The organism is Pseudomonas sp. PDNC002 (assembly GCF_016919445.1).
Lineage (GTDB): Bacteria > Pseudomonadota > Gammaproteobacteria > Pseudomonadales > Pseudomonadaceae > Pseudomonas.
In genome coordinates this window covers 2,851,733-3,237,500 of the sequence record NZ_CP070356.1, presented here as the reverse complement: position 1 = coordinate 3,237,500, position 385,768 = coordinate 2,851,733, and the positions used below count along the sequence as shown (strand labels likewise).

Here is a 385,768-nt window from a genome sequence, read left to right as displayed (position 1 = left end):
GTAGATGGAGCTTCACCATGCAAGGACACTTACAGGCCTGTCGTTTTCCAGCACCACACCCACCAACTGCACGCCATCCTGATCGACCGCCAACCATGGTTTGTCGCCCACGACTTCTCCGTCCTGATTAACGCCCACTCCCCTACCTCCTGCCAAAACGCATGGACCCGGAGCGGAAATGCGCCGTCATCCTGGAATACCTCAGCAGCTTCCGCGAAGAAGTGGAAGTCATCAGCGAATCCGGCGCCTACAAAGCCCTCCACCGCTTCTGGCAACCAGAACACCGCCACATCGCCAAATGGCTCGGGGACGAAGTCCTCCCTACTCTGCACGATACTCAACACATCCCCGACACAAACCCTCACTGCGCTTACATGACCTGGATCGATCAACGCATCGGCGTCATCAAGTGGCAAGGGGAAATCGGTATAGCGCGGAGGGACCTGCCAAACTTCCTGACAGAGCAGGATGATTGGGCACCGAGGGACACTCCGAGCTGGCGGTCAATATAGGGAATCTTTGCGGGGAGAGAAATGCAAAAAGGCCGATTCATTGCTGAACCGGCCTTTTCAAATTTGGTTGGGACGGAGTGATTCGAACACTCTACCCCTTGCACCCCATACAGGTAATAACCTGTGCAAGCGAATCCAGCCCGATCCTAAACAAACCCCTTAACCCTTTGATATTACTGGCCAACAGCAGCTTCATCGTCCAAAATAGCCCGAAGCGGCTCGAATAAAGCCGATATCAATTGGCAACGAATTGGCAACGAATTGGCAACCAGAGAATCTCAATTGGCAACCAATTGGCAACGGGGAAATTGATCACATGGCCAAGATTACAGACCGCCAGATGACTGCCAAACCTGGTACGAGCGACAAGTGGCTGAGCGAAGTCGCCATCTGGGGTCACGGCAGCTTGGTGGCTCGTATCACCCCAAGCGGTGAGCGCCTGTTCTATTTCCGCTACACCAACAGCGGCAGTGAGCGCATCACCTTGCCCATCGGCACATATAGTCGCGATGGCAACGAAGGCACCATGACGCTCGCCGAAGCAGGTCAGCGGGCCAAAGAGCTCGCAGGGCTTCATAAGTCAGGTGTCAGAGACGTAAAGGAACACCTTGAGGCTGAGGAAGCCGCTCGTGTGGCAGCACGCGACGCCGAAATTGCTCGAATCGCTGCAGAAAGAGCTGCTATTGAGGAAGCACAAGCTCGACAAGCCGCCAGAAAAACCGTCCAAGATCTGTTTGACCACTGGGCTAGGGTTGATCTGATTAATCGAAAAGATGGTGGCGCGGAAGTACGCCGCATGTTTCAAAAGGATGCACTGCCGTTCCTTGGCACGATGCCTGTTGATGACGTAAAGAAAGGCCACATCACCGAAGTGACAGATACCCTACTCGCACGCGGCGTCAATCGCATGGCCAAAATGATCTTTAGCCTAATGCGGCAAATGTTCCGTTTTGCAGTTGACCGAGACTTGATCGATCACGATCCAACATCGAGCATTCGCAAGGCCAAGATCGGCGGCAAGGAAGTTGAGCGCGACAGAGTGCTGAGCGAGGAAGAAATTCGCACATTGGCGAAACTTGCTCCGGAAGCCGGCTTGCTCCCCCCGACTCAAGCCGCGATCTGGATAGCACTCTCCACCTGCTGTCGCATCGGCGAGCTGATGAACGCGCGCTGGGAGAACATTGACCTGATGACGGGTAACTGGCTCATTCCTGCAGAAGACAGCAAAAATGGCAAGGCTCACAGCGTAACGCTCTCCAAATTCGCCATTCAGCAATTCAAGAGAGTCGAAGTTCTCAGTGCGGGAAGTGAATGGTGCTACCCCAACACGAAACGTACAGGCCCCGTCTGCTCGAAGACCGTTACTAAGCAGCTTGGAGACAGACAACGTCAGCCAGCACAAGGTGTTATGAGCAACCGCAGCGCCAATGCTCAAGCCTTGCTTTTGAAGAGTGGTAAATGGACCCCTCACGACCTTAGACGAACGGGCGCGACTTTAATGACTGCCTTAGGCGTGTTACCAGAGGTCGCAGAGCGCTGCCTTAACCACACTGAAGAGAACAAAGTCAAACGCACTTACCAGCGCCACAGCTACACAAAGGAAATGGCGGATGCTTGGTATAAGCTTGGAAGCCATCTTGAGTTATTAACTCATATCTGAGCATTGATTAACGGGGAACATTTCTAAGATTTAGTTGCCACCACATTAATCGCAGCCCTTGCTGCTGCCAATTAATCCCACCAACCCTAGAGAAACTCTGAATGGATCGACAATTTACCGCTCAATACCCACGCGAAAGAATTGTGCTTGACAGAGTGAAAGAAGTTGCCAGCACGACACTTGATCAAAAGCTAGGCAATATGAGCTTCATATTGGAAGATTTCTATTCGAGTAGCCTTACCACAGACACCTACAGCGAACTGAAAGCCAGCATCCAGGCCAAGCTGGGGGATGATGAAGAGCTCGTAAACCTTCTAGTCGGCTGGGAGAAAGAAATAGAAACCCAAGAAGCGCTACTAAATGTCAAAGAAATTGATTGCGCCAACAGAGAAAACATCCGCAACAAAATCGCAAGACTAAACTTCACCCTACTTATCAAGATCGCAACGCTACACACAGAGATAGCTCGTAAGGCGCAAAGAGAAAGCAAGCTAGATTTAGCCTGGGCACACACCTGCGAGGCTAATTATTACTGTGGAAAAACAGTTGAAAACTCAAAAATCGACCTGGATGCCTTAGCTACTGAGAAAGTCTCAAATCAAAATAGCGACAATGCCAAGCAAATAAACAAAAAATACGAGCCACTAAAACAATACATAGCCGACCTATTAAGAATCCACATGCCTCATGGAGGCTGGCCCTCTACAAAAGCGGCAATCTCAGCCATAACTATTCTTAAATCTGAAATAAGTGAGAGCAAGAACAAACAACCATCAACATTAATTGGAGATTTTATATTAAAAAATGAAATACCTCGAGTCCTAGATTACAGCATAGAGGATCTTTTACACAAAACCTGGATTCATGAGTCTGAGGATATTAAATCAGCTTTAAAGGACACTGTGCGCCTTCCCAGAAGGAGCTGACAGGAGCAATCTTAGCCCCAGGCTTTACTTACAAAGATATGGTGACTGCCCTAGGCCGTCCACGCCCGCTGGGAGACCTTGGCATTACCCCTCTAGTGAGCGCACGCCCTTTGGCTTTCAACTTCATGTACAGATCAGTCTTGGTCAGGTAGACCATCGCACGTCTCAAAGCATCTCGCTTCTCTCTATCAGAATGGCTAACCATCCCGATACCACAACATCTATATGCCTCCTTGGCATAATTGCAGTTGTAGTAGCTACCCATCCCCTCTGTAATAACCGCCCCCCAGTATTCACCTATTCGCTTTGCAAAAGTAATGTCCTCCCGGACCTTGCCTCCATCAAAAAAGAACATACAATGAAAGTGAAACCCCTTCTCCACCCCATACTCAAGCTTAGTCACATAGCCAAGCATATGTGCAAACAGCTTATTAGATCTCGCATTATCAAACAGCTGTTTACGGTGCTGCAGAGCAATCTCCTGATCAACCTTACAATGCTCTTTCCGGTAGGAAAAATCTATACGCAAGACAAGAATCCTAGACGAGCACTCGAACAAAGCCTTCTCATAGTTTAGGAGCCCTTGATAATTTTTATTAGCAGAGCGATGAAAGCTATTCAGTTGTTTCTTAAACGCTGGGGAACGTCCTTCCTCTCGAATTTTATCAATCAGGACATTGAGAGCCTCAAGCACCTGTAAACTTTCGCCACCGCGCCTCACATGACCTAGGAACATGGCTACGGTTGGCCAATCCATCTCTTCAATGATCAACTTCGAATACGGCTCCAGAGCATAGACCTTATCAATTTTTCTATAGCCATATTTGATCAACTTGATAAACCGTTCACCAGTAGCCTCTGGCACAATCTTACCGCAACTCATCCTAAACGCCGTGCCTGAGCTACAGACAATACCCTTAGCCATCTCAGAAAACTTCTTAAAGAAAAGAATTGTCCCCACATCCACACCACCTGCCTTAAACAACCCATTCACCCCTCTTGCCATGGCCCCTTTACTCAACAAGGCCATATAGCTCTCATCACGCCCACAACAATCCATCACCACACTCCACTAGAACGCTCAAGCTAGACCGGCGCTTTGATTATTAAGAAATAATTGGCTATCTAGCCAATTAAACCCACACAACGCAAACATCTAAACCACCATCAAATTAACTTAATTGCCTCGAAACCAATCGAGCCATAGCTTACATCTCAATACAGCACGACCTATATCGCCCACCGCCCACACACTCACACCTCACAATCAAGCACACCGATACAACTTAATTAATTCAAATCCAACACAACACCCAATGCAGCCTCACTATTTAATTGATACACATTAATAACATACAAACCAAAAACAAAATTCGATAAATACTCCCCGCAACCCGCACGACACGGATCAGGAACAATTGAAAAACAGTTATTTTATATACGGAGTTAGTGCTTAACCGAGATAAAAGGCTCTATTGGCCATGCCTGTCTCGCACCGCAATACGCTGGGTTATAAAGTCGTCTATATCTGCGGAAATCCACCCAATCGAGGCCCTCCCAAGCCTAATAGGTCTTGGAAAAGTGCTGTCATAACGTGGCGACTTGATATCCATCCAGTCATATACAGCAGACCGACTGATGCCCAACTTTGCGGTCACATCCTGCATCCTCAAAATGCATGACGAGCTATTGGTACCTACTGCCATCGCATGTTTCCCTTCTATGCCCAAACGATGTGAAAAAGGTATATCCAGCCCGTCCGCCCAACAATTCCGATACGACGTGTAGAATTTTTTTCTTGTATCCATTGCCCCCGCTGACCACAGTGCCGCCTCGGCAGCTATCCGCAGCGATTGCCTCCCCCTCGACACCTTTCGCCTTGAAAGTTGACTACTATTCGGCTCGCGCACCTCCAACGGTGGCTCTGATTAGCGTCGGCAGCACGAGCAGCAGCCCCCTCAATGGCGTGTATGGACAGGGTCTACGCGGCTAGACAGGGCAAACATCCACGTGCAGCGCAAGTGTGGGATAGCAGAAAATACGTGCAACCTTTGTGTGGACTGCGGCGACCACGAGGCCACTACCGCGACGATGTTAGCGACATGATGCTGCGGGCTGTCGAGCAGCACATCGGCCGAGTCGCATGTATCGCTGGTGTTGCGGCTGAACGTCCTCAATAGCGCCCCTGTAGACGACTTGGAGGCGCTGAGAACTAACTTTTCCACCGTAGGAACCAACTTTTTGCATGGGGGAACTAACTTTCTCCCCTCAGAGCCGCCCCCTTACCCCAGCCACTGCCGATTCCACTTTTTTCCACATCTATATCACTGCACTGAACCCACACCATGGAGCCCCAGCCATGTCATTGCAGTGCTTCAGATACCCTCCCTCGAAGAACTCCCAATTCGCAACAGCCATAAAGATCGCCTGCACCATCATCCCTATCGGTATCGCTTTTCGCGGCCTTCTACCAACTCCGCTCGGGAGTACGGTGATGCTGACGACGGGCCTACTAGCAATGCCTTTAGGAGCCGGACTGCGCACGCTGGCCGGCGCACTGCTCGGTTGCCTACCCAGCTGTATTGACCAGTGCTCAGCCGTCCGTCAGCCACCCATAAATCACACCCTAGCTGACAGCTTCTGGCTGAACTGCGGCTATCGCATCAGCGTTCGCTACTAACCATCTCCCGCTCACCTCTCCTAAACCGCAACAGATCGTCTTCACTGTGCGCGGCGTTTTTATGCCCCCAAGGAATCTCTCTTATGGCTCATCAAATCGAACAAATGGCATATGTCGGTGCAACGCCGTGGCACGGCCTCGGCAACCGCCTCACTCAGAAGCAACCGCTGGAAGTCTGGCAACGTGAAGCAGGAATGAACTGGCAGATCCAGGAAAGCCCAGTGCATTTCAAGTCGGATGCCGTCGGCCACCTGGGTACCATCCATTCATTCCCGGAACAGAAGGTGCTCTTTCGCTCGGACACCAAGGCGCCACTGTCGGTGGTTTCCAACCGCTACCACACGGTGCAACCGCGTGAGGTGCTGGAGTTCTACCGCGATCTCACCGAGGTCTCCGGCTACGAGTTGGAAACGGCCGGCGTGCTCAAGGGCGGACGCAAGTTCTGGGCACTGGCACGTACTGGCCAAGGTTCTGCACTTAAGGGCAACGACCAGGTTAACGGCTATCTGCTGCTGGCCACGTCATGTGATGGAACACTGGCCACCACAGCCACGCCCACCACCGTACGCGTCGTCTGCAACAACACCCTGACCGTTGCCCTGGACGGTACGTCCCGCGCAATCAAAGTGCCGCACAACACCCGCTTCGATCCCAAGGTGGTGAAGAAAAAACTCGGCATCGCCGTCTCGCAATGGGACGACTTCATGTACCGCATGCGTGCATTGGCTGAACGCAAGGTTCAGTGGCATGAGGCGCTGGGTTTCTTTATGAATGTGCTGTGTGAAACCTCACCGACTGGTGTCCTGCCGGAAGTACTGCCCAACGAGCGCGCCCTGCGTAAGGTGCAAAGCCTGTACGAAGGACGTGGACGCGGCAGCACGCTGGAGTCAGCCAACGGTACTGCTTGGGGTCTACTTAACTCGGTGACCGAGTTCGTCGACCACGAGCGCCGAGCACGTAGCAACGAGTACCGCATGGACTCGGCCTGGTTCGGCCAAGGGGCGCAGATAAAACAACGCGCGCTGGACGCTGCTCTGCAAATGGTCGCCTGACCACTCTTCTCCTCCACCCACGACGCCCGGTCGGCCTTGCGCTGATCGGGCGTTTTTATGTCCGCAAGGTGATCCGATGAAAGCGACCCCGTTGAGCAACAAGGGCAAGGTACGCCCGGCGCTGCGCCTGATCAGTACCAAGGAGCTCCCCCGAGAAGACTGGCTCTCCGTGCGCAAGCAAGGCATCGGTAGCTCGGATGCCGCCGCCGCGGTCGGCCTCAATCCCTACAAATCACAACTGGAGCTGTGGCTGGAAAAGACCGGTCGCGATGCTGGCATGCCCAAGGCCGATCCCCAGGATGAGGAAAGCCCGATGTACTGGGGCAATGTCCTAGAGCCCATCGTCGCCTGGCACTATAGCAAGCGCACGAAGAACAAGGTTCGGCGCATCAACGCCGTGCTACAGCATCCTGATCCCGAGCTGCCCTGGATGCTTGCCAACATCGACCGTGAGGTAATCGGTGCTGACGACGTGCAAATTCTCGAATGCAAGACCGCCGGCATAAACGGGGCACGCCTCTGGAAAGAAGGCGTACCCGAGTATGTGCAATTGCAGGTGATGCATCAGCTTGCAGTAACCGGCAAGCAGGCCGCCGATGTCGCCATATTGATCGGTGGTCAAACGCTGGAAATCCATCGCATCGAACGGGACGAGCAGATGATCGCTCGCCTGATTGAACTGGAGCGGCGGTTCTGGCTGTACGTGGAAACCGACACGCCCCCGTCTGCCGACGGCAGCGCGTCGGCCGAGCTCGCCTTGCGTTGCCTCTACCCCGAGGACAACGGCCAGGCAGTGGACTTCAGTGGCAATGCCGGACTGGCAGCCGCCTACCTGGAACTCAAGGCCGTGCGCCAATCCATCAGCGACAAGGAAAAGCGTGAGGCCCAGCTCAAGCAGATGTTGCAGCAGGCAATGGGTGATGCGATGCGGGCGGAGTTCTCCAACGGTTACATCAGTTGGAAGAAATCCAAGGACAGCACCGTGCTCGATGTCGAGCGCATGCTGAAGGACAAGCCCTATCTGCAGGCTCGCTACACCAAAATCAAGGAAGGCAGTCGCCGCTTCCTCATCAACTAACCCTCTTCCTCCCCATCCCCTCTTGGCCACCTGGGCTCACGCCCAGTGGCCTTTTTTCGTTTCCAGGAGAACCACCATGTTGAAAGGTTTGGCTCTGACGCCCCCAGTCCTCGGGCGCATTTCCATCGGCAAGGTCATCGAGAAGAACGGCAAGCGCCTGCCGGAGAAAGATGACCAGTTCACGCTCACCAGCCAGATACAAAGCCGAGACGGTTGGTTGCTGCACCCACTCAATGAAGAACTGCGTCAGGGCAAGGAGGACAAGCTGCGCAGCATTCCGATTCGTTTGATGTTCAACGAGCCGGAGCTCAATTTCCGCGCTGACTACACCCTGTTCGACCGGCAGACTGGGCGGCCGCTGTGCATCGGTAATGGCGAGACCTGTAAACGCGTCACCCAGGATGGCATGCAGTCACTGCCCTGCCCCTCACCCGACACCTGCCCCTTGGCTAAGGGCGGCGCCTGCAAACCCTACGGTCGGCTAAACGTGGTCATTGGCGACGAGGATCCGCTCGGCAGCTTCGTATTCCGCACCACGGGCTTCAACAGCATCCGCACCTTGACTGCACGCCTGCATTACTTTCAAGCCATCTCGGGCAACCGCCTTGCATGCCTGCCGCTGGAGCTACGGCTGCGCGGCAAGTCAACTCGGCAGAGCCATGGCACGCCGATCTTCTACGTCGATCTCACGCTGCGCAGTGGCATGGGCATGGAGGAAGCCCTGCTCAGCGCCAAACAACTGGATGCAACCAGGTTGGCTGCAGGCTTTGACCAAGCGGCATTGGACGCTACTGCCAGCCAGGGTTTGGGCAACGGAGCCTTCGAGGACAGCGAGGAAGATGGCGGCGCTGTGATCGAAGAGTTTTATCCAGTGACGGCCGAACCCTCTAGTCCCCAGGAACCCAGCAGCGGCCTCCCCCAAGCCGTGCGCAGCAGTCTGGCTGACAAGCTCGAGGCCCAGGCGCTTAAGCAATTTGAAGACAACACAGCACCCCAGTAGCCACCCATTCAGGCAGGCGCTGCCTTCCACCTCGCCTAGGAGCCCCCCATGAAACTCCACAAACTCAAGGCCGGTGAAACCGCTGGCACCTATGTCGTCGACTCACCCGTCAGTGAAAACGACATCCTGCTGATGGCTCAGCAATTGGCCAACAACCGACTGACCAAGGGCCGGGCTCTTACCGACCCGAGGCAAGTCTTCGAGCACCTGCAAACACTGCTGCAGCACCACGAGCACGAGGTATTCGCCCTGCTGTTGCTCGACAGCAAACATCGGGTCATCGCATTTCGCGAGCTGTTTCGCGGGACTCTCGACGGCGCCAGCGTGTACCCCCGTGAAGTGGTCAAGACCGCCCTGGACCACAACGCTGCAGCGGTAATCCTCGTACACAACCACCCCTCTGGAGATCCTGAGCCCAGTCAGGCTGACCGCCGCCTGACCACCACGCTACAGGCAGCACTCAACCTGGTGGGTACCCGGACGCTGGATCACATCATCGTGGGCAACGAGGGCTGCGTGTCCCTAGCAGAACTGGGCGCTCTCTAGCACCGGCTTCCAGATCGACGCCCGGCCTGGCAGTCAATCCACTTCATCCATCACTACGGAGAAAACTAATGGCCGCCCTACGTCTTCTTGTATCTGCGTTTGCCTTCACAGGGGTTCTTGCCGGCTGCATCGCAGCAGTCTTGCTGCTGATCCTGATGTGGCGCTTCCCACCCCTGCTGCTAGCTCTGCTCGCCGCACTCTGGCTGTTCAGCCTCTTACCTGATCACAACGGCCATTGAGCAGTCTTTCAAAGCGCCCTCCACCGCCCAGCCTTCAGCCGCCTTGCACGACCACCCACCCCGCTACGCTCTCCATTTACGCCGGAGTCTTCACGATGAATAGACACTGTTTGATATGCGAATCAGGCGCCATCCTGACCAAAGATGCGGCGGTAGGCATCGTCCTGCTGGTGGGTATTGCCGGAGGCTGGCTGCAAGCCGTCCACCAAGCACGTAAGGACGCACAGGGCCGTACGTGCTCTGCAATCGAGCAGTGCTACAACCTGCTGCTGGCAGGACTGGCTTCAGTTGTTCCCAGCTATCACTCAGCCTTGCCGGTAGCCGCGGATGTCACTCGATACCAGTTCGGGAGCTTCGACTGTCATTGCTTGCGGTGCGGCGCGATCTTCAATGAAGCGGAACAAGGGTGAACTACCACCCTCGCGAGAAGGCACTTCAGTGAGGACCGAGGTGTTCTACCAGACGTTCGACCACATCCATCACGAGCTGGCGATCATGAGGACTGAGTGTGGACAGAAGGTCATGGAGCCGCATCATCTGGTCATCCGGGTGCGGGCTGGCCTCCGTCAACAACTCCGCCACGCCACATTCGAACACCGCTGCGAACTCGAGCAATCGGGCGATATTAGGGACTACCTTGCCACGCTCAATACGTGACACCGCCTCGTTGCCAATGCGCAATTGCTCAGCCACTTGCTCCTGAGTCAATCCCTTGCGAATCCGCTGTTTGGCAATCGCTTGCCCCACCAATCCAGCCAGGTTGTTTTGATCAGTCTCTGTCACGACGCCCTCCCATCTCAACTCAGATGGTTGGGCAATCAACCCATTGACATGAAGGACTTATAAGGTTGAGCATTCAACCTATAAAGCAAACAGCCCTCATCTGAGCACAGCAGATGCCAGGTGGATCTACGCGATAAGGAAGTCCTCCCGCATGCAACTTCATTCTGATCCCGGTACCACGCCACATCGGTATCGGCTCTAGACGCCTCTCCTGATTGGTCCAGCCCAAACAATCTCTATCCCACGAGGAATGCCACGTGAAACGAATAATGCTTGCCGCAACCCTGCTGCTGGCCACCGCAGTACAAGCCGAAGAAATGATGTTCTACGAACGCCCGTCTTTCATGGCGGAATCCATGCCGCTGAAGATCGACTGCTCGATGTCCACTGAGCACTACGGTCGCTGCCTGGCTGACTACAAAGCACCAGCGTCAGTGGTGGTGAAAGTTACTGACCAATCCGGTCAGCGGGTGCAGGTGAAGGAAGTAAACCCACTGATCACAGTGACCTGCCGGCAGAGCATCTGTGCGAACGACCGTACCGGCGAGCCGGTAGGTGAAGTCGACATGTCCGCGCTTGATCCTTCGTACACCATCAGTTGGACCATGATCGACGGCTACTACCTCGTTCACGATCCGAAGACCGGAGTGTGGGCATACAAGCGTGGCTTCGGCCCGAAAGCTGATAAATACCCGCCGTACGCCATCTTCACCGAGCCGGTTCAGAAGATGTCATCGAATACCGACAGCAACACCTACGACGTCACCTGCCTGCCCAACTCCGACACCTGTGACTTTAAGGGCCAACAGGTAACTCGCCAGGAGTTGGTCAAGCTGATTCCGAAGAAGAACAGCCAGTGGTGTGATAACGAGTTCTGTTATGCCACTGAGTTCTTCGAGGGGGTGATCGGTATCAACCCTGATGGGTATCTTTAATTACGGAGATCCGGCAATGACCATGGAAAATGAAAATCCCCAAGACCTGCCTGAAGACGATGACAGTCAGGAGCTTCCCGTTAACCCTGCCGTCGTCGGTTGGGGTGTAGCCGCCGTCATCTTTGCGATCCTTGCTCTCACCTTCAACGACTCTCCCCTGGTGCTGGGGGCAGGCTTCTTTGCCAAATTCGTGGCCTTCTTGGTGGGCTCCGTGCTCGGCTGGATCGGCGCACTGATTGGCGATGCCATCAGGAAATTCGCAAGCCCCGATGCCATCTACACGTCAGGAGGGGTAGCGAGCATAGTCTGGGCGAAGCTGTTCTGGATCTGTGGGCCGCAAGTGATTGGCCTGCTTGCCGGGGTATTCATCGGCTGTGCCATCGTGCTTGGGTGACACGCCCCATGAAGCAGCTAACCGTAAGCCTATTGCTCCTAGCCGCACTAGCCGGATGCTCTGACGAGAACTCCAAGGCCAGAGGGCAGTTCATTGCTGGATGCATGCATGGCGGGGCGGAGAAATCAGTCTGTGCATGCACTTTCGAAAAACTTGAAGAGAAGTACACCCCTGCAGAGCTGGATGCGCTCAGCGACACCACTCAGGTTCCGTCAGAGGATAAATTTGGATTCGTTGTTCAATTCCTCCTCCAGTGCAAACCAGAATAGCCAATACCCTTCTCACGGCTGGGGGCCCAGCGATGGGCTCTCAGCCATGAGTTATTCATTTATTTTTTGCCATGACTAAACCGAAGTAACGCTGCCCATCAACGCACCACGCAGTCCATCCGCCCTCAATAACACGAGCTAACGTGAGGTCGTATAAGAGCTGCCGACAGAACATAAATTTAGAGACGGCGGATATCAAAGCATTCCTGTCAACTTGGCCAATACGGCCACGACGTACCCGCTAATAATAGATAGACCGATGATCCCCCATGGACGAGTCCACCACTCCCCCTCAGGATTCGGTGGCATAGGTTGTTGGAAGATGTTGATCTGCCCAATAGTGTTGGCAGAGATTGTTGTGTCGGCTGCTACACGACTCTGCATCATCGAACTGCGCCACTGAAGATCTTCGACGCGATCAATCTGACGCTGAATGCGCCCACGAAGTCGTCGTCCGGCAAGGACAAGCTGTTTGCCTACGATCATGGCACCGACAAGTCCCAGGAAAAGAAGGTTGCCGTAGGTAAATGGGTCTGTTTGATCGATGGTTGGCACGTTATGCCAGACAAAACCGATGTAGGGCGCGGTTACTTGATAGATTGCTGCAATAAAATTTTGGATCATCGCGCCAAGCCGCCACAGCAGAGCCGAATCGCTCATAGTTTGCGCGGTGCGATAGATCACCATAAGCAAGCTGACAAAGTAGAAAGTTGCACCGCCGAATAGTAGCGCACCGCCAACGCCCCGTTGGATTCGAGAGTGCGTTACTGCCTGCTGTATATTCATTCGCTTTCCTTGTGAAGTGCCACCGATTGAAACAATGTTGGCCAACTGCCAGCTGGAGAGGTCCCAGCCAATCGAAACCTGCCGCCCTCTAGCACTGCAGTTTCTCCGTCATTGGCTACAGATGATCTGCATATCACATCCAATAGTTTCTTTCAGGTAGACCATGGCCGCAGCGATGACCATGTCCTGGTCTTCACTACGGCTAGTGGCTGATATTCCTGGCTGAACAATCAGCACCTCCGCGGCAATGGACTTGAACCGACTCTGCCTTAACAACTCGCTCAGCCGCGCCGCATTTCCCTGGAAAAAACGAGTGGGGCGTGCAAAAGATTTCAAACGCTCTTCTCGCCCAAGCAGGTGACGGCATAGATCTGCAAACCTCCACTTCCACTTGGCGGAGCGCACAGCTTGGGAGCAGACCTCAACAGCATCCTTGATGCGCTCCCCCTTTGTCGCGGCACCGGAAAACTTGCAGTGGATCATGGCCAGCCGAATAACATCCCCCTCCTCCTTCAAACACACGAGATCGGCTGCCTCGCCAGCCGAATCGTCATCGAAGACGACATCAAAATTTCCGTCCATGTAAGCCTGAGCTACCCTCCACTGGATCGAGTCTTCCCGGCCCTGACCGTCCTTCCAGTAGCTCTCCTTGGTTAGGTCAAACCCCGTCCAATCCCAAGGCTCGAACTGGGCAGCATCGAGGATCAGCTCGCGAGGATTCCTCGGCTGTATGAGCAAGTTGCCGTCGAGCTCACTGAGGTCGATGAAACGAACCAATGGGGGATAACCGCAGAAATACTCATCAAGCCGACAGCTGCGCTTACCGATGGAGATGGTCAGCGGATCACCACTAGTCTGCTGCACCTTGAAACCCAATTGAGCGTCGAGTCGAAGCTCGAACTCCCCAACCCTATTATCCTCCCCAGCGACCAAGGCAAACTGAAGCAGTCCAGCTGTAAGTGAAACGAACAATAGTTCGAACATGTACAGCGGTTGCGCCTCTTCTTGGCCCGTCGGGCTGAGTGCAATCCGATCTTCCGATATTCCCAGAAGCTCGGCGGGCCACTCGATCGCCAAGACAATCTTGTCTGCTGGGAACTCTTCAATCTCAGACGGCAGAAGTACGTTCGCGATGATGTTTTCGATGTTTATCGTGTCATCCAGAAGCTTGGTACCGACCCGCTGACACCAGGCCAGCAGTGTAGGAATGGACCCCTGGTCTCGTGACCACACTCGGCCCTTAACTGAGCACCCGACTGATACGCGTGCGCCTTCTTCCCAGCCCGTCCCACTGACATTGTTTTTGACCGAATTGTGCCGTTCAGTCAGCCCCAACGCTTCATCAACATCTCCTCCCGTGTACATGGCGAAGCTGAGATTGCGACGTCCATGCTTCTTGACTCCGATGTTTTGCAGCATCAGTCGGTTTACATGTCCTAGGCTGCGGAACATCTGCTCACCCTTGATCAATACCGCTTCGCCAGCGACGGCTTCGGCGAGCTCGGGGAACAGCGAGTCATGATTGGTTGAGGACAGGTACAGAAGGCCCCGCTCCACGTCATGGTGCAGAACGAATAGCGCCCACTCGCAATCCAGGACACCCTTGGTGTTTGTCCACCGGACACGGGACTCAGTCCTAGTGACGAAATACACAGTCGGGCTCTGTTCGTGTTGCCATACGGCCTGCAGCTTGAGGTTGGCCGGGAGGCCGGAATGGAAGCGCTCTCCAACGAACGCTGTGGCCCGGTAAACGGCGGTACTGAATTTGGGTTTAAGTAAGTGCGGTGATAGAACTATCGAGTCGGATTGATCATGATCGTCGAGGCGCCTGGAAGCGTGCAGGAAAGCCACCAGTTCCGCGTGATCCCGAGCAGCTGCTGAGCTCATTTCTGAGAGTATGAGGTTCCAGTCCGCATCTTCACTGTACAACCGCTCCAAGGCATCAGAAACGGCCTTATCGCCAATATTGGCAACCACAGTTGCATCACCGATCCTCTCACCAGCCACACGTGTAAAGCGCCCTACAAATTGCAGCAGGATCGCCAGGCTTCGGTGCATGTCATGTACAGCAGCAACCTTCAGCTGCGGTAGATCAAAACCCTCGCCGAGCATGCCTACGCAGATGACGATCTTCGCTTCCCGGTTTTTCAGCGCAGCAAGCCGCACTTGTGCTTCATCGGATTCAGAATGGATCAGAACAGGACTTAAATCACCGGCTATCGCTTGATAAAGCTCTGCAACGATGGTGGCTCGCGCGATGCTGGAACAGCGCGCCATCAGAAGGTGGTCTAGCCCTTGATCCAGGTCGTTTCTGAGCTGCCTCACCGCTGCCTCGGCAATGGCCCGATCAGCGTCTAGCGGGCTAACCTGCACCGGCTCAAAGCGAATAAGCTTGAAGTAACCATCACGCTGCGCGGCGCCCAACGGGTAATTGAAGATGACCTTCCCATCTACAAGCTGAGTGTCACGTCGAAACGGCGTGGCAGTGAACTGAAGAGTAGGAACGCCTCGGAACGCGTCTTTGAGGTGAGTCCAGCTCGTAGCAGGTACGTGGTGTGCTTCATCCAAGATGAGCGCCTTACACCGACTGGCGAGCCCCTCAAGGACTGCAGTCGGCAAGCTAGCCCCTATTGAACCAATGGTTGCGACCACAACGTTACAGTGCTCGAACATGAGCAGATCCGCTTGGGTCTTTGGCCGTTTTTTCATGATCCCGACAATCGGGTTTGGCACATCCGTGGGCAGCACACCGATGGCGCGTAACAAGCCGAAGGTAATGAACTTGTTCGCGGTCTGCTCTCTGAGGGCATCCCAGGGCACAACTACTAGGATTGGTTCGCGAGCATAGGCCGCCAACGCTGCCAACATCGTTTCCGTCTTGCCGGTACCTGTAGGCATGACGATGGTCGCTGGAGCCCGCTCCAAGCTCCAGTGAGCCCCAATCGCATGCAGAGCACCTAATTGAGGTGGACGTAATCCTCTATGTTCTGCGGCACCCGTTTGGCCAGGCTCACGCCGCTCGGCTACAAAACGCAACTTGCCGCTCCAACATGCAGCAACCTCACGCGAATGATCAGCCTGCCCCACCGTTGCTCGACGGCTTTGGAACTCGTCCAACAACCGATGGCGAGCCCAACTGAACTTGCCATCACTCTCGAGAAGCACTCCATCCACCCCGTCAGGAAGCTGCACATCCTTGCGGGAGGTGACAATCACTCGCTCTTCGTTATCGAAACGTCTTAACGGCTGCTTGATTTTCGCCGACACGTTGACTGAAGTTTCGACGACCAGCGAGACCTGGAGCGCCGGACGGATCTGATGCCGAACAACACCAATCGAATATCGCTCTTCAAAAACAAGTGCGGGCAGCGTGAACATATGCCGTCATCCTTGGTTGGTCAGGTCCCTATCAACGCGTCGATGAAACTATCGAAGCTTAACTGAGGTCTCGCTGCACTATCCTGCCCCGGATCCACTCGTGAACCTCACTTTCAACCCAGCCAACACTCCGACCAACCAGAGGGACTGGTTTGGGGAACGCCCCCTCGCCAATGAGCTTGTAGATTGTGGATCGTGCGATGCCAGTCGAGTCGATGACGTCCTTCAGACGAATAATCCTCATAAGCAAGCCCAAAATCACGCGGGCCAATACAGCCGTTTCAAAGGCACGATGCGCTTGGTCTCAGCGTCGGTTGCGTCGTAATGCTCAATGAGCGCGCGCACCACGTGATCCAATGTCCACATCGCCAGAGGAATAGAGGCCCGGTCAGCCTCGTACTGGGCATCTTTGCTAAAGCCCCCCGTGCTCACATAGAGGCCCCGATCATCTTTATGCCGCCCGCCCAGAAAACTGCGGATATCTTGGCTGCCCATCTGCCCTTTGCGGTGCTTGACCTCCACAACAATCCGCGGGTGCTCGAAACCAAAGCCGTCAGGCGAGGCAACGATGTCCTTGCCTCGATCGGAACCAGGTGGCGAGACTTGAGTCTTGTAACCCATTGCGCGAAGGATCCCTGCTACTAGCTGCTGCATGTCATCCCAATCCAGCTCGCTCACGCGATCCTTGATGCGTTCTAGTGCCTGAGCTTCAACATCTGCCAACGGGTCAGCAATGCTTTCCTCAGCCTCATCTTCCTTCGGCGCTACTGGCTTGCCTTTCAGCGCCTCAAACACTTCAGCAGCGGCATCGGAAGGTACTTCGAACAAGGTCAATGTCGAGCCCAAGCTGTTCTTGGTGTTGGTGCCCAAGTTATCGCGCGGCAACTCTTGTTGCTGCCACTGAACCTTGCGCACCAGAGCCATGCCCTGCTCTGCCCATTCCAGATGATGTTCCGCCTCCCCTGCTACCTTACCGACAAGATACAAGCGGTTAGCCGGCGAGTAAGTCACAACCCAATCACCGACCGCGACCTCATTAACGAAACGCCAAACTTGCGAAGCACCTGCAACCGTCGAGCCCTTTTTCAGCTGCGGCTCAAGTGCTTGATACATGGCAGTGAGCTCTTTGCGCCCAATACCAGGCTTAGCATGAGGTGCTAACTGGCTCCAGCCAATTGCCGCAACCTCACGCTCGCGAAAGGCATCGTAAAGGCTTCCAGATTCGCCACGCACCATCCACATACGGCTCATGTCTTCTCCAGCGGAAATCAAACTTAATCAATAATCTCTGATCGAGGCAGGCTCAAAGAAACCTCTCGAAAAGCGAGCAGCGCCGCTTCGAGATGCTCAATAATCTCTTGCTGCAGCACGTCCGGCGGCGGTAAATCGTCGAGGTTATCTAGGCTTTCGTCCTTCAACCAAAAGATGTCGAGACTGGCCTTATCACGCGCCATCAATTCCTCGTAGCTGAAGAATTTGAAGCGGTCAGTAGCAGTGCGTTCGTGACGATTTTCCGGGTTATAGCAGGTGATGAAATCTTGCAAATCGTCCAATTTGAGTGTGCGCGCCTTCAATGTGAAATGCTTGTTGGTGCGCAAATCGTAGAGCCACATGCCCTTGGTATGGATTTGTCCATTCTTGGGCTTGGCATCGAAGAACACCACGTTCGCCTTCACGCCCTGCGCATAGAAGATGCCGGTCGGCAGCCGCAGTACGGTATGCACATCACAGTTCTCTAGCAGCTTACGACGAATCTTCTCACCAGCCCCGCCCTCAAATAGCACATTGTCGGGCAGCACCACGGCCGCTTTGCCGTCCGCCTTCAGCATGCTGACGATGTGCTGCAGAAAGTTGAGCTGCTTGTTAGATGTGGTTTCCCAGAAGTCCTGCCGCTCGTAGGTCAGCGCCTTGTCTTCCTCACCTTCTTCATTGGTGATGGTCATGCTGCTCTTCTTGCCGAAAGGCGGGTTAGCCAGCACGTAATCCACTTTTAGCTTGGGCTCGGATATCAGGGCGTCAGAACGCTCAACTGAAGGCTCTCCGTCCAACTCACCGATGTTGTGCAGAAACAAGTTCATCAAGCACATGCGGCGCGTGCTCGGCACGATTTCATTGCCGTGAAAAGTCTTGTCCCTCAGGAACTCTTTCTGGCGCTTATCCAGCTTAGCACCCGGGCGCGTCAGCCAGTTATACGCGCCTAAGAAAAACCCCCCAGTACCGCAGGCCGGATCGGCAATAGTTTTCATTGGCTCGGGGCGAATGCAGGCAACCATAGCGTCAATCAGCACACGTGGAGTGAAATACTGGCCGGCACCACTCTTGGTATCTTCGGCGTTCTTCTGCAACAGACCTTCGTAAAGATCGCCCTTGGTATCGGCATCCAGGCTGATCCAGCTCTCGGCATCAATCAATTGCACTAACCGGGATAGCTTTGCTGGATCCTGAATTTTGTTCTGGGCTTTGAAAAAGATCGCGCCCAGCATTCCCGGCTCGTTACTCAGTTTGTGCAAGGTAGCCAGGTAATGAGCCTCCAGCGGCTCGCCGACCTTAGAAGTCAGACTGACCCACCCATAGCCCTTTGGGATGTGGGTGTCGCGATTGTACGGTTCTTGCGCATACTCATGTGCCAGCTTCAAAAACAATAGATAGGTGAGTTGCTCCAGATAATCGCCATAACCTACACCGTCATCGCGAAGAGTGTGACAGAAGCTCCAAACCTTTTGCACCAAAGTACTTGTATTCATAACAAAACACCCAGAGAAACAAGCTAAAGAAGAGCCTCAACCCAATCGATCTCGCGATAACTGCCAATGACCGACCTAAAATAACTAGAGTACTCAACAGAACCGTCGAGCTTGGACTCGACCAACTTGCGTACTTTGGGATCATCCGGCTGAAGCTCAATTAACAATTTAAGAGGCTGCCACGCTTCACGCTTTCTTCCTGGCATACCAAAACTATTTAAACCTAAGACATCTCGCGTATACTCTGCCCGTTGATACTCCAACGTTCCATCCTGAGATGAAGGAGCAACAAGACCGCCTTCGAGATGAGCGAAGAGCTTCGTGTCACTCTCTACACATGGATCAAGGAGAAGCGGCTCCTCATTCCTCGCGCACTGAGGAGTTAAATTTCGATTACCTTCATCACAAAGAGCAAATTCGTTATGCTTACCTCGAAGGGTTTTACTCTCATCTTCTTCGGGCCTATTGCATCGCTGACAACTAAACCGAAAATTTTTCCAATCATACGCCAGCCAGTAGTAACCAAGGTGGCCTGAAAGATTTTTTCGGAAGCTGGTCACACCTGCTTTAGGTCGGAAATGATCGACATCAGAAACAGCACGAATTGACCTTGTTTCACAATACCAGCATTTCCCACTGCTAAACTCTGAAAGCCAACTTTTAAGCAGCCCCCAAGTATTAGTATTCTTGATGTATGCAGTCTTATCTGAAGCTAATGGAATAGCATTTACCGCAACAATCCTTCGATCCAGAGCTTGTTTTTTTCGCGGAGGCAAGGGAAGAGAAGTTTGATCAATATACTTCATCAATCATCCTCCTTGTCACTAGCAAGCAAAGCTTTTACCAATGCAGAAAGAGCCGACTCGCGATTTTTCTTCGTCAGGATCGGCGCATCAAGTTCGTCCTGCGACTTGATCAAATCAAATCGAGCACGCAAAAACTCACGCTCCATACGGTCATCGGATGCGAAATTAAAGTCAAGCTTTTCAATTTTCTGCCTTAAATGTCGCAGCTCGATCTTTTCATCTTTGGTAAGAGGCTGCTCTTTGCTGGACAATTTATGCAGATTCAAAAGATCTTCAGTAGTCTTCTTATCTAAACTTGACCCTAAACCAAACAAATCACTGGTAATAACACCGCTATAACCCATTCCTCGGGGAGCCTGTTCAGGCCTGGTCGCCATTACGGTGGTATCGGTTTTGTTGCGATAGAGAATTTGAACTTGCTCTCGACTCAACTCAGCAATAGCTATTGGATTATGCGTCGTTAACACAATGTGACTTGAGCTCTCAGCTGAAGAGCCTGAAGTTATGAAGCGATTTAGGTAACCAATGTAGTCCACGCTCCAACGTGGATTGAGATGGGTATCGGGCTCATCCAGTAGAAACAGGCTCTCTTCTTCAGCTGTAAAGCGCAAGAGTCCAAGAACCGTAAGCAATTGCTGCTCGCCTTCGCTTAGTTCGCGGAATGTCACACTACCATCGTTCTTCTTCAGCTTTACTCGTATTCTCACCTCACTGATCAGCTCCGACACATATGTGCTTTCCAAATCGCGAAAGAATTCACGCGGAGACTGATCGCCTATCAGTTGCGCCAAACGATCTAAATCCTTGACAAACAAATAGACATACTCACGATTTTTTTTATTCCAGAAAGTCGATTCATCCTTGCGAGTATTATGAACTGGTGCAGTGGCGACTTTATGCACACGATCAAGAAACCCTCTGACTACACCTTCTGCTCCCCAGAAAATGTCTGGATTGTCTTGGCACGCTCCGTATTTACCTTTCGGCACCTTGCCCTTATTCAGACTCCAGGATGGCTCATTTAGCACAAGCAAGACAGAGTCAACACTCTCCGACTCAGCATCTGTATCCAGACCGAGCTGATCGTTCAGAAAGGCTTTAACAAGCTCGTCCTGCTGCAGCACAAAGGCCAGCAGAACAAACTGACTGTGTACCGGGAGAGCATAGAAAAGGCGCCGTAAACCTGGGTCTTCGGACTTTACATTACGCAGCTTCTTGTCGTACTGCTGTAGATAGGGACGAAATACCGACTGCATACGATCGCTATTTCCCGAGTAATAGCCAAATACGTAGCGCGGGAGAAAATCATCCTTCTGCTTTTTAAACTGCGAGAATCGGATCGACTCATAGCCTTCTATCGACGGCAGCTCACTCGAGTTTTTATCAAGCACTAAGTATGATATTTCATACCAGTCAGCCTTTCGATCAGGGTCCGCATCGATTTCGATAGCCTTCCCCTGACAGACGTAGCGTAATTTGTACGCAAAGCTTGGTCGATCTTTATTACCCCACCTATCTTTTTCCATAATCAGATCACGAAACAAGGTAGCAATCGCTTCCAAGACATTGGACTTCCCTGTGCCATTCCACCCAATTACAACGGTAATCCATTCTTTTGTGCCGAAGGAGATCTCAACGTTCTTCAGATTCTTAAAGCGTTGCTTGTCACCAACTTTTTCCGAGCCGATTCTGATCTTATCTAAACGCATAGAGATTATTCCGCTTTGAGTCTAAGCATGTCGTAATTACCTTCACGACGCACCTCAAGCTGGCCTGACTTGTCCAGTCGACGCAGCTCAGCGTAAAGCTCCTCTATACGGTCAATGTCCGTTCCGTCTGTCATCCCACATTTACGGAAAGCTTCCAAGGCACCGATCCAATCACCCGCCTCAACGAGTACATCAATGAGCTGGCTCATATTGACTGCAATTCCCTTTTGCCTTTTTGGTTTGCGCACCTTGGGTTGCTTTTCACGCTCTGCACGTTCCACACGGATGCGCTCTAACAGCACGCTCGCGGCTTCATCGTTTGAGTCTTGTAGAAGCAGCTGTCCGGAGAAGGCGGCACGCAGGATATTCTGGCGTTGTACGGCTGCCTGCTTGAGGGAGTAGTTGATTGCCTCGAGCTGCTCCAACGCCTCACGATCAGCATCTGCTACCGCTTGTACAATCGACGCTTGCTCGTCCGCTGGCGGCAGCGGTACAGCCAGACTTGTAAATCGACCAAGGCTGACCTTCTTTTGGGCTACCCCTTGCGTCATGGGTTCGATTTGACTCTTGCCTATGTGCGAATTGATCACCGTCTTCAAATAGTCAGGCAAAATGAGGCCAGGCCAGCATCGAATTTTGATGCAGTCTGCAGTGATAACTGCAGGCGGCTGATCATTCGGGTAGACATCCGCATCTCCAGGCGGATCGCCCATCTTCGTGACCAGCACATCACCGGCTGTAATGCTGTGAGCACTTAACTCACGTGCCTTTTCAGGCGTTACGTACTTGGTGTACCCTCCCCCGTAATTACCTGACCGGATATTGCGAACAAAGACTAAAGGAACTCCAGACTCACGATAGTCAGGCACTTTGAGGTTACTTCCAAATGGCCCGATAGCAAGACTATACGGATCATCTGATGCAATCTGTTCCACACTAGCCCACACCCACCTCTCCGGTAAATGTGGCAACTTTGAGGTATCTGGTTGTATTGGCTCTGGATACTTCTTCTGCCAGCCTTTAGGTGGAGACTTACCTTGCCCTGCAAATTTTGTCAGCTGCCTAGCTTCCCAGCGGGAACGGCGCTCGGAGAGGATACGCTCTAACAATTGAGCACCAGTTTCGGTGCTTTTTTTCTGAGCACGCCATTCAACAGTAAGAGCACCGTCTACAGCAGATTTCAGTAGCGACTGTCTATATTTCCCTAATTTTTTCTGAGCGGCCGTGAGGTCAGCTACACCAGCGTCCATTTCGGACAGCAGCCCCTCAAGCTTGGTAACGATTCGGATTTGCTCAGCTGTGGGAGCAAGCGGAAACGGTATCAGAGCTGCTTTAGCTCCTGAAATTTCCAAGAAAGTTGTACCACTCGCCAACTCTTCAGCAATCCGTTTGGCCGAACTAAGCCAGTAATAAAGGAAGTCGGAGTCCACTCCCTGTCGAGGAATAAAGCTTTTGAAGCCTTGGTTCGTGGTAACTGTGGTTTCAGCTATCGCCACATAACCAATCGGGGCCCGTGAGCTAAAGAGTACGGCTCCCTTCGGCAACCACCTTGCTCCCGACTCTTCATACCCTTGCTGGGTTATGTTTCTTGCCCCGGCACGTATGTACTTATCTTTGTAACCAGATAAGTCTGCTGGCGTAATCCAAGGTATGTCACCATCAAAACTTGCTGGATTACTAGTTGAAGGGGTTCCACCACCAACTACATCGGTAACCTCTCCGATCTTCACCCAAGCCCAGGACTTTGGGAGTTGCCATAACTCGCTCACGCCACCAACTCCTCATTCATCTCATTCATCAATCCATCTAGATCCTTGCCAAAGAGCCCACAGACCTTTTGCAGACCACCTTTTCCGGCCAGTTCAGCGTAATCAAAATCATCACGACTGATGCTGCAACTACTGGCAATGTGGTCTTTCATCAGGCGCAGCCATTCGGTCTGCTCCGCTGTGAACGCGGCTCCGCGTTGAGCGTTATGGCGGAAGATCCATGCTTGGAAACGCTTATCCACCTCGTCCGCAAAAGGTTTGAGCTCGCAGTCCAGCCCCAGCGCAAAGCGCACCAGCGACACAAGATCGGTGAGTTGGCGCTTGCGGTCAGCGCCTTTTACGGCGCCGGACTGCACCCGCGCATAGGCACTCCACAGACGCTCAGTCGTAAGCATCAGCGGTGGTTTGCTCAGTTGTTGGTACAAATCTTCGATCATGTCGAAGGTGAGCCCGCGGCGCTGGTATGGTTGCTGGTAGAAAAACTCCAACGCGGCGATTTCGTCCTTGTGCTGCTTTAGGTAGTCGCCAAAGGTCTGGATCAAGGCTTTAGCCTGAGCTTCGGCCTGCTCAGAGAAACCGCTGAACATGACCTGATCAAGATTGATGTGGTCGATAAGTTGCTCGCGCTCGCGGCGGGCGTTCTCGATCTCATCGCGCAGTTCAGGTTTGTCAAAGGGCGCACAGGCGGCGGCCACGCGCTCAGAGCGGGCAGCTTCGATTTCTTCAGGCAGCAGAGTGTCCTCGCTGCGCGTAATACTATTGGCCTTGGCGATGGCTAGTGCAGTTTGCACGATGGCATCAGGGTCAAGCGCGGCAATCAGGCTTTTGCCGAGTTCGCCGATCGGAATACCACCACTAGCCTTCTCGATGCGAACCTGCGCCTTGTTGTCTAGTTGTTTAGCCAGGCGTACCAAGCGATTAGCTAGGGAGAGGACTGTATCGTCGTCGCGGCTGCCCATTGCCACGCCTTGAAGCAAGTCCCTCAGGGCCACACCAGGCTTCTTTTCCAGTGGTCGGCTTTCGGTTTTGAGGCTTTTCTCCACGCCCACAGCGTCAATGAGAATGAAGCGGGTTTTGGCACCATCTGCGCTGTTGCTGACGAGCTTGAGGCTGTCGCCATCCAGACTGCGCACACCACGGCCCTTCATCTGCTCGTAATACCCCTTACTGCGAACATCTCGCATGAAGAGCAGCACCTCCAGCGGCTTCACGTCGGTGCCAGTGGCAATCATGTCCACGGTGACGGCAATGCGCGGGTTGTAGTCGTTGCGGAAACTACTGAGGATGCTGTCAGCGTCTTCCTCCGCACGGTAGGTGACCTTCTTGCAGAAGGCATTACCTTGCCCGTACACCTCACGCAGGATGTTGATGATGTCGTCGGCATGACTATCGTTTTTGGCGAAGATCAGTGTCTTGGGCGTTTCTTTACGAGCCGGGAAAATTTGCGTTTCCACGGCGGTTTTCATGGCCTGAATCACCTGACGGATCTGACTTACGTTGACCACCGAGCGGTCCAGCTCTTTACCGGTGTAGGCGGTGTCTTCTTCAGTTTCACCCCAGCGCTTCTTGCGGGTCTGGCGGTCGCGGTGATCCACCCATTCCTTCGCTTTAAGTTCGGCGCCTTTTTGGGTTATCTCTGTTTCGATCTCGTAGACGTCATAGCCGACGTTTACGCCATCGGCCACCGATTGCTCGTAGGTGTATTCAGCAACGATGTTTTCATTGAAGAAGCCGAAGGTGCGCTTGTCAGGGGTGGCGGTGAGGCCGATCAGGCTGGCATCGAAGTAATCGAGCACCTGCTTCCACAGGTTGTAGATACTGCGATGACACTCGTCGATGATGATGAAGTCAAAGGTTTCCACCGGCACGCCCGGGTTGTAGCGGACGAACTTTTCCTGCCTGGCGGTTTGTTGCACTTCGTTAAGCGAAATGTCTTCAGCAGACTCGTCGATAGGCTCGCCGGAGAGGATCGAGTACATGCGCTGGATGGTGCTGATGCACACTTGCGCATGAGGGTCGATGTTGGGCGATGCAAGTCGTTGAACGTTGTAGAGCTCGGTGAACTTACGGCCATCATCGGGCGGCGTGTAGGCCATGAACTCTTGATAAGCCTGCTTGCCCAGGTTACGGGTATCCACCAGAAACAGGATGCGCTTAGCACCACCGAACTTGAGTAGACGGTAGACCGAGGTGATTGATGTGAAGGTCTTGCCTGCACCTGTAGCCATGTGCACAAGGGCACGAGGTTTGTTCAGTGCCAGCGACTTTTCTAGCCCGGTGACGGCGCTGATCTGGCAGTCGCGCAGGTTGCGTTCGGGCAAGGCTGGCATTTGCTCTGCAAGACGGCGGCGCAAGGTATCGGGCTGAGCCAGCCAGGACGCCAGCGTTTCCGGCTTGAAGAAGTGGAAGATTTCGCGCGAACGAGGTACCGGGTCGGCACCATCAGTGAAGCGGATAATCTGGCCGGTGGCCTCAAACAAGAAACGCAGCGGGATGTTGTCCTTGCGATGCTTGAGTGTGGCGTTGGCGTAGCGCTCGGTTTGGCTTTCGGTGACAGTGAGGTTTTCGCCCGCGCTGTTTTTTTTAGCTTCTATTACCCCCACTGGGGCCCGATCCACAAAAAGCATGTAATCTGCAGGCCCGGAGTCAGTGTGAAACTCCCGCACAGCCACACCACGCGTCGCACCCAAATTGAGCTGTTTCATGTCCTGGACGATCCAGCCAGCCTGCTCAAGCTTCTGGTCAATCTGCTGGCGTGCTTTTGATTCTGGCGTCATGGCGCTGATCCCTGCGTTTTTTAGGCCCCGTTGAGCTCGAGCTCTCGAAAACTTGCTGCGATATGCATCACAGGAGTTTGAGTAAGCCAATCTCAATTGGCAACCAATTGGCAACCAGAAAGCCAAAAAACCAGAAGAGCTATAAAATTTGCAGGCATAAAAAAATCCAGCCACCGCTAAGTGACTGGATTTTCTAGGGTTTTTTGGTCGGGACGGAGTGATTCGAACACTCGACCCCTTGCACCCCATGCAAGTGCGCTACCAGGCTGCGCTACGCCCCGACGTTGCTTTTGAGTTCCCTCAGAAGCGGATCGCACTATACCCCAAGCAATTGCTTCGGAGAAGTACTTTTTCCATTTTTTTCAGTTACTTGCGCAGGACATGCAGTACATCTTCCAATTCAGCAATCATCTGCCGGATCAGTTGCTTGTACTGGGTAGCGTCCTCGCGGGCTTCGTCGCCGGTAAGGCGCTGGCGGGCGCCGCCGATGGTGAAGCCCTGGTCGTAGAGCAGCGCGCGGATCTGGCGAATCATGAGCACGTCCTGGCGCTGGTAGTAGCGCCGGTTGCCTCTTCGCTTGACCGGGTTGAGTTGCGGGAACTCCTGTTCCCAGTACCGCAGCACGTGCGGCTTCACCGCGCAAAGATCGCTCACCTCACCGATGGTGAAGTAGCGTTTGCCCGGAATGGGGGGCAGCTCGTCGTTATGACTTGGTTCCAGCATAAGCTTCAACCCTGGCCTTCAGTTTCTGCCCTGGACGAAAGGTGACGACGCGCCGGGCTGTGATCGGGATTTCCTCTCCCGTCTTCGGGTTGCGTCCGGGACGCTGGCGCTTGTCGCGCAGATCGAAGTTGCCGAAACCCGACAACTTCACCTGTTCGTTATGCTCCAGCGCCTGGCGGATCTCTTCGAAGAAGAGCTCCACCAGTTCCTTGGCTTCCCGCTTATTCAGGCCCAGCTCTTCGTACAGACGTTCAGCAATTTCAGCTTTCGTCAGAGCCCCCATACGCTACTTCCTTAACGTGGCGTTGAACCTTTGTTCCAGCGAGGCGACGATATTCTGCGTAGTCGCGTTCACCTCGTCATCATTAAGAGTGCGTGATGGATGCTGCCAGGTCAAGCCAACGGCCAAGCTTTTTCTAAGCGGATCAATGCCTTTACCGTGGTAGACGTCAAACAACCTGAGATCCGTCAGCCATTCGCCCGCCGTTTCACGGATATTGGCCAGCACGAACTCGGCCGGAGTATCCAGATCGACGATCAGAGCCAGGTCACGGCGTACTTCGGGGAAGCGCGACAGTTCGCTGAATTTCGGCAGACGCCCCTTGGCCACTTCGGCCAGCACCAGCTCGAAAACGTAGACCGGACGATCGAGATCCAGCGCCTTGGCCAGCTCCGGGTGCAGAGCGCCCAGGTAGCCGACCAGCACGCCATCGCGCTCGATCTTGGCGGTCTGGCCCGGGTGCAGCGCCGGGTGTTCCGCCGGGGAGAAGGTGAAAGCTTCGATGGCACCAGCATTGCCCAGCAATGCTTCGACATCGGCTTTCACGTCAAAGAAGTCGACATTCTCACGACCGTTGGCCCAGCCTTCCGGCTGACGTGCACCGCAGACGACGCCGGCGAGCATGTTTTCCTGCACCAGGCCTTCCAGCTGACCAACGAAGCGCAGGCCGCTTTCGAACAGGCGCACGCGAGTCTGCTGGCGGTTGAGGTTGTGCTGTAGAGACTTCACCAGACCCGGCCAGAGCGAGGCTCGCATGGCGGCCATGTCGGCGGAGATTGGGTTGGCCAGCATCAGCGGCTCGATACCGGGGTGGAACAGCTGGAACAGCTTGGGATCGATGAAGCTGTAGGTGATAGCTTCCTGGTAGTCGCGGGCGACCAGCAGGCGGCGCAGCGCCGGCAGTTCGGCCTGCGACTCAGACTTGGTGTTCGGCGCCAGGCGTGCCTGCGGGTAGCGCACCGGCAGACGGTTGTAGCCGTAAAGGCGACCCAGCTCTTCGATCAGGTCGACTTCGATGGAGACGTCGAAGCGATGGCTTGGCACACCAACGGTCCAGGCATCGGCACCGGCTTTCTGGACGTCGAACTCCAGCGCAGTGAGCAGACGCTCGATCTCGGCGTTTTCCAGGGTCATGCCCAGCATCTGGGTAACGCGCTCGGCACGCAGGGTGACCGGAGCAACCTTGGGCAGGTCCGCTTCACTGGCTGCTTCCACGATCGGACCAGCTTCGCCGCCGACGATCTGCAGCAGCAGCTCGGTAGCACGCTCCATGGCGCGACGGGCCAGTTGCGAGTCCACGCCACGCTCGAAGCGGTGGGAGGCATCGGTGTGCAGACCATAGGAACGGGCCTTGCCCGCCACGGCGATGCTGTCGAAGAAGGCGCTCTCGAGGAACAGGTCGCGGGTCTTGGCGCTGACGCCACTGTGCTCGCCACCCATCACGCCGGCGATGGCCAGGGCGCGTTCGTGGTCGGCAATCACCAGGGTGTCGGCACGCAAGGTGACTTCCTGGCCGTCGAGCAGGACGAGCTTCTCGCCCTCCTCCGCCATGCGTACACGCACGCCGCCTTTGATCTCGTCGAGATCAAAGGCATGCATCGGCTGGCCCAGTTCGATCATCACGTAGTTGGTGATGTCGACGGCGGCGTCGATGCTGCGGATGTCGGAGCGGCGTAGGCGCTCGACCATCCACAGAGGGGTCGGCTTGCTCAGATCGACATTGCGGACGACGCGACCAAGGTAGCGCGGGCAGGCCTTGGGAGCCAGCAGCTCAACGCTGCGCACTTCACCGATCTGCGGAGCAACGGCACTGACCACTACCGGCTTGACCTCGGCGCTATACAGCGCGCCGACTTCGCGAGCGAGGCCGGTCAGGGACAGGCAGTCGCCGCGGTTCGGAGTCAGACCGATCTCGATGGAAGCGTCGTCCAGTTCGAGGTAGTCGCGAATGTTGGCGCCCACCGGCGCATCCGCGGCGAGCTCCATCAGGCCGGCGTTCTCTTCGCTGATTTCCAGCTCTTTGGCCGAGCAGAGCATGCCGTTGGATTCAACGCCGCGCAGCTTGGCCTTCTTGATCTTGAAGTCGCCAGGCAGTTCGGCGCCGATCATGGCGAAGGGGATCTTCAGGCCTGGGCGCACGTTGGGTGCGCCGCAGACGACCTGGAAGGTCTCCGAACCGTTGCTGACCTGGCAGACGCGCAGCTTGTCGGCGTCCGGGTGCTGTTCAGTCGACAGCACCTCGCCCACAACCACACCGCTTAACTGGCCGGCGACCGGGATCACGGCGTCGACCTCAAGGCCGGCCATGGACAGACGAGCTACCAGCTCGTCACGGGAAACCTGCGGATTTACCCAGCTCCGCAGCCACTGTTCACTGAATTTCATCCTGCTCTCCTAAATGCGTTGACGGTCGTGCGGGCTAGCGGAACTGGCCGAGGAACCGCAGATCGTTGTCGAAGAACAGGCGCAAGTCGTTCACGCCATAGCGCAACATGGCCAGGCGCTCGATACCCATGCCGAAGGCGAAGCCCTGGTATTTCTCGGGGTCGATGCCAGACATGCGCAGCACGTCGGGGTGGACCATGCCGCAACCCATGACTTCCAGCCAGCCGGTCTGCTTGCAGACGCGGCAACCTTTGCCGCTGCAGAGCACACACTGGATATCGACTTCCGCCGAAGGCTCGGTGAAGGGGAAGAAGGACGGACGGAAGCGGACGGAGAATTCCTTCTCGAAGAAGGCGCGGAGGAATTCCTCGATGGTGCCCTTGAGGTCGGCGAAGCTGACGTCTTCATCGACCAGCAGACCTTCGACCTGGTGGAACATCGGCGAGTGGGTCAGGTCGGAGTCGCAGCGGTACACGCGGCCCGGGCAGACAATGCGAATCGGCGGCTTCTGGTTTTCCATGGTGCGGACCTGTACCGGCGAGGTATGGGTGCGCAGCAGCATGTTCGCATTGAAGTAGAAGGTGTCGTGCATGGCACGAGCCGGGTGGTGGCCCGGAATATTGAGCGCTTCGAAGTTGTGGTAGTCGTCTTCGACTTCCGGACCCTCGGCCACTTCATAGCCGATGCGGGTGAAGCACTGCTCGATGCGTTCCTTGGTGCGGGTGACCGGATGTAGGCCGCCGGAGGACTGGCCACGGCCCGGCAGGGTCACGTCGATGCGCTCGGCTGCCAGCTTGGCGGCGAGGGCGGCGCCCTCCAGCTCAGCCTTGCGGGCGTTCAGCACATCCTGAACCTTTTCCTTGGCGACGTTGATCAGCGCGCCGACCTTGGGGCGCTCTTCGGCCGGCAGGTCGCCCAGGGTCTTCATGACCTGGGTCAGCTCGCCTTTCTTGCCGAGGTAGTGAACCCGGATCTGCTCCAGGGCGTTGACGTCTTCGGTGTTTCGCACGGCGTCCAGGGCCTGCGAAACCAGCGCGTCCAGGTTTTCCATGTACCAACTCCAGATACAAAATAGGGGAAGAGCGGTAAGGCTCTTCCCCTATCGGTGACGTTACGTCCGGACCGAGATCCGGTAACTGTCGTGGGGCTTAAGCCAGGCTGGCCTTCGCTTTCTCGACAATCGCGGTAAACGCCGCTTTTTCGTTCACAGCCAGATCGGCCAGGACCTTACGGTCGATCTCGATGGCCGCCTTTTTCAGGCCAGCGATCAGACGGCTGTAGGACAGACCGTTCTGACGAGCACCAGCGTTGATACGGGCGATCCACAGGGCGCGGAACTGACGCTTGCGCTGACGACGGTCACGGTAGGCGTATTGGCCAGCCTTGATTACCGCCTGCTTGGCAACGCGGAACACACGCGAACGCGCGCCGTAGTAGCCTTTTGCGAGCTTCAGGATTTTCTTGTGACGACGACGGGCGATCACGCCACGCTTAACACGAGCCATTTATCTATCCTCTACCAGAAATCAACGCAGACGCAGGGAGCGTTCTACACGGCGAACGTCGGAAGCAGCGAGCAGCGAGGTGCCGCGCAGCTGACGCTTACGCTTGGTGGTCATTTTGGTCAGGATGTGGCTCTTGAAAGCGTGCTTGTGCTTGATGCCACCAGCAGTCACTTTGAAGCGCTTTTTGGCGCCACTCTTGGTTTTCATCTTTGGCATGTTTAGTACTCCGCATTCGTTAACAACTGATAACCATCAGGCCTGCCAGTGCCCGGGAGGTTATTTACGCTTCTTGGGAGCGATGACCATCATCAGCTGGCGTCCTTCCAGCTTAGGATGCTGTTCCACGGTGCCGATTTCAGCGAGGTCGTTTTCGACTCGCTTGAGCAGCTCCATGCCCAGCTCCTGGTGGGCCATCTCACGACCACGGAATCGAAGCGATACCTTGGCCTTGTCCCCTTCATTAAGGAAACGTACCAGGTTGCGTAGTTTTACCTGGTAATCCCCTTCTTCCGTCCCTGGACGAAACTTGATTTCTTTGATCTGTTGCTGGTGCTGGTTTTTCTTCGCAGCAGCGGCTTGCTTCTTCTTCTCGAAGAGGTGCTTGCCGTAGTCCATGATGCGGCAGACAGGGGGCACCGCATCAGCAGAAATTTCCACCAGGTCCAGCTTGGCCTCGTCGGCTAGACGGAGGGCCTCATCGAGGGAGACCACGCCAATCTGTTGACCGTCAGCACCAATCAGACGAACCTCACGGGCAGTGATGTTTTCGTTGATCGGCGGTTTCGGGAGAGCCCGCTTATCCTGTCTCATTTCACGCTTAATAATGATTACTCCGAGTCTTGGCGACCACGCCGGGAAACCGCCTGAGCAAGCAGCTCAGCGAACTGGGCGACCGGCATTGAGCCGAGGTCTGCCCCTTCGCGCGTACGTACGGCGACGGCCTGCGATTCAACTTCCCTATCACCGATAACCAACAGATAGGGAACCTTGAGCAAAGTATGCTCGCGGATTTTAAAGCCAATTTTCTCGTTTCTCAAGTCAGACTTGGCACGGAATCCGCTTTGCTCGAGCTGACGCACCACTTCTTCAGCCCATTCGCCCTGCTTGTCAGTGATATTCATCACCACGGCCTGGGTCGGCGCGAGCCAGGCTGGGAACAGACCGGCGTAGTGTTCGATGAGCATACCGATGAAGCGCTCGAAGGAGCCCAGGATCGCGCGGTGCAGCATGACCGGACGGGTACGGCTGTTATCTTCGGCGATATAGCTGGCATCCAGACGCTCCGGCAGGTTCGGGTCGTACTGGAGGGTACCGCACTGCCAGTTACGGCCGAGGCAGTCCTTCAGGGTGAACTCGATCTTCGGACCGTAGAAGGCGCCCTCGCCCGGCTGGTATTCCCATTCCAGGCCGGATTCGTTCAGTGCGTCGGCCAGCGCACTTTCAGCGCGGTCCCACAGCTCTTCGGAACCAACGCGCTTGGCCGGACGAGTGGACAGTTTCATGGAGACATCACTGAAACCGAAGTCCGAGTAGACCTGCAGGGTCAGCTTGATGAAGTCGGCCGCTTCCTTCTTCACCTGCTCCTCGGTGCAGAAGATGTGGGCATCGTCCTGGGTGAAACCACGCACACGCATGATGCCGTGCAGCGCGCCGGACGGCTCGTTGCGGTGGCAGGCACCGAACTCAGCGAGGCGCAGCGGCAGATCGCGGTAGGACTTCAGACCCTGGTTGAAAATCTGCACGTGGCATGGGCAGTTCATCGGCTTGACAGCGAAGTCGCGGCTTTCCGACGAAGTGGTGAACATGTTCTCGGCGTAGTTGGTCCAGTGGCCGGAGCGCTCCCAGAGGATGCGGTCGACAACCTGCGGGGTGCGGACTTCCACATAGCCGTGGTCACGCTGGACCTTGCGCATGTACTGCTCGAGCACCTGATAGACGGTCCAGCCGTTCGGATGCCAGAAGACCATGCCCGGCGCTTCTTCCTGGAGGTGGAAGAGGTCGAGTTGCTTGCCGATGCGGCGGTGATCGCGCTTCTCGGCTTCCTCGATGCGCTGGATGTACGCCGCCAGCTGCTTCTTGTCCGCCCAAGCTGTGCCATAAACGCGCTGCAGTTGCTCGTTCTTCGAGTCGCCACGCCAGTAAGCACCGGAAATCTTGGTCAGCTTGAAGGCTTTCAGGAAGCGAGTGTTCGGCACGTGCGGGCCGCGACACATGTCCACGTACTCTTCGTGGAAATACAGGCCCATGGCCTTCTCATCCGGCATATCGTCGATGAGACGAAGCTTGTACTCCTCACCACGAGCCTTGAAGGTCTCGATGACTTCGGCACGCGAGGTCATCTTCTTGATGACGTCGTAGTCCTTCTCGATCAGCTCGGCCATGCGCTTTTCGATCGCAGCCATGTCTTCCGGCGTGAAGGGACGCTCGAAGGCGATGTCGTAATAGAAGCCTTCGTCGATCACCGGACCGATGACCATCTTGGCGGTCGGATACAGCTGCTTGACCGCATGGCCCACCAGGTGGGCGCAGGAGTGGCGGATGATTTCCAGCCCATCCTCGTCCTTCGGGGTAATGATCTGCAGGGTCGCGTCGCTGTCGATGATGTCGCAGGCATCGACCAGGCGGCCGTTGACCTTGCCGGCCAGGGTGGCTTTCGCCAGGCCTGCGCCAATGGATTGCGCCACCTCGGTCACACTGACCGGATGATCGAAGGAACGCTGACTACCGTCGGGAAGAGTAATGATGGGCATGGCGCCTCCTCTCCTAGTGGTGACCCCTACGAAAGGCCACATGGGTTGGGATGTGCCAGTAAGCGTCGCCCGCCGGGCAAGCCTGCCTCACAGTGGCAGGCGCCTTGTCGGCACCCTGCGCTTTCGCGCGCGGACGTAGATCACTGGAAGAAATCGAATGAAGTCTTGCCCGCCAAGAATGACGAACAAGGCGACGGATGTTACTTCAACTTTCGTTGACTGACGAGCAGGCGCCCCTGACTTCACTCAGTATTGATCGACAAATTCCAGCACGATCCGATTGAAGGTCGCCGGGCGAATGACATTCATGCCATGTGACGCACCAGCAATCATCGAAGTGCGGGCGTCAGAAATTCCCGCCTGCAGCGCTTGAACGATCCTTGGGAAAGGCTCCGGGCTTCTCGCCCCGCCTATCAGCAGAACCGGCAACCGCAGTTCTTGGAGTTGCGCCAAGGCAATTGGCGCTGGATGGTCCTGCACCTGCCCGATCAGCGTCATGGCATTCGCCGTAGCCATTTCCTGAAATTGCCGAGAAGAGCGAGCCCAGACCCCAGAACCGCTGACAGTATCGACGAATAACTCCAGGCCCGCCTGAATCTGCCCGGTTCGAATCATATCCAGCGCCTGCTGGCGGAATTGATTACGTTCCATCGGCGACAATGGCGACTCGATTGAGGCATGTGCGAATACATCCTGCGAGAAATCGCCGCCGGGATCAGCCATTGCCAATGACCGCAACCTCTGGGGCGCAGCCAGCGCAACACGCAGGCAAAGGTTGCCTCCACGGGAATGCCCCAGCAGATGGACCGGGCCAGGTAACTGATCCAGCAGAGCAAGGACATCTCCCACATGCTGGCCAGTGGTAAATCCCGAACCCTCGCCATCCCATTGCTCTGGGAAATAATGCCTCAGGCTGGGCGCAATGACGCGATAGCGCGCCGACAATGCCTCGAACTGCCCCTGCCAATAGCGATAATCACAGAGCGAACCGTGAACCAGCACGAGCGGAATGCCTCGCCCGGCCTCCCGGCACGTCAGTTCGTAATCATTCACTCGATACCGCACTATCTCGCTATTCATTCAACACTCGCACTCACGCACCACGATAAAGCACACAGATTTTGCAAGGACTTATTGACCTGGGAGGGATTTAATCCCCCCATTTAGCTCGCGCATTATCTCGCAGAGCAAAACTAAATCACCACCATCGAAAGGTTCCACACATTTAAACTGTGCTTTAAAAATCGCAACAATTGATATTCAGAGTTGACGCGAACATTCACAAAAACAGAGAATCACGCCGAACAAATCAACCTCGCCTCACGGGAGCACCTAGATGTCCAAACTTGCGGAATTCCGCGAAGCCGAACGCCAACTCAAGGAACAACTCGCTCTGCTCGAGAAACTCAAGAGCGATGGCGGACTGAAAAAAGAGCTGGAGTTCAAGGATCAACTGCAAGCCCTGATGGACCAGTACGGCATGAACCTGCGTAATGTCATCGACATTCTCGATCCGCAGCCATCCACCGAACCCGCTCCGCCCCAACAGCGCCGCACCCGCCAACTGAAGGTCTACAAGAATCCGCAGACCGGCGAAGTGATCGAAACCAAGGGTGGCAACCACAAGACCCTGAAAGCCTGGAAGCAACAGTACGGCGGCGACACCGTCGAATCCTGGCTGCAACAGTAAGTCCGAATTTCCGCGGAGCGCTCCCGCTCCGCGGAGTTTGCTACCTGTCTCGCAATGGTTCTGACCGACGGCTGTATAAAAACTGGCCATTGGCGACAGAAATCCATACAATCCTGAAAGCGAGCACCAAACCCAAGGTCGCCCCTCCCAGCACTTCCCTACCTTGATCCAGGGTCGAAGCTGGGCTCTACAGGGCCACGGCCAGCGCATCCTCCGCATCATTTCCAGAGCACGTCAGCCGCGCCAGGAAAGTTTGCCCGAGCGCACCGCGCACTCGTCAGTCCAATTGTTTTTAGCCAACACCGCAGACTGACGCGACCCGAACCTAAAGTTTCTATTCGCTGCCATATTCCGGTCACACGTTTTCTGCATATTCAGATCGCACCCGGAGCTTTTGACGATTTCAACGGTCATAGGACCGTTACCTATTTGGAAAGACAAGACAATGAAAACCTCCCTGCACATCCAGGAGGCGATTCGCACCCTTTCGGCGGCCTTCGCCCCTCTGAACTGCGTCATCCAGGCCAAGCGCAAGCACGGCTTCAGCTTCACCCTGGTGAACGAGCATGGCATCGCCAAGCACACCGAGCGCCTCTACCCCCAGCAATACCAGGACGAGGCACCGCTGAATGCGGTGATCCAGCGAGTGCAAGCCACCGTCGCCGCCTGAGTTTGAAACGAGAAAAGCCCCGCATGAGCGGGGCTTTTGCTTTTCTGCTTTCTATATAAGGACACAATCAGCGCAGGCTGATCCCAGCCTTCACCGACTCGATCTCCCTCGCCAAGTCCGCATAGCGCCCTGACGGTGCCGCATAGGTCAGCGAATAGGCCGCGCCATCACCCAGCGCAACCTGCAGAGTCTGCTTGAGCACCTCGGTGCCGTTCTGACTGATACCGCAGTGCACCTCCAGACCATCCAGTCCACCCAGCTTGGCATCCAGCGGCTTGCTGCATGCAGCCTGGAAGCCCTGGCGCATGAAGTCCTTCTGCAACGCCTTGCGCATTTCGACGATGACATTCTCGACGTTGACCGAGGCGACGGTGCCTAACCGGCTACGCGTGACCTCCATGACCAACTCCTGCGAGCCGTCCTCCCCCACGCGCACACCACGCTGACGAATCACCGGCGCATCGACCGCAGCATCCACTGGCGAGCGCGAGACTTCCCAGCCCTGCGGCCAGATCACCTGCATCTCCGCCAAAGCCGGCACCGACACCAGCAGCGCGCCAAGCAACAACCAGGATCGCAGACCGCTCATCTTCACCTCCGACCATCGCAAGGGACACCATAGCAGGCGCCGCCAGACATTCTGCGGGCAAGCCACTTTCCTGAAGGCGAACGAAAAAGGGCGATCCTTTCGGATCGCCCTTTTCGAAATCGCCGAAGCGATTATGTTTGGTAGGCACAATTGGACTCGAACCAACGACCCCCACCATGTCAAGGTGGTGCTCTAACCAACTGAGCTATGTGCCTGTCGTGTGGGGCGCATTCTACGCGATCGTTTTCGACGGTCAAGCACTTTTTTCAGCTAAGCCACTGAAAAAGTGAATTTTTTTATGTTCGACCGTCCGTAAATTATTTTGCACGGGCACTAGCCGACCAGATTCGACTCAGGTAGCATCCTCACATCTCGTAAAAAATAACAAACACAGGTGCATTATGCCGCACACTTCCTACCCCTCTTCCTATTACGCAGCTTCGGCCAACCCGGTTCCGGCCCGTCCTGAACTGCAGGGCGAGGTGGAAACCGATGTCTGCGTGATCGGCGCAGGCTACACCGGCCTGTCGACCGCCCTGTTCCTGCTGGAAAACGGCTTCAAGGTCACCGTACTGGAAGCCGCCAAGGTCGGTTTCGGTGCGTCGGGCCGTAACGGCGGCCAGATCGTCAATAGCTACAGCCGCGACATCGACGTCATCGAGCGCACTGTCGGCGCCAAGCAGGCCAAACTGCTGGGCGACATGGCCTTCGAAGGCGGCCGCATCATTCGCGACCGTATCGCCAAGTACAACATCCAGTGCGACCTGAAGGACGGCGGCGTGTTCGCGGCCCTCAGCGCCAAGCAGATGGGCCACCTGGAATCGCAGAAGAAGCTGTGGGAGCGTTTCGGCCACACCCAGCTGGAACTGCTGGATGCCAAGCGCATCCGCGAGGTCGTCAAGACCGACAGCTATGTCGGCGGTATGCTCGACATGAGCGGTGGCCACATCCACCCGCTGAACCTCGCCCTGGGCGAAGCTGCAGCAGTGGAGTCCCTGGGCGGCGTGATCCACGAGCAGTCCCCTGCCGTGAAAATCGACCGTGGCGCCAACCCGGTCGTGCACACCCCGCAAGGCCGCGTGAAGGCCAAGTTCATCGTTGTAGCCGGTAACGCCTACCTCGGCGGCCTGGTGCCGGAACTGGCCTCCAAGTCCATGCCGTGCGGCACCCAGGTGATCACTACCGAGCCGCTGAGCGCCGACCTGGCCAAGTCCCTGCTGCCGCAGGACTACTGCGTCGAGGACTGCAACTACCTGCTCGACTACTATCGCCTGACCGGCGACAACCGCCTGATCTTCGGCGGCGGCGTGGTCTACGGTGCGCGCGATCCGTCGAACATCGAGGCAATCATTCGTCCGAAGATGCTCAAGGTCTTCCCGCAGCTCAAGGACGTGAAGATCGACTTCGCCTGGACCGGCAACTTCCTGCTGACCCTCTCGCGTCTGCCGCAAGTTGGTCGCATCGGCGACAACATCTATTACTCCCAGGGTTGCTCGGGTCACGGTGTCACCTACACCCACCTGGCGGGCAAGCTGCTGGCCGAAGTCCTGCGCGGCCAGGCCGAGCGCTTCGACGCCTTTGCCACCCTGCCGCACTACCCCTTCCCGGGTGGTCGCATGTTCCAGGTACCGTTCTCCGCAATCGGCGCCTGGTACTACACCCTGCGCGACAAGCTGGGCGTCTGACGCTCCGCATCGCACCAGGAAAACGGCGCCTCAGGGCGCCGTTTTCTTTTTCGGGATCTTTTCCGGCGGCGCGGAGGAGTCACTGCGCACCTGGGCGTGGCTCATCAGCGCGAAGATCAGACTGCCGCCGACGATGTTGCCGACCAGTGTCGGCAGGGCGAAATCAATGACGAAGGCCGCAACGCCCACCTCCCCGGCGAACATCAGGTATCCCACTTCGCAGGTGCCGACCACGATGTGACTGAAGCTGCCCAGCGCCATCAGGTAGGTGACCAGGAAAATGATCCACACCTTGGCGTTCTCCGCGGCCGGCACCAGCCAGACCATGGTGGCGATCATCCAGCCGGAGACGATGCCCTTGGAGAACATCTGCCAATGGTCGTTCTCCATCACCTCGCGACCGATGTCGAGGAAGGCCTGGTCGGCCTTGGTGTCGAAGATCGGCAAGTGCAGCATGCCGTAGGCGAACAGCAATGCGCCGACGATATTGCCCAGCAACACCACGGACCATAGCCGCAGCAGTTGCCCGAATTTCTCCAGGGTCGGCTCGCTCATCACCGGCAGCACAGCCGTCAGAGTGTTTTCTGTGAACAGTTGCTGGCGCGCGAGGATGATGGCGAGGAAGCCCACCGGGTAGCCGAGGCTGGTGGTGATCACTGCCATGTCGTGATCCGGCAGGCGCGATCGGAACAGCCCCATCGCCATCAGCGACAAGCCGATGGTCAGGCCGGCTGCCAGCGCAGACCACCACAGCGCTGCCAGGGTGCGCTCCAGTTCGTGATTGCCTTGCAGGCGAATGACTTCATGCAGCACCAGCGCACGGGGCGGCTGGCTCTTCTCGACCTTGCGGCGTTCTTCGGCGGAGAGATCGTCCGCCGTATCACCACCGGCCTTGGATTCCCGGGCCTGGGTGCGCGGTGCGGTCTTGGGCTTTGCGGCGGAGTCCTTCGCCTTGCTCCGCGCACGCGACTGGGCTGCGCCGCGTGTGGGTGTTTTTTCGGTGGCCATGCGCAGCACCTCGCTGGGACGGTGCAGATTTAGGCTGCGTACTTCCCGCTTCGGTTCCGGAAATCTTGGGCGTTGCGAACTCAGGAGACCGGCTCGATCCGCACCCGGCGCCAGTCCGTATCGAGATGGCCCAGGTAGACACAGCCGTGACCACGGGGAAAGAGGATGTGCTCCGGACCGATCCCCGGCCCCTCGAGACGCAGCAGGCGACCCCAGGGATGGTGGCTGACCCGCCCGCGCACATCCTCGACTGCGCCACCGCGCCACCAATGGATGGCCGCCTCGGCATCCTCGACGCCTTCAGGCTGCTCGATGCGCACAGGCTCCCCACGCCAGCCGATCACACGCTGTGGATCGAACCCTGCCTGCTGCGCAAGCGGCAACGGCATGATCCACAACGCGCCGTCGCGCTCTTCCAACGATACCGCCAGCTCGCACCATTGCGACTGCTCCAGCGCCCAGAGCAGGTCGCCATCGATCTCCAGCGAAGGCTCGGGCTGAGCCTGGATACGGAAACCCGGGCAAACCAGCACTGCATCCCGAAGCGCAATGCGGATCTCGTTCATGCTCGCTCCTGCCGCAGGAAAGGTCCGGCCTTGCGTTCGAGAAGCTGCACCAGCTCCGGCTGCAGGTAGCTGTAGTCGTCAGGAATATCCAGGCACACCAGACGCTTGCCGCGCATCGCCACGGGGAATCGGCGCAGCAGCGCCTGGCGCTGCCGGCGCTCCATGACGAAGATCAGATCGGCCCACTCCAACTGCTCGGCACCCAACGGGACTTCCGCATCCGGCGCCAGCCCGGCGGAGTCGGTCTCGACCTCCGGCCAGCTGGCAAAGACGGTTTCGGCGGTGGGGCTGCGCAGACGATTGCGACTGCAGATGAACAAAGCGCGGCGCACTTCATCCTCCCTACGGCTGGCGCGCAAACGGCAGCGGCGATTCTAGGGAAGAAGGCGAGTTACGGCGACTTCTGTTTCGCTTTCTGGCGCTCGAGGAAATCCACTTTCCACTGCTCGACACCCAGGTGCTCGGAGTCCAGGCTCGCCTCGACGCCATACTTGGCCTTGAGCGCGGCGACTTCCTTGGCGTGGTCGACGAGGAAGCGGTCGAAGCGCTGGATCAGTTCGCCCTGCTTCACGGTGGACAGGTGAAACGCGCTGCGGGTGTGCGGTAGCGAAGGATCGAACACCAGCGCGCCGGGCTTGGCGCGGATGTTGTCCAGATAATAGGTGGCGACTACCACATTGAAGTAGACGCCATCGGCCTGCTTTTTCAGCGCGGCATGCATCATCTGCCGCAGATCGGCGCTCGGCGCCAGACTGATTTGCCCGCCCTGGATCGGCGCCTCGTAGCCCCGCGGCGTCCAGCCCTCCACCAGCGCCAGCCGCTTCAGCGCGCCGATGCCCTGCCCCAGCCGTTCCGGAGCCACCAGCACGCCATCGACGTACTGCGTCACTGGCTGGCTATAGCGCAGGGTCTTACCGGCCTTCTGCTCAGGTGCCCAGTCGGGATTGTCGGGATACTTGAGATCGACCTCGCCGGAAAGCAGCGCCGGCAGCAACGCATCCACCGGCAGCGGACGGTACTCCAGACTGATGCCGCTGCTGCTGGCGAACAGATCCAGCACATCGCGGGCAAAGCCCTGGTAATTGCCTTGCGCATCGGTGCTGTAGTGCGGAGCGAAAGGAAGGTTCTCGACGCCGACCACATAGGTCTGCGCCAAAGCGCCTGTGGAAAGGATGCTGGCGAGCGCGCAGCAGAATGCCTTGAGCTTCAAACGACTCTCCTTGTTACCTGTTGTTTTTGTTCTATCCGACGGGCCGGGCACCCGCCGTGGCGGACTCAGCCGCCGGTCATGCTCATGAAGCGCAGCACCTGCACTTGCTGATCCGCTTCGAAGTGGTGGCGTTCGGGCTTGAGCTGCAGCGCCTGCATCAGCGCCTCGCGCAGACGCACGCTGTCGCCGGGGTGTTCGCGCAGCAGTTGGCGCAGATCCAGCGCGCCTTCATGGCCGAGGCAAAGCACCAACTTGCCTTCGGCGGTCACCCGCACCCGATTGCAGTCGCCACAGAAATTGTGGCTGTGCGGGGAAATGAAGCCGATGCGGCTGGCGTAACCGTCGATGCGGTAGTAGCGCGAAGGCCCGCCGCTGCGCTCGGGCGTGGGCAGCAACTGCCAGCGCTCGGCGAGCTGCGCGCGGACTTCGTCGCTGCTGCACAGCGTCTGCTTGCGCTCGTGGCTGCTGACGCTGCCCAGCGGCATCTCTTCGATGAAGCTGATGTCGATGCCCTTGGCCAGGGCAAACTCCACCAGGTCGCAGACCTCGTCGTCGTTGCGGCCCTTCTGCACCACGGCATTGAGCTTGATGCGATCGAAGCCGGCTTCCCGTGCGGCGTCGATACCGTCCAGCACCTGCTCCAGCTTGTCGGAACGGGTAAAGGCGGCGAAGCGCTCGCGGCGCAGGGAGTCGAAGCTGATATTCAGGCGGCGCACACCGGCAGCGCGCAGCTCGTCCGCGCGCTCGCGCAGTTGCGAACCGTTGGTGGTGATGGAGAGATCGTCCAGTTCCCGGCGCGCACCCAGTCTTTCCAGCAGGCTGGTCAGGCCTTTGCGCACCAGCGGCTCGCCGCCGGTGATACGGATGCGCTTCACGCCCAGGCCGATGAAGGCGTCGGCGACGGCTTCGAGCTCCTCCAGGCTCAACACCTGGTCGCGCGGCAGGAACTGCATGTCTTCGCTCATGCAGTAGGTGCAGCGGAAGTCGCAGCGGTCGGTGACCGACAGGCGCAGGTAGGTGATGCGTCGACCGAAGGGGTCGACCAACTGGGAATCGGACATGGGGGTTCCGGATGGCAGGTGCCGAACGAAAGTGCGCTAGAAATACCTCAGAACTACGCTGCTGTACACAGAAAACCGACCCGTGAGTCAGGAAAATGCTTGCAGGCGCCTGAGTTGAGGGCTTCAAGAGCCCGGTGCTACCATGCCCGGCTCAGTTTGGTGACCACGCAATACAAGAAAGAAGACCAGCCAATGACCAGCATTCGCGAGCGTAACCGGCGCCTGATCCTGCGCGCAGCCAGCGAGGAATTCGCCGAGAAGGGTTTCGCGGCGACCAAGACCAGCGACATCGCCGCTCGCGCCGGGCTGCCCAAGCCCAACGTCTACTACTACTTCCAGTCCAAGGAAAACCTCTACCGCTGCGTACTGGAAAGCGTGGTGGAGCCCTTGCTGCAGGCGTCCGCGCCGTTCCGCGAGGACGACGAGCCGAGCGAGGCGCTGCGATCCTATATCCGCTCCAAGGTGAAGATTTCCCAGGAGCTGCCGCACGCCTCCAAGGTGTTCGCCAGCGAGCTGATGCACGGGGCGCCGCACCTGCCCAAGGAATATCTGGACGAACTGAATGCGCAGGCCCAGCGCAACATCGCCTGCCTGCAAAGCTGGATCGACCGCGGCCTGCTGGCGCCGGTGGACCCGCACCACCTGCTGTTCACCATCTGGGCGGCAACCCAGACCTACGCCGATTTCGACTGGCAGATCTCCATGGTCACCGGCAAGACCAGCCTGAGCGATGCGGACTTCGAGGCGGCCACCGAGACCATTACCCGCCTGGTACTGCGCGGTACCGCGCCGGACAACGGCAACGAGCACAAGCCGCAGGGGCGTTTGCGGCCGTTGTCGATCTGAGCGGACAGCACAGTTGCAGAGGCAACTGCCTTCTCCGGGAAGTCCGTCGCAGAGTCACCCCTCACCCCAGCCCTCTCCCTCAGGGAGAGGGGGCTGATCGTACCGGCTGATGCCGTGGGCCCTCCCTGCGCCGAACCGTCCCCTCTCCCCTTGGGAGAGGGAGCTGATCGTACCGGCTGATGCCGTGGGCTCTCCCTGTACCGAACCGTCCCCTCTCCCTTTGGGAGAGGGGCTGATCGTACCGGCTGATGCCATGGGCTCTCCCTGCGCCGAACGGCCCCCTCTCCCCCTGGGAGAGGGGGCTGATCGTACCGGCTGATGCCATGGGCTCTCCCTGCACCGAACCGCCCCCTCTCCCCTTGGGAGAGGGAGCTGATCGTACCGGCTGATGCCATGGGCTCTCCCTGTACCGAACCGTCCCCTCTCCCCTTGGGAGAGGACCTGATCGTACCGGCTGATGCCATGGGTTCTCCCTGCGCCGAACGGTCCCCTCTCCCCCTGGGAGAGGGCTAGGGTGAGGGCGGCCCGGGTGCAGAAATATCAGACTGGCGCGCAATAGCGCGCGCCCTTCCCTCCTTCGATCAGCCCGCGTCCGCGACCAGCCCCAGCGCCTGCACGCCACGGATCGCGCACTGCTCATCGATATCCGACGCATCGCCGCTGATGCCAATGGCACCGATCACTTCGTTCGCCGAATTGCGGATCAAGACGCCACCCGGCGCCGGCACCACATTGCCTTGCGCCAGCGTATTCACCGCCGCAATGAACGACGGGCGCTGCTGAGCGTCCGCCGCCAGCACGCGCGACGACTTGCCCAGCGCCACCGCCCCCCACGCCTTGCCGATGGCGATCTGCGGGCGAAGCATGCTCGCGCCGTCCTCGCGCTGCAGGCTCAGTAAATGCCCGCCGGCGTCCAGCACGGCGATGGTCAGCGGCGCAGTGGACAGCTCGCGGCTGGCGACCAGGGCGTGACGGGTGATGTCCAGTGCGGTTTCCAGGCTCAGGGTGGTCATGAGGTTTTCCTCTTCAAGGGTGATAAGCCGGGTCACGCTGTGCGCACAGATGAATGCTGCACACACGCGTATCAGAAATCTGTACGCAATCTAGTAGCCGAAGGTCTCACCCAAAGCAACTGAAAAGGACAATCTGCATGTATTTTTGTATACATTTTTTCAAACGATGGTTTGACCCTACGTTCAGGTTTTAGTCAAAAGACCCGTAATAGAGCGCTTTCATAGAAAAATGACCATTCAGTCCCTCGTATACAACCCGTCTTGACCTTCGTCGAATTGCCTGCCTAGAATCGCCTCAACTTTTGTACACAATCAGTATAAGAACCGAGGAACAAAATATGGCCAGAATGAGAGCAATCGAGGCTGCCGTACTCGTCATGCGTCGCGAAGGTGTCGATACCGCCTTCGGCGTACCGGGCGCCGCCATCAACCCCATGTACGCGGCCATGAAGAAACTCGGTGGCATCGATCACGTCCTGGCCCGCCACGTGGAAGGCGCCTCGCACATGGCCGAGGGCTACACCCGCACCAACGCCGGCAACATCGGCGTTTGCATCGGCACCTCCGGCCCGGCCGGCACCGACATGGTCACTGGCCTGTACTCGGCCTCCGCCGACTCCATCCCGATCCTCTGCATCACCGGCCAGGCTCCCCGTGCGCGCATGCACAAGGAAGACTTCCAGGCCGTGGACATCACCAGCATCGTCAAGCCGGTCACCAAGTGGGCGACCACCGTGCTGGAGCCGGGCCAGGTGCCCTACGCCTTCCAGAAGGCCTTCTTCGAAATGCGCAGCGGCCGTCCCGGCCCGGTGCTGATCGACCTGCCGTTCGACGTGCAGATGGCCGAGATCGAATTCGACATCGACGCCTACGAGCCGCTGCAGGTGAACAAGCCCAAGGCCACCCGCGCCCAGGCCGAGAAGGCCCTGGCCCTGCTCAATGACGCCGAGCGTCCGCTGATCTGCGCCGGCGGCGGCATCATCAACGCCGACGCTTCCGACAAGCTGGTGGAATTCGCCGAGCTGACCGGCGTGCCGGTGGTCCCGACCCTGATGGGCTGGGGCACCATCCCCGACGATCACCCGCTGATGGCCGGCATGTGCGGCCTGCAGACCTCGCACCGCTACGGCAACGCCACCGTCCTGGAATCGGACATGGTGTTCGGCATCGGCAACCGCTGGGCCAACCGCCACACCGGTTCGGTCGACGTCTATACCGCTGGCCGCAAGTTCGTCCACGTGGACATCGAACCGACCCAGATCGGCCGCGTATTCACCCCGGACCTGGGCATCGTCTCCGACGCGGGCTCCGCCCTGGACGTGTTCCTCGAAGTGGCCCGCGAATGGAAAGCCGCCGGCAAGCTCAAGGACCGCAGCGCCTGGGTCGAATCCTGCCGCGAGCGCAAGCGCACCATGCAGCGCAAGACTCACTTCGACAACGTGCCGGTCAAGCCGCAGCGCGTCTACGAAGAGATGAACGAGTTCTTCGGCAAGGACACCTGCTACGTCAGCACCATCGGTCTGTCGCAGATCGCCGGCGCGCAGTTCCTGCACGTGTACAAGCCGCGCCACTGGATCAACTGCGGCCAGGCCGGCCCGCTGGGCTGGACCATTCCGGCAGCGCTGGGCGTGGTCAAGGCCGACCCGAGCCGTCAGGTCGTCGCACTGTCGGGCGACTATGACTTCCAGTTCATGATCGAAGAGCTGGCCGCCGGTGCGCAGTTCAACCTGCCGTACATCCACGTACTGGTGAACAACTCCTACCTGGGCCTGATCCGTCAGGCACAGCGCGGCTTCGAGATCGACTACTGCGTGCAGCTGGCGTTCGAGAACGTCAACGCGCCGGAGCTCAACGGTTATGGCGTCGACCACGTCGCCGTGGTGGAAGGTCTGGGTTGCAAGGCGATCCGCGTATCCGACCCGAACCAGATCGGCGCGGCCTTCGCCCAGGCCCGCGAGCTGATGCAGCAGCACCGTGTACCGGTGGTGGTCGAGGTCATCCTGGAGCGTGTCACCAACATTTCCATGGGCACCGAGATCAACGCGGTCAACGAGTTCGAAGAGCTGGCTCTGAAAGGCGTCGACGCGCCCACCGCCATCTCGCTGCTGGACTGATTAGCTGGACCGAACTCGGGAGCGCGCGGTGACGCCCTCTCCCCAACCCTGGCTGCGCGCCCCGCTCCGAAGGGAGAGGGGGCTGTTCGTGCGACATGCCATCAAGGAGTCAAACAATGCCCCGTTTCTGCGCCAACCTGTCCATGCTGTTCACCGAGGTGGACTTCCTCGACCGCTTCGACGCCGCCGCACGCGCCGGTTTCAGCGGTGTCGAGTACCTCTTCCCGTATGACGTCGAGGCCGAGGTGATCAAGGCCCGCCTGGACGCCAACAAGCTCGAGCAAGTGCTGTTCAACCTTCCGGCGGGCGATTGGTCGAAAGGCGAGCGCGGCATCGCCTGCCACCCGGACCGCGTCGAGGAATTCCGCACCGGTGTCGACAAGGCCATCGCCTACGCCAAGGTCCTGGGCAACACCCAGGTCAACTGCCTGGCCGGCATCCGTCCGCAGGGCTATGACTGCGCGACCATCGAGAACACCTTCCTGAACAACCTGGAGTACGCGGCCGGCAAGCTCGAAGCCGCGGGCATCAAGCTGGTCATGGAAATGATCAACACCATCGACATTCCCGGCTTCTACCTGCAGACCACCAAGCAGGCCCAGGACATCCGCGAGAAGGTCGGCAGCGCCAACCTGTTCCTGCAGTACGACATCTACCACATGCAGATCATGGAAGGTGACCTGGCGCGGACCATCGAGAAGAACCTCGCCTCGATCAACCACGTGCAGTTGGCCGACAACCCCGGCCGCCACGAGCCGGGTACCGGCGAGATCAACTACCGCTTCCTGTTCGACCACCTGGACCGCGTCGGTTACCGCGGCTGGGTCGGCTGCGAATACAAGCCCAAGACCACCACCGAAGCCGGCCTCGGCTGGCTGAAGAGCCACAACGTCATCTGATACGGATTTGTCCTCGGCCGCATGACGTCGTTGGATCGCCTCGCCGTGCAAGAGCACTGTCTTCGGCGCCCCGCCTAGCCATCCGGCTGATGCCAAACCCGTAGCAATCCACTCGCTGGCGCGGTGGGTACGCACCGCGCCAGCCAGCCTCACAAGAACAACCAGGAGAATTCCTCATGGCCAAAATCGGATTCATCGGCACCGGCATCATGGGCCTGCCCATGGCGCAGAACCTGCAGAAAGCCGGTCACCAGATCTTCGTTTCCACCCACCACGACGCAGCGCCTGCCGCTCTGGTCGAAGCCGGCGCCATCGGCCTGGCCAACCCGAAGGAAGTCGCCCAGGAAGCCGAGTTCATCATCGTGATGGTCCCGGACACCCCGCAGGTCGAAGACGTGCTGTTCCGCAAGGACGGCATCGCCGAAGGCGTGGGCCCGAACAAGGTGGTGATCGACATGAGCTCGATCTCCCCCACCGCCACCAAGACCTTCGCCGAGAAGATCAAGGCCACTGGCGCGCAGTACCTGGACGCCCCGGTGTCCGGCGGTGAAGTCGGCGCCAAGGCCGCGTCCCTGAGCATCATGGTCGGCGGCTGCCCGAACACCTTCGAACGCGCCCTGCCGCTGTTCCAGGCCATGGGCAAGAACATCACCCGCGTCGGCGGCAATGGCGATGGCCAGACCGCCAAGGTGGCCAACCAGATCATCGTCGCGCTGAACATCCAGGCCGTCGCCGAAGCCCTGCTGTTCGCCGCCAAGAATGGCGCGGACCCGGCCAAGGTGCGTGAAGCGCTGATGGGTGGCTTCGCCTCCTCGCGCATCCTCGAAGTGCACGGCGATCGCATGGTCAAGGGCACCTTCGATCCGGGCTTCCGCATCAGCCTGCACCAGAAAGACCTCAACCTGGCCCTGGCCGGCGCGCGCGAACTGGGCCTGAACCTGCCCAACACCGCCAACGCCCAGCAAGTGTTCAGCACCTGCGCGGCCATCGGCGGCAGCAACTGGGACCACTCCGGCCTGATCAAGGGCCTGGAGCACATGGCCAACTTCTCTATCCGCAAGGATTGAGAGGCGGCGGATAAAGCGTTCCGCTTTATGCGCCCTACGAAGAACTCCAACGTAGGGCGCATAACGCCAACGGCGTTATCCGCCACGGAGCAAGGTGACGGGCGAGGTTATGGGAGTGGCGTCGCCCGCCATGCTGCAAAGCGACTCGAACACCCGGCCGGTGGGAATCACGGCCTTGCCGGCCGGGGCGTTCGAATCCATCGCTGAGTCTCCTTTGCCAAGGAGATTGAGCCATGGATACACCACAACAAGAATCACGGGAGCCTGTCATGAGCCTGGACCCACGCGCCTTCCTGCGCGAGCTGTTCGACACTGCCATTGCCGCCGCGCATCCGGCCCAGGTACTGGCGCAGCACCTGCCCACCGATAGAGGTGGCCGCACCATCGTCATCGGCGCCGGCAAGGCCGCCGGGGCCATGGCCGAAGTCGCCGAGCAACACTGGAACGGCCAGGTCGAAGGCCTGGTAGTCGCGCCCTACGGCTACGGCGCGCAGTGCCGCAGCATCGAAGTGGTGGAAGCCTCGCACCCGGTACCGGACGACGCCGGCGAACGTGTTGCCCGTCGCGTGCTGGAGCTGATCAGCGGCCTGAGCGAGAGCGACCGGGTGATCTTCCTGCTCTCCGGCGGCGGTTCCGCCCTGCTCGCCCTGCCGGCCGAAGGCATCAGCCTCAACGACAAGCGCAGCGTGAACAAGGCCCTGCTGAAATCCGGCGCCGCCATCGGCGAAATGAACTGCGTGCGCAAGCACCTCTCCGCCATCAAGGGCGGCCGCCTGGCCCGCGCCTGCTGGCCGGCCAGCGTATACACCTACGCGATTTCCGACGTGCCCGGCGACGAGGCCACGGTGATCGCCTCCGGTCCCACCGTGGGCGACCCGACTACCTCCGCCGACGCCCTGGCGATCCTCAAGCGCTACGCCATCGACGTCCCGGCGAATGTGCGCGCCTGGCTGGAGGACCCGCGTTCGGAAACGGTAAAGCCCGGCGACGAATGCCTGTCGCGCAGCCACTTCAAGCTGATCGCCACGCCCCAGCATGCCCTCGACGCGGTGGCTGCCAAGGCCGAAGCCGCTGGCATCCCCACGCTGATCCTGGGCGACCTGGAAGGCGAGTCCCGCGAAGTGGCCAAGGTCCACGCCGGCATCGCCCGGCAGGTTCGCAAGTACGGCCAGCCGCTGAAGGCGCCGTGCCTGATCCTCTCCGGTGGCGAGACCACCGTGACCGTGCGCGGCAATGGCCGCGGCGGACGCAATGCCGAGTTTCTCCTCAGCCTCACCGCCGACCTGAAAGGTGAACCGAACATCTGGGCCCTGGCGGGGGACACCGACGGCATCGACGGCATGGAAAGCAACGCCGGTGCCCTGATGAGTCCGTGCAGCTATAGCCGCGCCCTCAAGGCCGGTCTGAATCCGCTGCACGAGCTCGACAACAACAACGGCTATGGCTTCTTCGCCGAACTGGGCGACCTGGTGATCACCAAGCCTACCCGTACCAACGTCAACGACTTCCGCGCCATCCTGGTCCTCGAGAATGCAGGCTCGAATCAGGTGATTTCGTCGACCGCGACGGAGGCCAGCTTGTCGCAGGGCGAGGCGCGAGGAGAGAGATTTGGTGATTCCAAATGACCGACGAGCAACGCTGCACTGCGACAAGCTGGCCCCGTCCCTTCGGGTTGCGTGTCAGCGTTCGCCATGCGTCGTTGCGGAATTTGCAAAGGGAACACCATTAGCTGCATTCCGCGTCTAGCCTGGCGAACGCTGACCCAGCAACGCGGCCACGAAATCACCTGATTCGAGCCTGATTATGACTCCGGATAAAAAAGTAAAGATTCTGGCGACCCTGGGCCCGGCGATCAAAAGCCGCGACGACATCCGCGCATTGGTGGAAGCCGGCGCCAACCTGTTCCGCCTGAACTTCAGCCACGGCGAGTACGCCGACCACGCCCAGCGTTTCGCCTGGGTACGCGAAGTGGAAACCGAGCTGAACTACCCCATCGGCATCCTCATGGACCTGCAAGGGCCGAAGCTGCGCGTGGGCCGTTTCGCTGATGGCGCCGTCCAGTTGGAGAAGGGCCAGACCTTCACCCTCGACCTCAACGACGCACCGGGCGATGCCCAGCGCGTCATGCTGCCCCATCCGGAAATCATCCAGGCGCTGGAACCGGGCATGAGCCTGCTGCTGGACGACGGCAAGATTCGTCTGCAGGTGCTCAACGCCCACAGCGATGCCATCGAGACCCGCGTGATGAACAGCGGCGAGCTGTCCGACCGCAAGGGGGTCAACGTCCCGGAAGCGGTGCTCAAGCTCAGCCCGCTGACCGCCAAGGACCGCCGAGATCTTACGTTCGGCCTGGAGCTGGGCGTGGACTGGGTGGCGCTGTCCTTCGTGCAGCGTCCCGAAGATATCGAGGAAGCCCGCGCGCTGATCGGCGACAAAGCGTTCCTCATGGCCAAGATCGAGAAGCCTTCGGCGGTGCAGTCCATCGAAGCCATCGCTCGCCTGTCCGACGCGATCATGGTCGCCCGTGGCGACCTTGGCGTGGAGATGCCGGCCGAAAGCGTGCCGGGTATCCAGAAGCGCATCATCCAGGTCTGCCGCCAGCTCGGCCGCCCGGTGGTGGTGGCGACCCAGATGCTCGAATCCATGCGCTTCTCCCCGGCGCCGACCCGCGCCGAAGTGACCGACGTCGCCAACGCCGTGAGCGAAGGCGCCGACTGCGTGATGCTCAGCGCCGAGAGCGCCTCGGGCCAGTACCCGCGTGAAGCGGTGGAGATGATGGCGAAGATCATCCGCCAGGTCGAAGCCGAACCGGATTACCAGGCGACGCTGGAGATCAACCGCCCGGAGCCGGACGCCACCGTCTCCGACGCCATCAGCTGCGCGATCCGCCGGATCAGCCGCATCCTGCCGGTGGCCGTGCTGGTGAACTACACCGAGTCCGGTGCCTCGACCCTGCGCGCCTCCCGCGAGCGGCCCAAGGCACCGATCCTCAGCCTCACGCCGCAACTGAAATCCGCCCGCCGCCTGACCGTGGCCTGGGGCGTCCATTCGGTGGTCAACGCGCAACTCGCCCACGTCGACGAGATTTGCTCTACCGCCCTGGACATCGCCCTGGCCCAGCGCATGGCGCGCCGTGGCGACACCGTGGTGATCACTGCCGGCGTGCCGTTCGGGCAGCCGGGTAGTACCAACATGCTGCGGATCGAGACGGTGGCGCCGGCGTTGCAGGCTTAACTTTTAAAACGACAAGAGCGCCCTCACCCCAGCCCTCTCCCGGAGGGAGAGGGGGCCGTCCGGAGCGACGGCAGGATAAGGCGCTCATTGAAATAACGGTGCTGCGCGGACTTACCGGACAGCACCAACCTGACAGCCACACCGATCTGCCCCCTCTCCCCCTGGGAGAGGGCTGGGGTGAGGGAAAGCAGGCTGCCAGAAGAAACACCGAGTTCAGGAGCCACGCCAACGCGCGTGCCTCCGCACCGAGTCACTCCCGGACGGACGGGGCCGGGAATACGGGGCCGCGTCCCCGTCCGTCCGGGTTTGACCTTGATATTGAATGCTTGAGCACCAAATGCTTGTCGGTCCATGGCCCCCACGCAGCAACTCCCAATGCTGGCCATGGAACTTTGAGGCTGTTGGCGGCGATCCCGCCGGCAGCCTCTTTTCTTTTTCCAACCCCGTGGCGCGGTCCCGTATGGCGGCGTCACAGAATGCTCACGCACTGCTCGTCGATGGGGCCTCGATGCCCCACACCTACCGAAGCGCTGCGGAGCCCCACTTAACCTGCCCTGTACCCACATGCACCTGAATCCCCTTTCCTGGAAACATCAGCTCCGCGCCCGGCTGATCGGCTTCGGTCAGATCTACCTGCAGGCTGACGCACGCTTCGGCCTGATCCTCCTGCTGACCATCGCCTGGTCCGCACCGCAGCTGCTGCCCGGCGCCTTGCTGGGCGCCCTGCTCGGCCCGCTCACCGCGCGCTTCGTGCGCGAGCCGCAAGCGGACATCGACGCCGGCCTGCACGACTACAGCCCGATACTCATCGGCCTGCTGCTGCCCTTCGTGTTCCAGTGGTCGCTGGGGCTGGTGATGCTGACCATCGCTGCCATCCTCACCTCGGTGGCGGTGCAGGCCGTGCTGTTGCGGCAGTCACGCCAGCGCTTCGGCCTGCCCGCCTATACCTCGGCCTTCGTGCTGCTGGGCTGGGTGTCGGTGGCGCTGGGCAAGGCCCTTGGCTTCGCGCCAGCGGCCGCGACCGCCTGCCTGTCCTGCGGCACGGTGAATCCATTGCTGGACTCGACGACCCTGGGCTTCGGCGAGGTGATCTTCCTCGGAGAACCGCTCGCCGGCCTGACCATCGCCCTCGGCCTGCTGCTGGCGGATCGTCGCGCCGCGTTCTGGGCGCTGGTCGGTGCCGCGGGCGCATTGGCCATCGCGCCGCTGTTCGACTTGCCTGCCGCCTCGGCCCAGGCCGGCCTGCTGGGCCTGAACGGTGCGCTGGCCGGTATCGCCCTGTCGCTGCGCTTCCGCAGCCCCCTGGCGCCGCTGTGCGGCATCCTCCTGGCGGTGCTCCTGCAACCGTGCTTCGCGCTGGTCGGCCTGCCCGCCTTCACCGCGCCGTTCATCCTCGCCTGCTGGCTGGTGATCCTCGGCCAGCGCGTGCTGGAGGCGCTGCTGAGCCAGGGAACGGAACGCACCGGGCCGCGTGTATAGTCAGGGCCTCTCCACTGGCGACGGACCGCGACCATGCACTTCGTGAAATACCAGGCGCTGGGCAATGACTATCTGGTGTACGCCGGCAAGGCGCCCTTTGCCCTGACGCCGGCGCAGATCGGCCGGGTCTGCGACCGCCACTTCGGCATCGGCTCCGACGGCATCCTGCTGGCGAATCACAGCGACAGCGCCTTCGGCCTGCGCATCCTCAACCCGGACGGCTCGGAAGCGGAGAAGAGCGGCAACGGCCTGCGCATCTTCTCCCGCTATCTATGGGATTGCGGATTGGTCGCAGACCAGCCGTTCGACATCGTCACCGCCGGCGGCACGGTCACCAGCCAGGTATCCGATGAAGGCCGCACCGTGGAAGTGTCCATGGGCCGCGCCGAGTTCGCCTGTGCAAGGATTCCGGTGCTGGTCGATGCCCCCGAGGCGCTGAGCTATCCGCTGGAAATCGACGGCTTCGCGCTGGAGATCAGCGCCGTTTCCATGGGCAACCCGCACTGCGTGGTTTTCGTCGAACAGACCAGCCCCGAGCTGGCCCACCGCCTCGGCCCATTGCTGGAAAACCACCCGCTGTTCCCCCGGCGCACCAACGTCCAGTTCGTCCAGTGGTTAGCCCGCGATGCGCTGCGCGTGGAAATCTGGGAGCGCGGCGCCGGCTACACGCTGTCCTCCGGCACCAGCAGTTGTGCGGCGGCTTCGGTGGCGCGCAGGCTAGACCTGTGCGACGAACAGATCGAGCTGCACCTGGCCGGTGGGCTGCTGCACATCCGCGTCGACGACGACTTCCAGGTGACCATGCGCGGCGCCGTGCAGCGCGTCGCCGGTATCGACCTGGACCCGGAATCCTTCGCCGACCTAGGCTGAAATCCAGCTTTCTCCGACGTGACCGGCATGGATCAATGCCGGCGCACGCACAGCCGTCCAGACTGCGACCTGACACCTGAAGAAGCACAACTCGACCGATCAATCGACGGGTAGCCGCGCATTTGCCGCCTCCAGACGGCATAATCCGCGCCCTTTCGCTTCCGGGCTTCCGGTGCGATCCCACTCAACGCAGCGAACGATGTCATGACGCTTCCCTCTCCCACTCTCCTGCAGCGGCTCAAGGGCACCAGCCTGGTCCTGCGGATCTTCATCGGCATGCTCTGCGGCATCGCCCTCGCCGTGCTCTGGCCGCAAGGCGCGCAGGCGGTCGGCCTGCTCGGCAAGCTGTTCATCTCCGCGCTGAAGGCCGTGGCACCCGTCCTGGTGCTGGTACTGGTGATGGCCTCCATCGCCAACCACAAGCAGGGCCAGCGCACCCACATCCGACCGATCCTGATGCTCTATCTGATCGGCACCTTCTCCGCCGCGGTAGTTGCGGTGATCGCCAGCTTCGCCTTCCCGTCGAACCTGGTGCTGCATGCGCCCAGCAGCGAACTCGCCCCGCCCGGTGGCATCGGCGAAGTGCTGCGTTCGCTGCTGTTCAGCGTCACCACCAACCCGGTGAAGGCGCTGCTGGAGGCGGACTTCATCGCCATTCTGGCCTGGGCCATCGGCCTGGGTATTGCCCTGCGCCACGCTCGCCAGACCACTCGCGACCTGCTGGATGACATGGCCAACGGCGTCACCCTGATCGTCCGCGTCGTCATCGCCTTCGCCCCGCTGGGCATCTTCGGCCTGGTGGCCGGCACCATCGCCGAATCCGGCTTCGACGCCCTGCTCGGCTACCTGCATCTGCTGGCCGTGCTGCTGGGCTGCATGCTGTTCGTGGCGCTGGTGGTCAACCCGCTGATCGTCTTCGCCAAGATCCGTCGCAACCCTTACCCGCTGGTGCTGATGTGCCTGCGCGAGAGCGGCATCACCGCCTTCTTCACCCGCAGCTCGGCGGCCAACATCCCGGTCAACCTGCAGCTGTGCGAACGCCTGGGTCTGCACGAGGACACCTACTCGGTGTCGATCCCGCTGGGCGCAACCATCAACATGGCCGGCGCCGCCATCACCATCAGCGTGCTGACCCTGGCGGCGGTACACACCTTAGGGATAGCCGTGGACCTGCCCACCGCCATCCTGCTCAGCGTGGTCGCCTCGATCTGCGCCTGCGGCGCATCCGGCGTGGCCGGCGGCTCGCTGCTGCTGATCCCGCTGGCCTGCGGCCTGTTCGGCATCTCCAGCGAAGTGGCGATGCAGGTGGTGGCGGTCGGCTTCATCATCGGTATCCTCCAGGACTCGGCCGAGACCGCGCTGAACTCCTCCACCGACGTGCTGTTCACCGCCGCGGCCTGCATGGCCGAAGGCGACGTCGACGAGCAGCAGGCGACCGAGCGCGCCTGATCCTCCCGGTGGGGCGGCACCAGCCGCCCCGCCGCATCTCGGCTAAGGTGACTGAACCCGTTTCGCGGATTCATCCATGGCCGACACCCAAAGCTGGCGCCAGCGCCTCTACGTCATCATCTTCCAGTCCGACACGGTCGCCGGCCGGCGCTTCGACAGCGCGCTGCTGATCGTCATCCTCGCCAGCCTGCTGGTGGTGATCCTCGACAGCGTGGACGAGATCAGCAACGCCTACGGCGGCCTGCTCAGCGACATCGAGTGGGTGATCAACGGCCTGTTCCTGATCGAGTACCTGCTGCGCCTGTACTGCTCGCCCAAGCCGTTGCGCTACGCCCTGAGCTTCTACGGGCTGGTGGACCTGCTGGCGGTGCTGCCGGGGGTGATCGCCATCTTCTACCCCAACGCCCAGTACCTGCTGGTGATCCGCATCGTGCGGGTGCTGCGCATCTTCCGCATCCTCAAGCTGCGCCAGTACCTGCGCCAGGCCGACTTCCTGCTCACCGCGCTGCGCGGCAGCCAGCAGAAGATCACGGTGTTCTTCGTCTCGGTGATGAGCCTGGTGACGGTGTTCGGCTCGCTGATGTACGTGGTCGAAGGCCCGGAGCACGGCTTCACCAGCATCCCGCGCGGCATCTACTGGGCCATCGTCACCCTGACCACCGTGGGCTTCGGCGACATCACCCCGAAGACACCGCTGGGCCAGGCCATCGCCAGCCTGGTAATGCTCACCGGCTACTCGATCATCGCGGTACCCACCGGCATCTTCAGCGCCGAACTGCACAACGCCATGCGCCAGGAGCGCCCGCCAGGGCAACTGGACAAGCCCTGCCCGGCCTGCGCCAAGGCCAGCCACGAGGCCGAAGCGGCGTTCTGCTCGCGCTGCGGCAACGCGCTGTTCCCAAGGGCGGATGACACTGCCAGCGGCTGACCCCAGGTAACCGTTCGTCGCCCATCGCGGCATGAATTCACCCAGGCTCAACCCGTTGCCTGTGCTCTCTTCGTCACAAGCGCCATGGACGGACGCCATGGTGGCGTTCCGCAGTGCCGGTCGCCTTCCAGGCCCCGAGGTGAGCACATGCCCTTTCGACTCCACCCACTGATCCTCGCCATGGCCGGCGCGCTGGCCAGTACCCCGCTGCTGGCGGCACCGCAGGTGGCTGACAGCCGCATCAGCGCGGTCACGGTCTACACCGACCGCGCCATCGTCACCCGCACCGCTACTCTGCAGTTGCCCGCCGGCCAGCATGAGATCGCCGTGGAGCAGTTGCCCCTGCGCATCGACGACAACAGCCTGCAGGCCTCGCTCAGCGCCAGCGCCGCCGCCACCCTGCTCGACGTCAGCAGCGCGCCGCAGGTATCGCCGCCTTCGCAGGACAATCGCCTGCAACTGCTGGACGCGCAGCTGCGCGACATCGAGCGGCAGGAACGCGAGATCAGCGACCGTGGCAGCGTGCTGGAAAACCAGAAGCAGTTCCTCGCCGACATCCAGGCCAGCAGCACAAAGCCGGGCAAGAACCAGACCCTGCCGAGCATCGACGAACTGAAGAACCTGCTGCAGATGAGCGAGGGCAACCTGGGGCGCATCCTCGACGAGCAACGCAAGCTCGACCAGCAGGGCGAGGAGCTACAACAGCGCAAGCAGGAGCTGGGGAACCAGCGCAGCCACCTGGCCGGTGACGGCACCCACTACAAGCGGGCCATCCTCCGCGTGGCGCTGGAGAAGCCCGCGCAGGTCCGCCTGCAGCTGAGCTACACGCTCTACGACGCCTCCTGGCGCCCGGCCTACGACGCCCGCCTGCGCGACGGCGAGGACAAGATCGAGATGACCTACCAGGGCATCGTCCGGCAGAGCAGCGGCGAGGACTGGACCGACGTCGACCTCACCCTGTCCACCGCGCGGCCCAATCTGGGCAGCGCCGTGCCGGCCCTGTCGCCATGGATCGTGGATACCGCCATGGACCGCCGCAAGATGCTTGACTCCAGCGCCATGCCCGCGCCCGCCGCACCGATGATGGCAATGGAAGCCAAGAAGGTGCAGAACTTCGAGATGAAGGACGAAGCACTGGTCGACGCCATGACGGAAATGCCCGTTGCCGTCGCCGACGTGAGCGGCGCCATGACCAGCGCGTCCTTCCACATCCCGGCGCGCGCCACGCTCAACAGCGATGGCAGCTCGCAGAAGGTTTCCATCGCCCAGTTCAAGCTGCCGGCAACCTTCCGCTACCTGGCCACGCCATCGCTACGCGAAGCCGCCTACCTGCAGGCCGACACCCGCAACGCCAGCGACTATCCGCTGCTGCCCGGCACGCTCAACACCTACCTGGGCAACACCTTCGTCGCCAGCGGCCAGCTGCGCACGGTGATGCCGGGCGAGACCTTCGAGCTGGCGCTGGGCGGCGACGAGGCCATGTCGATCAAGCGCAAGCTGGTCAACCGTTACACCGACTACACCGGCCTCACCGGCGGCCGCAAGCGCATCACCTACGAGTTCCGCATCGACGCGCAGAACAACCACAAGACCGAGCAGCACCTGCAGTTCAAGGACCAGCTTCCGGTCTCGCGCAACGAGCAGATCAAGGTGGCCCTGCTGGAGCCCGAAGGCCAGGAGGCCAAGCGCGAAGACGACGGCAAGCTGCTGTGGGACTGGCAGCTGAAACCCGGCGAGAAGCGCAGCACGACCTTCAAGTTCAGCGTCGAGTATCCCAAGGAGCTGGACGTCAGCGGGCTGGATTGACGACTGCGGGGGCAGTCATTGCCCGACCGGCCTGCTAGGCTGCCGGGCAACCTTCCCCTTCGTGGAGCATCGATGCGCGCACTCGACCCATTGCGCTGGGAATCGCTCTGGCAACAGCTCGGCGGCGCCCCGCCGCCGGGCAGTTTCGCCGAGCTGGAGCGCCTTTACGGCGGCAGCGACCGGCACTACCACAGCACGCAGCACATCCTTGCGTGCCTGGCCCACCTGGACCGTCTGCAGCGCCTGGCCCGGCAACCGGCCCAGGTGGAACTGGCGTTGTGGCTGCACGACGTGATCTATGACACCCGACGCCAGGACAACGAGGCCGCCAGCGCGGCGCTCGCCTGCAATTGGCTCGCCGAGGCCGGTCTCGACCAGCATCGCGAAGCGCTGCGGGAGCTGATCATGGCGACCTGTCACCAGGCCGGCGGGCTTGCTGGCGATGCTGCGCTGGTGGCGGACATCGATCTCTCCATTCTCGCGAGCGCCCCGCCCGTTTACGCCGAGTACCAGGCCGCGGTGCGCCGCGAATATGCGTGGGTGCCGCAAGCGCTGTTCGATGCGGGGCGCGCCAAGGTGCTGCGCCAGTTGCTCGACCAGCCGCAGCTCTACCAGCTCCCGTCATTGCGGCAGGAGTGGGAGACCCAGGCGCGGGAGAACCTCGAAGGGGAACTGCGGCCCCTGATCCCCGCATAAGCAAATAGCCTTTAAGTATTTAAGTGCCATATAACCTGTCGGCATAATCGACACCCAACAACACTGCCAAAAGGAACTGCTCGTGAAACGTCTGTTCAGCGCCTCGCTGCTGGCCGCCGGCCTTGCCCTGGCCTCTGCCGCCCAGGCCGCCCAGCCCCTGCTCAACGTCTCCTATGACGTAATGCGTGACTTCTACAAGGACTACAACGCCGCCTTCCAGAAACACTGGCAAGCCGAGAAAGGCGAGAAGATCACCATCCAGATGTCCCACGGCGGTTCCAGCAAACAGGCCCGCGCCGTGATCGACGGCCTGCCGGCCGACGTCATCACCATGAACCAGGCCACCGACATCGACGCCCTGGCCGACAATGGCGGCCTGGTGCCGAAGGACTGGGCCAGCCGCCTGCCGAACAACAGCGCGCCGTTCACCTCTGCCACCGTGTTCATCGTGCGCAAGGGCAACCCCAAGGGCCTGAAGGACTGGAACGACCTGGTGAAGCCGGGCGTGCAGGTCGTGGTACCGAACCCCAAGACCTCCGGCAACGGCCGCTACACCTATCTCTCCGCCTGGGGCTACGCGCAGAAGCACGGCGCCGATGAAGCCAAGGCCAAGGAATTCGTCGCCCAGCTGTTCAAGAACGTCCCGGTGCTGGATACCGGCGGCCGCGCGGCGACCACCACCTTCATGCAGAACCAGATCGGCGACGTGCTGGTGACCTTCGAGAACGAAGCCGAGATGATCGCCCGCGAGTTCGGCCGTGGCGGCTTCGAAGTGGTCTACCCGAGCGTCTCCGCCGAAGCCGAGCCGCCGGTGGCCGTGGTCGACAAGGTAGTCGACAAGAAAGGTACCCGCGCCGAAGCCGAGGCCTACCTGAAGTACCTGTGGTCCGACGAAGGCCAGACCATCGCGGCGAACAACTACCTGCGCCCGCGCAACCCGGAAGTGCTGGCCAAGTTCTCCGACCGCTTCCCGAAAGTAGACTTCTTCTCCGTGGTGAAGACCTTCGGCGACTGGCGCACCGTGCAGAAGACCCACTTCGCCGACGGTGGCGTGTTCGACCAGATCTATACCCCGAACTGATTCGGGGAGCCGTGCCGCCAGAGATGGGCGCGGCGTAGGAGCGGACTGTGTCCGCGATGGCTTCCGGCGCAATGCGGACCTATCGCGGACGCAGTCCGCTCCTACACAAACGAAGAAGCCGGAGCTGCCCAGCAGCTCCGGCTTTTTTCATGGCACGGACTTCCTTTGTAGGAGCGAGCTTGCTCGCGAACCCGCCCAGCGCCAGAGCGGCCGGAAAACCCGTTCGCGCGCAAGAACCAGGCGTCCCCCACGCTCCTACAGGGGACACCCAGCCACCGACCACCGCTGGTTAGCGCTCCCCCTTCCAACCGACCTCGCGCAGCGCCGCCAGCAGGCGCTCCCCAGTCAGCGCCGGCACCAGCACGCCGTCATCGGTGCGCATGTCCTTGCCGGCCAGCAGCACATTGACGATGGCCTCTTCCACCGCCTCGACCGCAGCGGCGAAAAGCGGCGAGATGTGGTCGTTGTTGACCATCTCCAGCGCCGTGGCGAACGGCAGGTTCTTGCGCCCGTAGTCCGCCGGCGGCAGGTCGCGGTTGCCAGTGGCGAAGGCGAGGAAGATGTCGCCGCTGGAATCGTCGGTCCCGCCGCCGGTGCGGGCGATCCCCAGCGAGGCGCGTTGCGCCAGGCGCTGGCACTGGTGCGGCAGCAATGGCGCGTCGGTGGCGAGGATCACCACGATGGAGCCCATGCCCGGCGTGCCCTGTTCGGCGAAGGGCGACGGCACATCGCCCAGGTGACGCCCGACCGGATAGCCATCCACCCGCAGCTCGCGGCGCTGGCCGTGGTTGGCCTGCACCAGCGCGCCCACCGTCCAGCCGCCCTGCTCCGCCGGCAGCTTGCGCGAGGCCGTACCGATGCCGCCCTTGAACTCGTGGCAGATCATCCCCGTGCCGCCGCCCACCGGGCCTTCCCGCACCGGGCCGGATTCGGCCGCGGCCAGCGCCTCGCGCACCTGCTCGGCGCCCACATGCTGGCCCCAGATGTCGTTGAGCAGCCCGTCATAGGTTTCCATCACCACCGGCATGCACCAGTAGATGGACGGGTCGGCCAGCTCGGCATGCTCGGCGGCGATCAGCGCATCGCGCACCGCGCCCACGCTGTGGGTGTTGGTGATGGCGATGGGCGTGGTCAGCAGCCCCGCCTCGCGAATCCACTCCAGTCCCGTGGCGTCGCCATTGCCGTTGAGCACATGGCAGCCGGCAAAACAGGGTTGCTGGCGTGCCGCCCCCTCGCGCGGCTGGACCACCGTGACCCCGGTGCGTACGGCGCGACCATCGCGCTCGCCTATCAGCGTGCTGTGGCCGACGCGGATGCCGGGAACGTCGGTGATGGCGTTGAACTCGCCGGGCGTGCCCAGGCCGAGGGTGATGCCGAGTTGACGAGCGCGCATGCTGTCTCCTTGGTTGTCGAACAGGGTTTCAGAGCTTCTGGAAGGCCGGGCTGAGCTTGCCGTAGGTGCTGTAGAGAATCACCGACACAGCCAGTATCCCGACAATGATCATGATGTCCCGCGAGGAAGCGTCCATCAGCAGGTTGAGCAACAGGTAACCGGCGCCGACCACGGCCAGCATCGCCGGCAACGGCCACAGCGGCATGCGGTAAGGGTGCTCGCGGTCGCGGCGCAGCACGCGGCTGAACAGCGCGCAGAGCGCCACCACCAGGTAGACCATCACCAGCAGCAGGACCGTGAAGGAGGTCAGCTCCTCCAGGTTCGAGCTGAAGCTCAGCGCTGCCGAAGGGACGCCGAGGAACAGCGTGGCTATCCACGGCGATTCCCAGCGCGGATGGATGCGGGTGAAGGCGCGGTTCATCAGCGGCGTCCACAGCTCGTCACGGCCGCTGCTGAAGATCACCCGGCCGACCTGAATGACGATGGCGACGATGGCGTTGAACACCGAGAGGAAGATGCCGGCGCTGACCAGCCGCGACAGCGTTTCGTTGCCGTGGGCGGTGAGCAGGTAGCCAACCGGATCGGGGCTGGCGATCATGTCTTTCAGCGAAGGCGCGCCCAGCAACAGCGCGGTCAGCGGAACGATCTCGATCGCCACCACCAGTACCAGCGACCAGATCACCGCCCGGTGTACGTTGCGCCCGCCGCACTTCATGTCCTCGGCCAGCAGCACCGCGCCGCCGAAGCCGTTGTAGGAGAACAGCGCGGTACCCACGGCGCCGATCACCAGCGCCCAGGGCGCGGCGGCCAGTATCCCGCCGTCGATGTGCTGCGGCTGCATCAGTACGCTCATCGGCTGGCTGACATGGCCGAAGCCGAGCACCACGATCACCAGCAGCGCCGCCACTTCGCAGAGCAGAAACACGCCGGTGATCCAGGCATTCACGCGGATATTCAGGATGCCCAGCACGTAGCTGGCAGCGACGATTACCAGGGCGACGGTCTGGGTGTCGAAGTTCGTCCCCAGGGCGTTGTTGAGGTAGGTCGCCGCGCCGGTTGCCAGCACGGGCGGGATGAACAGCAGCGAGACCAGTACGGTGAGGAAAGTGGCGTAGCCGGCGAGCCCGCCGAATACGCGCTTGGCGTAGACGTATTCGCCACCGGCGGAGCTGTGGGCGCGCCCCAGCTCGGCGTAGCACCAGGCGAACATCAGGGCCAGGAAGCCGGCGAAGACGAACGCCAGGAAGGCGCCGCTGCCGGCCTGCTGGATGGCGAAGGGAGCGATGACGAAAACGGAGCTGGCGGGAGTGACCGCCGAGACGGTGATGGCGACTACGTCGAGCACGCCCAGGCTGGGCTTGAGCGCGCTCGCTGGCGCAGGGGAAGCGCTCATATCGTTGTTTCCTCGTGTTGTTATTGATGGCTGAGGCAGGAACGAAGACCTTGTCGCGCCCTCTGAGCGGGGCGCTGCGTAGGGTGCAGTCTGGGCATGGCCAGCGTGGCGGCCAATCACCATTTGGGGTTACGCCCCCTTGACGGCGACAGGTTAAAAGGAGGAAACCGTGGGCCCACTCCTCCCCTCTCAGAGAACGCCCCCGGATGCACACCCTGTTCCGCGAAGTCGGCATGCACGCCAACCTGGGCCGCGCCATCGAGCAGATCGGCCAGCCGCGCTTCTGGAAGCAACTGGTCCTGCTGCTGCACCAGTGGTTGCCGTTCGATAACGCCCTGGCGATGTTCTACCCGGCCAGCGGTACCCCGGTGGCGCTGGAGGAGTACGACGCCGAACCCACGGCCGGCCCGGCGGCCATGGCCATCTACCTGGACGGCCTGTACCAACTCGACCCGTTCTACCAGGCCTGCCGCGAGGGCGTGCCCAGCGGGCTGTACCGGCTGGAGGAAATCTCCCCGGACCAGTTCCGCCAGAGCGAATACTTCCTCAGCTACTTCCACGACAACGTGCTCGAAGACGAGGTGCAGTTCATCCTCCAGCTCCCCGGCCAGGGCGCGCTGTCGCTGTCACTGGGCATGCGCAGGCTGTTCGATGGCGAGCAGACCGGCCTGCTGGCAATGCTTTGCCCGTGGGTACTGGCGCTGATGGCGCAGCACTGGCAGCAACGCAGCCAGCGCCTTCTGCCAGGTGCCAGCGATGGCGTGGCGGTGCAGGTGCGCGATGCCCTGAGCCATTTCGGCGCGGGCGTGCTGTCCGAGCGCGAGTTGGAGATCGCCCGGCTGATCCTGCGGGGTTACTCCTCCAAGGCCATGGCCGAGCGCCTGGCGATCTCGCCGGAGACCATCAAGGTCCACCGCCGCCACCTGTACAACAAGCTCGACATCTCCTCGCAGCCGGAGCTGTTCTCGCTGTTCCTGCAATCGCTGGGGCACGATCCGCAGAACCCCTGAGCGCGCCTTGAACATCAGCCGCCATCCGTGCGGCTGATGCCGCGCCATTCGCGCCCAGCGGGACAGCCCGCTGGCGCCCTGCGGACACTACCGCGCGCCACTCAGGCTTCTAGACTGGACCGGTGCCACCCCAGTCGAACCCAACAACTACAAGAGCACAGCCTGATGAACGCACGCGCCAACTTCACCCACATGGAAGACGGCACCGCCGAGGACTGGGCGATCATCGCCAAGGACTTCGGCCAGTACGCCGCCCTGCTCCCTGACCGCATCATGACCCACCTGCGCCTGCTCGATGGCGACTTCGGCGGCTTCCCGGTGGACCGCCTGACCCACTCGCTACAGACCGCCACCCTGGCCCATCGCGACGGCCGCGAAGAGGAATACGTGGTCTGCGCCCTGCTCCACGACATCGGCGACACCCTCGGCTCGTTCAACCACGCCGACATCGCCGCCGCGATCCTCAAGCCGTTCGTCAGCGAAGCGAACCTGTGGATGATCGAGAAGCACGCGATCTTCCAGGGCTACTACTTCTTCCATCACCTGGGCCTGGATCGGCACCTGCGCGAGCAGTTCAAGGATCACCCGCAGTTCGAGCAGACCATCGAATTCTGCGCGCGCTACGACGCCGCCGCCTTCGATCCGGAGGGCGAAGTGCTGCCGCTGGAGTTCTTCGAGCCCATGCTGCGTCGGGTCTTCGCCCAGCCGCGCCGTTCGATCTACCAGAAGCCCGACGGCACCATGGCCTGAGGGTCCCGAAACGACCGGCGGTCCGCGACGAAGAGTGGCGAACCGCCGCTGGCCCGGGGGCTGCGCATGGAATAAGATTCCCCACAAAATCAGACGCGCAAATGGCCACGAGCCTACGCGCACCAGGGAAGTTTCTTGCGCATGAAGCCTAACGTTCTCGAGCGCCCCAGCACTCCGCTCACCCCAGTTCCTCTGCGCGAATACCATTCCCGCGTGCTGGCCTATATCGCCATCGCCGCGACCATCACTGCCGGCACCTTCGCCAAGTACTTCGGCTACGACATCCTCTGGATGATTCCGTACGCCCTGCTCTACCCGCACCTTGCCCAGCAGGTCAGCCGCCGCTTCAAGCGCGACAACCCGCAGCGCACCCGCCTGGTGCTGCTATTCATCGACGCCCTGCATGCCGGCGTCGCCACCACGCTGATGGGTTTCTCGGAGGTCCCCAGCCTGATGCTGGTGCTGATCCTCGCCTTCTCCGCGCTGATCATCGGCGGCCTGCGCTCCCTCGGCCTGGCCCTGCTGGTGGGGCTGAGCGCGTCGGTACTCTCCGCCGCGCTGATCGGCCCTGGCTACAAGGGCGCCACGCCGACCATCGTCGCGCTGGTCAGCGTGCTGTTCTCCACCCTGTACATCTGCATCACCGCCTTCTTCGTGCACCAGCAGGGGCTGCGCCTGGCCCAGGCGCGCTCGGAGATCACCCTGGAGCAGGAAAAGGCCGCGCGCCTGGCCAGCAACCTGGCCAAGTACCTGTCGCCACAAGTGTGGGAGTCGATCTTCAGCGGCAAACGCACGGTGCGCCTGGAAACCCAGCGCAAGAAGCTCACGGTGTTCTTCTCCGACATCAAGGGCTTCACCGAGCTGTCCGAGGAGCTGGAAGCCGAAGCCCTCACCGACATGCTCAACAACTACCTGAACGAAATGTCGAAGATCGCCCTCAAGTACGGCGGCACCATCGACAAGTTCGTCGGCGACTGCGTGATGGTGTTCTTCGGCGACCCGTCGACCCAGGGCGCCAAGAAGGATGCCGTGGCGGCCGTGTCGATGGCCGTGGCCATGCGCAAGCACATGAAGGTCATGCGCCAGCAGTGGCGCGCCCAGGGCATCACCAAGCCGCTGGAAATCCGCATGGGCCTGAACACCGGCTACTGCACCGTGGGCAACTTCGGCGCCGACACACGCATGGACTACACCATCATCGGCCGCGAGGTGAACCTCGCCAGCCGCCTGGAAAGCGCCGCGGAAGCCGGGGAAATCCTCATCAGCCACGAGACCTACTCGCTGGTGAAGGACGTGCTGATGTGCCGCGACAAAGGCCAGATCGCGGTGAAGGGTTTCAGCAAGCCGGTGCAGATCTACCAGGTGGTCGACTTCCGCCGCGACCTGGGCTCCAACCCCAGCTTCATCGAGCACGAGGTGCCAGGCTTCTCCATGTACCTGGACACCAACAACGTGCAGAACTACGACAAGGAACGGGTCATCCAGGCGCTGCAGCAGGCGGCGGAGAAGCTCAAGGACAAGATCATTCTCTGATCCCTGGGCGTTCTCCCCTCATCCGTTTCCCCGTTCGCCTACGCCCTCCTCCCGCTGAAGCCCACCCGATCGCGGACGGAGTCCCCCCCCCCTACGGTGTATTTCTGTGCTTGGGCCGGCCCTCACCCCAGCCCTCTCCCAGGGGGAGAGGGAGCCGTCTGCGCCGGCTGACACCAAGGCTTCATCCTGCATTGAACGGTCCCCTCTCCCTCTGGGAGAGGGTTAGGGTGAGGGAACATCGCAGGCACGGGCTAACCCCAGGAAGACAGTTACTCCTGCGCTCGCCGGGTATGGCCGATCCACCAGCCAACGTTGTAGGAGCGAGCCTGCTCGCGAACCCGCCCAGCTCCGGAGCTGCCGGGAAACCGTTCGCGAGCAAGCCCGCTCCTGCAAAAAGAGCTGCCGCGCCAACCACCCGCCCATAAAAAAGCCCGCTCATATGAGCGGGCTGGAAAGGCTCCGGTGCTTCACGTTCACCGGGCCGAATTGCTCGTTGGGAAAACCGTCAGGAAGGCTGCAGCTCCGCGGAGTTGCCCGGGCCAGCGGCCAGCTCTGCGGACAGGGTCTTCTCGTCCAGCTGCTTGCACCACTTGGCGACCACGATGGTGGCGACGCCGTTGCCGACCAGGTTGGTCAAGGCGCGCGCTTCGGACATGAAGCGGTCGATACCCAGGATCAGCGCCAGACCGGCAACCGGCAGGTGGCCGACGGCGGACAGGGTGGCGGCCAGCACGATGAAGCCCGAACCGGTAACGCCGGCAGCGCCCTTGGAGGCGATCAGCAGCACGACCAGCAGGGTCAGCTGGTGGGTGATATCCATCGGGGTGTCGGTGGCCTGGGCGATGAACACGGCGGCCATGGTCAGGTAGATCGAGGTGCCGTCCAGGTTGAACGAGTAGCCGGTCGGGATCACCAGGCCGACGACGCTCTTGTCGGCGCCCAACTTCTCCATCTTGGCGATCATGCGCGGCAGGGCCGACTCGGAGGACGAGGTGCCCAGTACGATCAGCAGTTCTTCGCGGATGTAGGCGATGAAGCGCAGGATGCTGAAGCCGTGGGCGCGGGCGATACCGCCCAGCACGATCAGCACGAACAGCAGGCAGGTGATGTAGAAGCACAGCATCAACTGGCCCAGTTGCACCAGCGAACCGAGGCCGTAGGCACCGATGGTGAACGCCATGGCGCCGAAGGCACCGATGGGCGCGACCTTCATGATCACGTTGATGATGTTGAACATCACGTGGGTGATGCGATCGATGAACTGGAACACCGGCTGGCCGTAGTCGCCCATGCGGTGCAGCGCGTAGCCGAACAGCACGGAGAAGAACAGCACCTGGAGGATGTCACCGTTGGCGAAGGCGCCGACCACGGTGCTCGGGATGACGTTCATGAAGAAGTCGATGGTGCTCTGCTTCTCGCCGGACGCGATGAACCCGGTCAGGGCCGCGTTCTTGTTCATCTCCGCGGTCAGCGTAGCGACGTCGGCATGCATGCCGGCACCCGGCTGGACGACGTTGACCACGACCAGGCCGATGATCAGCGCGACGGTGGAAACGATTTCGAAGTACAGCAGTGCCATGCCGCCCGTCTTGCCCACGGCCTTCATGCTCTGCATACCGGCGATGCCGGTTACCACGGTGCAGAAGATGATCGGCGCGATGGCCATCTTGATCAGTTTGACGAAGCCATCGCCCAGCGGCTTCATCAGTTTGGCGGTGTCGGGGTAGAAGTGGCCGAGTGCGATACCGATGGCGATGGCGATCAGTACCTGCACGTACAGGCTTTTGTAGAAGGGTTGCTTGGTCATGGCAGCTCTGTCCTCACGGGCATGCGCTCCTGATGGGGAAACGCAAGACCGAACGCGTTATCTCCCTGCAGTGGGAGAATTTGTTTTCAGGGCATGCCCGAAGGCAGGCCTTGAACGCTTATGGCAAGTGCTGTGCCAGACCTTTAAAAAATAAGTAATCCCTTTAAATTCAATAACTTCCGCAAAAAGTCACGGCACGAGAAGGCCCCAATCTGGCGGATTCCCGCCTTCACCCTGGCGGATTTCCCGCCCTCTGGCGGGTATCCGCCACGGCCTTCGTACCGTAGATTGTAGAACCCCGGTCAGGTTTGATCGGGATTGCCGCGCAGCCGTTGGATACGCGGTCAGAACAACAAGGACCGCTCATGCGTGAACGCACCATTGCCAGCCATTTCGTCCGCGCTGCCGTGCAGGGCGCTGCCCGGAAGGGCCTGAACACCCAGGCGCTGCTACGCGACGCCGGAATCGCCCCGGCCATCCTCGACGAGCCCCGCGCACGCATCGATCCATCGCAGTTCACCCACCTGATGCAGTGCCTGTGGGAGGCGCTCGACGACGAGTACATGGGCTTCGGCGCCCTGCCCAGCAAGCGCGGCACCTTCGCCATGATGTGCAACGCCATCATCCACTGCCGCACGCTGGAGAAGGCGCTGGGGCGGGGGTCGCTGTTCTACGGCCTGTTTCCCGAAGCACCGCTGATCCATCTGGAGCGCGATGGCGACCGGGCGCGGCTGACGCTGGATGAAACCCACTTGCGCGACCCGGACCACTTCCTCGCCGAAAGCCTGCTGCTGATCTGGCATCGCCTGGCCAGTTGGCTGATCGGCCAGCGCATCCGCCTGGAGGAAGCCACCTTCAGCTATCCGGCTCCCGAACACGAGGCCGAGTACGACCTGCTCTTCCCCTGCCCTCGCCGCTTCTCCGCCGGCAGCACCAGCCTGCTGCTGCAGGCGCGCTACCTGGACATGCCGCTGCTGCAGGACGAACGCACGCTCAAGCACTTCCTCAAGGATTCACCCGCCGACCTGCTGGCCCGACCCGACGGCGGCGACAGCCTCACCAGCCAGATTCGCCGCCTGCTCGGCCGCGACTGCCGCAGCTGGCCGGACCTGGAGCAGGTTGCCGCGCAACTGCACATGAGCCCACAGACCCTGCGCCGACACCTGCGCGAGGAAGGGCCGAACTTCCAGGAATTGAAAGATCAGTTGCGCCGCGACCTGGCGATCTACTACCTGGGCCGCGACGAGCACTCCATCCAGGACATCGCCGACCAGCTCGGCTTCTCCGAACCGTCGGCGTTCCACCGGGCATTCAAGAAATGGACGGGGCTGACGCCGGGGGCGTACCGGGCGCAGCAGGGGGAGTGAAAGGAAGGCAGGCATCGCCCTGCAGGAGCGCGCCCCACCCACTACACAGGAATGGCCCTTGTAGGAGCGGACCTTGTCCGCGAAGCCCCTCTGCGGGATGTCGCGGATAAGATCTGCTCCTACGGAAGCAGGCCGATCAACCCGGCAGGCGAATGCGGAAGGACGCCCCGCCCGCTACGCAGGAACAGCTCTTGTAGGAGCGGACCTTGTCCGCGAAGCGCTTCTGCAGGATTTGGCGGATAAGATCCGCTCCTACGAAGGCAGGCCGATCAACCCGGCAGGCGAATGCGGAAGCACGCCCGTCCACTACGCAGGAATGGCTCTTGTAGGAGCGGACCTTGTCCGCGAAGCGCTTCTGCGGGATTTCGCGGATAAGATCCGCTCCTACGGAAGCAGGCCGATCAACCCGGCAGGCGAATGCGGAAGCACGCTCCGCCCACTACGCAGGAACGGCTCTTGTAGGAGCGGACCTTGTCCGCGAAGCACTTCAGCGGGATTTCGCGGATAAGATCCGCTCCTACGAAAGCAGGCCGATCAACCCGGCAGGCGAATGCGGAAGCACGCCCCGCCCACTACGCAGGAACGGCTCTTGTAGGAGCGGACCTTGTCCGCGAAGCACTTCTGCGGGATTTCGCGGATAAGATCCGCTCCTACGAAAGCATACTGATCAACCCGGCAGGCGCAGCTGAAAGCACGCTCCGCCCACTACGCAGGAACGGCTCTTGTAGGAGCGAACCTGTCCGCGAAGCACTTCTGCGGGATTTCGCGGATAAGATCCGCTCCTACGAAAGCCTGCCGATCAACCCGGCAGGCGTATGCGGAAGCACGCCCCGCCCAGCGCGGAATCCTCCAGCGCCAGCTCACCGTCGTAGCTATCGATGATGTCCTTCACCACCGCCGTGCCGATGCCCTGGCCAGCGTGCTGGGTGTCCAGGCGTTCGCCGCGCTGCAGGATGCGCTCGCGCTGGCTGGCCGGCACGCCGGGGCCGTCGTCCTCGATGATGAGCTCGAACATCCGGCCATCCTTCCGCGCGCTGACCTTCACCGTCGTCAGGCACAGCCGGTAGGCGTTCTCCAGCAGGTTGCCGAGCATTTCCAGCAACGCGCCTTTTTCCAGCGGCAGGACGAAACCCGTCGGGATATCGCGGGCGAGATTCACCTGCTTGTCGCGGTAGACCTTGTCCAGCGCGCCGCCGATGGTGTCCAGCAGCGGCTCCAGCGCCGCTCGGTGGCGGACCAGGCCACTCTTGCGCATCGTCGCACGCTGCAACTGGTAGCCGATCTGCTGGCTCATGCGTTCGATCTGGGTCTGCAGCACCTGCACCTGCTCGCGGTTCTGTGGCTGGTCGGCGAGGGTTTCGCTGACGCCCTGCAGCACCGCCAGCGGCGTCTTCAGGCTGTGGGCGAGGTCGCCCAGGGAATTGCGATAGCGCTCGCGCTGGGCACGCTCGCTTTCCAGCAGGCGGTTGACCGAATCGGTCAGGCGCAGCATCTCGTCGGGATGCTCGTCGCTCAGCCGCTCGCGATCGCCGGCCTCGATCTGGTCCAGCTCGGAGCGCAGCCCGCGCATCGAACGCAGCCCCCAGCCAAGGCCGAGCCAGAGCATCGCCATCAACAGCAGCAGCGCACCGCCGAGCCAGAAGTACAGCTGCTCGCGAAAGCCGCTGACCAGTTCGCGGAACTCGCTTTCCGGTTGCATGGTGACAATGCTGTAGGCCGCCTGCTTGCCGCCGAGCAGGTCGATTTCCACGTCATAGACGAAGAACTCCTGGCCGGAGGCATCGCGGATCCGGGTGAACTCATCGATCATCCCGTCGTACTTGGGCGAATACTCGACACTCTCGTCCTGGGCCGACGTGGAGCGCCACACCAGCTTGCCGGTCCGGTCGTAGATGAAACCCAGCAGCTTGGACTCGGGAAGGTTGAAGTCTTCCACCGGCAGATGCTCGGGCATGTTCAGCACATCGCCGTCGATGCGCGCCGACGACACCAGGGTCGCCACGTCCGCCGCCAGGCGCTGCTGGATCGCGTTCTCCAGCGCGATGCTGAAGGCCCGTTGCAGGGCCGGTAGCAGGGCCGCCATGAACAGGACGGCCAGGATCGCCGCGCCGAGCATCAAGCGAAAGCGCAGCGAGCGGATCATTTGCACAGCTCGTTGAAGATGTAGCCCTGGCCACGCACGGTATCGATGGGCTTGAAGCCCGCGGCGCTCTCCAGTTTGCGGCGCAGCCGGCCGACCAGCACCTCGATGACGTTCGGGTCGCGCTCGTCGTCATCCGGGTAGAGCTGCTCGATCAGGCGCTCCTTGGCCACCACCTGCTGGTGATGGCGCATGAGGTACTCGAGGATGCGGTATTCGAAGGCGGTCAGTTGCAGCGATTCGCCGTTGACAAGCGCCTGTTTGCGGTTGGTGTCCAGCACCAGCGGGCCAGCCTCGATGCTCGATTGGGCGAAGCCGCTGGAACGGCGCAGCAGCGCGTTCAGGCGAGCCTCCAGCTCCTCGAACTGGAAGGGTTTGACCACGTAGTCGTCGGCGCCGGCGGCCAGGCCTTCGACCTTGTCCTGCCAGTTGCCGCGAGCGGTAAGGATGAGAATGGGGAAGGTCTTGCCCTGGCTGCGGAACTCGCGGATCAGGTCCAGGCCGCTCATGCCCGGTAGCCCGAGATCGATCATCGCTAGGTCGTGATGGTATTCACTGGCGCGGTACAGCGCCTCTTCCGCGTTGGCCACGGCATCGACCACATGGCCTTGCTCGCCGAGCCGGGTATACAGGTGATGGCGCAGCAGCGCCTCGTCTTCCACCACCAGCAGTTTCATGCGCGTGCTCCCTGAGTCAGGCAACCGGGCCGCGCGAGGCCCGGTTGCAGTACCGGTCAGAACTTGTAGTTGGCGCCCAGGTAGAACTGGGAGCTGCTGTGCAGGTCGAGGGACCCGACCTTGCTGCCACCGTGCGGGCTCATCTCGGTACTCGCGTTGGTACGCAGGTAACGGTAGCCGCCTTCCACGGAGGCGTTCTTGCCGATTTCCTGGAGGATACCGGCTTGCGCACCGAGGGCGTAACCCACGTCGCTGTCGCGGCTGTAGCCCTTGGAGTCCTGCTCCAGCTTGACCAGGCCGGCGGTGCCGCCGCCGAACAGCTTGGTGCCCTGGTCGCCCAGCGGCAGGAAGGCGTCGTAGCTGCCGAGCAGGTTCTGCTGGCGCAGCTTCAGGCCGTTCTCGGTGTCGGAAACGTTTTCGTAGGTCACGTAGTAGCGGCCCTGCTCCATCTGCTGGCCGGCGCGAACGCCCCAGGTCCCGCTGTTGTTGATCACGCTGTCGAACTTGGGATTGTTCAGGTTGCGGTTCAGTGCATCGGATTTCTGGATGTTGTTGCTGGTTTCGCCCCAGGTCATACCGACGAAAGTGTCGGCTGCGTTGGCCGCGGTAGCGGCGATGCTGGCACCGAGGATGGCGCTGGCGAGGGCGACTTTCTTCATGATTTTCATGGGGATTCTCCCGTCCGAGGTCTGTAGATGTGTTGACGGAGAGAAGGTTACGAGGGGGGCACTGAACCGAACCTGTCGTACCGCTGAACCAGCGCTGAACGAATGCGCTGTATGAAAAAAGAATAACGATCGTAGGATTTTGCCCACACATTGCGCAGGGTCTAGTCTGATTCCCAGTCGTTGGCGGGAGGCTGACCAAATGACTGAAGAGACCGGACCCGGCACGGAGAAAGGCAAGGAGACCCGGCTGTTCCTGTTCCTCGTGATCTGCCTGTTCCCCCTGTTGTCCGTGGCCATCGTCGGTGGCTACGGCTTTATCGTCTGGATGGTCCAGCTGGTGGCGGGGCCTCCGGGCCCGCCGTCGTAGCCGCGCCGTGATGCTCGCCCGTCGCGCCCTGCTGCGGCGCCTGGGCGGTGCGCCCGAAGTACGTCGCCCGCCATGGACCTCCAGCGATTTCCCCGAAGGCTGCACGCGCTGCAATGCCTGCGTCGACGCTTGCCCCGAGCAGGTGTTGATCATCGGCGATGGCGGCTATCCGCAGCTGGACTTCACCCATTCGGGCTGCAGCCTGTGTGGTGACTGCGCGCACGCCTGTCAGGCCCAGCTGTTCGACCTGAACCGCGAGGCATTCCCCTGGCGCGCGCAGATCGACGAACACTGCCTGGCCCACGCCGGTATCCATTGCCGCAGTTGCGACGATGCCTGCGAACCCCGGGCGATCCACTTTCGCCCGCAGTTGGGCGGCCCTTCCCTGCCCGCCCTCGATTCGACCCTGTGCACCGGTTGCGGCGCCTGCGTTGCGCCCTGCCCCGGCAACGCCATCCACCTGACCCGTGAGGCCGACCATGCCTGACCCGCAAAGCATCCAGATCGCCAGCCTGCTCGTTCACACACGTCCGGAGCTGCTGGAGGCCGTGAAGGCCAACCTGCTGCGCCTGCCCGACCTGGAAGTCCACCAGCAGAGCCCGCAAGGAAAGCTGGTGGTGGTGCTGGAAGCGACCCACGAGGCAAGCATCCTCGACAACCTCAATGCCATCCAGAACCTGCCCGGCGTTCTCAACGCGGTGCTGATCTACCACGAGGTCGTCGAGTCGCCGGAAGCCCCGCAGATCGAGCCCCAACCCGAGCTGGCCCAGGCCGGAGGTGCAAGATGAACCTGACCCGCCGCCAGTTCGCCAAGGCCAACGCCGCCGCCATCGCCGCGGCCGCCGCCGGCCTGCCGATCCTGAGCTCCGCGACCAACCTGATCACCGAGGCGGACATGACCCGCCTGGACTGGAACAAGGCGCCCTGCCGCTTCTGCGGCACCGGCTGCAGCGTGATGGTCGCCACCCGCGACAACAAGGTGGTCGCCACCCACGGCGACATCAAGGCCGAGGTCAACCGCGGGATCAACTGCGTGAAGGGCTACTTCCTGTCGAAGATCATGTACGGCAACGACCGCCTGACCCGCCCGTTGCTGCGCATGAAGGACGGCAAGTTCGACAAGCAGGGCGAGTTCCAGCCCATCAGCTGGGACGCGGCCTTCGACATCATGGCCGAGAAGTTCAAGGCGGCGCTCAAGGCCAAGGGCCCGACCTCGGTGGGCATGTTCGGCTCCGGGCAATGGACGGTCTGGGAAGGCTACGCCGCCAACAAGCTGTTCAAGGCCGGCCTGCGCAGCAACAACATCGACCCCAACGCGCGGCATTGCATGGCCTCGGCGGTGATGGGCTTCATGCGCAGCTTCGGCATGGACGAGCCGATGGGCTGCTACGACGATATCGAGGCCACCGACACCTTCGTGCTCTGGGGCTCGAACATGGCCGAGATGCACCCGGTGCTCTGGTCGCGGGTCACTGACCGGCGCCTGAGCGCAGGGCAGGTGAAGGTGGCCGTGCTGTCCACCTTCGAGCATCGCAGCTTCGACCTGGCGGACATCCCCATGGTGTTCAAGCCGCAGACCGACCTCTACATCCTCAACTACATCGCCAACCACATCATCGAAAGCGGCGCGGTGAACCGCGACTTCGTCGACAAGCACACCCGCTTCGCCCACGGCGCCGAGGACATCGGCTACGGCCTGCGTCCCGACAACCCGCTGGAGCAGAAAGCGAAGAACGCGGACAAGGCCAACACCTGGACCGACATCGGCTTCGACGAATTCGCCGCCTTCGTCAAACCCTACACGCTGGAGCGCACGGCCAAGGAAACCGGCGTTCCCGCCGAGCGCCTGAAGGCCCTGGCCGAGCTGTACGCCGATCCGAAACGCAAGGTGGTGTCGTTCTGGACCATGGGCTTCAACCAGCACACCCGCGGGGTCTGGGCGAACAACCTGATCTACAACATCCATTTGCTCACCGGGAAGATCAGCGAGCCGGGCAACAGTCCCTTCTCGCTCACCGGCCAGCCGTCCGCCTGCGGCACCGCGCGCGAGGTCGGCACCTTCGCCCACCGCCTGCCGGCGGACCTGGTGGTGACCAATCCGAAGCACCGCGAGACTGCCGAGAAAATCTGGAAACTCCCCGCCGGCACCATCCAGGAAAAAATCGGCTTCCACGCCGTGCAGCAGAGCCGGATGCTCAAGGACGGCGTGCTCAACGTGTACTGGACCCAGGTCTGCAACAACATGCACGCCGGGCCGAACATCATGCAGGAGGTCTTGCCGGGGTGGCGCAACCCGGAAAACTTCGTGATCGTCTCCGACGTGTACCCCACGGTCTCGGCCCAGGCCGCCGACCTGATCCTGCCCAGCGCCATGTGGGTGGAGAAGGAAGGCGCCTTCGGCAACGCCGAACGCCGCACGCAGTTCTGGCACCAACTGGTGAAGGCGCCGGGCGAGGCGAAGTCCGACCTCTGGCAACTGGTGGAATTCTCCAAGCGCTTCACCACCGACGAGGTCTGGCCCGCGGAGCTGCTGGCCAAGGCGCCGCAGCTCAAGGGCAAGACGCTCTACGAGGTGCTCTTCAAGAACGGCCAGGTCGACGCCTTCGGCAGCGAGGAGATCGCCAAGGGCTTCGAGAACGACGAGGCCAAGGCCTTCGGTTTCTATATCCAGAAGGGCCTGTTCGAGGAATACGCCAGTTTCGGTCGCGGCCACGGTCACGACCTCGCGCCCTTCGACGCCTACCACGAGGCGCGCGGCCTGCGCTGGCCGGTGGTGAACGGCAAGGAAACCCTCTGGCGCTACCGGGAGGGCTACGACCCCTATGTCACCGCCGGCAGCGGCGTGCAGTTCTATGGCTACCCGGACAAGAAGGCGATCATCTTCGCCCTGCCCTACGAGCCGCCGGCCGAGGCTCCGGACAAGGAATATCCCTTCTGGCTCTCCACCGGCCGCGTGCTCGAACACTGGCACACCGGCTCGATGACCCAGCGCGTGCCGGAGCTGTACAAGGCGGTGCCCGACGCAGTGGTCTACATGCACCCCGACGATGCGCGCGAGCTGAAGATGCGGCGTGGCAGCGAGGTGAAGGTGATCAGCCGGCGTGGCGAAATCCGCGCGCGCATCGAGACCCGCGGGCGCAACAAGCCGCCGCAGGGCCTGGTGTTCGTGCCTTTCTTCGATGCCAACAAGCTGATCAACAAGGTCACGCTGGACGCCACCGACCCGATCTCCAAGCAGACCGACTACAAGAAATGCGCGGTGCGCATCGAACTGGTCAGCCTGGCCTGAGGAGCGCGCGATGAACAAGACGATCCCTACCCTGCTGCTGATGCTGCTCGCCCTGCCGGCCCTGGCCGCCGAGGTGAACTATCCGCTGGACGCCCCGGCGCCGGATGGCCGCCGCCCCGGCGGCACCATCGCCGAGGACCGCCCGGCGCCGCCGCTGGCCAACGACGAGAACAAGGACATCCGCCGCGAGCGGGCCTATCCCGAGCAGCCACCGACCATCCCCCACACCATCGCCGGCTACCGTATCGACACCAACTCCAACAAGTGCCTGTCGTGCCATAGCCGCGCGAACAGCGCGCGGGTGCAGGCGCCGATGATCAGCATCACCCACTACATGGACCGCGACGGCCAGGCCCTCGCCGCCGTCGCGCCACGGCGCTACTTCTGCGTGCAATGCCATGTGCCGCAGAAGGATGTGCAACCGCTGGTGGGCAACACCTTCGAGGACATCGACAAGATCCTCCAGCGTGACGCGGCCGCCGGGAAAGCGACCGGCAAAGCCGACGGCACATCGACCGGCAATCCCTGAGGAGGCGCCATGAAATCTCTGTTCGCCTGGCTCAAGGGCTACTGGATCGTCCTGCGCCGCCCCAGCGTGCACTACAGCCTGGGCTTCCTGACGCTGGCCGGGTTCATCGCCGGGATCATCTTCTGGGGCGGTTTCAACACCGCGCTGGAAGCGACCAACAGCGAAGCCTTCTGCACCTCCTGCCACGAAATGCGCGACAACGTCTTCGCCGAACTCAAGGACACCATCCACTACACCAACCGCTCCGGTGTGCGCGCCACCTGCCCGGACTGCCACGTGCCGCACAAGTGGACCGACAAGATCGCGCGCAAGATGCAGGCCTCCAAGGAGGTCTGGGGCAAGATCTTCGGCACCATCAACACGCGGGAGAAATTCCTCGATCACCGTCGTGAACTGGCCGAGCACGAATGGGCGCGGCTGAAGGCCAACGACTCGCTGGAGTGTCGCAACTGCCATAACTTCCAGTTCATGGACTTCACCCGCCAGAGCCAGCGCGCCCGGCAGATGCACTCCACGGCCCTGGCCTCGGGCGAGGCGACGTGCATCGACTGCCACAAGGGCATCGCCCACCACCTCCCGGACATGACGGGGGTGAAGGGGTGGGAATGAGCCTTGCCTGAACCCCAACCGCGGACAGAGTTCGCTCCTACGAGATACCTCTGCGCTTGGGGCGGCCCTCACCCTAACCCTCTCCCAGGGGGAGAGGGGATCGTTCGGTGCAAGATGAAACCTTCGCGTCAGTCGACTCGGACTGCCCCCTCTCCCTGAGGGAGAGGGGATCGTTCGGTGCAAGATGAAACCTTCGCGTCAGTCGGCTCGGACTGCCCCCTCTCCCAGGGGGAGAGGGGATCGTTCGGTGCAAGATGAAACCTTCGCGTCAGTCGGCTCGGACTGCCCCCTCTCCCTGAGGGAGAGGGCTGGGGTGAGGGGGACGTAGGCGCGGACTCCCTGACAACACTCGACTCAGCGGTTCGCGGCACAAAAGAAAAGCCCCGGCCAAGGCCGGGGCTTCGTTGCTCAGCAACGCGCTGTCAGCTCCCCTTCAGCGCCTTCAAAATCTTCTGCCCCGCACGCCCATCCGCCGGCGTCAGGCCCAGCTTGTTCTGCTCCTGCTGGATCGCCTTGCGCGTCACATCGCCAATCATGCCGTCGGGCTTGCCGATATCGTAGCCGCGCTGGATCAGCAGCTCCTGCAGCTCCTTGCGCTGCGCCCGGCTCAGGCCCGGATCGTCGGTCGGCCAGGGCGTGCGCAGGCCCGGCTCGCCGCGCAGGCGGTCGGACAGCAAGGCGATGGCCAGCGCATAGCTTTCCGCCGCGTTGTAGGAATAGATCGCGTCATAGTTGCGCAGCACCAGGAAGGCCGGCCCGTTCGCCCCCGCCGGCAGCAGGATGGCGGCCTTGGAGTCGAGGCTGGGAATCGGCTTGCCGTCGATGCGCTTCACGCCACGGCTGGTCCAGTCGGACAACGCCCGGCGCTTGGTGCGCCCGGCGAGCGAGGCATCGAACCCCGCCGGCAACTTCACCTCGTAGCCCCAGGGCTGCCCTTCGCGCCAGCCGGCCTTGCGCAGGTAGTTGGCGGTGGACGCCAGCGCATCGGCGGTGCTGCCCACCAGATCACGGTGACCATCGCCGTCGAAGTCCTCGGCGATACGCGCATAGGTCGAGGGCATGAACTGCGTCTGGCCGAAGGCGCCGGCCCAGGAGCCGGTGATGCCGCTGTCGCGGATATCGCCCTGCTGCAGCAGCTTCAGGGTGGCGATGAACTCGCCCTGGAAGAACGACTGACGGCGCCCGTAGCAGGACAATGTCGACAGCGACACCAGCAACGGGCGCTTGCCGGTGATGCGGCCGTAATCGCTCTCCACGCCCCACACGGCCACCACCGTGGCGGGGTCGACCTGGTAACGCGCGGCGACCTTGCGCAGCAGATCGGCGTGTTCGGCCATGCGGGCCTTGCCGTCAGCGACGCGCTGTTCGTCCACCAGCCCGGCCAGGTAATCCCAGATCGGCGTGGTGAATTCGGGCTGGGCATCCAGCAGCGGCAGCACAGTCATGTCCGGCTGCAAGCCTTTGGTGAACTGCGCAAAGCTGGCAGCACTGACGCCCTTGGCCTGGGCGGCTCCCTGCAGGCGATTCATGCAGGCGCCGAAATCATCGCCCGGCGCGGCCTGCGCGAACGCCACCGGCAGCAGCAGGGACAGGGCGAGAGACGCGCGCGAGGCGATGGAGGAAATCTTCATTGGTGTCGAATGCTCAGATCGGTGAAGGTGGCGCGCCCGCCCTCGGTGGCCGGGCCGCGATTGTCCTGCAGGTAGAGGCCTGCCTTGAAATACAGGCCCTGATAGGCCCATTGGGTGTCCAGTTGCTGGCTGACGTGGCCCTCGTTCACCTGCACGCTCAGCACACCACTGGTGGAAACACCCAGCCGGTAGGTGAAGGACTCGCCCAGCGGAATGCCATCGTAGACGGTATAGGTCCGTGTGGTGATGTCATCGGGCCGATCGCGAACCAGCGCCTGTACCCGCGCCTTGTCCAGGCGCTGCTGATAGACCAGCTTGACCAGCGGCAACGCCTCGGCACTACCGCTGCCATTGCTGTGGATCTGTCCGATCACCATGCGCCGACTGGAAGGCACCGACTCGACCCGCAGGGTGGCGACCATCAGGTTATCCGCCAACGGATAGCGCCAGGTGTGCAACCGGCCATCGGGCTTGGTCTCGCGCAGTTCGGTGCGCGGATACTCGCTGCCCGAGGTGTGGGCGCCGTTCACCGGCACCCAGAACTCCACGCCGTTGGCGCTGCGGTGGAAATACGGGCTCTCGTAGTCACGGCCCAGTCTCGCCGTGGAGATGGTCGCGGCCGGGCCGCGCTGGGGGATGGTCAGATTCCAGGTGCTCAGGTCCAACATCGGCCTATCGCTTCGCGGGGACGGAACATGGGCGCAAGGGTAGACGAGGCTATCGCACTTTTCATCCGCCATCCGCGCGCTTGAGCGGTTGTGACGCATGCGTGCCCACCATCGGCCTGGATATGACTATTGTTTAAGGCTCCCCCCAACGACCATCGCCACGGAGATTCATCATGCGCCTGCTCACCGCTTTGTTGCTGTTCGCCTTCGCGGCCAGCGCCTCAGCCGCCATCAAGACCCAGGAGATTCCTTACGAATCCACTGACGGCACGAAAATGATCGGCTACTTCGCCTACGACGACGCCAAGTCCGGCATTCGTCCCGGCGTCATCGTCGTCCATGAATTCTGGGGGCTGAACGACTACGCCAAGCGCCGCGCCCGTGACCTCGCCGCGCTGGGCTACAGCGCACTGGCCATCGACATGTACGGCGACGGCAAGCACACCGACCATCCCAACGACGCCAAGGCTTTCATGGCCGAGGCGCTGAAGAACGCCGATGCCGCCAAGGCGCGCTTCCAGGCCGGCCTCGAACTGCTGAAGAAACAGCCACAGACCGACCCGAGCAAGATCGCCGCGATCGGCTACTGCTTCGGCGGCAAGGTGGTGCTGGACATGGCCCGCGCCGGCCTGCCGCTGGCCGGCGTGGCGAGCTTCCACGGCGTCCTGGCGACCGATACGCCGGCGCAACCGGGGGCGATCAAGGCGAAGATCCTGGTCGAGCACGGCGGCGCCGACACCCTGGTGCCCGCCGAAAGCGTGGCCGCCTTCAAGAGCGAGATGGACAACGCCAAGGCCGACTACAAGCTGGTGGTACAACCGGGCGCGAAGCACAGCTTCACCAACCCTGACGCCGACATGCACAAGGGCCATGGCCTGGACGTGGGCTACGACAAGACCGCCGACCAGAAGTCCTGGGCGGACCTGCAGGCGTTCTTCAAGGAAATCTTCGACGTGAAACCCGACGCGCAGTAAAAACGCCGCGCAATAAAAAACGGGAGCCCATTCGGGCTCCCGCACTCAATCAAGTGTAAAAGTCAGAGCCCGCCTTGGCGGCACTCCAACAACAACCTCACCTGCGTCCCTTGGGGAACGCGGCGCGCAGTGTGACAAAGCTTGTCGGACGAATCCGTACGCCTTTGGTGAAGGTTTGCAAACGAATGTAAGTGCCGCGTGACTGGTGAGCCACGTTCTGGCGCGGCAGAATGCTCCCATGACCGCCCTTCCCGAATTCTGCACCCCGCTTGACGCCGATTGGCCCCTGCCCACGCCCCTGGACGGCTGCCAGCTGCGCAGCACCCGCTTCGACCGCCAGCGCCTGCAGGCCGGGGATTTCGCCCTGAGCAAGGTCGAGGCACCGGCCAATATCCAGCGCTCCGTCGCCAAGCGTCAGGCCGAGTACCTTGCCGGGCGTCTCTGCGCCCGCGCGGCGCTGCTGGCGGCAGGCGCGGGCACCTGGGTGCCGGGGACGGACGAAGAGCGTGCACCGGTCTGGCCGGCCGGTTTCTGCGGCTCGATCACCCATGGCGACGGCTGGGCCGCGGCGATCGTCGCACGCGACAGCCAATGGCGCGGGCTCGGCCTGGACATCGAGAACCGTCTGGAAACCGCGCGTGCCGAACGCCTCGCCGGAGAAATCCTCACGCCCAATGAACTGGCACGCCTCGATCCACAGCAGGCCGCACTACAGGTCACCCTCACCTTTTCCCTCAAGGAAAGCCTGTTCAAGGCCCTGTTCCCGCTGGTGCGCAAGCGTTTCTACTTCGAGCACGCCGAGCTGGTCAGTTGGTCCGCCGGTGGCCACGCACGCCTGCGGCTGCTCACCGATCTGTCGGGGGAGTGGCATCACGGTAAGGAAATCGACGGGCAATTCAGCCTGTTCGATGACCGCTTGCTGAGCCTGGTCGCCATCCCTTCTTCTGACAGACTCAACTGAAAGTCTTGACTTAAAAGTCAGAATTTGGCGTCATGCACGCCGCCCAGACGCCCTCTACCTATTTTGATCCTCAGAGTTTGCCTTCAGAGGAATCGTCAGCAGGCCTACCGATATATAGAATCCTATACAGCCAAACGACAACGTCTGGCGCTTGGGGTCCCCACAAAAAGAAATGACCATCGGAGCAACGTAAATGACCAGAAATACCCTGGCGCTCGCCATTGCGGCCAGCTCGCTCGGCCTCATTGCGCAATCGGCCCACGCCGGCGGCTTCATCGAGGACAGCAAGGCCAGCCTGACCCTGCGCAACTTCTACATCAACACCGACAACCGCAACGGCACCGCTTCGCCCAGCAAGCAGGAAGAGTGGGGCCAGGGCTTCATGCTCAACTACTCCTCGGGCTTCACCCAGGGCACCGTGGGCTTCGGCGTCGACGCGCTGGGTCTGCTCGGCGTGCGCCTGGACGGTGGCGGCAGATCCGGCAAGGCCGGCATCGATCGCCAGCCGGGCACCATCTTCCCGCTGGAAAGCGACGGCAGCGCGGTGGATGAGTTCAGCAGCCTCGGCATGACCGCCAAGGCGAAGATCTCCAAGACCGAATTCCGCTACGGCACCCTGCAGCCCAAGCTGCCGGTGGTGGTCTACAACGATGCCCGCCTGCTGCCGATGACCTACGAAGGTGGCCAGGTCACCTCCACCGACATCGACAACCTGACCCTGACCGGCGGCCAGCTGACCCACACCAAGGGCCGCAACTCCACCGACTGGCGCAGCATGTCCATCGCTGGCGCCAACGGCAGCAGCGCCAGCTCCCGCGACAGCAACAAGTTCTACTTCGCCGGCGGCGACTACAAGGCGACCAAGAACCTGACCCTGTCGTACTACTACGGCGAGCTGGACAACTTCTACAAGCAGAACTACCTGGGCCTCGTGCACAACTGGGGTATCGGTCCGGGCACCCTGAAGTCCGATATTCGCGTCTTCATCAGCGATTCCGACGGCAAGAATGGCAGCGCCTCCGGTCGCGCCGACGGCTACGTCAGCAGCGGCTACTACGGCGGCAACAGTCTCAAGGGCGAAGTGGACAACAACGTCTACAGCGGCATGTTCACCTATGCCCTGGGCGGCCACAGCATCGGCGCCGGCTACCAGGTGCTGACCGGCGACAGCGACTTCCCCTACCTGAACCGCGGCGACGGCGAAGGCACCAGCACCTACCTGATCTCCGACGCCCAATTGCTGAAGTTCAACCGCGCTGGCGAGCGCACCTGGATCGGTCGCTATGCCTACGACTTCGCCGACCTCGGCGTGCCGGGCCTGACCTTCAGCGTGCTCTACCTGAACGCCGACAACATCGACACCAAGGCCGGCGACAAGGGCGAGTGGGAACGCGATATCGCGCTGGGCTACGTGGTCCCGGAAGGCACCTTCAGGGGCCTGGGCCTGGCCTGGAAGAACGCCGCCATGCGCAGCGGCCTGCCGGCGGCATCCACCCCGGGCGTGCCCAGCCAGCGTGACCAGGACGAGAACCGCCTGATCGTCAGCTACACCATTCCGCTGCTGTAAGGCACTGCGTGAATCGAAGAAGGGCGGCCAGTGGCCGCCCTTCTTCTTTTGTAGGAGCGGAGCTTCTCCGCGACCCGGCCGCCAGGCCGGTACCCAGGGCATTGCACCGCTATCGCGGTGATCGCGGAAAAGTTCCGCTCCTACATGGAACACCCATGTGAGCCGGGAAGGCCGGTGCGCCCCTTCCTCTTTTGTAGGAGCGGAGCTTCTCCGCGACCCGGCCGCCAGACCGGCGGCCCAAGACGTTGCACCGCTATCGCGGTGATCGCGGAAAAGTTCCGCTCCTACATGGAACACCCATGCAAGCCGGGAGGGCAGGTGCGCCCCGCCCTCTTTTGTAGGAGCGGAGCTTCTCCGCGACCCGGCCGCCAGGCCGGTACCCAAGACGTTGCACCGCTATCGCGGTGATCGCGGAAAAGTTCCGCTCCTACATAGAGCATCCATGTGAGTCGGGAGGGCCGGTGCGCCCCTTCCTCTTTTGTAGGAGCGGAGCTTCTCCGAGACCCGGCCGCCAGGCCGGTACCCAGCACGTTGCACCGCTATCGCGGTGATCGCGGAAAAGTTCCGCTCCTACATGGAACACCCATGCAAGCCGGGAGGGCCGGTGCGCCCCGTCCTCTTTTGTAGGAGCGGAGCTTCTCCGCGACCCGGCCGCCAGGCCGGCACCCAGGACCTTGCACCGCTATCGCGGTGATCGCGGAAAAGTTCCGCTCCTACATAGAGCAGATCAGGCTAGCAACGCCACCGACTTGATCTGCGCCCATACCGCCTGCCCGGCATGCAGGCCTAGCTGGTCGTGGGAATAGCGGGTGATCCTGGCCAGCACTGGCGTGCCGGCCACGTCGAGCTTCACCAGCCGATGCGCCGGATTGTCCGTCGGCACGATCTCGACCACGGTCGCCGGCAGTACGTTGAGGATGCTGCTGTGGGCCGCCGGCTCCAGGCTCAGGCTGACGTCCCGCGCCTGCACCTTGATGCGCAGCGCCCTGCCCTTTTCCATTGGCGCGTGAGCCAGGCGGATGCGCTGCTCGCAATGCGGTAGAGCCAGGGTCAGCAGGCCGTAGTCAGCATCGTGGGAAACCACGTGGCCGTCGATCACGACACCGGCATCTTCCAGGTGGGAAATCGGCAGGTCGGTGCGCGCCAGGGTTTCCATCACCGGGCCACTGGCAATCGCCTTGCCCTGGTCCAGCAGCACCAGGTGATCGGCCAGCCGCGCCACTTCATCCGGCGAGTGGCTGACGTAGAGGATCGGGATATCCAGCTCATCGTGCAGGCGCTCCAGGTACGGGAGGATTTCCGCCTTGCGCTTCAGGTCCAGTGCCGCCAGTGGCTCGTCCATCAGCAGCAGGCGCGGGCTGGTCAGCAACGCGCGCGCCATGCCGACGCGCTGGCGTTCGCCACCGGACAAGTGTCCCGGCATGCGCTCCAGCAGATGGCCAATCCCCAGCAGCTCGGTGGCCTGTTTCAGCTCGACGCGATGCTCGTCGCGCGGCACGCGCTTCATCCCGTAGGTGAGGTTGCGCTTCACCGACAGGTGCTCGAACAAGTTGGCGTCCTGGAACACATAGCCCAGCGCCCGCTTGTGCGGCGGCAGGAATACACCAGCCGCGCTGTCCTGCCAGACCTCGCCATTCACCACCAACCGACCGAGCGGGGCGCGCTCAAGGCCCGCCACGCAGCGCAGGCAGGTGGTCTTGCCAGAACCGGAATGGCCGAACAGCGCGGTCACGCCCTTGCCCGGCAACTGCAGGTCGACGTCCAGGCTGAAGCCCGAATAGGCAATCTGGAACCGGGCCTCGATGGCGCGCACGGGAGTCTCTTGCTGCATGCCCACCTCAGGCCCAGGCCGAACGGCCGCGGCGGCTCGCGTAGAGCGCCAGCAGGACGAAGAAGGAGAAAATCACCATGCCGCCGGCCAGCCAGTGCGCCTGGGCATACTCCATGGCCTCGACGTGATCGAAGATCTGCACCGACACCACGCGGGTCTTCCCCGGAATGTTGCCGCCAATCATCAGCACCACGCCGAACTCACCCACCGTGTGAGCGAAGCCGAGGATGCTGGCGGTGATGAAGCCAGGCCGCGCCAGCGGCACGACCACAGAAAAGAAGGTATCCAGCGGGCTCGCGCGCAAGGTCGCGGCGGCCTCCAGTGGTTTGTCGCCGATCGCCTCGAAGGCGTTCTGCAACGGCTGCACCACGAAGGGCAGCGAATAGAACACCGAGCCCACCACGAGCCCGGCGAAGGTGAAGGGCAAACGCCCCAGGCCCAGGCTCTCGGTGGCGTGACCGATGAAGCCATTGGGGCCCATGGTGATCAGCAGGTAGAAGCCGATCACCGTGGGCGGCAGCACCAGCGGCAGCGCCACCACCGCTCCCAGCGGACCTTTCAGCCAGGAGCGGGTGCGCGACAGCCACCAGGCGATCGGCGTGCCGATCAGCAGGAGGATCAGGGTGCTCAGGGCGGCCAGCTCGATGGTGAGCCGGATGGCCAGGAAATCCTCCTGCGTGAGGGGCATCGCGCTTCCTTACTTCTACCTAGTTGAAGAGCATCAGAGCTCGTAACCGTAGGACTTGATCACCGCAGCGGCTTTCGGGCCTTTGAGGTACTCGACCAGGGCCTTGGCGGCGGCGCTGTCCTTGCCCTTGTTGAGGATCACGGCGTCCTGGCGGATCGGGTCGTGCAGGTCGGCCGGGACGATCCAGGCGGAACCGCTGGTCACCTTGCCATCCTTGTAGATCTGCGACAACGCCACGAAGCCCAGCTCCGCGTTGCCGGTGGAAACGAACTGGAAGGCCTGGGTGATGTTCTGGCCTTCGACGATCTTGCCGGCGACCTTGTCCTTCAGGCCGAGCTTGTCGATCACCTGGGTGGCGGCCAGGCCGTAAGGCGCGGCTTTCGGGTTGGCGATGGACAGGTGCTTGTACTCGTTCTTCTTCAGCACCTCGCCCTTGGCGTCGACGTAGCCGTCTTTGGCCGACCACAGCGCCAGGGTGCCGATGGCGTAAGTGAAGCGCGAACCGGGGACGATTTCCTTCTCGGCTTCGAGTTTCTTCGGCGTGCTGTCGTCGGCGGCGAGGAAGACTTCGAACGGCGCGCCGTTCTTGATCTGGGTGTAGAACTGGCCGGTGGCGCCGTAGGCGGCGACCAGCTTGTGGCCGGTGTCCTTCTCGAAGTCCTTGGCGATCGCCTGGATCGGCGCGGTGAAGTTGGCGGCGACGGCGACCTGCACTTCATCGGCCAGCGCCGAGTGCAGGGTGAAGCAGGAAGCGACCAGCAGGGACAGGCTTGCGAAGCGGTGTTTCATCGTGAGGCTCCAGTGGGTTGTTGTTTTCAAGCATCAAATCGTCAGGACTGGTCTATAAACTCGGTTCAGCCCCGTGTTACGTCCGGCGAGAAGCCGGCCATTCAAAACGGTCCAGGAGAGTCAGTTCATGAAGGTCAGTGCACGCAACGTCTTCAAGGGCAGCGTCAAGCAACTGCGCAACGGTGCGGTCAACGCGGAAGTCGTGGTCGCCCTGCCCGGCGGCAGCGAGCTGGTGGCGATCGTCACCGAGGAAAGCGTGAAGAGCCTGGGCCTGGCCCAGGGCAAGGACGTCATTGCGCTGGTCAAGGCGCCCTGGGTGATGCTGATGACCGAGGCCGAGGACATCCGCCTGTCCGCCCGCAACTGCCTGAGCGGCACGGTGAAATCGGTCACCGACGGTGCGGTGAATGCCGAGGTGGTGCTGGGCCTGCCCGGCGGCACCGAAGTGGTTGCCGTGGTCACCCGCGATGCGGTCAGCGAGCTCGGCCTGGTGGTTGGCGTGAAGGCGACTGCAGTGATCAAAGCGTCCCATGTGATCCTCGGTGTTCCTGCCTGAAACCCTGCGCGGGCCTGTCGCTGACCGGCCCGGCCGCCCTGCCGCCAGCGCTCGTTATAGCAAAAATTACATAACGATACCGGTGACTCTGCAATACCCATTAAGAGAGCTGTTTCACTGAGGGAAGATGCAGAGCAACGCGGCGGACGCCATCAGCCTGTGATGGCACCGCAGCATTCTGCATTTTTTGACTTCAAGGTCAAATATTGTCTTCGACCGTCGGTGCCTGGCGGCGTGGCCACATCAGCGTGAAGCACGCGCCACCCAGCACTTCGCTCTTGGCGATCTGCGCGCGGCCGCCGTGCCAGTGGATGATCCGCCGCACGATGGAAAGCCCCAGCCCATGCCCACCCGTGACCCGCGCCCGGCTGTCATCGGCGCGGAAGAAGGGTTGGAACAAGCGAGGCCACTGCGCTTCCGGCACACCGGGGCCGTCGTCTTCGACGTCCACCTGGCAGCGGTCCACGCTCACCCGGTAACTCACCCGCACCCGCCCTTCGGCATAGCGCAGCGCATTGGTCATCAGGTTCTGCAAGGCGCGGTGCAGGTAGCGCGGCTCGGCCTCGATCCAACTGCCCTGGTCGAACGGCACCAGCGAACCGGGCTCGCAGGTGACGGTGATCTCCCGGCGCAGCGGAGCGATCTCCGACACCACCTGTTCCACCAGCGCGCCCAGCTCGATGCGCTGATAGGCCAGAGCCGGCGAACCCTGCTCCAGGCGCGCGTAGGTGAGCATCTCGTCCACCAGTTGGTCGAGGTCCTGGATATCGCCGTCCATGCCTTCCATGTACTTGCGCCGCGCTTTCTCCGTTTCGGCGGACTCGATCATCTCCAGCCCGAAGCGCAGCCGCGCCACCGGCGTGCGCAGCTCGTGGGACACCGCGCGCACCAGCTCGCGCTGCACCGTCAGCAACAGGTGCAACTGCTCGGCCATGTGGTTGAAAGCCCCCGCGAGGCGGCCGATGGAGTCTGCGCCGCGCACTTCCACACGGGTGTCCAGGCTGCCGCGGGCGATGCGCGTGGCGGCGGATTCAAGACTGCGCAAGCGCTGCTCCAGCCCGCTGATCAACAGGTACAGGGTCAGGCCGATGAGCGTCAGCGCGACGACCACGATGATCGTCAGCAACTGCGGCGGGTACGGGTTCATCTGGTAGATCGGCCCCAGCTCCAGCACCCAGGGCGTGTCGAGGATGCCCGAGAGCACGCGGATCGAGTCGCCGCCCTTGCCCAGCGCCATCACCGTATCGCCCTCCTCCACCCGGCGGCTCTGGTCGTCGTCGAGGTCGACCTCCTTCAGGCGCAGCAGGTGCACTTCAAAGCCGAAGCGCTTGTCACGGACGATGCGCGCCAGATGATAGGGCTGCTCGCTGGCCGGGTAGCGCTTGAGCTCATCCATCAGCAAATAGATAGTGGCGCGCGCCAGCTGTTCGCTGACCTGCTCCACCTCGCCGGTGAGGATCAGCCCTTCCGCCGCGCTCACCTGGGTCATCACCTTCACTTCATGGGGCGCGCCGGCCTGTACCAGCACCTGATCATTCATCAGCCGCGCCCGGCTGCGCCCTTCCATGCCCAGCGCGTCCAGGCTGGTGAGCTTGAGCGGAATGCCCAGCAGGCGGCTCCACTGGCTCAGTGCACGCTTGCGATCCACTTCGCTCATGGGCAGCAACTCGTCCGCCATCAGGCGGAAAGTGCCGCGGGCCAGGTCCTCGCGATAGCGTTCGCCGCGCACGTCGTTGACCAGGTGCAGCGTCAGCACGGCCAGCGCGGCGACGGCCACCAGGGTCAGCAGCATGCCGCCGTAGATGCGCAGGAAGATGGATTTCATCGGGGGGAATTCCGGGTGGGTTCGGCGCTATTGAAGAGCTCCCTCACCCTAGCCCTCTCCCAGAGGGAGAGGGGACTGTTCGGAGTGCGCAGGAAGCCCGGCGCTAAAGTGGCGCCGCCCGGTTGGCATCGAGTCGGGCAGGATGAAACCGAACCGGCAGCCGGCACGGACGACCCCCTCTCCCTTTGGGAGAGGGCTGGGGTGAGGGCCAGCCCGAGCGCGAGACTCACCCGGCCTCCCCAACATTGAGCAACCCGTAATAGTCCAGGCTGAGGAACGCACCGCCCTTCACCTCGCACTCGCGGCGTCGGCCTTCCAGCACGAATCCCTGGCGCAGCAGCAAGCGGCCACTGGCGAGGTTCTCCGGCTCCACCTCGGCCTCGATGCGATGCACGTTCATTTCTCGGAAAGCATGGCGGCAGATCACCGGTAGGCATTCGCTCATCACGCCCTGCCCCCAGTGCTCGGGCAACAGCCAGTAGCCCAACGACAGGCGTCGATGGGCTGGCAGCCATTTATTGAAGCCGCATCCGCCGATGACTTCCTCCGGCGCTTCCGGCCGGCAGATCGCCCACCAGATACCACTGCCTTCCTTATGGAGGCGTTCGAACCACTCCATCTGCTCGCGGGTGGCTTCCAGCGTCGCGTAGGAAACGCCGTAGTAGCGGATTACCTCGGGATGCGACAGCGCGCGGAACACCGTCGGCTGGTCGGCATCGGTGAAGGCGCGCAGGCGGAAGCGCTCGCCGTGCAGCTCGGGGAACGGTGGCACGGCGCTCACGGCTCAGAGCTCCCCGACGAACAGGTAGCCCTTGCTGCGCACCGTCTTGATCAGGCGCGGGTGCATCGGGTCGTCGCCGATCTTCGGGCGGATGCGCGAGATACGCACGTCGATGGAGCGGTCCTGGCCGTCGTACTCGATGCCGCGCAGGGAGTTGAAGATTTCCTCGCGGGAAAGAATGCGCCCGGCGTTGGCAGCCAGCAGCCAGAGCAAATCGAACTCGGCGCTGGTCAGCTCGATGGTCTGCTCGTCCAGCCAGGCCTCGCGCATGGCGTTGTCGATCACCAGCTTGCCAAAGGTCAGGCGCTTGCCGCCGACCGCCTGCACCGACTCGGCCGGCTCGCTGCGGCGCAGCAGGGCGCGGATGCGCGCCAGCAGCACACGCGGGCGCACCGGCTTGCACACGTAATCGTCAGCGCCCATCTCCAGGCCCTGCACCTGATCCATGTCGTCGGTGCGCGCGGTGAGCATCAGGATCGGACCGTCGTAATCCGGACGCAGGCGCTTGCAGATGGACAGCCCATCCTCCCCCGGCAGCATCAGGTCCAGCACCACCAGGTCCGGCCGCTCGGCCAGCACGCGGTCCACCGCCCTCGCGCCATGGGATTCGATGGACACCGCCAGGCCGTTGCTCTCCAGGTAATCCTGGGTCAGCTCGGCCAATCGCTGGTCGTCCTCGACGATGAGAATGCGCGCTTCTTGTTCCACCTTGCCTCCTGATGCGCCATGGGCGGGCACTGCCAATAGAAAGCCCGCGAAAGCGGCCGGCATTGTAGCCAGATTGCCGCACCCGCCGCACGCCGGTGGCGTAAGCAGGGATTGCCCGAAAAGGTCAAGAGCTGCTGCGGCAAAAACACTACATATTGTGGTAGTGTTCTTTCCCGTGCAGCACCATCCCAGCGTGTGAAAATTCTGTCGCCGACCACGACGAACGGTGAAAGGCAGACGCCATACGGGCTGGCGCGAGTTACCCCGCTTCACCCACATTCCATGCACATTTTATCCACAGCTTTTCCCCTGCCTCCCGCCTTGCAAACACCCCCATAGCGCATTATCTTGTATCCCCGTTGCGGTATACCCCTACATCTTGGGGTTGCCACAGTGAACCGGACACAAGAAGAAAGTCGAAGTCGCGAGCCTTTTCCATGGCTCCTCCGGTTCCACCACAACGTATTCCAGACGTACTGATGTGCCAGGCGGCCCTGCCCGCAAGGAGCGATTCATGTCGATGGAAATGCGGTACGGGTGTTGCAACGTAACGTTCAACACCACTAGGTATTGTGGTCCCGGCCCGTAAAGCCGGACCCGAGTTGGGCCAGGGAGGCGCTTCGGGTCAATCCCCCCTGTTCCAGAGAATTTTCAGCTTGCGGCCCTGGCCGCGGGCTTTCGCTCTTTTCGCTCTTTATTTCACTCTTTGTTTTTGAGAATGGCGCCCCTGGTGCCAGCAACAAACCCATTACGAGAACGTGGAGACAACCACCCATGCAAATCGACACCACTCGCGAGAACCCGCAGGCCGTAGCGCCCCAGGCAGCCGAATCCGCACAGGATCTGGCCGCCACCGCGCCCGGCCAGCTGCGCGTGATCAAGCGCAACGGCACCGTAGTTCCCTACACCGATGACAAGATCACCGTAGCCATCACCAAGGCGTTCCTCGCCGTGGAAGGCGGCACCGCCGCCGCCTCGTCGCGCATCCATGAGACCGTGCGCCGCCTGACCGAACAGGTCACCGCGACCTTCAAGCGCCGCATGCCCTCCGGTGGCACCATCCACATCGAAGAGATCCAGGACCAGGTCGAACTGTCCCTGATGCGCGCCGGCGAGCAGAAAGTCGCCCGCGACTACGTGATCTACCGCGAAGCCCGTGCCAACGAGCGCAAGAACGCCGGCACCGCCAGCGACATCGCCCAGCCGCACCCGAGCATCCGCATCACCAAGGCCGACGGCAGCACCCAGCCGCTGGACATGGGCCGCCTGCAGACCATCATCCGCGAAGCTTGCGAAGGCCTGGCCGAAGTCGATGGCAGCCTGATCGAACGCGAAACCCTGAAGAACCTGTACGACGGCGTCGCCGAGAAAGACGTCAACACCGCCCTGGTGATGACCGCCCGTACCCTGGTCGAGCGCGAGCCGAACTACTCCTACGTCACCGCCCGCCTGCTGATGGACACCCTGCGCGCCGAAGCGCTGGGCTTCCTGGGCGTGGCCGAGAGCGCCACTCACCACGAGATGGCCGACCTCTACGCCAAGGCCCTGGCCGCCTACGTCGAGAAAGGCTCCGAGTTCGAGCTGATCGACAGCAAGCTGAAAGAGTTCGACCTGGCCAAACTGGGCGCCGCGATCAACCACGAGCGCGACCAGCAGTTCACCTACCTCGGCCTGCAGACCCTGTACGACCGCTACTTCATCCACAAGGACGGCATCCGTTTCGAACTGCCGCAGGTCTTCTTCATGCGCGTGGCCATGGGCCTGGCCATCGAAGAGAAGGACCGTGAAGCTCGCGCCATCGAGTTCTACAACCTGCTCTCCTCGTTCGACTACATGTCGTCGACCCCGACCCTGTTCAACGCCGGCACCCTGCGTCCGCAGCTGTCCTCCTGCTACCTGACCACCGTGCCGGACGACCTGTCGGGCATCTACAACGCGATCCACGACAACGCCATGCTGTCGAAATTCGCCGGTGGCCTGGGCAACGACTGGACCCCGGTGCGCGCGCTGGGCTCCTACATCAAGGGCACCAACGGCAAATCCCAGGGCGTCGTCCCGTTCCTGAAAGTGGTGAACGACACCGCCGTCGCCGTGAACCAGGGTGGCAAGCGCAAGGGCGCCGTCTGCGCGTACCTCGAAACCTGGCACATGGACATCGAAGAGTTCATCGAGCTGCGCAAGAACACCGGTGACGACCGCCGCCGTACCCACGACATGAACACCGCGAACTGGATTCCCGACCTGTTCATGAAGCGCGTGTTCGACGACGGCCAGTGGACCCTGTTCTCGCCTTCCGAAGTACCGGACCTGCACGACCTCACCGGCAAGGCCTTCGAAGAGCGCTACGAGTACTACGAAGCCCTGACCCAGTACGGCAAGATCAAGCTGTTCAAGACCATCCAGGCCAAAGACCTGTGGCGCAAGATGCTCTCCATGCTCTTCGAGACCGGCCACCCGTGGCTGACCTTCAAGGATCCGTGCAACCTGCGCAGCCCGCAGCAGCACGTGGGCGTGGTCCATAGCTCGAACCTGTGCACCGAGATCACCCTGAACACCAACAAGGACGAGATCGCGGTCTGCAACCTGGGCTCGATCAACCTGGTCAACCACATCGTCGACGGCAAGCTGGACACCGCCAAGCTCGAGAAGACCGTGAAGACCGCCGTGCGCATGCTCGATAACGTTATCGACATCAACTACTACTCGGTCCCGCAGGCTCGCAACTCGAACCTCAAGCACCGTCCGGTTGGCCTGGGCATCATGGGCTTCCAGGACGCGCTGTACCTGCAACACATCGCCTACGGCTCCGACGCGGCCATCGAGTTCGCCGACAAGTCCATGGAGGCGGTGAGCTACTTCGCCATCCAGGCTTCCTGTGACCTGGCCGACGAGCGTGGCGCCTACGAGACCTTCGACGGCTCCCTGTGGTCCAAGGGCATCCTGCCGCTGGACTCCCAGCAGATCCTCATCGAAGCCCGTGGCCAGAAGTACATCGACGTCGACCTGACCGAATCCCTCGACTGGGCTCCGGTACGTGCTCGCGTACAGAAAGGCATCCGTAACTCGAACATCATGGCCATCGCGCCGACCGCGACCATCGCCAACATCACCGGCGTATCGCAGTCCATCGAGCCGACCTACCAGAACCTGTACGTGAAATCGAACCTCTCCGGCGAGTTCACCGTGATCAACCCCTACCTGGTTCGCGACCTCAAGGCGCGCGGCCTGTGGGACCCGGTCATGGTCAACGACCTGAAGTACTACGACGGCTCCGTGCAGCAGATCGAGCGCATCCCGCAAGACCTGAAAGACCTGTACGCCACCGCCTTCGAAGTCGAGACCAAGTGGATCGTCGACGCCGCCAGCCGCCGCCAGAAGTGGATCGATCAGGCCCAGTCCCTGAACCTCTACATCGCCGGCGCCTCGGGCAAGAAGCTGGACGTGACCTACCGCATGGCGTGGTTCCGTGGCCTGAAAACCACCTACTACCTCCGCGCCCTGGCCGCCACCAGCACCGAGAAGTCCACCATCAACACCGGCAAGCTGAACGCCGTGTCGGCAGGTGGCAACGAAGGCCTGCAAGCCGCACCGGCTGCAGAGCCGAAGCCGGCGCCGGTACCGCAGGCTTGCAGCATCGACAACCCGGACTGCGAAGCCTGCCAGTAATGGAGTAAGCGGCCCTCGGAACGGTCCGCGCGTCGTTGCCCGGCAGGTCGGCCCCCATCACGTACAGTCGTACGCTCAGGGGCTCCGACCTACCAGGCGCCTAGCGCGGCCTCGCTCCGAGGCACCGCCAGAACTCTGCAGCTTCAAAGTCCCCTCTCCCTTCGGAGCGGGGCGCGCAGTCAGGGTTAGGGAGAGGGGCTCTTGACCCCTCCCCGCAAATTCAAGCTTTAGCGTGCACCCATCACGCAACCAGACACCAGGCCGCCACAGAGCGGCCCACCAGGAGAGGACCCCCATGCTGAGCTGGGACGAATTCGACAAAGAAGACGCCACCGAAGCCAAGGCCGCCCCGGCAGTCGCCCAGGCCGCCGCGCAGAACGCTGACAAACTCGACGCCGACGCCGCTGGCTCCGTCGAAGAGGCGCGCGCCGTATCCGCCAACGACTCCGACGCCGTCGCCCGCGCCAAGCAGGCCCTCGACGCCCTGGACATCCAGGAAGGCCTGGACGATCTCGAAGGCTCCGCCGCCCGCGTACAAGTCGGCGACAAGCAGATGATCAACGCCCGCGCCGACCTCAACCAGCTCGTACCCTTCAAGTACGACTGGGCCTGGCAGAAGTATCTGGATGGTTGTGCCAACCACTGGATGCCCCAGGAAGTGAACATGAACGCCGACATTGCCCTGTGGAAGAGCAAGGACGGCCTCAGCGAAGACGAACGCCGCATCGTCATGCGCAACCTAGGCTTCTTCTCCACTGCCGACTCCCTGGTTGCCAACAACCTGGTGCTGGCCGTGTACCGCCTGATCACCAACCCCGAGTGCCGCCAGTACATCCTGCGCCAGGCCTTCGAGGAAGCGATCCACACCCACGCCTACCAGTACTGCATCGAATCCCTCGGCATGGATGAAGGCGAAATCTTCAACATGTACCACGAGATTCCTTCGGTCGCGAAGAAAGCCTCCTGGGGCCTGAAGTACACCCGCTCGATCTCCGATCCGAAGTTCGAAACCGGCACCCCGGAGACCGACCGCCAGTTCCTGCGCAACCTGATCGCCTACTACTGCGTCCTGGAAGGCATCTTCTTCTACTGCGGCTTCACCCAGATCCTCTCCATGGGCCGCCGCAACAAGATGACCGGCACCGCCGAGCAGTTCCAGTACATCCTGCGCGACGAATCCATGCACCTGAACTTCGGCATCGACGTGATCAACCAGATCAAGATCGAAAACCCGCACCTGTGGGATGCCCAGATGAAGGACGAGGCCACCCAGATGATCCTCCAGGGCACCCAGCTGGAGATCGAATACGCTCGCGACACCATGCCGCGCGGCGTACTGGGCATGAACGCGGCGATGATGGAGGACTACCTCAAGTTCATCGCCAACCGCCGCCTGACCCAGATCGGCCTCAAAGAGGAATACCCGGGCACCAGCAACCCGTTCCCGTGGATGAGCGAAATCATGGACCTGAAGAAGGAAAAGAACTTCTTCGAGACCCGCGTGATCGAGTACCAGACCGGCGGCGCGCTGAGCTGGGACTGACGGAAGTAGTAGCACCACCGCAAGTCAAGACCATTAGAAACGCTGTAGACCGAAATGGATTTTTGGGGCAGTGATGAGAAAGACGAAAAGCCCCGCCTAGTGCGGGGCTTTTTATTTTCAACCAAAAAGGAAAACAAGTTGGATAGAATCCTCGAAGAATTTATAAAAACCTTAAACGCCGGAAACATATGGGCAGCCTTCATTTTTTTGGCCATTGTTTACCTCCTAAAAAAAGAGCCATTCAAAATATACACCCATATTTCCGAAAAAAAAGATAAAGACATCAGCCTAACAAAGGACCTACTAGCAAGCCCAGAAATCAGCAAGGAAACTAAAGAAGCATTGCGGGAGCTCATAGCCGAATATGCTTTCAAAAAAATTTATGGCATTACTGCAAACAAGGAAAGAAGAGAAAAACTACTATCCTTCTACAACAAACATCAAGAAAATATAGGCTGGCACGATCTGAGACGTGCAGCGCCGTACACAAAAATAGAAAATGGCGGATTAAAATTTAAGATATCCGCATGGGACATCATCGGCAGAATTATAATATCAACAATAAGCTTATTAATCGGAAGCTACGCTGCCATAGTCGCCGCAATAGCGTTCTACGCCTTTGCCTCTAAAGAGATGAACCCATTAACTTTTTTCGCCCTATCCACTCTTTCCGTTGTACTTCTCTTTGGTGCCTTAGCATTTTCTTCGATCAACTGGCCGTACCATAGTGCAAAAAAGCTAAAACATCTTTCCGAAGGAAAATCAGCCGTGAACTGCCGCTCGCGATGATCTTGAACACTAAGTAACGGCTGAAATTTCTGTAGGGCGAATAACGCCCCGCGTTATCCGCCGATTCCCCAAGCTACCCTCCAAACTCCAACCGAGCCCGGAGGTGCCAATGCCGAACTATCGACGCGCCTGGGTACGGGGCGGCACCTACTTCTTCACGGTCACGTTACGTGACCGGCGCTCCAGCCTCCTCACCCATGAAATCAATCTGCTGCGCCGCGTCATCGCCCAGACCAAACGCAACCACCCTTTCCAGATTGATGCCTGGGTCGTGCTCCCCGAGCACATGCATTGCCTGTGGACGCTGCCACCGGGTGACGCGGATTTCGCCACACGCTGGAAGGTCATCAAATCCGGTTTCGCTCGGCGCATTCCTCATGGCGAACCACGGAGCATTGAGCAACAAACGCGCGGCGAGCGCGGCATTTGGCAGCCACGCTACTGGGAACATCTGATCCGTGATGAAACGGACTACCAGCGGCACTTCGATTACATCCACATCAACCCGGTTAAACACGGTTGGGTGACGGCGGTGAAGGATTGGCCGTACTCCACATTCCACCGTGCGGTGGCCGAAGGCATTTACACCGACGACTGGGCGGGCGACTTGTCGTTGGATGTGCGGGCGGCAGAGCGGAGGTAAATCCGCCGAAACCAACGCACTTGTAGGGCGAATAACGCGAAGCGTTATCCGCCGGATGCGGGCTCATAACTCGTCACATATCTCATGCTTCGGCACGGCAGTGAGAAAATCGGCGGATAACTGCTTCGCAGTTATGCGCCCTACGATTGGCCGCGCGCCATGCCATCAATAGCGTTGCGGCAAGCGCCTAGGAAACGCTTCACGTAGCGGCAATACTGCTCCCGAAAGCACCGGTGTACCCATTGAGGTAATGGATATGCCTTTCTCCCCCAGTCTTCGCCCCGAAGGCGCTTCGCTGTACCCGCCCTCTTCCTCCTCCATCCCGGAGGTGCGCCATGTCTGAAGAGGTCCTGATCCCCACCGAATTCATCCGCCACAAGCGCCTGCTACGCGCCGCGCTGCTGGAAGACCAGTGCTGGTTCTGCGGCCACGACCTGGGCTGGCTGATCGGCTCGCCCCATCTGGCCGAGCGCGTGGAGCGCAATCTGGACGACGACCAGTTCCGCCGCGCCTGGCTGCGCGACGGCAGCGGCGATTACGTCGATGAGCTGCTGATCAGCGAGTCGGCGGTGTATGCGGCGTTGATTCACTTCTTTCATCCGGAGAATCGCAGCGTGCGGCAGTGGTTGTCGCAGCAGGTGATTCCGACGTTGCGCGACCTGCATCGCAGCGATCTTGGCGACCCCCGCCGGCGAATCCTACGCGGCCCGACGTAATCGCTGTCCGTGCTGCAGTGGCAGGGCGTGACCTGGGTGCCTTACCAGCACTGAGTGTCGAGGCGACGGACCGACTGGTAGGAGCGAGCTTGCTCGCGAACAGGACTTTCCAGCAGCGCCCCTACTGGACAGTTCGCGTGCAAGCCCGCACCGGTTGTAGCCATCCCGCGCAATGGAGGCCAGGAGCCGCCGTCCGAACGCCATCGATTGCGGACACCAGATGCAGGATTCCACGGCACGCGATTCATCCTGTCCACGCCGTACCCTATCGAGCGCGGCATGTTGGTGGCGCACGTTTGCTGCAGATGGATTCCGAGAAGCTGATTCAGATAGAAAAACGTCTAGCCGAAGTACGGCAAGAATGGCGTAGGACGAGCAAAGCGCGACATCGCGCACAACGCCGCCGATCGATGGATTCTTATTGTTAAATCAGAAAGATCCGCCATGATTATAAGAACTAAAGTGAACCCGCAGCGGCAATGGATGGTCAATCCTCCAGGCGCCGAGCTCCAGCTTGCCCCCTCCCACCGCCCCCATGTTTAACCGAGGGCATAGCCCCACAGGCAGGACACGATGAATCTGCGAAAAGAAATCGACAGAACTATCCGCGAAGCCAATGAAGATGGCGTCAATGCAGCACTGGCCGTGTGCGTGCTGCTCGAGTCCACACTGGGCCTTTCCGTGGAAGGCTGGTTCGCCAATGACCCAGTGATGCAGGAGGCGCTCAAGACGATGGACGCGCCTGAGCCCATCAAGGCCGCAAGCTGATCCCGGCGGGCCGACCCGCTCCCGGGAACCGACCCGCTCAAGCAAAAAACCGGAGCCTCTCACGAGGCTCCGGTTTTTTTATGTCCGGGGGACGCTTATTTCCCCGCGGTCAGCGCGCTGTAGCTGGTCATCAGGTTGCGGTAGTCCGGGATATGGTTCGACAACAGCGCCGCCAGCCCTTCGATATCGTTGCGCCAGTCGCGATGCAGCTCACAGGCCACACCGAACCAGGTCATCAGTTGCGCACCGGCGGCTTCCATCCGGCGCCAGGCAGCGTCGCGGGTCATCTCGTTGAAGGTGCCGGACGCATCCGCCACTACGAACACGTCGAAACCTTCGGCCAGGGCCGACAGCGCCGGGAACGCCACGCAGACTTCGGTCACCACGCCGGCAATGATCAGTTGTTTCTTGCCGGTGGCCTTCACCGCCTTGACGAAGTCCTCGTTGTCCCAGGCGTTGATCTGGCCGGGACGGGCAATGTACGGCGCGTCCGGGAACTGCGCTTTCAGCTCGGGCACCAGCGGGCCGTTGGGGCCGGTTTCAAAGCTGGTGGTGAGGATGGTCGGCAGGTTGAAGAACTTCGCCAGGTCGCCCAGGGCGAGCACGTTGTTCTTGAACTTGTCCGGATCGATATCGCGGACCAGGGAAAGCAGGCCGGCCTGGTGGTCGACCAGCAGTACGGCTGCGTTGTCTTTGTCCAGGCGGTTGTAGGTGAAGTTGGTCATGGTGAAATCCTCGATTTGCTTTCAGTGGGACCGGCGTTGCCGGGAGGTTTTGGACTCGTTCTGCAGTGCGTCACTGCATGGAGCAAAGATTAATTTCGACACCCTTGATCCACCAGACGGCAAAAATTACTTCTAGCGTTCCATTTTCAGAACGATAGAGACGCACAAAACCTAAATCCCACGGCTCCCAAGGGCTGCGCCTCCACAGCGAGCCCCACCAATTCCCGAAGCACCGCGCCAGAGCCTCCCCCTTTCACAACTGCCAGAGAGCCAACTACCGATGGTCACGCAGGCCTTTACAAGAAATACTGTATTTACATACAGTACTTTTCATCCACCCCGACCTGGAGGCCTCCCATGCACGCCGCAACCTACAATCAGCTGTCCGCCCGCGTGAACGCCCTGCTGGCAGACCCAACCACCCTGAAGAACCTCGGCATCACCCTACGCCGCGAACCCAGCGACGACTCCGCCGCCTGGAGCCAACTGGTCACCGACCTGCGCCAGGCACCGAACCTCACTCTGCTGCCCCTGCAGGACGGTGCGATTCGCCTGGCATGGCATAGCTGGCTGGATTGAGGCGAGAGCTGGCAAGCTAGCGCCGGAAAACTCCGCCCATGACAAGGACAGCATGCGTACCCTTAACGTCTCTTCTTTCATCTTCGGCTTGGCAATCCACTGTGCTCCGGTGTTCGCCAGTACTCTTTCTCCTGCTGCAGAGCAGCACTATGAACAGGCTCGTTCAAACCTGGAGCAAGCCCAGCAGATACTCTCCGATAGCAAAGGCTTCTCTGCGGGAAAGCTGGAGGTGGTGATAGACAGCGCCAATGCCGAACTGCAGAAAGCTACCGAACTCGGGCACCCGGCCGCCGCGTTCTACCAGGCGCAGCTCATACTGAATGTGCCAGGCAGTGACACCGGGAAACGAAGCCAGGCGTGCACGCTGCTGGAGTCCTGGGCAGAGAAAGGTTTTGTGGCTGCCGCGGTCATGAACTTCAGAAAATGCGACCGCTCCTATCTTCGGTTTGACGATGCCAGTCCCGAACATCAGGCGGCATTGAGGGCGCTGTCATCATCCCTCGCCGGAAGCGATCCTGCGCAGGCTTACTACCCCTTTCCGCAAGACGCCAGCCAGTGCTTCGGGGCAGGCTCTACCGAGATCGTTGCGCTATCTCAGGCGCAATTCAGAGCCGAGGCCGAATACATCCTCGGTAGCACCCAGCAACCCGAAGACGCCGAAACAGCAAAGCGGCTGGTGGCCTGGCTGGACGCCTCGGCAGACCATGGTTGCCAAATGGCCATGGACCCTCGCCCCTTCCTGCGGAAATTGTCGGGAAATCAATAAGGCTGCCGTACGCAGATCCGCAAGCGCCTAAGTCGCGCAAGGAAGAACTCCAGGATGGACCACGAACTCCCCACCCCGGCGAACCTTACGGCGCCCCCATCCGCGCCGTATCGGCGATGGCGTTGCAGGTTTCCGGATTCAGGCAGTAGGTGATGTAGGTCACCTGCTTGTTACAGCCACGCACGCCGATGGTGTACTCGGTACGCTCCATGGCGCGGCGCACGCTGGTGACCTTGCTCGACAGCACGCTGCTGGTCACCGCCTCGCAGTTCATTTCGAACTTCGCCCGCGACTCGGTGGCCTTGATCGCGGCCTGCTGGTTGGAGGCGAGGAACTCTTCATTGCTCATGCAACCGGATAACGCGGCGACTGCGGCCAGCACCGGCAGGGATATCGGTAGACGGTTCATGGTGACGCTCTCCGTGTGGATCCCCCGGATATGGTCAGCCTCTGGAGTCTAGATCGCGGTAGGAAAATTGGCGGTGTGTCGGAATGAACCCGCGCCAGGTTTCGGCCGTATGTGTAGGAGCGAGCTTGCTCGCGAGTCGCCGAACGCCGGCACCGCCGGAAACCTCGTTCGCGAGCAAGCTCGCTGCTACGAGATGCCACTGCGCTTGGGTCGGCCCTCACCCTAACCCTCTCCCAGGGGGAGAGGGGACCGTTCGGTGCAGGATGAAACTTCGGCGCCAGCGGGCACGGACGGCTCCCTCTCCCTCAGGAGCGGGGCGCGTAGCCAGGGCTGGGGTGAGGGAAAAGCATCGGCACGGGCTTCCCCGAGAAAGACAATTGCTCCTTCAGGTGATGGATACATTGCCCGTCCGGCGCCCGGACGGTTAAATGCACCATCAGCATTCAAAAAACCAATACCGCCATGAGCGACAGTGACAAACCCAATACCCGCCTCTTCGACCTCGACCTGCTCCGTGCCATCGTCACGGTGGCCGATTGCGGCAGCTTCACCACGGCGGCGACGCGGTTGCACTCCACCCAATCCACCGTCAGCCAGAAGATCCGCCGACTGGAGGAAATGGCTGGGCACCGGCTGCTGGAGCGCGGCAATCGCGATGTGCTGCCCACCGATGCCGGGGGCACGCTGCTGGGCTATGCGCGGCGGCTGCTGGCCTTGAATGATGAAATGGTCGAGGCGCTGTCCGGCGCCACCGTGGCGCTGACAGTGCGCATCGGCGTGCCGGACGACTTCGCCACCGGGCGTACCACCGAGCAGTTGGCGGCGTTCAACCGGGCGTATCCGCAGGTGAAGCTGGAGGTCACCAGCGGGCTGAGCCGCGACCTTTCCGCCAGCTACGACCGCGGCGAGCTGGACCTGGTGCTGCTCAAGCAGCGGCAGAACGCCCGCGAGGCGGTGGCCTGCTGGCCGGAGAAAACGCGCTGGGTGGACAGCGCGAAGAACGCCTGCATCGAACTGGACCCGCTGCCCATCGTCACCTTCCCGCCGCGCGGGGTGTACCGCGACGAGATGATCGCCGCGCTGGAATCCATCGGCCGGCGCTGGCACATCAGCTTCACCAGCTCCAGTCTCTCCGGCATCCAGTCGGCCATCGCCGACGGCATGGGCATCGGCCTGCTGCCGCAGCGCGCGGTGACGGCGGGGCACGCCGTGCTGCCGAAGAATATCGGGCTACCCTCGGTGGACGTGTTCGAAGTGGCGATGCTGCACCGGCCGGCGGTCGATCCCATGGTGAAGGAGCTGGCGCGGGTACTGTCGCGGGTTCTGGCGCAGGATACGAAAGGCTGACAAGCATTTGAAAATCGAATACAGCGGATTCCAACATTTAATTTGTGCATGAACACTCCGCTGGATATCGTGGCTTCCAGCGACGGCCAGCGCACCGACAAGCGCGCCGCTCTGCACCAATTGCTCACCACGGCGCCAGACGCGCCGGGCAGCAAGACAACAATGAGGAACTACCCCATGGCCAAATCCACCTATTACGCGCCGCACGGCGGGCACCCGGCACAGACCGAGCTGCTCACCGACCGCGCCATGTTCACCGAAGCCTATGCCGTGATCCCCAAGGGCGTGATGCGTGACATCGTCACCAGCCACCTGCCCTTCTGGGACAACATGCGCATGTGGGTCATCGCCCGCCCGCTGTCGGGCTTCGCCGAGACCTTCTCGCAGTACATCGTCGAGCTGGCGCCCCAGGGCGGCAGCGACAAGCCCGAGCAGGACGTCAACGCCGAGGCGGTGCTGTTCATCGTCGAAGGCGAGCTGAGCCTGACCCTGCAGGGCGAAGTGCACACCATGAAGCCGGGCGGCTACGCGTTCATTCCGCCGGGCGCCGACTACAAGGTGCGCAACACCAGCAGCCAGCACACCCGCTTCCACTGGATCCGCAAGCACTACCAGAAAGTCGACGGCGTTCCGCTGCCCGAAGCCTTCGTCACCAACGAGCAGGACATCGAGCCGAAGGTGATGCCGGATACCGAAGGCCGCTGGAGCACCACCCGCTTCGTCGACATGGCCGACATGCGCCATGACATGCACGTGAACATCGTGAACTTCGAGCCGGGCGGCGTGATTCCGTTCGCCGAGACCCACGTGATGGAGCACGGCCTGTACGTGCTGGAAGGCAAGGCGGTCTACCGCCTGAACCAGGACTGGGTCGAGGTGGAAGCCGGCGACTTCATGTGGCTGCGCGCCTTCTGCCCGCAGGCCTGCTACTCCGGTGGCCCCGGCCGCTTCCGCTACCTGCTGTACAAGGATGTGAACCGCCAGATGCGCCTGACCCTGAACCAGGCCCACTGAGTGGCAGGTTCGGGCGGGAAGTCTTTGCGACTCCCGCGCGGCACATGAGAAACCGGCGCCCAGGCGCCGGTTTTTCTTTTTCCGGCTGGTACGGCCCTGTGACCTGCCTCGCACAGCATCCGGCTCGTACTCTGCTAAAAGCTCTGCCTGATGAAACGTCGCCGCAGTAGCCGCAGGAGAATGCAGCATGGATGTCCGTTTATTGCCCCAGACAGAGTTCGACAACGTTCACTTCTACCGGGCCATGACCCTGCTGATTCTCCTCGCACTCGGCGTCTTCTGCGTGATCAAGCTGGCCAGCGGTGCGATTACGCTGTTCTCGGCGGTCCCCGTCGTCCTGCTTCTGCTGGGCTGCCGCTTCGCCGTGGAGTGGGGCCGGATCGCGCGGAGCCAGCCGGCGTTCATCCACGACGATGAACTGGTGCTGTGCGGCAGCGACAGCCATCGTCGGATCGCGCTGGCGAATATCCAGTCGGTCCGCTCCCGCCACAGCCTGTTCATGGTGCGGCGCTACCGTTCCTGGTCGGAGCACCTGGCCTTCGTCGAATTCACCCTGAACGATGGCGAGCGCGTCGGCACCCTCGCCGAGAGCGGCGTGTTCGAGTTTCCCGCCGGTGGCGCCACACTCAAGGCCATCGAGGCGCAGGTGCTGGCGGCCAAGGTGAAACGCGGCGCCAGCGGCCTCGCTGCCGGCAGCCGCTGATGGCTCAGGGCGAGCCGAACATGGCCGTCCAGTAGATGCCCGCGTCGCTCTTCGGGTCCGCCGCGTAGGCCGCGCCCAGTTCGCTGTACTGCGGGTTCATCAGGTTGGCGCAATGGCCGGGGCTGGCCAGCCAACTGTCCACCACCTTCTGTGCGTTGCCTTGCCCCGCAGCGATGTTCTCGCCGATGCGCTGGCCGGCGTAGCCGTCCAGTTCCGCGCGATCCCCCGGCGTGCTGCCGTCGCGCCCCTTGTGGTCGAAGTAGTTGTTGTTGGCCATGTCACGGCTGTGGGTTTCGGCGGTACCGCCCAGGGTGGCGTTCCAGCTCAGCGCCGGAGCCGGGCCGAAGGCCTGCCCGCCACACTGGTGGCCCTTGCCGCGCGCGGCGTTGATCGCCTGCAACAACTGCTGCCCCTCGGCCTGCCAGGTGCCCAGCTTGCTTTGCAGCAATGGGCGGCCGAGCAGTACGCGCCAGTCATCGCCTTCGCGGACGATCCCCACATCGACGAACTGCGGATCGAGCAGGACCTGGCAGAAGCTTTCCTGCAGGGCCTTCATGGCCGCGGTCACATCGCGCGGGCCGGTCAGGCTGAGCATGCGCACGCTGCTCATGGGGTAGCTGGCCTGGTTCAGCGCGGCCTTCCATTCCCCCGCCGAGACCGGCAGCGCCAGGCGCGCATCCGGCGACAGCGGCGGCAGTACCTGGGACGCCTCTCCGCCGCAGGACTGCACATCGCCACGGTAGGCGTTGATGGCTTCGAGCAGTTGATCCTGATCGCTCGCACTGGCGGAAGCGGCGGCACACAGGCCGAGCGACAACAGCAGGCTGCGCAGGAGGAACGACTGGCTGGGCATGGACGGCTCCGGAGGTGGAAAGGGCTCAATGATGCGTGATTTCTCGGCATTTGGCTGCGGGCAGCGCGCACAGGTTCCGTTGACGCATGCCGGCGGAAATCTCCGGAAAAAGTTGCCCGCTGCCGGGCCGGAAAATTTCCCCGGAGCCTGGCGCAAGGCAAGGGCGCTCCCGACTGCAATTGTATGCCGCCCGACCTATCGGACACCTCAGGCACCTGAACAATGTCCGAGCCACGGCGGGAGGTCGCAGTGCTCAAACCCATTCCCGCGTTCTGCTTTACCTTCCTGCTGGCGGTACGCGCCTCGCTGCTCGCCGGCTGGCATCTGCTGCCGATGAAGCAACAAGGCGGTGGCCTGGGCCCCGGTCAGCGCGGGTCCATCACCTCGACTTCCTGGATGGCGAAATCGCGGCGCAGGTATTCCATGCGTCGCTCGTGGAACTCACGCATGTGCGGCAGCGCGCTGTGCACGGCCAGGTGCTCACGGCTCTGCCAGACCTCGAAGAAGGTGAACAGGGTCGGATCATTCACGTCGCGCAGCATGTGGTACTGGATGCAACCGTCTTCGGCGCGGCTGGGGGTCAGGTAGGTGCGGAACAGGTCTTCGAAGGCCTGGGATTTTTCCGGAAGGGTGTGGGCCTGGAGGATGAAGGCGTGCATCGGATGGCGTCCTTGTGGGTGGAAAGATTGCGTCATCCTGACGCAAATCAAACCTTTACATTCTTGATTCTCACGCACGGATCAATTGTCCGGGAGCGGGTTTTTCCGCCGTGCCGCGCTCGATATTCTGCCGTCATCGAATTTCTCATCCTTCACAGATTCCCACTCTTTTGCGGAGCCCTCTCATGAAAAAGATTCTGCTGATCAATGGCGGCAAACAATTCGCCCACTCCGACGGCCGCTACAACGCCACCCTGCATGAGGCGGCCATCGCCCACCTCGACCGTGCCGGTTTCGACGTGAAGGAAACCTTCATCGACGGCGGCTACGACATCCAGGAAGAAGTGCAGAAAATGCTCTGGGCCGACATCATCGTCTACCAGATGCCCGGCTGGTGGATGGGCGCGCCCTGGACCGTCAAGCAGTACATCGACGAAGTGTTCACCGCCGGCCACGGCAGCCTCTACGCCAACGACGGCCGTACCCGTTCCGACGCCTCGCAGAAGTACGGCAGCGGCGGCCTGCTGCAGGGCAAGCAGTACATGATCTCGGCCACCTGGAACGCGCCGCAGCAGGCGTTCGACGACCCGACCGATTTCTTCGAGGGCAAGGGTGTGGACGCGGTGTACTTCCCCTTCCACAAGGCCAACCAGTTCCTGGGCATGAGCCCGCTGCCGACCTTCCTCAGCGTGGACGTGATGAAGCGCCCGAACATCGAGGGCGACGTGCAGCGCTACCAGCAGCATCTGAGCGACGTGTTCGGCGTCTGAGGGCGGGGTTTGCGTGGGAGCGGACTCTGTCCGCGATGTGCCGCCAGCCAGCTCGGAGCGGCCGGGAAGACAATCGCGGACAGAGTCCGCTCCTACAAAGGTCGGAGAACCGCCGGGCAACCGGCATTGGGTTCGCGCCCGGAATCGGCTAGGCTTCGCCCTTTCCTACTGCCTGTTCAGGAGTTATCCCATGGCCCGTGCATCCGCCCGTCACATCCTGGTTTCCAGCGAAGCCAAGTGCAATGAACTCAAATCTGCCATCGAAGGCGGCGCTGATTTCGCCCAGGTGGCTCGCGACAACTCCACCTGCCCGTCCGGCCGCAGCGGCGGCGACCTGGGTACTTTCCGTCCGGGCCAGATGGTCCGTGAGTTCGACCAGGTCGTGTTCAGCGCGCCGCTGAACGTCGTCCAGGGTCCGGTTAAGACCCAGTTCGGCTACCACCTGGTGGAAGTGACCAGCCGCGAAGACTGATCCGCTTCGCCCGCGCCGCGCCCTGCTCCGGGTGCGGCGCCCCGTTCCCCCTCCCGCGTCACACCGGCCCGCCCCGCGCCACCAGCATCACGCCCAGCCCCACCAGAATCGAACCGCACACTCGCGGCATCACCCGCTGCCCACGGCCTTGTCCCAGCGCGCCCAGCAACAGCGAGGCGAACAGCACGGCGAGCACGTCCGCCGTGGAAAACACCAGGTTGACGATCATCCCGAGGATGAAGAACTGCAGCCCTATCGGCAGGCTGGCGGCCGGGTCGACGAACTGCGGCAAGAAGGTGAGGAAGAACAGCGCGGTCTTGGGATTGAGTATCTCCACCACCATGCTGTCGCGCAGCACCTTCGGGCGGGTTTCCACGCCCTCGCCGTGGTCGGACCGGCGGCCGCCGAAAATCATCGAGCCGCCGAGCCAGATCAGATACGCAGCACCCGCCAACTTCAGCGCGAGATAGAGATTCGGTGCATGGTGCAGCAGCGCGGCGAGCCCGGCGCTGGCGGCAAAGATGTGTACGTAGCAACCCAGGTGGATGCCCAGGGCGGCGTGCAGGCCGGCGCGGCGACCATGGGCCAGGGTCTGCGAGGTCATGTAGAGGATGGCCGGGCCGGGCATGCAGGCGAAGGCCAGCGTCGCCACGGCGAACGAGGCCCAGTAGGCAGGCAGTGTCATGGTGTGATCCTTCCCTTGATCGGGTATCGGCCGGCGCGCATCGAGGCGGCGCCTGGTCCATGTCGGGAAGGTTAGGGAGCGCGGCAGGTCAGGCACATACGGCAGTTGCCGTATTTTTTCCCTGCGTGCGGGACGCTAGTCTCTGTCGAACGGCTCACCTACAGGACGCGCAGCATGCGCACGCAGGCAAGGCACAGGCTCGATTCAGGCGCTGGGGACGCCCAGGCGCACGGCGTAGGCCGCCAGCTCGGCGGTACTGTGCAGGTCGAGTTTGCGCATCAGGTTCTCGCGGTGCTTGCGCACGGTCAGCGGGCTGATGCTGAAGTGTTCGGCGATTTCCCGTGCGCTGCGGCCCTGGGCGGCCAGGGTGAGGATCTGCCGCTCGCGCCGGGTCAGTTCCACGGCGCAGAGCAGGTCGGCATCGCCCTGCGGACGTGCGGTCGGGGTTTCCAGCAGGAAGCGCAGGCTGCGCGCCAGGTAATGCTGGCCGCTGCGCAGGGCCTGGATGGCCTCGAGCAGCTCCGCCGTGTCCTCCCCCTTGCTCAGGTAACCGTGCACCCCGGCGTCGAGTACCGAGCGTACGGTGGCCAGTTCAGTGTTGGCCGTGAGCACCAGGATCTTCAGGCGCGGGTGGCGCAAGCGCAATCCGTGGATGAACTGCAGGCGATTGAGGCCAGGCATGTTCAGGTCGAGCAGGAGCAGGTCCGCGCGCTGCTCCTCCAACACAGCCTGCAGGCGCCGGCCATCCGCCGCCTCACCGATCACCTCGACGCCTTCCAGGGTCGACAGCAGCAGGCGCAGGCCATCGCGTACGATGCCGTGGTCATCGGCGATGAACACCCTCAGTTCGCGCATCCCTTCCATCACTCGTCTCCCTGAGGCATTTCGACCATGCACAACAGCCTGCAGCAGCGCGACCTGGTCGATCTCTTGTTCCGCCAGTCGTACGCCGTGCTCTTCGCCAACCTGGTGATTCCCCTGCCGGTGCTGTTCATCTTCCGCAACGCCCTGTCGCCGACAGCGATGATCTACTGGCTGGCCGCGCTCTACGCGCTCACGCTGGGGCGGATTGTCCTGGCACGCGCGTACTTCCGGCAAGCCCCGGCGCGCACGCGGGAAAAAAACTGGTTGTGGACCAACACACTGTTGTCCTGGGCCAGCAGCCTGCTGTGGGGCTGGCTGGGCTGGGCCGGCTTCGTCCACGGCGACCCGCAGCTGTTCGCCTTCACCTGCATCGTGCTCACCGGCCTGGTGTGCGGTGCGGTGCCCTCGCTATCGGCTTATCCGCCGGCCTACATCGGCTCGCTGATGGCGATGCTGCTGCCCGTGCTGGTTCTGTGCCTGAGCGTCGCCGACGAGCAGCACGCCACCTACAGCTTCTTCATCGCCTGCCTGGCCGGGGTCAACCTGTACTACAGCCGGGTGACCTACCGCAGCCTGTGCGAGACCATCCGCCTGCGCCAGGAGAACTCCGAGCTGGTCCAGGACCTGCGTGCGCAGCGCGATCGCGCCCGCGCCGCCGACCAGGCGAAGTCGCGCTTCCTCGCCGCCGCCAGCCACGACCTGCGCCAGCCGATCCACGCCCTCGGGCTGTTCGTCGGCGCCCTCTCCGCCCTCGCCGAACGCGGGCCGGTGGACGCCCGCCAGGCACGGGACATCGCCACGCGCCTGCGCGCCATGCTCGGCAACCTGGGCGACCTGCTCAACGGCCTGCTGGATATCTCGCGCCTGGACGCCGGCGTGGTACCGGTCGCGCGCGAGCCGATTCCGCTGCAAACGCTGTTCGCCGACCTGCAGGATGAGTTCGCCGGCACCGCCAGCGAACGCAACCTGGGTTGGCGCGTGCGCGGCAGCCGACTGTGGGTGGACAGCGATCCACTGCTGCTCAGGCGCGTGCTCGAAAACCTGCTGAGCAACGCCTTCCGCTACACCCGCGACGGCGGCGTGCTGCTGGGCTGCCGGCGGCGCGGCCGCGAGCTGGAGATACAGGTGATCGATAGCGGTATGGGCATCCACCCGAGCCAGCGGGAGGTGATCTTCGACGAATTCGTCCAGCTGCATAACGCCGAGCGCGACCGCAAGCAGGGGCTCGGCCTGGGCCTGGCCATCGTGCGCCACACCGCGCGCCTGCTCGGCCATCGCCTGGCGCTGGATTCGTTGCCCGGCCGTGGCAGCTGCTTCAGCCTGCGTGTACCGCTGGCCCAGCAGCCGCTGCCGAGCGCACCGGTCCCGGTTCCGGCAAGCGAGCGCGGGCCAGGCCTGGGCATCGTGGTGGTGGAAGACGAACTCGATGTACTGCACGCACTGTGCAGCCTGTTGGAGATCTGGGGCCATCGGGTCTACCCCGGTACCAGCGCGCTGCTCGCCTGCCAACGCCACATCGAAGCCAGCCATGGCGGCCGCGCGCCGGTGGACCTGATCCTCACCGACTATCGCTTGGGTGAAGGCCAGAACGGTGTCGATGCCATCCGCCGCATCCGCAACTACCTGTCGCGCAAGGTGCCGGCGCTGATCATCACCGGCGACACCTCCCCCGAGCACCTGCGCGAAGCCGCCGCCAGCGGTAGCCAACTGCTGCACAAGCCGTTGGACACCGAACAGTTGCGCGCCGCCATCGCCATCAGCCAGGAGTTCTCGACGACTGCCTGAAAACTGGCGTCAGGCCTTGCGGCACGCGGCCTGCGCCAACTCATCCGGGGCTAAAGTCATGGCCGTGTCGGCCGATGCAATGGTGAAACGAATCGGCAGCAGCCTTCGTGCCTCACCATTAGAGAATGCCCCCGAATGTTCAACTCGCGTTTGAAGCAGGAACTGGCCGCCCTGCGTGAAGAGCTCGCCTCCGTCGAGGAGATCCGCGCCAGCCTCGATGAGGAAATGCTCGTGCTGTTCCTCGATCCCCGAGGACGCATCGAATCCGTGAATGCCAACTTCGAGAAGGAAATGCTCCACCGCGCCGATCAGTTGAAGGGCCGTCCGCTGCTGGACCTGATTCCCGACCACGTGCGCGGCCTCGACTTCCACCTGCGGGTGAAGCACGCCATCGAACGCGGCGAGCACCTGGCCGGGGTGATTCGGCTGCTGCGTGGCGATGGCGAAGAGGCCTGGTTGCGCTCGATCCTGCAGCCGGTGCACGACAGCGCCGGAGTGGTCCAGCGCTTCTCCATCCATGCCAGCGACCTGACCCGCACCATCGAGAATTCCCGCGAGCACGAGAACCTGATCGAGGCGCTGCAGCGCTCCACCGCGGTGATCGAATTCAATCTGCAGGGCGAAGTGCTCACCGCCAACGAGCGATTCCTCAATGCCATGGGCTACAGCCTCGCGCAGATCCAGGGCAAGCATCACCGCATGTTCTGCGAGCCGGCGGAATACAACTCGGCGCAATACCAGGCGTTCTGGGAAAAGCTGCGGCGCGGAGAGTTCGTCGCCGACCGCTTCAAGCGCGTCGACAGCCGTGGCCACGAGGTATGGCTGGAGGCGTCGTACAACCCGATCATCGATGCCCACGACCGGCTCTACAAAGTGGTCAAGTTCGCCACCGTCATCACCGAGCAGGTGCACCGCGAGAACGCCGTCGCCCAGGCCGCGACCATCGCCTTCGATACCTCGCGCAGCACCGATGACAGCGCACAGAAAGGCGCCGCCGTGGTGCAGCAGACGGTCAACGTGATGAACGAACTGGCCGCACGCATGCAGGAGGCCGCCCAGGGCATCGAGGCGCTGGACCGCCAGTCCCAGGCCATTGGCGCCTTGGTGCAGAGCATCCGCAGCATCGCCGACCAGACCAACCTGCTGGCCCTCAATGCGGCCATCGAAGCGGCGCGCGCGGGCGACCAGGGACGCGGCTTCGCCGTGGTCGCCGACGAGGTGCGCCAGCTCGCCTCGCGCACCAGCGCGGCGACCGAGGAAATCACCAGGGTCGTGGAACAGAACCAGCACCTCGCCGGCGAGGCCGTGGCGATGATCGACCGCGGCAAGCAGCAGGCCGAACTGGGCCTCGAACTGTCCGGCCAGGCCGGCACGGTGATCATCGAGATCCAGGACAGCGCCCAGCGCGTGGTCGATGCGGTCGGCCAGTTCGCCAACCAGCTGTCGACCTGAAAACTGGCTGCGCGTGGGCTTCCACGCGCAGCGGCTCACACGCTCAGGCGCTGCAAGGCGTGGCGCTCGATCTCCGGCCAATCGATTTCGAGCCCCAATCCAGGCCGCTGTGGTGCCTGCACATGCCCCGTCGCGTCGGCACGCAGGGGATTCAAGGTGGCAAACTCGAAGGCTTCGTACTCGCAGGCCTGCTCGAAGTAGGTGCAGTTCGCCTGCCCCAGCATCAGGTGCAGGTTGGCCGCCTGCGCCAGGGAATGCCCCCAGCTCTGCAGTTCCGCCAACACACCGTGGGCGGCGGCATTGCGCATGATCGCCAGGGCGGGAGTGATCCCGCCGCAAGTCATGGCATCGACCCGGACGCGGCTCCAGCATTGGCGCTGTAGCGCGTAGTCCACCAACAGCGGATCGGTGATCGCATTGCCAGCAGCCAGCACCGGCACCTGGAGGCGATGGCTCAGCTCGCGGTAGCCAGCCAGGTCATAGTCATCCAGCGGCGCCTCGAACCAGGCATAGCCGAACGTTTCGAGCACCTGCCCGATCTCCAGGGCCTGCTCCAGGTCGTAGCGCTGCTCGACATCCAGCATCAAAGCCAAGCCCTTGTCACCGTGGGCGCGCTGCACCTGTTCAAGCAGCAGGCGGTCACGGCGCGGGTCGCACCAGCAATGGAACTTGAGCGCGCGAAACCCCTGTTCCATCCACTGTTCGACGTAATCGACGTAGGCCTCCGGACTGGCCAGCACCGGCGTGCTGGCGTAGGCCTGGATGCTCGATCGATGCGCGCCGAGCAACTGGTAGAGCGGCTTGCCGGCCGCCTGCGCGGCGATGTCCCACAGTGCCACGTCGATCAGTGCCTGCGCCTGGGCCGAGCGGGCATAGGCTTTGGGCCGCAGCAGTTGCCACAGCGCCTGGCGCTGGTGGGCGGAGCGCCCCGGCAGTTCGGGCAACAGATCGCGCAGGGTTTCCGCCAGCACGGCGTCGGGGTAATGGCTGGTGTAGGAGTCGGTGGCCGCGCAGCCGACAAGGCCCTCCTGCGTCGTCAGACGCAGGAAGGTATGGGTGGTGCAGGGCTCGGGCTGCTCCGGCGTCCAGGTGGAGCCGGGGCGTTCAGGAGCGCAGACGAAGACTTCGGCGCGCTCGATCATCAGTTCACTCATGGCGACTCCCCTCACCGGACCCGATAGCGTTCAAGCATCGCTTCGTCGAGCACGATGCCCAGGCCCGGCTCGTCAGGCACAGGCACCTGCCCGTCCACCAACGGCAGCAGGTTCTTCACCAGGCCACGGAACAACGGACTGTCGCTCTGCGAGTACTCGATCAGGTCACCGAACTCGCAGACCGCGAGGAAATGCGTGGTCGCCGCCAGCAGGATGCCGGTACTGAAACCATGCGGCACCAGGCGCGCACCGTGCTGGCGGGCAAGTTCATGGATGTGGCGCATCTCACTGATGCCACCACAACGGGTGATGTCCGGCTGCACGATGGCGGGCCGCGTGCGTTCGAGAAAATCTCTGAACTCGTGACGGGTGGCCAGGCCCTCCCCGCCGGACACCGGTATCCCGGCATGCTCGGCGAGATAGGCCAGCCCCCGCGCATCGTCCGCGGGCAAGGGCTCCTCGATCCAGCCCAGGTTGAACTCGCGCAGTGCATCGCACTGCGCCAGGGCGTGGGCGGCATTGCCCCAGCGACCGACCAGATCGATCTGCAACTGCACCTCGGCGCCGATCGCCTCGCGCACCAGTCGGAGCAGGCGCTTGTCCCGCTCCGGGTTCTCGCCAAAGCCGCCACCGCCCAGCTTGATACTGCGCAGCCCCTGCGCCAGCAGGCTGCCCACGAGGTCTCGGTTGGCGGCGTCGGTGGCACGCGGAATGAACGTGCCATAGGCCGGAATGCGCTCGCGGTACTTGCCACCGAGCAGGGTGTGGACCGGCACGCCGTAGTGCTGCCCGGCGATGTCCCACAGTGCGATGTCCAGCGCACTGATGGCGTGGATACCGGCTCCGCGCCGGCCGACGTACTCCGTCTGCCGGTACATCTTCTTCCACAGACGGTCGATCTCCAGCGGGTTCTCGCCCAGCAGGACCTGGCGCAGGCCCTGGCAGGTTTCATGGGACGCCGGGGTTTCGATCAGCGCCTTGACCACCGCGGGTGAGCTGTCCGTTTCACCGATACCGACCAGGCCGGTATCGGTGTGGATGCGCACGATCAGCGCATCCTCTCCCCACTCGCACGGCTGGTCGAGGGCCGGCACGCGCAGCCAGATGGCTTCTACTTCGACGATCTTCATGCAGTGACTTCCACGGCAGCGGGCACGCCCGGCGCACTGGCCAGCGGCACCGGTTCGGCGGCGGCCAGGCGACGCGACTGCTCACTGATGGCCTGCGCGGACAGGCCGCTGTAATCCTCGCGCAGCCAACGCAGCAGGCCCCATATCTTCACCATGAGGATGAAGATGAACGGGATCGCAGTGAGGATCACGGCGGTCTTCAGGGTGTTCAGCGAGGCGTTGATGTAGAGCATCGCCAGCGGCAGAGCGGCGAGCATGAGGCACCAGAACAGGCGCAGGCTCGGTGAAGGATCTTCGCCTTCGCGCAGGTTGCGGGTGCTGGTGGCCGCCACGGTGTAGGCCACGGCGTCGAGGTGCGACGCCAGGAAAACCAGCATCAGCAGGAAGTACACCACCGAGAACAGTTTGCCCAGCGGCAGGCTGCTCAACAGCAACGAGACCGCCGCCTCACCGCCTGCGCCACTGAGCATCGCCGGCGCGTCGACGACTCCGGCGATGAACTGGTGGATGGCGAAGCTCTGCAGGCTGCCGAAGAAGAACCAGCAGCCGCCGCAACCGCCGAGGATCATCGCCAGCACCACTTCGCGGATGGTCCGGCCGCGGGAGACGCGGGTAACGAAAATGGCGACGCCGGGGGTGTAGGTGATCCAGTACAGCCAGTAGAACACCGTCCAGCCACGGGAGAATTCACCGCTGCCGGTGGGGTCGGTGGACAGGCTCATGTGGATGAAATTCTGCAGCGTCAGGCCGATGGCATTGGTGATGTTGCCGATGCTGAACAGCGTCGGCCCCACCAGCAGGACCACCAGCGCGAACGCCAGCGTCAGGCCGCAGGCGAGCTTGGCGAGGCGCTGCATGCCGGAGGCGATGCCGATGTAGGAGCTGAGCGAGAACACCACCGTCACCAGCAGTACCAGCAGGGCCTTGAGGGCAAATCCGTCGGCGATGCCGGTGAGGTCGGAGAGGCCCTTGGCTACCGTGGAGGTGGTCAGGGTGGTGGTCAGCACCAGTCCACCGAAGGTGGCGAACAGGAAGATCAGATCGATGACGCGACCAACCGGACCCTGGGCCTTGAAGCCGGTGATCGCCTCGATCACCGCCGCCAGGCTGAGACCTTTGTTGCGCCGTACATGGAAGTGATAGGCCATGGCCAGCGACGCGATGCCATAGATCGCCCAGGGCGTCACGCCCCAGTGGAAGAAGGAGTAGGCAATGCTGAATTCCAGCGCCTGCTTGCTGGACGCGGCGATGTCCAGGCCCGGCGTCAGGTAGTAGTAAGCCCACTCCATGAACGCCCAGTACATGGTGGCCGAGCCGAGGCCGGCGCAGATGAACATGAACACCCAACTGGTGTTGCTGTATTCCGGGCGGCCCTCGCCCAGGCGGATGTTGCCGTACTTGCTCAGGCCGAGCCAGACGATCAGCAGCACGCAGGCGAAGCCGAGCAGTTGTACCAGCGAGCCGAAGGTCTTGGTCGCGCCGTTGAACAGTTGATCCGCCAACACCTTCGCCTGGTCGGGGAAGGTCATCAAGCCGACCACCGTCAAGGCGATCACCAGGATGCTGGTGAAGATCAGGGTCAGGTCCTTGGTGGGCCTGGCAGTGACGAGCCTATCAGTCGACATGGCGATCTCCCGTTGGCGTGGCAGTGAATGGTGCGGTGAAGCAGGTTCGTTGCATGATGGGTCCCTTGTTATCGTTGTTGGGATGGCCCTGGCGCTGAGGCGGGCGGCACGGCAATCTATGCCGCGCTCCAGGGCGCAGTGAAACGCGATTTCCTAATGGATTGATCACGGTTGCTTATGAATGACGCCAGCGACTCGCTTGCCCTCACCCGCCTGCCGCACCTGAGCCTGCTGCTGGCATTCAGGACCGTGGCCGACCAGGGCAATTTCACCCGCGCGGCCGAGCTGCTGCATCTGTCGCAATCGGCGGTGAGCCAACAGGTGGTCAAGCTGGAAGAATCACTGGGCGTGCAGTTGTTCGCCCGTTCCACTCGCGCCGTCGAACTCACCCAGGCCGGCATCGAACTGCTCGCCGGTATCGACGCGCCCTTGTCGCAGTTGATGGCAGCACTCGACCGCAGCGCCCGGCGCGGCGAGCCCGCGGTCCTGCATATCGAAGCAGAGCCGGTGATGAGCGCCTTCTGGTTGACGCCGCGGCTGAAGCTGTTCACCCGTCACTTTCCGGAGCTGCGCATCCAGCAGCTCCTGACCACCCAGCGCGTGGAATTCCCCGAGCAGGTGGAACTGGCGATCAAGTGGGGCGGCCCCGATTGGCCGGGCTTCGACGCCGAATTTCTGATGGGGCTGAACTACGTGCCGGTCTGCGCCCCTGCCCTGCTCACAGCCCTGCCGCCGCTGCGCGAACCGGCGGACCTGGCCCGCCAGCCGCTGCTGCACGACCGCAACCAGGACGACTGGAAGAGCTGGCAGGCGCTGCACCCGGAAATCCCCTTGCGCCTGGACCGCGGCCATGTGGTCACCGACTCCAACGTGCTCGCGCAGATGGCCATCGAAGGCTACGGCATCGCCCTCTGCGCCGTGGAGCTGATCGAGCGGCCGTTGCGCAGCGGCGAACTGGTGATGCCCTTCCCCGACATGGTCATGCGCCATCCGCTTGCCTACTACCTGCTGACACGCCGGCAGAAGCCGCTGAGCGATACCGCTCGGCGCTTCAGCGACTGGCTCAAGGGCGAAGCCGCCAGCGCCTGAGCGAAGACGGACGACGCATCGAGACGCCCATGCGCTGCGTCAACGCGTAGGCCCTGCAATCTTCCTACGCTTCCGTCCTACATCTGACACTGCGACTAGGCTGATCACAGCCTCCCTTCGCCCACGGCCAGGGGCCCACACCGCCACCGAGACAGACCCATGACCGATTCCCCCTTGCCGGACGTTTTCACCTACCTGCGCCTGCTGCCGGAGCAGAACGGCTCGGACATGTTCTTCAGCGTCGGCGCGCCGCCGCACCTGAAGGTCGAGGGCCACAGCCAGCCGGTGGGCGAGCGCCCGCTGGGGCCGGGCGAGGTGAAGACGCTGGCCGGGCAGCTGATGTCGGCGGCGCAGGCGGAAGAGTTCGAGCGCGAGCTGGAGATGAACCTGGCGCTGAGCGTGCCGGACGTCGGCCGCTTCCGCGCCAACATCTACCTCCAGCGCGGCGAAGTGGCGATGGTGGTGCGGCTGATCAAACAGGTGATCCCGGACGTGGCGAGCCTGGGGCTGCCGCCGATCCTCGACAAGCTGGCCATGCAGGACCGCGGGCTGATCCTGGTGATCGGCGCCGCCGGCTCGGGCAAGTCAACCACGCTGGCGAGCATGCTGGATTTCCGCAACCGCCACCGTTCGGGACATATCGTCTGCATCGAGGACCCCATCGAATTCCTCCACACGCACCAGAAGTCGATCATCGACCAGCGCGAGGTCGGCCTGGACACCCATAGCTACGAAGCCGCCCTGCGCAATGTGCTGCGCGAGGCGCCGGACGTGATCATGCTCGGCGAGATTCGCGATGCGGCGACCATGCAACATGCGCTGCACTATGCCGAGACCGGTCACTTGTGCGTTGCCACGTTGCACGGCACCAGTTGCCGCCACGCTATCGAGCGCATCGCGCGGTTCTTCCCCGACGAGGCCCGGTTGCAGGTGCTCGCCGACCTGTCGCAGAACCTGCTGGCGCTGATCGGCCAGCGCCTGGTGCCCGGCGCCCGCCAACGCCGCGCGGTGGCGGTGGAGCTGGTCCTGGGGACGCCGCACATTCGCGGGATCATCCAGCGCGACGAGCTGCCCGAGCTCAAGGGCGCGGTGGAACGTGCGCTGGAAAGCGGCATGCAGAGTTTCGACCAGAGCCTCTACAGGCTGCTGGAGGAAAGCCGGATCAGCGTGGCCGACGCGCTGAAGTTCGCCGATTCGCGCACCGACCTGGCGTTGAAGATCAAGCTGGAGCGCGGGATGGACGATGACAGCACGGGGCCGGTGTTTGGTGGCTGAGGGCGCCTGATCCCGCCGTGCCAGTGTCGAGCCAATCGCGGACGAAGTCCGCTCCTGCCTGATCGGTCCGTGCTCCGGTCAGCCCTCACCCTAACCCTCTCCCAGGGGGAGAGGGGACCGTTCGGTGCAGGATGACACTCCAGTGTCAACCGTCACGATCAGCTCCCTCTCCCTAGGGAGAGGGCTGGGGTGAGGGGAAAGCATCGGCACGGGCTTCCCGAGAAAGACAGTTGCTCCTACGCCTTCGGCCGCGTCGGAACGCTGGTTTAACTCCGGCGGCATCCGACCTCGCCGGGGTGCCGGTCTCGTAGGAGCGGACTCCGTCCGCGATCGACCTCACCGCCTACTCCCAGGCTGTGCGGTTCGCGAGCAAGCTCGCTCCTACAACAGCCCCTGCAGCAGCGCCTCGATATCCACGCTGTCCGCCATCGCCCGGTTCCCCGCATCCCCCGGATGCAGGTGATCGCCACTGTCGTAGGCCGGCAGCAGGCGCAAAGGGTGCGCCGGATCGCGCAGCCGCGCATCCAGGTCCACCACCGCATCGAACTCTCCGCTCTCGCGAATCCACTGGTTCACCCGCTGGCGCAGCGCTTCCTTGTTCGCCGCATGGTAGTGCTGCACTGGCGAGCCGTTGAGCGCACGCTCGAACGGCAGGATGGTCGCGCCGACGATTCGCACGCCATGTACGTGCGCCTGGGCGATCAGCTGTCGGTAGCCCGCCACCAGATCCTCGAACTGCACCAGCGGGTTGTTCGGCGCGAAGGTGCTACCCGGCCAGGAAATGTCGTTGATGCCCAGCAACACGATGGCCGCCTTCACGCCCGGCTTGCCTACCACGTCGCGCTGGAAGCGCGCCAGGCCACTCTGGCCCATGCCGTCGGAGAGCAGGCGCGCGCCGGAAATACCGGCGTTGATCACCCCGACCTCGCGCGCGGCCAGCCGCTGCGCCAACAGGTCCGGCCAACGCTGGTTGCCGTCGAGGCTGGCGCCACGGCCATCGGTGATGGAGTCGCCAAAGACCGCCACCACCGGTCGCGGCTGCGGGCTGTCCACCAGCACATCGGTGAGGAACAGTCGCGCCTCCATCGTGCCGTCCGGCGGCAACTGCGTGACGTCGCGCTGGTCACCCGCCGCCCCATAGACGCGCTGCTTGCCGTCCCAGTGGAAGCTCTGGATGGCGGTGGGCTGCGGCAGGTAGAGCGACACGGCCAGTTCGCCCAACGCCGGCACCGCGAGGTCCAGCGGGTCGCTGAACAGCTCGGCGCCCGGTGCGATGTACGCGGTGGCCCGCCCGGCGAACGTCAGCGGCCGGCTCGGGCCGCCCAGGCGTCCGTCCGGCGCCGCCAGGGCCACCGCGGCGCCGCCGATGGCCACCGGCTGGCTGCCATAGGCGTTGGACAGCGCGATGCGCACGCGCTGCCCGCCCAGGCTGACCTTCACGATCTGCCGCAGCGTGTGGTCGGTGATCTGCGTCGGCACGCCCACGGGCAACGGCAACTCCTTGCCCCAGGTACGTTGCGGGCTGGCGCTCCAGGTCGCTTGCCAGTGCCCGGTGTCGGCGAGCGCCAGCGGCGCATTCACTGCGATAAGGGCGGCGAGTATCAGTGGTTTCATGGCAGACCTCGAAGTCGGTGATGGGTTGCCGCAAGACTCGGCCATTCCCATTCACAGCGGTAGCCGGCATATTTGCAGACCCGCCATTCGATAAACGAATAAGACATGGATACCCTCAAGGCGTTGCATTGCTTTGTCCGCGCCGTGGAACTGGGCAGCCTCTCCGCCGTGGCGCGGGAGTCCGGCAGCAGCCAGCCGACCGTGAGCAAGACCATGGCGGCGCTGGAGCGCCAAATCGGCGCGCAATTGCTGATCCGCAGCACCACCCGCGTACATCCCACGGAACAGGGCCGGCGCTTCTACGAACACGCCCGGCAGACGCTGGAAAGCTTCGCCGACGGCGTCAGCGAAGCCCGAGGGGAGACCGAGCAGGTTCGCGGGCGCCTGCGCGTCAGTGCGCCGGTAAGCCTGGGCGTGCTGCGACTCAACGCGCTGCTGCTGGAGTTCATGGCGCTGCACCCGGAGGTCGAACTGGAGCTGCTGCTCAACGACCGCTTCGTCGACCTCGCCGAGGAAGGTATCGACCTCGCCCTGCGCCTGGGTGGAGAACTGCCGGACCAGTTGGTTGCCCGCCCGCTGGCGCGCTCGCCGCGCTACCTAGTGGCGGCGCCGTCGTATCTCGCGCGCCTGCCGACACTGGAGCGGCCAGAAGACCTGCCGCTGGCGGACTACCTGCGCTTCACCTGGCTGGATGCCGGACAGAACCTGCTGCTGCGCCACGCCGACGGCCGCGAACTGAATCTCGCCACGCGCAGTCGCTACACGGTGAACAGCTCCCTGGCGATCCGCGAGAGCTATTGCCTGGCCGCGGGCTTCGGCCTGACGCCGGCCTGGCTGGTGGCCGACCTGCTCGCCGACGGCACGCTGCAACGCCTGCTGGTGGACTGGCACGGCCCGACCCAGGAGGCCAACCTGCTCTACCCCTCGCGGCGCCACCTGCCGGCGCGCACGCGCACGCTGATCGACTTCCTCCTCGCCCGCGTGCCGTGCCTGCCCGGTTTCGAAGCCCTGTGACAGCGCAGCGGCTATGCTTTTCGCCAACACAGAGAACCGGCAGGCACACAGGCCGGTCGAACCCTGACATTCGCCCCCGAGGGACTTGCATGGGCAAGCATCGCACGCCTTACCTGCTGGCCGCCGTAGCCCTGCCGCTGCTGCTGGCAGGCTGCTCCACGTCCGCCACCAAGCCCTGCGACGAGCCGCTCAGCGGCGACGCCTGCCGTCAGGAACGCCTGCTGTACCAGAACGACATGCTGCAGGCGAAGCTGCTGATCGCCACGGGTGACCTGGCGAACTACGAGCTGGCCGGAGCGCTGCTCGAACGCGCCATGGTCAAGGACGAACGCGGCGAAGCGAGCTTCTACATGGCGTTGCTGAAGATCAAGGAAGGGCCGCAGGTGGACGAGGTGCTAGCGCTGCTGGAAAAGGCCGCCGACGCTGGCCAGCCCTACGCCGTCGCCCTGCTCTACAAGATCTGGTCCGAGCCCTACCTGGTGGACAGGGTCGATCCGGAAAAGGCCCTGCGCTATCGGGAGTCCTACGCCAACCTGGATGTCGCCAAGAGCGGCTATCCGTCCTTCGAAAAGGCCACGGCACTGGTCAACGGCCTGCTCGCCGAACCACCCGCCGTTGCCGGCCAGGCTCCGCGGCCCTAGGCCTCTTCCGGCGGCGGCTCGGCTTCCTTGAAGGTCCTCTCGCCGGCATCCTTGCCGTGGGGCAGATGGGTCTCGATCACCGCATTGAGCTCCGCCCCCAGCAACAGCACCGCCGACGAGATGTAGAAGTACAGCAGCAGCACGATAATCGCCCCGACGCTGCCATACATGGCGTTGTAGTCGGCGAAGTTCTTCACGTAGTAGCCAAAGCCCAGCGACGCGGAAATCCACAGCACCACGGCGAGCACCGAGCCCGGCGTGATGAAGCGGAATTTCTGCTCCACGTTGGGGGTGACGTAGTAGATGATCGCCACCGCCATCATCATCAGCAGGACGATCACCGGCCAGCGCAGGATGCTCCAGATGATCACCACGAAGTCTTCCAGGCCGACCTTGCCGGCGATCCAGCTCATGACCTGCGGCCCGAGGATCATCAGCGCGGCGATCAGCATCAGCATGGCGACGATGCCGAAGGTGTAGAGCAGCGACAGCGGGATGCGCTTCCACGCCGGACGCCCCTCACGCACGTCATAGGCGGCGTTGAGGGCGATCATCAGCGAGCGCACCGCCGCCGAGGATGACCACAGCGCCACCACGATACCGAGGGACAGCAGCCCGCCCTGGCGCTGCTGCAACTGATCGATCACAGGATTGACCTGCTCCAGCGCCTGTGCCGGCAGCACGTAGTCGGCCTGCTGGCGAAGGAAGTCGAAGAACTCCGGCAGGTGCAGGAAGCCCAGCAGCGCGATCAGGAACAGCAGGAAAGGGAACAGCGAAAACAACCCTTGGTACGCCAGCGCGGCGGCGTAGGTGGGCATCTCGTCGTCGACGAATTCCTTCACTGTCAGGCTGATCAGCTTCCAGGGCCCCAGGCTGAGCCCTCGCATGTCCATGAATCGCATTCCGCGCCGTCCTCCCGATGAGCGTTTCGCTGGCCAGTGGCTGCAGGGTGGACCCGCGCAACGCCGGCAAAGTTGCAAGAAATACGCGACGCAGAGCGCCCGCCAGGACAGACCATAGCCGCTGGCGGCGGTTGGTTTCCAGCCGGGGGTGGATTCAATCGGCCAGTCGATAGACCTTGGCGAAGCGCTCGGCCTTCACGACACCGTAATCGCCGGGGGCGTACTGCATGACCCAGTCGCCGGCGGCGCCCGTCAGCCGATCGCCGCCGGAGGAGCGCAGGAGGGTGAAGGGTTCGTCCATGCGCCGGGCAAGCACCACGCTGGGACGATTGCGATAGGTGCCCGGCTCGCCATGCGCGAGGGCCGCGTCGGCGGGAAGGTACTTGGGGTCGAAACGCTCACGGGAAACGACCCAGCGCTCCCCCGTCGCACTGCTGATGATCGCGTCTCCGACGGCATAGCGATTCGGGCCTTCGAGGCTCATCAGCTCGCCCGGCGCGAGGGCGAATTCCACGGCGACCGTTTCGTCCTTGATCACGCGCTGCGCGGTAGTATCGGTGGAGAGGTCGAGTTGGTTCAGTTCGATCATGGCGGCGGCGGTCCGGTGGGCGAAAGCGGGAAGGTGAGAAGCGGTTGGGTACCCGCTTCCGGTGGGGCGCAAGCCTACTCCGAAAAGAATGCCCTCACGAGCAGTCGCCCGCCGTGGGTGCTCTACACTCACGCGTCGAGTGCGCCATCACTGCACAACCGGTAGAACTCGGCCATGCTCTGACGGTCGCTACACCTGAACGCCCGGTTTTTGAAGACGCAGCATCGAAGCTCCACACTCCCATCAGCCGTACAGGACAATCCCATGCCGTTTGCTCGCCTCGCCCTGCCCTTCCTGCTGCTCACCAGTCTTGCCGTGCACGCCGACGACTCTCCCGAAGAAGCGAAATTCCTCAAGGACTCGGCGGACTATTTCGACCAGGTGAGCAAGGCCAACCTGCCGCGTCAGGTGGACAAGGTGACCACCCTCAACAGTGTGCAGCTCGACCCGGCGAAGAAGATGCTGTATTACCGCTACGCGATCTCCAACCTGCGCATGGACGCCATGGATCTGGGCGCCCGAGCCAAGTTCGAGAACGGCCTGAAGACTCAGCTGGAAAGCACCACCTGCCAGCAGACCGAGTTGCTGCAGCGCTTCCGCGAGCATCACCTGGGCGTCACCCACGAGTACGTGGGCAGCGACGGAAAGCCCCTGGCGAGCGTCGCCATCGACCCGCAGACCCTGAATTGCGCCAAGACTTGATGCGCCCAGAGTTGAGTCATTCATTCCTGTCATGAGCCGCGCCGAATACCACGAAGAACACGCCCTGCGCGCCGAGGCCGACGCCCGGCGCCTGCTGGCCGAGCGCGAAGCGCTGGGCGCGCGCTGGCTGCCCTGGGTCGCCACCGAACTGTATCGGCTGAGCCCGCCGCACTACGCCAACATGGTGCGCCGCGAACTGGAACGCCTGGCCGCCGGCTGAACGGCCGCGCGGCGTCACGCAACGCGACTATGCTCAATCTGTCCGCCCTCGTCCCGAGGGCTTCCGCGGAGGCAGACTCATGAAAGGTCTCGACGCGAAGAAGCAAGCGAAGAAGAAGCCACTGAAAACCGCGCACGAAAAGCGCATGGCCAAGCGGCAGAAGAAAACCGGCAAGACGCTGCTGGGCTCTGCGCAGCAATCTCCATCCTGAGGGCTCGCCCCTCCCCTTGCGGATGGCCTCGGTCAGGGGCTGTCCGCGCATCTCAGCGCCTATCGCCCGGCTCATCCCACGCGGATCACTGGCACGAACCCCATTTGTAGGAGCGGAGCTTCTCCGCGATGCTCTTGCGCGCGGCTCACCCTTCGCGGACAAGGTCCGCTCCTACGGGATAGCTCTGTGCCTGGGGCAGCCCTCACCCTAACCCTCTCCCAGGGGGAGAGGGGATCGTTCGGTGCAGGATGAAACCATCGTGTCAGTCGGCTCGGGCTGCGCCCTCTCCTTGAAGGTGAGGGAATGCATCGGTACGGACTTCCCTGCAGAAGACAGTTGCTCCTGCGACAAGCCAACCTCGGATGCTCGCCCCTTGCCCCAGGAGACACAGGCTCGGCCGGCGTCAGTCGTCCGCGCTGGGGTCCAGGCCGGGGAATAGCACTTCGGTGAAGCCGAACTTGCTGAAGTCGGTGATGCGCGAGGGATACAGGCGGCCGATCAGGTGATCGCACTCATGCTGTACCACACGGGCATGAAAGCCCTCGACGGTGCGGTCGATGGGTTGCCCCTGCGGATCGACGCCCTTGTAGCGGATACTCCGGTAGCGGTTCACCACGCCGCGCAGGCCGGGCACCGACAGGCAACCTTCCCAACCCTCCTCCAGCTCGTCGCCAATCGGCGTGATCACCGGGTTGAGCAGGATCGTCGGCGGCACCGCCGGCGCGTCCGGGTAGCGTTCGCTGCGCTCGAAACCGAAGATCACCAATTGCAGGTCCACGCCGATCTGCGGCGCGGCCAGGCCGACGCCGCCGACGTGGTGCATGGTCTCGAACATGTCGTCGATCAGTTGCTGCAGCTCGGCGCTGCCGATCATCGAGTCAGGTACCGGCGGAGCAATGCGCAGCAGGCGCTCGTCGCCCATCTTGAGAATCTCGCGGATCATCTCGGCCTCGTTCGCCATTGAGTGAAAGCGGCATGCTTCCAATGAGAGCTGCATCCTCTGCCCCCACGACCGGCCTGGCAAGCCCGCGACCGCCGGGCAGCGCTGCGAAGCCCGCAGCGCCGCGGTGTTAGACTGATCTGCGACGACAACCATCGAACGACGGATATTTGCCGAATTTCACGGCAGATGGCGGTCGAACCCTGGGGGGACCTTTCATTCCGGGGGCGGGAGGTTCGTCATGAACCGGCATTACTACATCAGCGACAACCTGGACGACCTGGAACAGGTCGAGCAGGAGCTCAGCGACAGCGGAATCGGCATCGAGCAGATGCATGTGCTCAGCGACAGCGATGCGGAACTGGAAGAACACCGCCTGCACGAAGTGCCTTCGATGCTGAAGAAGGACGTGGTGCACTGGGGCAAGATCGGCGCGCTGATCGGCGTCTCCCTGGCAGTGCTGGTACTGGTCGCCGGCTACCTGAGCGGCTGGACGCAGACGGCCGCGGGCTGGGTGCCCATTGTCTTCCTCGCCCTGGTCCTGGGCGGCTTCAGCCTGTGGGAAAGCAGCTTCTTCGGCCTGCAGCGTCCCAGCGCCGATGTGCGCCGCTTCGAATCCAACCTGAATGCCGGCCGGCATGTCTTCTTCGTCGACGTGAAGCCTGACCAGGAACCGGTGCTGGACATGGTGGTGCGCCATCACCCGCGCCTGGAGATCGCCGGCTTCGGCAACGCCACGCCGGCCTGGTGGCTTTCGATGGAACAGGCCTGGAATCGCTTCCGCCACATGATGTAGCGGCGATACGGCCCGCTCTTGCCCATGGCTCGAACGACCCGTGGCATGCGAGTTGCGGCCCGCAGCACACTGCACGGGCACGGTTCAGGCCAGGTTCAGAAACCATTAGCTTGCTATTGATATAAGTCAGCCGAGCGCCTCCGGGCGGATTCGAAAATATCCGAGTCCACTCACTTTCAGGAGGCTGGGAAATGCCCACATCGCCCAACCAGAAACTCGGCTTGGCCGCGCTCACCGCCCTGGTGGTCGGCTCCATGATCGGCGGCGGTATCTTCTCGCTGCCGCAGAACGTTGCGAAAAGCGCCAGCCCCGGCGCCGTCCTCATCGGCTGGGCGATCAGTGGCATCGGCATGCTGATGCTCGCCTTCGTCTTCCAGAGCCTGTCCAACCGCAAACCGGAACTCGATGCCGGCGTCTACGCCTACGCCAAGGCCGGATTTGGCGACTACATCGGCTTCAACTCGGCCTGGGGCTACTGGCTCAGCTCGATGCTCGGCAACGTCAGCTACTTCGTGCTGATCTTCAGTGCGCTGGGCTACTTCTTCCCGGTGTTCGGCGAAGGCAACACGGTGATCGCCGTGGTCTGCGCGTCGCTGCTGCTGTGGGGCCTGCACTTCCTGATCCTGCGCGGCATCAAGCAGGCTGCGTTCATCAACCAGATCACCACGGTGGCCAAGGTCGTGCCCATCGTGCTGTTCATCCTGATCGGCCTGGTGGCGTTCGACATGGACCTGTTCACCGCCGACTTCTGGGGCCACGGCCACGTCGACTTCGACAGCGTCATGAGCCAGGTGCGCAACATGATGCTGATCACCGTCTGGGTGTTCATCGGCATCGAGGGTGCCAACCTGTACTCCGGGCACGCGAAGAAGCGCTCCGACGTCGGCACCGCCACGGTGATCGGCTTCGTCTCGGTGATGGCCCTGCTGGTGCTGGTGAACGTGCTGTCCATGGGCATGATGAACCAGGCGCAACTGGCCGGCCTGCCCAACCCGTCCATGGCCTATGTGCTGGAGCACGTGGTCGGCCACTGGGGCGCCGTGCTGATCATCGCCGGGCTGGTCGTCTCGCTGTTCGGCGCGCTGCTGGCGTGGGTGCTGCTGAGCGCGGAGATCATGTTCGCCGCCGCCCAGGACCACACGATGCCGAAGTTCCTGGCCCGCGCGACCGCCAATGACGTGCCGGTCAACGCGCTGTGGATGAGCAACGCCACGGTACAGGTATTCCTGATCGTCACCCTGTTCGCCGCCAGCACTTACACCAGCCTGGTGTACCTGGCCGCCTCCATGGCCCTGCTGCCCTACCTGTTCTCCGCTGGCTACGCGGTGCTGCTGAGCCTGCGCGGCGAAGGCTACGAAGGCCTGTTGCGGGCCCGGCGCAAGGACCTGGTGATCGGCGCCATCGCCCTGCTCTACAGCGTGTGGCTGGTGTACGCCGGCGGCATGGATCACCTGCTGCTCTCCGCACTGCTCTACACGCCGGGCGTGGTGCTGTTCGTGATGGCCAAGCGCGAGCGCGGCGAGCCGGTATTCAGCAAGGTCGAATGGGTGATCTTCGCCGTCCTGCTGGCCGCGACGCTCGGCGCCGGCTACGGTCTCTACTCCGGCCAACTGAGCCTCTGAGTCCGCTATCCACTGCCCGCGGCCCCGGTCGCGGGCTTCTACCTTGAGGAGGAAAAATGGCCGCCCCCGCTCAGGTCACCATCCACTCCACCGCCGGCCTCGATCGCCAGCAGTACCGGATTCGCATGCGCTATGCCGTGGAAAATGCCGCCAGTCGCGATGCGACGGTGACGTTCGAACTGGACGGCGAGATCGATGGCCAGCCGTTCAGCGATGGTTTCGAGCTGCCCGGCGACATCGCCTTCAATTTCGCCGGCAGCGCCACGCGCATCCTGCGCCGCCACGGCCTGCGGGTTTGCCGCGGGCCGGTGCTGCGCTTTCGCAAGGAACATGACCGGATATTCGACGATCTGCGCCGTCAGCTGCGCGCCGAGCCGGGAACCCCGGTGGACCTGCAGCGCATGGCCTCGCTGGCGCCGGCCGAACCGCGTTGCGCGGTGGCCGAATCCATCGTGCGCGGGCGCGGGTAGGCTCAGGCGAGTTCGATACGGTCGTCGTGGATGACGATCAGACCCTGCTTGAACAGGCCGCCGATAGCCTTCTTGAAGTTGCCCTTGCTGACGCCGAACTGCTGGGCGATGACTTCCGGCGGGCTCTTGTCGCTGATCGCCAGCGTGCCGCCGGCATCGCGTAGAGCCTGGAGGACCTTCTCGCTCAGGGCGTCCGACAGACCGGCGCCGGCCGGCTGCAGGCTCAGGCTGATCTTGCCGTCGGCGCGCATTTCCTTGATGTAGCCCTTCTCGCGCAGGCCGCCGCGCAGGAACTTGAACGCTTCGTTCTTGTGGATCAGGCCCCAGTGCTTGCCTTCGATGATCGCCTTGTAGCCCAGGTCGGTGCGCTCGACGACCAGCAGGTCGACTTCCTGGCCGGCCTTGTAGTTGGCCGGGGTGTTGTCCAGGTAGCGGTCCAGGCGCGCGGTGGCGGTGATGCGGCGGCTGCGTTCGTCGAGGTAGACGTAGACCACGCAGTAGTCGCCGACCTGCAGCGGGCGCTTCTCTTCGGAGTGCGGCAGCAGCAGGTCCTTGGGCAGGCCCCAGTCGAGGAACAGGCCGATACGGTTGACCTCCACCACCTTCAGGCTGGCGAAGCCGCCGACCTGCACCTTGGGCTTCTGGGTGGTGGCGATCAGGCGGTCTTCACTGTCGAGGTAGATGAAGACGTTCAGCCAGTCGCCCACTTCGGTGGGTTCGTTCTTCGGCACGTAGCGCTTGGGCAGCAGGATTTCGCCGTGGCTTTCGCCATCCAGGTAGAGACCGAAATCGGTGTGCTTGGCCACCTGCAACGAATTGAACCGACCTATGACTGCCATGACGCTTACCTCGTGAACGGGGCGGGCATTCTACGCGCATTGGCGCCCGATGGCTGCCGCCGGTTGCCGGATGTACCCGTAGGAGCGGATCTTATCCGCGATCCGGCCGCCAGGCCGGCTGGTGATCCGTCCCGGCTGCGCCGGGATTTCGCGGAGAAGCTCCGCTCCTACAGGTTGTGTTCTGCCTGGCCGAACTGGAGCTCGGCCAGCCGCGCGTACAGCGGGTTGCTGACCACCAGTTCGGCGTGCCGCCCCAGTGCCACCAGACGACCGTGCTCGATGACCGCGATGCGGTCGGCGTTGAGCACGGTGGCCAGGCGGTGGGCGATCACCAGCGTGGTGCGGCCGCTCATCAGTCCCGGCAGCGCCTGCTGGATAAGGTGTTCACTCTCGGCATCCAGCGCGCTGGTGGCTTCGTCGAGCAACAGGATAGGCGCATCCACCAGCAGCGCACGGGCAATCGCCAGGCGCTGGCGCTGGCCGCCGGACAAGCCCATGCCGCTCTCGCCCAGGTGCGTCTGGTAACCCTGGGGCAGGCGCAGGATGAATTCGTGAGCGTGGGCCGCCCGGGCAGCGGCCTCTACCTCGGCGTCACTGGCGCCGGGGCGTCCGTAGCGGATGTTTTCCTCCACGGTGCCGAAGAACAGCGCCGGGTTCTGCGAGACCAGTGCAAAGCTGCGGCGCAGGTCAGCGGGGTCGAGCCGGGAGATCGGCTGACCGTCGATGAGGATGCTGCCCTCCTGCGGGTCGTAAAAGCGCAGCAGCAGGTCGAACAGCGTGGATTTGCCGGCGCCGGAGGGGCCGACCAGCGCGAGGGTCTCGCCCGGCGCCACGCGCAGATCGATGCCGTCGATGGCCCACTGGTCCGGGCGCGACGGATAGGCGAAGCGCACGCCCTGCAACGCAATACTGCCGGCGATACGCTCGGGCAACTGCAGCAGGTCGCTGGCCGGGGCGTGGATCTCACTGCGCGCCCTGAGCAGTTCGGCGATACGCTCGGCGGCGCCCGCCGCCCGCTGCAACTCGCCAATCACCTCGCTCAGGGTGCCGAAGGCCATGCCGACGATCAGGCTGTAGAACACGAAGGCGGCCAGGTCGCCGGGGCTGATGCGGCCGGCGATCACATCCATGCCGCCGACCCAGAGCATCACGCCGACGGCGCCGAGCACCAGCAGGATCACCACGCTGACCAGCCAGGAGCGCTGCATGATGCGCTTGCGCGCGGTGTCGAAGGCGTCTTCCACCGTGCGGCCGAAACGCGCGCGGTCCTGCGCCTGGTGGTTGTAGGCCTGTACCGTCTTGATCTGGCCGAGGGACTCGCCGACATAACTGCCGACATCGGCGACACGATCCTGGCTGAGCCGCGACAGGCTGCGCACGCGGCGACCGAACAGCAGGATCGGCGCGATCACCAGCGGCAGCGAGGCGACCACGATGCTGGTCAGCTTGGCGTTGGTGAAGAACATCAGGATCACCCCGCCCAGCAGCATCAGCACGTTGCGCAGCGCCATGGACAGCGAGGAGCCGATCACAGACTGCAGCAGCGTGGTGTCGGCGGTCAGGCGCGACTGGATTTCCGAGGCACGGTTGTTCTCGTAGAAACCCGGATGCAGCTCGATCAGGTGGTCGAACACGCGCTGGCGGATGTCGGCGACGAAGCGCTCGCCGATCCAGGACACGAGGTAGAAGCGCACGAACGTGCCCACCGCGAGGCACAGTACGAGCAGGAAAAAGATACCGATGGCGCGCCCCAGCAACTGCTCGGACTGGGTGATGAAACCCTGGTCCACCAGCAGGCGGATGCCCTGCCCCAGCGACAGGGTGATGGCGGCGGTGAACAACAGCGCCAGCAGCGCGCCGACGGCACGCCAGCGGTACGGCGCCAGGAACGAACGGGCAAGGCGCAGGGCATTGCGCTGGCGGGACGACAACAGGGACATGGTGGGCTCGAAACGGCCGGGACAGGCGGCAGAGGGTAGCATCGCGGATGAACGTCGAGCGATGGAAAGGAACCGCTCGTACCATTGTCACCCCGAAAGCTGCTCGTTTGATGTACAATGGGCGGCCAATTTGCGCAGACAGGTATGGCAGATATGACCACGAAGCCCTCCACCCGCCAGAAAGCCGCCCCCAAAGCCCCCGCCGCTACCGCCACCAGCGAAGCGCTGGCTGACCAGGTAGCCGCCTTCCTGAAGTCCGGCGGTGAGATCCAGCAGATCGCCAAGGGCGTCACCGGTCAGAACTACGGCGCTCCGAGCCGCCACATCACGCTCGGCAAGAAGTAATTCCTTCGGGCAAGCCTGCCGCTCACGGCAGGCTGCCTGCTCTTCGCTCCCCCCGCTTCACGCAACGCCCTCCGCAATTCCGAACATCCTTTATTGCCTGATCACCTTGCACTCGGGCAGAGTCCGCCGATAGTTAGGACTGGACCGAACCGCGGTCCCTTGCAAGGAGCACCCCCATGATGCCCTCTCCGGAAAAGCTGCTATCGCGCAATCTGCTCGACGTGCTGATCCGCGCCGGCCTGATTCTCTTACTGGCGCTCTTCTGCTTCCGCATCTTCCATCCCTTCCTCGACCTGATGCTCTGGTCGGTGATTCTCGCCATCACCCTCTACCCGCTGCACCAGTTGCTCAGCGGCTGGCTGGGCGAGCGGCCGAACAGCGCGGCGACCCTGATCGTGGTGCTGGGCCTGGTGATCCTGCTGGTGCCGGTGGTGGTGATCGGGCTGTCCATGGCCGATTCGGTGCGTGACCTGGTGCACGCCATCCAGAACCGCACCCTGCAGATTCCGCTGCCGCCGGATTCGGTGCAGCACTGGCCGGTGATCGGCCAGTACGTCTATCCCTTCTGGCAGCGCGTGGCCACCGACTTCATGGGCGTGGCGCACCAACTGGCGCCGCACCTGCAAGGCGTGGCGAAGAAAGTCGCCGGCCAGGCCGCCGGCGTCGGCATGGGCCTGATGCAGTTCCTCGCCGCCTTCATCATCGCCGGAATCATCATGGCCTACGGCAAGCTGGGCAGTCGCACCGCCTGCGACATCGCCATCCGCATCTCCGGCCCGGACCGCGGCCCCAGCCTGGCGGAGCTGTGCACCGGCACCATCCGCGCGGTGGCTCAGGGCGTGGTGGGCGTGGCCTTCATCCAGACCCTGATCCTGGGCCTGGGCTTCATCGTCATGGGGATTCCCGGCGCCGGCCTGCTGGCCCTGGGCGTACTGCTGCTGGGCATCACCCAGTTGCCGGTGGTGCTGATCACCCTGCCGGCGATCGCCTATGTGTTCATGACCAACGACTCACTGCTGGTGGCCATCCTGTTCACCGTCTGGACGGTGGCCGGCGGCCTCTCCGATAACGTGCTCAAGCCGCTGATGTTCGGCCGTGGCAGCAAGGTGCCGATGGCGGTGATCCTGATCGGCGCCCTGGGCGGCATGCTCAGCAACGGCATCATCGGCCTGTTCGTCGGCCCGGTGGTGCTGGCCCTGGGCTACGAGCTGTTCATGTCCTGGGTACACGAGCGTGAGGCGCCCACCGCGGCGCCCGTGGAACCGCCCGAGCAACCCATTTCCTGACCCCGCGCCCGCGCCCGCGGCACGGGCCGCGGGCAATCATCCTGCATGGAATGCTTCCGATGTCGAAACGCTGCTCCCTCTCCGCCGCCCTGCTGGCTGCCGGCCTGCTGCTCTCCCCGCTGGCTTTCGCCGAAGAAACCGCCCCGACCTGGCCCGCCGTGATCAACGCCGCCGACCAGCAGCGCCTGACCAGCCTGGACACCCAGGTCAAGCAACTGCTCGACCAGCTCCAGCAGAGCGAAGACGAAACCACCCGCAACGAGGCGCTGAACCTTTACCGCATCGTGCTGGAAGACCCGGAGCCGCTGACCGACGCCGCCCTCGCCGGCAACTGGAAGTGCCGCTCGGTGCAGATCGAATCGAAAGCGTTGTACGGCTACCCGAACTTCAAATGTTCGCTGCGGCAGACGCCCAAGGGCCTGTTCCTGGAGAAGACCAGCAGCTCGCAGCGCATCAGCGGCTACCTGCAACGCCTGGACGACAAGCAGCTGGTGTTCATCGGCGGCGCCTCGGTCAACGATGATCCGCAAGTCGGCTACAGCGGCCTGGAAAAGGCGGCGGCGCGCGAGAGCGACGTGGTCGGCGTGGTGCGCAATTCCTACGACGGCTTCGTGCTGCTGGTCCCGGAGCCATTCGGCGGATTCAACCTGTTCCGCTTCAGCCGCTGAGCGCCCTTCGACAGGAACGACTCAGAGCAGCGCCACCATCTCCTTGAGCGTCACCGCCCAGGTGCCCTTGGCGTTGAGGTAGCGATAACCGAAGCGCGAGCCGTGGGCCTGGGTGGTGAGCACCGCATTCCAGGCCAGGCCGCGCTGCAGATCATGGGCCGGGTCGAGAAGGAAGAAGGCGTCGTCGCTCATCCCCACCGCCAGGCACCAGTGGCGGATGTCGCTGTCCTTGCGGCCGTGGAAACCGAGCACCACCGGGATGTTTTCCTCCAGGTGGCGGCGCGTCAGTTCGACCATCCGCACGCCATTGCCGCGCTCGACGCGGTATTCCTTGTCGCTGATGACCTTGAGCAGTTCCAGCAGGTCCGCGCCGGTGGTGCCGACCCGCACCAGCGTCTCGTGCTCGTTCAGCGCTTCCATCAGCCGCCCGTAGCGCGTCCGCGAATCCACCGGCACCAATCCCTTGGCCTGGCGACGAGCGAGCTGGTTGCGGGCGAGCATCGCCATCACCAGGCAGTAGGGCCCGCATGCCCCGTCCATGTCGCCCTGGCGCAGGTGCACCTTGTCGCCGCGTTTGTTGGTCAGGCCGCCGCTGCCGTGTTCGTCCAGGTCCCAGCCCAGCCCGTCGATCAGGGTGATCCGCATCGTGCTTCCTCGCCGCTTCGTCAGAAGCTGTGACCGGCGATGGCGCGGATCATTCCGCCGGCTTGCGGTTACAATGGCCGCTTTCCATTCTCTGGTTACCCGTCATGTCCGAAGCCATCCGCCTCTCCAAGCGCCTCGCCGAGCTGCTGCCCTGTTCGCGCCGCGAAGCCGAGCTGTACATCGAGGGCGGCTGGGTCACCGTGGACGGCCAGCGCGTGGAGGAGCCGCAATTCAAGGTCGATACCCAGCGCATCGAACTGCTGCCCGGCGCCTCGCCCGAGCCGATTCCCCCGGTGACCATCCTGGTGCACAAGCCGGTCGGCTTCGGCAGCGGCAACGGCGCCAACTCCGCGCAGCAACTGCTGACGCCGGACAAGCGCTGGGGCGAGGACAACCTGCAGCAACGCCTGCTGCGCAAGCACTTCGGCCACCAACTCAACACCACGCCGCTGGAAACCGATGCCAGCGGCCTGCTGGTGTATACCCAGAGCCGTGGCGTGCAGCGCCGCCTGGTGGACGAGGCGGACAAACTCGAACACGAGTACGTGGTCGAGGTGACCGGCCAGATCGCCGACAACGGTCTCAAGCGCCTCTGTCGCGGCCTGGTCATCGATGGCCGCGAGCTGCCACCGCTGAAGGTCAGCTGGCAGAGCGAGACCCGCCTGCGCTTCGCCGGCAAGCAGTTCCGTCCCGGGCAGATCGCCGCCATGTGCCGCGCGGTCGGCCTGCATGCCGTCTCGATCCGCCGACTGCGCCTGGGCGGCGTAGCCATGGGCAAGCTGCCCGCCGGCCAATGGCGCTTCCTGCAGCCGGGCGAGAAGTTCTGATCCGGTATTTCTGACAGCGAGGCTGTCTTCGTCGGCGGAATCGGTGCCAATTCCGTGCCCTCACCCCAACCCTGGCTGCGCGCCCCGCTCCAGGAGGAGAGGGCGCAGACCGCGCCGGCTGACGCTGTGATCTCATCCTGCACCGAACGGTCCCCTCTCCCGCTTGAGGAGCGGGGGCGCGCAGCCAGGGTTAGGGTGAGGGGCTGTTGACGTTGCAGGAGCGCGGTGTCTTCCCACGAGCCAGAACCTCTCTACCACGCGACTTCCAGCCGCTATCGATAACGTCGATAGTCACCAGTCGACACATTCAGTTCTCTTGATAGTCCGTGCGCGGCATCTTTGCCCCATCAACTCGCTGGCAGGAGATTCGCCGGCCCCGCAGTCGGGCCGCAGGGGCGAACGAGCTACTCGCGAGACGCCCCCAACGGATCGTCAAGAGGACACCACCATGCAAGTCATTCTCGATTTCCTGTTGCTCGTCGGCTCCCTGGTTGAGCTGCTGCTGTACGTCGCCCTGGCCAGCGTGGTGCTCGCCACCGTGCTGCTGATCAGCGTCATCACCCTCCTGACCCTGCGCTCGCCGAAAGCCGCCATCCGCATCCCGGACCGTCGCCCCGCGGCAAGCCGCCAGCCGCTGCCCGCCGTGAAGCGCCAATTGGCCGAGCCGCTGCAGGGTGTGCCGGTGCTGGGGAAGGTAGCCGCCTGACTCAATCGACGGCCTGCGGATACCGCCCGAGCGCGGCCCCCAGGTCGCGTTCGAGCTCCCCGTCCCGCTGGCCACCGTTGTCCATCATCCAGCGCACCCGCTCCACCGTTCCGGGTGCGGACATGTCACCGACGAAGCGCTGCGATTCCTCCACCAGTGCCGTCTGATCCGCCGCCACCACCTGCTCCACCACCGCCTTCACATGGGCGACACCCGCCGCCGGGAAAGTGGCGATGCGTCGCGCCAGCCGATCACAGAAGTCCCCCAGCTCGGCATCCGCCACGGCGCGGTTGATCCAGCCGTAGCGTTCGGCCGTGTCCGCGTCGAAATCCTCGCCGCCCAGGCAGACCTCCAGCGCCCTGCCCCGCCCCAGCAGTTGCGCCAATCGCACCGTACCGCCCGCGCCCGGCAACAGGCCGACGGCCACTTCAGGCTGACCGAGCAGCGCACGCTCACGGGAGGCGAAGCGCATGTCCAGCGCCAGCAGGAATTCGCTGCCGGCGCCGCGGGCGCGGCCGCTCAGCTCACCGATGGTCACCTGCGGCAGCCGGCTGAAACGGCTGAACAGCGCGCTGAGCGGGCTGACCATGCCGGCCGGCAGCTTCATCGGCGGCGCGTCGAGCTGGCTGCCTAGATCGTAGTGGGCGAGGAAGAAGTCCGGGTTGGCACTGCGGAACAGCACGACGCGGGTATCGCCATCGCGCTCCAGTTCATCGGCCAGGTGCAGCAGGTCGATGACCATCGCGCGGTCGATCAGGTTGATCGGCGGGTGCTGGAAGCTCACCACGGCTACGCCGTCGCGGTCTTCACGGGTGAAAGTGCGGTAGTCGCTCATCGAAGGGCCTCCGTTGCAAAGGCCCGAGGATGCGCCGGGGCGGACGGTCCGCCCCAGCACTATCGATGCGCGGAATGGCCGGTCAGTGGTGGCCGATGCCCTGGTCTTCCAGGTGATCCGCCTCGAACAAGGTTTCCAGCTCCTTGCGCGCTTCGCGGGCGGTCTGGATCACCGCCTTCTCGTCGTCGTAGACGCGATACTGGGCCATCAGCACCGCTTCGTCGTGGCGCTTGAAGCGGCGGATGCGCGCGCCCACCTGTTCTTCGTTCAAGCCAAGGCCGGTGAGCAACAGGCGACTCATCTCCAGGCTGGAGTGGAAGGTCTCGCGCACCGGCGTCGCGTCGACGTCCAGCAGGTGATAGACGTGCTGGCGGTTGCGTGCCCGGCCGATGACCTTGATGTGCGGGTAGAGCTTGCGCACCAGCCGCGCGGTCTCGATGTTGGTCTGCGGATCGTCGGTGGCGACGACGAAGAATTCGGCCTTCTCCACCTGGGCGGCGCGGAGAATCTCCGGGCGCAGCGGATCACCGTAGAAGATCGGGATGTTGCCGTAACTGCGGGTCAATTCGATGGTGTCCACCGACGTGTCCAGCGCCACGAAGGGCACGCCCTGGGCACGCATGATACGAGCGACCACCTGGCCCATCCGGCCCATACCGGCGATCACCACGCGCGGCGCATCGTCGGGCAACTGGCGGTATTCCGGCGGAGGCTCGCGCAGCACGGCCGGCTTGGGCTTGATGCCACGCGCCAGGGCCAGCACCATCAGCGGAGTCATCGCCATCGACAGGGTGATGCCCAGCACCAGCAGCGCATGCAGGTCGGCATCCAGCAGGCCCTGGGCCAGCGCCAGCTTGAACACCACGAAGGCGAACTCGCCGCCAGCCCCCAGCAGCACGCCGAGACGGATCGCGGATACCTTGTCCAGCCCGCCAGCCAGCCGTCCGATGAGGAACAGCAGCGGCAGCTTGATCGCCACCAGCAACAGGGTCAGGCCGATCACCCGTATCGGTTCGCTTTTCAGCAGGCTCAGGTCGGCGCTCATGCCCACGCTGATGAAGAACAGCCCCAGCAGCAGGCCCTTGAACGGCTCGATCTGCGCTTCCAGCTCATGGCGGTATTCGGAATCGGCCAGCAGCAGGCCGGCGAGGAAGGCGCCCAGGCCCATGGAGACGCCGGCCTCTTCCATCAGCCACGCGGTCCCGACCACCACCAGCAATGCGGTGGCGGTGGACAGGTCGGCCTGGCCGGTACGCGCCACCGAGCGGAACACCGGACGCAGCAGGAAGCGGCCACCAATCACCACCACGGCGATGCTGCCGACCACTTCCATGACGTGGGCCAGGTCCCCCCCAGGCGCACCTGAATCGGCGCGCGCGCCCAGCAGCGGGATCATGGCGATCAGCGGGATCGCGGCGATGTCCTGGAACAGCAGGATGGCGAATGCCAGACGTCCGTAGGGGCTGTTGAGTTCCTTGCGCTCGGCGAGGATCTGCAGGCCGAAGGCAGTGGACGACAGCGCCAGGCCGCCACCAATCACCACGGCGGTATTGAGCGGCAGCTCGAATACCAGCACCGCCAGGCTCGCCAGGGCCAGCGCGGTGAGCAGCACCTGCGCGAGTCCCACGCCGAACACCTGCTTGCGCATCACCCACAGGCGCTTGGGCGACAGCTCCAGGCCGATGATGAAGAGCAGCAATACCACGCCCAGCTCGGACAGGCTGGCGACGCTGTCCGGGTTGTCGATCAGGCCCAGCAGGTACGGCCCGATGATCACCCCGGCGAGCAGGTAGCCCAGCACAGCACCCAGTTGCAGGCGCTTGGCCAACGGCACCATGAACACTGCGGCGATCAGGAAGACCACCGTGGACTGCAGGTAATTCGTCCCATGTTCCATGTATCAAGACTCCTTGGAAGGGTTGGGGCGAAGCGAAGATCCACCCATGTCGTACAGATTCCGGTCACACATCCAGCGCTATGCCTTCAGCCAGCAGATGGCGCTGGAACTGCCCGGCCAGTGCATCCACCTGATCCCAGGGTTGCTCGTAGCGTTCGCCCAGCGCCACATGGCTGGTGGCGCGCACGCGAACCTCGAGTCCGCAGTTCTCGTAGAAGGCGTTGACCGCGGCGACCATCGGCTCGCGCTGGTTCTCCATCAGGATGGCACCGTGGGCCAGTACCACGTAGCGGCCATCGCTCGGCCGGCGGCGCCAGCGCTGGGCGGTGCCGACCAGCTTGCGCCCCGCCAGGTTGACGTTATAGCGACCATCGCAGAAAGCGCCCTCCACTTCCCCCAGACCCGGATCGAGGCCGAGCGCGGCCAGCCAGTCGCAGAGCGGTTGGCAGAGGCGCAGGTAGGCGGTCTCGATGCGCGTCTGCTCGTTGTCGCTGGGCGGGATCGCATAGACCAGCGCCACGTTGAGCACCGCGGCGGATTGCGGCACCGGCTCGCCGCCAGTATCGCGCAGGGCAATCGGCCAACCCAGTTCCGCACAGGCGTTCTCGGCACTGGCAAAGCCTTCCAGGCGACTCAGGCGGCGGGGCATCACCAGGGATTGCTCCCGCGGGCGCCAGAACAGCAGGCCGCTGTCGCGCTGGCCGGCGAAGGTAGAGTCCAGCAGCGCGCGCTCCGCATCCAGACCTTGTTCCGCCGACAGGCGTTGCACTCTATTCATGGCGTGATCCTTGGGGCCCCTTGAACGAATTGGGTTGCGGACTATGCCCGCGGAGGGATTATCCGACAATGTTCCAGGCCAATTTGTTGCTCAACCCAGATGTTTCTTTATGGCGGGCTCTGACTATCCCACGTGACTCATCAGTCACCACGTCACTCGATCCCCACGACAGCATCGCGCAGCCTGTCTATCCTGCAACTGCCCGGCACCCGCGCAGGAGGACCCGAGCCCGTGTCCAGGACGTTGCAGCAGCGTCTGCACCACGCCATCGCGATCAACGATACGCTGGCGCAGCCCATCGCCCGGGAAAACCTCCGGCGCCTGACCTTTTCAGCCGCGCTGGCCGTGCCGTTCGACCTGATCCATATCGTCGTGTTCTGGCTCAACCTGCAGGGTTCGAGCCCCGAACATGACGGCTGGCGGATGGACATCATCCGCGTGCACGCCACGATGGCGCTGCTGTTCAGCCTGCTGGGCATCCTCGCCTGGCTCGCCTCCCCGTCCCGCCGCGACGCGCCGCTGTGGTACATGCAACTGCTCACCGTGCTGGGAGCTTCCCTGGTACTGGGCTTCGGCGTCGCCATCACCGGCGCGGACCAGCAGGTCACCAGCAGCATCACGCCCTTCCTCATGGCCTCGGTGGCCACCGCGCTGATCATCCTGTTGCGTCCGCGTCTGGCGGTGATCCTCTACATCCTCGCGCTGGCCGCATTCGAGCTGGTGATGACCTTCACCCAGGCCAACCCGCAGCTGCGGCTTTCCAACCAGATGGGCGGCCTGACCATCTGCGGTATCGGCGTGATCCTCTCGCTGATCCTCTGGCATGGCCATGTGCGCAACCTGCGCCAGCGTAAGTTCCTCCGCCAGCAGCGGCTGGAGCTGGAGGAAAAGAACCGGCAACTTGAATACCTGGCCGGCCATGATCCGCTGACCGGGCTGTTCAACCGCCGCCAGTTTGACCAGTTGGTGGACATGGAGCTGTCCCGCGCGGCCCGGCAGCCGGCCCCCATCAGCCTGCTCATGGTGGACCTGGATCATTTCAAGTTCATCAACGACCGCTACGGCCACCCGCTGGGCGACGAAGTGATCCGCCATACCGCCAGCCTGTTGCGCAACCACACGCGCAATGGCGACAGCGTGGCGCGCCTGGGCGGCGAAGAGTTCCTGCTGTTGCTGCCGGATACTTCACAGCCCCAGGCACGGTTGATCGCCGAGAAGGTCCGCCGGCTACTGGAGGAAACCCCGCTGCCAATGAAGGACGGCCTGCTCTACCTGACCGCCAGTTTCGGCATCGCCTGCCTGGACAGCGGCGTGCCGGGCACCTATGCGTGTCTCTACGCGGCTGCGGACAAGGCGCTGTACCGGGCCAAGGCCAGTGGCCGCAACCGGGTGGAAGTGATCGAGGTGGGAACGGAGATGGGCACGTTCGATTGACGATGCCGCTACGCGTTCAGGGTGCGTAGGAGCGCGCTACTGGGAGTATTTGCGCGTCAGCCCCGGCGGCACGCCGCCGGCCAAGGCGGTGGCCACGACCGGGTGGAGGTGATCGAGGCGGGAACGGAGATGGGCACGTTTGATTGACGATGCCGGTAGATGTTCAGGGTGCGTAGGAGCGGACCTTGTCCGCGATTGGCGAGCCGCGATCCCTGGTTGGCCGGAGCGGCGGGGAAACGATCGCGGACAAGGTCCGCTCCTACGAGAAGCACGCATTACTGGGCGTATTTGCGCGTCAGCCCCCGGTGGCGCGCTGCCGGCCAAGGCAGTGGCCGCAACCGGGTAGAGGTGATCGAGATGGGAACGGAGATGGCCACGTTCGATTGACGATGCCGCTACGCGTTCAGGGTGCGTAGGAGCGGACCTTGTCCGCGATTGGCGAGCCGCGATTCCTGGTTGGCCGGAGCGGCGGGGAAATGATCGCGGACAAGGTCCGCTCCTACGAGAAGCGCGCTACTGGGCGTATTTGCGCGTCAGCCCCGGCGCCCAAGGCAGTGGCCGCAACCGGGTGGAGGTGATCGAGATGGGAACGGAGATGGGCACGTTCGATTGACGATGCCGCTACGCGTTCAGGGTGCGTAGTAGCGGACTATTGGGCGTATTTGCGCGTCAGCCCCGGCGGCCAAGGCAATGCGCAGCTGGGTGGAGGTGATTGAGGTGGGAACGGAGATGGGCACGTTTGATTGACGATGCCGGTAGATGTTCAGGGTGCGTAGGAGCGGACCTTCTCCACGATTGGCGAGCCGCGATCCCTGGTTGGCCGGAGCGGCGGGGAAATCATCGCGGACAAGGTCCGCTCCTACGAGAAGCGCGTTACTGGGCGTACTTGCGCGTCAGCCCCGGCGGCACGCCGCTGCTGTCGGTTTCAGTCCAGGGGCCTTGCGGGCCGACGCCCCAGTACCAGCCGTTGTCCCAGTGGTAGTAGGTGCGCTGGCGGTAATAGAGGTCTTTCTGGCCCTGGATCACATAGACCCCCAGGCTCGCATCCCAGCGGCCCTTGCCGCCCGGCGGCGGAGCGAATTGCGTGGGACGCTTGGCCGCCGGCGCCTGGGATGGCTGCGGGGTGATCGGCGAACTCGAGGTCTTGGGCGGCGGCGTCGGGGTGGTCGGATGGGTCGATGCCGGAGGCTGCGTGGGCGGCTGCTCCGGCTGCTGCGGATGCACCACGCAGCCACCCAGTACCAGCATCGCGCTCAACGCCAACAGTCTGCCTTTCATCACGCCCCTCCCCTGTTCGATCACTTCTGGTCCGGGCTGTCGATGGTCACGCTCTGCTCGCCCGCGTTGGCAGTAGACAACGCTTCGCTGCGTCCGATCCATTCGCCGGTGATGGCATTGCCGGCACGGGAGATCCGCGCGACGAGCTGCACCTGCGGGTGCTGCGAGAGCTTGAGCTGCGGCATCATCGCGTCGGCATCGCTGAGGGAAACCTCGCTGGGCAGGTCGGACACCTTCAGGCGCTTCACCGCCAGCGGCATCGGCGGGCCGCTCACCGCGCGGGCGAAGACGAACACGCTGTCGTCCGGCTTGACCTGGCCCTTCACGGCGGCGGTGAGGTCGACCTTCACCTTCAGGGTCACGCCCTCGGTAGCGGCAGCGACCGGCGCTTGCGGCGGCGTCTGGCCCATCTCGACCATGCGCTGGCGGGCGCGTTCGATACCACCGGCGATGGCGCTGCGGGACGGATCGTCCTGCGGCAGCACGGCGACCAGGCGGCCCCAGTAGTCGATGGCGTCGGCGTACTTCTCGTCCTCGAAGGCGGCGATGCCGAGCAGGCCGAGGGTGGTGACCTCCTGCGGGTCCTTCTTCAGGGCTTCGTCGGCCAGGTCGCGGACCTGCCGGGTCAGCGCCTTGTCGCCGGCGAAGTACAGCGCCTGGGCCCACTGGCCGAGCACTTCCGGCTGGCGGCCAGAAAGGCGTGCGGCCTGCTCGAAGGCCTTGGCGGCATCGGCGGCGCGGTTCTGGGTCATGTAGGTGCGGCCGAGGAAGTACCAGCCCTCGGCGGAGTCCGGCTGGGCCTGGACCGCGCGCTCAAGGCGAGTGGTCATTTCTTCCATGGAATGCGGCGCGGTGGCGAATTCGCGGGCCAGGGCGACCTTGTCGCTGGCGCCCCAGTGCAGGTACAGACCGAGCCCGAGGAACGGCAGGACCAGCGCCACCAGCAGCGGCGCAGCGCGCCCCAGGCGGGAGCGGCGGTCATCGGCGGCACCTTCGGTATCAGCCAGCAGCTCACGGGCAGCTTCGGCGCGCCCGGCTTCGAGCTGGGCGTCGTCGAGGGTACCGTTGTCACGCTGGGTGGTGAGTTCGGCCAGGCGCTCCTGGTACAGGGCGACGTTGAGGGCGGTGCGGTCTTCCTCGGCCTGGGCGCGACGGCCACGCAGCAGCGGAATGAGCAGGAATGCCAGGGCCACCAGCAACAGCAGGCCGGCGGCGAGCCAGAAATCGATCATTTGTCTTGGTTATCCAGCAAGTGGTCGAGACGCGCCTGCTCCTCGGCGGACAGCGTGGTGGAGGTGTCGGCGGCGGGGCGGCGACGGCGCACGACGATGGCGCCGATCACGATCACGCCCAGGCCCAACAGTGCGGCGGGGCCGAACCAGAGCAGCCAGGTGCGCTCGCTGACCTCGGGCTTGTAGCGGACGAATTCGCCGTAGCGGTCGACCATGTAGTCGACGATCTGCTGGTTGCTCTTGCCGGCCGCCATCTGGGTGTAGATCTGCTTGCGCAGGTCGGCGGCGATCGGCGCGTTGGAGTCGGCGATGTCCTGGTTCTGGCACTTGGGGCAGCGCAGCTCGGTGGTCAGGTCGCGGAAGCGCGCGCGCTCGGCGTCATTGGCGAACTCGTAAGTGTCGATGGCAGCTTGGGCAATACCGGTGAGGCACAGCCCGAGCGCAGCGGCAGTAAGCAGACGCTTCATTTGCCCTCCGCCTCGTCGACCAGACCCTGGTAGATCGGCGCCAGTTGTTCACGCCAGACCTTCTCGTCGACGGCGCCGACCAGCTTGTGGCGGATGATGCCGTCCTTGTCGATGATGTAGGTCTCCGGCGCGCCGTAGACACCCAGGTCCAGGCCCAGGGTGCCTTGCGCATCGGCAATGTTCAGCAGGTAGGGATTGTGCAGCTCCTTGAGCCACTTCTGTGCGGCGACTCCGTCATCCTTGTAGTTGATGCCGTAGATCACCACGCCCTTGGCGGCGAGATCGGTGAGCACCGGGTGCTCGAAGCGGCAGGTCGGGCACCAGGTGCCCCAGACGTTGACCAGCGCCGGCTTGCCCTTGATATCGGCCTCGGTATAGGTCTTGCCCGGCTCGGTAACGCTGGGCAGGGAGAACGCTGGGAACGGCTTGCCGATCAGCGCCGAGGGCAGCTCGCTGGGGTCCAGCCACAGACCGCGGAAGAGGAATACCGCGACGACCAGGAAGATCGCCAGGGGCAACAGCAGGATCGCACGCTTCACACTCAGGCTCCCTGTCCGGCGAAGCCCAGGGCTTCGCGTACACGCGTTTTCACTTTCAGGCGGTAGCGGCGGTCGAGCGCCGCCAGCACGCCACCCAGGGCCATCATCAGGCCGCCAAGCCAGATGAAGCGCACGAACGGCTTGATGTGCACGCGCACGGCCCAGGCGCCGTTGTCCAGCGGCTCGCCCAGGGCGACGTAGAGATCGCGGGTCAGGCTGCCGTGGATGCCGGCCTCGGTCATCATCGAGTTCTGCACGCTGTACAGGCGCTTCTCTGGGTGCAGGGTCGCGACTTCAGAACCGTTGCGGGTCACACGGACGGTGCCCTTGTCGGAAGTGAAGTTCGGGCCTTCGAAGTGATGGGTGCCCTCGAAGCGGAACTGGTAGCCGGCCAGCTCGACCGATTCACCCGGCGCCATGCGCAGGTCGCGCTGGGCGCTGAACTGGCTGGTCAGCACCACGCCGATGGCGCAGATGGCGATACCGAAGTGCGCCAGCTGCATGCCCCAGTAGCTGCGGTTCAGGCCGGCGGCGCCGGCGATCACGCCCTTGTGGCGGACCTTGTCGAAGAAGTCACGCACGCCGGCCAGCACCACCCAGGCGGCCAGCATGAACACGCTGAGCACTTCCCAGTGCAACTCGCCATACAGGAAGCTGCCCAGGCCGCCCAGCACCACGGTGCCGATCAGCACGGGGGTGAGCATGTTGCGCAGCCAGCGGGTCGGGGTGTCCTTCCAGCGCACCAGCACGCCGACCGCCAGGGCCAGCATGAGGATGGCCATGAGCGGCACGAACAGCGCGTTGAAGTACGGCGGGCCGACCGACAGCTTGGCGCCGCTGATGGCGTCGAGCACCAGCGGATAGAGGGTGCCCAGCAGGATCATCGAGGCGGTCACCACCAGCACCAGGTTATTGCCCAGCAGCAGGGTCTCGCGGGACCACAGGGCGAAGCCGACCTGGCTCTTGACCACCGGCGCGCGCAGGGCGAACAGCGTCAGCGAGCCTCCGACCACCAGCAGCAGGAAGGCCAGGATGAACACGCCGCGCTCGGGGTCCGAGGCGAAGGCGTGCACCGAGGTCAGTACGCCGGAGCGCACCAGGAAGGTGCCCAGCAGGCTCAGCGAGAAGGCCGCGATGGCCAGCAGCACGGTCCAGCTCTTGAACACCCCGCGCTTCTCGGTCACCGCCAGCGAGTGGATCAGCGCGGTGCCCACCAGCCAGGGCATGAAGGAGGCGTTTTCCACCGGGTCCCAGAACCACCAGCCGCCCCAGCCCAACTCGTAGTAGGCCCACCAGGAGCCGAGCACGATGCCGATGCCGAGGAAGGTCCAGGCCACCAGGGTCCACGGACGCGACCAGCGCGCCCAGGCGGCGTCGAGGCGACCGCCGAGCAGCGCGGCGATAGCGAAGGCGAACGCCACCGAGAAGCCCACGTAGCCCATGTAGAGCATCGGCGGGTGGAAGATCAGGCCCGGGTCCTGCAGCAGCGGGTTGAGGTCGTTGCCGTCGGCCGGCACCTGCGGCAGCAGGCGGCTGAAGGGGTTGGAGGTGATGATCAGGAACAGCAGGAAACCGGTGCTGATCATGCCCATCACGGCCAGCACGCGGGCCAGCATCACTTCGGGCAACTGACGGGAGAAAACCGACACGGCAAAGGTCCAGCCGCCCAGGATCAGCGCCCAGAGCAGCAGCGAGCCTTCGTGCGCGCCCCACACGGCGCTGAACTTGTAGAACCACGGCAGCGCGCTGTTGGAGTTGCTGGCGACGTAGGCCACCGAGAAATCATCGTGGAGGAAGGCCCAGGTCAGGCAGCCGAAAGAGAACAGCAGAAAGGCGAACTGCCCCCAGGCTGCCGGGCGCGCCAGGCTCATCCACTGGCGATCGCCGCGCCAGGCGCCGATCAGCGGGAAGAACGACATCACCAGCGCCATGCACAGCGCGAGGATCAGCGAGAGATGACCGAGTTCGGGAACCATGTCAGTTGCTCCCCTGCTGGGCTGCGGCGCCGCCGTTCTGGCTGGCCTCGTAGTGTTCCAGCTTGCCGCTGTCCTTGAGCGCCTTGGTGACTTCCGGCGGCATGTACTTCTCGTCGTGCTTGGCCAGGACTTCGTCGGCGGTCAGTACGCCGGCCTCGTTGATCTTGCCGAGGGCAACGATGCCCTGCCCTTCGCGGAACAGGTCCGGGAGGATGCCGCGGTATTTCACCGTGACTTCCTTGGCGAAGTCGGTGACCACGAACTCCACGTCCAGCGAATCCGCCGAACGCTTGAGCGAGCCTTTCTCCACCATGCCACCGGCGCGGATGCGCGTGTCATGCGGGGCTTCGCCGTTGGCGATCTGGGTCGGGGTATAGAACAGGTTGATGTTTTCCTGCAGGGCCGACAGCGCCAGGCTGACGGCGACGCCAACGCCAGCGACGATGGCGAGGACGATGTACAGACGCTTCTTGCGGACCGGATTCACTTGCTGGCCTCCCGGCGCAGACGACGCGCCTCTTCTTGCAGGTAACGCCGGCGCGCCACGATCGGCGAGACGACGTTGATCGCCAGGACCACCAGGCAGATGGCGTAGGCGGACCACACGTAGGGACCATGGTGACCCATGGCGAGGAAATCGGAGAAAGACTGGAAACTCATAGCGCGCGCTCCACCTCGGCCTTGACCCAGCTCGTGCGGGCTTCGCGCTTGAGCACTTCCAGGCGCATGCGCATCAGCAGCACCACGGTGAAGAAGCAGTAGAAGCCGGCGACCATCATCAGCAGCGGAATCCACATCTCCGGCGGCATTGGCGGCTTTTCGGTCAGGGTGAAGGTGGCCGGCTGGTGCAGGGTGTTCCACCAGTCCACCGAGTACTTGATGATCGGGATGTTCACCACGCCGACGATGGCCAGCACCGCGCAGGCCTTGGCGGCGCTGTCCCGATTAGTGATGGCCTGGCCCAGGGCAATGATGCCGAAATAGAGGAACAGCAGGATCAGCATCGAGGTCAGGCGCGCGTCCCAGACCCACCAGGCGCCCCAGGTCGGCTTGCCCCAGATGGCGCCGGTGACCAGCGCGACGAAGGTCATCCAGGCGCCGATGGGCGCGGCGCACTGCACGGCGACGTCGGCGATCTTCATCTTCCAGATCAGCCCGATGGCGCCCGCCACGGCGAGCATGACGTAGCAGGACTGGGCGAGGAACGCCGCGGGCACGTGGATATAGATGATCCGGAAGCTGTTGCCCTGCTGGTAGTCCGGCGGCGCGAAGGCCAGGCCCCAGACGGTGCCGGCGACCATCAGCACGATCGCGGCGACGGCGAACCATGGCAGCCAGCGTCCGCTGATCTCGTAGAACCACTTGGGCGAGCCAAGCTTGTGAAACCAAGTCCAGTTCATCATCAGGCTCTGTAATTCAAAGCTCTAGTCTGCCGCCGGTGCCGCTTCCCAGCCCGGCGATCGTTCGTTCACTCGCCGACGCTGATCTTCAGCCCGGCGGCGATGGCAAAGGGCGTCAGCGTCAATGCTAACGCCGTCAGGCTGGCCAGCCACAGCAGGTGCCCGGCGGTGGGCAGCCCTTGCAGCGACGCCTGCAGCGCTCCGCTGCCCAGGATCAGCACCGGAATGTAGAGCGGCAGGATCAGCAAGGCCAGCAGCAGGCCGCCTCGCTTGAGACCGACGGTGAGTGCGGCACCCACGGCGCCCAGCAGGCTCAGGATCGGCGTGCCCAGCAGCAGCGACAGCAGCAGGTCCGGCAGGCAGCGCGCCGGCAGGCCCAGCATCAGGGCGAACAACGGCGAGAGCAGCACCAGGGCGAGCCCTGAAACCAGCCAGTGTGCCAGCACTTTGGCCAGGACCAGTAGTGGCAGGGGGTGCGGCGAAAGGACCCACTGTTCCAGGGAGCCATCCTCGAAATCGCTGCGGAACAGGCCGTCCAGCGACAGCAGCACCGCCAGCAATGCCGCGACCCAGACCAGCCCCGGCGAGAGGTTCTTGAGCATTTCCGATTCGGGGCCGACCGCAAGCGGAAACAGCGCGATGACGATGGCGAAGAACACCAGCGGATTGGCCAGCTCCGCCGGACGGCGGAACAGCAGGCGCGCTTCGCGGGCGAGCAGCAGGGTGAAGACGTTGCTCATCGCGCCGCCTCCCGTGCGTGCTGGCCCAGGTCCAGGGCGCGGTAGCCAGCGGGCATGCGTTCCAGCGTGTGGTGGGTGGTCAGCACGACCAGACCGCCACGCTCGCAATGGCCAGCGAGATGTTCTTCGAGCTGCGCCACGCCCTGCTTGTCCAGGGCGGTGAAGGGTTCGTCAAGGATCCACAGCGGCGGCGCATCCAGGTACAGGCGCGCCAGGGCTACGCGACGCTGCTGGCCGGCGGACAGGGTGTGACAGGGAACGTCCTCGAAACCGCGCAGGCCGACGGCTTCCAGCGCTTGCCAGATGGCATCGCGGTTGGCCGGCTGGTGCAGGGCGCAGAGCCAGGCGAGGTTCTCCTCGGCGGTCAGCAGGCCCTTGATGCCGGCGGCGTGGCCGATCCACAGCAGCAGCCGCGCCAATTCGTGGCGCTGCTCGGTCAGCGGCTTGCCGTTGAGCAGCACTTCACCGGCGGTGGGCTGCATCAGCCCGCTGAGCAGACGCAACAGGCTGGTCTTGCCGCTGCCATTGGGACCGACGATCTGTAGCATCTCGCCAGCGCCCAGTCGCAAATCGAGACGCTCGAACAGCATGCGCCAATCCCGCTCGCAGGCGAGCGCCACGGATTCGAGGAGTGGATGGGTCAAGGGCATCGGCAACCGTCGGGCAGAAAACAGTCAGTGGTGCAAAAAAGCGGCCATACCGCCCGCACCGCCAAGGACGGCCACGGGCGGCGCATTATACACAGCCGTTCCTACGCTCGACGTCAGGTTTTTCGACAGGGTGTAACGCCCTCAGGCGCTGCAACGAGCTTCCACGGCGCTGCCGTCCTGCGGCTGCGCCTCTTCGTCGCGGGTATTGCGGGTGTGCATGGTGCTGATGGGCGATTGCCCGTGCCGCTGCTCGATCAGGCTATGGGTATGCCGCGAGATATAGGCGTGGTTGGCCGGGATGTCGCGATTGACGAACGCCGAGGCGCCGATCGTGACGTTGTCGCCGATCCGCAGGCCGTCGCCGATGATGCAGACATTGGCGCCGATGCTGACGTTATCGCCGATCACGATGGTGCGGCTGCGATCGGACTTCTGGCCGATGGTGGTGTTCTGGAAGATGCTGAAGTTCTTGCCGATCACCGCCTTGCGGGTGATCACGATGCCGACCAGGTGGGGAATATAGAGGCCCTCGCCGACCGGAATGGTCACCGGGATCTCGATGCCGAAGCGCTCGGCGAGGCGATCGCCCATGCGCTCGGCGCGCTTCTGCCAGAAGCGTCGCGGGCTCGAATGGAGGAACTGGGCAAGACGGAACCAGAACATGTAGCGGTAGCGAGCGCGCTGGCGATAGCGTCGGAACAGGCGTGTCCAGCTGAAATGGCGTTGCTCGCCCCCCAGCATCTCGATTCGCCACAAGCGCTTCAATTCCGAAAAGGTCATTACTGCATTCCACCTGGGTCGGCCAGCGCTCCATGCGGCAACGAAAACGCAATATTACTCTGCTAGGCAGGCACGGTTCAAAGCAAAGCAGCCTTCCCCAGCGGGTAACAATCCTTGAAAGCCCTGTCGCAGGGCCTTCCAGCCCTATCGACATCTTTCGAAAGAGTCTGCTCGGCCATGATTAAGCCAGCCTTAATGGTTTTGACGATCCGGGCACCACGCCTGTCCACTTATCCATGGCTGGGTATCGGCGCGACAGGCAAACAACGGACCGCCGGCCTAAAGTGCCGGTGTCCCCCGCCGATACACTGGGCGTAACCCCGTCCCTTCGCCTACAGGTACCCGATGCCGAGCGAAATTGGCGCCTCGCGCCCGCTACCGCCCACGCCGTCGCTGCGCAGCCCGCAGAACACGGCCGAGCTGACGCTCAAGCTTGCGCAGAGTCTGGGCGATCTGCTGCCGCCCGGCGAAAAGGCCAACGCCGAAGTGCTGGCGGTACGTGAAGGGCAAGTGAATTTCCAGCTGCTGCTACGCCTGACCATGGCCAGCGGACAGCAAGCGCTGGTCGTGGCGGAAAGCCCGCAGGCGCTGCCCAAGGGCAGCACCCTGCAACTCGCGACACTGACCCAGACCAACCTCGCCGCCACTCTGCTCAACCAGACGACGCCCAGCGCAGGCGGGATCAGCCAGGCGCCGCTGAGCAGCCTCGACCTCGACCTGCTGCCGGTCGGCACGCTGATCCAGGGCAAGGTGGACGCCAGCCAGCTGATTGCCCAGGGCAAGGCGGAACAGGCGGTCTATAAAGTGCTGGTGACCCTGTTCAACACACCCCTGGCTGGCCGCCAGCTGAGTATCGAATCGCCGAATCCGCTGCCCCTCAACAGCCTGCTCAGCGCCCGGGTGCAGGACCAGCAGGCGCTGCAGTTCCTGCCGCTGAACAGCCGCCTCGACCAGCTCGACCTCAGCCTGCAACTCAACGCCCAGCAGAGCCGCCAGGGTTCGCTGGACGGCCTGTTCAAGGCGCTGCGGGGCGTCGGCGACAGCCAGGACCTCTCGCCGGAGCTGCGCCAGACGGTGGACAAGCTGCTCGGCGCCCTCCCCGACGTGCGCCAGCTCAGCGATGCCAAAGGCGTGGCCCAGGCCATCCAGCACAGCGGCGCCTTCCTCGAAGCCCAGCTGCTGCGCGGCGCGGACAACCTGCCCCAGGACCTCAAGGCCAACCTGCTGCGCTTGATCGCCCAACTGATGCCAGCCGTGCAGGGAGGCACAGCCGCCGCGGTGCTGAGCAATCTGCCGGGCAACGCCCTGGCCGGAGCCAACAATCTGGCGCAGGCGCTGCCGGCCTTCGTGCGCAACGCCCTCGGCGTGATCGGCCAGGCCGGCGGACGCACGCCGCCCCCGGCCAGCTTCCCGCTGCCCACCCGGTTGAGCCAGGAACTGGAAGAGGAAGGCGACCTGGAAGCCCTGCTGAAACTGGCCGCCGCCGCGGTATCGCGGTTGCAGACTCACCAGCTCGGCAGCCTGGCGCAGAGCGACGTACTGCCCGACGGCACGGTGATCAATACCTGGCAGCTGGAAATCCCGATGCGCCAGCAGCACCAGATGGTGCCGATCCAGATACGCATTCAACAGGAAGAAAAGGACAGCCAGGGCAGCGACCGCGAGCAGCCGCCGAGGGACACGCTCTGGCGCGTCGACCTGGCCTTCGATCTCGAGCGCCTGGGCCCGCTGCAGGTACAGGCCACCCTCGCCCACGGCAGTATCGGCAGCCAGCTCTGGGCGGAACGCGCCGCCACCGCGAGCCTCATCGACCGCGAACTGAACACCCTGCGCCAGCGCCTGAACGACGCCGGCCTCACCGTCGGCGAGCTGAGCTGCCGCCAGGGCAAGCCGCCGCAGGGCGCACGCACGGCCGTGGAACAACGCTGGGTGGACGAGAAGGCATGAAGAAAGTCAGGAAACCGCCACGCCAGGTCATCGCGCTCAACTACGACGGTCAGAGTGCGCCGACCCTCACCGCCAAGGGCGACGACGAACTGGCGGAAACCATTCTCGCCATCGCCCGGCACCACGAAGTACCGATCTACGAGAATGGCGAGCTGGTGCGCCTGCTGGCACGACTGGAACTGGGCGACGCGATACCCGAGGCGCTCTACCGCACCATCGCCGAGATCATCGCCTTCGCCTGGTACCTCAAGGGCAAGAGCCCCCTGAACGAAGCGCCGGGAGCTGCGCCGGATGCGATGCCCCTGTTGCTGGAAGGACCGGGCTCGCGGCGCGACTGAGGCGTCTCAGCGGCGGCACTCGCCTCCCGCCTGGAGCGGCGGATGGTCTGTACCCGGGGCGTAATCGCGGATCTCGCGCACCGCCGAACGGATCGGGCGCTCGTCCTCGCTGTGGTAAAGCACCATGCTGCTGGTCACTTCGCGCAGCTGCGCCAGCGAGATCGGCTTGTCCAGCACATCCAGCAGCGGCACGCGATTGGCCCATGCCCACTGGAACAGGCCGCGTTTCTCCTCGGCACTGTAGTTCCCCACCAGCAGGAACTGGCGGAACGCATTGCTCTGGCTCAGCGACTTCAGGCTCAGCAGTTCGCTCGGCCCCGGGACGAAATCGTCATGGATGAACAGGCTGTAGCGCTGCCGGCTGGAAAGCGCCTTGCGCACTTCGTCCAGATTCAGGCAGAGGCTCAGGTGGTAGAACTCCAGGCGATTGAGCAACACGCTGTAGTTCAGCAGTCGGCCCGGATGCGAGCACAACACCATGGCCCGACGCGAAATGGTCGCCATGTCAGGGACCCTCACGAAAGTTTCGATGGGGCCAATTTAGCGACGATTTGCCACTTTTCTTATCAGACAAGTCCTAAACACATGTAGTGCACATCCTACAAATTAGGATTCCCGATAAGCGGCTACGCGGCGTCGCGCCTCGCTCGGGCCAGGCAATACACGGGGAAGGAGCGTTGGACCGGCGGACGTCAGTCGCGCGGCTTGCCCTGGTGCAAGCGGGCGACCAGCTCGGCCTCGGCCTGGGACAGGCCGCAGCTCTGGGTCAGGTCCTCGGGGCTGGCGCCCATGCCGACCAGGCGCGCGGCCTGGCTGAACGAGAGGCTGGTGGGGTCGCGCTGCTCGATGCGTACCAGCCGCTCGGGCAACGGCGCGACCTGCTTGCTCAGCTCGCGCAGCTCCTCGCCCATGCGGATATTGATCTGCTGGTAGGACTCCATGCGCTTGCCCTGTTCCTTCAGGCGCTGTTCGAACACGGCCAGTTGCTTGGCCAGCTCCGCCGCCTGCGCCTCCTGGGCGCGCTGACGACCGGACAGCCAGACGCAGGCCATCGCCAGGCCCGCGCAGGCGATTCCGAGGACGACCAGGGCGATCAGCACCTCAGATGCTCTCCAGCTCCGACCACTCTTCCTCAGTCATCATCTTGTCCAGCTCGACCAGGATCAGCAGCTCGCCGTTCTTGTTGCAGACGCCCTGGATGAACTTGGCCGATTCCTCGTTACCGACGTTCGGCGCGGTCTCGATCTCGGACTGGCGCAGGTAGACGACCTCGGCGACGCTGTCGACCAGGATGCCCACGACCTGCTTGTCGGCTTCGATGATGACGATGCGGGTATTGTCCGAGACCGGCGCCGGGTCCAGGCCGAAGCGCTGGCGGGTGTCGATCACGGTGACCACGTTGCCGCGCAGGTTGATGATGCCCAGCACATAGCTCGGGGCACCCGGGACCGGCGCGATCTCGGTGTAGCGCAGCACTTCCTGGACCTGCATCACGTTGATGCCGTAGGTCTCGTTGTCCAGGCGGAAGGTGACCCACTGCAGAATCGGATCTTCGGCACCTTGCGCTGACGTTTTCTTCATATCCCCTCGCCTCTTCTGGTACCGCGCCGCCTAGGGCGCGGTGGCTTTCGTTGAATGGATGGGCGCCAGGCCTCAGGGCTTCAGGCGCTTCGCCGCGCCGCTGGCGATCAGCTCGGCCAGGGCCGAGACGTCCAGCAGCGCACACATCTGGTCGATCACCGTGCCGGCCAGCCACGGGCGTTGCTGGCGCTGGCTGCGCCACTTCACCTCGGACGGGTCCAGGCGCACCGAGCGGCTGACCTGGTGCACGGCCAGCCCCCACTCGTAGCCCTGCACGGAAATCACGTATTGCAGCCCTTCGCGGTAGTCGTCGCGGTAGCGCTCGGGCATCACCCAGCGCGCGGTGTCGAGCACCTTCAGGTTGCCGTTCTGGCCCGGCAGTATGCCGAGGAACCAGTCGGGCTGGCCGAACAGCGGGGTGAGCTCGTGACCCGCCAGCGGGTAGATCGAGCCCAGGCACACCAGCGGCACGGCCAGGGTCAGGCCGGCAACGTCGAACAACAGGCACTCGAAGGGTTCGGCGGCCCATACCGGGCGGCCATCGTCCAGCAGCGCCAGGGGCGCGGCCGGCAGTTCGGCGCTGCCCGGCTGGTGCAGTTCGATGACCTGCCCCATCTGTGCGGGTGGCTCGGCGGCGAGCGGCGCGTCGAACAGCGCCACGGGCTCCGTCTCGGCAACCGGCGCGCGGGGGGCAACCTGCAGGCGAGCATCGCGCACCTGCTCCTCCAGAACGGCTGCCTCGAACTCGTCGAGGCTGACGCTGGCTTCCGGCGCCTCCGCCAGCAGGGCCTGCGGCTCGATGGTTTGCGTGGCAAGCACTGGCGCCGGTTCGGCGACGGTGCTGACGACCAGCACGACAGGCGCCGGCGCAAGGGCCTGCACCTCCGGTTCCGGCGCGAGGTCTTCGAACGTGGCCTCCTGCAGCAGCGAGTCCAGGTAGGACTGCAGCGCAAGCTGGGGGCGCGTGGCAGTAGCGGAACGACTCATGATTGTTGACCGCGCAAGGTGACTGTCCAACCTATCGGCAGCTGGACCCTGGGACTTGAACCTGTCCGTCGGATTCTTTTGTTCGGACCCACCGCCCTCGACGACATCATGCTCAGGCTACCTGGCTCGCCGGCACATGGGCCAGCAGATGCTTGAGCAGCGCACGGTAGGCGATCACGCCGCGGCTGTTGCCGTCGTTGCGCGACGGCACCATGCCCAGTCGGCTGGCGTCGCGCAGCTTGGTATCCACGGGTATGAAGGCTTGCCAGAGGGTGTCCGGGTAGGTGTCGCGCAGTACCCGCAGAGTCCCCAGGGATGCCTGGGTACGGCGATCGAACAGGGTCGGCACGATGGTGAACGGCAGCGCCTGCTTGCGCGAGCGGTTGACCATTTTCAGCGTGTTGACCATGCGCTCCAGCCCCTTGAGGGCGAGGAACTCGGTCTGCACCGGGATCACCAGGTGCTGGCTGGCCGCCATGGCGTTGACCATCAGCACGCCCAGCAGCGGCGGGCTGTCGATGATCGCGTGATCGAACTCGTTCCACAGCTGCGCCAGGCTCTTGGCGATCACCAGGCCCAGGCCGTTCTGCCCGGGCGACTGGCGCTCCAGAGTGGCCAGCGCGGTGCTCGACGGCAGCAGGCGGATGTTCTCGTGGCTGGTGGGCAGCAGCAGCGAGGCCGGCAGTCCTTCCGGCACGTTGCCCTGGTGCAGGAACAGGTCGAAGACGCTGTGTTCCAGGCTGTCGGGGTCGTGGCCGAAATAGCTGGTCATCGAGCCATGGGGATCGAGATCGACGATCAGCACGCGCTTGCCGGCGTCGGCCAGCAGGCCCGCCAGTGCAATGGAGGAAGTGGTCTTGCCGACGCCACCTTTCTGGTTGGCTACCGCCCAGACTTTCATAGTGCGCGCTCCCCGGTGGCACAGCATCGGCTCAGGATCGTAGTCATGGTTCTCATTGCCCTGTGGCCGATGACGAAGAATTGACGGCGCCACTGGCGGGCGCCTCGCTGGCAACCACTGGTGCAGATTGCGTGCCAGCATGTCGCAAGGCCGGATCGGGCTGCGCCTTGCCGCTGCCGACACCGCTGATGCTGCGGCGCACCTCCAGGTTGCGGGAAATCACCAGCACCACCCGGCGGTTGCGTGCGCGGCCATCCGCCGTGGCATTGTCCGCCACCGGCTGGAATTCGCCATAGCCCACCGCCGCCAGCCGACCGGCGTCGAGTCCGTCCTGGGCGAGCATGCGCACGATGCTGGCCGCGCGCGCCGCCGACAGTTCCCAGTTGGTCGGGTACTGCGAATTATGGATTGGCACGTTGTCGGTGAAGCCTTCGACGTGCACCGGGTTGCGGTAAGGCGCCAGAATCCTGGCGACCTTCTCGATGATTTCGAAGGCGGCGTCGTTGGGGATCGCGTCGCCGCTGGGGAACAGCAGGCTGGAATTGAGGGTGATCTCGATCCAGAACTCGTTGCCGCGCACAGACAGCTGATCGGTGGAGATCAGGTCGCCGAACGCCTGGCGCACGCTGTCGGTGATCTGCTGCAGGGAATCCGGATTGCCCTGGGCCTGGCCGTCGTCCTGCGGTTCGGTCAGCGACTGGTCCGGCTGCTGGGTGCGCGGGCGCTCCTCGCCGACGGGAATCGGGCGGATCGAGCGGTCCGGCTGGTTGAACACGCCGGTCAGGGTTTCCGAGAGGATCTTGTACTTGCCCTCGTTGATCGAGGAGATCGAGTACATCACCACGAAGAAGGCGAACAGCAGGGTGATGAAGTCCGCGTAGGACACCAGCCAGCGTTCGTGATTCTCGTGTTCCTCATGGCGTCTGCGGCGAGGCATCTTCGCTCTCCCCTTCAGCCGACGAAGCCTTGCAGCTTCAGCTCGATGGAGCGCGGGTTCTCACCCTCGGCGATGGACAGCAGGCCTTCCATCAGCATTTCCCGGTAGCAGGACTGGCGCAGCACGATGCTCTTGAGCTTGTTGCCGACCGGCAGCAACAGCAGGTTGGCCAGGCCGACGCCGTAGATGGTGGCGACGAAGGCGACGGCGATGCCGTTGCCCAACTGGCTGGGATCGGCAAGGTTGCCCATGACGTGGATCAGGCCCATCACCGCGCCGATGATGCCGATGGTCGGCGAGTAGCCGCCCATGCTTTCAAAGACCTTGGCCGCCGCGAGGTCGCGGCTTTCCTGGTTGAACAGGTCGACTTCGAGGATGCTGCGGATAGCTTCTGGCTCAGTGCCGTCGACCAGTAGTTGCAGGCCCTTGCGCGCATAGGGATCGCGCTCGGCATCGGCGACGGTCTCAAGGCCCAGCAGGCCTTCCTTGCGCGCGGTCATGCTCCAGCCGACCACACGGGTGATGCCGCCGACCAGGTCGACCTTCGGTGGCAGGACCACCCAGCGCAGCATGGTCACCGCCCGCTTGAGCACGGAAACCGGCGTCTGCAGCAGCGCGGTGGCCAGCGTGCCGCCGACCACGATGAGCGCCGCCGGACCGTTGGCCAGCGCGCCGATGTGCCCGCCCTCGAGGAAGTTGCCACCGATGATGGCAACCAGCGCGAGGATCAGGCCGACCAGGCTGAGGACATCCATCAGCCGCAGGCCTCGGTCAGGTGCCGGCCGATGTCATCCAGGCTGTACACCGCATCGGCCAGGCCGGCCTTGGCAATGGCCATGGGCATGCCGTAGATGACGCAGCTGGCTTCGTCCTGGGCCCACACCTGGGCGCCGCCCTGCTTGAGCATGCGCGCGCCTTCGCGGCCGTCGGCGCCCATGCCGGTGAGGACCACCGCCAGCACCTTGTCGCCATAGGCCTTGGAGGCGGAGCCAAAGGTCACGTCGACGCAGGGCTTGTAGTTCAGGCGCTCGTCGCCGGGCAGGATGCGGATGGCACCGCGCGCGTCGACCATCATCTGCTTGCCGCCGGGGGCCAGCAGGGCCACGCCGGGGCGCAGCAGGTCGCCATCCTCGGCTTCCTTGACGGTGATCTTGCAGAGCTTGTCCAGGCGCTCGGCGAAGGCCTTGGTGAAGGCCGCCGGCATGTGCTGGATCAGCACCAGCGGCGCGGGGAAGTTGGCAGGCAGCTGGGTCAGGACCCGCTGCAGCGCCACCGGCCCACCGGTCGAAGTGCCGATGGCCACCAGCCGGTAGGGCTTACGCTTTGGGGCGGCGGAAGGCGCCGGAGCCGCCGGCGCATGGCTGGCGCCCGACGAAGCGGGTGCAGCCTGGCGCGCGGTGCTGGCGGCGGGAGTCGAAGCCGGTGCCGACGGGCTCGCGGAATACGAAGAGTAGGCAGCGAAGCGGCGATTGCTCTTGGCGATGGTGTGGACCTTCTCGCACAGCAACTGGCGGACCTTGTCCGGGTTGCGCGAGATGTCCTCGAAATTCTTCGGCAGATAATCGACCGCGCCGGCATCCAGCGCGTCCAGGGTCACCCGCGCGCCCTCGTGGGTCAGCGAGGAGAACATCAGGACCGGCGTCGGGCAACGCTGCATGATGGTCCGCACGGCGGTAATGCCGTCCATCAGCGGCATCTCGTAGTCCATGGTGATCACGTCGGGCTTGAGCGCCAGCGCCTGATCGATCGCCTCGCGGCCATTGGTGGCCGTGCCGACCACCTGGATCTGCGGATCAGCCGAAAGAATCTCCGAGACGCGGCGGCGGAAGAACCCCGAATCGTCCACCACCAGGACTTTGACAGCCATAGACACTCCTGAAAAAAACTTCTTCCATCACGGGCGCGGGCCTCGCGGCTCGCGCACGGCGGTCAGATACGACGGGCGTAGCGCTTGAGCATGCTCGGCACGTCGAGGATCAGCGCGATGCGCCCGTCCCCGGTGATGGTCGCTCCGGCCATGCCCGGCGTGCCTTGCAGCATCTTGCCCAGCGGCTTGATCACCACCTCTTCCTGGCCCACCAGTTGGTCGACCACGAAGCCGATGCGCTGGGTGCCCACGGAGAGGATCACCACGTGGCCCTCGCCCGGCTCGTCATGCTGCGCGCCCGGCACCAGCCAGCGCTTGAGGTAGAACAACGGCAGGGCCTTGTCGCGAACGATCACCACTTCCTGGCCATCGACCACGTTGGTGTTCGACAGGTCGAGGTGGAAGATCTCGTTGACGTTGACCAGCGGGAAGGCGAAGGCCTGGTTGCCCAGCATCACCATCAGGGTCGGCATGATCGCCAGGGTCAGCGGGACCTTGATGACGATCTTCGAGCCCTGGCCCTTGGTCGAGTAGATGTTGATGATGCCGTTGAGCTGGGAAATCTTGGTCTTCACCACGTCCATGCCGACACCGCGGCCGGAGACGTCGGAAATCTCGGTCTTGGTCGAGAAGCCCGGCGCGAAGATCAGGTTGTAGCAGTCGGACTCGGACAGGCGATCGGCCGCGTCCTTGTCCAGCAGGCCCTTCTCCACGGCCTTGGCGCGCAGCACATCCGGGTCCATGCCTTTGCCGTCGTCGGAGATCGACAGCAGGATGTGGTCGCCTTCCTGCTCGGCGGACAGCACCACCTTGCCCGAGCGGGACTTGCCGGCGGCTTCGCGCTCGTCGGGGCCTTCGATGCCGTGGTCGACCGCGTTGCGCACCAGGTGCACCAGCGGGTCAGCCAGGGCTTCGACCAGGTTCTTGTCCAGGTCGGTTTCTTCGCCGATCAGCTCGAGGTTGATCTCTTTCTTCAGGTTGCGCGCCAGGTCGCGGACCTGCCGCGGGAAACGGCCGAAGACTTTCTTGATCGGCTGCATGCGGGTCTTCATGACCGACGACTGCAGGTCGGCGGTGACCACGTCGAGGTTGGAAACGGCCTTGGCCATCGCCTCGTCGCCGCTGTTCAGGCCCAGGCGCACCAGGCGGTTACGCACCAGCACCAGTTCGCCGACCATGTTCATGATCTCGTCCAGGCGGGCGGTGTCCACGCGCACGGTGGTTTCCGCTTCGTTGGAAGGCTTCTCCGCGGCGGCAGCGGCAGGCTTGGCCGGAGCAGGTTTGGCGGCAGCGGCCGGCGCCGGAGCGGCGGCAGGCTTGGGCGCAGGCGCTGCGGCGGCGGGCTTGGCAGCCACGACCGGCTCTTCCTTCGCGCCGGTGAACTGGCCCTTGCCATGCAGCTCGTCGAGCAGCTTCTCGAATTCGTCGTCGGTGATGTTGTCGTCACCGCCGGCAGCCGGAGCTTCCTCGGCTTTCTTCTCGGCAGCAGCCTCAACGGGAGCGGCGGGCGTCTCTTCCTTCGCGCCAGTGAACTGGCCTTTGCCATGCAACTGGTCGAGCAGCGCTTCGAACTCGTCGTCGCTGATCTCGTCGCCACCACTGGCGGCCGGGGTTTCGGCCACCGGCGCCGGAGCCGCCTGAGCGGGTTCCTTGGCGGCAGCGCTGAACTGGCCCTTGCCGTGCAATTGATCGAGCAGTGCTTCGAATTCGTCGTCGGTGATGTCGTCACCACCCGCACCGACCGGCGCGGCAGGCGCATCAGCGGTGGGCTCGAGAGCATCCATCAGTTGCTCGAACTCGGCGTCGGTGATGTCGCCGTAGGCTGCCGGGGCAGCCGCCTGCACAGGCTCGGGCTCGGCCACTACCGGTGCCGGAGCGGGAGCTTCGGCCGGGGCGGCGTTCGGATCGGCCAGGCGCGACAGGGCGGCGAGCAGCTCGGGCGTGGCGGGAGTCGGCTCTTCCGCGTCACGCACCTGCTGGAACATGACGTTGACGGTATCCAGCGCCTGCAGCATCACGTCCATCAGCTCGGCATCCACGCGGCGTTCGCCCTTGCGCAGCATGTCGAACACGTTCTCGGCGATGTGGCAGCACTCGACCAGCGCGTTCAGCTGGAGGAAGCCCGCCCCACCCTTGACGGTGTGGAACCCACGGAAGATGGCATTGAGCAGGTCCATGTCTTCCGGGCGGCTTTCCAGCTCGACCAGTTGCTCGGACAGTAGCTCGAGAATCTCGCCGGCCTCCACCAGGAAGTCCTGGAGGATTTCGTCATCGGCGTCGAAGCTCATTCGGGTGCTCCCTCTACAGCGTCAGCGGACGCTTAAAAACCAAGGCTGGACAACAGATCGTCGACATCGTCCTGACCGGACACGACGTCCTTTCTTGTATCGGCAGCAATCTGCGGACCTTCACCCTTGGACGATCTTTCTTTTTCCACCGCGTCGCGCATGCCGTCGTGGTCATGCTCGATGCCGGCGTAACGATCGACCTGCCCCGCCATCCAGACCAGCTTGACCAGATTCGACTCGACCTCGGTCACCAGCTTGGTGACGCGTTTGATCACCTGCCCGGTGAGGTCCTGGAAGTCCTGCGCCAGCAGGATGTCGTTCAGGTGGGCGGAGAGCTTGCGGCTGTCCTGGGCGCTGATATAGAGGAACTGCTCGACGCGCTTGGCCAGGTCGCGGAAGGCCTCGGGGCCCAGCTCGCGGCGCATGAAGCGCGACCAGTCTTCCTGCAGCTCCTTGGCCTGGGTCTCGATGTGCATGACCACCGGGGTGCACTCTTCCACCAGGTCCATGGTGCGATTGGCCGCTTTCTCGGTCATCGTCACCACGTAGGACAGGCGGTCGGTGGCATCGGCGATCTGCGACATCTCCTCGGCGTGCCGGGAGTTGGGATCGATCTGGAAGTTGACGATGGCGTTGTGCAGCTCGCGGGTGAGCTTGCCCACCTCTTGGTAGAGCCCGCGATCACGCGCCTGGTTGAGCTCGGAGATCAGCTGCACGGCAGTCTGAACGTCGCCGCGTTCGAGGCAGTCGACCAATTCGCGCGCGTGTTTTTTCAGGGTCGACTCGAAGTCACCCGCGGATTCGTTGAAATCCATGACGCCCTCTTGGTCAGCCTCAGCTGCCGACCCGCTCGAAAATCTTCTCGATCTTTTCTTTCAACACCTGAGCGGTGAAAGGCTTGACCACATAGCCGTTGACCCCGGCCTGGGCCGCTTCGATGATCTGGTCGCGCTTGGCTTCGGCGGTCACCATCAGCACCGGCAGGTGCTTGAGGCGCTCGTCGGCACGGACCGCACGAAGCAGGTCGATGCCGGTCATGCCGGGCATGTTCCAGTCGGTAACGAGGAAGTCGAAGTTGCCGCTATGCAGCATCGGCAGCGCAGTGGTGCCGTCGTCGGCCTCTGCGGTGTTGGTGAACCCCAGGTCCCGCAGGAGGTTCTTGATGATGCGCCTCATCGTGGAAAAGTCGTCCACGATGAGAATTTTCATGTTCTTGTCCAAGCCTGCCTCCATCGATACCAAACGCGCCCTGCCGGGCGTGCCGTCAATTCATTGAGCGTCGTGCGCTCACTGTTGCGGGGGACGTCAAGGAAACGTCACCCTGAAAATTCCTAACCTGCGGTTTTTCCCAAGGAAATTCCCTTCAGCCTCTTCACTCGGATGAAGCTGCCGCGAAACTACCCGATGCTCAGCGAGCGCGCCACTCCGCCAGACGCGAGCGCAGGCGCGCGGCGCACTGGCTGTGCAACTGGCTGACGCGGGATTCGCTGACGCCCAGCACTTCGCCGATCTCCTTGAGGTTGAGTTCCTCGTCGTAGTACAGCGCCAGCACCAGGCGCTCGCGCTCGGGCAGCTTGGAGATGGCGTCGGCCAGCGCGCTCTGGAAGCGTTCGTCTTCCAGACCGTGGGAAGGCTCGTTCTCGTGGTGCGAAGCGTCTTCGGCAAGGCCGCCACCCTGTTCGCCGTCCTGCAGCATGTCGTCGAAGCTGTACAACCGGCTGCCCTGGGTGTCGCTGAGGATGCCGTAATACTCTTCGAGGCTCATATTGAGTTCGGCAGCAACTTCCTGATCTTTAGCGTCACGTCCGGTTCGCGCCTCGACGGCACGGATGGCGTCGCTGACCATGCGGGTGTTGCGGTGCACCGAACGCGGGGCCCAGTCGCCCTTGCGCACCTCGTCGAGCATGGCGCCGCGGATGCGGATGCCGGCGTAGGTCTCGAAGCTGGCGCCCTTGCCCGCGTCGTACTTCTTCGCCGCCTCCAGCAGGCCGATCATGCCGGCCTGCATCAGGTCCTCCACCTGCACGCTGGCCGGCAGGCGGCCCAGCAGGTGGTAGGCGATGCGCTTGACCAGCGGTGCGTGCTTCTGGATCAGCAGTTCCTGGGCGTTGTGCGCCTGCGCCTTGCTGTACATACGCGCTCCGGAGGCCGCGGTCATACGGCCGAACCCGTGGGATGTTGCACCAGGCGCTCGACGAAGAACTCCAGGTGCCCTCGTGGGTTGGCCGGCAGCGGCCAGCTGTCGACCTTCTGCGCCACCGCACGGAAGGCCAGGGAAGCCTTGCTGCGCGGGAACGCCTCGTACACCGAACGCTGCTTCTGCACCGCCTTGCGCACCGATTCGTCGTAGGGAATGGCGCCGACATACTGCAGCGCCACATCGAGGAATCGGTCGGTGACCTTGGTCAGCTTGGCGAACAGGTTACGGCCCTCCTGGGGGCTGTGGGCCATGTTCGCCAGCACGCGGAAGCGGGTCATGCCGTAGTCACGGTTGAGCAGCTTGATCAAAGCATAGGCATCGGTGATGGAGGTGGGTTCATCGCAGACGACCAGCAGCACTTCCTGGGCCGCGCGGACGAAGCTCACCACCGAGTCGCCGATGCCGGCGGCGGTGTCCACCACCAGCACGTCGATGTTGTCGCTGATGTCGCTGAAGGCCTGGATCAGGCCGGCATGCTGCATCGGCGTGAGGTGCACCATGCTCTGGGTGCCCGAGGCCGCCGGGACGATGCGGATGCCGCCGGGACCCTGGAGGATCACGTCGCGCAGATCGCATTCGCCTTCGATCACATCGGCCAGCGTGCGCTTGGGCGACAGGCCCAGCAGCACGTCGACGTTGGCCAGGCCCAGGTCGGCATCCAGCAGCATGACGCGACGGCCCAGATCGGCCAGCGCCAGCGACAGATTCACCGACACGTTGGTCTTGCCGACGCCACCCTTGCCACCGGTGACTGCGATTACCTGAACGGGATGCATGCCCATATCAATACCTTGTCTCGTCGTTCGACCGTCGCGCATCAGACGCTTCGGCTAATCCGGTTGCGGTGCTCCCCGCCGCCGGCGCTCGCGGATCATCTTGCAGAGCATCCGCATCGCTTGGGCAACCCAGTCGGCCGCCCCACTACCCCACCTGGGGCTTCACAATTCTCAGCTGGCGCGACGCACCGGCTGCTGGTAAAGGCCGGCGAACATGTCGGCCATGGCGTCCTCGCTCGGTTCGTCCGGCGCTTGCAGGCTCACCGCGCGGCTGACCAACTGGTGCGCACGCGCCACATGCAGGTCATCCGGAATCTTCGGCCCGTCGGCCAGATAGGCTACCGGGAGATGCTGGCTTATAGCCAGAGCCAGAGCTTCGCCGAGGCTTCCCGCTTCGTCCAGCTTGGTCAGGATGCACCCGGCCAGGCCACAGGACCGATAGTTCTGCCAGGCGGACTTGAGCACCTGGCTCTGGCTGGTCGCGGCCAGCACCAGATAGTTCTTCACGTTCAGGCTCTGCGCCGACAGCGCTTCGAGCTGCATGCGCAGCGCCGGATCGTTGACGGGCAGGCCGGCGGTATCGATCAGCACCAGGCGCTTGCGCGCCAGCGGCCCCATGGCCTGGATCAGCGACTGGCCCGGATCGACCAGGGTCACCGGCACATTGAGGATGCGACCCAGGGTCTTGATCTGCTCCTGCGCGCCGATGCGGAAGCTGTCCATCGACACCAGGGCGATGCTCTGTGCGCCGTACTTCAGCACATAGCGGGCAGCCAGCTTGGCCAGGGTGGTGGTCTTGCCCATGCCGGCCGGGCCGACCAGGGCGATCACGCCGCCCTGCTCCAGCAGATCGGTTTCCGGGGTGTTGATCGAGCGTGCCAGGTGCGCCAGCAGCATGCGCCAGGCCTGCTTCGGATCGGCGATGGAGGCCACGCGCTCCAGCAGGTTGCGCGACAGGTCGGCCGGCAGGCCCATGCGCTGCAGGCGACGCCACAGGTTGGCCTGTTTCGGACGCTGGTTCTGCAGCTGGTTCCAAGCAATAGAGCCAAGCTGCACTTCGATCAGTTCACGCAGGCCGTTGAGCTCGAAGCGCATGGCTTCCAGCGCCTGCTGGCCGACGGAGGCGGCAGACGGAGCGGTCGGGGCAGCCATGGCTTCGGCCAGGGTCTCGGCGGCGCTGCGGCGCGGCGCTTCGTTGCCGTACATTTGACGGTCCTTGCGCACGCCTTCGGCCATACGGGTCGGAGCGGACAAGTCAGCCTTGGCCTGGGCGATCTTCGCCTGGGTCTTGCGCAGCTCGGCCTCCAGCGCCGGGTTCGGCTTGCTCGCCGCCACCGGTGCCTGGTAGTCCAGCGCCGCGGTCAGCTCCACGCCGCCAGCGACACGGCGGCTGCCGATGATCGAGGCATCCGGGCCCAGCTCGTCACGGACCAGTTTCATGGCCTGACGCATATCAGCGGCGAAGAAGCGTTTTACCTGCATGGCCTTGGACCTCAATCAGTTCTGCCCAACAGTGGCGACAATCGTGACTTGTTTGTTATCCGGGATTTCCTGGTAAGCCAGCACATGCATGGTGGGAACCGCCATCCGGGCGAATCGCGACATCATCGCGCGGATGGGACCTGCCACCAGCAGGATCGCCGGCTTGCCGAGCATCTCCTGACGCTGCGCCGCATCGACCATCGAGCGTTGCAGCTTCTCTGCCATTCCGGGCTCCAGCAACATGCCGTCTTCGGAGCCTTGTCCGGCCTTCTGAAGACTATTGAGCAATATCTGTTCCAACCTGGGTTCCAGCGTGATGACAGGCAGCTCCGGCTCTAGTCCCACAATGGTTTGCACGATTGCGCGGGCCAGCGAGACACGAACCGCCGCCACCATCGCGGCGGGATCTTGACTCTTCACCGCCACGTTGGCGATGGCTTCGGCGATGGTGCGGATATCGCGTACCGGCACCTGCTCCTGCAGCAGCGCCTGCAGCACCTTGAGCAGGGTCGACAGGGAAATCAGCCCCGGCACCAGCTCTTCGGCGAGCTTGGGCGAGGTCTTGGCCAGCAGCTGCATCAGTTGCTGGACTTCCTCGTGACCGAGCAGCTCGTGGGCATGCTTGTGCAGCACCTGGTTCAGGTGGGTGGCGACCACGGTGCTGGCATCGACCACGGTGTAGCCCAGCGACTGCGCCTGGTCGCGCTGCGAGGCTTCGATCCAGACGGCTTCCAGGCCGAATGCCGGGTCCTTGCCGGGAATGCCGTTGAGCGTGCCGAACACCTGGCCGGGGTTGATCGCCAGGTCGCGGTCCGGGTAGATCTCCGCCTCGGCGACGCTGACGCCCATGAGCGTCAAGCGATAGGCGTTGGGCAGCAAATCGAGGTTGTCGCGAATGTGCACCGACGGCATCAGGAAACCCAGGTCCTGGGACAGCTTCTTGCGCACGCCCTTGATCCGCGCCAGCAGTTGGCCGCCCTGGTTGCGGTCCACCAGCGGAATCAGCCGGTAGCCCACTTCCAGGCCAACCATGTCCACCGGGGTCACGTCGTCCCAGCCCAGCTCTTTGGACTGCTCGGGGCGCTCGGCCGGCAGCAGTTCCTGTTGCTGGGTCTGTTGCTCGGCCTGCTGGGTGGCCTTGCGCTGACGGTTCCAGATCATCCAGGCGCCGCCGGCGGCCAGGGCGCCGAGACCGACGAAGGACACGTGCGGCATGCCGGGCACCAGACCCATGGCGATCAGGATGGCGGCGGAGATCGCCAGCGCCTTGGGCGAGGCGAACATCTGGCGGTTGACCTGGGCGCCCATGTCCTCGGAGCTGGATACGCGGGTCACCATGATCGCGGCGGCGGTGGACAGCAGCAGCGACGGCAATTGCGCCACCAGGCCGTCACCGATGGTCAGCAGGGCGTAGACCTTGCCGGCATCGCCGAAGCTCATCGAGTGCTGGATCACGCCGATGGCCACGCCACCGATGAGGTTGATGAAGAGGATCAGCAGGCCGGCGACGGCGTCACCGCGGACGAATTTGCTGGCACCGTCCATGGAGCCGTAGAAGTCGGCCTCCTGGGCCACTTCGGAACGGCGCTTCTTGGCTTCCGCCTGCTCGATCAGGCCGGCGTTGAGGTCGGCGTCGATGGCCATCTGCTTGCCGGGCATGGCGTCAAGGGTGAAACGCGCGCTCACCTCGGAGATACGCCCGGCACCCTTGGTGACCACCACGAAGTTGATGATCATGAGGATCGCGAAGACCACGATACCGACGACGTAGTTACCGCCGATCACCACCTCGCCGAAGGCCTGGATCACCTTGCCCGCGGCGGCGTGGCCATCGTGGCCGTGGAGCAGCACGACGCGGGTGGAGGCGACGTTCAGCGCCAGGCGCAGCAAGGTGGCGACCAGCAGGATGGTCGGGAACACGGCGAAGTCCAGCGGGCGCAGGGCGTACACGCTGACCAGCAGGACGACGATGGACAGGGCGATGTTGAAGGTGAACAGCACATCCAGCAGGAACGGCGGAATGGGCAGGGTCATCATCGCCAGCATGGCGAGCAACAGCAGCGGCACGCCGAGGTTGCCCCGGCTGAGCCCTACCAGATTGCTGCGAACAGTGCCGATCAGTTGCGTACGATCCACCCGATATCCCCTGCGCGTAGGTGGCCGAACCGGCCACCAGAACAAACTTTTGACGCCGAGAGTGGCGTCCGCACAAGGTTTTGCAGGAAGCGTTCCAACTTTCTCGAAAGAGCGCAAATGCCTGAGGCAGAGCGGCGCGCGTTACCAGCTACCGGACGCGCCGCCACCACCGCTGGAACCACCGCCGCCGGAGTAACTGCCGCCACCGCTGGACGACGAACTGCCGCCGCCGGAGCTCGAATCCGAGCCGGACCCCGAGCCCGAACCGTTCCCGGCGAGGAAGCCGACCAGCATCGGGAAATACAGCATCGGAATCAGCGCCAGCGAATCGGGAAACGCCCAGGGCCACTCCAGGAAGCCACTGATGTGGATGACGAACCCGGCGATCCCGCCCGCCAGCGCCAGGCGAATGCAGAACTCCAGCCGGCTGCGCTTCCAGGTGCTGTAGGCCAGGACGAATGGCAGGCACAGGAAGACCAGGGCAACGGTCCCGCCAATCGGCGCCGCCAGGCCATAGAGCGCGACATCGCCACCGTCGACGAACGAGGCGGTGACCATCAGCGCCACGAGATACCCGATGATGCCGCCGACCACCCAGGCCGCCTTGCGCGAGGAGGCAGCCGCGGCCCCCACACCGCCGCCGATCAGCAGGCAGAACAGCAGCACGAAGAGCAGCACCGGCGCGGTCTTCCAGCCCGAACTTAAGGCCAGCAGGAGCGCCACGGCAGCCGACACCAGCAGCACGACACGAACACTGAACCAGCGCCGGCGCAACGCGATGCCCGCCGCCGCGCCGACACCCAGCCCGACCAGCAGCAACCAGCCCTCGAGCGTCAGGCCACCTTCGTGCTGCTCCTCCGGCAGGGTTTCGCCATCGATCAGGCGCTCGAGGGTGTCCACCGACTGCTCGATGCCGCCGGCGAAATCGCCCTCGCGAAAGGCCGGAACCATGTTTTCCCGGATGATGCGCCCGGCGACGACGTCAGGAATCGCGCCTTCCAGGCCGTAGCCAACCTCGATACGCATCGTCCGGTCGTTCTTCGCCACCAGCACCAGCACGCCGTCGTCCACACCCTGGCGACCCAGGCGCCACTGTTCGAAGACTCGGGTGGCGAACTGTTCGATGCTGTCCTCGCCCGTGCTGGGGACCATCAGCACGGCGACCTGCGCCCCCTTGCGCTGCTGCAGCGCCAGCAGGCGCTGGCGCATGGCGGCGATCCAGTCGCCGTCCAGCGTGCCGGTGAGGTCGGTGACCGGGCTTTCCAGCCGAGGCACGGGAACGACGGGTGAAGACTCCTCCCCCGCCGCTTCGACAGCCGTCACGGCGGCCACCGGTTCATCGGCCGCCGCAGCGGTTGCCGCAGCAGGCATCAGGGCCGCGCCGAGCAGCATCCACAGGCAGAAGGCATGACGTATCCAGATACCCATCAGACGGCCACCTGCCGGCGCCCGCGCAGGGCCTGAAGGATTCCCATGGACAGCTTCGGATCATGCAGTTGGCCACGCCAGGCCCGGACGCTGGAAAAGACCAGGCTGACGGCGCCGTAGATATCGAGCACCACCGAGAGGAAGGAGAGCAGCAGGCGATTGATCAGCGCGAGCCGTTCGATCTCGCCGTCCCTCGCCACCACATCCAGCGCGGCGAACACGAGGCCTGCCGCGAGGGCGAGGTTCAGCAGCGAAAGGAACAGATCGATCACTCGCAGCATCACTTCGCGAACCAGCGCTGGCGCCTTGCGACGCGACAGCAGCCAGGCCAGCGCCAGGAAGGGCAGCGACCAGAAGCTCAGGAGGACCGCCAGCAGCGCGGCGAGGGGAATGACGGCGGCAATACGCCGGTCGCGGACGGAGCTTTCCATGACGATCGTCTGTGCCTCCTGGCGTGGATGCGATCCGGATGAAGGTGCCGATGCTAGTACAACGCGGTGTTGCGCGCAGCCGATGCCGTCACTCGTCGCGACGCAGGTCCGGCGGAATCGGCAGGTCCGGCATCGGGCCGGGGCGCTTGCCCTTGCCGGCGCGGTACTGCTTGAGCTGGTAGACATAGGCCAGCACCTGGGCGACAGCCAGGTAGAGGCCGGCAGGAATCTCGTGGTCCAGCTCGGTGGAGTAGTACACCGCCCGCGCCAGCGCCGGCGATTCGAGCACCGTGACCTTGTGCTCCTGGGCGATCTCGCGAATCTTCAGCGCCATGAAGTCGTTGCCCTTGGCCAGCAGCCTGGGCGCCCCGCCCTTCTCCGCGTCGTACTGCAACGCCACGGCGAAGTGCGTCGGGTTGGTGATGACCACGTCGGCCTGGGGCACCGCCTGCATCATCCGCCGGTTGGCCATCTCGCGCTGCATCTGGCGGACCTTGGCCTTGACCTCCGGCTTGCCCTCGGAGTCCTTGTACTCGTCCTTGACCTCCTGCTTGGTCATCATCAGCTTCTTGCGGTTGTCCCAGAGCTGGAAGGGCACGTCCGCGGCGGCGATGAAGATGATGCTACAGGCCAGCCAGAAGGCGCTCCAACCCACCACCTTGGCGCTGTGGATCATGGCCTGTTCCAGCGGCTCGTGGGACATCGCCAGCAGATCGTCCTGGTCGGACTTGAGCACAAGGATCGCGACGATCAGCACCAGCGCGAACTTGGCGAGCGCCTTGAGCAGCTCGGTCAGCGAGCGCAGCGAGAACATGCGCTTGAGCCCGGCCAGGGGGTTCATCCGGCTGAACTTGGGCGCCAGCGCCTCGGCGGAGAACAGCCAGCCGCCCAGCGCCACCGGACCGACCAGCGCCGCGACGAGCAGCACCGCGAGGATCGGCCAGACGCCGTCGGCACCGATCTTCGCGCCCTCGATGAGCAGGTTGAGCATGCTTTCGCTATTCATCACCGTGGCCCGGTCCAGCTCGAAGCTGCCGCGCATCAGGCGCATCAGCGCATCGGCCAGGCTGGCGCCGAACATCAGCAACGCACCGGCGCCGGCGAGCAGCACGGCCAGGGTGTTCAGCTCCTTGGACCTGGGTAGCTGCCCTTTCTCGCGCGCGTCGCGGCGCCGTTTCTCTGTAGGTTCCTCCGTCTTGTCTTCGCTACTGTCGTTCTCGGCCATCAGCGGGCCCCCACGAGTTCGCGAAGCAGGCGCAGGCCTTCACTGGCCAGTGCCTGGTACTGAGTCAGAATGTCGGCACTGCCAATCCAGACAATGACGAACCCCATGACCAGGGTCAGGGGGAAACCGATGGAGAAGATATTCAGCTGCGGCGCGGCGCGCGTCATGGCGCCGAACGCGAGGTTGACCACCAGCAGCGCGGTGATCGCCGGCAAGGCGATCATCAGGCCGGCACCCAGGACCCAGCCGAGCTTCCCGGCCACGGTGATGAAATGGTTGCTCGACAGCCCCTCGCCCACCGGCAGCGTGTTGAAGCTTTCCGCCAGCACCTCGAACACCACCAGGTGGCCGTTCATGGAAAGGAACAGCAGCGTCACCAGCATGGTGAAGAACTGCCCCAGCACCGGCACCGAGATGCCGTTGGTGGGGTCGACCATGGAGGCGAATCCCAGGCCCATCTGCATGGAGATGATCTGCCCGGAGATGACGAAGGCATGGAACATCAGCTGCAGGACGAAGCCGAGCATGGCGCCGACGAGGATTTCCTGGGCGATGTAGACCATCGCCTTGAGGCTCAGCGCGTCCACCTGCGGCATTGGCGGCAGGTTGGGCACCAGCGCCACGGCGATCGCCACGGAGAGGTACAGGCGCACGCGGGTCGGCACCAGTTGCGTGCCGATGATCGGCATCACCATCAGCATCGCGGCGATACGGAACAGCGGGAACAGGAAGGCCCCGATCCAGCCGCCGATCTGCGCGTTGGTGAGGTCGAGCATCAGCCGATCAGCGTCGGGATGCTGGTGATCAGCGACTGGGTGTACTCCATCAGCTGCCGCAGCAACCAGGGGCCCAGCACGATCAGGGTCAGCAGCACCACCAGCAGGCGCGGCAGGAAGCTCAGGGTCTGCTCGTTGATCTGCGTGGCGGCCTGGAACATCGCCACCACCAGCCCCACCAGCAGGCTGGGCAGCACGAGGATGCCGACCATCACGGCGGTCAGCCAGAGCGCTTCACGGAACAGGTCGACGGCGACTTCGGGGGTCATGGTGACTCCGTTCTTTCAGGCTTGGGCAGGAGCGAGGGGGACGCCCAGTCCTTGCTCGCGAACCGCAGCCGCTCGAGAGCTTCGCGGGCAAGCTCGCTCCTACAGGGAAAGTGAACCATCGCTAGACCGTCCCGAAACTGCCGGCGAGCGTGCCGATGATCAGCGCCCAGCCGTCCACCAGGACGAACAGCATGATCTTGAACGGCAGCGAGATGATCAGCGGCGAGAGCATCATCATGCCCATCGCCATCAGCACGCTGGACACCACCAGGTCGATGATCAGGAACGGAATGAAGATCATGAAACCGATCTGGAACGCGGTCTTCAACTCCGAAGTGACGAACGCCGGCACCAGAATGGTCAGGGGCGTGGCGTCGGCGCTCTGGATATCGGTGCGCTTGGACAGCCGCACGAACAGCTCCAGGTCCGACTGGCGGGTCTGCGCCAGCATGAAGGCCTTGAGTGGCACTTCCGCGCGGGTAATCGCTTCCTGAGCCGGAATCTGTTCGTTGAGGTACGGCTGCAGCGCGGTGCTGTTGATCTTGTCGAACACCGGCGCCATCACGAACAGCGTCAGGAACATCGCCAGGCCGATCAGCACCTGGTTCGACGGCGTGCTCTGCAGGCCCAGCGCCTGGCGCAGGATGGAGAAGACGATGATGATCCGGGTGAAGCTGGTCATCAGCATGACGAACGCCGGAATGAAGCTCAGCGCGGTCATGATCAGCAGGATCTGCAGGCTGACCGAATACTCCTGCTGACCCTGGGCGTTGGTGGTCACGGTGATTGCCGTCAGCTGCGTCGGATCGGCGGCGAAGGCCTGCGGCGCGGTGAGCGCGAGCAATGCCAGGAGCAGCGGCGCGAAACGCTTGAGCGCGCCGATCAGGTCGGAGAGAGTCGGCAAACGGGTCACTGCGGGCGGCCCTTGTCCTTATTCAGCAATTCCAGCAGGCGCTGGGCGAATTCCGGCTGCGCGGGCTCCGAATCGGCGGCGTGCACCGGCTGGCGCATGACGTGCAGCGGGGTGATGCGACCGGGAGTCAGGCCCAGCAGGACCTGCTCCTCGCCCACCTGCACCAGCACCAGGCGGTCGCGCGGGCCGAGGGCCTGGCTGGAGATCAGGCGGATCGCCTGGTTGCTGCGCGGGCCGACCTGCTGCACGCGGCGCACCAGCCAGGCGAGCAGGAAGATCAGGCCGACCACCAGCACCAGGCCCAGCAGCAGTTGCATCAGCTGGGCACCGGCGCTGCCGGTGATCAGGCTCGGCGTGGAGCTGGCATGGACGATGGCCGGGTTGGACGTCGGCGCCTTGGCGGCCTCGTCGGCCAGCGCCAGGAGGGACAGCCCCGCCAGCGGCAGGGCAGACAGTTTCGCGAGCAGGCGGGCCATGTCAGCGCAGCTTCTTGATGCGTTCGCTGGGACTGATCACGTCGGTGAGGCGGATGCCGAACTTCTCGTTCACCACCACCACTTCGCCGTGGGCGATCAGGGTGCCGTTGACCAGCACGTCCAGCGGCTCGCCGGCCAGGCGATCGAGTTCGATCACCGAGCCCTGGTTGAGCTGCAGCAGGTTGCGGATGCTGATGTCGGTGTGGCCGACCTCCATGGAAATGGTCACCGGAATGTCCAGGATCACGTCCAGGTTGGGGCCTTCCAGACCGGCGATGGTCGGCGCCTTGGGCGCCATGCCGAACTCTTCCATGGGCGCGCGCGGCGCGGCGGGCACGGCCGGAGCGGCGGCGCTGGCCATCATCGCGTCGATGTCGTCCTGGTTGGCGTCACCCGATTCGGAGAGCGCCGCGGCCCATTCGTCGGCCAGCGCCTGTTCTTCTGGGGTTACGTTTTCTTCGTCTGACATGGTGTGTCCTCTTGGGATTCGCTCAGCGCGGGCGCTGGAGCGGATCGAGAATCTGCAAGGCCAGGTTGCCCTTGTGCGAACCCAGCTTGACCTTGAAGGAAGGCACGCCGTTGGCGCGCATGATCATGTGCTCCGGCAACTCCACCGGAATCACGTCGCCCGGCTGCATGTGCAGGATGTCGCGCAGCTTGAGCTGGCGGCGCACGACGGTGGCGCCCAGCGGCACGCTGACGTCGAGGATGTCTTCGCGCAGGGCGTTGATCCAGCGCTCGTCCTGGTCGTCCACGTCGGACTGGAAGCCGGCGTCGAGCATCTCGCGGATCGGTTCGATCATCGCGTACGGCAGGGTGATGTGCAGGTCGCCGCCGCCGCCATCGAGCTCGATGTGGAAGGTAGAGACCACCACCACTTCGCTGGGGCTGACGATGTTGGCCATCGCCGGGTTCACCTCGGAGTTCACGTACTCGAAGGTGATCGGCATCACCGCGTGCCAAGCCTCGGCGAGGTCGACGAAGGCCTGCTCGATGACCATCCGCACCACGCGCAGCTCGGTGGGAGTGAACTCGCGACCCTCGATCTTGGCGTGACGCCCGTCACCGCCGAAGAAGTTGTCCACCAGCTTGAACACCAGCTTGGCGTCGAGGATGAACAGCGCGGTACCGCGCAGCGGCTTCATCTTCACCAGGTTGAGGCTGGTGGGCACGTACAGCGAATGCACGTACTCGCCGAACTTCATCACCTGCACGCCGCCCACGGCGACATCCGCCGAGCGGCGCAGCAGGTTGAACATGCTGATGCGGGTGTAGCGGGCGAACCGCTCGTTGATCATCTCCAGGGTCGGCATGCGGCCCCGGACGATGCGGTCCTGACTGGTCAGGTCGTAGGACTTGATCGCCCCCGGCTCGACGTCGGACTCGGTTTCCACCAGGCCGTCGTCGACGCCGTGCAACAGCGCGTCGATCTCATCCTGGGAAAGTAGATCCTGCATGGCCATGGCGGGTACCTACTGCAATACGAAGTTGGTGAAAAGCACTTGCTCCACGGTCAACTGACCGGTCGCCTTCTTCGCCAGTTCCTGAAGACTGGAGGTCGCCTGCTGACGCAGCATCTCCTTGCCCACCGGCGTCACCAGCGTGTCGAAATTCTGACTGGAGAACAGCATCACCAGTTGGTTGCGCACCAGCGGCATCTGTTCGCGCAGGGCGTCCATCTGCGCCTGGTCGCGGCCCATCAGGGCGACGGCCACCTGAAGATAACGCTGGCGGCCGTTCTGGTTGAAGTTGACCACGAAGGACGGCGCGAGAATCTCGTAGATCGCCTGCTGCTTCGTCGGCACGGCATGTTCTTCGGCCTTCGCCTCGGACTCGGACTCGGCGGGCTTGGCGTTCTTGTTGAGGAAGAACCAGGTGCCCCCCACCGAAGCACCGACTGCCAGCAGGAAGGCCAGGACGATAATGATGATGAGCTTCAGCTTGCCCTTTCCGGGCGCCTGTCCATCGGGAAGCGGAGGCGTCTGTTCTTTCTTGGCCATGCCAATAATCCGTCACTATTCCGGCGCGATGCGCTGATACAGGGGGTATCAGCAAGGGCTGTGCCAGCTTGGAAGAGTCCTACTGGCGCCGCCGCGGATATTACAGGCTAGACGGAGGATGTCACGGGGAGCGCAAGAATTTTCCTGTGCACCGTGGAGATCAGATCTTAGGGCGGTTCGCGAGCAAGCTTGCTCCTACAGGTAAAGTCGTTCCGCTTTGGTAGGAGCGAGCTTGCTCGCGAACCTGGGAATGCTTGGTGCTCGGGAAATGCCCTCACCCCAGCCCTCTCCCAGAGGGAGAGGGAGCCATCCGTGCCAAAGGAAGCGTGGGTGCTATCCGGTAGGAAACGTTGATGCAATCCGGTAGGAAGCGTTGGTGCTGTCCGGTACGAAGCGTTGGTGTTCGCCGGCTGACACGGGGCTACCCGGGTGCTCAGGACAGTCCCCTCTCCCTTCGGGAGAGGGTTAGGGTGAGGGCGCTCCCAGGTGAGCCTCACTGCCCATCGAAAGCTGCCCCGCCCTCTCCCAGCGGGAGAGGGCGCCATCCGTGCCAAAGGAAGCGTGGGTGTTGTCCGGTACGAAGCGTTGGTGATAGCCGGCTGGCACGGAGCTACCCGGTTGCTCAGGACAGTCCCCTCTCCCTTCGGGAGAGGGTTAGGGTGAGGGCGTTCCCAGGCAAGCCTCACTGCCCACCGAAAGCTGCCTCCCCCCTCTCCCAGAGGGAGAGGGAGCCATCCGTGCCAAAGGAAGCGTGGGTGTTGTCCGGTAGGAAGCGTTGATGCCATACGGCAGGAAGCGTTGATGCTGTCCGGTACGAAGCGTTGGTGTTCGCCGACTGACACGGGGCTACCCGAGCGCTCAGGACAATCCCCTCTCCCTTCGGGAGAGGGTTAGGGTGAGGGCGCTCCCAGGCAAGCCTCACTGCCCACCGAAAGCTGCCCCCGGACTCACGCGTAGTAATCCACCAATCCCCTGCCCTGCGCCGCCGATTGCGGGCGGATCTCCGACACGCCGCTGATCATCGGCTCGTCGTCGCCATCGGAGCCGGCCACACGCCGCGAACTGCCGCGCTCATCGCCCTGCTGCTGTTGCTGCCAGCCGCGGGCCGACTGGTCCGAGACGTTGACGTCCAGCTGCCCCATGCCCTGCTGGCTGAACATCTCGCGCAGGCGGTGCTGCTGGCTGTCCAGCGCTTCGCGCACACCGGCGTTGGCGCTGACGAAGTTGACCTGGGTCTGGTCCGCGCTCATGTGGATGCGCACTTCCAGGCGACCGAGGTCGGCCGGGTCCATCTGGATCTCGGCGGACTTGAGGTTCTGCGAGGACATCCACATCACCCGATCCACTAACTGGTCAGTCCAGCCGCTCTGCTGCACCGACACCGGCTGGCCCGGCACCAGCGGATTCACCGGGCGGTTGGTCATGGCCTGCGGCGTGTTCAGCGCCTGGGTCAGGGATTCCAGCCGCGCAGCAAAGGTCTCGTTGCGCGGCATCTCGGGCTTGCTGTCGGCCTGCAGCTCGGGCAGTTGCTGGCCTAGGTCCGCACCGTCCTTCAACGCCCCTTCGGCGAGCTTGCCTTCGCCAGCCTTGGCCGACGCATCCGGGTTCAGCGCGGCGAGCGCCGCGGAAAGGTCGTTCTTGCCATGGGCATCGACCGCCTTGTCACCCGGCTTGGCCGTCAGTTGGCTAGGCAACTGCGTCTGCTGGGCCTGCTGCGCCGCATCGTCCGCGCCCGCCTCGAGCGCCAGGCTGACGCCCGGAATCTCGTTGAGCTTCTGCAGGTCGTCGTCGCCACTGGCATCGGTCAGTTGGCTGGTGCCGGTGCTGACCACCAGCGGCGGCGCTTCGGGCTCCGGCAATTGGCCGGTCATGCCCAGCATCAGCAGCGGGTCGAGGGTCGCATCGGGCTTCGGATCGGCGTCCGCCACCTTGGTCTCGCTATCGGCCGGCAAGGCCTTGCCGTCGTCGGCAACCTTTGGCTGGTCGGCGGCAGCGGGCGTGGTCGCATCGCTGCTGGGCGTGTCCTTGGCGGCAGTGTCCCGCGGCTTGTCGGTCTTGGCCTTGGCCGTCTTGTCCGGGCGCTCGCTGGCTGCCGGACGCTGTTCCTTGGCGTACACGTCAGCGAAGCTGGAACCCTTGTCGTTGCTGGCGTTCGCGCTGTTCTGGGCAGACCTGGAGACCGCCGCCTTGGGCCTGGCATCAGGCGTGGGCGTCAATAAAATATCCGGGGCGACAGCCATCGGAGTTCTCCGTTGATGTGAATATCCAACACGGAGATAGCAAGGGGCGGGCCAAGTCGGGAAGCCGTCTGCGATCTCGCGGGCGAGAGCCCCGGGCGATCAGGCGCGGCCGGGCAACAGCAGGGTGCGGACGATGGCGAATTCGTGCTCCACCTTGCCGATCAGCCCCTGGGCGGTGGCCAGGTCGTTCTGCCGCGCGGCTTCTTCCAGGCGCTTGCACAGGCTGCTCAACACGTTGGCGCCCATGTTGCCGCAGCTGCCCTTGAAGCTGTGGGCGGCATGCCGCAACGCAGGGGCGTCGGCGGCGGCGGTGGCTTCGCGGATGCTGCGCAGGCGTTCCTCGGAATCGCTGAGGAAGGTCTCCACCAGGAGCGGGTACTCGTCTTCCATGATCGACAGAAGGTCGCTCAGCACGGTGTCATCGAGATGCGACTCGGGCATTCGGCACTCCCTGAAGGACGGCTCGTCATCCTGCGCGCGGGCCGCAGGCAGACAAGAAGGGGTCGATTATGCATGAGCCGACCAGAAGAACTCCACGGAGACTGTCTTGCCGTCGGCGGACCACTGGCAGCGGTCGGCGAGTTGCCGCACCAGCGCCAGTCCACGCCCGCACAGACTGCCGGCGGCCTGCTGCGACGCGAGTACCGAGCCGACATCGAAACCGTCGCCGCTGTCCTCCACGCGCATCAGCAAGCGCCCGCCATCGCCGTGGGGCGCAAGATCCAGGTGGAAGCGCACGTAGCCGTCGCGCAGGGCAGTCAGGCGCTTGCTGCGCTCCTGGTAATAGCGGGCGAAACCGGCGGCATCGCATTTGAGCGTCGAGTCCAGGCCCATCACGCCGTGCTCCAGGGCGTTGGAGTACAGCTCGGCGAGCACGGTATAGAGGTCGCCGCCACGCGGGCGCAGGTCCTGCACTTCCATCAGCAGCTGCAGCAGGAACGGCAGTGGATTGAAGTGACGCAGCGTCGGCGCGCGGAATTCGAAACTGGCGGACCAGTCCAGCGGACTGCTCTGGCCGTCGTCGGAAAAGGCCAGCGGCGGACGCTGCAACGAGTCCTCCGAGACCAGCGCGATCTCCAGCATGCTGACATCGTCCTGGGCCTCGCCACGAAAGCGCGATACCGCCGCCTGGATGCCATCGAACAGGCGTGACGCCATCGGTTCCTCGGCGAACACCTGGCGCAGGCGCTCCTCGCCGAACGCCTCGTCCGCCGTGTTGCGCGCCTCCAGCACACCGTCGGAGAAGAGGAACACGCGGTCGCCCTCCTCCATCGCATAGACCTCGCAATGGTCGCTGAACGCGCCCGCATCGAGGATGCCCAGCGGCAGGTGGCGCGAGATCAGCGGCTGCAGTTGGCCATTGCCGTGGTGGTGCAGGTAGCCATTGGGCAGCCCGCCATTCCACACCTCCACCAGCCCGCGCTGGAAGCTCAGGTTGAGCATCGCCGCGCAGCAGAACACCCCGACCGGCAGGATGCGCTTGAGCTTGGCATTCATCTCCCGAAGGATGTCCGCCATCGGGTAACCCTTGGCGGTCATACCATAGAACACCTCGGCCAGCGGCATGGCGCCGATGGCCGCCGGCAGGCCGTGGCCGGTGAAGTCGCCGAGCAGTACATGCATGCCGCCCGAGGGCTTGAACGCCGCCAGCAGCAGGTCGCCGTTGAACAGCGCGAACGGCGATTGCAGGTAGCGGATGTTCGCCGCGTTGAGGCAGCCCGAGTGCGCCACCTTGTCGAATACCGCCTTGGCCACCCGCTGCTCGTTGAGCAGGTGCTCGTTGTGCCGGGCGATCAGGTCGCGCTGCTCCAGCACTGTCCGCTGCAGGTGATGCAGGCGCCCCATGGCGCGGATCTTGGCTTCGAGGATGATGCGGTTGTAGGGCTTGGAGAGGAAATCGTCGCCGCCCGCCTCCAGGCTCTGCACCAGCGCCTCGGGCTCGCTCAGCGAGGTGAGGAAGATGATCGGCACGAGCTCCTCGCCGGCCTGCCGGCGAATCCGCCGCGCGGCCTCGAAGCCGTCCATCACCGGCATCAGCGCATCCATCAGCACCAGTTGCGGACGCTCCTGCGCGAACAGCGCCAGCGCTTCCAGGCCGTTTCCGGCGGTCAGCACACGGTGGCCCTGGCGGCTGACGATGGTCGACAGCAGCAGGCGATCGGCGGCGTTGTCGTCGGCGATCAGAACGGTGAGGAATTCAGCCATGGCCGTGGGCGCGCGAGCCGCCTCAGCTGATGGTGAACAGTTGTTCGAAGTTGGAGATGGCCAGCACCTTGCGCACGTCCGGATTGCAGTACGCCAGGCTGATCTGCGCGCTTTCGCCACCGGCGTGGTCGCGCAGCAGCAGGAGCATGCCCAGGGCCGAACTGTCGAGGTAGGTGGCGCCCTTGAGGTCGACCACGTAGCGCTTGGGCGTGATGTCGACGCGCTCGTAGGCGTCGCGGAATTCCTGGTGTGCGCCGAAATCGAAACGTCCCTGGACCACGATGGTCAGCTCTTGCCCGTCGGCAGAGGGAACGGAAGTGATCGCCATGGGATTCTCCTTATCGATGATGGTCGCGCACGAGCTTGAAGATTTAGCAGCAAGTGATGACAGCGGCAACCTCGGCGCGCATCGGGAAACCGCCTCGCCAGACCGGTCGAACGGTCAACGCGCGGGTCGGCAAATGGACCACCGGTCGACACAGGTCCGGCGAATGCCTTTACCCTTTACGCGTGCGAAGCCGGATGTGGACGCCGAAGGAGGGTCATCCGGCAACCAGGGGGGAGCATGTACAAGTCCATTCTCATCGCGGTCTGTGCCCTTTGCGCAGCGCCGTCGACGATGGCCCAGGTGATGCAGCGCGACCTGGGCGACTACGAATTGAAGTTCGCCAATTCACCGACCCGCAGCATGGCCCAGGGGCTGGTTCAGCCCGGCCAGGCGAACAGCGCCCAGGGTGGTCTCGATGTCACCCACAACACTGGCTGGTACGTGGGCAGCTGGACCTCGAACCTGGAGCAGGAAAAGCCGCTGGAGATCGACAGCTACGCCGGCTACAAGCACCCGCTGGGCAGCGGCAAGCTGGGCTACGAGCTGGGCACCCTGCGCTACAGCCGTCCCGAGCAATCCGACTACGACAGCCAGGCGCTGTACGGCGGCCTCTCGGTATTCGGCAGTCGCCTCGGCGCGGCCTACAGCAACCAGGCCGGGCGCAGCACGGCGACTCTCTTCACCGACCTGGGCATGCAGGATGACCTGGGGTTCGATGTCTCGTTCAAATACTCCGCCTATACCCTGGCGGCGCCAGTCAGCCTGGATGGCGGCGGCAACGTGAGCGGCTTCGGCGACTGGTCGGTGAACCTGAGCCGGCCCTGGATGGGCATCGACCTGAACTTCTCCTACAGCGGCAGCAGCCTCACGGGCAGCGATTGCAGCGCCTACTCCGGGCGCAACGCCTATTGCGATTCGGCCTTCATGTTCAAGGCATCGCGGCCGTTCTTCTGAGACTGGACGTTCGCGGTTCCCGGAGCGCCCTCACCCCAGCCCTCTCCCAAAGGGAGAGGGAGTAGTCCGTGCCGGGACTGAGTTCACCGTTCTTTCGGCACCTTCGCTGCCAGCTGATACAGGCCTCCCCTCCCATGCCGAACGGCCCCTCTCCCTCGGGAGAGGGAGAGTCCGTGCCAGGACTGAATTCACCGCTTTTCCTGCGCCATCACTGCCAACTGATACAGGCCTCCCCACCCATGCCGAACGGCCCCTTCTCCCTCGGGAGAGGGAGAGTCCGTGCCAGGACTGAATTCACCGCTTTTCCTGCACCATCACTGCCAACTGATACAGGCCTCCCCTCCCACACCGAACGGCTCCCTCTCCCTCGGGAGAGGGAGAGTCCGTGCCAGGACTGAATTCACCGCTTTTCCTGCACCATCACTGCCAACTGATACAGACCTCCCCACCCAGGCCGAACGGCCCCTCTCCCTCGGGAGAGGGAGAGTCCGTGCCAGGACTGAATTCACCGCGTTTCCTGCACCATCACTGCCAACTGATACAGGCCTCCCCACCCATACCGAACGGCCCCCTCTCCCTCGGGAGAGGGAGAGTCCGTGCCAGGACTGCATTCACCGCTTTTCCTGCACCATCACTGCCAACTGATACAGACCTCGCCACCCGCGCCGAACGGCCCCCTCTCCCTCGGGAGAGGGCTGGGGTGAGGGGTAGACCGAGCACCGGCGGTCGGCGCAAGCGAAAGAGTCAATTTCATTCAAGATCGCCACGGCACAAGGGACTACTCTGCCAGTCACCTTCCCGCGCTCGCAGGCCCTGCCCCATGCTGCACCGAGTGAACTGCACTTCCACCGCCCTGCCCGGCCTGCGCACTGTCGAGATCCTCACCGAGCGCAGCTTCCCGCGCCACGCCCACGACGAATTCGGCATCGGCGTGATGCTCGAGGGTGGTCACCGTTCCTGGAGCGGGCGCGGCCAGGTCGAAGCGAAGGCGTGCGACATCATCACCGTGAGCCCCAACGAACTGCATGATGGCATTCCCTTGCGCGGTGCCCCGCGCCGCTGGTGGATGCTGTACGTCGAGCCGACATTGATCGCCCAGCTTGCCGGCGCCGAGATGGCTGGGCGGGAGTTCTCCCTGCCCACCCTCGCCGATCCGCAACTCGCCCGGCGCATCGCCAGCCTGTTGCGGCAGTTGCCGCAGAGCAGCGCGGACGCAGCCGCGGAAGGCGTGCTCGACCTGTTCGGCGAACTGCTCGACCAGCGCACGGACATCACCGTGGCGGCGCTCCCCTCGCGGGGCGTGGCGCGCATGCTCGAGCGCATTCACGACGACCCACGCCGCGCGCCCTCGTTGACGGAACTGGCCGGCATCGCCGGACTGACACCCTACGCGGCCCTGCGGCGCTTTCGCCGCGAGCTAGGCACCACGCCCCACGCCTACCTCCTGCAGTACCGCGTGCGGCACGCCCACAAGGCCATCGGCGAGGGTCATACGCTGGCCGAGGCCGCCCAGCGCGCCGGCTTTGCCGATCAGTCCCACATGACCCGCGCCTTCGCCCGTCAGCTCGGCCTGACGCCGGGACAATGGCGCTCCTCGCTCAGGCATCCGCCACCAAGGACCTGACTTCGCGGGCCCGCACGACCCACTCCCCCAACACAGGACAACCTCGGGAATGAACGCAGAATTCCTGCTGACGGCGTTCGTCGTCGTTTTGCTGCCGGGCACCGGTGTGCTCTATACGCTGGCCGTGGGACTCGGCCTTGGCGCCCGCGCGGCCACTGTCGCGGCACTGGGCTGCACGCTGGGCATGATCCCGCAGTTGCTGCTCACCACCTTCGGCCTGTCGGCGATCCTGCAGGCCAGCGCCGCCAGCTTCCAGGTCATCAAGCTGACGGGCACCGCCTACCTGCTGTTCATCGCCTGGCAGGTGTTTCGCGGCAGTGGCGCCCTGGCGCTGGATTCGGTCAGCAGCCCGCGCAGCACCCCGAAGCTGGTAGCCACCGGGCTCTGGCTCAATCTGCTCAACCCCAAGCTCGGCCTGTTCTTCCTGGCCTTCCTGCCGCAGTTCGTGCCGGCCGGCAGCGACGACGCCAGGGCCCTGTTTCTCCTGCTCGGCCTGGTGTTCGCGCTGATGACCTTCATCGTGTTCATCGGCTACGGCCTGCTGGCGTCCTGGGTCCGCGACTACGTGATCGGCCGCCCGGAAGTCATGAGACTGATCCGCTGGAGCTTCACCGTCGCCTTCGTCGTTCTGGCACTGCGCCTGGCGCTGGAGACGATCCCGGCCTGAACGGCGCGCCGGCCTACCCGACCAGTCCGGCGCCCATGTTGATCGCAAGGCCGAGGACCGCGGTGTTGAACAGGAAGCCAATCACCGAGTGGGCCAGCACCACCCTGCGCATCGCCCGCGAGGCGATCTCCACATCGGAGGTCTGCACCGCCACGCTGAGGGTGAAGGAGAAGTAGAGAAAGTCCCAGTAATCCGGGTTCTTCTCGCCCTCGGGGAAGCGCAGTATCGGCTTGCCTTCCTCAGCCGCGTAGAACATCCGCGCGTAATGCATGCTGAACACGGTGCCGATGAGGAACCAGGAACCGAGCACGGTGCTGGCGGTGAACGCATAGCGCGCCAGCTTCTCGCTGTCGCCGGCATGGGACGCGGTCGCCAGCTCGACGATGATCGCCCCCAGGCTGGCCAGCGCCGCGACGATGATCAGCACCAGCACCGCCTCGGCGGTCTCATCCTCGATGCCGGCGATGCGCTTGACCTGCTCCGGGTCGGCCCGCAGCGCCAGCCAGCCGATCAGCAACACGTACAGCCAGGCCATGCAATTCCAGCCCACCAGCACCCGCGTCATCGGCGAGAGCCAGTAGCAGGCCAGCGCAGCCAGCACACCGAAGGCGCCGGCCCCCACCAGGCGTGGGTGCGCCTGCAGCAGCGCGCGGCTTACGCGCAGCATGCCATGCGGTCCAGTTCGGCGGCCGCCAGTTGGGCGACGGCGAGATCACTGTCGGCAGACATGTCGTCGTCGAGGAACCAGGCGGCGGAAAGCCCGGCGAACGCCAGCACCCACTCGAGCAATCGCTGCCGATCGACGCCGGCGTGCTCGACGATCACATCGAGCTGGCGCAGGAAGCGCGCCGGGTCGCGGGAGGTCGGCAGATCCGGGTTACACAGCAGGTTGGCGTAATCGAACAGGCGCTCGCCGTAGAGGCGTTTCGGGTCGATCGCCAACCAGCCGCGCTCGCCGAAATCGAGGATGTTGTCGTGGTGGACATCGCCGTGCAGTACGGCCTGATCGTGCTCGCTGGCCAGCAGCGCCTCGGCGGTCTCCAGGCAGCGCGGGAACAGTCCGCCATAGCGTGTCGCGGCGGGGGCCAGGTCGCGGAACCACGCGCGCAGGCCGACCAGTTCCGGTAGCGGGTTTTCGCGCGCTCGATGCAGGCGCCGCACCACGTCGCAAACGATGCGGCTGGCCTGATCGTCCTCGCCGTTGAGCGCCATCTGCATCAGCGAGCGGGAGCCTTCGGCGCGCTCCATCAGGATGGTGTCGCCGTCGTAGGCATAGACCAGCGCGGCACCCTCGCCGCACCACCAGCGCATGACCTGCGCACCGCCCTGCTCCTCTGCCTCCAGGGCGCGCTTGAGCATCGCCGGGCGGCCCTGCCAGCGCACCGGCAGGAGATGGCTGCTGGGTGTGACGATGGGTTCCCCTTCGGGAGCGAGTTGCCAGAGGTGCAGGACGCGGTGGAAATCCACGGGCACGGGAGACGGCAGAGGCATGAAGAGGTTCCGGTCGGGATACTGACAGGAGCCTAGCACGGCGCCGTGATGGATCGGCGCCGGGTTCAGTCGGCGGACGGTCTCAGGCGCTGGGCGAATTCGTCGAGCTGCTTCTGCTCGTACTTGTCGGCCGCCAGGCGCGCTTCCTCGCGGTAGCGTTCCACCAGCTTGCGCAGGCCTTCGAGGCGTGTGTACTTCTCCTGCCAGACTTCACGGGCCTTGCCGACGGTATTCTCGTGCCAGGCCACCGAACGGTTCTGTTGTTCGACGGCGCCTTCGAGCTGCGACAGGAAGCGCTGGTAGTTGATCAGCCACTGGCCGCTGACACCCTGCTGGCCGTTGCGGATCCACTGTTGCTGGTAGTCGAAACGGTAGCGTTCGAGTTCGGCGAGCTTGCGTTGCGCCTGTTGCAGCTGGCCTTGCACCAGACCGAGCTGGCGCGCGGCCTCGCGCTCGGCCTTGAGCGCCATGTCCACCACCGGCGCCAGGCGTTCGGCTCGGCGGTTCATGACACAGCCCTCTGCCGTGCGCCCCTCTCCCCAGCCCTGGCTGCGCGCCCCGCTCCGAAGGGAGAGGGAGCAATGCACTCAGCGCTCGGGATGGAGTCCATCACCCAGCCTTACCGCTGACTACCGCGTCGAGCAGCAGGCGGCTGTCGTCGAGGTTCTGGCTTTCGTCCAGCCCCTGGCGGAGGAACTGGCGCATGATCGGGAAACGCTGGATCGCCAGGTCGGTTTCTGGATCGCCACCGGCCACATAGGCGCCAACGCTGATCAGGTCGCGGCTCTGCTGGTAGCGCGACCACAGTTGCTTGAAGCGCTGGGCATCGCGCAGGTGCTCAGGCGTGGTGACTTGCGGCATCACCCGGCTGATGGAGGCCTCGATATCGATGGCCGGGTAATGGCCTTCCTCGGCCAACCGGCGCGACAGCACGAAGTGACCGTCGAGCACGCCACGGGCGGCATCGGCGATGGGGTCCTGCTGGTCGTCGCCCTCGCTGAGCACGGTGTAGAACGCGGTGATCGAGCCGCCGCCCTTCTCGCCATTGCCGGCGCGCTCGACAAGGCGCGGCAGCTTGGCGAACACCGACGGCGGATAGCCCTTGGTCGCCGGCGGCTCGCCGATGGCCAGGGCGATCTCGCGCTGGGCCTGGGCGTAACGGGTCAGCGAATCCATCAGCAGCAGGACGTTCTTGCCCTTGTCGCGGAAATATTCGGCGATCCGCGTGCAGTATTGCGCCGCGCGCAGGCGCATCAGCGGCGCGTCGTCCGCTGGCGATGCGACGACCACGGAACGCTTGAGGCCTTCCTCGCCGAGGATGTGCTCGATGAACTCCTTCACCTCACGACCCCGTTCACCGATCAGCCCGACCACGATGATGTCGGCCTTGGTGAACTTGGTCATCATGCCCAGCAGCACGGATTTACCGACGCCGGTACCGGCGAACAGGCCCAGGCGCTGGCCGCGGCCGACGGTGAGCAGCGAGTTGATCGAGCGGATGCCGACGTCCATGGGCTCGTGGATCGGGTCGCGCGCCAGCGGGTTGATGATCGGGCCATCCATCGGCACCCAGTCCTCGGCGCGCATGCCGCCCTTGCCGTCCAGCGCACGGCCAACGCCATCGAGCACGCGGCCGAGCATGGACATGCCCATGGGCAGGCGGCCGGAGTCCGGCAGCGGCACCACGCGGGCGCCGGGGGCGATGCCGACCAGGCTGCCCACCGGCATCAGGTAGATCTTGCTGCCGGCGAAGCCCATGACTTCGGCTTCCACCTGCACGGGGTGATAGCCGCCATCGTTGATCACCTGGCAGCGGCTGCCGACGGCGGCTTGCAGGCCTTCGGCCTCCAGCGTCAGGCCGACCATGCGCAGCAGGCGGCCTTCCACCACCGGCTGCGTCGGCAGGCTCACCGCCTCGCTGTAGCCCTGCAGGCGGCGGGCGAAGCTGACGCGATCAAGGCGCATCAGGGTCGCCCTGGCCGGCGTCGAGGTCTACATGCAGATCAGGCTCCAGCGCGTGGGTCGCCTGGTCGCGCTGCTGTTCGAAGAGTTGCTTCACGGCCTGGGCCAGGCGCGTCTCGACGCTGGCGTCGATGCGCGAGTGTTCGGTCTCGATGCGGCAGCCACCCGGGAGCAGGCCGTCGTCCTCGATGATCCGCCAACTCTCTTCATGACGATCACGCAGCGCCTTCACCAACTCGAAGTCCTGCGGGTTGACCTGGATACGGATGTTGCCGGCGCCCATGGGCAACAGCTTGAGCGCCTCGCGCAGCACCTGGCGGATCTGGCTCGAATCGGTGGCCAGCTCGCGTTGCACCACCTGGCGCACCACATGGGTCACCAGGTTGAGCATGCCCTGTTCGAGCATCTGGTCCTGCTCGGCGATGGGGTCAAGCAGGTGCGACATCAGGGTTTCCAGATTCTGCAGACGCGGCTGCAGCGCCGCGTCGGCTTCCTGGCGCGCCTTCAATTGGCCGGCGTGGAAACCGTCTTTCTCGCCGGTAGAGAAGCCTTCGTTGTAGGCCTCCTGGCGAATCGCCTCGAGCTCGTCGAGCGTCAGCGGCTTGACCTCGTCCTCCGGTACTTCCTCGATCTGCGGCTGCTCGTCGACCACCGGCTCGGGTTCGGGCTCGGGTTCCGGCGCCGGCCGGGCCGGGTCGAAGCTGGGCAGCGACCAGCGATCGAAGCCCGCGGTATCCCGCGCGCGAATCAGTTCGCTGAGCTTGTCCTCGTCCTTGACCAACTTAGATCATCTCCTCGCCGCCCTTGCCGCCCAGCACGATTTCGCCGGACTCGGCCATGCGCCGGGCAATGGTGAGGATTTCCTTCTGCGCGCCTTCCACTTCGCTGACGCGCACCGGGCCCTTGGCCTCCAGGTCGTCGCGCAGCAGTTCGGCGGCACGCTTGGACATGTTGCGGAAGATCTTCTCGCGGATCGCTTCGTCCGAGCCCTTGAGGGCCAGCACCAGCACGTCCGAGGACACCTCGCGCAGCAGCGCCTGGATGCCGCGGTCGTCGACGTCGGCAAGATTGTCGAAGACGAACATCAGGTCTTCGATCTGGCCGGACAGGTCCTCGTCGACTTCGCGGATGGCGTCCATCAGCGCGCCTTCGACCGAGCTGTCGAGGTAGTTCATGATGTCTGCCGCGCGCTTCACGCCGCCCATGGTGGTGCGGGTCGAGTTGGCGTTGCCGGCGAACTGTTTCTCCAGGATCAGGTTCAGTTCCTTGAGCGCGGACGGCTGCACGGTATTGAGCGAGGACACGCGCAGGATGATGTCCAGGCGCACCTTGTGGTCGAAGTGGCTGAGTACTTCGCCGGCCTGGTCCGGGTCGAGGTAGGCGACCACGATGGCCTGGATCTGCGGGTGCTCGTAGCGGATCACGTCGGCCACGGCGCGCGGCTCCATCCACTTCAGGCTGTCCAGGCCGCTGGTGTTGCCGCCCAGCAGGATGCGGTCGATGAGGTTGTTCGCCTTGTCCTCGCCCAGGGCCTGGGTGAGCATTTTGCGGATGTAGCTGTCGGCGCCCACGCCCAGGCTGGTCTGGTCGCCGACGATCTCGACGAACTCGCCCATCACCTGCTCGACCTGTTCGCGATGGACATTGCGCATCTGCGCCATGGCCACGCCGACCTTCTGCACTTCCTTCGGGCCCATGTGGCGCAGCACCTGCGCAGCATCGGTCTCACCCAGGGAGAGCAGGAGGATGGCAGCCTTGTCGACCTTGTTCAGTTTGGCGCTCATGCGGGCTTCACTCATCGGAATTGATCCAGTCCTTCACTACCTGGGCAACGCGCCCCGGGTCCTGGGCGACCAGACTCTTGATCGCATTCAATTGTGCATCGTACCCCTCGGAGGGGCTGGGCAGCAGGATGCTGGCCGGGCCGCCGAGGCTCACGCGGTCATCGGACAGTTCGCCCTCCAGGCCGCCCAGCTCGCCGAGGCCACCCTCGCCCGCTGCGCCGCCGCCCACCAGGGCCTTGCTCTTGTTACCCGACAGGTTGTTCAGCACCGGACGCAGCACGCCGAGCACCAGCACCAGGATGAAGAGGATACCCAGCACCTGCTTGACCACGTCCCAGAACCACGGCTGGGTATAGAACGGGGGCGACGTAATTTCCTCGCCAAGCTCCGGGGCGAACGGCGCGTTGATCACGCTGACGCTGTCGCCACGGCTGGCGTCGTAGCCCACGGCGTCCTGGACCAGGCGGGTGAAGCGCGCCAGCTCATCGGCGGACCACGGCTGATGGCTCACTTCGCCGGTCTTCGGATCGGCGGTCATGCGGTCGTCCAGCACCACCGCGACGGAAAGCCGGCGCAGGCGACCCTGCTGCTGCTTGGTGTAGCTCACCGAGCGGTCCAGCTCGTAGTTGCGGGTGTTCTGCTGGCGCTTGTCGGTCGGATACGGCGCGAGTTCCGGCTTGCCGGTCTTCGGATCGATGATCGTCTGGCCGTTGGCGTCCTTCAGCGGTTGACCCGGGGCGACGAAATCGGCACCGGCATTCTGCGCGGTGGACTGCGGCGCGCTGGCCGGACCCGGCGGCTGGTTCGACAGCGCCCCCGGAACGCCCTGCGGGCCGTTGCTGTTCTGGCGTTCCTCGTTGTTCACCTGCTCGCTGCGCAGGGCCGGCTGGTCCGGGTTGAACGATTCGGAAGTGGACTCCACCGCGCTGAAGTCGACGTCGGCGGACACCTCGGCCTTGTAGCGACCATTGCCGAGCACCGGCGCGAGGATGCTGTGTACGCGCTGGGTGAAGTTGCTTTCCATGCGGCGAGTGAAGTCGAACTGCTTGCCGGCCATGGTCAGCTCGGACAGCTCCTGCTGGTCGGAGAGCAGGTTGCCTTTCTGGTCGACCACGGTGACCTGGGACTTGTCCAGTTCCGGCACGCTGGTGGCAACCAGGTTGACGATGGCCAGCACCTGGCTCGGTTCCAGGCTGCGGCCCGGATACAGCTCGACCAGCACCGACGCGCTGGGCTTGCGGTCGTCGCGGACGAACACCGAGCTCTTGGGAATCGCCAGGTGCACGCGGGCGGCCTTGACGTTGTTCAGGCTCGACACGGTACGCGCCAGCTCGCCTTCCAGGCCGCGACGGTAATTGGTCGCTTCCATGAACTGGCTGGTGCCCAGCGCCTGTTCCTTGTCGAGGATCTCGAAGCCGACGTTGTTGTCGGTCGGCGCCAGGCCGGCGCCGGCGACTTTCATGCGCGCGCGGCCGAGGTCATCGGCCTTCACCAGCAGCGCGCCGGAGTTGGGCTCGATCTTGTAGGCGATATCGGCGGCGGACAACGCCTCGACCACCTTGTTGGCGTCGACGCCATTGAGGCTGCCATACAGCGGCTTGTAGTCCGGCTGTTGCGACCACAGCACCATGCCGAAACCGATGGCGATGCTCGCGGCGAGGCCGACCAGCAGGCCGACCTGGCGCAGCATCGGCATGTCCGCGAGGTTCTCGAGGAAGCTCAGGCCCAGCAGCGGCTTTTTCGGCGCATCGGCACCGAGCTTGGCGGGAACCTGACTGTCAACAACGGTGGCTTCAGCCATTACCTACGATCCTCGCCGCTCAAACCGGCATCTGCATGATGTCCTGGTACGCCTGCACGAGCTTGTTGCGTACCTGGGTCATCGCCTGGAAAGAAACACTGGCCTTCTGCGAAGCGATCATCACGTCAGTGAGATCCACACCGCTCTGTCCCATCTCGAAAGCCGTCGCCATGTCGGAGGCGGCCTGCTGGGTACCGTTCACCTTGTCCACTGCCTGGCCGAGCATCTGCGAGAAGCTCGGCGCACCCGGCTCGGCCGGTGCAGCCTGCGTCTTCGCCTTGGCCATGGCTTCCATCTGCATGGAACGCATTTCCAGCAACAGACGATTGAACTCGATACCCTGACTCATCACTTACCCCTCCGACTGGCCGCGGTTTTTTGACACCGCGCGGCGCTTTGCACAGGGGATTGCAACTTGGGTGCCAGGTTTTCGGGGTGTAGGAAAAATGCGCAGGATAGCTCTGGAACAGGGCTTCCAGACTCATGATTGGGTATTTCGGGTTGAGGGCCTGGTGCACGGACCAGAGCCCCTCACCCCAGCCCTCTCCCAGAGGGAGAGGGGGCAGGTCGGCGGGGCCGATGGGGACGGCATTTCGCCGGATACTCCGCTCGGAAAGGATGAACGCCAAATATCCAATTGGCAGAGGACGGCCCCTCTCCCAGAGGGAGAGGGGCAGGTCGGCGGGGCCGATGGGGACGGCATTTCGCCGGATACTCCGCTCGGAAAGGATGAACGCCAAGCATCCAATTAGCAGAGGTCGGCCCCTCTCCCAGAGGGAGAGGGGGCAGGTCGGCGGGGCCGATGGGGACGGCAATTCGCCGGATGCTCCGCTCGGAAAGGATGAACGCCAAACATCCAATTGGCAGAGGACGGCCCCTCTCCCAGAGGGAGAGGGGCAGGTCGGCGGGGCCGATGGGGACGGCATTTCGCCGGATACTCCGCTCGGAAAGGATGAACGCCAAGCATCCAATTAGCAGAGGTCGGCCCCTCTCCCAGAGGGAGAGGGAGCAGGTCGGCGTGGCCGGGCGGGCCGGCATTCAGCCGGACATTGCGCTGCAGCAGAACGAACACCAAACATCCAATTGGCAGAGGACAGCCCCCTCTCCCTCCGGGAGAGGGTTGGGGTGAGGGCGATCATCCCGCGCCGGATTCGACCGCTAAACGCAGCGCCTCTAAAACGGCATCAGTCCTCACCAGCACATCATGATTCCAATACCGAAAAACACGAATCCCCTGCCCTGCCAGCCACGCATCACGCTCGCGATCATGCGCAGACTCCAGATGCTGCCCACCATCCAGCTCCACCGCCAGCCGACGATCATGGCAGTAGAAATCCAGCACATAGATTCCGCACGGCACCTGCCGACGGAACTTCAGGCCAAGAAAACGCCTATCTCTTAACGCTGCCCACAATCTCCGCTCAGCGTCGGTTTGTCGACGCCTCAGTTGACGCGCAAATTCCACCTCGTCCATGGCTCGCTCCCCGGTCGATCAACCCAGGAGAAAGGTCCGGCATTCCCATGCAGGCCGCAGCCAGACGAAAACACCAGCACACCACAGAATCCACCGAGCCCCACCAAGAAAAGGCCCGCACGAATGCGGGCCAAGAGGGGTTGTTTGTCGGTGGCTCAGCTGGCGTAGAGGTAAGCCTCCACATCCATGCCGGCATCACGCATCTGCGCGAGCTTGTAGCGCAGGGTGCGCGGGCTGATGCCCAGCCGTTCGGCGGCTTCCTTGCGGCGGCCGCGCTCGCTGCGCAGGGTGTCGATGATCATCTGGAACTCACGACGCTTGAGGTCCTCACCCAACTGGCCAGCCTCCTGTGCAGCGGGTGACGGAATCTCGACACCCGCCGGAATCTGTGGCGCACTCGGCGACGGCACGGCAGTCAGCAGCGGGCGCGGAGCCAGGCCGATGGGCGCGGTCAGGCAAAGGTCAGCCGCCTGGACCTGGCCACCCTGTTGCAGAATCAGCGAGCGCTGGATCGCGTTGTCCAGCTCGCGCACGTTGCCCGGCCAGGTGTACGCCAGCAATGCGGCACGGGCGCAGTCGCCCAGGGTGACCGGCGCGTGATTCATCTTGCGTGCGTACTTGGCCAGCAGGCGTTCGGCCAGCGGCAGGATGTCGGCGGGACGCTCGCGCAGCGGCCGCCAGGCCAGCGGGAACACCGACAGGCGATAGTAGAGATCCTCGCGGAAACGCCCGGCAGCCACTTCGCCGAGCAGGTCGCGGTTGGTGGTGGCGAGCACGCGGATATCCAGGCTGATCGGCTTGCGCGCGCCGACGCGCTCCACCTCGCGTTCCTGCAACACGCGCAGCAGCTTGGCCTGCAGGCCAAGCGGCATCTCGGAGATTTCGTCGAGCAGGATGGTGCCGCCGTCGGCCAGCTCGAACTTGCCTGGCTGGGCGGCGATGGCGCCGGTGAACGCGCCCTTCTCGTGGCCGAACAGGGTGGCCTCGAGCATGTTGTCCGGGATCGCCGCGCAGTTGATCGCGACGAAGGGTTTGCCGGCGCGCGGCGATTGCTGGTGGATGTATTGCGCCAGCACTTCCTTGCCGGTGCCGGACTCGCCGGAGATCAGCACCGTGGAATCGCTGCGCGCCACACGCGCAGCCAGTTCCAGCAACTGCTGGCTGGCAGGCTCCAGGGCCACCGGACCTTCGCCGGCGCCGGAGGAAACACTGCCCAGCGCATGCCGCGCCACCAGTTCCAGCAGCGCGCGCGGCTCGAAGGGTTTGACCAGGTAATCCGCCGCGCCCTGGCGCATGGCGTCCACGGCGCGGTCGACGGCGCCATAGGCGGTCATCAGCAACACCGGCAGCTGCGGGTAGCGCTTGCGGATCAGGCCGAGCAACTGGTGCCCGTCCATGCCCGGCATGTTGACGTCGCTGATCACCAGGCTGAAGGCGTCCTTCTCCAGCGCCGGCAGCGCGGCCTCGGCGCAATCGACGGCAACGAAGTCGTGCCCGCCGAGCGACAGGGTGTCGGAGAGGGCTTCACGAAGGGCGCGGTCGTCTTCGACCAGCAGGACTTTGGCGGCCATGGAAATCATTCCTCGTGCGCGAAGGGTTGGGCCACGATCAGCGGCAGAACAAGGGTGGCGCAGGTGCCGACACCGGGACGCGAGCGCAGGCGCAGCTCACCCTGGTGGGCCTTGGCGACGGCCTTGACCACGGCCAGGCCGAGGCCGGTGCCGGTGGTCTTGGTGGTGAAGAACGGCTCGCCGAGGCGCGCCAGGGTTTCGGCGCTCATGCCCGGTCCGTTGTCACTGACCGACAGGCGCAAGGTGTTCCCGCGCGGGTAAAGATGCACTTTCAGGCGCACGTCGCGACCGGCTGCCTGGATCGCGTTCTCCACCAGGTTGAGCACGGTGCCGACCAGGGTGTCGCGGTTGCACATCAGCTCGCCCAGGCGCGCATCGCACTGCCAGCGCATGTTCAGGCCGGTGACGTGGGATTCGGCGGCGGCACGCAGGCTGGCGAACAGTTGGCTCGGGCCCAGGCGATCCGGCAGCGGCAGTTCGCCACGGGCGAACACCAGCATGTCGCGCACCTGGCTTTCCAGTTCGTGCAGGCGCTCCTTGATGCGACCGGCAAAGCGCTGCTGCTGCTCGACCGGCAGCTCACCCTCGCTCAGGTGCCCGGCATAGAGCATGGCGGCGGACAGCGGCGTACGGATCTGGTGAGCCAGCGAAGCGACCATGCGGCCCAGGGCGGACAGGCGTTCGTGGCGGGCAAGCTGGTCCTGCAGGCGACGGGTTTCCGTCAGGTCGTTGAGCAGGATGAGCTGGCCGGGTTCGCCGTTCAGCGGGCGGATGGCGATGGACACACGGCGGCCATCGCGCAGGGAGACTTCATGGCCATCGTCGGCACGGGGGGCAAAGCTGCGGGAGATGACTTCACGCCAGAGCATGCCCACCAGCGGCTTGCCGAGCAGTGCGACCGCCACCGGATTGGCGTCGCGCACCACGCCCTGGCCGTCGATCATGATGACGCCGCCGGGCAGCACGTCGAGCAGGCTCTGCAGGCGATTGGCCTGGCGCTCCTTCTCGGCCAGCTCCTGCATGCGCTGCGCGCTGACCAGCGCGAGTTCGCCTTTCAGCTCAGTGACACGAGCCTCCAGCTGGCTGTACGACTGATTGAGCTGGCTCGACATCTGGTTGAACAGCGCGAAGGTCTGTTCCAGTTGAGCACGGCTCTGCTGCTCCACCGGCACCTGCTCTGCAGGCAGTTGGGGAACGAGTTCAGTCTGGCGATTGGCGGCTGGCATCATGCGGTTATTCCTCATCCGTCCGACGCTGTGAATCTGTCGGTCGGATGAGTCTTAGCAAACCGCGTGCCTAAAATTTACTCGTTATATTTCAATGACTTGAGAAAACGAGTGTGACGGAGGCGTCAATCCTCCGCCATTTCCTCTTCGCGACGGCTCATGCCGTACTTGCGCATTTTCTCCACCAGGGTGGTGCGGCGGATGCGCAGGCGTTCGGCGGCACGGGCGACGACACCACTGGCATCATCGAGCGCCTGCTGGATCAAGCCCTGCTCCAGGTTGGCGAGGTAGTCCTTCAGGTCGATGCCCTCAGCCGGCAGCATGGCCGGCGAGTCGAGCCCCGGCAGACCCGCGGTGATCGCCGCGCGCTCTTCCAATTCCTCGCGCAGGCTGCTCGCCAGTTGCTCGTCCTCGTCGTCGACGTGACGGAACTTCTTCGGCAGCTCGCCCACGCCGATCACGCCGTAGGGATGCATGATCGCCAGGCGCTCGACGAGGTTGGCCAGCTCGCGCACGTTGCCCGGCCAGTCGTGACGGCAGAGCGACATGATGGCGGCGGAGTTGAAGCGGATCGAGCCGCGCTTCTCGTGCTCCATGCGCGAGATCAGCTCGTTCATCAGCAGCGGGATGTCCTCGACGCGCTCGCGCAGCGGGGCCATCTCGATGGGGAAGACGTTGAGGCGGTAGTACAGGTCCTCGCGGAAGCTGCCGTCCTCGATCATCTTCTCGAGGTTCTTGTGGGTCGCGGCGATGATGCGCACGTCCACGTTCTGCGTCTTGTTGCTGCCCACGCGCTCGAAGGTGCGCTCCTGCAGCACGCGCAGCAGCTTGACCTGCATCGGCAACGGCATGTCGCCGATCTCGTCGAGGAACAGGGTGCCACCGTTGGCCAGTTCGAAGCGGCCAGCACGGGTGGTGATCGCGCCAGTGAAGGCGCCCTTCTCGTGGCCGAACAGTTCGCTTTCCAGCAGCTCGGCCGGAATCGCGCCGCAGTTCACCGGCACGAACGGTGCGTCGCGACGCTTGGAGTGGTAGTGCAGGTTGCGCGCCACCACTTCCTTGCCGGTGCCCGACTCGCCGAGGATCAGTACGCTGGCATCGGTGTCGGCGACCTGCTGCATCATCTGCCGCACATTCTGGATGGCGCGGCTGGTGCCGACCAGGCTGCGGAACAGGTTGGGCTCGCGCTGGCGACCGCGCTCGCGGGCCTGGTCGTACATCTCGCGGTAGACCTGGGCGCGGTGCAGGGAATCGAGCAGCTTGTTGTAGCTGGGCGGCATTTCCAGGCTGGCCAGCACGCGGCGGCGCAGCTCTTCGGGCCAATCGTTGGGCGCCGGTTCGCCAAGCAGGAGGACGGGCAGGAATTCGTCCCAGGCGGCGAGCTGCTTGAGCAGCTCCAGCGCCCCGCCCTTGCTGTCGACCGAGCCGATCAGCACGCAGAGGACGTCGCGGCTGCCGTTGGGCAGCGGCTCGACGGTCTGTCGCCAATCGCGGCTGCTGCAGGACAGCTGGTCTTCACCCAGGAAGTTGATGATGACCGAGAGGTCACGGCAGCGTTCCTGATTGTCGTCGATCACGAGGATTTTGGTTTCGCGCCACATCTTAGCTTGTCATCCCGGGGCTTGAAGGCCGTCGTACGGCGGCTGACACGACCTGGCCACAGCACAATTTCCTCGTGCTAGCCAGCATTTGGCCATTAGTAAAGTCAAAAATGTGGCAAGAGTCAAATTAATGGCGTGTTTTTTTTGATGCAGCCCGACGAAGGGTGTTGATCCCGGTCATGGCAATGGAACTGTGACACAGTTCGCGGGGGATGCGGCGGCGACCGAGGCGGGCCGGTCGTCGCGCGCAGACAGCCGATATCGAGAGATATCAGCCGAACATCTGGTAGACCTTGGCGCCCTGGTGCGAGCGGTTGACACGCAGAATCTCGCCGGCCACATCCTCGCGCTGACGAGTGACAGCGTGGACCAGTTCGCGGTAAAGCACCAGCAACCCTTCCAGGCTGCGCTTGAGATCGCTGTCATCGTCCAGCGGCTCGACCATCGCGGCGTCCACGTGCTCGCGACACTCGAGGTCGAGTCGAGCGATGGCTTCCCAGTCCTGCTGGGCCAGCGCTGCCCCCAGGGCGACGCGGGTCTGTTCGATGTGCTGAACGGCGAGGGTCATGTTCTGGATCTCCTGGCGGGTCGCGATCACTGGGGAATGGCGTCCCAACCTTCCTTGATGGTACGCAGCAGGCCCGACACCTCGTCGAGGACTTCCAGATCGTTGCTGCGGTTGGCGTCGCCGAGGCGACGGCTCATGTAGTCGTACAGGTTGGCATAGTTCTCGGCCAGCTCTCCACCGACCTCGAAGTTCAGCGCTTCACGCAGACCGCCGATGATGGCGGTGGCCTTGGCGATCAGCATGCCCTTCTGAGCGAACTGCCCGCGCTCCATCGAGCCACGCGCCTGGGCGATACGGCTCAGGCCGCCTTCCATCAACATCTGGATCAGGCGATGGGGAGAAGCGTCGTGCAACTGCGACTGGTTGTTCACGTTCTGGTACTGGCGCAGCGCTGCCGAAGCGTTCATCTGATTTCCCCTTGATTCGCTGAACGATCAAATCGTCGATATTCAAAGTATCGGCGAAGGCGGGAAAACCTTTAGGCAAAATTCCGCACCGGCGTACCACTCCACAGCCCGCCGTAGAGCGACGGGCTATCGAGGAATCAGCTGTTGGAACTGCTCGCCTTGTTCAGCGCATTGAGCGTGGTCATCACGCTGCTGCTGGTGGCCTTGAGCTGGGCGACCAGGGAGTCCATGGCGTTGTACTTGGCCATGAGCGTGGTGGTCAGTTTGTCCATGCGATTGGTCAGTGCGGTCTGCTGGGTGGCCAGGTCGCTGAGGGTCTGGTTCAGGTTGCTGGTGCGCTGGTCGAGCAGGCCATTGCTCTGGGTGTAGCTCTTCACGCTGGCGCTCATGCGCTCGAGCAGGCCGCCGCTGCCGGTGAAGAAGCCCTGTACCGATGAGAAGTTATTGGTCAGCGCGGTATCGAGCTTCTTGTCATCGATCGACAGGGTGCCGTCGTTCTTGGTGGAAATGCCCAGCTGGGACAGCAGCTTGATGCTGCCGCCGCTGTCGGAAGAGCCCACCAGTTCATTGCGCAGCCCACTGAGCAGGGTGCGGGTCATCGCGTCACCGGACAGCGCCGCGGCGCTGGTGGTGGGCTTGCCGCTGCTGTCGGTGGTGTTGGTGACCTTGGTCAGCGAGTTGATCGAGGTGATCAACGCGTTGTACGAATCGACGAAGGACTTGATCGAAGTCTTCAGACCGTCCTTGTTGGTATCGACGGTGACGGTCGAACTACCGGCAGCCACCAGGGTGAACGACACACCGCTGATCGCGCCGCTGACGGTGTTGGTGGCGCTGCTCATCTGCAGGCCATCGATGGTGTAGTTGGCGTCCTTCGCGACGGTGTCGATGTAGCCGCCGGCGGTGGCCGACGCCTTGGTGCCGGAGCCATCGATTTTGAGCACGTCGAGGCTGCTGTCGCCGCTGGCTTCGATGCTGATGTCGCTGCCAGCGCCGGTGGTGGTGGAGCCCAGTACCAGGCGCGGACCGGTGGCGTCGGTGATGATGTTGGCGGTGATGCCACTGGACTTGAGCTGGCTGTTGATGCTGTCCCGGACATCGGAGAGGCTCGCGCCCGCCGACACGTTGACCGTGTAGGAGCTGTTGCCCTGGGTGATCTTCAGGCTGCCGGCGCCGAAGCTGGTCGACTTGTCGATGTACTGGGTGGCGACCTTGGAGCTGGTGGCCAGGTTGCCGACGACCACTTTGTAGCTGCCGCCGGTGGCGCCAGCGCCGACAGTGGCCGTGAGGGTGTCGGTGCTCGAGGACTTCACCGCAAGCCCGGCGAAGGAGCTGGCGTCGTTGAGCTTATCCAGCGCGGCCTGATAGGTGGACAGCGCGCTCTTGAGCGTACCGAGCGCCGACAGCTGGGTATTGGCCTTGGTCTGCTGCGTGGTGATCTGGCTTTGTTTCGGCGCCTTCTGCGCGTTCACCAACGAGGTCACGATGGAGTCGATGTCGTATCCCGACCCTACGCCATTGATCGAAGTCCCGGCCATTTGCCTACCCTCCTGTCCAAATTTCTGGCGGCTTTCTGCCTGCCGCCCGCGTCTGGTAACGCTTCATTCAAGAATCGCGCCAGAAGCTACGCGCGTTCGCTGAACAACAGATTACCCGCTTCCTTCAGGCTTTCTGCCAACTTCAGAGCAACTTCCGAAGGAATCTGCCGGATGATCTCGCCAGTGTCGGAGGCCACGACCTTGACCACGGTCTCGCCGCTGGCTTCGTCCACCGAGAACTCCAGGTTGCGCTGCACCGACTGGGCCTGCTCGCGCAGACGATTGACCGCTTCGTCCAGCTTGCGTTGACCGTTGACGGCCGGCGATTGCTTGGCGCTTTGCGGCAAGCTGTTGCCGCTGGCCGGCTTGCCACCCACGCTGGCGGTATCGACCGGGCGCAGGTTGTTGATTCCGAGGCTGGTATCCATCAGGTTTTACCCTCCACACGCAAAGCAAGGAAGGGCGCTGGGCGCCCTTCCTTCCGTTTTTTTTACCGTCAGACCCTGTTACTGCAGGAGCTTCAGGACGCCCGAGGGCAGCTGGTTGGCCTGGGCCAGAACCGCGGTGGCGGCCTGTTGCAGGGTTTGCTGCTTGGTCATTTCGGCCGTTTCCGAAGCGAAGTCCACGTCCTGGATGGTGGAGCGTGCGGCGGTGGCGTTCTGCGACACGTTCTGCAGGTTGGAGATGGTGCTGTCCAGGCGGTTCTCTACAGCACCCAGAGCGGAACGCTGGGTATCGATCTGCTTCAGCGCGGCGTCGATCACCTGGGTAGCCGACTGAGCACCTTTGGCAGTGGTGATGTCCAGCTGCTGCACGGTGAAGGACGAGGAAACGGTAGCGGTGGTAGCAGCGGTGGCTGCAGTGGCGCCGGTACCCGCGCTGACCACGATCTGGCTGCCCGAGTGCAGGACGATACCGGTGCCGTTGGTGCCGGTGGTTGCAGTCACGCCGCTGACGTTGGTGTTGATGGCGCTGATGATGTCCTTGGTGTTCGAACCCTTGGCGATGTTGACGGTGGTGCCGTCGATCACCATGGTACCGGCAGTGGCGGTCACGGCGTTCGCCGAGGCCAGCGCGGTGGTCAGGGTCACGTTGGCCGAGGCCAGGGCGGAGGAGCCTTTCAGGGCGTTGGCGCCCATGTCACCCAGGCTGAAGCTGATGGTTTCGTTGGCGTTGGCGCCGACCTGGAAGGTCAGGGTGCCGTTGGTGCCAGCGGAGCCGTCGAGCAGCTTGATGCCGGAGGTACCGCCACCGAAGGTGGTGGTCTTGGAGATACGGGTCAGTTCAGCGGTCAGCGACTTGAACTCCTGGTTCAGCGAGCTCTGGTCTTCGGAGCTGTTCGAGCCGTTGGCCGACTGCAGGGACAGTTCACGCATACGCTGCAGGATGTTGGTGGATTCCTGCAGGGCGCCTTCGGCGGCCTGGGCGATGGAGTTGGCGTCCTGGGCGTTCTTGACGGCTACGTCAAGGCCTTTGACCTGGCTGGTCAGACGGTTGGAGATCTGCGAGCCGGCGGCGTCGTCTTTGGCACTGTTGATGCGCAGGCCGGTGGACAGGCGAGTCATCGAGTTGGAGAGGGAGCCAGCAGCCTTGCTCAGGTTCTTTTGAACGGAGAGCGAGGCAATGTTCGTGTTAACGGTAAGTGCCATGACGAGATCCTCGTAATTTGGGCTATGTGGCTCCCAGCCCTGGCAACTGCCCGAAGTGGCGTGGAGAACCTTCGTTAGGGTTATCGTCGTCGAGCGGCGGGGCTTTAGTTTTTTTTTGGATTTTTTTCAAAAGCCCTTGCGCAAGCGCCATGGCCCTCTTCTTGCAACCGCAGCCCAATCCGTCAAGGCAACGTCACTTCAAGGCAACCGTCCATGCATACATCCCAGCACCAGGCCGAGACCCAGCGCATCGCCCGCGCCCTCGAGGAGGCCGAGCGGCTCGGTGATGACGACCGCAAGATTCCTCTCTATCAGCAGTTGCTCAAGTTGATGCCCGACCTCGCTCTTGGCCATGCCCACTTGGCCGCCCTGCTGCTGGGGCGGGATCGCGAAGAAGAGGCACAGGCACACGTCGAGCGAGCACTGTCATCTGCATTCGACGAGCGCATCGACAGCCTGCTGTTTGAAGAGCTGGCCAAGCGCCCCCGTTTCAACGGCAACCTGGTGAACGCACAGCGGTGGTACGAGGCGGTGCCGAATGTCTGGCGCCTCAAGCTGCTGCTGTCCGCCCTCAACCGCATCGAGGCCCATGACGAGGCTGAGCGGTTGATCCTGCAGACTCTGGAGCGGCCGTTACCCCCGGTGGACCAGACCCAGGTACTGAACCTGCTGGCACAGCTCTACTACAACACCGGGCGCTTCCACGAGAGCATCGCCTGCTGCACCCTGGGCCTCGAACAGGCCCCCGACAGCGTGCCGCTCAACTTCAACTTCGCGGTGGCCCAGGAGCAGGTGGCGCGCTACAAGGAAGCCTTCGACGCCTACGCCAAGGTACTGCGCCTCGACCCGCAGCATGTCGCCACCCACAACAACCTGGCCCTGCTGATGCTGCGCCTGGGTGAGTTCGGCCCCGGCTGGCAGCACTACGAATGGCGCTGGGCGGAAGTGCAGAAGGAACACCAGCAGCACTTCTCCATCCCACGCTGGCAAGGCGAGCCGCTGGACGGCAAGACCTTGCTGGTGTGGGCCGAACAGGGCATCGGCGACCACATCATGTTCGCCAGCCTGCTGGGTGAACTGGCGCAACTGGGCAGCACCGTCCACTACGAAATCTACGAGCGTCTGGACGCCCTCTTCAGCCGCAGCTTCCCGCAGATCCAGTTCGTCCGCCGCGAGCTGCAGGGCACCGCAAAGGACGGCGCGCAGGTCATGCACCGGCAGACCTGGCCACGCAGCGACTACCAGATTCCCATGGGCAGCCTGCCGGCACTGCTGCGCCCCAACCTGGAAAGCTTCCCGCGCGAGCCGCATTACCTGTCCGCAGATCCGGCGATGGTCGAGGAAATTCGCGCGGACTATCGTCGGCGTTTCCCCGGCAAGCGCCTGATCGGCGTGTCCTGGCGCGGCGGCACCAGCGTGTCCAACGAGAAGCAGAGCCGACGCATCCCCATCGCCGACCTCGGCGTACTGGCCGCGCTGCCGGACGTGCAACTGATCAACCTGCAATACGGCGACACCCGCGCGGAACGCGAAGAGGCCCGCGCCAACGGCTTCGACATCTACAACGACGACAGCGTCGATCCGCTGCACGACATGGACCGCCAGGCCGCGCAGCTCTGTGCGCTGGAAGCGGTGGTCAGCATCGACAACACCACCGTCCACCTGGCCGGTGCGCTGGGCGTGCCCACCTACATGCTGCTCCAACTCAATCCCAACTGGCGCTGGGGGCTGCAGGAAGGTCCCAGCTACTGGTACCCGAGCGTGCAGCGCGTGCGCAACCCGGTACTGAACGAATGGCGGGCCACGCTGGCCCGTGTCGCCGAGCAACTGCAAGACAGCAAAACCCACTAGAGCGAAGGCAGGAAATCACCATGAAGTGTTGCGTCATCATGCCGATCGGCCCGGGGCACCAGGAACTCGCCGGCCGCGCCAAGGACTCCGTGGCCCGTGCCGTGGCCAACGGCCTGGGCGCCTTCGACGAAGTGCAGGTGCTGGAAATGGACGACACCCAGGGCCGCCTGGGCCGCTCCCACGCCCGCAACCTGGCGGTGCGCGAAGCCGGCGAGCGCGGGATCGAGTGGCTGTTCTTCCTCGATGCCGACGACCTGATGTGCCCCACCGCATTCGTCGATGCCGCGCCTCTGCTGGAGGACCACGACGCGATCTGGGGCACCATCTATGTCGCCGACCTGCAGGCCGGCCAGGCGCAGCGCCGCGAGGGGCAGATCAGCCCGATCGACAACCTGGAACAGGTGCTGCTCAACGATCCCTACCTGACCCTGCAGATGGGCCACTTCGTTCGCCAGGACGTCGCGGCGGCTACACCCTTCGATACGGACATGGATACCGGCGAGGACTTCGATTACTACCTGCGCCTGTGGAAGGAGCGCCGCTGCGTGAAGATCGACACGCCGCTGTTCCTCAATGTCCGCGGACAGCATTCCGGCGGCCCGCGTTCGGCCCACGGCGGCGACTGGCGCCAGGCGATCAACCGGGTGTTCTCGGCCTTCTGCCGCGACAACGAGGTGGTTGCTGCGATTCCCTACGCGCAGACCTCACTGGCCTTGCGCCTGAGCAATACCCTCGACCCGCTGCAGGCACTGTTGGCCAGCGAACGCCTGCACGACCTCGACGAACTGGAAGAGACGCTGCGCCACCTGCCGCCCGAGGCGCGCGTGGTGGAAGTGGGCGGGCACATCGGCAGCTATGCGCTGGTCCTGACCCTGATCGGTGGCGCAGCGAGCCTGGACAGCTTCGAGGCGGAACCGGAGCTGGCGGAGTTTCTCGATTACAACCTGCGCCTCAACGCACTGGACGCTGAGCACTTCCGCGCCCACGGCATCGCCGTCGGCGCCGGGCGCAATAATCCCGACGAGAGCGAAGCCCTGTTCGGCCGCATGGAATTGAAGGACTACATCCAGCCCGCCGGCGCGGCCCTCGACGACCTGCTGCCGGACGCCGGCTGCGAGCTGTTGCGCATCGATCGGCGCGGATACGAACTGGCGGTGCTGCGCGGCGCGCGGCAACTGATCGGCGCCAATCGTCCGCTGATCCTGGTCCGGGCCCTGAACGACAACCGCCCTGCCCTGCTCGACTGGGCACAACGCAACGCGTATCGCGTGGTGCGCAGCTTCGAGTACAACCTCAGCACCAACTACCTGCTGGCCGCCGAGGCCTGATGCGCGAGCGCGCGGTGGCCCCTGCCGGGGTCACTGCGCGCGGCGGTAGACGTGGACCGTCAGGCGTACGTCGCGGCCAACGTTGAAGGCCGGCACGTCGTAGCGCTGGTAGACCGCCTTGCCGTAGCGCTCCAGCTCGAAGCCCTGGCGCAGCATGGCGCCCACGTAGGCTTCCGGATCGCGGTTGAAGATCGGCGGGTTGCCGTCGCGGCGCCAGCGCTCATCCATCACCTCACCGATCACCACGCGCTCCGCGGCTGCGCAGATTGGAGCCAGAAATCGCGCCAGCTCACCAACGGGAATGTGGCAGGCCACGGTGTAGATCAGGGCCGTGCCACTGCGCGGCAGTTCGGCGCCCGGCTCGATACATTCGAAGCGGTAGCCCGGATGATTCTTGCGCGCCGCCTCGACCGCCGAGACGTTGACGTCCACGCCCAGGTAATGCTCCGGCGCGAACGCCCGGCACAGCCGGCCATAACCGCAACCCACCTCAAGCACGCCATCACGCTCGTCGATGATCTGCCCGAGCATTGCCCGCACGTCGAAGCCTTCGGGAAACTCGCCGCCCACTTCCGGGATGACGTGGCTCAGGCCTTCTTCGTTCCAGAACGCGGCCAGTTCTTCCAGTGTCGCCACTCTCGTTACTCCCCCAAAAATCTCACAGCTTGTTGAACAGGCTCAGTTGACTGATTCGCGCGAACGCCGCCTGGGCGGCTTCGAGCATGGTCTGCTGCAGCACCAGTTGCGAAGTCGCCGCGGCCATGTCGGTATCGCGGATCGACGACTGGGTGGTGGTGTTGGTCAGCGCCAGGCTCTGGTTCTCCTGGGTGAGCACGTCGATGGTGTTCAGCCGCGCGCCGATCGACGACTGGGTCGAGAGCACCTGGTTGCTGGCGTTGTCCAGGTTGGTCACGGCGGTGGCGACCATGTTGCGAATGTTCAGCTGCGCCTGTGGGTTGCCGGCCGTGGAGGTATCCAGCGCCTTGCGCAGGTCACCGATGGTATTGAGGATGTTCTGCCGCTCCGGCGAGCTGGCGGTGACGCTGAACTGGTCCCCGGCTGCGGGCGCTGCGCTGATGCTCATGTCGACGCCGGCGACGGTCACGGTCTGCGGGAAGGTCGCGCCCAGCGTGCCGGTGGACAGCGGCGTGGCGCCCTGGCTGGTGGGCAGCGCATAGACCTCGTAGGCGGTGGCGCTGGTGAACTTGAGCTGCACGCCATTGCTGGGGAACTGCGTGGTGTAGGCGGTGTTGTTGCTCACCGTGGCCGAGGTGATCTGCGCCATCGAGGTGTTGGTGGCGTTGCGCTTGACCGAGAGGCTGTCCGTCGCGGTACCGAAGCTGAAGCTGTAGCCACCGACCAGCGTGTCCATGGTGCTGGCGTCGTCGGTCTTCTGCAGCGAGACATCCAGCTGGAATTGCGAGCCACGGAAGTTGATCGCGTTGCTGTCGGTAGACGTCGCGTCGTAGGTGCCGTTGGTGGTGGCTTCGCTGGTGACGTCGTTGCCGTTCTTGTCGAGGATCTGGTACTGGGTGCCGTTGAGCACCTTCAGCGTGTAGGGCGCGTCGTCACGGAAGCTGGCGTTGTAGCTGCTGTCGTTGGTCACCGTGCCCTGGGACAGGAACACCCGCTGCTGCCCGTCCGCGTTCGGGTTGTTGGTCACCGAACTGAGGGTGCGACTGGCATTGGCGGCCATCTCGAAGATGCTCCAGCCGTTGTCGTTGGTCGACATCTGCAGGTTGTCGGAGATCTGCAGCTTCAGCGAGCTCTGGTCGCCCTGGTAGCTGAAGCTGCCATCGGCGTTCTGTACGAAGGGCTGCACGGTGCTCTTGCTGCCGGAGAACAGGTAGTTGCCGCTGGCGTCCTTGCTGTTCATCAGGGTCAGCAGTTGCTGCTGGATCTGCCCCAGCTCGTCGCTGAGGGCGCCACGATCCTCGTCGGTCATCGAGCCATCGCCGGCGCGCAGCGTCAGTTCGCGGGCGCGCTGCAGGGCATTGGTGATGGAGTCGAGGACGCTCTGTTCCTGGTTCAGGCTGTTGGTCGCGCTGGTCATGTTGCCGGCGTACTGGGTCAGCAGCGCCTGCTGTTGCTCCAGCTGCAGCAGGCGCGCGGCACCGACGGGATCGTCGGCGGGCGTCTGGATGCGCGTGCCGCTGGAGATCTGCTCCTGCAACTTGGCCAGGCTGGAATAGCCACGGTTGTAGTTGTCGATGTTGGAATTGAAGATCTGCGGGGTGGAAATTCGCACAACCATTTCAGCCTCCTCAGATGTTGTTGATCAAAGTGTCGAAGAGCGTCTGCGCGGTCTTGATGATCTGCGCGGAGGCCGTGTAGTACTGCTGGAACTTCACCAGGTTGGCGGCCTCTTCGTCGAGGTTCACCGCCGACAGCGAGTCGCGGGTGCCTTGCGCCTGGGTCAGGACCGCCTCGGTGGCGGTGGCGTCCAGCTTGGCCTGGTTGGCGGTAGCGCCGACGGTTTCGGTCAGGCTGCTGTAGGCGCCGGTCAGGCTCATTCCGCTGCCGCTGCCAGTGCCGCTGCCAACGGTCTTGGCGGTCTGCAGGTCGATCAGTTTCTGCGCGTTGGTGTTGTCGGCGTCGCCATCGCTGTTGAAGGCCACGGAGAAACTGTCGCCCTTCCCCGGGTAGCCACCGATGGTGGTCTCGAAGGTGAACGGCGGCGTGCCCGGCACGGTGATGCTGAGTTCGTTGCTCTGCCCCGGCACGATGTTGCCGGTGCCCAGCGAGTTGCCGGCCGAATCGTAGATCGTGTAGCCCTGGGTGCCGCCGCTGGCGGCGTCGAAGACCAGTTTCACCGGCAGGCCGGCCTTGACCGCTGCGGCCATCGCGGTGCTGTTGCTGGCGTCCAGCTTGCTGGTCAGGCTGGTGCCGCTGATGGTGCCGCTGCCTTTGTTGCCGGTGGTGGTGCTGGCGGTCACCGCCGAGGCAAAGGCCAGGCGGTTGGAGTCGGTCATGGTCACCGAGATGTCGGCCGCCGCGGTGCGCGTGGGCATCACGGTGAAGCGGTCACCGGCCTGGACCGTGCCGACGCTCTGCTTGCTGATGCTGAACCCGTCGAATTGCTTGGGCGGGTTGTCGTTCAGATCGCCGGTGCCCATCACCGTGCCATCGGAGGAACGCTTGATGGTGTAGCCGGTGGCGGAGGTGAAGGTCACCTCGTAGTCGCTGGTGGTCAGCGCGCTGCTGTCGGTGATGTTGACGTTGAGATTGCCGGTCCCGGTGTTGTGCGTATTGGCCAGGCTGCGATTGCCGATGACGCTGGCGTCGTTGATGTCCTTGAACAGCTGGGCGCCGAAGTTGCCGTTGAGGTCCAGGCCCTGGGCCAGCTGGCTGTTGAAGGTATCGGCGAGGACGACTGCCATGCGCCCCAGTTCGTTCTGGGTGCTGTCCAGCACGTCGCTGCGATAGCGCAGCAGGCCGCCCATCTGGCCGCCGGTAACCACCGAGGTGACGTCCATGGTCGAGCTGCCGGAACTCAGGCTCAGGCTGAACTGCGACGGGTTGTTGGCGCTCGGTCCGGCGGTCAGGGTGGAGGCGTTGCTGCCCACCACCAGCGGCTGGCCGGACCCCAGGTAGAGGTTGTAGTTGCTGCCCTGCTTGACCACGCTGACGCCGACCATGTCGGACAGTTGCACCACCGCCTGGTCGCGCTTGTCCAGCAGGTCGTTGACGCTGGCGCCGCTGGCCTGGGCCGCGGTGATCGCCTGGTTGTACTGGGCGACGGTCTTGGCCAGGTCGCTGACCTGTCCGGCCAGGCTGTCCATCTGCGTATTGACGTAGCTGTTCTGGGTGCCCAGCTGGGTGGAGATGGAGTTGAAGCGCTGCGCCAGGTTGCCCGCCTGGGTCAGTACCAGTTGCCGGGACGCGGCATCGGTCGGCGTGGCCGCGGCGGTCTGCAGCGAGGCGAAGAAATTCTGCATCACCTTGGAAAGGCCGGTGGTGCTATCGGACAGCAGCGAATCGATCTGGTTGACCTGCGACAGGTAGGTCTGCGCATCGCTGTTCACCGAGGTCGCGCCGCGCAGCTGGTTGGCCAGGAACTCGCTGTACATCCGGCGAACGTCCTGCACCGTGGTGCCGGTACCGACGTAGTACTGCCCGGCGAACTGCGAGGCAGAGGTCCCCTGCACCGACTGCTGGCGGGTGTAGCCAGCGGTGTTGACGTTGGTGATGTTGTTGCCGGTGGTGCTCAGCGCCGTTTGCGAGGCGTTGAGGCCGGACAGTCCGATGGATAAGAGGCTCATGGGCTTTCCTTAGAGCAGTCCATTCAAAGTGCGCGGGTCGGGGCGTCTGCCATCGCCACGGTCTGGTAGACCTGCATCTGCTTGGCGATCTGGTTCACCTTCCGTGCGTACTGCGGGTCGGTGGCGTAGCCGGCGCGTTGCAACTCCTTCATGAATTGGTCCGGGCGCGCGGCGGAATCCAGCGCGCCCTGATAGCGATCGTTGTTCTGCAGGAAGCTGACGTAATCCTGGAAGCTCTGCTCGAAGGAGTTGTAGGCGCGGAACGACGCCACTTCCTTGACCTGCTTGCCGTTCTCGTACTCGCTGGTGGTCGCACGGGCCGAATCGCCCTTCCAGCTCGAACCGCTCTTGATGCCGAACAGGTTGTGGCTGCTGCTGCCGTCGCGCTGGGCGATCATCTTCTTGCCCCAGCCGGTTTCCAGCGCGGCCTGGGCCACCAGGTAGCGGGGGTCGACGCCGATGCGCTTGGCCGCGCGTTCGGCCATCGGCAGCATGGTGTTGATGAAGTCGTCGGCGGAGGCAAACATCGACTTGCCCGGCTTGGTGGAAATCGACGAGGTATCCACGTCGGTGACCGGCACGGTGGTGTCGATCTGCCGGGTGTAGGCGCGGCTGCCGCGCCAGTCGTTGCTGGCCAGCTGCGCCGGCTGATTGGCGGTGGATGCCACGGCATTGCCAGCCTCGGCGCCCGGCACCAGGCCGGCGGCGATGCGCTGGGCGAGCTTGCCCGGCAGCGCAAGGCGGCGCGAATTCAGCGCCTGGCGATCGTCTCGGCCAGCTTCGGGTTGCGGCAAGGCCTTGCCGTTGGAGGCAAACACGCTGCGGGTCTTCTGCCGGTCGGAGGTCGCCACGCTGGCAGTCGCTGCCTGGGATGCATCGCCGGCCACCTGCGCGCCGGTCTGGGCGAAGGGGTTGTTGCCGGTGTGGCGCACGCCCTGCATCTTCTCCATCTGCTTGACCAGCACGTCGGCCAGGCCGATGCCGTGGCCCTGGGTCGCCAGGGACACGGACAGCTGGTGGTCGTACATGTCCTGGTACTGCTTGGCCGCCTCGCTGTTCATCGGGTTGTCCTTGGCGAACACCTCGTTGGCCGAGCGCATGGATTTCAGCATCTCGTTCATGAACAGCGATTCGAATTCCTGGGCGACCTTGCGGATATTCCCTGCGCTATCGCGGGACGAACCGGTCTTCAGCGCCGACAGGCGATTGAGGTCGGTGTAGGACCCGGAGCTGGAACCATTGGTGCTGGCGGAAAGCAGTTTGGCGTCCACGGCGACGTCCTCAGATCACGATCAGGTCGGCTTGCAGCGCGCCGGCCTGTTTCAGGGCTTCGAGGATCGCCATCAGGTCGCTGGGCGCGGCGCCCACCTGGTTAACGGCGCGTACGATTTCATCCAGCGTGGTGCCCGGGCCGAACTTGAACATCGGCTTGGCTTCCTGGTCGGCATTCACCCGCGAGCGCGGCACCACGGCGGTCTGACCGTTGGAGAACGGGCCGGGCTGGCTGACGATGGGGTCTTCGGTGATGGTCACGGTCAGGCTGCCGTGGGTCACGGCGGCCGGCGACACGCGCACGTTCTGGCCGATCACGATGGTGCCGGTGCGCGAGTTGATGATGACCTTGGCCACGGCTTCGCCGGCCTGCACGTCGAGGTTCTCCAGCACGGACATGTAGTCCACGCGCTGGTTCGGGTCCAGCGGCGCGCTGACACGCACCGAGCCACCGTCGACGGCCTGGGCGACACCCGGGCCGAGCAGTTCGTTGATGCGGTCGACGATGTGCTTGGCGGTGGTGAAGTCCGGGCGATTGAGGTTCAGGGTCAGGGTGTTGCCCTGGTCGAAGCCACTCGGTACCGCGCGCTCGACGGTGGCGCCACCGGGAATGCGACCGGCCGACGGAACGTTGACAGTGATCTTCGAACCGTCGCGGCCTTCGGCGTCGAAGCCGCCGACCACCAGGTTGCCCTGGGCGATGGCGTAGGTCTGGCCGTCGATACCCTTGAGCTGGGTCATCAGCAGGCTGCCGCCGCGCAGGCTCTTGGCGTTACCGATGGAAGACACGGTGATGTCGATGACCTGGCCCGGCTTGGCGAACGGCGGCAGGTCGGCGTGGATGGACACCGCGGCGACGTTCTTCAGCTGCACGTTGCCCGAGCCCGCCGGCACCTTGATGCCGAACTGCGCCAGCATGTTGTTGAAGGTCTGCAGGGTGAACGGCGTCTGGGTGGTCTGGTCGCCGGAGCCATTGAGGCCGACGACCAGGCCGTAGCCGATCAACTGGTTGTTGCGCACGCCCTGGATGGTGGCGATGTCTTTCAGCCGCTCAGCCTGCGCCACCGGCACCATGACCACTGCACAGAACACCACCATGACGTAGGAGCGGACTTTGTCCGCGATCGCTACCAACGTTTTTCCAGAGGCCATCATCGTCATCACCCTCAGAACGGGAACAGCGGGCTGAGGAAGAAGCGATCGAACCAGCCCGGCTGGCTCGCATCGGCGAACGCACCGGTGCCCGAGTAGGTGATGCGCGCATCGGCCACGCGGGTGGACGGCACGGTGTTGTCGGTGGCGATGTCGTCGGCGCGGATCAGCCCGGCGATGCGAACCAGCTCGTTGCCGGTATTCAGGGTCATCCACTTCTCGCCGCGCACGGCGAGGATGCCGTTGGGCATGACGTCCGCCACGGTGACGGTGACCGAGCCACTCAGGCTGTTGCTCTGCCCCGCCTGGCTATCGCCCTTGGCATCGCGCGAGCCGCCGTATTCGGCGCTGAGGCTGAGGTCGCCGCCGCCCACCGGATTGTTGGTGGTCAGGCCGCTGCCGAACATCGAGGTCAGGCCCATCTTGGTCTTGCTGTCCTTGGAGATGTCGGAGCTGGCCTTCTTGCTGGCCTGGGTCTTCTCGTTGAGGGTGATGGTGATGATGTCGCCAATGCGGAACGCCTTGCGGTCGCCGTAGAGGTTGTTCTCGAACCCGGCCTGGTAGATCGACCCATTGTTCTGGGCAACCGGCGCAGGCGTGCGCGGCAGCACCGGAGCGTAATAGGGATCATCCGGCTTGGGCGGAGGGCTCACGCACCCTGCCAACGCGGCGATGGCCAGCAGCGGAAGGAGGTGGGAACGGTTCATCTACAGCTACCTCTCGGGGAGAGCGACTACGGGATCAGGGCGGCGAAGCCCAGGTGAATCAAAGGTTCTGCGTTACGAAGGAGAGCATCTGGTCCGCGGTGGAAATCACCTTGGAGTTCATCTCGTAGGCGCGCTGGGTGGTGATCATGTTCACCATCTCTTCCACCACGCTGACGTTGGAGTTCTCCAGGGTGTTCTGCAGCACGGTGCCCAGGCCGTTCAGGCCCGGAGTGCCGACTTGCGGCGCGCCGCTGGCGGCGGTTTCCAGGAACAGGTTGTTGCCGGTCGCCTGCAGGCCCGCCGGGTTGATGAAGTCGGCGGTCTGGATGTTGCCGATGATCTGCGGCGTGGCGTTGCCGGCCACGGTCACCGAGACGGTGCCGTCGTTGCCGACGGTGAAGGTCTGGGTTTCCGGCGGTACGACGATGGCCGGCTCCAGGGCGTTGCCGTTGGAGGTGACGATCTGGCCGTCGGAGTTCAGGTGGAAGCTGCCGTCACGGGTGTAGGCGACGGTGCCGTCCGGAGTCAGCACCTGGAGGAAACCACGGCCATTGATGGCCATGTCCAGCGGGTTGTCGGTGGTCTGCAGGCTGCCGGCGGTGAAGTTCTTCTGGGTGCCGACGATGCGCACACCGGTACCCAGTTGCAGGCCCGAAGGCAGCTGGCTGTCCTGGGTGGAGTTGGCGCCGGGCTGACGTTTGATCTGGTACAGCAGGTCCTGGAATTCCGCGCGGTCGCGCTTGAAGCCCGTGGTGGAGACGTTCGCCAGGTTGTTCGAGATGGTCGTCAGGTTCATGTCCTGGGCGGACAGACCTGTCTTGCTGACCCAAAGTGCCGGAAGCATGTTTTCTCTCCTCGGGCGCCGGATTCATGGCGCCTCGAATGGGTAATCAGGAGTTATCAGCTGAATTGCAAAACACGCGCCATGGCCTGGGAGTCATCCTCGGCGGTGCGCATCATCTTCACGTGCAGCTCGAACTGGCGGGACAGCGCCAGGATCGAGGTCATCTCGTCGACGGCATTCACGTTGCTGGCTTCCAGCACGCCGGACTGCACGCTGGCATTGGCGTCGGCGCCCGGTGCGGGCTGGCCGGACTTCATGCGGATGAGGCCATCGCTGCCCTTCTCCAGCTGCTTCGGATCGGGAGACACGAGCTTGATGCGGTCGATGGTGGCCAGCGCGTTGGGGTTGTTGCCCTGGCCGCGGATGGTGATGGTGCCGTCGTCGCCGATGTCGATCTTCTCTTCCGGAGGAACCGCGATCGGCCCGCCATTGCCCATGACCGGCATACCATCGCCGGTGCGCAGCTGGCCGAGGGCGTCGATTTCCAGGCTGCCGGTGCGGACGTAGGCTTCGCCACCGTCCGGGGCCTGCACGGCGATCCAGGCGTCGCCCTTGGCGGCGACGTCGAGATCACGGCCGGTCTCCTGCAAGGCGCCGGTGGTGAAGTCGGTGGCGGGACGCTCGCTCATGGCGAAGACGCGTGCCGGAAAGCTGTCACCAAAGACCGGCATGGCGCGCGCCTGTTCGAAGTCGCGACGGAAACCGGTCGTGGAAATGTTCGCCAGGTTGTTGGCGTGAGCCTGCATGGCCTTCGTGTTCTGGCTCGCGCCGCTCATGGCGACATACAGCATTCTGTCCAAGGCATTCCTCCAGTGCCGGGTCGGATTCCCGGCGGTGCTGGAATGGACTTAGCAAGGCCTGTGCCACTTCCTCAAATTCATCTCAATCGATTGATATCAAAGGAAATACAGAAAAACAAAGCACGGAGGCAACGCAGGAATGGCCGTCCGGCGGCGACGGACTGCCGCCACCGGCAATGACCGGCAGGCGGATTCGAGAGAGCCTTTCGCAGGTGATCCGATCTGATCGGATTTCAGGGGATTCCTCCAACACTGAAGGACGTTAACTGTATGATTTTTCTTCGACTTCGTTCCGACGAATCCCCTTCTTCCTTCAGCGGCGCCCTGCTGAATTGGACGATGCTAATTAAGGGATACCGGCCCCGCCGGGAGTGGCCACGGATGTCCATCGTGGCTGTGTCCAAATCCCACTCGAGTACCTCCCAAGATGCCCAACTCCGCTGAACTTTCTCGGCGCAAACTGCTGTCCATGATCGGCATGGCCGCTGGAGGCGCCGTGCTGTACCAGGCCATGACCAGCCTCGGCTATGCCGCCGTGCCGCCCTACAAAGGCCCGATGAAGCTCCAGGGCAACCCCAAGGGCGCCAAGGTACTGATTCTTGGCGCCGGTATCGCCGGCCTGGTGTCGGCCTATGAACTGCGCAAGGCTGGCTACCAGGTGCAGATACTGGAATACAACGCCAAGGCCGGCGGACGCGCCTGGACGATCCGTGGCGGCGACGAATTCACCGAGCTGAGCGGCATCAAGCAGACCTGCCGCTTCGACGAAGGCCAGTACATCAATCCCGGCCCGTGGCGCATCCCCTACAACCACTACGCCATGCTGGACTACTACAAGGAGCTGGGGGTCGGCATCGAGCCGTTCTTCCAGGCCAACTACAACGCCTTCGTCCATGACAGCGCTTCCTTCGGCGGCAAACCGCAAGTGCTGCGCCATGTGCAATGCGACTACCAGGGCAACGTCGCCGAGATGCTGGCGAAGGTGGTCGGCCAGGGGCACCTGGACTCCCCGCTGACCAAGGAAGACCAGCAGATGCTGCTGGAATCGTTGAAAGACTTCGGCGCACTGGACAACAACTACCGCTACGCCAAGGGGCCGGACTCCAGTTCCCGCCGTGGCTACGAGGTCGCCCCTGGCGGCGGCCTGATGCCGGCGGTGCAGTACTCCACGCCGCTCAAGCTGGAAGACCTGCTGAAGTCGGGCATGTGGTCGGCGATCTCCCAGGGTCAGCTGTATGAGTTCCAGACCTCCCTGTTCCAGCCCATCGGCGGCATGGACATGCTGCCCAGGGCCTTCGAGCGCGAGCTGAAATCGGTCCTGCACTTCAATGCCAAGATCAGCAAGATCGAACAGACCGACAAGGGCGTAACCGCCACCTACACCGACCTGCAGACCGGACAGACGCTGCACGCAAGCGCCGACTGGTGCATCTGCACCCTGCCCCTGTCGATCCTCAGCCAGCTCGACATCAACGTCAGCGACAAGATGAAAGCCGCCATCGCCGCCGTGCCCTACGACACCGCCTTCAAGGCCGGCATCCAGTTCAAGCGGCGCTTCTGGGAGGACGATGACCGGATCTACGGCGGCATCACCCGCACCAACCTGCCGATCAACCGCATCAGCTACCCGATGGCAGGCATCAACCGGCCGGGCAAGGGCGTTCTGATGGCGGCCTACACCTTCGGCGCGGACTCCTACAAGTTCACCGCGATGACGCCCGATGAGCGCCTGAAGAAGGTTCTCGAGTACGGCGCGCAGATCCACCCGCAATACCACGAAGAGTTCGACAACGGCATCACCGTCGGCTGGCACCGGGTGCCCTGGAGCAACGGTTGCTATGGCCTGTGGACTGAAGAGACGCGCCAGCAGCACTACAACGACCTGTGCCAGATCGACGGCCGCATCCTGCTGGCTGGCGAGCACGCCTCCTTCATACCCGGCTGGCAGGAGGGCGCCGCGCTCTCCGCCCAGGATGCCATTCAACGACTGCACCAGCGGATCGTCGGTTGATTCCCTTTCGAACAGGAACCCACATCATGAGCAAACTCAGTCTGGCGGCCGTCCTGCTGGCCCTGACCTCCTCCGTCGTGTGCGCCGCCCAGGACCCTTACCGCCGGGATGACGCGATCTTCCAGAACGATAACAACAACTTCACCAGCACCGATGGCGCGGTGCTCTACCAGTCGATCTGCCAGGGCTGCCACATGCCCGAGGGGCAAGGCGCCCACAGCGGCGCCGGCATGTATCCCAAGCTCGCCAGCAACTCGCGCCTGGCGACGCCCGACTACCCCGCCGCCATCGTGCTCAACGGCCTGCATGGGATGCCCAGCTTCGCCCAGGACCTGAACGACACCCAGGTCGCCGCCGTCGCCAACTATGTCGCCACCCACTTCGGCAACAAGAGCACCCAGACCATCACCGAGCAGCAGGTCAAGGAGCTGCGGCCGCCCAAGCCCATCGTCTACCAGGAAGGCTGACCCGCCCTCCCCAGACCTCCCCTATCCATCTTTCAAGGAGACTCAATGATGGGCAAATCCCTGCTCGCGCTTCCCACCCTGGCACTGCTTGCCGCGACGCTTCCGGCCCACGCGGCCGACGTCATCCGCTACAAGCTGCCGGACTCCAACTTCCCCATCGCCCTGGCCGTCGAAGTGCCCGAGGGCTATTCGGAAATCCACGTCAGCGGGCTGACGCCCGGCGCCGTTCCACAGAAAGACCCGTCCGGCGCCACCGCGGTGTACGGCGACACCAAGACCCAGACCATCAGCGTCCTCAAGTCCATCGAGCAGACCCTCAAGTCCATGGGCCTGGGCATGGGTGACGTGGTGAAGATGCAGGCGTACCTGGTTGCCGATCCGCAGAAAGGCGAACGCATGGACTTCGCCGGCTTCATGGATGGCTACAACCAGTTCTTCGGCACGCCCGCCCAGCCCAAGGTGCCGGCACGTTCCGCCATCCAGGTCGCCGGACTGTTCGATCCCGCCTGGCTGGTGGAAATCGAGGTCACCGCCGTTCGCAAGAAACGCTGAGCCTGCATCGAAACACCACCCGGACCTGGTTCTCCGGCGCAGCTTCCGCGGCGCCGGAGGCATCAGGCCAGGAGGGCTGGAACCCCTCCTCCCATCCCTTGAACCAGGAGCACACTATGAGTCAGACAGTGGCCGAACTCATGGTCGACATTCTCCACCAGGCAGGCGCCAGGCGTTGCTACGGCATCCCCGGCGACACCCTCAATCACTTCACCGACGCCCTGCGCCGGCAAGGCGAAATACGCTGGATCCACGTCCGTCACGAAGAAGTCGGGGGCTTCGCCGCCGGCGCCGACGCGTTGATCAGCGATACCCTGACCCTGTGCGCCGGCAGCTGCGGGCCGGGCAGCCTGCACTTCGTCAACGGCCTGTTCGAGTCGCATCGCAACGGCGCACCGGTGGTGCTGATCGCCAGCCAGATCCTCAGCGACGAGCAGGGCTTCGACTTCCCCCAGGAGGTCGACTTCCTGCAGGTCTACCGCCAGTGCAGCGTCTATTGCGAGCAGATCCACAGCCCGCAACAGGCCTTGCGCAAGACCCGCCAGGCCGTGCAGGAAGCGCTGAACAAGCGCGGCGTCGCGGTGCTGGTCCTGCCGGCGGACATCGCCGGACTGCCGGCGCCCAGCCCGGATGCCGTTGGCCCGACGTTCCACCCGCGACCGCTGGTGCGGCCGGCGGATGCCGAGTTGAAGCAGATCGCCGCGCTGCTCAACAGCGGCCGCTCCATCGCCATCTATGGTGGCGTCGGGTGTGCCGGCGCGCAGGATGCAGTGAAGCGCCTGGCTGGCCTCCTGCAAGCCCCCATCGCCCATGCCTCCCGCGCCAAGGACTTCCTCGAACCACAGAATCCCTACACCGTCGGCATGATCGGGATGATGGGGCAGGAAGCTGGCTGCCATGCGGTTTCCCATTGCGACACCTTGCTGATCCTGGGTTCCGGCTTCGCCTGGCGGCAGTTCTATCCGGCGCACGCGACGATCATCCAGATCGACCTAGACAGCGCCCACCTCGGCCGCCGCCACCCGATCACGCTGGGCGCCGTGGGTGACATCCGCTGTACCGTCGAAGCGCTGCTGCCGATGATCACGCCCCGTCCGGACCGAACCTTCCTCGACCACTGCCTCGAACGTCATCGCAAGGACCGGGACAGCCTGGCCCAGCGCGCCACCCCCACGCACAACGGAATGATCCGCCCGCAGTACCTCACGGCCCTGATCGACCGCCACGCCAACGCGGACGCCCTGTTCACGGCGGACGGCGGCTCGCCGATGGTCTGGCTGCTGCGCTACATCTCCGCCCGGCCGGGACGGCGCACCCTCAGCAGCCTGGTGCACGGGACCATGGCGAATGCCATGCCGCAGGCGCTCGGGCTGAAGGTTGCGTTCCCCGAGCGCCAGGTCATCGCCCTGTGCGGCGACGGCGGATTGTCGATGCTGCTGGGCGATCTGCTGACGCTGGTGCAGGAGAAGATCCCGCTGAAACTGGTGGTGTTCAACAACAGCGCCCTGTTCTTCGTCGAACTGGAACAGCGGGTGGAAGGCATGCTGGAGGCCTTCACCAACCTGCAGAACCCGGACTTCGGCCCGGTGGCGCAGTCCATCGGACTATGGGGGCGCAAGGTGACCCATTGCGACGAGCTGGAGCCGGCCATCGTCGATTGGCTGGCACAACCCGGCCCCGCGTTGCTGGATGTGGTGGTCGACCAGGAACTGGTGCTGCCGCCAGCCATCTCCGTCGAGTCGGCCAAGGGCATGGCGCTGTATGCCGCCAAGGCCGTCATCAGCGGTCACTCCGACGACCTGCTGACGATGATCGAAAACCATCTCGTGCGATAAAGCCGGCGCACTGAACGACAAAGGCCCCGCCGGTCATCCCGGCGGGGCCTTTGCTTGTCACCAGCCCATCAACGGATGTTGATGATGGTGTCGGAGATGGTGCTTTCGGTCTGCACGGTCTTGGCGTTCGCCTGGTAGTTGCGCTGGGCGACGATCAGGTTCACCAGTTGCGCGGTCAGGTCGACGTTGGACTCCTCCAGCGAACCCGAACCCACCGAGCCGAGGGTGCCGGAAGTCGGTGCACCGATCACCGCCTCGCCCGAGGCCAGCGACTGCTTCCAGCCGGTGTTGCCCACCGGGGTCAGGCCCTGGGTGTTGGCGAAGTTGGCCAGGATCACCTGGCCGATCACCTTCGACTGACCGTTGGTGTAGGTGGCATACATCTGGCCGTCTTCGGAGAACGACAGGCCGGACATCTGGCCAGTGGCGTAGCCGTCCTGGGTCACCGCCGTCACGGCGAAGGCCGCGTTGGTCTGGGTGGTCTTGGTCAGGTCAAGGCTGATGCCGCCAGTGGCCCCCGCCGCGCCATTGCCGCCCCAGGTCACCGGGTTGGAGTTGGGGTTGGTCACCGCGGCCGGCACCCAGCCAGTGAGCGTCATGGTCTTGTCGGCGTTGACGGTCATGCCGGTGGAGGCGATACCCGTCAACTGGCCGGCGCTGTTGAAGGTCAGGTCACTGCTCAGCGGCGTGGTGCTGGTCGGGGTCTGCGGGTTGCGACCGTCCACCAGGGTGTACATGCTCCAGTTGTTGCTGCTGTCCTTGACGAAGTAGTTCGTCATGGTGTGCGAGTTGCCCTGGGAGTCGTAGATGTCCACGGAAGTCGACCAGTTGTAGCTGTCCGAGTCGGTGGCATCGAACGGCGTGGTCTTGGGCGTGGTGGCGTTGGAGTTCAGGCTCAGCGTCGAGGTGATCGCGGTGGTCGGGCTCGGCGGCTGGTTGGCGGTGTCGACCTTCAGGTCGGTGATCACGCCATTGACGATGGAGCCATTGGCGTTGGTGCCGTAGCCCTGCAGGCGATTGCCCGAGCCATCGATGATGTAGCCGCTCGGATCGGTGTGGAAGGTGCCGTTGCGGGTGTACACGCGGGCGCCGTTGTCGCTGGTCATGAAGAAGCCGTTGCCGCTGACGGACAGGTCCAGGCTGCGACCGGTATTGTTCAGGTTGCCCTGGGTGAATTGCTGCGACACCGACTGGGTGATCACGCCGCTACCCACGGCGTTGCGGCCGGTACCCAGCATCGACGAGGCATAGAGGTCGGCGAACTCGGTGCGCGACGACTTGAAGCCGGTGGTGCCGACGTTGGCGATGTTGTTGCCGGTCACGTTCAGATCCATGGACGCGGCGTTGAGTCCACTCAGGGCGGTATTGAAAGACATGTGTTGCTCCTGTGCCGAAACGCGGCGTTATTTTCCGATGGTCTGAATGCTGGAAGCCGAGACGGCGCCGATACCAGCCAGGTTCAGGGTCATTTCGCCGCCGTTCTGGCCCAGCGTGACGCTGTTGACCGTGGCGGGCAGGTAGGTGGTCAGGGCGGTACTGGTGCCGTCCAGCGTGGCGGTGGCCTTCACGGTGTAGGAACCGGCATCCACCAGCTCGCCGCTGTCGTTCTTGCCGTCCCAGGTGAAGTCGATGTTGCCGGCCTTCTGGCTGCCCATGTCGACGGTGCGGACCAGGTCGCCCGAGTCGTCGTAGATCTTCAGCGTCACGCCATCGCCCTTGGACGGCATCACCAGCGAACCCTTGACGCCGGCGCTCGGGTCGTCGACCTGAACCTTGCTGGAGTTGACGATCACCGAGCGGCCGACCAGCGAGGAGGCCTGCAGGGCCTGCGACGACTGGAACGAGGAATAGAAGCTGCCCAGGGTGGTATCCAGGTTCTCCATGCTCTCCAGGCTGCTGAACTGCGCCAGCTGGGAGACGAACTCGGTGTTGTCCTGCGGGTCCAGCGGGTTCTGGTTGTTCAACTGGGTCACCAGCAGCTGCAGGAAGGAATCCTTGCCCAGCGCGCTGGTGCCGGTCTCGGCCGTGGACGCGTTCTTCTGTCCCGCGTTCAGCGACGTGAGGACCGAGTTCGAAGTGGTGTTGTCGGTATTGATGCTCATGGGGCGTCCTCTGCGCTTACTGACCCAGGGTCAGGACCTTCTGCATCATCTGCTTGGCGGTGTTCATCATTTCCGCGTTGCTCTGGAAAGAACGGCTGGCGGAGATCATGTCGGCCATCTCCTCCACCACGTTGACGTTCGGGTAGTAGACATAACCGTCCTTGTCGGCGGCCGGATGGTTCGGCTCATAGCGCGGCACCAGCGGGCTCTGGTCCTCGACCACGCCCAGTACCTGCACACCGGCGCCGGCCTGGTCGGTCTCGCCGAACAGCGATCCCTGGTCGCCGCCCTGGGCGTTCTGCAGCATGGTGGAGAACACCGGGTGACGGGCGCGGTAGGTCTGGTCGATGCTCGACGAGACGCTCTCGGCGTTGGCGATGTTCGACGCGGTGGTGTTCAGACGGGTGGTCTGGGCACTCATGCCGGTCCCGGCGATGTTGAAGACACTGGCGAGCGACATGGCGATTACTCTCCGCGCAGGGCGTTCATCAGCCCTTTGAACTTGCTGTTGAGGAAGGTGAACGAAGCCTGGAACTGCACGGAGTTCTCTGCGTAGTTGGCCTGTTCGATCTGCTCATCCACGGTGTTCTGGTCAACCGACGGCTGGTTCGGGATGCGGTACTTGAGCGATTCGTCCCCCATGGCCAGGCCATCCGCCTCGATGTGGCGGGTGTTGGTCAGGGTGGTGCTGAAGGTGCCGTTCTTCAGCTTGTCCGACTGGGCCGCCAGCACCGAGGCGAAATCCATGTCGCGCGCCTTGTAGCTGGGCGTATCGGCGTTGGCCAGGTTATTGGCCAGGACTTCAGCGCGCTGGGAGCGGAAGCTCAGTGCTTGCTGGTGGATGCCGAGGGCTTTGTCGAAGCTGATGCTCATGGTTGCGAACCTGTTTGCCGGTGTGGGCTTGCCAACACTTCAGCAAGGCCCGTGCCAGATTCGCAAATCGTTGATTATCAAAGGCTTGAGTGGGTACAGAGAGCGGCAAGGGGCGGCAAACAGCGGCAAGCGGCAACCGATTTCCTTGCCGCTACGGGCAAGACGGCAAGCTCGCCGCTGCGCCTTGCCGCCCCTTGGAAATCTCCCCGTAGGAGCGGACCTTGTCCGCGAAATCCAAAGCGCAGGAATCTGCTGCCGCAGGTGAGCTCCAAGGACTGCCGCCCGCACTCCGACAGTCGTGCCAGCGCCGGCCTGCGGGTGGATCGCGGATAAGATCCGCTCCTACAAAGAGCCGGCCCCTCAGCGCGGCTCAAAACATCGCGGACGATGCCCGCCCCTCTGCGACAGCCGATCACTGCGTAGGAGCGGACCTTGTCCGCGAAATCCAAAGCGCAGGCATCCGCTGCCGCAGGGAAGCTCCGCGGACTACCGCCCGCACTCCGCCAGTCGTGCCAGCGCCGGCCTGCGGGTGGATCGCGGATAAGATCCGCTCCTACAAGAGCCGGCCCCTCGTTGAAATTCGGCGCGGCTCAAGAACATCGCGGACGCCCCCTACGACAGCCAATCACTGCGTAGGAGCGGACCTTGTCCGCGAAATCCAAAGCGCAGGAATCTGCTGCTGCAGGGAAGCTCCGTGGACTGCCGCCCGCACTCCGCCAGTGGTGCCAGCGCCGGCCTGCGGGCGGATCGCGGATAAGATCCGCTCCTACAAAGAGCCGGCCCCACGTTGAAATTCGGCGCGGCTCAAAACATCGCGGACGACGCCCCCCTACGACAGCCGATCACTGCGTAGGAGCGGACCTTGTCCGCGAAATCCAAAGCGCAGGAATCTGCTGCCGCAGGTGAGCTCCATGGACTACCGCCCGCACTCCCCCAATCGTGCCAGCGCCAGCCTGCGGGCGGATCGCGGATAAGATCCGCTCCTACAAGAGCAGGCCCCTCGTTGAAATTCGGCGCGGCTCAAAACATCGCGGACGATACCCGCCCCTCTGCGACAGCCGATCACCGCGTAGGAGCGGACCTTGTCCGCGAAATCCAAAGCGCAGGAATCTGCTGCCGCAGGAAAGCTCCATGGACTACCGCCCGCACTCCGCCAGTGGTGCCAGCGCTGGCCTGCGGGCGGATCGCGGATAAGATCCGCTCCTACAAAGAGCCAGCCCCACGTTGAAATTCGGCGCGGCTCAAAACATCGCGGACGACGCCCCCCTACGACAGCCGATCACTGCGTAGGAGCGGACCTTGTCCGCGAAATCCAAAGCGCAGGAATCTGCTGCCGCAGGTGAGCTCCATGGACTACCGCCCGCACTCCGCCAGTGGTGCCAGCGCCGGCCTGCGGGCGAATCGCGGATAAGATCCGCTCCTACAAAGAGCTGGCCCCTCGTTGAAATTCGGCGCGGCTCAAGAACATCGCGGACGACGCCCGCCCCTACGACAACCGACCACTGCGTAGGAGCGGACCTTGTCCGCGATCAGGTGAATGCGATTGCAGGAACCCCGCCCGAACAGGCGGGGCAGCGGCCAGTCACTTGGCCTTGTAGATGATTCCCGGGCTGCACTGGACCATCTGGTAATGATCCGGCAGCGCGTTGAGCGCCTCGGAGGCGCCGAGGAACAGGTAGCCGCCGGGCTTGAGCGTGGCATGGATGCGCAGCAGGATGTCGCGCTTCACCTCGGCCGAGAAATAGATCAGCACGTTGCGGCAGAACACCATGTCGAACTTGCCCAGGGTCGCGTAGCTGTCCAGCAGGTTCAGCGCACGGAACTCCACGCGGCTCTTGATCGCCGGCTTCACCGTCCAGCGCCCCGGCGTCTTCTGGTCGAAGTAGCGCGCCAGGCGCTCCTGCGACAGGCCGCGGCCGATCGCCAGGCTGTCGTATTCACCCGCCTTGCAGGCGCTGAGCATGGAGCCGGAGAGATCAGTGGCGACGATCTGCACGCCCGCCTTCAGCTGGCCGAGGTTGGTGCGTTCGAACTCGTCGATGGCCATCGACAGCGAATAGGGTTCCTGCCCCGAGGAACAGGCCGCCGACCAGATGCGCAGGCGCTGGCCGGGGCTGGCCTTGATCATCTCCGGCAGCACGCGGTTCTTCAGCACCTCGAAGGGATAGGTATCGCGAAACCAGAGGGTCTCGTTGGTGGTCATCGCATCGACCACCTGCTCGCGCAGCTGGCTGCGCATCTGGATCTTCTGCACCAGCTCGCCCAGGGACTTGATGCCCTGCTGCTCCATCAACTTGTTCAAGCGGCTGGAGACCAGGTACTGCTTGTTGGCGCCCAGGAGGATGCCGCAGGTCTTCTCCAGGAAATCCCGGAACAGCTCGAATTCAGAATTGGTGGATGTCACAGATACGCCTCTTTGCTCGTGGACAGCTGCCGGTAAAACGACGGCAATTGCCTGACCGGTGTTCAAAAAACCTTAGACGATGCGGGCGGCACCGGCGCCACCCACACCTTGTCACGATCCGTCAGGCCGACGCGCCATCCACCGCCTTGATGCGATCCGACACGCGGGCCGCCAGGTCATCGGGACGGAACTTGGCGAGGAAGTCGTCAGCGCCGACCTTCTTCACCATGGCCTGGTTGAACACCCCGGACAACGAAGTATGCAGGAGAATGTGCAGATCCTGCATGCGCGGGTCGTGACGGATTTCCGCCGTGAGCGTGTAGCCGTCCATTTCCGGCATCTCGATATCCGAGATCACCATCAGCAGATCGCTACCCGGATGCCCACCGGCCTCCACCATCTGGTGCAGGTAATCCAGCGCCTGGCGGCCATCGTTGAGCGCCAGTACCTCGACGCCGACGGTCTCCAGGCAGCGCACCAGCTGCTTGCGCGCCACCGAGGAGTCGTCCACCACCAGCACGCGCTTGCTCACCGCGCGGGCCTGGGTGTCGGCATCCAGCACGCCTTCGGAGATGTCCTCCGAGGTCGGCGCCACTTCGGCGAGGATCTTCTCCACGTCGATGATTTCCACCAACTGGTTATCCACCCGCGTCACCGCCGTCAGGTAGTGATCGCGACCGGTGCCCTTGGGTGGCGGATGGATCGACTCCCAGTTCATGTTGACGATGCGTTCCACCGAGTGCACCAGGAAGCCCTGCACCTTGGTGTTGTACTCGGTGATGATCACGAAACTGTTGCCGATGTCCCGCAAGGCGTGACGGCCCGTGGCCAGCGCCAGATCGAGGATCGGAATGGTACCCCCGCGGATGTTCGCCACCCCGCGCACCACCTGGCTGGACTTGGGCATCACGGTCAGGCGGGGGCATTGCAGCACCTCCTTCACCTTGAACACGTTGATCCCGTACAGCTGGCTGCCGTTCAAGCGGAACAGCAGCAGTTCGAGACGATTCTGGCCAACCAGCTGCGTACGCTGGTTGACCGAATCCATGACTCCGGCCATTGAGCCTCCTGTGCACGCAACGCCGCCCCGACTCACGAAGACGGCATGACCATTGCTTGGATCGTTGCATGAAACAGGCAACGACATTTTTCCGACAGCTGAGACCCGCGCGCGCCCTGGTGGCTGCGCTGCTCGGCATGACGGGTGCGCTGACCCTCTCCCCGGCTGGGGCGGAAGGCTTCACTGCGCCTGAAATCCTTATCGGCTCCACCCAGGGCTTTCTTGAGTTCAAGGTGGAAGATTATCTGCAGACTTCCGGCATAGACGCGCGCTACGAGATCGAAGTCGCACGCATCGACCCCCGGCTGCGCCTGGCGCAGTGCGACAAGGACCTGACGCAGAAGCTGGAAAGCCCGGCGCAGCCCGTTGGTCGGGTTACCGTGCGAGTCCTCTGCGAAGGCACTTCGCCCTGGACGGTGTTCGTACCCGCGACGGTCAAGCTGTACCGTCAGGTTGTCGTCACCACCCTGCCCCTGCAGCGCAACCATGTCATCGAGTCCGGCGACATCAGCATCGTGGAGCGCGACGTCGGCCAGTTGAACCAGGGCTACCTGACCGACCCGCAGCAGGCGCTCGGCATGAAGCTCAAGCGTCCAACCGTCAACGACCAGGTACTGGCACCGGTGTTCCTCGAACAGGCGGCCGCCGTGCGCAAGGGCGACCAGGTGGTGATCCGCGCCAAGACCAGCGCGATCAACGTATTCATGCCCGGCGAGGCGCTGTCCGATGGCGTGCCCGGCGAGCAGATCCGCGTGCGCAACCTGCGCTCGCAGCGTATCGTCAAGGCACGGGTGGTCGAGCCTGGCACCGTCGAAGTCAGCCTGTAGCTCTCGGTTTGCCGGCGTTTCTGGCATGATGAACGCAACCTTGCTGAAAATGTGCTCGGGCGCACGAAAATTCGGCCTAAAGTTTCCTTCAAGACGGCCGAAAAGCTTGGCAAGCGTCCAATACCTCCAGAGGTTTCCAACATGGTCATCGACTTCAACCGGCTGAACCCAGCCTCTACGACAGCCAGCACTGGCCGTAGCAGTGCTGCCCAGAGCGGTCGCAGCGAAGCCACCGCCGATAATGCTCCCGTCAACGCCCCGACCAAGAGCGGCGAGTCGGTGCAGCTCAGCGACACCGCCCAGCAGTTGCAGAAAGTAAGCGATCAACTGAAGGATCAGCCCGTGGTCGACAACGAGAAAGTGGCTCGCATCAAGGCGGCCATCGCTGACGGCAGCTACCAGGTCGACAGCCAGAAAGTCGCCAGCAAGCTGCTCGATTTCGAATCCCAGCGCTGAGTTTCGCGCAGCGCCAGCTCAACCGTCAGAACGCCGAGCCCAAGATGTCCGATGCCCTGCTTTCCCTGATCAACGGCGACATCGAAGCAGCCACCGCGCTGCTGCAGCTGATCGATGACGAGTACCAGGCGCTGCAAGCACGCGACCTGGACCAGTTGCAGAAGCTGCTCGACAGCAAGCTGCCGCTGTTGCAGCAGCTCGAGCAGAACGGTCGCATCCGCACCCAGGCGTTGCAGCAGGCCGGCGTCAGCGCCGACCGCGAAGGCCTCGCGCAACTCGCCCAGGCGGTCGGCAATGCCGAACTGCCGGTGCGTGCGGAAGAGCTGGGCGCCCTGCTCAATCGCTGCCAGGAAGCCAACCAGCGCAACGGCCGCATCATCCGCTCCGGCCAGGCCAGTACCGAGCGCACGCTCGATATCCTGCGCGGCCAGGACACCCCGCGACTCTACGACCGCTACGGCGGCTCGACCCAGGGCAATCGGCAGCGCCCGCTCAGCCAGGCCTGAACCTTTGGTCCGAATGCTGGCCTGACGGCACGCATTTGGGCAAAATGCCACTATCCACCCTGCCCCGTGCCTTACTCATAAAAAACACAATGGAGATCCGCGGACCGTGTCCAATCTGTTCGTCGAGGAAAATGGCCCTCAACCGCCGAAGATCCTGAAAGCTCCGGTGGAGATCCATGCCAGCCTGCGGACGCTGATGGAGAGCCACGATCCCCTGCTGATCACCTTCGAAGGCCGCGGCCAGCGCTTCCAGAGCTTCGTCGTCGAGATCAACCGCGAGCGCAACATCGTCGCGCTGGACGAACTGATCCCCAACGACGGCGAGCGCTTCCTGCAGAACGGCGAGCCCTTCCGCATCGAAGCCTTCCACGAGGGCGTGCGCATCGCCTGGGAATGCAAGCAGAACGCCTTCTTTTCCGAGATCGACGGTGCTCGTTGCTACTGGCTGCCGGTACCCGCCGAAATGCTCTACCACCAGCGCCGCAATGCCTTCCGCGCGCCGGTCGGCCAGGGCCAGCCGGTTCCGGTCGAGCTCGCCGGGGAAAAGCTCAAGTCGCCGCTCAAGGGCAACCTGATCGACATCTCCGCCACCGGCTGCAAGATCCGCCTGGACGGCAACGTCAGCGATCGACTGCAGCCCGGCCAGATCTACGAGCAGCTCACCGCCCGCCTGCCGTTCGGCGCCATTACCCTCGGTGTCGAGATGCGTCATGTGCATTTCGAGGAGAAGGTCGGCTACAGCTTCGCCGGCATGCGCTTCCACCAGGTCAGCGGCCTAGTGCAGCGCAACATCGAGCGCTTCGTCTACCAGTTGCAGCGTGAAGCCCGCCGCTTCGACAAGGACGAGCTGTTCTAGCCGCGGCGGCAAGACCTTGCCGCCCTCCCCGCCGCGCCATCAGGCCGGTCGACTTTCCTCTTCCGCCTCCGGCGACGACACCGTGGCGTCGTTGCCTTTCATCTGTTCCTCCACCGCCCTGTCATCGACCCTCGGGTCGAGTGCGGCGGACAGCGGCGAGGATGCCAGGCTGTCCGGCGTGGCGACGTGCTTGACCGGTGCCTCGTCGACCCGGTGCACGCCGCTGACCTTCTCGGGACGCACACGCCAGATCAGGATCAGCGAGCAGGCGCAGACGAACGCATAGAGCATGTTCGCGCCGAACACCTTCATCAGCGCGCCGGCCGCCAGCGGACCGATACAGGCGCCAACGCCGAAGGTCACCAGCAGCATGGCGGTCAGCGAGACGCGGCGTTCGCCCTCGACGTGGTCGTTGGAGAACGCCACCGCCAGCGGATAGAGCGTGAACTGCACCAGGCAGACCAGGAAGCCCATCGGCAGCAGCAAGGCCAGGCTCAGCGGCGGCACCGGCAATAGTGGCAGCGCCGCCAGTGGCAGGGCGACCAGCAGGAGCAGGATGGCCGCATTGCGGATCAGCACGGCGCGGTCGATGCGGTCCGACAGCCAGCCCAACGGCCACTGCACCAGCAGGCCGGCGAAGATACAGCCGCCCATGAACAGACCGATCTCCTCGGTGCTCAGACCCTGGTCCACCGCATAGAGCGGCGCCAGGCCGTAGAACGAACCGACCACCAGGCCGGATACCAGCACCGTGGTCAGCGACTGCGGCACCCGCTGGATGAAGAAGCGTGGCTCCAGCGGCGCAGGGCGCAGTGGTGCCGGGTGGACCTTGTGGGTGATCGCCACCGGAATCAGCGACAGCGCGAAGCACAGCGCGATCATCATCGGCAGCTCCGGCCCCAACCCCGGATGCACCACCAGCACCAACTGGCCGAGCACCAGCCCGAGGTACGAGGCGACCATGTAGCCGGCGAACACCAGCCCGCGCTGGCGCGCCTCGGCCTGCTCGTTGAGCCAGCTCTCGATGACCATGTACTGGCACATCATCCCCAGGCCGATGGCGACCCGCAGCACCAGCCAGAAGCCGATCCACGGCAACAGGCCGATGCCCAGCACCGCGGCGGTGACCAGGCCGCCACAGGCGACATAGGCGCGGATATGGCCGACGCGGGCGATCAGCCGGTGGCCGATCTTGCCGCCCAGCACCAGGCCGAGGTAGTAGGCCGCCATCATGGCGCCGATCCACAGCCCATCGACCTTTTCCGCGCCCAGGCGCAAAGCGAGGTAGGTACTGAGCAGACCGGAACCGGTCAGGAGCATGACAGCGGCGAAGTACAGAGCGCGGAAGGCAGTGACGATCCGAAGCATTGGACCTCCTGGTCCAGGACAACCCCGGGGCTATGCCCAGGCGGCGGAAAGCGGGACTTGCGCTGACACATTAGAGCCTGCCAATCGACGCGTCGAGAGGGCTGCCGGGCCTGGAACAGAGCGGGTCGCGCAGTGCGACGCGAGGCATTGCGAAGGATCGCGGCGGGATGAACGAGGATGCCCTGGAGATAGCCTTGAGATGGCCGCCGATCGCAGCTGCACCAGACTTTCGGCGCAGCTGTGTCGGCGTGCCCGCGAATCAGGCCTGGGCGGCCAGGACTCGACGCTCCCAGGGGCTGATCTCATCGAAGAAGCTGGTCAGCTCCATCGACTTGGTCGCGCAGTAGCCATCGATGAACTCGTTGCCGAACACCTCGCGGGCCAGCTCGCTGCGCTGCAGGCGCTGCAAGGCGTCGTACATCGTGCAAGGCAGCAGCAGTTCCGGCGGCACCTCGAATTCACCCTGGATCGGCGCGGAGGGCTCCAGCTCGCGCTCGATGCCGTGCAGGCCGGCGGCCAGGCTGGCGGCGATGGCGAGGTACGGGTTGGCGTCGGCGCCCGGCAGGCGATTCTCCACACGACGAGCGACCGGCGGGCTGGCCGGGATACGCAGGCCGGCGGCACGGTTGTCGTGCGACCAGCAGGCATTGTTCGGCGACGCGTACGGGTGGCACAGGCGCTGGAAGGAGTTCACGTTCGGCGCGAACAGCAGGGTGAAGTCCGCCAGGCATGCCTGTTGGCCGCCGATGAAATGACGGAAGGCCGGCGTGGCCCCGCCGTTGCCATCGCTGAAGATGTTGCGACCTTCGCCGTCGACGATGCTCTGGTGGATGTGCATCGAACTGCCCGGCGTGTGGGCCAGCGGCTTGGCCATGCAGACGACGATCAGGCCGTGCTTGAGCGCCACTTCCTTGAGCAGGTGCTTGAACAGGAAGGTCTGGTCGGCGAGCAGGACCGGATCACCGTGCAGGAAGTTGATCTCGAACTGGGTGGTGCCCATCTCGTGCATGAAGGTGTCGCGTTCCAGCCCCACGGCTTCCATGCAGCGGTAGACGTCCTGGAAGAACGGACGCAGGCCGTTGTTGGAGGACACGCTGAACGCCGAGTGGCCGATCTCGCGGCGACCGTCGAGCCCCACCGGCGCCTGGAAGGGCTCGTTGGCGTCCGGGTTGGGGGCGAACACGAAGAACTCGAGTTCGGTCGCCACCACCGGGCTCCAGCCGCGTTCGGCGTAACGCGCCAACACCTGCTTGAGCAGGCCGCGGGTGGACAGGCCGGAAGGTTTGCCGTCGAGCTCGACCGCATCGCAGATGGCGAAGGCGCGGGGCTCGTCGCTCCAGGGCAGGCGGTGGATCTGGGTGGGCTCGGCAACCAGGGCGAGGTCGCCATCGTCGCTGCCGTAGTATTTCGCCGGCGGGTAGCCGCCCATGATGCATTGCAGCAGGACGCCGCGCGCCAGCTGCAACCGGCGCCCGGTGAGGAAGCCCTCGCCGGTCATCACCTTGCCACGCGGCACCCCGTTGAGGTCGGGGGTGACGCACTCGATCTCTTCCACTCCAGCCAGGCGTTCGGCGAGCGGGATTCCTAGATCGCTACTCATGACTTCTTATCCTTGTTCTTCTTGTCCTTGTGACAGGACGCCGCGCGAGGTGCGCAAGCCCGTACAAAATACGCACCACGCGTTCGATATTTCAAGCGGGTCGAAGATGGGATTTTCCTGGAGGAGCGGGAGGAGACCGATGCCGTTTCGCCGCACGGCGGCCAGATCGCGGAGAAGCTCCGCTCCTACAAAAGCCGGACACCGAGCCTCACTGTAGGAGCGGACCTTGTCCGCGAATCGCGGGCATGGGCAATCCTGCAAACAGATTCGGCGCAGGAGACTTAAATTCTCTCGCCCAACCCAACGAAAACGCCGCTCCGAAGAGCGGCGCTTGGCATTCACCTACCCACTGTCAGAAGAGGTGAGTGAACACAAAAGCCGGACACCGAGCCTCACTGTAGGAGCGGACCTTGTCCGCGAATCGCGGGAATGGCCAATCCTGCAAACAGATTCGGCGCAGGAGACTTAAAATCTCTTGCCCAACCCAACGAAAACGCCGCTCCGAAGAGCGGCGTTTGGCGTTCACCTACCCACTGTCAGAACAGGTGAGTGAACACAAAAGCCGGGCACCGAGCCTCACTGTAGGAGCGGACCTTGTCCGCGAATCGCGGGCATGGGCAATCCTGCAAATGGATTCGGTGCAGGGGACTTAAAATCTCTTGCCCAATCCAACGAAAACGCCGCTCCAAAGAGCAGCGCTTGGCGTTCACCTACCCACTGTCAGAACAGGTGAGTGAACACAAAAGCCGGACACCGAGCCTCACTGTAGGAGCGGACCTTGTCCGCGAATCGCGGGCATGGGCAATCCTGCAAATGGATTCGGCGCAGGAGACTTAAAATCTCTTGCCCAACCCAACGAAAACGCCGCTCCGAAGAGCGGCGCTTGGCGTTCACCTACCCACTGTCAGAACAGATGAGTGAACACAAAAGCCGGACACCGAGCCTCACTGTAGGAGCGGACCTTGTCCGCGAATCGCGGGCATGGGCAATCCTGCAAACAGATTCGGCGCAGGGGACTTAAAATCTCTTGCCCAACCCAACGAAAACGCCGCTCCGAAGAGCGGCGCTTGGCGTTCACCTACCCACTGTCAGAACAGGTGAGTGAACACAAAAGCCGGGCACCGAGCCTCACTGTAGGAGCGGACCTTGTCCGCGAATCGCGGGCATGGGTAGTCCTGCAAATGGATTCGGCGCAGGAGACTTAAAATCTCTCGCCCAACCCAACGAAAACGCCGCTCCGAAGAGCGGCGCTTGGCGTTCACCTACCCACTGTCAGAACAGGTGAGTGAACAGCCAGTACAACGAAGCGGAAAGCACGATGGCCGCCGGCAGGGTCAGCACCCAGGCCATCAGCAGGTTGCGGATGGTGCGCATCTGCAGACCCGAACCGTTGGCCGCCATCGTCCCGGCCACGCCGGAAGACAGCACGTGAGTCGTCGATACCGGTAATCCGTACATGTCCGCCGCACCGATGGTCATCATCGCCACCAGCTCCGCCGAGGCGCCCTGGGCGTAAGTCAGGTGGGTCTTGCCGATCTTCTCGCCGACGGTGACCACGATGCGTTTCCAGCCGACCATGGTGCCCAGGCCCAAAGCGATGGCCACGGCGACCTTCACCCACAGCGGAATGAAGCGGGTCGACTCGTCGATCTTGCCCTTGAACGCGGCCAGCTTGCTGGTGGTGTCGGCGTCGAAATTGCCGACCTTGTCCTTGTCCATCAGGCGGATCGCCTCGCTGGTCAGGTACATGTCGTTGCGCACGTTGCCCATGGCTTCGGCGGGCACGCGGGCCAGGCTGCCATAACCCTTCACTTCCGTGCCGATGGCGCCGGTCAGCGCGGCCAGGGACGGGATCAGGTCCGGCTTGGCTTCCTTGGTGCGCACATATTCCGACAGCACCGCACGCGGGTCAGCCGGCGCGGGCTGCGGCGCGGCACGGACCAGCGCCTGCTGGGTGACTTCGGCGATGGCGACGAACTGGACGGTCTGGTCGGCCGGCATGGTGCGGTTCAGCGCGTAGGCCATCGGCAGGGTGCCCACCAGGATCAGCATGATCAGGCCCATGCCCTTCTGCCCATCGTTGGAACCGTGGGCGAAGGACACGCCGGTGCAGGTAAGAATCAGCAGACCACGAATCCACCACGGCGGCGGCGTCTTGCCCTTGGGCGCCTTGTACAGCGCGCGGTTCTTCACCAGCAGGCGCAGCGCCAGCAGCAGGAGCGCGGCGCAGACGAAACCGATCAGCGGCGAGAGCAGCAGCGAGTAGCCGACCTTGGTCGCCTGCGCCCAGTCGACGCCGCTGGTGCCATCGCGGCCGTGCATCAGGGCGTTGGCGATGCCCACGCCAATGATCGAGCCGATCAAGGTGTGCGAGGACGACGCCGGCAAGCCCAGCCACCAGGTGCCGAGGTTCCACAGGATGGCGGCGATCAGCAGGGCGAAGACCATGGCGAAGCCGGCCGAGGAGCCGACCTGCAGGATCAGCTCGACCGGCAGCAGGGCGATGATGCCGAAGGCCACCGCACCGCTGGAGAGCAGCACGCCGAGGAAGTTGAAGCAGCCCGACCAGACCACCGCGAAGTGCGGCGGCAGCGAGTGGGTATAGATGACAGTGGCCACCGCGTTGGCGGTGTCATGGAAGCCGTTGACGAACTCGAAGCCCAGGGCGATGAACAGGGCGACTCCCAGGAGCAGGAACGGCGTCCAGGTGGTGACCGCGGTGGTGACGTCGTCGACGTCGCGCACCAGGCTCCAGGCCGAGAACAGCAGGCCGACGGCGAGCACGGCGAAAAAGATGAAGGCGGTAATGCGGCCGGGCTTGTGTTCCAGATGGGGCCGTTCTTCGGCGACGGGAAGGTCGCCGGCGGCCAGGGTATCGGTGGTCATGCTGGGAGTCCGCGTGGGGGGAGGTCCCAGTCATGATCGGCGGGGAATGTTACAAGTTATGTCTCTACCAGCCTGCGACCGCCGTCCGCTCGAAGGTGGGCAATGCGTAGGAGCGGACTCCGTCCGCGATGGCATCCGGCGCGATGCGGACCTATCACGGACGAAGTCCGCTTTGTACAAAGATCAAAAGCCCCTCACCCTAACCCTCTCCCAGGGGGAGAGGGGACTGTTCGGTGCGGGATGAAACCATCGCGTCAGCCGGCTCGGACCGCTCCCTCTCCCTCAGGAGCGGGGCGCGTAGCCAGGGCTGGGGTGAGGGAAAGCATCGGCACGGGCTACCCCGGGAAAGACCCTTGCCCCTACGCGGAATGCATCACCTCAATAAACCTCCGGCACCACGATCTCCCGCGGGGTCGGCGTGCGCGAGTAGTCCTCGTTGCGCTGCCGCGCGGGCAGGATCACCGACGGATGCTCGACGTCCTCGTAGGGGATCAGCTTCAGCAGATGGCTGATGCAGTTCAGCCGCGCGCGCTTCTTGTCATCGGCCTGCACCACCCACCAGGGGGCTTCGGGGATATGGGTGCGGTCGAGCATGATTTCCTTGGCCTTGGTGTAGGCCTCCCAGCGCCGCCGTGACTCCAGGTCCATCGGGCTGAGCTTCCACTGCTTGAGCGGGTCGTGGATGCGGCTGAGAAAGCGCAGGTGCTGCTCATCGTCGGAGATGGAGAACCAGTACTTGATCAACTGGATGCCCGAGCGCGCCAGCATGCGTTCGAACTCCGGCACGCTACGGAAGAACTCCTCGTACTGCTCGTCGTTGCAGAAGCCCATCACCCGCTCGACCCCGGCGCGGTTGTACCAGCTGCGGTCGAACAGGACGATCTCCCCCGCCGCCGGCAGGTGCGAGACGTAACGCTGGAAGTACCACTGGGTCTGCTCGCGGTCGTTCGGCGCGGGCAGCGCCGCGACCCGGCAGACACGGGGATTGAGCCGTTGAGTGATGCGCTTGATCACCCCGCCCTTGCCGGCGGCGTCACGGCCTTCGAAGAGGATGACCACCTTGTGGCCGGTCTTCACCACCCAGCTCTGCAACTTCACCAGCTCGCCCTGCAGGCGGAACAGCTCGCTGAAGTAGCGACGGCGCGCCAGCTTCTCCTCGTCGACATCGGCGTGCTCGTCGAACAGTTCGTCGAGGTTGCGCACGTCTTCCAGCAGCTCCAGCTCCAGCTCTTCGTCGCTGTGGTCGAGCAGTTCACGGTGGATGCGGCGGATCACGGATTCATTGGTCAGGGGCATGGCGAGGCCTCGCGCTGGTTCTTTGCCTCCAGCCTAGGGCTGGTCGGTGTCAGGCTGGTGACAGCCATTGCCTGCTGTCTGTCAGTCAGGCCGGAATGGCATCGGCACCGGCGCTTCAATAATCATCTCGCTTGCGAAACGCCCAACGCCCGGCCAGGCCGGTGAAGCTGGCCACCAGCACGACGAGAATCCAGAACCCTTCCGGGTCGCTGGAGAAGGGAATGCCACCGACGTTCATGCCGAAGAAGCCGGCGATGATGTTGATTGGCAGCGCCAGCACCGTGACCACGGTGAGGGTGAACAGCGTGCGGTTGCTCTGCTCGTTGATCTTCGCGGCGATCTCTTCCTGCAGCAGCTTGATGCGCTCACCCAGGGCGGTGAGGTCGTTGATCACCAGGGAGAATTCTTCGGTGGCCTCACGCAGTACACGCACGTCGTCGTCCTTCAGCCACACAGGCGGACGGTTGAGCAGGCGCATCAACGAGCCCGGCTCCAGCGCCAGCAGGCGTTGCAGGCGCACCAGCACGCGGCGCATGGCACCCAGGTCGGCGCGGTTGTCGGACAGGCGCGAGGACAGCAGTTGGTCCTCGATGCGGTCCACGCTGATGCTGGTCTCACGGACGATGCGGGTAAGGATGTCGCCCTGGTCACGCAGCAAGTGCACCAGCAGCTCCAGCGGTGAGTGGAAGCTCTCGCCGCGCTTCACCGAAGAACGCAGCGTATCCACCGAGCGCAGCGGCTGCGCGCGGGCGGTCACCAGCAGGCGGCCACGGGCGCAGACCCAGAGTGTCGCCACGTCGGAGGACACCCGGCTACTGAAGTCGAAGACCACGTCGTTGACCACTGCCAGCAGCGCGCCGTCCACCTGTTCGATACGGGTCGAGCGCGAGCCTTCGCGCAGCGTCTCGAAGAAGTAGTCGGGCAGTTCCAGGTGCGACTTCATCCAGCGCTCGCAGGCCGCGTGCGCCAGGTTCAGGTGCAGCCAGAGAAACTCGTCCGACGCGCGCGGCTCCTGCAGGCGCTGGAGCGCGGTGGGCGAGTCGATTTCCAGGCCGGGCTGGCCGGGGCGAAAGCTGAAGCCGTAGAGCAGGCCGAACAGGTCGGAATCCTGATGGCTCTGGACGATGCTGTGGTTCATGGGGCTCCGCTGAACCTGAATGTCTGACGTAGGGCGAATGACCGCTTGCGGTCATCCGCCATGGCGGATGAAGCGTTCCGCTTCATGCGCCCTACGAAAGCCGCATCGGCTCTTCGGTGTTAGCAGAGTCCAATGAACGGCAGATGACAGCCACGTGTCAGCCGAACAGCGCCGCCACGGTGCGCTCGCCCAGCGCCGGACCGACACTCATGCCCACGCCGGTATGCATCAGCACGGCAGTGATGCCGTCGGCGGCCTGCAGCACGGAGAAAGGCCCCGGACCGCGCGAACCGTAGACGCCCTGCCAGCGCTCGACCACCTCCACGCGCATGCCCAGGGTGTCTTCGGCCAGCTCCAGCATGAGTCTGTCCACAGCCTCAGCATTGAACGGCGCGGCGTCGCCGCCGTAATGGTGGGAGTCGCCGATGATCAGCTCACCATGGGGCGTCGGGCTGATCAGCAGGTGGATGCCGTTGGCTTCCAGCTCGGGGGTTTCGCGGCGGATCTGTTCATGGATGGCCTGGGCTTCGGGCAGGTCGGCGAAGGCGCCGTAATGCACGCAGCTCAGCCCGGTCAGCACCGCGTGGGCCAAGCCGAAATCCCGTTGCGGGCGGGCGCGAAGCATCTGCAAGCGACACACCTGCGGCTCCAGCGGGGCGATCACCTCGGCCAGCAAGGTCTGGTAATCGTGGCCGGAGCAGACGATCACCTGCCCGGCGGTGAAGCTGCCCGCCGTGGTGCGCAGCACGCCGGTATCGACATCACGCACCAGGGTGGAGAAATGGAACTGCACGCCGTGCTCGTGGCGCAGGTAATCGATCAGGCTTGGCAGCGCTTCGCGGGAGTACAGCTGCTGGTCGTCGAAGCCCAGCAGCGCGGCGCGGTGATGGCGGAACTGGCCCTGGTAGAGGTCGTTCAGTTCACTGCCGCGCAGCAGGCCCACGCGGTAATCCAGCTCCTTGGCGCGACCCGCGCAGAAGGCTTCCAACAGCGCCTCCTCGGCCTCGGTGCGGGCGAACAGTAGCGAGCCGTTGCGGCGCAGGGAAAAACCCGCGCCTTCCGCCCATTGCGCCCAGATCGCCCGGCTGGCCCGTGCCAGGTCCGACATCACGCCCGGCGGCTGACCGGTGACCAGCGCCTGACCGAAGTTGCGCACCGAGGCGCCCAGCGGCGTGGCGGTGCGCTCGAAGACGCGCACGGACAGCCCGCGGCGGGCGGCGGCGTAGGCGTGGGAAAGGCCGAGGATACCGGCGCCGACGATGGCGACGTCGCAGTGGGTGTGGGTCATGGGGGTATTTCCTGCGTGGCGAAGAGCCCCTCTCCCCCGCCCTCTCCCTGAAGGGAGAGGGAGCTCTCCTCTGCGAAGAGAAACCCTGAGGTCATCCTGAAACCATCAAAGGCACAGGCAGACGCTGAAACCGAACCAACACACCGAACAGCCCCCTCTCCCTTCAGGGAGAGGGTTGGGGAGAGGGAGCCATCGGCGTCAAACCTTACTTCTGCGCCACTTTCTCCGACTTGCCGTCATAGCGCTTGCGCCACTCGGCGAGGATCTCGTCGCGGTTCTTCGAGGCCCAGGCGAAGTCGTTCTTGATCAGGCGCTGCTCGTAGTCGGCCGGCAGTTCGGTCTGCGGCTTGGCGATGCCCGGCTGGGCCAGCACGGCGAAGTTTTCCTTGTACAGCTCCATGGCTTTCGGGCTGGCGGAGAAGTCGGCGAGTTTCTTCGCAGCGGCTTCATGCTGGGTGCCCTTGACGATGCCGGTGGCTTCGATTTCCCAGCCCAGGCCTTCCTTCGGCAGGACGATGTCCAGCGGCGCGCCCTGGCGCTTGAGCTGCACGGCCGGGTACTCGAAGGAGATGCCGATCGGGAATTCACCAGCGGCGGCCAGCTTGCACGGCTTGGAGCCGGAGTGGACGTACTGGCCGATGTTCTCGTGCAGGGCGTCCATGTAGGCCCAACCCTGCTTCTCGCCGAAGGTCTGCAGCCAGGCGGAAACGTCGAGGAAGCCGGTGCCGGAGGACGCCGGGTTCGGCATGACGATCTTGCCCTTGTACTCGGGCTTGGTCAGGTCCTGCCAGCTCACCGGCTTCTCCAGGCCCAGCTTCTCGGCCTCGACGGTGTTGAAGCAGATGGTCGCGGCCCAGACGTCCATGCCGACCCACGCCGGCGGGTTCGCCGGGTCGCGGTAGTTCTTGCCGATGGCGTCCAGGTGCTTGGGCGCGTATTTCTCCAGCATGCCCTGCTGGTCGAGGATGGCCAGGCTGGAAGCGGCCAGGCCCCAGACGGCGTCGGCCTGCGGGCGGTCCTTCTCGGCCAGCAGCTTGGCCGTGACGATGCCGGTGGAATCACGCACCCACTTGATCTTGATGTCCGGGTTCTCGGCTTCGAAGGCCTGCTTGTAGGCGGTCAGCTGTTCCGGTTCCAGGGCGGTGTAGACGGTCAGTTCGGTGTCGGCGGCGTGGACCTGTGCGGCGAAACCGGCAACCACGGCGGCGGCGAGGGCAAGACGTTTGAACATGTGGAGCTCCTTGGCAGTGTTTTTTCCCCGCGCGGGGCGGGTGTTGTCAGGGGTTGAGCCCTCGCCGAAACGGGGGCGACAGCGTCCAGCGGTGTTACGGGTTCGCGCCCCTCCTCCAGGCCTGGGAACGGCGCAGCAGGCCGCGCGAGGCGCCGGCCAGCAGCAGCGACACGGCCGCGGAGGTGAGCAGGATCAGGGTGGACATGGCGGCGGCGCCGCCGACGTTGCCGGAGTCGTCCATGTTCAGCACGGCGACGGCGGCGAGGATGGTGTCCGGGTTGTAGAGGAAGATCGCCGCCGAGACCGTGGTCATCGCCGAGACGAACAGGTAGCGGGTGATGTCCAGCAGCGCCGGCAGGCAGATCGGCACGGTGACGCGCAGGTAGTGGCGCCACAGCGGCATCTTCAGCGACAGCGCGGCAGCCTCGAACTCGCCGTCGAGCTGGCGCAGCGCGGCGGTGGCGGTCATCTGCGCGGTGGTCAGGTAGTGGGCAATGGTGCACACCACCAGCAGCGCCATGCTGCCGTAGAACACGTGCAGCGGGTTGCCCGGTAGGTTGAAGAAGAACACGTAGCCCAGGCCCAGCACGAGGCCCGGCACGGCCATCGGCACGAAGCACAGCATGCGCAGCAGTTGGCTCAGCCAGCGCTGCTCGCGGGTCTTCTCGATCAGGTAGGCGCCGGTGAAGATCAGCGCGCTGCCGATGAGCGCGGTACACACAGCCATGGTCAGGCTGTTGCGGTAGGCCAGCCAGCCACCGCCGGCAGTGGTGTTGAAGTCGTAGTGGTTCAGCGACAGCGAAAGGTTATAGGGCCAGAACTTCACCAGCGAGGAGTACACGGCCATGCCCAGCACGCCCAGCAACACCGTGCTGATCAGCACGACGATGGCGAGGAAGGCGGCATCGCGGCGACGCGAGGGTTTCGGGTGATAGACCTGCGCGCGGCCGCTCATGGCATCACCCTGGCGACGGCGCAGCCAGGTATCCACGGCGAAACTGAGCAGCGCCGGCAGCAGGAGGATCATGCCGATCTGCGCGCCACGGCCGAACTGCTGCTGGCCGACCACCGCCTTGTAGGCTTCCAGCGCCAGCACCTGGTAATCGCCGCCCACCACGACCGGCACGCCGAAGTCGGTGATGGTCAGGGTGAACACCAGGCAGAAGGCAGCGAACACACCCTGCCGCGAGGCGGGCCAGGTGATACTGCGGAAGGCTTTCCACGGGCCGGCGCCCATGCTGGAGGCGGCGTCGAACAGGCGCGCATCGGCCAGTGACAGTGCCGACAGCAGAATCATCAGCGCATGGGGAAAGGTGTAGATCGCCTCACCGAGAACGATGCCCCAGAAGCCGTAGATGTTGTCCGGCAGCAGGTGGCGCAGCAGGCCCTGGTTGCCGAACAGGTAGATCAGCGCGATGCCCGGCAGCATCGACGGCGCCAGCAGCGGCAGCAGGGAAATCCCGCGCCACAGGCCCTTGGCCGGGATCAGCGTGCGTTGCAGGGCGTAGGCGAACAGGTAGGCCGCCGGCACGACGATGCAAGCCACGCTCACCGAGACCTTCAGGCTGTTGCCCAGCAGCCAGTGGAAGTTGTCGCTGCGCAGCAGCTCGCCCATGGCGGCCAGACCGCCGCCCTGCCCCGCTTCGCCGCTGAAGCCGCGCCAGAAGATGGCCAGCAGCGGCATCAGCACCGCGAGGGTCAGCAGGAGCAGCAGCAGGTACTTGCCGCCACGGACGAACAGGCGATCCCCCAGATCGCCGCGAACCTTGCCGACGGACAGCGTCGGGCTGTGCTTCACCACGGCTTCCATCTCAGGCGAACACCTGCAGGCTGCGCGGCGGCAACGACACCCAGATATCCGGAGTGCCCAGGCGCGGCATGTCCTCGGGCGCCAGCTCGGCGAGCAGCGCATGGCCCGGCAGTTGTTCCAGCTCGAAGCTCATGCGGCAGCGGTTGCCGAGGAAGGTGATCTCGCGGATCTGCGCGCGGAACAGGTTTTCCTGGTGCACCGCCGGGTTCACGCTGATTGCTTCCGGGCGGCAGAACAGCCGGCCCGAGGCGCTTTGCGCCTGGCTGTGCAGGCGCAGGTTGAGGCTGCCGACGCGGGCATGGCCATCGCTGCCGCGCTCGAAGGGCAGCCAGTTGCCCTGGCCGACGAACTCGGCGACGAAGGGCGTGCTCGGGGTGCTGTAGATCTCCTGGGCGGTGCCGTACTGCTCGATGCGCCCGTGGTTCATCACCGCGATGCGATCGGCCATCAGCATGGCCTCGTCCTGGTTGTGGGTCACCATGACGGTGGTGATGCCCAGGCTCTTCTGCAGTTGGCGCAGCTCGCCGCACAGGTGTTCGCGGACACGGGCGTCGAGCGCCGACATCGGCTCGTCGAGCAGCAGCAGCGACGGGCTCGGCGCCAGCGCGCGGGCCATGGCGACGCGCTGCTGCTGGCCGCCGGAGAGCTGGCCGGGGTACTTCTTCTCGCTGCCGGTCAGGCCGACCAGTTCGAGCATCTCGGCGACGCGGCGGCGGGCTTCTTCCTTGCTCGCGTTGGTCAGCCCGTAGGAAATGTTCTGTTCCACCGTGAGGTTGGGGAACAGCGCGTAGGACTGGAACAGGATGCCGTAGTCCCGCGCCTGCGGCGGCAGGTTCGACACATCGCGCTCGCCGAGGTGCAGGCTGCCGTCGTCCTGTTGCTCCAGGCCGGCGATGCAGCGCAGCAGCGTGGTCTTGCCGCAACCGGAGGGGCCGAGCAGGCAGACCAGTTCACCGGCCTTGACGTCCAGCGACACGCCGTCGAGAGCGACGAACTGGCCGAAGCGCTTGCGGATGTGGCGCACGCTGAGCGGCGTGCCGGCGATGGTGGGATGCATGGCGGTACCTCGTGTTCTTGTGATTCACGCCGCGAGGGCTGCCGCGTGAAGAGACGAGGTCCATGCTAGGGATGGATTGCGACGGCACTATTGCGAAGAGGCCAAGTGCACCGATAGATCCATAGGCAGATTTTGGTATGAGGGGAAAAAATTTTGCGAAGAGCCGGAGTTGAGCGGTTCGCCCTGACGCCCCTCCAGGAAAAGCATGCACCGCGCTCTGGCTCCACGCTTAGACGACTTCCACAGAAACGCCCGCGCACGCCGACGCGCGCTGAAATACCTGATTGCAAGCAGCGCAATCAGCGCAGGCGTCGGCCCTGCCGACGGATCGCGGACAAGGTCCGCTCCTACAGGGAGCGGTCTTTACGACTGCGCCAACGCCAGGAAAGCACTCGGCAACCGCGCCTGCCGCCGATCCTTCAGGCAGTACAGATACTCGTCGATCAGGCTCGCGCCCTTGATCTCCAGCACGCACAACTGCGGGTTATCCGGCACTTCCTGGCGGGCAATGATGCTCACCCCCAGATTGCGGATCACCGCCTCGCGGATCGATTCGCGGCTGCCGATCTCCAGCATCGAGGCTGGCGTCACTCCCGCCTGCTGCAACATCGCCTCGGTCAGTTGGCGCGTGGTGGAACCCGCCTCGCGCATCAGCAGGCAATGCTGGCGCAGGTCAGCCAGGCTGACGGACTGCAAGGCCGCCAATGGATGGCTGCGGTGCACCGCCAGGACCAGCGGATCGCTGCCCAGCACCACGCGGGTCAGGCGCGCGTCTTCCACCTGCTGCGACGAGGCCGCCAGGTCGACCCGGCATTCGATGAGCGATTCGAGCACCTGCTGCGAGTTGCCGATCTCCACCGACACTTCGATCTGCGGGAAGCGTTCGCGAAAGGCCTTGATCAGCCCGAGCACGTAATAAGGAGAGGTGGCGCCGATGCGCAAGGCACCCTGCATCTGCCCACAATTGCGCAGGTAGAACTCGATATCGGCTTCCTGCTGCAACAGAGCCTCGACCATTGGCAGCAAGCGCACGCCCTCGTCACTCAGAGTCAGTCGGCGGCCGCCGCGATAGAACAGCTCCACCGCGTACTGGCTTTCCAGGTTGCGGATCTGGGTCGTCACGGTTGGCTGGCTGAGGCCGAGTTTCTTCGCCGCCTGGGTGATGCTGCCCAGCTTCGCCACCCGGTAGAACGCCTTCAGTTCCGCGCTCAGCATTGGCTCGCTCCGCCTCTCGAAAAATTCATCAACAGTTTTTCTTCCGGTTGCCGGCAAACCGGCGCCAGCCCAATGACGACGCGGCTTTGCCCTTCGTCGAGAAACCCGCAAAAAGGTCAATATAGCTGACCTGTATCACAAGGATGTCCAGTTCGGGCTGGACAGCCCGGAGTGGAGCGACTTTCATTCCCCTTGGAAAAATCCCACACGAAAAACCGAAGGCGGCCCCACAGGGGTACGCCCAAGGAGCAATTGATGAAGTACAAGGTCACCATGGTTTTCGGCACTCGTCCGGAAGCCATCAAGATGGCGCCGCTTGCGCGCGTCCTCCGCCGTACCCCCGAAATCGAGCTACGCATCTGCTCCACTGGCCAGCACCGCGAGATGCTACAGCAAGTCCTGGACTCCTTCGAACTGGAGGTCGATGAAGACCTCGACGTGATGACCCAGGGACAGACGCTCAACAGCCTGTCCCTGCAGATGATGGGCAAACTGGACGACAGCTACGATCGCCACCGCCCGGACATCGTACTGGTCCACGGTGACACCACCACCAGCTTCATTGCCGCCCTCACCGCCTTCCACCGGCAGATTCCCGTCGGCCATGTCGAGGCCGGGCTGCGCACCGGCAACATCCACCAGCCCTGGCCGGAAGAGGCCAACCGCCGCCTCACCGCGGTGATCGCCGACCTGCACTTCCCGCCGACCAAGGCCTCGCGCGACAACCTGCTGCGCGAAGGGGTGAACATCGATCAGATCGAGGTCACCGGCAACACCGTGATCGACGCCCTCCTGTGGATGCGCGAGCACCTGCATGAAACCAACTGGAAGCCCGCCGCCGATTCGCCGCTGGCGAAATTCACCGGCGACCGCCGCCTGGTGCTGATCACCGGGCACCGCCGGGAGAACTTCGGCAAGGGCTTCGAGCGTATCTGCCAGGCCCTCGCGGAACTGGCGCAGCGCTTTCCCGACGTGGATTTCGTCTACCCGGTGCACCTCAATCCGCAAGTGCAGAACGCCGTCTACGGCCTGCTTTCGGACAAGCCGAACATCCACCTGATCGCCCCGCAGGACTACCAGCACTTCGTCTGGCTGATGGACCGCGCCTACATCATCCTCACCGACTCGGGCGGCATCCAGGAAGAAGCCCCGGCGCTGGGCAAGCCGTTGCTGGTGCTGCGCCGCGTCACCGAGCGCCCCGCCGTGCTGGAAGGCGGCACCGTGGTGCTGGTGGGCACCAACACCGGACGCATCGTCAGCGAAGCCAGCCACCTGCTGCGCGATGAAGAGGTGTACGAGCAGATGAGCCGGGTGTTCAGCCCCTATGGCGATGGCCACGCCAGCGAGAAGATCGTCGCCCGGCTGCTGTCCTGGTTCGGTGAGTCACGTACGCCAAGCGAGTTCGAATGAGCCTCGAACTGATCGATATCGTCACCTACGTCCTGTTCGCCCTGAAGTACCTGGCCATCATCCTGGCCGCGCTGATGTTCCTGCTCGGCCTGGATGACCTGTTCATCGACCTGGTGTACTGGGGCCGCGTGCTGGTCCGGCGCTTCCGCATCTACAGCCGCTTCGACCGGGCAGACGAGGAGCGCCTCTTCGCCGCCCCGGAAAAGCCGCTGGCGATCATGGTGCCGGCCTGGAACGAAGTCGGCGTGGTGGGCGAGATGGCGCGCCTGGCCGCGTCCACGCTGGATTACGAGAACTACCAGATCTTCGTCGGTACCTATCCCAACGATCCGCAGACCCAGGCGGACGTGGACGCCGTCTGCCTGCACTACCCCAACGTGCACAAGGTGGTCTGCGCGCGCCCCGGCCCGACCAGCAAGGCCGACTGCCTGAACAACATCATCGACGCCATCCTGCGCTTCGAGGCCGACGCGAAGATCGAATTCTCCGGCTTCATCCTGCACGACGCCGAGGACGTCATCTCGCCGCTGGAGCTGCGCCTGTTCAACTACCTGCTGCCGGCCAAGGACCTGATCCAGATTCCGGTCTACCCCTACGCCCCGGAATGGACCGGCTTCACCGCCGGCCACTATGTCGACGAGTTCGCCGAGAACCACGGCAAGGACGTGCCGGTGCGCGAGGCGCTGACCGGCCAGGTGCCCAGCGCCGGCGTCGGCACCTGCTTCAGCCGCCGCGCCATCGCCGCGCTGCTGGAAGACGGCGACGGCATCGCCTTCGATGTGCAGAGTCTCACTGAGGACTACGACATCGGTTTCCGCCTCAAGCAGAAGGGCATGAAGTGCATCTTCGCCCGCTACTCGATCACCGATCCGCAGCTCGCGCTGAAAGCCGATTGGGTGGTAGGCATGGACCGGCGCTTCTCGCAGGTCATCTGCGTGCGCGAACACTTCCCGCGCACCTGGCAGCACGCGATCCGGCAGAAGTCCCGGTGGATCACCGGGATCGTCTTCCAGGGCACGCGCAACCTGGGTTGGAGCCGCAAGGGCATGCTCAACTACTTCCTCTGGCGCGACCGCCGGGGGCTGATCGCCTACCTGCTGAGCTTCCTGGTCAACCTGCTGTTCCTGGTGCTGATCACCATGTGGCTGATCACCACCCTGTCGCCCAATGCCTGGCGCTTCCCCTCGATCCTCGAAGGCAGCCAGCTGCTGGTGGTGCTGCTGTTCCTCAACGGCCTGATGCTGCTCAACCGGCTGTTCCAGCGCTTCTGGTTCGTCACTCGCTTCTACGGCATCTTCGAAGGGCTGCTGTCGGCGCCGCGGATGATGTGGAGCAACTTCGTCAACTTCTTCGCCAACCTGCGCGCGCTCAGGCAGGTGATGGAGATGGGCGATTCGCGCCGCGTGGCGTGGGACAAGACCACCCACGAATTCCCCGCCCTCGCCGGCCCGCAGCGCACGCCGCTGGGCCAGCGCCTCAAGGAAAAGGGCCTGATCACCGAGGAGCAACTGCAATCGGCACTCACCAGCCCGGTTCGCCGGCGCCTGGGCCGCGAACTGCTGCTGCGCGAGCTGATCACCAGCACGCAATTGGTGGAAGCCCTGGCCGAGGAACTGGGCGAGGCATGGGCGCCGCTCAATCCCTTCACCCTCGATCCGAAGCTGATCGAAGCGCTGCCACGCAAGCTGGCGCTGCGCTACGCCGTACTGCCGGTGGCCGTGGAAGGCGACACCCTGGTCCTGGCCAGCGAACAGCAGATCAGCCAGGTCTCCATCGGCGCCATCAGCCGCCAGCTCAAGCGCCCCGTGCGCGGCCAGCTCGCGCCGCAAGGCCGCGTCACCCTGGGCCTGCGCCATTGGTACGGTGGCCGGCACCAGAGCGAGGAAACCCGCACCATCCTCGAGGTGCTGCGGCAACGCCAGAGCAATGAGGCGCTGATGGAGCGAGTCTGCAGCCACCTGGTGCTGTTCGGCACGCTGCTGCAGGTACGCGGCATGGTGCCGCCGAGCCTGTTCAACCAGGCCCTGATCGACTTCGATCCCGAGCAGGACTCGCTCGGCGAGCACCTGATCAAGCGCGGCATCATCACCCAGCAGGTACTCGACGAAGCCCTGCTCGAACAGGCCGGCGAGCAGCACGAGGCCTATCGCATCGCCCGGGAGGCCGCGTGAAATTGCAACAAACCCTTCTCTACGGCCTGATCCTGGCGGCGGCCGCCAGCCCTTTGGCGCACGCCGCCGACGACCAGCTCACCGAATTCCAGCGCTTCCGCAGCTTTCCCTACCTTGACCGGGGCTACAAGGAAGCGAAGAAGAACAACTGGGTAGAAGTCGAACGCCTGATGCGCCACCTGCTGCAGCGTGTGCCGAACAACGGGGAGGCTCGCGGGTTGCTGGTGCAGGCCCTGGCCAAGCAGCAGCGCTACGCCGACGCCGAAAAGGAAGCTCAGGCACTGGCCGGCACCGAAGCCGGCGAGCAGGCACTGACCGAACTGCGCCTGGACATGATCGAGAACGGCCCGCCACCCGAAGCCCAGGTCAACCAGTGGCTGGCCCATACCGGCAACGCCAACGAGCGCGTGCGCCTGTGGCAGGCCTATAGCCTCAAGCTCGGCCAGACCCAGGGCGCGGCCAAGGCGCTGGAATGGCTCGGCACCCTGCCGCCAGGCAACGACGGCCGCGTGCTGCGTGAAGCCCGCGCCAATTGGGCCGAGCAGCTGCGCGACTGGGACACCACCATCGCCCAGCTGGCGCCCCTGGCCGCCAGCCACCAGCTCGGCGCGGACGACTGGCGCCGGCTGTCCAACGCGTACGCCCAGCGCCTGGAAGAGCGGCCGCTGCAACAGCTCATCGAACAGGCGCCCACTGCCGACGCCGCGCAGCAGGCTCGCTTCGCCATCATCGACCGCGCTATCGCCGTCGGCCAGACCGAAGTCGCCAAGCGCTGGTTGCTCGCCCTGCCGGAACAGGATCGCCGCGATCCGAAGCGTCAGGCGCAGCTACTGGAGCTGGCCCGCGACAGCAATGACGCCCCTCTGGTAAGCGAACTGAGCGACCACCTGAAGCGCCCCTGCCTGGAAACCAGCGAGTGGCTGTCGCGTCATGATCAGCAGGCCGCCCTGCAGAAGCTGCGCCAGTGCCACCCCCAGGAAGACCCACAGACCTGGCTGGTCCTGGCCCAGCGCCTGAACGCCACCGACCTGCTGGAAAACACCTCATTGCCCGAGCCCTGGGACAGCGCACGGCGCGCGCGATTGGTGGAGGCCTGGCAAAAGCAGGGACGCACCGACCTCGCCCTGGCGTGGCTGTCGCGCCAGCCACAGACTCCCGACACCACACGCCAGCGCGCCGAACTCCTGCAAGCGCGCGGCCGCACCGGCGAGGCGGCGGCGCTTTGGGAGCAACGCTACCGCCAGACCGGCGATACCAAGGCACTCGATCAGGCCAGCTACCTCGCCCTCAATGCCGGACGAACCGAGCACGCGCGACAACTGCTGGAGAACGCCTACGACCGCCGTGGCGGCAACCTGCCGCCCACGCTGCTGCAACGCCTGGCCGGCATTCACGCACGCAGCGACACACCGCTGGACGTGGCACGCATCGAAGCATTGCTGCCCAAGGCCGATCCGGTCTCGCGCGGCTATCTGCTCGGACGCTTGGCCGAGGCCGGGCGCTGCGATGCCCTGCAACGCTACCTGAGCCCGGATTCCAACACGCCCGGCGAGCTGCGCGCCCTGGGCCGTTGCGCCATGCCGGCGCGTCCCGGTGAAGCCGTGGTGTACTACCAGGCCGCCATCGCCCACGGCGACAAGCAAAGCCAACTACCGCTGGCCTATGCACTGGAAGCCGCGGGCGATCCGGCAGGCGCCCTGCGCATCTTCAAGGCGCTGCCGGCCGGCGACCTCAACGACAACGCCCGCCTGACCGCCAGCCGCGCTGCGCTGGTCACCGGTGACAACGCCGCCGCCGAGCGCTTCTGGCAGCAGTCGAAGAAAGGCAGCGCGGACGACTGGGCCCTCGGCGCCACTATCGCCGACGCTCGCGGCGATTATCCCGAGGCCCTGACGCGGCATCGCGAGGCGCTGCAGCACGAGCCAAACGCCCAGCATTTCTACAACGCCGCCGGTAGCGCACAGAAGGCCGGCGACAAACAGCAGAGCAAGCTCTGGCTCGCCGAGGCGGTACGCCGCGAACCGGACAACCCGCGCTTCCGTGCCGACTACGGCATGCGCCTGGCCGGTACCGACACGCCAGAGGAGCGCCGTACCTCGATCCCCTATCTGGAGCGAGCGACCCGCGACTACCCCGAGGACTTCCGCCTCGGCGAGACCCTCGCCTGGCGCTACGACGAAGCCGAGGACAGCTTCGCCGCCCGCCGCGAGCTGCGCCGGGTGATCGACCTGGAACAGGACCCGATAGCCGCCGACGACGAATACGGCAGCCTCGAAGCCCGCCGCTACCGCCAGCGCCGCGCGCACCAGGTGCTGTCGCAGCGCGACAACCTGACCATCGCCAGCACCTGGTCGCCGGCGGGCGTCACCACGGTGGCGGTCCCCATCGGCGAAAACAAGGTCGGCAACAAACGCCGTGCGCAATCGCAGAACCTGCAGACCTTCATCTGGGACCACGCCCTGGGCGAGGAACCGACCCGCAACGGCAGCACACTCTCAGTGTATGGCCGCGCCATTGCCGGCAACGAAGGGCGCAAGAACTACACCCAGACCCTCGCCGCCGGCTTCGGCCTGCGCTACAAGCCGTTCGGCGACTACAACCTCAACCTCTACAGCGAGCTGTACAAACAGAACACGGTGAAGGACGACGGCGATCCGGAAGACGCCTTCGAAGGACTGCGCTGGCACGAGATCGGCACGCCGGAGAAGTTCGAGCGCTACGCCCGCCAGCGGGACAAGTACGGCCAGACCTCCACCGACTTCCTGCTGCGCGCCACGGCGTCCGTCCTCGACCAGGGCGAGTACCGCAACGATTGGCGCGTCGATGAAAGCGACTGGGACGAGCGCTTCCTCTATACCGACTTCGCGTGGTGGACCCATGCCGGCGATCACCAGTGGGTCTCGCGCTATCAGCAGGGTCATGCCTGGAAGCTGCCCGTGGACTCACCGCAAACCATCATGCCCTACGGCTTCGCCGAGCTCTCCACCCAGGACCCGAGCAACGACTGGCGCCAGGACCTGCGCAGCGGCGTCGGTCTGCGCTGGCAATACTGGTACGGCGAGGACCGCTACAACGCCTACCGCGCCCACGTCACCGTGCGCACCGAGTACCAGTTGGGCATGGCGGGCAATCTCTATGAAAAAGCCAATGGCTGGCTGGTGGGACTCGAGGTGAACTTCTGATGCGCCGCCTGTTGCTCACCCTCACGCTGTTGCTCTCCACGCTCACGGTCCAGGCAGACGATCGCCTGTTCTACCAGCCGCTGAACGTCGACGCCTCGCTGAGCGAGGCTCAATGGCAGCAGATCTGGCGCACCAGTGCAGCCCAGGGCGCGAAGACCCTGATCGTGCAATGGACGGTATATGGCGACTCCGACTTCGGCGGCGCCGACGGCTGGCTCGCGCGCGCCCTGACAAGCGCCCACGACAATGGCCTGCAATTGGTGCTCGGCCTGTACATGGACTCGGCCTACTACCAGCGCCAGAGCGAACTGGACACCCCCGGCCTGGAAGCCTACTGGCAGCACCAGCTCGGGCGCTCCCTGGCGCAGCAACGGCAGGTGAGCGAGCAGTGGAAGCTGCCGGTCACCGCCTGGTACCTGCCGATGGAACTGGACGACTGGCACTTCCAGGGCGTCGAACGTCGCCAGGCCCTGCAACGCCAGCTCAAGGATTTCGCCGGCAAGCTGAACGCACCGCTGCAACTGAGCGCGTTCTCCGGTGGCAAGCTGGCGCCGCAGGTTTACGGCAACTGGCTGGGGCAGATCGCCGGGCTGGGCATCCAGGTCTGGTGGCAGGACGGTGCCGGCACCGGCGCCCTGCCCGAGCGCGTGCGCCAGGCCTATGCCGCTGCCCTGCCCTGTTCGGTCGGCATCGTCCGCGAAGCTTTCCGCCAGACCAGCGCCGCCGGGCAGCCGTTCCAGGCCGAACCCGCGACGCCTTCGGCAACCTCCACCGGCTGCCACGCCAGCGCAGTATTCGAGGTGCGTTACCGGCCCTGGGGCAAGGCCCTGCTGGACAACCAGCGAGCCCACGCAGCGCCCTGAAACAACCGCTGCTCGAAGCGCCCTGCCCGCTTGCGCGGGGCGCCTCCAGTTCGGCTATTCTCGCGCGAGCGATCCCACACTCGCACAGGGCGATTGATGTTCAAGACCATTGAATCCGAAGTACTCAAGCAAAGCGTGCCGGCCGGGATCAAGGCCGAATTCCTCCAGCACGACTTCGAGCGGCTCCACGGCTTCAGCCTGCTGGTATTCGGCGTCAGCATCGCCATCTGGCTACTGTTCGACCTGATCGTCAGCTTCCAGGCCGACCAGGGCTTCACCTGGAAATCAGTGGCCTTCCTCGGCGTGTTCTTCCTGATCACCATCGTCACTACCTTCGTGCGCAAGGCGGTGCACTTCTACTGGCTGAACCTGGCCTTCGTCCTCACCTTCAGCCTCGGCGCCCGGCTGGTCATCGATGGCGTTCCCGAGGCCATCCGCCAGGCCTGGCTGGTGATCGCCGCCGCCACCGTGCTGTACAGCGCCACGGCGATGCCACTGAACAACACCGCCTTCTACTCGGTGCTGGTGATTACCTGGATCTTCCTCAATCCGCTGCTGGGCGACGTGCCGGAATTCGACGCGCGCCGTAGCATGCTGATCTGCTATCCGCTGTTCATCAGCGCGCTGTCGATCTACATCTTCAATCATCTGAGCAAGGCCAAGCTGTACAACTACGCCATGGCCCGCCTGCTGCTGGACCAGGCCTACCTCGACGCACTCACCGGCATTCCCAATCGCCGCTCCTTCATGACCCGCGTTGGCCAGCGCCTGGCGGGCGACGGCGAACAGCGCTACCTGGTGATGATCGACATCGACCACTTCAAGCGAGTCAACGACACCTACGGGCACGATGTCGGCGACGAGGTGCTGACCCGCGTGGCGCAAACCATCAAGCGCGAAATGCAGGATTTCGAGTTCGCCCGGCTGGGCGGCGAAGAGTTCGGCCTGTACCTCTGGGGCATCAGCGTCGAAGACGTCCAGGCGCGGGTGGAACAATTGCGCAGTGTCACCGCGGACCTGCCCGGCAAGCCCAGCGTCACCATCAGCCTGGGCCTTGCCCACCTCACCGCCGACGGTAACCTCAGCCAGGCACTGATCAAGGCGGACCAGGCGCTCTACAACGCCAAGCACAACGGCCGCAACCGCGTGACCTATTCACCTTGATGCATCCCTGGCGTAGGCCCGGAAACGAAAAAGGCCCGCAGATGCGGGCCTTGGCGTGCTGGTGTCCCGGAGAGGGGTCGAACCTCCAACCTTCCCCTTAGGAGGGGGACGCTCTATCCAATTGAGCTACCGGGACAATCGGGTCGGCATGTTAACCACCGACAAGCGATTTGTCATGCCGCTGCCACGGCCACCGTCCATAATTTCAGCGCCAGTGGGAGAAAGATCATGACGACAGACAGCGGCGCCCTGCCCGATTCACCCTTCGCCACGTTCGATGTACGCGTCGCGACCGCGCAAGACGCGCAGGCGCTGGCTCCCTTGCTACGACAGCTGGGAATCCACGACCCGCTTCCTGACACCGCATTGCTCGCCCTCGCCCTGGGCAATCCGCAGCACTCGCGGGTCACCCTGGTGGCCGAGCGCGACGGCGCCTTGCTGGGTACCTGCACGCTCCATCTGATCGAGCACATCGCCCACGATTTCGCCCGCTCGGCGATCCTGGAGGACATGGTGGTGGACAGCCGCGCTCGCGGCCAAGGCATCGGCCAGGCCCTGATCGGTCGGGCGGTGGAATGGGCTCGGGACTGGAAGTGCTACAAGCTGGCGCTATCCAGCCATCAGGACCGCGAGATGGCCCATCGTTTCTACTCCGCCATGGGCTTCGCACCCCATGGCGTCAGCCTGTCGCTGACGCTGGACTGAGGCTCAGCCCGCTTCGGCGTCCGGAGGGTCGAGCAGGTCGAGAAGGCGGCCAACGGTGACATCGAGGGAAACCGAGTTGTCCAGCTCGAACAGCGGTCCGGGCAAGCCATCGGCGAAATGCGCATTGCGCGCCAGCCGCGCCTCGATCTCCGGCAATGTCTCGCGTCCGCGCTTGAGCAGGCGCTGCCGCAGGATCTCGGGCTCGACGCGCAGCAGCACCGCGATCAGCTGCGGATAACGGCGCCGTGCCTCGGCGAGATACTTGCGCGAGCCATTGACCAGCACGTCATGGCCGGCGCGCAGCCAGTCATCGATCTCACGTGGGATACCGTAGTGCAGGCCGTTGGCGCGCCAACTCATGGCAAAGGCGCCGTTGCGCTCCATCTCGGCGAACGCCTCGATGCTCACCGAATGCGCGGACTCACCGCGCGCTTCGGCGGAACGGGTTATCACACGCTGTACGATCCGGCAGTCCCGCGCCGCCAGGGGCACGCTGGCGGCCTGCAGGACGCTGTCCTTGCCGGCCCCGGAAGGGCCCATCAGATAAATCAGTCTGCCTGAGGTCATAAAACTCTCGGAACGCCGGCGGCTCGGCATTACATCTGTTCTGATCCGCCAGGAGGATAATACGCTGCGGAATGTGGGATATCAGCGATAAACGGTGGAATCCTACGAAGCAGAGGCTGTCTACCCTGCCGTGTGGTCAGTTGCTGTGCCATCATTCGCGACCTCCGTGATGACCCGGCGACTCGAGCCGCCCAACGGCATCCCCGGCCCGCCGAAGCCGTGTGCAAATCGTCTACGCTCACAACATCCGGCACATCGCCAGCAGTTCCATACCAAAGGAAGGTCTGCCTAGACGGTCTCATTTCGGACGATTGGTGCTGGCATTTCGCCGCTACCCACGACACAATATGCCGAAGGTTTGACGTCAACTTATTGGATTTTTCTTCAAAAGCTTTGACGACGCGCTGAACGGCCATTGGAAATCGCTGTCAAAGGGCCTGAACCAACGCTGACCCATGGCATCGGCCTCCCTGACTTACAGGTTTAATGTATGCGCCCATTGAAACAGGCAACCCCCACCTACTCCAGCCGCACTGCTGACAAGTTCGTCGTACGTCTGCCCGAAGGCATGCGTGAGCGTATCGCCGACGTCGCTCGCAGCCACCATCGCAGCATGAACTCCGAGATCATCGCGCGCCTCGAGCAGAGCCTGCTTCAGGAAGGCGCCCTGCAGGACAACCTGGGCATCCGCCTGGACAGCCCGGAGCTCAGCCTGCACGAACGCGAACTGCTGCAGCGCTTCCGCCAGCTGACCCACCGCCAGCAGAACGCCCTGATCGCCCTGATCGCGCACGACGCCGAGATGGCGCAGAACGACGCCTGAGTCGTTCGGACACACCGAAAACAGCCGGCCCTGAGCCGGCTTTTTCATGCCCGCGATTTCCCTCCGACAGCATGACGGGCACAAAAAAGCCGCCTCGCGGGCGGCCCTTTCGCTGGCGCTGGCTACATCAGGAACAGCGTGGCCAACCCGAGGAAGATGAAGAAACCACCGCTGTCGGTCATGGCGGTGATCATCACGCTGGAACCCATGGCCGGGTCGCGCCCCAGACGCAGCAGCGTCATCGGGATCAGTACGCCCATCAGGGCGGCGAGCAGCAGGTTCAGCGTCATCGCGCCGGTCATCACCGCGCCCAGCTCCCAGTTGCCATACAGATAGAAGGCTACCAGGCCGATCACCCCGCCCCATACCAGGCCGTTCACCAGGGCCACGCCGAGTTCCTTGCGCAGCAGGCGGTTGGCGCTGTTGGTCTGGATCTGGTCCAGCGCCATGGCGCGCACGATCATGGTAATGGTCTGATTGCCGGAGTTGCCGCCGATGCCGGCAACGATGGGCATCAGCGCTGCCAGCGCCACCAGCTTCTCGATCGAGCCTTCGAACAGGCCGATCACCCGCGAGGCGATGAACGCGGTGATGAGGTTGGTGGCCAGCCAGGCCCAGCGGTTGCGCACCGATTTCCAGACCGAGGCGAAGATATCTTCCTCCTCGCGCAGACCCGCCATGTTCAGGACTTCGCTTTCGCTTTCCTCACGGATCAGGTCGACCATTTCGTCGATGGTCAGACGACCGATCAGCTTGCCGTTCTTGTCCACCACCGGGGCGGAAATCAGGTCATAACGCTCGAATGCCTGGGCGGCATCGTAGCCGTCTTCGTCAGGACTGAAGGTCACCGGGTCGGTGGCCATGACTTCCGCCACGTCCTTCTCCGGATCGTTAACCAACAGGCGCTTGATCGGCAGCACACCCTTGAGCACGCCGTCGTAGTCGACCACGAAGAGCTTGTCGGTGTGGCCGGGCAGTTCTTTCAGGCGGCGCAGGTAGCGCAGCACTACCTCCAGGCTGACGTCGTCGCGGATGGTGACCATCTCGAAGTCCATCAGCGCGCCCACCTGGTCCTCCTCGTAGGACAACGCCGAGCGCACGCGCTCGCGCTGCTGCGCATCGAGGGTTTCCATCAACTCGTGGACGACGTCGCGCGGCAGCTCCGGTGCGAGGTCGGCGAGTTCGTCGGCGTCCATGTCCCGGGCGGCGGCGAGAATCTCGTGATCGTCCATGTCGGCGATCAGGGTTTCCCGCACGGAATCCGAGACTTCGAGGAGGATATCGCCGTCGCGCTCGGCCTTGACCAGCTGCCAGACCGTCAGGCGGTCATCCAGCGGAAGGGACTCGAGGATGTGGGCGATGTCAGCCGGGTGCAACTCGTCCAGCTTGCGTTGAAGCTCCGCAAGATTCTGGCGATGAACCAGGTTTTCGACGCGATCATGATGCTGGCCTTCCTGACGGTGCGTCAGGTCTTCCACCAGCTTGTGCTTGTGCAGCAGGTCGACCACCTGGTTGAGGCGGTCCTGCAGGCTTTCCTGCGGCTTCTTGGCTTCTACTTCGGTCATAGCACGCTCCACCCCCAGTGGCAGAACGGGCCAGAGGGGATCAATACATCAGGTCGTGTGTACGCAATCGGGGTTCTGAATAACTACTGGGTAAGTCCATGGTGGTGTCCCATGCGCCCATCGAGGGCAGATGCGGGAAATGATAACACTCCGGGGTGTATTAGGCGTTACAAAATGGCGGCCAGAACAATCGCTTGCGGCCGAAAGTTCACTGCCGAATCACTGCCCGGTCTGACGCCCGAAAGCTCCCACAGGACACCCGGCTCCGACTGACAAACTCCACTCCTAGGCTCTTGGCAGGCTCGTAATCACGGAGGAAACCATGCGCCTGCCCATTCTGCTGTCCTCACTCATGACCTTAGTACCGACCAGCGAAGGTGCCACGGTGTTCCGCTGCACCGCCGCTGACGGCAGCGTGCTGTTTAGCCAGCATGGCTGCCCCGTCGATGAACAGCAGGAGGTGACAGCGCCGAGCAATCCCACGCCCGGCAGCGGCAAGCCCGTCCCCATGGCTACCGCGCCAGCCTCTGCGTCCCACAGGAATGCACGCGCACAGGAAGCCACCACCCAGACCGATACGCTTGTGGTTGTCGGCGAGCAACAGAACGGATGCGGCAATCGCGTTACCGGCGCGGACCGGCGCAAGGCGATCATCGAAGGGAGAATCCGGACGGGGATGACGCGCGCGGACGTCGAGAGCGCCCTGGGGCGACCGGACACGATCAGCCAGAACAACGAAACGCTGCGCTACCACTACCTGGCGGACAAGAAGCACGGGGCACGCAGCGTCACATTCGACGAGGACGGTTGCGTGGCGGGAAAGACAAAGCGCTGACAGCACTTCGAGTGGAAATAACTTTCTTCCGCGCAAAGAAAAAGGGCCTGCATTTCTGCAGGCCCTTTTGTATATGGCGCACTCAGGAGGATTCGAACCTCCGACCGCTCGGTTCGTAGCCGAGTACTCTATCCAGCTGAGCTATGAGTGCGTCGTCGGTAAAGTTTAACCAGATTCACCAACTGGCTGCAGCAAGTTCAGGCTTCGCCTTCTTTGCCACTGAAACCCCGCTTTCGCGTTGCTTCGTATATGGCGCACTCAGGAGGATTCGAACCTCCGACCGCTCGGTTCGTAGCCGAGTACTCTATCCAGCTGAGCTATGAGTGCGCTGATGAGGGCGCAAATTCTAGTGCTAAACTTCTGACCTGTCAACACGATTTTTCAATCATTTCAGCCACTTACGTAACCGGACAGCTCATCGCACCAGGAGATGCAATGGCGGAGAGGGGGGGATTCGAACCCCCGACACCCTTTTGAGGTGTACTCCCTTAGCAGGGGAGCGCCTTCGGCCACTCGGCCACCTCTCCGCAACACGGGGCGCATGATAACCATGTTTTCCCCGTTTGCAAAGAAAAAATTTAGAAAAATTAATGGTTTGGTTCTTGGTCTTTCTCTTTCTGGATGCGCTGGTAAATTTCCTCACGGTGCACAGCAACTTCCTTCGGCGCATTCACACCGATACGCACCTGATTTCCTTTGACGCCCAGCACAGTCACGGTGACGTCATCACCGACCATCAGGGTCTCTCCGACCCGGCGAGTCAGAATCAGCATTCCTTTCTCCTTACGTGTTACGGGATAAGCAGTCTGCAAAAAAAGAAATGGTGGCAGATTCGTGTAGATCAAGTGCTCGAATCCTTCACCCAAGTATTGACCAGTCCTGTCGGAAAGAAAGTTCCTGACTGACAGTCAAAAACGACAAAAGGCGCGGGTTAGCCGCGCCTTTCGAAGTTTCTCCCCTTACTCGCCCTGTCGGGCGGGGGCGTCGAGTTCAAATGCGGTGTGCAGAGCACGGACCGCCAGCTCGAGGTACTTCTCTTCGATGACCACAGAAACCTTGATTTCCGAGGTGGAGATCATCTGGATATTGATGGTCTCCTTGGCCAGGGCTTCGAACATGCGGCTGGCGACACCGGCATGGGAGCGCATGCCGACGCCGACGATGGAAACCTTGGCGATGTTGGTGTCGCCGGTGGCTTCGCGCGCACCGATGCTGGTGGCGGTCTGCTTGAGGATTTCCAGGGCGGCCTGGTAGTCGTTGCGGTGCACGGTGAAGGTGAAGTCGGTGGTGTTATCGTGCGAGACGTTCTGCACGATCATGTCGACTTCTACATTGGCGGCACTGATCGGGCCGAGAATCTTGAAAGCAACGCCGGGGGTATCCGGTACGCCACGGATGGTCAGCTTGGCTTCGTCGCGGTTGAAGGCGATGCCGGAGATGATCGGCTGTTCCATGGATTCCTCTTCATCAAGGGTAATGAGGGTGCCCGGACCCTCCTGGAAGCTGTGCAGCACGCGCAGCGGGACGTTGTACTTGCCGGCGAATTCCACCGAACGGATCTGCAGCACCTTGGAACCGAGGCTGGCCATTTCCAGCATCTCTTCGAAGGTGATCTTGTCCAGGCGGCGCGCCTGCGGCACGACGCGCGGGTCGGTGGTGTAGACGCCATCGACGTCGGTGTAGATCTGGCACTCGTCAGCTTTCAGCGCCGCCGCCAGGGCCACGCCGGTGGTGTCGGAGCCGCCACGGCCGAGGGTGGTGATATTGCCGTGCTCATCCACACCCTGGAAGCCGGCGACCACGACTACGCGGCCAGCCTTCAGATCTGCGCGAATGTTCGCATCGTCGATGCTCAGGATACGCGCCTTGGTGTGGGAACTGTCGGTCAGGATACGGACCTGGTTACCGGTGTAGGACACCGCCGGCACGCCGCGCTTCATCAGCGCCATGCTCAGCAGGGCGATGGTCACCTGCTCGCCGGTGGAGACCATGACGTCCAGCTCACGCGGGATCGGCTGGTCCATGATCTGTTTGGCCAGACCAATCAGGCGGTTGGTCTCGCCGCTCATGGCGGACACCACTACGACGATGTCGTCGCCTGCTTCACGGAATTTCTTCACCTTCTCGGCTACCTGCTCGATTCTCTCGACGGTGCCGACGGAGGTCCCTCCAAACTTCTGTACGATCAAAGCCATTTCAAAAGCCGCCTGATTCCTGAAGGGCGCCCATTAAACATGCATCACCGCATGCTGCCAAGGCCCGCCGGACGCGCTGCGGGCCCCGTATTTCAGGGCCTTTAGAGGCCCTGTTCGACAAATTTCACTGCCAGTGCCAGAGCTTCGTCCAGCTTGCCGGCATCCACGCCACCGCCCTGAGCCATGTCCGGGCGACCACCGCCCTTCCCACCCACGGCTGCAGCGGCCTGCTTCATCAGATCACCGGCCTTGAGCTTGCCGGTCAGATCCTGGGTCACACCGGCGACCAGCACGACCTTCTCTTCGAACACGCCGCCCAGCAGGATCACGCCGCTGCCCAGCTTGTTCTTCAGTTGGTCGACCAGCGCCAGCAGCGCCTTGCCATCGAGGCCGTCGAGACGCGAGGACAGCACCTTCACGCCGCCGACGTCCACGGCGGAACCCGCCAGGTCGTCGCCGGCTGCGCTGGCGGCCTTGGCCTTGAGCTGTTCCAGCTCTTTTTCCAGCTGACGGTTGCGCTCGATCAGGCCGGACAGCTTGTCCAGCAGGTTGTCACGGCTGCCCTTGACCAGGCCGGCCGCTTCCTTGAGCTGCTCTTCGGCACCATTGAGGTAAGCCAGCGCAGCGGCGCCGGTGACCGCTTCGATACGGCGCACGCCGGAGGCCACACCGCCTTCGCTGGTGATCTTGAACAGGCCGATGTCGCCGGTACGGGACACGTGCGTGCCGCCGCAAAGTTCGACGGAGAAGCTGCCGCCCATGCTCAGCACGCGCACCTGATCACCGTACTTCTCGCCGAACAGCGCCATGGCGCCCTTGTTCTTGGCGGATTCGATGTCGGTCTCTTCGGTCTCGACCTCGGAGTTCTTGCGGATCTCAGTGTTGACGATGTCCTCCAGCTGCTTCAGCTGCTCGGGCTTGATCGCCTCGAAGTGGCTGAAGTCGAAGCGCAGGCGCTGACTGTCGACCAGCGAGCCTTTCTGCTGGACGTGATCGCCCAGCACCTGGCGCAGCGCGGCGTGCAGCAGGTGGGTAGCGGAGTGGTTCAGCGCAGTGGCCTGGCGCACGGAGGCGTCGACTTCGGCTTTGACAGCCGCGCCCACGCTCAGGCTGCCCTGGGCAACCACACCGTGGTGCAGGTGCGCACCGCCGGCCTTGGTGGTGTCGCGCACGTCGAAGCGCACGCCGGCACCCTGCAGGTAGCCGCTATCACCGACCTGACCGCCGGACTCGGCGTAGAACGGGGTCTGGTCGAGGACGACGACGCCCTCCTCGCCTTCGTTCAGTTGCTCGACGGCCTTGCCATCCTTGAACAGCGCGATGATCTGGCCAGCGCCGGAAACGCCCTGGTAGCCGAGGAAGCGGGTGTCGCCATCCACTTTCACCAGGCTGTTGTAATCCATGCCGAAGGCGCTGGCGGAGCGGGCGCGCTCGCGCTGGGCCTCCATCTCGCGCTCGAAGCCTTCCTCGTCGAGGGTCAGGCTGCGCTCGCGGGCGATGTCGTTGGTCAGGTCCACCGGGAAGCCGTAGGTGTCGTACAGCTTGAACACCACGTTGCCGGGGATGACGCTGCCCTTGAGCTCGGACAGGTCCTGCTCGAGGATCTTCAGGCCCTGCTCCAGGGTCTTGGCGAACTGCTCTTCCTCGGTCTTCAGCACACGCTCGATGTGCGCCTGCTGCTGCTTGAGCTCGGGGAAGGCTTCGCCCATCTCGCCGACCAGCGCGGCCACGATCTTGTGGAAGAAGGTACCCTTGGCGCCCAGCTTGTTACCGTGGCGGCAGGCGCGACGGATGATGCGGCGCAGCACGTAGCCGCGGCCTTCGTTGGAAGGCAGCACGCCGTCGGCGATCAGGAAGCCGCACGAACGGATGTGGTCGGCCACGACTTTCAGCGACGGCGCGTTGTCGTTGGCGCAGCCAATGGCTTCTGCGGAAGCCTTCAGCAGGCTCTGGAACAGGTCGATCTCGTAGTTCGAGTGGACGTGCTGCAGCACGGCGCTGATGCGCTCAAGACCCATGCCGGTGTCCACGCTCGGCGCCGGCAGCGCGTGCATGACGCCGTCCGCGGTGCGGTTGAACTGCATGAAGACGTTGTTCCAGATCTCGATGTAGCGGTCGCCGTCTTCTTCCGGCGAGCCTGGCGGGCCGCCCCAGATGTCGGCGCCGTGGTCGAAGAAGATCTCGGTGCACGGGCCGCACGGACCGGTGTCGCCCATCGCCCAGAAGTTGTCGGAGGCGTACGGCGCGCCCTTGTTGTCGCCGATACGGACCATGCGCTCGGCCGGAATGCCGACTTCCTTGGTCCAGATGTCGTAGGCCTCGTCATCGGTGGCGTAGACGGTGACCCAGAGCTTGTCCTTGGGCAGGTTCAGCCACTTGTCCGAGGTGAGGAATTCCCAGGCGTAGGTGATGGCGTCGCGCTTGAAATAGTCGCCGAAGCTGAAGTTGCCCAGCATTTCGAAGAAGGTGTGGTGGCGCGCGGTGTAACCGACGTTTTCCAGGTCATTGTGCTTGCCGCCGGCACGCACGCACTTCTGGCTGGTGGTGGCGCGGGTGTAGGCGCGCTTTTCCAGACCCAGGAAGCAGTCCTTGAACTGGTTCATGCCTGCGTTGGTGAACAGCAGGGTCGGGTCGTTCGCGGGGATCAGCGAACTGGACGCTACGCGGGTGTGCCCCTTCTCTTCGAAGAAGCGGAGGAAGGCTTCACGGATTTCAGCGCTTTTCATAGGTTCTTCCACGGAAAAATGCGGCCACGAATCGCCGGCAAAGGGCCGCATTATATCGGCCCCGCATCAAGGTTGTAGTGTCTTTGCGCGATAGTTAACGCCTATCGCGCAATAATTTCTGTCAGGAACGACGAAAGGCGGCGAATGCTTCGACGATTCGAGGAATGGCCGCGCTTTTCACGTCGAGATGAGTGACCAGGCGCAGGCGCGCCGCCGGGCTGACGCGGATGCCGCGCTCGGCCAAATGCTCGCCCAAAGCGCCGGCCTGCTCGCCGATACCGACATAGACCATGTTGGTCTGTACCGGCTCGATGCTGTAGCCCAGTTCCGCGAGGCCACGTCCCAGCGCTTCGGCGTTGGCGTGGTCCTCGGCCAGGCGCTCGACCTGATGATCCAGCGCATACAGTGCAGCCGCTGCCAGGCCGCCGGCCTGGCGCATGCCACCGCCGACCATCTTGCGCAGGCGGCGCGCCCGGCCGATCAGCTCAGCATCGCCACAGAGCACCGAACCCACCGGCGCACCAAGGCCCTTGGAAAGGCAGACCGAAACGGAATCGAAGTGGCGGGTGATCTCGCGGGCGTCCACACCCAGCTTCACCGCCGCGTTGTACAGGCGCGCCCCATCCAGGTGCAGCGCCAGGCCACGACGGCGGGTCATCTCGCGTGCAGCCGCCAGGTAGGTCAGCGGCAGGACCTTGCCCTGCATGGTGTTTTCCAGCGCCAGCAGGCGGGTGCGGGCGAAGTGGAAATCGTCCTGCTTGATCGCTGCCTCGACCTTGGCCAGATCCAGCGAACCATCGGCTTCGCCATCGATGGGCTGCGGCTGGATCGAACCCAGCACGGCGGCGCCACCACCTTCATATTTATAGGTATGTGCCTGCTGGCCGACGATGTACTCGTCGCCCCGGCCGCAGTGGGCCATCAGGCCGAGCAGGTTGCTCATGGTGCCCGTAGGCACGAACAGCGCGGCAGCGAAACCCAGGCGCTCGGCCAGGGTTGCTTCCAGGCGGTTCACTGTCGGGTCTTCGCCGTAGACGTCATCGCCCAGTTCGGCCCGCGCCATCGCCTCGCGCATGCCGGCGGTGGGCAGGGTCACGGTGTCGCTGCGAAGGTCGATGATGGACATGGCAAGGCTCCTCGGGCATCAGGCGGAAAGGGCCGATGCTAAGGGCTTGGAGGCAGAGGAACAAGGCGCGGATTATTAATAGAGCCTCGTCGGCGAGCAGCATCACCTGCAGCCACGCCGGATGGTCCCCTCTCCCTTAAGGGGGAGGGTTAGGGAGGGGGAATGGTGCCAAGTCTACGCCGAAGTATCCCCGTAGCCCGCTCCCCTCTCCCCAGCCCTGGCTACGCGCCCCGCTCCGAAGGGAGAGGGAGCCGTTCGGCGTGAAGGGAAACCGCGAAGCCAGCCGGGAAGAATGGCAAATCAGAGCTCGGTAGGCACCACCAGAATGCCGGCACGCAGGCCGTTCTTCACCCGCGGGTTGGGGAAGATGATCCGCGCCCCCTGCTCTTCCACTATCCAGCGGGTGCCGCCGATGTCCTCGGCAAGCAGGAAGCCGTGGTCCAGCTCGGTGAAGTTGTCCACCGCGTCGTCCAGGTGAAGGCGGAAGTGGTCGCTGTGCTTGATCACTTCGCGGGAAACGGCGAACAGCTGCAGGCCGTCGAGCTGCGCACTGTCTGCCTCCTGGCCGCTGATTACGCCTTCGAGCATGGCTTCCAGGCGATCCAGGTTCACCGACTGGTTCTGCCCGAACGGCCGCGCCTTGCCCAGCTCCAGGGTGAAGGCCTCGGCGCCCAGGTGGCTGTACGTGTAGGCGCTGAAGGTGATGCCCGGCTTGCTCTGCAGCAGCACGGCGTCGATGCCGGCGCTGCGCAGGCGCGCCAGCTCCTCGCGGGAATGTTCGCGGCCGCTGGCCCAGGGATAGAGCGCGAACTGCTCGATCTTCGAGCCGCGGATAGCGGTGTGCAGGTCGTAGTGCAGGCGTGGGCGGCCGTCACGGGCGAAGAACGCAGCGGCCAGTCGCTCGAGCTCCGCCGCGCGCAGGGCCTCGTTGCCGCTGCCCTCTTCATGGCGACCGCAGAACAGGCGGTTGATGTCCTGTTCCAGGTAACGCTCGCCGCGACGCATGGCCTCGGGATTGCCGAGCAGGAACAGCACCCGCGCCGCCGGCTTCAGCTCGCCGCGGGCGATGCGGTGCACCAGGCGGTCGATCAGCTCGATGGGCGCGGTCTCGTTGCCATGGATACCGGCCGAGAGCAGCAGGTCGCGGCCATTGTCCCGCGCCACCGGCGGAGTGATTTCAAGGGCGCCTTCGGCCAGCCAGTGCAAACGGGTGCCGTCTGCGGTGAGCTGAATCTTTTCCGTCGGCTCACGGCCGGCGAGGGTCAGTTCGAGCAGTTTGCCCAGGGCTAGCATGCGGACGCCTCCATCATGTCCTGCGGCCTGGCCGGCCGTGGACTCCGCGGTCAGTGGTGGTGGTCACATCCACAGTCTGGACCATGTTCGTGGACTTCGGCGGCTTCCAGTTCCAGGCTCAAGCCCAACTGGTTCACCGCCTGCGGGCGCACCACCAGCAGCGGGATCTCGGCGTCGTCCTCATGGGAGTCGGCGTAGATCACCAGGCCGCCCTTGCCGTCGGCTTCCAGCCACAGCTCGCGCCCTTCCAGTCGGATGGCCAGGCGCGCGGTGTGGGTCTCGCGGCGTTCGCCCTTGTTGTCTTCGAGAATCAGCGGGAGGCTTTCGGTCATGTCATTCACTCAGTTCAGCTGGAAGGGATAAACCGAGCCCAGTTTAAGGATCTGAGTCAATTCATCCAACGCCGTCCGGCACTCGACCAGCAGTTGCGGGTCGGCCAGGTCGGACTCGGCAAGTCGATCGCGGTAGTGCTTGTCGACCCAGGTGACCAGGGTGTCGTGCAGGGTCGGGGTCATGATCACGCCGGGATTGACCGCCGCCAGCTCGGCGTCGTTCAGCGCCACGCGCAGGCGCAGGCAGGCGGGGCCGCCGCCGTTTTGCATGCTCTGCTTGAGGTCGAACACCTTCACCTCGCGGATCGGGCCGTCCTCGGCAGTCAGGCGCGACAGGTAGCTCCACACGCGCTCGTTCTTGCGGCACTCCTCCGGGACGATCAGCAGCATATTGCCGTCGGCACGGGTGAGCAGTTGGCTGTTGAACAGGTAGGACTTCACCGCGTCTTCCACAGTGACCTGGTCGCGCGGCACGCAGACGGCGCGGAAGCGGCCGCCACGGCGACCCAGCTTGTCGTGCAGTTCGGCGAGGACGCGCTCGGTGTCGAGGAAGGCGTCTTCGTGGTGGAACAGCACTTCGCCGTTGCCAACCGCGATCACGTCGTTATGGAACACGCCCTGGTCAATCACCGCCGGATTTTGCTGGGCATAGACCACGCCGTCATCGCTCAGGCCGTGCAGGAGGGCGACCGCCTGGCAGGCTTCCAGGGTCTGCCGCGCCGGATAGCGTTGCGGCGCCGGGAAGCGGCTGTCGAAGGCGCTGCGGCCGAACACGAAGAACTCCACGCCCGCTTCGCCGTAGGACTTGCAGAAGCGCGTGTGGTTGGCCGCACCCTCGTCGCCGAACTGGGCGACCGCCGGCAAAGCGGCGTGGTGGGCGAAGCGCTGCTCGTCGTTGAACATCGCCGCGAGGATGCGGCTGGTCTGCGGATGCTCGATGGAGCGGTGGAACTTGCAGTTCAGGTTGGCCGCGGTGAAGTGCACGCGACCATCGGCGGTGTCGGCACTGGGGCTGACGGTGGCGGCGTTGGCCGTCCACATGCAGGACGCAGAGCTGACCGCGGCCAGCAGCGGCATGGCCTCCTTGGCCGCCTTGGCGATGACTTCGGCGTCAGTGCCGGAGAAGCCCAGGGCGCGCAGCGAGGCGACGGCCGGGCGCTCCTGCGGGGCGAATACACCCTGCTTGAAGCCCAGCTCCATCAGCGCCTTCATCTTCGACAGGCCCTGCTTCGCCGCTTCACGCGGGTTGGATGCGGCCTGGCTGTTGCTCTGCGACGCCACGTTGCCGTAGGACAGGCCGCCGTAGTTGTGCGTCGGTCCGACCAGGCCATCAAAGTTCATTTCATAGGCGGTCATCACAGGCTCACTCCCGGAGTCAGGGTTGCAGGCAGGCTCAGGCTGTCGCTCTCCAGCGAGGCGACCGGGTACGCGCAGTAATCGGCGGCGTAATAGGCGCTCGGGCGGTGGTTGCCGGAGGCGCCGATGCCGCCGAACGGCGCGCTGCTGGCGGCGCCGGTCAGCTGCTTGTTCCAGTTGACGATGCCGGCGCGGCTTTCGATGAGGAAGTCCTCATAGCGCTCGCGCGAGTCCGACAGCAGGCCGGCGGCGAGGCCGTACTGGGTGGCGTTGGCTTCGCGCACGGCGGCATCGAAGTCGGCGTAGCGGATCACCTGCAGCAGCGGGCCGAAGAACTCTTCGTCCGGGCGCTCGGCCACGACAGTCACATCGAGGATGCCGGGGGTCAGCAGCGCGGCGGTAGCCAACGGCTGGGTCATCGCCAGCAACGGCTTGGCGCCCTTGGCCAGCAGATTGTCCTGGGCCTTGATCAGATGCTCGGCAGCGGCGAGGGAAATCACCGAGCCCATGAAGGGCGCCGGTTGTTCGTCGAAGCGGCCGACCTTGATGGTCGAGGCCACCGCCACCAGGCGCTCCAGCAGCGCGTCGCCCCAGGCACCCTGCGGCACCAGCAGGCGGCGGGCGCAGGTGCAGCGCTGGCCGGCGGAAATGAAGGCGGACTGGATGATGGTGTAGACGGCGGCGTCGACGTCTTTCACTTCGTCGACCACCAGCGGGTTGTTGCCGCCCATTTCCAGCGCGAGGATCTTCTGCGGGCGACCGCCAAACTGGCTGTGCAGCAGGTTGCCGGTGCGGCTGGAGCCAGTGAAGAACAGGCCGTCGATGTCGCCATTGCCTGCCAGAGCCACGCCGGTATCGCGGGCGCCCTGGACCAGGTTGATCACGCCAGCGGGAATGCCCGCCTCGATCCAGGCCTGCAGGGTCAGCTCGGCAACCTTCGGGGTCAGCTCGCTGGGCTTGAACACCACGGCGTTACCCGCCAGCAGCGCCGGCACGATATGGCCGTTGGGCAGGTGGCCAGGGAAGTTATACGGGCCGAACACGGCCACCACGCCGTGGGGCTTGTGGCGCAGCACGGCGGTGGCGTCGGCCAGCGGGCCGCTCTTCTCGCCGGTGCGCTCACGGAAAGCCTGGACCGAGATGGCGACCTTGTTGACCATGCTGGTCACTTCGGTGGCGGCTTCCCACAGCGGCTTGCCGGTTTCCTCGCCGATGGCGCGGGCCAGCTCCTCGGAGCGGCCTTTCAGGGAGGCAGCGAAGCGCTCCAGCACGGCGATACGCTCTTCCACCGGGCGGCGCGCCCAGGCCGGGAAGGCATTGCGCGCGGCGGCAACGGCGGCGGCGACCTGCTGCTCGGAGGCGGCACGGCCGGACCAGACCACGGCCTGGCTGACCGGACAGAGCGATTCCAGCGGCTCGCCTTCGCCCGCCAGCCACTGGCCGGCAATGTAGTGGGTATTCATCATCAGGCTCCCCTGACGCCGGGCGGCGTCAGTTGCGTTTTCCGGAGAGGGGCACCGCGCGGACCGAAGCCCCGGCGGACAGGCGCAGGCGCTTGGCGGTCTGCGCATCGACCACCAGCGAACCAGCGGCCAGGCGCGCGGGTGCGGCGGTGATGCGGCACTCCTCGCGCTTGCGGTTGTGGATCAGGAAGGGCTCGGCGTCATCGCCCGGCGTGCCGATGGCCAGCACCAGGTTCTGGCTGTCGGCGATGGCGCGGATCTTCTCGGTCGGCGCCTCGATGGCGGGGCCGGCGTCGAAGATGTCGACGTAACCCTGGTAGCTGAAACCCTCGGCCTTGAGCATGGCCAGCGCCGGCTCGGTGTCCGGGTGGACGCGGCCAATCACTTCGCGCGCATCCTCGGAGAGGAAGCAGCTGTAGAGCGGGAACTTGGGCATCAGCTCGGCGATGAAGGCCTTGTTGCCCACGCCGGTCAGGTAGTCGGCCTGGCTGAACTCCATCTTGAAGAAGTGCCGGCCCAGGCTTTCCCAGAACGGCGAACGGCCAGCCGCGTCGGACATGCCGCGCATCTCGGCGATCACCTTGTCGCCGAACAGCTCGCGGAATTCGGCGATGAACAGGAAGCGTGCCTTGGACAGCAGCCGGCCATTCAGGCCGGCGCGATGGTCGGCATGCAGGAACAGCGAGCACAACTCGGACTGCCCGGTGAGGTCGTTGGCCAGGAACAGCGTGGGAATCTCGCGATGGATGCCCAGTTCCTGGGAGGCGCTGACGGTCAGGCCGACGCGGTAGTTGTACCAGGGCTCGCGGAGGCCGACGGCGCCAGCGACGGCGGAAATCCCCACCACCTTGCCGTCATCGTTTTCGAGGACGAACAGGTAGTCGGCATCGGCGCGCTCGGCTTCGCCGCGGAAGGCTTTTTCGGCCCAGTTCACGCGGTGCTGCAGGCGCTGTTCATTGGCTGGCAGCGTGGTCAGGCCGGTGCCGGTGCTGCGCGCCAGATCGAAAAGAGCCGGCAGGTCGGCGCTGGTTACGGGACGGACGATCATGCTCTCTCCCCTCAGATCGCAACCAGGCGCACGCTGGCGCCCTCGCCGATGCCCAGGGCTTCGGCGGCTTGCTGGTTCAGAGTCACGGGCTTGCCCGGTACCCAGTCGAGTTCGACGACGATGGCGCGGAAATCCTGCAGCTGGCCGTTGGTCACCAGGTAACCGCGATTGCCCTTGCCGCCTTCACCGATGCGCACCGGCACCTGACGGCTCTGGGCGATGGAGCGGATGCCCGAGGTGCGCGCGTGCAGCGCCGGGCCACCATCGAAGATGTCGACGTAGTTGTCGGATTCGAAGCCATCGCGCATCAGGATGTCGAAGGTGATCTGCGCACGCGGATGCACCTGGCCCATGGCCTCCTGCGCGTCGTCCGGCAGCAGCGGCACGTAGATCGGATAGTGCGGCATCAGCTCGGCGAGGAAGGTGCGGCTCTTCAGCCCCGAGAGCTTCTCGGCCTCGGTGTAGTCGAGGTCGAAGAAGTTGCGCCCGATGGCGTTCCAGAACGGCGACTGGCCCTGCTCGTCGCTGTAGCCGACGATCTCCACCACCACCGCGTCGGCGAAGCGCTCCGGGTGGCTGGCCATGAACAGCAGGCGGCCACGGGAGTTGAGCTCGGCGATCGGCGTGTTCACCAGGTCGCGCTCGACGTAGAAGCTGGTCAGCAGGCTGTTGCCGGTGAGGTCGTGGCACAGCGACAGGACGTGGATCTTGTTATGGATCTTCAGCTCGCGGGAGGCGTGCACGAAGGTCTCGTTGCGGAAGCTGTAGAACGGTTCGGAGAAACCGGCCGAGGCGACGATGGCCGAGCAGCCGACCAGGCGGCCGGTGTCGGTGTCTTCCAGCACGAAGAAATAGCTCTCTTCACCGTTGAAGCTCACTTCGGCGGCGAACGAGGCCTCCGAGGCAAGGATCTTTTCCCGCAGGCGTTCCGCGTCGTCCGGCAGCGACGTGACGCCGACCGGGCTGTCCGCGGCGAGACGCTGCACTTGCTGCAGGTCGGCCACTTGGGCGGGGCGCATCACCAGCATGGCGTCACTCCTCTAACCAGACAAAATTCGTGATTGGCAGGCGCGACACGACCCGTGCCGCACTCATCAGGGCATTCGAAAGCACCAGCCGGGACAATCCGGCCGGCTAAACGGCGAGGCGCGGGCCCCGCCGATTCAGCGTAGCCGGGGGATCAGCCGCGGGTCAGCTTGGCGATGGCGCGCTCGAGGCGATCCAGGCCTTCGTCGATGTCGGCGTCCGGGATCACCAGGCTGGGCGCGAAACGCACCACGTCCGGGCCGGCCTGCAGGACCATCACGCCTTCCTTCTCGGCGGCGTTGAGAACGTCCTTGGCCTTGCCCTTGAAGGCGTCGTTGAGCACCGCGCCGATCAGCATGCCCATACCGCGCACCTGGGTGAAGATGCCGTACTCGGCGGCGATCTTCTCCAGGCGGACCTTGAAGCGCTCGTGCTTGGCCTTCACGCCTTCGAGCACTTCCGGGGTGTTGATCACGTCGAAGGCGGCGCCAGCGACCGCACACGCCAGCGGGTTGCCGCCGTAGGTGGTGCCGTGGGTGCCGACGACCAGGTGCTCGGCGATCTTCGCGGTGGTCAGCATGGCGCCGATCGGGAAGCCGCCGCCCAGGCCCTTGGCGCTGGAGAGGATGTCCGGGTTCACGCCGTAGTACTGGTGGGCGTAGAGGTAGCCGATACGACCGAAGCCGCTCTGCACTTCATCGAAGATCAGCAGCGCGTTGTTCTCGTCGCACAGCTTGCGCACACCTTCCAGGTACGCCTGGTCGGCCGGCAGCACGCCGCTCTCGCCCTGCACCGGCTCGATGATCACGGCGCAGGTCTTGTCGGAGATGGCCGCCTTCAGGGCTTCCAGGTCGTTGAACGGAATGTGGGTGATGCCTTCGACCTTCGGGCCGAAACCATCGGAATACTTGGCCTGGCCGCCAACGTTGACGGTGAACAGGGTGCGGCCGTGGAAGCTGTTGACCATCGAGATGATCTCGTACTTCTCGGGGCCGTAGACGTCATGGGCGTAGCGACGAGCCAGTTTCAGCGCGGCCTCGTTGGCCTCGGCGCCGGAGTTGGCGAAGAACACGCGCTCGGCGAAGGTGGCGTCGATCAGCTTCTTGGCCAAGCGCAGGGCTGGCTCGTTGGTGAACACGTTGGAGACGTGCCAGATCTTGCTCGCCTGCTCGGCTAGCGCCTGCATCAGCGCCGGATGGCCGTGACCCAGGGAGCTCACCGCGATGCCGCCCGCGAAATCCACCAGCTCTCGGCCGCTCTGATCCCAGACTCGCGAGCCTTCGCCACGCACCGGAATGAAGGCAGCCGGCGAATAGTTGGGAACCATGACCTGGTCGAAGTCGGAGCGTTGGACCTGAGCTTGCGGAGCGGACATCGGTGTTCTCCTGCCTGGTGAGGCGGCTATCGATGGATGGATTGTAGGGACGATCCGCGGGCCGTCATTGCCGCCATGCGACAACTTGTTATAGCGCCAACCCGCGAATTGCCGAGGCTTACGGAAATGCGACAGAAAGCGTCGGGAAGGCGCAGTGTAAGGCCTGCGAACTGCTGCGGGTACCAACGGGCGTGGAATTTGTTCGCTCGGCGAACAAGGGGAAAAGGAATAAGGCGGGAGGAGCATTCGTTGCAGGAGCGAGCCGGACTGTAGGGCGCATAACGCGCCAGCGTTATTCGCCGTGCCAGGAGCGGCGGATAACCTGTTCCAGGTTATTCGCCCTACGGCGCAGACCCAATGGGAACGATTGCGCGCACGCCTCCCTCTCCCCAGCCCTCTCCCTGAAGGGAGAGGGGGCAAGCGGTGCCGGCTGACGCCATGGATTCGCCTGTGCCGAACGATCCCCTCTCCCGTTTGAGGAGCGAGGCGCGCAGCCAGGGTTAGGGGGAGGGGTTCTTGCAGAGGCCTGAAACCGGACGGGCCTCAACCCCGCTCGGTGGCGACCGGAGCGGCTTCGGCGGCACCCTGGCCGCGACGCTGGTTGCGGTCTTCGCGTGGAGTCACGCCGAAGAAGTTGCGGTACGCGCTGGAGAAGTGCGGGCCGCTGGAGAAACCGCAGGACAGGCCGATCTGGATGATCGACTTGCTGGTCTGCATGAGCATCTGCCGCGCGCGGTTCAGGCGCAGTTCCAGGTAGTACTGGCTCGGCACGCGGGTCAGGTACTGCTTGAAGATGCGCTCCAGCTGGCGGCGCGAGACACACACGTGCTGGGCGATCTCGTCGGTGGTCAGCGGCTCCTCGATGTTCGCCTCCATCAGCAGCACCGCCTGGGTGAGCTTCGGGTGGCTGGAGCCGAGGCGGTTCTTCAGCGGGATGCGCTGGCGTTCGGAGCCTTCGCGGATGCGCTCCACCACCAGCTCTTCGGATACCGCGCCAGCCAGTTCCGCGCCATGGTCGCGGGACAGCACGGCCAGCAGAAGGTCGAGCACCGCCATGCCGCCGCAGGCGCTGAGGCGATCACGATCCCACTCGAACAGGTGGTTGGTGGCGATGACCTTGGGATAACGCTCGGTGAAATCGTCGTGCCAACGCCAGTGCACAGCGGCGCGGTAGCCGTCGAGCAGGCCCAACTGCGCCAGCGGATAGATACCGGCGGACAGCGCACCAATGCTCACGCCGCTGCGCGACAGCTGCTTGAGCACGGCGGCCAGCGGCGCAGAGACCGTCTGTGGAATCTCGTCGGCGACCAGGAAGATGCGCTGGCATTGCTCCAGCACGCCATTCCAGGCCTGCCCCGGCAGGCGCCAGCCATCGGCTTCGGCCACCGTCTCGGCACTCATGAACACGGGCTCGTAGAGCGCCTCGGGGTGCAGTCGGCGGGCGACCCGCAGGGCCTCCTCGGCCAGCGCAAGGGTCAGCGCCCGCGTGTGCGGCCAGAGCAGGAATCCGATGCGTTGTGCGGTCATGCGGCAGGTTCACCCAACGGTGCGAATGACAGACAGCTTACTTCAAGCTGCCGGAAAGGAACTGCTTGAGGCGTTCCGATTGCGGGTTGGCGAGGACTTCCCTCGGGCAGCCCGTCTCTTCCACCAGTCCCTTGTGCAGGAACACCAGCTGGTTGGAGACCTCGCGAGCGAAGCCCATCTCGTGGGTCACCACCACCATGGTGCGGCCTTCCTGGGCCAGGTCCTGCATGACCTTCAGCACTTCGCCGACCAGTTCGGGGTCGAGCGCCGAGGTCGGTTCGTCGAACAGCATCACTTCCGGCTCGACCGCCAGCGCACGGGCAATCGCCACGCGCTGTTGCTCGCCACCGGACATGTGCGCGGGATAGGCGTCCTTGCGGTGCGCCACGCCAACTTTCGCCAGGTAGTGCTCGGCCTTTTCCAGCGCCTCTTTCTTCGACACGCCCAGTACATGGACCGGCGCTTCGATGACGTTTTCCAGGGCGCTCATGTGCGACCACAGGTTGAAGTGCTGGAACACCATCGACAGGCGCGAGCGCATGCGCTGCAGCTGCTTGGCGTCGGCGGCCTTGAGCGCACCGTCCTTGTTCGGCACGAGCTTGAGCTCTTCGCCATTGAGCAGGATCTTGCCGGCGTGGGGCTGCTCCAGCAGGTTGATGCAGCGCAGGAAGGTGCTCTTGCCCGAGCCGGAGGAGCCGATGATGCTGATCACGTCGCCTGCCTTGGCCGCCATGGAGACGCCCTTGAGCACCTCGTGGGTGCCGTAGCGCTTGTGCAGGTCCTGGATTTCAAGTTTGTACATGGTGTCGGTTCTCGAATTCAGTCGTTGATCAGCCGGCCCTTGCGGAACGGCTCACGCCCGGCCACCTTGGCCAGCCAAAGCCCTGGCTGGGCGTAGCGCCCACGCTCGATGGCGAACAGCACGCCGGAGGTCCCGGCGCGTACGGTGCTGACCTTGTCGTTCAGCGGGTCGACCACCTCGAACAGCGCGTCGCCCTTCTCCACCCACTCCCCCGCCTTGCGCAGGAAGCTCACGACACCGACGTGGGGCGCGTAGAGGTATTCGGTGCCTTCGAACGGCATGCCTTCGCAGCATTCAGCCGGGGCTGCCGGCCAGTCGCCGGCGATCAGGCCCTGCTCGGCCAGGAAGCCGAGGATGGCTTCGCAGTTGTCCTGCGCCTGGTCGACGCGGGTATCGCCCACGCCACCCAGCTCGACCGTGGTCGCCAGGCACGCCAGCGGAATCGCCGCCTGCGGGAAGGCCTGCGACAGGCGCAGCCAGGGCAGCGAGCAGGATTCATCGAAGGAACTGCCGCCGGAATCTTCGGCGAGCAGCGCCACGCCAGCCTTCAGGCGTGCGGCCAGGGACTTCCAGCGCGGCCAGTGCTGCGGGATCGCATAGACATGGATGGCGGCGTCGAAATCGCAGTGCAGGTCGAGTACGACCTCGGCATCACAGGCATGGCGCAGCAGTATGCGCTGCATGCCCTGCAGCTCGGACGAAGCCGGCGGCAGCGCGTCGAGGCCATCACGCATGGCCTGACGGATCAGCTCGACGTTGGCGGCTTCGTCAGCGCCCAGCTTTTCACCGACACGCTCGGCAACCAGAGCGCTCAGCTCGACGAAATCGCGGTTGAAGTTCTTCCCGCTGCCGAACTCGAAACGGCCCAGGTGGCTGGCCTGCAGGGTCTGGCCCAGGCCGATGGGGTTGGCCACCGGCACCAGTTCGACGACGCAGTTCAGTTGCCCGCGCGACTCGAGGTCGGCCAGGCGCTGTTTGAGTTCCCAGGCGGTGCGCATGCCCGGCAGCTCGTCGGCGTGCAGGCTGGACTGGATATAGACCTTGCGCGGGCCCTTGCCGTAGCGGAACACGCTCAGGCGGCGCTCGCTACCCAGGCTGCTCCACGGCAGCAGATGATCGATACGTTCCACGGTCTTTTCCTCAGTGCTTGCGCGGCGCGAGATAGGCCAGCCAGCGGCGCTCGGCCAGCTTGAACAGGCGCACCAGGGTGAAGGTCATGATCAGGTAGAAGATGCCGGCGGTGATGAACGCCTCGAACGGCAGGTAGTACTGCGAGTACACGGTGCGCGCGGCGCCGGTGATGTCCACCAGGGTGACGATGGACGCCAGGCTGGTGGTCTGCAGCATCATGATCACTTCGTTGCTGTACTGCGGCAGCGCGCGGCGCAGGGCCGAGGGCAGCAGGATGCGGCGATACATCTTCAGGCGCGACATGCCCATGGCCTTGGCGGCTTCGATCTCACCATGGGGTGTGGCGCGAATGCTGCCGGCGAGGATCTCGGCGGTATAGGCGCTGGTGTTGATGGCGAACGCGGCGCAGGCGCAGAAGGTGGCGTTGGACAGCCACGGCCAGAGGAAGCTTTCGCGCACCACGGCGAATTGCGCCAGGCCGTAATAGATGAGGAACAGCTGCACCAGCATCGGGGTGCCGCGGATCACGTAGGTGTAGAGCCAGGCGGGCAGGTTCACCGCCGGGTTCTTCGAACAGCGCATCAGCGCCAGCGGCACCGCCGCGAGCAGGCCGAAGAACAGCGAGATGGCCAGCAGCTTGAGGGTTACCAGCAGGCCGCTGAAGTAGAGCGGCAGGCTGTCCCAGATGACGGAGAAGTCGAATATCACGATGGCGTCCTCTGACTCAAAGCTCGGCGACTTTCACGCCGACCGAATAACGGCGTTCGAGCATGCGCAGCAGCACCAGGGAAACGCTGGTGACCACCAGATACAGCGCCGCCACGGCGAGGAAATAGGTGAAGGGTTCGCGGGTGGCGTCCGAGGCCTGCTTGGCCTTGAACATCATGTCCTGCAGGCCGACCACGGAGATCAGCGCGGTGGCCTTGACCAGCACCAGCCAGTTGTTGGTGAAGCCCGGAATGGCCAGGCGGATCATCTGCGGCACCTGGATGCGGAAGAACACCTGAAGCCCGCTCATGCCATAGGCGAAGCCGGCCTCGCCCTGCCCTTTCGGGATGGCCATGAAGGCGCCACGGAAGGTTTCGGACAGGTAGGCACCGAAGATGAAGCCCAGGGTGCCGACGCCGGAGGCGAAGGGGTTGAGATCGATGTAGTCGTCATAGCCGACCATCGGCGCGACCCAGTTCACCGCAGCCTGGCCGCCGTAGAAGATCAGCAGGATCAGCACCAGGTCCGGCACGCCGCGGATCACGGTGGAATAGAGGTCGCCGCACCAGGCCAGCCACTTCACCGGCGACAGGCGGATGGCCGCACCGAGCAGGCCCAACGCGATTGCCAGGGCCATCGACAGCAGGGATAGCTGAAGCGTCAGCCAGGCACCATCGACGATGGTGGCTCCGTAGCCATTGAACATAGTTTCGCACCTCTAGACCGGAAGCCGCCCGCAACCGCACGGACGCTGCAGGGCGCCCGCCACCTGACGGATCGCCCCCAATAAAAAAGTGGCACAAACTTCAGGACCGGGCCTGGGTTTGCGCCACTTCTGGACGTGGATCAGTTCTCGCCGTAGACGTCGAACTTGAAGTACTTGTCCTGTACTTCCTTGTACTTGCCGTTGGCACGGATGCCGGCGATGGCCGCGTTGAATTTCTCGGCCAGGGCGGTATCGCCCTTGCGCACGGCGATGCCGGCGCCACCACCGAAGTACTTCGGATCGTTGTATTCCGGACCTACGAAGGCGTAGCCCTTGCCGGCGTCGGTTTTCAGGAAGCCGTCGTCGAGGTTGACCGAGTCGGCCATGGTCGCGTCGATGCGGCCGGAGACCAGGTCCATGTTGGCTTCGTTCTGGGAGTTGTAGCGCACGACTTCGATGCCGGCCGGCGCCAGGACGTCGGTGGCATAACGGTCATGGGTCGAAGCGCGCAGCACACCGACCTTCTTGCCCTTCAGGTCGACCAGCGGGTCGTTCAGGGTCACGCCTTCCTTCATCACGAAGCGCGCGGGGGTGTGGTAGTACTTGTTGGTGAAGTCGACGGACTTCTTGCGCTCGTCGGTGATGGTCATGGACGAGAGGATGGCGTCGATCTTGCGGACCTTCAGCGCCGGGATCAGGCCGTCGAATTCCTGCTCGACCCAAGTGCACTTGACCTTCATTTCTTCGCACAGGGCGTTGCCGATATCCACGTCGAAGCCGGCGAGCTTGCCGTCGGGAGTCTTGAAGGAGAAAGGCGGGTAACCGGCTTCGATGCCGATGCGGACCGGCTTGTCGTCAGCGTGGGCAACCAGGGAAAGCGCGGACAGGGCCAGCGCACCGAGAAGTGCAAACTTCTTCATCAGTAACTCCTTCGAGGGTAGGACTTCGATTGGCAGGAGAAAGGGGTTGGCCCAGGCTGCCCGTGCAGAAGTGAAGGTTATTGTTCGTCTGCGCATTGCCGGCGCGATTCTTGTGAAAAGCGCGCCTACCGGGGTGAGCGGCATTCTAGCGACAGCCCCGGAGCGGTTATTTCTTCAATGCGACAAGTAATTATAGAAGCGCCGGAGACAGAGCCCCGGCGGCTTGACGGCGCGGATTTTACGTGATCTGAAAGCGAGTAGTAAAACCCAATTTACCTGCAGAAATTGGGCCACAAATATGAAATCGCAGGTCCTGCGCGGGGTGCGCGATATTGACTCATTCCGCACAGACAGAAAAGTCGCACCGAAGCTGTGCGAATTGTTTCCTGGCGCCTCATTTTGTCGCAGGGAAATGTTACCGATGGGCAGGAAGCACACTGTAGGAGCAACTGTCTTCTTCAGGTAAGTCCGTGCCTGGGCCGTCCCTCACCCCAGCCCTCTCCCAGAGGGAGAGGGAGCCGATTGTGTCGGCTGATGCCGAGGTTTCCTCCTGCACCAAACGGTCCCCTCTCCCGCTTGCTGGAGAGGGTTAGGGTGAGGGGCTGTTGATCATTGTAGGAGCGGACTCCGTGCGCGATTGCCCCGCCGCCGCGCCATACTTGAATAAGCTCACGAGTCAGGAACAGGCGCCCCTTCTACAAAAGCACAAAAAGAAAAACGCCCCGGCAAGCGGGGCGTTTTTCATCGGCTGGCAGATCAGGCCGCGCGCATGGCCTGGTGCGTGTCGATCAGGTGCTGCACCACACCCGGATCGGCCAGGGTGGAGATGTCACCCAAGGTGTCGTACTCGGCCGTGGCGATCTTGCGCAGGATGCGGCGCATGATCTTGCCCGAGCGGGTCTTCGGCAGGCCGGGCGCCCACTGGATCACGTCCGGAGTGGCGATCGGGCCGATTTCCTTGCGGACCCAGGCACGCAGCTCCTGGCGCAGCTGCTCGTTGGTTTCCTCCCCGGCATTCAGGGTGACGTAGACATAGATGCCCTGCCCCTTGATGTCGTGCGGCACGCCAACCACCGCGGCCTCGGCGACTTTCGGGTGGGCCACCAGAGCGCTCTCGATCTCGGCGGTGCCCATGCGGTGGCCGGAGACGTTCAGCACGTCATCGACGCGGCCGGTGATCCAGTAGTAGCCGTCCTCGTCGCGACGGGCGCCGTCGCCGGTGAAGTACATGCCCTTGAAGGTCTTGAAGTAGGTGTCCACGTAGCGGTCGTGGTCGCCGTACAGGGTGCGCGCCTGGCCCGGCCAGGAGTCCAGGATCACCAGGTTGCCCTCGGTGGCCCCTTCCAGGATGTTGCCCAGGTTATCCACCAAAGCCGGCACCACGCCGAAGAACGGCTTGGCGGCGGAGCCCGGCTTCAGGCCGTGGGCGCCCGGCAGCGGGGTCATCAGGCAGGCGCCGGTTTCGGTCTGCCACCAGGTGTCGACGATCGGGCAGCGCGACTGGCCGACGGTCTCGTAGTACCACTGCCAGGCTTCCGGGTTGATCGGCTCGCCCACCGAACCCAGCAGGCGCAGGCTGGAACCGTCAGCGCCTTCGACCGCGGCCTTGCCCTCGGCCATCATGGCGCGGATGGCGGTCGGTGCGGTGTAGAGGATGTTGACCTTGTGCTTGTCGACGATCTTCGCAACGCGGGAGATGTCCGGGTAGTTCGGCACGCCCTCGAACAGCACGGTGGTCGCGCCATTGGCCAGCGGGCCGTAGACGACATAGGTGTGGCCGGTGACCCAGCCGATGTCGGCGGTGCACCAGAAGACTTCGCCCGGACGGTAGTCGAACACGCGCTCGTGGGTCAGCGAGGCGTAGACCAGGTAGCCGCCGGTGGTGTGCAGCACGCCCTTGGGTTTGCCGGTGGAGCCGGAGGTGTAGAGGATGAACAGCGGGTCCTCGGCGCCCATTTCCTTCGGCGCGCAGGTGGAGCCGGCGACCTTCATCAGGTCCTCGAACCACACGTCGCGGTGCTGGTTCCACTTGATGTTCGAACCGGTGCGCTTGCAGACGATGATCTTCTGCACGCTGTTGGTTTCCGGGTTGGTCAGCGCGTCGTCGACGTTGGCCTTCAGCGGGGTTTTCTTGCCGCCACGCAGGCCTTCGTCCGCAGTGATCACAACTTTGGAGCGGCAGTCGATGATGCGGCCAGCCAGGGCTTCGGGGGAGAAGCCGCCGAACACCACGGAGTGGATCGCGCCGATACGGGCGCAGGCCAGCATGGCGACCACGGCTTCGGGAATCATCGGCATGTAGATGGTCACCACGTCGCCACGGTGCACGTCCTGGCCGCGCAGGGCGTTGGCGAACTTGCAGACCTGCTCGTGCAGTTCGCGGTAGGTGATTTCCTTGTGTTCGGAAGGATCGTCGCCTTCCCAGATGATGGCGAGCTGGTCGCCGCGCTCGGCCAGGTGACGGTCGAGGCAGTTGTAGGAGAGGTTCAAGGTGCCGTCGGCAAACCACTTGATGTCGACGTGGTGGTCGTCGAAGGAGGTCTGCTTGACCTTGGTGAACGGCTTGATCCAGTCGATGCGCTGGGCCTGTTCGCGCCAGAAGCCGTCGGGGTTGACCACCGACTGCTGGTACAGCTTCTTGTAGGTGGCCTCGTCGGTCAGAGTGGTCGCGGCCACTTCGGGACGCACGGGGTACACGGATGCCGCTGTCATGGCGTTTTACCTCGGTGAAGAGTGTTGTTTTTGTTGCCGTCAGTTGTAACGGCGACACCCTTCCCCGGGCCATTCGACCATGGTCTTACCACTAGGGCCCCATGCTGATGGGCCCCATAAGCGCGGCTTCTGGCGCTCGCAGGCGGACCTCAGACCAAAGCAGTACGACCGTGCTGGACCATCATCCGCTCGTGCTCTTCCAGCATGCCGGGCACGCAGTCGCGCAGAAACTCCACCCAGGTGCGAATCTTCGCATCGAGATACTGGCGCGACGGATACAGCGCATAGACGTTGAGGTGGAACAGGCTGTAGTCCGGCAGCACGCGCACCAGGCTGCCGTCCTTGAGGCCCTGCACGGCGGAGTACACCGGCAGCGCGCCGATGCCCATACCGGCGCGCACCGCCTCGGTCATGGCGTCGGCGGTATTGACCTGGAAATGGCTGTGGTTGATGCCGACCATTTCCTGGCCATCCGGGCCGTCGAACAGCCACTTGTCCAGGGACATCACCGAGTTCACCAGGCGCAGGCAGCGGTGGTCAGTCAGCTCGGCGAGCTGCTTCGGCATGCCGTGGCGCGCCACATACTCGGGCGAGGCGCAGAGCACGCTGTAGGACTTGCCGATGCGCTTGGAGACAAAGCCTGAATCCGGCAGCTCCTGGGCGATGACCACGGAAATGTCGTAGCCCTCGTCGAGGATATCGGTGATGCGATTGGCCAGGGTCAGGTCGAACGTGACCTCGGGGTAGATCTCGCAGTACTGCGCGATGGCCCGGATCAGGTAGTGCTGGCCAATGCCGGTCATGGCATGCACCTTCACCTTGCCGTGGGGTCGGGCATGGGCGTCGCCGGCTTCGGCCTCGGCCTCCTCGATGTAGCCAAGGATCTGCTGGCAGCGCTGCAGGTAGCGCTGCCCGGCTTCGGTGAGGGCGATACGGCGGGTGGTACGGTGCAGCAGGCGGGTACGCAGGTGCGCTTCGAGTTTGGCCACCGTCCGCGAGACGTACGCGGTGGTGAGGTCCATGCGCTGGGCGGCGGCGGTGAAGCTGCCAGTCTCGGCGACACAGACGAAAGCACGCATGTTGTGCAGCAGGTCCATCATTTCTCCTGAGAGCCTGTCCACGCCACGGCGGGCGCCTCTGCAACGGCGCTCGAACGAGCAACGCCTTGTTACAGATTCATGACAGGCGGCGAATTGTCGCATACCTGTCGCGACGGGATTATTGTCCTTTCAGGCAACAATAATTCATCCAACCGTCAGCTTATCCTGCCCCCCGGCGCACTTCTAGAATCGCCATCCCCAACGCGGCCCGCCGCGACACCCCAGGATTCGCACCCGTGCTCCGCCCTTCGTGCAACGTGCTTCCACCCCTTCGCTCCGCCTTCGAACTACAGGGTTCTAAAAACCCAACCCAGCCCGATCACCGCCTGCCGAGATAAGCCCGATGAGCAGTCTGTCCGTGCGCCTGCCCAAGGCCGCCGCGGTGCGCTTCGCCCTGTCCGACTGGGCGCATACCGACGGCGTCACCTGGATGTTCATCCTCAAGACGCTGATCACCGCCTTCACGGCGTTGTGGCTGGCCTACCGGCTGGAGCTGCCGCAACCCAACACCGTGCTGGTGAGCGCCTTCATCGTCCTGCAACCACAGAGCGGCCAGGTGCTGGCGAAGAGCTTCTACCGCATCCTCGGCACCCTCGCCGGGCTCACGGTGATGGTCACCTTCATCGCCCTGTTCGCCCAGGAGCGCGTGCTGTTCCTGCTCTGCGTGGCGATCTGGGTCGGCCTGTGTACCGCCGGCGCAGCGCGCTATCGGGACTTCCGCGCCTACGCCTGCCTGCTCGCCGGCTACACCGCCGTGATGATCGGCATTCCCGCCACGCTGCACCCCGAAGGCGCCTTCATGCAGGCGCTGTGGCGGGTGATCGAGATCACCCTGGGCATCCTCTGCACCGGCGTGGTCAGCGCCGTCGTGCTGCCGCAGACCAGCACCGCCGCCCTGCGCAATGCGCTGAACACCCGCTTCGGCGACTTTGCCGGCCTCGCCAGCGCCGGCCTCAATGGCACGCTGGAGCGCGAGCGCTTCGAACAGGCCAGCGCACGTATCGCCGCCGAGGTGGTGGGCCTGGAGAGCCTGCGCAACGTCACCGCCTTCGAAGACCCGCACATGCGCTTGCGCAGCGGTCGCCTGGCGCGGCTGAACAGCGAGTTCATGCAATTGACCACACGCTTCCACGCGCTGCAGCGCCTGCTCGATCGGCTGCGCGAGCGCCAGGCCTGCAACGTACTCGAAGTCCTGATGCCGTGCCTGATCGATGTCAGCGAACTGCTCGCGAGCTGGCACGGCCGGCCACTCGCCGAAGCGGATGCCGAGCGCCTGAGCGTGCAACTGGAACTGTGCAAGCATCACTTGATGCCGCGTATCCGCGAAGCCCGCGCCAGCCTCGGCCACACCTGCCCGCGGGAAGCCGACCAGCTGGATTTCGAGACCGCCGCCGAGCTGCTGTTCCGCTTCGTCGACGACATGCACAACTATGCGCAGACCCACGCCTCGCTCGCCGCGCACAAGCACGAGCGCGAGCAGTGGAAAGAGCGCTTCACGCCCAAGGCCAACGCCCTTGCCGCCGCCGTCGCGGGCTTCCGCTGCGCGCTGCTGGTGATCGTCGGTGGCGTGTTCTGGATCGAAACCTCCTGGCTCAGCGGCGCCACCTTCGCACTGACCTCGGTGCTGATCGCCGCGCTCTCCTCCGCCTCACCCAATCCCAAGCGCCTGTCGCTGCAACTGACCCTCGGCACACTGCTGGGCGCGACGCTCGGCTTCATCCTCACCTTCCGCGTGCTGCCGCACATCGACGGCTTCCCGCTGCTGTGCTTCGTGCTCGCGCCGGTGTTCGCCCTCGGCGCCTTCCTGATCACCCGGCCGAAGTGGAGCGGCTACGGCGTCGGCCTGCTGGTGTGGTTCTGCATCGCCTCGTTGCCGGCGAACCTGGCGCGCTACGACGCCTACACCTTCATCAACGAATACCTGGCGATGCTGCTGTCCATGGGCATGGCGGTGGTCGCGGCGATCGTCATCCTGCCGCCCAACCGGCCGTGGTTGTGGGAGCGCCTGGAAGCCGAGCTGCGCCTGCGCGTGGTGCGGGTGATCAGCGATCCGCTGAAGGGCCTGTCGTCCAATTTCGAGAGTGGCACCCGCGATTTGCTCAACCAGGCGTATGGGTTATCCACAGGCCGCCCGGATGTACAGCGCCGGCTGCTGCGCTGGACCTTCCAGGTGCAGGAGATCGGCCTGTCGATCATCGAGCTGCGCCGTGAGCAGGAGGCCCTGCCGAAGGAGCCCTGGTACGCCGAGCGCATGCCCTGGCGCCGTGCGATCCGCGCCCTGGGCCGTGCGCTGATCCGACTGTTCATCCAACCCAGCGAAAGCAACCGCCAGCGGGCGCTGGCGGCGGTGGAGCACGCTATCCATGCGACGCGCACTACCGATGATCGTCGCCCACCGCACTTCGATTCCTCACCCCTGCGGCGGGTGTGCAGCTACCTGCACTTCATCCGCACCTCGTTGCTCGATCCGCAGTCGCCGCTGCTCGATTGAGCTGGTCGCGAACCGCACGGCGCAGAACTTCAGATCGTTTCGTAGGAGCGGACTCCGTCCGCGATGGTCTCCGGCGCGCCGCAAATCTATCGCGGACGAAGTCCGCTCCTACGCCATCCGCAACCGCATCGCAAATCGATCGAACCTGCGACCACCCGCCGCAAGACCACCCCTGCAACCCGCGTCAATCCTGGATTGTTGCCTCTGAGTACGAAGTCTTGTTGGCGCCTGGATATATGACTCAGGTCAGGCAAATCCTATTATTTCCGTGCTGTTACAGCGCGCGCCGCAACACCACCCAAGACCCGTAATTCATTTCCCCAACGCTTCCCGATGCAGCTCCGGCTGAGCGTCACGGACGAGTGTCGTCCGGACACCGGGAACAAGGCAGGTAAATTCATGAAAGCTGTAGTCATCCTGGCCATGCTGGGCTTCTCTTCGCTCGCCCTGGCCGAGCAGGTGAACGCCGCCGACCAGGCGCCAAGCGCGGCCGTGGAGCAGTACACCTACGACATGAAACTGGACGTCGCCCACGTGATCTCGACCACCGACGTGTCCAGCGAGTGCGGCATCGTGCCGGCGCGCATGACCTACGAAGATTCCCAGGGTCAGCGTCACACCGTCGAATATCAGGTGTGGGGCAACGGCTGCTCCGGCGGCTAAGCGACTTGTGCGATTACGCCGGGGCCCACGCAGCCCCGGCGTAATTGCCAGCCCTCTTTTACGGCTGCAGGGCCGCCTTCGCGATGTTGCGACTGTGCGCGCCGAAGTGCCGGATCAATTGCAGAATCTGCTCATCCAACGCCTCATCGTGCCGGAACGGCTCCGGTGAGTTCCCCGCGCTGAAATCCCCCGCCGGCGCCTTCTCGTTTTCCAGCCAATGGCCGATCGCCGCATCGAACGCCGCCGCATGGGCATGGGACTCGCTCGCCACCACCTCGCGCAGATACTCCGTCGAGTACGGTGGATAAGTGCCGTCGGTACTGACATCCGCATAGGCCGTCAGCAACGGCGACTGCCCGCCCAGGCGCAGCGTCTCGCGCAGCCAGTCCACCTGATAACGCTCCACGCCCGTATGTCGGTCCGCCACGCGCTGGATCGCCGCCTGCTTGTCGGCGTCGAAACCGGCCATGGACTTGCCCGCCGTCCACAGCATGCTGGTGGTGGTCTCGCCCGGCAGCGGCGTCGAGTGATAGGGCTGGGTCATGTCCTGGATGTAGTGCATCGCCCAGCCGAGGAAGCGATAGCCCCAGTACGGATGGCCGTTCTCGAAGGCGAAGCGCGCCAGGCCGAAGAACTGGTACGCGCGCCATTCCGGCCAGTTGCGCTCCAGGTACGGCGCGCCGGTGAAGATGATCGCGTCCTCATGGTAGAAGCCCATGTGGAACGGCGCCTGGGAGCTGAACTCGTAGCGCGGATCACCGAACGGCTGCGGGCCGAAGCCATAGCGCTGGCCGGCCTCGCCGGGATTGTCACTGAACAGGTTGATGTCGTGACCGAAGTCCGGCTCGTCGGCGGCGCTGGCCAGCACGTCGATAGCCGGAATCTTCTCGCCCGCCTGCAACTGCACGAAGCGCCACTGATTCCAGCCGGACAGGTTGCGGAACACCAGCACCTCTGCCGGTTGCAACGCGGCGTGATTGGGCAGCTCACCGCCGGGCGGCGGCTGCACCGCGGTAGCCAGCTTGATCTCCGGATTCAGACGCAGCGCCATGAGAAAGGCCTTGCGCAGGTCGTCGCGGCCATCTTCGGTCAGGCGCAGGTCGTCCGGGCGCGACGGGTACTCGCGGAAGTGCTCGCGGGCATAGGCTTCCTGCTCGTCCAGCAGCTTTACCAGGCCCGCGCGCTGCTGGCTGATGAAGCTCTCGAGCGGCTCCACCTCGACTTCCGGCGCCTGGGCGACGGCGGGTAATTGCTGCAGGGCGATGTAGCTGCCCAAGGTGTGATTGGACCAGGCCCAGAGGCTCTGCGGCAACGCCAGCAGGCCGGCCAGCAGGCAAGTGGAAATTCGCTTCATCGGCTCTTCGCTCTTGTTGGCAAATCGGACAGAAAAGGTCGTCGCAGACTAGCAATCCACGGCCACTCAGGCACTGTCGAAGCTTGCCAGCGCAAGTCACCGATAACGCCACGGCTGACCATCATCAATGGCGCGAACCGCCTCAGCCACTACACTTGCCCGGCATGGAAAGGCGCCGCTGCGACGCGCGTACCGACCACTCGAAATAAGGGCGTCCCCATGCTGCAGTCCGTTTCACCCAAGCAAGACCTTCCCCTCAAGCCCGATCCAGCCGAATCCCGCAGCGGCGTCCTCGCCCCCTTCAGCATCGCCGCGTTCCGCATCATCTGGATCTGCAACCTGTTCGCCAACCTGGGCACCTGGGCGCAATCGGTCGCCGCCGCCTGGGTGGTCACCGAAGCCCATGCCAGCCCGCTGATGGTGGCGATGATCCAGGTCGCCTCGGCGTTGCCGCTGGTGCTGCTGTCGATCATGTCCGGCGTACTGGCCGACAACCACGACCGCCGCAAGATCATGCTGGTGGGGCTGACCGTCGAACTCTCCGGCGCCGCGCTGGTGACGGTACTGGCCTTCATGGGTTATCTCGACCCGCTGATGCTGATCGTGTCGATCCTCTGGCTGTCGCTGGGCAGCTCGATCACCATCCCCGCCTGGCAGGCGGCGGTGAACGAGCAAGTGCCGCCGCGCATGCTCGGCGATGCGGTGCTGCTCAACAGCGTCAACTACAACGTCGCCCGTGCCGTCGGCCCGGCCATCGGCGGCCTGCTGCTGTCGGCCACCGGCGCATCCTGGGTGTTCCTGTTCAACTGCATCTGCTACGCCGCGCTGATCTGGGCGATCTGGCAATGGCGCCGTGACGTGCCCAAGCGGACCCTGCCACCGGAGCATATCTTCGAAGGCGTGATCGCCGCGCTGCGCTTCACCCAGTACTCCAGCGTCACTCGCCTGGTGATGCTGCGTTCGGCGGTGTTCGGCCTCTCGGCCAGCGCCATCTGGGCACTGCTGCCGCTACTGGCGCACCGCAACCCGGACGGCAGCGCCTCGGTCTACGGCTACATGCTGGGGGCTCTCGGGCTCGGCGCCATCGTCGCCAGCACCGTGGTGAGCAAGGCGCGGCAGTGGCTGGGCAGCAGCCGGCTGATCAGCTTCGCCGCCGCCACCCTCGCCGTCGTCATGCTCATCCTGGGCTGGGTCGACAACCTCTGGGTGATCTTCCCCGCGCTGGTGCTGGGCGGTGCCTGCTGGATCGCCGCAGTGGCGACCTACAACTCCGCCGTACAGATCCTCGTGCCGGACTGGGTGAAGGCTCGGGCCCTGGCGCTGTACCAGACAGCCATCTATGGTGGCCTCGCGGCGGGCTCCTTCCTCTGGGGGCACTTCGCCGAGACCATGGGTGTGCAAGGTGCGCTGATCGCCGCCGGCTGCCTGCTGCTGATCTCCGTGGCGCTGCTCTACAACTCGCGCCTGCCGGAGCTGAACTCCGCCAGCATCGCTCGTGCGCCGGGCGGCGTGCCGGGGCAACCGACCTTCGTGTTCAACCCAGAGCGCGGCTCGGTACTGGTCTCCATCGAGTACCGGATTCCCGCCGAGCGCACCCGCGACTTCGTCCGCGCCGCCAAGCCGCTACGCCGTCTGCGCCTGCGCAATGGGGCGGAGCGCTGGGCGCTGTACCGCGACGTCAGTAATCCCGAGGTCTGGCAGGAGCTGTTCCTGGTGGACAACTGGATCGGCCACCTGCGCATGCTCGACCGCCTGACCCTGGAGGACAAGACCATCATCGACAACGTGACAAGCCTCCACGATGGCGATGCACCGCCGGTGATCCGTCACGGCGTGAGCTACGAGTCGGGTAGCTACGAGGCGCCGCCGGAGACGCTGGGCTGATCCACGCAGAAACAAAAACGCCTCCCGATCAGGGGAGGCGTTTCAGGTGACACGGAAGACTTATTCCGCCGCCGGCTTCTTGCGCTTGAGCGGCGCAAGGCCGTCCTGGCTCACGACCTTCGACGGGCCGGCCTTGGGCTTGGCGGAGGGCTTCTTCTTCGCAGGCGCCTTGCTGCCGGTCTTCTTCGTATCGTCCTTTTTCTTCTTGCTGCCGGCGGCCTTGCCGGACGCCTTGACCTTCTTCGGCCCCTTATAGGTGCCCTTCAGTTCCTTGATGGTGCGCAGCTCGAAACGCAGCTTGAGGTAGCGCTCGATGCTCGACATCAGGTTCCAGTCGCCATGGCCGACCAGCGAGATCGCGGTGCCGCCGGCGCCCGCGCGGCCGGTGCGGCCGATGCGGTGCACGTACTCGTCGCCGCGACGCGGAATATCGAAGTTGATCACCAGGTCCAGGCTGTCGACGTCCAGACCACGGGCAGCGACGTCGGTGGCGACGAGGATCTTCACCGCGCCCTGCTTCAGTCGTTCGATGGCCAGCTTGCGGTCCTTCTGGTCCTTCTCGCCATGCAGCACGAAGACCTTGTGCCCGGCGGCGATCAGACGGCCGGTCAGGCGATCGGCGGCGACACGGGTGTTGGTGAAGACGATGGCCTTCTCATAGGTTTCGTTGGCCAGCAGCCACTGCAGCAGTGCTTCCTTGTGGCCGACGTGGTCGGTCAGGATCACCTGCTGGCTGACATCTTCGTTCAGCTCGCTGACGCGGTTGAGCTGGAGAGTTTCCGGCTCGCGCAGGACCTTCTCGACCATCTCGTGCAGGCCACTGCCGCTGGTGGCGGAGAACAGCAGGGTCTGGCGCTCGGCCGGGCACTGCGCGGCAAGCTTGAGCACGTCCTCGGAGAAGCCCATGTCGAGCATGCGGTCGGCTTCGTCGAGGATCAGCACTTCGACATCGCCCAGCGGCAGGTTGCCGGCGTTGAACTGCTCGTTCAGGCGGCCCGGGGTGCCAATGATGATTTCCGGGTTCTTGCGCAGGCGCGCGCCCTGCACCTTGAAGTCTTCGCCACCGGTGATCAGGCAGGCCTTGATGAAGGTGAACTGGGCGAAGCGCTCCACTTCCTTGAGGGTCTGCTGGGCCAGCTCGCGGGTCGGCAGCAGGATCAGCGCGCGGGCGCCGCTCTTGGGCTTCTCTTCGCTCAGCAGGCGATGCAACAGCGGCAGCAGGAAGGCCGCGGTCTTGCCGCTGCCGGTCTGCGCCGTCACCCGTAGGTCGCGTCCCTCCAGGGCCTTCGGAATGGCCGCAGCCTGGACCGGAGTCGGCTCGGTGAAGGACAACGAATCGAGCGCCTTGAGCAGGCGTTCGTGCAGGGCGAATTGGGAGAACAAGGCAGACCTCGATATCACGTAAAGACCAAATAGCTGCATAGCGTACCGTTTGCAGCGCCGGCGCGCTGGAAATATTGCCGGACAAAGCGCCCGGCTGGTCCCGACACCCCGGGATGTCGAACGCCAACCGAGCCGGCAGCGTCAAGAATCGGACAAACGCACCGGCAGCGCGTCAACTCCGATGCCATGCTCTGACTGGGCCTGACAAAAAGGGGAATTCGGGTGCCAGCAACTCTCATCTATTACGTAGCTGCCAGCCTCGATGGGTACATCGCCCGGCCCGATGGCAGCGTGGACTGGCTCGACGGCTACGACCCAGGCGGAGACGATCACGGTTACGCCGCCTTCTACGCTGGCATCGACGGCCTGCTCATGGGACGCGCCACCTACCTGTTCTGCCTGGGCCTGGGCGAATGGCCCTACCCGGACAAGCCCGCGCTGGTCATGACCCGCTCCAACCACCTGCCCCGGGCCGCGCCGCAAGTCGAGCTGGAGCATTACGCACCAGTGGACGCCCTCGCCTCCCTGGAGGCCCGAGGCTGCCAGCGCATATGGCTGGTGGGCGGCGGTAGCCTCGCCGGCAATTTCCTCGCCGGAGGCTTGCTCGACGAAGTGATCGTCAGCATCATTCCGCACCTGCTCGGGGCTGGCATTCCGCTGTTCAGCATCGGGCTGGAGCAACGCCTGCAGCTGCTCGAGCAGCGCAGCTTCCCCAGCGGCATCGTGCAGATGCGCTACCAGGTATTGAAGGAAACGCCCACGCCATGACCACCTCCACGATCAGTATCGCCGCCGCGTGCCTGCTGGATGACGGCGGACGCCTGCTGCTGGTGCGCAAGCGTGGCACGCGGGCCTTCATGCTGCCCGGCGGCAAGCATGAGCCCGGTGAAACGGCGATCCAGGCGCTGCTGCGCGAGCTGGGCGAAGAACTCGACCTGCACCTTTCCCCTAACGCATTGATCCCGCTCGGCCACTTCCAGGCCGACGCCGCCAACGAGCCAGGGATGCGCGTGGATGCGCACGTCTTCATCGCCTCCCTGCCCCACTCCGTCCAGCCCGCCGCCGAGCTGGAAGAGCTCGCCTGGCTGAACCCCGATGGCGAAACTCCGCAGAATCTCGCGCCGCTGCTGCGCGAACAGGTCATTCCGGCGCTTCTCGCCCATTTAGGCTGATTATTTCCGCTTAATTACCTGCATTTCGTCGGGTTTTTCCTTAAGAGAGTGCGCGCGCCTGGCTTTTGGCCAGCAAGCCGTCAGCTTTCCGCCACCCGGCCGAAAGCCCCATTCCATAGGGCTTCCGGCTATAAGGTCAGGCCGTGACTGATGCGTCCGGACACATGTCACGCACCGTTCGACGAGTCACATGCACGACAGCGGAATCGACCAACGGTACGAACTGTCATGAAAACTCGTTCAGAATGCGTGGAATTTTTGAGCGGACCAAAGGAAACCACGCCGAGAACAACGGCGATCCAGCGGAGTCTGGGCGACATCAACCAGCAAGAAGACATGCCGAATGCGAAGTACCCTTTTGACATGCCTTTCCATAGGCTTGGCGACCCTCTTGGCCGCCACCGAGGCAACCGCCTCCTCCAAGATCACGCGCACCTATCAACCCGCGCCGATTGACCTTCGGGTCCCGGTTCAGGGGAGCGCCCTGCTGACCTTCAACGCCAAGCCGGTCAAACCGACCAAGAGCGAGGCGCACCAGGTCACCCAACGCGCCTACAGCATGATCGGCACGCCCTATCGCTGGGGCGGCACCTCGCCCAAGCGCGGCTTCGACTGCAGCGGCCTGGTCAACTACGTATTCCAGAACGTCGATGAAGTGGATCTGCCGCGTACTGCGCGGGAGATGTACAGCATGCGCGGCAACTCGAACGTGGCACGCGGCGACCTTCAACCCGGCGATCTCGTTTTCTTCCGCATCCACAACCGCCGCAATGTCGACCACGTCGGCATCTATGTCGGTGACAACCAGTTCGTCCATGCGCCGCGCCGCGGCCAGAAGGTCCGCGTCTCCGACCTCAGTGGCGACTATTGGAAGAAGCACTACACCGCAGCCCGCCGCATCCTGCCGGAAACCCTGGCGAAGGCCGACGTCGGCAGCCGCCGCTTCGACTGATGCATCACGCTCTCCCCTTGCGGGAGAGCGTTTTTCTTCCTAGCGCTTCACCTCGAACGCATCGCGACGCGCCTGCCGGCGCAGCAGTCGCGCGCTATCCCAACCGGTCAGCAGCACAGCAATCCAGATCGGCCCGTAGGTCCAGATCTGCGCCGGGTTGAACGCCTCGCCCAGGAACAGCACGGCGATAGCGAACAGCAACACCGGCTCGACATAGCTCAGAATCCCGAACAGCCCCATGGGCAGCAGCCGGCTGGCCGCCATCATGGCGCCGAACGCCAGCGCACTGATCAACCCCAGCAGTGGCAGCAGCGCCCACAGGCGCGGTACCTCCTCCAGCACCTTGCCACTATCGGTCATCCACAGCGCCGCAAAGGCGAACGGCAGCAGCACGAGCATTTCGAAGACGAAGCCGGACAGCGCATCCACCGCCATCTTGCGCCGCAACATGAAGTACGGCGGGTAGCCCAGCGCAGTGATCAGCGTGAACCAGGAGAATGCGCGGGTGAGCCACAACTCGTGCAACACGCCGACGAGGGCGAAGGCCACGGCGATGGCCTGCAGCGTGGTCAGACGCTCGCCATAGAACACCCGGCCGCAGAGCACCATGGTCAGCGGCAGCAGGAAATAGCCCAGCGACAGCTCCAGTGTCCGGCCAACCATGGGCGCCCAGATGAACACCCCCCACTGGATCAGCATCATGGCCGCCGTCAGCGGGAAGCATGCCAGCAGCCACGGCTCACGCAGCAGGCGCCGGCCGGCATCACGCAACACACCACCCTGGCGAGTGAACAGCACCAGCAGCAGGACCATGGGAATCGACCAGACCACCCGGTGGGCGATCACCTGAATACTGGTCAGCGGCTCCAGCGAGTGGATATAACCCGGCAGGGTCACGAACAGGATCGAGGACGCCAGGGACAGCGCCACGCCACGACCGGAAATATTCAAGCGATGCGCTCCTTGCGACGACACAGACCAAAGCGGTTCACACCCAGGGATGCCACGATGATCGCGCCGCCCAACGCCAGGCGGGGCAGGTCCGCTGATTCATTCCAGATCAGCAGGTTGATCAGCAGGCCTACCGGCACATGCAGGTTGTTCATTACCGCCAGCGTCCCGGCATCCACCAAGGTGCCTCCCTTGTTCCACCAGAACTGGCCCAGTGCGGTGGCCAGCAGGCCCATCCACACCAGCACACCCCATTGCAGGTCAGTGGTTGGCAGCTTCTGCGGGTTGCCGAACAACAGCCAGCCCGGTAGCGCAATCAGCAGCGCGCCGACGAAGAAGTAGCCGAAGCGGCGGTATTGCGGGATGTCGGACGGGAAACGCTGCACCAGGTGCTTATAGAACACCTGCCCTGCGGCGAAGGTCGCGTTGGCCACCTGCAGCAGCAGGAAGCCCTGGATGTAGTCGCCGCTGACGCCGTCGTAACGGATGATCCCGGCACCCAGCACCGCTACGGCGGCCGCCAACAGCGCCCAGGCATTGAAGCGGCGGATCAGCGCATCGTCGATCAGCGCCACGTGCAATGGCGTCAGCACAGTGAACAGCAGCACTTCCGGCACCGTCAGCACGCGGAAACTCTGGTAGAGGCAGACGTAGGTAATGCCGAACTGCAGCGCCCCTACCAGCATGACCCCAGCGATGAAGCGAGGGTTGACGCCACGCCAGCGGGTCAGCGGCAGGAACACCAGGCCGGCCAGCACCACGCGGGTCAGCACGGCGAAATAACTGTCGACCTGCCCGGCGAGGTATTCGCCGATCAGGCTGAAGGAGAACGCCCAGAGGACGGTGACGAAAAGCAGGTATGGCATGGACAAGGCGACCGGAACGGGGCAAGCAACATAGCGCCTGTCTCAACTCGGAGAAAAGCACTGCGCGCCCGCCGCCAGCGAAAGGCAGAAACGAAAAAGGGCGACCGAAGTCGCCCTTTTTCTGGATGGTGAATCAGGGATTAGCCCTGGTTCTCCATCTGAGCACGGATCAGATCACCGATGGTGGTCGGACCAGTCGCTTCTACGTCTTGCTTGTGACGCAGTTCTTTCATCGCATCTTTCTCGTCATCAACGTCTTTCGACTTGATGGAGAGGGAGATGACGCGGCTCTTACGGTCGATGCTGATGATCTTGGCTTCGACTTCTTCGCCTTCTTTCAGAACGTTGCGAGCGTCTTCAACGCGGTCACGGCTGATTTCGGAGGCTTTCAGGACGCCTTCGATTTCGCCGCCCAGGCTGATGACAGCGCCTTTGGCGTCCACTTCTTTCACGGTACCGCGAACGATAGTGCCTTTCTCGTTGAGCGACGCGTAGTTGGAGAACGGATCGTCTTCCAGCTGCTTGATGCCCAGGGAGATGCGCTCACGCTCCGGATCAACGGAGAGGATGACGGTTTCCAGCTCGTCGCCCTTCTTGAAGCGGCGAACGGCTTCTTCGCCAACTTCGTTCCAGGAGATGTCGGACAGGTGAACCAGACCGTCGATGCCGCCTTCCAGGCCGATGAAGATACCGAAATCGGTGATCGACTTGATGGTGCCGGAGATCTTGTCGCCCTTGTTGAAGCGGCCAGAGAAGTCTTCCCACGGGTTGGACTTGCACTGTTTGATGCCCAGGGAGATACGACGACGCTCTTCGTCGATGTCCAGAACCTGAACTTCCACTTCGTCGCCAACCTGAACGACTTTCGACGGATGGATGTTCTTGTTGGTCCAGTCCATTTCGGAGACGTGTACCAGGCCTTCCACGCCCTCTTCCAGCTCGGCGAAGCAGCCGTAGTCGGTGAGGTTGGTAACGCGCGCGGTAACGCGGGTGCCTTCCGGGTAACGGGCTTTGATGGCAACCCATGGGTCTTCGCCCAGTTGCTTCAGGCCCAGGGATACGCGGTTGCGCTCGCGGTCGAACTTCAGAACCTTGACATCGATCTCGTCGCCAACGTTGACGATTTCCGACGGATGCTTGATACGCTTCCAGGCCATGTCGGTGATGTGCAGCAGACCATCGACGCCGCCCAGGTCAACGAACGCACCGTAGTCGGTGAGGTTCTTGACGATACCTTTGACTTGCTGACCTTCCTGCAGGGATTCCAGCAGAGCTTCGCGCTCGGCGCTGTTCTCGGCTTCCAGCACGCTGCGGCGGGAAACGACAACGTTGTTGCGCTTCTGGTCCAGCTTGATGACCTTGAACTCGAGCTCTTTGCCTTCCAGATGAGTAGTGTCGCGAACCGGACGTACGTCGACCAGCGAACCCGGCAGGAACGCGCGGATGCCGTTGACGTCGACGGTGAAACCACCCTTGACCTTGCCGTTGATGACGCCTTTGACCACTTCGTCGGCAGAGAAAGCAGCTTCCAGAACAATCCAGCTCTCGGCACGCTTGGCTTTTTCGCGGGACAGCTTGGTTTCACCGAAGCCGTCTTCTACCGCGTCCAGCGCAACGTGGACTTCGTCACCCACATTGATGGTCAGCTCGCCCTGTTCGTTGTAGAACTGCTCGACCGGGATGACGCCCTCGGACTTGAGGCCAGCATGGACGGTGACCCAGTCACCATCGATGTCAACCACGATGCCGGTGATGATTGCACCCGGCTGCATGTCGAGGGATTTCAGACTTTCTTCAAAGAGTTCTGCGAAGCTTTCGCTCATGTCTATACCTGTAGTCAAAGGCTTGTAAGCCCGATTCCGCGTCACCAGCGAACACGGTCAAGTGATGAAAAAGAAGCCAGCAGGATCAAGACTGGTATCCCGCCGGCCCCCTGTTGCACCCGCCGAAACGGGCACTCCACATTCAGATTTTAGGGGAATCGATTCGCTCCGGAGGGGCGAAACGGTCCCGATATAAGGTCTGGAATGTTAGCAACGATGCCCTTTCTGGTCAATGGCCGCCATCAACACAGCTCGAAGCTTGCGCAGTGGAGCCGTAAGGCGCCACGACCGGCTGGAAAGCATTGCCTCATTCACACGACAAAGGTTATCGACTTCCGCCGCTTTCACAAAAAGCTCATGCGCAAGCCGGTCAGCCTCGAATTGCGCGGCCGCCAATTCCAAGCCACGACCTTCCACTAACGCCTCTAGCTCGGCCTTCGCAAGTGAAAACTGCCTACAGTCAAGGAGCCAGCTCGTAAGCAGCAGCAACCTATCTCCCTCTAAGCGTCCCAAGTCTGCTGTGAGTGAATTGACTTGCGACTCCAGCTGACCGGTCCAACTGGACAGTTCTCGCTCTCTCTCGTCCCACCGCTCGCGCTCGGAGCATCGTTCCTGCCACGACCGCCAAAGGTTAACGTCCTGCTCTCCGCAATGACGCAGCAATGTCCAGAGCGAACGGTAATCCTCTTCGACTTGGGCGAGCTTCAGCTGAAACTTCTTGTCGGATTGGCAGCTGTCATTCGAGATATCGCACAAAACATCATAAAGGCGACAAAGTGCTGGGAATGAGTCTGGATGAGCACGCAGATCGTTCGAATCAAAGGAGCTATGTCGTAACTCTCTATCAAAAACGCGTTCAACGAAACTATCTATCCTATCAACGTCAAAGGTCAGATGAATTTTTTCCGCAACCCTTGATAGTACCGCCGCCGGATCATCGAGAAACACATCATAGTCTACAACGACAACTTCTCGATCCTTGGCATACGATAAAGCCCGATACATATGCTCATACCAGAGAAGCATCCCCTTGCGCATGGAAAAGCCATCCCTAGCATTCAAAGAGGCTGCAACACTCAATGGATTCCGCAGAGGTACAAGATAGCTAACGTGATCAGCGGCGCTCTCCAGAAGCGGACCCCATACTGCCATGAGTCGCGCCATACGAGGATCCTTGACACCATAAACGGGATGAGATCGCAAACGACAAGATATTAGCTCTACTATTTGAGCCTCAATCTCACCATACTGTGGTGCAAGCACGAGCTCCCGCTCATCGAAGCCGAGACTTGATGAAAATCCGCCCAACACGTTATACAAAGCATCATTGATATTTATAACATCCTGATCCTCCCAAAACCCTTTGGGATTATCCACGCGCGGCTTAATTAGTTGATCACCAAACTCCACACCAAGCGACTCCATCGCAGCCGCTAGCAGACTAGAGCCAGACCTGTGCATACCGAGCACAACTAGGATCCTGCTCACTTTCAGTCCCCTGCTTGAAAAAGTCTTGTCCCTAACAGAGCCTTGCCAAATGCCCAAGCGACAAATAAAGCCTTCAATAAATTCTGCGGCATGCTTGCCGCCAATAGCATCCTTCCCAATCGCGTATGCTCCATCTTACGACGAGCTCTAGCATACCCCCACTGGCCATGGAGTCTTGAAATAGCAAAAAACCGCGTCCCCACCGAAGGGGCAGGGGGCGTAGCATTTGAATCTTTCAACGCCACTTCCAGCAACACATCTAGTCGACGACGGAATTGACTAGAGTTGAAGGAAGATAAAATACGCTTCCTGGCATTTGCGCCCATTCGCTCCCGAACTTTGGGGGCGCTTAGTCTCGGAAATGACACCGGAGCGCATGAGGATCGCCCCCAGGCGTCCGCCGATACGCACCTGCAAATCGATGGCACGTGCGATCTCCTGGGCGCTGGCGAGTTCCTTGGCAATCAGCCGCTGACCGAGAAGGTCGGACGGTGCCGTCTGCGTCTCAAAGGACATCCGCGAATCCACTCTTGACGCGCAGGAAGAGGGACACGCCGAGCAGGGCGATCAACGCCGAAATGAGGGTGTAGGACCAGATCTGCGATTCCGGAGGAAGCGGCGATCCGAACAGGACGCTTCGCACCGTTTCCACCGGAATCGTCAGCGGATTCAGCAGCAGAAAATCGCGTGCCTCGGGAGGCAGGGAAGTCAGTGGATACAGCACCGGACTGAGGAACAGCAGCAGGACCAGCAGAAATTGCACGATCTGGCCGACGTCACGGAAGTAAGCCCCCAGGGCGGCGACGCCACACGCCAGGCCAACCACGCAGATGAGGAAAGGCAAAAGTGCCAGCGGCAACAGGAGGGCATTCCAACCCGGCGCCGGCCCCAACAGGAACATTGCCAGCAGCAGTATCAGGTACCCCACCACGGTATTGGTCAGCGCGGCGAGAACGACCGAGAGAGGCAGCGTTTCCAGCGGAAAGACCAGCTTCTTCACATAGTTGCTGTGCTGGTGAACGACGCCGGAGGCTCGCCCCAGGCAGTCGGCGAGGAGACTGTTGAGCAGGAGCCCGGAGAACAGCGTGAGGGCAAATGCGGTGGTGCTCTGATCACCACCCCAGCGGGCCTTGAGGATGTGACCGAAGACGAAGGTATAGACCAGCAGCATCAGGAGGGGGGCGAGGAACACCCATACGCTGCCAAGCAAGGTGCCATGGTAGCGGGAGGCGACGTCGCGACGCGCCAGCGAAAGGATCAGACCGGACCGATCGCGGAATGCATCGAGCCAGGTAGGAAGGAAACGTGTTAGCAAGCAACCCCCGACCGAACTAGGCGGCCAATCTAAGGGCTGCCAGAAATACTAGGACGGGTATGGTGCTCGTGAGCGGGAGGGATGAATGCAGGATGCTTCCGCATCCTCGGAAAGCAATTTCCGAGTGCTCCGCCGAGCGATCCGCGATTCAGCGAACCGCCCGGTGAAGGGCGATCAGTCGGTGAAGCCCAGGCGCACGACTTCCGTGTGGATTACCTCCAGCACCTCGTCGATCGACATGCTGGTGGAGTCCAGCACGATCGCACCATTTGCCGGCTTCAACGGCGCTACCGCACGCTGGCTGTCACGCTCGTCGCGGGTGCGAATCTCCTCGGCCAACTGGGCCTGGTCGCTGTCGATACCTTTGCCTTTCAACTGCAGGTAACGGCGACGGGCGCGCTCTTCGGCGGAGGCGGTAAGGAAGATTTTCAGCGGTGCGCTGGGAAAGACCACGGTGCCCATGTCGCGACCGTCGGCCACCAGGCCAGGCGCTTCGAGGAATGCGCGCTGGCGTTGCAGCAGCGCATCGCGCACCGCCGGTAGCGCGGCGACTTGCGAGGCACCGGCACCAACCTGTTCGGTGCGGATCACATCGGTGACATCATCGCCTTCGAGGATGATGTGCTGGCCTTGCCCACCCTTGGCGTGGGTGAACTGCACGTCCAGGTGCGCGGCCAGGACCTTGAGGGCTTCCTCGTTGGTCAGGTCGATGCCGTGGTTGCCGGCGGCGAACGCCAGCAGGCGATACAGCGCACCCGAGTCCAGCAGGTTCCAGCCCAAACGCTTGGCCAGCAAGCCGGCGACAGTGCCTTTACCGGAGCCGCTGGGGCCGTCGATGGCGACGACCGGCCATTCGCCGTTCATCAGTTTTTCTCCTCGGCGACGCGAATGCCCGCGCCGGACGCCAACCCGAGGAAGTTCGGGAAGGAGGTCGCGACGTTGGCGCAGTCGTGGATGCGGATAGGCGCGCCAGCGCGCAGGGACGCCACGCTGAAGGACATGGCGATACGGTGGTCGCCGTGGCTCCAGACTTCGCCGCCGCCGTAGCTGCCGCCGTCGATGATGATGCCGTCCGGGGTCGGCTCGCACTTCACGCCCAGCGCCAGCAGGCCGTCGGCCATGACCTGGATGCGATCGGACTCCTTCACCCGCAGTTCTTCCGCGCCACGCAGCACGGTGCGACCTTCGGCGTTGGCGGCAGCGACGAAGAGCACCGGAAACTCATCGATGGCCAGCGGCACCAGGTCTTCGGGGATGTCGATGCCTTTCAGCTGGGCCGAACGAACACGGATGTCCGCGACCGGCTCGCCGCCCACTTCACGCTGGTTTTCCAGGGTGATATCGGCGCCCATCAGCTTGAGGATGTCGATGACTCCGGTGCGGGTCGGGTTGATGCCGACATGCTCCAGGGTCAGGTCGGAACCTTCGGCGATGCTCGCGGCAACCAGGAAGAAGGCGGCGGAGGAAATGTCGGCCGGGACTTCGATGGAGGTGGCGGTGAGCTTGTGGCCGGACTCGACGCGGGCGGTGGCGCCGTCGACGTCGACCGGGTAGCCGAAGCCGCGCAGCATGCGTTCGGTGTGGTCGCGAGTCGGAGCCGGCTCGGTGGTGGAGGTTTCACCAGCGGCATAGAGGCCGGCGAGCAGCAGGCAGGATTTCACCTGGGCGCTGGCCATGGGCATGTCGTAGTGCATGCCGGTCAGCTTCTGGCCGCCACGAATGGTCAGCGGCGGACGGCCCTCGGGACCGGTCTCGATCACGGCGCCCATCTCGCGCAGCGGCTTGGCGACGCGGTTCATCGGGCGCTTGGACAGCGAGGCATCACCGGTCAGGGTGGTGTCGAACGGCTGGGCGGCGAGCAGGCCACTGAGCAGGCGCATGGAGGTGCCGGAGTTGCCCAGGTAGATCGGGCCGGGAGGCGTCTTCAGGCCATGCAGGCCAACGCCGTGCACGGTCACGCGGCCGTGGTGCGGGCCTTCGATGACCACGCCCATGTCGCGGAACGCCTGGATGGTGGCGAGGGCGTCTTCACCCTCGAGGAAGCCTTGCACCTCGGTCGTGCCTTCGGCCAGCGAGCCGAGCATGATCGAGCGGTGGGAAATGGACTTGTCGCCCGGTACGCGAACACGTCCGGAGAGGCGGCCACCCGGCTGGGCCAGGAAAATCAGGTCATTGTTGTGCATGGCGTCCACATAGGCCCGGCGGGCCAGGATTTTGCTGAAGTGCTCGCGGGCAACCCGGGCGCGGGTGAAGACGCCCATCAGTTGTTGCCCGTCCCCATAGTCGACGGCCTCGCGCAGATCATCGAGGTCGTCACGGAATACATCGAGGATGCGCAGCACCGCCTCGCGGTTGGCGAGGAAGATGTCGTGCCACATCACCGGGTCGCTGCCGGCGATCCGCGTGAAGTCGCGGAAGCCACCAGCGGCATAACGGAAGATTTCCAGATTTTCGCTGCGTTTGGCCAGCGAGTCGACCAGCGTGAAGGCCAGCAGGTGCGGCAGGTGGCTGGTGGCGGCGAGGACTTCGTCGTGGTGCTCGACGTCCATCTGCTCGACATCCGCGCCCAGCTCGCGCCAGAGCGCTTCGATGCACTGGATCGCGTCCGCATCGGCATTATCCAGCGGTGTGAGGATGACTTTATGACGGCGGAACAGTTTCGCGTTGGCCGCCTCCACCCCGCTCTGCTCCGAGCCGGCGATGGGATGGCCGGGAACGAAGCGCGCCGGCATGCTGCCGAAGACGGCTTTCGCGGCGCGCACGACATTGCCCTTGGCGCTGCCCACGTCGGTGAGAATCGCATTGCCGATATCGAGGGTGGCGAGTTCGCCAAGGACTTTCTCCATGGCCAGGATCGGCACGGCGAGTTGGATCACGTCGGCCTCGCGGCAGCCAGCGGCGAGACTCTCCTCGCAGCGGTCGACCACGCCCAGCTCAACTGCCAGGCGGCGGGTCTGCGGATCGCGGTCGACGCCGACCACTTCCTCGAACAGCCCCTTCTCGCGGATGCCCTTGGCAAAGGAGCCGCCGATCAGGCCGAGCCCCACCACGACGAGGCGGCGGAGCTTGTGCGGCTGGACATCAGGCACGGGCGAGCACCTTGGCCAGCGCTTCGAGGAAGCGGGCGTTCTCGGCCGGCAGGCCGATGGAGATACGCAGGTGCTGCGGCATACCGTAGCCGCCCACCGGACGGACGATTACGCCTTCGGCGAGCAGAGCCTGGTAGATCGGACCAGCGTCGCGCTTGAGGTCCACGGCGATGAAGTTGCCCTTGGAGGGAATCCATTGCAAGTCGAGGGCACGCAGGCCGCTTTCCAGCTGGACCATGCCTTCGTCGTTGATGCGCTTGCCTTCGGCCAGGTACTGCGCGTCATCCAGTGCGGCACAAGCGGCGGCCAGGGCCAGGCTGTTGACGTTGAACGGCTGGCGCACGCGGTTGAGCACGTCGGCGACCTGCGCCGAGGAGATCGCGTAGCCCACGCGCAGTGACGCCAGGCCATAGGCCTTGGAGAAAGTGCGCGAGACCAGCAGGTTCGGGTAACGGGCCAGATATTTCAGGCCGTCGGGCAGTTCCTCGCCTTCGGCGTACTCGATGTAGGCCTCGTCGAGCACCACCAGGACGCTCTCCGGCACCTGCGATAGGAAGCGCTCCAGCGCATCCGGGCCGAACCAGGTACCGGTGGGGTTGTTCGGGTTGGCGATGAAGACCACGCGGGTGTTGCCGTCGATGGCCGCCAGCATGGCTTCCAGGTCATGCCCCCAGTCTTTCGCCGGCACGACCTTGCCCTGGGCACCAACAGCCTGGGTGGAGATCGGGTAGACGGCGAAGGCGTACTGGCTGAACACGGCGTTCAGGCCGGGCGCGAGGTAGGCGCGGGCAACCAGATCGAGGATGTCGTTGGAGCCGTTGCCCAGAGTGACCTGCGCGGTCTCGACGCCGCAACGGGCGGCCAGGCGGGACTTCAGCTCGAAGCCGTTGCCGTCGGGGTAGCGGGTCAGTTCGGCCAGTTCGGCGCGGATGGCGTCGAGGACCTTCGGGCTCGGGCCCAGCGGGTTCTCGTTGCTGGCCAGCTTGACGATGCCGGCGGGGTCGAGCTTCAGCTCGCGGGCCAGTTCATCGACCGGCTTGCCCGGCACATAGGGGGAAAGCTTCTGCACGCCCGGCTGGGCCAGGGCAAGGAAATCACACGACATCGCTAAAAGCCTCAAGCTATGGGCCGCAAGCCATCAACCATCCACCGGCGTACCGGCAGCTTGCGGCCCTGGCTTGCGGCTCGCGGTCTCAGAGGACCGCTTTGGGGTACGAGCCCAGCACCTTCAGGGCAACGGCTTCGCTGTTGATCTTTTCCAGCACGTCCTTGATCAGCGGGTCCTTGTGGTGGCCGACGAAGTCGATGAAGAACACGTAGGTCCACTTGCCGCTGCGCGACGGACGGGTCTCGATACGGGTCAGGTCGACACCGTTGCTGTGGAACGGCACCAGCAGTTCGTGCAGCGCACCCGGCTTGTTGCGCATGGAGACGATGATGGACGTCTTGTCGTCGCCGGTGGGCGGCACTTCCTGGTTGCCGATCATGAGGAAGCGCGTGGAGTTGTCCGGGCGGTCCTCGATCTTCTCGTGCAGCTTGTCCAGGCCATACAGGCTGGCCGCCATGTCGCCGGCGATGGCCGCACTGTTCCACTCGCTCTTCACCCGCTTGGCGGCGTCGGCGTTGCTGGAGACCGCCACGCGTTCGACGTTCGGATAGTGGGCGTCCAGCCACTTGCGGCACTGGGCCAGGGACTGGGCGTGGGAATAGATGCGGGTGATGTTGTTGGTCTTGGTGTTCTCGCCCACCAGCAGGTGGTGGTGGATACGCAGTTCCACCTCGCCACAGATCACCAGGTCGTGTTCGAGGAAGCTGTCGAGGGTGTGGTTGACCGCGCCCTCGGTGGAGTTTTCCACCGGCACCACGCCGAAGTTCACCGCACCGGCGGCAACTTCGCGGAACACTTCGTCGATGGCCGCCATCGGCGTGCTGATCACCGCATGACCGAAGTGCTTGAGCGCCGCGGCCTGGGTGAAGGTGCCTTCCGGGCCGAGGTAGGCCACTTTCAGCGGCTGCTCCAGGGCCAGGCAGGAGGACATGATCTCGCGGAACAGACGAGCGACTTCCTCGTTATCCAGCGGACCCTTGTTCAGCTCCATGATGTGCTTGAGCACCCAGGCCTCGCGCTCGGGCCGGTAGAACACCGGCTTCTCGCCTTCGGGCAGGGAGGCCAATTTCACGCGCGCCACGTCGGTGGCGCAGCGGGCGCGTTCGCTGATCAGCTCGAGGATCTTCTCGTCGAGGCTGTCGATGCGTACGCGCAAAGCCTTGAGCTGGTCAGCGTCGCTCATCAGCCGTGCTCCTTCTCGAACTCGGCCATGTAGCCAACCAGGGCTTCGATGGCGTCCAGGCCCAGGGCGTTATAGATGGAGGCACGCATGCCGCCCACCGAACGGTGGCCTTTGAGGTTGAGCAGGCCGCGCGCGTCGGCGCCTTCGAGGAAGGCCTTGTCGAGCTTCTCGTCGGCCAGGCGGAACGGCACGTTCATCCAGGAGCGGGCACTGGGCTGGATCGGGTTGGTGTAGAAGTCGCTGCTGTCGATGAAGCCGTACAGCATGTCCTTCTTGGCGCGGTTGCGCTGCTCCATGGCGTCGACACCGCCCTGCTCCTTCAGCCACTGGAAGACCAGGCCGGAGAGGTACCAGGAGTAGGTTGCCGGGGTGTTGTACATGGAGCCGTTATCGGCGGCGACCTTGTAGTTGAGCATGGTCGGGCAGATGCTGCGGGCGCGGCCCAGCAGGTCTTCGCGAACGATGACCACCACCAGGCCGGACGGGCCGATGTTCTTCTGCGCGCCGGCGTAGATCAGGCCGAATTTCGACACGTCGGTCGGGCGGGAGAGGATGTCCGAGGACATGTCCACCACCAGCGGGACGTCACCGACTTCCGGAATCCAGTCGAATTCCAGGCCGCCGATGGTCTCGTTGGACGCGTAGTGCAGGTACGCCGCGTCCTTGGACAGGTTCCACTCGTTCTGGCCGGGGATGGCGAAGTAGTCGTACTTGGATGCGCTGGCGGCGACGTTGACGTTGCCGTAGCGGCGAGCCTCTTCGATGGCCTTCTTCGACCAGATGCCGGTTTCCACGTAGTCCGCCACGCCGTCTTCGGGCAGCAGGTTCAGCGGAATCTCGGCGAACTGCTGGCTGGCGCCGCCCTGCAGGAACAGCACCTTGTAGTTCGACGGGATCGCCATCAGGTCGCGCAGGTCCTGCTCGGCCTTCTCGGCGATGGCCACGTAGTCATCGCTACGGTGGCTCATCTCCATGACCGACAGGCCCTTGCCCTGCCAATCCAGCAGTTCGGCGCGGGCGCGCTCCAGTACCTCGGTGGGAAGCGCCGCGGGACCGGCGCAGAAGTTAAAGGCTCGCTTGCTCACATCCACTCTCGCTATCAGTCTTCGCTGGCTTGCGGGGCTTCTTCAGCCGCGACTTCGCCTGCTTCTTGGTTCTCGTCCGCTACTTCACCTTCGACGATCTCGCCGTCGACGATCTCGCCTTCGATCTCTTCGCCTTCGACGACGGTCGGCTCCTGCACCCGCTCCAGGCCTACGACGGTTTCGTCGGCGGCCAGCTTGATGAGGATCACGCCCTGGGTGTTACGGCCAGCGCCGCGAACTTCGTCGACACGGGTACGCACCAGGGTGCCCTGGTCGGAGATCAGCATGATCTCCTCGCCGTCCAGCACCTGCACGGCGCCTACCAGGTTGCCGTTACGCTCGTTGATCACCATGGCGATCACGCCCTGGCCACCACGACCGCGACGCGGGTAGTCGGCCAGCGGGGTGCGCTTGCCGTAACCGCGCTCGGAGGCGCTGAGGATCTGCGCTTCGCGGCATTCGGGGATCAGCATGGAGATGATGCGCTGGCCCTCGGCCAGGCGCATGCCGCGCACGCCACGGGCGTTACGGCCCATGATGCGCACCTTGCTTTCCTTGAAGCGGATCACCTTGCCGGCGTCGGAGAACATCATCACGTCCTTCGAACCGTCGGTGATGGCGGCGGCGATCAGCGAGTCGCCCTCTTCCAGCTTCAGGGCGATCAGGCCGTTGGAGCGCGGCTTGGTGAACTGGATCAGCGGGGTCTTCTTCACGGTGCCTTTCATGGTGGCCATGAAGATGTACGCGCCGGTCGGCTCGTCCTGGCTGAAGTCGGCGTCGTCGCCCTCTTCGCCTTCTTCGGCTTCCACCACTTCGGCGACCTGCTCGGCGACCACGTCGTCATCGTCGCTCTCGTCACCGGCGAACTGGGCGCGCACGGCTTCCAGGTCGATCTGCAGCATCGCGGTGATGCGCTCGCCTTCGTCCAGCGGCAGCAGGTTCACCAGCGGACGGCCACGGGCGGTACGCGAGGCTTCCGGAATTTCGAAGGTGCGCAGCCAGTAGACCTTGCCCTTGCTGGAGAACAGCAGCAGGGTGGCGTGGCTGTTGGCGACCAGCAGGTGTTCGATGTAGTCCTCGTCCTTCACGCCACTGGCCGACTTGCCCTTGCCACCACGACGCTGCGCCTCATAGGCGGCCAGCGGCTGGGACTTGGCGTAGCCGCCGTGGGAGATGGTGACCACGCGCTCTTCTTCGGTGATCAGGTCGGCGATGGTCAGGTCCATCTGCGACGCGACGATCTCGGTGCGGCGGGCATCGCCGAACTCTGCCTTGACCTTCTCCAGCTCCTCGCGGATGACTTCCATCAGGCGCTCGGGATTGGTCAGGATGCGGATCAGCTCGCCGATCAGGGTGAGGATTTCCTGGTACTCGGACAGGAGCTTCTCGTGCTCCAGGCCGGTCAGGCGGTGCAGGCGCAGTTCCAGGATGGCCTGGGCCTGTTCCGGCGACAGGTAATACTTGCCTTCGCGCAGGCCGTACTGCTCGTCCAGGTCTTCCGGACGGCAGGAATCGGCGCCGGCGCGCTCGACCATGGCTTCCACGGCGCTGGATTCCCAGGCGGTGGCGATCAGGCGCTCCTTGGCCTCGGCCGGGGTCGGCGAGGTCTTGATCAGCTCAATCACCGGGTCGATGTTCGACAGGGCAACGGCCTGACCTTCGAGGATATGGCCGCGCTCGCGGGCCTTGCGCAGCTCGTAGACGGTCCGGCGAGTCACCACTTCACGGCGGTGGCGGACGAAGACCTCGAGCATGTCCTTGAGGTTCATCGTGCGCGGCTGGCCATCGACCAGGGCCACCACGTTGATGCCGAAGACGCTCTGCAGCTGGGTCTGGGCGTAGAGGTTGTTCAGCACGACCTCGCCCACTTCGCCACGGCGCAGCTCGATCACGACGCGCATGCCGTCCTTGTCGGATTCGTCGCGCAGCTCGGTGATGCCTTCGATCTTCTTCTCTTTCACCAGCTCGGCGATCTTCTCGATCAGGCGAGCCTTGTTCAGCTGGTAGGGCAGCTCGGTGATGATGATCTGCTGGCGGTTGCCGCCCTTCTCCATGTCCTCGATGGTCGCGCGAGCACGGATATAGATGCGGCCACGACCGGTGCGATAGGCCTCGATGATGCCCGCACGGCCGTTGATGATGCCCGCGGTCGGGAAGTCCGGGCCGGGGATGTACTGCATCAGGTCGTCGATGGACAGCTCGGGGTTGTCCATCAGCGCCAGGCAGCCGTCGATCACCTCGGTGAGGTTGTGCGGCGGGATGTTGGTCGCCATGCCCACGGCGATACCGCTGGAACCGTTGACCAGCAGGTTCGGGATCTTGGTCGGCATGACCGCCGGGATCTGCTCGGTGCCGTCGTAGTTGGGCACCCAGTCGACGGTTTCCTTGTCCAGGTCGGCCAACAGTTCGTGGGCCAGCTTGGACATGCGCACTTCGGTGTATCGCATGGCAGCGGCGTTGTCGCCGTCCACCGAACCGAAGTTGCCCTGGCCATCCACCAGCATGTAGCGCAGCGAGAAGGGCTGGGCCATACGGACGATGGTGTCGTACACCGCGGTGTCGCCGTGCGGGTGGTACTTACCGATCACGTCACCGACCACACGGGCGGATTTCTTGTAGGGCTTGTTCCAGTCGTTGCCCAGTTCGCTCATGGCGTACAGGACGCGGCGGTGCACGGGCTTCAAGCCATCGCGTGCATCGGGCAGGGCACGACCGACGATCACGCTCATGGCGTAATCGAGGTAGGACTGTCGGAGTTCGTCTTCGATGTTGACCGGGAGGATTTCTTTGGCCAGTTCGCCCATGAGAAGCCTGGTTCCTTTTTCAAATGGGTCTCCGTCATGCCCGTCCTGGGCCTGGCGGAGCGCGGTGAGCTATCAAAGCGCCACCGACTCTCTACAAATCAACGACTTGGCCGTTGATCCGCGATGCTGTGGGGGGCGAAAAAATGCCCCATCAAGAACCGTCGGAGCTTACCACAAGCCAGGGTCAAACCCTACCCTCGGCCAAGCCCCACGATGAATTGCCGCAGGCCCCGTCAATGCAGGCGCTTGCGGCTCATCAGCTGGGCCATGCGCTCGGTGTCCGGACGCTCGACGACGCCGCGCTCGGTCACGATGGCATCGATCAGGTCCGCCGGAGTCACATCGAACACCGGGTTGTAGGCATCGACGTCAGCCGCGATACGTTTGCCGCCGATTTCCAGGAGTTCGCGACCGTCGCGCTCCTCGATCGGGATGTCCTCGCCGCTTTCCAGCCCCATGTCGATGGTCGAACTGGGCGCCACCACCATGAAGCGCACACCGTGGTGCATGGCGTTCACCGCCAGCTGGTACGTGCCGATCTTGTTCGCCACGTCGCCGTTGGCAGTGATGCGGTCGGCGCCGACGATGACCCAGGTGATGCTTTCGGTCTTCATCAGGTGCGCGGCGGCGGCATCCGCGTTCAGGGTGACCGGCACGCCTTCGTTGGCCAGTTCCCAGGCGGTGAGGCGCGCGCCTTGCAGCCAGGGGCGGGTTTCGTCGGCGTAGACACGCTCGATCAGCCCTTCCAGGTGTGCCGCGCGCAGCACGCCCAGCGCGGTGCCGAAGCCGCCAGTGGCGAGGGCGCCGGTATTGCAGTGGGTGAGGATTTTCTGCGGGCCGCCGTGATGCTTGCGGATCAGGTCCACGCCCAGCTGGGCCATGGTCAGGTTCGCCTCGCGGTCGCTCTCGTGGATCGCCACGGCTTCGGCTTCCAGTACCGGCAGCGGGTCTTCGCCCGGCTTCAGGCGCTCCAGGCGGTCACGCATGCGGTTCAGCGCCCAGAACAGGTTGACCGCGGTGGGACGCGATTCGGCCAGCACGGTGAAGTCTTCTTCCAGCGCCGCGCGCCAGTCGCCACCAGCCGCCAGACGGGCGCGCAGCCCGAGTGCCAGGCCGTAGGCAGCGGCGATACCGATGGCCGGCGCACCGCGCACGACCATCTGGCGGATGGCCTCGGCCACGCCTTCGGCGGTTTCGTAGGACAGCCAGGTTTCCTCCAGCGGCAGCAGGCGCTGGTCCAGCAGTCGGAGTGTGCCCTTGCGCCAATCAATGGCCGTGACCCGTTCGGCCGCCAACAGTCGCTCACGCATGGAACACCTCTTCATTCGAATGGAATCGCGGGCCTTTCCCGGCCCCCAGGAATCTTCCCGCGCAGGCGGGTAAAAGCGCCGAGTATACCGAGCCTGCGGCGGTGGCGCTCGGCTATACTCGGGCCCTTTATCAACGCGCCCAGGATGCGCTTCATGCCCACCGCCAAAGCCCTGCTCGACCTGCTGCTATTCCCCACCTGGATCGTCCCCGTGGAACCCGCCGGCGTCGTCCTGCGCGATCATGGCCTGGGCATCCGCGACGGCCGCATCGCCCTGCTTGCGCCGCGCGCCGAGGCGATGCGCCATCCAGCCACGGAAACCCGCGAGCTGCCGGGCATGCTGCTCTCCCCCGGCCTGATCAACGCCCACGGCCACGCGGCGATGAGCCTGTTCCGTGGCCTGGCCGATGATCTCGCGCTGATGACCTGGCTGCAGGAGCACATCTGGCCGGCCGAGGCCAAATGGGTCAGCGAGGACTTCGTCCGCGATGGCACCGAGCTGGCGATCGCCGAGCAACTCAAGGGCGGCATCACCTGCTTCTCTGACATGTATTTCCTGCCGCAGGTGGCCTGCGAGGCGGTACACAAGGCCGGAGTTCGCGCGCAGATCAGCGTGCCGGTGCTGGATTTCCCGGTCCCCGGCGCCCGCGATGCCGACGACGCCATCCGCCAAGGGCTGGCGCTGCGCGATGACCTCAAGCATCACCCGCGCATCAAGGTCGCCTTCGGCCCGCACGCGCCGTACACGGTCAGCGACGACAAGCTGGAAAACATCCTGATGCTCGCCGAGGAACTGGACGCCGGCATTCATATGCACGTCCACGAGACCGCCTTCGAGGTCCAGCAGGCGCTGGAGAAGCACGGCGAGCGCCCGCTGGCCCGCCTGCATCGCCTGGGCCTGCTCGGCCCGCGCTTCCAGGCCGTGCACATGACCCAGGTGAACGACGAGGACCTGGCCAGGCTGGTGGAAACCAACAGCTCGGTGGTGCACTGCCCCGAATCCAACCTCAAGCTGGCCAGCGGCTTCTGCCCCGTAGAGCGCTTGTGGCAGGCCGGCGTCAATGTCGCCATCGGCACCGACGGCGCGGCCAGCAACAATGACCTCGACCTGCTTGGCGAAACCCGCACCGCCGCCCTGTTGGCCAAGGCCGTGGCCGGCCAGGCCACCGCGCTGGATGCCCACCGCGCCCTGCGCATGGCCACCCTGAACGGCGCCCGCGCGCTGGGCATGGAGCAGGAGACCGGCAGCCTGGAGCTGGGCAAGGCCGCCGATATCACCGCCTTCGACCTTTCCGGACTGGCCCAGCAGCCGGTGTATGAGCCGGTTTCCCAGCTGATCTACGCCAGCGGCCGTGACTGCGTGCGCCACGTCTGGGTCGGCGGCAAGCAACTGCTCGAAGACGGCAAGCTCACCCGCCTGGACGAAGAGCGCCTGATCGCCGTAGCAGGCGAGTGGGGCCGGAAGATCGCCGGGGCCCGATAGATACTCCGCTCAGGAAGAGCCCCTCTCCCTAACCCTGGCTGCGCGCCCCGCTCCGAAGGGAGAGGGGACTGGATCGGCGCGAAAGTTGAGTCTGAAGGTCGCCTGATACTATGGCAGCTGGAAGCGCAGAATCCTTCACGCTGCACAGAACGCTCCCTCTCCCTTCAGGGAGAGGGCTGGGGAGAGGGTAACGCCCAGCACCAGCACTCCAAAGCCACGGCAGGCCACTTCAGGTTCGCATCCTGCTGATTGCTACACGCGCCCGACCAAGGCGCCGCTGCGACAATCTGTCATGCCGCGCCCCATCCATTCCGCGAAGCTGGCATCATAGTCAGTCTTCGTTTCCAGCTTTTTGATCAATAGGGACCCCATGAGCAACGTCGACCACGCCGAGATCGCCAAATTCGAGGCCCTCGCCCACCGCTGGTGGGACCGCGAAAGCGAGTTCAAGCCCCTGCACGACATCAACCCGCTGCGGGTCAACTGGATCGACGAGCGCGTCAGCCTCGCCGGCAAGAAGGTGCTCGACGTCGGCTGCGGCGGCGGCATCCTCAGCGAAGCCATGGCCCAGCGCGGCGCCACCGTCACCGGCATCGACATGGGCGAAGCGCCCCTGGCCGTCGCCCAGCTGCACCAGCTGGAATCCGGCGTACCGGTGGAATACCGCCGCATCACCGCCGAAGAGCTGGCCGAGGAAATGCCCGAGCAGTTCGACGTGGTGACCTGCCTGGAAATGCTCGAGCACGTGCCCGACCCGGCCTCGGTGATCCGCGCCTGCCACAAGATGGTCAAGCCCGGCGGCCAGGTGTTCTTCTCCACCATCAACCGCAACCCGAAGGCCTACCTGTTCGCCATCGTCGGCGCGGAATACGTGATGCGCCTGCTGCCGCGCGGCACCCACGACTTCAAGAAGTTCATCCGCCCCTCCGAGCTCGGCGCCTGGTCGCGTGACGCGGGCCTGGCGGTCAAGGACATCATCGGCCTGACCTACAACCCGCTGACCAAGCACTACAAGCTGGCCAACGATGTCGACGTCAACTACATGATCCAGACCCTGCGGGAGGAGTGAATCGCATGCTCAGAGCGGTTCTCTTCGACATGGACGGCACCTTGCTGGACACCGCGCCGGACTTCGTCGCCGTGTGCCAGGCGATGCTCAAGGCCCACGGCCGCGCGCCGATCGACGACCAGCGCATCCAGGACGTGGTTTCCGGCGGCGCCCGCGCCATGGTCGCCGCGACCTTCGACATGGACCCGGAAGCCCCAGGCTTCGAGACCCTGCGCCAGGAGTTCCTCGACCGCTACCAGGAGCATTGCGCCGTGTTCACCCGCCCTTATGACGGCATGGCGGAACTGCTGGAGAGCATCGAGCGCTCGCGCCTGATCTGGGGCGTGGTGACCAACAAGCCGGTGCGCTTCGCCGCGCCGATCATGGAACAGCTGGGCCTGGCCGAACGCTCCGCTGTCCTGGTCTGCCCGGACCACGTCACCAGGAGCAAGCCGGACCCGGAAATGCTCCTGCTGGCCTGCAGCCAGCTGAACATCGATCCGTCCGAAGTGCTGTTCATCGGTGACGACCTGCGCGACATCGAATCGGGCCGTGCCGCCGGGACCAAGACCGCGGCCGTGCGCTACGGCTATATCCACCCGGACGACAACCCCGCGCACTGGGGCGCCGACGTCATCGTCGACCATCCCCGCGATCTGCTGGCGGTTCTCGACCGCGCCCTCTGCTCCTGCTGAACCGAACCTCGCGAACCCGCCAGACACTGACGGGTTCCGCCAAGGAGAAACCATGTTCGACTATTCCGCCCGCCCCGACCTGCTCAAGGGCCGCGTGATCCTGGTGACCGGCGCCGGCCGCGGCATCGGCCGGGCCGCCTCGCTGACCTTCGCCGCCCACGGTGCTACCGTGCTGCTGGTGGGCAAGACCGAAGACTTCCTCAACGAGGTCTACGACGAGATCGTCGCCGCCGGCCATCCGGAACCGGTGGTGATCCCGCTGAACCTGGAAACCACCCTGCCACACCAGTACGACGAGCTGGCGGCCATGGTGGAGCAGGAGTTCGGCAAACTCGACGGCCTGCTGCACAACGCCTCGATCCTCGGCCTGCGTTCGCCCATCGAGCAGATTTCCACCGACAACTTCACCCGCGTCATGCAGGTGAACGTCAACGCCATGTTCAGCCTCACCCACACCCTGCTGCCGTTGCTCAAGCTCTCCGAGGACGCTTCGGTGGTCTTCACCTCCAGCAGCGTCGGCCGCAAGGGCCGCGCCTACTGGGGCGCCTACGCGGTGTCGAAGTTCGCCACCGAAGGCCTGATGCAGGTACTGGCGGACGAGTGCGAGGACATCACCAGCGTGCGCGCCAACAGCGTCAACCCCGGCGCCACCCGCACCGCCATGCGCGCCCACGCCTATCCGGGCGAGAACGCTTACAACAATCCGGCTCCGGAAGAAATCATGCCGGTCTACCTGTACCTCATGGGTCCGGACAGCAAGGGTGTGAACGGCCAGGCCTTCAACGCCCAGGACTAATCTGGCGGCACGAGCGTACCAGATAGTGGCGCCCTGCAGCCCAGCAGCGGCGCCGCCTCCCGCCACTTTTCTGACTCCCTTCCCTCTCCTTTCCCGGCAAAGTGCCATCATTTCGCCAGACTTCTGGCGAAACCTTTCTCCCCTCGGGAACCCTGACCGCCATCGGTCGGTCAATACGGCGTCTTTTCAGGCGTTCAGCGCGGCTGGCACGGAAATCGCTCTGTCCATCCCAAACGCCGTACAAATGGTCAACGCCATGGTTCCTCCCAAGCAGTCCAACACCATCGACTTCGATGCCGCCAAGCTCCAGCGCCTGGCCGTGCAGGAAAAGCGCAAGCCGTCGCGGCGCCCGCTGGACCTGCTGAGCCTGCGCCAACAGCTCAACCTGCAACTGCAGGCGAGCCTGGAGGCCGAGCGCATCCTCGCGGTGTTCTTCCGGGAAATTCAGCAGATGCTGCCGGTGGACTACCTGGCCTACGCCCACGCGGGCGCCGATTACCGCCTGGAATTCGGCGAGGTGGCTCGCCACAGCGCCGATTACCGCCTCACCCACGGCAGCGAATACCTGGGCGAGATCAGCTTCCGCCGGGCGCAGCGTTTCTCCGATGCCGAGTTGTCGCAACTGGAATCCCTGATGGCTTGCCTGCTCTATCCGCTGCGCAACGCCCTGCTCTACCGCGCCGCCGTGCAGTCGGCGCTGCGCGATGCATTAACCGGCACCGGCAACCGCATTGCCATGGACCAGGCGCTGGGTCGCGAGGTGGAGATTGCGCGGCGTCACCTGATGCCGCTGTCGATCCTCATGCTCGACCTCGACCATTTCAAGCAGATCAACGACGCGCACGGCCACAGCGTCGGCGACGAGGCCCTGCGTGCCGTGGCCACTGCGTTGAAGGACAGCCTGCGCAACGTCGACATGGTGTTCCGCTTCGGTGGCGAGGAATTCCTCGTGCTGCTCTCCAACACGCCCGGCGTTTCCGCCGTGCAGGTGGGTGAGCGGTTGCGCGCTGCCGTGGAGGAACTGAACCTCGCCGCCGACGGCAAGCGTTTGCCGCTCTCCATCAGCCTGGGCTGCGCCACCCTCAATGGCGGCGAAACGGTGGACGACCTGCTGCGCCGAGCTGACAACGCGCTCTACGAAGCCAAGCGCGACGGACGCAATCGGCTGGCCTGCGCCAGCTGAGTGGGCGATCACGGGCATGGCCCGCTACGAGATGCCTCTGCGCTTGGATCGACCCTCACCCTCTCCCAGGGGGAGAGGGGACCATTCGGCGCAGGTTGAAACCTTTGCGTCAGTCGGCTCGGATTGCCCCCTCTCCCTGAGGAGCGGGGCACGCAGCCAGGGCTGGGGTGATGGGGATGCACGGGCATGGATTTCCCAGAGGAAGACAGTTGCTCCTACCGGCCTGCAACTGGTAAATCGCAGGCAATAAAAAAGGACTCCGAGGAGTCCTTTTTTATTTACCACTGACGCTTAGCGCTTGAAGCCCGGACGCATGCCGTCACCGGCAGCCTGCGGACGACGCTTGGCGATCGGCTTGCGCGCTACCGGCTTGCCGGGACGCTCGGCCAGCGGAGAGCCCTTCTCGCGAGCGGGACGGTCGCTCGGAGTCTTGCGCGGAGCACGGTTTTCACCAGCATCGCTGCGCGGACCACGGGCCGGACGATCAGCACCATCGCGAGGAGCGCGAGCAGGGCGATCACCACCGGCGTCACGCGGCTTGCGCGGAGCACGGCTGTCGGCCGAATCGCTACGCGGGCCACGGGCCGGGCGGTCACCGGCATCACGCGGAGCGCGAGCGGGACGATCACCACCGGCGTCACGCGGCTTACGCGGAGCACGACTATCAGCCGCGTCGCCGCGAGGGGCACGAGCCGGACGATCACCACCCGCATCACGCGGAGCACGAGCCGGACGCTCGCCAGCACCATCACGCGAGTGGCGCGGGGCACGGCTGTCAGCGGAGTCGCCGCGCGGCGCGCGCGCAGGGCGCTCATCGGAGTCACGCGCGGCACGGGCCGGGCGTTCACCGGCGGCGGGACGCGGCGCACGTTGCGGGCGCTCGCCTTCGGCGTGTTCCTTGCGAGTCCGCGAACCACGACCCGGACGCTCGCTCGGGGCAAGTTTCTTGCCGAGCTTGCGCTCCTGGCGCTCAACCTTCTCTTTGGTCTTGGTCGACACGGCGGGCAGGGCGACCGGCGTCAGGCCGACTTCCTCGCTGAGGATGTCCAGCTCGCGCTGGCCCATTTCGCGGTAGCGCCCCATGGTCAGTTCGGAGGTCAGGAACACCGGTCCGAAGCGCACGCGCTTCAGGCGGCTGACCACCACGCCCTGGGATTCCCACAGGCGGCGAACTTCGCGGTTACGGCCTTCCATCACCACGACGTGGTACCAGTGGTTGAAGCCTTCACCGCCCGGCGCTTCCTGGATGTCGCTGAACTTGGCGGGGCCGTCTTCGAGCATCACGCCGGCTTTCAGGCGTTCGATCATCTCTTCGTCGACTTCGCCGCGTACGCGCACGGCGTACTCGCGGTCCATCTCGTAGGACGGGTGCATCAGGCGGTTGGCCAGCTCACCGTCGGTGGTGAACATCAGCAGGCCGGTGGTGTTGATGTCCAGGCGGCCAACGTTGATCCAGCGGCCGCTGCGCAGACGCGGCAGGCGGTCGAAGACGGTGGGGCGACCTTCCGGGTCGTCACGGGTGCAGACTTCGCCTTCGGGCTTGTTGTAGATCAGGACGCGGCGGACATGCTCTTCAATCTTTTCACGCTTGAGCAGGCGGTCATCGACGGCGATGGCATCGCGGTCGCCCACGCGTTGGCCAAGGGTGGCGACGGCGCCATTTACCTTGACCCGGCCTTCCTCGATCCAGGCTTCGACGTCGCGGCGCGAGCCCACGCCCATGCGGGCCAGGACTTTCTGCAGCTTCTCGCCTTCCGGAGCGGGGGTCAGTTCTGTGTTTTCGTGCTGGTCGTTCATCTCGGCACCTCCCGGTGTGTCGTGCAACGAAGAAAAAGGTCGCGCATCATACGCGCTTGTGTGCGGCAAAGCACCGCCCGCGAACGGGAAAGACTAGCCGACTTACAAGGGGAACGGGTCCATGCACGGCGACGACGATTTCACCGGGGCGAAACTGGCGCTGTTCCATGCTGGCCAGTTGGTGGTCTACAAGCGCGACGACAAGCCGGGAATCCCCTACCCCGGCTGCTGGGACTTTCCCGGCGGCGGCCGCGAAGGCGACAAACCCGGCGCAATGCGCGCTGCGCGAGCTGGAAGAAGAGTTTGGCCTGCGCCTGGGCGAGCAACGCATCGAATGGCAACGCCGCTACCCTGCCACGCACGGCCCCGCGCCCTGGGCCTGGTTCCTGGTGGCGCGGCTGCAGCAGGCGGAGTTCGAGGCCATCCGTTTCGGCGATGAGGGCCAGTACTGGCGGCTGATGCACGTCAGCGAATACCTCGCCGAGGAACAGGCCGTGGGTTACCTGCAGGAACGCCTGCGGCATTTCCTCGCAGGGCGCATGGACATCGCCTGAATCCGCGCGCCGGGCCGCTGATACGCATTTGAGCGGCCCATCTGAATCTGTTTCCCCTGCTCGCATTTTCCTAGATTGCCCGCTCACCGGAGCGCCCTGGTTTTCCTCCAGCGCTGCGCCCGGACGTTCTGTCACAAGCGGGAATCCAGCATGAACACGAGAAGCACGGAGCAGGCGTACAACTACAAGGTGGTCCGCCAATTCGCCATCATGACGGTGGTCTGGGGCGTCGTCGGCATGGCCATGGGGGTACTGATCGCCTCCCAACTGGTCTGGCCGCAACTGAACCTGGACCTGCCATGGACCAGTTTCGGGCGCCTGCGCCCGCTGCACACCAGCCTGGTGATCTTCGCCTTCGGCGGTTGCGCACTGTTCGCCACCAGCTACTACACGGTGCAGCGCACCTGCCAGACGCGGCTGTTCTCCGACAGCCTCGCGGCCTTCACCTTCTGGGGCTGGCAGGCGCTGATCGTGGTGATGATGATCAGCCTGCCGCTGGGCTACACGACCACCAAGGAATACGCCGAGATCGAGTTCACCGGCGCGGTGTGGATGGCCATCGTCTGGGTCGCCTACGCCGTGGTGTTCTTCGGCACGCTGATGAAGCGCAAGACGCCGCACATCTATGTGGGCAACTGGTTCTTCGCCGCCTTCATCCTGGTCACGGCGATGCTGCACATCGTCAACCATCTGGCCATTCCGGTGGACTGGTTCAAGTCCTACCCGGTCTACTCCGGCGCCACCGATGCCATGGTGCAGTGGTGGTACGGGCACAACGCCGTCGGCTTCTTCCTCACCACCGGCTTCCTCGGGATGATGTATTACTTCGTGCCCAAGCAGGCCGGGCGCCCGGTGTATTCCTATCGGCTGTCCATCGTCCACTTCTGGGCGCTGATCACTCTCTATATCTGGGCCGGCCCGCACCACCTGCACTACACCGCCCTGCCCGACTGGGCGCAATCCCTCGGCATGGTGATGTCGCTGATCCTCCTGGCGCCCAGCTGGGGCGGGATGATCAACGGCATGATGACCCTCTCCGGCGCCTGGCATAAGTTGCGCACCGACCCGATCCTGCGCTTCCTCGTGGTCTCGCTGGCGTTCTACGGCATGTCGACCTTCGAGGGTCCCATGATGGCGATCAAGACCGTCAACGCCCTGTCTCACTACACTGACTGGACCATCGGCCACGTCCATGCCGGCGCGCTGGGCTGGGTGGCGATGATTTCCATCGGCTCGCTCTATCACCTGATCCCCAAGGTCTTCGGTCGCGAACAGATGCACAGCATCGGACTGATCAACGCACACTTCTGGCTGGCCACCATCGGCACGGTGCTCTACATCGCCTCGATGTGGGTCAACGGCATCACCCAGGGCCTGATGTGGCGGGCGGTGAACGCCGACGGCACGCTCACCTACTCCTTCGTCGAAGCGCTGCAGGCCAGCCACCCCGGCTTCGTGGTGCGCATGACCGGCGGGCTGATGTTCCTCAGCGGCATGCTGCTGATGGCCTGGAACACCTGGGTCACCGTGCGCCAGGCACGGCCCGAGGCGATGCGCGTCGCCGAGCGGATGGCCTGAGATGACGCTCTGGCTGGGGCTGGTCGGCCTGCTGGCGCTGTATTTCGGCGTCGGCTGGAGCCTGCGGGCGCACCGCGAGCGCGGCATCGAGGAGGCCAGCATGCTGCCCTTCGCCGATGACGAGGACGTCGCCCGGCGCATGGAAAAGGCCACCGGCCGCAGCCGAACCGGTTGCGCCTGCCCTGGCCAGTGCCGGGGCGACTGCGAGCACTGGCGCGACTGGCAGCCCTAGCGCGCCACTTTGCGGGCATGCCTGCGACAGGGCGCCACATCACCTCCATCAATTTTCATTAGCAAGCACATCAATTTCCCGGCGGGCGCCCCGAGGAGGAATATCACTCCCGTGCCCCGCCACCTGATGGACGCCTGAAGCATCGTCCCCTGTCCTGTCTGGACCCCAGGACAGACATCATCGATGCCAGTGCTCCCCGGTGGGGCTTTCAAACCCATTCAAGGGCCACAGGCCCTTCACCGAGGAAACAAAGAATGAAGCTTGCCTCTGTCGTGTCGGCTGTCATCTCCAGCCTCGCCCCGATGGCTTTTGCCCAGGACGCAATCAAGACCCCCGGCGCCGATCTGCCGGCCACCGAATACCACTACGGCATGTCCCTGGACGTCGACAAGGTGCTGCACCGCACCGACAACTCCGGCAAGGTCGGCATCGTGCCGGCATACATGGTCTACCAGGATCACGAAGGCCAGACCCACAAGGTCCGTTTCCTCGAATGGGGCGGCAGCACCAGCCAGGGCTGAGTTTCAGCGAACATCGCCTTCCGGCCGTCTTGGCCAAACCCCGCGAGCCAGTGGTGGCGGTCGGGGGGCGATCCTAGAAAGAAAAAGCGCGCCAATTGGCGCGCTTTTTCGTACGGGTGGCAGATCAGATTTCCACCTGCGTCCCCAGCTCGATCACCCGGTTCAGCGGCAGGTTGAAGTAGCGCAGGTTGCCGTTGGCGTTCTTCAGCAGGAAGGCGAACAGCGCCTCGCGCCAGCGCGCCATGCCGATCAGCTTCGACGGGATCACGGTCTCGCGGCTGAGGAAGTAGGTGGTACGCATCGGGCTGAAATCCAGCTCGTTGAGGTGGCACAGCTTGAGCGCCTGCGGAATGTCCGGGTCCTCGATGAAGCCGAAGTGCAACACCACGCGGAAGAAGCCCTCGCCGTAGGCGTCCACCTCGAAGCGGCGATCCGGGGCGACCCGCGGGCTGTCTTCGTTGACCACGGTGAGCAGCACGACCTGCTCATGCAGCACCTGGTTGTGCAGCAGGTTGTGCAACAGCGCATGAGGCACCGCGTCGGAACGTGCGGTCAGGAACACCGCAGTACCTTGAACGCGGTGCGGTGGCTGCGAGCGGATGCTGGAAATGAACAGCGGCAGCGGCAACGAGCCTTCGTCCAGGCGGTCCACCAGCAGTTGGCGACCGCGCTTCCAGGTGGTCATCAGGATGAACAGGCCGATACCGGCGATCACCGGGAAGGCACCGCCCTGGACGACCTTGGGCAGGTTGGCGGCGAAGAACAGGGTGTCGACGAACAGCATCATCAGGAAGAACGGAATCGCCAGCCACAGCGGCCATTTCCACATCAGCCAGACCACCACGCCCATCAGCAGCGTGGTCATCAGCATGGTGCCAGTCACCGCCACCCCGTAGGCCGAGGCCAACGCGGCGGAGGACTCGAAGCCCAGCACCAGCAGCACCACGCCGACCATCAGCGCCCAGTTCACCATGCCGATATAGATCTGCCCCTGCTCGTGGCTGGAGGTGTGCTGGATCACCATGCGCGGCACGTAGCCGAGCTGGATGGCCTGGCGGGTCAGGGAGAAGGCGCCGGAAATCACCGCCTGGGACGCAATCACCGTGGCCGCGGTGGACAACGCCACCATTGGCACCAGCGCCCAGCCCGGAGCTGTCAGGTAGAAGGGGTTACGCGCGGCTTCCGGGTTGACCAGGATGGTCGCGCCCTGGCCGAAGTAGTTCAGCACCAGCGCCGGCAGCACCAGGGCAAACCAGGCGCGGGCGATGGGCTTGCGGCCGAAGTGGCCCATGTCGGCGTACAGCGCTTCGGCACCGGTCAGCGCCAGCACGGTGGCACCGAGGATGGCAACGCCGATGCCCGGGTGGGAAATGAAGAAGTTGACGGCCCAGGCCGGGTTCATCGCCTTCAGCACTTCCGGCTGCTGCGACACGCCGTAGGCCCCCAGCGCCGCCAGCGCCACGAACCACGCCACCATCACCGGGCCGAAGAGAATGCCGATGCGCGCGGTGCCGTGCTTCTGGATGAGGAACAGGCCGACCAGCACGATCAGCGACAGCGGCACCACCCAGTGCTCAAGACCGTCGAACGCGATCTCCAGGCCCTCGATGGCCGAGAGGACCGAGATCGCCGGGGTGATCATACTGTCGCCATAGAAGAGCGCCGCGCCGATCAGGCCGGCGACCACCACCATCGCCTGCAGCCTGCGGCGCCCAGTGGCGGCCCGGCGGGCCAGCGCGGACAGTGCCATCACCCCGCCCTCGCCCTGGTTGTCGGCGCGCAGCACGAAGATCACGTACTTGATCGACACCACCCAGATCAGCGACCAGAAGATCAGCGACAGCACGCCAAGCACACCATCGTGGTTGGCTTGCACGCCGTAACCGCCGACGAAGACTTCCTTGAGGGTGTACAGCGGGCTGGTGCCGATATCGCCGTAGCAGACGCCCACGGCGCCGACCATCAGGCCGACGGCGGAGCTGGAATGGGGCTGCTCATGCTCAACGGTGCCGGCGCTTGCATCGGACATGTAACAAAATTCCTCAAAAAAATTCGGCGCATCCTGCTCCGACCCTTTCGTCGATGCAAGAGTCGGGTGCGATCGTTCTGAATGACTATAGAGCCTGTTGCCTACAATTACCGGGCAATCCGGGCTGTCCAGCGGCGTGCGACAGACTGTCCCAGAGAGGCTGGTCAAGTGCGCGGGACGCCGCTAGAATTGCGCACTTTTTGATCAGAGGCGCCGCCAGCGCGCCCTTCGAGGTTAGCCGCACATGTCCACCGCCACACCCAAAGTAGGATTCGTCTCGCTCGGATGCCCGAAAGCGACTGTCGACTCCGAACGCATCCTCACCCAACTGCGCATGGAAGGGTACGAAATCGTCCCCACCTACCAGGACGCGGACGTGGTGGTGGTGAACACCTGCGGCTTCATCGATAGCGCCAAGGCCGAGTCCCTGGATGCCATCGGCGAAGCCATCGCCGAAAACGGCAAGGTGATCGTCACCGGCTGCATGGGCGTCGCCGAAGACAGCATCCGCGACGTGCACCCCAGCGTGCTGGCCGTGACCGGCCCGCAGCAGTACGAGCAGGTGGTCAACGCCGTCCACGAAGTGATCCCGCCCAAGGCCGAGCACAACCCGCTGATCGACCTGGTGCCGCCGCAAGGCATCAAGCTGACCCCGCGCCACTACGCCTACCTGAAGATTTCCGAAGGCTGCAACCACAGTTGCAGCTTCTGCATCATCCCGTCGATGCGCGGCAAGCTGGTCAGCCGCCCGGTGGGCGACGTGCTCAGCGAAGCCCAGCGCCTGGTGAAAGCCGGCGTGAAGGAGCTGCTGGTCATCTCCCAGGACACCAGCGCCTACGGCGTGGACCTGAAGTACAAGATGGATTTCTGGGACGGCCAGCCGGTGAAGACCCGCATGCTGGAGCTGTGCCAGGCGCTCTCCTCGATGGGCGTATGGGTGCGCCTGCACTACGTCTACCCGTACCCCAACGTCGACGACGTGATCCCGCTGATGGCCGAGGGCAAGCTGCTGCCTTACCTCGACATCCCCTTCCAGCACGCCAGCCCGAAAGTGCTCAAGTCCATGAAGCGCCCCGCCTTCGAGGACAAGACCCTGGCGCGCATCAAGAAGTGGCGCGAGATCTGCCCCGAGCTGACCATCCGCTCCACCTTCATCGTCGGCTTCCCCGGCGAGACCGAGGAAGACTTCCAGTACCTGCTGGACTGGCTGACCGAAGCCCAGCTCGACCGCGTCGGCTGCTTCCAGTACTCCCCGGTGGAAGGCGCCCCGGCCAACGACCTGGGCCTGGAAATCGTCCCCGATGACGTCAAGCAGGACCGTTGGGAGCGCTTCATGGCGCACCAGCAGGCCATTTCCGCCGCCCGCCTGCAGCTGAAGATCGGCAAGGAAATCGAAGTGCTGATCGACGAAGTGGACGACGAAGGCGCTGTAGGCCGCTCCTTCGCCGACGCCCCGGAAATCGACGGCGCCGTGTACATCGACACCTTCGATGTGAAGCCGGGCGACAAGGTGCGCGTACGCATCACCGACGCCGACGAGTACGACCTCTGGGCCGAACTGGTCTGATCCGCAAAAGCCCCGCCGATGCGGGGCTTTTCATTTCTGCTATTGGAAAGCCCATGACCAACAACGACGTACTGCGCAGCCTGCGCTACCTGCTGGACATCCGCGATGCGCAGGTCGCCGAGATCACCGCGCTGGCCGGCTTCAACCTCAGCGCCGAGGACGTCGGCGCCTTCCTCGCCCGCGACGACGAGCCGGGCTTCAAGCCGTGCAGCGACCGCGTGCTGGCGCATTTCCTCGACGGCCTGATCATCCATCGCCGCGGCCGCGACGAATCCCGCCCGCTGCCGCCGGTGGAGCTGCCGCTGACCAACAACATCACCCTGAAGAAACTGCGCGTGGCCTTCGAGCTTCGTGACGACGATATCCTCGCGATCCTCGACAGCGTCAACTTCATCGTCACCAAGACGGAACTGGGCGCGCTGTTCCGCAAGCCCGGCCACAACAACTACCGGCCCTGCGGCGACCAGTTGCTGCGCAACTTCCTCAAGGGCCTGACCCAACGCCAGCAGCGCTGAGGCCGCCGTGCTCTATCGCCTGGCCGCCGACGCCGTCGTCCTGCTGCACCTGGGGTTCATCCTCTTCGTGCTGCTCGGCGGCCTGCTGGTACTGCGCTGGCCGCGCCTGACCTGGTTGCACGTGCCGGCGGCGGCCTGGGGCATGGCGGTGGAATTCCTCCACCTCTATTGCCCGCTGACACCACTGGAAAACCACTTCCGTCAATTGGCCGGCGACAACGGCTACAGCGGCGGTTTCATCGAGCACTACCTGATCCCGCTGATCTACCCCGCCGGCCTGACCGAGGCGACGCAAGTCGTCCTCGGCCTGGTGGTCGTGGCGGTCAATCTGCCGCCTTACCTGCTTCTGCTGCGCCGGGCGCTGCATTCGCGCTGAGCGGCTTGCCCGCCGGCAGATAGGCCAGGCTAGCCTCCTTGTTCTTCGCGTGCCCCAAACGCTGGCCGTTGTTGAGCCCGGACTCGATCAGCCGGTGATCCGCCGTCAGCCAGTTCAGCGGCTGCGTACCTTCATGCGTCACCTGGGAAATGATCAGGGTGCGCGCCGGGTCCCAATCCTCACCGGTGCGCTGGCGCAGCCAGGCGAACAGCGCGGCGCTGTCGCCCTGGGGATAACCGGAGTGGATGTAGAGGAAGGGATGCGCTTGCCGCTCGCCACGCCGCTCCAGGTACATCGGCAGGCGCGCATCGTCATCGCCGAGAATCAGCACCCGCCACTGCGACCAGGGCGCGGTCTGCTCCGCCGCTGCACGCACCTCCTTGGCAAACAGCGGAACCCCGCCTCCGCCGTTGCTCCACGGGTAGGCCACGCCCAGCACCAGCAGCATCACCGCTGCGCCTGCCCCCACCGAACGCGGCCAGACGCGACCCAGTCCGACGAGCCCACGCTCATGCCGCGATTCGACCACCCACCAGGCCGCCAGCAACTGGGCAAACGGCACCAGGGGAAGCACGTAGTAGCTGCGCCGGCTGCCGCTGGCGGTGAAGAACACGAACAGCAGCACCAGTGCCCAGACCAACCAGCGCGCGTTGGGCTCCAGCTGCTTCCAGCGACGCTCAGCAAACCACAGCCCGACGATCCATAACGGCGCCCAGGGTAGCGTGTAGGCCGGCAGGTAAAGCAGGTACGTATAGATCGGCCCCTCATGGTCGAAGGGCTGGAAGAAGCGCACCACGTTCTCGCGGAACACCAGCGCCAGCCCACTCTCGCCATAACTGGGCTGGCCGTACATATGCGACAGCACGAAGGGAATCGCGTACACCGCGCCCGCGACCACCAGCGCGGCCAGCAGCCGCAGATTGAGGTGGCGGCGCCAGCGCCCGTCGCCGAGCAGATGCGGCAGCAACACCAGCCCCGGCAGGACGAAGCCGATCAGCCCCTTGCACAGCGATGTCAGCGACAGGATCAAGAAGAAGCCGAGGTAGCTTGAGAAGCGCGTGTCTTCAGGGTCACGCCAGTACCAGGCAAGCGCCGCCAGCACGCCGAACACCGTAAGCATGTCCGCCGTCGCCACCCGCGCCCAGAACAGGAAATAAAAGGTGGTCGCCAGCAGCCAGCCGGCCAGCAACCCGGTGCCCTTGCGCAGCAGGCGTTCGCCCAGCCACCAGGTCAGCCAGACGCTGCCCAGCCCGGCCAGCACCGAGCTGGCGCGCAACGTCCAGTGATTGAGACCGAACAGGCTGGCCGGCGCGGTGATCAGCCAGTACGACAGCAGCGGCTTGTCGTAATACGGCGCGCCACGCAGGTAGGGATCGAAGTAATCCCCCGACTGCAGCATCTGCAACGCGATATCCGCCCAGCGGACTTCCGGCCCCCAGACCTCGCGCGCGCCCAGGCCGAACACCATCAATACCAGCGTGACGCCCAACAGCAGCGCCAGCGCCCTGCGCTCTTCATTCCAGCTCCGCATGCGTTCTTTCCCCCGAGCACGCCCAGTCATGCGCCCGGACACTAGGGCAGCGATGGTTATGCCGACGTTAAGGAAATGAGGAAACGAAGTGATGCGCCGCCATTTCCCGACTGGATAGTGCTCGGAGCGCTTCGCCGATCCCGCTAGGGTGGGGTGAATTTCGCAGCCAGGAGAGGCTCATGCACCGCTACTTTTCCCTCGAAGGCAAGACCGCGCTGGTTACCGGCGGCACCCGCGGCATCGGCCGGATGATCGCCCAGGGCCTGCTCGAAGCCGGCGCCCGCGTCATCATCTGCGCCCGTGATGGTGCTGCCTGCGCGGAGACCGCCGCCGAGCTGTCGCAGTACGGCGAGTGCATCGGCCTGCCCGCCAACCTCGCCACCGAGGAAGGCGCCCGCGCCCTGGCCGGCGAGTTGAACGAGCGCCTCGACCACCTCGACATCCTGGTGAACAACGCCGGCACCAGCTGGGGGGCACCGCTGGACACCTATCCGGTCGCAGGCTGGGAAAAGGTCATGCAACTCAACGTCACCGCCGTGTTCAGCTGCATCCAGCAATTGCTGCCGCTGCTGAAGAAAGGTGGCAGCGCGCAGAGCCCGGCACGGGTAATCAACATCGGTTCGGTGGCGGGCATCACCTCCCATGGCGAGAACGCCTACGCCTACGGCCCGAGCAAGGCCGCGCTGCACCAACTGTCGCGCATGCTCGCCCGCGAGCTGGTGGGCGACCACATCAACGTCAACGTCATCGCCCCCGGCCGCTTCCCCAGCAAGATGACCCGCCACATCGCCAACGACGAGCAGGCCATGGCCGAGGACACCGCCGTCATCCCCATGCGCCGCTGGGGCCGCGAGGAAGAAATGTCCGCCCTGGCGATCAGCCTGGCGAGCGCCGCCGGCGCCTACATGACCGGCAACATCATTCCCATCGACGGTGGCTTCCACCTCGGCTGAAGCCCGCTTCGAGGGGAATCGGGTACCATGGCGGCCCCTGCAATAGCCTGTGCCGCCATGTCCCACGCCATCTCGCCCATCGGCCACGTCCGCTCCTGCTTCATGGAGAAGTTCGCCATCCCGCGCCAGCCGCAACTGGCTCCGGCCGCGACCGGCGTGCTGGAACTGCTGCCGCCGTTCGACACGGGCGATGCGGTGGAGGGCCTGGAGCAGGTCAGCCACATCTGGCTGATCTTCCTCTTCCACCAGGCACTGGAAGACAAGCCGCGGCTCAAGGTGCGTCCGCCGCGTCTGGGCGGCAACCAGTCGATGGGCGTCTTCGCCACCCGCGCCACCCACCGCCCCAACGGCCTCGGCCAATCCGTGGTGAAGCTGGAGAAGGTCGAGCCCGGCCGGCTCTGGCTGTCCGGCATCGACCTGCTCGATGGCACGCCGGTGATCGACATCAAGCCTTACGTTCCCTACGCGGACATCGTGCTCGATGCGCGCAACGCCATTGCCGACGCCCCGCCCGCTCCGATCGCCGTGCACTGGAGCGACGACGCCCTGCGCCAGGCCCACGAACACGGCCTGCGCCTCGGCCAGCCGGTGCGCGAACTGGTCGAGCAATGCCTCGCCCAGGACCCGCGCCCGGCCTACCAGAAGCCGCCGCCCGAACGCCGCTACGGCGTGCGCCTGTGGGACCTCGACGTACACTGGCACTACCCCGCCGACGGCGAGATCCGCGTGCTGGACCTGCAACGCGCCGCCGACTGAAGCCTGCGTCAATCCACCGGATTGAGGGCAATCACATCGCTCTCGAAGCACTCCTGCTCGACGATCAGCGGCTCCACCAGCGGGCGGCTATCGCGGAAGTGCGCGGTTTGCGTGTGCGCCTCGTAGGCCGCGTCGTCGCGGTAGATCTCGTAGAGGTAGATCACGTCTGGATCGAGGCGATCCTGGGACACATCGAAGACCAGACAGCCCGGCTCGCTGGACACGGAAGCAGCGGCGTTGGCCTTGATGGCGTGGAGGAAATCCTCGGAGCTGCCGGGCTTCACGCGGGTCTTGATGAACAGACTGTACACAGGGCGTTCCTTTTGTTTTAAATTTGAAAACAAATTGTATACAAAAAAGGAACCGCGTCCATGTCCGATCTCCCTGCCCGCCCCGGCCGCCTCAACGGCCTGCGCCATCTCGCCCTGCTGGTGCCGAACCTGGAAGAGTGCGAGCGCTTCTACGTCGATGTGCTCGGCATGGAGGTGCTGAACCGTGCCAACGAGGACCTGGTGTACCTCACCTGCGGCAACGACAACCTCTCGCTGGGTCGCGGCTTCGGTGCCGCCAACGGGCTGCAGACCATGGATCACTATGGTTTCGTGGTGGACAGCGTGGAAGAGCTGGAAGCCTGGTACCAGTACTTCAAGGCGCGCGGCGTGACACTGCTCGACCACCCCTTCGACCATGGCGACGGCGCGCGCAGCTTCCACCTGCTGGACCCGGCGGGGAACAAGGTGCAGCCGCTGTATCACCCGGCGGTGTCGGGGCAGCGGTTGGTCTGAAGGAACACATCGGCTGTAGTTGCGGTGCTAGCGTCTGCCCCTCACCCCAGCCCTGGCTGCGCGCCCCGCTCAAAGGGAGAAGGGGCAATCCGAGCCGACTGACGCAGCAGTTTCATCCTGCACCGCCCGGTCCCCTCTCCCTCCGGGAGAGGGTTAGGGTGAGGGCAATCCCGCACACCGATTTCCCCTGTGGTAATTCGCACCTCTGGCGGAAAATGCAGGCCATAAAAAACGCCGCGCTCCCAAGGGAATCGCGGCGTTCTTTCGACTGAACCGTCGGACGCTGCTTACTTCTCGACGAAGGCGCGCTCGATCAGGTAATCGCCCGGCTCGCCCATGCGCGGGGAGATCTGCAGGCCAAAGCTGTTCAGCACTTCGCTGGTCTCGTCGAGCATGCTCGGGCTGCCGCAGATCATGGCGCGGTCGTCCTGCGGGTTCATCGGCGGCAGGCCGATGTCGGCGAACAGCTTGCCGCTGCGCATCAGGTCGGTCTGACGGCCCATGCTGTGGAACTCTTCACGGGTCACCAGCGGGCAATAGATCAGCTTCTCTTTCACCATGTCGCCGAAGTATTCGTGCTCGGGCAGGACCTTGGTGATGAAGTCCGCGTAAGCGAGTTCACTGACCCAACGTACGCCGTGGACCAGGATGACCTTCTCGAAGCGCTCGTAGACTTCCGGGTCCTGGATGACCGACAGGAACGGCGCCATGCCGGTGCCGGTGCTCAGCAGGTACAGGTGCTTGCCGGGCTTGAGGTCATCCAGCACCAGGGTGCCGGTGGGCTTGCGGCTGACCATCAGCTCGTCGCCTTCCTTCAGGTGCTGCAGACGCGACGTCAGCGGACCGTCCGGGACCTTGATGCTGAAGAACTCCAGGTGCTCTTCGTAGTTCGGGCTGGCGATGCTGTACGCGCGCATCAGCGGACGACCGTTGACTTCCAGGCCGATCATCACGAACTGACCGGTCTTGAAGCGCAGACCCGGGTTACGGGTGGTCTTGAAGCTGAAGAGGGTGTCGTTCCAGTGGTGCACGCTGAGAACGCGCTCGGTGTACAGGTTGCTCATCAAGGACTCCTAGGAGAAACGTGGCGCACCCCAGCAGATCCCGGACGTAGCGCAATTGCGCGACATTTTATAGGCGGCGACAATATCCGCAAAATAAATTATCTGGATATTGCTAATCCAAAACGCAGATAAGGCCATGTCATGTCGCCGCGAAAGGATACCTTCGGGTCTTTCCTACTCCGGGGTGACGAAATGTCGCGCAGCCCTTTCCGGAGCCCATCCATGAAATTCACCCTGCGCCAGCTCGAAGTCTTCGTCGGCGTCGCCCAGCAGGAAAGCGTCTCCCGCGCGGCCGAGATACTGGCCATGTCGCAGTCCGCCACCAGTACCGCGCTGGGCGAGCTGGAGCGGCAGTTCGACTGCAAGCTGTTCGACCGTTCCGGCAAGCGCCTGACCCTCAACGCCCTCGGCCGCCAGTTGCTGCCCCAGGCGGTTGCCCTGCTCGACCGCGGCGGCGAGATCGAGAACATGCTCAACGGCAAGAGCGCCTTCGGCTCGCTGGACCTGGGCGCCACGCTGACCATCGGCAACTACCTGGCCACCCTGCTGATCGGCACCTTCATGCAGCGCCAGCCGGATTGCCGGGTGCGCCTGCACGTGCACAACACCGCCCATGTCGTGCAGCGCGTGGCGCATTACGAGCTGGACCTCGGGCTGATCGAAGGCGACTGCCAGCACCCGGACATCGAGGTGCAGCCGTGGATGGAGGACGAACTGGTGGTGTTCTGCGCGCCGCAGCATCCGCTGGCCCGCGAAGGTCGCGCGGACCTGGCGCGGCTGATCGAAGAGGCATGGATTCTGCGCGAACAGGGCTCAGGCACGCGGTTGACCTTCGACCAGGCCATGCGTCATCACATCGAGCCCTTGAACGTGCGGCTGGAGCTGGAACATACCGAGGCGATCAAGCGCGCCGTGGAGTCGGGCCTGGGCATCGGCTGCATCTCGCGCCTGGCCCTGCGCGACGCTTTCCGCCGCGGCAGCCTGGTCCCGGTGGAAACCCCGGACCTGGACCTGCGCCGGCAGTTCTACTTCATCTGGCACCGGCAGAAGTACCAGACCGCGACCATGCGCGAGTTCCTCGAACTCTGCCGCAGCGAAACCGCCGGGGTGACGCGCAGCGAAGACATCATCCTGCCGATGATTCCCTGAAACGCCCTTGATCCCGTAGGAGCGGATCTTATCCGCGATCCGGCCGGCAGGCCGGTTCAGGTTGTCCCGGCTGCGCCGGGATTTCGCGGAGAAGCTCCGCTCCTACGAAAGCAGGTCCGATGCGCCTGGCGATCCGCCCAGCGCCTTTAGCCCAGCAGAATGCCCGCCCAGGTCACGGTGATGATGGTCAGGGCTACGAACTGGGCGGCGCTGCCCATGTCCTTGGCGTTCTTCGACAGCGGGTGGCGCTCCAGGGAAACCCGGTCCACCACCGCCTCGATGGCGGAGTTGAGCAGCTCGACGATCAGCGCCAGCAGGCACACCGCGATCATCAGGGCGCGCTCGCCACGGGTGACGTCGCAGAAGAACGACAGCGGAATCAGGATGACGTTGATCAACACCAACTGACGGAACGCGGCCTCACCCTTGAAGGCGGCGGCGAAGCCCGCCAGGGAATAACCGGTGGCATTGAGGACACGTTTCAGGCCGGTCTGGCCTTTGAAAGGGGAAGCGGACACAGGCAGTTCTCACACAAAGGGACGCGGCACTCTATACCAGCGCTCGTCAAAAAGGGGTCAAGCGATTCGACAGGATGTGACAGCGTCAGGCCCCCGGGACGGACTCCATCTGCTGCAGCAGCAATGCCGCCTGGGTGCGGGTGCGCACGTTGAGCTTGCGGAAGATCGCCGTGACATGGGCTTTCACCGTCGCCTCGGAAACGCTCAGTTCGAAGGCGATCTGCTTGTTCAGCAGGCCTTCGCAGACCATGGTCAGCACGCGGAACTGCTGCGGCGTGAGGCTCGCCAGGCCGGCGCTGGCGGCACGGACTTCTTCGCTCATGGTGGTCACGGCGTCCACCTGCGGCGGCCACCAGACATCACCGTCGAGCACCGCACGCACGGCCTGCTGCAGCACGCTCAGCTCACTGGATTTGGGGATGAAACCGCTGGCGCCGAACTCGCGGGAGCGCTGCACCACGGCGGCGTCTTCCTGGGCCGAGACCATCACCACCGGAATCTGCGGGTACTGCCCGCGCAGCAGTACCAGCCCGGAGAAGCCGTAGGCGCCGGGCATGTTCAGGTCCAGCAGCACCAGGTCCCAGTCCGCCTTCTCGTTCAGGCGCGCCTCAAGCTCCGCGATACTCGCCGCCTCCGACAGTCGCGCCTCGGGACCCAGGCCGATGGTCAGGGCCTGGTGCAGGGCACTGCGGAACAGCGGGTGATCGTCAGCGATCAGGATCTCGTAGGAAGCCATGGATAGTCCTTGAAGGCCGCGCCGAAGTCTCGCCGTGGATAACAGCCAGACCTGCGCAGGAAAGATCGGAGCACGGATAGAGCACTGGTTCGCGCATTGTACTGAATCTCGCGCGCACGCGCGCCCCGCGAATGCGCCTCCGGGCTGCCTGCCCAGGCCCGAACGACGCACCTGCCAGTGTGCCCGCCGAGAAGTCTCTCCCCTTTCCAAAGCCTGAGCGTTACGGCAGAGTTCCGCTTTTTTACCTGCCGTTCGAGAACACGATGAAAAGCCAAGCGCTGCGCGCCGATTTCCTGATGCTGTTTACCGCGATGATCTGGGGGGTGTCCTTCGTCGCTCAACGGCTCGGGATGGATGCCATCGGCCCCTTCCTCTATACGGGCCTGCGCTTCGCCCTTGGCGCCGTGGCATTGCTGCCGCTGCTGGCCTGGTCGAGCAAGCGCGGCGCCCAGCCGTTCAATCGTGGCCTGATCCTCGCGGGCCTGGCCATCGGCACCGCGCTGACCGTGGGCATCAACCTGCAACAGGTCGGCCTGATGTTCACCAGCGTCACCAACTCCGGCTTCATCACCGGTCTGTACGTGATCATCGTGCCGCTGCTGGGCCTGCTGATCGGCCATCGCGCCGGCATGGGCACCTGGATCGGCGCGGCGCTGGCCGTGACCGGCATGGCCATGCTGAGCATCGGCCCGAATTTCCACGTCGCCTCCGGTGATTGGCTGCAACTGACCGGTGCCTTCATCTGGGGTGGCCACGTCCTGCTGGTGGGCCTGTTCGCCAGCCGCTACGACCCGATTCGCCTGGCCTTCCTGCAATTCGTGACCTGCTCGGTGGTGAGCCTGATCCTGGCGGTGATCTTCGAGGAAATTCACTGGGACGCCATCGTCCAGGCCGGTCCCGCCCTGATCTACGGTGGCCTGTTCGGCGTCGCCACCGGCTTCACCCTGCAAGTCGTGGCGCAGAAGCATGCCATTGCATCGCACGCGGCGATCATCCTGTCACTGGAAGCGGTCTTCGCCGCCATCGCTGGCGCCATTTTCCTCAACGAAACCCTGCATCTGCGCGGCTACTTCGGCTGCGCGCTGATGCTGGCCGGCATGCTGGTGGCGCAGTTGTGGCCGAAGAAGGCCGAGGCCACGGCGGCCTGATCGAGGTTCCCGAGGTGCTCGTTGCAGGCGCCATTCGCGGACAAGGTCCGCTCCTACAAGGTCGAACAGAGGCCGGGGCGCATTCCAGACCATGAGCACGGGCATCGCTCAACCCCTGATCCTGCAAGGCGTTTAACTGTAGGAGCGGACCTTGTCCGCGATCCGCGTGGCGCCGCGGTAGTCCGGCGAGATGGCAGTCGAATCTAACGTTGGGTAAACGGCATCAACGCCTGATGCGCCGGGCTCTGCTCGTCCAGCGGCTGCTGGCGCTTGGAGCCCAGGTATCGTTCGCTGAACACGTCCAGGTAGGCATCCAGCGCATCGCCGGCGCGGCGGTCACCGGCCAGTCCCAGACACAGCGCGGCCACTTCGGCGGTGCACAGGTGCTCATCGAACTTGGAGCGGCGCAGGCGATAGCGTGACAGGGCGTCCGGCGTGATGCTGAGTACCGGGAAGCGGTCCAGGTACGGGCTCTTGCGGAACATCTTGCGCGCCTCGTTCCAGGTGGCGTCGAGCAGGATGAACAGCGGCCGCTTGCCATCCTGCGGTTCCACCGTGGTCACCACGCGCTCGGGCTGCACGAACTCGCCAGGGAAGACCACGTACGGCTGCCACTGCGGATCGTCGAGCAGCGCCAGCAGCGCCGGATCGACCTCGATGCGCGACCAGCCGAAGGCCCAGGTCTCGGGCACCGTCTCGGCAATCAGCCAGCCGGTATTGCTCGGTTTGAGCGGTTCGGTATCGAACATCACCAGGCACATGGCCGCGTTGGACTCGACCTGCGGGCGCAGGCCGCACATGCAGTAGTTCGGGCGTAGGCGGCAGCCGGGGCAGCGCGGCGAACGCGAGCCACGGGCCACGAAGGGCTTGAGGCAGCGGGCCAGGCGCTCATCGCGCAGGCGGGCGACGGCGTGGCTCATCGGGCCACCGGAAGGCGGAAAATCGGACGGTACATCGAAGGCTCGAACGGGACGGCGGTTGCGGGCTGCCGATTGTACCAGAGCCGCCGCCACCTCCCTGCAGGCAGGCCACAGGCTATGAGAGTGGCACCACTTGTCGCCATCAGCACAGGCGCGAGCCTCGCTCCCGCCTTTGACGGATTTGGCCGCCTGGCGGCGCGCTTCAGGCCTGAACCAACAGCTTCTCGGCACACGGGCCGTTTTAAGGGACAATAGGCGGCTGTAATGACCAGCGAACCCGGAAGGCTCGCCACGGTCGAATCGGCACCATTGTCAGGAGATGCCCATGTTGCGCCTCACCGCCCTCGCCCTCTGCCTCGTTCTTCCCGTCGCGCACGCCGCGTCGAAGAAGGACTTCGAACTGACCCAGACCCTGGAAAAGGTCGCCAAGGAAAGCAGCGAAGGCACCCCGCGCGCCATCAACGAGGACATCCTCGACCAGGGCTACACCGTTGACGGCCCACAGTTGATCAACCACCTGAGCGTGCGCGCCAGCCATGCCGAACGCATGCGCCAGAACCCCGATAGCGTGCGCAGCCAACTGGGTGACAGCGTCTGTAGCAACACCGCTTACCGCCAGTTGCTGGCACAGGGCGCGATCCTCACTTACAGCTTCACCGAGTACAAGACCAACGCCCCGGTCGCCACCGAGCGTTTCGACGCTGGCAGCTGCAAGATCAAGCTGAAGAAGTAAGCCGCGCCCATGCTCGACAAGGAACAGTTGCTGAAGATCGCGCGCACGCCGATGCCCTTCGGCAAATACCAGGGCCGCATGCTGGTGGACCTGCCGGACGAGTACCTGCTGTGGTTCTACAAGAAGGGCCAGTTCCCGCCCGGTGAACTGGGCCGGCTGATGCAACTGACCCTGGAGCTGAAGATCGACGGCCTCGATGGCCTGATCAAGCCGCTCAAGCGCTGATCCCTGCGCAACCGCCCGCTGGCGGTTGCGCCTCTCCTCTAGCGCAGGGCGTTCGGGCTACCCTTGCTCGCTACCGCCGCCGCTTCCTCGGGCGTCAGCAGCGCACTGCGCGGTACGTCCATCAGGCGCGCGCAAGCCGCCAGCACATGCGCCCAGGTGCAACGGTTGGCGAACAGCATGCCCGCCTCGTCCAAAGTCCCTCCCTGGTTGCGATAACCCAGCACCGCCGTCTTCAACGCATCCGGCAGGATCGGCCAGAGATGTCCGCGCGCCACTTCCGGGCGCATGTGCGTCAGCAGCACGCGTCGTTCGTAGTGATCAGGGAACAGCCGCGCGGCGAGCGATTCATCGGCCACCTCGCGCAACTCCCAGCTATCGCGCGGAGCCCGGAAGCGCCCCGGCTCCTGCAGGTACACCAGTCGATAGGGATAGCCCGCCTCCTCCAGTCGCGACGCGGCCCGGCGCATCTCCGCCAACTGATAACTACCGTTGGCGATCAACAGCAACGGATCGGCTCCCGGGTGCTCATCCATCAGCAGGGCGCCATCGCGAGCCAACTGCTCCGCCTGTGCCTGGTTGAACACCACCGGGCGCTCGCGCTTGGGCGCCACCATGCAGGTCAATTGGCCACGACTGAGGTAGATTCCCGGCAAAAGCGCCAGCAGGCTGTTGTGGTCGGCTGGGAACACCACCCGCACCATGTCGCTCATCTCGCCCAGCAGCGCCTCGCAGAACGTGGTGTCCTGGTGAGACTGCTGGTTCTTGCCGTTCTCCCAGGTATGCGACGTCGCCACCAATGGCCAGCCGAGCCAGCCGGCGGGACGCCCCGCCTCCTTCTGCTGGCGGGCGAAGATCAGCGTCTGCCGCACTGCGCCGAGCATCTTCACGCAGAAGGCTTCATAGCTGGCGACGAGGTTCAGTCCGCCCTGGTTGGCCAGGCAGGCCGACACCACCGCCTCCTCATTGAGCGCGGTGATCACCCGACCGTCCACGGCCTCAAGCTCGCTTTCCGGCTCGCTCACCCGATGCCGCAGCGCCTTGAGCACCCCGCCCAGCCGGTTGCTCGCCAGCTCGTCCGGGTTGCCGACACGGGCGCGCAAGTCAGGGTTGGCGCCGCACAGGTCCACGTAGAAGCGGTCTAGCGCAGCCATGGGCGAGCACTCGTCGCTACGGTAATGCAGTGGCGGAATCGAGGGCTCGATGGGACGGCGAACCGCCAGCGGATTATCCCGTTCCAGTACCCGGCCGCTGCGCGAGGCAGCGAAGAGACCGCAGGCGTCGGAAAGCTCTTGCGCATCGACCCACAGCGGCGCCGCGTGCTGGTTGAACAGCTCGCGCGCCTCGGCATCCGCGCTGGGATTGCCCGGCAGCGGCAGGTTATGCGCCGCATTGCTGCCGGCACCGAAGAAGCCGTAACCCTTGATCGTCTCGGCGATGCCATAGGGAATCGGCAACGGATAACGCAGGATGCCACGCGCCTTCTCCTCGACCCGATGCTGGAGGCGTTCCTCCATCTCCCACAGCGCGCAGACGAACGCCGCTGGGTCGCGCCCGTCGAAACTGATCGGATCGAAGCCACAACGACGCAGGTGCTGCTTGAAGCCCTCCAGACCCTCATGGGTGCCCAGGTCGGTGCGCTGCTCGATGCGCCTGCCGTTGGCGATCATCACGGGTAACGCCGTCCCGCAGTCTTCCGCACGCCACCAGCGAGGAATCCAGTCGCTGCCGCGCTGCTCCTCCGCGGCGCCGTCCGAGAGGAATGCCACCAGCGTCTCGCCGGGCAATGGCATGTGGGCATACATCAGTTCGGCGAAACCGAGGTAGCCGCCTTCGGCGACGCCACCGGCGGTATGCGGGTTCACATGGCTGCCCAGCGGCACAGCGACCTTGCCGTCGGGCGCCTGGGCATAGCTGTAGAAGTCCTGCAGCAGCCGATCCAGCCCAGCCTCGCCCTGGCCGTAGGCGGCTGCCTGCTCGGGATGCAGGTTGCCGGTCAGCACGTTGAGCGCGTCGATCGCCGCCACGCAGTGGCCCTGCCCCATCAACCAGCCGCGAGTCTTGCCGCTCAGTGCGTTAAGCGCCAGATAGCCCGCGTAGGCTGGCACCATGTTCAGCGCGCCGCCGGTGTGGCCCTCGGGATGCGCCTTGAAATCCTCGGCCCGCAGCGGGGCGCCATCGAGGCGGACACGCTTGGCGTAGGTCATGTGCGCCACCAGCCATAAGCCGGTGCAAGTCAGGCGATCCAGCGCAACGAACAACCGGTAAGCGCTGGCCAGATCCGGCTGCAGGCCGTACTGAACCAATTGATGTGCCATACGGAAGACCGCCGCCTGGGTCTGCGGGCTATGCTGAAGCGGACCACGGCCTCGCAGCCAGCGAGCATATTCCGGCTCGCTTGCCGCGTGGGCGGCAAGCTCCTCAGGACTTGGCAGGATCTGTGACATATCGGCTCTCCCTTGGTTATGCAGGAAAGTCTAGGTCGCCACAGATCGGACCGGCGCTGACATGTATCAACGACCGTCCCGACCTTTCGGGCAAGGCTGAAAGAGAATTCCGACTAGGAGACCATATGGCGCTTCTCACCTTCATCGGCGCGATCCAGGAAGTCACCGGTTCCTGCTACCTGCTGGAAACCCGCGATGGCGTCCGCGTGCTGCTCGAGTGCGGGATGCGCCAGGGGCGCAGCGCGAACAAGGGCACCCGTGAAAACGAGGCGAACAACCGCACCCCCTTCCCCTTCGATCCCAAGGAACTCGATGCGGTCGTGCTGTCCCACGCCCACCTCGACCACAGCGGTCTGCTGCCGCGCCTGGTAAGGGAAGGCTACAAAGGGCCGATCTACGCCACCGAATCCTGCTGCGACCTGCTGGAACTGATGCTGATGGATTCAGCGCACATCCAGGAAAAGGACGCGGAATGGGAAAACAAGTGGCGCGCACGCCTCGGAAAGCCCCCGGTGAAGCCGCTGTATACCGTGGAAGACGCCTCGCGCACGCTGAACCAGCGGCGCCGCGTCAGCTACGGCAGCACGGTGGACGTCGCCCGCGGCATTCGCCTGACCTTCCACAATGCCGGGCACATCCTCGGCTCGGCCATCGTTGAAATCGAGATTCACGAATTTGGTACGACCCGGCGCCTGGTGTTCTCCGGCGACCTGGGCAGTACCTGCTCGCCGCTGATGCGCACGCCCACTCCGCTGACACGCGCCGATGTGGTGTTGCTGGAGTCCACTTACGGCGACCGCGATCACCGGGATGCTAACGAAACCCTGCTGGAACTCAGCGGAGTTCTCCAGCGCGCGCAAGCCGATGGCGGCAACGTGCTGATTCCCTCCTTCGCCGTTGGCCGCACGCAGGATCTGATCTATTACCTCGGGCGCTTCTACCAGGAAGGCCGGCTGCCGCAGCAAGTGGTCTATCTCGACAGCCCCATGGCCGCCCAGGCCAACAATATCTACCTGCAACACATTGGCGAGATCGCCGACGTCGACCGCGAATACATGCGCGGTACCGGCACGGCCAAGGTCGGCGACTGGCTGCCGATCCTGCGCACGACCCAAAGTGCCGAAGAGTCCATGGCACTGAATCGGATCAAGAGCGGCGCGATCATCATAGCCGGCAGCGGCATGTGCACCGGCGGGCGTATCGTCCACCATCTCAAGCACAACCTCTGGCGGCAGGAATGCCATATCGTCTTCCCAGGGTTCCAGGCCAAGGGCACGCTGGGACGAGCCATCGTCGACGGCGCGGAATCGGTACGCATCCTGCGTCAGCGCATCGGCGTGAAAGCTCAAGTCCATACCCTCGGCGGATTCTCCGCGCATGCCGGACAATCACAATTGATTCAGTGGGTTGGCCACTTCGCACACAAACCCGAGCTATACCTGATACATGGCGAGCGGGAAAAAATGGATGCACTCAAAGGCGCACTCCAGGATCGCCTGAACTGGACAGCCAATATTCCGGAGCAAGGGGACCGGATCGCCATCTGAAATCGAGGCCTCACCGACTGTCACACCCGCGTGCCAGACTGCGCAGGCCTCCTGCTTATTCCTGTGCATGCGGCGAGGCGCGATTGCGTTACCGCCCAGCGTCACCTTGCGTGGCCGGCGCCGCCCGTGGACAGGCGAACAGGGGTTGATGAACAAGGAGTATCAACATGCCCTATGAGCCCGACGACTACCTCTCCAGGCACTTCCAGACCAGCGGAACGGACCTGACGCAAAAGATCGAGGAGCTGGCCGAACTGGCCGCCCCCGGCAACAGCCAGAACCTGCCGCTGTACCGCGAGATGCTCACCACCGTCGCCCGCATGGCCCAGGCCGACCGCAACCGCTGGGACGCCAAGATCATGCTGCAGACCCTGCGTGAAATGGAGCATGCCTTCAGCACGCTGGAGCAGTTCAAGCGACGCCGCAAAGTCACGGTGTTCGGCTCGGCCCGCACGCCGGTCGATCACCCCGTCTACGCGCTCGCCCGCGAACTGGGCCAAACCCTGGCCCGCTACGACCTGATGGTCATTACCGGCGCTGGCGGCGGCATCATGGCCGCTGCCCATGAAGGCGCAGGACTGGAAAACAGCCTCGGCTTCAACATCACCCTGCCCTTCGAGCAACACGCCAATCGCATCGTGGACGGCACCAACAACCTGCTGTCATTCCACTTCTTCTTCCTGCGCAAGCTGTTCTTCGTCAAGGAAGCCGATGCCCTGGTGCTCTGCCCTGGTGGTTTTGGCACGCTCGACGAAGCGCTGGAAGTACTGACCCTTATCCAGACCGGCAAGAGTCCGCTGGTGCCGGTGGTGCTACTCGACCAGCCTGGCGGGCATTACTGGGACCACGCGCTGGAGTTCATCAAGGACCAGCTAGAGGACAATGGCTACATCCTGCCGAGCGACATGAACCTGATGAAACTGGTGTTTTCGGCCGAGGATGCCGTCGAGGAAATAGCCCAGTTCTACAGCAACTTCCACTCCAGTCGCTGGCTCAAGGACCGCTTCGTCATCCGACTGAACCACCCCTTGAGCACTCGCGCGCTGGCGTTGCTGGAACAGGAGTTCGGCGACCTCTGCGTCACCGACGGCTTCCACCAGCAACCCTACAGCGACTCCGAGCTGGACGAGCCCGAGTTCTCCCACCTCACCCGCCTGGCTTTCGCTTTCAATGGCCGGCATCAGGGACGTCTGCGCGAGCTGTTGAACTTCATCAACCAGCCGGAGAACTGGGAACGCTGATTCACCGCCCCGGAAACGAACAAGGCACCCGAGTGGGTGCCTTGTTTTCAACTGCGCTCTCAATCGTCCGAGCGTCGACCGCTCAATAGACGACTGATGGCCTCCATCGAGTAGCCCCGATAACTCAGGAACCGCCCCTGCTGGGCCCGTTCACGCGCGTCCTGCGGCAACCGGGTGAACTTGCGGCGCCAGACTTCGCGCAGGTTTTCATTCCAGTCGACACCCGACTCGCTCAGCGCGCCATCGATTTCCCCACGGGGTAAACCGCGTTGCGACAACTCTTCGCGAATCCGCATCGGACCGTAACCGGCCCGCGCACGGCTGGCGATGTAGCTTTCCAGGTAACGGCTTTCGTTGAGCAACCCCTCCTCGGCCAGGCGGTCGAGGGCGGGGTCGATCAGGTCCTGCGTCGCACCGCGTTGCCGCAGCTTGCGCGAGAGCTCCGCCCGGCCATGCTCGCGTCTTGCCAGCAGGTCCATGGCGACCCGCCGCACCGCGACGGGGTTATCGAGCTCGGCGGCCATGACTATTAATAGTCGGCTTCAGCTTCTGCTTCGGCTTCCGCCGCCGCGAGCTCGGCCTTGGTCGGAGCTGCCTGGTTGGTCAGCAGTTGATCACGGATAGCCTTGTCGAGAGTGGTGCAGATCTCGGCGTTATCTTCCAGGAACTTGGCCGCGTTGGCTTTGCCCTGGCCGATCTTGCTGCCCTGGTAGCTGTACCAGGCGCCGGACTTCTCGATCAGACCCAGCTGTACACCCAGGTCGATGATCTCGCCGGTGCGGTAGATGCCGCGGCCATACATGATCTGGAACTCGGCCTGACGGAACGGCGGGGCGACCTTGTTCTTCACGACCTTGACGCGGGTTTCGCTGCCGACCACCTCGTCGCCTTCCTTCACCGCGCCAGTACGACGGATGTCCAGGCGGACGGAGGAGTAGAACTTCAGCGCGTTACCACCGGTGGTGGTTTCCGGGTTGCCGAACATCACACCGATCTTCATGCGGATCTGGTTGATGAAGATGACCAGGCAGTTGGCGTTCTTGATGTTGCCGGTGATCTTGCGCAGCGCCTGGGACATCAGGCGGGCCTGCAGACCGACGTGCTGATCGCCCATCTCGCCTTCGATTTCGGCTTTCGGTACAAGGGCGGCTACGGAGTCGACAATGATCACGTCAACAGCATTGGAGCGCACCAGCATATCGGTGATTTCCAGGGCCTGCTCGCCGGTGTCCGGCTGGGAAACCAGCAGATCGTCAACGTTGACGCCCAGCTTGCCAGCATAGTCGGGGTCGAGCGCGTGCTCGGCATCGACGAAGGCACAGGTGGCGCCTACTTTCTGCGCCTGAGCGATGACCGACAGAGTCAGCGTGGTCTTACCCGAAGATTCCGGACCGTAGATCTCAACGATACGGCCGCGCGGCAGACCGCCAATGCCCAGCGCGATGTCCAGACCCAGCGAGCCGGTGGAGATGGCAGGGATAGCCTGGCGCTCATGGTCGCCCATGCGCATGACCGCGCCTTTGCCGAATTGGCGTTCGATCTGTCCCAGGGCCGCGGCCAGGGCGCGCTTCTTGTTGTCGTCCATTGAAGTCCTCGCGAAGTCAGGCGGCCGGGCGGCCACGAACAACTGTATAAGTAGCCAGTATTATTCCACAGGGCAAGCCGCTCGCCTACCCCTGAATCGGATTTTCCCCGTCCGCCAGTCGCAACAGCCCTTCCAGAGCGGTCGCCACGGTTTGCCGGCGCACGGCTTCCCGATCGCCGGCATAAAGACGACGCTCACTGAACACCTGTTCGCCTTTGCGCCAGGCCAGCCAGACGGTTCCTACCGGCTTCTCGGCGGAGCCGCCGTCCGGGCCGGCAATGCCGCTGACCGCCACGGCGATATCCGCCCCGCTGCGCGGCAGGGCACCAGCGACCATGGCCTCGACCACTTCGCGACTGACGGCGCCGACCTTCGCAAACAGCTCCGGCGCGACATCCAGCTGGCGGGTCTTCTGGTTATTGGAATAGGTCACGTAACCCGCCTCGAACCAGGCCGAACTGCCGGAAATGCGCGTGATTGCCTCGGCAATCCCACCGCCGGTGCAGGATTCGGCGGTGGTGACGCGCAACTGGTTGGCCGCGAGCCGCGCGCCGAGCCGGGAGGAGAGATCGGTAATAAAGGAATCGGTAACGGGCACAGTGCGCTCCGGGGTTAAAGAAGGCCAGGCGGATACCGTACACTAGGCGCTTTTGCATGTTGAAGCCGGACAGCCAGAAGCCATGAGTCAGAGCGATCTCTCCGCCCACACGCCAATGATGCAGCAGTACTGGGGACTGAAGAACCAGCACCCGGATCAACTGATGTTCTACCGCATGGGCGACTTCTACGAACTGTTCTACGAGGACGCCAAAAAGGCGGCCAAGCTGCTCGATATCACCCTCACCGCGCGCGGCCAGTCCGCCGGCAATGCCATTCCCATGGCCGGCATCCCTTTCCATTCCGCCGAAGGCTATCTCGCCAAGCTGGTAAAGCTCGGCGAGTCGGTAGTGATCTGCGAGCAGATCGGCGACCCCGCCACCAGCAAGGGTCCGGTGGAGCGCCAGGTCGTGCGCATCCTGACTCCCGGCACCGTCAGTGACGAAGCGCTGCTCGACGAGCGCCGCGACAACCTGATCGCCGCCGTGCTGGGCGACGAACGCCTGTTCGGCCTGGCCGTGCTGGACATCACCAGCGGCCGCTTCAACGTCCAGGAGATAAAAGGCTGGGAAACCCTGCTGGCCGAACTGGAGCGCATGAACCCCGCCGAGTTGCTGATCCCCGACGACTGGCCGCAGGGCCTGCCGGCGGAGAAACGCCGTGGCTCGCACCGCCGCGCACCGTGGGATTTCGATCGCGATTCCGCGCGCAAGAGCCTGTGCCAACAATTCGGCGTCCAGGACCTGAAAGGCTTCGGCTGCCAGGACCTGACCCTGGCCATCGGCGCCGCCGGCTGCCTGCTGGCCTACGCCAAGGAAACCCAGCGCACCGCCCTGCCGCACCTGCGCAGCCTGCGTCACGAACGCATCGACGACACGGTGATCCTCGACGGCGCCAGCCGCCGCAACCTGGAACTCGACACCAACCTCGCCGGTGGCCGTGACAACACCCTGCAATCAGTGGTCGACCGCTGCCAGACCGCCATGGGCAGCCGCTTGCTGACCCGTTGGTTGAATCGTCCGCTGCGCGACCGCGCGGTGCTCGAAGCTCGCCAGGAGTCCATCGCCTGCCTGCTTGAGCGCTACCGATTCGAGACTCTTCAGCCACAACTGAAGGAAATCGGCGATGTTGAACGCATCCTTGCCCGAATCGGCCTGAGAAACGCCCGCCCGCGTGACCTTGCACGCCTGCGTGACGCGCTCGCCGCATTGCCCGAACTGCAACGGGGCATGACAGAACTGGAAGCTCCGCATCTCGGCGAACTGGCCGTCAGCATCCGCACCTACCCGGAACTGGCCGATCTGCTTGCGCGCGCCGTGATCGAAAACCCGCCGGCGGTGATCCGCGATGGCGGCGTCATCGCCCGCGGTTACGACGCCGAGCTCGACGAGCTGCAGATGCTCAGCGAGAACGCCGGCCAGTACCTGATGGACCTGGAAACTCGGGAAAAAGCCCGCACCGGCCTGCCGAACCTGAAGGTCGGTTACAACCGGATCCACGGCTACTACATCGAGCTGCCACGTGTGCAGGCCGAGCAGGCGCCGGCTGACTACATCCGCCGCCAGACCCTGAAAGGCGCCGAGCGCTTCATCACCCCGGAGTTGAAGGCATTCGAGGACAAGGCGCTGTCCGCCCAGAGCCGTGCACTGGCCCGCGAGAAACAACTCTATGAAGAGTTGCTGGAGCTGCTGATCGCGCAGCTCGCGCCGCTGCAGGACACTGCCGCTGCACTCGCCGAACTGGATGTGCTGTCAAACCTGGCCGAGCGCGCACTGAACCTGGATCTGAATCGCCCGCGCTTCGTCGAAGAGTCCGGCATTCTCATCGAGCAGGGTCGTCACCCGGTGGTCGAGCAGGTGCTGAATACGCCCTTCGTCGCGAACGACCTGAATCTCGATCAAGACACTCGCATGCTGGTGATTACCGGTCCGAACATGGGCGGTAAATCGACCTATATGCGTCAAACAGCGTTGATCGTACTGCTTGCTCATATCGGCAGCTTCGTCCCGGCCGCGCGCTGCGAGCTGTCGCTGGTGGATCGCATCTTCACCCGGATTGGCTCCTCCGACGACCTCGCCGGCGGTCGCTCGACCTTCATGGTGGAGATGAGCGAAACCGCCAACATCCTGCACAATGCCAGTGAGCGCAGCCTGGTGCTGATGGACGAAGTGGGTCGCGGCACCAGCACCTTCGACGGCCTGTCGCTGGCATGGTCGGCTGCCGAACACCTGGCGAAGTTGCGCGCTTTCACCCTGTTCGCTACTCACTATTTCGAGCTGACCGTGCTGCCCGAAAGCGAGCCGGCGGTTGCCAACGTTCACCTGAACGCTACCGAGCACAACGAGCGCATCGTGTTCCTGCACCACGTGCTGCCCGGTCCGGCAAGCCAGAGTTATGGCCTGGCGGTTGCGCAACTGGCCGGCGTGCCGGGTGCGGTAATTCAGCGCGCCCGGGAGCATCTGTCGCGCCTGGAAACCACCAGCCTGCCCCACGAAGCGCCCCGCTCGAACGACCCGAAGAGCCCAGCACCGCTGCAAAGCGACCTGTTCGCCAGCCTGCCGCATCCGATTGTCGAAGAGCTGATGCATGTCAGCCCGGATGACCTGACACCGCGCCAAGCTCTCGAATTGTTATATGCATGGAAGATGCGAGTCTGACGAATCGCAGGACAAGCTGCTAGAATCGCGCGCGCTTAGCCGCCCGCCTGAGGAGAAAATTAGAAATGACCTTCGTCGTCACCGACAACTGCATCAAGTGCAAATACACCGACTGCGTGGAAGTATGCCCGGTGGACTGCTTCTACGAAGGCCCGAACTTCCTGGTCATCCACCCGGATGAGTGCATTGACTGCGCCCTGTGCGAACCGGAGTGCCCGGCACAGGCGATCTTCTCCGAGGACGAAGTCCCGGATGGTATGCAGGAGTTCATCGAGCTGAACAAGGATCTGGCCGATGTATGGCCAAACATCACCGAGAAGAAGGATTCCCTGCCGGACGCTGAAGAGTGGGACGGCAAGCCGAACAAGATGCAGTACCTGGAGCGTTGATCTCCACCGCTTCAAACAAGAAAGGCCCGCTTCGCGCGGGCCTTTCTGCATCTGGAGCACTACTTTTCTGCGGGCAAAAAAAGGGGCGGGATAACCCGCCCACTCTTTCTTCCCTAGTTCATCATCCTGATGAATCGCCATCCTGCGATGTCCTGACCGGCATCCTTACCGGCTTGCGTCTTTCCGTGTACGCAGGAGTGATATTACCCGCCTACCCGGTTGCGGCAACTAGGACAGATTCGCGCACCCAGTAACTCCCCCAGGCAAAAACAAAAAATAAACCCTTTTAAAACAAATGCTTGGCAAAGAATTAGGTTTGTACCAAGCCAATTTCAAGCTTATCGCTCACAGCTTATGTAAGCGAATGCTTACAGCACGGCGAATAAAAAAGCCCGGAATCATCCGGGCTTCTTTGTGGTCCTGCCGAGGCGCTATTGGAACAGGGCGTCGCTTGAAAGACCGTTCTTCTCAAGGATTTCGCGCAAGCGCTTGAGGGCTTCGACCTGAATCTGCCGAACCCGCTCGCGGGTCAGACCGATCTCCTGGCCAACTTCCTCCAGGGTACTGCTTTCATGGCCACGCAGGCCGAAGCGGCGGATCACCACCTCGCGCTGCTTGTCGGTCAGTTCCGACAGCCACTGGTCGATGCTCTCGCTGAGATCATCATCCTGCAGCAGCTCGCAAGGATCAGTGGGGCGATCATCGGTCAGGGTATCGAGTAGGGTCTTGTCCGAGTCCGGGCCGAGCGAGACATCCACGGAGGTCACCCGCTCGTTCAGACCGAGCATGCGCTTGACCTCTTCCACCGGCTTCTCGAGCAGGTTGGCGATTTCCTCGGGAGAAGGCTCGTGGTCCAGCTTGTGGGTCAGCTCGCGAGCCGCCCGCAGATAGACGTTGAGTTCCTTCACCACGTGGATCGGCAAACGGATGGTTCGGGTCTGGTTCATGATGGCCCGTTCGATGGTCTGACGAATCCACCAGGTTGCATAGGTGGAGAAGCGGAAGCCACGCTCGGGGTCGAATTTCTCCACCGCGCGGATCAGCCCGAGGTTGCCCTCTTCGATCAGGTCGAGCAGGGAAAGACCGCGATTGACGTAACGCCGCGCAATCTTCACCACCAGACGCAAGTTGCTTTCGATCATTCGCCGACGCCCGGCCGGGTCGCCCTTCTGCGCGAGACGCGCAAAGTGGACTTCCTCTTCCGGAGTCAGAAGCGGCGAGAAACCGATTTCATTCAGATACAGCTGGGTCGCGTCGAGCGCGCGGCTGTAGTCGATATGCTTGTGTTGCTTGAGAGAGGAGAGAGAGGTGGCTTTAGGAGTGACTCGAAGTGATACCTGCTCTTCGGCAAGCGACTCTTCAAGGATGATGCCAGGCTCCAGAAGGAGCACTTCATCATCGACGTCAAACTCCGGCCCTTCTTTTTTAAGTGCCATGTCGTTATCCCTTGCTGAGTTCGACAACAAGCCCAGGTGCGTCCTTATCCTTAGGACACCGAGGCCCGCTCACCCACGCAGGGGAACAGCTAGCGTCAACGACTTGGCAGGTATTGCAGCGGATCTACAGGTTTACCCTGGCGGCGAATCTCGAAGTGCAGCTTCACCCGGTCAGTCCCTGTGGAGCCCATCTCGGCAATGTTCTGCCCGACTTTGACCTGTTGCCCTTCCCGCACCAGCAACCTGCGGTTGTGACCGTAGGCGCTCACGTAGGTATCGCTGTGCTTAATGATCACGAGTTCGCCGTAGCCCCGCAAACCACTACCGGCGTACACCACCGTGCCATTAGACGCAGCCAGGACAGGCTGGCCCAATTGCCCGGCTATATCAATCCCTTTATTCAAACTGCCGTTTGATGCAAAACGCCCAATCAGGGTGCCGTTGGTGGGCCATATCCACCCACCCACGGCACCTCCCGACACAGCCGGAGTTGCGCTGCTGGCGGGGGCCTGGGCGATGGGTGCAGGCGAAGTGGTAGTCGGTTTACTGGCGGCAGCAGGAGTTGTAGCCGGTTTGTTGACGATTACCGGCGCGACAGGCGTTGTATTTTTGGCGACGGATGGCGCAGAGGAAGGGCCACCGTCAAAACGGATCGATTGTCCCGGGCGAATGGTATAGGGCGCTGGGATGTTGTTGCGCGCAGCCAGGGCTTTCCAGTCCCAGCCATAGCGGAAGGCGATGGAGTACAGGGTGTCACCTCGACGCACCACGTACTGGCCGCTGGTGGTTGCAGGCTTGCTCGCAGCCGCATTGCGGTCGACGACTGTGGCGCCGCCACGAGAAGTCGATGAGCAGGCCGCCAGCAGAGAGCAAACGGCAACAGTCACCATGATGTGGCCCAGGCCCTTGATCCAGTTCCGTTGATGCAGGGTCGCTGACAAGCTCACCCATCCCCCTTATCCATGAAATTACATCCAGCCTCACTGGCCGGTAGTCTATCCGTCGCCGTTAGCGCTTCGCTTTCAGCCTAGCGGACCATTGAGCAGCGGCACGAAGCGCACGGAGTCCAGCACCTGGCGTTGGAAACCGTCCTCGGTGCGGACGATCAGCATCAGTTGCTGCACTTCGCCGCTCCCGACCGGAATCACCAGCCGCCCACCAGGCGCCAGCTGATCCTGCAGGGCTTGTGGGACTTCCGCGGCAGCAGCAGTGACAATGATGCCGTTGTAAGGTGCCAGGGCAGGCCAGCCTTCCCAGCCGTCGCCCCAACGAAAGACAACATTTCTCAGATTTAGCTCCGCAAGTCGCTCCTTGGCGCGATCCTGCAGCGCCTGGATGCGCTCGACGGAGAATACCCGCTCCACCAGCTGGGAAAGCACCGCAGTCTGATATCCAGACCCCGTTCCGATCTCCAACACCTTGTCCAGCGGGCCGGCAGCCAGCAGGAGCTCCGTCATCCGCGCCACCATGAAGGGCTGCGAGATGGTCTGGTTATGGCCGATGGGCAGCGCCGTGTCTTCATACGCACGATGCGACAACGCCTCATCAACGAACAGGTGGCGCGGTGTCCGGCGAATCACTTCCAGCACGTGGGCGTTGGACAAGCCCTCTTCATACAACCGCTGGATCAGACGCTCGCGGGTTCGCTGTGAGGTCATGCCAATCCCCCCGCGGCGCGACAGTTCATTGGCCATGGTCGAGCCCTCCGAGCCAGTCGCCAAGGACATTGAACGCCTCTCGATAGGTCCGGTCCATCTGCAGCGGCGTGATCGACACGTAACCCTGCATGACGGCGTGGAAATCGGTGCCCTCCCCGCCATCTTCGGCATCGCCGGCGGCGGCAATCCAGTAACCTTCCTTGCCGCGCGGGTTGACCACCTTGACCGGCGGTTTGGCGCGGGCACGATGTCCCAGGCGCGTCAGCTGGATGCCCTTGATGCGCTCCAGCGGCAGGTTGGGGATGTTCACGTTGAGCACGGTGCGCGGCGGCAGCGCGAGCTTCTCGTGGGACTCCACCAGCAGGCGGGCGAAATGCATCGCGGTGGGCAAATTGTCGGTCAGGCGCGAGCACAGCGAGAAGGCGAAGGCTGGGCGTGACAGGAAACGCCCCTCCAGGGCCGCGGCCACGGTGCCCGAGTAGAGCACGTCGTCACCAAGGTTTGCCCCCAGGTTGATTCCCGACACGACCATGTCCGGCACGTCCTTCAGCAGGCCGTTGAGGCCCAGGTGCACGCAGTCCGTCGGTGTGCCGTTGAGGCTGATGAAGCCATTGCCGAGGCGATGAGGATGCAGCGGCCGATCCAGCGTGAGCGAACTGCTCGCTCCGCTGCGATCGGCTTCCGGGGCGATCACGATGCAGTCGGCATAATCCGACAGCGCGTCGTGAAGCGCGGCGATACCGGGTGCTGTGACCCCGTCGTCGTTGGCAATCAATATGCGCATGGGCTTTCCGTCTGCCCTGCCGGCACGAGGTCGATCAGCTCGCGCACTACCACGGTGGCGAAGCAGCCCGCCGGCAGGACGAATTCCAGTTGCAGAATGTCAGGGGCGGGATAATGCCATGTCAGGCCCGGGATGGGGAGGCGCAGAATGCGCCGTTCGTGCGCCATGTCCGCACTGGCGAGCCACTGGCATAGCGCCATCTCGGCCTGCTGTACGCTGCGCTCGATGTCTCCGGGCAAGTTCGTCGCCGGTGAATCGCCCTCGCCCCACATCGGCCCCGTCGGGTGCAGGTCCAGCACCGCAAGCCGCGGATCTGAGCATTCCGCTTCGCCAGCGGGGAAGAAGCTGCGGCTGTCGGTGAACGCCAACAGGTCACCGACCTGCGCCTGGTTCCAGGTCCCGTCCTCAACGCGGCGAGCCAGCACCTGATTGAAGATGTAGCTGCGGGCGGCCGACAGCATCCGCGAGCGCATGTTGCGATGTTCCGGCAGCTTGCCGCGCTCGGCAAAGCCACGGGCATCAAAGACGTTGCCGCCGTCATGGCCGAAGCGCTGGGTGCCGAAGTAGTTCGGCACGCCCTGGGCGACGATGGCCTTCAGGCGCGCTTCGAGCGCCTCGCGATCCGCCTGCAGCTCGGTCAGGCGCAAGGTGAAGCCGTTGGCCGAATGCGCGCCCCGCTGGAGTTTGCGGCGGTGACGATTGCGTTCGAGGATGCGCAGAGTGTCATCCTCGGCGGCGGCCAGGTCCGGATCGGACTTGCCCGGCAGGTGCAGACTGAACCACTGGCGGGTCAGCGCCTGACGGTCTTTCAGGCCGGCGTAGCTGATCATCTTCACCGGCACACCCGCAGCGCGGGCCAGGCGGCGGGCGGCCTCCTCGGTATTCAGCCCACGCTTTTCCACCCACAGCCACAGATGCTCACCGTCACCGGAAAGCGGGATATCGAGCACTTCGTCGACCTGGAAGTCCTCGGCCACGGCCTTGAGGACACCGCTCCCGCAGGGTTCGCCATGGGCACGCGGGCCCAGCAGTTCCAGCTCGGTCATGCGCGGCTCAGCAGGGCCACGGCGTGAACCGCGATGCCCTCTTCACGGCCGGTGAAGCCGAGTTTCTCGGTGGTGGTCGCCTTGACGTTGACCTGGTCCAGTTCGACCTTGAGGTCGGCGGCGATGGTCTCGCGCATGGACTGGATGTGCGGGGCCATCTTGGGAGCCTGGGCAATGATGGTGGTGTCGACGTTTTCCACTTTCCAGCCCTTGGCCTCCACCAGGGACAGCACGTGACGCAGCAGCGCGCGGCTGTCGGCGCCCTTGAACTGCGGGTCGGTGTCGGGGAAGTGTTTGCCGATGTCGCCCAGCGCGCAGGCGCCCAGCAGGGCATCGGAGAGAGCGTGCAGGAGTACGTCGCCGTCGGAATGGGCGATGAGCCCGAACTTGTGGGGAATGCGCACGCCGCCGAGGGTGATGAAGTCGCCCTCGCCGAAGCGGTGCACGTCGTAACCATGTCCGATACGCATGAAAAAACGCCCTGTTGATGTCAGGGCGTCGATTCTACCGGATCACCGCGCTCAGGGTGTCAGCCACACAGCGCCGCGGCGTGATGGCGCAGGTGATCCTCAATGAAGCTGGCGATGAAGTAGTAGCTGTGGTCGTACCCCGGCTGCAGGCGTAGCTCCAATGGATGGCCGGCCGCGGCTGCCGCTTCGCGCAAGGCGTCGGGCTTGAGTTGCACAGCGAGGAAGTCGTCGCGGTCGCCCTGGTCCACCAGGATGGGCAGGCGCTCGCTGGCATCGGCCAGCAATTCCACCGCGTCCCACTCGCGCCACGCCGCGGGGTCTTCGCCGAGGAAGCGGCCCAGCGCCTTCTGTCCCCAGGGACAATCGCTCGGGTGGGTGATGGGTGCGAATGCCGACAGCGACAGGTAGCGCCCCGGATTGCGCAAGGCGCAGACCAGCGCACCATGGCCTCCCATGGAGTGTCCGCTGATGCCGCGCTTCTGGGAAACCGGGAAATTCGCCTCGATCAGCGCCGGCAACTCCTGTACCACGTAGTCGTGCATCCGGTAGTGGCGTGCCCAGGGCTCCTGGGTAGCGTTTACATAGAACCCCGCCCCCAGGCCGAAATCCCAGGCGCCATCCGGATCACCGGGCACCTCGGGGCCACGCGGACTGGTGTCCGGCGCCACGATCACAAGACCGAGTTCGGCCGCCATGCGCTGGGCGCCGGCTTTCTGCATGAAATTTTCGTCGGTGCAGGTCAGGCCGGACAGCCAGTACAGCACTGGCAGACCCGCCTCGGGCTCGGCTTGCGGCGGCAGGTAGACCGCGAAAACCATGTCGCAGCCGAGGGTTTCGGAGCGATGGCGATAGCGTTGGTGCCAACCGCCAAAGCTCTTCTGGCTGCTGATCAGTTCGATGGAATCCGTCATGAAACCCTCCTTTCCTGTGACGCCGGGGCCGAAAGGCCCCGGCGATGCGATCAGTAGTGGATGACCGAGCGGATGCTCTTGCCTTCGTGCATCAGGTCAAACGCTTCGTTGATCTTCTCCAGGCCCATGGTGTGGGTGATGAAGGTATCCAGCGGAATCTCGCCCTTCTGCGCCTTCTCTACATAGCTAGGCAGTTCGGTACGGCCTTTCACACCACCGAAGGCCGAACCGCGCCAGACACGGCCGGTGACCAGCTGGAACGGACGGGTGCTGATTTCCTGGCCAGCGCCGGCAACGCCGATGATGGTGGACTCGCCCCAGCCCTTGTGGCAGCACTCCAGCGCCGCACGCATCAGTTGCACGTTGCCGACGCACTCGAAGGAATAGTCCACGCCGCCATCGGTCATGTCGACGATCACTTCCTGGATCGGCTTCTGATGATCCTTCGGATTGACGAAGTCGGTGGCGCCCAGCTCCTTGGCGATATCGAATTTCGCCGGGTTGATGTCGACAGCGATGATGCGCGAGGCCTTGGCCATCTTGGCGCCGATGATCGCCGCCAGGCCGATGCCGCCCAGGCCGAAGATGGCGACGGTGGCACCCTCTTCCACCTTGGCGGTGTTCAGCACGGCGCCGATGCCGGTGGTGACGCCGCAACCGAGCAGGCAGACCTTCTCCAGCGGCGCTTCCTCGGGGATCTTGGCCAGCGAGATTTCCGGCAGCACGGTGTACTCGGAGAAGGTCGAGCAACCCATGTAGTGATAGATCGGCTCGCCCTTATAGGAGAAGCGGCTGGTGCCATCGGGCATCAGGCCCTTGCCCTGTGTGGCGCGCACGGCCTGGCAGAGGTTGGTCTTGCCGGACTTGCAGAATTTGCACTCGCGGCATTCGGCGGTGTACAGCGGGATCACGTGGTCACCCACCTTCAGCGAGGTCACGCCCTCGCCCACCGCCTCGACGATACCGCCGCCTTCGTGACCCAGGATGCATGGGAAGACGCCTTCGGAATCCTGGCCGGACAGGGTGTACGCATCGGTGTGGCAGACGCCGGTGGCGACGATGCGCACCAGCACTTCACCCTTCTGCGGCGGCGCCACATCGACTTCGACGATTTCCAACGGTTTGTTGGGGGCGAAGGCGACGGCGGCACGGGACTTGATCATCTGGAAACTCCTGAACGAAGGAAACGACAGCGTTCGCCGGGGCGAACGGCTTCGGCGAGGTACGCCGAGAAACCGGGACGGGACAACGCCACGTCGGGGAATGAATGAGCCACTGCGAAGAGTGCTCCTCAAAGCGATGGAAGTGTAGAAAACCCCGTTTCAGGGAATAATCAGGCAATAATCAAAACATTATTGCCATACAGGGACAATCCAGATGCACCGCTGGGAAGGGCTGGACGAATTCGTCGCCGTCGCCGAAACCGGGCAGTTCACTGCCGCCGCCGAACGCCTTGGAGTCTCGTCGTCCCATGTCAGCCGCCAGGTGGCTCGCCTGGAGGAACGCCTGCAGACCCGCCTGCTCTACCGCAACACGCGCAAGGTAACGCTGAGCGAAGCCGGGCAGACTTTCCTGCAGCACTGTCGCCGCCTGCAGGATGCGCGCGAGGAAGCGCTGCGCGCCGTCAGCGACCTGTCCGCCGAACCCAAGGGCCTGCTGCGGATGACCTGCGCGGTGGCCTATGGCGAGCGCTTCGTGGTGCCGCTGGTGAACGAGTTCATGGCGCAGTTTCCGCAACTAAGGGTGGAAATCGAGCTGTCCAATCGCCAACTGGACCTGTTCCATGAAGGCTTCGATCTCGCCATCCGCCTGGGTCGGCTGAGCGATTCTCGGCTGGTAGCGACGCGTCTGGCACCCCGGGTGATGTACCTGTGCGCCACGCCGGACTACCTCGCTCGCCACGGGGCGCCACAGAGTCCCGCGGATCTGGCGCACTACAACTGTTTGGTTGGCAGCAGCGACCAGTGGAGCTTCCTCGAAGAGGGCCGCGAAACCCAGCACCGCGTGCAGGGCAATTGGCGCTGCAACAGCGGCCAGGCGGTGCTCGACGCGGCGCTGCGTGGCTTTGGTTTGTGCCAGTTACCGGACTACTACGTACTCGAACATCTGCGCAGCGGAAGGCTGATCTCCCTTCTGGATGCCCATCAGCCCCCCAACACCGGGGTCTGGGCATTGTATCCGCAGCAGAGACACCTCTCGCCAAAGGTGCGCCAACTGGTCGACCACCTGAAGGACGGGCTACAGCAATTGCAGCCAATGTAAGAGGTTTCCCACTTGCCCTGCGGCAATTGAAGATCGGCAGGGTCAGCTAGAATGGGCGGTTCGTAAGTGCCTGTTTCAAGGAAGACGCCATGTCCGCCCTCTCCGCCTTCCGCGAACGCTACCTGCTGCGCTTCTGGTCGCCACTGCCGACCCTGATCGCACTGGGCGTCGCGTCCGCCTACTACTTCGCAATGACCGGTACCTTCTGGGCGGTCACCGGCGAGTTCACTCGCTGGGGCGGCCATGTGCTGTCCTGGTTCGGCCTGCAGCCGCAAGAGTGGAGCTACTTCAAGATCATCGGCCTACAGGGCACGCCACTGGACCGCGTCGATGGTGTGATGATCATCGGCATGTTCCTCGGCGCGCTGGTCTGTGCGCTCTGGGCCGGCAACGTCAGCCTGCGCTGGCCGACCAGCAAGCGGCGCCTGTTGCAGGGCCTGATCGGTGGCGTGATCGCCGGTTTCGGCGCGCGCCTGGCCATGGGCTGCAACCTCGCCGCATTCTTCACCGGCATCCCGATGTTCTCGGCGCACGCCTGGGCCTTCATGTTTTCCACGGTGATCGGTGCCTGGTTCGGCGTGAAGATCAGCCTGCTTCCCTTCCTGCGTATTCCACTGAAAGTCGGCGGCAAGGCTGCCACCTTGCCCAGTGCCGAAGCCTTGGCCCGCCGCGCCAAACTGCAATGGCGGCTGGGCATGGGCGTGTTGGCGATCGCAGCACTCTTCGCCGCCTGGCGCTTTGAGGTCTCACTGGTGTTGGGCATGGCCTGCCTGTTCGGCCTGTTGTTCGGCGGCCTGATCGAGCGCGCACAGATCTGCTTCACCAGCGCCGCCCGTGACCTCTGGACCACCGGCAGGACCCAGGCCGCGTTCGGCATCCTGCTCGGCATGGCGGCCGCCTGCGTCGGCACCTTCGCGGCGATCCACAACGGCTTGCCGCCGAAGATCTTCTGGATGGGTCCGAACGCCGTGATCGGCGGTGTGCTGTTTGGTATCGGCATCGTGCTGGCCGGCGGCTGCGAGACCGGCTGGATGTACCGATCGATGGAAGGCCAGGTGCACTTCTGGGTAGTCGGCGTCGGCAACGTGATCGGCGGAACCCTGGTCGCGGTGTTCTGGGACCAGCTCGGCACCAGCCTCGCCCTGCCCTATCCCAAGCTCAACCTGCTGCAGGAGTTCGGCCCCGGCGGCGGGCTGCTGATCACCTTCGCCGGCCTCGCGCTGTGCATGCTGCTGGTTCAACTCAACGCGCAACGCTTCACTCGTAAACGGAAAGCCAACGATGTCCGAAACCAAGACGCCGACGCTGTCGCTTGATCTGCGCGGCGAACATTGCCCGTACAACGCCCTCGCCACCCTGGAAACCCTGGAGACGCTCAAGCCGGGCGATCTGCTGGAGGTGATCACCGACTGTTCGCAGTCGGTGCATGGCATTCCGGAAGACACCAAGCGCCACGGCTATCACTGCCTGGCGGTGGAGCAGCATGGGGCGCTGTTCCGCTTCCTGATCGAAGTACCGCTGCTGGGCTGAGGCTACTTTTGTAGGAGCGGACTCCGTCCGCGATCGGCTTCCGGCGCGCTTCGAACCCATCGCGGACGGAGTCCGCTCCTACAAAGTCAAAAGCCCCTCTCCCGCAAGCGGGAGAGGGGACGGTTCTGAGCAGGGTGAAACCATTGCGTCAGTCGGCACGATCTGCCCCCTTCCCCTCCGGGAGAGGGCTGAGATGAGGGGAAAGCATCGACACGGACCTCCGGAAAGATAACTGCTCCCAAGGCTCGGCCGGGGCGCAGGCTGGAGGAGCGCTCAGTGCTTGGCGAAGTTACGCTGCAGGCGCTGCAGGTCTTCCGGGGTGGTGACCTTGATGTTGTCCGCCCGCCCTTCCACCATGCGCGGCGCATAGCCCGCCCACTCCATGGCAGACGCCTCGTCAGTGATGGCCGCATCGGCCACCAGCGCATCCGCGAGTGCGCGATGCAACGCGCCGAGGCGGAACATCTGCGGGGTATAGGCCTGCCAGACCACGCTGCGGTCGATGGTTTCGACTACACGGCCATCAGCGCCCACGCGCTTCAAGGTATCCCGCGCAGGCACGCCGAGCAGGCCGCCCACAGCGTCGAACTCCAACTCGTCCAGTAAGCGATCCAGATCGGCGCGCGCCAGGTTCGGCCGGGCGGCGTCATGCACCAGCACCCAGTCATCCGGCGTAGCGCCCAGCTCGGCCAGGCGCAGCAGGCCATTGAGCACCGAGTCGGCGCGCTCGCGGCCACCGTCGGCACGCTGGATCAATTCATTGGAAGCGCTGGGCAGGGTCGGCCACCAGGGATCATCGGCGGCCAGGCAGACCACCAACCCTTTCAGACGGGAATGGCCGAGGAAGCAGTCGAGCGTACGTTCGAGAATGCTGCGACCAGCGAGGTCGAGGTATTGCTTGGGGCGATCGGCGCGCATCCGCGAACCGATGCCGGCGGCCGGAATCACGGCCCAGAAGGCGGAAGTGGTCATTGCGCGAGCTGGTAGAGGGTTTCCTTGTCCTTGACCATGCCGAGTTCGTGGCGGGCACGTTCCTCGACCGTCTCGGTGCCTTTCTTGAGCTCGGCCACTTCGGCCTCGAGTATGCGGTTACGCTCGAGCAAACGCTCGTTCTCGCCCTGCTGGTCGGCGATCTGCTTCTGCAGGTCGCGCACCTGCGCCAGGCTGCCATCACCGACCCACAGGCGATACTGCAGACCGGCCAGCGCCAGGATCAGCACGACGAACAGCCAGTAAGGGCTACGTAACCTCAAACCATAAGCTCCATACGCAAAGGGGTGGCTCCTGCCACCCCTTCACCGTACCAGACTAGCGTCAGCCGCGGAATTCCGCGCGACCACGGTACGGCGCCTTGGCGCCCAGCTGCTCTTCGATGCGCAGCAGCTGGTTGTACTTGGATACGCGGTCCGAACGGCACAGCGAGCCAGTTTTGATCTGACCAGCGGCAGTGCCGACGGCCAGGTCAGCGATGGTGCTGTCCTCGGTTTCGCCCGAACGGTGCGAAATCACGGCGGTGAAGCCGGCGGCCTTGGCCATCTGGATGGCTTCCAGGGTCTCGGTCAGCGAGCCGATCTGGTTGAACTTGATCAGGATCGAGTTGCCGATCTTCTCGTCGATGCCGCGCTTGAGGATCTTGGTGTTGGTCACGAACAGATCGTCACCGACCAGTTGCACCTTCTCGCCGATCTTGTCGGTCAGGACTTTCCAGCCAGCCCAATCGGACTCGTCCATGCCGTCTTCGATGGAGATGATCGGGTAGCGCTGGGTCAGGCCGGCCAGGTAGTCGGCGAAACCTTCGGCGCTGAAGACTTTGCCTTCACCTTCGAGGTCGTACTGGCCGTCCTTGAAGAACTCGGACGAGGCGCAGTCCAGGGCCAGGGTCACGTCGTCACCCAGCTTGTAACCGGCGTTGGCGACGGCCTCGGCGATAGCGGCCAGGGCGTCTTCGTTGGAAGCCAGGTTCGGCGCGAAGCCACCTTCGTCACCCACCGCGGTGTTCAGGCCACGGGCCTTCAGCACGGCTTTGAGGTGGTGGAAGATCTCGGCGCCCATGCGCAGCGCGTCGGCGAAGTTCTTGGCGCCAACCGGCTGAACCATGAACTCCTGGATGTCGACGTTGTTATCGGCGTGCTCGCCGCCGTTGATGATGTTCATCATCGGCACCGGCATGGAGTACTGGCCCGGGGTGCCGTTCAGGTCGGCGATGTGCGCGTACAGCGGCACGCCCTTGGCCTGAGCGGCGGCCTTGGCGGCGGCCAGGGACACGGCCAGGATGGCGTTGGCGCCCAGCTTGCCTTTGTTCTCGGTGCCGTCGAGGTCGATCATCGCGTGATCCAGACCTTTCTGGTCAGCCGCGTCCTTGCCCAGCAGCAGGTCGCGGATCGGGCCGTTGATGTTGGCCACGGCTTTCAGCACGCCTTTTCCCAGGTAACGGCTCTTGTCGCCATCGCGCAGTTCGAGAGCCTCACGGGAACCGGTGGATGCACCGGACGGGGCACAGGCGCTGCCGACGATGCCGTTGTCCAGGATCACATCCGCTTCAACGGTCGGGTTGCCGCGGGAGTCCAGGACCTCACGGCCCTTGATGTCGACGATCTTTGCCATTCTTGATAACACTCCGAAGATAGAGATAAACGGGGCGGCTGGTGAGACATCAGAAGCGGCTCAAGGGCCTGCCGTGCTGCGCGCGGCAGGCATCGAGCCGATTCTCAGGCAGTCTCGATGGTGGGGAAACTCTTGACCAGGTCGTCCAGCTGCTTGAGCTGGGACAGGAAAGGCTCGAGCTTGTTCAGGCGCAGGGCGCACGGACCGTCGCACTTGGCGTTCTCGGGGTCCGGATGGGCCTCCAGGAACAGGCCGGCGAGGCCCTGGCTCATGCCGGCCTTGGCCAGGTCGGTGACCTGGGCGCGGCGGCCGCCGGCGGAATCGGCGCGGCCACCCGGCATCTGCAGGGCATGGGTCACGTCGAAGAACACCGGGTACTCGAACTGCTTCATGATGCCGAAGCCGAGCATGTCCACCACCAGGTTGTTGTACCCGAAGGAGGAGCCACGCTCGCAAAGGATCAGCTGGTCGTTACCCGCCTCCTCGCACTTGCGCAGGATGTGTTTCATCTCCTGCGGCGCGAGGAACTGGGCTTTCTTGATGTTGATCACCGCTTTGGTCTGGGCCATGGCCACGACCAAGTCGGTCTGCCGGGACAGGAAGGCCGGCAGCTGGATGATGTCGCAGACCTCGGCCACCGGGGCGGCCTGGTAGGGCTCGTGCACGTCGGTGATGACCGGCACCTTGAAGGTCTTCTTGATCTCTTCGAAGATCTTCAGCCCCTCTTCCATGCCCGGACCACGGAACGAGGTGATCGAGGAACGGTTGGCCTTGTCGAAGCTGGCCTTGAACACGTAGGGGATGCCGAGCTTCTCGGTCACCTTCACGTACTCTTCGCAGACCTGCATCGCCAGGTCGCGCGACTCCAGTACGTTCATGCCACCAAAGAGCACGAACGGCAGGTCGTTGCCGATCTGGATGTCGCCGACGCGGATGATCTTCTGGCTCATGCTCAGGCTTTCCCGGCTTGTTTCAGGGCGGCGTTGACGAAGCCGCTGAACAGCGGGTGGCCATCACGCGGGGTGGAAGTGAATTCCGGGTGGAACTGGCAGGCGACGAACCACGGATGATCCGGAGCCTCGACCACTTCGACCAGCGCGCCGTCGCCGGAGCGACCGGAAATCTTCAGGCCGGCGGCTTCCAGTTGCGGACGCAGGTTGTTGTTCACTTCGTAGCGGTGACGGTGACGCTCGACGATCACGTCCTTGCCGTAGCAGTCGTGCACCAGGGTACCGGCGGACAGCAGGCACTCCTGGGCGCCCAGGCGCATGGTGCCGCCCAGGTCGGAAGTCTCGGTGCGCACTTCAGTGGCGCCGGTGGCGTCCTGCCATTCGGTGATCAGGCCGACGACCGGGTGGCCGCTGGACTTGTCGAACTCGGTGGAGTTGGCATCGGTCCAGCCCAGCACGTTACGGGCGTACTCGATGACGGCCACCTGCATGCCCAGGCAGATGCCCAGGTACGGAACCTTGTTCTCACGGGCGTACTGCACGGCGGTGATCTTGCCCTCCACGCCGCGCAGGCCGAAGCCGCCCGGAACCAGGATGGCGTCGGCGCCTTCGAGCAGGCTGGTGCCCTGCTGCTCGATATCCTCGGAGTCGATGTAGCGCAGGTTGACCTTGGTGCGGCTCTGGATGCCGGCGTGGGTCATGGCTTCGATCAGCGACTTGTAGGCGTCGAGCAGTTCCATGTACTTGCCGACCATGGCGATGGTGACTTCACGCTCGGGGTTGAGCTTGGCGTCGACCACGCGGTCCCACTCGGACAGGTCGGCCGGGCCGCACTCCAGGCCGAAGCGCTCGACGACCAGGTCGTCCACGCCCTGGGCATGCAGCACCGACGGAATACGATAGATGGTGTCGACGTCTTCCAGCGAAATGACCGCGCGCTCTTCCACGTTGGTGAACAGGGCGATCTTGCGGCGGGAAGACACGTCCACCGGATGGTCGGAACGGCAGATCAGGATGTCCGGCTGCAGGCCGATGGAGCGCAGTTCCTTGACCGAGTGCTGGGTCGGCTTGGTCTTGGTCTCGCCAGCGGTGGCGATGTACGGGACCAGCGTCAGGTGCATGAGCATCGCGCGCTTGGCGCCGATTTCCACACGCAGCTGGCGAATAGCCTCGAGGAAGGGTTGCGACTCGATGTCACCCACGGTACCGCCGATCTCTACCAGGGCCACGTCGGCATCGCCGGCGCCCTTGATGATACGACGCTTGATCTCGTCGGTGATATGCGGGATCACCTGCACGGTGGCGCCGAGGTAGTCACCGCGACGCTCCTTGCGCAGCACGTCCATGTAGACGCGGCCGGTGGTGAAGTTGTTGTTCTGGGTGACGGTGGTACGAACGAAGCGTTCGTAGTGGCCCAGGTCAAGATCGGTCTCGGCGCCGTCGTGGGTGACGAACACCTCACCGTGCTGGAACGGGCTCATGGTGCCCGGATCTACGTTGATGTAGGGGTCCAGCTTGAGCATCGTGATCTTCAGGCCACGCGCTTCCAGAATGGCAGCCAAGGAAGCCGAGGCGATGCCTTTCCCCAATGAAGAAACAACACCACCCGTGACGAAGATGTAGCGCGTCATGAAAAGCCCTGAATGTCAGCGTTTAGGCGGCTCGGCCGCCGGGGAAGCGAAGGTGTCGGGCCGCGGCCCAACTCACGACTTCGTCGTGATCAATAGCGAACTCCCGCTGGTTCGGAGGGGAATCAACGGGAGCGGTACAAGACGGGAGCGTAGTCTACCGGAAAGCGGCTTTCAGCTCAAACCCGAGTCATTCGTCGGCGCTGTCCAGCGCAGCGTCCAGGGCTGACCGGGCTCCACACGCAGATCGGGCAGCAGTGCGACGCCCAGCAGCTCGTCGCCTCGCCAGAGCAGTGGCAAACGGCCACGCAGGAAAGCCGGCACAGCGGCTTCGTTGAGCAGCCGCTTCAGGTCGCGCCGACCACGCCCGGCCACCGCCATCACTTCTCCGCCTTGACGGTAACGGATCTCAAGCGGACCAACCGGCGGCTCACCCTCGAAGCGCAGCGAACCATTGCCCGGCAACACCAGGGATTGCGCGGACACCGCCCAGGAGTACGCTTCCGGCACGAAGCCAAGCCAGGGACTGGCCAGCCACCAGAGGCGGCCCTGGGCACGGCGCAGCTCGCCATCCGCAAGACGCCAGACCGGCTCGGCGTCGTCGCGCGCATCGCGAAGGTCTCGCCACCCCGCCCAATGCGCGCTGTCCGGCAGCCGTGCCAGAGGAGCCAGCCAATGCCGCAACGCGTTGCGCTGGCGTGGCTCGCTCAATTCGATCAGCGCGGCCAGTGCCAGCGAAGGCAGCTGCATGCCTGCGTACTCGGAACGCTCCCCGGCCAACGACAGGTCGTTCCGCGCCAGTTCGCTCAGCAAGCTTTCGGACTCCGCCAGATGTTCGGCACTTCGGGCAATCGTCTCGCTCGCCGCGGGCCAACGCCGAACGATGAACGGCAGTACCTGGTTACGTAGATAGTTGCGGTCATGGTCGTCGTTGGCGTTGGACGGGTCTTCCACCCAGCCCAGGCCATGGCGCTTCGCATAGCGCTCCAGCTCCAGGCGAGTTGCGCCCAGCAGCGGCCGCAGCAGCGAACCAGCGCCCAGCGGACGCTCGGCAGCCATACCGGCCAGCCCGCGCACCCCGGCGCCACGGAACAGGCGGAACAGCACCGTCTCCGCCTGGTCGTTCTGGTGCTGAGCGGTCAAGAGGCACTCCCCCTCCCCCAACGCCGCTTCGAAGGCGGCATAGCGCGCTTCGCGTGCGGCACGCTCCAGGCTGGCCCGCCCATCGACCCGTACTCGCTCGATCCTCAGCGGCACACCGAGATCGTCACAGGCGCGCTGGCAGTGGCTAGGCCAAGCGTCGGCCGCAGCCTGCAGGCCGTGATGTACATGGATGGCGGTAATCGGCGGCAAGGCTTCGCGATGAGCGAGTTGCGCGAGGAGGTGCAGGAGAACGGTGGAATCCAGGCCGCCGGAAAGCGCCACCCGCCAAGCCGGCGCGTTTCGCCAGGGGGCCAGGAAGGTCAGCAGTCGGGATTCGAGAGACGCGGATTCAAGGGGCATGGCGCAGGTCGACAGGGTCGGGGACGAGGCAAGGATACCTCGTCACCCGCGCTGCGCCGAAGACGTCGATCAGGCGACGCCGTAGCTCATCAGGCGCTCGTAGCGGCGCGCCAGCAGCTCTTCGCTACTCAGTTGCTTGAGGGTATCCAACTGCCCCAGCAGGGATTCGCGAATGGTCGCGGACATGGCTGCCGGATCGCGGTGGGCACTGCCCAGCGGCTCGGGGATGATGTTATCGACGATACCCAGATCCTTCAGGCGATTGGCGGTGATGCCCATGGCCTCGGCGGCTTCCGGCGCCTTTTCGGCGGTACGCCAGAGGATCGAGGCGCAACCTTCGGGGGAAATCACCGCGTAGGTGGAATACTGCAGCATGTTCAGTTGATCGCAGACGCCGATGGCCAGCGCGCCGCCGGAACCGCCCTCGCCAATCACGGTGGCGATGATCGGGGTTTTCAGGCGCGCCATGACACGCAGGTTCCAGGCGATGGCCTCGCTCTGGCCGCGCTCTTCGGCATCGATGCCCGGGTAGGCGCCAGGCGTATCGATGAAGGTCAGGATCGGCATCTTGAAGCGCTCGGCCATTTCCATCAGGCGGCAGGCCTTGCGGTAGCCTTCCGGGCGCGGCATGCCGAAGTTGCGGCGAACCTTCTCGCGCACTTCGCGGCCTTTCTGGTGGCCAATGATCATCACCGGCTGCTCGTCCAGGCGGGCAACGCCGCCGACGATGGCCGCGTCATCGGAGAAATGACGGTCGCCGTGCAGTTCTTCGAATTCGGTGAAGATGTGCTCGATGTAATCCAGGGTGTAGGGGCGACGCGGATGGCGAGCGAGCTGGGCGATCTGCCAGCTGGACAGGTTGCCGAAGATGTTCTCGGTCAGCGCCTTGCTCTTCTCCTGCAGACGGGAGATCTCGTCGGTGATGTTCAGGGCGTTGTCGTTGCCAACCAGGCGCAGCTCTTCGATCTTGGCGTGCAGGTCGGCAATGGGCTGTTCGAAATCGAGAAAATTCGGGTTCATGGGCTATCCGTCGTTCTGTTGGCGGCTGGGCCTGGTCCGTAGGCGCCCTACCTTACGGTATCGGGCGCCGAGGGTCGAGACTGGCAAGCGGGCGGCGTTTGGCCACCGCCGCGCTAGCGGTAGTTCAGGAAGACGTTGTCGCGGCCGAACTGGTCACGCAGCGCTTGAATCAGGTTGTCTGCCGGGTCGATCCGCCACTGCTCACCGAACTGCAGCAACGCGCGCGCGGACTCGCCACTGTAGTCGACGGTGACCGGGCAACTGCCGCGGTGGCGGGTGCACAGATCGGCCAGCCAGCGCAGGCGGTCGCCCTTGAGCGCATCGGCATGGACACGCACGCGCAGGCTCTCGGCCAGCGAAGTACGGGCCTCTTCCAGGCCCATCACGCGCTTGGCGCGCAGGCGCAGGCCGCCGGAGAAATCGTCCTGGCTGACTTCGCCCTCGATCACCACCAGCGCATCAGTCTGCAGCAGCGCCTGGTTGGCGGCGAAGGCCTCGGCAAACAGAGAGGCTTCGATACGGCCGGAGCGGTCGTCCAGGGTCACGAAGCCCATCTTGTCGCCGCGTTTGTTCTTCATCACCCGCAGGTTGACGATCAGACCGGCAACGGTCTGGGTGTCACGGGCAGGTTTCAGCTCGACGATGCGCTGGCGGGCAAAACGTCGCACCTCGCCTTCGTACTCGTCGATCGGGTGACCGGTCAGGTACAGGCCAAGGGTGTCCTTCTCACCTTTCAGGCGCTCCTTGAGGTTGAGCTCCTTGACCTTGCGATGGTTGGCGTAGACGTCCGCCTCGGGCTCGGCGAACACACCGCCGAACAGGTCCATGTGGCCGCTGTCGTGGCTGCGCGAGGTCTGCTCGGCGGCCTTGACGGCCTCTTCCATGGACGCCAGCAACACCGCACGGTTGATGTCGACGTGGGCGTGGTAGGCCTTCTGCTCTTCATGGAAGTGCGGGCCGAGGCGATCCAGCGCACCGGCGCGGATCAGTGCCTCCAGGGTGCGCTTGTTGACGCGCTTGAGGTCGATACGGTCGCAGAAGTCGAACAGGTTCTTGAACGGCCCGCCCTCGTTGCGGCACTCGGTGATGGCTTCCACCGGGCCTTCGCCGACGCCCTTGATCGCGCCGAGGCCGTAGACGATCTGGTCGTCATCATCGACCGTGAAGCGGAACTCGGAGTTGTTCACGTCCGGCGCCAGGATGCGCAACTTCATGTGGCGGCACTCTTCGATGAGAGTCACCACCTTGTCGGTGTTCTGCATATCCGCGGTGAGTACCGCGGCCATGAACGGCGCCTTCCAGTGTGTCTTCAGCCAGGCGGTCTGGTAGGACACCAGGCCGTAGGCGGCCGAGTGCGACTTGTTGAAGCCGTAGCCGGCGAACTTTTCCACCAGGTCGAAGATGTTGCCCGAGAGTTCCTTGTCGATGCCGTTGTTCGAGCAGCCCTCGATGAAGCCGCCGCGCTGCTTGGCCATTTCCTCGGGCTTCTTCTTACCCATTGCCCGGCGCAGCATGTCCGCGCCGCCGAGGGTATAGCCCGCCATCACCTGGGCGATCTGCATCACCTGTTCCTGGTACAGGATGATGCCGTAGGTGGGCTTGAGCACCGGCTCGAGGCCCGCGTACTGGTAATCCGGGTGCGGGTAGGAAACCTCCGCGCGCCCGTGCTTACGGTTGATGAAGTCGTCCACCATGCCCGACTGCAGCGGACCGGGACGGAACAGCGCCACCAGTGCGATGAGGTCTTCCAGGCAGTCTGGCTTGAGCTTCTTGATCAGCTCCTTCATGCCGCGCGATTCAAGCTGGAAGACCGCGGTGGTTTCCGCCTTCTGCAGCAGGTCGTAGGTCTTCTTGTCGTCCAGCGGGATGCGGTCGATGTCGACCAGATTCGGGTCGCCGGCCTTCTGCTGCTTGCGATGGATGATCTCCATCGCCCACTTGATGATGGTCAGGGTGCGCAGGCCAAGGAAGTCGAACTTCACCAGGCCAGCAGCTTCCACGTCGTCCTTGTCGAACTGGGTTACCAGGCCGGCACCCTCTTCGTCACAGGCGATGGGCGCGAAGTCGGTCAGCTTGGTCGGCGCGATCACCACGCCGCCGGCGTGCTTGCCGGTACCGCGGGTGACGCCTTCCAGCTTGAGCGCCATGTCCCAGATTTCCTGGGCTTCCTCGTCGGACTTGAGGAAGTCGCGGAGCATCTCTTCCTGCTCGTAGGCCTTTTCCAGGGTCATACCCACTTCGAAGGGAATCATCTTCGACAGTTTGTCGGCCAGGCCGTAGGACTTGCCCTGCACCCGCGCCACGTCGCGCACCACCGCCTTCGCGGCCATGGAGCCGAAGGTGATGATCTGGCTGACCGCGTTACGACCGTAGGCGCCGGCCACGTAGTCGATCACCCGGTCGCGGCCTTCCATGCAGAAGTCGACGTCGAAGTCGGGCATGGAAATACGTTCGGGGTTGAGGAATCGCTCGAACAGCAAGTCATAGGCAAGCGGGTCGAGGTCGGTGATCTTCAGCACGTAAGCGACCAGCGAGCCGGCACCCGATCCACGGCCGGGGCCCACCGGCACGCCGTTGTTCTTGGCCCATTTGATGAAGTCCATCACGATCAGGAAGTAGCCGGGGAAGCCCATCTGGATGATGGTGCCCAGCTCGAACTCCAGGCGATCGACGTAGATCTGCCGCTTCTCTTCGTAGTTCGGTGTGGTTTCCTTCGGCCAGAGCACCGCCAGGCGCTCCTCCAGGCCCTCATAGGAGACATGGCGCAGGTAGTCGTTGATGTCCATGTCGTCGTAAGGGATCGGAAAGTTGGGCAGGAAGTACTTGCCCAGCTGCACATCGATGTTGCAGCGCTTGGCGATCTCGACGGAGTTTTCCAGTGCCTCGGGAATATCGCTGAACAGCTCGGCCATCTCGGCCGGACTCTTCAGGTACTGCTGGTCGGAATAGGAGCGCGAGCGGCGCGGGTCGTCCAGCGCCCGGCCTTCGCCGATGCATACGCGGGTTTCGTGGGCTTCGAAGTCTTCCGGCTTGATGAAGCGCACGTCGTTGGTCGCCACCAGCGGCGCGCCGCTGCGCTCGGACAAGGCCACGGCAGCGTGTACATGCTCCTCGTCGTTGACCCGGTTGGTGCGCTGGATGTCCAGGTAGAAGCGATCCGGGAAGAGCTCGCACCACTCGGCCAGCAGCGAGTCGGCCAGGGTATTGTCACCTGCCAGCAGCGCCAGGCCGATTTCGCCTTCCTTGGAGCCGGACAGGGCGATCAGGCCCTCGGCCGCCTGCTTGACCCACTCGCGCTCGATGATGATCTCGCCGTTACGCTGGCCGTCCTGCCAGCCGCGGGAAATCAGCTCGGTCAGGTTGCGGTAGCCCTTGGCGTTCATCGCCAGCAGGGTCAGACGGGTCAGCGGGCCGTCCTCGTCGCGGTTGGCCAGCCAGATGTCGGCGCCGCAGATCGGCTTGATGCCACCGCCCATGGCCGTCTTGTAGAACTTCACCAGCGAGCACATGTTGCTCAGGTCGGTCACCGCCACCGCCGGCATACCGGCCCCGCCGACCGCCTTGATCAGCGGCTTGACCCGCACCAGGCCGTCGACCAGGGAGAATTCGGTGTGCAGACGCAGGTGAACGAAGGTGGCGGTCATGGTGGTCCTTGGCAAACGCGAAAAACGGCAAGCCCCGGATTGTACCGGGGCTATCCGTAAAGCTACAGGGATCTATGGGCCAGCCGCCGCACGAGGCGACCCAAGGTGCAGGCACAGCGCTGCCCGGAGGAATTTCAGAGCAATAACAGGGTGTTACAGAATGCCGCCGGCGTTTTCCAGTACCTCACGCACCGGACCGAAGGAGCGCCGGTGAATCGGCGTCGCCCCCAACCGCTTCAGGGCTTCGAGGTGCACCGGCGTCGGATAGCCCTTGTGACCGCCGATGCCGTAGCCCGGGTAGAGCGCTTCCATTTCCTGCATCTCACGGTCGCGGCTGACCTTGGCCAGGATCGAGGCAGCTGCAATGGCCGGCACTTTGGCATCACCCTGCACCACGGGGGCGGACGGCACCTGCAGTTTCGGACAGCGATTGCCGTCGATCAGTGCCAGTTTCGGGGTGACAGCCAAGCCTTCGACGGCCCGCTGCATCGCCAGCATGGTGGCGTGGAGGATATTCAGCTGGTCGATCTCGTGCACGTCAGCACGAGCGATGCACCAGGCGAGGGCCTTCTCGCGAATCTCGTCGAAGAGCTTTTCACGGCGAGCCTCGGTGAGCTTCTTGGAGTCGTTCAGACCGCTGATCGGACGAGCTGGATCGAGAATCACCGCCGCGGTGACCACCGGACCGCACAGCGGTCCGCGACCCACTTCGTCGACACCGGCGACCAGCTCTTCCACCAGGGTGAAATCAAGCCCCATCTGCATCAGCGTTTCTCCACCAGGGCGAGTACCGCTTCGGCGGCCTGCGCGGACGCATCCTGGCGCAAAGCGCGGTGGATGGCGTCGAAGGATTCGGTTTGCACACTGCCGTCATCAAGCAGCGGCAGCAAAGTAGCGGCCAGCGCGTCCGGCGTTGCCGCGTCCTGGATCAGCTCTGGCACCAGCAGGCGACCGGCCAGCAGGTTCGGTAGCGAGATGTAAGGGCTTTTCACCAGACGCTTGAGAATGCGGTAGGTCATCGGCGCCACCTTGTAGGCGACGACCATCGGCCGCTTGTACAGCAGCGCTTCCAGCGTCGCAGTCCCCGAGGCGATCAGCACCGCGTCGCAGGCGGCCAGGGCGTCGTGGGAAGCACCGTCGAGCAACTGCACGGGCAGGTCACGACCGACCAGCATTTCCTCAATCTGCGCACGGCGCTCGGGACTGGCGCAAGGCAGTACGAAGCGCAGCTGCGGGCGAGCCGCCAGCAGGCGTTCGGCAGTATCGAGGAACAAGGCACCGAGCTTGCCGACCTCCCCCCCCCGGCTGCCCGGCAACAGCGCCACGACGCAGGCGTCCTGTGGCAGGCCAAAGCGGTCGCGCGCACCGGTCCGGTCGGCTTCCAGCGGGATGGTATTGGCCAGCGGATGGCCGACGAAGCGCACCGGCACGGCATGCTCTTCGTAGAAGCGCGCCTCGAACGGGAACAGTGCGAGCATCAGGTCGCAGGCTTCCTTGATCTTCAGCACGCGCTTCTGCCGCCAGGCCCATACCGACGGACTGACGTAGTGCACCGTGCGGATGCCCGCACGGCGCAGCTTCAATTCGATGTTGAGGTTGAAGTCCGGCGCATCGATGCCGATGAACACATCCGGCTTGGCCGCGATCAGCATCCGCACCAGATCCTTGCGGCGGCGCAGCAGTTCACGCAGGCGGCCGAGGACCTCGACCAGACCCATGACGGCCAGACGCTCCATTGGGAAATGCGATTGCAGCCCTTCGGCCTGCATGCGCGGACCACCGACACCGATGAACTCGATGTCGGGGTGACGCTGCTTGAGCGCCTGCATCAGGCCGGAGCCGAGGATATCGCCGGACGCCTCGCCCGCGACCAGGGCGACGCGCAGCTTGCGAGCGGTCGGTTGCATGGTCAGCGGGTGATGCCGCGGGTGGAGCTCTGGATGGAGTCGCGGAACACGGCGACTTCCGGGAACTGCGCTGAGACTTCGACCAATTCGGCGAGCGCCTCATCCACGGTCAAGCCCTGGCGGTAGACCACCTTGTAGGCCCGGCGCAGCGCCTGGATCGATTCGGCGCTGAAACCGCGACGGCGCAGGCCTTCGAAGTTCATGCTACGCGCCTCGGCTGGATTGCCGAAGACGGTCACATAGGCCGGAACGTCCTTGCCAATGGTCGTTCCCATGCCGGAGAAGGCGTGGGCGCCAATCCGGCAGAACTGGTGCACCAGGGTATAACCCGACAGGATTGCCCAATCATCGACATGCACGTGACCCGCCAGCGCGGTGTTGTTCACCAGGATGCAATGATTGCCGATCACACTGTCATGACCGACGTGGACGTAGGCCATGAACAGGTTATGGTCGCCGATAGTGGTTTCCGAGCGATCCTGGATGGTGCCGCGGTGGATGGTGACACCCTCGCGGATCACGTTGTGATCGCCAATTACCAGGCGTGTCGGCTCTCCCTTGTACTTCAGGTCGGGAGTGTCCTCACCGACGCTGGAGAACTGGAAAATCCGATTGTGCTTACCGATCTTCGTGGGGCCTTTGACCACCACGTGCGGACCGATCACCGTACCTTCGCCGATCTCCACATCCGGCCCGACGATGGACCAGGGGCCCACTTCTACGTCGTCAGCCAGCTTTGCGCGCGGGTCGATGATGGCGCGAGGATCGATCAAACTCATAGTTTGCGTTCCGCACAGATGATTTCGGCCGAGCATACCGGCTTGCCATCGACGGTGGCATTACAGTCGAACTTCCAGATGCCGCGTTTGACGCTGAGGAACTGGGCGTTGAGCTGCAATTGATCGCCCGGCAGCACTGGCTGGCGGAAGCGCAGCTTGTCGGAGCCGACGAAGTAGTACAGGGTGCCATCGGCCGGCTTCACGTCGAGCATCTTGAAACCGAGAATGCCGGCGGCCTGGGCCATGGCCTCGATGATCAGCACGCCCGGCATGATCGGGTGCTGCGGGAAGTGGCCATTGAAGAACGGCTCGTTGATGCTGACATTCTTGTAGGCGCGAATGCGCTTGCCTTCGATGTCCAGCTCGACCACCCGATCCACCAGCAGGAAAGGGTAGCGATGAGGCAGGTATTCGCGAATCTCGTTGATGTCCATCATGTTCAGGGGAGCCTGTTCAGAAAAGGGAAACGCCAAAAAATGCGTGACTCACGCATCTGATGGAGCGTTGCCACTCGGGGTCACGGCGGCCAGGCGCTTTTCTAGCTGTTGCAGACGACGGGCCATGTCATCCAGCTGACGAATACGCGCGGCGCTCTTCTTCCATTCAGCCGCAGGCTGCATGGCGGTACCGGAGGAATAGGAGCCCGGTTCGGTGATCGAACGGGTGACCATGGTCATACCGGTAACGAAAACGTTGTCGCAGATCTCGATGTGACCGACCAACCCGACACCGCCAGCCAGCATGCAATGCTTGCCGATCTTGGCGCTGCCGGAAATGCCGCAGCAACCGGCCATGGCCGTGTGGTCACCGATCTGCACGTTGTGGGCGATCATGATCTGGTTGTCCAGCTTCACACCGTTACCCACCAGGGTATCGGAGAGCGCGCCACGGTCGATGGTGGTATTGGCGCCGATCTCGACGTCATCACCCAAGGTTACGCCACCGATTTGCGCGATCTTCTGCCAGACACCCTTGTGATTGGCGAAGCCGAAGCCTTCGCCGCCCAGAACGGCCCCCGACTGGATCACCACGCGCTTGCCGATGCGCACATCGTGATAAAGGGTCACGCGCGGAGCCAACCAGCCGCCATCGCCGATCACGCTGCGCGCGCCGACGAAGCAGTGAGCCCCCACGGTGACGCCTGCGCCGATCAGGGCACCGGCTTCGATCACGGCATAGGGACCGATGCTGGCAGTCGCATCGATCTGCGCACCCTCATCGACCACCGCGGTGGGATGAATGCCAACCGGCGCCTTGGGCTTACGGTCGAACTGGTGGGACAGGCCGGCATAGGCCAAGTAGGGATTGGCTACGATCAGCGCATTGCCGGCATAGCCTTCGGCGTCTGCAGCCGTCAGCAGGACGGCGCCTGCCTGGCTGTCGCCGAGGAATTTACGGTACTGCGGATTGGCCAGGAAACTCAGTTGGTCGGCACCGGCGTCCTGCAGGGTAGCCAGTCCGTGAATCACCAGGGCAGGATCGCCACGCAGCTCTGCATCGAGCTGCGCAGCCAGTTCGGCGAGGGTAAAAGACAGCTGGGTCATCATCAACGCAGTTGGTTCATGCGCTCGATGACTTGGCGGGTGATGTCGTATTGCGGCTTCACGTCCACCACGGCGCCACGCTCGACCACGAGGTCATAACCACCTTTCTTGATGGTTTCCTCGACGGCCTGGTCCAGCTTCGGCTTGAGCTTCTTCAGCATGTCGCGATCAGCGACGGCCTTGGCTTCGTTCAGCTCCTTGGACTGGAACTGGAAGTCGCGGGCTTTCTGCTTGAAGTCACCCTCGGCCTTTTCACGCTCGGCATTGGACATCTTGCTGCCGCCATTCACCAGCTTGTCTTGCAGAGCCTTGGCATCGCTCTCCAGGGCCTTGAGCTTGTTCAGCTGGGGGCCGAACTTCTTCTCCGCGTCCACGGCGTACTGCTTGGCCGAATCGGACTCGAGGAGTGCCATCTGATAGTTGAGCACCGCGATCTTCATGTCGGCGAACGCGGGGCTCGCCGCCAGGGCTGCGGTGATCAGGACGAACTGGGTCAACTTACGCACGATGCACTCCTGCACAAAGCATGGTTGTCATTACAACGATACGGCCAATTAGAAGGTCTGTCCCAGGGAGAACTGGAAGATCTGGGTTTCGGCGTTGTCCGGCTTCTTGATCGGAGTTGCCAGGCTGAAGCTCAGCGGACCGAGGGCGGTGATCCAGGTCAGGCCCACACCAGCGGACATCGCCATATCCTGGAACTTGACGCCGTCACACCCTTGGGTGGTGGAGAGCGGGCAATCGGTATCGAACACGTTACCCACGTCCCAGAACAGTACGGTACGCAGCTGGCGCTGGTCCTTCACGAAGGGCAGCGGGAACAGCAGTTCGGCACCGCCGGTGATCATGATGTTACCACCGAAGGCCTGCGGATCCTGGTCCGGGTCCGCCTCGGTATCCTTGTTATGGCCCGTGCTGGGCGTGCTGCGCGGTCCGAGTGTACTGTCCTTGAAGCCACGCACCGAGTTGAAGCCACCAGCGTAGTAGTTCTCGTAGAACGGCAGGCGATCGGTATCACCGTAAGCGCCGCCATAACCGAGTTCGGTGTGGAAGCGCATGGTGTAGTTCTCGGTGAGCGGAGCGAAAATCTGGCCGCGGTAGTCAAGCTTGTAGAACGACAGGTCGCTGCCCGGAATGGTGGATTCCAGCACCAGGCTCTGGGAATGGCCACGGTTCGCCAACACGCCCTTGTTCAGGGTCGATTCGGACCAGCCGATGGACGCCTTGAAGTTGGTGAAGCTGTCGCCTTCCTGCTGGATGAAGTCGAAGATCTCGTCGACGGTGTAGACGCCGGTGTCGATCTCGTCCTTCTGAACGGTCAGGCCGTAGGTCAGGCGCGAGGTCTCGCTGATCGGATAGCCGATGCTGACGCCGGCGCCCAGGCTGTTCACCGAGTAGCTGGCCACATCGACATCGAGATCGCTGTAGTCGGTCTTGCGGTAGAAGGCGTTGTAACCCAGGCTCACGCCGTCGACGGTCCAGTAGGGGTCGACGAAACCGAAGTTGTAACGGGTCTGGTAGTCGGACTTGGTCAGACCGAGGCTGACCTTGTTACCGGTACCTAGGAAGTTGTTCTGGCTGATGGAGCCACCGAGGATCAGACCGGCGCTCTGAGCGAAGCCCACGCTCGCGGTGATCGAGCCGGACGGCTGCTCTTCCACGCTGTAGTTGACGTCCACCTGGTCGTCGGTACCCGGCACGGCCGGCGTCTCGACGTTGACTTCCTTGAAGTAGCCCAGGCGCTCGAGGCGCTGCTTGGACTGGTCGATCAGGTAGGTCGAGGCCCAGCCGCCTTCCATCTGGCGCATTTCACGACGGAGTACTTCGTCCTCGGTCTTGGTGTTGCCACGGAAGTTGATGCGGTTGACGTAGGCGCGCTTGCCCGGATCGACCACGTAGGTGATCGATACGGTCTTGTTCTCGTCGTTCGGCTCGGGCACGCCGTTGACGTTGGCGAAGGTATAGCCCTCGTTACCCAGGCGGCGGGTGATCAGGTCGGACGTGGTGGTCATCACCTTGCGGGAGAACACCTGGCCTTTCTTGACGAGAAGCAACTTCTTCACTTCCTCTTCCGGCACCTTGAGGTCACCGGAGAGTTTCACGTCGCTGACGGTGTACTTCTCGCCTTCGTTGACGTTGACAGTGATGTAGACGTGCTTCTTGTCCGGCGTGATGGAAACCTGGGTGGAGGCGATATCCATGTGGATGTAGCCACGGTCCAGGTAGTAGGAGCGCAAACGCTCCAGGTCGCCGGAGAGCTTTTCGCGGGAATACTTGTCGTCGTTCTTGAAGAAGGACAGCCAGTTGGTGGTCTTCAGCTCGAACAGATCGGTCAGGTCTTCTTCGGAGAAGACGGTGTTGCCCACCACGTTGACATGGGCGATGGCCGCCACGGTGCCTTCGTTGATGTTGATCTTCAGTGCCACGCGGTTGCGCGGCTGCGGGACCACTTCGGTTTCGATCTCCGCGGAGTAACGGCCCTGAGCCACATACTGGCGCTGCAGTTCGTTACGCACGCCCTCGAGAGTCGCGCGCTGGAAGATTTCGCCTTCGGCCAGACCGGACTGCTTCAGACCTTTCATCAGGTCTTCGGTAGTAATGGCCTTGTTACCCTCGATTTCGATGCTGGAAATCGACGGACGCTCGACGACGTTGACGATCAGCACATTGCCATCACGGCTGAGCTGGATGTCTTGGAAGAAACCGGTCTTGAACAGCGAGCGGGTCGCTTCGACCAGGCGGCGATCGTCGATCTGCTCGCCGACGTTCAGCGGCAGTGCCGCGAATACGCTGCCGGCAGACACGCGCTGCAGGCCGTTGACCCGGATATCGGAAACAGTGAAGGACTCGGCGTGAACCTGGGCGATCATCAGCGCGGAAAGGGCCGCGGGAAGCAGAAAGCGTTTCATGGAGTCCTTTTATTCCAACTGACAAATAGAGAATCTGCCGCAAATGGCGGCAGATCCGAAATCCAATGGCGGTTACAGTCGACTCAGATCGTTGACCAGGGCCAACAACATGACCCCGACTACCAGGCTGATGCCAATCTGCATCCCCCAAGCCTGGACCCGCTCCGACAATGGGCGACCTCGCACCCACTCGACCATGTAGAACAGCAGATGCCCGCCATCGAGGACAGGAATCGGCAACAGGTTGAGAACCCCCAAACTGATGCTCAGATAGGCGAGGAAATGCAGAAAATCCCCTACGCCGGACTGGGCTGAAGCGCCCGCCACTTTAGCAATGGTTATCGGCCCGCTCAAGTTTTTTACCGAGAGCTGCCCAAGCACCATTTTCTTTAGAGAATCCAGAGTTAGCAGGCTCATGGACCAGGTTCGGGAGAGCGCCTGACCGACTGCGGCTACCGGTCCGTAGCTCACTTCGCGAAGCATCTCCGCCGGCCACTGCCCCGCCGCGACACCTGCGCCCAGGTAACCGGTGCGGGCCTTGCCCTCCCCCTTGGCCGCAAGGGTCAGAGTGAGCTCTTCACGCTGACTGGCGCGCTCGACGACCAGGTTGACCTTGCCCTCGGGCTTCGCCCGCACCCGCTCCACGAGCTGTTGCCAATCCGTGACCGGCTGACCATCGAGACTGACGATACGGTCACCAATCTGCATGCCCGCAGCCTTGGCCGGCCCCTTGTCGTCCAGCTCGGCGATCACCGGTGCGACAGAGGGTCGCCACGGCTGGATTCCCAGACCACCGATGGGGTCAGGGTTCTCTTCGTTCTTCAGCCAGGAACTGATTCGCACCTGATGCACGGAGGGCGCAGTCGAGCCCTGGTCCATCACCGAAACGCTCAGCTCGCCGGTTTCACCCAGCCGGCGCACCAACTGGAGATTGACGCTACCCCAGCCGTCGACCGCCTCGCCATCCACCGCCACCAGCTCTTGCCCTGCCGCGAGACCGGCCTGAGCCGCGGGACTGTCCGCCACGACGGAACCGATGACCGGCTTGACCTGCTGGCTGCCCAGCATCGCCAGGATCCAGAAGAACAGAATGGCCAGCAGGAAGTTGGCGATGGGGCCGGCAGCGACGATTGCGATGCGCTGGAACACGGTTTTTCGGTTGAAGGCGCGGTCGAGCAGTTCATCGGGGACATCCCCTTCCCGCTCGTCGAGCATTTTCACGTAGCCGCCCAGCGGAATGGCCGCAACGACGAACTCGGTGCCCTGCCGGTCGTGCCAGCGCACCAGCGGCGTGCCAAAGCCCACGGAGAAGCGCAGGACCTTGACCCCGCAGCGACGGGCCACCCAGAAGTGCCCGAATTCGTGGAAAGTGACCAGTACGCCCAGGGCGACTATCAACCCCACCACCATATACATGGCGCTCATCGCTACCTCCTGGGCCTCAAAGCCCGCGTTCCTGCAACCACGCCTGTGCGGCGCCGCGCGCCCGCTGATCGGCCGCCAGCACCGCATCGAGCGATTCGACCGGCGCATGCGCCTCGCGGTTCAGCACCTCGTCGATGATAACCGCGATCTCTGTGAAGCGGATGCGCCGCTCGAGGAATGCCGCTACGGCCACCTCATTCGCGGCGTTGAGCGCGGCCGGCGCGCTTCCTCCCGTCTCCGCCGCCTGGCGCGCCAGGCGCAGACAGGGAAAGCGCTGTTCATCGGGCGCCGTGAAGTCCAGGCGCGCAACGGAGAACAGGTCCAGTGGCGAAACGCCGGATTCGATGCGCTGCGGCCAGGCCAGGGCATGGGCGATAGGCGTGCGCATATCCGGATTACCCAACTGGGCCAATACCGAGCCGTCAATGTAATCCACCAGGGAATGGATCACGCTCTGCGGATGGATCACCACCTCGACTTTCGACGGCGGCGCATCGAACAGCCAGCAGGCCTCGATCAGCTCCAGGCCCTTGTTCATCATGCTGGCCGAGTCGACGGAAATCTTCCGCCCCATCGACCAGTTGGGGTGCGCGCAGGCTTGCTCCGGAGAAACCTGGGCCAACTGCTCCAGCGGCGTCTCGCGGAACGGGCCGCCCGAGGCAGTCAGCAGGATGCGCCGAACGCCCACGGCATCGAGCCCGCGCGCGTAATCCGTTGGCATGCACTGGAAGATCGCGTTGTGCTCGCTGTCGATAGGCAGCAGCACGGCACCACTGGCTCGCACTGCATCCATGAACAGCGCGCCGGACATCACCAGCGCCTCCTTGTTGGCGAGCAGCACGCGCTTGCCTGCCTCGACGGCCGCCAGCGTGGGCTTGAGGCCGGCAGCACCGACAATGGCGGCCATCACCGCATCCACGTCGGGATGGGCGGAAATCTCGCAAAGACCGGCCTCGCCGACCAGCACGCGCGCATCGAGCCCCGCAGAGATCAAGCGATCCTGCAGAGCCCTGGCCTGCTCGACCTCCGGCACCACCACAAAACGTGGCCGATGACGGAGGGACAGTGCCTCCAGTTCCGCCAGGCGGGAGAAACCGCTCAGCGCAAAGACGCGGTAACGATCAGGATGACGCCCAATGACGTCGAGCGTGCTGAGGCCGATCGAACCGGTCGCCCCCAGCACGGTGATCCATTGCGGCCGACTCACGGCGCACCCCAGCCCACGGCCCACAGCAACGCGGTGAACACCGGAATCGCTGCGGTCAGGCTGTCGATACGATCCAGCACGCCACCATGGCCAGGCAGCAGGTTGCTGCTGTCCTTCAGCCCCGATTGGCGCTTGAACATGCTTTCGGTGAGGTCACCGATGACCGACAGGGCCACCACGACGGCGGCGCAGGGCAGTGCCAGCAGCAGCTCGCGAACGGTCCAGTCACGGTAGATCGCCACGCCGACGGTGATCAGCAGGCACAGTGCCATACCACCGAAGAAACCTTCCCAGCTCTTGCCCGGACTGACCTTCGGGGCGAGCTTGCGCTTGCCGAAGGCCTTGCCGGAGAAATAGGCGCCAATATCGGCAGCCCAGACCAGCACCATCACGGCGACGATCAGCCAGTTGGAGAGCGGCCACTGCTTCAGCAGTACGAGGCCCTGCCAGGCCGGCAGCAGGATCAGCAGGCCGATCAGCAGACGGCGCCAACGGCCACCCCAGCTCGACGCGCTGTCCGGATAGGTCAGCACCATGACAGTCGCCAACACCCACCAGAGCAACGCCAGCACCAGCACAGCACCGGCCAGTTGCGGCAGCCAGGCCAGCACCATCATCAGCCCGGCGACCACGGCGGCATAGCCGACGCGGGCAGACTGTTCGTTGTAACCGGCCAGGCGAGCCCATTCCCAGGCGCCAAGGCCGACCACCAGGCCGATGAACAGCGAGAACGCCGCACCGTCGAGCAGGAAGAAACCACCCAGCGCGATCGGCAGGAGGATCAGCGCCGTGATGATTCGTTGTTTCAACATGTCGGGGGGGCCTCGGCCTCGACCTGCTCGCTGGTCTTGCCGAAGCGGCGCTGACGAGAGGCGTAATCCTGCAACGCAGCCTGCATGGCTTCGTGCTTGAAGTCGGGCCAGTAGAGATCGGAGAAATACAGCTCGGCATAGGCCAGCTGCCAGAGAAGGAAGTTGCTGATGCGGTGCTCACCGCCGGTGCGGATGCACAGGTCAGGCAATGGCTGGTCGCCTGTGGAGAGGCAGCCCTGGATCAGTTCCGGGGTGATTTCCTCAGCCGCCAGATGGCCGGCCTGCACCTCGCGGGCAAGGCGCTGCGCCGCCTGGGTGATATCCCACTGGCCGCCATAGTTGGCTGCCACCTGCAACAGCATGCTGCTGCCGTTGGCGGTCAGTGCCTCGGCCTCGCGCATGGCCGCCTGCAACTCAGGTGCGAAGCGGCTGCGGTCACCGATGATGCGCAGGCGGATACCGTTGGCGCTGAGCTTGCGCACCTCGCGGCGCAAGGCCATGAGGAACAGCTCCATCAGCGCGCCGACCTCTTCGGCCGGGCGCTGCCAGTTCTCGCTGGAGAAGGCAAACAGCGTCAGCACTTCGACGCCGGCCTCAGCACAGGTCTTGATCACGGCACGGACGGCATCCACGCCGGCCTTGTGCCCGGCGACGCCAGGCATGAGGCGCTTCTTCGCCCAGCGGTTGTTGCCGTCCATGATGATCGCCACGTGCCGGGGCACGGGCGTCACCTGCTTGGTCTTTTCCATGACGAGAGCCCGGCCGTCAGACGGCCATCAGATCCGCTTCCTTGGCCTCGAGGGCCTTTTCGATGTCAGCGACGAACTTGTCGGTGATCTTCTGGATGTCGTCACCGGCGCGGCGCTCGTCGTCCTCGCTGATCTCCTTCTCTTTCTGCAGGTCCTTCAGTTGGGCCAGCGCATCGCGGCGGATGTTGCGCACGGAAACACGAGCCTGCTCGGCCTCGGCACGAGCCTGCTTGGTGAAGCCCTTGCGGGTTTCCTCGGTCAGGGCCGGCATCGGCACACGGATGGTGGTACCGGCGGTCGCCGGATTCAGGCCCAGGTCGGAGGTCATGATGGCCTTCTCGACCGCCTGGATCATGCTCTTGTCGAACACGCTCAGGGCCAGGGTGCGGGAATCTTCCACGGTCACGTTGGCCACCTGGCGCAGCGGCGTGTCGGAGCCGTAGTAGGACACCATCACGCTATCCAGGATGCTCGGGTGCGCACGGCCGGTACGAATCTTGGCGAAGGCATGACCCAGGGCTTCCAGGGTTTTGCCCATACGATCCTGTGCTTCCTTCTTGATCTCGTTGATCATCTCAATCCTCCTCGATCAGGGTGCCTTCAGCACCACCTACAACAATATTCAGCAGCGCACCGGGCTTGTTCATGTTGAACACGCGCAGCGGCATTTTCTGGTCCCGGCACAGGCAGATGGCCGTCAGGTCCATCACACCCAGCTTGCGATCGAGCACTTCATCGTACGTCAGACGTTCGAATTTCTCGGCATTCGGGTCCTTGAACGGGTCGGCAGTGTACACGCCGTCCACTTTGGTCGCCTTGAGCACTACGTCAGCATCTATTTCGATGGCGCGCAGGCAGGCGGCGGAATCGGTGGTGAAGAAGGGGTTGCCGGTACCGGCGGAGAAGATCACCACTTCGCCACTCTTCAGGTGGCGCATGGCCTTGCGGCGGTCGTAGTGATCGGTCACGCCGACCATGGAGATGGCGGACATGACGATAGCGGTGATATTGGAACGCTCCAGCGCGTCACGCATGGCCAGGCCGTTCATCACGGTGGCGAGCATGCCCATGTGGTCACCGGTGACACGGTCCATGCCCGCTGCGGACAGCGCAGCGCCACGGAACAGGTTGCCACCACCGATAACCAGGCCGACCTGGACACCGATTCCCACGAGCTGGCCGATTTCCAGGGCCATACGATCCAGCACCTTGGGATCGATGCCGAACTCCTCGGAGCCCATCAGGGCTTCGCCGCTCAGTTTTAGAAGAATGCGTTTATAGCGAGGTTGACGAGCGCTCAGCTGCTGAGCCATGACCTATTTCTCCTGCGGCGATTGAATGCTGTGCGCCTTGTGGGCGCTTTGCGGAAAGCTTGGACCAGCCAGCCTTACGGCGCCTTTAAACCCGCCTGGCGGGGTTGCGCCGCGGAAGCCGCCCTTTTGGCTTCCCCAGTTTGGCAAAGAGGCCGCGCGCGTTAGCGGGCAGCCTCTTGCGGGGCGACAGTCGTGAGACTGTCTATTACTGCTTGGAAGCGGCTACTTGAGCAGCAACCTCGGCAGCAAAGTCGGCTTCGACTTTCTCGATGCCTTCGCCTACTTCGTAACGAACGAAGGAAACGATCTCGGCGCCGGCTTTCTTGGCCAGATCACCCACCTTGACTTCCGGATCCTTGACGAAGGCCTGCTCGACCAGGCTGGCTTCGGCCAGGAACTTCGAGATACGGCCTTTGACCATGTTCTCGACGATGTTTTCCGGCTTGCCGGCGATCTTGTCGGCGTTCAGAGCGAGGAAGATTTCCTTCTCTTTGGCAACGGCTTCTTCGGAAACCTGCGACGGATCCAGGAACTGCGGGTTGCTGGCAGCGACGTGCATGGCGATGTCGCGAGCCAGTTCGGCATTGCCGCCCTTCAGGGTAACCAGGACGCCGATGCGGTGGCCGTGCAGGTAGGCACCAACCACGTCACCTTCTACGCGAGCCAGACGACGGATGTTGACGTTCTCGCCACACTTGGCAACCAGGGCTTCACGGGCCGGCTCTTGCTCGGCGATCAGCGGAGCAGCGTCGGTCAGCTTCTGAGCGACAGCTTTGTCCAGGCTGGCAGCCACGAAGTTCTTGAAGTCGTCCTGCAGAGCCAGGAAGTCGGTCTGCGAGTTGACTTCGATGATGGTAGCGGACTTGGCGTCGTCAGCGACTTTGGCGGCGATGGCGCCTTCGGCGGCAATGTTGCCAGCCTTTTTGGCAGCCTTGATGGCGCCCGAAGCGCGCATATCGTCGATGGCTTTTTCGATGTCGCCTTCAGCGGCTACCAGTGCCTTTTTGCACTCCATCATGCCCTGGCCGGTACGCTCACGCAGTTCCTTGACCAGTGCTGCAGTAATTTCTGCCATTTCGAAATCCTCTTGAGTTGCTCTCAAAACCAGATCGCCCGGATGCCCGGGCGGAATTTTCGGGGTGGCAAAAAGGGGGCCTAGCCCCCTTCCTGCTCACCGTAGGACGTCTGGACGTCCTGGAATCAGCCTTCGGCGGATTCGGCCGGTGCTTCTTCGACGAACTCGTCAGCAGTCACGCCACCGGCGTTCTTGCCACGCAGTACGGCTTCAGCCATCGAGCCCAGGTACAGCTGTACGGCGCGGATGGCGTCGTCGTTACCCGGGATAACATAGTCAACGCCTTCCGGGCTGCTGTTGGTATCGACGATGCCGATGACCGGGATGCCCAGCTTGTTGGCTTCGGTGATAGCAATGCGCTCGTGGTCAACGTCGATCACGAACAGAGCGTCCGGCAGGCCGCCCATGTCCTTGATGCCGCCCAGGCTGCGATCCAGTTTTTCCAGATCACGGCTGCGCATCAGGGCTTCTTTCTTGGTCAGCTTGGCGAAAGTACCGTCCTGAGACTGAACTTCCAGCTCGCGCAGACGCTTGATCGACTGACGAATGGTCTTGTAGTTGGTGAGCATGCCGCCCAGCCAACGGTGGTCAACGTAGGGCATGCCGCAACGGGCAGCTTCTTCGCGGACGATCTTGCCAGCGGAACGCTTGGTGCCGACGAACAGGATCTTGTTCTTGCCCTGGGCCAGGCGCTCAACGAAGGTCAGGGCCTCGTTGAACATCGGCAGGGTTTTTTCGAGGTTGATGATGTGGATCTTGTTGCGCGCGCCGAAAATGAACTTGCCCATTTTCGGGTTCCAGTAACGGGTCTGGTGGCCGAAGTGCACACCGGCCTTCAGCATATCGCGCATGTTGACTTGGGACATGATAGTTCCTCGATAAGTCGGGTTAGGCCTCCATGCATCCCAACGGCCAACCCTCCGAACGTGTCGAAAGGCACCCAGGCCATCGTGTCGATGCATGTGTGGGTTAATGCCCCGAAATGACCGTAGCCTCCGGAGCGGGGCGCTTTATACCACAACCTTGACCGTAACGAAACCCGCAGAGGCATCCGTCACCCGTTCGCCCTTAAAAGAAGGGGCGTAAATCTGATAGACTTGCGTATTCCTCTCATTACCCGCGCGTTCGCAGCGCCTGAAGAGCATTCGCATGACCGTCACCATCAAGACGCCCGAAGACATCGAGAAAATGCGCGTCGCCGGCCGTCTGGCCGCCGAAGTGCTGGAAATGATCGGCGAACACGTCAAGCCCGGCGTTACCACCGATGAACTGGATCGTATCTGTCACGACTACATCGTCAACGTGCAGAAGGCCATCCCGGCGCCGCTGAACTACAAGGGCTTCCCCAAGTCCATCTGCACCTCGATCAACCACGTGGTGTGCCACGGCATTCCCAACGAGAAGCCGCTCAAGGAAGGCGACATCGTCAACATCGATGTCACCGTGATCAAGGACGGTTACCACGGCGACACCAGCAAGATGTTCTCGGTCGGCAAGACCCCGGAATGGGCTGACCGCCTCTGCCAGATCACCCAGGAATGCATGTACAAGGGCATTGCGCTGGTCAAGCCGGGCGCGCGCCTGGGCGATGTGGGCGAAGTGATCCAGAAGTACGCCGAGAAGAACGGCTTCTCCGTGGTACGCGAATACTGCGGCCACGGCATCGGCAAGGTGTTCCACGAGGAGCCGCAGGTGCTGCACTACGGCCGCGCCGGCACTGGCCTGGAACTCAAGGAAGGCATGATCTTCACCATCGAGCCGATGATCAACCAGGGCCGCCCGGAAACCCGCCTGCTGGGCGATGGCTGGACCGCCATTACCAAGGACCGCAAGCTGTCCGCGCAGTGGGAGCACACCGTGCTGGTCACCGCCGATGGCTACGAGATCCTGACCCTGCGCAACGACGAAAGCTTCCCGCGTACTTCTGCTGCCTGAGTCGCGGTTTGCAATCTCGCCGACGGCTGGGTAGAACATAGAAATCCCGGCCCGGCACTGTCGTCGGGCCTGGCGCCACGCGCCCAGGTCCGATCACTCTCTTGCCCCTGCCCTCCCTCTATCCCTGAATCAGGAAGGCCGCCATGCCGCAGGTGGATCCCGAGTTGTTCGACCGTGGGCAGTTCCAGGCGGAACTGGCCCTCAAAACCAGCCCTATCGCCGCGTTCAAGAAGGCGATTCGCCAGGCCAATGAAGTGCTCGACACCCGTTTCAGCGGCGGCCGCGACATCCGTCGGCTGATCGAGGACCGCGCCTGGTTCGTCGACCAGATCCTGCAGCAGGCCTGGAACCGCTTCGACTGGGGCGACGACGCCGACATCGCACTGGTCGCCGTGGGTGGCTACGGGCGCGGCGAACTGCACCCGCACTCGGACATTGACCTGCTTATCCTGCTCGACAGCGAGGACCAGGAGGTTTTCCGCGCCCCCATCGAAGGCTTCCTCACCCTGCTCTGGGACATCGGCCTGGAAGTCGGCCAGAGCGTGCGCTCGGTGGCCGAATGCGCCGAAGAGGCGCGCGCCGACCTGACGGTGGTGACCAACCTGATGGAGTGCCGGACCATCTCCGGCCCGGACAGCCTGCGTCAGCGCATGCTCGAAGCCACCAGCGCGAAGCAGATGTGGCCCAGCGGCCAGTTCTACCTCGCCAAGCGCAAGGAGCAGATTCACCGCCACACCAAATACAACGACACCGAATACAACCTCGAACCCAACGTGAAAGGTTCGCCCGGCGGCCTGCGCGACATCCAGACGCTGCTCTGGGTGGCCCGCCGGCATTTCGGCAGCCTCAACCTGCACGCGCTGGTGCGCGAGGGCTTCCTGGTCGAGAGCGAATGCGCGGTACTGGCCTCCAGCCAGGAGTTCCTCTGGAAGGTCCGTTACGCCCTGCACATGCTCGCCGGCCGCGCCGAGGACCGCCTGCTGTTCGACCACCAGCGGCGCATCGCCGGGATGCTCGGCTATGAAGGCAACGATGCCAAGCTGGCGGTCGAGCGCTTCATGCAGAAGTACTACCGCGTCGTCATGGCGGTGTCCGAGCTGAACGACCTGATCACCCAGCACTTCGAGGAGGTGATCCTGCGGGCCGGCGAGAATGGCCAGATCCAGCCGCTCAACAGCCGCTTCCAACTGCGCGACGGCTACCTGGAAGTCACCCACGTCAACGTCTTCAAGCGCACGCCCTTCGCCCTGCTGGAAATCTTCGTACTGCTCGCCCAGCACCCCGAGATAAAAGGCGTGCGGGCCGACACCATCCGTCTGCTGCGCGACAGCCGCCACCTGATCGACGATGACTTCCGCCACGACATCCGCAACACCAGCCTGTTCATCGAGCTGTTCAAGTGCAAGGAAGGCATCCACCGCAACCTGCGGCGGATGAACCGTTACGGCATCCTCGGCCGTTACCTGCCGGAGTTCGGCCTGATCGTCGGGCAGATGCAGCACGACCTGTTCCACATCTATACGGTGGACGCCCACACCCTCAACCTGATCAAGCACCTGCGCAAGCTGCGCCGCCCGGACATGGCGGAGAAGTACCCGCTGGCCAGCAAGATCATGGAGCGCCTGCCCAAGCCCGAGCTGATCTACATCGCCGGCCTCTACCACGACATCGCCAAGGGCCGCGGCGGCGACCACTCGGAACTGGGCGCGGTGGACGCCGAACACTTCTGCCAGCGTCACCAGTTGCCGCCGTGGGACACCAACCTGGTGTCGTGGCTGGTGCAGAACCACCTGATCATGTCGACCACCGCGCAGCGCAAGGACCTGTCCGATCCGCAGGTGATCTACGACTTCGCCCAGTTGATGGGCAACCAGACCTACCTGGACTACCTCTACGTGCTGACCGTGGCCGACATCAACGCCACCAACCCGACACTGTGGAACTCCTGGCGCGCCAGCCTGTTGCGCCAGCTCTACACCGAGACCAAGCGCGCCCTGCGCCGCGGCCTGGAGAACCCGGTGGACCGCGAGGAGCAGATTCGCCAGACGCAGAGCGCGGCCATCGACATCCTGGTGCGCGGTGGCATCGATCAGGACGACGCCGAGCAGCTCTGGAGCCAGCTGGGCGACGACTACTTCCTGCGCCACACCGCCGCCGACGTCGCCTGGCACACCGAGGCCATTCTCCAGCACCCGGACGACGGCACGCCGCTGGTGCTGATCAAGGAAACCGCCCAGCGCGAGTTTGAGGGCGGCACGCAGATCTTCATCTATGCCGCCGACCAGCACGACTTCTTCGCCGTGACCGTGGCGGCGATGGACCAGCTCAACCTGAACATTCAGGATGCGCGGATCATCACCTCCACCAGCCTGTTCACCCTCGACACCTACATAGTGCTCGACGCCGATGGCGGCTCGATTGGCGACAATCCCTCCCGTGTCGCGGAGATTCGCGAAGGGTTGGTCAACGCACTGAAAGATCCGGACGACTACCCGAACATCATCCAGCGCCGCGTTCCACGCCAGCTCAAGCACTTCGCCTTCGCCCCGCAGGTGACCATCTCCACCGACGCGGCGCGCCAGGTCAGCGTGCTGGAAGTCACCGCGCCCGACCGCCCTGGCCTGCTGGCGCGGATCGGTGGGCTGTTCCTCGACTTCGACCTGTCAGTGCAGAACGCCAAGATCGCCACCCTGGGCGAGCGCGTGGAAGACGTGTTCTTCGTCACCGATGCGCACAACCAGCCGCTCTCGGACCCCGAGCTGTGCAAACGCATCCAGACCGCCCTGGTGGACATTCTCTCGGACAGCGGCCAGCAGAGCATGCCGGTGCGCATCAGCATCTAGTCAGTATTTGAAAAGAAAGAGCCTTGCCCATGAATCCTGCCCTCGACTCGCTCCAGCCCTACCCCTTCGAGAAGCTCCGTGCCCTGCTGGCCAGCGCCCAGCCGCCGGCGGACCTCAAGCCGATCGCGCTGTCCATCGGCGAGCCCAAGCACCGCTCGCCGGACTTCGTCGCCAAGGCCCTGGCCGATAGCCTCGACCAACTGGCTGTCTACCCGACCACCCTGGGCATTCCGGCCCTGCGCGAAGCCATCGCCGCCTGGTGCGAGCGCCGCTTCAAGGTGCCGGCCGGCTGGCTGGACGCCGCGCGCCACGTTCTACCGGTGAACGGCACGCGTGAAGCGCTGTTCGCCTTCACCCAGACCGTGGTCGACCGCAACGCCAAGGGCCTGGTAATCAGCCCGAACCCGTTCTACCAGATCTACGAAGGCGCGGCCCTGCTGGCCGGCGCCGAGCCGCACTACCTGCCCTGCCTGGAAGACAATGGCTTCAACCCGGATTTCGACGCCGTCCCGGCGGATATCTGGGCGCGCTGCCAGATCCTCTTCCTCTGCTCGCCAGGCAATCCCACCGGCGCGCTGGTGCCGCTGGAAACCCTGAAGAAGCTGATCGCCCTGGCCGACGAGCACGACTTCGTGATCGCCGCCGACGAGTGCTACAGCGAACTGTACTTCGACGAACAGAACCCGCCGGCCGGCCTGCTGACCGCCTGCGCCGAACTGGACCGCAACGACTTCAAGCGCTGCGTGGTGTTCCACAGCCTGTCCAAGCGCTCCAACCTGCCGGGCCTGCGCTCGGGCTTCGTCGCCGGCGATGCCGAGGTACTGAAGAAATTCCTCCTGTACCGCACCTACCACGGCTGCGCCATGCCGGTTCAGACCCAACTGGCCAGCGTCGCGGCCTGGAAGGACGAAGACCATGTGCGCGCCAACCGCGACCTGTACCGCGAGAAGTTCGACGCCGTGCTGGATATCCTCGGCGGCGTGCTCGACGTGCAGCGCCCGGACGGCAGCTTCTACCTGTGGGCGAAAACCCCGGTGGCCGACACCGAGTTCTGCCGCGGCCTGTTCGACCAGCAGCACGTCACCGTGGTGCCGGGCTCCTACCTGTCCCGCGAAGTGAACGGCGAGAACCCCGGCGCCAACCGCGTGCGCATGGCGCTGGTGGCTCCGTTGGCGGAATGCGTGGAAGCAGCAGAGCGCATCAAGAAGTTCGTTCAAAGCCTGTAACTTCGAGCCCTCGTAGGAACGGCTCTTATCCGCGATCCGGCCGGCTGGCCGGTGCCCCATGGGTTGCACCGCGGTTGCGGTGATCGCGGAAAAGTTCCGCTCCTACGAAAACCCTTTCGCTAGACCCACCGCCCCGCCTTGCTGGTCACCCAGGCCTCCTGGCTGTCCAGCTCGCCCAGCACCTCGCGCATGGTCTCGTCGTCGATCTCATGCTCGCGGCGCATGCGATACAGCTCCAACCGTTGGGCCCGCAGCGCCTTGATGCGCAGCGCCTGATCCGCCAGCTCCAGGCTGCGGGCGCGCTCGCGGGCTTCCTGGGTATCCGGTGCCGGGTCCAGCTCGTGGCGATACTCGGCCATCAGCCGCGCCCGGACTTCCGCCAGACGCGCCGCTTCCTCCGCATCGGCCCCGTCGCGCGCGGGCATTTCCTCGCTTTCCAGCATATGGATGGCTGCCGCCGCGGTCTTGCGCCACACCGACTGCACCTCGCGTTCGCGCTGATCGTTGCTGGCGGCCGGCAAGCCACGCAGAAGGATCGGCAAGCCGATGGTGGCAGCGATCAGGGAGACCAGGATCACCCCCGTGGCAATGAAGATGATCAGGTCGCGCTGCGGAAAGGCCGAGCCATCGAGCAACAACAACGGGACAGAGAGCACGCCGGCCAGCGTCACCGCCCCGCGCACGCCGCCCAGAGCCGAGATTGCCGACAACCGCAGCACTGGCTCGCCGGACCGGCCGCCCAGCTCGATTCCCCACCACCGCTCGAAGCGCACCGACACCTTCCAGTAGCACCAGACCCAGCCGAAGCGCAGCAACAGCAGCACGGCGAATACTGCCAGCACGTAGAAGGCCAAGAGCGACGAGCGCCACATCACATCATCGGCGTGGTGCGAGACGGACTTGAGAATGTCCGGCAACTGCAGGCCCAGCAGCAGGAACACCACGCCGTTGAAGGCGAACTCCAGCATCGACCAGACGCTACGGTTGAGCAGGCGGGTGTTGGTCTGCCGCGGCAGCAGGTCGACCCAGCTCTGCATCATGCCGGCCGCCACCGCCGCGAGAATGCCGGAGACGCCGAGATCCTCGGCGATCATGTAGCAGGCGAAGGGCAGGAGCAGCATCAGCACCACGTGGGTGGCCGGGTCGTCCCAGCCGCGGCGGATCATCCAGCCACGGATGCGCCCCAGCAGCCAGCTGAGGAATACACCACAGGCCAGGCCACCGATGGCCACCAGCAGGAAGCTCAGGCTGGCATCCATCAGCGAGAAGGTGCCGGTCATGGCTGCGGCGAGGGCGAACTTGAAGGCGACCAGGCCCGAGGCGTCGTTCATCAGCGCCTCCCCCTGCAGCACATGCATCAGCCGCCTGGGCAGGCGATCCTGGGCGATGGCCGACACCGCCAGCGCATCGGTGGGCGACAGCACTGCTGCCAAGGCGAAAGCCGCAGCCCAGGGAATCTCTGGAATCAACAGGTGGATGAAGACCCCGCCGCCGAGCACCGTGAACAACACCAGGGCGAAGGCCAGGGTGAGGATCGGCCAGCGCATCTTCCAGAATTCGCCCTTGGGCATGCGCCAGCCGTCGGCGAACAGCAGCGGCGGAATGAACAGGAACATGAACAGTTCCGGGTCCAGCGCCACATGCAGCCCCAGGCTCGGCCAGGCCAGCGCGGCGCCAGCGGCGATCTGGATCAACGGCAAGGGCAGCGGAATCAGCTGCGCCGCTAGCCGGGTTCCACCCACGACCAGCAGCAGGATCAGCACGGTGTAAACGGTTTGCATCGTCGAACTCCAACACAGCCATCCATTGAAGCACCCATCGCGGCGTGGATCAGCCACGCTTCGGGCAAAAAACTGTTGCAACACGCCGGCCTCCCGGCGGCGTCCCGCAAGGCGCTGGGAAATGGCATAATCCCGCGCCTGAAAAAAGCATCGAAAAGGAGTAGCGCCCCGTGAGTGAGCGGACGCTGTATGGAATCAAAGCCTGCGACACCATGAAGAAGGCCCGTACCTGGCTGGAAGAACATGGCGTCGACTACGCCTTCCACGACTACAAGACTAGCGGAATAGACCGCGCGCACCTGGAGCAATGGTGCAACGAGCATGGCTGGGAGATTGTCCTGAACCGTGCCGGTACTACTTTCCGCAAGCTCGACGACGCACAGAAGGCCGATATCGACCAGGCCAAGGCCATCGAACTGATGGTGGCGCAGCCGTCGATGATCAAGCGTCCGGTGCTGGACCTGGGTGATCGCACCCTGGTCGGCTTCAAGCCCGACCTCTACGCCGCCGCCCTGGCCTGAGTCGCAGGACGATGAGCATCGCCTGGGCCCTGTTCCTCCCCGCCTGCTTCGCCCTGAACCTGGCGCCGGGACCGAACAACCTGTTGTCGCTGAACAATGCCGCGCGCTTCGGCCTGCTGCGCGCCACCCTCGCCGGTGGCGGACGGCTGGTCGCCTTCGCCGGCATGCTGGCCCTGGCCGCTTCTGGCCTGGCGCTGGTTCTGCAGGCTTCGGCCTGGCTGTTCCTGGCGATCAAGCTGGTGGGCGCCGGGTACCTGCTGTGGCTGGCCGTGCAACTGTGGCGCGCCCCGGCGGCAAACCTGGGCGTCGATGGCGCTCCGGTACCGGCCACCAGCCTGTGGCGCCTGGCCCGCCAGGAGTTCTGGGTGGCCGCTGGCAACCCCAAGGCGATCCTCATCTTCACCGCGTTCCTGCCGCAATTCGTCGATCCGCGTCAGGCCGTGGGCGCCCAGTTCGCCCAACTCGGCGCAGCCTTCCTGCTGCTGGAATGGCTGGCCATCGCCCTTTACGGGCTCGCCGGGGTCCGCCTCGGCAAGCTGCTCGCCGGCGCACGCGCCCGGCGCCTGTTCAACCGTGGTTGTGCCGCGCTGCTGGGCAGCGCCGGGCTGGGCCTGCTGCTCAGTCGCCGTCCGGCCTGACCGAATTCATTCTTCGAGAATCTCTTTCAAGGAATCCCCCTCATGTCGAAATCCCTGTTCAGCATCGCTTTCGGTGTCGGCACCCAGAACCGCCAGGGCAACTGGCTGGAAGTCTTCTACGCGCAGCCGCTGCTCAACCCCAGCGCCGAACTGGTCGCCGCCATCAGCCCGCTGCTGAACTATGAAGGCGGCAACCAGGCGATCGCCTTCACCGCCCACCAGGCCTACCAGTTGGCCGACGCCGTCGAGACTGTCGACGCCGCCCAGGCCGCCCTGCTCAACCGCCTGGCCGAAAGCCAGAAGCCGCTGGTCGCCACCCTGCTGGCCGAAGACGCCGCTCCCAGCTCCACCCCGGAGGCGTACCTGAAGCTGCACCTGCTGTCCCATCGCCTGGTCAAGCCGCACGGCCTGAACCTGACCGGCATATTCCCGCTGCTGCCGAACGTGGCCTGGACCAACCAGGGCGCCGTCGATCTGGCCGAACTGGCCGAACTGCAACTGGAAGCGCGCCTGAAGGGCAAGCTGCTGGAAGTCTTCTCCGTCGACAAATTCCCGAAGATGACCGACTACGTGGTCCCGGCCGGCGTACGCATCGCCGACACCGCCCGCGTTCGCCTGGGCGCCTACATCGGTGAAGGCACCACCGTGATGCACGAAGGCTTCGTCAACTTCAATGCCGGCACCCAGGGCCCGGGGATGATCGAAGGCCGCGTCTCCGCAGGCGTGTTCGTCGGCAAGGGCTCGGACCTGGGCGGCGGCTGCTCCACCATGGGCACCCTGTCCGGCGGCGGCAACATTGTCATCAGCGTCGGCGAAGGCTGCCTGATCGGCGCCAACGCCGGCATCGGCATCCCGCTGGGCGACCGCAACATTGTCGAAGCCGGCCTGTACGTCACCGCTGGCACCAAGATCGCCGTGCTGGACGACCAGAACGCCCTGGTCAAAGTGGTCAAGGGCCGCGATCTGGCCAGCCAGGCCGACCTGCTGTTCCGCCGCAACTCCCAGACCGGTGCCGTCGAGTGCAAGACCAACAAGACCGCGATCGAACTGAACGAAGCGCTGCACGCGCACAACTAAGCTGGGCGCCCCGCTCGCGCGGGGATCGCACTAAGCTGTGAGAAGCGGGGGCTGCGGCCCCCGTTTTACTTTTTCCGCAACCGGCCGCACGCCCATGTCCATTCCCTCGCCCTGGCGCTCCGACTTCCCGGCCCTCGCCGCCTTCGAGGCCGAAGGCCAGACCTACCTCGACAGCGCCGCCACCGCGCAGAAGCCGCGCGCCATGATCGATGCCCTGGCCGGCTACTTCGCCAGCGGCGCCGCCAACGTACACCGCGCCCAGCACCTGCCCGGCGAGCGTGCCACCCGCGCCTTCGAGGCGACCCGCACCCTGGCGGCCAACTGGCTCAATGGCGGTAGTCCGGCGCAGATCATCTTCACCCGTGGTGCCACCGAAGCGCTGAACCTGCTGGCCTATGGCTTGGAAACCCAGTTCCAGAGCGGCGATGAGATTGTCGTCAGCGCCCTGGAGCACCACGCCAACCTGCTGCCCTGGCAACAACTGGCAAAGCGTCGTGGCCTGAAACTGGTGGTATTGCCGCTGGACTCCACCGGCCGCATCGACCTGGCGCGCGCGGCCACCCTGATCGGCCCGCGTACGCGCCTGCTCGCCGTCAGCCAACTGTCCAACGTGTTGGGCACCTGGCAGCAGCTGCCGGGACTGCTGCAGATGGCCCGGCAGCACGGCGCGCTGACCGTGGTGGACGGCGCCCAGGGCGTGGTCCATGGCCGGCACAACCTGTCGGCGCTGGGCTGCGACTTCTACGTCTGTTCCAGCCACAAGCTCTACGGGCCCGAAGGCGTCGGCCTGCTCTGGGGCCGTCCGGAGGCACTGGCGCGCCTGATCCACTGGCAGTTCGGCGGCGAAATGGTGCGCCTCGCCGATTACCACGACGCGCAGTTCCACGACGCACCCATGGGCTTCGAGGCCGGCACGCCGCCCATCGGCGCGGTGATTGCGCTGGGTGCCACGCTGGAATGGCTGGCTCGACTGGACAACGCGGAAATCAGCGCCCACGAGGACTTCCTCCACGCCCGCCTGCTTGCCGGGCTGCGTGCCCGCGACGGCGTGCGCGTGCTGGGGGAACCGGACGTGGCGCTGGCCAGCTTCGTGGTCGAAGGCGTGCACGTCTCGGACCTCGGCCATCTGCTCACCGAGCAGGGCATCGCCGTGCGCGCCGGGCACCATTGCGCCATGCCGCTGATGAAAACGCTCGACGTCGCCGGGGCGCTGCGCGTCTCCCTCGGTCTGTACAACGACGGCGCGGACCTGGAGCGCTTCTTCACCGCGCTGGACAGCGCCCTGGAGCTGCTGCGGTGAGCCTCCCTGCCGCTGCCGCCGAGGCGCTGCAGGCCTTCACCGCCTTGCAGGGCTGGGAGCAACGCGCGCGCCTGCTGATGCAGTGGGGCGAAAAGCTGGAGCCACTGAGCGAAGCCGAGCGCTGCGACGAGCAGCGCGTGCAGGGCTGCGAGAGCAACGTCTGGCTGGTGGCGGACCGGCGTGACGAGCGCTGGCATTTCCGCGCCTACAGCGATGCGCGCCTGTTGCGCGGGCTGCTGGCGTTGCTGCTGGTGCGGGTGGAAGGGCTGCCGGCTGACGAGCTGTCCGCCGTCGACCTGCCGGACTGGTTCAACCAGCTTGGCCTGGGCCGACAACTGTCGCCGTCGCGCAGCAACGGTTTGAATGCCGTGCTCAAGCGCATGCAGGATTTGATCGCCACCTGAGGCGCTTGCATATGCGCAGGAGCGGACTTCGTCCGCGATCAGTCCGCATC

General features: G+C 63.8%; 355 protein-coding genes, 6 tRNA genes and 2 pseudogenes. 134 read left to right on the top strand and 229 right to left on the bottom strand.

All coding sequences use genetic code 11. The features are described 5' to 3' along the window. Positions 1-828: 828 nt before the first annotated feature. A complete protein-coding gene (locus JVX91_RS14955) occupies positions 829-2,172 on the top strand; it encodes a site-specific integrase (protein ID WP_205335000.1) in 1,344 nt (447 codons plus the stop codon). A 101-nt stretch (positions 2,173-2,273) separates the two neighbouring features. Further along, a complete protein-coding gene (locus JVX91_RS14950; RefSeq protein ID WP_205334999.1) occupies positions 2,274-3,098 on the top strand; it encodes a hypothetical protein in 825 nt (274 codons plus the stop codon). 28 nt (positions 3,099-3,126) lie between these two features. Here JVX91_RS14950 and JVX91_RS14945 read toward each other — a convergent pair whose 3' ends face one another. Continuing rightward, the gene (locus JVX91_RS14945) at positions 3,127-4,128 is read right to left on the bottom strand and encodes an inovirus-type Gp2 protein (RefSeq protein WP_205334998.1); all 1,002 of its coding nucleotides are present in this window, start codon (positions 4,126-4,128) and stop codon (positions 3,127-3,129) included. Between the two features lie 442 nt (positions 4,129-4,570). Continuing rightward, positions 4,571-4,765 carry an AlpA family phage regulatory protein gene (locus JVX91_RS14940; protein ID WP_240201776.1) on the bottom strand — a complete coding sequence of 65 codons (195 nt, stop codon included), beginning with the start codon at positions 4,763-4,765 and terminating at the stop codon, positions 4,571-4,573. 1,096 nt (positions 4,766-5,861) lie between these two features. On the opposite strand from JVX91_RS14940, the gene JVX91_RS14935 reads away from it, so the two are divergent. The 6 genes from JVX91_RS14935 (at position 5,862) to JVX91_RS14910 (ending at position 10,103) form a co-directional block, all read left to right on the top strand. Continuing rightward, positions 5,862-6,830 carry a DUF932 domain-containing protein gene (locus JVX91_RS14935; RefSeq protein WP_205334996.1) on the top strand — a complete coding sequence of 323 codons (969 nt, stop codon included), beginning with the start codon at positions 5,862-5,864 and terminating at the stop codon, positions 6,828-6,830. Positions 6,831-6,906: 76 nt separating this feature from the next. Further along, entirely contained in the window at positions 6,907-7,908 is a 1,002-nt protein-coding gene (locus tag JVX91_RS14930; RefSeq protein WP_205334995.1) for a lambda-exonuclease family protein, read from the top strand. A gap of 76 nt (positions 7,909-7,984) precedes the next feature. Then, positions 7,985-8,908, top strand: a complete 924-nt coding sequence (locus tag JVX91_RS14925) for a hydrolase or metal-binding protein (RefSeq protein WP_205334994.1) — start codon at positions 7,985-7,987, stop codon at positions 8,906-8,908. 48 nt (positions 8,909-8,956) lie between these two features. Beyond that, entirely contained in the window at positions 8,957-9,454 is a 498-nt protein-coding gene (gene radC / locus JVX91_RS14920) for a DNA repair protein RadC (RefSeq protein WP_205334993.1), read from the top strand. Between the two features lie 68 nt (positions 9,455-9,522). Then, positions 9,523-9,693 (top strand): hypothetical protein, encoded by a 171-nt coding sequence (locus JVX91_RS14915; protein ID WP_205334992.1) that lies wholly within the window; start codon positions 9,523-9,525, stop codon positions 9,691-9,693. Positions 9,694-9,788: 95 nt separating this feature from the next. After that, positions 9,789-10,103 (top strand): hypothetical protein, encoded by a 315-nt coding sequence (locus JVX91_RS14910; RefSeq protein ID WP_205334991.1) that lies wholly within the window; start codon positions 9,789-9,791, stop codon positions 10,101-10,103. 25 nt (positions 10,104-10,128) lie between these two features. Here the strand turns inward: JVX91_RS14910 and JVX91_RS14905 are convergent, their stop codons facing one another. Then, positions 10,129-10,476: a helix-turn-helix transcriptional regulator gene (locus tag JVX91_RS14905; protein ID WP_205334990.1), complete on the bottom strand. Its 348-nt coding sequence runs from the start codon at positions 10,474-10,476 to the stop codon at positions 10,129-10,131. 257 nt (positions 10,477-10,733) lie between these two features. Here JVX91_RS14905 and JVX91_RS14900 point away from each other — a divergent pair, with 257 nt between their 5' ends. Next, positions 10,734-11,411: a hypothetical protein gene (locus JVX91_RS14900; protein ID WP_205334989.1), complete on the top strand. Its 678-nt coding sequence runs from the start codon at positions 10,734-10,736 to the stop codon at positions 11,409-11,411. A gap of 16 nt (positions 11,412-11,427) precedes the next feature. After that, a complete protein-coding gene (locus JVX91_RS14895) occupies positions 11,428-11,805 on the top strand; it encodes a hypothetical protein (protein WP_205334988.1) in 378 nt (125 codons plus the stop codon). Positions 11,806-12,269: 464 nt separating this feature from the next. On the opposite strand, the gene JVX91_RS14890 is transcribed toward JVX91_RS14895, so the two are convergent. The 19 genes from JVX91_RS14890 to JVX91_RS14800 form a co-directional block, all read right to left on the bottom strand. Continuing rightward, on the bottom strand, positions 12,270-12,860 hold the full coding sequence (locus JVX91_RS14890; protein ID WP_205334987.1) for a hypothetical protein: 591 nt from the start codon (positions 12,858-12,860) through the stop codon (positions 12,270-12,272). A 108-nt stretch (positions 12,861-12,968) separates the two neighbouring features. Further along, positions 12,969-16,238, bottom strand: coding sequence for a DEAD/DEAH box helicase family protein (locus JVX91_RS14885; protein ID WP_205334986.1), 3,270 nt, complete (start codon positions 16,236-16,238; stop codon positions 12,969-12,971). Between the two features lie 58 nt (positions 16,239-16,296). Beyond that, on the bottom strand, positions 16,297-16,482 hold the full coding sequence (locus JVX91_RS14880; protein ID WP_205340017.1) for an AlpA family transcriptional regulator: 186 nt from the start codon (positions 16,480-16,482) through the stop codon (positions 16,297-16,299). Positions 16,483-16,496: 14 nt separating this feature from the next. Next, entirely contained in the window at positions 16,497-17,489 is a 993-nt protein-coding gene (locus JVX91_RS14875; RefSeq protein WP_205334985.1) for a restriction endonuclease, read from the bottom strand. Positions 17,490-17,512: 23 nt separating this feature from the next. Beyond that, positions 17,513-18,982, bottom strand: coding sequence for a class I SAM-dependent DNA methyltransferase (locus tag JVX91_RS14870; protein WP_205334984.1), 1,470 nt, complete (start codon positions 18,980-18,982; stop codon positions 17,513-17,515). Between the two features lie 23 nt (positions 18,983-19,005). Further along, positions 19,006-19,788 (bottom strand): hypothetical protein, encoded by a 783-nt coding sequence (locus tag JVX91_RS14865; RefSeq protein WP_205334983.1) that lies wholly within the window; start codon positions 19,786-19,788, stop codon positions 19,006-19,008. Continuing rightward, positions 19,788-21,497 (bottom strand): AAA family ATPase, encoded by a 1,710-nt coding sequence (locus tag JVX91_RS14860; protein ID WP_205334982.1) that lies wholly within the window; start codon positions 21,495-21,497, stop codon positions 19,788-19,790. Before JVX91_RS14860 ends, JVX91_RS14865 begins: the two co-directional genes overlap by 1 nt. 5 nt (positions 21,498-21,502) lie before the next feature. Further along, positions 21,503-23,266 (bottom strand): restriction endonuclease subunit S, encoded by a 1,764-nt coding sequence (locus tag JVX91_RS14855; protein ID WP_205334981.1) that lies wholly within the window; start codon positions 23,264-23,266, stop codon positions 21,503-21,505. Then, positions 23,263-26,043 carry a type I restriction-modification enzyme R subunit C-terminal domain-containing protein gene (locus JVX91_RS14850; protein ID WP_205334980.1) on the bottom strand — a complete coding sequence of 927 codons (2,781 nt, stop codon included), beginning with the start codon at positions 26,041-26,043 and terminating at the stop codon, positions 23,263-23,265. Before JVX91_RS14850 ends, JVX91_RS14855 begins: the two co-directional genes overlap by 4 nt. Positions 26,044-26,247: 204 nt before the next feature. Beyond that, positions 26,248-26,324, bottom strand: a tRNA-Pro gene (locus JVX91_RS14845). Between the two features lie 85 nt (positions 26,325-26,409). Then, positions 26,410-26,766, bottom strand: coding sequence for a MerR family transcriptional regulator (locus JVX91_RS14840; RefSeq protein WP_015476661.1), 357 nt, complete (start codon positions 26,764-26,766; stop codon positions 26,410-26,412). Further along, the gene (ihfA, locus tag JVX91_RS14835) at positions 26,747-27,049 is read right to left on the bottom strand and encodes an integration host factor subunit alpha (protein WP_003090661.1); all 303 of its coding nucleotides are present in this window, start codon (positions 27,047-27,049) and stop codon (positions 26,747-26,749) included. Before ihfA ends, JVX91_RS14840 begins: the two co-directional genes overlap by 20 nt. A gap of 3 nt (positions 27,050-27,052) precedes the next feature. Then, a complete protein-coding gene (gene pheT, locus JVX91_RS14830) occupies positions 27,053-29,431 on the bottom strand; it encodes a phenylalanine--tRNA ligase subunit beta (protein ID WP_205334979.1) in 2,379 nt (792 codons plus the stop codon). Between the two features lie 34 nt (positions 29,432-29,465). Next, a complete protein-coding gene (gene pheS / locus JVX91_RS14825) occupies positions 29,466-30,482 on the bottom strand; it encodes a phenylalanine--tRNA ligase subunit alpha (RefSeq protein WP_024763164.1) in 1,017 nt (338 codons plus the stop codon). 97 nt (positions 30,483-30,579) lie between these two features. After that, the gene (gene rplT, locus JVX91_RS14820) at positions 30,580-30,936 is read right to left on the bottom strand and encodes a 50S ribosomal protein L20 (protein ID WP_003099086.1); all 357 of its coding nucleotides are present in this window, start codon (positions 30,934-30,936) and stop codon (positions 30,580-30,582) included. 21 nt (positions 30,937-30,957) lie between these two features. Beyond that, complete coding sequence (gene rpmI, locus JVX91_RS14815) at positions 30,958-31,152, bottom strand: 50S ribosomal protein L35 (protein WP_205334978.1); 195 nt, start codon at positions 31,150-31,152, stop codon at positions 30,958-30,960. Between the two features lie 60 nt (positions 31,153-31,212). Next, positions 31,213-31,764, bottom strand: a complete 552-nt coding sequence (gene infC / locus JVX91_RS14810; protein WP_169942760.1) for a translation initiation factor IF-3 — start codon at positions 31,762-31,764, stop codon at positions 31,213-31,215. Then, positions 31,764-33,686 (bottom strand): threonine--tRNA ligase, encoded by a 1,923-nt coding sequence (thrS, locus tag JVX91_RS14805; RefSeq protein ID WP_205334977.1) that lies wholly within the window; start codon positions 33,684-33,686, stop codon positions 31,764-31,766. The genes infC and thrS overlap by 1 nt, the downstream gene beginning before the upstream one ends. A 246-nt stretch (positions 33,687-33,932) precedes the next feature. Continuing rightward, positions 33,933-34,766 carry an alpha/beta hydrolase gene (locus JVX91_RS14800; RefSeq protein ID WP_205334976.1) on the bottom strand — a complete coding sequence of 278 codons (834 nt, stop codon included), beginning with the start codon at positions 34,764-34,766 and terminating at the stop codon, positions 33,933-33,935. A gap of 256 nt (positions 34,767-35,022) precedes the next feature. Between JVX91_RS14800 and JVX91_RS14795 the strand changes: the two genes are divergently transcribed. Together JVX91_RS14795 and JVX91_RS14790 are read left to right on the top strand one after the other, a co-directional pair. Next, positions 35,023-35,376 carry a histone-like nucleoid-structuring protein, MvaT/MvaU family gene (locus JVX91_RS14795; protein ID WP_205334975.1) on the top strand — a complete coding sequence of 118 codons (354 nt, stop codon included), beginning with the start codon at positions 35,023-35,025 and terminating at the stop codon, positions 35,374-35,376. A gap of 445 nt (positions 35,377-35,821) precedes the next feature. After that, a complete protein-coding gene (locus JVX91_RS14790) occupies positions 35,822-36,046 on the top strand; it encodes a hypothetical protein (RefSeq protein WP_205334974.1) in 225 nt (74 codons plus the stop codon). Positions 36,047-36,113: 67 nt separating this feature from the next. Here JVX91_RS14790 and JVX91_RS14785 read toward each other — a convergent pair whose 3' ends face one another. Together JVX91_RS14785 and JVX91_RS14780 are read right to left on the bottom strand one after the other, a co-directional pair. Continuing rightward, entirely contained in the window at positions 36,114-36,635 is a 522-nt protein-coding gene (locus JVX91_RS14785; RefSeq protein ID WP_205334973.1) for a DUF4946 domain-containing protein, read from the bottom strand. Positions 36,636-36,773: 138 nt separating this feature from the next. Continuing rightward, positions 36,774-36,850: transfer RNA gene (locus JVX91_RS14780), tRNA-Val, on the bottom strand. A 186-nt stretch (positions 36,851-37,036) separates the two neighbouring features. Here JVX91_RS14780 and JVX91_RS14775 point away from each other — a divergent pair. Beyond that, on the top strand, positions 37,037-38,320 hold the full coding sequence (locus JVX91_RS14775) for an FAD-binding oxidoreductase (RefSeq protein ID WP_205334972.1): 1,284 nt from the start codon (positions 37,037-37,039) through the stop codon (positions 38,318-38,320). Between the two features lie 30 nt (positions 38,321-38,350). On the opposite strand, the gene JVX91_RS14770 is transcribed toward JVX91_RS14775, so the two are convergent. The 5 genes from JVX91_RS14770 to moaA form a co-directional block, all read right to left on the bottom strand. After that, complete coding sequence (locus JVX91_RS14770) at positions 38,351-39,328, bottom strand: formate/nitrite transporter family protein (RefSeq protein ID WP_205334971.1); 978 nt, start codon at positions 39,326-39,328, stop codon at positions 38,351-38,353. Between the two features lie 80 nt (positions 39,329-39,408). After that, positions 39,409-39,894: a hypothetical protein gene (locus JVX91_RS14765; protein WP_205334970.1), complete on the bottom strand. Its 486-nt coding sequence runs from the start codon at positions 39,892-39,894 to the stop codon at positions 39,409-39,411. Continuing rightward, positions 39,891-40,226 carry a low molecular weight protein tyrosine phosphatase family protein gene (locus JVX91_RS14760; protein ID WP_205334969.1) on the bottom strand — a complete coding sequence of 112 codons (336 nt, stop codon included), beginning with the start codon at positions 40,224-40,226 and terminating at the stop codon, positions 39,891-39,893. Before JVX91_RS14760 ends, JVX91_RS14765 begins: the two co-directional genes overlap by 4 nt. A gap of 59 nt (positions 40,227-40,285) precedes the next feature. After that, positions 40,286-41,104 carry a transporter substrate-binding domain-containing protein gene (locus tag JVX91_RS14755; protein WP_205339897.1) on the bottom strand — a complete coding sequence of 273 codons (819 nt, stop codon included), beginning with the start codon at positions 41,102-41,104 and terminating at the stop codon, positions 40,286-40,288. 65 nt (positions 41,105-41,169) lie between these two features. Beyond that, complete coding sequence (moaA, locus tag JVX91_RS14750; RefSeq protein WP_205339896.1) at positions 41,170-42,165, bottom strand: GTP 3',8-cyclase MoaA; 996 nt, start codon at positions 42,163-42,165, stop codon at positions 41,170-41,172. Between the two features lie 192 nt (positions 42,166-42,357). On the opposite strand from moaA, the gene JVX91_RS14745 reads away from it, so the two are divergent. Next, positions 42,358-43,011, top strand: a complete 654-nt coding sequence (locus tag JVX91_RS14745; RefSeq protein ID WP_205339895.1) for a TetR/AcrR family transcriptional regulator — start codon at positions 42,358-42,360, stop codon at positions 43,009-43,011. Positions 43,012-43,592: 581 nt separating this feature from the next. On the opposite strand, the gene JVX91_RS14740 is transcribed toward JVX91_RS14745, so the two are convergent. Next, a complete protein-coding gene (locus tag JVX91_RS14740; RefSeq protein ID WP_205339894.1) occupies positions 43,593-44,024 on the bottom strand; it encodes a heme-binding protein in 432 nt (143 codons plus the stop codon). Between the two features lie 338 nt (positions 44,025-44,362). Here JVX91_RS14740 and gcl point away from each other — a divergent pair, with 338 nt between their 5' ends. From gcl to JVX91_RS14725, 3 genes are all read left to right on the top strand, one after another. Beyond that, positions 44,363-46,138 (top strand): glyoxylate carboligase, encoded by a 1,776-nt coding sequence (gene gcl / locus JVX91_RS14735; RefSeq protein ID WP_205339893.1) that lies wholly within the window; start codon positions 44,363-44,365, stop codon positions 46,136-46,138. Between the two features lie 116 nt (positions 46,139-46,254). Beyond that, positions 46,255-47,037, top strand: a complete 783-nt coding sequence (hyi, locus tag JVX91_RS14730) for a hydroxypyruvate isomerase (protein ID WP_205339892.1) — start codon at positions 46,255-46,257, stop codon at positions 47,035-47,037. A gap of 176 nt (positions 47,038-47,213) precedes the next feature. Further along, positions 47,214-48,104 (top strand): 2-hydroxy-3-oxopropionate reductase, encoded by an 891-nt coding sequence (locus JVX91_RS14725; RefSeq protein WP_024763150.1) that lies wholly within the window; start codon positions 47,214-47,216, stop codon positions 48,102-48,104. Positions 48,105-48,179: 75 nt separating this feature from the next. Here JVX91_RS14725 and JVX91_RS29130 read toward each other — a convergent pair whose 3' ends face one another. Continuing rightward, positions 48,180-48,305 (bottom strand): hypothetical protein, encoded by a 126-nt coding sequence (locus JVX91_RS29130; protein WP_275892387.1) that lies wholly within the window; start codon positions 48,303-48,305, stop codon positions 48,180-48,182. Between the two features lie 68 nt (positions 48,306-48,373). Here JVX91_RS29130 and JVX91_RS14720 point away from each other — a divergent pair. The 9 genes and pseudogenes from JVX91_RS14720 to JVX91_RS14680 form a co-directional block, all read left to right on the top strand. After that, positions 48,374-49,636 (top strand): annotated as a pseudogene (locus JVX91_RS14720) (glycerate kinase); the annotation flags it as partial. Positions 49,637-49,907: 271 nt separating this feature from the next. After that, on the top strand, positions 49,908-51,338 hold the full coding sequence (gene pyk, locus JVX91_RS14715; protein WP_205339891.1) for a pyruvate kinase: 1,431 nt from the start codon (positions 49,908-49,910) through the stop codon (positions 51,336-51,338). A 564-nt stretch (positions 51,339-51,902) separates the two neighbouring features. Next, on the top strand, positions 51,903-52,817 hold the full coding sequence (locus JVX91_RS14710) for an urea transporter (RefSeq protein WP_205339890.1): 915 nt from the start codon (positions 51,903-51,905) through the stop codon (positions 52,815-52,817). A gap of 33 nt (positions 52,818-52,850) precedes the next feature. Next, positions 52,851-53,687, top strand: a complete 837-nt coding sequence (dapF, locus tag JVX91_RS14705; protein WP_205339889.1) for a diaminopimelate epimerase — start codon at positions 52,851-52,853, stop codon at positions 53,685-53,687. A gap of 204 nt (positions 53,688-53,891) precedes the next feature. Then, the gene (gene sstT, locus JVX91_RS14700) at positions 53,892-55,136 is read left to right on the top strand and encodes a serine/threonine transporter SstT (protein WP_205339888.1); all 1,245 of its coding nucleotides are present in this window, start codon (positions 53,892-53,894) and stop codon (positions 55,134-55,136) included. A 76-nt stretch (positions 55,137-55,212) separates the two neighbouring features. Further along, the gene (locus JVX91_RS14695) at positions 55,213-56,064 is read left to right on the top strand and encodes an ion transporter (RefSeq protein ID WP_205339887.1); all 852 of its coding nucleotides are present in this window, start codon (positions 55,213-55,215) and stop codon (positions 56,062-56,064) included. A gap of 147 nt (positions 56,065-56,211) precedes the next feature. Then, entirely contained in the window at positions 56,212-57,870 is a 1,659-nt protein-coding gene (locus JVX91_RS14690; protein ID WP_240201743.1) for a mucoidy inhibitor MuiA family protein, read from the top strand. Positions 57,871-57,942: 72 nt separating this feature from the next. Then, positions 57,943-58,566 carry a hypothetical protein gene (locus JVX91_RS14685; RefSeq protein WP_205339886.1) on the top strand — a complete coding sequence of 208 codons (624 nt, stop codon included), beginning with the start codon at positions 57,943-57,945 and terminating at the stop codon, positions 58,564-58,566. 82 nt (positions 58,567-58,648) lie between these two features. Continuing rightward, positions 58,649-59,647: a sulfate ABC transporter substrate-binding protein gene (locus JVX91_RS14680; RefSeq protein WP_205339885.1), complete on the top strand. Its 999-nt coding sequence runs from the start codon at positions 58,649-58,651 to the stop codon at positions 59,645-59,647. A 289-nt stretch (positions 59,648-59,936) separates the two neighbouring features. On the opposite strand, the gene JVX91_RS14675 is transcribed toward JVX91_RS14680, so the two are convergent. After that, the gene (locus JVX91_RS14675; RefSeq protein ID WP_205339884.1) at positions 59,937-61,040 is read right to left on the bottom strand and encodes a P1 family peptidase; all 1,104 of its coding nucleotides are present in this window, start codon (positions 61,038-61,040) and stop codon (positions 59,937-59,939) included. 28 nt (positions 61,041-61,068) lie between these two features. Beyond that, positions 61,069-62,433 (bottom strand): APC family permease, encoded by a 1,365-nt coding sequence (locus JVX91_RS14670; RefSeq protein WP_205339883.1) that lies wholly within the window; start codon positions 62,431-62,433, stop codon positions 61,069-61,071. Positions 62,434-62,639: 206 nt separating this feature from the next. Between JVX91_RS14670 and JVX91_RS14665 the strand changes: the two genes are divergently transcribed. From JVX91_RS14665 to JVX91_RS14655, 3 genes are all read left to right on the top strand, one after another. Then, entirely contained in the window at positions 62,640-63,443 is an 804-nt protein-coding gene (locus tag JVX91_RS14665) for a helix-turn-helix transcriptional regulator (RefSeq protein WP_205339882.1), read from the top strand. Between the two features lie 165 nt (positions 63,444-63,608). Next, the gene (locus JVX91_RS14660; protein ID WP_205339881.1) at positions 63,609-64,193 is read left to right on the top strand and encodes an HD domain-containing protein; all 585 of its coding nucleotides are present in this window, start codon (positions 63,609-63,611) and stop codon (positions 64,191-64,193) included. Between the two features lie 141 nt (positions 64,194-64,334). Continuing rightward, complete coding sequence (locus JVX91_RS14655; protein WP_205339880.1) at positions 64,335-65,726, top strand: adenylate/guanylate cyclase domain-containing protein; 1,392 nt, start codon at positions 64,335-64,337, stop codon at positions 65,724-65,726. Positions 65,727-66,231: 505 nt separating this feature from the next. Here the strand turns inward: JVX91_RS14655 and JVX91_RS14650 are convergent. Then, entirely contained in the window at positions 66,232-67,533 is a 1,302-nt protein-coding gene (locus JVX91_RS14650) for a dicarboxylate/amino acid:cation symporter (RefSeq protein ID WP_205339879.1), read from the bottom strand. A gap of 365 nt (positions 67,534-67,898) precedes the next feature. Between JVX91_RS14650 and JVX91_RS14645 the strand changes: the two genes are divergently transcribed. After that, complete coding sequence (locus tag JVX91_RS14645) at positions 67,899-68,900, top strand: AraC family transcriptional regulator (RefSeq protein ID WP_205339878.1); 1,002 nt, start codon at positions 67,899-67,901, stop codon at positions 68,898-68,900. 799 nt (positions 68,901-69,699) lie between these two features. On the opposite strand, the gene JVX91_RS14640 is transcribed toward JVX91_RS14645, so the two are convergent. From JVX91_RS14640 to JVX91_RS14630, 3 genes are read right to left on the bottom strand one after another with little or no spacing between them, the layout of a single operon-like run. Continuing rightward, positions 69,700-71,043, bottom strand: coding sequence for an ATP-binding protein (locus JVX91_RS14640; protein ID WP_205339877.1), 1,344 nt, complete (start codon positions 71,041-71,043; stop codon positions 69,700-69,702). Then, complete coding sequence (locus tag JVX91_RS14635; RefSeq protein WP_151186432.1) at positions 71,040-71,717, bottom strand: response regulator; 678 nt, start codon at positions 71,715-71,717, stop codon at positions 71,040-71,042. Before JVX91_RS14635 ends, JVX91_RS14640 begins: the two co-directional genes overlap by 4 nt. A 56-nt stretch (positions 71,718-71,773) precedes the next feature. Beyond that, positions 71,774-72,385 (bottom strand): outer membrane beta-barrel protein, encoded by a 612-nt coding sequence (locus JVX91_RS14630; RefSeq protein ID WP_205339876.1) that lies wholly within the window; start codon positions 72,383-72,385, stop codon positions 71,774-71,776. Positions 72,386-72,584: 199 nt separating this feature from the next. Between JVX91_RS14630 and napE the strand changes: the two genes are divergently transcribed. The 6 genes from napE to JVX91_RS14600 are packed head-to-tail and all read left to right on the top strand — an operon-like array spanning position 72,585 to position 77,179. Further along, complete coding sequence (gene napE, locus JVX91_RS14625) at positions 72,585-72,752, top strand: periplasmic nitrate reductase, NapE protein (protein WP_205339875.1); 168 nt, start codon at positions 72,585-72,587, stop codon at positions 72,750-72,752. 10 nt (positions 72,753-72,762) lie between these two features. Next, the gene (gene napF / locus JVX91_RS14620) at positions 72,763-73,239 is read left to right on the top strand and encodes a ferredoxin-type protein NapF (RefSeq protein WP_205339874.1); all 477 of its coding nucleotides are present in this window, start codon (positions 72,763-72,765) and stop codon (positions 73,237-73,239) included. Continuing rightward, the gene (locus JVX91_RS14615; RefSeq protein WP_205339873.1) at positions 73,232-73,540 is read left to right on the top strand and encodes a chaperone NapD; all 309 of its coding nucleotides are present in this window, start codon (positions 73,232-73,234) and stop codon (positions 73,538-73,540) included. Before napF ends, JVX91_RS14615 begins: the two co-directional genes overlap by 8 nt. Next, positions 73,537-76,041 carry a nitrate reductase catalytic subunit NapA gene (gene napA, locus JVX91_RS14610; protein ID WP_205339872.1) on the top strand — a complete coding sequence of 835 codons (2,505 nt, stop codon included), beginning with the start codon at positions 73,537-73,539 and terminating at the stop codon, positions 76,039-76,041. Before JVX91_RS14615 ends, napA begins: the two co-directional genes overlap by 4 nt. 10 nt (positions 76,042-76,051) lie before the next feature. Beyond that, a complete protein-coding gene (locus JVX91_RS14605; protein WP_205339871.1) occupies positions 76,052-76,570 on the top strand; it encodes a nitrate reductase cytochrome c-type subunit in 519 nt (172 codons plus the stop codon). A gap of 9 nt (positions 76,571-76,579) precedes the next feature. Continuing rightward, positions 76,580-77,179 carry a cytochrome c3 family protein gene (locus JVX91_RS14600; protein ID WP_205339870.1) on the top strand — a complete coding sequence of 200 codons (600 nt, stop codon included), beginning with the start codon at positions 76,580-76,582 and terminating at the stop codon, positions 77,177-77,179. Positions 77,180-77,601: 422 nt separating this feature from the next. On the opposite strand, the gene JVX91_RS14595 is transcribed toward JVX91_RS14600, so the two are convergent. After that, a complete protein-coding gene (locus JVX91_RS14595) occupies positions 77,602-78,810 on the bottom strand; it encodes a lytic murein transglycosylase (RefSeq protein WP_205339869.1) in 1,209 nt (402 codons plus the stop codon). Continuing rightward, a complete protein-coding gene (locus JVX91_RS14590) occupies positions 78,807-79,478 on the bottom strand; it encodes a polysaccharide lyase family 7 protein (RefSeq protein ID WP_205339868.1) in 672 nt (223 codons plus the stop codon). Before JVX91_RS14590 ends, JVX91_RS14595 begins: the two co-directional genes overlap by 4 nt. A 173-nt stretch (positions 79,479-79,651) precedes the next feature. On the opposite strand from JVX91_RS14590, the gene JVX91_RS14585 reads away from it, so the two are divergent. The 3 genes from JVX91_RS14585 to JVX91_RS14575 all read left to right on the top strand — a co-directional run bounded on the left by JVX91_RS14585 (position 79,652) and on the right by JVX91_RS14575 (position 82,980). Next, on the top strand, positions 79,652-80,452 hold the full coding sequence (locus tag JVX91_RS14585) for a dienelactone hydrolase family protein (RefSeq protein WP_205339867.1): 801 nt from the start codon (positions 79,652-79,654) through the stop codon (positions 80,450-80,452). 238 nt (positions 80,453-80,690) lie between these two features. Further along, a complete protein-coding gene (locus JVX91_RS14580; protein WP_205339866.1) occupies positions 80,691-81,413 on the top strand; it encodes a 4'-phosphopantetheinyl transferase superfamily protein in 723 nt (240 codons plus the stop codon). A 193-nt stretch (positions 81,414-81,606) separates the two neighbouring features. Beyond that, the gene (locus JVX91_RS14575; protein ID WP_205339865.1) at positions 81,607-82,980 is read left to right on the top strand and encodes an OprD family porin; all 1,374 of its coding nucleotides are present in this window, start codon (positions 81,607-81,609) and stop codon (positions 82,978-82,980) included. A gap of 727 nt (positions 82,981-83,707) precedes the next feature. Here JVX91_RS14575 and modC read toward each other — a convergent pair. Genes modC through modA form a run of 3 tightly spaced genes read right to left on the bottom strand, consistent with a single transcriptional unit; the run spans position 83,708 to position 86,288 of the window. Next, entirely contained in the window at positions 83,708-84,811 is a 1,104-nt protein-coding gene (gene modC / locus JVX91_RS14570) for a molybdenum ABC transporter ATP-binding protein (RefSeq protein ID WP_205339864.1), read from the bottom strand. A gap of 7 nt (positions 84,812-84,818) precedes the next feature. Further along, complete coding sequence (gene modB / locus JVX91_RS14565; RefSeq protein WP_205339863.1) at positions 84,819-85,499, bottom strand: molybdate ABC transporter permease subunit; 681 nt, start codon at positions 85,497-85,499, stop codon at positions 84,819-84,821. 33 nt (positions 85,500-85,532) lie between these two features. Beyond that, the gene (modA, locus tag JVX91_RS14560) at positions 85,533-86,288 is read right to left on the bottom strand and encodes a molybdate ABC transporter substrate-binding protein (RefSeq protein WP_064979703.1); all 756 of its coding nucleotides are present in this window, start codon (positions 86,286-86,288) and stop codon (positions 85,533-85,535) included. 127 nt (positions 86,289-86,415) lie between these two features. Between modA and JVX91_RS14555 the strand changes: the two genes are divergently transcribed. Next, positions 86,416-86,844, top strand: a complete 429-nt coding sequence (locus JVX91_RS14555) for a TOBE domain-containing protein (protein WP_205339862.1) — start codon at positions 86,416-86,418, stop codon at positions 86,842-86,844. A gap of 199 nt (positions 86,845-87,043) precedes the next feature. On the opposite strand, the gene JVX91_RS14550 is transcribed toward JVX91_RS14555, so the two are convergent. From JVX91_RS14550 to JVX91_RS14540, 3 genes are all read right to left on the bottom strand, one after another. After that, positions 87,044-88,669: an ATP-binding protein gene (locus JVX91_RS14550; protein ID WP_205339861.1), complete on the bottom strand. Its 1,626-nt coding sequence runs from the start codon at positions 88,667-88,669 to the stop codon at positions 87,044-87,046. 226 nt (positions 88,670-88,895) lie between these two features. Next, positions 88,896-89,450, bottom strand: a complete 555-nt coding sequence (locus JVX91_RS14545) for a GNAT family N-acetyltransferase (RefSeq protein WP_205339860.1) — start codon at positions 89,448-89,450, stop codon at positions 88,896-88,898. 3 nt (positions 89,451-89,453) lie between these two features. Beyond that, the gene (locus JVX91_RS14540) at positions 89,454-90,158 is read right to left on the bottom strand and encodes a response regulator (RefSeq protein ID WP_205339859.1); all 705 of its coding nucleotides are present in this window, start codon (positions 90,156-90,158) and stop codon (positions 89,454-89,456) included. Between the two features lie 774 nt (positions 90,159-90,932). On the opposite strand from JVX91_RS14540, the gene JVX91_RS14535 reads away from it, so the two are divergent. From JVX91_RS14535 to JVX91_RS14510, 6 genes are all read left to right on the top strand, one after another. Beyond that, the gene (locus tag JVX91_RS14535) at positions 90,933-93,824 is read left to right on the top strand and encodes a ribonucleoside-diphosphate reductase subunit alpha (protein WP_205339858.1); all 2,892 of its coding nucleotides are present in this window, start codon (positions 90,933-90,935) and stop codon (positions 93,822-93,824) included. A gap of 295 nt (positions 93,825-94,119) precedes the next feature. Continuing rightward, positions 94,120-95,367: a ribonucleotide-diphosphate reductase subunit beta gene (locus JVX91_RS14530; protein WP_045217833.1), complete on the top strand. Its 1,248-nt coding sequence runs from the start codon at positions 94,120-94,122 to the stop codon at positions 95,365-95,367. A 54-nt stretch (positions 95,368-95,421) separates the two neighbouring features. Next, positions 95,422-96,156: a hypothetical protein gene (locus JVX91_RS14525; protein WP_205339857.1), complete on the top strand. Its 735-nt coding sequence runs from the start codon at positions 95,422-95,424 to the stop codon at positions 96,154-96,156. Positions 96,157-96,265: 109 nt separating this feature from the next. Continuing rightward, a complete protein-coding gene (locus tag JVX91_RS14520) occupies positions 96,266-96,799 on the top strand; it encodes a transposase (protein ID WP_205339856.1) in 534 nt (177 codons plus the stop codon). A gap of 335 nt (positions 96,800-97,134) precedes the next feature. Then, the gene (locus tag JVX91_RS14515; protein WP_205339855.1) at positions 97,135-97,515 is read left to right on the top strand and encodes a phage antirepressor; all 381 of its coding nucleotides are present in this window, start codon (positions 97,135-97,137) and stop codon (positions 97,513-97,515) included. 573 nt (positions 97,516-98,088) lie between these two features. After that, positions 98,089-98,283: a hypothetical protein gene (locus JVX91_RS14510; RefSeq protein ID WP_205339854.1), complete on the top strand. Its 195-nt coding sequence runs from the start codon at positions 98,089-98,091 to the stop codon at positions 98,281-98,283. 95 nt (positions 98,284-98,378) lie between these two features. Here JVX91_RS14510 and ycaC read toward each other — a convergent pair whose 3' ends face one another. Beyond that, a complete protein-coding gene (ycaC, locus tag JVX91_RS14505) occupies positions 98,379-99,008 on the bottom strand; it encodes an isochorismate family cysteine hydrolase YcaC (RefSeq protein ID WP_205339853.1) in 630 nt (209 codons plus the stop codon). 357 nt (positions 99,009-99,365) lie between these two features. On the opposite strand from ycaC, the gene JVX91_RS14500 reads away from it, so the two are divergent. Both JVX91_RS14500 and JVX91_RS14495 read left to right on the top strand, forming a co-directional pair. Further along, on the top strand, positions 99,366-99,587 hold the full coding sequence (locus JVX91_RS14500) for a DUF1654 domain-containing protein (RefSeq protein WP_024763117.1): 222 nt from the start codon (positions 99,366-99,368) through the stop codon (positions 99,585-99,587). Positions 99,588-99,639: 52 nt separating this feature from the next. Further along, positions 99,640-100,353 carry a hypothetical protein gene (locus JVX91_RS14495; RefSeq protein ID WP_205339852.1) on the top strand — a complete coding sequence of 238 codons (714 nt, stop codon included), beginning with the start codon at positions 99,640-99,642 and terminating at the stop codon, positions 100,351-100,353. Between the two features lie 85 nt (positions 100,354-100,438). Here JVX91_RS14495 and JVX91_RS14490 read toward each other — a convergent pair whose 3' ends face one another. Continuing rightward, positions 100,439-100,762: a hypothetical protein gene (locus JVX91_RS14490; RefSeq protein WP_037014990.1), complete on the bottom strand. Its 324-nt coding sequence runs from the start codon at positions 100,760-100,762 to the stop codon at positions 100,439-100,441. A 462-nt stretch (positions 100,763-101,224) separates the two neighbouring features. On the opposite strand from JVX91_RS14490, the gene JVX91_RS14485 reads away from it, so the two are divergent. The 3 genes from JVX91_RS14485 (at position 101,225) to JVX91_RS14475 (ending at position 103,826) form a co-directional block, all read left to right on the top strand. Further along, on the top strand, positions 101,225-102,109 hold the full coding sequence (locus tag JVX91_RS14485) for a LysR family transcriptional regulator (protein WP_205339851.1): 885 nt from the start codon (positions 101,225-101,227) through the stop codon (positions 102,107-102,109). A 177-nt stretch (positions 102,110-102,286) separates the two neighbouring features. After that, entirely contained in the window at positions 102,287-103,123 is an 837-nt protein-coding gene (locus JVX91_RS14480) for a bifunctional allantoicase/(S)-ureidoglycine aminohydrolase (RefSeq protein WP_205340015.1), read from the top strand. 187 nt (positions 103,124-103,310) lie between these two features. Further along, positions 103,311-103,826, top strand: a complete 516-nt coding sequence (locus JVX91_RS14475) for a hypothetical protein (RefSeq protein ID WP_205339850.1) — start codon at positions 103,311-103,313, stop codon at positions 103,824-103,826. Between the two features lie 4 nt (positions 103,827-103,830). Here JVX91_RS14475 and JVX91_RS14470 read toward each other — a convergent pair whose 3' ends face one another. Together JVX91_RS14470 and JVX91_RS14465 are read right to left on the bottom strand one after the other, a co-directional pair. After that, positions 103,831-104,679 (bottom strand): CAP domain-containing protein, encoded by an 849-nt coding sequence (locus JVX91_RS14470; RefSeq protein ID WP_205339849.1) that lies wholly within the window; start codon positions 104,677-104,679, stop codon positions 103,831-103,833. 365 nt (positions 104,680-105,044) lie between these two features. Continuing rightward, the gene (locus JVX91_RS14465) at positions 105,045-105,338 is read right to left on the bottom strand and encodes a putative quinol monooxygenase (protein ID WP_205339848.1); all 294 of its coding nucleotides are present in this window, start codon (positions 105,336-105,338) and stop codon (positions 105,045-105,047) included. 185 nt (positions 105,339-105,523) lie between these two features. Between JVX91_RS14465 and JVX91_RS14460 the strand changes: the two genes are divergently transcribed. Together JVX91_RS14460 and JVX91_RS14455 are read left to right on the top strand one after the other, a co-directional pair. Beyond that, positions 105,524-106,108 carry an NAD(P)H-dependent oxidoreductase gene (locus JVX91_RS14460; RefSeq protein WP_205339847.1) on the top strand — a complete coding sequence of 195 codons (585 nt, stop codon included), beginning with the start codon at positions 105,524-105,526 and terminating at the stop codon, positions 106,106-106,108. Between the two features lie 190 nt (positions 106,109-106,298). Then, on the top strand, positions 106,299-106,580 hold the full coding sequence (locus JVX91_RS14455; RefSeq protein ID WP_205339846.1) for a peptidylprolyl isomerase: 282 nt from the start codon (positions 106,299-106,301) through the stop codon (positions 106,578-106,580). A gap of 58 nt (positions 106,581-106,638) precedes the next feature. Here the strand turns inward: JVX91_RS14455 and JVX91_RS14450 are convergent, their stop codons facing one another. Then, on the bottom strand, positions 106,639-107,265 hold the full coding sequence (locus JVX91_RS14450) for a LysE family translocator (RefSeq protein WP_205339845.1): 627 nt from the start codon (positions 107,263-107,265) through the stop codon (positions 106,639-106,641). 204 nt (positions 107,266-107,469) lie between these two features. Further along, the gene (locus JVX91_RS14445; protein ID WP_205339844.1) at positions 107,470-108,129 is read right to left on the bottom strand and encodes a response regulator transcription factor; all 660 of its coding nucleotides are present in this window, start codon (positions 108,127-108,129) and stop codon (positions 107,470-107,472) included. Between the two features lie 27 nt (positions 108,130-108,156). Between JVX91_RS14445 and JVX91_RS14440 the strand changes: the two genes are divergently transcribed. Beyond that, positions 108,157-109,914 (top strand): hybrid sensor histidine kinase/response regulator, encoded by a 1,758-nt coding sequence (locus JVX91_RS14440; RefSeq protein ID WP_205339843.1) that lies wholly within the window; start codon positions 108,157-108,159, stop codon positions 109,912-109,914. Positions 109,915-110,049: 135 nt separating this feature from the next. Next, positions 110,050-111,366 carry a methyl-accepting chemotaxis protein gene (locus JVX91_RS14435; RefSeq protein ID WP_205339842.1) on the top strand — a complete coding sequence of 439 codons (1,317 nt, stop codon included), beginning with the start codon at positions 110,050-110,052 and terminating at the stop codon, positions 111,364-111,366. 35 nt (positions 111,367-111,401) lie between these two features. Here the strand turns inward: JVX91_RS14435 and JVX91_RS14430 are convergent, their stop codons facing one another. The 3 genes from JVX91_RS14430 to JVX91_RS14420 are packed head-to-tail and all read right to left on the bottom strand — an operon-like array spanning position 111,402 to position 115,275. Continuing rightward, complete coding sequence (locus JVX91_RS14430; RefSeq protein WP_205339841.1) at positions 111,402-112,520, bottom strand: mandelate racemase/muconate lactonizing enzyme family protein; 1,119 nt, start codon at positions 112,518-112,520, stop codon at positions 111,402-111,404. A gap of 11 nt (positions 112,521-112,531) precedes the next feature. Then, positions 112,532-113,650 (bottom strand): mandelate racemase/muconate lactonizing enzyme family protein, encoded by a 1,119-nt coding sequence (locus JVX91_RS14425; RefSeq protein WP_205339840.1) that lies wholly within the window; start codon positions 113,648-113,650, stop codon positions 112,532-112,534. Continuing rightward, positions 113,647-115,275: a BCCT family transporter gene (locus tag JVX91_RS14420; RefSeq protein ID WP_205339839.1), complete on the bottom strand. Its 1,629-nt coding sequence runs from the start codon at positions 115,273-115,275 to the stop codon at positions 113,647-113,649. The genes JVX91_RS14425 and JVX91_RS14420 overlap by 4 nt, the downstream gene beginning before the upstream one ends. Positions 115,276-115,452: 177 nt before the next feature. Here JVX91_RS14420 and JVX91_RS14415 point away from each other — a divergent pair, with 177 nt between their 5' ends. Both JVX91_RS14415 and JVX91_RS14410 read left to right on the top strand, forming a co-directional pair. Next, positions 115,453-116,364 (top strand): LysR substrate-binding domain-containing protein, encoded by a 912-nt coding sequence (locus JVX91_RS14415; protein ID WP_205339838.1) that lies wholly within the window; start codon positions 115,453-115,455, stop codon positions 116,362-116,364. A gap of 159 nt (positions 116,365-116,523) precedes the next feature. Beyond that, entirely contained in the window at positions 116,524-117,639 is a 1,116-nt protein-coding gene (locus tag JVX91_RS14410; protein ID WP_205339837.1) for a PilT/PilU family type 4a pilus ATPase, read from the top strand. A gap of 381 nt (positions 117,640-118,020) precedes the next feature. Here JVX91_RS14410 and JVX91_RS14405 read toward each other — a convergent pair whose 3' ends face one another. Then, on the bottom strand, positions 118,021-119,253 hold the full coding sequence (locus JVX91_RS14405; protein ID WP_205339836.1) for an SGNH/GDSL hydrolase family protein: 1,233 nt from the start codon (positions 119,251-119,253) through the stop codon (positions 118,021-118,023). 105 nt (positions 119,254-119,358) lie between these two features. Here JVX91_RS14405 and JVX91_RS14400 point away from each other — a divergent pair, with 105 nt between their 5' ends. Both JVX91_RS14400 and JVX91_RS14395 read left to right on the top strand, forming a co-directional pair. Continuing rightward, positions 119,359-120,267 carry a LysR family transcriptional regulator gene (locus JVX91_RS14400; protein WP_205339835.1) on the top strand — a complete coding sequence of 303 codons (909 nt, stop codon included), beginning with the start codon at positions 119,359-119,361 and terminating at the stop codon, positions 120,265-120,267. Between the two features lie 89 nt (positions 120,268-120,356). Then, positions 120,357-120,908 (top strand): hypothetical protein, encoded by a 552-nt coding sequence (locus JVX91_RS14395; RefSeq protein WP_205339834.1) that lies wholly within the window; start codon positions 120,357-120,359, stop codon positions 120,906-120,908. Here JVX91_RS14395 and JVX91_RS14390 read toward each other — a convergent pair. Together JVX91_RS14390 and JVX91_RS14385 are read right to left on the bottom strand one after the other, a co-directional pair. After that, positions 120,905-121,810, bottom strand: a complete 906-nt coding sequence (locus JVX91_RS14390; protein ID WP_205339833.1) for a YihY/virulence factor BrkB family protein — start codon at positions 121,808-121,810, stop codon at positions 120,905-120,907. The two genes, JVX91_RS14395 and JVX91_RS14390, sit on opposite strands and share 4 nt — an antisense overlap. A gap of 154 nt (positions 121,811-121,964) precedes the next feature. After that, positions 121,965-122,399: a PGDYG domain-containing protein gene (locus tag JVX91_RS14385; protein ID WP_205339832.1), complete on the bottom strand. Its 435-nt coding sequence runs from the start codon at positions 122,397-122,399 to the stop codon at positions 121,965-121,967. A 264-nt stretch (positions 122,400-122,663) separates the two neighbouring features. Between JVX91_RS14385 and JVX91_RS14380 the strand changes: the two genes are divergently transcribed. The 3 genes from JVX91_RS14380 (at position 122,664) to JVX91_RS29125 (ending at position 123,532) form a co-directional block, all read left to right on the top strand. Continuing rightward, on the top strand, positions 122,664-123,101 hold the full coding sequence (locus JVX91_RS14380; protein ID WP_205339831.1) for a hypothetical protein: 438 nt from the start codon (positions 122,664-122,666) through the stop codon (positions 123,099-123,101). A 31-nt stretch (positions 123,102-123,132) separates the two neighbouring features. Further along, positions 123,133-123,321 carry a hypothetical protein gene (locus JVX91_RS14375; RefSeq protein ID WP_205339830.1) on the top strand — a complete coding sequence of 63 codons (189 nt, stop codon included), beginning with the start codon at positions 123,133-123,135 and terminating at the stop codon, positions 123,319-123,321. A 79-nt stretch (positions 123,322-123,400) separates the two neighbouring features. Then, positions 123,401-123,532 (top strand): hypothetical protein, encoded by a 132-nt coding sequence (locus JVX91_RS29125; RefSeq protein ID WP_275892386.1) that lies wholly within the window; start codon positions 123,401-123,403, stop codon positions 123,530-123,532. A gap of 403 nt (positions 123,533-123,935) precedes the next feature. Here the strand turns inward: JVX91_RS29125 and def are convergent, their stop codons facing one another. Continuing rightward, complete coding sequence (gene def, locus JVX91_RS14370; RefSeq protein WP_205339829.1) at positions 123,936-124,475, bottom strand: peptide deformylase; 540 nt, start codon at positions 124,473-124,475, stop codon at positions 123,936-123,938. A 238-nt stretch (positions 124,476-124,713) separates the two neighbouring features. On the opposite strand from def, the gene JVX91_RS14365 reads away from it, so the two are divergent. The 3 genes from JVX91_RS14365 (at position 124,714) to JVX91_RS14355 (ending at position 127,360) form a co-directional block, all read left to right on the top strand. After that, complete coding sequence (locus JVX91_RS14365; protein WP_205339828.1) at positions 124,714-125,268, top strand: magnesium transporter; 555 nt, start codon at positions 124,714-124,716, stop codon at positions 125,266-125,268. 191 nt (positions 125,269-125,459) lie between these two features. Continuing rightward, positions 125,460-126,890 carry an arginine-ornithine antiporter gene (arcD, locus tag JVX91_RS14360; protein WP_205339827.1) on the top strand — a complete coding sequence of 477 codons (1,431 nt, stop codon included), beginning with the start codon at positions 125,460-125,462 and terminating at the stop codon, positions 126,888-126,890. Positions 126,891-126,946: 56 nt separating this feature from the next. Then, positions 126,947-127,360, top strand: coding sequence for a DUF5064 family protein (locus tag JVX91_RS14355; protein WP_205339826.1), 414 nt, complete (start codon positions 126,947-126,949; stop codon positions 127,358-127,360). Positions 127,361-127,362: 2 nt separating this feature from the next. Here JVX91_RS14355 and JVX91_RS14350 read toward each other — a convergent pair whose 3' ends face one another. Then, positions 127,363-128,199, bottom strand: coding sequence for a S1-like domain-containing RNA-binding protein (locus JVX91_RS14350; RefSeq protein WP_205339825.1), 837 nt, complete (start codon positions 128,197-128,199; stop codon positions 127,363-127,365). A gap of 167 nt (positions 128,200-128,366) precedes the next feature. Next, complete coding sequence (locus JVX91_RS14345; protein WP_205339824.1) at positions 128,367-130,139, bottom strand: ABC transporter transmembrane domain-containing protein; 1,773 nt, start codon at positions 130,137-130,139, stop codon at positions 128,367-128,369. A gap of 153 nt (positions 130,140-130,292) precedes the next feature. Between JVX91_RS14345 and JVX91_RS14340 the strand changes: the two genes are divergently transcribed. The 3 genes from JVX91_RS14340 (at position 130,293) to JVX91_RS14330 (ending at position 132,438) form a co-directional block, all read left to right on the top strand. Further along, a complete protein-coding gene (locus tag JVX91_RS14340; protein ID WP_205339823.1) occupies positions 130,293-130,484 on the top strand; it encodes a hypothetical protein in 192 nt (63 codons plus the stop codon). 176 nt (positions 130,485-130,660) lie between these two features. Next, complete coding sequence (locus JVX91_RS14335; RefSeq protein ID WP_205339822.1) at positions 130,661-131,770, top strand: AI-2E family transporter; 1,110 nt, start codon at positions 130,661-130,663, stop codon at positions 131,768-131,770. Between the two features lie 59 nt (positions 131,771-131,829). Then, the gene (locus JVX91_RS14330; RefSeq protein WP_205339821.1) at positions 131,830-132,438 is read left to right on the top strand and encodes a DUF4893 domain-containing protein; all 609 of its coding nucleotides are present in this window, start codon (positions 131,830-131,832) and stop codon (positions 132,436-132,438) included. A gap of 21 nt (positions 132,439-132,459) precedes the next feature. Here the strand turns inward: JVX91_RS14330 and JVX91_RS14325 are convergent, their stop codons facing one another. Continuing rightward, complete coding sequence (locus tag JVX91_RS14325; RefSeq protein WP_205339820.1) at positions 132,460-133,083, bottom strand: hypothetical protein; 624 nt, start codon at positions 133,081-133,083, stop codon at positions 132,460-132,462. A 104-nt stretch (positions 133,084-133,187) separates the two neighbouring features. Between JVX91_RS14325 and JVX91_RS14320 the strand changes: the two genes are divergently transcribed. Then, a complete protein-coding gene (locus JVX91_RS14320; protein WP_205339819.1) occupies positions 133,188-133,910 on the top strand; it encodes an RNA pseudouridine synthase in 723 nt (240 codons plus the stop codon). Between the two features lie 448 nt (positions 133,911-134,358). After that, on the top strand, positions 134,359-134,616 hold the full coding sequence (locus JVX91_RS14315; protein ID WP_205339818.1) for a hypothetical protein: 258 nt from the start codon (positions 134,359-134,361) through the stop codon (positions 134,614-134,616). 1 nt (position 134,617) lies between these two features. On the opposite strand, the gene JVX91_RS14310 is transcribed toward JVX91_RS14315, so the two are convergent. The 3 genes from JVX91_RS14310 to JVX91_RS14300 form a co-directional block, all read right to left on the bottom strand. Then, positions 134,618-135,451 (bottom strand): enoyl-CoA hydratase/isomerase family protein, encoded by an 834-nt coding sequence (locus JVX91_RS14310; RefSeq protein WP_205339817.1) that lies wholly within the window; start codon positions 135,449-135,451, stop codon positions 134,618-134,620. Positions 135,452-135,533: 82 nt separating this feature from the next. After that, a complete protein-coding gene (locus tag JVX91_RS14305; RefSeq protein WP_205339816.1) occupies positions 135,534-137,348 on the bottom strand; it encodes a monovalent cation:proton antiporter-2 (CPA2) family protein in 1,815 nt (604 codons plus the stop codon). Between the two features lie 64 nt (positions 137,349-137,412). Beyond that, positions 137,413-138,126, bottom strand: a complete 714-nt coding sequence (locus tag JVX91_RS14300; protein ID WP_205339815.1) for a lipoate--protein ligase family protein — start codon at positions 138,124-138,126, stop codon at positions 137,413-137,415. A 231-nt stretch (positions 138,127-138,357) separates the two neighbouring features. Here JVX91_RS14300 and JVX91_RS14295 point away from each other — a divergent pair, with 231 nt between their 5' ends. Further along, complete coding sequence (locus tag JVX91_RS14295) at positions 138,358-139,560, top strand: GGDEF domain-containing protein (protein ID WP_205339814.1); 1,203 nt, start codon at positions 138,358-138,360, stop codon at positions 139,558-139,560. Between the two features lie 873 nt (positions 139,561-140,433). On the opposite strand, the gene JVX91_RS14290 is transcribed toward JVX91_RS14295, so the two are convergent. From JVX91_RS14290 to JVX91_RS14240, 11 genes are all read right to left on the bottom strand, one after another. Further along, entirely contained in the window at positions 140,434-140,838 is a 405-nt protein-coding gene (locus tag JVX91_RS14290) for a hypothetical protein (RefSeq protein ID WP_205339813.1), read from the bottom strand. Between the two features lie 20 nt (positions 140,839-140,858). Continuing rightward, positions 140,859-142,070 carry a c-type cytochrome biogenesis protein CcmI gene (gene ccmI / locus JVX91_RS14285; protein WP_205339812.1) on the bottom strand — a complete coding sequence of 404 codons (1,212 nt, stop codon included), beginning with the start codon at positions 142,068-142,070 and terminating at the stop codon, positions 140,859-140,861. Beyond that, positions 142,067-142,537, bottom strand: coding sequence for a cytochrome c-type biogenesis protein (locus tag JVX91_RS14280; protein WP_205339811.1), 471 nt, complete (start codon positions 142,535-142,537; stop codon positions 142,067-142,069). Before JVX91_RS14280 ends, ccmI begins: the two co-directional genes overlap by 4 nt. Next, positions 142,534-143,076 (bottom strand): thiol:disulfide interchange protein DsbE, encoded by a 543-nt coding sequence (dsbE, locus tag JVX91_RS14275; RefSeq protein ID WP_205339810.1) that lies wholly within the window; start codon positions 143,074-143,076, stop codon positions 142,534-142,536. The genes JVX91_RS14280 and dsbE overlap by 4 nt, the downstream gene beginning before the upstream one ends. Positions 143,077-143,078: 2 nt before the next feature. After that, positions 143,079-145,052, bottom strand: a complete 1,974-nt coding sequence (locus JVX91_RS14270; RefSeq protein ID WP_205339809.1) for a heme lyase CcmF/NrfE family subunit — start codon at positions 145,050-145,052, stop codon at positions 143,079-143,081. A gap of 1 nt (position 145,053) precedes the next feature. Next, positions 145,054-145,539, bottom strand: a complete 486-nt coding sequence (gene ccmE, locus JVX91_RS14265) for a cytochrome c maturation protein CcmE (protein ID WP_205339808.1) — start codon at positions 145,537-145,539, stop codon at positions 145,054-145,056. Further along, positions 145,536-145,712, bottom strand: coding sequence for a heme exporter protein CcmD (ccmD, locus tag JVX91_RS14260; RefSeq protein WP_205339807.1), 177 nt, complete (start codon positions 145,710-145,712; stop codon positions 145,536-145,538). Before ccmD ends, ccmE begins: the two co-directional genes overlap by 4 nt. After that, positions 145,709-146,455, bottom strand: coding sequence for a heme ABC transporter permease (locus JVX91_RS14255; RefSeq protein ID WP_205339806.1), 747 nt, complete (start codon positions 146,453-146,455; stop codon positions 145,709-145,711). The genes ccmD and JVX91_RS14255 overlap by 4 nt, the downstream gene beginning before the upstream one ends. A 65-nt stretch (positions 146,456-146,520) precedes the next feature. Then, positions 146,521-147,192 carry a heme exporter protein CcmB gene (ccmB, locus tag JVX91_RS14250; protein ID WP_017520311.1) on the bottom strand — a complete coding sequence of 224 codons (672 nt, stop codon included), beginning with the start codon at positions 147,190-147,192 and terminating at the stop codon, positions 146,521-146,523. After that, positions 147,189-147,842 carry a cytochrome c biogenesis heme-transporting ATPase CcmA gene (gene ccmA / locus JVX91_RS14245; RefSeq protein WP_205339805.1) on the bottom strand — a complete coding sequence of 218 codons (654 nt, stop codon included), beginning with the start codon at positions 147,840-147,842 and terminating at the stop codon, positions 147,189-147,191. Before ccmA ends, ccmB begins: the two co-directional genes overlap by 4 nt. A gap of 141 nt (positions 147,843-147,983) precedes the next feature. Next, positions 147,984-148,622 (bottom strand): serine acetyltransferase, encoded by a 639-nt coding sequence (locus JVX91_RS14240; protein ID WP_205339804.1) that lies wholly within the window; start codon positions 148,620-148,622, stop codon positions 147,984-147,986. A gap of 345 nt (positions 148,623-148,967) precedes the next feature. Between JVX91_RS14240 and JVX91_RS14235 the strand changes: the two genes are divergently transcribed. Together JVX91_RS14235 and JVX91_RS14230 are read left to right on the top strand one after the other, a co-directional pair. Further along, positions 148,968-150,569 carry a flagellar hook-length control protein FliK gene (locus JVX91_RS14235; protein ID WP_205339803.1) on the top strand — a complete coding sequence of 534 codons (1,602 nt, stop codon included), beginning with the start codon at positions 148,968-148,970 and terminating at the stop codon, positions 150,567-150,569. After that, the gene (locus tag JVX91_RS14230) at positions 150,566-150,907 is read left to right on the top strand and encodes an EscU/YscU/HrcU family type III secretion system export apparatus switch protein (RefSeq protein WP_205339802.1); all 342 of its coding nucleotides are present in this window, start codon (positions 150,566-150,568) and stop codon (positions 150,905-150,907) included. Before JVX91_RS14235 ends, JVX91_RS14230 begins: the two co-directional genes overlap by 4 nt. Before the next feature lie 6 nt (positions 150,908-150,913). Here JVX91_RS14230 and JVX91_RS14225 read toward each other — a convergent pair whose 3' ends face one another. The 29 genes from JVX91_RS14225 to JVX91_RS14085 all read right to left on the bottom strand — a co-directional run bounded on the left by JVX91_RS14225 (position 150,914) and on the right by JVX91_RS14085 (position 178,353). Further along, entirely contained in the window at positions 150,914-151,411 is a 498-nt protein-coding gene (locus JVX91_RS14225) for a hypothetical protein (protein WP_240201742.1), read from the bottom strand. A 188-nt stretch (positions 151,412-151,599) separates the two neighbouring features. Beyond that, positions 151,600-151,959: a DUF2802 domain-containing protein gene (locus tag JVX91_RS14220; RefSeq protein WP_205340013.1), complete on the bottom strand. Its 360-nt coding sequence runs from the start codon at positions 151,957-151,959 to the stop codon at positions 151,600-151,602. Positions 151,960-152,008: 49 nt separating this feature from the next. Continuing rightward, complete coding sequence (locus JVX91_RS14215; protein WP_015476565.1) at positions 152,009-152,488, bottom strand: chemotaxis protein CheW; 480 nt, start codon at positions 152,486-152,488, stop codon at positions 152,009-152,011. A 72-nt stretch (positions 152,489-152,560) separates the two neighbouring features. Next, positions 152,561-153,475 carry a CheW domain-containing protein gene (locus JVX91_RS14210; protein WP_205339801.1) on the bottom strand — a complete coding sequence of 305 codons (915 nt, stop codon included), beginning with the start codon at positions 153,473-153,475 and terminating at the stop codon, positions 152,561-152,563. Positions 153,476-153,587: 112 nt separating this feature from the next. Continuing rightward, positions 153,588-154,376, bottom strand: a complete 789-nt coding sequence (locus JVX91_RS14205) for a ParA family protein (protein WP_205339800.1) — start codon at positions 154,374-154,376, stop codon at positions 153,588-153,590. A 52-nt stretch (positions 154,377-154,428) separates the two neighbouring features. Further along, positions 154,429-155,313 (bottom strand): flagellar motor protein MotD, encoded by an 885-nt coding sequence (gene motD / locus JVX91_RS14200; RefSeq protein WP_205339799.1) that lies wholly within the window; start codon positions 155,311-155,313, stop codon positions 154,429-154,431. Positions 155,314-155,327: 14 nt separating this feature from the next. Next, the gene (locus tag JVX91_RS14195) at positions 155,328-156,068 is read right to left on the bottom strand and encodes a flagellar motor protein (protein ID WP_205339798.1); all 741 of its coding nucleotides are present in this window, start codon (positions 156,066-156,068) and stop codon (positions 155,328-155,330) included. After that, positions 156,068-157,180 carry a chemotaxis response regulator protein-glutamate methylesterase gene (locus JVX91_RS14190; protein ID WP_205339797.1) on the bottom strand — a complete coding sequence of 371 codons (1,113 nt, stop codon included), beginning with the start codon at positions 157,178-157,180 and terminating at the stop codon, positions 156,068-156,070. Before JVX91_RS14190 ends, JVX91_RS14195 begins: the two co-directional genes overlap by 1 nt. Before the next feature lie 62 nt (positions 157,181-157,242). Further along, complete coding sequence (locus JVX91_RS14185; RefSeq protein WP_205339796.1) at positions 157,243-159,468, bottom strand: chemotaxis protein CheA; 2,226 nt, start codon at positions 159,466-159,468, stop codon at positions 157,243-157,245. 32 nt (positions 159,469-159,500) lie between these two features. After that, on the bottom strand, positions 159,501-160,283 hold the full coding sequence (locus JVX91_RS14180; protein ID WP_205339795.1) for a protein phosphatase CheZ: 783 nt from the start codon (positions 160,281-160,283) through the stop codon (positions 159,501-159,503). A 19-nt stretch (positions 160,284-160,302) separates the two neighbouring features. Then, positions 160,303-160,677: a chemotaxis response regulator CheY gene (locus JVX91_RS14175; RefSeq protein WP_085988857.1), complete on the bottom strand. Its 375-nt coding sequence runs from the start codon at positions 160,675-160,677 to the stop codon at positions 160,303-160,305. 199 nt (positions 160,678-160,876) lie between these two features. Continuing rightward, positions 160,877-161,626: an RNA polymerase sigma factor FliA gene (fliA, locus tag JVX91_RS14170; protein ID WP_205339794.1), complete on the bottom strand. Its 750-nt coding sequence runs from the start codon at positions 161,624-161,626 to the stop codon at positions 160,877-160,879. Beyond that, positions 161,623-162,450 carry a flagellar synthesis regulator FleN gene (gene fleN / locus JVX91_RS14165; RefSeq protein ID WP_017520297.1) on the bottom strand — a complete coding sequence of 276 codons (828 nt, stop codon included), beginning with the start codon at positions 162,448-162,450 and terminating at the stop codon, positions 161,623-161,625. Before fleN ends, fliA begins: the two co-directional genes overlap by 4 nt. Before the next feature lie 165 nt (positions 162,451-162,615). Beyond that, positions 162,616-163,926, bottom strand: coding sequence for a flagellar biosynthesis protein FlhF (flhF, locus tag JVX91_RS14160; RefSeq protein ID WP_205339793.1), 1,311 nt, complete (start codon positions 163,924-163,926; stop codon positions 162,616-162,618). Positions 163,927-163,941: 15 nt separating this feature from the next. Then, complete coding sequence (flhA, locus tag JVX91_RS14155; RefSeq protein ID WP_205339792.1) at positions 163,942-166,062, bottom strand: flagellar biosynthesis protein FlhA; 2,121 nt, start codon at positions 166,060-166,062, stop codon at positions 163,942-163,944. A 141-nt stretch (positions 166,063-166,203) separates the two neighbouring features. Next, the gene (locus JVX91_RS14150) at positions 166,204-167,490 is read right to left on the bottom strand and encodes a TPM domain-containing protein (RefSeq protein ID WP_205339791.1); all 1,287 of its coding nucleotides are present in this window, start codon (positions 167,488-167,490) and stop codon (positions 166,204-166,206) included. After that, entirely contained in the window at positions 167,490-167,921 is a 432-nt protein-coding gene (locus tag JVX91_RS14145) for a hypothetical protein (protein WP_205339790.1), read from the bottom strand. Before JVX91_RS14145 ends, JVX91_RS14150 begins: the two co-directional genes overlap by 1 nt. An 88-nt stretch (positions 167,922-168,009) precedes the next feature. Then, a complete protein-coding gene (gene flhB, locus JVX91_RS14140) occupies positions 168,010-169,146 on the bottom strand; it encodes a flagellar biosynthesis protein FlhB (protein ID WP_205339789.1) in 1,137 nt (378 codons plus the stop codon). After that, positions 169,146-169,922, bottom strand: a complete 777-nt coding sequence (gene fliR / locus JVX91_RS14135; RefSeq protein ID WP_205339788.1) for a flagellar biosynthetic protein FliR — start codon at positions 169,920-169,922, stop codon at positions 169,146-169,148. The genes flhB and fliR overlap by 1 nt, the downstream gene beginning before the upstream one ends. Then, positions 169,922-170,191 (bottom strand): flagellar biosynthesis protein FliQ, encoded by a 270-nt coding sequence (gene fliQ / locus JVX91_RS14130; protein ID WP_205339787.1) that lies wholly within the window; start codon positions 170,189-170,191, stop codon positions 169,922-169,924. The genes fliR and fliQ overlap by 1 nt, the downstream gene beginning before the upstream one ends. Positions 170,192-170,312: 121 nt before the next feature. After that, positions 170,313-171,041 (bottom strand): flagellar type III secretion system pore protein FliP, encoded by a 729-nt coding sequence (gene fliP / locus JVX91_RS14125; protein WP_240201775.1) that lies wholly within the window; start codon positions 171,039-171,041, stop codon positions 170,313-170,315. A 59-nt stretch (positions 171,042-171,100) separates the two neighbouring features. Then, entirely contained in the window at positions 171,101-171,580 is a 480-nt protein-coding gene (fliO, locus tag JVX91_RS14120) for a flagellar biosynthetic protein FliO (RefSeq protein ID WP_205339785.1), read from the bottom strand. Between the two features lies 1 nt (position 171,581). Next, entirely contained in the window at positions 171,582-172,049 is a 468-nt protein-coding gene (fliN, locus tag JVX91_RS14115; protein WP_081519290.1) for a flagellar motor switch protein FliN, read from the bottom strand. A gap of 22 nt (positions 172,050-172,071) precedes the next feature. Continuing rightward, a complete protein-coding gene (gene fliM, locus JVX91_RS14110) occupies positions 172,072-173,043 on the bottom strand; it encodes a flagellar motor switch protein FliM (protein ID WP_205339784.1) in 972 nt (323 codons plus the stop codon). A gap of 9 nt (positions 173,044-173,052) precedes the next feature. Further along, entirely contained in the window at positions 173,053-173,580 is a 528-nt protein-coding gene (gene fliL / locus JVX91_RS14105; RefSeq protein ID WP_205339783.1) for a flagellar basal body-associated protein FliL, read from the bottom strand. Positions 173,581-174,527: 947 nt separating this feature from the next. Further along, the gene (locus tag JVX91_RS14100; RefSeq protein ID WP_205339782.1) at positions 174,528-175,820 is read right to left on the bottom strand and encodes a flagellar hook-length control protein FliK; all 1,293 of its coding nucleotides are present in this window, start codon (positions 175,818-175,820) and stop codon (positions 174,528-174,530) included. 99 nt (positions 175,821-175,919) lie between these two features. Next, entirely contained in the window at positions 175,920-176,261 is a 342-nt protein-coding gene (locus JVX91_RS14095) for an Hpt domain-containing protein (RefSeq protein ID WP_205339781.1), read from the bottom strand. A 66-nt stretch (positions 176,262-176,327) separates the two neighbouring features. Then, positions 176,328-178,025 carry a SpoIIE family protein phosphatase gene (locus JVX91_RS14090; RefSeq protein WP_205339780.1) on the bottom strand — a complete coding sequence of 566 codons (1,698 nt, stop codon included), beginning with the start codon at positions 178,023-178,025 and terminating at the stop codon, positions 176,328-176,330. Positions 178,026-178,047: 22 nt separating this feature from the next. Continuing rightward, positions 178,048-178,353 (bottom strand): STAS domain-containing protein, encoded by a 306-nt coding sequence (locus tag JVX91_RS14085; protein ID WP_205339779.1) that lies wholly within the window; start codon positions 178,351-178,353, stop codon positions 178,048-178,050. Positions 178,354-178,590: 237 nt separating this feature from the next. Here JVX91_RS14085 and JVX91_RS14080 point away from each other — a divergent pair, with 237 nt between their 5' ends. From JVX91_RS14080 to JVX91_RS14070, 3 genes are all read left to right on the top strand, one after another. Then, complete coding sequence (locus tag JVX91_RS14080) at positions 178,591-179,307, top strand: TorF family putative porin (protein ID WP_205339778.1); 717 nt, start codon at positions 178,591-178,593, stop codon at positions 179,305-179,307. An 820-nt stretch (positions 179,308-180,127) separates the two neighbouring features. Continuing rightward, positions 180,128-180,931: an AraC family transcriptional regulator gene (locus tag JVX91_RS14075; protein WP_205339777.1), complete on the top strand. Its 804-nt coding sequence runs from the start codon at positions 180,128-180,130 to the stop codon at positions 180,929-180,931. A 49-nt stretch (positions 180,932-180,980) separates the two neighbouring features. Next, positions 180,981-181,598: a LysE family translocator gene (locus tag JVX91_RS14070; protein WP_205339776.1), complete on the top strand. Its 618-nt coding sequence runs from the start codon at positions 180,981-180,983 to the stop codon at positions 181,596-181,598. A gap of 13 nt (positions 181,599-181,611) precedes the next feature. Here the strand turns inward: JVX91_RS14070 and JVX91_RS14065 are convergent, their stop codons facing one another. From JVX91_RS14065 to JVX91_RS13985, 17 genes are all read right to left on the bottom strand, one after another. Next, positions 181,612-182,265 carry a DUF1345 domain-containing protein gene (locus JVX91_RS14065; protein ID WP_205339775.1) on the bottom strand — a complete coding sequence of 218 codons (654 nt, stop codon included), beginning with the start codon at positions 182,263-182,265 and terminating at the stop codon, positions 181,612-181,614. After that, positions 182,253-183,089 carry an aminoglycoside phosphotransferase family protein gene (locus JVX91_RS14060; RefSeq protein WP_205339774.1) on the bottom strand — a complete coding sequence of 279 codons (837 nt, stop codon included), beginning with the start codon at positions 183,087-183,089 and terminating at the stop codon, positions 182,253-182,255. The genes JVX91_RS14065 and JVX91_RS14060 overlap by 13 nt, the downstream gene beginning before the upstream one ends. Before the next feature lie 65 nt (positions 183,090-183,154). Beyond that, the gene (gene fliJ, locus JVX91_RS14055; protein ID WP_205339773.1) at positions 183,155-183,598 is read right to left on the bottom strand and encodes a flagellar export protein FliJ; all 444 of its coding nucleotides are present in this window, start codon (positions 183,596-183,598) and stop codon (positions 183,155-183,157) included. A gap of 100 nt (positions 183,599-183,698) precedes the next feature. Continuing rightward, positions 183,699-185,054, bottom strand: coding sequence for a flagellar protein export ATPase FliI (gene fliI / locus JVX91_RS14050; RefSeq protein ID WP_205339772.1), 1,356 nt, complete (start codon positions 185,052-185,054; stop codon positions 183,699-183,701). After that, positions 185,044-185,832, bottom strand: coding sequence for a flagellar assembly protein FliH (gene fliH / locus JVX91_RS14045; RefSeq protein WP_205339771.1), 789 nt, complete (start codon positions 185,830-185,832; stop codon positions 185,044-185,046). Before fliH ends, fliI begins: the two co-directional genes overlap by 11 nt. A gap of 1 nt (position 185,833) precedes the next feature. Continuing rightward, on the bottom strand, positions 185,834-186,850 hold the full coding sequence (gene fliG / locus JVX91_RS14040; RefSeq protein ID WP_017520274.1) for a flagellar motor switch protein FliG: 1,017 nt from the start codon (positions 186,848-186,850) through the stop codon (positions 185,834-185,836). Continuing rightward, a complete protein-coding gene (fliF, locus tag JVX91_RS14035) occupies positions 186,843-188,636 on the bottom strand; it encodes a flagellar basal-body MS-ring/collar protein FliF (RefSeq protein ID WP_205339770.1) in 1,794 nt (597 codons plus the stop codon). Before fliF ends, fliG begins: the two co-directional genes overlap by 8 nt. A gap of 19 nt (positions 188,637-188,655) precedes the next feature. Further along, positions 188,656-188,985, bottom strand: a complete 330-nt coding sequence (gene fliE / locus JVX91_RS14030; RefSeq protein ID WP_205339769.1) for a flagellar hook-basal body complex protein FliE — start codon at positions 188,983-188,985, stop codon at positions 188,656-188,658. Between the two features lie 786 nt (positions 188,986-189,771). Further along, on the bottom strand, positions 189,772-190,110 hold the full coding sequence (locus tag JVX91_RS14025; protein WP_205339768.1) for an endonuclease domain-containing protein: 339 nt from the start codon (positions 190,108-190,110) through the stop codon (positions 189,772-189,774). 155 nt (positions 190,111-190,265) lie between these two features. Beyond that, a complete protein-coding gene (gene fleR, locus JVX91_RS14020; protein WP_205339767.1) occupies positions 190,266-191,681 on the bottom strand; it encodes a sigma-54-dependent response regulator transcription factor FleR in 1,416 nt (471 codons plus the stop codon). 5 nt (positions 191,682-191,686) lie between these two features. Continuing rightward, positions 191,687-192,910 (bottom strand): ATP-binding protein, encoded by a 1,224-nt coding sequence (locus JVX91_RS14015; RefSeq protein ID WP_240201741.1) that lies wholly within the window; start codon positions 192,908-192,910, stop codon positions 191,687-191,689. A 122-nt stretch (positions 192,911-193,032) separates the two neighbouring features. Continuing rightward, positions 193,033-194,508, bottom strand: a complete 1,476-nt coding sequence (locus JVX91_RS14010) for a sigma-54 dependent transcriptional regulator (protein WP_205339766.1) — start codon at positions 194,506-194,508, stop codon at positions 193,033-193,035. 271 nt (positions 194,509-194,779) lie between these two features. Continuing rightward, complete coding sequence (locus JVX91_RS14005) at positions 194,780-195,076, bottom strand: flagellar protein FliT (RefSeq protein ID WP_205339765.1); 297 nt, start codon at positions 195,074-195,076, stop codon at positions 194,780-194,782. A gap of 26 nt (positions 195,077-195,102) precedes the next feature. Continuing rightward, the gene (gene fliS / locus JVX91_RS14000) at positions 195,103-195,483 is read right to left on the bottom strand and encodes a flagellar export chaperone FliS (RefSeq protein WP_205339764.1); all 381 of its coding nucleotides are present in this window, start codon (positions 195,481-195,483) and stop codon (positions 195,103-195,105) included. A gap of 137 nt (positions 195,484-195,620) precedes the next feature. After that, positions 195,621-197,021 (bottom strand): flagellar filament capping protein FliD, encoded by a 1,401-nt coding sequence (gene fliD / locus JVX91_RS13995; RefSeq protein WP_205339763.1) that lies wholly within the window; start codon positions 197,019-197,021, stop codon positions 195,621-195,623. A gap of 86 nt (positions 197,022-197,107) precedes the next feature. Further along, positions 197,108-197,449 carry a flagellar protein FlaG gene (locus JVX91_RS13990; RefSeq protein ID WP_205339762.1) on the bottom strand — a complete coding sequence of 114 codons (342 nt, stop codon included), beginning with the start codon at positions 197,447-197,449 and terminating at the stop codon, positions 197,108-197,110. Positions 197,450-197,527: 78 nt separating this feature from the next. After that, positions 197,528-198,670 (bottom strand): flagellin, encoded by a 1,143-nt coding sequence (locus JVX91_RS13985; RefSeq protein WP_205339761.1) that lies wholly within the window; start codon positions 198,668-198,670, stop codon positions 197,528-197,530. Positions 198,671-198,883: 213 nt separating this feature from the next. Between JVX91_RS13985 and JVX91_RS13980 the strand changes: the two genes are divergently transcribed. Together JVX91_RS13980 and JVX91_RS13975 are read left to right on the top strand one after the other, a co-directional pair. Continuing rightward, a complete protein-coding gene (locus JVX91_RS13980) occupies positions 198,884-200,521 on the top strand; it encodes a tetratricopeptide repeat protein (RefSeq protein WP_205339760.1) in 1,638 nt (545 codons plus the stop codon). A gap of 20 nt (positions 200,522-200,541) precedes the next feature. After that, positions 200,542-201,849, top strand: coding sequence for an FkbM family methyltransferase (locus tag JVX91_RS13975; protein WP_205339759.1), 1,308 nt, complete (start codon positions 200,542-200,544; stop codon positions 201,847-201,849). Positions 201,850-201,879: 30 nt separating this feature from the next. Here the strand turns inward: JVX91_RS13975 and JVX91_RS13970 are convergent, their stop codons facing one another. The 8 genes from JVX91_RS13970 to flgF are packed head-to-tail and all read right to left on the bottom strand — an operon-like array spanning position 201,880 to position 210,886. Beyond that, positions 201,880-202,485: a class I SAM-dependent methyltransferase gene (locus JVX91_RS13970; protein WP_205339758.1), complete on the bottom strand. Its 606-nt coding sequence runs from the start codon at positions 202,483-202,485 to the stop codon at positions 201,880-201,882. A 22-nt stretch (positions 202,486-202,507) separates the two neighbouring features. Continuing rightward, positions 202,508-204,103 carry a flagellar hook-associated protein 3 gene (locus tag JVX91_RS13965; protein ID WP_240201740.1) on the bottom strand — a complete coding sequence of 532 codons (1,596 nt, stop codon included), beginning with the start codon at positions 204,101-204,103 and terminating at the stop codon, positions 202,508-202,510. Between the two features lie 10 nt (positions 204,104-204,113). After that, complete coding sequence (gene flgK, locus JVX91_RS13960; protein WP_205339757.1) at positions 204,114-206,111, bottom strand: flagellar hook-associated protein FlgK; 1,998 nt, start codon at positions 206,109-206,111, stop codon at positions 204,114-204,116. 23 nt (positions 206,112-206,134) lie between these two features. Further along, positions 206,135-207,382 carry a flagellar assembly peptidoglycan hydrolase FlgJ gene (gene flgJ / locus JVX91_RS13955; RefSeq protein WP_205339756.1) on the bottom strand — a complete coding sequence of 416 codons (1,248 nt, stop codon included), beginning with the start codon at positions 207,380-207,382 and terminating at the stop codon, positions 206,135-206,137. A gap of 10 nt (positions 207,383-207,392) precedes the next feature. Further along, entirely contained in the window at positions 207,393-208,535 is a 1,143-nt protein-coding gene (locus JVX91_RS13950; protein WP_205340010.1) for a flagellar basal body P-ring protein FlgI, read from the bottom strand. Positions 208,536-208,549: 14 nt separating this feature from the next. Continuing rightward, positions 208,550-209,242, bottom strand: a complete 693-nt coding sequence (gene flgH / locus JVX91_RS13945; RefSeq protein WP_205339755.1) for a flagellar basal body L-ring protein FlgH — start codon at positions 209,240-209,242, stop codon at positions 208,550-208,552. Positions 209,243-209,300: 58 nt separating this feature from the next. Beyond that, entirely contained in the window at positions 209,301-210,086 is a 786-nt protein-coding gene (flgG, locus tag JVX91_RS13940) for a flagellar basal-body rod protein FlgG (RefSeq protein ID WP_205339754.1), read from the bottom strand. A gap of 56 nt (positions 210,087-210,142) precedes the next feature. Further along, positions 210,143-210,886 (bottom strand): flagellar basal-body rod protein FlgF, encoded by a 744-nt coding sequence (flgF, locus tag JVX91_RS13935; RefSeq protein WP_205339753.1) that lies wholly within the window; start codon positions 210,884-210,886, stop codon positions 210,143-210,145. A 427-nt stretch (positions 210,887-211,313) separates the two neighbouring features. Here flgF and JVX91_RS13930 point away from each other — a divergent pair, with 427 nt between their 5' ends. The 4 genes from JVX91_RS13930 (at position 211,314) to JVX91_RS13915 (ending at position 215,751) form a co-directional block, all read left to right on the top strand. After that, positions 211,314-212,897: a flavin monoamine oxidase family protein gene (locus tag JVX91_RS13930; RefSeq protein ID WP_205339752.1), complete on the top strand. Its 1,584-nt coding sequence runs from the start codon at positions 211,314-211,316 to the stop codon at positions 212,895-212,897. A gap of 26 nt (positions 212,898-212,923) precedes the next feature. Next, positions 212,924-213,364, top strand: a complete 441-nt coding sequence (locus JVX91_RS13925; RefSeq protein WP_205339751.1) for a cytochrome c — start codon at positions 212,924-212,926, stop codon at positions 213,362-213,364. 48 nt (positions 213,365-213,412) lie between these two features. Continuing rightward, on the top strand, positions 213,413-213,916 hold the full coding sequence (locus JVX91_RS13920) for a RidA family protein (RefSeq protein WP_205340009.1): 504 nt from the start codon (positions 213,413-213,415) through the stop codon (positions 213,914-213,916). Positions 213,917-214,032: 116 nt separating this feature from the next. Then, positions 214,033-215,751, top strand: coding sequence for a thiamine pyrophosphate-dependent enzyme (locus JVX91_RS13915; protein ID WP_205339750.1), 1,719 nt, complete (start codon positions 214,033-214,035; stop codon positions 215,749-215,751). 68 nt (positions 215,752-215,819) lie between these two features. Here JVX91_RS13915 and flgE read toward each other — a convergent pair whose 3' ends face one another. The 6 genes from flgE to JVX91_RS13885 all read right to left on the bottom strand — a co-directional run bounded on the left by flgE (position 215,820) and on the right by JVX91_RS13885 (position 222,190). Next, positions 215,820-217,127: a flagellar hook protein FlgE gene (gene flgE / locus JVX91_RS13910; RefSeq protein WP_205339749.1), complete on the bottom strand. Its 1,308-nt coding sequence runs from the start codon at positions 217,125-217,127 to the stop codon at positions 215,820-215,822. Positions 217,128-217,154: 27 nt separating this feature from the next. Continuing rightward, positions 217,155-217,853, bottom strand: a complete 699-nt coding sequence (gene flgD, locus JVX91_RS13905; protein WP_205339748.1) for a flagellar hook assembly protein FlgD — start codon at positions 217,851-217,853, stop codon at positions 217,155-217,157. Between the two features lie 16 nt (positions 217,854-217,869). Then, positions 217,870-218,313 (bottom strand): flagellar basal body rod protein FlgC, encoded by a 444-nt coding sequence (gene flgC / locus JVX91_RS13900; RefSeq protein WP_205339747.1) that lies wholly within the window; start codon positions 218,311-218,313, stop codon positions 217,870-217,872. A gap of 5 nt (positions 218,314-218,318) precedes the next feature. Next, positions 218,319-218,726 carry a flagellar basal body rod protein FlgB gene (flgB, locus tag JVX91_RS13895; RefSeq protein ID WP_205339746.1) on the bottom strand — a complete coding sequence of 136 codons (408 nt, stop codon included), beginning with the start codon at positions 218,724-218,726 and terminating at the stop codon, positions 218,319-218,321. 1,582 nt (positions 218,727-220,308) lie between these two features. Then, positions 220,309-221,130, bottom strand: a complete 822-nt coding sequence (gene cheR / locus JVX91_RS13890) for a protein-glutamate O-methyltransferase CheR (RefSeq protein WP_205339745.1) — start codon at positions 221,128-221,130, stop codon at positions 220,309-220,311. Between the two features lie 121 nt (positions 221,131-221,251). Next, on the bottom strand, positions 221,252-222,190 hold the full coding sequence (locus JVX91_RS13885) for a chemotaxis protein CheV (RefSeq protein ID WP_205339744.1): 939 nt from the start codon (positions 222,188-222,190) through the stop codon (positions 221,252-221,254). 68 nt (positions 222,191-222,258) lie between these two features. Between JVX91_RS13885 and flgA the strand changes: the two genes are divergently transcribed. The 4 genes from flgA to JVX91_RS13865 all read left to right on the top strand — a co-directional run bounded on the left by flgA (position 222,259) and on the right by JVX91_RS13865 (position 224,835). Continuing rightward, positions 222,259-223,017 carry a flagellar basal body P-ring formation chaperone FlgA gene (gene flgA / locus JVX91_RS13880; RefSeq protein WP_205339743.1) on the top strand — a complete coding sequence of 253 codons (759 nt, stop codon included), beginning with the start codon at positions 222,259-222,261 and terminating at the stop codon, positions 223,015-223,017. 141 nt (positions 223,018-223,158) lie between these two features. Further along, complete coding sequence (flgM, locus tag JVX91_RS13875) at positions 223,159-223,473, top strand: flagellar biosynthesis anti-sigma factor FlgM (protein WP_205339742.1); 315 nt, start codon at positions 223,159-223,161, stop codon at positions 223,471-223,473. A gap of 44 nt (positions 223,474-223,517) precedes the next feature. Next, positions 223,518-223,979, top strand: a complete 462-nt coding sequence (flgN, locus tag JVX91_RS13870) for a flagellar export chaperone FlgN (protein WP_205339741.1) — start codon at positions 223,518-223,520, stop codon at positions 223,977-223,979. A gap of 106 nt (positions 223,980-224,085) precedes the next feature. Next, positions 224,086-224,835 (top strand): flagellar brake protein, encoded by a 750-nt coding sequence (locus tag JVX91_RS13865; RefSeq protein WP_205339740.1) that lies wholly within the window; start codon positions 224,086-224,088, stop codon positions 224,833-224,835. A 39-nt stretch (positions 224,836-224,874) separates the two neighbouring features. On the opposite strand, the gene JVX91_RS13860 is transcribed toward JVX91_RS13865, so the two are convergent. The 10 genes from JVX91_RS13860 to JVX91_RS13815 all read right to left on the bottom strand — a co-directional run bounded on the left by JVX91_RS13860 (position 224,875) and on the right by JVX91_RS13815 (position 239,724). Continuing rightward, positions 224,875-226,203 (bottom strand): MFS transporter, encoded by a 1,329-nt coding sequence (locus JVX91_RS13860; protein ID WP_205339739.1) that lies wholly within the window; start codon positions 226,201-226,203, stop codon positions 224,875-224,877. Between the two features lie 259 nt (positions 226,204-226,462). Beyond that, on the bottom strand, positions 226,463-227,701 hold the full coding sequence (locus JVX91_RS13855) for a glutamine synthetase family protein (RefSeq protein ID WP_205340008.1): 1,239 nt from the start codon (positions 227,699-227,701) through the stop codon (positions 226,463-226,465). A 1,374-nt stretch (positions 227,702-229,075) separates the two neighbouring features. Next, positions 229,076-230,689, bottom strand: a complete 1,614-nt coding sequence (locus JVX91_RS13850) for an inorganic phosphate transporter (RefSeq protein ID WP_205339738.1) — start codon at positions 230,687-230,689, stop codon at positions 229,076-229,078. Between the two features lie 378 nt (positions 230,690-231,067). After that, positions 231,068-231,985: a polyphosphate kinase 2 gene (gene ppk2 / locus JVX91_RS13845; protein ID WP_205339737.1), complete on the bottom strand. Its 918-nt coding sequence runs from the start codon at positions 231,983-231,985 to the stop codon at positions 231,068-231,070. 115 nt (positions 231,986-232,100) lie between these two features. After that, positions 232,101-233,123, bottom strand: a complete 1,023-nt coding sequence (locus tag JVX91_RS13840; protein ID WP_205339736.1) for a transporter — start codon at positions 233,121-233,123, stop codon at positions 232,101-232,103. A 157-nt stretch (positions 233,124-233,280) separates the two neighbouring features. Then, a complete protein-coding gene (locus JVX91_RS13835) occupies positions 233,281-234,411 on the bottom strand; it encodes a TIGR03364 family FAD-dependent oxidoreductase (RefSeq protein ID WP_205339735.1) in 1,131 nt (376 codons plus the stop codon). 205 nt (positions 234,412-234,616) lie between these two features. Further along, a complete protein-coding gene (locus JVX91_RS13830) occupies positions 234,617-235,642 on the bottom strand; it encodes a putative 2-aminoethylphosphonate ABC transporter substrate-binding protein (protein WP_037012373.1) in 1,026 nt (341 codons plus the stop codon). Between the two features lie 94 nt (positions 235,643-235,736). Next, a complete protein-coding gene (locus tag JVX91_RS13825; RefSeq protein ID WP_205339734.1) occupies positions 235,737-237,452 on the bottom strand; it encodes a putative 2-aminoethylphosphonate ABC transporter permease subunit in 1,716 nt (571 codons plus the stop codon). 1 nt (position 237,453) lies between these two features. Next, positions 237,454-238,509: a putative 2-aminoethylphosphonate ABC transporter ATP-binding protein gene (locus JVX91_RS13820; RefSeq protein WP_205339733.1), complete on the bottom strand. Its 1,056-nt coding sequence runs from the start codon at positions 238,507-238,509 to the stop codon at positions 237,454-237,456. A 363-nt stretch (positions 238,510-238,872) separates the two neighbouring features. Then, positions 238,873-239,724, bottom strand: a complete 852-nt coding sequence (locus tag JVX91_RS13815) for a LysR family transcriptional regulator (protein ID WP_205339732.1) — start codon at positions 239,722-239,724, stop codon at positions 238,873-238,875. 255 nt (positions 239,725-239,979) lie between these two features. Here JVX91_RS13815 and wecB point away from each other — a divergent pair, with 255 nt between their 5' ends. From wecB to JVX91_RS13790, 5 genes are all read left to right on the top strand, one after another. Continuing rightward, the gene (gene wecB / locus JVX91_RS13810) at positions 239,980-241,134 is read left to right on the top strand and encodes a UDP-N-acetylglucosamine 2-epimerase (non-hydrolyzing) (protein WP_205339731.1); all 1,155 of its coding nucleotides are present in this window, start codon (positions 239,980-239,982) and stop codon (positions 241,132-241,134) included. Continuing rightward, positions 241,131-243,305: a cyclic di-3',5'-guanylate-activated glycosyltransferase NrfB gene (gene nrfB, locus JVX91_RS13805; protein ID WP_205339730.1), complete on the top strand. Its 2,175-nt coding sequence runs from the start codon at positions 241,131-241,133 to the stop codon at positions 243,303-243,305. The genes wecB and nrfB overlap by 4 nt, the downstream gene beginning before the upstream one ends. After that, positions 243,302-246,487, top strand: a complete 3,186-nt coding sequence (locus JVX91_RS13800; RefSeq protein WP_205339729.1) for a phage receptor — start codon at positions 243,302-243,304, stop codon at positions 246,485-246,487. The genes nrfB and JVX91_RS13800 overlap by 4 nt, the downstream gene beginning before the upstream one ends. Then, positions 246,487-247,350: a DUF4434 family protein gene (locus JVX91_RS13795; RefSeq protein ID WP_205339728.1), complete on the top strand. Its 864-nt coding sequence runs from the start codon at positions 246,487-246,489 to the stop codon at positions 247,348-247,350. Before JVX91_RS13800 ends, JVX91_RS13795 begins: the two co-directional genes overlap by 1 nt. 96 nt (positions 247,351-247,446) lie before the next feature. Then, positions 247,447-248,514: a GGDEF domain-containing protein gene (locus JVX91_RS13790; RefSeq protein ID WP_205339727.1), complete on the top strand. Its 1,068-nt coding sequence runs from the start codon at positions 247,447-247,449 to the stop codon at positions 248,512-248,514. A 59-nt stretch (positions 248,515-248,573) separates the two neighbouring features. Here the strand turns inward: JVX91_RS13790 and JVX91_RS13785 are convergent. Beyond that, a tRNA-Arg gene (locus tag JVX91_RS13785) sits at positions 248,574-248,650 on the bottom strand. Between the two features lie 92 nt (positions 248,651-248,742). Here JVX91_RS13785 and JVX91_RS13780 point away from each other — a divergent pair. Continuing rightward, positions 248,743-249,219, top strand: coding sequence for a GNAT family N-acetyltransferase (locus tag JVX91_RS13780; RefSeq protein ID WP_205339726.1), 477 nt, complete (start codon positions 248,743-248,745; stop codon positions 249,217-249,219). Between the two features lie 3 nt (positions 249,220-249,222). On the opposite strand, the gene phnN is transcribed toward JVX91_RS13780, so the two are convergent. Continuing rightward, entirely contained in the window at positions 249,223-249,786 is a 564-nt protein-coding gene (phnN, locus tag JVX91_RS13775; protein WP_205339725.1) for a phosphonate metabolism protein/1,5-bisphosphokinase (PRPP-forming) PhnN, read from the bottom strand. A 490-nt stretch (positions 249,787-250,276) separates the two neighbouring features. Between phnN and amrZ the strand changes: the two genes are divergently transcribed. Further along, on the top strand, positions 250,277-250,609 hold the full coding sequence (gene amrZ / locus JVX91_RS13770; protein ID WP_017517196.1) for a transcriptional regulator AmrZ: 333 nt from the start codon (positions 250,277-250,279) through the stop codon (positions 250,607-250,609). A gap of 122 nt (positions 250,610-250,731) precedes the next feature. Here amrZ and mgtE read toward each other — a convergent pair whose 3' ends face one another. Further along, on the bottom strand, positions 250,732-252,174 hold the full coding sequence (mgtE, locus tag JVX91_RS13765; RefSeq protein WP_205339724.1) for a magnesium transporter: 1,443 nt from the start codon (positions 252,172-252,174) through the stop codon (positions 250,732-250,734). A 322-nt stretch (positions 252,175-252,496) separates the two neighbouring features. Between mgtE and bamE the strand changes: the two genes are divergently transcribed. Then, positions 252,497-253,009 carry an outer membrane protein assembly factor BamE gene (gene bamE / locus JVX91_RS13760; RefSeq protein WP_205339723.1) on the top strand — a complete coding sequence of 171 codons (513 nt, stop codon included), beginning with the start codon at positions 252,497-252,499 and terminating at the stop codon, positions 253,007-253,009. Positions 253,010-253,083: 74 nt separating this feature from the next. On the opposite strand, the gene JVX91_RS13755 is transcribed toward bamE, so the two are convergent. The 22 genes from JVX91_RS13755 to JVX91_RS13650 form a co-directional block, all read right to left on the bottom strand. After that, a tRNA-Arg gene (locus JVX91_RS13755) sits at positions 253,084-253,160 on the bottom strand. A gap of 99 nt (positions 253,161-253,259) precedes the next feature. Then, positions 253,260-253,336, bottom strand: a tRNA-Arg gene (locus JVX91_RS13750). A 109-nt stretch (positions 253,337-253,445) separates the two neighbouring features. Next, a tRNA-Ser gene (locus JVX91_RS13745) sits at positions 253,446-253,536 on the bottom strand. Between the two features lie 60 nt (positions 253,537-253,596). Further along, on the bottom strand, positions 253,597-253,782 hold the full coding sequence (gene csrA / locus JVX91_RS13740) for a carbon storage regulator CsrA (RefSeq protein ID WP_003085981.1): 186 nt from the start codon (positions 253,780-253,782) through the stop codon (positions 253,597-253,599). A 186-nt stretch (positions 253,783-253,968) separates the two neighbouring features. Beyond that, complete coding sequence (locus tag JVX91_RS13735; protein ID WP_169940003.1) at positions 253,969-255,204, bottom strand: aspartate kinase; 1,236 nt, start codon at positions 255,202-255,204, stop codon at positions 253,969-253,971. A gap of 101 nt (positions 255,205-255,305) precedes the next feature. Further along, on the bottom strand, positions 255,306-257,930 hold the full coding sequence (gene alaS, locus JVX91_RS13730; RefSeq protein ID WP_205339722.1) for an alanine--tRNA ligase: 2,625 nt from the start codon (positions 257,928-257,930) through the stop codon (positions 255,306-255,308). A 121-nt stretch (positions 257,931-258,051) separates the two neighbouring features. After that, positions 258,052-259,056: a low-specificity L-threonine aldolase gene (ltaE, locus tag JVX91_RS13725; protein WP_205339721.1), complete on the bottom strand. Its 1,005-nt coding sequence runs from the start codon at positions 259,054-259,056 to the stop codon at positions 258,052-258,054. A 300-nt stretch (positions 259,057-259,356) separates the two neighbouring features. After that, a complete protein-coding gene (astE, locus tag JVX91_RS13720; protein ID WP_205339720.1) occupies positions 259,357-260,349 on the bottom strand; it encodes a succinylglutamate desuccinylase in 993 nt (330 codons plus the stop codon). Between the two features lie 50 nt (positions 260,350-260,399). Continuing rightward, complete coding sequence (locus JVX91_RS13715; protein ID WP_054907334.1) at positions 260,400-260,681, bottom strand: hypothetical protein; 282 nt, start codon at positions 260,679-260,681, stop codon at positions 260,400-260,402. Positions 260,682-260,690: 9 nt separating this feature from the next. Then, a complete protein-coding gene (astB, locus tag JVX91_RS13710; protein WP_205339719.1) occupies positions 260,691-262,037 on the bottom strand; it encodes an N-succinylarginine dihydrolase in 1,347 nt (448 codons plus the stop codon). After that, the gene (gene astD / locus JVX91_RS13705) at positions 262,037-263,503 is read right to left on the bottom strand and encodes a succinylglutamate-semialdehyde dehydrogenase (protein ID WP_205339718.1); all 1,467 of its coding nucleotides are present in this window, start codon (positions 263,501-263,503) and stop codon (positions 262,037-262,039) included. Before astD ends, astB begins: the two co-directional genes overlap by 1 nt. A 25-nt stretch (positions 263,504-263,528) precedes the next feature. After that, complete coding sequence (astA, locus tag JVX91_RS13700; protein WP_024766337.1) at positions 263,529-264,548, bottom strand: arginine N-succinyltransferase; 1,020 nt, start codon at positions 264,546-264,548, stop codon at positions 263,529-263,531. 11 nt (positions 264,549-264,559) lie between these two features. Next, a complete protein-coding gene (aruF, locus tag JVX91_RS13695; RefSeq protein WP_169940017.1) occupies positions 264,560-265,576 on the bottom strand; it encodes an arginine/ornithine succinyltransferase subunit alpha in 1,017 nt (338 codons plus the stop codon). Between the two features lie 152 nt (positions 265,577-265,728). Then, entirely contained in the window at positions 265,729-266,949 is a 1,221-nt protein-coding gene (locus tag JVX91_RS13690; protein ID WP_205339717.1) for an aspartate aminotransferase family protein, read from the bottom strand. A 543-nt stretch (positions 266,950-267,492) separates the two neighbouring features. Next, positions 267,493-268,476, bottom strand: a complete 984-nt coding sequence (gene argR, locus JVX91_RS13685; RefSeq protein WP_205339716.1) for a transcriptional regulator ArgR — start codon at positions 268,474-268,476, stop codon at positions 267,493-267,495. A 37-nt stretch (positions 268,477-268,513) separates the two neighbouring features. Continuing rightward, the gene (gene aotP, locus JVX91_RS13680) at positions 268,514-269,278 is read right to left on the bottom strand and encodes an arginine/ornithine transport ATP-binding protein AotP (protein WP_205339715.1); all 765 of its coding nucleotides are present in this window, start codon (positions 269,276-269,278) and stop codon (positions 268,514-268,516) included. Between the two features lie 17 nt (positions 269,279-269,295). Next, a complete protein-coding gene (locus JVX91_RS13675; RefSeq protein ID WP_205339714.1) occupies positions 269,296-270,408 on the bottom strand; it encodes a succinylglutamate desuccinylase/aspartoacylase family protein in 1,113 nt (370 codons plus the stop codon). Positions 270,409-270,418: 10 nt separating this feature from the next. Further along, the gene (locus JVX91_RS13670; protein ID WP_037017106.1) at positions 270,419-271,117 is read right to left on the bottom strand and encodes an ABC transporter permease; all 699 of its coding nucleotides are present in this window, start codon (positions 271,115-271,117) and stop codon (positions 270,419-270,421) included. Positions 271,118-271,133: 16 nt separating this feature from the next. Next, positions 271,134-271,823, bottom strand: a complete 690-nt coding sequence (locus JVX91_RS13665; protein WP_205339713.1) for an ABC transporter permease — start codon at positions 271,821-271,823, stop codon at positions 271,134-271,136. 140 nt (positions 271,824-271,963) lie between these two features. Then, complete coding sequence (locus JVX91_RS13660; protein WP_054907237.1) at positions 271,964-272,743, bottom strand: ABC transporter substrate-binding protein; 780 nt, start codon at positions 272,741-272,743, stop codon at positions 271,964-271,966. Positions 272,744-273,499: 756 nt separating this feature from the next. Next, a complete protein-coding gene (gene acs / locus JVX91_RS13655) occupies positions 273,500-275,455 on the bottom strand; it encodes an acetate--CoA ligase (protein WP_045210102.1) in 1,956 nt (651 codons plus the stop codon). A 149-nt stretch (positions 275,456-275,604) separates the two neighbouring features. Beyond that, positions 275,605-276,552: a LysR family transcriptional regulator gene (locus JVX91_RS13650; protein WP_205339712.1), complete on the bottom strand. Its 948-nt coding sequence runs from the start codon at positions 276,550-276,552 to the stop codon at positions 275,605-275,607. 346 nt (positions 276,553-276,898) lie between these two features. Here JVX91_RS13650 and JVX91_RS13645 point away from each other — a divergent pair, with 346 nt between their 5' ends. Further along, on the top strand, positions 276,899-279,046 hold the full coding sequence (locus tag JVX91_RS13645) for an FUSC family protein (RefSeq protein WP_205339711.1): 2,148 nt from the start codon (positions 276,899-276,901) through the stop codon (positions 279,044-279,046). A gap of 399 nt (positions 279,047-279,445) precedes the next feature. Beyond that, positions 279,446-279,709, top strand: coding sequence for a DUF2790 domain-containing protein (locus tag JVX91_RS13640; RefSeq protein WP_205339710.1), 264 nt, complete (start codon positions 279,446-279,448; stop codon positions 279,707-279,709). Between the two features lie 58 nt (positions 279,710-279,767). Here the strand turns inward: JVX91_RS13640 and JVX91_RS13635 are convergent, their stop codons facing one another. Continuing rightward, the gene (locus tag JVX91_RS13635; protein WP_205339709.1) at positions 279,768-281,063 is read right to left on the bottom strand and encodes a phospholipase; all 1,296 of its coding nucleotides are present in this window, start codon (positions 281,061-281,063) and stop codon (positions 279,768-279,770) included. 219 nt (positions 281,064-281,282) lie between these two features. Here JVX91_RS13635 and JVX91_RS13630 point away from each other — a divergent pair, with 219 nt between their 5' ends. Next, on the top strand, positions 281,283-282,947 hold the full coding sequence (locus tag JVX91_RS13630; protein ID WP_205339708.1) for an MFS transporter: 1,665 nt from the start codon (positions 281,283-281,285) through the stop codon (positions 282,945-282,947). A gap of 60 nt (positions 282,948-283,007) precedes the next feature. On the opposite strand, the gene JVX91_RS13625 is transcribed toward JVX91_RS13630, so the two are convergent. After that, on the bottom strand, positions 283,008-284,345 hold the full coding sequence (locus tag JVX91_RS13625; protein ID WP_205340007.1) for a DEAD/DEAH box helicase: 1,338 nt from the start codon (positions 284,343-284,345) through the stop codon (positions 283,008-283,010). Positions 284,346-284,552: 207 nt separating this feature from the next. Here JVX91_RS13625 and JVX91_RS13620 point away from each other — a divergent pair, with 207 nt between their 5' ends. The 3 genes from JVX91_RS13620 (at position 284,553) to JVX91_RS13610 (ending at position 286,454) form a co-directional block, all read left to right on the top strand. Continuing rightward, positions 284,553-285,098 (top strand): dihydrofolate reductase family protein, encoded by a 546-nt coding sequence (locus JVX91_RS13620; protein WP_205339707.1) that lies wholly within the window; start codon positions 284,553-284,555, stop codon positions 285,096-285,098. Beyond that, entirely contained in the window at positions 285,095-285,502 is a 408-nt protein-coding gene (locus JVX91_RS13615) for an NUDIX domain-containing protein (RefSeq protein WP_205339706.1), read from the top strand. Before JVX91_RS13620 ends, JVX91_RS13615 begins: the two co-directional genes overlap by 4 nt. 343 nt (positions 285,503-285,845) lie before the next feature. Beyond that, the gene (locus JVX91_RS13610; RefSeq protein WP_205339705.1) at positions 285,846-286,454 is read left to right on the top strand and encodes a C40 family peptidase; all 609 of its coding nucleotides are present in this window, start codon (positions 285,846-285,848) and stop codon (positions 286,452-286,454) included. A gap of 39 nt (positions 286,455-286,493) precedes the next feature. On the opposite strand, the gene rarD is transcribed toward JVX91_RS13610, so the two are convergent. The 13 genes from rarD to mtnA all read right to left on the bottom strand — a co-directional run bounded on the left by rarD (position 286,494) and on the right by mtnA (position 303,476). Further along, a complete protein-coding gene (gene rarD, locus JVX91_RS13605) occupies positions 286,494-287,405 on the bottom strand; it encodes an EamA family transporter RarD (RefSeq protein ID WP_205339704.1) in 912 nt (303 codons plus the stop codon). Beyond that, positions 287,402-288,271 carry a carboxylate/amino acid/amine transporter gene (locus JVX91_RS13600; RefSeq protein ID WP_205339703.1) on the bottom strand — a complete coding sequence of 290 codons (870 nt, stop codon included), beginning with the start codon at positions 288,269-288,271 and terminating at the stop codon, positions 287,402-287,404. The genes rarD and JVX91_RS13600 overlap by 4 nt, the downstream gene beginning before the upstream one ends. Before the next feature lie 140 nt (positions 288,272-288,411). After that, positions 288,412-290,094, bottom strand: a complete 1,683-nt coding sequence (rpsA, locus tag JVX91_RS13595) for a 30S ribosomal protein S1 (RefSeq protein ID WP_045210085.1) — start codon at positions 290,092-290,094, stop codon at positions 288,412-288,414. 207 nt (positions 290,095-290,301) lie between these two features. After that, entirely contained in the window at positions 290,302-291,504 is a 1,203-nt protein-coding gene (locus JVX91_RS13590) for a hypothetical protein (protein WP_205339702.1), read from the bottom strand. A gap of 357 nt (positions 291,505-291,861) precedes the next feature. Next, positions 291,862-292,098, bottom strand: a complete 237-nt coding sequence (locus JVX91_RS13585) for a hypothetical protein (RefSeq protein WP_205339701.1) — start codon at positions 292,096-292,098, stop codon at positions 291,862-291,864. Beyond that, on the bottom strand, positions 292,088-292,897 hold the full coding sequence (locus JVX91_RS13580; RefSeq protein WP_240201738.1) for an ABC transporter permease: 810 nt from the start codon (positions 292,895-292,897) through the stop codon (positions 292,088-292,090). The genes JVX91_RS13585 and JVX91_RS13580 overlap by 11 nt, the downstream gene beginning before the upstream one ends. 174 nt (positions 292,898-293,071) lie before the next feature. Then, positions 293,072-293,761 carry a (d)CMP kinase gene (gene cmk, locus JVX91_RS13575; protein WP_205339700.1) on the bottom strand — a complete coding sequence of 230 codons (690 nt, stop codon included), beginning with the start codon at positions 293,759-293,761 and terminating at the stop codon, positions 293,072-293,074. Further along, a complete protein-coding gene (locus JVX91_RS13570) occupies positions 293,761-295,986 on the bottom strand; it encodes a bifunctional prephenate dehydrogenase/3-phosphoshikimate 1-carboxyvinyltransferase (protein ID WP_205339699.1) in 2,226 nt (741 codons plus the stop codon). Before JVX91_RS13570 ends, cmk begins: the two co-directional genes overlap by 1 nt. Continuing rightward, entirely contained in the window at positions 295,979-297,091 is a 1,113-nt protein-coding gene (hisC, locus tag JVX91_RS13565) for a histidinol-phosphate transaminase (protein ID WP_205339698.1), read from the bottom strand. Before hisC ends, JVX91_RS13570 begins: the two co-directional genes overlap by 8 nt. A gap of 88 nt (positions 297,092-297,179) precedes the next feature. Further along, on the bottom strand, positions 297,180-298,277 hold the full coding sequence (pheA, locus tag JVX91_RS13560) for a prephenate dehydratase (RefSeq protein ID WP_054907219.1): 1,098 nt from the start codon (positions 298,275-298,277) through the stop codon (positions 297,180-297,182). After that, a complete protein-coding gene (gene serC / locus JVX91_RS13555) occupies positions 298,277-299,362 on the bottom strand; it encodes a 3-phosphoserine/phosphohydroxythreonine transaminase (RefSeq protein WP_205339697.1) in 1,086 nt (361 codons plus the stop codon). The genes pheA and serC overlap by 1 nt, the downstream gene beginning before the upstream one ends. A 14-nt stretch (positions 299,363-299,376) precedes the next feature. After that, a complete protein-coding gene (gene gyrA / locus JVX91_RS13550; protein ID WP_205339696.1) occupies positions 299,377-302,166 on the bottom strand; it encodes a DNA gyrase subunit A in 2,790 nt (929 codons plus the stop codon). Between the two features lie 233 nt (positions 302,167-302,399). Beyond that, positions 302,400-303,476, bottom strand: coding sequence for an S-methyl-5-thioribose-1-phosphate isomerase (mtnA, locus tag JVX91_RS13545; RefSeq protein WP_205339695.1), 1,077 nt, complete (start codon positions 303,474-303,476; stop codon positions 302,400-302,402). Positions 303,477-303,629: 153 nt separating this feature from the next. On the opposite strand from mtnA, the gene JVX91_RS13540 reads away from it, so the two are divergent. The 5 genes from JVX91_RS13540 to JVX91_RS13520 all read left to right on the top strand — a co-directional run bounded on the left by JVX91_RS13540 (position 303,630) and on the right by JVX91_RS13520 (position 308,680). Next, on the top strand, positions 303,630-304,958 hold the full coding sequence (locus tag JVX91_RS13540; RefSeq protein ID WP_205339694.1) for a TRZ/ATZ family hydrolase: 1,329 nt from the start codon (positions 303,630-303,632) through the stop codon (positions 304,956-304,958). Positions 304,959-305,328: 370 nt separating this feature from the next. Continuing rightward, complete coding sequence (ubiG, locus tag JVX91_RS13535) at positions 305,329-306,027, top strand: bifunctional 2-polyprenyl-6-hydroxyphenol methylase/3-demethylubiquinol 3-O-methyltransferase UbiG (protein ID WP_024767043.1); 699 nt, start codon at positions 305,329-305,331, stop codon at positions 306,025-306,027. Further along, on the top strand, positions 306,024-306,701 hold the full coding sequence (gene mupP / locus JVX91_RS13530) for an N-acetylmuramic acid 6-phosphate phosphatase MupP (protein ID WP_205339693.1): 678 nt from the start codon (positions 306,024-306,026) through the stop codon (positions 306,699-306,701). The genes ubiG and mupP overlap by 4 nt, the downstream gene beginning before the upstream one ends. Positions 306,702-306,753: 52 nt before the next feature. After that, entirely contained in the window at positions 306,754-307,497 is a 744-nt protein-coding gene (locus tag JVX91_RS13525; RefSeq protein ID WP_205339692.1) for a YciK family oxidoreductase, read from the top strand. Between the two features lie 256 nt (positions 307,498-307,753). After that, positions 307,754-308,680 (top strand): GGDEF domain-containing protein, encoded by a 927-nt coding sequence (locus JVX91_RS13520; RefSeq protein ID WP_205339691.1) that lies wholly within the window; start codon positions 307,754-307,756, stop codon positions 308,678-308,680. A 291-nt stretch (positions 308,681-308,971) separates the two neighbouring features. Here the strand turns inward: JVX91_RS13520 and rluB are convergent, their stop codons facing one another. Continuing rightward, positions 308,972-310,477 (bottom strand): 23S rRNA pseudouridine(2605) synthase RluB, encoded by a 1,506-nt coding sequence (rluB, locus tag JVX91_RS13515; RefSeq protein WP_205339690.1) that lies wholly within the window; start codon positions 310,475-310,477, stop codon positions 308,972-308,974. Positions 310,478-310,598: 121 nt separating this feature from the next. Between rluB and JVX91_RS13510 the strand changes: the two are divergent. The 4 genes and pseudogenes from JVX91_RS13510 (at position 310,599) to JVX91_RS13495 (ending at position 313,362) form a co-directional block, all read left to right on the top strand. Beyond that, a pseudogene (locus JVX91_RS13510) lies at positions 310,599-311,031 on the top strand (NUDIX hydrolase). Positions 311,032-311,181: 150 nt separating this feature from the next. Next, positions 311,182-312,609, top strand: a complete 1,428-nt coding sequence (gene ccoN, locus JVX91_RS13505) for a cytochrome-c oxidase, cbb3-type subunit I (RefSeq protein ID WP_205339689.1) — start codon at positions 311,182-311,184, stop codon at positions 312,607-312,609. Between the two features lies 1 nt (position 312,610). Further along, a complete protein-coding gene (locus JVX91_RS13500) occupies positions 312,611-312,841 on the top strand; it encodes a cbb3-type cytochrome c oxidase subunit 3 (RefSeq protein WP_205339688.1) in 231 nt (76 codons plus the stop codon). Positions 312,842-313,095: 254 nt separating this feature from the next. Beyond that, entirely contained in the window at positions 313,096-313,362 is a 267-nt protein-coding gene (locus tag JVX91_RS13495; protein WP_205339687.1) for a DUF2790 domain-containing protein, read from the top strand. A 124-nt stretch (positions 313,363-313,486) separates the two neighbouring features. Here the strand turns inward: JVX91_RS13495 and JVX91_RS13490 are convergent, their stop codons facing one another. Continuing rightward, positions 313,487-315,391, bottom strand: coding sequence for a potassium transporter Kup (locus tag JVX91_RS13490; protein ID WP_205339686.1), 1,905 nt, complete (start codon positions 315,389-315,391; stop codon positions 313,487-313,489). A gap of 244 nt (positions 315,392-315,635) precedes the next feature. On the opposite strand from JVX91_RS13490, the gene rimO reads away from it, so the two are divergent. Genes rimO through JVX91_RS13475 form a run of 3 tightly spaced genes read left to right on the top strand, consistent with a single transcriptional unit; the run spans position 315,636 to position 317,849 of the window. Further along, positions 315,636-316,958 (top strand): 30S ribosomal protein S12 methylthiotransferase RimO, encoded by a 1,323-nt coding sequence (gene rimO / locus JVX91_RS13485; RefSeq protein WP_205339685.1) that lies wholly within the window; start codon positions 315,636-315,638, stop codon positions 316,956-316,958. A 53-nt stretch (positions 316,959-317,011) separates the two neighbouring features. Next, on the top strand, positions 317,012-317,473 hold the full coding sequence (locus JVX91_RS13480) for a DUF1456 family protein (protein WP_205339684.1): 462 nt from the start codon (positions 317,012-317,014) through the stop codon (positions 317,471-317,473). A 7-nt stretch (positions 317,474-317,480) separates the two neighbouring features. Then, a complete protein-coding gene (locus JVX91_RS13475; RefSeq protein WP_205339683.1) occupies positions 317,481-317,849 on the top strand; it encodes a DUF2784 domain-containing protein in 369 nt (122 codons plus the stop codon). Here the strand turns inward: JVX91_RS13475 and JVX91_RS13470 are convergent. Then, positions 317,797-319,380 carry a glycosyltransferase family 39 protein gene (locus JVX91_RS13470; protein WP_205339682.1) on the bottom strand — a complete coding sequence of 528 codons (1,584 nt, stop codon included), beginning with the start codon at positions 319,378-319,380 and terminating at the stop codon, positions 317,797-317,799. The genes JVX91_RS13475 and JVX91_RS13470 overlap by 53 nt on opposite strands. Positions 319,381-319,559: 179 nt before the next feature. Here JVX91_RS13470 and JVX91_RS13465 point away from each other — a divergent pair, with 179 nt between their 5' ends. Continuing rightward, positions 319,560-320,333 (top strand): SDR family oxidoreductase, encoded by a 774-nt coding sequence (locus tag JVX91_RS13465; protein ID WP_205339681.1) that lies wholly within the window; start codon positions 319,560-319,562, stop codon positions 320,331-320,333. Between the two features lie 57 nt (positions 320,334-320,390). Further along, positions 320,391-321,089 carry a tRNA (N6-threonylcarbamoyladenosine(37)-N6)-methyltransferase TrmO gene (gene tsaA, locus JVX91_RS13460; RefSeq protein ID WP_205339680.1) on the top strand — a complete coding sequence of 233 codons (699 nt, stop codon included), beginning with the start codon at positions 320,391-320,393 and terminating at the stop codon, positions 321,087-321,089. Positions 321,090-321,097: 8 nt separating this feature from the next. On the opposite strand, the gene JVX91_RS13455 is transcribed toward tsaA, so the two are convergent. Continuing rightward, positions 321,098-321,400, bottom strand: coding sequence for a putative quinol monooxygenase (locus JVX91_RS13455; RefSeq protein WP_205339679.1), 303 nt, complete (start codon positions 321,398-321,400; stop codon positions 321,098-321,100). Positions 321,401-321,460: 60 nt separating this feature from the next. Here JVX91_RS13455 and JVX91_RS13450 point away from each other — a divergent pair, with 60 nt between their 5' ends. Next, positions 321,461-321,874 carry a VOC family protein gene (locus JVX91_RS13450; RefSeq protein ID WP_205339678.1) on the top strand — a complete coding sequence of 138 codons (414 nt, stop codon included), beginning with the start codon at positions 321,461-321,463 and terminating at the stop codon, positions 321,872-321,874. Positions 321,875-322,161: 287 nt separating this feature from the next. Here the strand turns inward: JVX91_RS13450 and fpr are convergent, their stop codons facing one another. Then, on the bottom strand, positions 322,162-322,938 hold the full coding sequence (gene fpr, locus JVX91_RS13445) for a ferredoxin-NADP reductase (protein ID WP_017517998.1): 777 nt from the start codon (positions 322,936-322,938) through the stop codon (positions 322,162-322,164). A gap of 222 nt (positions 322,939-323,160) precedes the next feature. Between fpr and JVX91_RS13440 the strand changes: the two genes are divergently transcribed. After that, entirely contained in the window at positions 323,161-324,087 is a 927-nt protein-coding gene (locus tag JVX91_RS13440; protein ID WP_205339677.1) for a LysR family transcriptional regulator, read from the top strand. A 146-nt stretch (positions 324,088-324,233) separates the two neighbouring features. On the opposite strand, the gene JVX91_RS13435 is transcribed toward JVX91_RS13440, so the two are convergent. Continuing rightward, on the bottom strand, positions 324,234-324,605 hold the full coding sequence (locus tag JVX91_RS13435; protein WP_205339676.1) for a diacylglycerol kinase: 372 nt from the start codon (positions 324,603-324,605) through the stop codon (positions 324,234-324,236). A gap of 85 nt (positions 324,606-324,690) precedes the next feature. After that, positions 324,691-325,341 carry a response regulator transcription factor ErdR gene (erdR, locus tag JVX91_RS13430; RefSeq protein WP_205339675.1) on the bottom strand — a complete coding sequence of 217 codons (651 nt, stop codon included), beginning with the start codon at positions 325,339-325,341 and terminating at the stop codon, positions 324,691-324,693. Between the two features lie 263 nt (positions 325,342-325,604). Between erdR and JVX91_RS13425 the strand changes: the two genes are divergently transcribed. After that, on the top strand, positions 325,605-326,489 hold the full coding sequence (locus tag JVX91_RS13425) for a DMT family transporter (protein ID WP_205339674.1): 885 nt from the start codon (positions 325,605-325,607) through the stop codon (positions 326,487-326,489). A gap of 203 nt (positions 326,490-326,692) precedes the next feature. Here JVX91_RS13425 and JVX91_RS13420 read toward each other — a convergent pair whose 3' ends face one another. Further along, entirely contained in the window at positions 326,693-327,409 is a 717-nt protein-coding gene (locus tag JVX91_RS13420) for a tRNA-uridine aminocarboxypropyltransferase (RefSeq protein ID WP_205339673.1), read from the bottom strand. 325 nt (positions 327,410-327,734) lie between these two features. Between JVX91_RS13420 and JVX91_RS13415 the strand changes: the two genes are divergently transcribed. After that, entirely contained in the window at positions 327,735-328,142 is a 408-nt protein-coding gene (locus JVX91_RS13415; RefSeq protein WP_205339672.1) for a quorum-sensing-regulated virulence factor family protein, read from the top strand. Between the two features lie 9 nt (positions 328,143-328,151). After that, on the top strand, positions 328,152-328,367 hold the full coding sequence (locus JVX91_RS13410; protein ID WP_017518005.1) for a DUF3820 family protein: 216 nt from the start codon (positions 328,152-328,154) through the stop codon (positions 328,365-328,367). A 38-nt stretch (positions 328,368-328,405) separates the two neighbouring features. On the opposite strand, the gene JVX91_RS13405 is transcribed toward JVX91_RS13410, so the two are convergent. Continuing rightward, on the bottom strand, positions 328,406-330,811 hold the full coding sequence (locus tag JVX91_RS13405; protein WP_205339671.1) for a xylulose 5-phosphate 3-epimerase: 2,406 nt from the start codon (positions 330,809-330,811) through the stop codon (positions 328,406-328,408). A gap of 125 nt (positions 330,812-330,936) precedes the next feature. Between JVX91_RS13405 and JVX91_RS13400 the strand changes: the two genes are divergently transcribed. Together JVX91_RS13400 and JVX91_RS13395 are read left to right on the top strand one after the other, a co-directional pair. Beyond that, a complete protein-coding gene (locus JVX91_RS13400; RefSeq protein ID WP_205339670.1) occupies positions 330,937-332,358 on the top strand; it encodes an MBL fold metallo-hydrolase in 1,422 nt (473 codons plus the stop codon). Between the two features lie 167 nt (positions 332,359-332,525). Next, positions 332,526-333,599 (top strand): LOG family protein, encoded by a 1,074-nt coding sequence (locus JVX91_RS13395; RefSeq protein ID WP_205339669.1) that lies wholly within the window; start codon positions 332,526-332,528, stop codon positions 333,597-333,599. A gap of 59 nt (positions 333,600-333,658) precedes the next feature. On the opposite strand, the gene recX is transcribed toward JVX91_RS13395, so the two are convergent. The 3 genes from recX to JVX91_RS13380 form a co-directional block, all read right to left on the bottom strand. After that, positions 333,659-334,123, bottom strand: coding sequence for a recombination regulator RecX (gene recX, locus JVX91_RS13390; RefSeq protein ID WP_205339668.1), 465 nt, complete (start codon positions 334,121-334,123; stop codon positions 333,659-333,661). A 5-nt stretch (positions 334,124-334,128) separates the two neighbouring features. Beyond that, positions 334,129-335,184 (bottom strand): recombinase RecA, encoded by a 1,056-nt coding sequence (recA, locus tag JVX91_RS13385; RefSeq protein ID WP_205339667.1) that lies wholly within the window; start codon positions 335,182-335,184, stop codon positions 334,129-334,131. Between the two features lie 85 nt (positions 335,185-335,269). Continuing rightward, positions 335,270-335,782 (bottom strand): CinA family protein, encoded by a 513-nt coding sequence (locus JVX91_RS13380; protein ID WP_205339666.1) that lies wholly within the window; start codon positions 335,780-335,782, stop codon positions 335,270-335,272. An 82-nt stretch (positions 335,783-335,864) separates the two neighbouring features. Between JVX91_RS13380 and mutS the strand changes: the two genes are divergently transcribed. Together mutS and fdxA are read left to right on the top strand one after the other, a co-directional pair. Then, positions 335,865-338,438, top strand: coding sequence for a DNA mismatch repair protein MutS (mutS, locus tag JVX91_RS13375; RefSeq protein WP_205339665.1), 2,574 nt, complete (start codon positions 335,865-335,867; stop codon positions 338,436-338,438). 65 nt (positions 338,439-338,503) lie between these two features. Then, positions 338,504-338,827, top strand: coding sequence for a ferredoxin FdxA (gene fdxA / locus JVX91_RS13370; protein WP_015476292.1), 324 nt, complete (start codon positions 338,504-338,506; stop codon positions 338,825-338,827). A 431-nt stretch (positions 338,828-339,258) separates the two neighbouring features. On the opposite strand, the gene rpoS is transcribed toward fdxA, so the two are convergent. From rpoS to JVX91_RS13330, 8 genes are all read right to left on the bottom strand, one after another. Beyond that, positions 339,259-340,263, bottom strand: a complete 1,005-nt coding sequence (gene rpoS, locus JVX91_RS13365) for an RNA polymerase sigma factor RpoS (protein ID WP_205340005.1) — start codon at positions 340,261-340,263, stop codon at positions 339,259-339,261. Between the two features lie 95 nt (positions 340,264-340,358). Continuing rightward, on the bottom strand, positions 340,359-341,153 hold the full coding sequence (locus JVX91_RS13360; protein ID WP_205340004.1) for a peptidoglycan DD-metalloendopeptidase family protein: 795 nt from the start codon (positions 341,151-341,153) through the stop codon (positions 340,359-340,361). Between the two features lie 132 nt (positions 341,154-341,285). Next, positions 341,286-341,921 (bottom strand): protein-L-isoaspartate(D-aspartate) O-methyltransferase, encoded by a 636-nt coding sequence (locus JVX91_RS13355; protein ID WP_205340003.1) that lies wholly within the window; start codon positions 341,919-341,921, stop codon positions 341,286-341,288. Between the two features lie 25 nt (positions 341,922-341,946). Further along, positions 341,947-342,705 carry a 5'/3'-nucleotidase SurE gene (surE, locus tag JVX91_RS13350; protein ID WP_205339664.1) on the bottom strand — a complete coding sequence of 253 codons (759 nt, stop codon included), beginning with the start codon at positions 342,703-342,705 and terminating at the stop codon, positions 341,947-341,949. Continuing rightward, the gene (truD, locus tag JVX91_RS13345) at positions 342,693-343,751 is read right to left on the bottom strand and encodes a tRNA pseudouridine(13) synthase TruD (protein ID WP_205339663.1); all 1,059 of its coding nucleotides are present in this window, start codon (positions 343,749-343,751) and stop codon (positions 342,693-342,695) included. Before truD ends, surE begins: the two co-directional genes overlap by 13 nt. Further along, a complete protein-coding gene (ispF, locus tag JVX91_RS13340; RefSeq protein ID WP_205339662.1) occupies positions 343,748-344,221 on the bottom strand; it encodes a 2-C-methyl-D-erythritol 2,4-cyclodiphosphate synthase in 474 nt (157 codons plus the stop codon). Before ispF ends, truD begins: the two co-directional genes overlap by 4 nt. A 59-nt stretch (positions 344,222-344,280) precedes the next feature. After that, positions 344,281-345,132 (bottom strand): S-formylglutathione hydrolase, encoded by an 852-nt coding sequence (fghA, locus tag JVX91_RS13335; RefSeq protein ID WP_205339661.1) that lies wholly within the window; start codon positions 345,130-345,132, stop codon positions 344,281-344,283. A 50-nt stretch (positions 345,133-345,182) separates the two neighbouring features. Then, on the bottom strand, positions 345,183-346,295 hold the full coding sequence (locus tag JVX91_RS13330) for an S-(hydroxymethyl)glutathione dehydrogenase/class III alcohol dehydrogenase (RefSeq protein ID WP_205339660.1): 1,113 nt from the start codon (positions 346,293-346,295) through the stop codon (positions 345,183-345,185). Positions 346,296-346,509: 214 nt separating this feature from the next. Here JVX91_RS13330 and JVX91_RS13325 point away from each other — a divergent pair, with 214 nt between their 5' ends. The 3 genes from JVX91_RS13325 (at position 346,510) to yedF (ending at position 348,924) form a co-directional block, all read left to right on the top strand. Beyond that, a complete protein-coding gene (locus tag JVX91_RS13325) occupies positions 346,510-347,394 on the top strand; it encodes a LysR substrate-binding domain-containing protein (protein ID WP_205339659.1) in 885 nt (294 codons plus the stop codon). An 89-nt stretch (positions 347,395-347,483) separates the two neighbouring features. After that, positions 347,484-348,710 (top strand): selenium metabolism membrane protein YedE/FdhT, encoded by a 1,227-nt coding sequence (yedE, locus tag JVX91_RS13320; RefSeq protein ID WP_205339658.1) that lies wholly within the window; start codon positions 347,484-347,486, stop codon positions 348,708-348,710. Continuing rightward, positions 348,676-348,924: a sulfurtransferase-like selenium metabolism protein YedF gene (gene yedF, locus JVX91_RS13315; protein WP_205339657.1), complete on the top strand. Its 249-nt coding sequence runs from the start codon at positions 348,676-348,678 to the stop codon at positions 348,922-348,924. Before yedE ends, yedF begins: the two co-directional genes overlap by 35 nt. A gap of 273 nt (positions 348,925-349,197) precedes the next feature. On the opposite strand, the gene ispD is transcribed toward yedF, so the two are convergent. From ispD to rpsB, 23 genes are all read right to left on the bottom strand, one after another. Next, entirely contained in the window at positions 349,198-349,896 is a 699-nt protein-coding gene (ispD, locus tag JVX91_RS13310) for a 2-C-methyl-D-erythritol 4-phosphate cytidylyltransferase (protein WP_205339656.1), read from the bottom strand. After that, positions 349,893-350,177: a cell division protein FtsB gene (ftsB, locus tag JVX91_RS13305; protein WP_017521200.1), complete on the bottom strand. Its 285-nt coding sequence runs from the start codon at positions 350,175-350,177 to the stop codon at positions 349,893-349,895. Before ftsB ends, ispD begins: the two co-directional genes overlap by 4 nt. Before the next feature lie 61 nt (positions 350,178-350,238). Continuing rightward, positions 350,239-351,528, bottom strand: a complete 1,290-nt coding sequence (gene eno / locus JVX91_RS13300; protein WP_015476278.1) for a phosphopyruvate hydratase — start codon at positions 351,526-351,528, stop codon at positions 350,239-350,241. 104 nt (positions 351,529-351,632) lie between these two features. Beyond that, positions 351,633-352,478, bottom strand: a complete 846-nt coding sequence (kdsA, locus tag JVX91_RS13295; protein ID WP_205339655.1) for a 3-deoxy-8-phosphooctulonate synthase — start codon at positions 352,476-352,478, stop codon at positions 351,633-351,635. Between the two features lie 2 nt (positions 352,479-352,480). Beyond that, a complete protein-coding gene (locus tag JVX91_RS13290; protein ID WP_205339654.1) occupies positions 352,481-354,109 on the bottom strand; it encodes a CTP synthase in 1,629 nt (542 codons plus the stop codon). Positions 354,110-354,280: 171 nt separating this feature from the next. Then, positions 354,281-355,609, bottom strand: a complete 1,329-nt coding sequence (gene tilS / locus JVX91_RS13285; protein ID WP_205339653.1) for a tRNA lysidine(34) synthetase TilS — start codon at positions 355,607-355,609, stop codon at positions 354,281-354,283. A gap of 69 nt (positions 355,610-355,678) precedes the next feature. Continuing rightward, positions 355,679-356,629 carry an acetyl-CoA carboxylase carboxyl transferase subunit alpha gene (gene accA / locus JVX91_RS13280; RefSeq protein ID WP_205339652.1) on the bottom strand — a complete coding sequence of 317 codons (951 nt, stop codon included), beginning with the start codon at positions 356,627-356,629 and terminating at the stop codon, positions 355,679-355,681. 113 nt (positions 356,630-356,742) lie between these two features. Then, positions 356,743-360,273 (bottom strand): DNA polymerase III subunit alpha, encoded by a 3,531-nt coding sequence (dnaE, locus tag JVX91_RS13275; RefSeq protein WP_205339651.1) that lies wholly within the window; start codon positions 360,271-360,273, stop codon positions 356,743-356,745. A 153-nt stretch (positions 360,274-360,426) separates the two neighbouring features. Then, a complete protein-coding gene (gene rnhB, locus JVX91_RS13270) occupies positions 360,427-361,038 on the bottom strand; it encodes a ribonuclease HII (RefSeq protein WP_205339650.1) in 612 nt (203 codons plus the stop codon). Further along, positions 361,038-362,180 carry a lipid-A-disaccharide synthase gene (gene lpxB / locus JVX91_RS13265; RefSeq protein ID WP_205339649.1) on the bottom strand — a complete coding sequence of 381 codons (1,143 nt, stop codon included), beginning with the start codon at positions 362,178-362,180 and terminating at the stop codon, positions 361,038-361,040. The genes rnhB and lpxB overlap by 1 nt, the downstream gene beginning before the upstream one ends. A gap of 2 nt (positions 362,181-362,182) precedes the next feature. Next, the gene (gene lpxA / locus JVX91_RS13260; RefSeq protein ID WP_205339648.1) at positions 362,183-362,959 is read right to left on the bottom strand and encodes an acyl-ACP--UDP-N-acetylglucosamine O-acyltransferase; all 777 of its coding nucleotides are present in this window, start codon (positions 362,957-362,959) and stop codon (positions 362,183-362,185) included. After that, positions 362,956-363,396 carry a 3-hydroxyacyl-ACP dehydratase FabZ gene (fabZ, locus tag JVX91_RS13255; RefSeq protein ID WP_024766076.1) on the bottom strand — a complete coding sequence of 147 codons (441 nt, stop codon included), beginning with the start codon at positions 363,394-363,396 and terminating at the stop codon, positions 362,956-362,958. Before fabZ ends, lpxA begins: the two co-directional genes overlap by 4 nt. Positions 363,397-363,444: 48 nt before the next feature. Further along, the gene (lpxD, locus tag JVX91_RS13250; protein WP_205339647.1) at positions 363,445-364,506 is read right to left on the bottom strand and encodes a UDP-3-O-(3-hydroxymyristoyl)glucosamine N-acyltransferase; all 1,062 of its coding nucleotides are present in this window, start codon (positions 364,504-364,506) and stop codon (positions 363,445-363,447) included. Further along, on the bottom strand, positions 364,506-365,009 hold the full coding sequence (locus JVX91_RS13245; RefSeq protein WP_205339646.1) for an OmpH family outer membrane protein: 504 nt from the start codon (positions 365,007-365,009) through the stop codon (positions 364,506-364,508). Before JVX91_RS13245 ends, lpxD begins: the two co-directional genes overlap by 1 nt. 48 nt (positions 365,010-365,057) lie before the next feature. Continuing rightward, a complete protein-coding gene (gene bamA / locus JVX91_RS13240; RefSeq protein ID WP_205339645.1) occupies positions 365,058-367,412 on the bottom strand; it encodes an outer membrane protein assembly factor BamA in 2,355 nt (784 codons plus the stop codon). Positions 367,413-367,484: 72 nt separating this feature from the next. After that, a complete protein-coding gene (rseP, locus tag JVX91_RS13235; protein ID WP_205339644.1) occupies positions 367,485-368,837 on the bottom strand; it encodes a sigma E protease regulator RseP in 1,353 nt (450 codons plus the stop codon). 16 nt (positions 368,838-368,853) lie between these two features. Beyond that, a complete protein-coding gene (gene ispC, locus JVX91_RS13230; protein WP_205339643.1) occupies positions 368,854-370,044 on the bottom strand; it encodes a 1-deoxy-D-xylulose-5-phosphate reductoisomerase in 1,191 nt (396 codons plus the stop codon). After that, positions 370,041-370,856 (bottom strand): phosphatidate cytidylyltransferase, encoded by an 816-nt coding sequence (locus JVX91_RS13225; RefSeq protein ID WP_205339642.1) that lies wholly within the window; start codon positions 370,854-370,856, stop codon positions 370,041-370,043. The genes ispC and JVX91_RS13225 overlap by 4 nt, the downstream gene beginning before the upstream one ends. Then, a complete protein-coding gene (gene uppS / locus JVX91_RS13220; protein ID WP_205339641.1) occupies positions 370,850-371,605 on the bottom strand; it encodes a polyprenyl diphosphate synthase in 756 nt (251 codons plus the stop codon). The genes JVX91_RS13225 and uppS overlap by 7 nt, the downstream gene beginning before the upstream one ends. Before the next feature lie 16 nt (positions 371,606-371,621). Further along, on the bottom strand, positions 371,622-372,179 hold the full coding sequence (gene frr / locus JVX91_RS13215; protein ID WP_205339640.1) for a ribosome recycling factor: 558 nt from the start codon (positions 372,177-372,179) through the stop codon (positions 371,622-371,624). Position 372,180: 1 nt separating this feature from the next. Further along, positions 372,181-372,918, bottom strand: coding sequence for a UMP kinase (pyrH, locus tag JVX91_RS13210; protein WP_017521181.1), 738 nt, complete (start codon positions 372,916-372,918; stop codon positions 372,181-372,183). A 205-nt stretch (positions 372,919-373,123) separates the two neighbouring features. Continuing rightward, positions 373,124-373,993, bottom strand: a complete 870-nt coding sequence (gene tsf / locus JVX91_RS13205) for a translation elongation factor Ts (protein WP_205339639.1) — start codon at positions 373,991-373,993, stop codon at positions 373,124-373,126. A 125-nt stretch (positions 373,994-374,118) separates the two neighbouring features. Next, positions 374,119-374,859, bottom strand: coding sequence for a 30S ribosomal protein S2 (gene rpsB, locus JVX91_RS13200; protein ID WP_045210003.1), 741 nt, complete (start codon positions 374,857-374,859; stop codon positions 374,119-374,121). A gap of 283 nt (positions 374,860-375,142) precedes the next feature. Here rpsB and map point away from each other — a divergent pair, with 283 nt between their 5' ends. From map to dapC, 3 genes are all read left to right on the top strand, one after another. After that, positions 375,143-375,928, top strand: a complete 786-nt coding sequence (map, locus tag JVX91_RS13195; protein WP_205339638.1) for a type I methionyl aminopeptidase — start codon at positions 375,143-375,145, stop codon at positions 375,926-375,928. 143 nt (positions 375,929-376,071) lie between these two features. Then, positions 376,072-378,771 carry a [protein-PII] uridylyltransferase gene (locus JVX91_RS13190; protein ID WP_205339637.1) on the top strand — a complete coding sequence of 900 codons (2,700 nt, stop codon included), beginning with the start codon at positions 376,072-376,074 and terminating at the stop codon, positions 378,769-378,771. A gap of 29 nt (positions 378,772-378,800) precedes the next feature. Further along, on the top strand, positions 378,801-379,997 hold the full coding sequence (dapC, locus tag JVX91_RS13185; RefSeq protein ID WP_205339636.1) for a succinyldiaminopimelate transaminase: 1,197 nt from the start codon (positions 378,801-378,803) through the stop codon (positions 379,995-379,997). 119 nt (positions 379,998-380,116) lie between these two features. Here the strand turns inward: dapC and JVX91_RS13180 are convergent, their stop codons facing one another. Next, positions 380,117-381,778, bottom strand: a complete 1,662-nt coding sequence (locus JVX91_RS13180; protein ID WP_205339635.1) for a Na+/H+ antiporter — start codon at positions 381,776-381,778, stop codon at positions 380,117-380,119. A gap of 170 nt (positions 381,779-381,948) precedes the next feature. Here JVX91_RS13180 and JVX91_RS13175 point away from each other — a divergent pair, with 170 nt between their 5' ends. The 5 genes from JVX91_RS13175 to JVX91_RS13155 all read left to right on the top strand — a co-directional run bounded on the left by JVX91_RS13175 (position 381,949) and on the right by JVX91_RS13155 (position 385,718). Next, positions 381,949-382,299: an ArsC family reductase gene (locus JVX91_RS13175; RefSeq protein ID WP_205339634.1), complete on the top strand. Its 351-nt coding sequence runs from the start codon at positions 381,949-381,951 to the stop codon at positions 382,297-382,299. Between the two features lie 11 nt (positions 382,300-382,310). After that, entirely contained in the window at positions 382,311-382,937 is a 627-nt protein-coding gene (locus tag JVX91_RS13170; RefSeq protein WP_205339633.1) for a LysE family translocator, read from the top strand. Between the two features lie 42 nt (positions 382,938-382,979). Then, complete coding sequence (gene dapD / locus JVX91_RS13165; protein WP_205339632.1) at positions 382,980-384,014, top strand: 2,3,4,5-tetrahydropyridine-2,6-dicarboxylate N-succinyltransferase; 1,035 nt, start codon at positions 382,980-382,982, stop codon at positions 384,012-384,014. Positions 384,015-384,108: 94 nt separating this feature from the next. Next, positions 384,109-385,314, top strand: coding sequence for a cysteine desulfurase (locus tag JVX91_RS13160; RefSeq protein WP_205339631.1), 1,206 nt, complete (start codon positions 384,109-384,111; stop codon positions 385,312-385,314). Then, positions 385,311-385,718, top strand: a complete 408-nt coding sequence (locus JVX91_RS13155) for a SufE family protein (protein ID WP_205339630.1) — start codon at positions 385,311-385,313, stop codon at positions 385,716-385,718. The genes JVX91_RS13160 and JVX91_RS13155 overlap by 4 nt, the downstream gene beginning before the upstream one ends. The last annotated feature ends 50 nt before the right edge of the window (positions 385,719-385,768 follow it).

Bases quoted from the DNA above. Each gene is read 5' to 3' on its own strand.
- JVX91_RS14430 (WP_205339841.1), bottom strand. From the start codon at position 112,520: ATGAGTGAACTGATGATCGAGCGCGCCGAAGTCTTCGTCTGCGCTCCT.
- modC (WP_205339864.1), bottom strand. From the start codon at position 84,811: ATGCAGCAAGAGACTCCCGTGCGCGCCATCGAGGCCCGGTTCCAGATT.
- ppk2 (WP_205339737.1), bottom strand. From the start codon at position 231,985: ATGCCCCTGACCAATGAATCCGTGATCCGCCGCATCCACCGTGAACTG.
- fliO (WP_205339785.1), bottom strand. From the start codon at position 171,580: ATGGCCCGCCTGCTCGCGAAACTGTCTGCCCTGCCGCTGGCGGGGCTG.
- JVX91_RS14940 (WP_240201776.1), bottom strand. From the start codon at position 4,765: ATGCAGGATGTGACCGCAAAGTTGGGCATCAGTCGGTCTGCTGTATAT.
- JVX91_RS14725 (WP_024763150.1), top strand. From the start codon at position 47,214: ATGGCCAAAATCGGATTCATCGGCACCGGCATCATGGGCCTGCCCATG.
- flgK (WP_205339757.1), bottom strand. From the start codon at position 206,111: ATGAGCCTCTTATCCATCGGACTGTCCGGCCTCAACGCCTCGCAAACG.
- JVX91_RS14210 (WP_205339801.1), bottom strand. From the start codon at position 153,475: ATGAGTCGTTCCGCTACTGCCACGCGCCCCCAGCTTGCGCTGCAGTCC.
- JVX91_RS14745 (WP_205339895.1), top strand. From the start codon at position 42,358: ATGACCAGCATTCGCGAGCGTAACCGGCGCCTGATCCTGCGCGCAGCC.
- JVX91_RS13180 (WP_205339635.1), bottom strand. From the start codon at position 381,778: ATGCAAACCGTTTACACCGTGCTGATCCTGCTGCTGGTCGTGGGTGGA.
- JVX91_RS13585 (WP_205339701.1), bottom strand. From the start codon at position 292,098: ATGTCCTTTGAGACGCAGACGGCACCGTCCGACCTTCTCGGTCAGCGG.
- kdsA (WP_205339655.1), bottom strand. From the start codon at position 352,478: ATGAGCCAGAAGATCATCCGCGTCGGCGACATCCAGATCGGCAACGAC.
- rnhB (WP_205339650.1), bottom strand. From the start codon at position 361,038: ATGCAGATGGGGCTTGATTTCACCCTGGTGGAAGAGCTGGTCGCCGGT.
- JVX91_RS14450 (WP_205339845.1), bottom strand. From the start codon at position 107,265: ATGACACTGCCTGCCTACTGGGCCTCGTTCGCCGTGGCGACGCTGGCC.
- JVX91_RS14635 (WP_151186432.1), bottom strand. From the start codon at position 71,717: ATGAAACTGCTGGTGGTGGAAGACGAGGCGCTGCTGCGCCATCACCTG.
- JVX91_RS14420 (WP_205339839.1), bottom strand. From the start codon at position 115,275: ATGTCGACTGATAGGCTCGTCACTGCCAGGCCCACCAAGGACCTGACC.
- JVX91_RS14655 (WP_205339880.1), top strand. From the start codon at position 64,335: ATGAAGCCTAACGTTCTCGAGCGCCCCAGCACTCCGCTCACCCCAGTT.
- JVX91_RS14665 (WP_205339882.1), top strand. From the start codon at position 62,640: ATGCACACCCTGTTCCGCGAAGTCGGCATGCACGCCAACCTGGGCCGC.
- JVX91_RS14650 (WP_205339879.1), bottom strand. From the start codon at position 67,533: ATGACCAAGCAACCCTTCTACAAAAGCCTGTACGTGCAGGTACTGATC.
- dapD (WP_205339632.1), top strand. From the start codon at position 382,980: ATGTCGAAATCCCTGTTCAGCATCGCTTTCGGTGTCGGCACCCAGAAC.
- JVX91_RS13450 (WP_205339678.1), top strand. From the start codon at position 321,461: ATGTCCGATCTCCCTGCCCGCCCCGGCCGCCTCAACGGCCTGCGCCAT.
- ccmI (WP_205339812.1), bottom strand. From the start codon at position 142,070: ATGATCGATTTCTGGCTCGCCGCCGGCCTGCTGTTGCTGGTGGCCCTG.
- rluB (WP_205339690.1), bottom strand. From the start codon at position 310,477: ATGAACGACCAGCACGAAAACACAGAACTGACCCCCGCTCCGGAAGGC.
- JVX91_RS14090 (WP_205339780.1), bottom strand. From the start codon at position 178,025: ATGGCTGAATTCCTCACCGTTCTGATCGCCGACGACAACGCCGCCGAT.
- JVX91_RS14310 (WP_205339817.1), bottom strand. From the start codon at position 135,451: ATGAGCGACTACCGCACTTTCACCCGTGAAGACCGCGACGGCGTAGCC.
- JVX91_RS14850 (WP_205334980.1), bottom strand. From the start codon at position 26,043: ATGACGCCAGAATCAAAAGCACGCCAGCAGATTGACCAGAAGCTTGAG.
- flhB (WP_205339789.1), bottom strand. From the start codon at position 169,146: ATGGCCGAGAACGACAGTAGCGAAGACAAGACGGAGGAACCTACAGAG.
- accA (WP_205339652.1), bottom strand. From the start codon at position 356,629: ATGAACCCGAATTTTCTCGATTTCGAACAGCCCATTGCCGACCTGCAC.
- argR (WP_205339716.1), bottom strand. From the start codon at position 268,476: ATGACCGCACAACGCATCGGATTCCTGCTCTGGCCGCACACGCGGGCG.
- fliE (WP_205339769.1), bottom strand. From the start codon at position 188,985: ATGAGTCAGGGTATCGAGTTCAATCGTCTGTTGCTGGAAATGCGTTCC.
- JVX91_RS14880 (WP_205340017.1), bottom strand. From the start codon at position 16,482: ATGAGGATTATTCGTCTGAAGGACGTCATCGACTCGACTGGCATCGCA.
- JVX91_RS14950 (WP_205334999.1), top strand. From the start codon at position 2,274: ATGGATCGACAATTTACCGCTCAATACCCACGCGAAAGAATTGTGCTT.
- JVX91_RS13600 (WP_205339703.1), bottom strand. From the start codon at position 288,271: ATGCCATACCTGCTTTTCGTCACCGTCCTCTGGGCGTTCTCCTTCAGC.
- JVX91_RS14480 (WP_205340015.1), top strand. From the start codon at position 102,287: ATGGCCAAATCCACCTATTACGCGCCGCACGGCGGGCACCCGGCACAG.
- frr (WP_205339640.1), bottom strand. From the start codon at position 372,179: ATGATCAACGAGATCAAGAAGGAAGCACAGGATCGTATGGGCAAAACC.
- dnaE (WP_205339651.1), bottom strand. From the start codon at position 360,273: ATGACCGCCACCTTCGTTCACCTGCGTCTGCACACCGAATTCTCCCTG.
- JVX91_RS14190 (WP_205339797.1), bottom strand. From the start codon at position 157,180: ATGGCTGTCAAAGTCCTGGTGGTGGACGATTCGGGGTTCTTCCGCCGC.
- JVX91_RS14345 (WP_205339824.1), bottom strand. From the start codon at position 130,139: ATGTCCCTGTTGTCGTCCCGCCAGCGCAATGCCCTGCGCCTTGCCCGT.
- JVX91_RS14085 (WP_205339779.1), bottom strand. From the start codon at position 178,353: ATGGCGATCACTTCCGTTCCCTCTGCCGACGGGCAAGAGCTGACCATC.
- JVX91_RS14355 (WP_205339826.1), top strand. From the start codon at position 126,947: ATGGCCGCCCCCGCTCAGGTCACCATCCACTCCACCGCCGGCCTCGAT.
- JVX91_RS13885 (WP_205339744.1), bottom strand. From the start codon at position 222,190: ATGGCCGGAGTCATGGATTCGGTCAACCAGCGTACGCAGCTGGTTGGC.
- JVX91_RS14575 (WP_205339865.1), top strand. From the start codon at position 81,607: ATGACCAGAAATACCCTGGCGCTCGCCATTGCGGCCAGCTCGCTCGGC.
- JVX91_RS13360 (WP_205340004.1), bottom strand. From the start codon at position 341,153: ATGGTGACTGTTGCCGTTTGCTCTCTGCTGGCGGCCTGCTCATCGACT.
- flgE (WP_205339749.1), bottom strand. From the start codon at position 217,127: ATGTCTTTCAATACCGCCCTGAGTGGACTCAACGCCGCGTCCATGGAT.
- JVX91_RS13790 (WP_205339727.1), top strand. From the start codon at position 247,447: ATGTTCAAGACCATTGAATCCGAAGTACTCAAGCAAAGCGTGCCGGCC.
- recA (WP_205339667.1), bottom strand. From the start codon at position 335,184: ATGGACGACAACAAGAAGCGCGCCCTGGCCGCGGCCCTGGGACAGATC.
- astA (WP_024766337.1), bottom strand. From the start codon at position 264,548: ATGATCGTCCGTCCCGTAACCAGCGCCGACCTGCCGGCTCTTTTCGAT.
- def (WP_205339829.1), bottom strand. From the start codon at position 124,475: ATGATCCGCGAGATTCTCAAGATGGGCGACGAGCGCCTGCTGCGCATT.
- JVX91_RS13525 (WP_205339692.1), top strand. From the start codon at position 306,754: ATGTTCGACTATTCCGCCCGCCCCGACCTGCTCAAGGGCCGCGTGATC.
- JVX91_RS14230 (WP_205339802.1), top strand. From the start codon at position 150,566: ATGAAGAAAGTCAGGAAACCGCCACGCCAGGTCATCGCGCTCAACTAC.
- JVX91_RS14405 (WP_205339836.1), bottom strand. From the start codon at position 119,253: ATGAAACCACTGATACTCGCCGCCCTTATCGCAGTGAATGCGCCGCTG.
- JVX91_RS14840 (WP_015476661.1), bottom strand. From the start codon at position 26,766: ATGCTGGAACCAAGTCATAACGACGAGCTGCCCCCCATTCCGGGCAAA.
- JVX91_RS13820 (WP_205339733.1), bottom strand. From the start codon at position 238,509: ATGCATCCCACCATCGCCGGCACGCCGCTCAGCGTGCGCCACATCCGC.
- JVX91_RS13520 (WP_205339691.1), top strand. From the start codon at position 307,754: ATGGTTCCTCCCAAGCAGTCCAACACCATCGACTTCGATGCCGCCAAG.
- JVX91_RS14690 (WP_240201743.1), top strand. From the start codon at position 56,212: ATGCCCTTTCGACTCCACCCACTGATCCTCGCCATGGCCGGCGCGCTG.
- JVX91_RS14025 (WP_205339768.1), bottom strand. From the start codon at position 190,110: ATGGACGAGGTGGAATTTGCGCGTCAACTGAGGCGTCGACAAACCGAC.
- JVX91_RS14320 (WP_205339819.1), top strand. From the start codon at position 133,188: ATGTCCGAAGCCATCCGCCTCTCCAAGCGCCTCGCCGAGCTGCTGCCC.
- fliD (WP_205339763.1), bottom strand. From the start codon at position 197,021: ATGGCCGGGACTTCGATCAATGGCGTAGGGTCGGGATACGACATCGAC.
- JVX91_RS14790 (WP_205334974.1), top strand. From the start codon at position 35,822: ATGAAAACCTCCCTGCACATCCAGGAGGCGATTCGCACCCTTTCGGCG.
- hyi (WP_205339892.1), top strand. From the start codon at position 46,255: ATGCCCCGTTTCTGCGCCAACCTGTCCATGCTGTTCACCGAGGTGGAC.
- thrS (WP_205334977.1), bottom strand. From the start codon at position 33,686: ATGCCCATCATTACTCTTCCCGACGGTAGTCAGCGTTCCTTCGATCAT.
- JVX91_RS14415 (WP_205339838.1), top strand. From the start codon at position 115,453: ATGAATGACGCCAGCGACTCGCTTGCCCTCACCCGCCTGCCGCACCTG.
- JVX91_RS14475 (WP_205339850.1), top strand. From the start codon at position 103,311: ATGGATGTCCGTTTATTGCCCCAGACAGAGTTCGACAACGTTCACTTC.
- cmk (WP_205339700.1), bottom strand. From the start codon at position 293,761: ATGAACGGCGAATGGCCGGTCGTCGCCATCGACGGCCCCAGCGGCTCC.
- JVX91_RS14150 (WP_205339791.1), bottom strand. From the start codon at position 167,490: ATGGGTATCTGGATACGTCATGCCTTCTGCCTGTGGATGCTGCTCGGC.
- JVX91_RS14455 (WP_205339846.1), top strand. From the start codon at position 106,299: ATGGCCCGTGCATCCGCCCGTCACATCCTGGTTTCCAGCGAAGCCAAG.
- JVX91_RS13715 (WP_054907334.1), bottom strand. From the start codon at position 260,681: ATGACCGAAAGCCTCCCGCTGATTCTCGAAGACAACAAGGGCGAACGC.
- JVX91_RS14770 (WP_205334971.1), bottom strand. From the start codon at position 39,328: ATGGCCACCGAAAAAACACCCACACGCGGCGCAGCCCAGTCGCGTGCG.
- JVX91_RS14640 (WP_205339877.1), bottom strand. From the start codon at position 71,043: ATGATCCGCTCGCTGCGCTTTCGCTTGATGCTCGGCGCGGCGATCCTG.
- uppS (WP_205339641.1), bottom strand. From the start codon at position 371,605: ATGGAAAAGACCAAGCAGGTGACGCCCGTGCCCCGGCACGTGGCGATC.
- JVX91_RS13665 (WP_205339713.1), bottom strand. From the start codon at position 271,823: ATGTTCAATGGCTACGGAGCCACCATCGTCGATGGTGCCTGGCTGACG.
- eno (WP_015476278.1), bottom strand. From the start codon at position 351,528: ATGGCAAAGATCGTCGACATCAAGGGCCGTGAGGTCCTGGACTCCCGC.
- JVX91_RS14935 (WP_205334996.1), top strand. From the start codon at position 5,862: ATGGCTCATCAAATCGAACAAATGGCATATGTCGGTGCAACGCCGTGG.
- JVX91_RS14520 (WP_205339856.1), top strand. From the start codon at position 96,266: ATGCCGAACTATCGACGCGCCTGGGTACGGGGCGGCACCTACTTCTTC.
- JVX91_RS14555 (WP_205339862.1), top strand. From the start codon at position 86,416: ATGAAGGTCAGTGCACGCAACGTCTTCAAGGGCAGCGTCAAGCAACTG.
- fdxA (WP_015476292.1), top strand. From the start codon at position 338,504: ATGACCTTCGTCGTCACCGACAACTGCATCAAGTGCAAATACACCGAC.
- fliN (WP_081519290.1), bottom strand. From the start codon at position 172,049: ATGTCAGACGAAGAAAACGTAACCCCAGAAGAACAGGCGCTGGCCGAC.
- JVX91_RS14865 (WP_205334983.1), bottom strand. From the start codon at position 19,788: ATGAAGTATATTGATCAAACTTCTCTTCCCTTGCCTCCGCGAAAAAAA.
- JVX91_RS14225 (WP_240201742.1), bottom strand. From the start codon at position 151,411: ATGGCGACCATTTCGCGTCGGGCCATGGTGTTGTGCTCGCATCCGGGC.
- phnN (WP_205339725.1), bottom strand. From the start codon at position 249,786: ATGACCTCAGGCAGACTGATTTATCTGATGGGCCCTTCCGGGGCCGGC.
- JVX91_RS13690 (WP_205339717.1), bottom strand. From the start codon at position 266,949: ATGTCCGCTCCGCAAGCTCAGGTCCAACGCTCCGACTTCGACCAGGTC.
- JVX91_RS14890 (WP_205334987.1), bottom strand. From the start codon at position 12,860: ATGAATATACAGCAGGCAGTAACGCACTCTCGAATCCAACGGGGCGTT.
- radC (WP_205334993.1), top strand. From the start codon at position 8,957: ATGAAACTCCACAAACTCAAGGCCGGTGAAACCGCTGGCACCTATGTC.
- JVX91_RS13465 (WP_205339681.1), top strand. From the start codon at position 319,560: ATGCACCGCTACTTTTCCCTCGAAGGCAAGACCGCGCTGGTTACCGGC.
- JVX91_RS13795 (WP_205339728.1), top strand. From the start codon at position 246,487: ATGCGCCGCCTGTTGCTCACCCTCACGCTGTTGCTCTCCACGCTCACG.
- JVX91_RS14315 (WP_205339818.1), top strand. From the start codon at position 134,359: ATGCAAGTCATTCTCGATTTCCTGTTGCTCGTCGGCTCCCTGGTTGAG.
- ispF (WP_205339662.1), bottom strand. From the start codon at position 344,221: ATGCGTATCGGACATGGTTACGACGTGCACCGCTTCGGCGAGGGCGAC.
- JVX91_RS14215 (WP_015476565.1), bottom strand. From the start codon at position 152,488: ATGAAGAAAACGTCAGCGCAAGGTGCCGAAGATCCGATTCTGCAGTGG.
- JVX91_RS14440 (WP_205339843.1), top strand. From the start codon at position 108,157: ATGCACAACAGCCTGCAGCAGCGCGACCTGGTCGATCTCTTGTTCCGC.
- JVX91_RS14270 (WP_205339809.1), bottom strand. From the start codon at position 145,052: ATGGTTCCCGAACTCGGTCATCTCTCGCTGATCCTCGCGCTGTGCATG.
- JVX91_RS14465 (WP_205339848.1), bottom strand. From the start codon at position 105,338: ATGCACGCCTTCATCCTCCAGGCCCACACCCTTCCGGAAAAATCCCAG.
- JVX91_RS14175 (WP_085988857.1), bottom strand. From the start codon at position 160,677: ATGAAAATTCTCATCGTGGACGACTTTTCCACGATGAGGCGCATCATC.
- JVX91_RS14930 (WP_205334995.1), top strand. From the start codon at position 6,907: ATGAAAGCGACCCCGTTGAGCAACAAGGGCAAGGTACGCCCGGCGCTG.
- JVX91_RS13660 (WP_054907237.1), bottom strand. From the start codon at position 272,743: ATGAAGAAGTTTGCACTTCTCGGTGCGCTGGCCCTGTCCGCGCTTTCC.
- ubiG (WP_024767043.1), top strand. From the start codon at position 305,329: ATGAGCAACGTCGACCACGCCGAGATCGCCAAATTCGAGGCCCTCGCC.
- yedF (WP_205339657.1), top strand. From the start codon at position 348,676: ATGTCCGAAACCAAGACGCCGACGCTGTCGCTTGATCTGCGCGGCGAA.
- JVX91_RS14065 (WP_205339775.1), bottom strand. From the start codon at position 182,265: ATGCTGCGCGTAAGCCGCGCGCTGCTGCAGGCGCACCCACGCCTGGTG.
- fliL (WP_205339783.1), bottom strand. From the start codon at position 173,580: ATGGCCAAGAAAGAACAGACGCCTCCGCTTCCCGATGGACAGGCGCCC.
- JVX91_RS14180 (WP_205339795.1), bottom strand. From the start codon at position 160,283: ATGGATTTCAACGAATCCGCGGGTGACTTCGAGTCGACCCTGAAAAAA.
- JVX91_RS13410 (WP_017518005.1), top strand. From the start codon at position 328,152: ATGCTCGACAAGGAACAGTTGCTGAAGATCGCGCGCACGCCGATGCCC.
- mtnA (WP_205339695.1), bottom strand. From the start codon at position 303,476: ATGCGTGAGCGACTGTTGGCGGCCGAACGGGTCACGGCCATTGATTGG.
- JVX91_RS14350 (WP_205339825.1), bottom strand. From the start codon at position 128,199: ATGGCAGTCATAGGTCGGTTCAATTCGTTGCAGGTGGCCAAGCACACC.
- JVX91_RS14010 (WP_205339766.1), bottom strand. From the start codon at position 194,508: ATGTGGCGCGAAACCAAAATCCTCGTGATCGACGACAATCAGGAACGC.
- JVX91_RS13835 (WP_205339735.1), bottom strand. From the start codon at position 234,411: ATGACCCACACCCACTGCGACGTCGCCATCGTCGGCGCCGGTATCCTC.
- JVX91_RS14390 (WP_205339833.1), bottom strand. From the start codon at position 121,810: ATGCGATTCATGGACATGCGAGGGCTCAGCCTGGGGCCCTGGAAGCTG.
- pyk (WP_205339891.1), top strand. From the start codon at position 49,908: ATGACTCCGGATAAAAAAGTAAAGATTCTGGCGACCCTGGGCCCGGCG.
- ispD (WP_205339656.1), bottom strand. From the start codon at position 349,896: ATGACCACTTCCGCCTTCTGGGCCGTGATTCCGGCCGCCGGCATCGGT.
- rpoS (WP_205340005.1), bottom strand. From the start codon at position 340,263: ATGGCACTTAAAAAAGAAGGGCCGGAGTTTGACGTCGATGATGAAGTG.
- JVX91_RS14740 (WP_205339894.1), bottom strand. From the start codon at position 44,024: ATGACCACCCTGAGCCTGGAAACCGCACTGGACATCACCCGTCACGCC.
- JVX91_RS14365 (WP_205339828.1), top strand. From the start codon at position 124,714: ATGAACCGGCATTACTACATCAGCGACAACCTGGACGACCTGGAACAG.
- JVX91_RS14860 (WP_205334982.1), bottom strand. From the start codon at position 21,497: ATGCGTTTAGATAAGATCAGAATCGGCTCGGAAAAAGTTGGTGACAAG.
- mutS (WP_205339665.1), top strand. From the start codon at position 335,865: ATGAGTCAGAGCGATCTCTCCGCCCACACGCCAATGATGCAGCAGTAC.
- JVX91_RS14495 (WP_205339852.1), top strand. From the start codon at position 99,640: ATGCGTACCCTTAACGTCTCTTCTTTCATCTTCGGCTTGGCAATCCAC.
- JVX91_RS13490 (WP_205339686.1), bottom strand. From the start codon at position 315,391: ATGTCCGATGCAAGCGCCGGCACCGTTGAGCATGAGCAGCCCCATTCC.
- ycaC (WP_205339853.1), bottom strand. From the start codon at position 99,008: ATGACCAACTTCACCTACAACCGCCTGGACAAAGACAACGCAGCCGTA.
- fliR (WP_205339788.1), bottom strand. From the start codon at position 169,922: ATGCTCGACCTCACCAACGCGCAGATCGGCGGCTGGATCGGGGCCTTC.
- hisC (WP_205339698.1), bottom strand. From the start codon at position 297,091: ATGTCGTGTGATTTCCTTGCCCTGGCCCAGCCGGGCGTGCAGAAGCTT.
- moaA (WP_205339896.1), bottom strand. From the start codon at position 42,165: ATGTCCGATTCCCAGTTGGTCGACCCCTTCGGTCGACGCATCACCTAC.
- JVX91_RS14585 (WP_205339867.1), top strand. From the start codon at position 79,652: ATGCGCCTGCTCACCGCTTTGTTGCTGTTCGCCTTCGCGGCCAGCGCC.
- JVX91_RS14895 (WP_205334988.1), top strand. From the start codon at position 11,428: ATGACCATGGAAAATGAAAATCCCCAAGACCTGCCTGAAGACGATGAC.
- alaS (WP_205339722.1), bottom strand. From the start codon at position 257,930: ATGAAAAGCGCTGAAATCCGTGAAGCCTTCCTCCGCTTCTTCGAAGAG.
- map (WP_205339638.1), top strand. From the start codon at position 375,143: ATGACCGTCACCATCAAGACGCCCGAAGACATCGAGAAAATGCGCGTC.
- JVX91_RS13540 (WP_205339694.1), top strand. From the start codon at position 303,630: ATGCCCACCGCCAAAGCCCTGCTCGACCTGCTGCTATTCCCCACCTGG.
- wecB (WP_205339731.1), top strand. From the start codon at position 239,980: ATGAAGTACAAGGTCACCATGGTTTTCGGCACTCGTCCGGAAGCCATC.
- JVX91_RS13855 (WP_205340008.1), bottom strand. From the start codon at position 227,701: ATGACCGGCGAGGGCTTCCTCACCGGGCGCCGGTTGCAGCTGGCGCGC.
- JVX91_RS14525 (WP_205339857.1), top strand. From the start codon at position 95,422: ATGGATTTTTGGGGCAGTGATGAGAAAGACGAAAAGCCCCGCCTAGTG.
- pyrH (WP_017521181.1), bottom strand. From the start codon at position 372,918: ATGGCTCAGCAGCTGAGCGCTCGTCAACCTCGCTATAAACGCATTCTT.
- JVX91_RS13980 (WP_205339760.1), top strand. From the start codon at position 198,884: ATGCATACATCCCAGCACCAGGCCGAGACCCAGCGCATCGCCCGCGCC.
- fliI (WP_205339772.1), bottom strand. From the start codon at position 185,054: ATGCGCCTTGATCGCGTCAGCTTCGCCCGCCGCCTGCAGGGCTACAGC.
- astB (WP_205339719.1), bottom strand. From the start codon at position 262,037: ATGACCGCCTATGAAATGAACTTTGATGGCCTGGTCGGACCGACGCAC.
- JVX91_RS13405 (WP_205339671.1), bottom strand. From the start codon at position 330,811: ATGTCACAGATCCTGCCAAGTCCTGAGGAGCTTGCCGCCCACGCGGCA.
- JVX91_RS14515 (WP_205339855.1), top strand. From the start codon at position 97,135: ATGTCTGAAGAGGTCCTGATCCCCACCGAATTCATCCGCCACAAGCGC.
- JVX91_RS14015 (WP_240201741.1), bottom strand. From the start codon at position 192,910: ATGATGCCAGCCGCCAATCGCCAGACTGAACTCGTTCCCCAACTGCCT.
- sstT (WP_205339888.1), top strand. From the start codon at position 53,892: ATGACGCTTCCCTCTCCCACTCTCCTGCAGCGGCTCAAGGGCACCAGC.
- acs (WP_045210102.1), bottom strand. From the start codon at position 275,455: ATGACAGCGGCATCCGTGTACCCCGTGCGTCCCGAAGTGGCCGCGACC.
- JVX91_RS13860 (WP_205339739.1), bottom strand. From the start codon at position 226,203: ATGCTTCGGATCGTCACTGCCTTCCGCGCTCTGTACTTCGCCGCTGTC.
- JVX91_RS13470 (WP_205339682.1), bottom strand. From the start codon at position 319,380: ATGCGGAGCTGGAATGAAGAGCGCAGGGCGCTGGCGCTGCTGTTGGGC.
- JVX91_RS13500 (WP_205339688.1), top strand. From the start codon at position 312,611: ATGACGCTCTGGCTGGGGCTGGTCGGCCTGCTGGCGCTGTATTTCGGC.
- JVX91_RS14185 (WP_205339796.1), bottom strand. From the start codon at position 159,468: ATGAGCTTCGACGCCGATGACGAAATCCTCCAGGACTTCCTGGTGGAG.
- JVX91_RS14785 (WP_205334973.1), bottom strand. From the start codon at position 36,635: ATGAGCGGTCTGCGATCCTGGTTGTTGCTTGGCGCGCTGCTGGTGTCG.
- arcD (WP_205339827.1), top strand. From the start codon at position 125,460: ATGCCCACATCGCCCAACCAGAAACTCGGCTTGGCCGCGCTCACCGCC.
- JVX91_RS13495 (WP_205339687.1), top strand. From the start codon at position 313,096: ATGAAGCTTGCCTCTGTCGTGTCGGCTGTCATCTCCAGCCTCGCCCCG.
- napE (WP_205339875.1), top strand. From the start codon at position 72,585: ATGACTGAAGAGACCGGACCCGGCACGGAGAAAGGCAAGGAGACCCGG.
- JVX91_RS14375 (WP_205339830.1), top strand. From the start codon at position 123,133: ATGAGCCGCGCCGAATACCACGAAGAACACGCCCTGCGCGCCGAGGCC.
- flgN (WP_205339741.1), top strand. From the start codon at position 223,518: ATGTCCGATGCCCTGCTTTCCCTGATCAACGGCGACATCGAAGCAGCC.
- JVX91_RS13290 (WP_205339654.1), bottom strand. From the start codon at position 354,109: ATGACGCGCTACATCTTCGTCACGGGTGGTGTTGTTTCTTCATTGGGG.
- JVX91_RS14075 (WP_205339777.1), top strand. From the start codon at position 180,128: ATGCTGCACCGAGTGAACTGCACTTCCACCGCCCTGCCCGGCCTGCGC.
- JVX91_RS14510 (WP_205339854.1), top strand. From the start codon at position 98,089: ATGAATCTGCGAAAAGAAATCGACAGAACTATCCGCGAAGCCAATGAA.
- JVX91_RS13950 (WP_205340010.1), bottom strand. From the start codon at position 208,535: ATGGCCTCTGGAAAAACGTTGGTAGCGATCGCGGACAAAGTCCGCTCC.
- JVX91_RS14400 (WP_205339835.1), top strand. From the start codon at position 119,359: ATGGATACCCTCAAGGCGTTGCATTGCTTTGTCCGCGCCGTGGAACTG.
- modA (WP_064979703.1), bottom strand. From the start codon at position 86,288: ATGAAACACCGCTTCGCAAGCCTGTCCCTGCTGGTCGCTTCCTGCTTC.
- JVX91_RS14445 (WP_205339844.1), bottom strand. From the start codon at position 108,129: ATGGAAGGGATGCGCGAACTGAGGGTGTTCATCGCCGATGACCACGGC.
- ccoN (WP_205339689.1), top strand. From the start codon at position 311,182: ATGAACACGAGAAGCACGGAGCAGGCGTACAACTACAAGGTGGTCCGC.
- mgtE (WP_205339724.1), bottom strand. From the start codon at position 252,174: ATGACCGAAGTAGAAGCCAAGAAGCCGCAGGAAAGCCTGCAGGACCGC.
- JVX91_RS14145 (WP_205339790.1), bottom strand. From the start codon at position 167,921: ATGGAAAGCTCCGTCCGCGACCGGCGTATTGCCGCCGTCATTCCCCTC.
- ccmA (WP_205339805.1), bottom strand. From the start codon at position 147,842: ATGCCCTTGACCCATCCACTCCTCGAATCCGTGGCGCTCGCCTGCGAG.
- JVX91_RS13930 (WP_205339752.1), top strand. From the start codon at position 211,314: ATGCCCAACTCCGCTGAACTTTCTCGGCGCAAACTGCTGTCCATGATC.
- JVX91_RS14340 (WP_205339823.1), top strand. From the start codon at position 130,293: ATGACCACGAAGCCCTCCACCCGCCAGAAAGCCGCCCCCAAAGCCCCC.
- JVX91_RS13925 (WP_205339751.1), top strand. From the start codon at position 212,924: ATGAGCAAACTCAGTCTGGCGGCCGTCCTGCTGGCCCTGACCTCCTCC.
- fabZ (WP_024766076.1), bottom strand. From the start codon at position 363,396: ATGATGGACATCAACGAGATTCGCGAATACCTGCCTCATCGCTACCCT.
- gcl (WP_205339893.1), top strand. From the start codon at position 44,363: ATGGCCAGAATGAGAGCAATCGAGGCTGCCGTACTCGTCATGCGTCGC.
- JVX91_RS14060 (WP_205339774.1), bottom strand. From the start codon at position 183,089: ATGCCTCTGCCGTCTCCCGTGCCCGTGGATTTCCACCGCGTCCTGCAC.
- JVX91_RS14235 (WP_205339803.1), top strand. From the start codon at position 148,968: ATGCCGAGCGAAATTGGCGCCTCGCGCCCGCTACCGCCCACGCCGTCG.
- erdR (WP_205339675.1), bottom strand. From the start codon at position 325,341: ATGGCTTCCTACGAGATCCTGATCGCTGACGATCACCCGCTGTTCCGC.
- JVX91_RS14535 (WP_205339858.1), top strand. From the start codon at position 90,933: ATGCAAATCGACACCACTCGCGAGAACCCGCAGGCCGTAGCGCCCCAG.
- bamE (WP_205339723.1), top strand. From the start codon at position 252,497: ATGCGCCTGCCCATTCTGCTGTCCTCACTCATGACCTTAGTACCGACC.
- JVX91_RS13610 (WP_205339705.1), top strand. From the start codon at position 285,846: ATGCGAAGTACCCTTTTGACATGCCTTTCCATAGGCTTGGCGACCCTC.
- JVX91_RS14080 (WP_205339778.1), top strand. From the start codon at position 178,591: ATGTACAAGTCCATTCTCATCGCGGTCTGTGCCCTTTGCGCAGCGCCG.
- JVX91_RS14630 (WP_205339876.1), bottom strand. From the start codon at position 72,385: ATGAAAATCATGAAGAAAGTCGCCCTCGCCAGCGCCATCCTCGGTGCC.
- JVX91_RS13815 (WP_205339732.1), bottom strand. From the start codon at position 239,724: ATGCTGAGCGCGGAACTGAAGGCGTTCTACCGGGTGGCGAAGCTGGGC.
- JVX91_RS14710 (WP_205339890.1), top strand. From the start codon at position 51,903: ATGCACCTGAATCCCCTTTCCTGGAAACATCAGCTCCGCGCCCGGCTG.
- JVX91_RS14470 (WP_205339849.1), bottom strand. From the start codon at position 104,679: ATGCCCAGCCAGTCGTTCCTCCTGCGCAGCCTGCTGTTGTCGCTCGGC.
- JVX91_RS14765 (WP_205334970.1), bottom strand. From the start codon at position 39,894: ATGAACGAGATCCGCATTGCGCTTCGGGATGCAGTGCTGGTTTGCCCG.
- JVX91_RS14300 (WP_205339815.1), bottom strand. From the start codon at position 138,126: ATGAATAGAGTGCAACGCCTGTCGGCGGAACAAGGTCTGGATGCGGAG.
- flhF (WP_205339793.1), bottom strand. From the start codon at position 163,926: ATGCAGGTAAAACGCTTCTTCGCCGCTGATATGCGTCAGGCCATGAAA.
- flgM (WP_205339742.1), top strand. From the start codon at position 223,159: ATGGTCATCGACTTCAACCGGCTGAACCCAGCCTCTACGACAGCCAGC.
- fliS (WP_205339764.1), bottom strand. From the start codon at position 195,483: ATGAACGCTTCGGCAGCGCTGCGCCAGTACCAGAACGTGAACAACCAG.
- JVX91_RS13915 (WP_205339750.1), top strand. From the start codon at position 214,033: ATGAGTCAGACAGTGGCCGAACTCATGGTCGACATTCTCCACCAGGCA.
- truD (WP_205339663.1), bottom strand. From the start codon at position 343,751: ATGACCGAGCTGGAACTGCTGGGCCCGCGTGCCCATGGCGAACCCTGC.
- gyrA (WP_205339696.1), bottom strand. From the start codon at position 302,166: ATGGGCGAACTGGCCAAAGAAATCCTCCCGGTCAACATCGAAGACGAA.
- JVX91_RS14945 (WP_205334998.1), bottom strand. From the start codon at position 4,128: ATGGCCTTGTTGAGTAAAGGGGCCATGGCAAGAGGGGTGAATGGGTTG.
- fliM (WP_205339784.1), bottom strand. From the start codon at position 173,043: ATGGCCATGCAGGATCTACTTTCCCAGGATGAGATCGACGCGCTGTTG.
- JVX91_RS13825 (WP_205339734.1), bottom strand. From the start codon at position 237,452: ATGGAAGCCGTGGTGAAGCACAGCCCGACGCTGTCCGTCGGCAAGGTT.
- JVX91_RS13635 (WP_205339709.1), bottom strand. From the start codon at position 281,063: ATGAAGCGAATTTCCACTTGCCTGCTGGCCGGCCTGCTGGCGTTGCCG.
- JVX91_RS13425 (WP_205339674.1), top strand. From the start codon at position 325,605: ATGAAAAGCCAAGCGCTGCGCGCCGATTTCCTGATGCTGTTTACCGCG.
- JVX91_RS14195 (WP_205339798.1), bottom strand. From the start codon at position 156,068: ATGGATGTCCTCAGCCTGGTCGGCCTGATCCTCGCGCTGGTTGCCATC.
- JVX91_RS14395 (WP_205339834.1), top strand. From the start codon at position 120,357: ATGGGCAAGCATCGCACGCCTTACCTGCTGGCCGCCGTAGCCCTGCCG.
- JVX91_RS29130 (WP_275892387.1), bottom strand. From the start codon at position 48,305: ATGGATTCGAACGCCCCGGCCGGCAAGGCCGTGATTCCCACCGGCCGG.
- JVX91_RS13640 (WP_205339710.1), top strand. From the start codon at position 279,446: ATGAAAGCTGTAGTCATCCTGGCCATGCTGGGCTTCTCTTCGCTCGCC.
- JVX91_RS14500 (WP_024763117.1), top strand. From the start codon at position 99,366: ATGCACGCCGCAACCTACAATCAGCTGTCCGCCCGCGTGAACGCCCTG.
- napF (WP_205339874.1), top strand. From the start codon at position 72,763: ATGCTCGCCCGTCGCGCCCTGCTGCGGCGCCTGGGCGGTGCGCCCGAA.
- JVX91_RS13630 (WP_205339708.1), top strand. From the start codon at position 281,283: ATGCTGCAGTCCGTTTCACCCAAGCAAGACCTTCCCCTCAAGCCCGAT.
- fpr (WP_017517998.1), bottom strand. From the start codon at position 322,938: ATGAGCAACCTGTACACCGAGCGCGTTCTCAGCGTGCACCACTGGAAC.
- lpxD (WP_205339647.1), bottom strand. From the start codon at position 364,506: ATGATGACCCAGCTGTCTTTTACCCTCGCCGAACTGGCTGCGCAGCTC.
- JVX91_RS13735 (WP_169940003.1), bottom strand. From the start codon at position 255,204: ATGGCTTTGATCGTACAGAAGTTTGGAGGGACCTCCGTCGGCACCGTC.
- lpxA (WP_205339648.1), bottom strand. From the start codon at position 362,959: ATGAGTTTGATCGATCCTCGCGCCATCATCGACCCGCGCGCAAAGCTG.
- flgB (WP_205339746.1), bottom strand. From the start codon at position 218,726: ATGAGCATCAGCTTCGACAAAGCCCTCGGCATCCACCAGCAAGCACTG.
- rpmI (WP_205334978.1), bottom strand. From the start codon at position 31,152: ATGCCAAAGATGAAAACCAAGAGTGGCGCCAAAAAGCGCTTCAAAGTG.
- fliA (WP_205339794.1), bottom strand. From the start codon at position 161,626: ATGACCGCGGCCTCCGGAGCGCGTATGTACAGCAAGGCGCAGGCGCAC.
- fleR (WP_205339767.1), bottom strand. From the start codon at position 191,681: ATGGCCGCCAAAGTCCTGCTGGTCGAAGACGACCGCGCCCTTCGTGAA.
- JVX91_RS13415 (WP_205339672.1), top strand. From the start codon at position 327,735: ATGTTGCGCCTCACCGCCCTCGCCCTCTGCCTCGTTCTTCCCGTCGCG.
- JVX91_RS13225 (WP_205339642.1), bottom strand. From the start codon at position 370,856: ATGTTGAAACAACGAATCATCACGGCGCTGATCCTCCTGCCGATCGCG.
- fghA (WP_205339661.1), bottom strand. From the start codon at position 345,132: ATGACGGATTCCATCGAACTGATCAGCAGCCAGAAGAGCTTTGGCGGT.
- aruF (WP_169940017.1), bottom strand. From the start codon at position 265,576: ATGCTGGTGATGCGCCCCGCCCAAGTGGCCGACCTGCAGCAAGTGCAG.
- JVX91_RS13190 (WP_205339637.1), top strand. From the start codon at position 376,072: ATGCCGCAGGTGGATCCCGAGTTGTTCGACCGTGGGCAGTTCCAGGCG.
- JVX91_RS13420 (WP_205339673.1), bottom strand. From the start codon at position 327,409: ATGAGCCACGCCGTCGCCCGCCTGCGCGATGAGCGCCTGGCCCGCTGC.
- JVX91_RS14410 (WP_205339837.1), top strand. From the start codon at position 116,524: ATGACCGATTCCCCCTTGCCGGACGTTTTCACCTACCTGCGCCTGCTG.
- JVX91_RS13160 (WP_205339631.1), top strand. From the start codon at position 384,109: ATGTCCATTCCCTCGCCCTGGCGCTCCGACTTCCCGGCCCTCGCCGCC.
- JVX91_RS14670 (WP_205339883.1), bottom strand. From the start codon at position 62,433: ATGAGCGCTTCCCCTGCGCCAGCGAGCGCGCTCAAGCCCAGCCTGGGC.
- rplT (WP_003099086.1), bottom strand. From the start codon at position 30,936: ATGGCTCGTGTTAAGCGTGGCGTGATCGCCCGTCGTCGTCACAAGAAA.
- pheS (WP_024763164.1), bottom strand. From the start codon at position 30,482: ATGGAAAACCTGGACGCGCTGGTTTCGCAGGCCCTGGACGCCGTGCGA.
- JVX91_RS14070 (WP_205339776.1), top strand. From the start codon at position 180,981: ATGAACGCAGAATTCCTGCTGACGGCGTTCGTCGTCGTTTTGCTGCCG.
- rimO (WP_205339685.1), top strand. From the start codon at position 315,636: ATGTCCACCGCCACACCCAAAGTAGGATTCGTCTCGCTCGGATGCCCG.
- JVX91_RS14335 (WP_205339822.1), top strand. From the start codon at position 130,661: ATGATGCCCTCTCCGGAAAAGCTGCTATCGCGCAATCTGCTCGACGTG.
- JVX91_RS14220 (WP_205340013.1), bottom strand. From the start codon at position 151,959: ATGGCCTGCGTCTGGCTGTCCGGTCGTCAGCGCGCCCAGGAGGCGCAG.
- JVX91_RS14875 (WP_205334985.1), bottom strand. From the start codon at position 17,489: ATGAGCCGTATGTGGATGGTGCGTGGCGAATCTGGAAGCCTTTACGAT.
- flgG (WP_205339754.1), bottom strand. From the start codon at position 210,086: ATGCTTCCGGCACTTTGGGTCAGCAAGACAGGTCTGTCCGCCCAGGAC.
- rpsB (WP_045210003.1), bottom strand. From the start codon at position 374,859: ATGTCCCAAGTCAACATGCGCGATATGCTGAAGGCCGGTGTGCACTTC.
- JVX91_RS14240 (WP_205339804.1), bottom strand. From the start codon at position 148,622: ATGACCTTTTCGGAATTGAAGCGCTTGTGGCGAATCGAGATGCTGGGG.
- JVX91_RS14615 (WP_205339873.1), top strand. From the start codon at position 73,232: ATGCCTGACCCGCAAAGCATCCAGATCGCCAGCCTGCTCGTTCACACA.
- ihfA (WP_003090661.1), bottom strand. From the start codon at position 27,049: ATGGGGGCTCTGACGAAAGCTGAAATTGCTGAACGTCTGTACGAAGAG.
- flgH (WP_205339755.1), bottom strand. From the start codon at position 209,242: ATGAACCGTTCCCACCTCCTTCCGCTGCTGGCCATCGCCGCGTTGGCA.
- JVX91_RS14595 (WP_205339869.1), bottom strand. From the start codon at position 78,810: ATGAAGATTTCCTCCATCGCCTCGCGCGCGTCTCTCGCCCTGTCCCTG.
- JVX91_RS14695 (WP_205339887.1), top strand. From the start codon at position 55,213: ATGGCCGACACCCAAAGCTGGCGCCAGCGCCTCTACGTCATCATCTTC.
- JVX91_RS13985 (WP_205339761.1), bottom strand. From the start codon at position 198,670: ATGGCACTTACCGTTAACACGAACATTGCCTCGCTCTCCGTTCAAAAG.
- JVX91_RS13355 (WP_205340003.1), bottom strand. From the start codon at position 341,921: ATGACCTCACAGCGAACCCGCGAGCGTCTGATCCAGCGGTTGTATGAA.
- JVX91_RS13325 (WP_205339659.1), top strand. From the start codon at position 346,510: ATGCACCGCTGGGAAGGGCTGGACGAATTCGTCGCCGTCGCCGAAACC.
- JVX91_RS14330 (WP_205339821.1), top strand. From the start codon at position 131,830: ATGTCGAAACGCTGCTCCCTCTCCGCCGCCCTGCTGGCTGCCGGCCTG.
- tilS (WP_205339653.1), bottom strand. From the start codon at position 355,609: ATGCCCCTTGAATCCGCGTCTCTCGAATCCCGACTGCTGACCTTCCTG.
- astD (WP_205339718.1), bottom strand. From the start codon at position 263,503: ATGATGAATACCCACTACATTGCCGGCCAGTGGCTGGCGGGCGAAGGC.
- ccmB (WP_017520311.1), bottom strand. From the start codon at position 147,192: ATGAGCAACGTCTTCACCCTGCTGCTCGCCCGCGAAGCGCGCCTGCTG.
- pheT (WP_205334979.1), bottom strand. From the start codon at position 29,431: ATGAAATTCAGTGAACAGTGGCTGCGGAGCTGGGTAAATCCGCAGGTT.
- JVX91_RS13990 (WP_205339762.1), bottom strand. From the start codon at position 197,449: ATGGATACCAGCCTCGGAATCAACAACCTGCGCCCGGTCGATACCGCC.
- JVX91_RS14685 (WP_205339886.1), top strand. From the start codon at position 57,943: ATGCGCGCACTCGACCCATTGCGCTGGGAATCGCTCTGGCAACAGCTC.
- JVX91_RS14095 (WP_205339781.1), bottom strand. From the start codon at position 176,261: ATGCCCGAGTCGCATCTCGATGACACCGTGCTGAGCGACCTTCTGTCG.
- JVX91_RS14290 (WP_205339813.1), bottom strand. From the start codon at position 140,838: ATGAAAGGCAGACTGTTGGCGTTGAGCGCGATGCTGGTACTGGGTGGC.
- JVX91_RS14955 (WP_205335000.1), top strand. From the start codon at position 829: ATGGCCAAGATTACAGACCGCCAGATGACTGCCAAACCTGGTACGAGC.
- JVX91_RS29125 (WP_275892386.1), top strand. From the start codon at position 123,401: ATGAAAGGTCTCGACGCGAAGAAGCAAGCGAAGAAGAAGCCACTGAAA.
- flgD (WP_205339748.1), bottom strand. From the start codon at position 217,853: ATGAGCATCAATACCGACAACACCACTTCGAACTCGGTCCTCACGTCG.
- JVX91_RS14490 (WP_037014990.1), bottom strand. From the start codon at position 100,762: ATGAACCGTCTACCGATATCCCTGCCGGTGCTGGCCGCAGTCGCCGCG.
- JVX91_RS13170 (WP_205339633.1), top strand. From the start codon at position 382,311: ATGAGCATCGCCTGGGCCCTGTTCCTCCCCGCCTGCTTCGCCCTGAAC.
- JVX91_RS13920 (WP_205340009.1), top strand. From the start codon at position 213,413: ATGGGCAAATCCCTGCTCGCGCTTCCCACCCTGGCACTGCTTGCCGCG.
- napA (WP_205339872.1), top strand. From the start codon at position 73,537: ATGAACCTGACCCGCCGCCAGTTCGCCAAGGCCAACGCCGCCGCCATC.
- JVX91_RS14100 (WP_205339782.1), bottom strand. From the start codon at position 175,820: ATGGCTGTCGCCCCGGATATTTTATTGACGCCCACGCCTGATGCCAGG.
- JVX91_RS13480 (WP_205339684.1), top strand. From the start codon at position 317,012: ATGACCAACAACGACGTACTGCGCAGCCTGCGCTACCTGCTGGACATC.
- fliJ (WP_205339773.1), bottom strand. From the start codon at position 183,598: ATGAACCGCCGAGCCGAACGCCTGGCGCCGGTGGTGGACATGGCGCTC.
- dapC (WP_205339636.1), top strand. From the start codon at position 378,801: ATGAATCCTGCCCTCGACTCGCTCCAGCCCTACCCCTTCGAGAAGCTC.
- JVX91_RS13780 (WP_205339726.1), top strand. From the start codon at position 248,743: ATGACGACAGACAGCGGCGCCCTGCCCGATTCACCCTTCGCCACGTTC.
- JVX91_RS14590 (WP_205339868.1), bottom strand. From the start codon at position 79,478: ATGTTGGACCTGAGCACCTGGAATCTGACCATCCCCCAGCGCGGCCCG.
- aotP (WP_205339715.1), bottom strand. From the start codon at position 269,278: ATGTACAAACTTGAAATCCAGGACCTGCACAAGCGCTACGGCACCCAC.
- fliG (WP_017520274.1), bottom strand. From the start codon at position 186,850: ATGAGTGAAGCCCGCATGAGCGCCAAACTGAACAAGGTCGACAAGGCT.
- JVX91_RS14915 (WP_205334992.1), top strand. From the start codon at position 9,523: ATGGCCGCCCTACGTCTTCTTGTATCTGCGTTTGCCTTCACAGGGGTT.
- JVX91_RS14795 (WP_205334975.1), top strand. From the start codon at position 35,023: ATGTCCAAACTTGCGGAATTCCGCGAAGCCGAACGCCAACTCAAGGAA.
- amrZ (WP_017517196.1), top strand. From the start codon at position 250,277: ATGCGCCCATTGAAACAGGCAACCCCCACCTACTCCAGCCGCACTGCT.
- JVX91_RS13330 (WP_205339660.1), bottom strand. From the start codon at position 346,295: ATGATCAAGTCCCGTGCCGCCGTCGCCTTCGCCCCCAACAAACCGTTG.
- JVX91_RS14425 (WP_205339840.1), bottom strand. From the start codon at position 113,650: ATGAAGATCGTCGAAGTAGAAGCCATCTGGCTGCGCGTGCCGGCCCTC.
- surE (WP_205339664.1), bottom strand. From the start codon at position 342,705: ATGCGCATATTGATTGCCAACGACGACGGGGTCACAGCACCCGGTATC.
- lpxB (WP_205339649.1), bottom strand. From the start codon at position 362,180: ATGCAACCGACCGCTCGCAAGCTGCGCGTCGCCCTGGTCGCGGGCGAG.
- tsaA (WP_205339680.1), top strand. From the start codon at position 320,391: ATGTCCCACGCCATCTCGCCCATCGGCCACGTCCGCTCCTGCTTCATG.
- csrA (WP_003085981.1), bottom strand. From the start codon at position 253,782: ATGCTGATTCTGACTCGCCGGGTCGGAGAGACCCTGATGGTCGGTGAT.
- astE (WP_205339720.1), bottom strand. From the start codon at position 260,349: ATGCTAGCCCTGGGCAAACTGCTCGAACTGACCCTCGCCGGCCGTGAG.
- JVX91_RS14385 (WP_205339832.1), bottom strand. From the start codon at position 122,399: ATGATCGAACTGAACCAACTCGACCTCTCCACCGATACTACCGCGCAG.
- fleN (WP_017520297.1), bottom strand. From the start codon at position 162,450: ATGGGCATGCATCCCGTTCAGGTAATCGCAGTCACCGGTGGCAAGGGT.
- JVX91_RS13440 (WP_205339677.1), top strand. From the start codon at position 323,161: ATGAAATTCACCCTGCGCCAGCTCGAAGTCTTCGTCGGCGTCGCCCAG.
- JVX91_RS14530 (WP_045217833.1), top strand. From the start codon at position 94,120: ATGCTGAGCTGGGACGAATTCGACAAAGAAGACGCCACCGAAGCCAAG.
- JVX91_RS14550 (WP_205339861.1), bottom strand. From the start codon at position 88,669: ATGAAATCCATCTTCCTGCGCATCTACGGCGGCATGCTGCTGACCCTG.
- rseP (WP_205339644.1), bottom strand. From the start codon at position 368,837: ATGAGCGCCATGTATATGGTGGTGGGGTTGATAGTCGCCCTGGGCGTA.
- JVX91_RS14460 (WP_205339847.1), top strand. From the start codon at position 105,524: ATGAAAAAGATTCTGCTGATCAATGGCGGCAAACAATTCGCCCACTCC.
- fliF (WP_205339770.1), bottom strand. From the start codon at position 188,636: ATGGCTGAAGCCACCGTTGTTGACAGTCAGGTTCCCGCCAAGCTCGGT.
- JVX91_RS13965 (WP_240201740.1), bottom strand. From the start codon at position 204,103: ATGGTTGTGCGAATTTCCACCCCGCAGATCTTCAATTCCAACATCGAC.
- JVX91_RS14380 (WP_205339831.1), top strand. From the start codon at position 122,664: ATGCCGTTTGCTCGCCTCGCCCTGCCCTTCCTGCTGCTCACCAGTCTT.
- JVX91_RS13395 (WP_205339669.1), top strand. From the start codon at position 332,526: ATGCCCTATGAGCCCGACGACTACCTCTCCAGGCACTTCCAGACCAGC.
- ltaE (WP_205339721.1), bottom strand. From the start codon at position 259,056: ATGTCCATCATCGACCTTCGCAGCGACACCGTGACCCTGCCCACCGCC.
- recX (WP_205339668.1), bottom strand. From the start codon at position 334,123: ATGGCCGCCGAGCTCGATAACCCCGTCGCGGTGCGGCGGGTCGCCATG.
- JVX91_RS13850 (WP_205339738.1), bottom strand. From the start codon at position 230,689: ATGACCACCGATACCCTGGCCGCCGGCGACCTTCCCGTCGCCGAAGAA.
- modB (WP_205339863.1), bottom strand. From the start codon at position 85,499: ATGCCCCTCACGCAGGAGGATTTCCTGGCCATCCGGCTCACCATCGAG.
- JVX91_RS14645 (WP_205339878.1), top strand. From the start codon at position 67,899: ATGCGTGAACGCACCATTGCCAGCCATTTCGTCCGCGCTGCCGTGCAG.
- JVX91_RS14925 (WP_205334994.1), top strand. From the start codon at position 7,985: ATGTTGAAAGGTTTGGCTCTGACGCCCCCAGTCCTCGGGCGCATTTCC.
- JVX91_RS14305 (WP_205339816.1), bottom strand. From the start codon at position 137,348: ATGGAACATGGGACGAATTACCTGCAGTCCACGGTGGTCTTCCTGATC.
- JVX91_RS14485 (WP_205339851.1), top strand. From the start codon at position 101,225: ATGAGCGACAGTGACAAACCCAATACCCGCCTCTTCGACCTCGACCTG.
- JVX91_RS13830 (WP_037012373.1), bottom strand. From the start codon at position 235,642: ATGTTCAAACGTCTTGCCCTCGCCGCCGCCGTGGTTGCCGGTTTCGCC.
- JVX91_RS14580 (WP_205339866.1), top strand. From the start codon at position 80,691: ATGACCGCCCTTCCCGAATTCTGCACCCCGCTTGACGCCGATTGGCCC.
- tsf (WP_205339639.1), bottom strand. From the start codon at position 373,993: ATGGCAGAAATTACTGCAGCACTGGTCAAGGAACTGCGTGAGCGTACC.
- JVX91_RS14205 (WP_205339800.1), bottom strand. From the start codon at position 154,376: ATGAAAGTCTGGGCGGTAGCCAACCAGAAAGGTGGCGTCGGCAAGACC.
- ccmD (WP_205339807.1), bottom strand. From the start codon at position 145,712: ATGAGTTTCCAGTCTTTCTCCGATTTCCTCGCCATGGGTCACCATGGT.
- JVX91_RS13650 (WP_205339712.1), bottom strand. From the start codon at position 276,552: ATGGACCTGCTGCACAACATGCGTGCTTTCGTCTGTGTCGCCGAGACT.
- JVX91_RS13400 (WP_205339670.1), top strand. From the start codon at position 330,937: ATGGCGCTTCTCACCTTCATCGGCGCGATCCAGGAAGTCACCGGTTCC.
- JVX91_RS14605 (WP_205339871.1), top strand. From the start codon at position 76,052: ATGAACAAGACGATCCCTACCCTGCTGCTGATGCTGCTCGCCCTGCCG.
- JVX91_RS14910 (WP_205334991.1), top strand. From the start codon at position 9,789: ATGAATAGACACTGTTTGATATGCGAATCAGGCGCCATCCTGACCAAA.
- JVX91_RS14885 (WP_205334986.1), bottom strand. From the start codon at position 16,238: ATGTTCACGCTGCCCGCACTTGTTTTTGAAGAGCGATATTCGATTGGT.
- JVX91_RS14870 (WP_205334984.1), bottom strand. From the start codon at position 18,982: ATGAATACAAGTACTTTGGTGCAAAAGGTTTGGAGCTTCTGTCACACT.
- motD (WP_205339799.1), bottom strand. From the start codon at position 155,313: ATGCCTCGCCGCAGACGCCATGAGGAACACGAGAATCACGAACGCTGG.
- dapF (WP_205339889.1), top strand. From the start codon at position 52,851: ATGCACTTCGTGAAATACCAGGCGCTGGGCAATGACTATCTGGTGTAC.
- JVX91_RS13975 (WP_205339759.1), top strand. From the start codon at position 200,542: ATGAAGTGTTGCGTCATCATGCCGATCGGCCCGGGGCACCAGGAACTC.
- flgC (WP_205339747.1), bottom strand. From the start codon at position 218,313: ATGTCGCTCGCCAGTGTCTTCAACATCGCCGGGACCGGCATGAGTGCC.
- JVX91_RS13840 (WP_205339736.1), bottom strand. From the start codon at position 233,123: ATGAACCACAGCATCGTCCAGAGCCATCAGGATTCCGACCTGTTCGGC.
- flgA (WP_205339743.1), top strand. From the start codon at position 222,259: ATGAAACAGGCAACGACATTTTTCCGACAGCTGAGACCCGCGCGCGCC.
- JVX91_RS14800 (WP_205334976.1), bottom strand. From the start codon at position 34,766: ATGAATAGCGAGATAGTGCGGTATCGAGTGAATGATTACGAACTGACG.
- JVX91_RS14005 (WP_205339765.1), bottom strand. From the start codon at position 195,076: ATGACCCTCGCCGTTCAGCACATCGAACAGACCCGCGTCGCCCTGGGG.
- yedE (WP_205339658.1), top strand. From the start codon at position 347,484: ATGTCCGCCCTCTCCGCCTTCCGCGAACGCTACCTGCTGCGCTTCTGG.
- JVX91_RS14775 (WP_205334972.1), top strand. From the start codon at position 37,037: ATGCCGCACACTTCCTACCCCTCTTCCTATTACGCAGCTTCGGCCAAC.
- JVX91_RS14675 (WP_205339884.1), bottom strand. From the start codon at position 61,040: ATGCGCGCTCGTCAACTCGGCATCACCCTCGGCCTGGGCACGCCCGGC.
- JVX91_RS14255 (WP_205339806.1), bottom strand. From the start codon at position 146,455: ATGATGAACTGGACTTGGTTTCACAAGCTTGGCTCGCCCAAGTGGTTC.
- rpsA (WP_045210085.1), bottom strand. From the start codon at position 290,094: ATGAGCGAAAGCTTCGCAGAACTCTTTGAAGAAAGTCTGAAATCCCTC.
- JVX91_RS14280 (WP_205339811.1), bottom strand. From the start codon at position 142,537: ATGAAGCGTCTGCTTACTGCCGCTGCGCTCGGGCTGTGCCTCACCGGT.
- JVX91_RS14325 (WP_205339820.1), bottom strand. From the start codon at position 133,083: ATGCGGATCACCCTGATCGACGGGCTGGGCTGGGACCTGGACGAACAC.
- JVX91_RS14660 (WP_205339881.1), top strand. From the start codon at position 63,609: ATGAACGCACGCGCCAACTTCACCCACATGGAAGACGGCACCGCCGAG.
- JVX91_RS14600 (WP_205339870.1), top strand. From the start codon at position 76,580: ATGAAATCTCTGTTCGCCTGGCTCAAGGGCTACTGGATCGTCCTGCGC.
- JVX91_RS13615 (WP_205339706.1), top strand. From the start codon at position 285,095: ATGACCACCTCCACGATCAGTATCGCCGCCGCGTGCCTGCTGGATGAC.
- bamA (WP_205339645.1), bottom strand. From the start codon at position 367,412: ATGAAACGCTTTCTGCTTCCCGCGGCCCTTTCCGCGCTGATGATCGCC.
- pheA (WP_054907219.1), bottom strand. From the start codon at position 298,277: ATGAGCGACGCTGACCAGCTCAAGGCTTTGCGCGTACGCATCGACAGC.
- JVX91_RS13645 (WP_205339711.1), top strand. From the start codon at position 276,899: ATGAGCAGTCTGTCCGTGCGCCTGCCCAAGGCCGCCGCGGTGCGCTTC.
- JVX91_RS14435 (WP_205339842.1), top strand. From the start codon at position 110,050: ATGTTCAACTCGCGTTTGAAGCAGGAACTGGCCGCCCTGCGTGAAGAG.
- fliQ (WP_205339787.1), bottom strand. From the start codon at position 170,191: ATGACCCCCGAAGTCGCCGTCGACCTGTTCCGTGAAGCGCTCTGGCTG.
- nrfB (WP_205339730.1), top strand. From the start codon at position 241,131: ATGAGCCTCGAACTGATCGATATCGTCACCTACGTCCTGTTCGCCCTG.